This is a genomic window from Maribacter sp. BPC-D8, from assembly GCF_035207705.1.
Lineage (GTDB): Bacteria > Bacteroidota > Bacteroidia > Flavobacteriales > Flavobacteriaceae > Maribacter.
In genome coordinates this window covers 1,441,786-1,903,158 of sequence record NZ_CP128187.1, presented here as the reverse complement: position 1 = coordinate 1,903,158, position 461,373 = coordinate 1,441,786, and the positions used below count along the sequence as shown (strand labels likewise).

398 protein-coding genes and 3 tRNA genes (1 of these 401 only partly in view) are annotated in these 461,373 nt (G+C 33.5%); 125 read left to right on the top strand and 276 right to left on the bottom strand.

Annotation, left to right across the window (positions count from 1 at the left end):
- On the bottom strand, positions 1-107 hold the beginning of the coding sequence (locus QSV08_RS08565) for a hypothetical protein (RefSeq protein WP_324027976.1). 586 nt of this gene lie to the left of the window's left edge; only the first 107 of its 693 coding nucleotides appear in the window; the start codon lies at positions 105-107; the stop codon falls past the left edge of the window.
- A gap of 369 nt (positions 108-476) precedes the next feature.
- Between QSV08_RS08565 and QSV08_RS08560 the strand changes: the two genes are divergently transcribed.
- Both QSV08_RS08560 and QSV08_RS08555 read left to right on the top strand, forming a co-directional pair.
- Entirely contained in the window at positions 477-8,489 is an 8,013-nt protein-coding gene (locus tag QSV08_RS08560; protein ID WP_324027975.1) for a PKD domain-containing protein, read from the top strand.
- Between the two features lie 390 nt (positions 8,490-8,879).
- Positions 8,880-10,934 (top strand): HAD family hydrolase, encoded by a 2,055-nt coding sequence (locus tag QSV08_RS08555; protein WP_324027974.1) that lies wholly within the window; start codon positions 8,880-8,882, stop codon positions 10,932-10,934.
- 83 nt (positions 10,935-11,017) lie between these two features.
- Here the strand turns inward: QSV08_RS08555 and QSV08_RS08550 are convergent, their stop codons facing one another.
- From QSV08_RS08550 to QSV08_RS08470, 17 genes are all read right to left on the bottom strand, one after another.
- Positions 11,018-11,668, bottom strand: coding sequence for an HAD family hydrolase (locus tag QSV08_RS08550; protein WP_324027973.1), 651 nt, complete (start codon positions 11,666-11,668; stop codon positions 11,018-11,020).
- Entirely contained in the window at positions 11,652-12,623 is a 972-nt protein-coding gene (locus tag QSV08_RS08545; RefSeq protein ID WP_324027972.1) for an ATP-grasp domain-containing protein, read from the bottom strand. Before QSV08_RS08545 ends, QSV08_RS08550 begins: the two co-directional genes overlap by 17 nt.
- Positions 12,624-12,740: 117 nt before the next feature.
- Complete coding sequence (locus tag QSV08_RS08540) at positions 12,741-13,358, bottom strand: sugar transferase (RefSeq protein ID WP_324027971.1); 618 nt, start codon at positions 13,356-13,358, stop codon at positions 12,741-12,743.
- A gap of 27 nt (positions 13,359-13,385) precedes the next feature.
- Entirely contained in the window at positions 13,386-14,375 is a 990-nt protein-coding gene (locus QSV08_RS08535; protein ID WP_324027970.1) for a glycosyltransferase family 4 protein, read from the bottom strand.
- Between the two features lie 44 nt (positions 14,376-14,419).
- A complete protein-coding gene (locus tag QSV08_RS08530; RefSeq protein ID WP_324027969.1) occupies positions 14,420-14,578 on the bottom strand; it encodes a hypothetical protein in 159 nt (52 codons plus the stop codon).
- A complete protein-coding gene (locus tag QSV08_RS08525) occupies positions 14,538-15,125 on the bottom strand; it encodes an acyltransferase (RefSeq protein WP_324027968.1) in 588 nt (195 codons plus the stop codon). Before QSV08_RS08525 ends, QSV08_RS08530 begins: the two co-directional genes overlap by 41 nt.
- Complete coding sequence (locus QSV08_RS08520) at positions 15,112-16,233, bottom strand: glycosyltransferase family 4 protein (protein WP_324027967.1); 1,122 nt, start codon at positions 16,231-16,233, stop codon at positions 15,112-15,114. The genes QSV08_RS08525 and QSV08_RS08520 overlap by 14 nt, the downstream gene beginning before the upstream one ends.
- A 144-nt stretch (positions 16,234-16,377) precedes the next feature.
- Entirely contained in the window at positions 16,378-17,469 is a 1,092-nt protein-coding gene (locus QSV08_RS08515; protein WP_324027966.1) for a glycosyltransferase, read from the bottom strand.
- On the bottom strand, positions 17,459-18,913 hold the full coding sequence (locus tag QSV08_RS08510; protein WP_324027965.1) for a lipopolysaccharide biosynthesis protein: 1,455 nt from the start codon (positions 18,911-18,913) through the stop codon (positions 17,459-17,461). Before QSV08_RS08510 ends, QSV08_RS08515 begins: the two co-directional genes overlap by 11 nt.
- 23 nt (positions 18,914-18,936) lie before the next feature.
- Positions 18,937-20,121: an O-antigen ligase family protein gene (locus QSV08_RS08505; RefSeq protein ID WP_324027964.1), complete on the bottom strand. Its 1,185-nt coding sequence runs from the start codon at positions 20,119-20,121 to the stop codon at positions 18,937-18,939.
- A 773-nt stretch (positions 20,122-20,894) separates the two neighbouring features.
- The gene (locus tag QSV08_RS08500) at positions 20,895-21,524 is read right to left on the bottom strand and encodes an IS30 family transposase (protein ID WP_324028360.1); all 630 of its coding nucleotides are present in this window, start codon (positions 21,522-21,524) and stop codon (positions 20,895-20,897) included.
- A gap of 266 nt (positions 21,525-21,790) precedes the next feature.
- On the bottom strand, positions 21,791-23,359 hold the full coding sequence (locus tag QSV08_RS08495) for a hypothetical protein (protein WP_324027963.1): 1,569 nt from the start codon (positions 23,357-23,359) through the stop codon (positions 21,791-21,793).
- A 447-nt stretch (positions 23,360-23,806) separates the two neighbouring features.
- Positions 23,807-24,874 carry a peptidoglycan bridge formation glycyltransferase FemA/FemB family protein gene (locus QSV08_RS08490; protein ID WP_324027962.1) on the bottom strand — a complete coding sequence of 356 codons (1,068 nt, stop codon included), beginning with the start codon at positions 24,872-24,874 and terminating at the stop codon, positions 23,807-23,809.
- 108 nt (positions 24,875-24,982) lie between these two features.
- On the bottom strand, positions 24,983-26,164 hold the full coding sequence (locus tag QSV08_RS08485) for a hypothetical protein (RefSeq protein ID WP_324027961.1): 1,182 nt from the start codon (positions 26,162-26,164) through the stop codon (positions 24,983-24,985).
- A gap of 237 nt (positions 26,165-26,401) precedes the next feature.
- Positions 26,402-27,676: a nucleotide sugar dehydrogenase gene (locus QSV08_RS08480; protein WP_324027960.1), complete on the bottom strand. Its 1,275-nt coding sequence runs from the start codon at positions 27,674-27,676 to the stop codon at positions 26,402-26,404.
- A 76-nt stretch (positions 27,677-27,752) separates the two neighbouring features.
- Positions 27,753-28,772 (bottom strand): NAD-dependent epimerase/dehydratase family protein, encoded by a 1,020-nt coding sequence (locus QSV08_RS08475; RefSeq protein ID WP_324027959.1) that lies wholly within the window; start codon positions 28,770-28,772, stop codon positions 27,753-27,755.
- Positions 28,769-30,166 carry a nucleotide sugar dehydrogenase gene (locus QSV08_RS08470; RefSeq protein WP_324027958.1) on the bottom strand — a complete coding sequence of 466 codons (1,398 nt, stop codon included), beginning with the start codon at positions 30,164-30,166 and terminating at the stop codon, positions 28,769-28,771. The genes QSV08_RS08475 and QSV08_RS08470 overlap by 4 nt, the downstream gene beginning before the upstream one ends.
- Before the next feature lie 288 nt (positions 30,167-30,454).
- On the opposite strand from QSV08_RS08470, the gene QSV08_RS08465 reads away from it, so the two are divergent.
- From QSV08_RS08465 to QSV08_RS08450, 4 genes are read left to right on the top strand one after another with little or no spacing between them, the layout of a single operon-like run.
- Complete coding sequence (locus QSV08_RS08465) at positions 30,455-31,543, top strand: DegT/DnrJ/EryC1/StrS family aminotransferase (RefSeq protein WP_324028359.1); 1,089 nt, start codon at positions 30,455-30,457, stop codon at positions 31,541-31,543.
- The gene (locus QSV08_RS08460; protein WP_324027957.1) at positions 31,540-33,471 is read left to right on the top strand and encodes a polysaccharide biosynthesis protein; all 1,932 of its coding nucleotides are present in this window, start codon (positions 31,540-31,542) and stop codon (positions 33,469-33,471) included. Before QSV08_RS08465 ends, QSV08_RS08460 begins: the two co-directional genes overlap by 4 nt.
- A gap of 22 nt (positions 33,472-33,493) precedes the next feature.
- Positions 33,494-34,270 (top strand): polysaccharide biosynthesis/export family protein, encoded by a 777-nt coding sequence (locus tag QSV08_RS08455; protein WP_324027956.1) that lies wholly within the window; start codon positions 33,494-33,496, stop codon positions 34,268-34,270.
- Positions 34,271-34,298: 28 nt separating this feature from the next.
- Complete coding sequence (locus tag QSV08_RS08450; RefSeq protein ID WP_324027955.1) at positions 34,299-36,674, top strand: GumC family protein; 2,376 nt, start codon at positions 34,299-34,301, stop codon at positions 36,672-36,674.
- 6 nt (positions 36,675-36,680) lie between these two features.
- On the opposite strand, the gene QSV08_RS08445 is transcribed toward QSV08_RS08450, so the two are convergent.
- Positions 36,681-37,421 (bottom strand): tyrosine-protein phosphatase, encoded by a 741-nt coding sequence (locus QSV08_RS08445; RefSeq protein WP_324027954.1) that lies wholly within the window; start codon positions 37,419-37,421, stop codon positions 36,681-36,683.
- Positions 37,422-37,748: 327 nt separating this feature from the next.
- Positions 37,749-38,501 carry an ABC transporter substrate-binding protein gene (locus tag QSV08_RS08440; protein WP_324027953.1) on the bottom strand — a complete coding sequence of 251 codons (753 nt, stop codon included), beginning with the start codon at positions 38,499-38,501 and terminating at the stop codon, positions 37,749-37,751.
- Positions 38,502-38,823: 322 nt separating this feature from the next.
- On the opposite strand from QSV08_RS08440, the gene QSV08_RS08435 reads away from it, so the two are divergent.
- Positions 38,824-42,201 carry a methylmalonyl-CoA mutase family protein gene (locus tag QSV08_RS08435; RefSeq protein ID WP_324027952.1) on the top strand — a complete coding sequence of 1,126 codons (3,378 nt, stop codon included), beginning with the start codon at positions 38,824-38,826 and terminating at the stop codon, positions 42,199-42,201.
- Between the two features lie 90 nt (positions 42,202-42,291).
- Entirely contained in the window at positions 42,292-42,873 is a 582-nt protein-coding gene (locus tag QSV08_RS08430; protein WP_324027951.1) for a tRNA-(ms[2]io[6]A)-hydroxylase, read from the top strand.
- Between the two features lie 14 nt (positions 42,874-42,887).
- On the opposite strand, the gene mnmE is transcribed toward QSV08_RS08430, so the two are convergent.
- On the bottom strand, positions 42,888-44,285 hold the full coding sequence (gene mnmE / locus QSV08_RS08425; protein WP_324027950.1) for a tRNA uridine-5-carboxymethylaminomethyl(34) synthesis GTPase MnmE: 1,398 nt from the start codon (positions 44,283-44,285) through the stop codon (positions 42,888-42,890).
- 111 nt (positions 44,286-44,396) lie between these two features.
- On the opposite strand from mnmE, the gene QSV08_RS08420 reads away from it, so the two are divergent.
- Positions 44,397-44,825, top strand: coding sequence for a hypothetical protein (locus tag QSV08_RS08420; RefSeq protein ID WP_324027949.1), 429 nt, complete (start codon positions 44,397-44,399; stop codon positions 44,823-44,825).
- A gap of 73 nt (positions 44,826-44,898) precedes the next feature.
- On the top strand, positions 44,899-45,267 hold the full coding sequence (locus QSV08_RS08415; RefSeq protein WP_324027948.1) for a DUF4870 domain-containing protein: 369 nt from the start codon (positions 44,899-44,901) through the stop codon (positions 45,265-45,267).
- Between the two features lie 68 nt (positions 45,268-45,335).
- Here the strand turns inward: QSV08_RS08415 and dnaN are convergent, their stop codons facing one another.
- Both dnaN and QSV08_RS08405 read right to left on the bottom strand, forming a co-directional pair.
- Complete coding sequence (gene dnaN, locus QSV08_RS08410) at positions 45,336-46,454, bottom strand: DNA polymerase III subunit beta (RefSeq protein ID WP_324027947.1); 1,119 nt, start codon at positions 46,452-46,454, stop codon at positions 45,336-45,338.
- A 277-nt stretch (positions 46,455-46,731) separates the two neighbouring features.
- A complete protein-coding gene (locus QSV08_RS08405; RefSeq protein WP_324027946.1) occupies positions 46,732-47,562 on the bottom strand; it encodes an SAM hydrolase/SAM-dependent halogenase family protein in 831 nt (276 codons plus the stop codon).
- Positions 47,563-47,691: 129 nt separating this feature from the next.
- Between QSV08_RS08405 and QSV08_RS08400 the strand changes: the two genes are divergently transcribed.
- Together QSV08_RS08400 and QSV08_RS08395 are read left to right on the top strand one after the other, a co-directional pair.
- Positions 47,692-48,645 carry a PhoH family protein gene (locus QSV08_RS08400; RefSeq protein WP_324027945.1) on the top strand — a complete coding sequence of 318 codons (954 nt, stop codon included), beginning with the start codon at positions 47,692-47,694 and terminating at the stop codon, positions 48,643-48,645.
- 8 nt (positions 48,646-48,653) lie between these two features.
- Entirely contained in the window at positions 48,654-49,610 is a 957-nt protein-coding gene (locus QSV08_RS08395) for a phosphoribosylaminoimidazolesuccinocarboxamide synthase (RefSeq protein ID WP_324027944.1), read from the top strand.
- A 2-nt stretch (positions 49,611-49,612) separates the two neighbouring features.
- Here QSV08_RS08395 and QSV08_RS08390 read toward each other — a convergent pair whose 3' ends face one another.
- From QSV08_RS08390 to QSV08_RS08380, 3 genes are all read right to left on the bottom strand, one after another.
- Entirely contained in the window at positions 49,613-50,269 is a 657-nt protein-coding gene (locus QSV08_RS08390; RefSeq protein WP_324027943.1) for a PolC-type DNA polymerase III, read from the bottom strand.
- Positions 50,269-52,188, bottom strand: coding sequence for a DUF294 nucleotidyltransferase-like domain-containing protein (locus tag QSV08_RS08385; protein ID WP_324027942.1), 1,920 nt, complete (start codon positions 52,186-52,188; stop codon positions 50,269-50,271). Before QSV08_RS08385 ends, QSV08_RS08390 begins: the two co-directional genes overlap by 1 nt.
- Before the next feature lie 89 nt (positions 52,189-52,277).
- Complete coding sequence (locus tag QSV08_RS08380; RefSeq protein WP_324028358.1) at positions 52,278-53,702, bottom strand: L-serine ammonia-lyase; 1,425 nt, start codon at positions 53,700-53,702, stop codon at positions 52,278-52,280.
- A 186-nt stretch (positions 53,703-53,888) separates the two neighbouring features.
- Here QSV08_RS08380 and dnaK point away from each other — a divergent pair, with 186 nt between their 5' ends.
- Both dnaK and QSV08_RS08370 read left to right on the top strand, forming a co-directional pair.
- Positions 53,889-55,790, top strand: a complete 1,902-nt coding sequence (gene dnaK, locus QSV08_RS08375) for a molecular chaperone DnaK (RefSeq protein ID WP_324027941.1) — start codon at positions 53,889-53,891, stop codon at positions 55,788-55,790.
- 102 nt (positions 55,791-55,892) lie between these two features.
- Complete coding sequence (locus QSV08_RS08370; protein ID WP_324027940.1) at positions 55,893-56,822, top strand: hypothetical protein; 930 nt, start codon at positions 55,893-55,895, stop codon at positions 56,820-56,822.
- Between the two features lie 2 nt (positions 56,823-56,824).
- Here the strand turns inward: QSV08_RS08370 and QSV08_RS08365 are convergent, their stop codons facing one another.
- Together QSV08_RS08365 and QSV08_RS08360 are read right to left on the bottom strand one after the other, a co-directional pair.
- Positions 56,825-57,382, bottom strand: coding sequence for a GNAT family N-acetyltransferase (locus QSV08_RS08365; protein WP_324027939.1), 558 nt, complete (start codon positions 57,380-57,382; stop codon positions 56,825-56,827).
- Positions 57,379-58,023, bottom strand: a complete 645-nt coding sequence (locus QSV08_RS08360) for an alpha/beta hydrolase (protein ID WP_324027938.1) — start codon at positions 58,021-58,023, stop codon at positions 57,379-57,381. Before QSV08_RS08360 ends, QSV08_RS08365 begins: the two co-directional genes overlap by 4 nt.
- A 64-nt stretch (positions 58,024-58,087) precedes the next feature.
- Here QSV08_RS08360 and QSV08_RS08355 point away from each other — a divergent pair, with 64 nt between their 5' ends.
- From QSV08_RS08355 to QSV08_RS08315, 9 genes are all read left to right on the top strand, one after another.
- On the top strand, positions 58,088-58,510 hold the full coding sequence (locus QSV08_RS08355) for a PaaI family thioesterase (RefSeq protein WP_324027937.1): 423 nt from the start codon (positions 58,088-58,090) through the stop codon (positions 58,508-58,510).
- A gap of 1 nt (position 58,511) precedes the next feature.
- Positions 58,512-59,624: a chorismate-binding protein gene (locus tag QSV08_RS08350; RefSeq protein WP_324027936.1), complete on the top strand. Its 1,113-nt coding sequence runs from the start codon at positions 58,512-58,514 to the stop codon at positions 59,622-59,624.
- A gap of 49 nt (positions 59,625-59,673) precedes the next feature.
- Positions 59,674-61,425, top strand: coding sequence for a 2-succinyl-5-enolpyruvyl-6-hydroxy-3-cyclohexene-1-carboxylic-acid synthase (menD, locus tag QSV08_RS08345; RefSeq protein ID WP_324027935.1), 1,752 nt, complete (start codon positions 59,674-59,676; stop codon positions 61,423-61,425).
- Between the two features lie 34 nt (positions 61,426-61,459).
- On the top strand, positions 61,460-61,804 hold the full coding sequence (locus QSV08_RS08340) for a DUF2853 family protein (protein WP_073246886.1): 345 nt from the start codon (positions 61,460-61,462) through the stop codon (positions 61,802-61,804).
- Positions 61,805-61,899: 95 nt separating this feature from the next.
- Positions 61,900-62,736, top strand: a complete 837-nt coding sequence (locus QSV08_RS08335) for a S1 RNA-binding domain-containing protein (protein WP_324027934.1) — start codon at positions 61,900-61,902, stop codon at positions 62,734-62,736.
- Positions 62,737-62,905: 169 nt separating this feature from the next.
- Positions 62,906-63,514 (top strand): SPOR domain-containing protein, encoded by a 609-nt coding sequence (locus tag QSV08_RS08330; protein WP_073246421.1) that lies wholly within the window; start codon positions 62,906-62,908, stop codon positions 63,512-63,514.
- Positions 63,514-64,422 (top strand): 1,4-dihydroxy-2-naphthoate octaprenyltransferase, encoded by a 909-nt coding sequence (menA, locus tag QSV08_RS08325; protein ID WP_324027933.1) that lies wholly within the window; start codon positions 63,514-63,516, stop codon positions 64,420-64,422. Before QSV08_RS08330 ends, menA begins: the two co-directional genes overlap by 1 nt.
- Positions 64,423-64,454: 32 nt before the next feature.
- The gene (locus tag QSV08_RS08320) at positions 64,455-65,219 is read left to right on the top strand and encodes a LytR/AlgR family response regulator transcription factor (RefSeq protein WP_324027932.1); all 765 of its coding nucleotides are present in this window, start codon (positions 64,455-64,457) and stop codon (positions 65,217-65,219) included.
- Between the two features lie 403 nt (positions 65,220-65,622).
- Positions 65,623-67,593: a sensor histidine kinase gene (locus tag QSV08_RS08315; protein WP_324027931.1), complete on the top strand. Its 1,971-nt coding sequence runs from the start codon at positions 65,623-65,625 to the stop codon at positions 67,591-67,593.
- Between the two features lie 2 nt (positions 67,594-67,595).
- Here the strand turns inward: QSV08_RS08315 and QSV08_RS08310 are convergent, their stop codons facing one another.
- Entirely contained in the window at positions 67,596-68,390 is a 795-nt protein-coding gene (locus QSV08_RS08310) for an SDR family oxidoreductase (protein WP_324027930.1), read from the bottom strand.
- Positions 68,391-68,435: 45 nt separating this feature from the next.
- Here QSV08_RS08310 and QSV08_RS08305 point away from each other — a divergent pair, with 45 nt between their 5' ends.
- The 6 genes from QSV08_RS08305 (at position 68,436) to QSV08_RS08280 (ending at position 76,941) form a co-directional block, all read left to right on the top strand.
- Positions 68,436-69,488 carry an o-succinylbenzoate synthase gene (locus QSV08_RS08305; RefSeq protein WP_324027929.1) on the top strand — a complete coding sequence of 351 codons (1,053 nt, stop codon included), beginning with the start codon at positions 68,436-68,438 and terminating at the stop codon, positions 69,486-69,488.
- On the top strand, positions 69,479-70,399 hold the full coding sequence (locus QSV08_RS08300; RefSeq protein WP_324027928.1) for a CPBP family intramembrane glutamic endopeptidase: 921 nt from the start codon (positions 69,479-69,481) through the stop codon (positions 70,397-70,399). Before QSV08_RS08305 ends, QSV08_RS08300 begins: the two co-directional genes overlap by 10 nt.
- Before the next feature lie 4 nt (positions 70,400-70,403).
- Positions 70,404-71,474: an AMP-binding protein gene (locus tag QSV08_RS08295; protein ID WP_324027927.1), complete on the top strand. Its 1,071-nt coding sequence runs from the start codon at positions 70,404-70,406 to the stop codon at positions 71,472-71,474.
- Between the two features lie 93 nt (positions 71,475-71,567).
- The gene (locus tag QSV08_RS08290) at positions 71,568-73,649 is read left to right on the top strand and encodes a vWA domain-containing protein (RefSeq protein ID WP_324027926.1); all 2,082 of its coding nucleotides are present in this window, start codon (positions 71,568-71,570) and stop codon (positions 73,647-73,649) included.
- A 97-nt stretch (positions 73,650-73,746) separates the two neighbouring features.
- A complete protein-coding gene (locus QSV08_RS08285; RefSeq protein WP_324027925.1) occupies positions 73,747-75,093 on the top strand; it encodes a M24 family metallopeptidase in 1,347 nt (448 codons plus the stop codon).
- A gap of 111 nt (positions 75,094-75,204) precedes the next feature.
- On the top strand, positions 75,205-76,941 hold the full coding sequence (locus tag QSV08_RS08280) for a carboxypeptidase-like regulatory domain-containing protein (RefSeq protein ID WP_324027924.1): 1,737 nt from the start codon (positions 75,205-75,207) through the stop codon (positions 76,939-76,941).
- 138 nt (positions 76,942-77,079) lie between these two features.
- On the opposite strand, the gene QSV08_RS08275 is transcribed toward QSV08_RS08280, so the two are convergent.
- Entirely contained in the window at positions 77,080-78,708 is a 1,629-nt protein-coding gene (locus QSV08_RS08275; protein WP_324028357.1) for an acyl-CoA carboxylase subunit beta, read from the bottom strand.
- A gap of 72 nt (positions 78,709-78,780) precedes the next feature.
- On the opposite strand from QSV08_RS08275, the gene QSV08_RS08270 reads away from it, so the two are divergent.
- The 3 genes from QSV08_RS08270 (at position 78,781) to ettA (ending at position 81,763) form a co-directional block, all read left to right on the top strand.
- A complete protein-coding gene (locus QSV08_RS08270) occupies positions 78,781-79,752 on the top strand; it encodes a Gfo/Idh/MocA family protein (RefSeq protein ID WP_324027923.1) in 972 nt (323 codons plus the stop codon).
- 76 nt (positions 79,753-79,828) lie between these two features.
- Positions 79,829-80,005, top strand: a complete 177-nt coding sequence (locus tag QSV08_RS08265) for a CAL67264 family membrane protein (protein ID WP_091904100.1) — start codon at positions 79,829-79,831, stop codon at positions 80,003-80,005.
- 66 nt (positions 80,006-80,071) lie between these two features.
- Complete coding sequence (gene ettA / locus QSV08_RS08260) at positions 80,072-81,763, top strand: energy-dependent translational throttle protein EttA (RefSeq protein ID WP_324027922.1); 1,692 nt, start codon at positions 80,072-80,074, stop codon at positions 81,761-81,763.
- A 99-nt stretch (positions 81,764-81,862) separates the two neighbouring features.
- Here ettA and QSV08_RS08255 read toward each other — a convergent pair whose 3' ends face one another.
- On the bottom strand, positions 81,863-82,684 hold the full coding sequence (locus QSV08_RS08255; RefSeq protein WP_324027921.1) for an MBL fold metallo-hydrolase: 822 nt from the start codon (positions 82,682-82,684) through the stop codon (positions 81,863-81,865).
- Positions 82,685-82,832: 148 nt separating this feature from the next.
- A complete protein-coding gene (locus tag QSV08_RS08250; protein WP_324027920.1) occupies positions 82,833-83,153 on the bottom strand; it encodes a GNAT family N-acetyltransferase in 321 nt (106 codons plus the stop codon).
- 153 nt (positions 83,154-83,306) lie between these two features.
- Here QSV08_RS08250 and QSV08_RS08245 point away from each other — a divergent pair, with 153 nt between their 5' ends.
- Positions 83,307-84,194 carry a hypothetical protein gene (locus QSV08_RS08245; protein ID WP_324027919.1) on the top strand — a complete coding sequence of 296 codons (888 nt, stop codon included), beginning with the start codon at positions 83,307-83,309 and terminating at the stop codon, positions 84,192-84,194.
- Between the two features lie 68 nt (positions 84,195-84,262).
- Here QSV08_RS08245 and fumC read toward each other — a convergent pair whose 3' ends face one another.
- Positions 84,263-85,663, bottom strand: a complete 1,401-nt coding sequence (gene fumC / locus QSV08_RS08240; protein WP_324027918.1) for a class II fumarate hydratase — start codon at positions 85,661-85,663, stop codon at positions 84,263-84,265.
- A gap of 170 nt (positions 85,664-85,833) precedes the next feature.
- Here fumC and QSV08_RS08235 point away from each other — a divergent pair, with 170 nt between their 5' ends.
- The gene (locus QSV08_RS08235) at positions 85,834-86,007 is read left to right on the top strand and encodes a hypothetical protein (protein ID WP_091609002.1); all 174 of its coding nucleotides are present in this window, start codon (positions 85,834-85,836) and stop codon (positions 86,005-86,007) included.
- Between the two features lie 64 nt (positions 86,008-86,071).
- Here the strand turns inward: QSV08_RS08235 and QSV08_RS08230 are convergent, their stop codons facing one another.
- The 7 genes from QSV08_RS08230 to QSV08_RS08200 form a co-directional block, all read right to left on the bottom strand.
- Entirely contained in the window at positions 86,072-88,564 is a 2,493-nt protein-coding gene (locus QSV08_RS08230; RefSeq protein ID WP_324027917.1) for a TonB-dependent receptor domain-containing protein, read from the bottom strand.
- The gene (locus QSV08_RS08225) at positions 88,565-89,074 is read right to left on the bottom strand and encodes a hypothetical protein (protein ID WP_324027916.1); all 510 of its coding nucleotides are present in this window, start codon (positions 89,072-89,074) and stop codon (positions 88,565-88,567) included.
- An 87-nt stretch (positions 89,075-89,161) separates the two neighbouring features.
- Positions 89,162-89,506, bottom strand: a complete 345-nt coding sequence (gene arsC / locus QSV08_RS08220; RefSeq protein ID WP_324027915.1) for an arsenate reductase (glutaredoxin) — start codon at positions 89,504-89,506, stop codon at positions 89,162-89,164.
- A 62-nt stretch (positions 89,507-89,568) separates the two neighbouring features.
- Positions 89,569-90,670, bottom strand: a protein-coding gene (gene prfB, locus QSV08_RS08215; protein WP_416382053.1) for a peptide chain release factor 2 whose coding sequence is annotated in 2 segments (ribosomal slippage) — positions 89,569-90,603 and positions 90,605-90,670 — 1,101 coding nt in all. Because the reading frame shifts where the segments join, the coding sequence is not laid out codon by codon here.
- A gap of 64 nt (positions 90,671-90,734) precedes the next feature.
- On the bottom strand, positions 90,735-91,586 hold the full coding sequence (locus QSV08_RS08210; protein ID WP_324027914.1) for a transglutaminase-like domain-containing protein: 852 nt from the start codon (positions 91,584-91,586) through the stop codon (positions 90,735-90,737).
- Positions 91,587-91,614: 28 nt separating this feature from the next.
- Positions 91,615-92,562 (bottom strand): alpha-E domain-containing protein, encoded by a 948-nt coding sequence (locus QSV08_RS08205; RefSeq protein WP_324027913.1) that lies wholly within the window; start codon positions 92,560-92,562, stop codon positions 91,615-91,617.
- Positions 92,563-92,571: 9 nt separating this feature from the next.
- Positions 92,572-94,035, bottom strand: a complete 1,464-nt coding sequence (locus QSV08_RS08200; RefSeq protein WP_324027912.1) for a circularly permuted type 2 ATP-grasp protein — start codon at positions 94,033-94,035, stop codon at positions 92,572-92,574.
- A gap of 194 nt (positions 94,036-94,229) precedes the next feature.
- Between QSV08_RS08200 and QSV08_RS08195 the strand changes: the two genes are divergently transcribed.
- Together QSV08_RS08195 and QSV08_RS08190 are read left to right on the top strand one after the other, a co-directional pair.
- Positions 94,230-96,635, top strand: coding sequence for a zinc-dependent metalloprotease (locus tag QSV08_RS08195; RefSeq protein WP_324027911.1), 2,406 nt, complete (start codon positions 94,230-94,232; stop codon positions 96,633-96,635).
- Between the two features lie 20 nt (positions 96,636-96,655).
- Positions 96,656-97,678: a threonine aldolase family protein gene (locus tag QSV08_RS08190; protein WP_324027910.1), complete on the top strand. Its 1,023-nt coding sequence runs from the start codon at positions 96,656-96,658 to the stop codon at positions 97,676-97,678.
- Here the strand turns inward: QSV08_RS08190 and QSV08_RS08185 are convergent.
- Positions 97,671-97,985, bottom strand: a complete 315-nt coding sequence (locus QSV08_RS08185; RefSeq protein WP_324027909.1) for a YegP family protein — start codon at positions 97,983-97,985, stop codon at positions 97,671-97,673. The genes QSV08_RS08190 and QSV08_RS08185 overlap by 8 nt on opposite strands.
- Positions 97,986-98,176: 191 nt before the next feature.
- On the opposite strand from QSV08_RS08185, the gene QSV08_RS08180 reads away from it, so the two are divergent.
- Positions 98,177-99,277: an OmpA family protein gene (locus QSV08_RS08180; RefSeq protein WP_324027908.1), complete on the top strand. Its 1,101-nt coding sequence runs from the start codon at positions 98,177-98,179 to the stop codon at positions 99,275-99,277.
- Between the two features lie 469 nt (positions 99,278-99,746).
- On the opposite strand, the gene QSV08_RS08175 is transcribed toward QSV08_RS08180, so the two are convergent.
- Both QSV08_RS08175 and QSV08_RS08170 read right to left on the bottom strand, forming a co-directional pair.
- Positions 99,747-100,199, bottom strand: coding sequence for a thioredoxin family protein (locus QSV08_RS08175; RefSeq protein WP_324027907.1), 453 nt, complete (start codon positions 100,197-100,199; stop codon positions 99,747-99,749).
- A gap of 41 nt (positions 100,200-100,240) precedes the next feature.
- Entirely contained in the window at positions 100,241-100,567 is a 327-nt protein-coding gene (locus QSV08_RS08170) for a YbaB/EbfC family nucleoid-associated protein (RefSeq protein ID WP_324027906.1), read from the bottom strand.
- Positions 100,568-100,693: 126 nt separating this feature from the next.
- On the opposite strand from QSV08_RS08170, the gene QSV08_RS08165 reads away from it, so the two are divergent.
- The 3 genes from QSV08_RS08165 to QSV08_RS08155 all read left to right on the top strand — a co-directional run bounded on the left by QSV08_RS08165 (position 100,694) and on the right by QSV08_RS08155 (position 105,251).
- Complete coding sequence (locus QSV08_RS08165) at positions 100,694-102,751, top strand: S9 family peptidase (protein ID WP_324027905.1); 2,058 nt, start codon at positions 100,694-100,696, stop codon at positions 102,749-102,751.
- A 79-nt stretch (positions 102,752-102,830) separates the two neighbouring features.
- Entirely contained in the window at positions 102,831-103,871 is a 1,041-nt protein-coding gene (locus tag QSV08_RS08160) for a PLP-dependent cysteine synthase family protein (protein WP_324027904.1), read from the top strand.
- A gap of 120 nt (positions 103,872-103,991) precedes the next feature.
- Positions 103,992-105,251 carry an aminotransferase class I/II-fold pyridoxal phosphate-dependent enzyme gene (locus tag QSV08_RS08155; protein WP_324027903.1) on the top strand — a complete coding sequence of 420 codons (1,260 nt, stop codon included), beginning with the start codon at positions 103,992-103,994 and terminating at the stop codon, positions 105,249-105,251.
- Between the two features lie 66 nt (positions 105,252-105,317).
- Here QSV08_RS08155 and QSV08_RS08150 read toward each other — a convergent pair whose 3' ends face one another.
- Both QSV08_RS08150 and QSV08_RS08145 read right to left on the bottom strand, forming a co-directional pair.
- Positions 105,318-106,436, bottom strand: coding sequence for a GTP cyclohydrolase (locus QSV08_RS08150; RefSeq protein WP_324027902.1), 1,119 nt, complete (start codon positions 106,434-106,436; stop codon positions 105,318-105,320).
- Positions 106,437-106,524: 88 nt separating this feature from the next.
- Positions 106,525-107,610 (bottom strand): transporter, encoded by a 1,086-nt coding sequence (locus QSV08_RS08145; RefSeq protein ID WP_324027901.1) that lies wholly within the window; start codon positions 107,608-107,610, stop codon positions 106,525-106,527.
- 87 nt (positions 107,611-107,697) lie between these two features.
- On the opposite strand from QSV08_RS08145, the gene QSV08_RS08140 reads away from it, so the two are divergent.
- From QSV08_RS08140 to QSV08_RS08125, 4 genes are read left to right on the top strand one after another with little or no spacing between them, the layout of a single operon-like run.
- Entirely contained in the window at positions 107,698-107,952 is a 255-nt protein-coding gene (locus QSV08_RS08140; RefSeq protein WP_073246489.1) for a DUF4834 domain-containing protein, read from the top strand.
- 32 nt (positions 107,953-107,984) lie between these two features.
- Entirely contained in the window at positions 107,985-110,420 is a 2,436-nt protein-coding gene (locus QSV08_RS08135; protein ID WP_324027900.1) for a YfhO family protein, read from the top strand.
- The gene (locus tag QSV08_RS08130; protein WP_324027899.1) at positions 110,420-111,691 is read left to right on the top strand and encodes a glycosyltransferase family 4 protein; all 1,272 of its coding nucleotides are present in this window, start codon (positions 110,420-110,422) and stop codon (positions 111,689-111,691) included. The genes QSV08_RS08135 and QSV08_RS08130 overlap by 1 nt, the downstream gene beginning before the upstream one ends.
- Positions 111,691-113,145: a lipopolysaccharide biosynthesis protein gene (locus QSV08_RS08125; protein ID WP_324027898.1), complete on the top strand. Its 1,455-nt coding sequence runs from the start codon at positions 111,691-111,693 to the stop codon at positions 113,143-113,145. The genes QSV08_RS08130 and QSV08_RS08125 overlap by 1 nt, the downstream gene beginning before the upstream one ends.
- On the opposite strand, the gene QSV08_RS08120 is transcribed toward QSV08_RS08125, so the two are convergent.
- Positions 113,146-114,183, bottom strand: coding sequence for an AI-2E family transporter (locus QSV08_RS08120; protein WP_324027897.1), 1,038 nt, complete (start codon positions 114,181-114,183; stop codon positions 113,146-113,148).
- Positions 114,184-114,325: 142 nt separating this feature from the next.
- Here QSV08_RS08120 and QSV08_RS08115 point away from each other — a divergent pair, with 142 nt between their 5' ends.
- Entirely contained in the window at positions 114,326-115,189 is an 864-nt protein-coding gene (locus QSV08_RS08115) for an RluA family pseudouridine synthase (RefSeq protein ID WP_324027896.1), read from the top strand.
- Between the two features lie 77 nt (positions 115,190-115,266).
- Here the strand turns inward: QSV08_RS08115 and QSV08_RS08110 are convergent, their stop codons facing one another.
- Positions 115,267-116,445 carry a hypothetical protein gene (locus QSV08_RS08110; RefSeq protein ID WP_324027895.1) on the bottom strand — a complete coding sequence of 393 codons (1,179 nt, stop codon included), beginning with the start codon at positions 116,443-116,445 and terminating at the stop codon, positions 115,267-115,269.
- Positions 116,446-116,607: 162 nt separating this feature from the next.
- Complete coding sequence (gene uvrA, locus QSV08_RS08105; RefSeq protein ID WP_324027894.1) at positions 116,608-119,388, bottom strand: excinuclease ABC subunit UvrA; 2,781 nt, start codon at positions 119,386-119,388, stop codon at positions 116,608-116,610.
- 243 nt (positions 119,389-119,631) lie between these two features.
- On the opposite strand from uvrA (QSV08_RS08105), the gene QSV08_RS08100 reads away from it, so the two are divergent.
- From QSV08_RS08100 to QSV08_RS08085, 4 genes are all read left to right on the top strand, one after another.
- Positions 119,632-120,213 carry a sigma-70 family RNA polymerase sigma factor gene (locus QSV08_RS08100; protein WP_324027893.1) on the top strand — a complete coding sequence of 194 codons (582 nt, stop codon included), beginning with the start codon at positions 119,632-119,634 and terminating at the stop codon, positions 120,211-120,213.
- 74 nt (positions 120,214-120,287) lie between these two features.
- Entirely contained in the window at positions 120,288-120,431 is a 144-nt protein-coding gene (locus tag QSV08_RS08095; protein ID WP_299324852.1) for a hypothetical protein, read from the top strand.
- Positions 120,432-120,831: 400 nt separating this feature from the next.
- Positions 120,832-121,413, top strand: coding sequence for an RNA polymerase sigma factor (locus QSV08_RS08090; protein WP_133673739.1), 582 nt, complete (start codon positions 120,832-120,834; stop codon positions 121,411-121,413).
- Between the two features lie 72 nt (positions 121,414-121,485).
- Positions 121,486-121,629: a hypothetical protein gene (locus QSV08_RS08085; protein ID WP_324027892.1), complete on the top strand. Its 144-nt coding sequence runs from the start codon at positions 121,486-121,488 to the stop codon at positions 121,627-121,629.
- A gap of 15 nt (positions 121,630-121,644) precedes the next feature.
- Here QSV08_RS08085 and QSV08_RS08080 read toward each other — a convergent pair whose 3' ends face one another.
- Positions 121,645-122,307, bottom strand: coding sequence for an endonuclease III domain-containing protein (locus QSV08_RS08080; protein WP_324027891.1), 663 nt, complete (start codon positions 122,305-122,307; stop codon positions 121,645-121,647).
- A gap of 55 nt (positions 122,308-122,362) precedes the next feature.
- Between QSV08_RS08080 and bcp the strand changes: the two genes are divergently transcribed.
- Positions 122,363-122,815 carry a thioredoxin-dependent thiol peroxidase gene (gene bcp, locus QSV08_RS08075; RefSeq protein WP_324027890.1) on the top strand — a complete coding sequence of 151 codons (453 nt, stop codon included), beginning with the start codon at positions 122,363-122,365 and terminating at the stop codon, positions 122,813-122,815.
- Positions 122,816-122,893: 78 nt separating this feature from the next.
- On the opposite strand, the gene QSV08_RS08070 is transcribed toward bcp, so the two are convergent.
- Positions 122,894-124,348: a TonB-dependent receptor gene (locus QSV08_RS08070; RefSeq protein WP_324027889.1), complete on the bottom strand. Its 1,455-nt coding sequence runs from the start codon at positions 124,346-124,348 to the stop codon at positions 122,894-122,896.
- A gap of 170 nt (positions 124,349-124,518) precedes the next feature.
- Here QSV08_RS08070 and QSV08_RS08065 point away from each other — a divergent pair, with 170 nt between their 5' ends.
- Both QSV08_RS08065 and QSV08_RS08060 read left to right on the top strand, forming a co-directional pair.
- On the top strand, positions 124,519-125,295 hold the full coding sequence (locus QSV08_RS08065) for an MBL fold metallo-hydrolase (protein ID WP_324027888.1): 777 nt from the start codon (positions 124,519-124,521) through the stop codon (positions 125,293-125,295).
- 2 nt (positions 125,296-125,297) lie between these two features.
- Positions 125,298-125,792 (top strand): hydrolase, encoded by a 495-nt coding sequence (locus tag QSV08_RS08060; protein WP_324027887.1) that lies wholly within the window; start codon positions 125,298-125,300, stop codon positions 125,790-125,792.
- Here QSV08_RS08060 and QSV08_RS08055 read toward each other — a convergent pair.
- The 5 genes from QSV08_RS08055 to QSV08_RS08035 form a co-directional block, all read right to left on the bottom strand.
- The gene (locus QSV08_RS08055) at positions 125,789-126,448 is read right to left on the bottom strand and encodes an alpha/beta hydrolase (protein WP_324027886.1); all 660 of its coding nucleotides are present in this window, start codon (positions 126,446-126,448) and stop codon (positions 125,789-125,791) included. The genes QSV08_RS08060 and QSV08_RS08055 overlap by 4 nt on opposite strands.
- Before the next feature lie 4 nt (positions 126,449-126,452).
- Positions 126,453-126,782, bottom strand: coding sequence for a hypothetical protein (locus QSV08_RS08050; protein WP_324027885.1), 330 nt, complete (start codon positions 126,780-126,782; stop codon positions 126,453-126,455).
- Position 126,783: 1 nt separating this feature from the next.
- Positions 126,784-128,043 (bottom strand): dihydroorotase, encoded by a 1,260-nt coding sequence (locus QSV08_RS08045; protein ID WP_324027884.1) that lies wholly within the window; start codon positions 128,041-128,043, stop codon positions 126,784-126,786.
- 26 nt (positions 128,044-128,069) lie between these two features.
- Entirely contained in the window at positions 128,070-129,986 is a 1,917-nt protein-coding gene (locus QSV08_RS08040) for a BatA domain-containing protein (protein WP_324027883.1), read from the bottom strand.
- An 82-nt stretch (positions 129,987-130,068) separates the two neighbouring features.
- Entirely contained in the window at positions 130,069-131,076 is a 1,008-nt protein-coding gene (locus QSV08_RS08035; RefSeq protein ID WP_324027882.1) for a glycosyltransferase family 2 protein, read from the bottom strand.
- Positions 131,077-131,234: 158 nt separating this feature from the next.
- On the opposite strand from QSV08_RS08035, the gene QSV08_RS08030 reads away from it, so the two are divergent.
- Both QSV08_RS08030 and QSV08_RS08025 read left to right on the top strand, forming a co-directional pair.
- Positions 131,235-131,319: transfer RNA gene (locus QSV08_RS08030), tRNA-Ser, on the top strand.
- 589 nt (positions 131,320-131,908) lie between these two features.
- A complete protein-coding gene (locus tag QSV08_RS08025) occupies positions 131,909-133,381 on the top strand; it encodes a cryptochrome/deoxyribodipyrimidine photo-lyase family protein (RefSeq protein ID WP_324027881.1) in 1,473 nt (490 codons plus the stop codon).
- A gap of 187 nt (positions 133,382-133,568) precedes the next feature.
- Here the strand turns inward: QSV08_RS08025 and QSV08_RS08020 are convergent, their stop codons facing one another.
- From QSV08_RS08020 to QSV08_RS08010, 3 genes are all read right to left on the bottom strand, one after another.
- On the bottom strand, positions 133,569-134,090 hold the full coding sequence (locus tag QSV08_RS08020; RefSeq protein ID WP_324027880.1) for a glutathione peroxidase: 522 nt from the start codon (positions 134,088-134,090) through the stop codon (positions 133,569-133,571).
- Positions 134,091-134,309: 219 nt separating this feature from the next.
- Positions 134,310-135,008 carry a GTP cyclohydrolase I FolE gene (gene folE, locus QSV08_RS08015; protein ID WP_324027879.1) on the bottom strand — a complete coding sequence of 233 codons (699 nt, stop codon included), beginning with the start codon at positions 135,006-135,008 and terminating at the stop codon, positions 134,310-134,312.
- On the bottom strand, positions 134,971-135,381 hold the full coding sequence (locus tag QSV08_RS08010) for a 6-pyruvoyl trahydropterin synthase family protein (RefSeq protein ID WP_324027878.1): 411 nt from the start codon (positions 135,379-135,381) through the stop codon (positions 134,971-134,973). Before QSV08_RS08010 ends, folE begins: the two co-directional genes overlap by 38 nt.
- 418 nt (positions 135,382-135,799) lie before the next feature.
- Here QSV08_RS08010 and QSV08_RS08005 point away from each other — a divergent pair, with 418 nt between their 5' ends.
- The gene (locus QSV08_RS08005) at positions 135,800-137,137 is read left to right on the top strand and encodes an ATP-binding protein (protein ID WP_324027877.1); all 1,338 of its coding nucleotides are present in this window, start codon (positions 135,800-135,802) and stop codon (positions 137,135-137,137) included.
- Here QSV08_RS08005 and QSV08_RS08000 read toward each other — a convergent pair.
- The 69 genes from QSV08_RS08000 to QSV08_RS07660 all read right to left on the bottom strand — a co-directional run bounded on the left by QSV08_RS08000 (position 137,119) and on the right by QSV08_RS07660 (position 200,602).
- Positions 137,119-138,138 carry an adenosine deaminase gene (locus tag QSV08_RS08000; protein ID WP_324027876.1) on the bottom strand — a complete coding sequence of 340 codons (1,020 nt, stop codon included), beginning with the start codon at positions 138,136-138,138 and terminating at the stop codon, positions 137,119-137,121. The genes QSV08_RS08005 and QSV08_RS08000 overlap by 19 nt on opposite strands.
- Positions 138,139-138,237: 99 nt before the next feature.
- The gene (locus QSV08_RS07995) at positions 138,238-138,621 is read right to left on the bottom strand and encodes a DUF3037 domain-containing protein (RefSeq protein WP_299799281.1); all 384 of its coding nucleotides are present in this window, start codon (positions 138,619-138,621) and stop codon (positions 138,238-138,240) included.
- On the bottom strand, positions 138,611-139,390 hold the full coding sequence (locus QSV08_RS07990) for a HipA family kinase (protein WP_324027875.1): 780 nt from the start codon (positions 139,388-139,390) through the stop codon (positions 138,611-138,613). Before QSV08_RS07990 ends, QSV08_RS07995 begins: the two co-directional genes overlap by 11 nt.
- A 93-nt stretch (positions 139,391-139,483) precedes the next feature.
- On the bottom strand, positions 139,484-140,137 hold the full coding sequence (locus QSV08_RS07985) for a hypothetical protein (protein ID WP_324027874.1): 654 nt from the start codon (positions 140,135-140,137) through the stop codon (positions 139,484-139,486).
- A 37-nt stretch (positions 140,138-140,174) separates the two neighbouring features.
- Positions 140,175-140,510 (bottom strand): hypothetical protein, encoded by a 336-nt coding sequence (locus QSV08_RS07980; RefSeq protein WP_324027873.1) that lies wholly within the window; start codon positions 140,508-140,510, stop codon positions 140,175-140,177.
- Between the two features lie 32 nt (positions 140,511-140,542).
- Entirely contained in the window at positions 140,543-141,220 is a 678-nt protein-coding gene (locus QSV08_RS07975; RefSeq protein ID WP_324027872.1) for a hypothetical protein, read from the bottom strand.
- A gap of 203 nt (positions 141,221-141,423) precedes the next feature.
- Complete coding sequence (locus QSV08_RS07970) at positions 141,424-142,158, bottom strand: YoaK family protein (RefSeq protein WP_324027871.1); 735 nt, start codon at positions 142,156-142,158, stop codon at positions 141,424-141,426.
- Positions 142,159-142,386: 228 nt separating this feature from the next.
- Positions 142,387-142,707, bottom strand: a complete 321-nt coding sequence (locus QSV08_RS07965) for a hypothetical protein (RefSeq protein WP_324027870.1) — start codon at positions 142,705-142,707, stop codon at positions 142,387-142,389.
- Positions 142,708-142,938: 231 nt separating this feature from the next.
- The gene (locus QSV08_RS07960) at positions 142,939-143,628 is read right to left on the bottom strand and encodes a hypothetical protein (protein ID WP_324027869.1); all 690 of its coding nucleotides are present in this window, start codon (positions 143,626-143,628) and stop codon (positions 142,939-142,941) included.
- A gap of 253 nt (positions 143,629-143,881) precedes the next feature.
- Positions 143,882-144,610 carry a hypothetical protein gene (locus QSV08_RS07955; RefSeq protein ID WP_324027868.1) on the bottom strand — a complete coding sequence of 243 codons (729 nt, stop codon included), beginning with the start codon at positions 144,608-144,610 and terminating at the stop codon, positions 143,882-143,884.
- A gap of 116 nt (positions 144,611-144,726) precedes the next feature.
- Positions 144,727-145,299 (bottom strand): hypothetical protein, encoded by a 573-nt coding sequence (locus QSV08_RS07950; RefSeq protein ID WP_324027867.1) that lies wholly within the window; start codon positions 145,297-145,299, stop codon positions 144,727-144,729.
- An 85-nt stretch (positions 145,300-145,384) separates the two neighbouring features.
- On the bottom strand, positions 145,385-146,212 hold the full coding sequence (locus QSV08_RS07945) for a hypothetical protein (protein WP_324027866.1): 828 nt from the start codon (positions 146,210-146,212) through the stop codon (positions 145,385-145,387).
- A gap of 179 nt (positions 146,213-146,391) precedes the next feature.
- The gene (locus tag QSV08_RS07940) at positions 146,392-146,865 is read right to left on the bottom strand and encodes a hypothetical protein (protein WP_324027865.1); all 474 of its coding nucleotides are present in this window, start codon (positions 146,863-146,865) and stop codon (positions 146,392-146,394) included.
- 6 nt (positions 146,866-146,871) lie between these two features.
- Complete coding sequence (locus QSV08_RS07935) at positions 146,872-149,169, bottom strand: aminotransferase class III-fold pyridoxal phosphate-dependent enzyme (RefSeq protein WP_324027864.1); 2,298 nt, start codon at positions 149,167-149,169, stop codon at positions 146,872-146,874.
- A 134-nt stretch (positions 149,170-149,303) separates the two neighbouring features.
- Positions 149,304-149,732: a hypothetical protein gene (locus QSV08_RS07930; RefSeq protein WP_324027863.1), complete on the bottom strand. Its 429-nt coding sequence runs from the start codon at positions 149,730-149,732 to the stop codon at positions 149,304-149,306.
- Between the two features lie 26 nt (positions 149,733-149,758).
- Positions 149,759-151,024: a hypothetical protein gene (locus QSV08_RS07925; protein WP_324027862.1), complete on the bottom strand. Its 1,266-nt coding sequence runs from the start codon at positions 151,022-151,024 to the stop codon at positions 149,759-149,761.
- An 83-nt stretch (positions 151,025-151,107) separates the two neighbouring features.
- A complete protein-coding gene (locus QSV08_RS07920; RefSeq protein WP_324027861.1) occupies positions 151,108-151,854 on the bottom strand; it encodes a DUF6882 domain-containing protein in 747 nt (248 codons plus the stop codon).
- Positions 151,855-152,030: 176 nt separating this feature from the next.
- A complete protein-coding gene (locus tag QSV08_RS07915) occupies positions 152,031-153,170 on the bottom strand; it encodes an immunity 26/phosphotriesterase HocA family protein (RefSeq protein ID WP_324027860.1) in 1,140 nt (379 codons plus the stop codon).
- A 140-nt stretch (positions 153,171-153,310) separates the two neighbouring features.
- Positions 153,311-153,769 carry a hypothetical protein gene (locus tag QSV08_RS07910; protein WP_324027859.1) on the bottom strand — a complete coding sequence of 153 codons (459 nt, stop codon included), beginning with the start codon at positions 153,767-153,769 and terminating at the stop codon, positions 153,311-153,313.
- Between the two features lie 16 nt (positions 153,770-153,785).
- On the bottom strand, positions 153,786-154,586 hold the full coding sequence (locus QSV08_RS07905) for an SGNH/GDSL hydrolase family protein (protein WP_324027858.1): 801 nt from the start codon (positions 154,584-154,586) through the stop codon (positions 153,786-153,788).
- Between the two features lie 119 nt (positions 154,587-154,705).
- The gene (locus tag QSV08_RS07900) at positions 154,706-155,710 is read right to left on the bottom strand and encodes a HEAT repeat domain-containing protein (RefSeq protein WP_324027857.1); all 1,005 of its coding nucleotides are present in this window, start codon (positions 155,708-155,710) and stop codon (positions 154,706-154,708) included.
- 215 nt (positions 155,711-155,925) lie between these two features.
- Positions 155,926-156,681: an NADAR family protein gene (locus QSV08_RS07895; RefSeq protein ID WP_324027856.1), complete on the bottom strand. Its 756-nt coding sequence runs from the start codon at positions 156,679-156,681 to the stop codon at positions 155,926-155,928.
- A 332-nt stretch (positions 156,682-157,013) separates the two neighbouring features.
- Positions 157,014-158,261: a PQQ-binding-like beta-propeller repeat protein gene (locus QSV08_RS07890; RefSeq protein ID WP_324027855.1), complete on the bottom strand. Its 1,248-nt coding sequence runs from the start codon at positions 158,259-158,261 to the stop codon at positions 157,014-157,016.
- A gap of 95 nt (positions 158,262-158,356) precedes the next feature.
- A complete protein-coding gene (locus tag QSV08_RS07885; protein ID WP_324027854.1) occupies positions 158,357-159,049 on the bottom strand; it encodes a DKNYY domain-containing protein in 693 nt (230 codons plus the stop codon).
- Between the two features lie 93 nt (positions 159,050-159,142).
- Complete coding sequence (locus tag QSV08_RS07880) at positions 159,143-159,763, bottom strand: hypothetical protein (protein WP_324027853.1); 621 nt, start codon at positions 159,761-159,763, stop codon at positions 159,143-159,145.
- Between the two features lie 23 nt (positions 159,764-159,786).
- Complete coding sequence (locus QSV08_RS07875) at positions 159,787-160,203, bottom strand: hypothetical protein (RefSeq protein ID WP_324027852.1); 417 nt, start codon at positions 160,201-160,203, stop codon at positions 159,787-159,789.
- Between the two features lie 148 nt (positions 160,204-160,351).
- Entirely contained in the window at positions 160,352-161,092 is a 741-nt protein-coding gene (locus QSV08_RS07870) for a DUF2185 domain-containing protein (RefSeq protein WP_324027851.1), read from the bottom strand.
- 13 nt (positions 161,093-161,105) lie between these two features.
- Entirely contained in the window at positions 161,106-161,948 is an 843-nt protein-coding gene (locus QSV08_RS07865) for a hypothetical protein (protein ID WP_324027850.1), read from the bottom strand.
- Between the two features lie 442 nt (positions 161,949-162,390).
- Positions 162,391-163,059, bottom strand: coding sequence for a DUF6966 domain-containing protein (locus QSV08_RS07860; RefSeq protein ID WP_324027849.1), 669 nt, complete (start codon positions 163,057-163,059; stop codon positions 162,391-162,393).
- A 108-nt stretch (positions 163,060-163,167) separates the two neighbouring features.
- Entirely contained in the window at positions 163,168-163,833 is a 666-nt protein-coding gene (locus QSV08_RS07855; RefSeq protein ID WP_324027848.1) for a hypothetical protein, read from the bottom strand.
- Positions 163,834-163,968: 135 nt separating this feature from the next.
- A complete protein-coding gene (locus QSV08_RS07850) occupies positions 163,969-165,639 on the bottom strand; it encodes a hypothetical protein (protein WP_324027847.1) in 1,671 nt (556 codons plus the stop codon).
- A gap of 221 nt (positions 165,640-165,860) precedes the next feature.
- On the bottom strand, positions 165,861-166,307 hold the full coding sequence (locus QSV08_RS07845; protein ID WP_324027846.1) for a hypothetical protein: 447 nt from the start codon (positions 166,305-166,307) through the stop codon (positions 165,861-165,863).
- 117 nt (positions 166,308-166,424) lie between these two features.
- Positions 166,425-167,648 (bottom strand): hypothetical protein, encoded by a 1,224-nt coding sequence (locus QSV08_RS07840; protein WP_324027845.1) that lies wholly within the window; start codon positions 167,646-167,648, stop codon positions 166,425-166,427.
- A 314-nt stretch (positions 167,649-167,962) separates the two neighbouring features.
- Positions 167,963-168,616: a hypothetical protein gene (locus tag QSV08_RS07835; protein ID WP_324027844.1), complete on the bottom strand. Its 654-nt coding sequence runs from the start codon at positions 168,614-168,616 to the stop codon at positions 167,963-167,965.
- 112 nt (positions 168,617-168,728) lie between these two features.
- Positions 168,729-169,571 (bottom strand): hypothetical protein, encoded by an 843-nt coding sequence (locus tag QSV08_RS07830; protein ID WP_324027843.1) that lies wholly within the window; start codon positions 169,569-169,571, stop codon positions 168,729-168,731.
- 122 nt (positions 169,572-169,693) lie between these two features.
- The gene (locus QSV08_RS07825) at positions 169,694-170,242 is read right to left on the bottom strand and encodes a hypothetical protein (RefSeq protein ID WP_324027842.1); all 549 of its coding nucleotides are present in this window, start codon (positions 170,240-170,242) and stop codon (positions 169,694-169,696) included.
- A 470-nt stretch (positions 170,243-170,712) separates the two neighbouring features.
- Positions 170,713-171,282, bottom strand: a complete 570-nt coding sequence (locus tag QSV08_RS07820; RefSeq protein ID WP_324027841.1) for a hypothetical protein — start codon at positions 171,280-171,282, stop codon at positions 170,713-170,715.
- 41 nt (positions 171,283-171,323) lie between these two features.
- Positions 171,324-171,764, bottom strand: coding sequence for a hypothetical protein (locus tag QSV08_RS07815; protein ID WP_324027840.1), 441 nt, complete (start codon positions 171,762-171,764; stop codon positions 171,324-171,326).
- A 130-nt stretch (positions 171,765-171,894) separates the two neighbouring features.
- Positions 171,895-172,284: a hypothetical protein gene (locus QSV08_RS07810; protein ID WP_324027839.1), complete on the bottom strand. Its 390-nt coding sequence runs from the start codon at positions 172,282-172,284 to the stop codon at positions 171,895-171,897.
- A gap of 229 nt (positions 172,285-172,513) precedes the next feature.
- Positions 172,514-173,086 carry a DUF6985 domain-containing protein gene (locus tag QSV08_RS07805; RefSeq protein ID WP_324027838.1) on the bottom strand — a complete coding sequence of 191 codons (573 nt, stop codon included), beginning with the start codon at positions 173,084-173,086 and terminating at the stop codon, positions 172,514-172,516.
- 60 nt (positions 173,087-173,146) lie between these two features.
- Positions 173,147-173,950: a hypothetical protein gene (locus QSV08_RS07800; protein ID WP_324027837.1), complete on the bottom strand. Its 804-nt coding sequence runs from the start codon at positions 173,948-173,950 to the stop codon at positions 173,147-173,149.
- A gap of 73 nt (positions 173,951-174,023) precedes the next feature.
- The gene (locus QSV08_RS07795; protein ID WP_324027836.1) at positions 174,024-175,085 is read right to left on the bottom strand and encodes a hypothetical protein; all 1,062 of its coding nucleotides are present in this window, start codon (positions 175,083-175,085) and stop codon (positions 174,024-174,026) included.
- A 189-nt stretch (positions 175,086-175,274) separates the two neighbouring features.
- On the bottom strand, positions 175,275-175,919 hold the full coding sequence (locus QSV08_RS07790; RefSeq protein WP_324027835.1) for a hypothetical protein: 645 nt from the start codon (positions 175,917-175,919) through the stop codon (positions 175,275-175,277).
- A gap of 180 nt (positions 175,920-176,099) precedes the next feature.
- Positions 176,100-177,236, bottom strand: a complete 1,137-nt coding sequence (locus QSV08_RS07785; RefSeq protein ID WP_324027834.1) for a hypothetical protein — start codon at positions 177,234-177,236, stop codon at positions 176,100-176,102.
- A 156-nt stretch (positions 177,237-177,392) separates the two neighbouring features.
- Entirely contained in the window at positions 177,393-178,100 is a 708-nt protein-coding gene (locus tag QSV08_RS07780; protein WP_324027833.1) for a hypothetical protein, read from the bottom strand.
- 165 nt (positions 178,101-178,265) lie between these two features.
- Positions 178,266-178,709, bottom strand: a complete 444-nt coding sequence (locus QSV08_RS07775; protein WP_324027832.1) for a hypothetical protein — start codon at positions 178,707-178,709, stop codon at positions 178,266-178,268.
- A gap of 8 nt (positions 178,710-178,717) precedes the next feature.
- Positions 178,718-179,464 carry a YqjF family protein gene (locus tag QSV08_RS07770; protein WP_324027831.1) on the bottom strand — a complete coding sequence of 249 codons (747 nt, stop codon included), beginning with the start codon at positions 179,462-179,464 and terminating at the stop codon, positions 178,718-178,720.
- A 150-nt stretch (positions 179,465-179,614) separates the two neighbouring features.
- The gene (locus QSV08_RS07765; protein ID WP_324027830.1) at positions 179,615-180,442 is read right to left on the bottom strand and encodes a hypothetical protein; all 828 of its coding nucleotides are present in this window, start codon (positions 180,440-180,442) and stop codon (positions 179,615-179,617) included.
- A 445-nt stretch (positions 180,443-180,887) separates the two neighbouring features.
- Positions 180,888-181,280 (bottom strand): hypothetical protein, encoded by a 393-nt coding sequence (locus QSV08_RS07760; protein ID WP_324027829.1) that lies wholly within the window; start codon positions 181,278-181,280, stop codon positions 180,888-180,890.
- A 297-nt stretch (positions 181,281-181,577) separates the two neighbouring features.
- A complete protein-coding gene (locus tag QSV08_RS07755) occupies positions 181,578-184,112 on the bottom strand; it encodes a BspA family leucine-rich repeat surface protein (protein ID WP_324027828.1) in 2,535 nt (844 codons plus the stop codon).
- A 184-nt stretch (positions 184,113-184,296) separates the two neighbouring features.
- Positions 184,297-184,500 carry a hypothetical protein gene (locus QSV08_RS07750; protein ID WP_324027827.1) on the bottom strand — a complete coding sequence of 68 codons (204 nt, stop codon included), beginning with the start codon at positions 184,498-184,500 and terminating at the stop codon, positions 184,297-184,299.
- A 304-nt stretch (positions 184,501-184,804) separates the two neighbouring features.
- Complete coding sequence (locus QSV08_RS07745; RefSeq protein ID WP_324027826.1) at positions 184,805-185,323, bottom strand: hypothetical protein; 519 nt, start codon at positions 185,321-185,323, stop codon at positions 184,805-184,807.
- 176 nt (positions 185,324-185,499) lie between these two features.
- Positions 185,500-186,585, bottom strand: a complete 1,086-nt coding sequence (locus QSV08_RS07740; RefSeq protein ID WP_324027825.1) for an SH3 domain-containing protein — start codon at positions 186,583-186,585, stop codon at positions 185,500-185,502.
- A gap of 290 nt (positions 186,586-186,875) precedes the next feature.
- A complete protein-coding gene (locus tag QSV08_RS07735) occupies positions 186,876-187,637 on the bottom strand; it encodes a hypothetical protein (RefSeq protein WP_324027824.1) in 762 nt (253 codons plus the stop codon).
- Positions 187,638-188,139: 502 nt separating this feature from the next.
- Positions 188,140-189,102: an SH3 domain-containing protein gene (locus QSV08_RS07730; RefSeq protein ID WP_324027823.1), complete on the bottom strand. Its 963-nt coding sequence runs from the start codon at positions 189,100-189,102 to the stop codon at positions 188,140-188,142.
- Between the two features lie 90 nt (positions 189,103-189,192).
- The gene (locus QSV08_RS07725; RefSeq protein WP_324027822.1) at positions 189,193-190,011 is read right to left on the bottom strand and encodes an NADase-type glycan-binding domain-containing protein; all 819 of its coding nucleotides are present in this window, start codon (positions 190,009-190,011) and stop codon (positions 189,193-189,195) included.
- A gap of 263 nt (positions 190,012-190,274) precedes the next feature.
- The gene (locus QSV08_RS07720; RefSeq protein ID WP_324027821.1) at positions 190,275-190,934 is read right to left on the bottom strand and encodes a hypothetical protein; all 660 of its coding nucleotides are present in this window, start codon (positions 190,932-190,934) and stop codon (positions 190,275-190,277) included.
- A 214-nt stretch (positions 190,935-191,148) separates the two neighbouring features.
- A complete protein-coding gene (locus QSV08_RS07715; RefSeq protein ID WP_324027820.1) occupies positions 191,149-191,538 on the bottom strand; it encodes a hypothetical protein in 390 nt (129 codons plus the stop codon).
- A 381-nt stretch (positions 191,539-191,919) separates the two neighbouring features.
- Positions 191,920-192,558, bottom strand: coding sequence for an energy transducer TonB (locus QSV08_RS07710; RefSeq protein ID WP_324027819.1), 639 nt, complete (start codon positions 192,556-192,558; stop codon positions 191,920-191,922).
- A gap of 958 nt (positions 192,559-193,516) precedes the next feature.
- Complete coding sequence (locus QSV08_RS07705; RefSeq protein ID WP_324027818.1) at positions 193,517-193,912, bottom strand: hypothetical protein; 396 nt, start codon at positions 193,910-193,912, stop codon at positions 193,517-193,519.
- Positions 193,913-194,040: 128 nt separating this feature from the next.
- Positions 194,041-194,475, bottom strand: coding sequence for a hypothetical protein (locus tag QSV08_RS07700; RefSeq protein ID WP_324027817.1), 435 nt, complete (start codon positions 194,473-194,475; stop codon positions 194,041-194,043).
- A 373-nt stretch (positions 194,476-194,848) separates the two neighbouring features.
- On the bottom strand, positions 194,849-195,322 hold the full coding sequence (locus QSV08_RS07695; protein ID WP_324027816.1) for a hypothetical protein: 474 nt from the start codon (positions 195,320-195,322) through the stop codon (positions 194,849-194,851).
- Positions 195,323-195,818: 496 nt separating this feature from the next.
- Positions 195,819-196,094 carry a hypothetical protein gene (locus QSV08_RS07690; RefSeq protein WP_324027815.1) on the bottom strand — a complete coding sequence of 92 codons (276 nt, stop codon included), beginning with the start codon at positions 196,092-196,094 and terminating at the stop codon, positions 195,819-195,821.
- A 247-nt stretch (positions 196,095-196,341) separates the two neighbouring features.
- Positions 196,342-197,076 (bottom strand): DUF7003 family protein, encoded by a 735-nt coding sequence (locus QSV08_RS07685; protein ID WP_324027814.1) that lies wholly within the window; start codon positions 197,074-197,076, stop codon positions 196,342-196,344.
- A 216-nt stretch (positions 197,077-197,292) separates the two neighbouring features.
- On the bottom strand, positions 197,293-197,826 hold the full coding sequence (locus QSV08_RS07680) for a hypothetical protein (protein ID WP_324027813.1): 534 nt from the start codon (positions 197,824-197,826) through the stop codon (positions 197,293-197,295).
- A 53-nt stretch (positions 197,827-197,879) separates the two neighbouring features.
- Positions 197,880-198,737: an IS3 family transposase gene (locus QSV08_RS07675; protein WP_324026495.1), complete on the bottom strand. Its 858-nt coding sequence runs from the start codon at positions 198,735-198,737 to the stop codon at positions 197,880-197,882.
- Positions 198,737-199,132 (bottom strand): transposase, encoded by a 396-nt coding sequence (locus QSV08_RS07670; protein WP_226989911.1) that lies wholly within the window; start codon positions 199,130-199,132, stop codon positions 198,737-198,739. The genes QSV08_RS07675 and QSV08_RS07670 overlap by 1 nt, the downstream gene beginning before the upstream one ends.
- A 233-nt stretch (positions 199,133-199,365) precedes the next feature.
- A complete protein-coding gene (locus QSV08_RS07665) occupies positions 199,366-200,031 on the bottom strand; it encodes a hypothetical protein (protein WP_324027812.1) in 666 nt (221 codons plus the stop codon).
- A gap of 181 nt (positions 200,032-200,212) precedes the next feature.
- Complete coding sequence (locus tag QSV08_RS07660; protein ID WP_324027811.1) at positions 200,213-200,602, bottom strand: hypothetical protein; 390 nt, start codon at positions 200,600-200,602, stop codon at positions 200,213-200,215.
- A gap of 589 nt (positions 200,603-201,191) precedes the next feature.
- Here QSV08_RS07660 and QSV08_RS07655 point away from each other — a divergent pair.
- The gene (locus QSV08_RS07655) at positions 201,192-201,329 is read left to right on the top strand and encodes a hypothetical protein (protein ID WP_324027810.1); all 138 of its coding nucleotides are present in this window, start codon (positions 201,192-201,194) and stop codon (positions 201,327-201,329) included.
- A gap of 139 nt (positions 201,330-201,468) precedes the next feature.
- Here the strand turns inward: QSV08_RS07655 and QSV08_RS07650 are convergent, their stop codons facing one another.
- From QSV08_RS07650 to QSV08_RS07540, 23 genes are all read right to left on the bottom strand, one after another.
- On the bottom strand, positions 201,469-202,284 hold the full coding sequence (locus tag QSV08_RS07650; RefSeq protein ID WP_324027809.1) for a hypothetical protein: 816 nt from the start codon (positions 202,282-202,284) through the stop codon (positions 201,469-201,471).
- A gap of 163 nt (positions 202,285-202,447) precedes the next feature.
- A complete protein-coding gene (locus tag QSV08_RS07645; protein ID WP_324027808.1) occupies positions 202,448-203,032 on the bottom strand; it encodes a hypothetical protein in 585 nt (194 codons plus the stop codon).
- Positions 203,033-203,934: 902 nt separating this feature from the next.
- A complete protein-coding gene (locus QSV08_RS07640; RefSeq protein ID WP_324027807.1) occupies positions 203,935-204,522 on the bottom strand; it encodes a hypothetical protein in 588 nt (195 codons plus the stop codon).
- A gap of 377 nt (positions 204,523-204,899) precedes the next feature.
- Positions 204,900-205,466 (bottom strand): ankyrin repeat domain-containing protein, encoded by a 567-nt coding sequence (locus QSV08_RS07635; RefSeq protein WP_324027806.1) that lies wholly within the window; start codon positions 205,464-205,466, stop codon positions 204,900-204,902.
- Between the two features lie 70 nt (positions 205,467-205,536).
- A complete protein-coding gene (locus QSV08_RS07630; RefSeq protein ID WP_324027805.1) occupies positions 205,537-205,953 on the bottom strand; it encodes a hypothetical protein in 417 nt (138 codons plus the stop codon).
- Between the two features lie 140 nt (positions 205,954-206,093).
- The gene (locus QSV08_RS07625; RefSeq protein WP_324027804.1) at positions 206,094-206,615 is read right to left on the bottom strand and encodes a hypothetical protein; all 522 of its coding nucleotides are present in this window, start codon (positions 206,613-206,615) and stop codon (positions 206,094-206,096) included.
- Positions 206,616-206,802: 187 nt separating this feature from the next.
- The gene (locus QSV08_RS07620) at positions 206,803-207,780 is read right to left on the bottom strand and encodes a hypothetical protein (RefSeq protein ID WP_324027803.1); all 978 of its coding nucleotides are present in this window, start codon (positions 207,778-207,780) and stop codon (positions 206,803-206,805) included.
- 168 nt (positions 207,781-207,948) lie between these two features.
- Positions 207,949-209,115: a hypothetical protein gene (locus QSV08_RS07615; protein WP_324027802.1), complete on the bottom strand. Its 1,167-nt coding sequence runs from the start codon at positions 209,113-209,115 to the stop codon at positions 207,949-207,951.
- Positions 209,116-209,292: 177 nt separating this feature from the next.
- On the bottom strand, positions 209,293-209,874 hold the full coding sequence (locus QSV08_RS07610; protein WP_324027801.1) for a hypothetical protein: 582 nt from the start codon (positions 209,872-209,874) through the stop codon (positions 209,293-209,295).
- Positions 209,875-210,380: 506 nt separating this feature from the next.
- Entirely contained in the window at positions 210,381-210,812 is a 432-nt protein-coding gene (locus QSV08_RS07605; RefSeq protein ID WP_324027800.1) for a hypothetical protein, read from the bottom strand.
- A gap of 201 nt (positions 210,813-211,013) precedes the next feature.
- A complete protein-coding gene (locus QSV08_RS07600; protein WP_324027799.1) occupies positions 211,014-211,613 on the bottom strand; it encodes a GNAT family N-acetyltransferase in 600 nt (199 codons plus the stop codon).
- Between the two features lie 684 nt (positions 211,614-212,297).
- Positions 212,298-213,536 carry a WG repeat-containing protein gene (locus QSV08_RS07595; RefSeq protein WP_324027798.1) on the bottom strand — a complete coding sequence of 413 codons (1,239 nt, stop codon included), beginning with the start codon at positions 213,534-213,536 and terminating at the stop codon, positions 212,298-212,300.
- A 195-nt stretch (positions 213,537-213,731) separates the two neighbouring features.
- Positions 213,732-214,271 (bottom strand): DUF4274 domain-containing protein, encoded by a 540-nt coding sequence (locus QSV08_RS07590; RefSeq protein WP_324027797.1) that lies wholly within the window; start codon positions 214,269-214,271, stop codon positions 213,732-213,734.
- 87 nt (positions 214,272-214,358) lie between these two features.
- Complete coding sequence (locus tag QSV08_RS07585) at positions 214,359-215,054, bottom strand: hypothetical protein (protein WP_324027796.1); 696 nt, start codon at positions 215,052-215,054, stop codon at positions 214,359-214,361.
- 242 nt (positions 215,055-215,296) lie between these two features.
- Positions 215,297-216,052, bottom strand: a complete 756-nt coding sequence (locus tag QSV08_RS07580) for a hypothetical protein (protein WP_324027795.1) — start codon at positions 216,050-216,052, stop codon at positions 215,297-215,299.
- Positions 216,053-217,111: 1,059 nt separating this feature from the next.
- Positions 217,112-218,368, bottom strand: coding sequence for a DoxX family protein (locus QSV08_RS07575; protein WP_324027794.1), 1,257 nt, complete (start codon positions 218,366-218,368; stop codon positions 217,112-217,114).
- A gap of 75 nt (positions 218,369-218,443) precedes the next feature.
- The gene (locus QSV08_RS07570; protein WP_324027793.1) at positions 218,444-219,253 is read right to left on the bottom strand and encodes a transglutaminase-like domain-containing protein; all 810 of its coding nucleotides are present in this window, start codon (positions 219,251-219,253) and stop codon (positions 218,444-218,446) included.
- A 275-nt stretch (positions 219,254-219,528) separates the two neighbouring features.
- A complete protein-coding gene (locus tag QSV08_RS07565; protein WP_324027792.1) occupies positions 219,529-220,080 on the bottom strand; it encodes a hypothetical protein in 552 nt (183 codons plus the stop codon).
- A gap of 315 nt (positions 220,081-220,395) precedes the next feature.
- On the bottom strand, positions 220,396-221,010 hold the full coding sequence (locus tag QSV08_RS07560; RefSeq protein ID WP_324027791.1) for a hypothetical protein: 615 nt from the start codon (positions 221,008-221,010) through the stop codon (positions 220,396-220,398).
- 317 nt (positions 221,011-221,327) lie between these two features.
- Positions 221,328-221,762: a hypothetical protein gene (locus QSV08_RS07555; RefSeq protein ID WP_324027790.1), complete on the bottom strand. Its 435-nt coding sequence runs from the start codon at positions 221,760-221,762 to the stop codon at positions 221,328-221,330.
- A 342-nt stretch (positions 221,763-222,104) separates the two neighbouring features.
- Positions 222,105-228,179 carry an NACHT domain-containing protein gene (locus QSV08_RS07550; protein ID WP_324027789.1) on the bottom strand — a complete coding sequence of 2,025 codons (6,075 nt, stop codon included), beginning with the start codon at positions 228,177-228,179 and terminating at the stop codon, positions 222,105-222,107.
- A gap of 959 nt (positions 228,180-229,138) precedes the next feature.
- Complete coding sequence (locus QSV08_RS07545) at positions 229,139-229,765, bottom strand: HmuY family protein (RefSeq protein ID WP_324027788.1); 627 nt, start codon at positions 229,763-229,765, stop codon at positions 229,139-229,141.
- A gap of 37 nt (positions 229,766-229,802) precedes the next feature.
- Entirely contained in the window at positions 229,803-231,917 is a 2,115-nt protein-coding gene (locus QSV08_RS07540; RefSeq protein WP_324027787.1) for a TonB-dependent receptor plug domain-containing protein, read from the bottom strand.
- 116 nt (positions 231,918-232,033) lie between these two features.
- On the opposite strand from QSV08_RS07540, the gene QSV08_RS07535 reads away from it, so the two are divergent.
- The 4 genes from QSV08_RS07535 to QSV08_RS07520 all read left to right on the top strand — a co-directional run bounded on the left by QSV08_RS07535 (position 232,034) and on the right by QSV08_RS07520 (position 237,877).
- Complete coding sequence (locus tag QSV08_RS07535) at positions 232,034-232,939, top strand: DUF6607 family protein (RefSeq protein WP_324027786.1); 906 nt, start codon at positions 232,034-232,036, stop codon at positions 232,937-232,939.
- A 4-nt stretch (positions 232,940-232,943) separates the two neighbouring features.
- Positions 232,944-234,446 carry an ankyrin repeat domain-containing protein gene (locus QSV08_RS07530; protein WP_324027785.1) on the top strand — a complete coding sequence of 501 codons (1,503 nt, stop codon included), beginning with the start codon at positions 232,944-232,946 and terminating at the stop codon, positions 234,444-234,446.
- A gap of 44 nt (positions 234,447-234,490) precedes the next feature.
- Entirely contained in the window at positions 234,491-234,976 is a 486-nt protein-coding gene (locus QSV08_RS07525) for a DUF2271 domain-containing protein (RefSeq protein WP_324027784.1), read from the top strand.
- Between the two features lie 705 nt (positions 234,977-235,681).
- Complete coding sequence (locus QSV08_RS07520) at positions 235,682-237,877, top strand: PepSY domain-containing protein (protein ID WP_324027783.1); 2,196 nt, start codon at positions 235,682-235,684, stop codon at positions 237,875-237,877.
- A 386-nt stretch (positions 237,878-238,263) separates the two neighbouring features.
- Here QSV08_RS07520 and QSV08_RS07515 read toward each other — a convergent pair whose 3' ends face one another.
- From QSV08_RS07515 to QSV08_RS07505, 3 genes are all read right to left on the bottom strand, one after another.
- A complete protein-coding gene (locus QSV08_RS07515) occupies positions 238,264-240,231 on the bottom strand; it encodes a heavy metal translocating P-type ATPase (protein WP_324027782.1) in 1,968 nt (655 codons plus the stop codon).
- Between the two features lie 44 nt (positions 240,232-240,275).
- Positions 240,276-240,692, bottom strand: coding sequence for a Fur family transcriptional regulator (locus QSV08_RS07510; RefSeq protein WP_324027781.1), 417 nt, complete (start codon positions 240,690-240,692; stop codon positions 240,276-240,278).
- A 394-nt stretch (positions 240,693-241,086) separates the two neighbouring features.
- A complete protein-coding gene (locus tag QSV08_RS07505; protein ID WP_324027780.1) occupies positions 241,087-242,058 on the bottom strand; it encodes a succinylglutamate desuccinylase/aspartoacylase family protein in 972 nt (323 codons plus the stop codon).
- A 988-nt stretch (positions 242,059-243,046) separates the two neighbouring features.
- On the opposite strand from QSV08_RS07505, the gene QSV08_RS07500 reads away from it, so the two are divergent.
- The 6 genes from QSV08_RS07500 (at position 243,047) to QSV08_RS07475 (ending at position 251,466) form a co-directional block, all read left to right on the top strand.
- A complete protein-coding gene (locus tag QSV08_RS07500; protein WP_324027779.1) occupies positions 243,047-245,320 on the top strand; it encodes a carbohydrate binding family 9 domain-containing protein in 2,274 nt (757 codons plus the stop codon).
- A gap of 700 nt (positions 245,321-246,020) precedes the next feature.
- Entirely contained in the window at positions 246,021-247,004 is a 984-nt protein-coding gene (locus tag QSV08_RS07495) for a Gfo/Idh/MocA family protein (RefSeq protein ID WP_324027778.1), read from the top strand.
- Between the two features lie 5 nt (positions 247,005-247,009).
- Positions 247,010-247,498, top strand: coding sequence for an MFS transporter (locus QSV08_RS07490; RefSeq protein WP_324027777.1), 489 nt, complete (start codon positions 247,010-247,012; stop codon positions 247,496-247,498).
- A gap of 293 nt (positions 247,499-247,791) precedes the next feature.
- Positions 247,792-248,937, top strand: a complete 1,146-nt coding sequence (locus tag QSV08_RS07485) for an endo-1,4-beta-xylanase (RefSeq protein WP_324027776.1) — start codon at positions 247,792-247,794, stop codon at positions 248,935-248,937.
- Between the two features lie 34 nt (positions 248,938-248,971).
- Positions 248,972-250,408: an MFS transporter gene (locus QSV08_RS07480; protein ID WP_324027775.1), complete on the top strand. Its 1,437-nt coding sequence runs from the start codon at positions 248,972-248,974 to the stop codon at positions 250,406-250,408.
- 20 nt (positions 250,409-250,428) lie between these two features.
- Positions 250,429-251,466 carry a glycoside hydrolase family 43 protein gene (locus tag QSV08_RS07475; protein ID WP_324027774.1) on the top strand — a complete coding sequence of 346 codons (1,038 nt, stop codon included), beginning with the start codon at positions 250,429-250,431 and terminating at the stop codon, positions 251,464-251,466.
- 643 nt (positions 251,467-252,109) lie between these two features.
- Here QSV08_RS07475 and QSV08_RS07470 read toward each other — a convergent pair.
- From QSV08_RS07470 to QSV08_RS07455, 4 genes are all read right to left on the bottom strand, one after another.
- Positions 252,110-256,276, bottom strand: coding sequence for a two-component regulator propeller domain-containing protein (locus QSV08_RS07470; protein WP_324027773.1), 4,167 nt, complete (start codon positions 256,274-256,276; stop codon positions 252,110-252,112).
- Positions 256,277-256,509: 233 nt separating this feature from the next.
- Entirely contained in the window at positions 256,510-259,818 is a 3,309-nt protein-coding gene (locus QSV08_RS07465; protein WP_324027772.1) for a VCBS repeat-containing protein, read from the bottom strand.
- Positions 259,819-259,930: 112 nt separating this feature from the next.
- The gene (locus QSV08_RS07460) at positions 259,931-261,415 is read right to left on the bottom strand and encodes a RagB/SusD family nutrient uptake outer membrane protein (RefSeq protein ID WP_324027771.1); all 1,485 of its coding nucleotides are present in this window, start codon (positions 261,413-261,415) and stop codon (positions 259,931-259,933) included.
- A 19-nt stretch (positions 261,416-261,434) separates the two neighbouring features.
- The gene (locus QSV08_RS07455; protein WP_324027770.1) at positions 261,435-264,431 is read right to left on the bottom strand and encodes a SusC/RagA family TonB-linked outer membrane protein; all 2,997 of its coding nucleotides are present in this window, start codon (positions 264,429-264,431) and stop codon (positions 261,435-261,437) included.
- A gap of 342 nt (positions 264,432-264,773) precedes the next feature.
- Between QSV08_RS07455 and QSV08_RS07450 the strand changes: the two genes are divergently transcribed.
- Positions 264,774-266,900, top strand: coding sequence for a thioredoxin domain-containing protein (locus tag QSV08_RS07450; protein WP_324027769.1), 2,127 nt, complete (start codon positions 264,774-264,776; stop codon positions 266,898-266,900).
- Between the two features lie 167 nt (positions 266,901-267,067).
- Entirely contained in the window at positions 267,068-268,261 is a 1,194-nt protein-coding gene (locus QSV08_RS07445) for a DegT/DnrJ/EryC1/StrS family aminotransferase (RefSeq protein WP_324027768.1), read from the top strand.
- A 4-nt stretch (positions 268,262-268,265) separates the two neighbouring features.
- Here the strand turns inward: QSV08_RS07445 and ribB are convergent, their stop codons facing one another.
- The 11 genes from ribB to QSV08_RS07390 form a co-directional block, all read right to left on the bottom strand.
- Positions 268,266-269,402 (bottom strand): 3,4-dihydroxy-2-butanone-4-phosphate synthase, encoded by a 1,137-nt coding sequence (gene ribB, locus QSV08_RS07440; protein WP_324027767.1) that lies wholly within the window; start codon positions 269,400-269,402, stop codon positions 268,266-268,268.
- A 2-nt stretch (positions 269,403-269,404) separates the two neighbouring features.
- On the bottom strand, positions 269,405-270,844 hold the full coding sequence (locus QSV08_RS07435) for an LptF/LptG family permease (protein ID WP_416382052.1): 1,440 nt from the start codon (positions 270,842-270,844) through the stop codon (positions 269,405-269,407).
- Positions 270,845-270,918: 74 nt separating this feature from the next.
- Entirely contained in the window at positions 270,919-271,563 is a 645-nt protein-coding gene (locus QSV08_RS07430; RefSeq protein ID WP_324027766.1) for a LolA family protein, read from the bottom strand.
- 10 nt (positions 271,564-271,573) lie between these two features.
- Positions 271,574-273,961 (bottom strand): FtsK/SpoIIIE family DNA translocase, encoded by a 2,388-nt coding sequence (locus QSV08_RS07425; RefSeq protein WP_324027765.1) that lies wholly within the window; start codon positions 273,959-273,961, stop codon positions 271,574-271,576.
- Positions 273,962-274,025: 64 nt separating this feature from the next.
- Positions 274,026-274,391 (bottom strand): diacylglycerol kinase, encoded by a 366-nt coding sequence (locus QSV08_RS07420; RefSeq protein ID WP_299325493.1) that lies wholly within the window; start codon positions 274,389-274,391, stop codon positions 274,026-274,028.
- Positions 274,392-274,406: 15 nt separating this feature from the next.
- Positions 274,407-274,910: a thiol peroxidase gene (gene tpx, locus QSV08_RS07415; RefSeq protein ID WP_324027764.1), complete on the bottom strand. Its 504-nt coding sequence runs from the start codon at positions 274,908-274,910 to the stop codon at positions 274,407-274,409.
- 121 nt (positions 274,911-275,031) lie between these two features.
- Complete coding sequence (locus QSV08_RS07410; protein WP_027066683.1) at positions 275,032-275,289, bottom strand: DUF6952 family protein; 258 nt, start codon at positions 275,287-275,289, stop codon at positions 275,032-275,034.
- The gene (locus QSV08_RS07405; protein WP_036153842.1) at positions 275,270-275,584 is read right to left on the bottom strand and encodes a thioredoxin family protein; all 315 of its coding nucleotides are present in this window, start codon (positions 275,582-275,584) and stop codon (positions 275,270-275,272) included. The genes QSV08_RS07410 and QSV08_RS07405 overlap by 20 nt, the downstream gene beginning before the upstream one ends.
- Before the next feature lie 70 nt (positions 275,585-275,654).
- Positions 275,655-276,299, bottom strand: coding sequence for a peroxiredoxin (locus QSV08_RS07400; RefSeq protein WP_324027763.1), 645 nt, complete (start codon positions 276,297-276,299; stop codon positions 275,655-275,657).
- A 224-nt stretch (positions 276,300-276,523) separates the two neighbouring features.
- A complete protein-coding gene (nhaC, locus tag QSV08_RS07395; protein ID WP_324027762.1) occupies positions 276,524-278,002 on the bottom strand; it encodes a Na+/H+ antiporter NhaC in 1,479 nt (492 codons plus the stop codon).
- A 75-nt stretch (positions 278,003-278,077) separates the two neighbouring features.
- Positions 278,078-279,298, bottom strand: a complete 1,221-nt coding sequence (locus tag QSV08_RS07390; protein ID WP_324027761.1) for an aminotransferase class I/II-fold pyridoxal phosphate-dependent enzyme — start codon at positions 279,296-279,298, stop codon at positions 278,078-278,080.
- A 150-nt stretch (positions 279,299-279,448) separates the two neighbouring features.
- On the opposite strand from QSV08_RS07390, the gene QSV08_RS07385 reads away from it, so the two are divergent.
- Both QSV08_RS07385 and lpdA read left to right on the top strand, forming a co-directional pair.
- On the top strand, positions 279,449-279,907 hold the full coding sequence (locus QSV08_RS07385) for an Lrp/AsnC family transcriptional regulator (protein ID WP_324027760.1): 459 nt from the start codon (positions 279,449-279,451) through the stop codon (positions 279,905-279,907).
- A gap of 48 nt (positions 279,908-279,955) precedes the next feature.
- Positions 279,956-281,362: a dihydrolipoyl dehydrogenase gene (gene lpdA, locus QSV08_RS07380; RefSeq protein ID WP_324027759.1), complete on the top strand. Its 1,407-nt coding sequence runs from the start codon at positions 279,956-279,958 to the stop codon at positions 281,360-281,362.
- A 73-nt stretch (positions 281,363-281,435) separates the two neighbouring features.
- Here the strand turns inward: lpdA and QSV08_RS07375 are convergent, their stop codons facing one another.
- The gene (locus tag QSV08_RS07375) at positions 281,436-282,620 is read right to left on the bottom strand and encodes a heparan-alpha-glucosaminide N-acetyltransferase domain-containing protein (protein WP_324027758.1); all 1,185 of its coding nucleotides are present in this window, start codon (positions 282,618-282,620) and stop codon (positions 281,436-281,438) included.
- Positions 282,621-282,748: 128 nt separating this feature from the next.
- Here QSV08_RS07375 and QSV08_RS07370 point away from each other — a divergent pair, with 128 nt between their 5' ends.
- The 5 genes from QSV08_RS07370 to QSV08_RS07350 all read left to right on the top strand — a co-directional run bounded on the left by QSV08_RS07370 (position 282,749) and on the right by QSV08_RS07350 (position 290,672).
- A complete protein-coding gene (locus QSV08_RS07370) occupies positions 282,749-283,285 on the top strand; it encodes an NADPH-dependent FMN reductase (protein WP_324027757.1) in 537 nt (178 codons plus the stop codon).
- A 75-nt stretch (positions 283,286-283,360) separates the two neighbouring features.
- Positions 283,361-284,671 (top strand): tRNA lysidine(34) synthetase TilS, encoded by a 1,311-nt coding sequence (gene tilS / locus QSV08_RS07365; RefSeq protein WP_324027756.1) that lies wholly within the window; start codon positions 283,361-283,363, stop codon positions 284,669-284,671.
- The gene (locus QSV08_RS07360; RefSeq protein WP_324027755.1) at positions 284,668-286,632 is read left to right on the top strand and encodes a protein-disulfide reductase DsbD family protein; all 1,965 of its coding nucleotides are present in this window, start codon (positions 284,668-284,670) and stop codon (positions 286,630-286,632) included. The genes tilS and QSV08_RS07360 overlap by 4 nt, the downstream gene beginning before the upstream one ends.
- Positions 286,633-286,740: 108 nt before the next feature.
- A complete protein-coding gene (locus tag QSV08_RS07355) occupies positions 286,741-289,134 on the top strand; it encodes a penicillin acylase family protein (protein ID WP_324027754.1) in 2,394 nt (797 codons plus the stop codon).
- A 2-nt stretch (positions 289,135-289,136) separates the two neighbouring features.
- Positions 289,137-290,672, top strand: coding sequence for a YifB family Mg chelatase-like AAA ATPase (locus QSV08_RS07350; RefSeq protein ID WP_324027753.1), 1,536 nt, complete (start codon positions 289,137-289,139; stop codon positions 290,670-290,672).
- 4 nt (positions 290,673-290,676) lie between these two features.
- Here QSV08_RS07350 and QSV08_RS07345 read toward each other — a convergent pair whose 3' ends face one another.
- From QSV08_RS07345 to QSV08_RS07335, 3 genes are all read right to left on the bottom strand, one after another.
- Complete coding sequence (locus tag QSV08_RS07345; protein WP_324027752.1) at positions 290,677-291,792, bottom strand: pyridoxal phosphate-dependent aminotransferase; 1,116 nt, start codon at positions 291,790-291,792, stop codon at positions 290,677-290,679.
- 178 nt (positions 291,793-291,970) lie between these two features.
- A complete protein-coding gene (locus QSV08_RS07340; protein WP_324027751.1) occupies positions 291,971-292,534 on the bottom strand; it encodes a hypothetical protein in 564 nt (187 codons plus the stop codon).
- 10 nt (positions 292,535-292,544) lie between these two features.
- Entirely contained in the window at positions 292,545-292,991 is a 447-nt protein-coding gene (locus tag QSV08_RS07335) for a hypothetical protein (protein WP_133687347.1), read from the bottom strand.
- A 214-nt stretch (positions 292,992-293,205) separates the two neighbouring features.
- Between QSV08_RS07335 and QSV08_RS07330 the strand changes: the two genes are divergently transcribed.
- The 11 genes from QSV08_RS07330 (at position 293,206) to QSV08_RS07280 (ending at position 306,400) form a co-directional block, all read left to right on the top strand.
- Positions 293,206-294,399: an Nramp family divalent metal transporter gene (locus tag QSV08_RS07330; RefSeq protein ID WP_324027750.1), complete on the top strand. Its 1,194-nt coding sequence runs from the start codon at positions 293,206-293,208 to the stop codon at positions 294,397-294,399.
- Positions 294,400-295,143: a 5-oxoprolinase subunit PxpA gene (pxpA, locus tag QSV08_RS07325; protein WP_324027749.1), complete on the top strand. Its 744-nt coding sequence runs from the start codon at positions 294,400-294,402 to the stop codon at positions 295,141-295,143.
- Entirely contained in the window at positions 295,140-295,877 is a 738-nt protein-coding gene (pxpB, locus tag QSV08_RS07320) for a 5-oxoprolinase subunit PxpB (RefSeq protein ID WP_324027748.1), read from the top strand. Before pxpA ends, pxpB begins: the two co-directional genes overlap by 4 nt.
- Complete coding sequence (locus QSV08_RS07315; RefSeq protein WP_324027747.1) at positions 295,870-296,709, top strand: biotin-dependent carboxyltransferase family protein; 840 nt, start codon at positions 295,870-295,872, stop codon at positions 296,707-296,709. The genes pxpB and QSV08_RS07315 overlap by 8 nt, the downstream gene beginning before the upstream one ends.
- Before the next feature lie 391 nt (positions 296,710-297,100).
- Positions 297,101-298,777 carry a dihydroxy-acid dehydratase gene (gene ilvD / locus QSV08_RS07310; RefSeq protein WP_324027746.1) on the top strand — a complete coding sequence of 559 codons (1,677 nt, stop codon included), beginning with the start codon at positions 297,101-297,103 and terminating at the stop codon, positions 298,775-298,777.
- A 93-nt stretch (positions 298,778-298,870) separates the two neighbouring features.
- The gene (gene ilvB / locus QSV08_RS07305; protein WP_324027745.1) at positions 298,871-300,604 is read left to right on the top strand and encodes a biosynthetic-type acetolactate synthase large subunit; all 1,734 of its coding nucleotides are present in this window, start codon (positions 298,871-298,873) and stop codon (positions 300,602-300,604) included.
- Positions 300,605-300,625: 21 nt separating this feature from the next.
- Complete coding sequence (locus QSV08_RS07300; protein WP_324027744.1) at positions 300,626-301,204, top strand: O-methyltransferase; 579 nt, start codon at positions 300,626-300,628, stop codon at positions 301,202-301,204.
- A gap of 63 nt (positions 301,205-301,267) precedes the next feature.
- The gene (ilvN, locus tag QSV08_RS07295) at positions 301,268-301,786 is read left to right on the top strand and encodes an acetolactate synthase small subunit (protein WP_324027743.1); all 519 of its coding nucleotides are present in this window, start codon (positions 301,268-301,270) and stop codon (positions 301,784-301,786) included.
- A gap of 39 nt (positions 301,787-301,825) precedes the next feature.
- Complete coding sequence (ilvC, locus tag QSV08_RS07290; RefSeq protein ID WP_324027742.1) at positions 301,826-303,301, top strand: ketol-acid reductoisomerase; 1,476 nt, start codon at positions 301,826-301,828, stop codon at positions 303,299-303,301.
- A gap of 155 nt (positions 303,302-303,456) precedes the next feature.
- Complete coding sequence (gene ilvA, locus QSV08_RS07285) at positions 303,457-304,722, top strand: threonine ammonia-lyase (protein WP_324027741.1); 1,266 nt, start codon at positions 303,457-303,459, stop codon at positions 304,720-304,722.
- A 91-nt stretch (positions 304,723-304,813) separates the two neighbouring features.
- Positions 304,814-306,400: an NADP-dependent glyceraldehyde-3-phosphate dehydrogenase gene (locus QSV08_RS07280; RefSeq protein ID WP_324027740.1), complete on the top strand. Its 1,587-nt coding sequence runs from the start codon at positions 304,814-304,816 to the stop codon at positions 306,398-306,400.
- A 38-nt stretch (positions 306,401-306,438) separates the two neighbouring features.
- Here QSV08_RS07280 and QSV08_RS07275 read toward each other — a convergent pair whose 3' ends face one another.
- Positions 306,439-307,077 carry a tetratricopeptide repeat protein gene (locus QSV08_RS07275; RefSeq protein ID WP_324027739.1) on the bottom strand — a complete coding sequence of 213 codons (639 nt, stop codon included), beginning with the start codon at positions 307,075-307,077 and terminating at the stop codon, positions 306,439-306,441.
- Between the two features lie 110 nt (positions 307,078-307,187).
- The gene (locus QSV08_RS07270) at positions 307,188-309,341 is read right to left on the bottom strand and encodes a TonB-dependent receptor (RefSeq protein WP_324027738.1); all 2,154 of its coding nucleotides are present in this window, start codon (positions 309,339-309,341) and stop codon (positions 307,188-307,190) included.
- Positions 309,342-309,596: 255 nt separating this feature from the next.
- Between QSV08_RS07270 and QSV08_RS07265 the strand changes: the two genes are divergently transcribed.
- Together QSV08_RS07265 and QSV08_RS07260 are read left to right on the top strand one after the other, a co-directional pair.
- Complete coding sequence (locus QSV08_RS07265; protein ID WP_324027737.1) at positions 309,597-310,796, top strand: MFS transporter; 1,200 nt, start codon at positions 309,597-309,599, stop codon at positions 310,794-310,796.
- Between the two features lie 203 nt (positions 310,797-310,999).
- Positions 311,000-312,268 (top strand): serine hydrolase domain-containing protein, encoded by a 1,269-nt coding sequence (locus QSV08_RS07260; RefSeq protein WP_324027736.1) that lies wholly within the window; start codon positions 311,000-311,002, stop codon positions 312,266-312,268.
- Positions 312,269-312,343: 75 nt separating this feature from the next.
- Here QSV08_RS07260 and leuB read toward each other — a convergent pair whose 3' ends face one another.
- The 4 genes from leuB to leuC form a co-directional block, all read right to left on the bottom strand.
- Positions 312,344-313,399, bottom strand: coding sequence for a 3-isopropylmalate dehydrogenase (leuB, locus tag QSV08_RS07255; protein WP_073246739.1), 1,056 nt, complete (start codon positions 313,397-313,399; stop codon positions 312,344-312,346).
- A 152-nt stretch (positions 313,400-313,551) separates the two neighbouring features.
- Complete coding sequence (locus QSV08_RS07250; RefSeq protein ID WP_324027735.1) at positions 313,552-315,069, bottom strand: alpha-isopropylmalate synthase regulatory domain-containing protein; 1,518 nt, start codon at positions 315,067-315,069, stop codon at positions 313,552-313,554.
- A gap of 83 nt (positions 315,070-315,152) precedes the next feature.
- Positions 315,153-315,749, bottom strand: coding sequence for a 3-isopropylmalate dehydratase small subunit (leuD, locus tag QSV08_RS07245; RefSeq protein WP_324027734.1), 597 nt, complete (start codon positions 315,747-315,749; stop codon positions 315,153-315,155).
- A 99-nt stretch (positions 315,750-315,848) separates the two neighbouring features.
- Positions 315,849-317,261: a 3-isopropylmalate dehydratase large subunit gene (gene leuC, locus QSV08_RS07240; RefSeq protein ID WP_324027733.1), complete on the bottom strand. Its 1,413-nt coding sequence runs from the start codon at positions 317,259-317,261 to the stop codon at positions 315,849-315,851.
- Positions 317,262-317,434: 173 nt separating this feature from the next.
- Between leuC and QSV08_RS07235 the strand changes: the two genes are divergently transcribed.
- On the top strand, positions 317,435-317,872 hold the full coding sequence (locus QSV08_RS07235) for a DUF3592 domain-containing protein (protein WP_324027732.1): 438 nt from the start codon (positions 317,435-317,437) through the stop codon (positions 317,870-317,872).
- A 66-nt stretch (positions 317,873-317,938) separates the two neighbouring features.
- On the opposite strand, the gene recG is transcribed toward QSV08_RS07235, so the two are convergent.
- Entirely contained in the window at positions 317,939-320,044 is a 2,106-nt protein-coding gene (gene recG / locus QSV08_RS07230; RefSeq protein ID WP_324027731.1) for an ATP-dependent DNA helicase RecG, read from the bottom strand.
- A 185-nt stretch (positions 320,045-320,229) separates the two neighbouring features.
- Between recG and QSV08_RS07225 the strand changes: the two genes are divergently transcribed.
- Positions 320,230-322,299 (top strand): M1 family metallopeptidase, encoded by a 2,070-nt coding sequence (locus tag QSV08_RS07225; RefSeq protein ID WP_324027730.1) that lies wholly within the window; start codon positions 320,230-320,232, stop codon positions 322,297-322,299.
- A 2-nt stretch (positions 322,300-322,301) separates the two neighbouring features.
- Positions 322,302-323,216 (top strand): patatin-like phospholipase family protein, encoded by a 915-nt coding sequence (locus QSV08_RS07220; RefSeq protein WP_324027729.1) that lies wholly within the window; start codon positions 322,302-322,304, stop codon positions 323,214-323,216.
- A 93-nt stretch (positions 323,217-323,309) separates the two neighbouring features.
- Here the strand turns inward: QSV08_RS07220 and QSV08_RS07215 are convergent, their stop codons facing one another.
- The 4 genes from QSV08_RS07215 to QSV08_RS07200 form a co-directional block, all read right to left on the bottom strand.
- Positions 323,310-323,828, bottom strand: coding sequence for a hypothetical protein (locus QSV08_RS07215; protein ID WP_324027728.1), 519 nt, complete (start codon positions 323,826-323,828; stop codon positions 323,310-323,312).
- 83 nt (positions 323,829-323,911) lie between these two features.
- Positions 323,912-324,682, bottom strand: coding sequence for a hypothetical protein (locus QSV08_RS07210; RefSeq protein WP_324027727.1), 771 nt, complete (start codon positions 324,680-324,682; stop codon positions 323,912-323,914).
- Positions 324,683-324,707: 25 nt separating this feature from the next.
- On the bottom strand, positions 324,708-326,264 hold the full coding sequence (locus QSV08_RS07205; protein WP_324027726.1) for an FMN-binding glutamate synthase family protein: 1,557 nt from the start codon (positions 326,262-326,264) through the stop codon (positions 324,708-324,710).
- A gap of 5 nt (positions 326,265-326,269) precedes the next feature.
- Positions 326,270-327,580: an amidohydrolase gene (locus QSV08_RS07200; RefSeq protein ID WP_324027725.1), complete on the bottom strand. Its 1,311-nt coding sequence runs from the start codon at positions 327,578-327,580 to the stop codon at positions 326,270-326,272.
- A gap of 208 nt (positions 327,581-327,788) precedes the next feature.
- Here QSV08_RS07200 and QSV08_RS07195 point away from each other — a divergent pair, with 208 nt between their 5' ends.
- Genes QSV08_RS07195 through QSV08_RS07185 form a run of 3 tightly spaced genes read left to right on the top strand, consistent with a single transcriptional unit; the run spans position 327,789 to position 331,684 of the window.
- The gene (locus QSV08_RS07195) at positions 327,789-330,116 is read left to right on the top strand and encodes an ATP-dependent helicase (protein WP_324027724.1); all 2,328 of its coding nucleotides are present in this window, start codon (positions 327,789-327,791) and stop codon (positions 330,114-330,116) included.
- A 44-nt stretch (positions 330,117-330,160) separates the two neighbouring features.
- Complete coding sequence (locus QSV08_RS07190; protein WP_324027723.1) at positions 330,161-331,051, top strand: glycoside hydrolase family 16 protein; 891 nt, start codon at positions 330,161-330,163, stop codon at positions 331,049-331,051.
- 9 nt (positions 331,052-331,060) lie between these two features.
- A complete protein-coding gene (locus tag QSV08_RS07185; RefSeq protein WP_324027722.1) occupies positions 331,061-331,684 on the top strand; it encodes an L-threonylcarbamoyladenylate synthase in 624 nt (207 codons plus the stop codon).
- A gap of 77 nt (positions 331,685-331,761) precedes the next feature.
- Here QSV08_RS07185 and QSV08_RS07180 read toward each other — a convergent pair whose 3' ends face one another.
- From QSV08_RS07180 to QSV08_RS07170, 3 genes are all read right to left on the bottom strand, one after another.
- Positions 331,762-332,616 carry an OmpA family protein gene (locus QSV08_RS07180; RefSeq protein WP_324027721.1) on the bottom strand — a complete coding sequence of 285 codons (855 nt, stop codon included), beginning with the start codon at positions 332,614-332,616 and terminating at the stop codon, positions 331,762-331,764.
- A gap of 100 nt (positions 332,617-332,716) precedes the next feature.
- Entirely contained in the window at positions 332,717-333,718 is a 1,002-nt protein-coding gene (locus QSV08_RS07175) for a glycosyltransferase family 2 protein (protein ID WP_324027720.1), read from the bottom strand.
- Between the two features lie 12 nt (positions 333,719-333,730).
- Positions 333,731-334,177 (bottom strand): type I restriction enzyme HsdR N-terminal domain-containing protein, encoded by a 447-nt coding sequence (locus tag QSV08_RS07170; protein ID WP_303599270.1) that lies wholly within the window; start codon positions 334,175-334,177, stop codon positions 333,731-333,733.
- A gap of 26 nt (positions 334,178-334,203) precedes the next feature.
- Here QSV08_RS07170 and holA point away from each other — a divergent pair, with 26 nt between their 5' ends.
- Positions 334,204-335,205 carry a DNA polymerase III subunit delta gene (gene holA, locus QSV08_RS07165; RefSeq protein ID WP_324027719.1) on the top strand — a complete coding sequence of 334 codons (1,002 nt, stop codon included), beginning with the start codon at positions 334,204-334,206 and terminating at the stop codon, positions 335,203-335,205.
- A gap of 3 nt (positions 335,206-335,208) precedes the next feature.
- Here the strand turns inward: holA and QSV08_RS07160 are convergent, their stop codons facing one another.
- The 8 genes from QSV08_RS07160 to QSV08_RS07125 all read right to left on the bottom strand — a co-directional run bounded on the left by QSV08_RS07160 (position 335,209) and on the right by QSV08_RS07125 (position 348,461).
- Entirely contained in the window at positions 335,209-335,586 is a 378-nt protein-coding gene (locus QSV08_RS07160; RefSeq protein WP_324027718.1) for a DoxX family protein, read from the bottom strand.
- A 236-nt stretch (positions 335,587-335,822) separates the two neighbouring features.
- Positions 335,823-338,234: an alpha-ketoacid dehydrogenase subunit alpha/beta gene (locus QSV08_RS07155; RefSeq protein ID WP_324027717.1), complete on the bottom strand. Its 2,412-nt coding sequence runs from the start codon at positions 338,232-338,234 to the stop codon at positions 335,823-335,825.
- Between the two features lie 157 nt (positions 338,235-338,391).
- The gene (locus tag QSV08_RS07150; protein WP_324027716.1) at positions 338,392-341,241 is read right to left on the bottom strand and encodes a metalloprotease; all 2,850 of its coding nucleotides are present in this window, start codon (positions 341,239-341,241) and stop codon (positions 338,392-338,394) included.
- Between the two features lie 8 nt (positions 341,242-341,249).
- Positions 341,250-341,936 (bottom strand): TIGR00730 family Rossman fold protein, encoded by a 687-nt coding sequence (locus tag QSV08_RS07145; RefSeq protein WP_303599267.1) that lies wholly within the window; start codon positions 341,934-341,936, stop codon positions 341,250-341,252.
- Between the two features lie 41 nt (positions 341,937-341,977).
- Entirely contained in the window at positions 341,978-344,809 is a 2,832-nt protein-coding gene (uvrA, locus tag QSV08_RS07140; protein WP_324027715.1) for an excinuclease ABC subunit UvrA, read from the bottom strand.
- A 179-nt stretch (positions 344,810-344,988) separates the two neighbouring features.
- Positions 344,989-345,825, bottom strand: a complete 837-nt coding sequence (locus tag QSV08_RS07135; protein ID WP_324027714.1) for a universal stress protein — start codon at positions 345,823-345,825, stop codon at positions 344,989-344,991.
- A gap of 68 nt (positions 345,826-345,893) precedes the next feature.
- Positions 345,894-346,946: a response regulator gene (locus tag QSV08_RS07130; RefSeq protein ID WP_324027713.1), complete on the bottom strand. Its 1,053-nt coding sequence runs from the start codon at positions 346,944-346,946 to the stop codon at positions 345,894-345,896.
- Between the two features lie 3 nt (positions 346,947-346,949).
- On the bottom strand, positions 346,950-348,461 hold the full coding sequence (locus QSV08_RS07125; protein WP_324027712.1) for a sensor histidine kinase: 1,512 nt from the start codon (positions 348,459-348,461) through the stop codon (positions 346,950-346,952).
- Positions 348,462-348,553: 92 nt separating this feature from the next.
- On the opposite strand from QSV08_RS07125, the gene QSV08_RS07120 reads away from it, so the two are divergent.
- Positions 348,554-348,955, top strand: coding sequence for a hypothetical protein (locus tag QSV08_RS07120; protein ID WP_324027711.1), 402 nt, complete (start codon positions 348,554-348,556; stop codon positions 348,953-348,955).
- Here the strand turns inward: QSV08_RS07120 and QSV08_RS07115 are convergent.
- The 12 genes from QSV08_RS07115 to QSV08_RS07060 all read right to left on the bottom strand — a co-directional run bounded on the left by QSV08_RS07115 (position 348,952) and on the right by QSV08_RS07060 (position 360,552).
- Positions 348,952-350,433 (bottom strand): mannitol dehydrogenase family protein, encoded by a 1,482-nt coding sequence (locus tag QSV08_RS07115; protein WP_324027710.1) that lies wholly within the window; start codon positions 350,431-350,433, stop codon positions 348,952-348,954. The two genes, QSV08_RS07120 and QSV08_RS07115, sit on opposite strands and share 4 nt — an antisense overlap.
- On the bottom strand, positions 350,426-352,153 hold the full coding sequence (locus QSV08_RS07110) for a purine-cytosine permease family protein (RefSeq protein ID WP_324027709.1): 1,728 nt from the start codon (positions 352,151-352,153) through the stop codon (positions 350,426-350,428). The genes QSV08_RS07115 and QSV08_RS07110 overlap by 8 nt, the downstream gene beginning before the upstream one ends.
- A 302-nt stretch (positions 352,154-352,455) precedes the next feature.
- The gene (locus QSV08_RS07105) at positions 352,456-353,271 is read right to left on the bottom strand and encodes a hypothetical protein (RefSeq protein ID WP_324027708.1); all 816 of its coding nucleotides are present in this window, start codon (positions 353,269-353,271) and stop codon (positions 352,456-352,458) included.
- 26 nt (positions 353,272-353,297) lie between these two features.
- Positions 353,298-354,032, bottom strand: coding sequence for an SDR family oxidoreductase (locus QSV08_RS07100; protein WP_324027707.1), 735 nt, complete (start codon positions 354,030-354,032; stop codon positions 353,298-353,300).
- A 19-nt stretch (positions 354,033-354,051) separates the two neighbouring features.
- Positions 354,052-354,837, bottom strand: coding sequence for a haloacid dehalogenase type II (locus tag QSV08_RS07095; protein WP_324027706.1), 786 nt, complete (start codon positions 354,835-354,837; stop codon positions 354,052-354,054).
- 52 nt (positions 354,838-354,889) lie between these two features.
- Positions 354,890-355,492, bottom strand: coding sequence for a TetR/AcrR family transcriptional regulator (locus QSV08_RS07090; RefSeq protein ID WP_324027705.1), 603 nt, complete (start codon positions 355,490-355,492; stop codon positions 354,890-354,892).
- An 82-nt stretch (positions 355,493-355,574) separates the two neighbouring features.
- On the bottom strand, positions 355,575-356,681 hold the full coding sequence (locus tag QSV08_RS07085) for an MBL fold metallo-hydrolase (RefSeq protein ID WP_324027704.1): 1,107 nt from the start codon (positions 356,679-356,681) through the stop codon (positions 355,575-355,577).
- A 278-nt stretch (positions 356,682-356,959) separates the two neighbouring features.
- Positions 356,960-358,015: an ACR3 family arsenite efflux transporter gene (arsB, locus tag QSV08_RS07080; RefSeq protein WP_324027703.1), complete on the bottom strand. Its 1,056-nt coding sequence runs from the start codon at positions 358,013-358,015 to the stop codon at positions 356,960-356,962.
- Positions 358,016-358,017: 2 nt separating this feature from the next.
- Entirely contained in the window at positions 358,018-358,647 is a 630-nt protein-coding gene (locus tag QSV08_RS07075) for a low molecular weight phosphatase family protein (protein ID WP_324027702.1), read from the bottom strand.
- A 24-nt stretch (positions 358,648-358,671) separates the two neighbouring features.
- Positions 358,672-359,139 (bottom strand): DUF6428 family protein, encoded by a 468-nt coding sequence (locus QSV08_RS07070; protein WP_324027701.1) that lies wholly within the window; start codon positions 359,137-359,139, stop codon positions 358,672-358,674.
- A gap of 78 nt (positions 359,140-359,217) precedes the next feature.
- The gene (locus tag QSV08_RS07065) at positions 359,218-359,547 is read right to left on the bottom strand and encodes an ArsR/SmtB family transcription factor (protein WP_324027700.1); all 330 of its coding nucleotides are present in this window, start codon (positions 359,545-359,547) and stop codon (positions 359,218-359,220) included.
- 108 nt (positions 359,548-359,655) lie between these two features.
- Positions 359,656-360,552 carry an AraC family transcriptional regulator gene (locus tag QSV08_RS07060; protein ID WP_324027699.1) on the bottom strand — a complete coding sequence of 299 codons (897 nt, stop codon included), beginning with the start codon at positions 360,550-360,552 and terminating at the stop codon, positions 359,656-359,658.
- Positions 360,553-360,736: 184 nt separating this feature from the next.
- Between QSV08_RS07060 and QSV08_RS07055 the strand changes: the two genes are divergently transcribed.
- From QSV08_RS07055 to QSV08_RS07035, 5 genes are all read left to right on the top strand, one after another.
- A complete protein-coding gene (locus QSV08_RS07055) occupies positions 360,737-361,810 on the top strand; it encodes an efflux RND transporter periplasmic adaptor subunit (RefSeq protein ID WP_324027698.1) in 1,074 nt (357 codons plus the stop codon).
- Between the two features lie 8 nt (positions 361,811-361,818).
- The gene (locus QSV08_RS07050) at positions 361,819-364,941 is read left to right on the top strand and encodes an efflux RND transporter permease subunit (RefSeq protein WP_324027697.1); all 3,123 of its coding nucleotides are present in this window, start codon (positions 361,819-361,821) and stop codon (positions 364,939-364,941) included.
- A 16-nt stretch (positions 364,942-364,957) separates the two neighbouring features.
- Positions 364,958-366,301, top strand: a complete 1,344-nt coding sequence (locus QSV08_RS07045; protein ID WP_324027696.1) for a TolC family protein — start codon at positions 364,958-364,960, stop codon at positions 366,299-366,301.
- A 68-nt stretch (positions 366,302-366,369) separates the two neighbouring features.
- Complete coding sequence (locus tag QSV08_RS07040) at positions 366,370-367,419, top strand: adenylate/guanylate cyclase domain-containing protein (RefSeq protein WP_324027695.1); 1,050 nt, start codon at positions 366,370-366,372, stop codon at positions 367,417-367,419.
- Positions 367,420-367,620: 201 nt separating this feature from the next.
- Entirely contained in the window at positions 367,621-368,277 is a 657-nt protein-coding gene (locus tag QSV08_RS07035) for a helix-hairpin-helix domain-containing protein (RefSeq protein WP_324027694.1), read from the top strand.
- Between the two features lie 83 nt (positions 368,278-368,360).
- Here QSV08_RS07035 and QSV08_RS07030 read toward each other — a convergent pair whose 3' ends face one another.
- The 29 genes from QSV08_RS07030 to QSV08_RS06890 all read right to left on the bottom strand — a co-directional run bounded on the left by QSV08_RS07030 (position 368,361) and on the right by QSV08_RS06890 (position 392,506).
- Positions 368,361-368,795 carry a hypothetical protein gene (locus QSV08_RS07030; RefSeq protein ID WP_324027693.1) on the bottom strand — a complete coding sequence of 145 codons (435 nt, stop codon included), beginning with the start codon at positions 368,793-368,795 and terminating at the stop codon, positions 368,361-368,363.
- A 72-nt stretch (positions 368,796-368,867) separates the two neighbouring features.
- Positions 368,868-369,470, bottom strand: coding sequence for a hypothetical protein (locus QSV08_RS07025; RefSeq protein ID WP_324027692.1), 603 nt, complete (start codon positions 369,468-369,470; stop codon positions 368,868-368,870).
- 58 nt (positions 369,471-369,528) lie between these two features.
- On the bottom strand, positions 369,529-370,203 hold the full coding sequence (locus tag QSV08_RS07020) for a DUF2625 domain-containing protein (protein ID WP_324027691.1): 675 nt from the start codon (positions 370,201-370,203) through the stop codon (positions 369,529-369,531).
- Positions 370,204-370,488: 285 nt separating this feature from the next.
- Positions 370,489-371,058, bottom strand: a complete 570-nt coding sequence (locus tag QSV08_RS07015) for a hypothetical protein (RefSeq protein ID WP_324027690.1) — start codon at positions 371,056-371,058, stop codon at positions 370,489-370,491.
- A gap of 164 nt (positions 371,059-371,222) precedes the next feature.
- Positions 371,223-371,759: an ankyrin repeat domain-containing protein gene (locus QSV08_RS07010; RefSeq protein ID WP_324027689.1), complete on the bottom strand. Its 537-nt coding sequence runs from the start codon at positions 371,757-371,759 to the stop codon at positions 371,223-371,225.
- A 138-nt stretch (positions 371,760-371,897) separates the two neighbouring features.
- Positions 371,898-372,584 carry a hypothetical protein gene (locus QSV08_RS07005; RefSeq protein WP_324027688.1) on the bottom strand — a complete coding sequence of 229 codons (687 nt, stop codon included), beginning with the start codon at positions 372,582-372,584 and terminating at the stop codon, positions 371,898-371,900.
- A 33-nt stretch (positions 372,585-372,617) separates the two neighbouring features.
- Positions 372,618-373,760, bottom strand: a complete 1,143-nt coding sequence (locus QSV08_RS07000; protein ID WP_324027687.1) for an alpha/beta fold hydrolase — start codon at positions 373,758-373,760, stop codon at positions 372,618-372,620.
- A 292-nt stretch (positions 373,761-374,052) separates the two neighbouring features.
- Positions 374,053-375,078, bottom strand: coding sequence for a hypothetical protein (locus QSV08_RS06995; RefSeq protein ID WP_324027686.1), 1,026 nt, complete (start codon positions 375,076-375,078; stop codon positions 374,053-374,055).
- 258 nt (positions 375,079-375,336) lie between these two features.
- Positions 375,337-375,747: an immunity 70 family protein gene (locus QSV08_RS06990; RefSeq protein ID WP_324027685.1), complete on the bottom strand. Its 411-nt coding sequence runs from the start codon at positions 375,745-375,747 to the stop codon at positions 375,337-375,339.
- An 81-nt stretch (positions 375,748-375,828) separates the two neighbouring features.
- Positions 375,829-377,409 carry a phytoene desaturase family protein gene (locus QSV08_RS06985; protein ID WP_324027684.1) on the bottom strand — a complete coding sequence of 527 codons (1,581 nt, stop codon included), beginning with the start codon at positions 377,407-377,409 and terminating at the stop codon, positions 375,829-375,831.
- A gap of 469 nt (positions 377,410-377,878) precedes the next feature.
- Positions 377,879-378,220 (bottom strand): hypothetical protein, encoded by a 342-nt coding sequence (locus tag QSV08_RS06980; protein ID WP_324027683.1) that lies wholly within the window; start codon positions 378,218-378,220, stop codon positions 377,879-377,881.
- 425 nt (positions 378,221-378,645) lie between these two features.
- On the bottom strand, positions 378,646-379,083 hold the full coding sequence (locus QSV08_RS06975) for a hypothetical protein (RefSeq protein ID WP_324027682.1): 438 nt from the start codon (positions 379,081-379,083) through the stop codon (positions 378,646-378,648).
- Positions 379,084-379,093: 10 nt separating this feature from the next.
- Complete coding sequence (locus tag QSV08_RS06970; protein WP_324027681.1) at positions 379,094-379,996, bottom strand: haloalkane dehalogenase; 903 nt, start codon at positions 379,994-379,996, stop codon at positions 379,094-379,096.
- Positions 379,997-380,017: 21 nt separating this feature from the next.
- The gene (locus QSV08_RS06965; protein ID WP_324027680.1) at positions 380,018-380,716 is read right to left on the bottom strand and encodes a DNA alkylation repair protein; all 699 of its coding nucleotides are present in this window, start codon (positions 380,714-380,716) and stop codon (positions 380,018-380,020) included.
- 44 nt (positions 380,717-380,760) lie between these two features.
- On the bottom strand, positions 380,761-381,396 hold the full coding sequence (locus QSV08_RS06960) for an SDR family oxidoreductase (protein ID WP_324027679.1): 636 nt from the start codon (positions 381,394-381,396) through the stop codon (positions 380,761-380,763).
- Between the two features lie 20 nt (positions 381,397-381,416).
- On the bottom strand, positions 381,417-382,484 hold the full coding sequence (locus tag QSV08_RS06955; protein ID WP_324027678.1) for a haloalkane dehalogenase: 1,068 nt from the start codon (positions 382,482-382,484) through the stop codon (positions 381,417-381,419).
- Between the two features lie 18 nt (positions 382,485-382,502).
- Positions 382,503-383,243, bottom strand: coding sequence for an SDR family oxidoreductase (locus QSV08_RS06950; RefSeq protein ID WP_324027677.1), 741 nt, complete (start codon positions 383,241-383,243; stop codon positions 382,503-382,505).
- A 22-nt stretch (positions 383,244-383,265) separates the two neighbouring features.
- Positions 383,266-383,655 (bottom strand): hypothetical protein, encoded by a 390-nt coding sequence (locus QSV08_RS06945; RefSeq protein ID WP_324027676.1) that lies wholly within the window; start codon positions 383,653-383,655, stop codon positions 383,266-383,268.
- Positions 383,656-383,665: 10 nt separating this feature from the next.
- On the bottom strand, positions 383,666-384,328 hold the full coding sequence (locus tag QSV08_RS06940; RefSeq protein ID WP_324027675.1) for an NAD-dependent epimerase/dehydratase family protein: 663 nt from the start codon (positions 384,326-384,328) through the stop codon (positions 383,666-383,668).
- The gene (locus tag QSV08_RS06935; protein WP_324027674.1) at positions 384,325-384,657 is read right to left on the bottom strand and encodes a TfoX/Sxy family protein; all 333 of its coding nucleotides are present in this window, start codon (positions 384,655-384,657) and stop codon (positions 384,325-384,327) included. Before QSV08_RS06935 ends, QSV08_RS06940 begins: the two co-directional genes overlap by 4 nt.
- A gap of 5 nt (positions 384,658-384,662) precedes the next feature.
- A complete protein-coding gene (locus tag QSV08_RS06930; RefSeq protein WP_324027673.1) occupies positions 384,663-385,655 on the bottom strand; it encodes an alpha/beta fold hydrolase in 993 nt (330 codons plus the stop codon).
- Positions 385,656-385,707: 52 nt separating this feature from the next.
- Positions 385,708-386,271, bottom strand: a complete 564-nt coding sequence (locus tag QSV08_RS06925) for a TetR/AcrR family transcriptional regulator (RefSeq protein ID WP_324027672.1) — start codon at positions 386,269-386,271, stop codon at positions 385,708-385,710.
- A gap of 236 nt (positions 386,272-386,507) precedes the next feature.
- On the bottom strand, positions 386,508-386,975 hold the full coding sequence (locus tag QSV08_RS06920; RefSeq protein ID WP_324027671.1) for a hypothetical protein: 468 nt from the start codon (positions 386,973-386,975) through the stop codon (positions 386,508-386,510).
- 374 nt (positions 386,976-387,349) lie between these two features.
- Positions 387,350-388,201, bottom strand: a complete 852-nt coding sequence (locus QSV08_RS06915) for a hypothetical protein (protein ID WP_324027670.1) — start codon at positions 388,199-388,201, stop codon at positions 387,350-387,352.
- Positions 388,202-388,548: 347 nt separating this feature from the next.
- Positions 388,549-388,977 carry a hypothetical protein gene (locus QSV08_RS06910; RefSeq protein WP_324027669.1) on the bottom strand — a complete coding sequence of 143 codons (429 nt, stop codon included), beginning with the start codon at positions 388,975-388,977 and terminating at the stop codon, positions 388,549-388,551.
- A gap of 283 nt (positions 388,978-389,260) precedes the next feature.
- Positions 389,261-390,055 carry a HEPN domain-containing protein gene (locus QSV08_RS06905; RefSeq protein WP_324027668.1) on the bottom strand — a complete coding sequence of 265 codons (795 nt, stop codon included), beginning with the start codon at positions 390,053-390,055 and terminating at the stop codon, positions 389,261-389,263.
- Complete coding sequence (locus tag QSV08_RS06900; protein ID WP_324027667.1) at positions 390,055-391,134, bottom strand: DUF262 domain-containing protein; 1,080 nt, start codon at positions 391,132-391,134, stop codon at positions 390,055-390,057. The genes QSV08_RS06905 and QSV08_RS06900 overlap by 1 nt, the downstream gene beginning before the upstream one ends.
- Positions 391,135-391,253: 119 nt before the next feature.
- Positions 391,254-392,111 (bottom strand): IS3 family transposase, encoded by an 858-nt coding sequence (locus QSV08_RS06895; protein WP_324023650.1) that lies wholly within the window; start codon positions 392,109-392,111, stop codon positions 391,254-391,256.
- A complete protein-coding gene (locus tag QSV08_RS06890) occupies positions 392,111-392,506 on the bottom strand; it encodes a transposase (protein WP_226989911.1) in 396 nt (131 codons plus the stop codon). Before QSV08_RS06890 ends, QSV08_RS06895 begins: the two co-directional genes overlap by 1 nt.
- A gap of 538 nt (positions 392,507-393,044) precedes the next feature.
- Here QSV08_RS06890 and QSV08_RS06885 point away from each other — a divergent pair.
- The gene (locus tag QSV08_RS06885; RefSeq protein WP_324027666.1) at positions 393,045-393,176 is read left to right on the top strand and encodes a hypothetical protein; all 132 of its coding nucleotides are present in this window, start codon (positions 393,045-393,047) and stop codon (positions 393,174-393,176) included.
- Between the two features lie 31 nt (positions 393,177-393,207).
- The gene (gene ltrA / locus QSV08_RS06880) at positions 393,208-394,479 is read left to right on the top strand and encodes a group II intron reverse transcriptase/maturase (RefSeq protein WP_324027665.1); all 1,272 of its coding nucleotides are present in this window, start codon (positions 393,208-393,210) and stop codon (positions 394,477-394,479) included.
- 101 nt (positions 394,480-394,580) lie between these two features.
- On the opposite strand, the gene QSV08_RS06875 is transcribed toward ltrA, so the two are convergent.
- The 6 genes from QSV08_RS06875 to QSV08_RS06850 form a co-directional block, all read right to left on the bottom strand.
- Positions 394,581-395,729, bottom strand: coding sequence for a hypothetical protein (locus QSV08_RS06875; protein WP_055436619.1), 1,149 nt, complete (start codon positions 395,727-395,729; stop codon positions 394,581-394,583).
- A 90-nt stretch (positions 395,730-395,819) separates the two neighbouring features.
- Positions 395,820-396,392 carry a Crp/Fnr family transcriptional regulator gene (locus QSV08_RS06870; RefSeq protein WP_055436620.1) on the bottom strand — a complete coding sequence of 191 codons (573 nt, stop codon included), beginning with the start codon at positions 396,390-396,392 and terminating at the stop codon, positions 395,820-395,822.
- A gap of 96 nt (positions 396,393-396,488) precedes the next feature.
- A complete protein-coding gene (locus QSV08_RS06865) occupies positions 396,489-398,126 on the bottom strand; it encodes an ABC-F family ATP-binding cassette domain-containing protein (RefSeq protein ID WP_324027664.1) in 1,638 nt (545 codons plus the stop codon).
- A 95-nt stretch (positions 398,127-398,221) separates the two neighbouring features.
- Complete coding sequence (locus tag QSV08_RS06860; RefSeq protein ID WP_324027663.1) at positions 398,222-398,380, bottom strand: lmo0937 family membrane protein; 159 nt, start codon at positions 398,378-398,380, stop codon at positions 398,222-398,224.
- Between the two features lie 2 nt (positions 398,381-398,382).
- Positions 398,383-398,727: a hypothetical protein gene (locus QSV08_RS06855; protein ID WP_324027662.1), complete on the bottom strand. Its 345-nt coding sequence runs from the start codon at positions 398,725-398,727 to the stop codon at positions 398,383-398,385.
- A 132-nt stretch (positions 398,728-398,859) separates the two neighbouring features.
- On the bottom strand, positions 398,860-400,023 hold the full coding sequence (locus tag QSV08_RS06850) for a DUF3095 family protein (protein WP_324027661.1): 1,164 nt from the start codon (positions 400,021-400,023) through the stop codon (positions 398,860-398,862).
- A 322-nt stretch (positions 400,024-400,345) separates the two neighbouring features.
- On the opposite strand from QSV08_RS06850, the gene QSV08_RS06845 reads away from it, so the two are divergent.
- From QSV08_RS06845 to QSV08_RS06810, 8 genes are all read left to right on the top strand, one after another.
- Positions 400,346-402,199, top strand: a complete 1,854-nt coding sequence (locus QSV08_RS06845; protein ID WP_324027660.1) for a histidine kinase — start codon at positions 400,346-400,348, stop codon at positions 402,197-402,199.
- Complete coding sequence (locus QSV08_RS06840; RefSeq protein ID WP_324027659.1) at positions 402,196-402,933, top strand: LytR/AlgR family response regulator transcription factor; 738 nt, start codon at positions 402,196-402,198, stop codon at positions 402,931-402,933. The genes QSV08_RS06845 and QSV08_RS06840 overlap by 4 nt, the downstream gene beginning before the upstream one ends.
- 99 nt (positions 402,934-403,032) lie before the next feature.
- Complete coding sequence (locus QSV08_RS06835; RefSeq protein WP_324027658.1) at positions 403,033-403,593, top strand: hypothetical protein; 561 nt, start codon at positions 403,033-403,035, stop codon at positions 403,591-403,593.
- Positions 403,594-403,657: 64 nt separating this feature from the next.
- Entirely contained in the window at positions 403,658-404,068 is a 411-nt protein-coding gene (locus QSV08_RS06830; RefSeq protein WP_324027657.1) for a hypothetical protein, read from the top strand.
- A 210-nt stretch (positions 404,069-404,278) separates the two neighbouring features.
- Positions 404,279-405,082 carry a hypothetical protein gene (locus QSV08_RS06825; protein WP_324027656.1) on the top strand — a complete coding sequence of 268 codons (804 nt, stop codon included), beginning with the start codon at positions 404,279-404,281 and terminating at the stop codon, positions 405,080-405,082.
- 12 nt (positions 405,083-405,094) lie between these two features.
- Positions 405,095-405,748: a hypothetical protein gene (locus QSV08_RS06820; protein ID WP_324027655.1), complete on the top strand. Its 654-nt coding sequence runs from the start codon at positions 405,095-405,097 to the stop codon at positions 405,746-405,748.
- Between the two features lie 42 nt (positions 405,749-405,790).
- The gene (locus QSV08_RS06815; RefSeq protein ID WP_324027654.1) at positions 405,791-406,960 is read left to right on the top strand and encodes a DUF6882 domain-containing protein; all 1,170 of its coding nucleotides are present in this window, start codon (positions 405,791-405,793) and stop codon (positions 406,958-406,960) included.
- 7 nt (positions 406,961-406,967) lie between these two features.
- Positions 406,968-408,461, top strand: a complete 1,494-nt coding sequence (locus QSV08_RS06810) for a M48 family metallopeptidase (protein ID WP_324027653.1) — start codon at positions 406,968-406,970, stop codon at positions 408,459-408,461.
- A gap of 102 nt (positions 408,462-408,563) precedes the next feature.
- On the opposite strand, the gene QSV08_RS06805 is transcribed toward QSV08_RS06810, so the two are convergent.
- Together QSV08_RS06805 and QSV08_RS06800 are read right to left on the bottom strand one after the other, a co-directional pair.
- The gene (locus QSV08_RS06805; protein WP_324027652.1) at positions 408,564-409,172 is read right to left on the bottom strand and encodes a hypothetical protein; all 609 of its coding nucleotides are present in this window, start codon (positions 409,170-409,172) and stop codon (positions 408,564-408,566) included.
- 102 nt (positions 409,173-409,274) lie between these two features.
- Positions 409,275-409,793 carry an NUDIX hydrolase gene (locus QSV08_RS06800; protein WP_324027651.1) on the bottom strand — a complete coding sequence of 173 codons (519 nt, stop codon included), beginning with the start codon at positions 409,791-409,793 and terminating at the stop codon, positions 409,275-409,277.
- Between the two features lie 351 nt (positions 409,794-410,144).
- Between QSV08_RS06800 and QSV08_RS06795 the strand changes: the two genes are divergently transcribed.
- Both QSV08_RS06795 and QSV08_RS06790 read left to right on the top strand, forming a co-directional pair.
- Positions 410,145-413,708, top strand: a complete 3,564-nt coding sequence (locus QSV08_RS06795; protein WP_324027650.1) for a metallophosphatase — start codon at positions 410,145-410,147, stop codon at positions 413,706-413,708.
- A 179-nt stretch (positions 413,709-413,887) separates the two neighbouring features.
- Entirely contained in the window at positions 413,888-414,667 is a 780-nt protein-coding gene (locus QSV08_RS06790; protein ID WP_324027649.1) for a DUF481 domain-containing protein, read from the top strand.
- Between the two features lie 43 nt (positions 414,668-414,710).
- Here QSV08_RS06790 and QSV08_RS06785 read toward each other — a convergent pair whose 3' ends face one another.
- The 8 genes from QSV08_RS06785 to QSV08_RS06750 form a co-directional block, all read right to left on the bottom strand.
- Positions 414,711-415,229, bottom strand: a complete 519-nt coding sequence (locus QSV08_RS06785) for a hypothetical protein (RefSeq protein ID WP_324027648.1) — start codon at positions 415,227-415,229, stop codon at positions 414,711-414,713.
- A 14-nt stretch (positions 415,230-415,243) separates the two neighbouring features.
- Complete coding sequence (locus QSV08_RS06780; RefSeq protein WP_324027647.1) at positions 415,244-416,254, bottom strand: hypothetical protein; 1,011 nt, start codon at positions 416,252-416,254, stop codon at positions 415,244-415,246.
- Between the two features lies 1 nt (position 416,255).
- On the bottom strand, positions 416,256-416,747 hold the full coding sequence (locus QSV08_RS06775; RefSeq protein WP_324027646.1) for a hypothetical protein: 492 nt from the start codon (positions 416,745-416,747) through the stop codon (positions 416,256-416,258).
- Positions 416,748-417,158: 411 nt separating this feature from the next.
- Entirely contained in the window at positions 417,159-417,824 is a 666-nt protein-coding gene (locus QSV08_RS06770) for a hypothetical protein (protein ID WP_324027645.1), read from the bottom strand.
- Positions 417,825-417,851: 27 nt separating this feature from the next.
- Complete coding sequence (locus QSV08_RS06765) at positions 417,852-418,253, bottom strand: hypothetical protein (protein WP_324027644.1); 402 nt, start codon at positions 418,251-418,253, stop codon at positions 417,852-417,854.
- A 111-nt stretch (positions 418,254-418,364) separates the two neighbouring features.
- Complete coding sequence (locus QSV08_RS06760; RefSeq protein ID WP_324027643.1) at positions 418,365-419,054, bottom strand: SH3 domain-containing protein; 690 nt, start codon at positions 419,052-419,054, stop codon at positions 418,365-418,367.
- 51 nt (positions 419,055-419,105) lie between these two features.
- Positions 419,106-420,518 (bottom strand): hypothetical protein, encoded by a 1,413-nt coding sequence (locus QSV08_RS06755; RefSeq protein ID WP_324027642.1) that lies wholly within the window; start codon positions 420,516-420,518, stop codon positions 419,106-419,108.
- A 443-nt stretch (positions 420,519-420,961) separates the two neighbouring features.
- Positions 420,962-421,035 (bottom strand) — tRNA-Met (locus tag QSV08_RS06750).
- 138 nt (positions 421,036-421,173) lie between these two features.
- Here QSV08_RS06750 and QSV08_RS06745 point away from each other — a divergent pair.
- Both QSV08_RS06745 and QSV08_RS06740 read left to right on the top strand, forming a co-directional pair.
- Entirely contained in the window at positions 421,174-421,557 is a 384-nt protein-coding gene (locus tag QSV08_RS06745; RefSeq protein WP_073243911.1) for an START-like domain-containing protein, read from the top strand.
- Positions 421,558-421,609: 52 nt separating this feature from the next.
- On the top strand, positions 421,610-422,467 hold the full coding sequence (locus QSV08_RS06740) for an aminotransferase class IV (RefSeq protein ID WP_324027641.1): 858 nt from the start codon (positions 421,610-421,612) through the stop codon (positions 422,465-422,467).
- Here QSV08_RS06740 and QSV08_RS06735 read toward each other — a convergent pair.
- From QSV08_RS06735 to QSV08_RS06715, 5 genes are all read right to left on the bottom strand, one after another.
- On the bottom strand, positions 422,464-423,024 hold the full coding sequence (locus QSV08_RS06735) for a YqgE/AlgH family protein (protein ID WP_324027640.1): 561 nt from the start codon (positions 423,022-423,024) through the stop codon (positions 422,464-422,466). The two genes, QSV08_RS06740 and QSV08_RS06735, sit on opposite strands and share 4 nt — an antisense overlap.
- Before the next feature lie 111 nt (positions 423,025-423,135).
- Positions 423,136-423,408, bottom strand: a complete 273-nt coding sequence (locus QSV08_RS06730) for an HU family DNA-binding protein (RefSeq protein ID WP_027066835.1) — start codon at positions 423,406-423,408, stop codon at positions 423,136-423,138.
- Positions 423,409-423,581: 173 nt separating this feature from the next.
- Entirely contained in the window at positions 423,582-424,529 is a 948-nt protein-coding gene (gene fmt / locus QSV08_RS06725) for a methionyl-tRNA formyltransferase (protein WP_324027639.1), read from the bottom strand.
- A 1-nt stretch (position 424,530) separates the two neighbouring features.
- Positions 424,531-426,426, bottom strand: coding sequence for a RecQ family ATP-dependent DNA helicase (locus tag QSV08_RS06720; RefSeq protein WP_324027638.1), 1,896 nt, complete (start codon positions 426,424-426,426; stop codon positions 424,531-424,533).
- Positions 426,419-426,994 carry an ATP-binding protein gene (locus tag QSV08_RS06715; RefSeq protein ID WP_324027637.1) on the bottom strand — a complete coding sequence of 192 codons (576 nt, stop codon included), beginning with the start codon at positions 426,992-426,994 and terminating at the stop codon, positions 426,419-426,421. The genes QSV08_RS06720 and QSV08_RS06715 overlap by 8 nt, the downstream gene beginning before the upstream one ends.
- 81 nt (positions 426,995-427,075) lie before the next feature.
- Between QSV08_RS06715 and QSV08_RS06710 the strand changes: the two genes are divergently transcribed.
- The 3 genes from QSV08_RS06710 (at position 427,076) to murA (ending at position 429,434) form a co-directional block, all read left to right on the top strand.
- Positions 427,076-427,363, top strand: coding sequence for a DUF493 family protein (locus tag QSV08_RS06710; RefSeq protein ID WP_324027636.1), 288 nt, complete (start codon positions 427,076-427,078; stop codon positions 427,361-427,363).
- Positions 427,364-427,444: 81 nt separating this feature from the next.
- Positions 427,445-428,110, top strand: coding sequence for a DUF4290 domain-containing protein (locus QSV08_RS06705; protein ID WP_324027635.1), 666 nt, complete (start codon positions 427,445-427,447; stop codon positions 428,108-428,110).
- A 16-nt stretch (positions 428,111-428,126) separates the two neighbouring features.
- Positions 428,127-429,434: a UDP-N-acetylglucosamine 1-carboxyvinyltransferase gene (murA, locus tag QSV08_RS06700; RefSeq protein ID WP_324027634.1), complete on the top strand. Its 1,308-nt coding sequence runs from the start codon at positions 428,127-428,129 to the stop codon at positions 429,432-429,434.
- Here murA and QSV08_RS06695 read toward each other — a convergent pair.
- From QSV08_RS06695 to QSV08_RS06675, 5 genes are all read right to left on the bottom strand, one after another.
- A complete protein-coding gene (locus tag QSV08_RS06695) occupies positions 429,421-429,837 on the bottom strand; it encodes a hypothetical protein (RefSeq protein WP_324027633.1) in 417 nt (138 codons plus the stop codon). The genes murA and QSV08_RS06695 overlap by 14 nt on opposite strands.
- Positions 429,838-430,836, bottom strand: a complete 999-nt coding sequence (locus QSV08_RS06690; RefSeq protein ID WP_324027632.1) for a pirin family protein — start codon at positions 430,834-430,836, stop codon at positions 429,838-429,840.
- 24 nt (positions 430,837-430,860) lie between these two features.
- The gene (locus tag QSV08_RS06685) at positions 430,861-431,064 is read right to left on the bottom strand and encodes a VOC family protein (protein ID WP_324027631.1); all 204 of its coding nucleotides are present in this window, start codon (positions 431,062-431,064) and stop codon (positions 430,861-430,863) included.
- Between the two features lie 58 nt (positions 431,065-431,122).
- Entirely contained in the window at positions 431,123-431,305 is a 183-nt protein-coding gene (locus tag QSV08_RS06680) for a hypothetical protein (RefSeq protein ID WP_324027630.1), read from the bottom strand.
- A gap of 83 nt (positions 431,306-431,388) precedes the next feature.
- Complete coding sequence (locus tag QSV08_RS06675) at positions 431,389-432,816, bottom strand: amidohydrolase (RefSeq protein ID WP_324027629.1); 1,428 nt, start codon at positions 432,814-432,816, stop codon at positions 431,389-431,391.
- A gap of 258 nt (positions 432,817-433,074) precedes the next feature.
- Between QSV08_RS06675 and QSV08_RS06670 the strand changes: the two genes are divergently transcribed.
- A complete protein-coding gene (locus tag QSV08_RS06670) occupies positions 433,075-434,124 on the top strand; it encodes a DUF6340 family protein (protein WP_324027628.1) in 1,050 nt (349 codons plus the stop codon).
- 2 nt (positions 434,125-434,126) lie between these two features.
- On the opposite strand, the gene QSV08_RS06665 is transcribed toward QSV08_RS06670, so the two are convergent.
- The 3 genes from QSV08_RS06665 to QSV08_RS06655 are packed head-to-tail and all read right to left on the bottom strand — an operon-like array spanning position 434,127 to position 436,625.
- A complete protein-coding gene (locus QSV08_RS06665) occupies positions 434,127-435,437 on the bottom strand; it encodes a cryptochrome/photolyase family protein (protein ID WP_324027627.1) in 1,311 nt (436 codons plus the stop codon).
- Positions 435,438-436,127, bottom strand: a complete 690-nt coding sequence (locus tag QSV08_RS06660) for an SDR family NAD(P)-dependent oxidoreductase (protein ID WP_324027626.1) — start codon at positions 436,125-436,127, stop codon at positions 435,438-435,440.
- Positions 436,128-436,625 carry an SRPBCC family protein gene (locus QSV08_RS06655; RefSeq protein WP_324027625.1) on the bottom strand — a complete coding sequence of 166 codons (498 nt, stop codon included), beginning with the start codon at positions 436,623-436,625 and terminating at the stop codon, positions 436,128-436,130.
- A gap of 171 nt (positions 436,626-436,796) precedes the next feature.
- Between QSV08_RS06655 and QSV08_RS06650 the strand changes: the two genes are divergently transcribed.
- Complete coding sequence (locus tag QSV08_RS06650) at positions 436,797-438,059, top strand: hypothetical protein (protein WP_324027624.1); 1,263 nt, start codon at positions 436,797-436,799, stop codon at positions 438,057-438,059.
- A gap of 89 nt (positions 438,060-438,148) precedes the next feature.
- Positions 438,149-438,994 (top strand): DUF2911 domain-containing protein, encoded by an 846-nt coding sequence (locus QSV08_RS06645; protein ID WP_324027623.1) that lies wholly within the window; start codon positions 438,149-438,151, stop codon positions 438,992-438,994.
- A 73-nt stretch (positions 438,995-439,067) separates the two neighbouring features.
- Here the strand turns inward: QSV08_RS06645 and galK are convergent, their stop codons facing one another.
- The 8 genes from galK to QSV08_RS06605 form a co-directional block, all read right to left on the bottom strand.
- Positions 439,068-440,225: a galactokinase gene (galK, locus tag QSV08_RS06640; RefSeq protein ID WP_324027622.1), complete on the bottom strand. Its 1,158-nt coding sequence runs from the start codon at positions 440,223-440,225 to the stop codon at positions 439,068-439,070.
- A 27-nt stretch (positions 440,226-440,252) separates the two neighbouring features.
- On the bottom strand, positions 440,253-441,989 hold the full coding sequence (locus QSV08_RS06635) for a sodium:solute symporter (RefSeq protein WP_324027621.1): 1,737 nt from the start codon (positions 441,987-441,989) through the stop codon (positions 440,253-440,255).
- Positions 441,990-442,100: 111 nt separating this feature from the next.
- Positions 442,101-444,632 (bottom strand): PIG-L family deacetylase, encoded by a 2,532-nt coding sequence (locus QSV08_RS06630; RefSeq protein ID WP_324027620.1) that lies wholly within the window; start codon positions 444,630-444,632, stop codon positions 442,101-442,103.
- 82 nt (positions 444,633-444,714) lie between these two features.
- A complete protein-coding gene (locus tag QSV08_RS06625; protein ID WP_324027619.1) occupies positions 444,715-445,293 on the bottom strand; it encodes a mechanosensitive ion channel domain-containing protein in 579 nt (192 codons plus the stop codon).
- 3 nt (positions 445,294-445,296) lie between these two features.
- Complete coding sequence (locus QSV08_RS06620) at positions 445,297-446,244, bottom strand: septum formation inhibitor Maf (protein WP_324027618.1); 948 nt, start codon at positions 446,242-446,244, stop codon at positions 445,297-445,299.
- 23 nt (positions 446,245-446,267) lie between these two features.
- Positions 446,268-446,855: a Maf family nucleotide pyrophosphatase gene (locus QSV08_RS06615; RefSeq protein ID WP_324027617.1), complete on the bottom strand. Its 588-nt coding sequence runs from the start codon at positions 446,853-446,855 to the stop codon at positions 446,268-446,270.
- A 3-nt stretch (positions 446,856-446,858) separates the two neighbouring features.
- A complete protein-coding gene (locus QSV08_RS06610; protein WP_324027616.1) occupies positions 446,859-447,386 on the bottom strand; it encodes a KdsC family phosphatase in 528 nt (175 codons plus the stop codon).
- Positions 447,370-448,134: a Rossmann-like and DUF2520 domain-containing protein gene (locus tag QSV08_RS06605; RefSeq protein ID WP_324027615.1), complete on the bottom strand. Its 765-nt coding sequence runs from the start codon at positions 448,132-448,134 to the stop codon at positions 447,370-447,372. The genes QSV08_RS06610 and QSV08_RS06605 overlap by 17 nt, the downstream gene beginning before the upstream one ends.
- Positions 448,135-448,272: 138 nt before the next feature.
- Between QSV08_RS06605 and ccsA the strand changes: the two genes are divergently transcribed.
- Entirely contained in the window at positions 448,273-451,452 is a 3,180-nt protein-coding gene (ccsA, locus tag QSV08_RS06600) for a cytochrome c biogenesis protein (protein ID WP_324027614.1), read from the top strand.
- Positions 451,453-451,526: 74 nt separating this feature from the next.
- Here the strand turns inward: ccsA and QSV08_RS06595 are convergent, their stop codons facing one another.
- Entirely contained in the window at positions 451,527-452,801 is a 1,275-nt protein-coding gene (locus tag QSV08_RS06595; RefSeq protein ID WP_324027613.1) for a M14 family metallopeptidase, read from the bottom strand.
- A gap of 313 nt (positions 452,802-453,114) precedes the next feature.
- Between QSV08_RS06595 and QSV08_RS06590 the strand changes: the two genes are divergently transcribed.
- Entirely contained in the window at positions 453,115-454,266 is a 1,152-nt protein-coding gene (locus tag QSV08_RS06590) for a trans-sulfuration enzyme family protein (protein WP_324027612.1), read from the top strand.
- Positions 454,267-454,291: 25 nt separating this feature from the next.
- Positions 454,292-455,008 (top strand): bacillithiol biosynthesis deacetylase BshB1, encoded by a 717-nt coding sequence (gene bshB1 / locus QSV08_RS06585; protein ID WP_324027611.1) that lies wholly within the window; start codon positions 454,292-454,294, stop codon positions 455,006-455,008.
- On the opposite strand, the gene QSV08_RS06580 is transcribed toward bshB1, so the two are convergent.
- Together QSV08_RS06580 and QSV08_RS06575 are read right to left on the bottom strand one after the other, a co-directional pair.
- Positions 455,005-457,041: a tetratricopeptide repeat-containing sensor histidine kinase gene (locus QSV08_RS06580; RefSeq protein WP_324027610.1), complete on the bottom strand. Its 2,037-nt coding sequence runs from the start codon at positions 457,039-457,041 to the stop codon at positions 455,005-455,007. The two genes, bshB1 and QSV08_RS06580, sit on opposite strands and share 4 nt — an antisense overlap.
- Positions 457,042-457,326: 285 nt before the next feature.
- On the bottom strand, positions 457,327-459,375 hold the full coding sequence (locus QSV08_RS06575; RefSeq protein WP_324027609.1) for a tetratricopeptide repeat-containing sensor histidine kinase: 2,049 nt from the start codon (positions 459,373-459,375) through the stop codon (positions 457,327-457,329).
- 157 nt (positions 459,376-459,532) lie between these two features.
- Between QSV08_RS06575 and QSV08_RS06570 the strand changes: the two genes are divergently transcribed.
- Positions 459,533-459,608: transfer RNA gene (locus QSV08_RS06570), tRNA-His, on the top strand.
- Positions 459,609-459,748: 140 nt separating this feature from the next.
- Here the strand turns inward: QSV08_RS06570 and QSV08_RS06565 are convergent.
- Positions 459,749-461,302: a M28 family peptidase gene (locus QSV08_RS06565; protein WP_324027608.1), complete on the bottom strand. Its 1,554-nt coding sequence runs from the start codon at positions 461,300-461,302 to the stop codon at positions 459,749-459,751.
- Positions 461,303-461,373 lie beyond the last annotated feature (71 nt).

Genomic DNA, 461,373 nt, shown 5'->3' with positions numbered 1-461,373 from the left:
TTTATCGATTTAATACTATTGTTGATTTCCAGAACATCAGAATCTATACCACACGAATAAGCGTTAATTATCAAAAATAATAGTAATAAGCATTTTCTGATTTCCATTTATATTCGCGTATTTACTTTTGTAATTTAATATCTATACATAATAAAGTGAACCCTTTTGTTTAGGTTATTAAATAAATAGAAATTAAACGTTGGTAAAAATAGGTATTTCATAGTAAAAATTTGTATTGGTATTAATTAATCTCTTTGATTTTGGATTTTGCAATAATGGTTGTTGAGGACATAATATCCATCAAAAAAAATAATGGTTAATTTCAGAATTTTCTTAATAATCAAGTGCTTTATTACTATTAGTATTCATTGAAATTAAACGTTTTTATATGGTTTTGAACGATATTAATCTGTTCTTAATGCGTTATGTGTTTTTTTTGTAAGATAATTATACCCATCTCTATATTATTTAGAATTATGATTAAAAAAATTACTTCTTCTTTTCGTAACTTAAAGAAAATTGTACTCGCAACTGGTGTTATAGGTGCTGTAGCTACTTTTATGAGTTTTAGCCCTATGTTTTTTGGACCAGGTTTATCTGAAGCTACTCCTTTTGTAGCTTTTTCAGATGATAACTTTCCAGACCTTAATGTCAGTACGGAACCTTACGAAGTGGCATTTGAAAATTTAACTTTCGACTGGCCTTTGACTTTTAACCCTGTACCAACTCAAAACCGTATTATAGTCGGTCAATTGAATGGAGAAATTTTTTGGATTGATGATAATCAAGCTGCTAATGTAAAAAATTTAATAGTAGATTTTTCTGATGAGGTTGGCGATGCAGTAACTCCAAATATTGAAGTTTGGGATGGAGGTCTTTTAGGACTTGAGTTGCATCCCAATTTTGGTTTAGGTGGTAATAATTATGTATATATTTTTTATACTACAGAATCAGAAACGGGTGATGATACATTAAGTTCTGGAGGTAATGGTACATTTGGTTGCGATTTAGAAGAGTTTCATGGTAATTACATTCATTTGGAACGTTTTGAGTTAGACCCTGCTAATTTAACATTTGTTGAGGGATCTAGAGATATAATGATTAGAAGAAGGATGTTGAATACTACGCACCGTGGTGGAGCTATGGTTTTTGGTGACGACGGATTTCTTTATGTAGCAGTTGGTGAACAAGGACGTGCAATTAGTGCGCAGAATATGACAGAGAATATTGATGGTGGTGTTCTACGTATAGATGTAGATATGGATATTACTAAAAGTCACGCTCCTATCAGAACAATGCCTGAAGATGTAGGTGATGCACAAGAAATTACAGGTCAAAATTATTTTATTCCTAATGATAACCCATTTATAGATAATACGGGTGAAATATTTGAAGAGTATTATTCTATAGGAAATAGAAGCCCGCACCGAATGAGTAAAGATTCTCAGACTGGATCAATTTATTTAGGTGAAGTAGGCTTTAGTACACATGATGAAATTAATGTGCTTTCTAGTGGAGCAAATTATGGTTGGCCAGTTTACGAGGGTCCAGCAGATGGACCATTCAATGGTTGTGATGTTGATGGTTTATTGAATGATATGCCTCACCAATTACCATTGACTGCATTTTCAAGAGATGATGCTGGTTCAATAATTGGAGGTTATGTTTATAGAGGTTCTGAATTTACAGCATTTAATGGTGATTATATTACTGCAGATTGGTTGACACAAAAAATTCTTTCGGTAAATATTGCTACAGGCGATGTTACAACTTTAGGTACTTTACCTAGAAGACCAATTTCTTTTGGTGAAGATTCTGATGGTGATATTTACTATTTAACTCAAGGTAATAATGTTCAGTTATTGCGTTTTGTAGAACCAGGTGTGGTAATTGGAGTGCCACAAACTTTGACAGAAACAGGGGCATTTACAGATGTTGAGAATTTGGTAGTTGCAGATGGTTATTTGCCATATGAATTAATTGATCCCTTTTGGTCGGATGGTGCAGTAAAAAAGCGTTGGATGGCAATACCAAACGATGGGAATCCAAATACAGCTGCAGAACAAATTGATTTTTCAGAAAATGGTGTATGGGAATTTCCTATAGGTACTGTTTTAATAAAACATTTTGATTATCCTATTGATGAAAATAATAGTACAGTATTAGAAAAAGTTGAAACTAGGTTTTCTATTAAAAATAGTAATGGCAACTGGACTTTTTTATCTTATAAATGGAATACGGCACAAGATGAAGCTACTTTAATTGATATGAGTAGTGGTGATTTAAAAGATGTAGAAGTAACATTAGCAGGTGGAGGTACTGAGACTATAACATGGCAATATCCTTCTACTAGTGAATGTCTTAGTTGTCATAATGAGATATCTAAAGGTACATTAGGACCTAGAACAAGATATTTAAATAGTGAGTTTGATTACGCAGTTCAAGGTGGTATAGTAGGTAATCAATTAGTAACCCTTAGTGAATTAGGTTTTATTGAAGAAAATATTACTGATGGTATTGCTGAAGGTTATTTAACACATACCTCTATTAATGATTTAAACGGCAGCTTAGATGATAAGGCAAGATCTTATTTAGATTTAAATTGTGCATATTGTCATCAAGCAGATAATAATTTACGTGCAGATTTTGATTTAAGATTGGCTAATAGTCTTATAGAAACAAATTTATTAAGCGCTACAATAGCTGAGCCTGTAGAGGATATGGCAGAGGATCAAAAAATACTATTTGTTAAAGATGCGGCTAAATCGCAAATTTTTCATAGAGCGAATTCCTTAACTTCTGGTGTTAAGATGCCATTGGTAGCAAAGAACCAAGTTGATGAAGCTGGTGTTGCTTTATTAGAAGAGTGGATAAATCAATTATCTGTTCCACCCACACCAGTTGTAAGTGCAGATCCTGTTTTAGGTAATGTACCTTTAAATGTGAATTTCACCGGTAGTGAATCTTCAGATGATGAAAGTGTAGATTTATTTGAATGGGATTTTGGTGACGGTAATAGCTCTACAGAAGCAGACCCCAGTTATACTTATACAGAAATAGGTGTTTATACAGCTACATTAGTAGTTACAGACAATGATGGTCAAACTGGTACAAAAACTATTGAAATTACAGTAACAGGTGGTGATGTTAATAATGTAGCTGATGAAAATACAAATATAGCATTAGCCAATGATGCCATAATATCTGGTCAGATAGATGGTGGTGAGGGTCGTGGAATACCCCAAGATATATTATATGACCCTTCTAAAGATGATTATTTTGTAGCTACTAATTTCAATGAATATGGGGATCTTCGTTACCATAATGCAGGTACTTTACCTGTAGAAGAAGCGCTAACCTGGAGAGTAGATTGGCTTAGTAAGAAACTAGTTAATTATGTTACTTTTGGTGGAGCATTTCCTAATCAACCGCAACCAAATACGGCTTGGAGATTGAGCTACCGTGTTGGTAATGAATGGACTGTTTTAGAAGAAGGTATTGGTGGATGGATTGATGATGGTATCTATGAATGGGGGGGTAAGGCTCAGGCACCATTTGAGGTAGATGGATTTCGTATGCAGCTATTTAGTGATGGAACAAATGATTTAGTTAGTGCTCACTTAAGAGCTAGAGGAGGTACATCATTACTTATTAATGATAGTGGAGAAAATACTAAGGCAACACTATTTCAATATTTAACAGATGATGGTTCACCTGTTGCTTCATTTGATTTTATGGCTGATGAATTAGAAGTTACTTTTGATTCTTCAGAAAGTACAGATGATAATGGTATTGTAACGTATGCTTGGGATTTTGGAGATGGAGAAGTTTCTGATGAAGCAAATCCAGTACATAACTACACAGCAGATGGTACATATGATGTTACATTAACACTTACTGATGCAGATGGTTTAACAGATTTTTTCACGGAAAGTATAACCGTTGAAGGTATACCAACTATTCCTGTGGCGATTGCTTCATCAAACGTGACAACTGGTCCGGCGCCATTGGATGTACAATTTACAGGAAGTAATTCAACGGATGACATTGCAATAATTAGTTATGTTTGGGATTTTGGTGATGGAGCAACTTCTATAGAAGAAGATCCTTCATACGAATATACTGTGCCTGGGAATTATCTCGCTACATTAACAGTAACAGATGCGGATGGTAACGAAAATGAAACAACAATTAATATTGTTGCTAATGGAGGTGCTGTAGATAATAATGCTAATGCAGGTATTAATTTAGCTTTATTGTCAGATGCATCGGTTAGTGGTTCATCAGTAGATGGTAAAGGCACTCCTCAAGCCATTCTATATGACCCATTGGCGGAAAATTACTTTGTTGTCACTGATTTTAATGAATATGGCGTCGCTAATGGAGAGAACTTAGGTACTCCAGATGCAGATAATGGTTTTAATTGGCAGGTAGATTGGGCGAATAGAAAAGAAGTGAACTATATTACTTTTGGTGGTGTTTACCCAAATCAACCACAACCAAATTCTTTATGGAGAATTAGTTATAGAATTGGAGATGTTTGGACAATGTTAGAAGAAGGTGCTGGTGGTTGGATCGATGCTGGTATATATGAATGGGGTGGTGCAACAATGACACCGATACAAATGGATGGGCTAAGAGTTCAGGTGTACAGTAATGGAACTAATGATTTAGTAAGCATACATTTAAGAGGTAGAGGTGGTGTATCTAATATAATTGATGATAGCGCTACATTAACGAAGGCTACATTAATTCAATATTTACCTGATACAGGAGCTCCTGAAAGCGAATTCGATTATGCTTCGAATGATTTAGAAGTAACTTTTGATTCTTCAGCAAGTACAGATAATGTTGGGATTGTATCCTATACTTGGGATTTTGGGGATGGAAATGGTTCAACAAACCCTAATCCAATACATACGTATATTGAAGAAGGAACATATAATGTAACACTTACGGTCACAGATGAAAATGGTTTGAGTGATATTTCTGCGCAAGAAATTATAGTGACAAGAGATAATTCAGTTCCTATAGCAATAGCATTAGCAGATATTATGGTAGGTCCAGCACCATTAAATGTGCAATTCTCAGGTAGTACCTCAACTGATAATGTTGGTGTTGTTACCTATGCATGGGATTTCGGGAACGGGAATACATCAAACGTAGCTGATCCTAATTATACCTTTGCAACATCTGGTAATTATATGGTGACGTTGACTGTAACTGATGCTGATGGTAATACAAATGTCGACGAATTAACAATATTGGCAAATGGTGGCGATGTAGATAATAATCCAAATGCAGGTTTAAATATCGCATTATTACCAGATGCTGTGCTTAGCGGTTCAACTAACGATGGCAGAGGTACACCGCAAGCAATTCTTTATGATCCTTCAAAAGATGATTATTTTGAACGTACAGATTTTAATGAATACGGAGTTCCTAGAGGAGAGAACTTAGGTACTCCAGGTGTAGAAGATGCTTTTTTGTGGCAAGTAGATTGGGCGAACAGAAAAGATGTTAACTATATTACTTTTGGAGGAGTGTTTGATAATCAACCGCAACCAAATTCTTTATGGCGTATTAGTTATCTAGTAGGTAGCGAATGGATCATTTTGGAAGAAGGTACCGGAGGATGGATTGACTCCGGAATATTTGAATGGGGTGGGTCAGAAGAAACTCCAATTAGCATAGACGGCCTACGTGTACAGATTTATAGTGACGGAATTAACGATTTAATCAGTATACACTTAAGAGGTCGTGGTGGTAGATCTAACATTATAAATGATAGCGCTTCAGAAACAAAGGCAACTTTAATTCAATATTTACCACCAGTTGGCGCGCCAGAGAGTGTTTTTGAATTTACTGTTGATAACCTTCAATTAGATTTTGATTCCTCGCTTAGTACTGATGATGTTGGTATTATATTGTACGAATGGGATTTTGGCGATGGTAATGTATCTACAGATGCTAATCCTTCAAATATTTATCCTACTTCAGGATCATTTACAGTTACTTTGACTGTAACCGATGCAGAAGGTTATAGTGATACTTCTTCTCAGGTAATTAACCTAGGAGCTCCGGCAAATGAAGCGCCTGTCGCAGAAATAGAAACTAGTTTAGTCACTGGAGCAGCACCACTTACAGAAGAATTTGTTGGAAGTAACTCTACAGATGATGTTGCTGTGGTGTCTTATGAATGGGATTTTGGAGATGGTAATACATCAACTGAGATAGACCCGACTTATATTTATACAGTGGCAGGTAATTATACCGCAACATTGACTGTAACTGATGAACAAGGATTAACAGACCAAGTTTCTGTTTCCATTATTGTAACAAGTGATGTCGCAGACAACTCACCAAATGCAGGTGTAAACATTGCATTACTACCAGATGCAACTATAAGTAGTTCTGTGGAAAATCCACGAGGTACTGTTCAATCTATTTTATATGATCCATCAAGAGGTGATTATTTTGTAAGGACAAATTATAATGAGTTCGGTGAAGCTTTTGGAGTTAATTTAGGCACACCAGATGTTGATGACGCTTTTCAATGGCAAGTAGACTGGGCTTCACGTAAAATTGTAAACTATATTACTTTTGGTGGTGTTTATGAAAATCAACCGCAACCAAATTCATTATGGAGAATTAGCTACCGTGTAGGTAATGATTGGGTTATTTTAGATGAAGGCGTTGGAGGTTGGATTGATGCCGGTATTTACGAATGGGGTAGTTCTGAACAGGCACCTATACAAATTGATGGACTTCGTGTTCAAGTGTATAGTGACGGAATAAATGATGTTGTTAGTGTTCACTTACGTGGGCGAGGAGGTATATCTAATAGTATTGACGATAGTGCTACAGAGACTAAAGCAACATTAATTCAATATTTACCAGATGCTGGTGCTCCAGAAAGTAGTTTTGATTACGTAATTAATGAGCTGCAAGTAGATTTTGATTCTTCTGCTAGTATAGATGACAATGGTATTGTTTCATATGCATGGGATTTTGGAGATGGTAATAGCTCTAATGAAGCGAATCCAGTTCATATTTACTCAGAGTCAGGTACTTATGATGTTACCTTGACGGTTACTGATGCGGATGGTAAATTAGATACTTCTGCTGCTACAATTACAGTTTTAGGAAATGGTATTCCAGTTGCGGTAGCAAGCGCAGATGTATTGGAAGGTGAAGCTTCACTTACAGTTTCATTTGACGGAAGTGGGTCAACAGATGATAATGCTGTTGTAACGTATGCTTGGGATTTTGATGATGATGATATTTCAAATGAAATTAACCCAGTCCATGTATTTGATGAGGTCGGTGAGTATACTGTTACTTTAACTGTAAGCGATGCTGAAGGACAAACGCATAGTACAACATTGACGATAACTGTGAATGAAGAAAATGAAGCTCCAATAGCAATTGCCAGTGCAGATGTTATTTTTGGTGAAGCACCACAGACAATTTTATTTGTAGGTAGCACTTCAACTGATGATGTGGGTGTAGTTAGCTACGCTTGGGATTTCGTAGATGGTGGTACGTCAACAGAAGCAGACCCTGAATATACCTTTTCAACCAATGGTGTATTTGAGGTTACATTGACGGTAACTGATGCAGATGGCTTAATGGATATTACTTCGTTAACCATAACAGTTGAAGAAAATATAGAAGAAAATGAAGCACCTGTAGCTATTGCGACTGCTGATATTATTGCTGGTGAAGTGCCACTAACAGTTTCGTTTATAGGTAGTGAATCAACAGATGATGTTGGTGTAATTAGCTACGCTTGGGATTTTGTTGATGGAGGGTCATCGACAGAGGCAGATACTGAGTATACCTTTAACACAGCAGGTGAATATGAGGTAAGCTTAATAGTAACTGATACAGAAGGATTATCGGATACAACTACTTTGACAATAACTGTCGGCGAGAGTATTGTTGAGAATGAAGCTCCTATAGCTATTGCTAGTTCAGATATTGATTCAGGTGAAGCTCCGCTAACTGTTCTTTTTGTGGGTAGTGCTTCAGTAGATGATACAGAAGTAATTTCTTATGCTTGGGACTTTGGTGATGGAGGAACTTCTTCTGAAGTAGATCCAGAATATATCTTTAATACAGCAGGAGTATATGAGGTTACCTTAACTGTAGAAGATGCAGAAGGTTTAACTGATAGCGTAACTATCACTATTACAGTTGAGGATAATGCACCGCTTGATGTAGAATTAGATATGGTTTTATCGCCCAATCCATCAATAGATTATGTAGAAATAACATTGAACGGTATTGTGTCAGAAGATGATATTATTGGTTTTACATTGCACGACTCTGCAGGAAGGTTAATCAGACAATATCTTCCAGATGAAATTTCAACAAACGGAACTTACATTATTGATTTGGCAATTTTAACCACTGATGTTTATGTAGTTACTGTAGTTCTTAATAATGGAGAGCTAGTTTCTAAAAGAATGATTTTGAGAAAATAAGTTACTAATATCTAAGAAAAATGCCGTATTTCTATATAGTAGAAATACGGCATTTATGGTTAAATAAATTATGCCGAAAATATTAATTCTAAAAATGGGACTAGTATTATCGTAAATACATACTCATTATCAAATAATTAGGTTTGTGTTTTTTGCATTTGAACTTAAAATATTAAAATTATAATTCTATAATTAGGTAAGAAATCCCTTGTGCAGTTATTTATACTATTTTATCGATTAATTATACTAAATCTTATTATTTAGGGTTTAATTTGTCATTAAGAGGTATATAAGTACTTAAGATTTGGTAATTAAATTATTTATAAATATGTACAGTATTTTTAAGCCAAACTTTCAAATATTTAATTTATTAAATAAAAATCAAAAAAATTGAACAATACAATACGTAAAATTAAGAGTAATTCTACCATTAGGACTGTTTTTACAGACTTGTTTGACACTTTGATTCATCGTTCGGTTCATCCAAATTATGTATATAGAATTTGGGCAAAATTTCTTATTAGAGATTTGGGACTACATATAGACATAAGTACTTTATTTAAAATTAGGGCAGACGCAACTTCTAAGTTAGCAGAAGATATGAACCTTAGTAAGGTAGAGGTACCTTACGAGCTGGTAATGAAAGATGTTTATCACAGGTTAGTAAATTCAGATAATTTGAATGATTTGAACTGGGACTGGAATACATTTTTTTATTATACTCAAGAAGCAGATTATAGAAGTGAAACTTCCGTTCAATTTTTAAATACTTCTTTGGTTGATGGACTTAAGAGTTTAAAAGAGGAGAATTATAATATATATATAGTTTCAGATTATCATTTGCCAAAAACTATAATTAATAGGTTATTAGACCATCATGGTATAACAGCTATTTTCAATGAGGTTTTTATTTCGTGCGATTTAGAGAAAAGTAAGGAAAGTTCAGGTAATATTTACCCATTGGTATTAGATAAAACTGGTTCGATAGCCACGCATACCGCTATGATGGGTGATAATAAAATTAGTGATGTAGTTAATGCTACTAAACATGGTTTAAATGGACATTTTTTAAAACACTATTCTCATAAATTTAGAAATAAGAAAAATTTATTTGGTAGTGTTAGTACAGAATTTAAAAATGTTTGTAGTAAAACAGAAAAGGCTTGTAAGAATAGTGATTTTCCATTTAGTGAATACATTATTCATTTTTACTTCTTTACTGAACGTTTGTATGCCGAAGCAAAAAGAAATGGAATTAAAGATTTATTCTTTTTAGCACGAGAAGGTCATTATTTAAAACAGATATTTGATACATATCAAGAATTTAATGGGCTAAGAGAAGAGGATTATATTAAAACTCATTATTTTAAAGCATCTAGACATTCTGCTAAACAAGTTTCCTTAAAGCCTATTGAAGAAGAAAAATTTGCCCCAATAAAAAAGAACTATGATGTAATGTCGACTGGTCAATTTTTAACTTCTTTTAATATTGATGAGCATGATATCTTAACTATTGCATCAGAAATTGGAGTAAATAAAGATGAAGAAATAGAAAATTTTAGTAAATCTGAAGTAGTTGCTAAATTAAGAGTTAACGAGCGTTTTAAATTTGCTTATGAAACTCATAGGGTAGGACAGCGTGATGCTTTCAATAACTATCTAAAATCATTTAATGTTGACCTGAAATCTGATGGTATGACTTTAGTAGATGTCGGTTGGGGAGGCACTATGCAAGAATGTATTTATCAATATTTAAATTGTGAAGTTCCGGTTACGGGATATTATATTGGTTTACGAGAAATTTATACTATTGAAAGTAAAACTAGAAGATACGGTTTAAATTTTACCGTTTATCCTAAAAAGGATTATTCGGATCATATTTTACAAGCAAACGGACAATTATATGAACAATTATTAGCTGCTCCGCACGGTAGTACATTAGGGTATAAAGACAACCCTAATTCTCCTACTATAGAATATCATGAACCTAATGAGAAAAAGGTCTTTGATGAGTTTATTTCACCGATACAACAGTTTATGGATAGTCAGTTTGATAACTTACTTACTTCATTGGATGGGGTTACGTATACTGATAACATGGTTCAAGATTATATGACAGCATTGGCATTAAGATTAGGTCTTTTTACTAATAGAAAAAAATTGAAGTTTATTCAATTGATTTCAAAAGGCTTTTACCAGAATGTTGGAGGCAATAAAGTAGGTATGGTCTATGACCCTAGTCAACTTTCACAATCTAAAGTTCAGCTCTTAAAAGAGTTTATTTGGAGTCCAGAAAAGACCTTTCGATACCTTGTAAAAGTGAAACCTCTTTTATTCGATAAAAAACTATCTTGGTTAGGATGGACGGTGAGTTCTACTTATTATTACATAAAAGCAAATAGATATTTAAAAAAGAAATTCTTTAATAAAGAACTAATTTCATAGCTACTTAATTCGTTTAAAATAAAAAGCTGTTATATTTTAACATATAACAGCTTTTTATTTTTCAACTACTTGTTTGTATAGCTTTAGGTAATATTTATGTCCAGAAAAGACTGTATAAGATACTCTGGTCTATTCTCTTGATAATTATGAGAATTGGAATGTATATTCATGCCATTATCGATTAAACCAACTGTATGCCATCCCATTTTACGTGGAGCTATAAAATCTTTTTTAAAATTATCACCAAAATAATAATAAGTTTCTACTTTAAGTTCATTTTCTATTTTTTGAAAATTTGCCGGATTAGGTTTCTCACTACCTAAACTTTCAGATATCACGCAGTAGTCCATATGCTGAAATATACCTAACGATTTCAATTTATTTGTTTGGGTAATTTCACGACCATCAGTAACAATACCAAGTTTTCCTTTATTTGCTTTAACCATTTTTATAGTGTCCATTACTCCAGGGAAAGGTTCTATAGTAGGAATATGATTTCTATACTTTTTTAATAGATGTTCTGTGGGAATACTAAAGGTTTTAGAGAGAAACAAGAAAGGGTTTTTCCCACTTCTATATAAAGAAAATACTTGATTGTATAGTGATTTTGCTTGTTCTGGTTTTAAGTTAAAACAGATATCCCAATACGCAGATTTAAGAAATGACAGTTCATTATATAAAGTATCATCTAAATCAAAAATTAAAGCTGTATCCTCGTTAATCTTTATATTCATGAACTAGTACTTCAGCATCATAACGTAACATAAGTAAATCTTCATCCCATTCATCGAAGTAACCGGTTAAATCTTCTCCTAACAAATATTCCTTCAAAATCCATTGTACATAATTTGCTCCTGCACTATGAGTTAATGGGTAACCGCCACCAAATCTCGGATTTACTTCAATACCATAAATTTCTTTAGATTCTTTATGCATGAAGAACTGAACAGTTAGACAGCCTCGAATACCAACTAATTGTTTTAACTGTTTTTTTATAAAAGGTACCAACTCATTTCTTTTAGTAATTCCTTTGTTTACCTCACCTGCTCTTACTAATAATCGTTGTCTAGGTACCGCACATCTTAAATTACCATTTTTGGTATAATAAAGGTCACATGTAAACTCGTCATATAAATTATGATCCAAGTATTCTAAAAACATAAGTTTTTTGTTTTCATAATGGTATTCTGTTAATTCGTCTTTATCTTTTATAAGAAAATTATCAATACTACTACTGCCGTCATATGGTTTTATGTAAATTGGTAGTTGAAAATTATTTTTAGAGTATTCTTCAGCTACATTAATTCCTTTAGATTCAAAGAAATCATGAATCATACGTTTATCTCTACATTGTGCTATAAACTCCTCATCGGGAACCACTACAGTAATATTATTTTCTGAAAGTAATTTTTTGTTTTGCGCTAGTGGTAATACAGATGTATCTATAGTTGGTATAATCAAAGAAATACCTAATTCATTACATTTTTTAATTAATGTATCTATATAATCTTCATGATTTGAATGAAGCATTTCAAAATAATCATCGGCTACCATACATGCTGACGATAAATTTGGGTCCATGTCTGAACCATAAACTTTAGCTTCTGGAAATATTGCTTTTAATTCTTTTTTAAAAAACTTGACCAAAGAAACCCTTCGACCTGCGGATGTAATTAAAATATTGTTCATTTTACAGTTTTGTCTTGGTTAAGTTATTTTATGTAAATATTGTGGGCGATAATAAAAAGATATAATTCTTAAGGACATTTTGACATATAATCAAAAATACCATTTCTTTATACCATTTCAATTGAATAAATGTTTTCTTTCAATATCAAGGTCCGCCATATAAGAACTTTGATCCAGTTCCACATCAGAGGTTTTAAATACTTTAATTAAAGTCTTATAGAATATTTGAACATCTTGTATAATACCTAAATGTTCAACGTAGTAAATGTCTTTTTGAAATTTTTCGTCCCAACTCATGTAATTACGACCAGTTATTTGGGCTAAACCGGTAATGCCAGGTCTAACTGAAAACCGAATTCTCTCTTCGGGTTTATAAAAAGGGAGGTATTTAACTAATAATGGTCGCGGACCAATAAGACTCATATCACCTTTTAAAACATTAATTAACTGTGGTAGTTCGTCGATAGATGTTTTTCGAACAAAAATTCCAAGCGGAGTTAGTCTAATTGAATCTGCTAATAACTCACCATTCTCATCTTTCTTATTATTCATGGTTTTAAATTTTAAAACCTTGAATACTTTTTCATTTTTTCCTGGTCTTTTTTGAGTAAAGAAGGGAGTGTCTTTGAAATCTATGGTCAATATAAGGGCAACTATTAATAAAATAGGAAATAACAATATAAGACCTATTAAGGATAAGATAATATCAAATAAGCGTTTAAAAATTGGGTACATTTTTTAATTTTAAGTATTATAAAATCACTAAATTTTAATTGAATCTATGACGGCAGCAAATTGTTTGCAAAGCAGAGATTTATCGTAAACTGTCTCTGCTAACTTTCTTGAGTTTTTGCCCATAACCTTTAGTTTTTCTGGCTCTTTTTGTAATGCAATTAACTTTTCAGCAAATTCTTTAGGCGATTCTGGATCAACATAAACACCACAATTATGCTTTTCTACCAAATCTTTTGTCCATCCATTAGAATTAACAATAATAGGTTTTTCGGCAGATAAAGAATCGAATAATTTGTTAGGTGAGTTAGTGCCTAGTATTGGTATATTACTAAAAGTGACTAATGATATATCACATAAATTTACAATTTCAGAGGTTTTCTCCATATTAAAAAAACCTAAGTAAGTTACATTGTTACAACCATCTTTAGTATGGTAATTTTCAATTAATTCTTTCCCAGGGCCACTGCCTATAAATAAAAACTCAATTGTTTTATTTTCTTTTAAAAGATGAGCTGTTTCTAAAATATATTCTATTGCATTAGCTTGCCCTAAAGCACCAAAGTAAATAACCTTAAAGGTTTCCTCACTTATATTTAATTCCTGCATAAGAGCCATATTCGGTTCTCTAGACCAAAATGCGTCAATCTTAGCCATGTTAGGTATCATGCTAACTTTACTATCAGGTGTGCCTACTTTTAAAACTCCATCTTGCATACCTGGTGATAGGGCAATGACATGAGAGGCATTTTTGTAAATACTACGTTCAAACCATTTAGCAAGCTTAATAGCAGTTTTATTATTGAGACCCCCCATTTGAATAGGAACTTCTGGCCATAAATCTCTAACCTCAAATAAGTAAGGTATTTTTTTAAATTTTTTCAAAACCAAAGCCGGAAACCCAATTGTTAGTGGGGTAGAGGTGGCAATTACAAAATCTATATTTTTTTCTTTTAACGCTAAATATGTAGAGAAGAACATAAAATGCAAAAACGATTTTAGTCTAGATGCAATACTCATGGTTTGCGAATATGGCACTCTAACATAGATGACATCAATACCATCTACAGTTTTTCGCTCAAATCTTTTTTGTTTTTTTTACCTAAAGATATTACGGTAACCTTATGACCATTTTTAAGAAGTTCTAAGCTGTTCCAATAAGATCGGGTACCACCTGGTTGATCAGGTGTTGTGAAGTATTGATGTAGGTATAGAATGTTCATGCTCAAGTTGGTTTAATATTTTAATTGCTTCCGCTGGATTTAAATTCCAATAATTAGATTCTTTTATGCTTTTAAAAGTATCATCACTTAATCGTTTTTTGTAAAATTTTGCCGGGCTTCCGAAATAAATTGAATTTTCTGGTATATCTGTATTAACAAAAGACATAGCACCTATTACCGCACCATCTCCAATAGTTACCCCCTGTTTTATTATACAACCTGCTGCTATCCAAACGTCATTGCCAATTGTTGTAACTTTATCATAAACACAATGCTTACTTAACCTTGGTGATGTACTTGCCCACCAATATGAATGTTGCATACCACCTATTTGTACGCCAGGAGCTATAGATGAATAATTACCTATCTTGGTATTTATTATTACAGTATTACAGGCAATGTAATTTTCTTTGCCAATTTTTGAATCAGAGATTAACGTATTATTACTAATTTTAGTAGTGTAATGAATTTTGTTTTTTTTGATATAATCTTTAGGTATTCTTAATACTACTTTTATAAAAAAGAATATATTTTTAATTATTTGCATGTTTCTTATAAAGTTGGGTGTATTTCGTTGCTATATTACTCCAACGAAATAAAGAGAAATCTATTTTGTCTAAATTATATTCTTTGTAATTATCTATAAGATTTATCAGACTTATCTTAATCTGTTCATAATCATCAATTTTACATTTTTCGCCTACAGCAAAATTAAAAACATTATCGATTCCATCATTTTCTAAATAAAGTAATGGTAAGCCTTGAGATAAACTTTCAATATATACTAAACCAAAAGTTTCGCCTTTCGAAGGCATTGCGAAAATATGATTTTCATTATAGATATCCTTTAGTTTATTCTTATCATTTACTTTACCTAATAAATTAAAGGTGTCTTTATATTTAAGAGCTAGTTCTTCTATTTTTTTTTCATCTTCACCGCCAGAACCAACAATATTTAATTCAAGATTGTAACCAGATTTGTTTAAATCGATAACGACATTGGCTAATTTGATTAAGTTTTTTCGTGGTATTAACCTTCCGACGTAAAGAATTTTGAAGGGAACAATTTGTTTTTTCTTTTCTTGATTATCAAGCCAAAAATTATCGATACCATTGTAAATTACCTTAGACTTACTTTTTAAAAACTTTTTATCACCTAAAATTAAAGGGTGTTGATAAAATTTCTTTTGTAAAGAATCACTTATAAAAATAATTTGTTCGGCTTCTTTTAAAATATTTTTGGCTTTAAATATTAAATCAGGACGATATTTTAGAAACACTTCTAAATCTGTCGATCTAATGGCTACAATATAAGGTATGTTATATTTTTTTTTAAGTAAATAAGATAAACCTCCATCACTAAATAAAGTAGTTGCATGCGATATTTTAATTTTTGAAATATCAATTTTTGAAATCAAATCTTTAAATAAAAACGAAATTTTACTTCGATATAAAAATTTATGTGTTTTTTTTAGCTTATCGGAATATAGAATTCTACTATTATTGGTTTTAAAATTTATATTGTTATTCCCTATTGGCGTCGTATCTCTTACAGGATTAAATATTACTTGAGGAATATTTAAATCATCTATAGATTTATATAGGTTACTGTGAACCTTTGTTAATGAAAAATCATTACAAATATGTAAAATCATTTTAAAAATTTCTTTATGGTTAACCTTGAATAAATAGGTATAGTTTCATTTTTTTAAAATTCATACTATTTTTAATATTTATTTTTTTAATACATATAACCAAGTCTAAATATTCAATCTAGTTAAAATATATTTGACATAAACTTAATTTTGCATTAAAGTTTCTTCCCATTTATTGATTATATTTTTTAAACTGTATTCTGTTTTAAATTTTTTATTATTACGAGAAAACTCCATCATTTTATCTGGATGTGCTAATAGATGTATAATTTTATTAGCCATTTCGTTTTGATTAAAGGGTTCTATTAGATAGCCATTAATATTCTCTCTAATAATTTCATTAGGTCCTGTAGGAACGTCATAGCTTATTAAAGGTAATTGAGAGGCTAAACCTTCAAGTAAGCTCATAGGGAACCCCTCATATCTAGATGTCATTACCATTAAAGAATAATCATTATAAAGTTCATATAGCTTATTAGATTGTCCCATTAGAATTACGATATCCTTTACGCCTTTTTCTTCAATTCGTTGCTCTAAAGTTTTTTTATGTTCACCGGACCCATAAATATGCCATTTAAGATTTGGATATTTCATCTTAACTATTTTAGCAATGTCTATAATATCCTCGAAATTTTTCTCAAAGGAAAGTCTCCCTACACTTATAATTTTATTAGTATTTGGAAGAAACATTTTTGATTGTTTTTCTAATTTTGCATCTATAGGATTATAAATCTGTACTACCCGCTTAGCTAGTGTTTCTTTAGAATAATTTTCTTCATCTGCCTTTGTTAGTGTAATTAAAGTTGTAGAAAATGTAGCAGTAATATGTTCGTTAAACATTCTAAACTGTTTTTTCGAAGCACCTTTAAAGCTAGTATGCGACCAGTAAATTAGCTTTGTTTTATTAAAAACGGTACTAAGAACGCCTAATGGCCCTACAATTTGACCACAAGATATTAATATGTCAATTTTATTAAAAGCTAGAATATTTCTTAATCTTTTAGACGCCTTAAAAATTCCTTTTTTCATTGAGGTTTGATTTTCAAGAAGATAATGGTATGGAATTTCATCATTCCAACCATATGAAGTAGGACCTTTTTTTGCGTAGCTGATTATATGGATTTCAAAATTTTCTATATTATTTAGTTGGTCTGAAATCAGGGAAGTTACTCTGCCTATACCTCCTCTTTCGGTAATTATACTTAAAAGAAAAGCTATTCTTTTCTTATTTGCCATCCTTTATTTTTTTAAATATTGTTATTACTTTTACCTTCATGGTTAGATATTCGTTAGTTTTAAAAACTTCATTGGTAATTAAGAAAACGAATAATCCTGTAATAAGTTGCAATAAAACTAAAAGATGATAGGGTAAATTGGTGAGGTAAGATATTGCGTACATAACTGATGATGTCGTCAAAGCTATCAAGATAAATGGAATAGCATCTTTTATTTGATTTTTTAAATCGTATTTTATAATTTTTTTAGTGTAAAAACTATTTATGAAATATTCTATAATTGAAAAAATAACAAGGCCCCAAATCATGTGCTTTATACTATAGTTTATTGTAACTAATATAATAGGTACTAAAATTATCTTTTTTATTATTTCTAGTTTTAAATTTAGATTAGAATAACCCTTAACAAGTAGTAAATTAAGATGAAGAATTTGCAGCGGATATAATAATCCTGGTATACAAAGTAATTGTAGATAAATTATTGATTGGCGCCATTTTTCACCTATAAGTAGTAGAATAATCGGTTCTGCCATTGCTGCTATGCTTAACATTATCGTGAAATTCAGAAACATACTATATCTCATAAATTGTACAAACTTAGCTTTTAAATTTTTCTGATCATTCTGAAAATTAGATAAAATCGGGAAACTTATTCGTCTAATTGCTACAGCTATATTAGTTGAAAAAGGAGTTTGAAATTGGTCAGCTCTTGTATAAAAACCTAATGCAATAGGGGTAAAGAATTTACCAATAATAAAATAATAAGCATTTTTGTATGCTGTATTAATTAGATTTCCAATTAATAATTTGTAACCGTAATCAAATAGTTCTTTAAAGCTTTCTAATGAAAAAATAAGTTTAGGAATCCAAGATGCAAACAACCAAAGCAATATTGTTGTTATGAAGGGTCTAAGTATGAAAAAGGCTATCAAACTCCATATTTCGAAATTGCTGTAAGCCATAAAAATGGCAATAGCTCCACTAATAATAGAAGAAATAATAGCAATGAATCCAAGTTTTTTAAATTCTAAAATCTTAGTAAGTAAGGTTCTTTGAATTAGAGATACTGCATTAATTATAAGAACTACGCCAGATACTTTAATTAATTCATTTAAGGATGGTGTTTCGAAAAAAGAGGCAATACTAGGGGCGGTAATGTAAAGTATAAAATAAAGCACGCAAGCTGTTAATAGGTTAGTGTAGAATACAGTATTAAAATCATTTTCGGTGGCATCAATTTTTCTAATTAAAGCAGTGCCAAAGCCTGCTTCAACCACAGAGTTAGCAACAGTTATTATTGCGGTTATTATACCTACCAATCCAAAATCTTTAGGACTAAGAAGCCTAGCTAAAACTATACCCACTAAAAACACAGAGCCTTGGCTAAATATTCCTTCAAATATTGTCCAGCTAAAACCATTTATTGCTTTTTTTTTAAAAGACACAATTACGTTATTTAATGGTTAATTTATTCTCTATTAATTTGGAAAGTAGTGTCTCTTTTTTGGAGGGTAATTATTAAAAAAAAGTACATCATTGAAAAAGGAAATTTATAAAAAACATAGAAGTTGTTGTATATGAGAAATGTTATAAAAAAAAGTAAATAAAATTTATATAAAGGATTTTTTTTATCTCGCCTATAGTTTCGGTAACTTTTGAAAGTTGGTATTAAGAAAAGGGAAAACAGTAAAATGCCACCAACTAATCCTTGTTCAGCAAGTATTTCAGTATAAGAATTATGAGTAAATAAACCAAACTTATTGTATAATGGAAACTGGCCTAAGCCTACTCCGAAAATTGGGTTCTCTTGAAATACTTCGATTCCTTTTTCTATCAATAGTTCCCTTGAATCTTTAGTGTTTTCCTTAATTTCCACTCTGTTTTGAATTCTTGAACCCTCATAAATTTTTATAAATTGGAAGGCCAAAAGTAATATAGAAATTAATATGATTAGCTTTCTGAAGACTTTATAAAAACTATTAATTGTTTTAGGTTTATTAACAAAAATCCAAAAACAAATATTAATTAATGTAATTAAAAGAAGACCAGCTCTGGATTGAGTTGTGAATGCTATAATTAGAAATAACAAGGGTAATACTAGCAAGAGTATTAATATCAACCTGTTCTTAAATTTTAAATATAAGTAGAATAAAGAAAAATTAGCAAAAACGCAAAAATAGGAATATGCATTTGCATTTAATAAAAATCTATCACGTACGGCAAGGGCTGAGGCGAAATCTGTAGTGATGTTGCCATTAATGACCATAATTCCAAATAAAAATAGTATAGATAATATATAACCTATATGGAAATAGATACTATAGTTGACATTTGTAACTAGTCCTATTACGATATAAGCAGATATAACCGCTCCAAATAATGAACTTAAACTAGTTGTATATTCATCATAGCCTTTGTAGTAATAAATTGTAATCAAACTAAGTATGAAGAGTGTTAAGAAAATAAAAAACTCTTTTTTATTAGAATGGAAGCTATTGCTATCATATATAAATGCGATTCCAGCTAAAAAAGGTAGTAAGCCTAAAGTAACAATTTGCTGAAGTTGAAAAAAGGGTCCAAGTGCATTTAAAAATACTATAATAAATATTATAAATATACCGAGTAACAATTTTGGTTGGTTTGTTTTTTCCATTCACTTGTAATAATGTAAACTATTTTAGTTTTGACTCTAATTTATTTGATATACCAATAATTTTAAGCAAAGATAACGAGAGATTAATTTTTAAAATTAATATTCAACATTAAATAATAATAATAATAGATTTTGCGTATTCACTTTAATTAGATGTATGTATACAATAACTCTTATTATTTGGTATTGTTATAATCTTCTAATACAAAAAAGAATTAAAAGGAAATAATAATTTTATTTATTTCACCTGGTATTATTAGATAATTATTTAGATTTTCCTGAATTTGGATAGAAATTATATTTATGAGAAAATATTTCTTGTAGAATTGTGAAGTTTTATCTAGAATATGGCTTTTAAATTAAGCCGAGTTATGACTATATATATGCTATTTTGGTGAAATATTTTTTTTAGGTAATAAATGCTATTGGTGGTTTTAAATACTGTCTTTTTATACCAATAAGTAATTTAAAATTTATTAATATTATTTAAAAGTTTAACTAGGCTAAGTTCAACCCATAAGTGCAACAATTTTATTGTTTAGGACTTCAATTGGGTTATTATAATTAAATTTCCTAATAGGTCTGTAATTTAGTAATCTTTCTACTTCTTTTATTCTTTGATCTTTAATGTTTCTTAAGTCTGTTTTCTTTGGAAAAAACTTTCTGATAACACCTATTCTGTTTTCTACCGTTCCTTTGTCTTGAGATGTATACGGTCTTGTGAAGTAAGTTTTTACATTTAGGTCTTTTGCTATCTTATGATGATAAGTAAATTATTTTCCGTTATCGAATGTGATGGTCTTAATCCAAGATGTGCTAAAATTGGTCAATCTCCGGTTCATTTTCTCATATACTTCATCTGCATTTTTACTCTTGAGTTTTTCGATCATCGTTATCAAAGTTGTCCTATCGGTCATTACCAATAATGCCGATTTATGATTGCTGCCCATCATGAGGTCAACTTCTATATCCCCGATACGAGAGCGTTTCCCTACTACCTCGGGACGTACATCTATAACGATTCTTCCTGTAATAGCTCCACGTCTATCCTGCTTATTATTTCGTTTTTGCCTGCGTCCCGTATGACGTAAGTGTATATATAGTTTCTTGTAGTTTTTATGCTCCCTATGATTACTATGTTTTGCAATCCATATCCATTTGTAAATTGTCTCATGACTTACACATTCTTCGGATTCTTTGGATAATCGTTTTGAAATCAGCTCTGGACTCCACTTCTCATATTTTAGTAGACCTTCAATACGTTTTTTCAAACGCTCGCTTAGAACCACTTTCTTTTGCTTGCAGGCATGTCGAGAATCTGTCTTTGCCTGTGCATGTTCGCCTATATATTCTCCAGCTGTTCTACCACGCTGTGGAATATTTCGTTTAAGCTCACGACAAATAGTACTTCTATGAACACCTATTTGTTGCGCTATCTTTATTTAGGATAATCCTAAATCAAATAGTGTTTTGAATTTGATACCTTTGAAAAAGGCAAAGTTGTTTATAATTTTTCATGCAAGACGAATATAAATATTGAGCCTAAAACAGATGGGGCTAGTCCCGTCTGTTTTAAATATTCGTGTTGCACTTATGACTTGAACTTAGAGTATACCTAAAACTCAAAATAATTAATTATTTTGAGTTTTAGGTATGGTAAATTAATCTTTTATTTTTCAGGAAATACAGGTTTTCCGTCTTCCAATATTTTTGCGTTTAAAGCAGCTATTCCTAGAGGTTGAATACCATAGTATGTTAAATTATTTTCAGTATAATCATTTTTAATTCGATTTTGAATTTCATTATCATAGCTTCCTAATATCAACCATTCATGTATTCTTCCTTGTAAATCGAATTCTCCAGTTCCATCAACATTGGACTTGAAGTTCGATCCATATTCTTCCTTCCAAATAACATTTTTAAGAGTTGATTTTAAAGAATTGATATCTGCTTCATTCCAATACATGTCATTCTCATAGGCAGTTACTATAAAGCTTACTATAGCACCGGCATGGTCTGTATCTTGTATTGAATTAATGTCCCAGCGTTGGCTCCACGTAACTGCAGAAGAAACTTTGTTATTAGATTGTAATTGATTTCTTAGGTTAGAAGGGCGTCCGACCATTGTACCGAAAGATATATTGTCAAAAACTGTTTTGTATTTTTCTTTTCCAGTAATGATGTAAAGCTCCATTCCAATTCTAGCCCAATGTGTAGACATGTGGGTATTAATTCTGTAAAAGTTATTTAATCCTTGTACTTCATATCTCTCCCATATATTTTTTTCAGAAAATGCTAAAAGTTCTTCATACTGTTTTTGGTAATTACCTGTTGCTCTTAAATTTGGGGATTGATGCATTATTCTAGTTAAAGTTGCAACATATCTCCAGTAATAACTATCCCATAAAGCATAACCATCATTATCATTGTTAGGCCAGCCTAAGTAATCATTACCAACATCTACTGCATCATCAATTGTAAGGTTAATTAATTTTAGTGCTTCATCTAAATAACTGTTATCTCCTGATGCCTGCCACATTTTAATTAGTCCATCAACATAGTATGCTAGAAAATAATATTCTTGACCAACATTTGCAGTCTTAGCTTTTGATAAAGCATCGGCATGATCTATTTGATTGTCATTATCTAGCCATTCTTTATCAAATTTTTCTTTCCACTCCTTAACACTTTCACTTATTTCATTTGGTGCTCTGTAGGTATCTTCAACTATAATGGACTGGTCATTAGTAACAGTAACTATACCATCTTCTTGGGTAACCGTTCCATCTTCATTAACTTCTTCTGCAGTGTAGGTGAAAGTATCCTCAAATTCTTCTTGTGCAGGTTCTTCGGTTTGTTCTGGTTCTTCGGTTTGTTCTGGTTCTCCCGTATGTGCAGTATCTGTAGTTTCTTCTGGCTCTGCTTCAGTTATTATAGTGTAGGTAAGCGTATTGTTATCATTAATTATAACATCGCCAAATTTTGCGCTTGAAATATCTGTTATGGTGACATTTTCAATATTAACAAAATTGTCGTTATTCAATACATCTAAAATAGTGCTATTGGTGTCTGATATATAAAATACATCATTAACAACAATACTTTCAATATCGAGACTTAACTCTTTATTAATAACATATTCTGATAACAAATCGGAATCTTTACTACAAGATTGAAAAATAAAAATAAGACATAAAAAGACTGCCATGCGTGTGGGGTGTTGTAGGTTTCGCATCATGGGGTTAAATTGTTTAATTACTTAAGATTTAGGATTTTAAAAATATTCCTTTTTTTTAAAATAACGATGAAATAAATACTTTATTCGATGAACTACTATAGTTTCACTTAGTTATTACGTATGGTGTATGTGTTTTGGATTAAAAAAATATTTTTTTTCGATAAGATACTGTTTTCTTTAACATTTCATCTTTTAAAGTAAATTACGGGTGATTTTTTGAGCTCATTATTAGTTTAAATTCCATTTTAAAGAATTCTCATTAAATCAGACGTAAATGAATGAAATTATATAGCATGACATATCACGTTGATACATGATAATTAAAGCAAACGCATCATTCCGTGTTTATATTTTTTATAAAGTAATTTTCTAAAAAAAAAGGTATCGTTATTCATGATAATTGAATAACGACACCTTTTAAAATATACTTAAGTACAAAAAGAGGGGCTAAACCTCTAAAGTGTTGATTTCTTTGGATAGAGTTGCTCTATATTTTGGGAAGTAATTAATTTGATTTTTATCTATCTCAGGATATTGTGCGAATTTTTCATTTGTCAATTCGTTATATATTTCTTGATTTACAATATATTTCCAAAGTCTAAAGTTTTTAAATTCTTTTGAAAACCCACTTTTGAAGCGAAATAAAGAATCTTCATTGCTACCGCCTCTACCGCCACCTAAATTTAATAATTGATAACCTTCAGCCGTACTTATAAGTCGCATTTCGTCAATAATAAGTTTGATAGGATTTAATTCGTAGAAATCTGCATCTAAACCAGATAAGTGATATTGAACAATATTATCTTTTTTTATAAAAATAGCAGCACCAATTATTTTTTGACTTTCGTTTTCTCTGCATATCATTAATTGAGGTGTGTAGTCTTCACTTGCCATAATACGATCAAAATATGTTTTATCAAAGAAATAACTATCTGTTGCATCAACACGTCTCATGTTTTCATGATACAAATCGATAAAACAATCTAAGTCATCTTGGTGATTACCTTCAGAAACCGTACACACTTTACGCGCTTTGTTTAAGTAGGTTTTTAATCGTCTATTGAAATTAGCTCGTTGTACTTCAATGGGTAATGATAAGTCGAGATATACAACCATTCCTTGGTCGGTAACTTCTCCTAAACCTGAAATTAAGGGCTCTTGATTGTCTATAAATGGATGTAGTCTAGAAAAGACAGTTATAATTTTATTATCCATAAAATAGCTGTGAAGCTTATCTTGAAATTTAGATACATCAAAAGAGCTTTCATTTATATTGGATAAAATACCAGCATAACCGTATACCGATGTTGCATCGTTATGTGAAGTACCGTTTATATTTCTAATTAGCAGTGGTAATAAGATAATACAATTTCCTTCTGTATATTTTAATAAAACTGGGTTTTCGTGATCATTTTTAGATAATTGGTGATAATCATACGTAAAATAAAAATCTGTATTACCAATTAGTTCTAATTGTTTTACCCATTCTTCTTTTTGTTTAATTGTCTCAATCATAAGATGTAAAATTGTGTTATAAGTATAATTAATTACCTATTGTAAATATTGTTTTGCTAGGCTGAATATTTTTAGCAAATAAGTTTGAATTTGATATTAATGAAATATTCAAATTCTAAACATAGCAGCCGTTGGTTTTAAACCCACATAAGCCATGCCAGCTTGATTCATCCAATGGGGTTGAATAATTCCGTGCTGAAGAACTGCATGAACATCTCTGTGAATTCTCTCAATTCTAAATTTAGTGTATAAAGAAGAAGTGCCAGCCACTGCGTATATTTCAGATATTAATGATCTGGCTACTGTTGCCGCTTCACAAGAAGCTGCCCATACATCAGCCAATTGTTCATCTGTAAAAGTGTTTTCATTTATAGATTCTTTCCATAATGTAGATACAGAGTTATGTAATTGAGATCTGTGTGCAGCTAAAGTTGATTTTGCTTTCGCGAGAACTGTCTGTACTGTTAATCTATCACGCAAATCAGGATTTTTACCTGGAGTTACTCTGTCTAAACACATTTTTGTTAGCTCATCAATTGCTCCTTTAAGTAAACCTAAAGACATTGCGGCACAACCACTAGCGTTTATTGCTCCTATTGGAAGTCTATTATAAGCTGTATTGTTTTCTACAGAACTTTCAAAATCTACGGCATAATTTTCTTGTACAAAAGTTTCTTCAATTTCGATGTCATGACTTCCTGTACCACGTAATCCACCAACACTCCAGGTGTCGATAATTTTTACGAATTTTTTAGGGACGTACATTAATTTTAATTTTGCACCCGGTCCTAATTTTGTAGGTAATTCTCCGCCTGTAACCAAGCAGCGTAAAACAAACCAATCTGCAAGTTCACAACCTGAGACTAAAGTCCAACGTCCTGAAACCAAATAACCGTCAGGCACTATTTTAGCGAAACCTTCAGGTCTAGTGGAATTGGCATAAACATCATTTGGATTCTTGTAAATCTCATTGATGCTTGTTGAGTCAAGAAATCTTCCAAAAGTACAGGCTAAATGGTTATTCCATACAATCCAAGCTACAGATGTTTCTGCACTGGCTAGAGTTTCGTAAGTTTTCAAAGTTTCTATTGGATTATCTTCGATGCCACCCAAATGTTTCGGTAACGCCATCCTGAATAATTCATACTTAGTTAGCTTCTCTATTATAGCAGGCGCAAGTTTTCTTGCATTTTCACTAAGTTCTCTATTGACAAGAGCAATATCGTAAATTTCTTTAGCTGCTTCAGATGGTTTTATTTTAACGGTATCGGATAGTTTTGTATAGCTCATTAGCTTTAAGGTTATATTTCTTTATAATATTAAAACTCAAATTTTCATGAAAAATTATAAGTTATTAAAATTTATAGTAAAGCTATGTAGTAATTTTAATACAATAGTAAAAATTAGTTCAAAAGCAATAAAAGGAGATGATTAGAATTCTAATCAACCTCCTTTTATAATTGGTAGATAAAATTTCCTTATTTGTATTAAATAGTAAAAAATTGGAAACTTAAATAATTAGGTTTATTACAACCTTCCATGTACTTTTCCTGGGAGTGTACCTTTTATGTCATAAATTATACCATTTTCGTTTAAAAGATTATTGATATTAATAGTCTGAAATTTTTTGTGAGCAACAGCAGATATTACAACGTCGTAAGTATCTTTCGGTATTTCTTGAGTTGTTGTGATTTCATATTCTTCAAATACTTCTTGAGACTTTGCCCAAGGGTCAAAAATAGTCGTTTCTACCCTATATTCATTAAGGCTTCTAATCATATCTACAACTTTGGTATTTCGTATGTCTGGGCAATCTTCTTTAAAAGTTATACCCAGTATTAAAATTTTTGCGCCTTTGACCATTAAATCATGTTTTAACATTAATTTAATTACTTGCAAACTTAAGTATTCACCCATGCCATCATTTATGCGTCTACTAGCTAATATTAAGTCTGGATTGTAACCATTTTCTTGGGCTTTTTGGGCTAAGTAATAAGGATCTACACCAATACAATGTCCACCGACTAAGCCAGGTTTAAAAGGTAAAAAGTTCCATTTAGTGCCTGCTGCTTTTAATACATCGTTGGTGTCAATATCTAATAAATGAAATATTTTGGCTAATTCATTCATAAAGGCGATATTGATATCTCGTTGTGTGTTCTCAATTACTTTTGATGCTTCCGCAACCTTTATAGTTGGTGCTAAGTGTGTGCCAGCAGTAATAACAGAGGAATATAAGTCGTCTACTTTTTTAGCTGTCTCTGGTGTGGATCCGGCAGTAACTTTTAATATCTTTTCAACAGTATGTTGTTTGTCGCCAGGGTTTATTCTTTCTGGAGAATAACCTACATAGAAGTCTTTATTAAAAACTAAACCACTAGACCTTTCTAATTCTGGAACACAAATTTCTTCAGTAGCTCCAGGATATACTGTTGATTCGTAAATAACTATATTACCTTCTTTTAGCACCTTTCCTACAGTTTCACTTGCTTTTATAAGAGGGGTAAATACCGGTCTTTTAGTGTTGTCTACAGGAGTTGGTACGGTAATTATATAGTAATCGCAATCTTTCAAATCATCTAAATAAGCGGTGCAAAATAATCCACTACCATCAATGTTAGATTTTTTTTTAAGTACATTATCTAAATCAAGACCTGATAGTTCAAGAGTGTTATCTTTCCCTTGGTTAATTTCATTGACCCTCTTTTTATTAATATCATATCCTATAACCGAGTACTTTTTAGCAAATAAAACTGCTAAGGGCAAACCAACGTACCCTAAACCTATAATTCCTATTTTCATATTCAAATATCTATAAAAGTTTAAATTAACAATATCATTTTTAGAAATGTGCTGTGAATTTAACGATCATAGTTGGTTATTTGGTTTTTAGGTACCAGTTTATAAACATTTTAACACCATCTTCTAAATTAATTTTAGGTGAATAACTGTAGTTTTTTGTTAGTTCATCTGTATCTGCCCATGTTTTGAAAACATCACCATCTTGCATTGGCATCATTATTAATTCTGCCTCTTTGTTTAAATTTGTTTCTATAGTTTTTATGAAATCCATCAGTTTTACCGATTTTCCTCTTCCAATGTTATAAATAGAGGCACTGCTTTTGGAGTTTGAATTGGGTACGAAGCCTTTTCTGATTATTAAGGTAATTCCGTCAACTATGTCATCTATATATGTAAAATCTCGTGCTAACTCTCCGTTATTATAAACATTAATAGGTTTGTTTGCTAAAATATTTTCAGTAAAAGAGAAATAGGCCATATCCGGTCGGCCCCATGGTCCATATACGGTAAAAAAGCGTAGACCAGTACATTGAAATTTATAAAGATGGCTGTAGGTGTGTGCCATTAGCTCATTACTTTTTTTAGTAGCAGCATATAAGCTAACGGGATGGTCTACTCGATCAGTAGTCTTAAATGGTACTTTGTCATTTAAACCATATACACTAGAGCTACTAGCATATACTAAGTGTTTGATTCTATAATTACGGCAACATTCTAAAATGTTTAAAAAACCAACTAAATTACTATCAACATAGGCTTCTGGGTTTTCTAGACTGTAGCGTACACCTGCTTGTGCTGCTAGATTACAGACCACGTCGAAATTTTGTGCATTAAATAACTTAGGTAGGTTATCGCGATCTTCTAATGCCAACCTTATAAATGAAAAAGTAGCATTTGTAGTGCTTTCAGTTAAAACATTAAATTGTTCTGCATTATTTCTTGCTATACCAAGTTCATTTAACCTGGCATATTTAAGATTTACATCATAATAGTCGTTGATATTGTCTAAACCGACAACCTCATGACCTTTTTCTACTAGACTTTTTGAAACGAAAAAGCCAATAAAACCAGCAGCACCGGTTACTAAAATTTTCATGATTGCCCTATTTTGTAATAATTGAATCCTATTTCTTGCATGGTGTCATTGTCTAATAAACGTCTGCCATCGAAAACAAATGCAGGTTTAAGCATTTGCTTATAAATTGTTGTCCAGTCATAGGTTTTAAACTCGTCCCATTCGGTCAAAATAGCAATGGCATGTGCTTCTTTCGTAACTTCAATAGGTTCTTTGGTTACAGTTAATAACCTTCTATTTTCTTCTGGTGATCGCGTATTTAGATAGTCTAAATCGGCGTAAATGCGTTCTTTAGAAACTTTTGGGTCATAGACTATAATTTCGGCACGTTCTTCTAATAAAGCATCTGCAACAGCAATGGCGGCAGATTCGCGTGTGTCATTGGTGTCTTTTTTGAAGGCCCAGCCATATATGACAATCTTTTTACCAGAAATGGTATTGTAGAGACTGGAAATGATGTTCTCTGCAAAACGGCTTTTTTGGTAATCATTAGCTATAATGACTTGTTCCCAATAATCGGCAACTTCATTTAAACCATATGATCGTGCGATATAAACTAGGTTTAAAATATCTTTTTGAAAGCAAGATCCGCCAAAACCAACAGATGCATTTAAGAATTTAGGTCCAATACGACTATCAAAGCCAATGGCTCTAGAAATTTCTTGAATATTGGCATCTGTTTTTTCGCATAATGCCGAAATGGTATTAATAGAAGAAACACGTTGTGCTAAAAATGCATTAGCAACAAGTTTAGATAATTCTGACGACCAAACATTCGTTTGTAAAATACGTTCTTTCGGTAACCAATGCTCATATATGGCACTAAGGGCGTCTTTTGCAGCTTGACCACTTGGTGTGTCGTTACCGCCGATCAATACACGGTCTGCATGTATTAAATCTTCAATAGCGGTACCTTCTGCCAAAAACTCGGGATTCGATAAAATTTCAAACTTTACGGAATTTCCCGTATTATCTAAAATATTTTGAATTGCTTGAGCGGTTCTTACAGGAAGTGTCGATTTTTCAACAACGATTTTGTCGTCTTTGGCAACTTTTGCAATATTACGTGCACAAAGTTCTATAAATTTTAAATCTGCAGCTTGTCCTTTACCTTTACCGTAAGTTTTGGTAGGAGTGTTTACAGAGATGAATATGATTTGAGCTTCGTCGATAGCTTTATCAACTTCTGTAGAGAAAAAAAGATTTTTTCCACGTCTTTCGCCTACAATTTCTTTTAATCCTGGCTCATATATAGGTAAGGTGTCTAAATCGTCTGTATTCCACTGATCAATACGGTCTTGATTGATATCAACAACCGTAACTTGTATTTCTGGACATTGTTTTGCAATAACCGACATTGTAGGTCCGCCAACGTAGCCAGCGCCTATACAGCATATTTTTGTAATCTTTTTCATTAATTGTTTTTTGGGGTTAAAAAGGCAAAGATTAAAAAATAACGCTCGATTAGGAAATATATTTTAGATGAAGTCGTTATTTACAGGGTTCAATAACTTGTACGCACGATAAATGGTATATACCATTTCCTTTAACCGATAATTTACACGTATTAAACGAATTATAATGTTAATTCAGTGTTTTGGTTAAATGTATAGTTAATTTTGAACCTTATATTTGTAATCCTAAATTGACAACTATTGAAAACCGTTTCAACACCTACTAAAATATGGCTTTCGTCTCCGCACATGGGAGGCACAGAGCAAAACTATGTTAATGAAGCCTTTGATACGAATTGGATCGCTCCATTGGGGCCCAACGTAAATGCTTTTGAGAAAGCTATTAAAGATGAACTAGGCAATGACGTTCATGTTGCTGCCTTAAGTTCTGGTACAGCTGCTATACATTTAGGCTTAGAGTTATTAGGTGTAGGAAAAGGTGATGATGTCATTTGTCAAAGTTTTACTTTTTCGGCGTCTGCCAACCCTATTGCTTACTTAGGTGCTCACCCTGTTTTTGTTGACAGTGAGTTAGATACATGGAATATGTCGCCTAGTTTATTAAGAAAGGCAATAGAAAGTGGAATAGAAGAAGGTAAGAAACCTAAAGCAATTATTGCAGTACATTTATATGGTATGCCTTATAAGGTTGCCGAAATAAGAGCTGTTGCCGATGAATTTCAAATTCCTATTTTAGAAGATAGTGCCGAAGCATTGGGTAGTTCTTATAATGAAATACCTTGTGGAACTTTTGGTGATATAGGGATTTTGTCATTTAATGGGAATAAAATTATTACAACCTCTGGTGGTGGTGCATTGGTTTCTAAAAATAAAACCTATGCTGAAAGAGCTATATTTTTAGCAACACAAGCAAGAGATGAAGCTCCACATTATCAACATTCTAATATTGGTTACAATTATAGAATGAGTAATGTATTAGCGGGTATTGGGCGTGGTCAAATGGAAGTTTTAAAAGACCGCGTTAACGCACGTAGAGCCAATCATCAATACTACAAAGAGTCATTAGATCAATTTAAGGAAATAGAATTTTTAAAGGAGCCTAACGGATATTTTTCCAATAGATGGTTAAGTTGTATCTTAACGCCGTCTTTTGAGATAAGAGAAAAGCTTAGGTTGGCGCTTCTAGATTTTAATGTTGAGTCTAGACCTTTATGGAAACCTTTACACTTACAACCGATATTTAGTAATACTAAACATTTTGTAGATGGAACCTCAGAATCATTATTTGAAAGAGGCCTTTGTTTGCCAAGTGGATCTAACTTATCTAATGAAGAATTAGAGCGTGTTGTAACAACCATCAAAAACGTTTTATCATGATACAGAAATACCTAAATTACAGTGCACAGCGCTATGCTTCTAAGTGGCTTGTGTTGGGCATTGACCTACTAACGGTAGTTTTTTCATTTATGCTATCTTATTTTATTCGATTTAATTTAACGTTAAATTTTGATGTTCATAATTTTTTATTACAAATACCTTTAGTGGCAGGAGCTGCTTTATTAGCCTTCATGATAGTAGGTTCTTATAAAGGTGTGGTACGACACACAGGAGTTAGAGATGTATATAACATTTTTAATGCAGTTTGTTTCTTTAGTATATTGGTGATTTTTATTGTGATGATCAATAGGCAGATGGATATTTTAAGTCAGTTTACTATACCACTGTCGATTATTATTATTAATAGTTTAATAGCTTTTATTGGTTTAGCAGCTTCTCGTTTTGTTTTTAAATCATTTTATAATAAAATGAATAGTACTATTAAAGTGACCAAGAACATATTGATTTATGGAGCAGGAGATTCTGGCGTACTGACTCATGGTGCTATCGGGAATAATAGTAAAAGCAGGTATAAGGTAATTGGTTATATTGATAGAGATGCCAAAAAAATAGGTAAAAACATTAATGGTGTTCCAGTATTTGCGAGGAGAACATTAACAGAGGCATTCATTGTTAAAAATAATATTTCTGAAATTATTTTTTCCATACAAAATATTGATTCACTTAAATTAAGAAAAACGGTAGAGGGGCTTGTTGATTTACCGATAGTAGTGAAAATTGTTCCGCCTATTGAAGATTGGATTAATGGAGAATTAAAGGTTTCTCAAATTAAACAGGTACAAATAGAAGATTTATTGGATCGTGCACCAATTACTATTAAGAATAGTAAAATTGCTATGGAGTTGATGAACAAGACTGTTATGGTAACTGGTGGAGCTGGCTCTATAGGTAGTGAGATTGTTCGTCAAATATGCAATTATGGTTATAAATCTTTAATTGTTATCGATTCAGCAGAATCTGCATTGTACGATCTGCAACAAGAATTAAAGCAAAACGGATTTCATAATTTTATTCCGATTGTAACAGATATTAGAGATAAAAATAGAATGAATGCGTTGTTTGGAGAACATAGACCAAATGTCGTTTTTCATGCTGCAGCTTACAAGCATGTTCCTTTAATGGAGTATAATTCTTATGAAGCAATAAAAATCAACATTGGGGGGACTAAGAATGTAGCGGATTTATCTATTCTTCATGGAGTTGAAAAATTTGTTTTTGTATCTACAGATAAAGCAGTTAACCCAACTAATGTTATGGGAGCAACTAAGCGTATTGCAGAACTTTACATTAGTTGTATGCAAAAAGAAAATAAAACTAAATTCATTACCACCAGATTCGGTAATGTACTTGGGTCAAATGGTTCAGTAATACCATTATTTAGAAAACAAATAGAGAAAGGTGGACCTTTAACTTTAACACATAAAGATATTACGAGATATTTCATGACCATACCGGAAGCTTCGCAATTAGTTTTAGAGGCAGGAGCAATGGGTGAAGGTGGTGAGATATTTATTTTTGACATGGGTGAATCAGTTAAAATATTTGATTTAGCCAAAAACATGATTAAACTTTCAGGTTTACGTTATCCAGAAGATATTGATATTAAAATTACTGGTTTACGTCCTGGTGAAAAGTTGTATGAAGAACTTTTGGCAAATGGTGAAAATACGTTGCCTACTTATCATCAAAAGATAAAGATTAGCAAGGTACGAGATGTTGAATATGCTAAGGTTAGATCAAAAATTGATGAATTGTGTATTACCAATATGTTTTTTAGTGGTAATACAATAAAGTTAATGAAGGAGATTGTACCTGAATATATATCTAAAAATTCTGATTTATGTGACTTTGACAAAGTTGAGTCAAAACAAGATTCAGAACAAAAACTTAAAATAGTAAAATCATAAATTCACAATTAAATTAAAATAAATGAATCTTTTATCTGTAATTAAATCTAAGTTTTTTCTTTTTTCGAGTACTATATTCCTGTTATACTCTTGTGCTTCTCATAAAGATGTTGTTTATTTTCAAGGTGTAGGAGATTATGAAACAAAAGTTGGTGAGAATAATCATTCTCAAACCTTTAAGGTTGATGATGTTGTTTCTGTAAATGTGTCTACTTTAGATCCGCAGGCTAGTATGCCATTTAATTTAGTTAAGGGTATGGATGAAAGTGGTTTAAGAGCGGAGCAATTGGATTACATTGTGGATAAAAGTGGGAATATTGATTTTCCAGTCATTGGTCAAGTTAAAATAGCAGGTTTAACAACAGAGAAGACAAAAGAATTATTGAAGGAAAAGTTAAGTAATTATTTAAAGGATCCAATCATAAATATTCGCTTAAAGAATTTTACAGTTACTATTTTAGGAGAGGTGAAAACTCCTGGGACTTATCCCGTGGTTGGAGAACAAATAACGATTTTGGAAGCTCTAGGTTTGGCAAATGATTTAACTATAAAAGGTAAGCGAGATAATGTTTTAGTCATACGTGATTTTGATGGTACTAAAGTTTATCATAGAATTAACCTTACAAGTAATGAAGCACTTGATTCACCAGTATATTATTTGACACAAAACGATGTTATTTATGTGGAGCCCAATAAATCAGCAATTACTTCATCATCTTTAGATAATAGAGCAACAATTTTGGTGTCTATTGCTTCTGTTTTAATAACTTCTTCAGTTCTGATTTTAACCAGAAACTAAATAAATTTTATTTAAAAAATATTTTTTTATGAGTGAAACTGTAGATACCAATCAAAACTTAGGAGAAATACTTAAAGTTTATACTAAAAAGTGGAAGTGGTTTGTAATAGGGGCTATTATGGCTATTTTGATTGCGACGATTTATTTAAGGTACGCGACACCTCAATATGCAGGACAAGCTAAAATTCATATTATCGAGGAAAAGAATGCTTCTTCTGAACTTGCAGCATTTAGTGATTTGGATATCTTAGGAGTCGGTGGAACAAATAAAGTAGAAGATGAGATTGAAATTTTAAACTCAAGATCAAATTTTATTGAAGTTGTTAAGAATTTAAAGTTAAATATTAAATACAATTTAATTGGAAATGTAAAAGCGTCTGAAGTATACAGGAAAAGACCTTTTAATATAAGTTTTATTTCTAATGATTCAATAATAAATAATTCTCAGTTGTCATTTTATGTTGATATTCAAGATTCTAATAATTTTGGGTTTAACTATTTAGAGGATGGGCCTGTAAAAATTTATTCCTACGGTAAAAATATCAAAACTCCAATAGGAGATATTGTATTAACACCAAATTCTGAATTTGTGAAGCAATTTTCCGGAAGGAGAATTTTTATTGAAATTATGCCAATTTTTATGGTTGCCGAGGCGTATCAGTTGAATACCTTAATAAGTGCTATAGGTGAAAAGTCAAACATTATAAACATTGAACTGACAGATCCAATACCTCAAAAAAGTATTGATATCTTAAATGGTTTAATAAAAGAATACAATGAGAATGGTATTCTTGATAAGAAAATAATTGCAGATAGAACTTCAAATTTTATTGATGATAGAATAAAAGAAATTTCTGGAGATTTAACTTCTGTTGACCAGGATGCACAAGATTTTAAAACTTCAAAAGGTGTTACTGATATTGCTAATGAATCTAATATAGCTCTAAATTTAAGTGCTGCTAATAGACAAGAGTTAGAGAATGCTAAAACACAATTGAATATAGCCAATGGAATGAACCAGTATCTTTCTGATGAGAATGGATTTGATATTCTTCCTTCAAACGTAGGTCTTTCAGATCCGAGTATAGCAAATACAACTGCTAAATACAATGAGTTGGCTTTGGAGCGAAAGCGTTTGTTAAAAAGTGCTGATGAACAAAACCCAATCATTGTTAATTTAGATGAACAGTTATCTGGCCTAAAAGGTAATATTAAGAGTAGTTTGTCTGGAATGGAGCGGAATTTAGGGATGCAGGTTAATAATTTGAGCGGACAACTATCTCGTATAAATTCTAAAATTTATTCTGCACCTAGTAATTCAAGACAACTTAGGGATATCGAAAGACAGCAGCAGACAACAGAATCGCTATTTCTATATCTTCTTCAGAAAAGGGAGGAATCTCAAATAGCAATGGCTTCAAGTTCACCTAAATCTAAGGTTATTGATAGTGCTCATTTAGTTCAGCAAGAACCTGTTAAGCCAAAAAATGCAATGGTTTATTTATCTTCATTGATATTGGGATTATTAGTGCCTTTTGGTTTTATCTACGCTAAAGATTTATTAGATACTAAAATTCATAACAAGCATAGTCTTGAGAAATACACGAAAGATGTTCCTATACTAGGTGAGTTACCTAGGCTTTCGAAAAAAGACAGCAAAATTATTATTAATGATGACCGTTCTGTATTGGCAGAGGCGTTACGAATAATAAGAGCTAACCTCGATTTCTTGATAAAAACGAAGCGTGCTAGTGATAGTAATAAAAATAATGTCATTTTTATAACCTCTAGTACACCTGGTGAAGGTAAAACTTTTGTGTCTTCGAACCTGTCGATGATATTGGCGAGTACTAATAAGAAGGTGTTGTTAGTTGGTGCGGATATTAGAAATCCGAAATTATATACGTTCTTTTCAGGAGATTCTGTAGATAAGTTAAAGACACCTTCTAGAAATAAAGATGCAGGTTTAACAGAATTTTTATTGGATGATTCTATTCAAGTTAAAGATATTATTCGACCAATGCTTGTACATCATAATACGATCGATGTTATATACTCAGGAAAAATACCACCAAACCCTGCAGAGCTTTTAATGAGTTCTAAAATTGAGGATTTATTGGCAGAGGTTTCTGAGATGTATGATTATGTAATTGTCGATACTGCACCAATGATGGTTGTTAGTGATACCTTATTGATTGCGCCTTATGCGAACCATATTATATATGTAACTAGAGCAGGAGTAACCGATGAAGCTGCAGTGAAGTTTCCATTAAACCTTCGTGATGAAGGGAAATTGAAAGGCGTTTCTTTTGTAGTGAACGATGTTACCTTAGATGAATTAGGGTACGGTGGTAAATATGGCTACGGTTATAACAAGACCAGTAAAAAGTGGTGGAAATTTTAAACTACATTACTTAAAATTATAAATAGTCTTTTCAATTATAGGCTTAATAAGCATCAATGTTTTTTCATTGATGCTTATTTTTTTGAGGTAATTCAGCTGTGTCATTTTATGGACATCGCTAGCTACAAAATCTATTAAATTATTCTTTAAAAGATATAAGGCCGTTTGTTTTACTTCTTTACCATAATAATCCCCTAAGGATAAAATGTTCAACTGAAATAACAATCCTTCATTTTTATATCTTGAATACGCATTCAGGTTTTTATGCAAATAAGCATACCGCTCAGGATGCGCGAATATTGGAAACAAGCCAGCGCTTTTTATTTTTTCGACTGAACTGTCAAAATTAATAGACGCCTGTAAGTATGACATTTCTATTAAAAGATAGTTTTTTGCTAGAGGCATGATATCTTTATCTTCTAAGATTTTTTCAAAACCTGAATCGATCATATGTTCTGCAGCTGCTTCAATTTTTACATGCTCTAAATTGTTCATTTTTAAAGCATTCTTAAGTAGCGATAACGAACCAGCAATCGTGTTAGGATTGTTAGGGTAATAGTTCTCCATGATATGCGGAGTACAGATGAAATCGGTTACTCCGAATTCATTAAAACCTTTTATCAGTTCAATAGAATCTTCAACAGTTTTTGCGCCGTCATCTATACCTGGTAATATGTGATTGTGAATATCTATAAACCCGTCAAGATGATCTATTAAAAAATGTTTTTTAGAGAAAAAGCTGAACATAAATTAAAATTAGATTTTGGTGATCTGCAGCGGCAGTAGTTACCAAAGTTAGTGTTTATTAAGATTACAATATTTTAGAGCTTGCACAGGGCATAATGATAGAACTGTTGTTTCTTGTACTATACCAGCATCTACTATGTTGATAACTATAAAATTGTGCTATTATTTTAGGTGAGAAATGGTTTTTACATTGTTTGGAGCATTAGGGTTATTTTAACCTTGTGTTGTAGCTTGATAAAGATGGTGTGCTATTTAGAATTATTGGGTTTTATTAATTGGATGGGATTATTGAAAGCAGATTTTCAAATAGGGTATTTTGAATATAAATTAAGATTCAATCGGTTTTACATGCAACTGTCTTGAGCCGTACCAAGAAAAGAATTCTCCGTCAGCTAATCTAACTTCTGTATTTTTTAAAACGCTCTTAATGCTTTTTAGATGTTCTTTATTGAACGGGTATGGTTCAGAAGATAATAGCACTACATCAGGGTCAGCATCACTTATTTCTTGCAACGTAATACTGGGATAGCGATTTTGGTCGGCAAACACATTTATATAGCCACACCTGTTCAGCATATTACTAATATAGGTGTCGCCACCCACGGTCATATAGGGGTCTTTCCAAATAAGATAAACGACTTTTATTGATGGTCTTTTTGGTTTTAATGTACTATTTAGTTGCTTGACGATTTCCGTCGCTTGTTTGGAACTAGAAGTTATTTGACCAATTTGTTCTATCATGCTAAGACTGTCTTCAAAGTTTTTAACATCACTCAACCATACAGGTGCAGATTCGCTTAATAATTCAATCTGTTCCTTTATATTTTCTTCTTTGTTAGCAAGAATCAAATCTGGCTTAAGTTGTAGAATCTTTTCTATATTCAGATCTTTTGTGCCGCCAATCATAGTTTTCGTGAGATACGGCTTATTAGGGTGTACGCAGAACTTAGTACAACCAACGACTTTATCGCCCAATCCTAAATCGTACAATAATTCTGTGATAGAAGGAACAACAGAAACAATTCTAGAGGGTGTAGAATTAATTTTAATTTGATTTCCTAGTTGGTCATTATAGATCATGTTTGCAGCAGTAAAAAGAGTCGTAAATCTACCCTTTTTTTATGTGAAGTATTTAGTAAGTAAAATCAATTTATAATCTCGTAAATATCAATTCGTCAAATTTTGGGCGCATATTTATTAATCAGTCATATTTTAAGCTCAGAAATGAAGAAAATTGAAATAATGCTAATTAAAATCTTTATTTTCGTATCAGCTTAAAATTGTTGTTGCAACATCAATATTTATAAAAGTTGTAATCTATTGAATGACGATTAATTGAAACGTAATTGATTCATCACGTGGAAAAAAATCAGGTTGCTAAAAATTAAATTGAGTATTTAAAATGAACGATATCACACAAACTCCTTATAAACCGCTAAATCATATTCGTATAGTAACTTCGGCTTCCCTTTTTGATGGTCACGATGCTGCTATAAATATTATGCGGAGAATCATACAATCTACGGGTTGTGAGGTAATACATTTAGGTCATAACCGCTCTGTGCAAGAAATTGTTGATTGTGCTATTCAAGAAGATGTGCAGGCAATTGCAATTACTTCTTATCAAGGCGGACATGTAGAATACTTCAAGTATATGTATGATTTGTTGCAGGAGAGAGGAGCGTCGCAAATTAAGTTGTTCGGTGGTGGTGGTGGAACAATTCTACCTGAAGAGATAGAAGAATTGCATGCCTACGGTATAGAGAAAATATATTCTCCGGATGACGGTCGTGCCATGGGACTACAAGGTATGATCAATGACTTGATTCAAAAAAGTGATTTCACTGTTGGGGAACATTTGAATACAGAATTAAGCGAGTTAGAAGAACTTAGTTACGCCAATATTGCAAGATTGATTTCTTCTGCAGAGAACTTTCCTGAAAAGCATGAAGAGGTTTTAAATGCCATCAGAAAAAAGGTTGAAACGAAAAAAGTAGCTCCCGTATTAGGAATTACAGGAACAGGTGGCTCTGGTAAATCATCGTTAGTAGATGAATTGGTGCGTCGTTTTCTTGTTGATTTTGAAGATAAAAAGATTGCAGTAATTTCTGTAGACCCTTCTAAACGTAAAACAGGAGGAGCACTATTAGGGGATCGTATTAGAATGAACGCTATTTTTAATGATAGGGTATACATGCGTTCTTTGGCTACCCGACAGTCAAATTTAGCCCTATCAAAATATGTGAAAGATGCCGTAGATATTACCAAAGCTGCCGGTTTTGATCTAATTATTTTAGAAACCTCGGGTATTGGTCAATCAGACACTGAAATTACCGAGCATTCAGATGTGTCTTTGTATGTGATGACTCCGGAATACGGTGCGGCAACACAACTTGAAAAAATTGACATGCTTGATTTTGCCGATTTAATTGCGCTAAACAAGTTTGATAAAAGAGGCGCTTTAGATGCCTTACGAGATGTAAAAAAACAGTACCAGCGTAATCATCTGTTATGGGATACTCCGGCAGAAGAACTTCCGGCTTATGGCACCATTGCATCCCAGTTTAATGATCCGGGAATGAATCAGTTGTACAGGGCGGTGATTGATACTTTGGTAGCTAAAACAGATGCCAAGGACTTAACATCGACTTTTGAAAGTTCAAGGGAGATGTCTGAGAAGATTTACATCATTCCGCCAAAAAGAACAAGATACCTTTCTGAAATAACAGATACTATTCGTGATTACAATGAAAGGGCTGAGCATCAAAAATCGGTTGCTCAAAAACTATTTAGTCTTAAAGAATCTTCTGAAATATTAAAAGATAAGGAAGATGTGTTAAATGCCATTGAAGCTGCGAAACAAGAATTGCAATTAGACCTTGATCCGCATAATAAAAAAATAATAGAGGAGTGGAATGAAAAGAAGGCAAATTATGAAGGGGATTTTTTCACCTACATAGTTAGAGGTAAAGAAGTAAAGGTAGAAACAACGACCAAATCATTATCGCAGACACAAATACCAAAAGTAATTTTGCCTAAGTACGATGGCTGGGGAGATATATTAAAATGGTCTTTACAGGAAAACGTACCGGGAGAATTTCCTTTTACGGCAGGTGTTTTTCCTTTTAAAAGACAAGGTGAAGACCCGACCAGAATGTTTGCTGGTGAGGGCGGACCAGAAAGAACGAATAAGCGTTTTCATTATGTATCTAAAGGATTGCCGGCAGCTCGCTTGTCTACCGCATTTGATTCGGTGACACTTTATGGCGAAGATCCAGGTGATCGACCAGATATTTACGGAAAAATAGGGAATTCCGGAGTGAGTATTTGCTGTTTAGATGATGCTAAAAAATTATATTCCGGATTCGATTTGTGTGCGCCGACTACTTCAGTTTCTATGACTATTAATGGTCCTGCAGCCACTATTGCCGCATTTTTTATGAATGCCGCTATTGATCAGCAATGTGAAAAGTATATTAAGGAAAACGGGCTAACTATTGAAGTCAATAAAAAGATTGATGCCATCTATAAGAAGTTAGATGCCAAGCGCCCAACCTATGCTGGTGAGTTGCCAGAAGGTAATGATGGTCTTGGTTTGTTTCTCTTAGGGGTAACTGGAGATCAAGTTTTAAAAGCAGATGTATATGCTGAATTAAAGACAGATGCATTGTCGAAAGTAAGAGGTACGGTACAAGCAGATATACTAAAAGAAGATCAAGCACAGAATACGTGTATTTTTTCTACGGAATTTTCATTGCGTTTAATGGGAGATGTACAGCAGTATTTTATAGATGAGAAAGTCCGTAATTTTTATTCGGTCTCTATTTCTGGTTATCACATTGCCGAAGCAGGGGCGAACCCTATAAGTCAGTTAGCATTTACACTTGCCAATGGTTTTACTTTTGTAGAATATTACCTTTCTAGAGGTATGCATATTGATGAGTTTGCCCCCAATCTTTCTTTTTTCTTTAGCAACGGACTAGATCCAGAGTATGCCGTAATTGGTAGGGTGGCGAGAAGAATTTGGGCAAAAGCCATGAAATTGAAATATAACGGGAATGAACGTTCTCAAAAGCTGAAATATCATATTCAAACTTCAGGTCGCTCTTTACATGCGCAGGAGATAGATTTCAATGATATTAGAACAACTTTGCAGGCACTTTATGCCATTTACGATAATTGTAATTCATTGCATACCAATGCGTATGATGAGGCAATTACAACGCCTACAGAACACTCTGTAAGAAGGGCAATGGCTATACAATTGATAATTAATAAAGAGTTTGGCTTGGCTAGAAACGAGAACCCTATGCAAGGATCTTTTATTACCGAAGAGTTGACCGATTTGGTTGAAGAAGCTGTTATGGTAGAGTTTGATAGAATTACCGACCGTGGCGGAGTGCTTGGAGCAATGGAGAGCATGTACCAGCGTAGTAAAATTCAAGAGGAGAGTTTATATTATGAAACGAAGAAACATACCGGAGAGTTGCCAATTGTAGGAGTAAATACCTTTTTGTCTTCTAACGGGTCACCTACTATAATACCAGAAGAGGTTATTCGTGCAACCGAAGATGAGAAGAAAGCACAGATATATAATCTTGAAGATTTACAGAAAAGAAACGCAGCTATAGCAGAAGAATGTTTAAAATCTTTACAAGATATTGCACTGAATAATGAGAATACTTTTGAGCAATTAATGGAAACAACTAAATATTGTTCTTTAGGTCAAATTACACATGCCATGTTTGAAGTAGGAGGGCAGTATCGTAGAAATATGTAATACTGTTTTATGCCTCATATTTAAAAATTATATGAGGCTTTGTTGGTTGTAATTCGGTATTGACACCTACTTTTACAAAAAACGAATATCATGCTGCATCTAAAATTAGCTACTGACCCGCGTTGGGTCAATATTGTAGAGAAGAATCTTGAAGAGATTTTAACGGATCATGCATGGTGCGAACAAAAGGCAGCTACGAATGCGATAACTATAATTACGCTAAATTCTGAATACCCAGATTTAGTGACTGATTTACTTCTGTTGGCGCAAGAAGAATTGGTACATTTTCAAATGGTTCATGATATTATTAAAGAGCGCGGATATACACTAGGTCGAGAACGTAAGGATAGTTATGTAAATGAGCTTTACAAATTCATGAATAAAGGTGGTAGTAGATTACAGTCTATGGTAGATAGACTATTGTTTTCTGCTATGATAGAAGCAAGAAGTTGCGAACGCTTTAAATTACTTTCAGAAGAAATTAAAGATCCAGAATTATCTAAGTTTTATTATGATTTAATGGTAAGCGAAGCGGGACATTACACCACTTTCATTGGCTTTGCTCGTAAATACGGTCAAGATGTTGACGTAGATAAACGCTGGAAAGAATTAGTAGAGTTTGAAGCAGAAGTGATTCAAAATTATGGAAAAGATGAAACCATACATGGTTGATATTTTCGTAATTGTTATTTTCCGATACAAAAATTAGCAAAAATATTTCCCAACAATTCATCATTGGTTACTTGCCCAGTGATTTCTCCTAAATGGTATAATGCTTCTTTAACATCGATGGCCATAAGGTCGCTTGAAAGATTTGCTTTCATTCCGAACTGTACCTTTTCTATTTCTTCTAATGATTTAAGTAGCGAATTGTAATGACGCGTATTGGTTACAATAGTTTCGTTATTACGAAGAGCTCCGGTATTTACAAATTCTAAAAGGCTGTTTTTTAGCTCCTCAACACCTTCGCCTGTTTTTGCAGATAGATATTTTACATCATCTAAATAGGTGCCTATTTTCTTTTTATCATCTTCAGAAAGGGTATCTGCTTTATTGACTAATAAGACTAACGGTTTTTGCGGATTCTGATTTTTTATCTTCTCAAAATCGATAACAATATTCTTTAATTTTTTGTCGTCAGCTAATATTTTTGAGCCATCAACCAATAACAAAACTACTTGTGCTTGCTCTATCTTTTCAAATGTTCGTTTAATGCCCATGCCTTCCACGACATCTTGTGTCTCCCGAATACCTGCAGTGTCTATAAATCTAAACCCTATTCCGCCTATAGAAATTTCATCTTCGATAGTATCACGTGTGGTACCTGCAATATCTGATACTAACGCGCGCTCTTCATTTAAAAATGCATTTAAAAGTGTTGATTTGCCTACATTGGGCTCGCCTACGATAGCAACGGGAATTCCGTTTTTAATCACGTTTCCTACTGCAAAAGAATCTATTAAGCTTTGTAATACTTTTTGAATACGTGTAAGTAGTTCTTTAAACTGAGTGCGATCCGCGAATTCTACATCTTCCTCAGAAAAATCTAGTTCTAATTCTATTAATGAAGCAAAGTTCAGTAACTCTGTACGCAATTGTTTAATCTCATTACTGAATCCACCACGCATTTGTTGCACAGCTATTTGATGGCTAGCGGCATTATCACTAGAAATTAAATCAGCAACTGCTTCTGCCTGACTCAAATCCATCTTACCATTCAAGAATGCCCTTAGCGTAAATTCACCTGCATCTGCTGTTCTACATCCGTTTCTAAGAAACAACTGAATAATTTGTTGTTGTATGTATGGTGAACCGTGGCAAGATATTTCTATCACGTTTTCGCCAGTGTAAGAATGCGGGTCTTTAAAAATGGATATTAGTGCTTGGTCCAGTACATTTTTTCCATCCTTTATATATCCTAAATGTATGGTGTGACTTTTTTGGTTTTCAAGAATTTTACCTGAAACCGATTCAAAATGTTTGGAAGCAATAGTAATTGCATCTGTACCTGAAAGTCTAATAATTGCAATGGCTCCTGCACCTGCCGGAGTTGCTAATGCTATTATGGTATCGTTTTGAATCATCTTGCAAAAATAATCAATTATTAACTGTTGTAGTTTTCTTAATTTAATTGCATTTTGTTTTCAGTATGTATTTATATAGTAATTTTGCATGCTATAAAATGTAATTTAAAAATGAAAAAAGTATTTGTATTGTTGGCGTTTATGTTGGTTAGTTCTTTAGCTATGGCTCAAGATGATACACCTGAAACTACAGGTGAAATTATTGCTGCTCAGGAAAAAGAAATGGATCAAGTGAAGGAGAATGTAGAGAAATCAAAAGCCGAAGCCAAGAAGGAGAAGAAAGAAGCAACAGCGAAAAAGAAAGAGGAGGCGGCAAAAAAGAAAGAAGAAAAGCTTCAAAAGCAAATAGATTCTAAAGCAAAATCTATTTCTAAAGAAGAAAAAAAAGTGGAAAAGTTAAAAGGTCAGCTTGAAAAAGGAAAATTAAAAGGTACACTTTCGCCTGTTGATGTTCAGAAAATAGAAGATAAGGTTGCTAAGAGTCAAATGAAGATTATGAAGGAGCAAGAGAAGCTTACAAAATTGAATAGAAAACTATAATTTCTTTAAAAATTGTAACAATTTGCGACTTTATGCGTCTTATTTGTAGTATTCATCATTAAATCAATCAAAAATGGAACTAGTAAATAAAAACGCAGTAGTTGTACGAGAAGACCGTAATTTGTTGGTCATTACTCATTTGTCTCAATATTTAGATTTTGTAACAGGATTTGGCGGACTCGTAGTACCGTTAGTGATTTGGCTAACTACCAAAGATTCTGTTATAGGTATGGATGAGCATGGTAAATCGGTAATCAACTTTCAATTAACGTTACTCTTATATCTTGTAATCGGAATTCCTGGTATCTTATTATTTGGACTCGGAATCTTATTATTAATGTTCGCAGGAATTTTATCAATTGTAATGCCGGCAGTAAATGCTATAAAGGCTAGTAACGGAGAATCGCCTAGCTACTTTGGAACTATACGGTTTATATCGTAAGCACATTATAAAACAAAAAAAAGGGTCAGTTTAATAACTGACCCTTTTTAGTTTATATATTTTATGTACTAGCTGTTAAGCATAACAGGCATTACTAACATAGTTACAAATTCACCTTCATCTAAACCATCAGTTGGGGTAAGTATCCCAGCACGGTTTGGTAGACTCATTTCTAAAGAAACTTCATCAGATCCTAAGTTGTTCAACATTTCTGTTAAGAATCTAGAGTTGAATCCGATTTGCATATCATCACCTTGGTAAGAACATGTTAATCTTTCTTCTGCTTTATTAGAATAATCAAGATCTTCAGCAGAAATATTCAATTCTGCACCAGCTATTTTTAAACGTATTTGGTGTGTCGTTTTATTAGAGAATATAGAAACCCTTTTCACTGAACTCAAAAATTGATTTCTAGCAATAGTTAGTTTATTCGGATTCTCTTTTGGTATTACCGCTTCGTAATTAGGGTATTTACCATCAATTAGTCTACAGATTAGTTCTGTTTCTTCAAAGCTGAATTTCGCGTTGCTCTCATTGTACTCGATAAGTACATCAGATTCACTACCAGCTAATATTCCTTTTAATAATGTTAAAGGCTTTTTAGGCATAATGAACTCCGCTACCTGAGAAGCTCTTACATCTGTACGTTGGTATTTTACTAATTTATGTGCATCTGTTGCAACGAACGTTAAGTTCTCTGGAGAAAACTGAAAAAAGACTCCGCTCATTACCGGTCTTAAATCATCGTTACCAGCAGCAAAAATTGTTTTGTTGATAGCAGTTGCTAAAATATCTCCAAGTAAGGTTGTAGAACTAGGACTAGTTAATTCAACCGCTTTTGGGAATTCTGCACCATCAGCATATGCTAGTGCATATTTACCGTGGTTAGAACTAATTTCTACTGTATTGTTATCCTCAACAACAAAAGTAAGTGGTTGTTCAGGGAAGGTTTTTAAAGTTTCTAAAAGTAATCTTGCCGGTACTGCAATAGTACCTTCGCTATCTGAATCTACTTTTATAACCGAACTCATGGTCGTTTCTAAATCAGAGGCTGACACGGTTAATTTGTCCTTTTGCAAATCGAACAGAAAATTATCCAAAATTGGTAACGTGTTACTGTTATTGATAACACCTCCTAATATTTGAAGTTGCTTTAGCAAATAGGTACTTGAAACTATAAATTTCATTCTTTAAATTTTATTGATATTAATCTTGAATTCACAAGAAAAATAGGTTTAAACTCCTTATTGTTGGCAGTTTTCGTTACCAACAAAGATATTTTAATTGACCTTTTTAAGGAAACAAACTTATTAACAGTTTGTTGCGGGTCAAGGTAGTGTATAACACTAGGTATTACTAACTTAAGCTTTTAATAATTGTATTTGACCATTAGTTATTAACTTTTGGTGATTTCGTATTATTTAAAAATACGCTTAAATATTCATGAAATGGAATTTGCTTGTGCTATTCAAAATCTACCATAATAGTATCTCTGTAATCTAGCCCTAATAGGGTAGAGGCACCACCTACTGTGGTAAGATTACTTTTGTAGATTGCCAATTCAATATAGTCCGACGAATTAAATATAGCCAAAAGGTCTCCTGCACTTTTGCGATGATTTTTTTCTAAACTATAATCTATAAAGTCATTATAAGCTTTATGAATCTTGTCTAGTTTATGATTACGTGCAATAAGGGTGTAATTACGATCTTTTCGATAGGCATCAAATAAATTTTTACGAATATTGGTAATAACGTTGCCATAGTTATCAATATAGATAACACTGCCAATAATCTTTTTGCCATCTTCTACAATTCTTGGCGAAAATTCTCTTAGGTCGTTTAATGCTGTAAATGGCTTGCCAACAATTTCTAAAGTGCCACCGCGAGCAATATGGCAGGCTACCTGTATAAATACATTTAATACAGGAAACGAATTAGCTATTGAATCTGGTAAATTTATTTCTACCACTTTCTCTGGGGTCATTTCAGAGGTAATGAGCCCAATGACACCGGTATTTGCACTAATAAAGTAATGTCCGTTTACAAGTGCCACAACATGCTTGTTATCTGGTGTCTCTTCAGAATCTACACCTACAATATGTATCGTTCCTTTTGGGAAGCTCTTATACGAGTTGGAAAGTATGTATGCACACTCCTGAATGTTGAACGGCATGATGTCATGCGAAATATCAACAATTTTGGCATCGGGCAATTCTGTATATATGGAGCCTTTTAATACAGCTACAAAGTGATCTTTTAATCCGAAATCTGTTGTTAGGGTGATTATTGCCATACAGCAATGTTGATATGTTTTTGGTTAGTCGAACTTAAAATTTGCTTAAATTTGATATACAAAATTAAACAAAAAACAGCGATTAGAAACTAATCTTCGCTAACTATAAATCATAATAAAACTGACTGTTTGAACGAGATAATTCTAGAACTTACCGAAATTAGCCCGAGAGAGTTTTTTGGGCAGCAAAATGAACATATTGATTTATTAAAAAAGTACTTTCCGAAATTGAAAATTGTTGCCCGTGGCAATAAGATCAAAGTCTATGGAGATGAAGAACTTTTAGTAGAGTTTGAAAAACGGTTCGATCTTTTAACCCAGCATTTCATTAAATATAACAAGTTAGATGAAAACAGCATTGAAAGGGTATTGACAAGTTCTGAAGATGATCAGCCAAAATCATCGAAGAATAGTGGAGAGACATTGGTTCATGGTGTAAGCGGCAGGTTGATTAAAGCCCAGACTGCCAATCAACGTAGATTGGTTGATGCCGCCAAAAAGAATGATATGGTTTTTGCTATCGGTCCTGCTGGTACCGGTAAAACCTATACAGGTGTAGCACTTGCGGTAAAGGCTTTAAAAGAAAAACAGGTAAAGAAAATTATTTTAACTCGACCAGCTGTTGAGGCAGGTGAGAACCTAGGTTTTTTGCCGGGAGATCTAAAAGAAAAGCTTGATCCCTACATGCAGCCTTTGTATGATGCACTTAGAGATATGATCCCTGCAGAGAAGTTGGTGCACTATATTGAAAACGGTACCATACAAATTGCCCCTATGGCTTTTATGCGAGGTAGAACTTTAGATAATGCCTTTGTAATTTTAGATGAAGCTCAGAATACTACGCATGCACAAATGAAAATGTTTCTGACTAGAATGGGTAGAAATGCTAGGTTTTTAATTACGGGTGACCCGGGACAAATTGATTTACCTAGAAGAACGATTTCTGGCTTAAAAGAAGCTTTGTTAATTTTGCAGAATGTTGAAGGTATAGAGGTTATTTATCTAGATGATACAGATGTTATACGTCATAAACTAGTTAAAAATGTTATTGAAGCTTATAAAACTATAGAACACCACAATTAAAAAATTACATGTCAAATAATACTATTTACGAAACAGAATTCAATTTTCCAGGTCAAAAGAATGTCTATAAAGGCAAAGTAAGATCGGTTTATACCTTAGAGAACGATATGTTAGTCATGGTGGCAACAGATAGATTGTCTGCTTTTGATGTGGTGATGCCAAAAGGTATACCTTATAAAGGACAAATTCTAAATCAGATAGCGACTCAGATGATGGCTTCTACTGAAGATATTGTTCCTAATTGGTTGACTGCTACTCCTGATCCAAATGTGGCTGTTGGTATAGCTTGTGAGCCTTTTAAAATTGAAATGGTCATTCGTGGTTATTTATCTGGTCATGCAGCTAGAGAGTATAAACTTGGCAAAAGAATACTTTGTGGCGTTGCAATGCCCGACGGAATGAAGGAGAATGATAAATTCCCTAGTCCGATAATTACTCCTGCAACTAAGGCAGAAATGGGTGATCATGACGAAGATATTTCTAAAGAAGATATTTTAAGCAAAGGAATAGTTTCTGCGGATGATTATGCGGTATTAGAAAAGTACACTTATGCACTTTTTCAAAGAGGTACAGAAATCGCTGGTGATAGAGGATTGATTTTGGTAGATACTAAATATGAATTCGGAAAAACAAAAGAGGGTAAAATCGTTCTGATTGACGAAATACACACTCCCGATTCATCAAGATATTTTTATTCTGACGGATATCAACAAAGACAAGATGCTGATGAACCCCAAAAGCAACTTTCTAAAGAGTTTGTAAGGCAGTGGTTGATTGCTAATGACTTTCAGGGCTTAGAAGGACAAACTGTACCTGAGATGACTGATGAATATATAGAATCCGTTTCTGAACGCTACATTGAACTTTACGAGCACATAACTGGCGAACCATTTGTTAAGGCTGATACTACACATATTAATGACCGTATCAATAGAAATGTATTGAATTACTTGGAGAGTCTTTAATGTTATCTGAGTAAATATTTAAGCGAGAAATTTTTCTTTTCCTTTAAACGAGAAATGATTTTTAAAAAGGCGACTGCTGTTATATAGGCGTCGCCTAATGCTGTATGTCTGTCTTTTCTTGAAATGGAAAATTTTTCGGCAAGTTCATCTAATGTATAATTAGATTTTGGTTGCACTAAGTAAGATTTAATTAGCGTTTTTTTATAGATAACTCCCGTATCTAATACTGTGTTTTTTAGTTTAGGTAGACCATTTCTTTCTAAAGCAGTATTGAGCATTCCCATATCAAAACCAGCATGATGTGCTACTATAATAGCATTGCCTACATAGTCAAGAAATTTCTCTAGCGCTAAAGCTTCACTAATACATTCTCGTTGTCCGTTTTTTAAGAGTCCGTGTACATGAACAGTTTCTTTATTGAATTTTTCTTGCGCTAAATAGATATCAAATACTTCTTGTACAGAAATGGTTTCTTTCTTGATTTTTACAGCGCCAATAGAAAGTATACGGTCATCTTCAAAACTGAAACCTGTGGTCTCTGTATCTAATACTACAAATATTAAATCATTGAAATCTTTACTCGGAGACTCCTTAAAAAGGGAGGCGTATTTTATCCAATAATCTGGTAGATTTTTAGGTGTTCTTGTGAATAATCCCATTATCCTAAAAAATTAGTAACCTTAAAGCGAAGTGTGATCAATTCTTGAATTTCTTTAATTGCTTTAAAGGTGCGCTTTAATTTCATTTTTTCTTGTTTGGTCAATTGCTCTAGTTTAATAAATCGTCCAGAATCATGATTAGCTAATCCTTGTCTTGTTCTAAATTTTAATAATGCCTTGGTGGCATAAGAGCACGCTAAGTATAACTCTTGGTTGTTAGGTTCAAGTTCTGCTAATTTCTCATAACGTTCCCAAGTATTGCTGATCGCTTTTACAGAATGCGATAGTATTAAAACGCGAGCAGCATCTATCAACGGTCTTAATGCTCTACTTTTTAAATCGAAAAAATCTTTGTGTTGTCCGTCTTGTTCTACAACGAATTGTCTAAAGAATCCTGTTGGTGACGGACTTTGAAGTGCGCCGTTGGCTAAGTGTACTAAGAAAATAGGATAATTATGAACGGTTCTGAATATGTGATCAGACATGTTATCCAATAAGCTACGCTCACCAAATGCTAAACTATAATCAAAAAAAATGGAGGACATTAATACCTCATTCGGTCCGGGGTTACCGATCCAATACGATAGTTTGTTTTTCCATTCCTCTAGACTTAAACACCATTTAGGGTTAGAAGCCATCATATCTGCTGGGCAGTATTCGTATCCTATAGTATGTAACCCTTTGGTAATAAGTTTTGAAAGTTCTAAAAAATAGGTGGTGGTTTTTGGCAAATCTTCTTCAGGTACATCTTCAAATACTAAGGCATTATCTTGGTCTGTATGTAAAAGTTGTTCACTTCTACCTTGACTGCCTAATGCCAACCATGCAAATTTTACAGGCGGTGGAGTATCCATTTTAGCAAGTGAAATTTCTACAATCTGTTTAATACAGGTATCATTCAGTTCAGAAATTATCTTTGCAATCAATCCTAACGGAATGTTTTGTTCTAAATACCCAGTTAAGAGTACCATGACACTCTTTCTAATCTGCTTTATCTTCTTGATTTTAGAAGTACGCTTTATAGCCTTTACCAATACAGCAGGATTATCACCTAAGGATACCATTACGTCATGCTTAGATAAAATACCTAATGCAGAAGAATTTGGGGTGCCATCTTTAGTAATCACCAAATGGCTGATGTTACTTTTCATCATGGCCATTTGTGCCTGCGTAATCGTTAGGTTCTTTGGGTAGGTTACAACTGGGGTTGTCATTATTGATTTTACCGAAGCGGTTATAGGTTGCTCGCCAGATATTACTTTGTTTCTAAAATCTTTATCTGTTATAATACCTACTGGTAAATCTTTGCTAGTGACGAGTATAGATCCAATTTTCTTTTGAGACATGATGTCAGCAGCCTTTTTTATAGTGGTTCTTGTAGAACAGGTCACTAATTTTTTTGAATAGCTGGCTAATTGTAAATCTGGTAATACGACCTCTTTTTTAATTTCTTCTTCATCTTCGTGGCCAAACAGTTGTCCTTTTTGGTTTTTAGCATACGGATTACGGGTGTTAGAGGCAAAACTCTCCATCAGAAAAATAGTTACTTCTTCGTTCTGCTTTGCAATAGGTTTAAAAATGTCAATAGGAATTCCGTAAAGTATAGATTCTTCATGTGCCCTAGCTTCTAACTTATAATTTTCATTGGCAAAAAGCGGTCTTAGTCCAAATATATCGCCTTCATCGCAATAGTCAAGAATATTAGAAGTAGCAGGATTACTTAATGTTACCGCCCCTTTATGAACTAAATAAAAATGTGAATGCTGAGGTTCATCTACCGTAAAAATCACACTGTTTTTCTCCTTATAAACAATAAGTACTTGTTCAGCTAACTGAAATAACGATTTGCTATCAAGAACATTGAAAGGAGGATAGTTTTTTATAAAATCGGCTACTCTTTCAGAAATCAGATTTTTCATATACTAAAGTTAGCGGAATATCGACTTATAAAAAAAGGACATCCATTTATACAGCTACAAATTAAAAGTAGCTTCTTTTTGAAACAGAATTAACAATCGCTCAAGAAAACACCAACAGCCAATCCGCCTTCAGAAGTTTCTTTATATTTAGAACTCATGTCTTTTGCGGTTTCCCACATGGTCTGTACTACCTTATCTAAAGGAACTTTCGCTGCCGATGGGTCAGAACCCAATGCAAGCTCAGCTGCGTTAATAGCTTTTATGGCACCCATAGAGTTTCGTTCTATACAAGGTATTTGAACCAAACCGCCAATAGGATCGCAGGTGAGTCCAAGATGATGTTCCATGGCAATTTCTGCCGCCATAAGTACTTGTTCGGGTGTGCCGCCTAATAGTTCTGTAAGTGCACCTGCAGCCATTGCAGATGATACGCCTATTTCTGCTTGGCAGCCACCCATAGCCGCCGATATGGTAGCTCCTTTTTTAAAGATGCTTCCTATTTCGCCTGCAACCAATAAAAACTGTTTTACATGTTCAAAATTACCTGCATGGTTTTCAATGACCATATAATACATTAATACAGCAGGTATTACTCCCGCGCTGCCATTTGTAGGTGCAGTAACAACACGACCTAGAGATGCGTTTACTTTATTTACACTTAAAGCAAAACAACTTACCCATTGTAATATTTGACGAAATTTCACTTCTGTTTGTCGTATGGTTTGTAACCATTCTTTGGGTGTGGAGTAGGGCAGGTCACTTTTTAACTTGTTGTGCATTTCAAAAGCACGACGTTTTACATTTAATCCGCCAGGTAAGGTTCCTTCTGTATGGCATCCGGTATACATGCATTCTAACATGGTAGACCAAATACGATTTAGTTCATAATCTATTTTCTCATCATCACGCAAGGATCTTTCATTTTGTAAAACTATCTGTGAGATTGATAAATTTTCACTTTTACAAAATTCAAGAAGTTCGGTTCCTTTCTGAACAGGAAAAGGAAACTTATTGAATAAGTCAACTTTGCGTTTGGCATTTTTTCGCTCTTCGCTAACAACGAAACCGCCGCCTATGGAGTAGTATGTTTTTGATATGATTTTACCAGATTTCAATTTTGCCTTAAACTTTAGTCCGTTGGCATGAAAAGGTAGAAACGCTCTATTGAATATAATATGTTGTTTTGGATCAAAGGTAATTTTGTACTTACCATCTAAATGTAAAACATGTTCTTTTTTAATTTTATCTATTAATGGGTCAATAGTGTCAATTGGCACTAATTCTGGATCGGCACCTAATAAACCTAGCATAACGGCATAGTCGGTGGCATGACCTTTACCTGTTAGCGATAATGAACCATATAAGTGTACTTGAACTTCTTCAACTTTTTCGAGATTGTCTTTCGAGTTTAAACGAGCTAACCACCTTTCGGCAGCGCGCCATGGCCCGAGCGTGTGGGAGCTTGAAGGACCTACACCAATTTTTAACATATCGAAAACACTGATACTCTCTATTTCCAAATCAATCTTATTTTAAGGCTAAGGTACAATGTTTCATACACCTTTCAGCTATACTAAAATGTCATAATTTTTATTGATATATGACGATTAATGACATCATGTCAGTTTTTCTTGCTTGGCATATTGTTTGTCAATTACTAATCGATTGTAAAATAAAGCACTTAATTTAAAACATATAAAATGAGTAAGATTATAGGAATAGATTTGGGTACTACCAACTCCTGTGTTTCCGTAATGGAAGGTAATGAGGCAGTAGTAATACCAAATGCAGAAGGAAAAAGAACAACACCGTCTGTTATCGCTTTTGTTGAAGGTGGTGAAATTAAAGTTGGTGATCCAGCTAAAAGACAGGCAGTAACCAACCCTACAAAAACCATTTATTCTATTAAAAGGTTTATGGGTAACAAATTTTCAGAATCTAGTAAAGAAGCTGGAAGAGTACCTTATAAGGTAGTAAAAGGTGATAATGATACACCTAGAGTTGATATAGACGGTCGTTTATATTCTCCTCAAGAATTATCTGCAATGATTCTTCAGAAAATGAAGAAAACGGCAGAAGATTATTTAGGTCAAGAAGTAACTCGTGCGGTAATTACTGTACCAGCATACTTTAATGATGCGCAAAGACAAGCTACGAAAGAAGCTGGTGAAATTGCAGGTTTAACTGTAGAGCGTATTATCAACGAACCAACCGCAGCTTCTTTAGCTTATGGTATGGACAAAAAAGATACGGAACAAAAAATAGTAGTATTTGATTTTGGTGGTGGTACGCATGATGTATCTATCTTAGAATTAGGTGATGGTGTTTTTGAAGTATTGGCTACTGATGGTGATACTCACTTAGGTGGTGATGATGTTGATCAAAAAATTATTGATTGGTTAGCTGAAGAGTTCAAGTCTGAAGAAGATATGGACCTTAGAAAAGACGCAATGGCTTTACAACGTTTACGTGAAGCTGCTGAAAAAGCTAAGATTGAATTATCATCTTCTGCACAAACAGAAATTAATTTACCATACGTTACAGCTACGGCTTCAGGACCGAAGCACTTAGTAAGAACTTTGACAAGATCAAAATTCGAGCAATTAATTGCTGACTTGGTAAAAAGAACTATTGAGCCATGTGCTAGTGCAATGAAAGCAGCAGGTTTAAAAAATAGTGATATTGATGAGATTATCTTAGTTGGTGGTTCTACAAGAATACCTGCAGTACAAGAGGCTGTTGAGAAATTCTTCGGTAAGAAGCCTTCTAAAGGTGTTAACCCAGATGAGGTTGTAGCGGTAGGTGCTGCAATACAAGGTGGTGTTTTAACAGGTGATGTAAAAGATGTATTGTTATTAGATGTTACTCCGCTTTCTTTAGGTATAGAAACTATGGGTGGTGTAATGACAAAATTAATTGAGTCTAACACTACGATTCCTACAAAGAAATCACAAGTATTCTCTACTGCATCTGACAATCAGCCGTCAGTTGAGATTCACGTATTACAAGGTGAAAGACCAATGGCACCTGACAACAAAACAATTGGACGTTTTCATTTAGACGGTCTTCCACCAGCACAAAGAGGAACACCTCAAATTGAAGTTACTTTTGATATTGATGCTAACGGTATCATTAAAGTTTCTGCAACTGATAAGGCTACGAACAAAACTCAGGATATTCGTATTGAAGCTTCTTCTGGTTTAACTGAAGAAGAAATCAAGAAGATGAAAGCTGAAGCTGAAGCAAATGCTGAATCTGATAAAAAAGCTAAAGAAACTGCAGACAAGTTGAACGAAGCAGATGGAATGATTTTCCAGACTGAATCTCAACTTAAAGAATTTGGAGATAAATTATCTGACGATAAGAAAAAACCAATTGAAGATGCTTTGGCAGAATTAAAAGCGGCATATGAAACTAAAGATTTGGCTGTTATAGCACCTGCTTTAGATAAAATCAATGAAGCTTGGAAAGTTGCATCTGAAGAAATGTACAAAGCGCAAGCTGATGGACAAGGTGGTGCTGCTCAAGGTGAGCCAACTGCTGACGGTGGTGCTTCTGAAGGTGATAACGTTGAAGACGTTGATTTCGAAGAGGTTAAATAAGATAACTATTATTTATTATAGAAAAGGGACGGTATATACCGTCCCTTTTTACTTTTATATGATATTCTTTTATCCCTATTATTAATAAAGTAATTTTGCAGTATGATTAAGAAATACCATTTTATATTTTTAACGGTTTTTATAACAGCTTTTTCTAACGTAAGAGGACAAGAAATTCAAATCTTTACCCTTGAGGATTTTGACTTAATGGGAGATGTAAAATCTTGTTTGGTCAGTACCGATTATGGTAAAGAAGAATATGATTTTAATAAAAAGGGTTTCTTAACAAAGTCAGTTACGAGATACAATGACAAAGATTATGATGCGGTTTATTACAAATATAGTAATGATGATCTTTTAGAAAAGCGCTCAGAATCTTATAGAAATGGTGTTTTTGATGCAAGTACTTCTATCGCTCATTTTTACGAAATAGACTCTACAGATAATTTAAAAATACAAGAACGTATTTTCTCTTATGAAAAAGAATTTTTAGATGAGTACATATATGGCTATGATGAGTTTGGCGATTTAATTAGTATACAGCGAACAAATAATAATGGTACAGATATTACGCTTATAGAGCATAAGAAGTTTAAAGGAGAGAATACTGTTACTTATCTATTGAACGATGCTCCTGTAAAATCTATTCGTACATCTACGCTAAAACCTATTAATAAAGCTGCTCAAAGAATTGTTTTGACCAAAGAGTATTTAAATGGTGAAGAGAATGATGCTTTTGAAGAAGTGTATACCATGGATGATAAATTAATGGCACAACAAGAATTTGAGTATAATTCGCAATTGAAGAAATTTGAGCCAACCACGCGTACTAGTTACGAATATGATGAAAAGGGTATGCTAATTTCTGAAGTAGCAAAGAGAGGTGCTGGTATTATTAAGAAAGAATACATTTATCAATTCGATAATTCTGAAGTTGGTAATTGGATCAAGCAGATTGTAACGCCCGACAATACCTATACTACTAGAAAAATTGCCTATTACCCAGCTGAAACTACAGTTATTAAAGAGTAATACTATTTTTGATTGCTTTGCCATTCTTCTCGTAAAAGACCATAGCAACAGGTATTTCTTTTAAAACCATTAAGTAGGTAAACATCTTTACGTAGTATACCTTCTAAGGTGCAGCCTAGTTTTTTAACAGCTTTTCTTGAAGCCATATTTCTTTCATCTACACGGAATTCTACTTTTTCGAAATTCATGGTAGTAAAAGCGTATGCTAGCATTAATTTTTTCATTTGGGTGTTTAACCCGGTACCTTGAAATTCTCGTCCGATCCAAGTAGAGCCAATATGTAGGACTTTATTTTTTGAATTGATATGCATAAAACGGGTGCACCCTGCAAATGCATTATACTTTCTATCATAAATAATAAAGGGCATACTAGTGCCAGCTTTTTGCTGTTCTAATGCAGTTTCCACATAGTTTTTTAAACTTGCAGGTGTTGCAATGTCAGAAGGGGAGTATTGAACTAATTTATCTTGTGATGCAATAGAAATAAGCTTTTCATAATTGTCTATTGTCAGCGGACTCAATATAACCCGTTCATTTTCTAAAGTTGGTGTGTTGCTCATTCTGCCAGTTGATTTATAATTTCTTTTTTAACCTCGTGTCCGCCATCAAAAGTGATATGTTGAATGGTATCACCAAAAAGAACTTTAAGTTTGTTGTTCTCTTCTATTAGTTTGTCTGGGGTAATATATTGATCATTGTTTCCAAAAACTGAAACAATTTCAGTATCCTTTTTGAAGTGGGTAAAATCTGATTTTTTTAATTCTGTGGGTATTCCGCCTGCATAGAGAATCAATTTTGAGCAGGTCATTTTAGAATACGCTAAGTAGCGTAAAGCAATAGATATGCCTTGCGAAAATCCGAAGAAAACAATTTTACAATCCGATGGTAATTTTTCATTTTCTAAAACAGCATCTAAATAATTGTAAAGATTAGCTGTTTCAAGTGCCGTGTTTTCTTTTGTCAACCAACTTGCACCTACATGCTTATATTCATTTTTTAAATAATATTTAGAAGGAGCTTGTGGGGCAATGATGTAGTTTTCGTTCTTTGGTAACTCGTTGAAATATTTAAGAAAGAAACGACTTAAGAAACCTATGCCATGAAAAACAATCCAAACTTGTTTTGTTTGGCTAGTTAATTCATTTAAAGTCTCATAGGTATTGGTAGTTTTATAAGTGACATTTTTTATTATGTTCTCCATGAATTGATCATTTCGGTTAGGCTTTTCTGTTGGTAATGTAATGCTTAATTTTACAAAAAAAAGGATGAACGACTACAAAGAAAAAATTCTGAAGATTTGTAACGAAACTTCTAAGAATACCTTGATGGAAACCTTAGATATTGAATACATCGATGTAGGGGAAGATTTTTTGTTAGCCAAAATGCCCGTAACACCTAAAGTGCATCAGCCAGATGGCGTTTTACATGGTGGAGCAACAGCTGCATTGGCAGAAAGTGTTGGTAGTGCGGCATCTTATGTTTTTTTAGACGGAAATAAGTTTTTTGTTAGAGGCTTAGAAATCACTGCTAATCATGTAAAGAGTGTAAAAGAAGGATTTGTTTTTGCAAGAGCTACTATCTTACATAAAGGTAGAACTACACAGTTATGGGAGATTAAAGTTACCAATGAAGATGGTCAGTTGGTTTCTCTTTGTAAATTAACCACGATTACATTACCAAAAGCATAATATGGTACAAGAACTTTTTGATCGAGCTGCAAATTGCTTGAAAGAGCAGTTACCGTTTGTATTATATAGCAAACCTAATGAGACAGAATTAGTCGGTGTTTTTCAAAACGATGATGCCATTCATAAGGTTAATGATTTCACTGAAACCGGATTCGTTTTTGCTCCGTTCGATTTGAATTCAGGTGCTATATTATTGAAAATGGATGCTCTCGAAAAGGTACCTTTGAATTTGTCTCATGAGGTTCTGCCTAAAGAGAATAATTCACATGAAAACAATTCTGAAGAGAAATCTAGATATACTAAGTTAATATCGAATGCTATTGATAAAATCGATGAAGGTGACTTCAATAAAGTGGTTTTGTCAAGGAAAATAGAAGTTGATTGTAAAGACGATTACTTTGAAGTATATCAACGAATTCTCAACGTATATAAAAAAGCATTTTGTTATTTCTGGTATCATCCAAAAATAGGAACTTGGATGGGTGCTACGCCAGAAATTTTAGTAAAAAGCAACGGTTCTCAATTTACAACAATGTCTTTGGCAGGTACTCAGAACTCAGTAGGTGATACTGAACCAATTTGGGCAGAAAAAGAAATACATGAGCAGCAATTAGTTACCGATTACATTTTTGATACTTTAAAAGATAAGGTTGTTTCTCTAAATAGTTCTGAACGCGAGTCTGTTAAGGCTGGTCAACTTTGGCATCTTCGTACAGAGATGAAAGGTACTTTTGCTCCGAATAAATTTGGTGATGTATTAAAAGCGCTTCATCCAACGCCTGCTGTTTGCGGTAGTCCGTTAGAGAATGCAAAAAAGTTTATTTTAGAAAACGAATTGTATGAGCGAACTTTTTATACAGGATTTCTAGGCGAACTAAATATGAAATCAGAGCTATCTAGAAATAGAAACCAAAGAAATCAAGAGAATAGTGCCTACAGAAGTGTGATGAAAACTTCAGAACTTTATGTAAACCTACGCTGTATGCAATTGTTTAAAGATAAAGCCGAAATTTATGTGGGTGGTGGTATAACTGCTGATTCTATTCCAGAGAAGGAGTGGGAGGAAACTGCTTTAAAAAGTAATACCATGTTTCGTGTTCTAGACGGTAAATAGATTAGTAACTTTTGGGTAATAACCCGCTTTGGTCGTATTTTTGAACTACATGAAATACTCCGCAATACCTACCGCACAATCTATTGTTCAACATTGCCAGGCAAAGAATATTTCTAATATTGTAATATCGCCGGGGTCAAGAAATGCACCGCTTACGATAGCCTTTGCAGAGAATCCTTTTTTTACTTGTTACAGTATTGTAGACGAGCGTTGTGCTGCATTTTTTGCTTTAGGTATGGCGCAACAATTTCAAAAGCCGGTGGTAGTGTTGTGCACATCTGGTAGTGCGCTTTTAAATTATTACCCTGCAGTTGCAGAGGCATATTTTAGTAATATTCCGTTAATAGTTATTTCTGCTGACAGACCTATTTATAAATTAGGAATAGGAGATGGGCAAACGATTAATCAGCGAAATGTATTTGAAAATCATATTAGATATTCTGCTAATCTAAAGCAAGATGTCAGTCATGCTACAACAAAGGTTTTGCAATATAAACCAGAGTGGCTTTCAGATAGAAATGTAAATGATGTGCAACAAGAAGTGCAGAATTACAATGATAGTCAATTGAACCTTGCTCTTGAAATTGCACTGACCTCTAATACTCCTATTCATATAAACGCACCTTTTGAAGAGCCGTTGTATGAAACAGTATCAACGCCTACGATATCGCCTCAAATTAGCGCGATACCTGCTGAGGTAGTTAATGCTGTTGATCTAGAGCAGCACAGAAATATTTGGAATACTTCTGTTCGTAAAATGGTATTGGTAGGGGTGAATACATCTAATGCTATTAAAGATATGGTTTTAGAAAAGCTAGCTAATGATCCTAGCGTTATCGTGTTAACAGAAACTACATCGAACATTCATCATCCTAATTTTTTCAATAGTATAGATTCACTAGTTGCACCCATTGAAATGCATGCGGATACGGAATTGGAATTCGAAAAATTGAAGCCAGAGGTATTGATCACTTTTGGCGGACTCATAGTTTCTAAAAAAGTAAAAGCATTTCTAAGAAATTATACTCCAAAACATCATTGGCATATTGGCGGTCAATTTGCCAACAATACTTTTTTCTGTTTAGAAGAACATATTAAAATTTCGGTCAATGATTTTTTTAGTGAAATGTATGTAGACAATACCAATCTAAAAAGTGATTATTTCTCTCATTGGAATATAGTAAAAGAGAAATATGAGCTTAAAAGAGATGATTATTTAAAAGAGATTCCGTTTTCAGATTTTTTAGCCTTTAATCATATTTTAGCAGCTATACCTAACGATTATATGTTGCAGCTGGCAAATAGTTCTACCATTAGATATACGCAGTTATTTAATGTTAACCCTACTCTAAAAGTGTTTTGTAATAGAGGTACAAGTGGTATAGATGGTAGTACATCTACTGCAATAGGTGCATCTTTGGCAAGTGACTCACCTACACTTTTTATAACAGGTGATCTCAGCTTTTTCTATGATAGTAACGCATTGTGGAATAGTTACTTAAAGCCTAATTTTAGAATTATTGTTGTTAATAATAATGGCGGCGGAATATTTAGAATACTTCCCGGTAAGGAGAATTCTGATGTTTTTGAAACCTATTTTGAAACCAGACATACCTTATCGGCAGCGCATCTTTGTGAGATGTATGGTTTCGATTATTTAACGGCAAATTCATCCGAAGAACTTGAAGAAGAATTAAGTACGTTTTTTGATGAAACCGGTCGTCCGCAATTACTGGAAATTACTACGCCTACATTAAAAAACGATAAAATTTTGATTGATTATTTTCGTTTCATATCTTAGTGGTGTATTAACCATTAATTATAACACATTTAACATGAGTAAAAGAGACGATTTAATCGAAAAGTATGCTGCGGACATCAAAGATAAATTTGGTGAAGATGCAGATATGGACTTGCTTAAAAAAGTAACTGTTGGTCTAGGACCATCTATTTACAACATCGATGCTTCTAAAGTATCTGGTAGTGATCAAAAAGAATTGGATACTGTAAAGAACAATTACTTGATCAAAAAGTTAGGTCTTCCTGATAATGCTAAATTAGATGAAGCACTTGCAACTGTTATGGACAAATACGGTTCTTCTAACAGAAACAAGCATAGAGCTGTTATCTATTACAAGCTTTGTCAACATTTCAAAAAAGCATCTGTTTACGATAAATAGTCAGATGTCAAATAAATTAAAGACCGTTACCATTTTTGGTGACGGTCTTTTTTTTTACGTTAAGATTATTAATATTTAAAATGTAATTTTGCAGCATGATAGAATTAGGACGTATAAACAACCTTGAGATTTTAAGAGACACTAGTGTTGGGCTCTTTTTGGGTGATGAAGAAGGAAATGATGTATTGCTACCAAATAAATATGTACCAACTGAATATGAAATAGGAGAGAAAATTAAAGTTTTCTGTTATTTAGATTATGATGAAAGACCAGTTGCAACTACCTTAGAACCAGATATTATGCTTGGTGAGTTTAGGTTATTACAAGTAGCTGAGGTCAATGAGTTTGGTGCGTTTATGCAATGGGGTCTTGAGAAACATCTTTTAGTTCCTTTTCGTGAGCAACGTGTTAAGATGAAAGAAGGGCAGTGGTACGTAGTTCACTGTTATTTAGATGAACGTTCTGGTAGATTGGTTGCTTCAAATAAATTGGACAGATTTTTAAGTAATGATACTATCGACCTTAAAGTATGGGAGAAGGTAGAATTAGTGGTTACCAGACAAACCGATTTAGGTTGGGAGGTTATTGTAAATGAAAAACACAAAGGGTTAGTTTACTTCAATGAAGTTTTCAAACCAATTAATATTGGCGACGTTATACCTGGTTGTATTAAGACCATTAGAAAAGACAATAAATTAGATATTTCTCTTCAACCATTAGGTACAAAGGTTTTAGAACCTGCTGCCAACAAAATATATGAAGTGTTAGTAGAAAGTGGTGGTTTTTTAGGGTTACATGATAAGTCTGCACCAGAAGAAATAAGAGATGTTTTTCAAATGAGTAAGAAAACATTTAAAAAAGGTCTAGGTACCTTATATAAAGAAAGAAAAATAAAAATTGAGTCTGATGGTATCAGCCTTTTAGATGACTAAATAAAAATGTAAGAAAATTCTTTGCTAATTGATTTTCAATAGAATATCGTAAATAATCATCGTGTTTATTGTGATAAGTTACTTTTAATTTTATTTTTGCATCAATTAAAAAGTTATTAACAATTTTTAACTTACATTTAGATTTTAAGCGTAAAAATTACCCCTGTATATGCCCTTTATAGAAGAAAGCGATTTACTAGAATTACATAAAGACGTCGATAAAGCACAAATTATCAATGAGCGTTTATTAGATCAAATAAAATTCAAGAACAAAGAATTAAAAAAGAGTAAGATTCAGCGTAATATTTTAGCAGGAATCACGGGTCTTTTCTTAATTGGTGGTTTGGCATTTACTTCATTTACAGCAGGTTTGTCAAGTTCAGGTGGTTTTAATAGAAAAGCTTCTAATGATTTAGTTTTAACTTCTATAGATAGTGTTGATGCTATTAGAACTCGCTTAGAAAGTTTAAAAGAACAGAATGAAGAGCTAAGCCTTGTTAAAGAATTTTACCTGGCTAAAGAGTTCTTACAGAAAGAAAAAATATATTCGGTACAAGTTAAATCCTTCGTAGATAATAATGTCACTTTGGCTTCTGAGGCTTTGACAAATACACTCTTCGTTAAAACCAATCCTTTTTACTCGTATTCATTAGGTAATTTTGAGACTTTAGAAGAAGCGCAATCTTTTAGAAAACAATTGGTAGATATTGGTTTTGGTGATGCTTTCGTAGCTTCTTATCAAGACGGTAAAAGAATTCAAATAGAAGATCCTTTTTAGTGACAAAAGTTAAAGCTTGGCTCAACGCAGCAAGACTTAGAACGCTTCCCTTATCAATTTCAGGTATACTTGTAGGTACTGCTATGGCAGCTTATCATGGGGTCACGAATGTCAGTATTTTTGTTCTGGCAATCTTAACAACCATTGGTTTACAGGTAACCTCTAATTTTGCGAATGACTACGGTGACGGTGTCAAAGGTACTGATGGTGATGATAGGGTAGGGCCAAAACGAGCCCTGCAAAGCGGACTTTTAACCGCAGCGCAGTTAAAATCTGGTATTTATATCAGTATTGTAATAAATGTAATTCTCATTGTAGCGTTAATCGTAACTTCTTTCGGTTTACAAGATATTCTCTATCCTGCTTTATTCTTATTATTAGGAGCCTTCGCAATTTGGGCAGCTATCAAATATACCGTAGGTAAATCTGCTTACGGGTATAATGGTCTTGGCGATATTTTTGTTTTTATATTCTTTGGGTTAGTCAGTGTTTTAGGTTCTATGTTTTTATACTTGAAAGCAATATCTTTTATGACAGTATTTCCCGCAGTTTCTATAGGGTTATTGAGTGTAGGTGTTCTTAACCTTAATAATATGAGAGACATAAAATCTGATGCCGCAGTTGGTAAGAATACCATGGTGGTTAAAATGGGTTTACCGAAGGCAAAAAAATATCACTACGCACTGTTAATTATTTCGTTTTTGTGTCTGTTTTGTTTTTTACTCACAACAAATGGATCACAATTACGTTATGTATGTCTTGCAGGCTACTTTCTGGTGTTTATTCATCTAAGAAAAGTAGCTATCACAAATAACGAAGCAGAACTTGATCCAGAGCTAAAAAAATTGGCTTTAAGTACCTTTTTTATCGCCTTGTTGTTTTTTATTAGTTATTATTATTTTTTGTAATTTTGATTATAACCCACAAACCAATTTAAACCTTGGAACAACCCATAAAAATTCTAATTGTTGAGGATAATGTGATCATCGCTGATGATATGCAGTCTATGCTAGAGGAAATAGGATATGAAATAGTTGACAACGTAATTGTTTATGAACAGGCTGTTGAAGTTTTAAAAACCCAACAGGTAGATTTAGTTCTAATTGATATCATTTTAGCTTCTGATAAAACGGGTATTGATTTGGGTAAACACATTAGAGAGAATTACGATATTCCTTTTATTTTCGTAACATCTAACTCTGATCGTGCAACAGTTGAAAATGCTAAAACTGTAAAACCTAATGGTTATTTGGTAAAGCCTTTTGAACAACAAGATTTATATACATCTATTGAAATTGCTTTATCCAACTTCATTTACGGTAAACAGACTGCGGCAAATAATGGAGCTGTCAATGATACCAATACGGAAGATGTAGCAATGTCTAATTCTATTTTAAAGGATTCTATCTTCGTTAAGAAGCAACACCTTTATTACAGAATACAATTTGGTGATATTCAATTTATCAAAGCTGACAACGTCTATTTAGAAGTAAATACTGTAGATAAAAAGTTTTTGGTACGTTCACCATTAAAAGATTATTTAGAGAAGTTACCACAGAATAAGTTTTACAGAGCACATAAATCATACATTGTAAATGTGGATCATATTGATGCTATTAATTCTAAAGATATTATGATCAATAATACGTTGATCCCAATCTCTAAAGATTTTAAAGAGTTTATAATCTCGGCTATGAATTCCTAATCCGAGTTACCATATTTAAAAAAACACCTTTTTAAGGTGTTTTTTTTTGCTTTTACCTCAGATGAAATGCATTTATTCATCGATAAAGTGTATCTTTTTACCGTTCAAATACATAGTTATGTAGGCTAAAATCGTTTCACAACAATAATTGAGGGTTACACAACAAATAATCCTGATACGTATGGCTTATTTATAATTTTGAGATATTAATAATTGGATAGCTTTTCGTCTAGAATTTGATTTTAAACCATAATAAGCTTCAATTTTTAATGATATAGTAAAAAGTACGTAGAACACGCTTTTTGAGCTTTAGGTTATTTGAAAATCATTTAATGATGGCTTACAACAAAAATTTAGTAGAATCGGCTTTAATTTATAAGTTTGACTCTGCTTTTATTGAGATATGAAAAAACCCTTTATTTTGAGATTATTGTGCACTTTGATTTTTGGTGTATTTATGTGCCTTGGTTTTGCGCAAGACGATGTAGAAACTCAGAATGAAGATTATTACGAACAATTTCAAGATTTAGAGAATGGTGAACTACGTTCGTTCTTCTTTTTTAATACTCCCAACCGCTACAATCAAAATTCTCCGTACGATTGGTTAGATACTGTAAAAGTTTATTTAAACAGTTCTGAAAAAACAAAAGATTCAATTTCCATACGAAACTACCAACTTATAGAATCTCAAATCTATTATGATTTGGGTAACTACGAGAGAAGTCTAGCAATTGCCAGACCACTATATGATAATTTATTAAAGTTAGATGTAGAGTCTAAGCAGAATATTCTAAGCATATTAGATAATAATTATGCTATGCTAGAATTGTACGACAAGCAAATAGAGATTAGAAGGGTAAAACGCGAATTAGGATTAACCGATAAGGTTGCCTTTTATGATATTTACGCGAGTTTAGGTCAGTATAGAAAGGCTATGCGTGATTATATGATCGAAGAGAAAAAAGTACTTAAAGATGATGATTACTATGGTCAGGCTATTTATAACAATACCATTGGTAATTATCTAAGATTAGATAAGTCTACATCAACTGCATTGAGTTATTTTAAGAAAGCAGAGGGACTCATAAAGGTTTTTCTAAGTGATGTAACCAATGAGCATTCTGATAAGGAGATTGCAGATGGCAGAATTCTAAACGGATTGATTATAGGTAATATCGGTAAAAGTCACGTGCAGCTTGGTGAATACGAAAAGGCTATTCCGTTTTTAGAAGAGAGTAGAGAAATCATCAAAAAATATAATAAAAGTAAATTTTCTTCAGATATAATAGAGAATACACTTGCCTTGGCAGAATGTTATTTGAAATTAGATGATTACGCCAAAGCAACAGATTATTTAAGTGACGACCTTAACCCTATAAAGTCAGATAATATTTTAAAGCGTAATAGGATTTATGCCGATTACTATTTTAAAACTGGTGATTTTAAAAATTCTACAGTTTACCTTAAAAAGAATATCAGAATTAGAGATTCTATCGATGCATTGGCATCTAATATCAAAAACCAACAATTGACTTCTGTTGTTGCTCAAGATTTAGAGAATTCTAGAAAAGCGATAGAGCAGCAGAAAGCTCAGTTAGAAGAGTCTAAAAAAGATATTAAGGCTAGAGATGATAAAATTAGTTTGGTGTTCGTATCCTTAATATTTACACTTATTGGTTTTGCAGGTTTGGTATACGCTTACTTAAAGAGTATCAAAAACCAACGCTTGATTGCCGAGCAGAAATTTATCATTGAAAACTCATTGGTAGAGAAAGATTCTTTGCTTAAAGAAATTCACCATAGGGTTAAAAACAACCTACAAATGGTTTCTAGTTTATTGAGTTTACAAACTAAAAATACTCGAAGTAAGGCGGCAATCGCTGCATTAGAAGAAGGTAAGAGTAGAGTGAAGGCGATGGCGTTAATACACCAGAAATTATATCAAAACGATGACTTATCGGTAATTGAGATGCAAGGGTATATTGAAAGTTTGATTAACAGTATTCAGTCTGTTTATAAAAAAGGCGGTCATAGTATTAATATAACTATCGATGCAGAAGGTGTAGAATTAGATATTGATAGGGCAATTCCGTTCGGACTTATATTAAATGAATTGGTTTCTAATTCATTTAAATATGCTTTTCCGAATGATGATAGCGATGGTAAAATATACATCCATCTACGAAAAATAGCTGGTCAAGAAGGTTTCTTTGAGTATACCGATAATGGTATTGGTTTACCTGAAGATTCAGATGAACGCGCTAGTTCTTCTATGGGTATTCGTTTAATGAGCCGATTGGCTAATCAACTTCAGACTTCATTGAAAACTGATAAAACACAAGACGGAGTTCGTTTTTGGTTTAATTTTAAATAAGGTTATCTAACCTTACTTTTCATAACCACTTTATGTAGTAGTTTAGGGAAGAATCTTTTAAGGTAAATTCCGAATTTCTCTTTTCCGCCGACATAGGTTTCAAATTTTTTCTTTTTAATTGCAGAGATAATCTCTTTTGCACAATCGTTAACGGGCATTCCGTTTTCTGTAGCATTATCTTCTTTTTGTAAAGCAGACCCATCACCGGTTAATGCATTTTTAGCAACGTTTGTTTGTATGAATCCTGGGCAAATGATTGATACATTGACATTGTCTTTCTCATGTTCCATACGTAAGGCGTCAAAGAAGCCATGTAGTGCATGTTTTGCGCCGCAATAACCCGAACGATACGGAGAGGAGAATTTACCCATTAAACTGGTGACAGTAACGAAATGACCACCTTTTTGAGCTATGAAATAGGGTAGAAGATGTTTTGTTAGCTTTATAGTACCCAGATAATTAACATCTACCATTTGTTGATACACTTCAAATTTAGTATCAATGATAAGTGAGCGTTGACTTAGTCCGCCATTATTAATTAAAATATCTATTTTGCCGTAGATTGATATAGCCGTTTCGGTAATGCTTTCTAGCGAGTCGAATACTATTAAATCTAAAGGAAGTATTGTTGCATTTTCAGGAAATTTACATTTGCCTTTTACTTCCAAAAGAACATCTGCTCTTCTTGCAGAAAGTATAATTTTAGCTCCAAGTTCGTTTAACTGATATGCCAACGCTTCTCCTATTCCCGAAGATGCACCTGTTACCCAAATCACCTTATTTTCTATACTAGCCATTCCGTCGTATTTAAACTCAAAATATAGTTAAATTTGGGGGATATTATGAAGGCAACATTTAAAAAGTATCTCCTAAACTTTAAAAACCCTAGTGGAACTTCTAGAGGAATTCTTCGAACCAAAGAAACTTGGTTTCTCTTTTTGGAAGATGAAGGAAAATGGGGTGTCGGTGAATGCGGACTTTTTAGAGGTCTTAGTTTTGATGATGTTCCTGGATATGAAGATAAATGTGAGTGGGTTTCAGAGAATATTAATTTGGGTGAAATCGAATTACTAAAACAGTTACAAAATTTCCCCAGTATTCAATTTGGTCTAGAGCAGGCTTTTATATCGTTGCGTTCTAAAAATCCTTTTCATCTTTTTGAATCTAGTTTTTTAAATGACCAAAAACCGATATCCATTAACGGGTTGGTTTGGATGGGTGATAAGGAGTTTATGCATCGGCAAATAGAAGAGAAGCTAAAGGGAGGTTTTTCTTGTATAAAAATGAAAATTGGAGCTATTGATTTTGATACTGAAATAGCATTGCTAAAATCTATTAGAGAGCGTTATTCAAAAGAAGCTATAGAATTACGTGTAGATGCCAATGGAGCATTTTCTCCACAAGAAGCTTTATCTAAATTAGAAACATTATCGAAACTCGATTTGCACTCTATAGAACAGCCAATTAAGCAAGGGCAAACTGAAGAAATGAAAAGGCTTTGTAACAATACACCTTTGCCGATTGCTTTAGATGAAGAATTAATTGGCGTCACAGATGTAACAAAAAAGCAAGAGTTACTACTAACCATACAACCACAATATATAATTCTGAAACCTAGTTTGGTAGGTGGTTTTGCAGGAAGTAGTGAATGGATTTCTATTGCAGAAAAAAATAATATTGACTGGTGGGTAACAAGTGCATTAGAAAGTAATATAGGTTTAAATGCCATTGCACAGTGGACGGCAACCCTTAATAATAAAATGCCGCAAGGCTTAGGTACCGGATCTCTTTTTACGAATAATATTGAGAGTCCGTTAGAGGTTGATAATGGAGGTTTGTTTTATAGCAGCTCTAAAAAATGGAATACAAATTTAATTGAAAGTATATGTATATAGAACAGGGGTATAAAGGTGATTTAGGTTTATGGAAATATTTAATTATTCCCGGTTGTTTTATTGGCTTTATGATATTGAACTATATCGCTATAATATTATCACCAGTTAGTGTAGAGGACAGTATGGCGCAAATGATAGCTAGCTTGGGCTCTAATCTTGTATTAATTATTTTACTTGTTCCATTGGCTGTAGGTCTATTTGTGGTGCTAGGATGGACAAAATTAGTGCATTCTCAAAGCATTACTAGTTTAACAACATCCAGAAAAAAAATAGATTGGAAAAGAGTGTTTTTTGCTTTTGGTATTTGGGGACTGATAACTATAGTTTTAACTTTCGTAGGTATTTATTTATCTCCAGAGGATTACCTATTTAATTTCAAGTTGATGCCATTTTTAAGTTTGGCTTTAATTGGAATAATCCTAATTCCTTTACAAACTAGCTTTGAGGAGTATTTGTTTAGAGGTCATATGATGCAAGGATTGGGTATTGCTACAAAAAATAGATGGGTACCTTTAGTTGTTACTTCTGTATTATTTGGATTAATGCATTTGGGAAATCCTGAAGTAGAGAAACTGGGTTATGGTATAATGATATACTATATAGGTACTGGTTTTTTTCTTGGTATTATAACCCTAATGGATGAAGGTCTAGAACTTGCTTTAGGTTTTCATGCCGCTAATAATTTAATTGGAGCGTTATTATTGACTGCTGATTGGACTGCTTTTCAAACTGATTCATTGTATAGGGATGTTTCTGATCCAATTTTGGGTTGGGATGTTTTGGTGCCAGTATTTATAGTTTTCCCTATTCTATTAATAATCTTTTCAAAAAAGTATGGCTGGACCAACTGGAAAGAGAAATTAACGGGAAAGGTGTTATCTGAAGAAGAATTTCTGAAACTAGATAATTAGTACAATGTATAAAGCTTCAGTACACCCAAGTTTTTCCATTCATGGTAGATCTATTTCTTTTGCCGATTTAACAGAGGTAAGTTATAGTCTAATTAAAGAAGGCGAAGAATTCGAAAAGCACATTGGTGAATTTCTTTTAGATTGGATAGGTGATTCATCTACAATTTCGGTACAGACCTCTGGTTCTACGGGTACTCCAAAAACTATTGTTTTAAAGAAAGTACAAATGGAGAATAGTGCTTTGGCAACAGGTAGCTATTTTAATTTATCACCAAAATCTTCTGCTTTATTATGTTTGCCTGCTACTTATATCGCTGGTAAAATGATGTTGGTTAGGGCTATGGTTTTGGGGTTAGATATTCATTTTGTGGAACCTACTTCAAATCCGTTAGAAAATAGTAAAAGGTCTTTTGATTTTGGAGCAATGGTTCCCTTGCAAGTACTTAATTCATTGCCTAAGCTTTCATTACTACATAAGTTAATTATTGGTGGTGCTCCTATCTCTATCTCATTGAGAAAAGAAATGAAAAGTATAGCCAACGCTAGTTATGAGACCTATGGCATGACGGAGACCATAACGCATATTGCAATCAAGCCTTTGAATAATGGTGTGGCAGATGATGCGCCTTTTTCTATTTTACCAGACGTTGAAATATCTAAAGATGAAAGAGGGTGTTTGGTAATTAATGCACCAAAGATTTCAGATGTAACTGTGGTTACTAATGATGTTATTGAATTGATTTCGGAAACTGAGTTTAAGTGGTTAGGCAGATTTGATAATGTAATTAATTCTGGCGGAATTAAACTTAGTCCCGAGCAGATAGAGGCTAAACTTTCGAATAGTATAAATCAACCTTTTTTTGTTACTTCTTTACCAGACGTAAAACTAGGCGATCAATTAGTATTGGTTATAGAAGGTACAGTTATAGAAAACGATGTATTAAAGAAAATTACTTCAAGTCCTCTTTTATCTAAGTACGAAGTGCCACGTAAAATTAAAACGATTCCGGTATTCTTACGTACTGATAGTGGAAAGGTTAAGCGGAAAGAAACCATGACCTTATTGAAGTCATAACTTCCCTCATTCTAAAGCACCCTTCACTCATTTTTCGTTTTTTAAAAGCTTCTTTCTTAATAGGTTTATTGCTCAAACTTTAAACCAATTATTATGAAAAATGCAACTTTCCTATTCTTTCTGTTCTGTAGTATGCTATTGTCTTCTCAGCAAGTTAAAATTAGTGGTACTGTTTCTGATCATGCAGGTGACCCTATGCCTGGTGTAAATGTTATGGAAAAAGGAACGACCAATGGTACACAAACAGATTTTGACGGACACTATGCCATAACAATATCAAAAGGAGCTGAGCTAACATTTTCATATATAGGCTGTAAAAATCTAATTGTAAAGATCAGAGATTCAGTGGTTATTAATGTTTCACTTGAAGAAGATCTTCAAATATTAGAAGAGGTTGTAGTTTCTGGCTATGGTATTCAAAAGCGTCGTCATGTTACGGGCTCAGTTGCAATGGTTAATATGCAATCTCCTAAATCCAATATTAGTAGAGCCTTACAAGGTAAAGTAAGTGGAGTCACTATTCGTGGAGTACGTTCTGTAAAAAATAAAAATGTTGGCACTAAAGTGAACAGTCCGCTATATATTGTAGATGGTATTCCTATTGAAAAGCAATACAATTCAATTGTTCAAAGCTTAAAAAGTGAAAATATTGATAGTAGAAAAGAACTTAAAGCTTCTGAAGCGAAGAGTCTGTATGGGGCTGATGCCAAGTATGGCTGTATCGTAATACATACGGTAAAAGGTAATTATGTAATTGAAGAAGAAGAGAATTATGCACAAATCACTGAAAATCAATTTCAGAATGTGGCCGTAAATCCGCTATCTACTTTTTCCATAGATGTCGACAAAGCGGCATACAGCAATATTAGAAGATTCATAAATAATGGAAAAGAGGTTCCTGTAGATGCAGTTAAGATTGAAGAAATGATTAATTACTTTGATTATGATTATCCGCAACCAACAGACGAACATCCTTTTTCTGTAAACACCGAAGTAGCACAAACTCCTTGGAATGTAAATACCAAACTAGTGCGTATTGGTTTGCAGGGTAAAGAATACTTGAATGAAGAATTACCGGCATCTAATCTTACTTTTCTTATAGATGTTTCTGGTTCCATGTCCGCAGGTAACAAATTACCGTTATTGAAATCCGCATTTAAACTATTGGTAAATCAGTTAAGAGAAAAAGATAGGGTTTCCATTGTTGTTTATGCAGGTGCAGCCGGTGTTGTTTTGGAACCTACATCTGGTAATAATAAGGAGAAAATCATGAGCGCTCTAAATAACTTAGAGGCTGGCGGTTCTACAGCTGGTGGAGAAGGTATTCAATTAGCTTACAAATTGGCAGAGAAACATTTTAAGAAAAATGGTAACAATAGAGTGATACTCGCAACAGATGGCGATTTTAATGTTGGGCTTTCTAGCGATAAAGACATGGAAGATTTGATTGTTGAAAAACGCGAATCGGGAGTGTTTCTTTCTGTATTAGGTTTCGGAATGGGTAACTACATGGATTCTAAGTTGGAAACTTTGGCAGATAAAGGAAACGGAAATCATGGTTATATTGATACCATGCAAGAAGCTCAGAAGTTATTTGGGAAGGAGTTTGGTGGTACTTTGTTTACCATTGCAAAAGATGTAAAGCTACAGGTAGAGTTTAATCCTGCAAAAGTAAAATCGTATCGACTAATTGGTTACGAAAATAGATTATTGGCAGATGAAGATTTTATTGATGATACCAAAGATGCAGGTGAGCTGGGCAGCGGACATAAGGTAAACGCTTTGTATGAGATAATAGAGGTAGGAGTAACATCAGCATATAATAAAGAAATACCAGAATTAAAGTATACCAATACTATTAGCAATACGGGGTTTTCTGATGAGTTGTTTACCGTGAAATTCAGATACAAAAAACCTGATGGAAATAAGAGTATAGAATTGGTACATGTTCAAAATGCGAATACTAAAGAAATGTCAAAAGACTTTCAATTCACCGCAGCCGTTGCTTTATTCGGTCAGCAATTACGAAAGTCCGCATTTATAAATAAAACAACTTTTAATAATGTCATTGAATTGGCAGAGAATGGTAGGGGTGAAGATAAAAATGGATACAGAGCAGAATTTATTAGGTTGGTTAAAAGCATGAATGAGAAATTGGTAACAGACAACTATTGATATTATTCAAATTGTAAAAATCAATTGATTTTAGAGCAATAGTTTATTTCGAATGTGTGTTATTTTGTATTTTCAAGGCTTAAACCAAACAACACTCATGAAAAAACTATTCCTTTTTGTTTGCCTAATTTTTATAGGTGAAATTAATGCTCAACAAATTCTAAATGAAAAAGAAAGAGCACGGGTAATTGATGAAATTTTAGACGACCGTTTTAATAATCTGCTTCCTGAACTTATGGATGCCGCAGATTTAGATATGTGGGTGGTTATCTCAAGAGAATATAACGAAGATCCAGTAATTAAGACGATGCTTCCGGCTACGTGGTTGAATGCTCGTAGAAGAACTATTCTATTGTTTTATAGAGATAGGGCGAAGAATACTATAGAGAAGTTGGCCGTTGCCCGTTATAATGTTGGTAAGAATATTGTTTCTGCTTGGGATAAGGAGAAAGAGCCAAATCAGTGGACACGATTAATGCAGTTGATATCAGAAAGAAATCCGAAGAAAATCGGACTCAATTATTCTACAGACCATAATATTGCCGATGGTTTGGTAAAAACAGATTATGAAGAGTTCATGGCAAACTTGCCCAAAAAATATACTTCAAAAGTAACTTCTGCAGAGCAACTTGCCGTTCGTTGGATCGAAACAAGATCTGAACGTGAAATGGTTATTTATGACCAACTAGTTGATATTACACATGATATTATAGCAGAAGCTTTTTCTGAGAAAGTAATTACGCCTGGTGTTACAACAACCTCAGATGTGGTATGGTGGATGCGTCAAAAAGTAACAGATTTAGGATTGGAAACTTGGTTTCACCCAACAGTAGATGTACAACGAAGCGAAAAAGATAAAGCAAATGAATTTTATTCATTTGCAGATAAACCAGATGATATGGTGATTCTACCCGGCGACTTAGTGCATTGCGATTTCGGAATTACATACTTACGTCTAAACACAGATTGTCAAGAACTGGCATATGTTCTTAAACCAGAAGAAACTGTAGCTCCAAATTATTTGGTAAACGGACTTAAAGATGGTAATAGATTACAAGACTTTCTTACGGCTAACATGATTAAAGGCAGGTCTGGTAATGACATTTTAGCAAAATCATTAAAGGAGGCTAAAGCAGCAGGGTTAAAACCATCTATATATACGCATCCACTTGGCTTATATGGTCATTCTGCGGGTACAACAATAGGTATGTGGGATTCTCAAGGTGGCGTTATGCGCGATGATGGTGAAAATTATACATTGAATCCAAATACAGTTTATGCTATTGAATTAAATACAACCATCAACATTCCTGAATGGAATAGAGATATACGTATTATGCTCGAAGAAGCCGGTTTTTATGGTGAAGAAGGTTTTAGATATGTAAATGGAAGACAGACAGAACTTTTGTTGATACCAAGGGTGAAAGGGCAACAGGGAGATTAAGTTTTTTTACATAAATATTGTATGTTGTTAAGGTAGAATTGAATTTCTTTAAATGATTGATAATATAAGTTATGGAATAATTTTTGTAGCTTTAAATGTAAATTTAGAGCTATGAAATCATTTTTAATAATACTTATTTTCTCTATCACATTTGTAAATGCTCAAAGTAATATTGTCAAAGGAAAAATCACCCAAATGGATGCCCCCTTGGCAAATGTCAAGATTTCTATTATAAATTCAGATATAGCAACTACAACCGATGCAAACGGAGTATACCAGATATCAGCTGAGGCAAGAGATGTCATTCAATATACATACCCAGGTCTAAATGATGTCCAAATTCTAGTTGAAGACGTTACGCGTATATTGAATATAGAAATGAGTCAGGAGATACATCAACTAGATGAGGTTACTGTAAAAGGTAGTAATAGAAAATCACAGAATGAGCTGCAACAAGAGTATAGTTATAACCCAAACCTTATAAAAACGGCATATGGTATTCTAGATAGCGAGACTGCACCAGGCAAAATTAGGTTTTTACAAGAAAATCAAATTAATGATGTTGGTATTTGTATTCTTGATTTAATGAAAAATGAGTTTCCAGGAGTAAACGTTGTAGGGGATTGCGTATATGGAGGTCTAATATATATTAGAGGGTTAAATTCCGTTAGTCAAGCTCCACCTGCTGTTTATGATGTTGATGGACAGGTATTAACACAAACTCCTACTTGGATAGCACCCGCTGCTATTAAGCGATTGGCTGTTTTAAACAATCTAGCTATGACTACAAGATATGGATCTATAGGAGCTGGTGGCGTTATTGTGATTAACACCAAAGCTAGTGCATATTCTAGAACGGTAGATGGTAAACCTATTGATTATGCAAAAGTTAAAAATAATAAATATGATAATTTAGCATTGAGTTCGGTTGATTTTAAAGAAGATAAACCATTGTACTTGAATGAGCTTTTAAGTGCCAATACAGAAGAAAGAGCAAAAGCTATTTATGCAGAGCAAATCAAAAAATATAGTAGCTCTTATTACTACGTTTTAGATGCCTATGATTATTTTTCGAACAAATGGAAAAATCAAGAATTCGCAGACATGATTATTCAGGATAATGATAGAGTTCTAAGCGGAAATCCTTTAGCATTGAAATCGCTAGCATACATATATCAGGCAGAAGGAAAGTTTAAAGAGGCAAATAAATTATATGAAGATGTGTATACACTTAGGGCAGACTACGCCCAGTCTTATTTAGATTTAGCCAATAGTTATAGAGAACTTGGCTTAAGCCAAAAATCGGCAGCCATGTACTTGCGTTATGATTATTTGTTGGCAGAAGAATTACTGGAAAAAGAAGAGCAAGTAAAAACCATAATGGACCGCGATCTAAATAATTTAATATCCTTAAAAGGCGCTGATTTAGTTTCAACAGATAAGGTGAATGAAATTAAGATTGATGATGATTTTAAAGGAACACGGTTGGTTTTTGAATGGAGCGATAGCGAGGCTGAGTTTGAATTGCAATTTGTAAACCCCGAAAAGCGATACTACAAAAGTGAACATTCTCTAGTAGCGGATGCTGAGAGAATTCAAAGCGAAAAACGCACAGGTTTCTCTAGTGAAGAATATTTAATAGATGATACGCTTCGTGGTACTTGGTTGGTTAATGCTACCTATTTAGGTAACAAAAGCTTGACTCCAACATATTTGAAAGCTACTGTATATTATAACTACGGTAGTGCATCGCAACGAAAAGAAACAAAGGTTTTTAAACTAGGTCTACGAAATATAAATCAACAATTGTTTTCAGTTTCAAATGCCGCAAGTATGGTTGCTAACTAAACTCTTTTGCCTGTCTGACCAAAAATAGCCGGTATGGTCTATAGATAAAAAAATACCCACATTATACTTAAAGTATATTGTGGGTGTTTTTTTATGAATATATAAAAATTGATAATCTCTTAATTGCTTTGGTTTACATTAAACCTGCAAAACCCCCATATTAAAAGGCTTTTCAATAGGTGCATGGTCTGCAGCCTCTATACCTATAGATATCCATTTACGGGTGTCTTTAGGATCTATGATGGCATCTGTCCATAATCTAGAAGCCGCGTAATACGGAGAAACTTGATTGTCGTACCGTTGCTTAATAGTATCAAAAAGCTCTTTTTCTTTTTCTTCAGTAATAGTTTCACCTTTCTTTTTTAAAGAAGCTTTTTCAATCTGTAGCAATACTTTAGCGGCAGAGTTACCACTCATTACAGCTAGTTCTGCGCTTGGCCACGCAACAATTAATCTTGGGTCATAAGCTTTACCGCACATGGCATAATTACCAGCACCGTAACTATTACCAATTATAATTGTGAATTTTGGAACAACGGAATTACTTACCGCATTAACCATTTTTGCACCATCTTTTATGATTCCACCATGTTCACTTTTGCTACCTACCATAAAACCGGTTACATCTTGTAAAAAGACTAACGGAATTTTCTTTTGATTGCAGTTCGCGATAAAACGGGTTGCTTTATCTGCGGAGTCAGAATAGATGACTCCGCCAAATTGCATTTCACCCTTTGCATTTTTTACTACTTTTCTTTGGTTGGCAACAATACCAACAGCCCATCCGTCTATACGAGCATAACCTGTTAAAATGGTTTGTCCGTAGCCAGCCTTATATTCTTCAAAATCAGAATCGTCTACCAAACGCTTAATGATTTCCATCATATCGTATTGCTCAGCTCTAGAGCTTGGTAGTATTCCGTAAATATCATCCGGATTTTCTTTTGGCTTCAAGCTTTTCTTGCGGTTGTATCCCGCTTTGGGGAAATCACCAATTTTATCCATAATATTCTTTATGGTATCTAAAGCCGCTGCATCATCTTTTGCTTTATAATCGGTTACTCCGCTAATTTCACAATGTGTAGTAGCTCCGCCTAAAGTTTCATTATCAATACTTTCGCCAATAGCAGCTTTTACCAAATAGCTACCTGCCAAAAATATACTAGCGGTTTTATCTACAATTAGCGCTTCATCGCTCATAATCGGTAAATATGCACCACCGGCAACACAACTACCCATAACAGCAGATATTTGGGTAATACCCATACTGCTCATGATGGCGTTATTTCTAAATATGCGACCAAAGTGTTCTTTATCAGGAAAAATCTCATCCTGTAAAGGCAAGTACACTCCTGCGCTATCTACCAAGTATATTATTGGAAGTTTATTCTCAATGGCTATTTCTTGTGCTCTTAAATTTTTCTTGGCTGTAATAGGGAACCACGCTCCGGCTTTAACCGTTGCATCATTGGCAACAACAATACATTGTCTTCCTTTAACATAGCCGATTTTGATAACAACTCCGCCAGAAGGGCATCCGCCATGTTCTTTGTACATGCCGTCACCTACAAATGCTCCGACTTCTACTTGTTCGGCTTTTGGATCTAAAAGATAATCAATACGCTCTCTGGCGGTCATTTTACCTTGGTCATGCTGCTTGGCTATTTTGGCTTTTCCTCCGCCTAAATAAACCTCATTAAGCTTTCTTCTAAGGTCTGATAATAACAACTTATTCCTATCTTCGTTTTGATTGAATTTTAAATCCATTCTATATAATTTCTTTTCTTTCGATAAAGATAAGGAGTTAATTTTGGTGTTCATGCAACAAAAACAAAAAGTATGATTAAGTGGGGTATTGTAGGGGCAGGGAACATTGCTCATAGTTTTTCTAAAGATTTAGCTTTGGTAAATGGCGGTAAATTGGTTTCTGTGGCTTCTAGAAGTTTAGAGAAAGCTCAAGATTTTGCCGATGAATATGGTGCATCAAATGCTTACGGTAGCTATGAAGCGTTATTTAATAGCGGTACGGTAGATATCATTTACTTGGCAACGCCACATACATCGCATGCAGATTTAAGCATTGCAGCAATGAAAGCTGGTAATGCTGTACTATGCGAAAAACCAATGGGTGTAAATAAAACTGAAGTGGAGCAAATGGTTGCTGTTGCTAAAGAAAATAATGTTTTTCTGATGGAAGCATTATGGACACGTTTTAACCCAACTATTAAAAAGGTAAAAGAATTAGTTGCTAATGGTGCTATAGGTGAAGTAGGATATTTACATGCCGATTTTGCTTTTTATGCGTTGGATAGGGATGAAAAAGGAAGATTGTTGAATGCAGATCTTGCTGGAGGTTCTTTATTAGATATCGGAATCTACCCTATATTTTTAGCTTATTTAATGTTAGGAAAACCCAAGGATATAAAAGCGATCGCGAATTTTTATAAAACGGGAGTCGAGGTGCAGTGCAGCATGATTTTTAATTATGATAATGCTCAGGCTATATTGTATAGCGGACTCAATTCTAATTCAGAAAAGAAGGCGGAAATTGCTGGTAGCGAAGGTTCTATATTCATACACCCCAGATGGCATGAAACTACGGGATACACTATAGAGAAAGATGGTGAATCAACTTCTAATGAAGTCGGTAAAATGGGCAAAGGCTATGTTCATGAGATTGAAGAAGTTCACGAATGTTTGAATTCAGGCAAGAAGGAAAGCGAATTATGGTCTCATCAAAATAGTTTAGATTTAATTGAGATTATGGATTCCGTTCGTGAAAAAACAGGAATTGTGTTCCCGTTTGAATAATAGCAGGGGTAATAGTGGACAAATATCTTAAAATTTACGATATTTGATGTTCGCTTAATTTTTAATTGATTCGAAAATGAACAAGAATACCGTGCTCTCTTGGGCAACTTTTATTATGATTTTTGTAGGTCTAGCTCTAATTGCATTAGGTGCTTTTCGCTATGATGATGTTGCAGGGTGGGGTTTTGCATCTGTAGGTATAGGCTTTTTTGCTATTGCTTGGGTGTTTAATGCACTTAAAGGTAGAGTATAATATATTTTATTGCCACCAGTGAATTTTTCTGGTAAGCTTTAATATTTCACTAAACACTATAATTTTATGTCAGACGATAAGAAGGTAATCTTCTCCATGTCAGGAGTTACGAAAACCTATAAAAATGCGAATACCCCAGTTTTAAAGAACATATACCTAAGTTTTTTCTATGGTGCCAAGATCGGTATCTTAGGTTTAAACGGTTCTGGTAAGTCTACATTACTGAAAATCATTGCAGGAGTCGATAAAAACTTTCAAGGTGATGTTGTTTTCTCTCCTGGTTACAATGTCGGGTACTTAGAGCAAGAACCAGAATTGGATGAAAACAAAACCGTTTTAGAGATTGTAAAAGAAGGTGTAGCAGAAACTGTTGCTATTCTTGATGAGTACAATAAGATAAACGACATGTTCGGACTCCCAGAAGTTTATGAGAATCCTGACAAAATGCAGAAGTTGATGGATCAACAAGCTGTATTACAAGATAAAATTGATGCTGCCAATGCTTGGGAATTAGATACCAAGTTAGAAATTGCCATGGATGCTTTACGTACGCCAGAGCCGGATAAGAAGATTGCTGTACTATCAGGTGGTGAAAGAAGAAGGGTTGCTTTATGTAGATTATTGCTTCAAGAGCCTGAGATCTTATTATTAGATGAACCTACCAACCACTTAGATGCAGAATCTGTACATTGGTTAGAGCATCATTTAGCACAATATAAAGGAACTGTAATTGCCGTAACGCACGATAGATATTTCTTGGATAATGTTGCCGGATGGATTCTTGAATTGGATAGAGGAGAAGGTATTCCTTGGAAAGGAAACTACTCTTCTTGGTTAGATCAAAAATCGAAGCGTATGGCTCAAGAGAGTAAAACGGCTTCTAAAAGACAGAAAACTTTAGAGCGAGAGCTTGAATGGGTACGTCAAGGTGCAAAAGGAAGACAGACAAAACAGAAAGCTCGTCTTAATAATTACGATAAGTTAATGAGTCAAGATCAAAAACAGCTTGATGAAAAACTTGAAATTTATATTCCGAACGGACCTCGTTTGGGTACCAATGTAATTGAAGCAAAAGGAGTTAGTAAAGCTTTTGATGATAAATTACTCTACGAAGATTTGAACTTTAAATTACCACAAGCTGGTATTGTTGGTATTATTGGTCCGAATGGTGCTGGTAAGACCACTATTTTTAGAATGATCATGGGTGAAGAAACTCCCGATAAAGGTGAGTTTGAAACCGGTGAAACTGCCAAGATTGCTTATGTTGATCAGAGTCACTCTAATATCGATCCTGAAAAAACCATTTGGCAGAATTTCAGTGATGAGCAAGAGATGGTAATGATGGGCGGTAAGCAGGTGAACTCTCGTGCTTATTTAAGTAGATTTAATTTTACGGGTAGTGAGCAAAATAAAAAGGTTAATATGTTATCTGGTGGTGAGCGTAACCGTTTACACCTAGCAATGACATTAAAAGAAGAAGGAAACGTTCTTCTATTAGATGAGCCTACCAATGATTTAGATGTAAATACATTACGTGCCTTAGAAGAAGGTTTAGAAAACTTTGCAGGTTGTGCAGTAGTAATTTCGCATGATAGATGGTTCTTAGATCGTATTTGCACACATATTTTAGCCTTTGAGGGTGATTCTCAAGTATACTTCTTTGAAGGTTCTTTCTCTGATTATGAAGAGAGTAAAAAGAAACGTTTGGGCGGAGATCTAATGCCGAAACGAATCAAGTACAAGAAGCTGATTAGATAATCAAATATTTATATAGAAAAAGCCCGCAATTGCGGGCTTTTTTATTTTCAGCTAACAGCTAACAGCTAACAGCTAACAGCTAACAGCTAACAGCTAACATTAATATTCGTCATTAGGGTACCAATCTAATTGTACTACTTCAATATCTTGATTACCTGCATCTACCAATTGTTTGAATTTAGCAACATCGCTTACATCTGGTTTACCTCTATAGTGGTATGGGTATACCTGCTTTGGTTTGAAATCTAATACTGCAGAAGCAGCGCTTTCAACCGTCATGGTGTATGGTAAATTCATACATACAAAAGCTTTGTCAATATTTTTTAACGAACGCATTTCAGGAATGTCTTCAGTATCACCAGAAAAATAGATTCGCTCATTATCAATGTTTAGAACATAACCATTGCCACGACCTTTTGTATGAAATTTAAGCGCTTCTTTTCGTAGGTTATACATAGGTATTGCTTCGATTGTAATTCCGGCTAATTTTTTGCTAGTACCATTTTCCATAATTTCTAATTGCGAAGCATACTTTTTAGGTAACTCATCGGCAACAGCCTGTGGTACTACAAATGTGGTATTTGAAGTGTCTAAAGCATCTAAGGTTTCAGCACTTAAATGATCACCGTGTATGTCTGTAATCAGTATTAAAGTAGGGTTTTTTTGACCTTCAAATGAAGCAGCTCCTCCTGTAGGGTCAATGTAGATGACTACATCGTTCCATTCGATGACAGCGGTTGCATGTTCTATAGGTATGATTTCAATTTCATCAGATTTACGCTCTTTAATGATATCGGTTACTGATTTGTTTTCCTCAATTTCTGCTGAAGAATCAATCTCGGTATCTGATTTCTTAACTTCTTTACATGAAAAAGCTATAGTTACAGTGAATAGTAAAACAAGCAATTCTTTTATTCTCATTATGTTACGTTTAAAGTGTTAGTTCCATTTTAATATCGGATCGAAGGTACTCCAAATTATCTTCTAGAGGGATATTTTTAAATCCGAATTTCTTATATATATGCAGCGCGGTATCTAATTTAGTGCTAGAATATAGTTCAAGTGTTTCCTAGTTTTTATTTTTAGAAAAATTAATGGCATGGGTTAGCATTTTTTGCCCTATCTGCAATCCGTGATGCGTTTTGTCCACCGCCATCTTACCTAATTCAAAACGATTATCGGTCTTTTTTATCAAAGCAAAGCATCCTACAGGTTCATTATTCCATAATCCCATGAAGATAAATCCGCCTTTATCGATAATAGTAGATTGACTATGTTCTAATAACTCCTTATCTTTCGCTTCAACCTTGAAATACTCAGTAATCCAAGCGATATTCAAGTCTTTAAACTTTTGAGTATATTTAGGCTCGTAAGGTACAATGGTAAGCATGATTTCTAGTTAATGTTATAGATGTCATCTAAGTTATATCATATTATATAGTCCTTGCCAAGGTTTAGAAATTATTTTAACATTAAAAAATCTAAAATTTGAATTACCACGTATATAAACTGAACAAACAGACACTTTATTAAATTTACAATTATGACTGAAACAAAAAACAACAATGGCTTAAAAGTTTTGACCGCTCTTTTAGGTGTTGTGCTTTTAGGTACTATCATTTACACAGTAAGTCTTTACCAAGATAAAAAGAAGACCGAAGTTGTTCTTTCTAAAGAGAAAGAATTGGTAGTAGAAGATTTAAATAGCTTAAAATCTGAATATGACAAGGCTATTTTAGAGAGCAATGCAACTAACGAAGAATTAGTAAGCGCGAGAGATAATATTGCAAAATATATCGACTCTGTAAGAACTATGAAAGCTGATATCGGATCTTTATCTAGATACAGAAGACAAGTTGGTGTTCTTAAAGCTGAAAGACAACAATTATTAAAGCAAGTTGATTCGTTGACTCGTTCAAATACTGCAATTTCTATGCAACGTGATAGTACGTATGTGGAATTAGAAAAGCAAACTGTTTTTAATGATTCTTTAGTAGTACAAAACACAAACTTGGCTCAAGTAGTTGAAAAAGGTTCTGCTTTGAACTTATCTAAGTTTAATGTTGATGCAGTAAAAGAACGTAACAGTGGTAAATTAGTTTCTACACAAAGAGCTAAAGCAACTGACAAGTTTAAAATCTGTTTTACTGTTGCTGATAACGTAATTGCACAAGCTGGTGATAGAGAGTTTTTTATTGAGGTATTAGATCCTCAAGGTAATGTTCTTGGTGGTAGTAATTCTATGACTAACGATAACGGAGCTTCAATTACTTACAGTAAGCAAACTGGTTTCTACTTTGAGAACAAGTCTTTAGATGTATGTGATTATATCAGTAAGCCTTCTGGTGATTTCAAAGATGGTAATTACATGGTGAACGTTTATGACGATCAATTAAAATTATTGGGTACTTCTAAATTCATGTTGAAGTAAGATTACCTTATTACATATAAAAAATGGCGACCAATTGGTCGCCATTTTTCATTTCTACTAATTTGGTTTTAGTCTTTTAAACTACCAACCATATTTTCTGGTTTTACCCATTCGTCATAATCTTCTGCAGAAACATAACCTAAGTTGATTGCTTCTACTTTTAAGGTTGTACCATTCTTATGTGCAGTGTTTGCGATTTCTGCAGCTTTGTAATATCCTATTTTAGTATTTAAAGCGGTAACCAACATCAATGAGTTGTTCAATAATTGCTTGATTACTTCATGATTTGGTTCAATGCCAGCTGCACAGTGCTCTTCAAAGCTTGCACAAGCATCACCAATTAACTGTGCCGATTGTAAAATATTGGCAGCCATCATTGGTTTAAATACATTTAGTTCGTAGTGCCCTTGTGTACCACCAACGCTAATGGCAACATCGTTACCCATAACTTGTGCACATACCATAGTAAGAGCCTCACATTGCGTAGGATTTACTTTTCCTGGCATAATCGAACTACCTGGCTCATTTGCAGGAATAATGATTTCACCGATACCTGAACGTGGTCCTGATGCCATCATTCTAATATCATTCGCTATCTTATTTAAAGAAACCGCCAATTGCTTTAATGCACCGTGACTTTCAACAATTGCATCATGTGCAGCAAGTGCTTCGAACTTATTTTCTGCAGTAATAAAAGGTAAACCTGTAAATTCTGCAATATACTTTGCTACTAAAACATCATATCCTTCTGGCGTATTTAATCCAGTACCTACCGCAGTTCCTCCAAGTGCTAATTCACTTAAATGCGCCAGTGTATTGTTCAACGCTTTTAGACCGTGGTCTAATTGAGATACGTAACCAGAAAATTCTTGACCTAAGGTTAGGGGAGTAGCATCCATTAAATGCGTACGACCTATCTTAACTACATTTTTAAATTCAATTACCTTTTTTTGAAGAGTATCTCGTAACTGAGTAACACCTGGTATGGTCACTTCTACAATTTTTTTGTAAGCTGCAATATGCATACCTGTAGGGAAGGTGTCATTTGATGATTGCGATTTGTTTACATCATCATTCGGCTGAATTGTTTTCTCGCCTTCACCGATTACTTTACCGGCAATTTCATGTGCTCTGTTTGCAACAACTTCATTAACGTTCATGTTACTTTGAGTACCAGAACCTGTTTGCCAAATTACTAGAGGAAACTGGTCATCTAGTTTGCCTTCTAAAATCTCTTCGCAAACCTGTGCAATTAAATCTCTTTTCTCCGCTGCTAAAACACCAAGCTCACAGTTAGCATAAGCTGCAGATTTCTTCAAATAGGCAAAACCATAAACAATGTCTAATGGCATTGAGGCTATTGGACCTATTTTAAAATTGTTACGAGAACGTTCCGTTTGCGCTCCCCAATATTTGTCTTTGGGAACTTCGACATTACCCATAGTATCTTTCTCGATTCTAAATTTCATAATAGTATATTTTAATGAATCTTAAGTTAACTTATTTTATAACTTCAAAAATAAGGTTTACATTTATTTTAATTGTGAGAACATTGTTGAGATTATTGAAATTAATTTTGCAGAACGTTTGCAAAAAATAATTCGTTTATGGTATCTTTGCAATATATAAGTAATAAGATATGTTTGATTTTGACCAATATTTAGGATTTTTAGCTTTTTTAACCATATTAACCATTGGTTTTTGGCTAATGATGTTTTTGTTATTATTCGTTGTTCCTTACTGGTTAGGAGGTAACATTATAGAATTATTGAAAGAAAGACGCGACAAGAAAAAAGCCGCAAGAGAAGCATAAATAATACAGTATAAAAAAAGGAGCCTATTGGCTCCTTTTTTTTGTGTCTTGTTATAACCGTTTTTTATCCTTCAATTTCTTCTCCACCTTCATCGCCACCATTTCCTCTAGAACCTCTGTTACGTTCTTTTGGTTGGTTGAAACGATAGACAAAGCCCATTGTTATTTGACGTTGTCTATATTGAAACTCACTATCTGAGGTAAAGAACTCTGTTTCTGTGTAAGAGCTTCTTTTTCTAGAGTTTAATAAGTCACTTACATTAAGAGATAGTGTTCCATTATCATTCAAAATATCTTTACTGAAGGCTAAGTTCAAAGAGAATATTCCTCCATTTTCTGTTTGTGCTGTAGAAGACGGACCTCTATAGAATGCATTCGTTTGCCAATCTACCTTTGCAGGTAATGAGACTTTAGAGCTAAATCTTGCAAACCAACTAGTATTGGTAGTACCATAATCGACACCATTAAAGTCACCTTCTGTAGAGAACTGGAAGAAATTAAAACTAGAATTTAAACGTAACCATTTTGCTGCACTATATAGTACCCCAGCTTCAACACCTATTCTGTTGTTAGTAGATAGGTTTATAGGAATAGATCTAATGATTTCTATACCATCAGTGGTTGTTTGTCCCGTTTCTTCTTGAACACGCTCAAAAGAGTCTGTTTCTCTTTGGTAATAAATAGAAGAAGTTAAAGTTAATTTATCCCATCTTTTTAAATAACCCACATCAAAAGCATTTGAAAATGCCGGGTTCAAATCTGGATTACCTTGAAAAATATTTGTTCTACTTGATCTAGAAGGAAAAGGATTTACATATCTACCTCTTGGTCTGTTTATCCTTCTGTTGTAGCCTAAAGTGATATTTTCATTTTCTGCTAATTCGTAAATCAAATTTACGGTAGGGAAAAGACCTAAGTAGTTTTTATCAAAATTAGCATCTACATCTACACCTAATTGATCTTCTAATTCGCTGGAGTCATAAAGTGAAGTTAGTTCACCTTTTAATTGCGTGTTCTCTAATCGTAGTCCTAATAGAAAAGAGAACTTCCCAAATTTATTTCCGTACTGGGTATATAAGGCATTTACATTTTCAGTATAGGTAAATAAGTTGGTAAGATCTTCATTAATATTAAACTGTCCGGTAACTTGATTTAAAGAGTCTAAACGGTAGTTTGTACCTGTTTCTTCAAAAGTACCTCTATAGCCAACTTCAAATTGAGCATCGCCCATAGGTAGCACGTAATCTGCCTGCACTAAATATTCATTATCAGTTTCTTTTTCATAAACATTCTCCAAAACGATTAAATCATCGTTCGGTAAAGTGTTATTTTCTTGAATAATAGAAAATTTATCTTCATTACCCTTAGAATACTGAAGGTCTACCGTTAATTTTTGTCCGTCCTCATCAAGGTCATTTACATAATTTAACGAGAATTGATAGTTTTCGTCATCTTCATTTTCATCTTCAGTTCTAAATGTTTCACTATTTAAAGCATTATTGATAAACCTTTGGTTGGTATTACCAGTTTCATCTTCACTGTCAGATGTTCTATAAAATACGCTACCGGTAACAGATGATGATTCGGTTAAAAAATACTCTAAGCCTAAATTTGTATTGAAACTTTTACGAAGCCTATTATATTCTCTGTCTTCAATAATTCTGTCATAAGTACCAGAAGAGTAGGTGTTGTCATAAAACGCATTACCTGGCGCGTCTCTGTAATTGTAACCTGTAGTGTTGAATAAGTTGAATTTGTCTGTACGCAAATTGGCATTTACTGAGATACCGCTATTAACAGGGTAGCCTATTGTAGTATTTACAGAACCATTGAAACCAAGTGTTTTTTCTTTTTTAAGAACAATATTCAAAATACCAGCTGTACCTTCGGCGTCGTATCGTGCAGACGGACTCGTAATTACCTCAACCTTTTCAATAGCATCTGCAGGAAGTTGGGTTAGCGCGTCAGTAGATCCAAACCCAGCAAGAGCGGATGGTTTACCATTAATTAGTATTCTAACATTCTCGTTACCTCGCAGACTTATGGCACCTTCAACATCTACATCAACAGATGGTACATTATTAAGGGCGTCGGTAATGGTTGCACCACTATTGGTTAAGTCTTTACCAATATTATAAATCTTTTTGTCTAGACGAACTTCTACTGTTGTCTTTTCACCAACTACTTCTACTGCCTCTAATTGGGCTACATCTAAAGCAAGTTTAATGGTGCCTAAGTCTGTTGATTCTCTTAAAGTTTGATTAGGTAGTTTATACGTTTTGTATGAAATGTATTCTATAGAGATATTGTACTTGCCAGGTGATGCTTCTACCTTGAAATTACCATCAATATCTGTAATGCCGCCAGTAATTTGATCTGGGTTATTTACACTTTGTAGCACTAGTGTAGCATATTCTAAAGGTAGGTTGTCATCTTTGTCAACAACCTTACCTGTAATAACAATTGGACCTCTTTCCCGGTCTCCTCCCGGTCGTTGACTATATGTGTAATTGAATGATAGTGCTAGGAGTAGGAGTAAAGGGAAAAGTTGTTTCATTTAGTCAGTTTTTGATTTCTTTCGTTTTTTCTTCTTTTTATTCTTCTTTAAAGTTTTTGAAACACCATCTTTTTGTAGTGCAACAAAACCTTCATACTTTTCTAATGGTAAGCCTGCTTTTAATTCTTCATCTTGCCTTTTAGTAATATTCTCATATACTTCAGCCATTTTTTCTGGCGGAAGCTTCAATATTTGAGCTTCTATACGCTCTTGTACATATTTCTTTAAAACAGAACTTAATACAGCCTGTTCAAATTCATTTAGTGCAAGCGCCTCAGAAATTCTTGGCATTTCGTCATTAACCAATTCTTCTGCAGTTTTAGGTTTTGGTGGTTCGGCAGGTGTTTGTGCCTGAGGTATAGAACTTCTTTGCCTACCATTACCGTAGCCACTACTTGATCCATAACCGTTATTACCATAACCGTATTGTGCATAAATTTCAGAACTTCCTAATAGAATTAATAGCAACGCTAATACCTTTAGATTGCTACATTTTATTACTTTTTTCATATGATTAGATTATAAAGTTATACTATGGTTTAATTGATTATGGTTAATACTTTGTTAAGATAATTAACTAGGCAATTATAATGAATTCTATTTTAACAATGCATCAATGTTCGATGCCGGTCTGCCAATAACAGCTCTATTGCCATTTATTACTATTGGTCTCTCTATTAGTTTAGGATGCTCTATCATCGCATTTATCAATTCTTCGTCTGATAAGGATAGGTTTTTAAACTTCTCTTTCCAGATTGCTTCAGATTTTCGAACCAGATTAATAGGTTTAATATCTAAACAACTAATAACATTTCTTAGTTCTTCTTTTGTTGGTATTTCTTCCAAATACTTTACTACTTCAAAAGTCTTGCCAGAATCTTCAAGTACTTTAAGTCCTTCTCTAGATTTACTACATTTAGAATTATGGTATATTTTAATCATGCTATTTAATTTTAATACTAGAAATCCCAATTCATCAAATCAATGAATTGGGATATTCTATGTTATTCTTCATCTCTCTGACCCATCATCATTAGAAAGGCTTTAAGGAACTGATCAATATCGCCGTTCATTACATTGTCGACATTACCTGTTTCTTCACCTGTTCTTACATCTTTTATCAATTTGTATGGATGCATGACATAGTTTCTAATTTGTGAGCCCCATTCAATTTTCATTTTAGAAGACTCAATTTCTTGTCGTGCTTCCATTTTCTTACGCAGTTCTATCTCATACAATTGCGACTTTAGCATTTTCATTGCCGTTGCTCTATTGTCGTGTTGACTTCTACTATCTGAACAAGAAATTTGAATACCTGTAGGGTGGTGGGTCAATTGAACTTTGGTTTCTACCTTGTTCACATTCTGTCCACCGGCACCACTAGATCTAGCGGTTGTAATAGTTATATCAGCAGGATTCACATCTACCTCTATACTATCATCTACCAGCGGGTAAACATATACCGATGCGAAAGAAGTGTGCCTTTTGGCATTACTATCGAAAGGAGAAATTCGTACTAATCTATGTACGCCATTTTCACCTTTTAACCATCCGAAGGCATACTCACCATCAATTTCTAATGTAACGGTTTTAATACCGGCAACATCACCTTCTTGGTAGTTGAGTTCTTTAATCTTATAACCGTTCTTTTCAGCCCACATCATGTACATGCGCATAAGCATCGCTGCCCAATCACAACTTTCTGTTCCACCAGCTCCTGCAGTAATTTGAAGTACAGCTGGTAATTCATCACCTTCCTCAGAAAGCATATTCTTGAATTCCATCTTCTCTATGGTGCTCAAAGCCTTTTCGTATTGACTTTCAACTTCAGCTTCTGTAACTTCTCCTTCTTGATGAAATTCAATGAGTACTTCTAAATCTGCAATCAAAAGTTCTGCCGCGTTATAATCGTCTACCCATTGTTTTTTAGACTGGATAAACTTCATATGTGCCTGTGCTTCTTGAGGATTGTTCCAAAAATCAGGTGCCAAGGTTTTCTCTTGCTCGTTCTCTATTTCTATTAATTTGGCATCAATGTCAAAGATACCTCCTTAACGCACCAAGGCGATCTATAAGACCTTTGTAATGGTCCATATTAATATTCATACAATTCTATTTTGGGTAAAAATAATACTCTTTTAAATAAGGATGGAAGATATTTTAAGAATACCTATCGTTGGCTTGTAACAGTTACTGAATGTGTTGTCTTGTGCTTGCCATGCGAAAGGATTATACCTTTTAAAGGTGCGCAATCATTGTAGTCTTTGCCATGACAAACTTTTATATGGTTTGTATTGGCTAAAATATTGTTTGTAGGGTCAAAACCTTTCCATCCAATCTCTGGTACGAATGCCTCTGCCCATGCATGCATTTGAGAATCGCCCATGTAGCCACTTTCTTGATCTAGATAGCCAGAAACATATCTTGTTGGTACGCCGTTAATTCGCGCCAATGCAGAAAACAAATGAGCGAAATCTTGACAAACTCCCTTTTTCTTAGAAATAACATCTTTTAACGGTGTGTCTACTTCAGTTACACCAGTGGTGAACTTAATGTATTCAAAAACCCAATGATTTAATGCTTCAAGATTATCGAAAATGGAAATTGAAGTATTGAATTTAAATAGTTGCTGTCGTGCACTATCTAATGTTGTGAACGAAGTGAACTTTAAATAACGCTCGTGGGTTATCTTAAAATCTAAACTTTGCAGTTCGGTGTAGGCTGTTGAATTATCCGGATTTATATTAAAATTATACGGGTCAACTTCTTCCTTTTTGAATTTGAATTTAGCTTCGAAAGTAATTTTTTTAAATTTTTTCTTCGGATGTATGCGTAGGGTTTTAAAACCATACCCGTTTATAGATTCTTCAGTGTGGGCAAATAACGAGTTTTCGAACTCAATTTCGACCTCGTACTGACTTTCGTTTTCTACCGGAATTATTAAAAATTGCCAATGCGCATCATGCACCCAATCATCATATATATTCTCTGCATTATAGGTAATCTCAAATTCTCTCGGCATAAGAACAAATATACTTTATTTAACCCGTCTAATAGTTAAAAAATTCCTCATCTACCTTGTCGCTAATGTCCACAAGACTTTTAAGAATATTCTCTATAAATGATTTAATGTCCTTGTCTATTTCTTCAATATATTTAAACTCGTATTCAGATCTGACCCTGCCAATTAAAAAAGCAGTAGAATCTTTATTATAACGCTTTTCGGGATTAAGCATTTTTACATGCTGGTTTACCTCGTTTAAAGAGTTCATTACAGATCTAGGACAATTAGGGTTTAAAATTAAAAACTCTAACGTAGAGATGCTTGTTGGGGTCTTTTTATAGAATCTGCGCATCATATCATAAGATTCTGCACACTTCAATAAAGTAGTCCATTCAAAACTTTTGCTGAATCTATCGTTTTCACCATCTTGAGAAAGTAATGCATCGTTATATTTTGCATTGATCATTCTCGTAATTTGTGTGGCTCTCTCTATATTAATTCCCATTGAAATAACAGCATAGGTGGCATCATGTAAAAGTGTTCCTCTTATTTTACCTCTTAAAATATCTGTCATTTCTGCTACATGTGTAGTAAAATCATGCAGTCCGTTTTTAACGAATACTTCTTTAGGGTAGTTTACTACAAAATGATAAAATTTGTTGATGGCCTCGTATAGTTCTGTAGAAATAAGATCACGTGCGCTATTGGCGTTTTCTCTAGCAAATTTTATATTATTGATTATAGAGGCACCATACGTTGGGTCAAGCCCAATTTTATAAAGTACATCTTCTTCTTTTAAAAATTTTTCTGCATCCTTTTCAGGGTCACCTACCATGAATAACATGGAACGCAGAACGAACTGTCTATCTTGAGACTTTAGATTCGGTGCATCTAATGATGAAAAATAATTTACATTTAAATATCTTGCTACGTGTTCTGAACGTTCGATATAACGTCCCATCCAAAATAAGTTATTGGCTACTCTTGCTAACATATAGTTTCTTTATTTTTTTAGTACCCAAGTATCTTTTGATCCTCCGCCTTGAGATGAGTTTACAATTAAATTGCCTCTTTTTAAGGCTACACGGGTCAACCCTCCTTTTAAAACAAATTCCTTATCCTTTCCTAGAACAGTAAACGTTCTTAAATCTACATGTCTTTGTTCAAAAGATTCTGTATCATCTATATATGTAGGGTGTACAGATAATGACATAATAGGTTGAGCAACATATTTTCTAGGGCTCGCCTTTATTTCAGCTTTTACCTTTTCTATTTCAGCTTTTGTAAGTTTATTGCCTATCGAGATACCATAACCGCCAGCTTCATCAACTGGTTTAATAACAAGTTCATGAATATGTTCAAGAACATATTTTAATTCATCGGGTCTACTACAGTGGTAAGTCTGTACATTATTTAAAATAGGTTCTTCATCTAAATAGTACTTTATAATCTGTGGCATATAAGTGTACACTGCCTTATCATCTGCTACACCTGTACCAGGGGCATTTGCTAAAGTGACATTGCCTTTTTTATATGCAGCGAACAAGCCAGGTACGCCAAGAACAGAATCTGGGTTAAATTCTAAGGGATCAATAAATTGATCATCTATTCTGCGGTAAATAACATCGACTCTTTCTGGTCCTTTAATAGTTTTCATGTATACAAAATCGTTTTCTACAAAAAGATCACGACCTTCAACTAGTTCAACACCCATTGTTTTAGCTAAATATGAATGCTCATAAAATGCAGAGTTATACATACCAGGGGTAATGACCACTACAGTAGGTATATCTACTCCTTTAGGTTTAGCTGATTCTAAAAGCTCTAAAAGGTTTTCTGCGTAATTGGTAACTGTATGTGTTTGGTATTGATTGAATACCCCAAAAAGTGCTTTTTTAAGAGCAGTTCGGTTACATATAACATAGCTTACACCAGAGGGGCACCTAATATTATCTTCAAGAACATAATACTTACCGTCGTTATGTTTAATAACATCTGTACCTGAAATATGATTATAAATTCCGCCAGGCGGATTTACTCCGTTCATTTGATCCAAGTAATTCGCAGAAGATGTTATAAGGTCTATAGGTACTACTTTATCTTTTAAAATTTTCTTGTCATGATAAATATCCCATAGAAATAAATTCAAAGCTTTACTTCTTTGTATAGATCCACGTTCTATAATGTCCCATTCTACCGGGTCAATTATTCGAGGAAATAAATCGAAGGGAAAAATCTTCTCTTGTACATTATTATCACCATATACTTGAAAAGTAATTCCTTGATTAAAAAAAGAAGACTTGGCTTTATTGTTTAATGAGACATAATCAATAATCGAATGTTCACCATAAAGCTTAAAGAGTTTTTGGTACACCTCCTTGATTTTTCCGTCCTTATCATAGATTTCATCATATAAATCTGGATTTCTCTGATAAGAAGAAAAAATTTGATTCTCAATGTTGGTCATAGATTTTCTTTTGTTAAAAGGTACATGATAAAAAGCAATAAACAAATGACATTTTTATAATAATCGATAGTATTTTTCTTTATTCTGTAATTATTCGATAGCTTTTTTAACAAGTATGGTATTTATAATTTAGTTAGGTCCTCTTGTTTTACATTCATTAGTTTTTCTATACTTTTAAGCAAAACTTATAGATAATGAGAAAGAATTACGCACTTCTGGTTGGGTTGGTATTACTATCCTTTAATATGCTATCAGCACAGTTTAGTGATCAAAAGAAAAATTTTGTCAAGTACGAAGGTCTTTATGATTTTTATTATGATGGCGATACCGACAAAATTTATTTAGAAGTTGATAATTTAAATGAAGAGTTTTTATATGTCTACTCATTAAGTAGTGGTATCGGTAGCAATGATATTGGTTTAGATCGTGGTCAATTAGGTAATGAACAAGTTGTCTTTTTTAAGAAAGCAGGTAACAAGCTATTGTTGGTTCAGCCGAATATGAAGTATAGGGCGATTACCGATAATGAATTAGAACGTAAATCTGTAGAGCAGGCTTTTGCTAAATCAGTTTTATTCGGTTTCCCTATAGTAGAAGAGAAAAGTGGTACGTATGTTATTGATATCACAGATTTTTTAATGCAAGATGCCCATGGTGTGTCCAGCCGTTTAAAAAGAACAGAGCAAGGTTCGTATAGCTTAGATAAATCAAAAAGTGCATTTGCTCTTGATAGAACTAAAGCATTCCCTAAAAATGTAGAATTTGATGTTACCATGACTTTTAAGGGTGAAGCTAAAGGTGGTTATATAAGAAGTGTTGCACCAAATGCTAATTTGGTTACGGTGGCAGAACATCATTCTTTTATTGAGTTGCCAGATGATAAATATGAAAAACGTGTGTTTGACCCTAGATCAGGATCTTCTCCTTTTAATTATTATGATTATGCGACTCCCGTTGAGTCAAATATTTTAAAGCAATTTATAAGAAGACACCGCTTAGAGAAAAAAGATCCTACAGCAGCGGTTAGCGAAGCGGTTGAGCCAATTATTTATTATTTAGATAATGGTACTCCAGAGCCGGTACGTTCTGCTCTTTTAGAAGGTGGTCGTTGGTGGAACCAAGCTTTTGAGGCAATTGGTTATAAAGATGCATTTCAATTAAAAATGTTACCTGACGATGCCGATCCTTTAGATGTGCGTTATAATGTAATACAATGGGTGCACCGTTCAACGAGAGGGTGGAGCTATGGTAGTAGTATTACCGACCCAAGAACTGGAGAGATAATGAAAGGTCATGTAAGTTTAGGTAGTTTAAGAATTCGTCAAGATTTTTTAATTGCCCAAGCATTAATGAATAAGCCTTTTGCAGAAAGAGATGATAACTACCAACCAATGTTAGAAATGGCAATTGCTCGTATTCGTCAGCTGTCAGCTCATGAAATCGGGCACACCTTGGGTTTTGCGCATAACTATGCGGCGAGTACCACTGATAAATCATCGGTAATGGATTATCCGCATCCGCAGTTTTCATTAATAAATGGTGAAGTTGATTTTGCAAAAGCCTATGAAGTCGGAATAGGGGATTGGGATAAGGTAACAGTGGCTTATTCATATCAGAATTTTAATGAAGAAAATGAGAAAGAAGGTCTGAACAAAATTTTAGATAAAGCCAAGGCTGATGGACTCCGTTATATTACAGATCAAGATGCACGACCACAAGGTAGTGCACATGTATTGGCTCATTTATGGGATAATGGTACTAATGTTAGTAAAGAATTAGATGATATGCTGAAGCTGCGTAAAGTGGCTATAGCAAATTTTTCTGCAGATAATATTCAAGATGGTACGCCTTATTCGGTTTTAGAAGATGTATTTGTACCACTTTATTTCTTTCATAGATATCAGACGGAAGGTGTAGCAAAGGTTGTAGGAGGATTAGAATATAACTATGCCATAAAAGGTGACGGACAAGAAGTTGTTGCTATTGCAGATAAAGCGATGCAAGAAGAAGCTTTAAAAGTTGTTTTAAAAACTTTAGATGCAAATGAAATTGCAATACCTAAAGATAAATTAAGCTTGTTTCCGCCACGTGCTTTTGGTACGCCAAGAACAAGAGAATCTATTAATGGTAAAACAGGGGTTTCTTTTGATGCATTGTCAGCTGTTGAAACTGCATCAGATATGACGTTGACGTTTTTATTGCATCCAGAGAAAGCATCAAGGCTTATTCAGCAAAAAGCAGTTGCTACCGATAATGTAGGTTTAGATGAGGTTTTAGATAAATTGATTGCAGCGACTATTAATAAGAAGCAGAAAGATGCTTATTTGAACGAAGCCCAGACCATCATTAATTTTAGAGTGTTATTTCATATAATGAATTTGGCGGGTCATACCAATGTGCATCCGCAGGTAAATGCTATTGCATCTCAAAAATTAAAAGAGTTGAGTTTTCAATTGGTTAAAGATTCAGGGTCAAATGCAATTAGTGCAGAAATGGTGAAAAGAATTAAAACATTTGGTGAGCATCCAGAATTATTCAAAGTGATACCTTCGCCTAAGATTCCTGATGGTTCGCCAATCGGAATGAGTTGTTTTCATTAATTCAATTTTTACAATTTTTTATGCTAATTAATCTTATCAGTGATACGGTAACAAAACCTACGCCAGGCATGTTAGATGCTATGATGTCTGCAGCGGTTGGTGACGATGTATTTAAAGAAGACCCAACAGTAAATGCTTTAGAAGAAAAAGCTGCCAAACTTTTCGGAATGGAATCTGCGTTGTTTTTTCCTAGCGGTACTATGACTAACCAGACTGCTATAAAATTACATACACAGCCAGGCGAACAATTGATTTGCGATAAATATGCTCATGTATATAATTATGAGGGTGGCGGAGTCAGTTTTAATAGTGGTGTTTCCTGTAGATTGGTAGATGGTGATAGAGGTACTATGACGGCTGCTCAGGTTGAGTCGGTTATTAATCCGCCAGATTTTTATCATAGTCCGCTTACTACATTAGTATGTGTTGAGAATACCGCAAATAAAGGTGGTGGTACCTGTTGGGATTTTCAAGAGCTTCAGAAAATAAGAAAAGTCTGTGATGATCATAAATTAGGATATCATCTAGATGGTGCCCGTTTATGGAATGCTATGGTTGAAAAGAATGAAACAGCATTACAATATGGCCAATTATTCGATACTATTAGCGTCTGCTTAAGTAAAGGTTTGGGTTGCCCAGTAGGTTCTTTACTAATAGGTACAAAAGAACATATGGACAAAGCGCTTCGTATTCGTAAAATATTTGGTGGTGGTATGCGCCAGTCTGGCTTTTTGGCTGCCGCAGCGATATATGCCTTAGATAATAATGTTGATAGATTGGCAGAAGATCATAAAAAGGCAAAGGAGATTGGAAAGGCGTTGGCATCAAAATCTTTTATAAAAAAGGTGGAGCCTATAGAGACCAATATTGTCATTTTTGAAATAGACGAATCTTTTATGACCAGTGATCAGTTTGTAAATACCTTAAAAGAAAAAGATATTTTAATCATTGGTATGGGTCAGGGTAAATTGAGAATGGTGACCCATTTAGATTATACAGATAACATGCACGAAGAATTATTGAAGCAATTAGCAGCTATATAATACCTAGGTCGATACTGTTAGAAATATTCAAAATTCCATTTTCCATACCGGCTTCAGAGGAGTAAAGTCCGCTGGAGCCAATTATTTTTCCCGATGAATTTTTTAATTCTACTAAAAATTTTCCGTCGGTATTTGTTCTGCGTTCAAAGAATTTACCGTTAGCATTTTTCAATGCTTTTATATCTTTTATGGTGTTATCTAATTCGTTCTCAGTGCTGAACGATACACTCTCTAACAGAATACTACCATTGTCAGACTTTAAACTAAACTGATAAAACCCATCTTCCTTCTTGTCAATTTTAATCATATCAATAAAGATAATTAATATTTTCTCTGGTTTTTAGTGACCTTTCAAATAATACTGTGTCTAAACTATTGAGAGGTTAACTCATTAACTTATGATTAAGAAAAAGCTTACAAAAAGTAAGGCGTTTCTTATTGAGATGTTAAAATATTAACATAAATTGCCAAATATTAACTATTTAAATCCTTATCAAAATGAAAAAAGTATTATTCCTAGCAGTTGCATTTTCAGCTTCTTTTGCAATGGCACAAGATTTGCCGTCAAATCCAGAACCTGGTAAATGTTACGTTCGTTGTACAACTCCAGATGTTTATGTGAACGAGTCAAGTACAATTACAACAAATCCGTCTTACAAGATTTTAAAAACGGTTCCTGCTACATTTAAGACAATTACAGAACGTGTATTAGTGAGAGAAGAAGAAAAAGTACTAACAGTAGTTCCTGCTAAGTGGGGAACAGAAACTGTAACGTATGTATCTAAAGGAGGTGGAAATTCTTTACAGGTGATCCCTGCTTCTTTTTCTCCTAGCACACAAACATTAGAAATAAAGCCAGCCTATGCACAATGGGAATTAGGAGTTGCTGCTCCTGATTGTGAGTCAGGTAACCCTGATGATTGTAGATACTGGTGTTATAAAGGGTATCCTGCACAATTTGAGACAGTTTCAACTCAAGTTCTTGCAAATGCTGCTTCTACTACAACTTCTCCAATAGGTTCTAAAAATGGATCTTACACTAAATCAGTATTAATTTCTCCTGCACAAGTTGTTGAGAAAATTATTCCTGCTGAGTACAGAGAAATTACTAAAACAGTTTTAGATAAAGATGCTTACACATCTGAAGAATTGATTCCTGCTAAGACTACTACTATCTCTAAAGAGGTATTAAAAGAAAAAGGTGGATTAACTACTTGGAAAGAAGTAGAGTGTGCATTAGTTGAGTACCAAGCTTTACCTATTAACTGGGAGTCTGGTAGCGCAACATTAACTTCTGAGGCAAAAAGTATTATCGATAACAGATTATTACCTGTATTAGCTCAAAACCCTGGTGTTAAAGTTGAATTAGCTTCTCATACAGATTCTCAAGGTGGTGCTGCATCTAACCAAAACCTTTCTGAAAGAAGAGCTAAGGCGGTTGCAGATTACTTAATCACTAAAGGTGTTAACTCTAGTCTTTTAGTAGCTAACGGTTACGGTGAAACTAAATTATTAAACAGATGTAGCGATGGTGTTTCTTGTACTGCAAGAGAGCACGCAGCTAACAGAAGAACTCAATTTAGATTAATTAATAACTAGTAAATAGTTTATTTAGTAAAAAAGGGCTTACTTAAAGTAAGCCCTTTTTTTATGCTTAAAACTCACTGCTATTTGTATATATCCAAGTCTGTTAGGTCTAAGGATTGGTGTTTAGTGTGGCTGTTTTTAATGTTAGTGCTACTAGATTTAATAAGGTTGTCGCTGATTTTAAAGAGAAATAATATCTTCTTCTTCTTCTTCTTCTTCTTCTTCTAATTTTCTACTAAGCAATTGCTAGTCCTGCTTTTTATATCATATGTGTTGAGGTATTAAAGCCGCAAAGGGTTACGTACACTAATAACTGTAGTTGTTAAATAGTAAGGGTGTTACTGCTGAGGTTATCTATTTAACTGTAAATGCTAGTTATGTAAACACCATGTATTATGTAACTTTAATTATGTAGAAGTATATAAAAATAAAAAGGGCTTACATTATGTAAGCCCTTTTCTGTATCGGTAATTATTTAAAATTATTTGTTCTTTTCTAAGAGTTTAAGATGAGAATCTATAACCCCGTTCATGCTATAACCAGATAATTTATCTAATTCATTTCCTTTAGAATCTATTACCTTAAACATCGGAAATACCTTTTTCTTATTCAACTTGGTCAACAATTCTTTGTTATGAACCATTTGCTTCTCTGATATTAAATCTCTATTTCTAGGAACATCAACATATAAAAGAATGTAATTATTTGATAATTCTTGAAATTCGTTCGTATCGAATAAATCGGTCTTTAGCATTTTACAAGGCGGACACCAGTCGCTACCTGTAAAATATACTAGTACATTTTTATGTTGCTTTTTCGCTTTAGAAATAGCAGAATCATAATTGGTAAGCCATTTTGAATCATCTACACTATTAAAATCTGCTTGCGCAGAAGCTACTAGTGGAATCATGAATAATAGTATAATATACTTCATAATTAATATTTAAAAGGTTAACTACAAATAACTAGCCAATCTTACTTAAATAACGAATCCATACCAGGAATATTGGGCATTCCGTCTTTAGCGACAGCTGCTAATTCGGTTTCGTTAACATTAGTTGCGTTTTTTATAGCCTTATTTAAAGTTAGTATTAAATAGTCTTCTAATTGCTCTTTGTCTTGTAAAAGACTGTCATCTATTACTATTTTCTTAATTTCTCGGTTTGCAGTTATGGTAACTGTTATGGTGCCGTCATTAGACTTTTCTTCTAATGTTACGGTATCTAATCTTTTTTTAGTTTCTTCTACTTTTTTTTGGGTCTCTTTAAGTTTTCCCATCATACCCATCATATCTCCAAACATAATATCATTTTTAGATTTAGGTTGTAAAAGTACTAAAAATAGGAGTATTTCAGTTTTTCATCCTAATAAAACGGGGGTCTATGAATTAGTCTTATTTTTGCCCTCTTATTTAATAAAGAAGTTTATATGGCTCTTAAGCATCCGCCAAAGGCGAAAAAAGTTCCCAAAGAATTAGTTAAACATGATGATGTTCGTTTAGATAATTATTATTGGCTAAATGATAAAGAGAATAAAGATGTTATTTCGTATTTAGAGGCAGAGAATACGTATTATGATTCTTTAACAAAACATACCAAAGATTTTCAAGTGTCTCTTTTTCAAGAAATGAAGGGTAGAATTAAAGAAGACGATTCTTCGGTGCCTTATAAACTAAATGGTTATTGGTACAGTACCCGTTACGTAATAGGAGGGGAGTACCCATTATATTCTAGATTTAAGCAAAACTTAGAGGCTACTGAAGAAATTATATTCAATTGTAATGATATGGCTAAAGGTCATGACTATTTTAGTCTTGGTGGTATAGCTATTAGTCCTGATAATAAATTGGCAGCCTTTGGTGTTGATACGGTATCTAGAAGGCAATATACACTTCAAATAAAAGATCTTGAAACAGGTCTAATTTTAGATGATAAAATAGAGAATACTACCGGTGGTGGTGTTTGGGCGAATGATAACAAAACGCTTTTTTATACGCGTAAAGACCCTGTTACGTTGCGTTCAGATAAAATTTACAAGCATAAACTAGGTACACCGACGTCTGAGGATGTTTTAATTTTTCATGAAGAGGACGATACCTTTAGCACATTTGTATACCGGACCAAATCTAAAAAGTATTTGGTAATAGGCTCATTTAGTACTTTAACTTCTGAATTTCAAATTCTTTCTACGGATAATCCTGATGGAGAGTTTGAAGTATTCTCACCTAGAGAAAGAGGTTTAGAGTATACTATTTTTCATTATGAGGATAACTTCTATATTTTAACGAATAAGGATAAAGCAGAGAATTTTAAGCTGATGCGTACTTCTGAAGAGAAAACTTCTTCTGAGCATTGGCAAGAATTTATTGCCCATCGTGAAGAGGTGCTCTTAGAGGATATCGATATTTTTAAAGAATACTATGTGCTCTCTGAACGTGAAAACGGACTAAATAAAATTAGAATTATCAGGTGGGATGGTAGCGGAGAGTATTTTTTACCTTTTAAAAGTGAAACATACACAGCTTATGTAGGTAGTAATCCTGATTTTGATACGGAGATTTTGAGATACTCCTATAACTCTATGTCAACACCTAGTTCTGTTATTGATTTTAATATGCGAACTAAGGCAAAGGAAATCAAAAAGGAACAAGAGGTACTTGGTGGTCTATTTGATAAAGACAATTATAAAGAAGAGCGTTTATGGGCAACGGCAAGAGATGGTGTAAAAGTACCAATGTCGCTTGTATACAGAAAAGATACTGTTTTAGATGAAAATACGCCCATTTTGCAATATGCATATGGATCGTACGGATCAACAATAGACCCTTATTTTTCTACCGTTAGGTTGAGTTTGCTAGATCGCGGATTTGTATTTGCCATTGCTCATATTAGAGGAGGGGAATACTTGGGGCGTAGATGGTACGAGACTGGCAAGTTGTTGAAAAAGAAAAACACGTTTACAGATTTTATCGATTGTTCTAAATTTTTAATAGCACAAAAAATGACAAGTGCCAATCATTTATATGCCATGGGTGGTTCGGCAGGCGGCTTGTTAATGGGAGCAATTATAAATATGCAGCCAGATATTTATAACGGTGTAATAGCTGCAGTGCCTTTTGTAGATGTAGTAACGACAATGTTAGATGATTCTATACCACTTACTACTGGCGAATATGATGAATGGGGTAACCCGAACGAAAAAGAATATTACGATTATATGAAATCGTATTCTCCTTATGATAATGTTATTGCTCAAGAATACCCGAATATGTTAGTAACAACAGGCTTACATGATTCTCAAGTGCAATATTTTGAACCTGCAAAATGGGTCGCTAAACTAAGAGAGTTAAAAACTGATAACCATATATTACTAATGAATACCAACATGGAAGCAGGTCATGGTGGTGCTTCAGGTAGGTTTGAGTCTCTACGTGAGGTAGCTAAAGAATATGCATTTCTTTTAGATTTAGAAGGAAAAATCGCATAGTGGAAAAAAATCAGTAAATTTGCATCAGAAATTTTAACAAATTTCGTTCATATATTAATTAAACATTGATATCCCCCTTATGAAAAATGAGATCAGGGCTTACAACAATATTTTAGAACTAGTTGGTAATACACCACTAGTTAAATTAAATAGAATAGCAGAAAACCTTACCGGTAATTTTTACGCGAAGGTAGAAGCATTCAATCCAGGACACTCTTCTAAAGATAGAATTGCGATTCATATTATTGAGCAGGCAGAGAAAGCAGGTATTCTTGTCGAAGGCAGCACAATAATAGAAACTACTTCAGGTAATACGGGGTTTAGTATTGCAATGGCAAGTATCATTAAAGGGTACGATTGCATACTAGCAGTTAGTTCTAAATCATCTCCAGATAAAATAGATATGCTTCGCTCTATGGGCGCTAAAGTATATGTATGTCCGGCGCACGTTAGTGCAGATGATCCAAGATCGTACTATGAGGTTGCCAAGAGATTACACAAAGAAACTAAAGGATCCATATATATTAATCAGTATTTCAATAAGCTGAATATGGAAGCGCATTATAAATCTACCGGTCCTGAGATATGGGAACAAACTGGCGGACAAATAACGCACCTTATTGCTTGTAGTGGTACAGGTGGTACTATTTCTGGTACAGCTCGTTTCTTAAAAGAACAAAACCCGAATATTAAAGTTATCGGTGTTGATGCTTTTGGTTCTGTATTAAAGAAATATCACGAAACTGGTAAATTAGATGCTAGCGAAATCTATCCGTATAGAATAGAAGGTTTGGGTAAAAATCTTATTCCTGGAGCAACAGATTTTAGTGCTATAGATGAGTTTATAAAGGTTACCGATGCAGAAAGTGCACATACAGCTAGAGAAATTTCTAAAACAGAAGGTATTTTTGTTGGGTATACGAGTGGTGCGGTAATGCAAGCTATTAAGCAACTTGATGCACTAAATACATTTGACGAAAATAGCAACGTTGTATGTATTTTTCCAGATCATGGTTCTCGCTATATGAGTAAAATATATAGTGACCAGTGGATGGAGGATCAAGGATTCTTGAATACTGAAACAGTTGAAGAGGCACAAGAGATTCAATATATTAAGTAAAAATATATACAATATAGTATTAAATAAAGAGTGGGTTTATAACCCACTTTTTTGCATTATAAATAATTTATGAATTTTTATCAAAATTATTTACTTTTGCAGACAGATCCAAATTAAACAATGAAAGACTTATTTGATAGAATTTTAGCGAATAAAGGCCCTTTAGGTAAATGGGCTTCACAAGCAGAGGGATACTTTGTGTTTCCTAAGTTGGAAGGTCCTATTTCTAATAGAATGAAATTTCAGGGGAAAGATGTTATCACCTGGAGTATTAATGACTATTTAGGTTTAGCAAATCTTCCAGAGATAAAGAAGGTTGATGGTGAGGCTGCAGCTGAATATGGTTCTGCGTACCCAATGGGGGCGAGAATGATGAGTGGTCATACGGAATTCCATGAGCAATTAGAGCAAGAATGTGCTGCTTTTGTAGAGAAAGAGGCTTCTTATTTATTGAATTTTGGTTACCAGGGCTTTATGTCGGTTATTGATGCTCTTGTTACTAAAGATGATATAATCGTTTATGACGTAGATTGTCACGCCTGTATTATTGATGGTGTACGTTTACATATGGGTAAGCGTTTTACATTTGTACATAACAATACAGAAAGTTTAATTAAGAATTTAGAGCGTGCTACTAAAATGGCCGAGCAAACTGGTGGAGGTATTTTAGTTATCTCTGAAGGTGTTTTTGGTATGCGAGGAGAGCAAGGCATTCTTAAAGAGATTGTTGCTCTTAAAGAGCAGTTTACCTTTCGTCTTTTAGTTGATGATGCCCATGGTTTTGGTACTTTAGGTAAAACAGGTGCTGGTGCAGGTCAAGAACAAGGTGTACAAGACGGTATAGACGTTTACTTGGCTACTTTCGCTAAGTCTATGGCTAGTATTGGTGCATTTGTCGCTGCTGATCAAGAAATTATAGATTATTTAAAATACAACCTACGTTCTCAAATGTTCGCTAAATCATTACCAATGGTTTATGTAAAAGGAGCATTGAAACGTTTAGATATGTTACGTACGCAGCCAGAGCTTAAAGCTAAACTTTGGGAGAATACAAATGCGTTACAAAACGGATTAAAAGAAAAAGGATTCGATATTGGTACAACAACAAGTTGTGTAACACCAGTATACCTTAACGGTAGTATTCCTGAGGCAATGGCGTTAGTTAAAGATTTACGTGAAAATCACGGAATTTTCTGTTCTATCGTTGTTTACCCAGTAATACCTAAGGGATTAATTCTTTTACGTTTAATACCAACCGCTACACATACATTACAAGATGTAGAGGAGACTTTAACGGCGTTCTCTGCAATTCGTGAGCGTTTGCAAAATGGTACTTACAAAAGATTATCAGCAGCAGTAGCTGCAGCAATGGGAGAATGATATCTCATTAAAGTATATTAAAAAAGCCCGAAATCATTTGATTTCGGGCTTTTTATTTGTGCTTAGTTAAAGAGACTTTCTATACGTTCTTCTTCTCTTATATACTACTGGGTCAAAGTGTTTCCACATTTGCTTGATTGCCAAGTTTTCTTCCAGTTCGGGAGTTCTGTAACACATATCAATACCTTTCTCATTGAATGTTTTGTGATATTCATTGAATATCACTGCGGTAACTCCTTTGTTTTGATATTCGGGGTCTATGCCTATCAAATAGAAAATAACGTCTTTACTATTCTTCTTTGCCTTTAGTAAGTGGATTAAGCCAAACGGAAATAACTTTCCCTTGGCTTTTTGTAGTGCTTCTGAAAATGATGGCATCACAATCGCAAAGGCAATTAGCTTATCATTTTTATCTTTTACAAACTTTATATATTCAGGATTTATAAAGCTGATGTATTTTTTCTTGAAGTAAGCTTTCTGTATTTCTGTAATAGGTACAAATGAAGAAAGGTTAGCATATGTTGCATTAAAGAGGTCGAACATTTCGTCTGCCATAGGCATCACCTCTTTTGTCTTGGTGAAATTTACTTCTTTAAGTCCGTAGCGTTTTTTTACCAAATCATTTAACCTGCTAAATAAAGCCGGATCGGCATTTTTTGCAGGGAACTTATTTTCCATGTATTCCTTTTCTTTTACAAAGCCCAAATTTTCGTAATGACTTTGATAGTACGAATGGTTGTACCAAGTAATCATGGTGCCAATATGGTCGAAACCTTCTACTAGAACTCCAACCTTATCTAGATTTGAGAATCCAACAGGGCCTTCCATGTATTCTAGGCTGTGTTCTTTGCCTATTTCGGCAACTTTGTCTAAAAGTGCTTTTGAAACTGCTGGGTCATCAATAAAATCGAACCATCCAAAACGCATTTTCTTTACGTTTTGTTGATTGATTTCTAGGTGATTGATAACTGCAGCTACACGACCTACAATTTTATCTCCGTCTTTGGCTAGAAAGAACCATGCTTCGGCATCTTTAAATACCGGATTTTTATCTTTATCAAAGCTTTCTAGCTCATCATTGATAATGGGCGGTACCCAATACTTGTTGTTTTTATATAGCGAAAACGGAAAGGTTACAAAGCGTTTTAAGTCTTGCTTTGTTTTAGCTTCATGTAGTGTGATCATTGAACTTCTTTAGAAGTGCCAATATTAGTGATATTAATCAACAAATTAAAGTGGTTGAGAATGAAAAATGGGGTAGAGTAGTGCTTCGTTAAAAGTCTATCTCGCTACTCTCTTTCTTTTTCTTCTTTTCTGCCTTCTTTAATTTTTTAAGTTGCTTTTTAGAAGGTCCAAGGTCGATATCTTCAGCACCGCTTCCTTTTTCTTTATCTTCCTTCTTTTTCTTTTTCATTGCCTTCTTATCAATAGCTCCACCATTTTGGTCAGCCTCTTGATCTTCAATTGCTTTTAGGCTGTCTTTATGAAAATCCATTCTGTAAGAGGCACCTATTCCAAAGAAAATACGGGTTGGAGTGTTTTTTAAACTAGCACCCATATTAAAATCTAATTGTAGATTTTCTTTAAGTAAATGTGCGATACCACCACGAATTAATAAATCAGAATAACGATCGCTATTTATACCTTGGTGCTCAACAAAAACACTCCATTTAGGGTTTCTAAAGGCGTGCGATAATGAAATGGTATAACTTAATTCTGGATCATCTGTTGTGATACGATCATATGCTGTATTAGTAATTAACACAAACCTTGGTGTTAATCTACTTTGGGTAGCAATCATACCTCGGTAAGATATTGTTGGTTCGCCGATGTAAAACGGATTGTCACCTAATACAAAATTGGCACCACCGTAAAGTGATACAGCAGGCAAAAGATTTTTCAATTGAAATTTGTTATTCGCTCTCCAGCTATACAAATTTGGCTTATTTGCTTCAGGGTTTTTAAATGGATCATAAACAAGAAACTTTAATCCTAATCTATTTCTAGAAAAATCTCTACGCTTTGCGGCTAAGTCGAAATTTAAATAAGTAAGGTTCTGGTCTTGAAAAGTACCTTCGTAATTCAGTTCTAGTTTTTCAAATAGTAATCCGTAACGCAAAGAAATATCGGTTCCCCAAATATTAGATTCCGTATTTAATAGCGTATGATCTTTCTGCTCGTAAAACAAGCCCATTTCTGCTTGTACCACGTTTTTACCAACGGCATAGGCACTTACAGAAACTCCAGGTCTGTTAGAGTTAATAACATCTGTGTACTGAGAAATAGCTACAAATGGTAGAAGAAAAATGAAGGTTAATACGTATTGATATGATTTAGAGTAGGCAAAAAGACTATTCATGAACACGATTTTATAATTATTTTAATAGTATGATTCTTTATATACAACGTGATAATTGTATTTTTGATATATCTTAAGTAAGAATAAATGGCTTTTTTAAAAACTATATTAATTATTCTTTTGGTGTATTACTTGCTAAAATTTTTGGCGAAGTTATTTGCGCCGAAAATATTGAACTACGCCGCCAAGAAAACCGAATCTCATTTTAGAGAAGCTTTTGATAATCAACGCCCTTTTAATCAAGAGGAAGAAGAAAGTGTTATTATCAATAAAAAACCATCTCGTAAAAAGAACGATTCTGAAAAAGTAGGTGAATACATTGACTTTGAAGAGCTAGACTAGTTATCTTTGTCAAAACACTACTTATTTAGCAAATGAAGCAAGGCTTAAAATTCTTTTTCATCCATTTTTTTGTTGTCGTATTTTTTATCATTGCTGCATTAGCATATTTCAGCCCGGTACTACAGGGTAAAGTAATGTACCAGCATGATATCGCCCAATATACGGGTATGGCAAAGGAGCAGAACGATTTCAGAAAATCTAATGATCAAGAACCGTATTGGACAAATAGTGCATTCGGTGGTATGCCAACATACCAATTGGGGGCAAATTATCCACACAACTATATTAAAAAATTAGACCGTTTAATTCGGTTTTTACCAAGACCTGCAGATTATCTATTTCTGTATTTTATAGGTTTTTATATCCTTCTTTGTTGTCTTAAGGTCGATTATAGATTAGCTGTAGTAGGTGCTTTGGCCTTTGGTTTTTCTACATACCTTATTATTATTTTAGGTGCCGGGCATAATGCAAAAGCACACGCTGTTGCATATTTACCCGTGTTATTGGCAGGTATAGTACTCGTTTTTAGAAAAAAATATCTCTGGGGCTTTGTTTTGACAGCGCTGGCAATGGCTCTTGAAATTACCGCCAACCACTATCAAATGACCTATTACTTTATGTTACTGGTGCTAATTTTGGGCGTGGTATATTTGGTGTATGCGATAAGAGATAAGCAATTAAAACATTTTTTTACATCTGTTGGTTTATTATTATTAGCAGTTACATTAGGTATTGCTGCCAATGCTACAGGGTTAATGGCGACAAAAGAGTATGCTGATTGGAGTACTCGTGGTAAAAGTGAATTGACCATAAACCCAGATGGTTCGCTAAAAGAAGATACTGGCGGATTGAGTAAAGCGTATATTACAAATTGGAGTTACGGTATTACAGAATCCTTAAACCTATTTGTGCCAAGACTTTTTGGTGGTGCAAGTCAAGAGAATTTAGGTGAGAATTCTAAATCTTATAATTATTTAATCGATAAGGGCTTGGCGAGATCAAGTGCTTTAGATTTTGTTAGTGGTTTGCCTTTGTATTGGGGTGAACAACCCGGTACATCTGGTCCGGCATATTTAGGTGCGGTTATTTTCTTTCTATTTATTTTAGGATTATTCTTAGTTAAAGGCAAGCATAAATGGTGGTTGCTTTTCGGGTCATTGATGTCTTTAGTATTATCATGGGGTAAAAACTTTAGTACCCTAACCGATTTCATGATAGACTATTTTCCTTTATACGATAAATTTAGGGCGGTATCCTCTATACAAATCGTATTAGAACTTTGTGTACCTGTATTGGCAATTTTAGCTTTAAAGAAATTATTTAAGGATAAAGTTCCGCAAGCGGATAAAATGAAATCTTTAACCATTGCAGCAGCAATTGTTTTAGGGTTAGGTATTGTTTTATTCATATTTAAGGGTGCTTTCCACTTTGTAGGTGTCAATGATGATAATCTAAGAATGACCGGTCTAGAAGAATTGCCAGAAATGCTTCGTTTAGATCGTAAGAGTGTTTACACGAGCGATTTGTTACGCTCATTAGGTTTTGCTCTTGGTACAGCGTTATTGATTTGGTTGTATTTAAAAGAGAAATTGAAAATGAACCTTTTGATAATTGCAATCGGTTTGTTGGTTGTGGTTGATTTAGTAGGTGTGGATTTACGATATGTAAATAATGACAATTTTGTGTCTAAACGTAAAATGTTAGAGCCTTTTAAAGAAACTACAGCAGATAAAATAATTGCTAAAGATGACGGAGTATTTCGTGTTTTTGATCAAACGGACGGATTCGATTCGGCTAAAACAGCATATTTTCATCAAAGTATAACGGGCTATCACGCTGCTAAACCTGCCGGTATGCAAGACTTGTTCAATTTTCATGTCTATAATGGCAACTTGTCGGTTTTAAATATGATGAATATTAAATATGTGATTAGGCAAGATCAAGAGGGAAATGCTTTTCCTATTGAAAACCCCAATGCTAATGGTAATGCTTGGTTTGTTTCTCAATTACAACCGGTAGCAAATGCCAATGAAGAAATAATGGCATTAGATAGTTTAGATACTAAGAATGTGGCGGTTGTCAATTCTTCTAAATTTTCTGACATATATCCATTAACTTATCAAGTTGATTCTACGGCTTCAATTGCTTTAATTGATTATGAGCCGAATCATTTAACATACACATCTGAAAATAGTAATGAAGGCGTTGCTGTATTTTCAGAGATGTATTATGAGAATGGATGGAACGCTTATATCGATGGAAAAGAAAGCGATTACTTTAAAGTGGATTACGTACTAAGAGCCCTTAAAATTCCTTCAGGTGAACATAAGGTAGAATTTAAATTTGAACCGGAAGTAGTCGTAACAGGAAGCAAAATCACCTTAGCGAGTACTATTTTATTAGGACTAGTTATTGTTGGCGGATTTGGTTTCTCTTTTTGGAGGTCTAAAAAAGAAGAGGAAGCATAATGAGAAAGGTGCTGGTCATTACTTATTATTGGCCACCTGCTGGCGGACCGGGAGTTCAACGTTGGTTAAAGTTTGTAAAATACTTTAGAGACTTTGGTATTGAACCGGTACTTTATATTCCTGAGAATCCTCATTACCCGCTGTTAGATGAATCTTTTTTACAGGATATTCCCAATGATTTAAAAATCTATAAGCATCCTATAAAAGAGCCATATCGTATTGCGGCGATATTTTCCAGTAAGAAAACAAAGCGTATTAGTTCTGGAATTATTCAAACTAAAAATCAGTCCTTTTTAGAGAAAGCTCTTTTGTGGATTAGGGGTAATCTGTTTATACCAGATGCAAGAAAGTTCTGGGTAAAACCTTCTGTTAGTTTTTTAAAAGTTGTTTTAGAAAAAGAGGATATAGATACCATAATTACTACGGGTCCTCCGCATAGTGTACACCTAATTGGATATTATTTAAAACAAGCTAAAACATTAAACTGGATTGCAGATTTTCGTGATCCATGGACAACGATAGGGTATCATAAAAAACTAAAGTTGACATCATCTGCAGAAAAGAAACATAAGCAGTTAGAGTCTGATGTTTTAAACGCTGCCGACAAAATAATAGTTACTAGTACTACTACGAAACAAGAGTTTCAGCATATTACTCATCAGCCTATAAAAGTCATTACAAACGGATTTGACGGTGTTATTGCAACCAGCGATAAACTAGATTCTAAATTTACTATTGCTCATATAGGGTCATTGTTAAGTGGTAGAAACCCTAAGAGCCTTTGGAAGGTATTGTCAGACTTAGTGAATGAAAATATTGAATTTAAGAATGCTTTGCAATTACGGTTTATAGGTGTGGTTAGTGAAGAAATACTGGCATCACTCGCTGAGTTAGGTTTGCAAGATTTTATTGAAATAGTCGGTTATGTTTCGCATCAAGATGCGCTAGCATACCAAAAGTCTTCACAAGTTTTATTATTGGTAGAAATAGACTCTCAAGATACTATTGGGATCATACCTGGTAAGTTATTTGAATACATGGCGGCAAAGCGTCCTATTTTAGGTGTAGGGCCTGTAAATTGGGAAGTTGCTGGTATCGTTAACGAAACCGAAACAGGTAGAATATTTGACTATGCTGATGATATTGCGTTGAAAAATGTACTTTTAAGTTGGTTTCAAGATTATCAGAAAGGAGAATTACAAATAAGCTCTGGTAGTATTGAGCAATACAGTAGAAGGGAACTCACCCGAAAATTGGTCGAATATATTTAATGGGTATCGTACTAAAACAATCGTTGAATAATACAATTGTAACCTATTTTGGTTTTGCAATTGGGGCAGCGAATACCTTGTTTTTGTATACCAATTTTATGCAGCCAAGTAATTACGGATTAATACAGGTAATCTTATCTGTATCAGCTGTGCTAACGCCTATTTTAGCATTTGGTGTACCAAATAGCTTAGTTAAATTCTACTCTAGTTTTAAAAATGAAAAAAGTCAAGATTCTTTTTTAACCTTAATGCTATTACTGCCTTTAGTGTTAATTATACCAGTAGCATTAATAAGCTATGTAGCTAATGACGCTATCGGTAATTTACTTTCAAGACAGAACGGTATCGTTCGAGATTATGTATGGCATATCTTTTTAGTAGGTATGGCGATGGCATACTTTGAGGTTTTTTATGCTTGGGCGAGAATTAGAATGAAATCTATGTTCGGCAATTTTATGAAAGAGATTTTTTGTAGAATTGGTCAAACTATTTTATTGCTCCTTTTATATTTAAAAATCATTGATATTGAATTTTTTATCAACGCCTTGGTCGGTTTTTACTTAGTGCGAACCCTAATTATGAAACTGTATGCGTATTCTTTACGTAAGCCAAAATTAAATTTTACACCACTACAAAATTGGAAAACTATTGTAAAATATAGTGCCCTAATAATATTAGGTGGTTCTACTGCAATTGTACTTATGGAGGTAGATAAGGTAATGCTGAACAACTTTCTAGAATTGGAGAATGTCGCCTTTTATGCCGTTGCTGGTTTTATAGCATCTACTATTGCGGTGCCTTCAAAATCTATGCATCAAATAACGTACCCACTAACAGCTACTTATTTGAATAATAAGGATACTTCTGCACTTTCTCAACTATATCAAAAAAGTTCATTAACCTTGTTTATAGTCTCCGGACTTCTTTTTTTGCTGATATTATTAAACTTAAATGAACTGTATGAGCTGCTACCAGATAAGTATGCAGGCGGATTCATGATTGTCTTTTGGGTGGGTTTGGTAAAAGTATATGATGCGCTTTTGGGTAATAATAATGCTATCTTATTCAATTCAGATTATTACCGTTCTATTTTGTTTTTCGGAGTGTTATTGGCGGTATTGGCTATACTATTCAATCTTTGGTTAATTCCGAAGTATGGTATCGACGGGGCTGCTATTGCTAGTTTTAGTGCTTTCTTTATTTACAATACACTAAAATTAGGATACGTAAAATCGAAATTTAAAATGCTACCATTTACCAATGAAACTTTAAAAGTGCTTGCTTTATTAATAGTAGTTGGCGCTATTTTCTCAACCTTTTCATTTTCTTTTCATCCTATAATTAACATAGCGCTCAAAAGTATTCTTATGACTGTTTTCTATGTTGGCGTTCTTTATCGTTTTAAAATATCTGAAGATGTGTACGGATTTCTAAGTAAATACTTAAGGAGGTAATTACATTTCAGCTACTTTTTGTTTATTCGGTTTTTGAATACCATATTGTTGCTTGTAAATTTTTACGATTATTAAGAATAGATTTATAATTAACGGACCAAAAATCAATCCAACAAATCCGAATAACGGAATACCAATTAAAACTCCTATCAAGGTTACCAAAGGGTGGGTGCTATCTAACTTTTTAAGTACAAATAGTCGAATGAGATTATCGGTCATACCCACTACTAAAATTCCGTATAATAGAATTCCCCAAGCTTGAAAATCGTCTCCACTAGCCAGCGTTAATACAAATACAGGGAAAATACCTATGAATGTTCCTATAAACGGAATCATAGATCCTATGGTTACGATTACAAACCAAAAAAGCGGATTCTCTACTCCGAATATATAAAAACCAATAAGAGCTATAATTCCCTGAGCTATTGCTACTAAAGGTATAGCAATCGCATTAGATCGAACGACGCTATCTATTTCTTTACCCAGCGTAACAAGATTTTTATTACTTAATGGAATATATTCTAGTAAAGATTCTTTTAGTTGTTTCGGACTCTTTAGCATGTAATAAAGTAGAAATAGTAGAATACCCAATGAAATGAAAATATTAAAAGTGCCACTTGCAAAACCAGAAAGGTTATCGGTTAACCAGCCAGAAGCTTGTTCAGGGTCAATTGCAGAAGAAACATCATATTGTACATATTTTTCTACTTGTGAAAGTTGACTTTTAAAGGCTTTGGTTACTTGTTCAGATTTATCTGCAAAATCTCCTAATTGTGAACTTAACATAAAACCTGCGCCGGTTAATGGAATAAAAATACCAATGAAAGCAGCGAATATTAATAACATGGCTGCCCAAGATCTTTTTAATCCCTTATTGATTAGTTTCAACATCCACTTTCTTAGAACTACATATAATGTGAGTGCACCAAGTACACCAGAAATGTATGGTAACATGTATTTTATAATCAATCCGCCTAGAAAAATAATTAAGGCTAGTATGATTAGCTGTCTAAGGATTTTGTGGTTTATCTTTTTCATTAAGGTTGTTTCTATAGCAGTTAAGAATCGGTTGAAATTTAGGTTTATATGCCAAGGAACATTAACTCACTTCAATTTATTAATAGTCCAAAAGTTTATGTAGTAGGAATCACCTAAAACCTAATTAACTTTGAAGGATACTATGCTACAAAAAGAAACACATATTGTAAATGAAAATGTAACTCCTAAGAGATTGCAAGAATATGGGGTAGGGGTGTTTCAGCGTATATCGACAAAATCTGCTTTAAAGAAAGCGATAAAGAAAAAATTGATTTTAGTTGATGGGGTAATTGCTGCTACTGCAACTATGATTATTGGTGGAGAAACTATTGTATATAAACATCCGGCAGAGAATGAATACAATACTCGGCTTATTTTAAAACTAGATGTTATTTATGAAGATGAATACTTGGCAGTTATCAATAAACCAGCAGGAATTCTAGTAAGCGGTAACGGATTTAAAACCGTGGCTAATGCACTAGTCCAGAATTTACATAAGAGTTCTGCTACAGATGCTGTTAGTCCGCAACCTGTTCATCGTTTAGATTACGCCACAACGGGTTTGCTATTGGTTGGTAAAACAAGTAGTGTTATTACTAGTCTCAATCAATTATTTGAAAACAAGAATATTGAAAAGGAATATTTTGCGGTTACTATTGGAGGTATGGATACTGTTGGAACTATAAATAGCGATATAGATGGCAAACCCTCGAAGTCTTCTTTTGAAGTTTTAAAATCAATTGTATCTGAGCGCTTTGCATATCTAAACTTGGTAAAACTGAGTCCGCATACGGGTAGAAGGCATCAATTAAGAAAGCATTTGTTATCTATTGAGAATCCTATTTTAGGAGATGCCACTTATTTTTTAACCGAACTCCAATTAAAAGGGAAGGGATTGTATTTACATGCGAGGTCACTTCGGTTTCAACATCCTATTACTAATGAAGAAATGTATATTGAATCTAAGCTGCCTAAAAAATTCACCAAACTTTTTTCAGATCATTAAGTTTATACAAATAGAAAAAGCGCCGCAATGAATTAATCATTGCGGCGCTTTACAACTAACCAACCTAAAAACTTATTTTAATTACTTCTGCTACTTCTAGTCGCTGAACTTGTTCTTGAACTTGAGCTTCTAGCAGGAGCTTTACTTACTGATCTTGAACTAGAACTTCTACTTACAGTACTTCTAGACGGACTACTAGTCACTTTTCTAGATACAGTACTACGTTGCGTTCTGGTATTTGTTGCAGTTCTAGTATTAGAACTTCTGCTTACCGGTTTTTTGTACGTAGTAGTAGTTCTTTTTACAGTGGTACTTCTTGGTGTACTGCTTACTTCTCTTTTAGTAACCGTTCTGTTTGGCGATGTACGCACTGCAGAGTTATTACTTCTTGTAACTGTTCTACTTTGTGTTGTTCTACCGCTATTGGTATTACTACGTCTTACAGTAGTAGATCTATTTACGGTTGAACTTCTATTTGCTCTTGTTTTACTATTAGAAGCCAACGTTCTATTCGTTCTTAAACCATTATCTCTTTTAGCAACAGTTCTGTTACTTCTAAAGTTGTTATTTCTTACTGCAACTCGCTTATCATTTCTGTAAATGGTAGCTCTATTATTTCTTACCTTATTGTATTTATATTGTTTACCAACATTTACATAAGACCTTCTAAAGTTATTTCTGTAAGGACTATAGTAAGAATATCTAACAGGAGTATAATATCTTCTGTAAGGACTATTGAATACAAAACTAAAACCAACTGCAGGTCTTACAAACCATCTATGAAATGGACGGTAAACATAACTTCTGTTATATACATTGATATACCCTGTGTGGTAATCATAGAAACCACGGTTGTTATAATAAACATTCATGTTACCTACACTACGAACTCTGTTGTTTGAGTAATTGATATTTACATCACCAATTTCGCTTACACGACCATAGTAGTCATAAAAGATAGATACATTCTCTACCTGAATTACTGCACCATAATCGTCGTATTGAGCAAATGGACTGTAATCGTAACCAGAGTTAAATGTTACTCCGTTTTTACTTCCTGAAACTTGGTTTTCAATATAAAAATCAAATTCACCATCAGGGTAAACAGAAAATGTAATTCCGTTTTCTATAAAAATAAATGAGTTGTCGTATTTATAAGTATTGCTGTTTGCAACCTTATCTTCATTAATACCTGTAGCGAAAACACCTGTGGTGCTAAAAATAACCGCTGTTAATAGTAGTACTAAGTTTTTCATAATATAAGGTTTAGATCTGCCCCTTAGGCAGTTGTTCTAAATGTAATTATTTACATTCTCTTAGTGTATTACAAACAGCGTGCCAAAAAACGAAACCCTTGATTATACTAATGATAATCAAGGGTTTAGATGTTAATTTAATATTTCGCTTATTAAGATATTCTAATTTAATTTCTCTTTTAAGTAGCTAGCGGTATACGATTTTTTACTTTTTGCAACCTCTTCTGGTGTGCCTTCGGCTAATAGCTGACCGCCATTTTCACCACCACCCGGTCCGAGATCAATAATGTAATCAGCACATTTTATTAATTCTATGTTATGCTCGATGACCACAATCGAGTGTCCTTTTTTAATAAGGGCATTAAATGATTTCAATAATTTCTGAATATCATGAAAGTGTAATCCGGTGGTTGGCTCATCAAAAATGAACAGTGCTTTGTCTTTCGTGCTTCCTTTTATTAAGAACGATGCTAATTTAATACGTTGCGCTTCACCACCAGATAGGGTAGAAGATGATTGACCTAAGGTTACATAACCTAAACCTACATCTTGTAATGGTTTTAGTTTGGTAACAATTTTAGTCTGTTCTCCGGTTTCAAAGAACTGAATAGCATCGTCGATGGTCATATTAAGAACATCATCAATATTGGCATTATTGAAAGTAACTTCTAATACTTCTTTCTTAAATCTTTTACCACCGCAAGTTTCACACTCTAAGTGTACATCGGCCATAAATTGCATTTCTACAGTAATTTCACCTTCGCCTTTACATTTCTCGCAACGCCCACCATCTACATTAAAAGAAAAATGTTTTGGCTGGTAGTTTCTAATCTTGCTTAGTTTTTGCCCAGCATATAAACTTCTAATATCATCATATGCCTTAATATAAGTAACAGGATTAGAGCGAGAAGATCTACCTATTGGGTTTTGATCAACAAATTCTACATGCTTAATATGTTGGTATTTACCTTCTACAGATGTATACTGGCCAGCCTTTTCACCATAGCCTCCAGTTTCCTTTAATATAATAGGATATAGTAATTTCTTAACCAAGGTACTTTTACCACTACCAGATACTCCCGTAACTACAGTAAGCATATCTAAAGGAAAAGTGACATTGATATTTTTAAGGTTATGTTCACGCACACCTTTAATAGTAATATGGTTTTTAGAAGTTCTACGTTCTTTCGGCACTCTAATCTCCATCTTACCATTCAAATACTGTGCGGTAAGCGATTTTGATTTTAAAATTTCTTTCAATGTTCCCTGTGCCACAACTTCACCACCATGTGTACCAGCTTCCGGACCTATATCGATGACCATATCTGCAGCTTTCATGATATCTTCATCATGCTCTACTACAATTACGGTGTTGCCTAAGTTTCGTAGCGATATTAAAACTTCTATTAGATTTTCTGTATCTCTTGGGTGTAAACCAATACTAGGTTCATCTAATATATACATAGAACCCACCAAGCTACTACCTAATGAGGTTGCTAAATTTATTCGCTGACTTTCCCCACCCGATAGGGTGTTCGATTTTCTATTTATGGTCAAGTAGTTTAATCCTACTTTATTTAAAAATCCTAATCTGGTATTTATTTCAACTAAAAGTCTCTTCGCAATTGTAGCATCATTTTCATTTAGCTTAAGCTCATTAAAGAAAACAATCAATTTTTCGATGGATAAACCTACTAATGATGAAATAGATGCTCCGCCAACTTTTACGTAATCTGTTTCTTGTCGTAATCGTTTTCCGTTACATACATTACATTTAGTTTTACCTCTATATCTAGAGAGCATCACCCTGTTCTGAATTTTATAGCTTTTCTCTTCTAACATTCCGAAGAACTTATGAAGACCTATAAAATGTGCATTACCATCCCAAACTAATTGTTGTTGATCTTCAGAAAGTTCAAACCAAGGTTTATGAATAGGAAAATCATACTTGTACGCAGAGTTTACCAATTGATCGCGATAAAAACTCATGCTTTCACCTCGCCACGGGAAAATGGCATTTTCAAAAACAGATAAAGCAGTATTTGGCACTACCAAATCTTCATCTATACCTATAACATCGCCATAACCTTCACATTTAGGACACGCACCATACGGATTGTTAAAACTAAAAAGGTGAACATTGGGCTCAAGAAATGTCATACCGTCCAGCTCAAACTTATTACTGAAAGGCGTTTGTTTGCCATCTGCCAATTCTTCAATAATGCATTCGCCCTTTCCTTCAAAGAAAGCAGTATCTACAGCATTTGCCAAACGATTATAAAAATCTTCGTCGTCTTTGGTTATAATTCTATCGATTACCAAGTCGAATTTTTTACCAATATCTTCTGGTGCTTGATCAATACGAAGAACCTTGTCATTATACTTAATACGAGCATAACCTTGTTTAGAAAATAACTCTAAAGACTTAAGGGCATCTCTATCATCACGAATAGTGATAGGTGCTAAAAGTAAAAGTTTAGTTCCTTCATCATATGTTTTAACATGATTAACTACATCTGTAACCGTATGCTTTTTTACTTCTTTGCCTGAAATAGGCGAGAAGGTCTTACCAATACGTGCATATAATAGCTTTATATAATCATAAATCTCAGTAGTTGTGCCTACCGTAGATCTTGGGTTGGTAGAATTTACTTTTTGCTCTATTGCAATTGCAGGGGCTATACCTTTTATATAATCGACCTTTGGCTTGTCCAATTTGCCTAAAAACTGTCGCGCATATGAAGAAAGACTTTCTACATATCGTCTTTGACCTTCGGCATATAGGGTGTCAAAAGCTAAGCTTGATTTACCAGAACCAGACAAACCTGTTATTACAACAAGTTTATTTCTAGGTATTACAACATCAATATTTTTAAGGTTATGCAGTTTTGCACCTTTAATTATGATGTTTTCTTTCGGATTTACTTCGGTGAGTGTAGGCATACAAATATCTAAGGATACAAAGATACGCTTTGCCTTATTTCTGAACTAAAAAATGCAGTTTATCTAAAAATAGTAGAAGAAATTTTCACATTATTATAAGAGTATTTATTTTTTTATATCTTTGGGATCTCATAAAAATTCAATTAGCCTATAACGCAACATTACTTTTAAAAGTTAGAATTTAACCATTAGACCCTTATTCATTAGAATCTGGGGCTGCTTTTTAACCCTACAAGTAACGTTATGGTAGTACAAATTGAAGATTCCCAATTAGTAAAAAAATACATTCAAGGAGACGAAAGAGCTATCGAAGCGCTTATTAATCGTCATAATTCTCGTCTTACAGGTTTTATCTATTCTAAAGTAGGTGACCGCGAACTAACCGAAGATATTTTTCAAGATACATTCATGAAAGTTATACGTACCCTAAAAAGAGGTGCATATAATGAAGAAGGTAAATTTTTACCTTGGGTAATGCGTATTGCGCATAACCTGGTTATCGATCATTTTAGAAAGCATAATAGAATGCCAATGTATAATAGCAAAGAGAGCTATAATATATTTTCGCTATTAGGTGACGATAAGTTGAATGCAGAAAAGCAATTGATCAAAGAACAGATAGATTCTGATTTACTCCGTATAATCAAAGAGTTGCCAGAAGATCAGCAAGAAGTTTTAGAGATGCGTATATATAAGGATATGAGCTTTAAAGAAATTTCTGATAATACAGGTGTCAGTATTAATACCGCATTAGGTAGAATGCGCTACGCATTAATTAACCTTAGAAAGCTGGTAGAGGCCAATAATATAGTTTTAACGAATTAATTGGTCGCAGGTCGAGTGGATCTACTATCTTCATACATGTGTCGTTCTTTAGATGAACCTAAACAACACGTAACATGGAAAAATTATACACGAAAGACCAGAATAAGACCAAATTGGTAAAAGCTAAGCCAGAAACAATTCAGTTTTTGCTTTCTTATTCTAAGTCTTTAAATATTACTGAAGTAGACGGATTGCAGTTTGAGAGTAATTTGAACTAGAATAATCCTACAAATATATATAAACCCCTTAGGCATTGCCTAAGGGGTTTTTTGGTTTTAAATGGGTTTAGTGCTGCAATTTACTGCTTGTAGCCAACTTATTACTCGTAAGTGAACTAGGTATTCTATACTACCTTATATATAGGTATAGTAATGTCGGGCTAATAATAAAGGGCTTTTAGGTCATTTTTACCTTTCCTACATTTCTCTGCCGAACTATCTGAAATTGTATTTATTGTGTAGAAATATACTTTTTCGATGTTTCACATCATAAATACGTGTTTTGACAACATACTTTTTCCTACAGCCACCCTTTTCTCTAGTTTTATATCAGAAATAAGAAACAAACCAATTAACTAAAAGATTTCCCACGCTTAACCAATTAAAGAAAGTAACTCGTATGAAACTACAAATTGAAGACTCAGAATTAGTTAAAGATTATATCAGCGGTAACGAAGGTGCCCTTGAAATTTTAATTAACAGACACAATCAACGTATTACTAGTTTTATCTATTCTAAGGTTTTAGATAGGGATATCACTGAAGACATTTTTCAAGATACTTTTATTAAGGTTATTAAAACTTTAAAAAGAGGTAAGTATAGTGAAGAGGGTAAGTTTTTACCTTGGGTAATGAGAATTTCTCATAACCTAATTATCGATCACTTTAGAAGAAACAAAAGAATGCCAATGTTTGAAGGTAGCGATGACTTCAATATTTTCTCTGTAATTGGAGACGATAAGTTAAATGCTGAAAAACAATTAATAAAAAATCAAATAGATTCTGACCTAAGACAATTAGTTGAAGAGTTGCCAGATGATCAGAAAGAAGTTCTTTTAATGCGTATCTATAAAGATATGAGTTTCAAAGAAATCTCTGAAAACACTGGGGTTAGCATTAATACTGCTCTTGGTAGAATGCGTTATGCTTTAATCAATCTTAGAAAAATCATTGAAAAAAACAATATAGTTCTTACCAATTAAGATGGTGTAGAAATTAGAATAAACAATATTTCCAAATTTGCGTCGTTATTTTATTGTAACAACGTAGGAAGTATGGAAAAAATTTACTCTAATTACCAAGAACAGACCGGATTTAACAAAGTTTGTCCGAAGACAATCAACTTCTTATTGAGCTATTCACAAGCTTTATTTGAGTTTGAACACGAGAATTTAGAATTCGAAACATTTTTGAATTAATAAAAAAGCCCGCAATTAGCGGGCTTTTTTATTTTTATAGTACTCGTTAAGTACTGTTTTTCTACCAATAGTCTTTGTAATTATATCTTTCTCCATATCCCAGCCTCTTGCTGGTGAATATTCACGACCATACCAGATTATTTGTAAATGAAGATCGTTCCAAATCTCTTCTGGGAATAGTCGTTTTGCATCTTTTTCTGTCTGTACCACATTTTTTCCGTTGGTAAATCCCCAACGATATAACAATCTATGAATATGAGTATCTACAGGAAATGCAGGTATACCGAATGCTTGCGATATTACCACACTTGCCGTTTTATGACCTACAGCCGGTAATTCTTCTAAATATTCAAGTTCTTTTGGTACTTGACCATTATGTTTATCAATTAATATATGCGATAATCCATATATACCTTTTGCTTTCATCGGCGATAAACCAACAGGCTTGATGATTTCACGTATTTCTTCTACGCTTAATTTTATCATATCATACGGGTTGTCAGCTTTAGCAAATAGGAGGGGAGTAATTTTATTTACTCTCACATCGGTACTTTGTGCTGACATCAAAACTGCAATTAATAAAGTGTAAGGGTCTTTATGATCTAAAGGCACAGGAATTTCTGGATAAAGCTCTTGAAGCGTAGAAATTGTAAATGCTATTTTTTCGGCTTTCGTCATTAATTGTTTAATTTTGATTCAAAATATTTAAACACAAATTTATAAAACTTCATTTATGAATACGTTAAAAGTTGGTGATAAAGTTCCTTCATTTTCTGTTAAAGATCAAGATGGTAATACTATTAAGTTGGAAGATTATGCTGGTAAAAAACTAGTTGTTTTTTTCTATCCAAAAGCAAGTACACCTGGTTGCACGGCTGAAGCATGTAATTTAAGGGATAATTATAAAGAATTGCAATCTGAGGGCTATGAACTTTTAGGAGTTAGTGCCGATTCTGAAAAGAGACAGGCAAAATTTAAAGAGAAATATGAATTTCCATTTCCATTATTGGCAGATGAAGACCATACTGTTATCAATGCTTTTGGTGTATGGGGGCTAAAGAAATTTATGGGGCGTGAGTACGATGGTATTCATAGAAAAACCTTTGTTGTAGATGGTGATGGTATTATTACTAAAGTAATCGATAAGGTGAAGACTAAAGATCACGCAGCTCAGCTATTAGATTGATATTTAGTATTTTAAAAAATAAAAACGCCCATTTGAAATGGGCGTTTTTTTGTTATTGCTATTTTAAGAATCCACTACTTATTCGGTTTCTTGATCATCTGTCTTTCTAGTAAACAGTTGCCTTTTTTTAATGATTTCAGCAATTCCTTCCGGTAGCATTTTTTCCCAACCTTCATCATTGTTCATTAATTTCTTAAGAACATCTCTAGAGAAAATATGCATTACTTCTGGTTCGTAATCTATGATGTCCATAACCTTGCCATTGTATTTAAAGAACTTGTACAATTCTTTCATACGTGGGTGAACCTTAACATTATTACTTGTCATAATCTGACCAGTATCTGGGTTCTTCATTGGGTATAGATACACCTGTAAATCTTTAAAGAATAATTTACCGAATGCTTCTAGTATACCACCACTTAAATGACGGTAATATTTTTCATCGAATATGTCTACCAGGTTGTTTACACCCATGGTCAAACCAATTCTGTTTTTGGTGTAATTATTAAAGTATTCTACTAATTTGTAATACTCTTGAAATTTAGAAATCATTACCGAATGACCAAGAGAACAAAGCAATTCTGCCCTATCCATAAAATCTTGTTCATCGATTTCACCAGATGCTTTTAAGTTAGAAAGCGTTATCTCAAAAATTACGATGGTATTGTTTTGATCAACACCTTTATCACGAATGAAAATGTCATAAGACTTTTCAAACATATCTAAATTCACTTTGGTTACAGGTCTAAAACTACCACGTAAGGCTAAAATATTCTTTTTGTAAAGTATAGCCGCTGGCAATAGGTTATTACCGTCAGGACCGAACATTACAGCATCTGTCATGTCATTTTTAATAAGCTGTAAGCTCATTAAACGGTTATCAACATCTTTGAAATTAGGTCCAGAGAAGTTGATCATATCAATTTCTAAGGTATCCTTATCTATATGGTCATATAGATATTTCAACATTTTCTTTGGCTTATGGTACTTGTAAAATGCACCGTATATTAAGTTAACACCAAGAATACCTAGCGTTTCTTGTTGTAATCGTGCTTCGTTTTGCTTAAAACGAATATGAAGAATAATTTCATCATATTCTTTCTGCGTTGGGTCTAGTTGGTAACGAATACCGATCCATCCGTGACCTTTGTATCGTTTAGAGAAATCAATGGTGGCTACCGTATTTGCATATGAAAAGAACAATCTTTCTGGGTGGTTTTCGCGACTAATACGCTCTTCCATCAATTGCATTTCATAATCAAGCATGGTTTTTAATCTCGCTTGGGTTACATATCGCCCATCTGTCTCGATACCATAAATTGCATCACTAAAATCTTTGTCATAGGCACTCATTGCTTTTGCAATAGTACCCGAGGCACCACCAGATCTAAAGAAATGACGTGCGGTTTCTTGTCCGGCGCCAATTTCTGCGAAGGTTCCGTATATATCCGGATTCAGATTTATACGTAGGGTTTTTGCTTTAATAGAGGGAATATTTTCAAAAACACTATCTCTTTTTAATACCGATGCCATTTTTTACCTGTTTAGCTTTTAACAAAGTTATAAAGAATGGTTGTGACATTGGGCAATAGCGGTAAAAAAAAGGCATAAGTTTCGGTTATTGTTTTTATTCCCTTTTAAATACAGCGATCTTATAATTTAGAACTACCGATTTTATTAAAAAGGAATTAAATTTGTATCACATGATGAACAAATTACGTGTAACATTTTTAGGAACGGGAACTTCTCAAGGTATTCCAATAATTGGTAGTACGCATCCGGTTTGTTTGAGTGATAACCCAAAGGATAAAAGACTGCGGGTTTCAGTTTTACTTTCTTGGGATGATTATAACTATGTTATTGATTGTGGTCCAGATTTTCGTCAGCAAATGCTAACCCATAATGTGATGCATCTTGATGGTATTTTATACACGCATGAACATTCGGATCATACTGCTGGTTTAGATGATATTCGTCCTTTTTTCTTTAGACAAGGTAATATTCCTATTTATGCTCATAAAAGGGTAGTGGAGTCTTTAAAAACTCGTTTTGCGTATATATTTCAAGAAAAGAACAAATACCCGGGTGCACCAACAGTTGATATCAATCTTGTTAATAATAATGAGCCATTTAAGATTGGTGATAGCGAGGTTACACCAATTAATGTCTTGCATAACGAACTTCAGGTCTTTGGCTACAGATTAGGGGATTTTACTTATCTCACTGATGTAAAAACGATTGAACCAAAAGAGATAGAGAAAATAAAAGGTTCTAAAGTTGTTGTGGTTAATGCATTAAGATTAGAGCCTCATATTTCTCATTTTAATCTAGAAGAGGCACTTGCTTTTATAAAAGAAGTTAACCCGGAAAAAGCATACATAACACATATTAGCCACTTGCTTGGTTTTCACGAAGAAGTAGAAAAAATACTGCCGAAAAATGTACATTTGGCATACGATAATTTAACTATTACTATTTAACTATGAAGAGCAAAATATACCTTTATTTATTTCTATTTGTATCCTTAATCTGTCTATACCTAGTTGTTAGCAGTGGTAATATGACTAAAGCTAATGCTGAAACTATTACAAGGCTAGAAAGTAAAGTGGAAAATTTGAAAGACTCGCTTCAGAGATCTTCTTTGAAAGTACTTGATATGCAGTATTTTTCTTTAGAGAATAATGACGATGCACTTGCTTATTTCGAGCATTTAAATATAAATGATCCTGCAGCCTATGTTGCCGATAAATTATTGGAAACCAATGCTCAAAAAGGTGATAATCCGTTAGTACCTTATGAAGGAATGCAGAACGAGTTTAAAATCAATAAAATCAAAGTACTGAACCATAAATGGATACTTACCGATTTCTCTGATGGTAAATATTGGGGCGAGCTGTTGATTAAGTATGAATTAAAAGATGACCTAGGTGTAGATTTCACCTTAATTGATCATCTTTTATATACGCGTAGTAACTAGATTTTATCTGAAATCCATTTTTTAAGGGAGTAGAAATTCTGCGGTGCAACACCATGCCCTGCAGGAAATTCTTCATACACGTGCTTAATACCTAACGTTGTTAATAATTCGGGTGCTTTTCTAGCCCAGTCTACCGGTATCACTTGATCCATATCGCCATGAGAGCAATAGAAATTAAGGTTATCGAAGTTGTTATCCTTATAAGAATCTATTAATATATCTTCATTAATATATCCGCTTAAAGCGATAATATTCTTTACTTTTTCAGGATATGATAATGCCACGGCATAACTTAGAATGGTACCTTGACTAAAGCCTAAAAGGTTTACATTATTTTCATCTAACCCATACGTAGAACAGGCTTCATCAATGAAATTCTTGATTTTGTCGCGAGATTCAATGGCTTGGTCATCATCACTCCATTTTCCTTTTTCATCATCAAAATTAATGGCGTACCAAGCATAACCATAAGGCTGTAATATATAAGGTGCACGAACGGCTATAATACATAGTTCTTCTGGCAATTCTGGAGCGAAAGAAAATAAATCTTCTTCATTACTACCGTAGCCATGCAGCATAAAAAGTACTGGTGGTTTTTTATCGGTTAAGCTAGAAGGCTTAATAATGTGTTCTAAAGAAAGGGGAGCTGTTGTCATTATATTAATTTATAAAAGTGAACCATTTTTGAAAGTAAGGTCCCAATACGGGAACTTCTTGTTCTTTGTTTGCCAATAGGCCTAAAAAGGCATAAAACCATAGTACAATATAGAATATGTAAAGACCGTAAAAGCCATACTCATTACCCCATTGTGCGTTTAATATGGCAAAAGCAAGAAAGATAATATGAAGTCCGAAAGCCTGTCTTGTGTGAAAACGAGCAAATTTGTCTTTTGGTTCAGAATTCATACTTATCGCAATTAGTGCTCCTACAATTGTAAGGTAGGCCACAATGGCGGTTTTTTTTCCGGGTAATTCGGGGGCTTTCTCCATGTTACTTATTTAATACTAATTGGTTATTTGCAATTGATCCAACTACTTTTCCTTTCATTGGTTTGCCGATTGCGATGGAGTTTTTACTGGAGCTAAGGATCTGATCTTCTGAAAATTCGTAAGCATCATCTGTAGTAAAAAGAGAAAGGTTTACTGGTTGTCCAACTTTCAATTCTGGCTCTTTCATTCCGAAAACTGATCTTCCTTTTGTTAGCAGTTCAATAGTGTCTTCAACACCTAAAAGTTCGTTCAACATACCAAAGGTGCTTTCTAGACCTATGGTGCCAAAATCAGCATTATCAAACTCCACATGCTTCAGTTCAACATTCAATGGTGTGTGATCAGATGTTACAAAATCTATAGTTCCGTTTTTAACTCCTTTTTGAAGTGACTTTAAATCTGCTGCCGTTCTCAGTGGTGGCATTACTTTATATTGTGTGTCAAAATCTTCTAACGCACTATCGGTAATAACAAGATTGTGAGCTGCTACGCTGCAGAATACTTGTAATCCTTTTTTCTTGGCATCGGCAATCAGTTTTACAGAACTTGCTGTAGAAATGGTTGGGATAAATAATTTTCCTCCTGTATATTCTAAAATAAATAAATCTCTTGCTATCTGTAATTCTTCCGCTAGGGTAGGTATCCCTTTTAAACCTAATTTGGTGCTGGTAATACCTTCATTAACGATGCCTTTACCAGATATGCTTTTATCCAACGGAAAAGAAAATACGAGTCCGTCGAAATTCTGAGCGTACTGCAACGCAATTTTTAATAGGTTGGCATTTGCCATCGGGTGCTTATAGTCATAAAAGCCTAATGCACCTACATTCTTCATGTCATAAAGCTCTGCGAGTACTTCGCCATCTCCTTTTACAGTTAGGTTGCCTAAAGGGTGTAAACCAGTTAATTGATCTTTGGCTGCATTTTTTAAATAGACAATATCGGAAGCTGAATCTGGTGTTGGGTAGCTGCTTGTATTTAAGATGACATCTGTAAATCCGCTTTTGGCAGCCGTTAACAATCCGTTTTCAATAGTTTCTCTCTCTTCGTACCCAGGCTCACCAAAACTAACGCCGCTATCAAACCATCCTAAAGAAACATGTAAGTTTTTAATATCAATAACCTTTGTTTTACCGCTTGGTTCAATAGTGGTTTCAATAGCATCTATAACTCCGTTTTTAATAAGAATATCCCGCTTCTTTAAATGAAGACTCTTCGTGTTCCCATTTACTATCGTAACAGATTTTAAAAGTATATTCATAGGGTTATGGCTGGTTCGTTACTAGTTTATTTTAAGAATCTTTGAAGTGCCGTTTCTATTAAAACAAATGCTAATGCTAAAATAGCAAACCATTTCCAAAACTCGTTTATGGCATTGTTTTTTTGACTTTCTAAAAAGAAATTCGATAGTGATGTATCGCTGTTATTTTCTGGTAAAGGAGTGTAAATTAATGCACTCTCTTCTCTGTTATTATTAAAACTGATGCTTCTAATGGTTTTGTCATTATGCATGATTTTATAGATGCCGGCTTCTTTCGGATTCTCTATAAAATTGACCTGTACTTTTTTTGGTAATACGCGCTGCTGTGGTATAAACTCATTGGTTTCGTTAGCGATTTTAATAATATCGTCTTGCTGTAAGGTAATCGGTAATTCTATTTCAACGTCAGTGCCAATAGTTGCATACAATGGCGGTAGCTTTAAACTGTTCATACCCATATTATAAAAGGCAGGTACTATTAAAGGTGAATTTTTGAAGTTTGAATTATCGCTACTAATCGCTGCCGTAAAGAAATACCCATTTTTATTCCCTATTAAAAACGGCTCTTTATTTTGAAAAGAAAGTGCTGTCGGTGCTTTAGAATTTATTTTGAAATATTTTTTTACAGTCGGAAATTGAAAATCGCTAACCTTCTTGTCAAACACATTTATAAATAATGGATGTGCTGTTTTTACCTCTGAAATTGAAATCTCTTGAGATATTCCGTTTAAGAAATTGCTATTGAAATATGCGGATGCTAATTCGTTATAAGAAGATATATCGCCATCAACTGAGGGAATCAAAACGAAACTGCCGCCATTATTACTTAAAGACTTCAGAGCGGTATTAAGAGCGCTTGGTATTTTTTGAATCTCGTTAAGTATAACCAAATCTTGATTCTCTATAGTGCTGTAATTCAATTGATTTAATGTGCTTACTGTAAAGTCAAAATCATCTTCGGTATAGATACGACTTAAGAAATCTGCAGATGAATCGCCGATTGCCAATACCTTAATTTTCGATTTCTTATCAATGTTAAAGAAGAATTGATTGTCATAATCCAAGCTGGTATCTGTGATGCTTACCTTGCCTAAAACAACATCGTTGGCGTTGACAGTAAACCGGACTTCAGCCGTATTATCAGTATCAAATTTAGCAGATGTTTTAGCGATAAGCTTGTTATCGTTGTATAATGAGACGGGTATAGTTTCATCATCAGCATTGGTAGATAGTAGCGCAACCAATTCAATATTATCATTAGTGCGTTCGGCAATAAAGACAGAATCAATAGACGTATTCGTAATTGATGTGTTAGACGGTTTTATGTACTGAATATTGATATTTTTTGTCGTATCAACCTCGCTAAAGTCTCCCATACGTTTCTGAAAATCTGAAATAACCACTAGGTTTTTTTGAGAAGCAGTATTATCGCTGAAATAGGTATTTCCTTTTAAAATAATTTCGGCAACACCCAACTGATCTGCAGCTACGGTAAGATTCAACAATTCATTTTGAATATCTTTTACTTCAACATCTTTAAATACCTGTTTGTTGGTGAATAGGGTAAAGCGCTGATCGTTGGGTATGTATTTTATAAAATCTTGTATGGTGTTTTTAAAGAGGTTGCCATTTTCAATTTGCCCGTTCATACTAAAAGAATCGTCTAAGTAGAAAACAGTTTCTTTTTCTTTCAGTGCAGCGTCATTGGCAATAAATGGCTGTGCAAATGCTAGTACTAAAGCTGCTAACAAGCCCATTCTAGTAAAAAGTAATAACCACTTTTTTAATGTGCTGCTTTTTCTAGATTCAGAAACTACTTGTTTTAAGAACTTTACGTTGGTAAAGGGCGTTTTCTTAAATCGACGTAATTGAAAAAGGTGAATAATGATCGGAATGAGTAGTAGTAAAAGACCCCAAAGAAGTTCTGGATATTTAAATTGCATTCCTGATTTTGCTTATGCCAAAGATAATTATTTTGAAATTAGAAGCTTGTGAGAATGCAACTATTATTTTTATAAAGATTAGTTAGCAAAAGAAGAAATAATCTACAGCAGGTTTTAAATTTAATTCATTAAAAAAAGAGGTGATGCTCATCTGGTCCTCTTCATTGGCAACCGTAATAATACACTTTGTGTTTTCTATACTTTGAAGCACGTTGAAGTGTTCAAGTCGCACACCATAAATATCTTTACCGATTTTCTTTTCATTATCGCAAACCCAATGAAAAGGAATATTCTTTTCAACGAGCGAGTTTGCAATAGTTTTTCCTTTTTTACCAGCACCCCAAACCACTAAGTTGTTTGTTGGTTTGAATTCTAATTTTAAAAAGTAATGCAGTTTTATATCTAAAAAGTAATTCTGTGCATAGTGCTCGCTAGTTCGTGATGTTCGGTTATCATAATCTCTCCAATAGTGTAGGGTAGTGGTGCAGGGTATACATTTTAGTCCGAATTCATAGAAACGAAAGGCAAGGTCGTAATCTTCAGGATATCTGTCTGGCATAAACGCCTCGCAGTTATCAAAGTCTTCTTTATGTACCATCCAGCAGGGCGATGGTATTACACACTCTTTATATATCTCTTTAAAGTTTTCTCCTGTTGCAGTCAGTTTGTTTAACCACTTCTCATAGCGAGCATAGCCATCGTTTACTCCTGCTTTAGAGAAATACTTCACCTTGCCAACGGCAAGAGTTCCTAGACCTTCTTTTATTAAAGAATCGACCATTACTTTAATACGGTCTTTAGTCATGTGGTCATCGGCATCCATACGAGAGATAAAATTACCAGAACTATTTGCGTACGCTTTTCTTAGGGCAGTTATAATGCCCGATTCATCATTAGAGAATATTTCAAAACGATCATCTTCAGCAGCAAATTGGTTTGCAATTAGTAAGCTATTATCACTAGAATTATCATTAACGGCAATGACTTCCCAATTTTTATAGGCCTGATTTTGGATGGATTTCAGACATTCTTCAAAATAATCTTCAACATTCTTAAAAGGAATCAATATGCTCACTAGCGAATTTACCATTGCGGCAAGGTAATAAATAACTGAATTTCAACCTTTTCATTTCGTTTGAAAAGTTTAGAAATAAATGAGTTGAAAAATAATTAAGAAAAGGCTTTAATAGATAAGAAAACCTTTATATATTTGCACCCGCATTCAGGGAATACCTGATGAGGCACTCAGGAGAAATGGCAGAGTGGTCGAATGCGGCAGTCTTGAAAACTGTTGAGGGTCACACCTCCGGGGGTTCGAATCCCTCTTTCTCCGCTTAGAGCAAAGCTCAATATCTTTTTGATATTGAGCTTTTTCTTTTTACGGAAGTCAAAAGCTCGCTTTTGTAAGGGCGGAAAAAGAAAAAGTTCAAAGTCTGCGAGAGCAGATTTGAGCTTTATTGTCATGTTCGGAGATTGAGGGATGCACGTAGTGAATCCCTTGTTCGCAACTTCTTATGTCAAAAGCTAGCTTTTGTAAGGGCGGAAAAAGAAAAAGTTCAAAATTTGCGAGAGCAGATTTGAGTTTTATTGTCATGTTCGGAGGTTGAGGGTTGCACGGAGTGAATCCCTTTTCAGTAAAGGTTTAATTATTCACGTTAGAGAATTATATCCTACGTAAGCGTTAGATTAATTCAACTGATGCGAAAACTATTCTTTCATATTTCATTTGCGTCATTATAACTTGTTACAGTCATACCTTACTTGGTATATTCAAAAAATAGTATCGAGGTATTTTAATGTATTACGTTAACATTTTCACTTTTTTTAAAATAGATTTGAAGTTGGTAAGTCATTTGCGGCATAGTGGAAGGGTATTTCTATGATACCTATTTCTTGTTGAATAAATTAAAATCAAATTAATCTTGAGTAAAAAGGAGCTGAATATTGTATGGTTAAAACGTGATTTACGTTCACAAGACCATGAACCTTTATTTAATGCTGAAAAGGCAGGTATTCCTTACTTAATTATCTACCTTTTTGAACCATCTCTAATTCAATACCCAGATACCAGTTTAAGGCATTTACAATTTATTTATCAATCTATTTTAGCATTAAATATAACCTTAAAACCTTATCATAGAAGCGTTACGCTCTTTTATGGCGAAGTCGAAGGTGTTCTGGAATACCTTAACAATCATTTTGAAATTAATTCGCTTTTTAGCTATTGTGAAAGTGGAATCAAATTATCATGGCAGCGAGATAAAAGAGTAAAGAAAATTTGTAATACATATGGTATTAGTTGGCAAGAATTTCAGCGTGACGGTATTTTAAGAGGTATTAAGAATAGAGAAGATTGGAGTAAGCAATGGCACTTGAAAATGCATCAGCCTATCATTAGAAATAAGTATTCGGTATCTGATTTAGAGCCAATAAAGCATCCCTTTTTATTGCCACAAGAGTTTCAAACTAATTTAGAAAAAACCAACAGCAATTTTCAACCTGGGGGCGAACAGAATGCTTTGCGATATTTAAATTCTTTTGCAACCAAAAGGGGTAGTAATTATCAGAAGCATATTTCGAAACCTACAGAAAGTAGAAAAGGGTGTAGTAGATTATCGCCATATTTAGCTTGGGGAAATATAAGTGTAAAACAAGTATTTCAATTTGTAGGTACCCACCCGAACGGAACAAAAAATAATAGTGCCTTTTCAGCCATGTTAACAAGATTGTTTTGGCATTGCCACTTTATTCAGAAATTTGAGGTGGAATGTAGGTATGAAACAGCGTGTATCAATAAAGGGTATGAATTATTATTGCATGAAAAAAATGATGCATTTATTAAAGCCTGGAAACTAGGGTTAACGGGTTATCCTTTAGTTGATGCTTGTATGCGAGCTGTAGCGCAAACAGGGTGGATAAATTTTAGAATGAGGGCAATGGTAGTTTCATTTTTAACACTCAACCTAGATCAAGATTGGAGAGAAGGTACTTATCATTTGGCTAGGCAATTTTTAGACTATGAGCCTGGTATACATTATCCTCAATTTCAAATGCAGGCTGGTACAACTGGTGTCAATACCGTGCGCTTATATAACCCCGTAAAGAACTCTCAAGAACATGACCCTAATGGTGTTTTTATAAAAAAGTGGGTTCCAGAACTTGCTAATGTTCCTGTTGTACATATTCATGAACCTTGGAAAATGACAGTTTTAGAACAGTCGTTCTGTGAAGTTATAATTGGTGAAGATTACCCATTACCAATTGTAGATTTACAAGAAAGTGCAAAGTTAGCAAGAGAAAAAATTTGGGAACACAAAAATCATCCTGCAGTTCAAAAAGAAAAACATCGGCTACTAAAAACTCACGTGAATAATACAAAAGGTGATTTACGCTGATTGTTGGTGTATTAGACCTTGCCAGTAGCTTAGTTTTAAAATATAAAAATCAACATTACTGTTTTTAATCAATTCTTGAGTACAAGAGATAAGAGTACAAAATGTACAGATTTCTTACTTGTAATACACTTGTACATTAATATCACTATTTCAAATTCAAGTAGCGTCACGAATGTTAAAGAGAATTTTATAAATGCTTGATAATTTTTGAACTTAAAGGTTTCGTTATAGAATAAAAATAATCGACTAAGTCACCATCTTTATTAATCAAATATTTCTGGAAATTCCATTTTACACTAGAACTTGTTTTACCATTAAATTCTTTATTTGTCAACCATTGATATAAAGGGTGTTGTTTGCTACCCTTTACTTCGATTTTTTCTGTTAGTAAAAAATCAACACCATAGTTGCGTTCACAAAAGGTTTTAATTTGGGAACTATTACCCGACTCTTGTCCTCCAAATTGATTACAGGGAACTCCTATAACCGTTAAATTTTTATAGGTATCACTTAGTTTTTGTAAATCTTTATATTGATTGGTAAAGCCACATTCAGAAGCCACATTTACAAATAAAATGTGGTTACCAATAAATTTAGAAAAGTCAATCGATTTGCCTTCAAGTGAATTTATTTTTATGTCGTAAATAGAAGCTTTGCTTATTATGGTTTTTTTGATGGGAGCTGTTTTTGCTTTCTCTACTTTTTTCATTGACTTAATTTTAAAATAAACTATTGGATACGAAGTGCCGGATTTGTTGTGCTGAAATATTACGAGTACTCACAACTTTTAAAATGACAGTATTTACTGTTTTTTTAAAATACCAAGTTAACATTGGTAACCTCTACAATAACGGTAACGTTGTTCAGTATTTACTAAATATCTTTTTTCTCTGTACTTGTCACTAGTGTTTTAAGTTCGAACTCGTTATTAATTCAAATAATTTTGTAATTCTGCAATCTTACTTGATGTATTAAAGACACCTCCATAAAAAGAAGTTACTGTCGCAGAAGTATCATCTTTAATACCACGTGACGAGACGCATAAATGCTTAGCGTCTATTATTACGGCTACATCTTCAGTTTCTAAAATTTGTCTAAGCTCAGCAGCTATTTGATTGGTTAATCTCTCTTGCACTTGTGGTCTCTTGGCATAATATTGAACAATTCTATTAAGCTTCGAAAGTCCGATCACCTTACCAGAAGAAATATATGCGATATGAGCTTTACCAATAATCGGAACAAAGTGGTGTTCACAGTTCGAATAAAAGGTTATATTTTTTTCTACCAGCATTTGATTATACTGATATTTATTATCAAATAAAGCTACTTTAGGTTTATTGGCAGGGTTTAAACCTGAAAAGATTTCATCTATGTACATTTTAGCAACACGATTGGGTGTTCCTTTCAAAGAATCGTCTTGAAGATCTAGCCCCATAACATCCATTATTTGTGAAAATAAATCTGCTATTTTATCTTTCTTTTCATCGTCAGATATCTTAAAAGCATTTGGCTTCATAGGAGTTTCAAGACCTGTAAAAATATGATCATCACCGATTTCCTCTTCTGAAAATCCATTTAGTTTGTTTTCTTTAATAAGGGTATTCAACATAGTTTCTTGGTGTTTCATATAGTTTAATCTTTAACTCTAAATTTGGTTCAATCTCAGTTTTTAAAATATCGTAAATGACTATTGCTATATTTTCAACAGTCGGGTTAAGGGTTTTAAATTCTTTAGTGTCTAGATTTAGATTTTTATGGTCAAATCGATCTAAAACTTTTTCTTCAATCAAATCTGATAAAACTTTGGTATCTATTACGTAACCTGTATCCTTATTACAAAACCCAATTACTTTTACTTCAAGTTCGTAGTTGTGTCCATGATAATTTGGGTTGTTACATTTTCCGAAAACTTCTTTGTTTTTTTCATCGCTCCAATTTACATTGTGCAATCTATGTGCTGCATTAAAATGTTCACATCTTACTAAGGCTAGTTTATTCATTTTTTAAAGAAAAGTGTTTGAAAATTTAATATGATAAAGGTATTTAATTTTGTTTAAGTAATTATGTTAAATATTAAACAAAATTAATATTTGTTGCAATCTGTAAAATTTGAGTATTTCGAAGTCAATTTTTTGATACCATCTTTGATGGTTGAAAACATAGTATTGATAAATGAAGCGAAGCAAACAAGCTTAGATTTGTTTTAAAAATTTGAATTTTATTGTAGATTGTAAAGATGGAGAAATGTACAAAGTGAATCTTTTGTAGCTCTTTTATATCCAAAATAAAAGCTCATTTAATCTTCAAGACTATATTCTACGCAGCAAATATTTACCACTATTATATTATATTTAGCATATCAAAAGTAACATGCGCCTTATATTTGCTGCTGTTAAAACAACTTCTCTTAGATAGACTATGACAAAAGCCAAAATTCATGATAGGGAAAAAGAACGTCTTGCACTTCTTAATTCGTATTCCATTTTAGACACATTGCCTGAAAAAGATTATGATAACCTTACCAAACTTGCGGCAGAAATTTGTCAGACTCCAATTTCATTAATCACACTGCTAGATGATAAACGGCAATGGTTTAAATCTCACTACGGACTAGGGGTTTCTGAAACACCGATCGAAGATGCCTTTTGTGCACATGCCATTACGGGTAATGACCCTATTTTTACGACCGAAGATGCTCGTGAAGATGAGCGGTTTTATGACAATCCGTTAGTAACGGGTGATCCTAACATTGTTTTTTATGCAGGTATTCCGCTAAAAAATGCAAGTGGTTTGCCTTTAGGTACCTTATGTGTTATTGATAACAAGCCTAGAAAATTAACCGAAAGCCAAAAGGAATCTTTGAATATTTTGTCTGAGCAGGTGATCAATTTGTTGGAACTTAGAAAGAATAAATTAGAGCTTGAAAGAGCTCACAAAAAGTTGAAAAAATTCTCTAAGAAATTAGAGAAGAAAGTTTTTCAACGAACCAATCAGTTAGAAATCAAGACTATAAAATTAGAGTTAATGATTAACGATTTGGCTTCGTTTAATCATATTTGTAGTCACGATTTGCAAGAACCATTGCGTAAAATACAAATGTTCATTTCTCAAGTAAGTGATAATGAGTTTCATAATTTATCTACCGCTGGTAAACATAAATTAGAACGAATCGATTTATCTGCGGCTCGTATGCGTAATCTTATTCAAGATTTATTGACTTATGGCGCTACCGAAACTATAGATAACAGTTTAACAACGGTCTCTTTAAAAAAGCTGGTTCTAGATGTAAAAGATGTTTTAAGTGAAGAGCTAAAGGAACATAAGACAGCACTTAAAATTTCAAAAGATTGTGATGTTACGGTTAGACCAATACAGTTTAAGCAATTGTTGTTCAATCTATTTACAAACGCAATTAAGTTTACCAAAAACGAAGAGAAGCCTGTAATTAAAGTATCAGGTAAAGTTGTGCAAGGTGAAGATTATCCTCTTTTACAATTAAATGACGACAAGCGTTATTCTCATATTATGGTAACTGATAATGGTATCGGTTTTGATCAGAAATATGAAAGTAAAGTCTTTGAGATTTTTCAACGCTTACATAACGACGAAGAATATCAAGGAACCGGAATCGGACTCGCCATTGTAAAACGTATTGTGACCACCCATAACGGACAAGTTAGGGTTGAGAGTAGTCTTGGTAATGGCGCTATTTTTGAAATTTTTATTCCGCTTGAAGATCAAAGCGATTTAAAGTAATCTTTTACCTCTTTTATATGTTTTTCTTTGGATGCGGCACTCAACCAACTTGCTTCAAAACCATTGATAGCCAGTTGCTCTATTTGTGCTAAACTTAAATTAAGCGCTTTCGCAGTTTGGTAGTAGTTCTCGTTCATATACCCACCAAAATAGGCAGGATCGTCTGAGTGTATAGTAGCGACAATTCCTTTATCAAGCATTTTAGCAACGGGATGCTCATCCATCTTCTGAATCACTTTTAAGGCAACATTGCTAGTAGGGCAGAGGGTAAGTGCGATTTTATCATCTACCAATCTTTTTACCAAAGCTTCGTCTGTTAGGCAACGGTTACCGTGATCTATACGTTCTACGTTTAAAATATCTAAAGCTTCCCATATATAATCTGCCGGACCTTCTTCACCTGCATGGGCAACTAGTTTATAGCCTTGTGCTGCAGATGCTTTAAATACTTTTTCAAACTTACTTGGCGGATTTCCCATTTCTGAGGAATCTAAACCAACGCCATCGATGATGTCTTTGAACGGTAGTGATTCTTCTAAGGTTTTAAAAGCATCTTCTTCACTTAAATGACGCAAATAGCTCATTATTAGTTTGTAAGAAATGTTTAATTCATTTTTTCCTTTTTCTAAAGCGCGGTGAATTCCTTTTATTACAACCTCAAAAGCAACACCTCTTTCGGTATGTGTTTGTGGGTCATAAAAGACTTCTACATGCTTTACATTTTCGCTATGTACCTTGGTTAGATATGCCCAAGTCAAATCAAAGAAATCTTGCTCATGCAACAGCACTTGTGCACCTGCATAATAGATGTCTAAAAACTCTTGAAGGTTGTTGAATTTGTACGCTTCTTTAACCGATTCGATAGAATCGTATGGTAGAGTGATGTTGTTTCTCTTTGCAATCTCGAACATTAATTCTGGTTCAAAACTCCCTTCTAAATGTAAGTGAAGTTCCGTTTTAGGAATGCCTTGAATTATTTTTTTTAGTTCTGATGATTGCATATTATTGATTTGTTTTAAAAAAAGGCAAGCCTTTTACTTAATTAAATATTATTATTTCTAGAATATAATTAATATAAGAGTAGTAAAAAGTATTTAACCTTACAATACGTACTTATTAAATATGTCTTCTAGCTCTTTTTCTGGGTCGGTACTGAGTCCGGATCGGGTAGTGGAGCTTTGTATTACTGTACTTCTGCATGCTGTTAACCACCCAAATCTATCAGGCAAATCTAACTTTCCTATTGGTCCGCCAGCTTCCTTTCCTTCACAAATCAATTTCCAGGCTTTTAGATAATCATTCAATATTTCATATTCTATTTCCGGAGAAAAAGCATTTAGCTTATCCTCATTAATATGATATTTAATATCTAAAAATTTTGTCCGTTTACAAAATAGAATCACTCCGACATTAAAGAACTCTTCACGTTCTACCTTGGGTACAATCCTAACTATCGCAAATTTGAAGGTATGTCTATCTTGCATCTTCTGCTTCTTTAACTAAAACATCGATCATAGATAGCTTAGTGGTTATAAATTTAATATAGGCTGATCTTTTCTCATCCGCATTTAAAGCATCCGACTCACTCGTCAACCAATCTTCAGGTATGTTATTTACAATCTCTATTATTTTATCTAGTGTGATGAATTTTTGAATTTCTGCAGCAGCTTCATGTAGAGCAGTGGCCTGTTGTAAAAGCACATGATCTTTTATAAACGGAAATGTTCTGGTTAGGTGACTTTCCCAAGTCTCCCAATTATGATGAAAGTAGAAACTTGCCCCATTATCAATCACCCATAATTCATTATGCCAGTATAATAGATTTGCATTTTTAGCGGTACGATCTATATTGCTAATTAAACTATCTAACACCACAACCTTTGAAGCTGTCATAGCATCTGCCTTAGAAATCAAGGGGTCGAAAGTAATAGCACCAGATAAAAAGTGTAAACCGAGGTTAAGCCCTACGCTAAACTTTAGTAAATCTTGAATTTCTTCGTCAGGTTCGGTCTGCCTAAAAGAATCTTCTAAATTCATAAATACCAATTCAGGTACTTTTAAACCGATGGCACGCGCCAGTTCACCACCAATAAACTCAGAAATAAGCGATTTTTTACCTTGCCCAGAGCCTCTAAACTTCAATACATAGAGAAAATCATCGTCGGCTTTTACAATGGCAGGCATAGAGCCACCTTCGCGTAAGGGCTGTAAGTATTGAACAACATCTACCGTTCTAATGTCAAGTGTATTCATAAAATTAAATATAGCGCTATAATGCTAAGCGTGATAGGGCAAATTTAATAGAACGATTTCTATTAACTGCATTTTTAAAGAAAAGCACTACTATTATTCCACTAAAAACTTTGAAGTATATTTTAAAATAAAATCTGAGATGTAAGATTTCGTAACAACCGCTTCTTTTTGCGTGCTATTATTTTTTAATCTATTAAACAGTTCTTTGTAGGTTTCTGTTTTTTCAAAAGCTATAAACTGCTCTTTTTTGAACGTTATGAATTGTTTGTAATTTAAATTTCTGGCTTCAGTAAAACATCCATTTTCAATTTCTAGAAGGTTATAATTACTGTATGTTGAAGCATAACCTTGGTGTACATAGTTTACTATTTCGCCATAGGGTAGGGTTAAAATACCCGAATACCAATCAATAACCACGTTTTCATTATTGTCGAAAATATCAGTATAAATAGATACCCATTTCATTTCTCCGTTTTCTTCATAAACAGGTGTTGTTATGTCGGTTACAAGAAGCTGGTTTTCTATAATTTCGAAATGAGCAACATAACCTCGCCATAATGCCGATGAAACTTGTTCAGGTTTTTTATCTGGGTGCTTCTCAAAATAGGGTTCTAATGGGTTGGTATGCAATTCATAGATATTGCCTTCGTACATTAACTTATCTGGGAACTGCGCTGTTACAAGGTCTTCTGCTTTGGCAAAATTTAATGAAATGAGTGAAATAAATAAAAATAGAATGCTTCTCATTTTAATAGGTGTGATTAAATATGTAGGTAAGGTAAACCTATATAACATCGATTACGTTTTCTAAAATATAATGCGTGACGCCAACAATAGCTGCGATTATAGAAATAATAATAAAACGAAACAGCGTTGCTTTGCTATTGCCTTGAAGTTTGTTGTTCAAATAAAATACGTCGAATAAAATGAATATAAGTGCAATTACACAGCCAACGATTGCGCCAACTTGTACCAACGCCCATTCATATACCATACTTGCAAACGAGAATTTGTCATCGTCAGATTCTGGTGGTGCACCTAAAACTATGCGCATATGTAGAAACCCTAAAAGTATGGCTACAATTAACCAGCCAAGGTAATTAAGTATTCGTTTTACCATATATGGTTAACGCTTTTTGACTCGCTTTGTTATTACTCTACTTCATTTTCTAACGGAGAAATCATAATATGTGCTCTGTGCGTACCAGGATTCATGATCCATGGGTGATTGGGTGCAGACGGAGTTTCTGGTAAGCCAATTGATGCTGATGTTGCAAATGGCGTGTATATTACATAACGTAGCCTTGCGCCATCTACTTTTGATGTTTCTACATCATAAACAGTATTGGGACCGTAGTAAATGTGTAAAGTGGAACCGGGAGTAATTTTAATTTTACCAGATTTTACTTCAGCCTCTCGAATAGCAAAAATTTCATCGGCAGATTTGCCTTCGGCACGTAAAGCTCTACCTCTCGCCATAAAAGCGTCTAGGTCTTTATGGTAACAGGCAGCATTGAATCCATCTTTCTTTGGGTCATCTGCAAGTACAATATATTCGCTATCACCTTCTTTTAAAGTTACAAACTCACCAGCCATATTATAACCAATTACTTTACTTGTAGCCCTACTCTCTGCAGGCGCTGCCATTAATGCAGTAGCTATTAGGTCTTCATCTGTTTCAATGGTTTTTAATTGCTTTTCAATTTTCGCAACAGCTTCTGTAGTTGTTTCTGCATCTGTACTTTCTGCAGATGTTGATTTAGATTTATCGGATGAATTGCAAGAAACTAATAGTGCAGCGAAAAGGAATGTAGAGAGTAGATGTTTCATGGTTTATTTTAGATTTCGTTAGAGGTAAAAGGATTGAAGAACCCATTTAAAAAGTGGTACGATATTGTGGCAAGTATTACGAATAAAATTACTCCGATTATAGGTCCAACATATTTTTTCATATTAATTAATTATGGTTGGTAGTAGTACTAAAAGTACTGAAATTTAAATCAAGTTTAGATAGATTCTTTAGATATTGTAATTCAACTACGTTGCGTATATTTTCTTTTTGTACGTATAAATTGATATCTAAAATCATCATAAAACAAACTAGCCAATAAGATTAGTGCACCAACAATTAGAGCATTCAATTTTAAGTTGAGTTGTAGGTACAGAAATCCGCCGATTATTCCGCCGAGAAAGAAGAAACAGATGATGTACAGACGGAGTTTAATATTAGATTTTAATTTTTCTCTATTCGGGTGCCTTTCCGGAAAAAATAATTGCGACAACTCAATTCCTAAATCTGTAAATAACCCTGTTAGGTGTGTTGTTCTTACTACTGCATTTGAAATTCTGGTGACGAAAGAATTTTGTAATCCCATAGCAAAGAGAAGCGCGCAGATAATTAAATCTGGATAAGTGATTTCAAAAGCATCGCTATAAAGCGGTATGGCTATTAGAATTAGACATTCGATTGCCGTTGGTAGTACAAAGACATTTAATTTTTTATTCTTTCTAAATTTTTCGATCAGAAAACTAGAGAAGAACGATCCAAAAAGAAAAGAAAATATATAGAGGAAATAAACAGTGCCTTTCCAGAATTCTAAATTAGCAACATCATTCATAAAAAGTGCAAAATGCCCTGTAACATTGGTGGTTAGCTGGTTGTATGCCAAAAACCCCGTTACATTTACAATGCCTGCTACAAAAGATAAAATAGTGGCAATTTGCAGATTGTGCTTTAATTTTCTGCTTTTGCCTTGATGTCTAAACATTCAACTATTAATTAATTCGGTATTAGAAAACGATACTAATAGAAACAATCATTTTCACTTCATGTAATAAAAGCGGAGAACTTTTAATGAAGTAATTATACTGATCAGTAAGATTTCTATGAATACAAAGGTATTTAAATCTAAAGTTAAATATTATTCTTTTACTGTAAATTAACTTTCTTCCAATCATTTTAAAACAACCTTCTATCACTTCAAAAAAAATAAATTCTACAAGCCATCGAGTGCTGCAGATGAAGCTCCAAATAATGCAAGATTAGCAAAAACAAAAAGTAATAGAATTATACCTATTAATGAGATGAATAAACCGATCATGGCTAGCGTTCTTGGCTTTTTGAAAATACCTATAAAAGAAAGTAGTAGACCTAAAAACCATACAAACCAACCAAGAATAGGCACACAGCCTATAATAAGTGCGACAATAGATAATACAAAACCAGCGGTTCCAATTCCATTACTACTATTGTTTTGATTAATTATAATGGTTTGACCATTGTTGTTTTGAGAGTCATTTTGTTGCGTTTCACTCATAATATTCAAGTAATAGGTGGTTGTGGGTAGCTTTTTAGCTAACCGTGGTTGTTCCTTATAATTATTCTACAGCCAAAATAGTAATTTATTTTAGATGAATTATCTTACATTTTGTCGTAGTGTTAACAAGGTTGTTAAGAATGTAAGATATTGCTGGTTTGCATACAGTAGTTAGGTGCTTTGATCTGTGAATATTCGATTTCTGTACCGGTCTTTTAAACTACAATTTATTTAAATCTGAACGTCAGAAATCCATTCTTTAGCTAGCTTTTCTACATAATCGTTAAAGTTTTTTATTCCGTTTATAGTATGAAAGGTATATTCTGGTTGGTCTTTTAAAAATGCAACGTCATCAAAACAATGGTCAGGAGAGAATAATAACACCTCATTGTTTTTTGGATTATAAAAAGTTAATGCTCCATTCGCTTCTTGTACAAATGAGATGTAATTACTGGCATCTATTTTTATTTTATGATACTCGGTGCACATTGCATCATAATAAACGTTCCAATCTCCGATTCCTTTACTACACTTTGATTTTGTAAATAAAAAATCTTGATTATTCGCTAAACATGGCTCTGGCTGATTGTAAGACTCTTCAATGCCGCCAATTGCATTTAATAGTATTTGATGCTCTTTTGAAATATTAATGTCAGATATGCTTTCTGGCTCAATTTTACTCAGCCAGCCACAGCTTACATCATCAATGTTGGTCCAAGAGAAAAGCTTGAATGGTAGGCTGTTAATTTTTAAATTCTGAATTCTTGCTTTGCGAACCAGTTTAGTTAAGTTTGGGAAAATGGATTGAAACTCGTCAGACAAATAGATGTCATCCTCTATATTCGTTAATTCAACGGTATCGGTAGGTTCTAGATACCAACCAATATCGTTTTTAAACTCTTCAAAATCTTGATTAATCATTTTGTAATTACTTAAATGGTGTGGTGAATTTTTTTATTTTTTGACTAAATGATTTCCATAAAATTAAGACTACTATAGTAAGTGATGGAAGTAATAATAAAACTCCGCCAATTACTAATAAATGAATTAGACAACCGTCACTACTGCAAGGTCTATTTCCTTTAATAATTAGTGAAATTGAAAATACAACTCCTATAAGACCTACAATAAATATAACCCAACTTAAAATTCTATTTTTCAAAATGTAGTGTTATTATGAATAGTGATTTATACAGATTGCTCTTCTGTCTTTTTTATCAAACAACAGGTATGTGTCATTACCATCTGTAAAGAATTCGTAACCTACTGTATAGCCGATTTTATCATAGTTGTCAACGGCAATGGAGTCAGGAAATATATACTCTTGGTTTATTTGTATATCAGCAAAACCGGTAGAATTATCATCTTTAATTTCATAAACTACGGGACTAATTTTATCTGGTTTATCCCATCCATCAATTATATGGCGAAAGGTTCCAAAGTTTCCTGTTTGTTTATAATTTAGTTTGTTTATAGAAAACTGATAGAAGGTTTCAAGAAAGTATTCCTCGTCTAATTCCCCAAAATTCAAATCATATTTGTCTTTAATAGTTTGAATGTATTCTTCTGTTTTTACTTTGTTAGATAAATATGATGCTCCGTTTTCATTAAAATCTTTTTCTAAAGTTTTAAATATATCTTTTGCTTCTTTATGCCCTATGTAAACATTTAAGTCTCCATTGAAGGAATATTTGCCATCGTTTAATTGAAAGCAAGTAAAACCAGTTTGGTTGTTTTCATTTTTTACATCTTCATTTGTCCAAACACCATTACTTGACACGAAAAATAATGGATTACTAAACTCGGTGTTTATATCGGTCACTTTACAAAGTGGATAGAAAATTCCTTTCAATTCATCACTGTCAAAAACTTCATTAAAGTCAGGATATAATTCTATGTTCATATTTTCTGAATTTTATAGATTTCTACGAACCGTAGCATAGAATATAAAACATAAATGGTGATTTAGTTTCAACTTTACGAAACCTCCATGTTTGCCATTTTATTTACTTCTGTGTTTTATTTTATATTCACTTCTAATAGCGCATTATAGATATCATCTAAAGCTTTATTTTGATCTTTATCATCTTTATGAAACCTCATGTAGGCGATGCCAGCACTTTCAATATCTAAAATATTTTTTTTATTAAAAGACCAATCATTAATGTCTTGCACATTAACGCCTATCGTAGTGTCGCAGAATTGCCAAGCTTCAGAAAATTTTGTTTTTTCTTCTTCGCCTAATTGTTTAAAGTCTGCATAAACCGTAAAACCGGTCATTCCAGGATTGGCATATTTTCTAATCGCTGTTATTGGCACGCCACCCCATTTTATGGTATTATCTATTGGCAGTATTATACCTGTAAGTTTTTTGTCGTTCAGTCTTTTACTTTGTTTGCCTGATCTAAAAAATGACTCTTCATAAATAAGCTTTGTGCCTGTAGGAACTGTAATATGCTTAATAATTAAAGGCTCGGTCACCTCAAAATATGGATAATCAGTGGCTTTTGGACCATTAGGATTATAAGATAGATTGCAACCAGAGAGTAGGGCAAACAATACTGAAAAGATAGGAAGTTTTATTTTTTTCATAAATAATCTCATATTGGTTATTTAAATCTTAAACGTTGTAACTTAAAGTAATGCGGTGTTTATAATTATACTTTAATTTAAAATGTTAGTTTCTGCTTATTTCTTCTTGTAAAAACTCATGTTTTCTCTTGTTAACACGCTTTATATTTTCAAGAATTTTTGTCTGTTTTTCAATCGGTAGTTGTTTTAGTTTCTTTAAAAAGGTTGGATAAACTGTGGTTTTTGCATAAAACCAAAGAGGGTTGGTCATGTTGTCGACCTGTCTCCAATGTTTACCATGATTGAGGGTTAATACTGCCAACAAGAAATCTAAATCTTCTAGCCAAACTTTTTTACCCTTTTTCCAGAATAAACCATTAAACGAAAATTCGCCTTCTTTTTCTCGAATTTCTTCAAGTCTGGTTTTCCAGCTTTCATTCCAGTATTCTGGTATAGGGTCTTCTTTACTTTTAGAAACAGGTTTACCTAATTGTGCTAATATATCTTCCCATTTTTCGTCTTCAACGCTCCATTTTTTTATCGCGGCTAATGACGTTCGCTTTTCACTGGCGGTCCACTTTTTTGCTTCTTCAATAAAAGGATTTGATAGGCTCTCATTAGTAGAAATAGGAAGGTAAAATCTAAATACTTGGTCATATTTTCCCATTCTTTTTTGAAATGAGGGAAGCCTTTTAGCAAGCGTCTGTGCTACTACTTTTGGTGGAAATGCCCAAATGGCATTATATATACTTTCATATAAGCCAAAGTCTTCTTTTAGTTTAACCGAATCAATTAGTTTGTAGAGGTAGCTTATATCTTCATCACCATGTAATGAATATATTAAATCACTGAATTTTTTACTATCATCTTCTTTTTTTAAATCCCAGACCTTTTCAAGTTCTACGCTCCAATTATCGAAGTTAGCTGTATTCATTTATTATTCTTTTTGTGGCCACCTAACTAAGGCGCAAATAGCCATTTAAACTAATCTTACAGACGTTCTATTAAATGAACTAAATACTTCTTCTTTTGTTGTAAAACGTATGTGCGAATCTTAACTGCCTAAGTTCAAAAAATAAGTAGGTATACCGTCTTTATTATGGTTATACTAAATCACTCCCAATCTAAAATTTCTAATCCAGTACCTCCACTTTCAAGTGTAACTATTTTGAGCTCCATAGAATTATATTTTTCGGGTAATTCGAAATTTTTAAAATCTTCAGGACTTTGTTTTTTAAATTCTTTTAACCACTCTTTAGAATGATAAATGTTTATTATGCCTAAATCTTTGTCAAACGACCAGCTGTAATCTTTAAATGTTTCAGTGCCGCAAAAACCTGAAGTTCTATCGTAGTTAACTCTGCATTTGCTTGACTCAAGAAAGGTGACTATTATATTTAATTTTTCTTCTTGACTATTTGATGATTTCTCTTTTTTGAAAATGTATATATCATCTTCTAAGTCATATTCATTAAGGTCAAGCGACCAAGTGCCGTAGAAATCAGATTCATTGTATGACTTATCTTGAGCCTTTGCTGTTAAAGCAATTACAAAACAAATTAAAACCAAATACATCGCTTTCTTCATAATTATTTAAACATCAAAAATTGCTCCATTATTATAATGTTCCTCCAGAATTGCACTGACGGTCGTAACCACTTTCTCTGCATTTTCTTTACTAAAACATAAAGGAGGTTTGGTTTTAATTACATTATCGAATGGTCCGTCTGTGCTTACCAAAATATGTCTATTTCTTAATTCATTTTTAATATGGCTTGCGAGTGCAGTATTTGGCGCTTTTGTGTTATTCTTTACGATGTCAAAACCTATAAATAGTCCAGAGCCCCTTACATCGCCAATGCAATTATATTTTTGCATAAGATCTTTTAAAAGAGACCTATAATAATCGCCGACAACTTTTGCATTTTCTTGTAGTTTTTCTTCTGCTATAACATCTAAAACAGCACTTGCAATGGCACAAGAAACTGGGTTGCCACCAAAAGAACTGAAAAACTCTACGCCTTTCTCAAACGATTTGGCAATTTCTTCTGTACAAATAACCGCTCCCATTGGGTGACCATTTGCGATGGGTTTTCCTAAAATAACCATATCTGGTATGACACCATGGGCTTCATATCCCCAAAAATGGTCACCTAACCTACCAAAACCCGTTTGTACTTCATCACTTATACAAATGCCGCCTTGTGCTCGAATAGCAGGGTACACCTCTTTTAAATAGCCGTCTGCTAGGGGAACTTGCCCTGCACAACCAAGTATGGGTTCACTTATAAAAGCAGATATAGGTTGTTTACTTTGTGCTATTTGAGCAACTGTATCTTTACCATATAGCGTTCCTGCATTTGCAATATCAGCGGTGTATTTACCTCGGTACTTATCTGGTAATGTCGCTTTGATTATATGATTTTTTTGACCTTGCCCTTTAGGGTTATTAAACTTGTAATCACTAATATCTATGCTTATTTGGGTGTTGCCGTGGTAACCGGATTCCATGACCATCATCGTATTACTTTTGGTATGGTTATTTGCCATGCGTACCGCTAAATCACTCGCTGCGCTACCCGAATTCACAAAAAAGACTTTATTCAGATTGGGTGGAAAATGTTTTAATAATTTCTCTGCATAATCTGCTAACTCATCATAAATATAACGTGTATTGGTATTTAGTTTCGCCATTTGCCGTTGTGCTGCTTCCACGACTTTTGGGTGGGAATGACCAACATGCGGAATGTTATTATAGGCGTCTAAAAACGTATTTCCCTCCGCATCATACATATATTGAAATGCTGACCTTACCATATAAATGGGGTTTTTGTAGCTGGTAGATAAAATAGGACTGATGTGTTCGTACCTTCTATTTAGAAGACTCGAAATTGATGCAGGTTTCTCAATAGGAAGATTCGCTGCTTTTCTAAATTCATTTTCAGCATGTATAGGGTTAATTGTCAACCAACGGTGTAGCATTTTCCAAGCAGATTGCTCACTTACCGCTGCGTAGCTGTTATCTGGATTCACCTTTTTTGCATGTGCAGAATTACAGACACTGGTGCATAGCCTGGCTGCTATTAGGTAATATAGTATACTTATTTCTTTAGCTTCTAGCGGAAGTTTTTGATGGTAAGATTTTAGTAATACTACAGCCCACTTTAATGGATTTTCTTTATCGTAGCACGTGTAGGTAATGGCAATAGCCAGTTCATTAATTAGAAAAGAATACGCTAGATCTCCGAAATCTATAATGCCGCTAACTTTGTTATGTTGCACCAGAACATTCCATTCGTTGGCATCATTATGTATGATCTGTTTTCTTAATTCAGGAAAGAGTAGTCTTACATTTTCTTCAAATTGATTAAAAAAATAACGGACAATATTTCTATCCGTCGCATTGGGAATATCATTGATGTATTTTCTATTTAAATCAAAATACTGAAGGTCCCATTCCCATTGTCTACTCTGTATCGTATAATTTTTTAACTCTTTTAGTTTTAAATCTAATTCGGCTAGAAAGGTACCTAGAGATTCAATTAATTGGGCTGTGTGTGAGACATCACCTAAAAAATTACCTTCTAAAAATGAAAGCATACGACATATAGAAGGTTGCTCGTTTATAGAAAAAGTACCTAGATAAGAACCATTTTTAAACGGAATCGGTTTTGGAACTTTATTCTCAAAATCGTTTTGTAGAAATAAGAGTGTATCATTCTCTGCTTTTACCATATCAAATGATACTTCTGAGTATTGATAGGTTTTATAAATATATGAGGAATCTGAAGTGGTAATGCGGTAATTTAAATTGTCGTACCCATCTAGCTTTTTACAATCATTAACTTGAAGTCCGAATTCCTTTTCTAAAAAACTATTCACTTCTGTCATATTATTAGAATGTATTTTACCGAGATGCTATCTAGAATGTAGCTACTTCATAAAAATATGTAAAACTTTGGTTTATGTCTTAATGTCAAGTTATTAATGGGTAGTTTCTATGTTCGGTTTTAATAGGTATCACCTTATTCTAAAAACTGTTGAGCAACATTACGAATGTCTGTAGCTACTTGTTTATTTTCATAAACCGATTTCATAACCTGGGTTAATTGCAAAGCTCTAGCTTCTTCACTACCATTTATTACTCTATTTAATAACCATAAAGTATGTACGGCAGGTCTTGTTTTTATGGATGTTTCTAAAGATTTTACGTACTCTTTTTGATTTTGGTTATAGAAACTTTCAATGAAGTGGGTGAGTGGTCCGGGTGAACCGAATTCTACTAATGGGTTTGTTTCCATTAATTCAAGAACATCTGTAATAATTTCAAAACCAATATTGTGGTCTTCCAATTGATCAACAATATCATATTGCAATCCGATAAAATCATCTTCGTCAAAATCTAGATTATCGTTTTCAAGAAAATGTGCTATAGGTTTTAGGTGTTCATTCATAAATGTACTTATACTTTTGAAATGGGTTATTTTTCTAATGCTGCAATTTCTTCTTTTAATACGTATTTGGAAGATATGGACTTGTAAAAGGCTATTTTTCTTTCGTTAGACCAATTGGTGTAGTAATTAACAATAGGTTTTAATGAATATTTACTGACAGCATTATCGCGACAATTAATATGTTTTTTAATTACTTCTTCATCTATATCATGCTTTAAGGTATGTAAAGCATCTATGTACAAGGTACTTGCGCCATTATGTTGTTTTTCTTTTTCAACAAAGTACTCTTGTAACGCCTGTTCTATATTTTTGTCTTCGATGGTATGCGGTAGTATTTCTAGCAGCATTTCGTCATAAGAATCATAAAGAACCCCACTACGATTATAAACTTGTAAAGTAACTTCACTAGCGGGTTCGTTAACTAATTGTAAGAACCACCTTTCGTCTAAATTTTCGAATAATGGTCTGCTAAATGCAAAACGAGTATCAATTTCGCCATATATCGATTGTCCCCAGAATAGTAATCCTTCATGTTTTTGAATTTTTTTATCAAAGAATAAAGCGCCTAACGTATCATTCAAATAGGTTGCATTTGTACCGTTAAGTTGATTATGAAATTTCTCAAATACAATATCAGATGATTCTGTTATTAGGGCAGACATAAACACAGGGGATAACCAATTTTCGGCATATTCAGTCTGTAGGTCATTTGCCAATTTAATTAGCCTAGAGTCTTTGCTTTTTAAAATGGACATGGATAAAATTGCTGGAAATATTTTTTTAATGTTTTCTGCCGTAGGTGCAAAGAACTTAATATAATCATTGATGAATAAATTACTTTCTCTAGCCTCAATAGTATATGTAGCTAGTTTGTTATTGTTTTTAGCTACTAGTCTATATACCTCATGCATTTTAGGACTTCCCTTGCCCAGAGATAATGATATAAATGTTTTAAAATCAGCTGTTTCTTTAGCTGTTAATGAGTACCCTTCGGGTTGATTAAATAGATCTGATAAAAAGTCAAAAAACTCGTTGGCAATAATCTCTGAAATTGAGTTAGCTGTAGATTCTATAAATATTTTCTCTCCTTTTGTTTTGGTCTTTATGGCTTTTTGCCATAGGGTAGTGGCTGGTTCATAATCGAAGTTCGCAAGAGCTTTCATTGCTGCTTGTTTTAGTTTCCCTTTTTCGGAACTTACCAATGCTAAAAGTAGTTCGGCATTTTTAGAGTCTGTACCAAGAGAAAGTATAGCGCTGACTTTTTTTTCTCCTTTAAGTTTATTTAAATCCATTTTGTATTTGAAAGATTGTGGTTCTCATTAGTTTATTGAAGAGGCTTTTTAGGCTTGTTTTATTCCACAAATTGGTAAACGTTTTATAGTTTCCCGTTTAGTGATTTCAACCTATTAAGTTCATCAAATTCAGCAGTAAGAACCTTACCGTTTTTTATGCCTTCAATTTTATGATCTGAGATGTTCAATTCAAAATCTCTGTCAATCAAATAGTTTTTAAAGGTATTCTTATGGTTTAAATCGACCGCACTAATTAATTGAGGAAAATTAGTAAGAACTTTTTCTATTCTGCTTTTGTCTATTTCAGGTATTTTGTCATCCTCTATGGTAACTACGAGAGTCCCTTGTCCGTAATTAGCACAGTAATAACTTTTAGAATTAAAAAGTCCACAAGCCATCATCCCTATTTTATGTTCAAAGCCTTCTTCCACGTTAAAATGACCATCAGTTAACTCTTTAATACCTTTCTCGTGCCCGATTTCTTTAAGCTGGTTAGATTGAACTAATAGGTTTTCTGGCATGCCACTTTTTGCGTTTGCCCATCCCCACATCCAAGAACTATCATTAAAAGAAAGAGAACCTATTATTTGAATAGGAAAGTCTAAATCGCCAAAAATGATATTTCCTTTTCCCATATCAAGTTCCCATGCGTTTGAACCGATTACATCGCCAAAAACTAATTGTTTTTCGAAAGAAAGTCCCGCATGTTGTTCAATTAATTCTTCAAGACTGGTATAGTCTGTTTTATCAATTGCTTTAAATTTAGAGGAATCGATTTCAGATTTTTCTTTTGGTTTTTCTCCTCCGAAGAGATTTTTAAATATGCCCATATACTTTTTCTAAATGTTTGTTGTTGAATTTGATTTAACTGCTTTTTACTTTTGAGCTAAAATTATAATTGACAAAAAATGTAATTAAAATAGTGACGGTGATATAGTTCATAATATTCTTTCTAGGTTTAGAAATTAACTATTCAAGTTGAATATTTAATTCTTAATATACATTGTCAGCTATTTGCAATTTTTAAGTTCTCTTCATAATTTTTATCAGCATTTAAACCGAAAGTTTTTAAAATTTCCCTTTTCCTTTCAATACTTTTAGGATGTCGTAAATCTAACTCACTTGCATTATCCCAAAATGGTTTGTTTGATTTTGCCTCTATACAACTAAGTAATTGGTCAGTATAAAGTCCAAATCCACTTCCTTCGTTTCTATGTGGATTGATCAAATCGTTTCCTCCTTTATTTACTTTTAATAGGTATTTATTGAATTTAGAAAATGTAGTTTCTTTATAAATTAAGCCATATTGTAGATATACTGTTTCTCTATCTTGACCGCTAATACTTCTGCCATATGATATTAAAGCAGAATTTAAATCACCTGAAACCAATTTCTTATTTCCAATTATTTTGTATTGACCATAGTAAAAATTATTATCCATTATTGATTGCGATGGTAGAGCCAATGTGTTTTCTAAATCGTCCAAATTTTCAATATTAGAATCACTTATTTTATGGTAAATTTTTACGATAAGCGGTTTACCAGGAATATTTGTTAAGCCGTAATTTTTATTTTCCTTTAGTTTTTTCTTATCAACGACAATTAAAATTCTACCAAAACCCCATTGCTTTCTATTTATTTTGAAAGTAAAAAAATCACCTTCTTTGTATTTACAACGAGTGCGTTTTTCAGTTTTAAAATTCTCAATTGCTATTAATTCTGCTTTGGTCGTTTCACTAATCCACTTGTTGATCCATAGCTTTAAATCTTCGATTTTTGCATCTTCTTTTAATTGCTCTGAATGAAATGTAGTTTGTGTGGTGTAGTTAGCAATTGAAACATGTTTTCCAGAAAAATTAAAATATACCGCAAATGGTTTAAAAGATAGCGTTGCCGTATAATTTAGCTTTTTGGGTTTTCCTTTAGTAGTTTTAGGTAATAGTATAGTTCGATTTTCAGCTGTTTTTTCCGCTAATTCTTGTTCGAGATAACTATTTTCATCAGCTGTTATTTTTTTACGAATTATATCTCCATCAAAATATAGAAACATCTTATTTAGAGAGACAAGTTGCCAGCTTTTTTCTACAGGAATAAGTCCTAAATATTTTCTTTGTTCATTGGTTAACTCAAATTGTAGTTTTTCCATATGATTTATGTTTGTTCAAAATTTTGTGAATTTAATAACGATGGTTCTCTTCAGGAAAATTAAATATTACTCATTTAATACCCTATTAAGAATAGTGCAAAAGCACTATTTAGGTGAATTATTAATGTGGTTATATGTAATTAATAAATTTCAACTTTTGTAATCATCCCATTTTTGACATCGATGCCTATGGAATCTAAGTTTTCGCTATCTATTGGTTCTAATGTTAATTCAAAATCAGTATTTTTTTTATTTGCTGCATAGATGGCAGCTAGGTAAAGATCTTTTTTCCAATTAGAGAATGGTTCAACTTTATCAATTCCTTTTTTATTGATTTTTTCTTCAATATTAGGTAGATGTTCGCTGTGCCAATTCTCTGCCAGTTGACACACAAAATCTATGTGATTGTTGAAAGGGGCAGCGTTGTTGCCTTCTAAGTAAAAAAGGGTTTCTATGGTATTGTTGCCAATTACAATACTGCCTCGCCAGGTATATGTTTTAGTTTGGTTGTTGCCTTTAATCCTATCACTTTTTAAAGTACCTAATATAGGGTGATCAAAAGTTTTCTTTTTTCCAAAAAGTAAGTCCGATATACTCATTATGAAATGTTTTAATCTAAATTGTAGATGGGTTAAAGTCTAGGTTATTTTTAATTTCTTCTGATTGGGTTATAAAGTTTGAAATATCTTTTGCCCAAATATGATATGTTCGTTTTGAAGGATGTACCCCGTCAACAAAAAACTCAGAAGGTTCTATTTCTAAATTGAATCTTTCAATATAATCTTGGCTAGAGGGTTTTAATGCGTAGTAATACACCTTGTCAAAATCTTTTACAATACTAATTAATTCTTCACCTAGTATATTAACTAGATTACCAATGGTAAATTTTATGATGGGCGTAAAAGCCGGGAATTCTTTGATGGGCGGCATATTGGTAAATACAATCGGTACATCGTTGAATTTAGCTTTAATGCTTTTGATAAGTTCACGAACATCTCTATTCCACTTTTTAGGTGAGTTCAATTCAAAAGCATCATTACCACCAAGTCCAACAACAATTAAGTCGACAGCTTCTTCTGTAATGAGATCAATAATTTTTTCGTTTACCTTTTTTGCGGTATACCCGCTTTTGGCATAAACTTTCCAATCTACATTTGTATTTAGTTGCGTAGCCAATTCGTCTGCCAACGAGCCAGTAAAGCCCTCTTGATGGGTTTTAACGCCAACACCTGCAATAGTACTTTCGCCGATAGTTAGCATACGTAGTACGTTCTTAGAAGAGACTGTTGATAAGCCTTTGGTACCTTCTGCTTCTGGTAATCTCGGAACAGTCTTTTTGATCTTTTTACCTTGAAAATACATTATGGGTAATAGCGGAATAGTAATAATTGATCCTAAAATATATTTTATATTCATGTTTCTATTTTGCGGGTATTAGTACTATTTGCGTTTATATTCTCTTTTTTAAATACAGTATGCGATGGTTTGATTAGAATATGTTTTTGATTCAAATGAAATACAATTATGATGTAGTTTTATTTTAATTGCTTTTCTAGATAGTTCATGGCTTTAATCTTTGAGATTTCAATTTTTTCAATATCTAAATCATCTAATGCTGTTTGAGAAATACCTAGTTTAGTTTTGCCAATTTCTCTTATCGAATCTAAAATAACTGATAGCACAAAATAATCTTTCTCTAGGGGTAAGGCTTTATAATACCCTTCAAAAGCTTTTGTTTTTAGGGTTTCGTTTTTGCTTTTAAACCACATTTGCATATACCCAGAAGCGCTCCAAGCACGACATTCAGTGTCAGAATCTTCAAGCATATGTTTTTCAAGAATTTTTGTGTCCGCGATTTTTTCTATCCATCCTAAAACTATTAATGCTTTGTTTCTTGTATAAGCCAATTCAGACTCGGTAAACTTACGCGTATAGTTTAAAATTTTTGCTTTGTGCTTCTTATTAAGCTTCCCTAATTGAAATATAATATCTCCTTGAAATTCATAATCTTGGTTTTGGTCTAACTTATGAATTAAAAAGTCTTCTGCTCTTTCTTGATGTTCTTTAAACCTTGAAGATAAATCTCTTCTAAATGCATTGTTCAGCGTTTTATCTATTATCAAATTATAATGATATTCAACATACGGACTTTTCATAATTGACCATACAAAATCCATTTCGTCATCTCGCTTACCTAACCTAATTTCTTGAATCCAATTTTTGTATTTTTCTAGAGATGTAAAGTCTAATTTATTTCTAATACCTAAGATTTGTTGGTGTAGTTTAGGGGATATATCTTGTTTTAATTTCTCTTCAAGAAAATAAAATACGTTCTCTTTGTCTTTTCTAAATTGAAATTGTTCTTCTAAATCTTTAGCGAAATACTTGTTAGCTTTTTCTAAAAACATCAGATGGGCTTCGAGATAATCATTCTCATCTGACTCAATAAGCTTCCAGCAAAATTCTAATCTGTCCATCGAATTTTTCTCCTTCAAAAGATTCACTTGATTAAATTCTTGCTCTAATTCATCAATGTTCATATTAACAATTTTTTTTTGAAAATGATTACTAACATCACAGGTCTTATGCTTGCAATGTTATTGATTATAAATATAGTAGATTATTGAAGATTAGTGTTAATTAAAAAATCGGGAAGATGGCTTTCTATAATCGTATGCTATTTAAATTTTACACAGAACAGGCGGTATTTTAATAGTAGTATCAGCTTCAAGAACTTTCTCACCTTTAGTATGTTTTATTCAGAATACCAATCTTTCCATTCACCTCTTGCCGGAAATGTCATTTGGTAAATTTTCTTCTCAGTGTCACTTAAATTTTTCCAATATTTGTTTAAGTCCATCATATGGGTTTCTCCATATCCCATTCGCCAACCAATGCTGTATTTATCTATTTCTGGATAAGCTAACCAAGGTGGTAAAACCGGGTTCTCAAGGGTTTTGAATTCACCAATCTCATATAGTATATCTCTAGTTTTCATCAATGCGTAACCAAGTAGATTCAGACCTTTCCATAAATATGGTTTTTCAGCATCTTCATTGTCTTGCGCAAGACCAATTCCCCAAATATTGTCAACAGGGCTTGCCTCGACTAGTACTCGGTCATTTGTGTTTTTTAAAAATTCTGATAATTCAAGGTGCTGACTAAACTTATGAAAGTTACCTCTAACGACTATTTCAAATCTATTTTCTTCCCAAATTTGTTGATTAAAATGCTGCACTTGTCTGCCAAGTTCTTTAACCTTTCCTGCTTTTGAGCTCTTGATAATTTGCTCGTAAATTTCCTTATCATTAAATAGCAAAGCCTTTTCTGCCATCATAAAATGTTCAGCAGTAAGAAATTCAATACCATTAACCTCAAATTTAGATTCGTACCATTGACTGAAACATGATTTTGTTACTACATCAGATTTCGAATGCCCCCAAAACAATAAGAATTTTAGTTTTTCACCAGATTCAAATCGCTCAATTATTTTTTCGTTGGTATAGTTCATTTAAATCAGTATCGAATATTCAGCTATAATGCTTTATGCCTACAATGTTATTGATTATAAATATAGTAGATTATTGAAGATTAGTGATAGCTAAAAATAGGAGAGGTGAATAGTAACTATAATCGTGTGCCATTTTTATTTAACATCGAACGAGCCAAGTTTTGGCATTGGTGTATGTTGTAGGTGTGTAGTACATGAAATAAGCCCATTTTAGCGAGTAATCATGCTATTCTGTGCAGTTTAAAGAAGTTGTTTTTAGCGATCAACACAGCGTATGTACTTAAAGGCTATTATAGTATTTATCTAGGGTAATACTAAATTAGTAACTTGATTTACTCCACAGCAAAAATCACATATTTTTCATTTTTTTCATAAGCTCCATAGAGCTTACCATTAGCGTAGGATAATGGGGTATCTATTGAACCTCCAATATAGCCGCTAAATAGTTTTTCGCCGGTAATTTTATGTACTCCTCTAATTCTACCTGACGAGTCACCAAAATAAATATAATCACCTACCATAATTAATTCGGTAATATATTTTCCTTCTATATTAAAGTCCCACTTTTCTTCACCGGTACTTAAATCAAAGGCTGTTAGGTAAGAACCATAGTTAACACCCATATGGGTATGATACCCATTTTTTGAGGTGTAGTATGTTTCGTTATCGATAATGTCATATTCTTTTCGTGATTCTATAGAATGAAAAGCACCCAAATTTTCTCCTGAATTTTTATCTATTTTATTTAAATAATAATAGGAAGAAGTGTAAATCGTGTCTTTATATAAAATGGGTTTTGTTTCTAATTCTGATAATTTCGTTTCCCATTTTAGTTTACCAGTGTCTTTATTGTAAGCAAATAATTTATTATAACGGTTTGTAGTGTATATGGCATCGTCTGTGATCAAAGGAATACTTATTTTTCCTTGATTTTTTTGGAAAGAAGATTGTGTTTTTCCTGTTTTGATGTCTAAAATACCAAAATGATGATATGTTGTAATTAATACTTGTCCTTTATCTATAAATGGTGGAGCTTCATTTTGACCCATTTTCTTAATAGTAAACTTATCTGGATCTGTTACGATTGTTCGACCGAACATGTCTTTTTTGTCAGATATATAGCTTTTATATTCATATGAGAATTCTCTTTTCCATATAATGTTTCCATTTAAAGCATTTATTCCATAGATCAAAGTAGAATCTGGGGCTACAACTAAAATATCCTCATAAATAAGTGGGCTATGTTTAATTCTACTATCAAGTTCAACTTTCCATTTTAAATTACCAATACTATCAATGGCATATACATTTTTAGATTCAGTGCCAAAAAAGGTAGTTCCTTTGTCTACGACAAGTGGTGTTGGGGTGCCACCATCATATTTGAACTCCCAACTAATTTCTGGATGAGCACTTGGTATATATTCACTTTTAACCTTAGCATTCATATTCGGACCCATATATTGAGGCCAATTTTCATTGTTATAAGTGGTTGATTTGTTAATTTGTTGCTCGTTGGTTTGAGAGAAGCATTGTGTTATAAAAAATAGAGAAAAACATAATAAGAATAAATTTAACTTCATATTTTAATGTAATTTAAGAATACAACTTTTATTAGTTTAAGATTTTAAATTAGTAGTCTATAAATAAGGTGCTTAGCCTAACTTATTGTTGTTCTTTAAAGTTTTTTTAATGCTGTAATCGTTTCCATAATTTCAGTATCATTAATATCTTCTTCATCTAATTTATTGTCCCAAAAATAGTATCCATTTTTATCTTTAGCGTAGCAACCAATTCCCTTTTTTGTTTTAAATGTTTTATAATCTACCGAGTCTAAAATCATTTTTCTTTCTCCAAAAATGTGGTTTTTATCTTTCGCATAACAATCTCCAATAATTTTAAATGTACGATGATCAGCATTTTCTACAATTTTAAAGAATCCGCCATCTGCCATTGAATAATGCGTGTATATATTGTTTTTGTCTTTGTAGAAAGAGCTTCCTAAATAATTGAATGTTAGTGTATCAATTACGGAGTTTAGTTTTATGGGGCTATCTGAATTCCAAAGATCTGTTATGTATTTTGTAATAAAGATTCCTTGTTCGTTTCCTGCTGTAGTTTTGAATCCTAAATCGTTGTTTTTAGATAACCAAAGACCACACTTTAATTCTTTCCATTGAAAGGATTGGTTGATACTATCAATTCTGGATTTATAACTACTAATTCTGTTGATTCTGGTATTATTATCAGTAGAATCACTTTTTGAAATTGTTATGTTCTCAACTTTTGGCTCCGTATTATTTTTAGGTTTTAAATCGCAAGAATATATTGAAAGTACTATTAAAATGTAAAAAAGGATTTTGTTTTTCATTAAGGTCTCTTTTTAGATTTTTGTAGTAATAAGGCGAGAGAACGAAGCTAAAATTCTCATTTCGTATAAATGTGTTTACGTTTGCTAATTGGCTTAATAATCACCTAATACAAGAATATTCTTCTCCATATCACTATCAACAGGTATTAATACAGCTACATTATACTTATTAGTAACGTATTTTAAATTGTTTAAATATAAAAAGGGGGCTGTCTTTTTTCGACAATTTTCTTCAGATGCATCGGCACCAAATAATATTCCGAAAAATTGTACTTCGGTTTCGATATCTAAAGGTAAATTATGAGAATAATTTTCGCTTGAATATAGATTGCAAGTTGCCTTAATACGCACAATTATTTTTTCGTCAATTTTTTTAAATTCTATATCTGCATTATAGACTTCTTCATGTTCGTATAAATATAGAAGCGCGTGAGGTTCATCTTCATCTTCTGGGTAATCACCCCATTGAATTTTTTTCCCAACAATTTCTTGCCAATTATTTATTTCATGAGGTTTGATCTTCAATAATACTTCTGCATTAAATGATACTTCATCTTCTGAAAAAAACATGTCTTCTTCTTCAATATCTTCTTCTGTGTGTTTATCTGTTCCTGTAGCTTTTATTTGCAAGCCAAATATTAGTTCGTTACCGCTAATAGAAGCATCTAAATAGGCATGTTTTATATCAAATGATTTGTCTTTAATTTTAAACATTTTAATGTATTAATTTTACTTTGTTATTCGTTAAGCTCATTTATTTCTTCAATACACCCTTTTATCAAGTCGATTAAAGTATCATATTCATTGTTTTTAGAGTAACTAGTATTACTGGCATCTCCCAAACAAAATTTATCATTAGCCCAACGTATTGTATTAAAGTCTAGTTGCCCTAACCATAATTCTTTCTCAGCCCACCATTCATATAAAACAGCATCATTACACGAGTGAAAGCCTAAAATCATTTGCGCCATATAATTATCAGCAACAGTATATAAATCTACTAACTGCTCAATTACACTTGTATTGACACCATTTGCTACAGCCTTTATTTTAAATAATTCGATATTCTCAATCGATGCTGGTATTAAGTCGCCGCTATATTCATCTTCTATAGATTTTAATAAATCTCTGATTTCATTTTGATTGCTATTCATTAAAAGTGCTATTTCTAATTTTTTGTAATGTTTCGGTTTATATGTTTAGTAATAGCGTAGGAGGGCAGTAACCCTAAAACTCACACCGACAAAAAAGTATTTAATTAATGATGTTTTTTTGTGTTGTTGTAGCAGTCTATGAAGGTTGTTATTTGTATTCTATCATTTTCCAAGTGTTCAAAGCCCAGTCTAAATCTTTGTCATCATTAAAATAAAAGAAAGTGTTTAAAACCTCATTATCTACAATACAAAACCCACAAATTAAATTGTAGTCTATATCTTTTTGTTGATCATATTCTTTAATATGAAAACCAATCTTAATACGGTTACCTTGGTTAAGTTCGTACTTCTTTATGATTTCATTACCAGCATTTCGATCTCGTATTTCTACTTTTTTACCTTCTGCGATCTCTTCTTTAGTTTTGCCATCATAATTCCAAATATCTAAACGCAAGGTTTTATCATTTGTAGTATACATGATGGTATCTTCTTCTTTACTTCGAATAAATACATTATTAATTGAAAGATTCCAATTATCAGTTAATTGATGCTGAACCATAAAATCATCTTCTAACGGATAGTCTAAAACCTCTTTCCATTCTAAGCCAGGTTCTCTTTCCCAGACCGAACCGATGCCTTTATAAAGTAATAAGCTAGATATTGAATTATCTATCGCTAAGATTGTTTTAGGATCATAGATGCCAAAATTTTCTGAATCTTCAGAATACTCATCACTTTCGAATCCTGAAAATAATCGCCATCCGCTGTCATTATCATTTATTGGTTTTTCACGAAATATAAATAACGGTTTATAGTCTTCATCAACTATCATTTTAGAACACATTACCGCGCCTATATTCGGAAAATTATCTACACTAAATTCTTTCATTTACTTCGTTTTTTTAATGAGTTTCTTCTAACGAATATCCCATATTTGTACATGCGGTAAGAAAATCATGACGAAATTGTTCCACATTAAAATCTTCGAGTTTTTTCTTATTAGTACTTAATGTTTTAATAGAATTATAGACTAATTGAAGTATATAATTACAAATTTCATCAGCAGTAAGCTGTTTCAATTTTTCAAAGTCTGGTTTAACACTGTAATGACCAACGTTGTATGAATAGTTTTCTTTAAAAGATGATGGTATACTTACTCTTTTTTGAAATCGAAATGCCCATTTTTTTCTTTCTACTAAATCACTTTCTAATAATTCAAGGTCGATCCATAAATGTTCAATATTACCATGGTAATCATTAGATAATACGTTACTTAATTTTTCAAATGGTTCTTGTAGTAAATCGGAAACAATTTTAGTTTCATTGTTATAAATATTTGCGTGTAGCGATACATCTAACAATTGCCCTTTTGGTTTTATACGTGTTTTAGAAAATTCATTGATTACGCCCTTTTTAAAAACCCCAATAGTTGAGAAAAACATAATTTTGGTTAATGATTCGTTCATTAATCCAATTTCTTTTTTGTGAATATAGGTGCCTATTTCTTCAGATATGCCTGATTTTGGCACTAAAGAACTTTTACCAGATGTAATAACTAGATATAGTTCTTGTTCAGAAAAAAAGTCTTCGATAGCCTGGGTGACTACTGCTTTTTTAAATTCGTCTTGTATTCCGCATAAATACCATTTTATTTCATTTTCGTCGACTAACTCTTCTTTTTCATTGAGCCATATGGCAGAATGAAATTTACTATCAAATTTTCTATATAATTGTTGGGCATTCATTTATTCAAAGAGAATTTTTGCTTTAATCGAGCATTAGAGCTTAGTACTTGTGATTATAAATATAGTAGATTAATTACAATTAAAAAGAGTAGGAATATCGTGGTGTCGAAAGTCATTTCTTAATTTAGGTCTTATGCCAAATGAGTAAAACTTGGGTTGTAATATAACATGTACGTCACGAATAAGTAGAATAGGAGAGGCCTTAGTGAGAAAACATCTTTTTCTGTGCAGTTTTACCGCTTTTGCCCATAGCGTTTGATACAGGGCGTTATATAACCGAATAGTCTTTTAATGAAAAGTAAAACATTAATTCTGATAGCAGTCTGTAATAAATTTATTAAGCACGTTTAGGCAATAGCTAAATCAAATTTAGAATAGGATAGAAATTATGTAAGTAGATAGCTATGTTTTATTTGTCTTTAGTGCTGTAAGTCGCCATGCGTTAAGTCTTTCTTATTTCGAGATTATCTTTTGATTCTAATAATGTTTGATTATTACTATCGAATTCCCATCGGTATACACAAACATCTTCACTTTTACACTTAGGGCAAGTCTTTAACCAACTCTGAGATTTCAAAATTTCGATTTTAGATCTATTTATAATTTCTTTTATGTTAGCTCGTTCGGCTTTAATCTGTTCTTTATCTATCCAGTTCGAAATTGGTAATAGATTTTGCAATTCATCTTTATTAATCAAATCTATAATTAGTATCGGTAAATATTTATAGGAGAGATATTGCTCAATTTGTTTTTCATTTAACCTTGCATGCCCACAGTTAATGCACCGCCAACCAGTCAATTGACCTGTACCATATTTATAAAAATCTAGAGTTGTGGGTGCAGAGGTAATTTTTTGTTTTGCTAAACTCCAAGATAGGTTTTTGAGGGTGTCAAATACTTTACTATTCCATATGCCTACTTTATCAATTCCCCCAACGAACAAATCATTTATAGACCCCATTCCACCAAAAGCACTTAAGTGATGATTTACATCTTCAGTAGCCTCCCAAAGCTTTATATCTTTATCTATCCAATTTGCCCAATGCGTATTACCAGATTCCTCTAAAAGTTGCTTTAAAATTTCTAAGGCTATTTTGTAGTGATCAGTCATTGTGGTTGTATAAGGCTTATGAAGTCTATTTATGCGAAGAAATACGCAAGCTTTTAATTAAAGATTCCTAAAGAGCGTAATGTGTATTTTAAGAATTTGGTCATTGTTTTATTCTTTACCGATTGCGATATAAACTTCGTGCTTGTATTTAGGTGTTGTGATCTTTATTTCGCGTTCTTGTCTATTTTGTAATGTAATTTTTAAGTCTTTCTCAAGTAAGGTTTCATTCTCGCTCTTGTAAAATTGTTGCTCTTCATTCTCACATTTCTCAAATTCTTTATTCACTATCATTTTGCCTGTGGTAAGATTGAAATCGATATCTGTCCAATATGCACAGAGCTTACCTGCAAGGCTTGTATACCCTATTAAATAGAATTCATCGTTTTGAAAACGATACTTATCAGTAAATCCCCATTTCCAGCTACTTCCTCCGTTTTGGCTTATATGTAGTATTCCATTTTTAATATCCATTTCGCCATAAGGATCACCCATCATTCCGCCATCTTTACTGCCATATAATGCTTGGTCGCTTGTTTTCCATACAACCCATTGGTTGTTTTCAAGTTTATAAATTACAAGTTCGCGAGGTACGCCGTCTATTTCATTTTCTGGCATTACATTATAGGCTACAACTAATTCGTTGATAGCATCATTGTCTAAGTCGCCTTTAATAGAATCTACAATAGTGTAATTTTCTGGAATTTTAATTTCTTGCCCATTGATATTATGCACCAACATAAATACTAATGCCAATAAGTAGATTGTTTTTCTCATATTTTAGTTAACGTATTTGTGTATGGTTAGTTGCTTGAGTATGTGCTTAATTCAGCAAATAGAGCACCGTTAGTATGTGAATTCAGATTAAGAAAATGTTTGGTTTTGCGCTTAGCACTTTGTTGTAGAATGAACTTAATTTTCAAAGTACTCGATATTCGTTTTAATATCTAACCAGCCTTTTTTTCCTTTTCTACTAATAGCATAAAAAGAATTAGTGATCTGTTGGATCGAATTGTATTGAACCTTTTTATGTCGAGGAAAAAGCCCAACCTTGTTTTTTCTGTAAAAATAAGTTAAGCCATCTTTTCTATTAAAAATAATAGAATCGTTATTAATAGGTAGAATAATTGTTCTTTGAATTTTTGTTGGAATATAGTTTACTTCTTTTTTCCAATCTTTAGAAATCGTATCTATTACTTTATCAGTATTAACGTAATTATACTCAAAGATTCCGTTTTTTTTGTTTCGTGTAATTTTTAATAATTCTGGAGACATGTAAGACTTGCCAAGAAAGCTATCGTTTTCGTCCCAATAGTGTTCTTTCTCGTTATTTAGAAAAGTAACACTGTCTGTTGCTTTAATCTCTTCTAAATAATATGTTCTTCTTTTATCTAGATTTGATGCATACCCTGCATCTATTTTTGTTAAGGTGCTCGTCTTTAATAGGTCATGGTAATCTAAAGTATAAGTTACCTCATTTACAGTACCACATACAGTAGTAACCATTCGAGGAAATTTTTCAATAATTTCTGCGTCATTATTATAATAATTTACGCCTCTATCATTTAAAATTTCGATACCATTTCTATACAGATATGCACTTTTTATATGATCAATTTTAAGCTTTTCATAAAAGGAATCAAAAATGTCAATTTGGTTTTCGTTTTGTCCAATTATAAAATATTGGTTAAATCTAATTGTGTCGTAAGCTGTCTTTAATACGTTTTTTTTAGACGTATTCATTAGCTCGTACTTATCATTTTTATTTTTAGTGATGGCTGCAAAATCAACGAATTCAATCTTTTCAAAATTTTCCACATAACTAGTTTTATATTTTGAAGTATTTTGAAAGGTACTAATGCCATCATCATCAGATAGTAAGTATTCATTTTTGATTAATGGTAAGATTGAAAAGTCGATATGATCTTCGTTAAGTAATAAATAAATGTGTTTATCATTACCGAAATTTAAATCAATAGTAGCGTAAAATTCGGCATTATGAATTCTCCATCTTGCTTGATTATCATTTTTACCAGATACACGTGAAGAGCCAAAACTTTGATTGTGTTTATTTTCTTTAAAATATACTTCTTGAATAGTAGAAATACCATTAGTTAAAAACTTTAAAACTAATTTGTTGGTGTCTTCGCCCTCCTTGTAGTATGAGCTTTCGTTGATTTCTAGTTCCTGTTTTAAAAATTGAGCAAAGCTTGTTTTCTTTATTTCATTTACATTTAAAAGGATTTCATCTTCACCTTTATCTAAATTAATTTCTTCTAATGTTACAGTATCATCTATATCATCGTATTCAATATCAGCAGCAATAAATTTAGTATCCCAGTCTTTATCAAATTCTAGATAGAGCTCTATAAATTGATTTTTATTCTTCTCACTAAAGAATCTCATATCAGTATCGTATTCATTGTAGACAATTAAGTCAACATTAGATAGATCGATAGAATTTTGTGAATAGCAAATTCCTGATTTTAAAATCAAAGCTAAAAATAGAACAGGGAATATGAAACATTTGTTAACGTGTTTGGTCATATATTTGCTAACGTCTTTGTAGGTGGTTTGTTGCATGTTAACCAGGTGCTTAAGCAAATAGAGACTAAATAGAATTTTCGTAAATAGGCGAGAAACAACGATTGCTAAAAGTATAATCAAACTTCAAATTCAGAGAATAACTTTTCTGAATATTGCTTTTTTGAAATCAACCAAATCAAAAGTAATAGCCCTATTAAGGGTAAGATTATAAAAATCATTTCAAGATTAAATCCAAACCCCGTATTTTAATTTCATTACTATTCTTTATAATCATAAATTTTAATCGAACTAATACCAGTTCTAGGTTTCATTTTTATGCCTTTCAATGTAGCATTTGATGTTAGATTATTACCCAAACGCACATATCCACTTCTATTTTTTGAACGTTTTTTGTTTTGGGTTGCTGTAATGGTTGTTAAGCTACTACATAAAGATTCTAATAATTTAGCGTCTAAATTATCTGTTCCAATATAAAAAGTGTGTTCGCCTTCTTTTCCTAAACCGACTTCTATAAATATTTCGAAAGGCTTCAGATTATTTTTCTCTTCAAAATTCTTGATGAAATCCATTACAGGTTGATCTGTTGGCGTTCCACAACAAATGCTAGAATAACTAATAGGAATATAATTTTTATTCGTTTGCGAAAATGCAAAAACAGGAATAAGCACGAACGCAAAAATTATGGATTTTAGATATTTTTTCATTTTTATAGTATTTAATTTTTTGATGACTTTTTGGCTATGCCACAAAATTATAGCTAATGCCTTAGTTTATTCTTTTTTATAATGGGTCTTTGTAAAATACAACTGTTTTTTCTTGCCTTAATGTCTATTATCACATAGAATTAATATTGGCAACTCTTGTTTATCTATAAATTCTATACTTGGACAACCAAAAGATTTATATGTAAACCCAAATACAACCGGTGATTTATCTTTGAATAGCTTGCCTATATATTGAGTTCCTTGGTATTGAAAATAATTATCATGGTCACCCTTTTCTCCTTTTATTTTTATAGGGGCTAAACTACTCGATTCACCTTCATTTATATCAACATCAAAAGACTCTTTTGTATTTACATTTTTAACTATTAGATTATTCCAACCATAACTATCTTTTGATTTTTTTACAAAAAAGCCTGTATTTTCATAACTAAAGGTATAAGCAGGCACAGTATTATTTTTCCACCCCTCAGGTACTAAGCTGTTTTCTATGTTTATTTCAATAGATGCCGAATCCATTTCTTCAAAAATAATTTGTTGTAATCCATTTTCTACAAAAGGGTTTTCTTTTGCAATCATTGCAAAGCCGGCAGAAGTCATTTTACCTAAATTAAAGCCTATTTGATAACTCCATTCGTCATAATCTTGTGTTTTGTATTCTTCATCAGTTTTTGCGTAGATACTAATACAAGCTATTATAGGTGTTTTGTCAACTAAATGCTTTTTAATAATGCCAGATTTAAAATCATAAATAAATATACTATCAGTAATTGAGTATTTCATTCTTTTAAAAAACTCTTTACGTTGTTCTTTATTAAAATAGATGGTGTCTTTTCTTAAATCTTTTTTTTCTAAGAAATTTTCAGGCATATAAAAACTTTCAGAAACGTTTATAAATGCTTGTCGAATATCTCTCTCATTCGAAGGTTTACGAATTTCATTAAAATATGGTTCTGCATAATATAATTTTGTTTTTGAAAAACTAGGCTCATCATCCGATAGATAATAGTCAAACACAAAAACAGTGTCCTTTTTGTTTTTTACAGCAACCCAAGTACCTTCTACTTCTGTATAGTTATCGATTATTTTTTGTGTTATACTTGTGTCGTAGAGGTATTCAACTTTTTCTCTCCACTCAAATTTCCCTAAAATCTTTCCTTTAGGTTCACTTCTATAATTCAAGCCCGATTCAGCAATCACAAATTTGAAATTTTTTGAATTTTGATTTACTTCTGTTGTCTGTTTAATTAACAGATTTTCATTTTTTTTACTTTTCCAACTAAAGAATAAAATTAGTATTGTGATCGAAATTACTTTATACATTTTCTGTGATTAAGTTCTTTTATTATAAGCAGTACGTGAGCTCTATAGTTAGGTTCTTTGTTTGAAGATAAGGTAATTGTATAGAATACATAGGCAATAGGAGCGCGCGCGTTAGTAGCTAAACTAGATTTAATTGTATTTAAGACTAAGTATAGAAACTTCTCTTTTCATATAGCATAGATAACTAGAAAATAAATCGAATAAAAAAGCTCCAAGAATCTGATTTTAGATTCTTGGAGCCTACTAGTATAGTCTCAGCTTACAAAAGAACTGGTTAGTTTTTAACTTAGGTCTTTGTAATAACTAAGTGTTTTTTAATACGGACTCCATTTTATATATTTTCCTTTTTTTGCATTGGCAACAGCCAATTGTAATTGTTGGTCTTTTATTTTCTCACAATCATTTAAAAAATCAGTTTTCAGTTCATCTTTCCAGCCAGCACTTGCAGAAACAATCCATAATCTAAGTCCGGTTTGGTCATTTGGGGATCCTTGAACAATTTCCGCACCTTTAGGATCACTACATATTTTAATTATCTCTTTAATAACTTCATCAGAAGGAATTAATTTTAATTGACCTAGTGCCTGAAATGCGCCATCTGTAATCATAAAATTATCGTAAGAATAAATCGTCTTTAAAGTGTCTTCTAAAGTTTCAGAAATTATTGATAATCTAAATATAGAGTCTCCGATACTACTATAAAGTATAGTTGCATCAAATTCTTCAGTGGCTATCTTTTTTAAAGATGGTAAAGCTTTTTCAAATTTAGAATGACCTAATGCTAAAATTAAGTGGTATTGTGTGCTCCAAGTTCTAATGTCTTTCATTTCCTTTTCTAAAGCCTCAAGTAAAAAAGGACCAGATTCAATAGATTCTAATTTTCTTAATCTTTTTGCGCCAGATTCCCTTTTCTTTGACTTAGAATTGTGGAGTAGTTCAATTGCTTCTTTTAATTTTTCTGGCATCATTTTAATTAGTTTTCAACGGTTTATGTGCGTAATGTGGTGTTTAAAGAGTGATTAGTATACGGCTTAACGTAAGGTCAATTTTTTATGTGTTTAAATAAATGAGCGTTAGTTTTTATTTGATAACAAGCTTTATCATTTCTTCTATTTCTTTTTTCAATGGTAGAAATTGTTCATTATGTGAGAACTGTTGTTCGTAGCATTCACAATAATGTTTCCAGGCTTTCTCTTCAGATTCTTCATATTCATTATTCCCAATTGTTGTACATTTTTCTAACCCTTTTAATTCTCTTTTTATCGATTTATTAATTAGATAAATATTGTCTTCATATGAAACAAGAGCATATAGCGCATTTGGTTTAAAAGGGCCAATATCTTGTCCGTCCAAACTAATCATACCATACGCTTGTATATTTTCTTTTACATTAATTTTAAAAGTTTTAATGCTTGTTATTACATAATCGGAAGCAAAAGCACTAGAGAAAATATCTTCAATTTCAGATTCAGAAATGTTATCTATTTTATATCCTTGGTCTTTGAAATAGTCAGAGAATATAAAGCTCGTTGTACATAATAAAGAAACTTCTTCTTTATATGTTATTAAACCATCAAGCATTCCAAACCCAATTTCCGGCAAAAATGTTTCAAGGTTTATTTGACCAGTTTTGTTTATATCTTCTACTTTAGTAGGTAATATAATGTGTTGAAGTAATTTTTCTAACACTAAAATAGAATCGTTCATTTCATCATATATGCTATCATTAAATTCTTTGTTTTCAAAGTACTCACTAGTAGAATTTCTTTTTCTAACGTAAGTTAGCTCTTCCTTACGCTTATTTTCGTTGTCATTTTTCTTTATTTTTTGACTTATTTTAGAACTTTCTTTTAAATCATTATTTTTTACTTTCTCATTACAAGAAACTATTATTAAAAATAAAACTAGGTAGATGTATTTCATTTTTCTTTATTAGAAATGAAGTTTTTATCAAAGGTTCGTTGCGATTTTAAGCAGCTAATTCAGCAAATAAAAAACCAGCTAGAACTAGCCATGAATTAGATATAGTGTTGTGCTTTCGAACTTTATTTCTTTTTCATTTCGTAATGCCCTTCATTCGGATGTTTACCACTGCAATCGCAGCTTGAAAATTCATTATTTGAAACCCAAACTAAATCTTTTTTGTTTTTATCAAACCAGTTTTTAACAGCAAGTTTAAAATTCTGCCTGTTTTGGTAATCCTTTCTCAAAAAATACCAATACTCACAATATCCACAACCCTCTTGGTCAAATTTAGTTCCGAGTAATTCAAAAGTCGGTATTCCGTGAATTATTTCCTCAAGTGCCACATAAGCAATATCAGCTACAGCATAATTTCCTCCAAAGAGTACAACTCCGGCATTAGTTTCAGTAGAGTCGTTTAGTTTTTCGATAAGAAATGGTATTCCTTTTTCTTTTAGTTTTACCACATTCCAAAATAATTCGTGTCCACATTTAGTATATTCTTCACAGATATATGGCATCTCTTCAACATATAGTAAACTGTCAATTTTATCTTTTATTTTATTCTGGCTAAATGATGAAATAGGTGAAATTACTAGTATTAAAAGGGCTATTTTAAAATATTGGTTCATTTGTTCTGGTATGTATGAAGTAGAATGTTGTAGTAAATGGTTATTAGCTTGATTAAGCACCTAATTTAGTAAATAAATCAATGATAGCGTATGTCGTAGTAGCGTTTGTAAATAGGCTTAAAACAGCACTTAGTTGTACAAAGGTTGAGTTCAAATCTTATTAATCTTTGATATGGCTAGAAATAGTGAAGTTGCTATATGGGGTAAAGCATTAGACTTGGACCACTTTATTGCTATATTAAATAGTAAGTTTTTTTATTGTGTAAATTGGGTTTTTGTAATTTACAATATTGAATATAATGGTAAGAACTATCTTTTCATATAGCTTAGATAACTAGAAAATAAATCGAATAAAAAAGCTCCAAGAATCTGATTTTAGATTCTTGGAGCCTACTAGTATTGTCTAAGCTTACAAAAGAACTGGTTAGTTCTTAACTTAGGTCTTTATTATAGGGTCGATTTTTATTTTTTCAGTCAAGTATATCTCTTACAAACACTTCTGTACTGTCAAGCTTAGCCCAAATGGTTTGTATATTTCTATTGTCATCTGTTGCGTATTCGTAAAGCATAATTGAATCGCCTAATGTGGTTGGGTTAAACCATTCTAATGTTTCTCCGAATGGAATTTTTCCGTTGGTATAGTAAGTTGAAAGTTTCTCTGCGTTGAATTCATGTTTTGACAAAACCCGATTGAGTTCTGCCGGACAAGTTTCAAAATGAAGCCAAATTCCATAATCTATCCTAGGTACTACTTGGTCTTGAAAGTTTAAAATTTTAATGCAGTTGGTTGTTCTTTTGTCAAATAGAGCATCGTAAATTTCATCTCCCGTCCTCGGTTTAAACGTGTCAGCAACTTTATTATAGGTCTTACTCACAATTTTATATCCTGTCCAACCTGTACAGGCGATAAAAGCAAAAAACAAAAACAAGGAAGTCAGCTTTAATTTCTTTTTCTTCTTTATAAAACCTAAAATTAGAGTCACGAGAAAAGTCAAAAAAACAAGCCCTGATATTATGGTTAAAATAAGTACCTCTTTCATTTTTAGTTTTGTATTTCCCTACTATTATTTTTACGTGACTGTTAAATATACTTTTCAGGGTTTTTCTGAAAATTCAAATATTTTGGGTTTTCACCTTCAAAATATCGATTTCCTTTTCCTATTTTAATACATATATCGAAGAATTTTTTCGCTAAACTATAATTCTTTAATTCAAAATATGTTTTCCCTGCATAAAATTCATAGCTCCCAGACCAACATTTTTGACTCTTATTAATTTTCTCTAATTCTTTTAACCAATTTTCAGCTTTATCAAGATTATAATTTTCATCTAAAATGTAGTCCAATACATAAGTACAGTAGTTATAACTTTCATTATATTCTTCTTTGGGTTCAGGTATAAATTCATAGGCTTTTACAAGACATTCTCCAGCTTTAATTGTATTTCCTTTTTCGTAGAAGTCAGAAGATTTTGTCAAATAAAGCTCCAACATACTTTCTATTTCTGTACTAAATTCTTTCATGTTTTATTCTCTAAATTGATTTTACCCACCCATACCTAATGGGTGCCTTCGGGTGAGTTTTCCTTATCTTATCGAAAGCGAAATTCTAAAGATTTATCTTCTCTATTATTTTATCAATTATCGGGCTATTCTAATCGTCCATTTTAGCTTGAGTAATATCGCTAAAAGTCGGAGGATTCTCAGTAAAACTTCCAACACCCTTTTTATTTACTTTGAAAAGTACATCTTTTGTAGTGGTGAATAAAACAACCGTCAAGAAAGATGTTTTAAGATGAGATTTCAAGATAATAAAAGCCTCATCTAAAGTGAGCTCTTCGGTTTGATCTTCGGTTTCTTTAGATCTGTAACGTAATTTAAGCAAGACTTTAAAGCCATCTTCAGAATAGATTGGTCTTACAAAAATGTTTCTCAAATTAGGCTTACCAATGGTTTTTGCCATGGTTAATTTTGCAAAGTTACCTTCTTCAACACTTTCTGTTACTTGTTTCCAGAAAATAAGAAATACATCTTGATAGGTCATAAATTATATATTGATGAGAAAAACGTCAAATTACCAAATTTCGTAAACTTTTATAACTTGTAGAGAAGCAAATGTCAAAAAAGAGTTTGATTGAGAGAACAAAAATTCACTTATGAATAGTAATATTAATGTTAGCGGTTTGTGTATAAAATGTAGCGTTTAGCAAGACACTAATTTTTGGTGTAAACACAAAGACCACATTAATTATAGCCTCTGTTGGCAACTGGCTTTATTTCCAGAATTGCCACCATTGTTTGTTTATGCTAAAAGTTTTCGATTTTTCTGTGTTTTTATAAAAATCAACTTCACTAATATCTCCATCTTGTTCACTTATTCTTGTCAATTTTTGTCCTTTTTTATATAAAATTTGTAGTCCGTGTTCTTTGTCCCATTCACATTCGCAGTTAAGGTTCACATAAATCATTTCTTTTTTACCATGACTTCTTGTAACAATTATATGTTCTCCTGATATAAAATCCCAAATTTTATTTTCATCTTTTATTTTCCAAAGATTTTGGTTAACCTGATCAGAGCCAATTGCATTTCGATATTTCATGCAGTGTTTGAATAGGAGTGGAGTCAATAAAGTTTTTTCATATTTAGACTTTTCCAAGAATACTTTTAAGGCTTCATCAGCTTCTTTAATAAAATCAGTATCTATTTCAGGTATAAAATCTATAAAAGCAATCTCAACTTTTTTATTGTTTAAAAGTGGAATTTCAATTAGTTCACTTTTCCACCAATGCTCAAAATTTTTGTCTTGCGTTAATTCTCCTATTATTCCACTTTGTATTGTTTTCATTTTTGCTTGTTGCTAACGGTTGGTATAATGAAGGGAAGCCTACTATAGCTATTGTTGTACCTATTTTATTTTTAACTGTTTTTTTATTTTATCTAAATCTATATCTTGATTTTTTGGGATTGGAATATTAATATCAACATTTCTATTTATTATTGAACCTGAATCTCCGCCATCTGAAGTAGGAGGTGAGTAAAATCTTTTTTCCACCTTAAAACTTAAACAATTCGTTGAATATAAATTTAGTTTTTCAATTTTAACTAAACGAATACCATTATCAATATCTTGATATTGATTAAAAGGATAATAAATTTCGTTTATAGTTAGGCCTTGTTTATAAACCTTCACTTCATATGTTTTTTCAAATACTTGATTTTTTAATTCACTGATGAACTTACCTAATGTAAATGGAATCATTGGAATTATAAGAATTAAAATTAGCAGTATCAGAATAATGGAAAGCATTGATTCTGTTTTAGAAATAAAGAATAATGTAGCAGATATAGGTATCCATATTAATGAAATCTTTAATAAATAAAAAAGTCCTTTTTTTTGATATTCCTTTTTTTTGAATTTTTTCCAATAAGGCGTTTTATATTTCCAATGAATAATGGGATTGACTTCGTTAAGGCTGGCTTTATTTTTTTTTACTCTATAATTCAAATTTGAATAAATAATGAACATAGAAGCTAAACAACTAAAAACCATAGTTAATTGAAGTTCTAATTTATAGTTGTTTTTGATTTCGTTAAAATCACCATTTGAGAAATATATAATTGCAAATGATATAAAAAATAGCATTAATAACGATACAAATAACAGTATTATGAGAACTTGTAGTATTGGATGTAGTTCTTTACTATTCATAATGCTGTACAAAGTTTCTGTATAAGGTTAGTTGTGTATTTAAGCAATGAATTATATTCGGTATTGGCAAACCTTAATTTATTTCTATATCTACTTTAATCTTCTTTGAGATGAATTTAGAAATATAAAAATAGAAATTGTTTATTGCGTAGTCATCGACCTTTATTACAACAACTTCCTCTTCGTAATTTTTTCTTTCATTGTCTAATTCAAAATAATTTTTTAATTCTACTACTGTTTCAAAATCAAGTCCTTGTTTTAGTCTTAATTTTTTATAATAATCAAAAGGCAACTTAATTGAAGTGCTACTACCTCCATTAAGTTTAATTTCAAATGTTTCATTTTTTTCAATAAGTTGATAATGAATTGCGTTGGCGTCAAATTCTAAAATTTTTATTTTATTTGCGCCTATTGAGATTGTTTTTCCAATATCTTGCTTTGTTACTTTTTTAACTTCATATTCTACAGGGATATTTACATCTAGCTCTATGTATCCAAATAGTTTCTTATATTTTGGATTTAAACTTTTATTACATACCTGTACTCCATGATAATATTTCCCTTCCTTCTCATAGAACCCTTGCCCGCATAGCCAAGTATATTCTTCTTCTATCTTAACAATATCTCCGTTTTCATTTTTTAAATTGTATTCTAAATTTTCAAATTTAATATGGTCTAAAATATTATCACGTGTTTCAAATGATCCGTTGCGTTTGTATTCATCTAATTCACTAATACTAAGCTCTAGCACATTTTGAGATATGACTTGAATATTTTCTGTTATCTTTTCTTGATTGTTTGAATAACCATCTTTTTGAGCATAAAGTGAGTCACTTATGTTCTCTAATATTTGATAAGCTTGTGGTTTTTTTATACCATATTTCCATGGTAAATTGATACTATCAATATCTGTTTTAGATTTTAATTTAGAATTTTTAGTTGTCACAGTTTCATAAATACCTTTATAAAATGAAAAATAATCTGACGTTTCTTCATTTTCATATTGACTGTCAAAATATTCTTGATCATCAAAATACTCAACTATTTTTTTATCTTCTAAGCTAGAAAATTCTTTTTCTTGACATGAAATTAAATTCACTCCGATTATAATAATAATTAGACAATATTTTTTCATAAAGTTTACAAACGTTTGGTGTGTGGTTAATGCGATAATTGAAGGTCTGCTAATTTTTAATTCTCGCACAAGACAATGGATTTAGTTTGCCTTTATCTTTTTTTGTTCTAAAGCCATATGATTTAGCAGACTTAGTATATATTCATTAAATTTTGGCTTAAAAAAAAATCGTATTAATTATAATCATTGTTACCACACATTAATTTTAGATGTTGATTTTAATTTTTTTTCATTTCTAGAAATCATAATCACTTCGTTTATGTTGCTTTTAAAGTCTGAAATATTATTTAAATCTAATATAAGTTGCTCAACTTTTAGTTTCAGCTCTAATTGCCAATCATATTCTAACTTATTTTTTAAAATTAGATTGAAATAGCGTTCAGACTCATTAGGTTGGTTATTTAAACCGCTAATAATTGCTTTATGGTAATTACTCCAAACTGTATCTCTTTCAAAATCGTAATTTAGAATAGTTTCTTGTGTTGATTGTAAATCCACTAGTTTTTTTCTAATTAGCAATACTTTTTCTAAACCTAATTTCACGAATTCAATTACTATATTTTCAAATTGTTCTTCATTTTTATATTCGCAAAATCCTTTTTCTCTATAACCGATGTCAAAAGATAAATGGTCTTGTTTATACCAATGAAAACAAATTCCAATATTTAAATAAGTGCCTCGAGCTCTTCCTGATGGTTGAAACTCTATTATAGTGGAATACCAATATTGGTCATCTAACCAAATTCTAGACTGCCCTTTTTGTACAATGCCATATTCATTAAATACTTTTTTTGCAGTTCTGTTAATTATTTTTGAGTGCTCAGGTAACGCCATTAATCGTCTAGTTCAAAGTTGTGTAATAATTTGTGGTAACGTTCAGTATAAAAAGCGCAGGTTAAAAAAACTAAGTTTCAGTTTATTAGTTAGCTATATATATTGTTATTGTATTGAAATATGAATATTTTTAAGTAAGCAAGTACTACGTAATTAATTTTACAAGCGTTAGTAAATATTTTATATGTCATTATAGTTTTTGAATAAATTCATATAGAAGTATGCCATTTCTTTAGAATTAATCTCTCCATAATTCATTCCGCTACCTGTAAAAAGCATCACCTCTTTTTTATTTATTTTAGTTTTTACAAAAACTGCATAAACTGAATTTTGATTTTTTAAAATAAAAGAATTTTCATCTTGGTATTCAATTTTTAAAAAATTATGATTTGATCGAAAATAGCTGATTCGGTCTTTTAAATCTGTATTATAAATTGTTTCAAATTCAATAGGGTTGTTTTTAGGTATTTTGCTTAAGGCATTCCATAAATTTATTCCTTCTTTATCTAGCTTTAGTATGGAAATTAAATTGTGATTTCCATATAATTTTTGAGTATAAATATCATCTTTTCCTAAAGAGTTACTTGCGTCTAAAATTTCATTGACGATGTCTTTATATACTTTTTTATTTAAAATTGTTAAAGAGTTTTTAAAAGAATCCCAATCTAATAAATCTGTAGGTTTTGATTTTTTGTATAAATTTTTAGCAATTCGTAATTGATTAATTGAGATATCTAATAATTCATTTTCATTCGCTTCTATACCAATATTATCATTTTCGTTATAAAAAATTGAATAAGCTTTTTCCTCTTTTAAGTATTTAAAAAACAATACAGCAATAGCGCCTTTTTTTGTTTTAAAAATAACACTTTCTTTATCTGAAAAATATATTTTTCGGTAACTATCAGAGTTTATTTTTTTAAACTTGTCAGTAGTAATAGCAGTGGAATCATTTGTTGTTATAATCTCTAAAATTCCATCATTCGAAAGATATGATTTGTAAGGAATATTATCTCCTAAAAAATATTGATATTTATAGTTTGATGAGTCAGTATCTATTTTTAAGTCACATAAATTCCACTTATTTGGAAAAAATTCTTGTGAAATATTAATTGTATAATTAAATGGTATTGAGAATTCTTTTTCTTCTGTTTTTGATATGTAATTTGGAACTTCAAGCTCTAATAAGTTATCTATATAGGTTGAATCTGTCTCAATATTTTCAATTAAGGTTATATCTAAGTTCTCTTCCTTTGTATTATCTTTTTGCTTACAAGAAAATAATGCTAATAAACTAAATATTATTATGTATCTCATGGTATGTTTGCTTATGTACAAGTATAGTTGCGGGTTTGTATGCAGGGTTTTTTTAAAATGCCAATTTTTATATTAAACTGACTTTATAGAAAAACATTGAACTTCGAAGTTAACACAAAAGCCCTATGTGTTTTTTACATTGTTAACGGTAGTTTTCTATGAATAAGAGTTAATCAATAAAACTTTTCTTTCTTGTACGTTAAAATATATTAGACTATCGTTACCATCGGTAAAGAATTCGCTTGCAATGGTTTTGCCAATTAGTTCATAGTTTTCTATGTTTTTTATCTTAGGCTTGTCTAAATGATTTAATGTTCCTTGCATTTCTCCAGTTAATATAGAATAAACGAAAGGAGTTTCTCTGTTATGCCAGTTTTCTATTAAGTTTCTAAATGTCGAGAATTTTGAACTTAATAGATAATTCAATTTTACAATTGAATATTCATAAAATGTACCTATGAAATACTCGGAATCAAAATCATTAATTTCAGATTTTGGAACTTTTGAAATTACTTGTTTTATATAATCTTCAGTACTTGTTTTTTCTGACAAAAATTTTTCTCCATTAATTTCAAAATCTTTTTCTAAAATCGTGTAGATATTTTTAGCATATTCTTGGCCTTTGTAGACGTTTATATTTCCGTTAAATGAATACTTATCATCTTCGTAATCGAATATGCAATATTCTTCACTATTTAATTCATCATTTAGTTTTTCATCAAACCATAAACCATTTGACGATATAAAGTGAATTTTATTGTTGTCAGCATCTTCAAAGTAAACAGAACATAATGGATAAAATATTCCCTTTAAAGTATTATCTACAAATACATCATTAAATTCTGGATATAACGCTATTTTCATTCTTGAATTTTATTTTTTTAATTACTTCTAAAGGTAATTTAAGTATAGTTGCGAATTTATAAGCAAGTTTTTTTTGAAGTAAAATCAGCTGTTACAAGCATACAACGATCTTGGCCTAAGTACTACTTCGTAATTATTTTTAAATGGTTTTATAGTAGTTTTTTATTATCGATAAGCATAAATTATTAAATTTTCGTTGTTAATTTCCATTTCAAATTTTCCAACAGAGTCAATGATGCTCTTTATGTTGGTAATATTTTGATTATAGATTTTTGGTTCTAATTTTTGGTCTCTCATTTGCCTGTCAGATGTCCACTCTTGCGGGAATATAATTTGTTCAATTTCCTTAAATGCACAAGGTCCGCCAAAAGTTATATTATCATTTGTGCCAGTTTTAGAAAATGACTCATTAAAATTATCTGCATTTGGTATTTCTATTTCTCGAAGAATAGTATCGAAAACACTTTTAATCAAACACTTTTTTGTCTCAATCGAATTATTAGATAATTCTTTGAACAACTTTGTCCATTTTGAATTATTCATAAATTGTCCAGAAAACATGTCGATTTTGGTTTTCAGTTGTTTTTGGTATTTCTCAATTTCAATCAAAGTCCGTATTAATTATACCCATTATTATAGCCAGTTTTCTCTTTTTTATTTTTGCCCCAAGCAATAACTTTTACTCCTTTAGAGTATTGAATTTTGTTTGGTTCGTTTCTTATGAGTTTGTCAAATCTTGGATAATTAAATTCTAAATGTCTCAAGTCAATTTCATTAATTGACCATGCTAAATGATGAATTTCAAATTCGTTAATCGACTCTTTGGTATCTTGAAAAAGGGCATATCTTTCGGTCAACCACTTGTCTAATTCTGTTTTCTCTGTAATTTCTTTTCCAATTTCGAATTGTAAATTTAATCTGTCGTTATATTCCGTGTTGTTGGATTCGTATTTGTCTTCAGTCCGTTTTATTTTTGAAAATCTATATGGAAGTTCAGACATGCCTTTTGCAATTTTACAAGACAAACTTTTTCCACCTTCTATACTTAAAAAATATACCCCAGTTTTATTGTTAGATTTTACATAAGTTCTGATGTTTATCTCATCAAAATTCGAAATAAGAGGGAAAGAAGGTAAGTTCTTCGGTCTTATCTTTTCCATTGTAAAAGCAACAACCGAAATCCAAGGTTTTCCATCAAAAAGGTCAATTTCAAGTTCTTTGGGTACAAATTTTTTCAGTTCATTTAAATCGACCTGCCAATGAAGAAATATTGCATTATTCCACTCTTGATAAAATTTCCACTTTTCAGTCGGTATTTTCCAAGGTCTGTGTTCAGTTGTATTTAAAATCTCTTGGATGGTCATTTTTTAAATTTGTTATAAAAGTTATTTATATGAATAATTGCGGGTTTGTATGCAAAGTTTTTTTGAAGTAAAATCAGCCGTTAGAACTACGCAACGCTCTTTGCCTATGTAGCTACTTCGCAATTATTTTTAAATGGTGTTACCTTATGTTTATTCGTAGTACGTTATTTCTCGTATTTCTACAACAGTTTTTTTACTGTTATTAAAATGTTGTTTTTCAATCCAATTATTTTTTGAATCGTATATATACTTATATGATTCTTTATCGTCAATAGTGCCTTCATACATATGATATTTAGTTTCATTGCCATATTGATCATATTGTTTATCAATTCTAAAGTCTACAGTACCATCGTTTTCATATCTTACCCATTCTAATTCATTACCATCTTTATCATTTTTAGATGTTTGTTTAAAATCAAATGAGCCATCTTTATTAAATTTTTTAGCCATTATTAAATATCCGTTTGCATCATATTCATTCTCCCATCTAGAATAATCATCTTTTGAACTATAGTGTATTATATATTCCATTTCAATTTCATGCCCTATATCGTTATACTTATAAAGACGAGTTTTTAGCTCAGAACCATCTTTTCTGTATATTATGTTCTTTAATTTATATCCTTTGTCATTAAAGTGAGTTATTGATTTCATTGTTAAGATGGTATCTGATTCATACCTTTTCATAATATTTACATTCTTAACACTATCATATTCATAAAAATTTTTAGCGGTAATTTGGTTTGTGTCATCGTACCAATGCATTTCTTTCATATAACCTTTTTCATTAAACTTAATGAAAACTTGTATTTTTTTTGAGTCTATACTTTCATCAGCTTTATAAATAAACCCCTTTAAAGATTTTACTTTTCCAAAAGTGTTTATTTCATCTAAATCATTTTTAATATTATTACTTTGTTGTGCATTACAACTTGTAATTATTAATGCTGTTATAATAAATTTTAATACGTTCATATTTTAATATTACTTAATGTGTTGCTATGATTAGTGCGAGATTAAAAGCGATTAATTTCGTATTGAGTATGTAGCCAAAACTTTTTATTTTGTCTTACCTTTTTTGCTCTAAAGCCAAGCCAAAAGGCTTTGTGTTCTCTATAAAAAAAACGTACTAAACCCTTATTAATTATAGTTATTATTACAGATAGGCTACATTTTTCTAATATTTTTATCATTCTATAATACAGTCAATCATTCAATAGATGCCTCTCATTTTTAGATTTTGTAAGTAAGTTGATTGTCTTTAGAATAGCTTCCTTCTCAAAAGTCAATTATGCTCTATAGTCTTTTCGAATGCCTGGTCTTGACCTTTTTTAATTCTTGTCAGTTAACAATTACTTTCATTTGTTTACATCAATTTGTAATACTACAGGCAATTAATTTTATCTTCTTTTTAATTATTTTATATCCCAGTACTCTTTTTTTTCGGATCATATAATAGTTCAAGAATTATTGTGAAACCAATAGCTAAAAGAATTGGAGTTACTAATAGTAGTAGTTGAGTGAAAATGTCACCTCCTTTATTTTGAAAACCTATAGCTATAAAAGTTAGAACATAAATTACTAAAGCAATATGGTATCCAAATAAATACTGCTTAATAACTTTCTTATTTAATTTCTTTATTTGTGAATATAAAGTGAATGAAGATATTACTTGAAATATTCCTAAGGGGACTGCTATTATTGCACTAACCATCTTCCAGTCTTCTTCTAATTTACCTTCCAGAACACCTAATAAAAGACATAAAATAAAAGGAGCCATTATGAACCTATTAATAGTAGTTATTGTTTTCAAAGAGTTTTCATGTTTAATTAGTGAAAATATTTTATGCTACTTCTTAATTTTTAAAGGACTTTATAACCTATCACATATCAGAAATTTTAAATCAGTATTTTAACCACATAGTGTTGAATTAATTTTCTAATTAGTTGAAATTTTTAATTTTTTATTTAAATGTTAGGAGTAATTTTTTTTAATGGTTGGTAACGATTCTAGTATGGTGTATTTGCACCTCTTAAGGAGTATATAAATTATTTTAAGCCGGCTATTCTAGGTGTTATTCTAATAATTACGACTTTTATTAATCTCAAGCTATTTTAGAAGTCCTCCATCAAATATTTTCCAGCCTTCACTTATTATTTTTTCTCTAGCTTCTTTTCCCTTAGTAGAATATGTTATTTTTCCTGCTCCAAAAGTCACGCGATTGTTATTTTCTTGATTTTGCCACCCTATTAATAAATTATCATAATTTTCTGTCGATAGATTTGAATCATAAAACATATCTAAAGCAGAAGTTAATTTAGAGATATGCCATGTTGATAGATTTTGATTAAATGTAAGTGCATTTGTGAACATATAATTCATGTACTTAACTTTAGATGTATTCCATTTACTTATATCTTGATCAAATAAACTGGCAGCTTTAAACATAGAACTCATATTAATAACATTAGAGGTGTCCCAATCACTAATATCTTGATTAAAAGCAATTGCATTATTGAACATATTGTCCATAGACTCAACATTAGAGGTATTCCAATTATTAATATCTTGGTTAAATGATTCAGCATATCCAAAAACGTATGCCATGTCCATAACGTTGTGTGTATCCCAGTTATTAAGAGGTTGATTATATGCCTTGGCAGCATGAAAAGCAGAAGACATCATTTTAAGATTAGAGGTGTCCCAATTGTTTATATTTTGATTGAATGATTCTGCACTATGAAACAAAGCAAATATATTTGTAATATTAGCGATGTTCCAATTATTAAGAGGTTGATTAAATGAATTAGCGCTATGGAATACTTCTTCTAAAACTGTTAATTTTGATATATCCCAATCATTTATATCTTGATTAAATGATTCGGCCATTAAAAACATCTCATTTATATTTTCTACATTAGAGATATCCCAATTACCAATCGGTTTATTAAAAGCCTTTGCACTCTCAAACATAGATTTCATTGTTGTGACCTTTGAAGTGTCCCAGTTACTTATGTTTTGATCAAAAACATTTGCTTGATGAAACATGTTTTTCATTGTTGTGACATTAGAAGTATTCCAATTGTTAAGAGGTTGATTAAAAGACGATGCCCCATGAAATACATTTTCTAAACTAGTAATATTAGAAGTATCCCAGTTATTAAGTGGTTGATTAAAAGAATGGGCGCTAAAAAACAAATCTTTCATACTCTTAACATTTGAGATATCCCATTTTTCTAATGGTTGGTTAAATGATTTAGCATAATAAAATGTTTCATTCATATCTGTTACATTAGAAGTATCCCAATTATTAATATCTTGATTAAATGAATCAGCCTTGTAAAATACTTGTTTTAGACTGGTCACTTTTGATATGTTCCAGTTACCTATGGGTTGATTAAACGATTTTGCTTCATAGAATATGCCAGAAATATCTGTTACATTAGAAGTGTTCCAATTGCCAATAGGTTGGTTAAATAATTCTGCCTCGTAAAACATTGAAGACATATTTGTTACATAAGAGGTGTTCCAATTACTAATATCTTGATTAAAGCTGCTAGCTTTCTCAAACATAGACGTTATATCAGTGACGTTAGAAGTATTCCATTTACCTATAGGTTGATTAAATAATTCTGCATTGTCAAACATTGAATACATATTTGTTGCATTAGCCGTGTTCCAATTACTTATGTCTTGATCAAATGATTTTGCTTTGCCGAACATGCGGCCAAAATTTTTAACACTTGAAGTATTCCATTTACCTATGTTTTGATTAAATGACTCTGCTTCATAAAACATGGAATGCATAGTGGTTACCTTAGAAGTATCCCAATTGCTAATATCTTGATTAAATGCGCTTACTCCAGCAAACATATTTTCCATATCCTCCACATTAGAGGTGTTCCAATTGCCAATAGGTTGATTAAAGCTTGAAGAGTAAAAAAACATATAATTCATATCGGTTACTTTAGAAGTGTCCCAACTACTAATATCTCCATCGAAACTGTCGATTTCTGAAAACATACCTTTCATATTAGTCACTTTTGAAGTATTCCAATCTTTAAAATTTCCATATAAAGCGTCACATTGGTTAAACATATATTCCATATTTGTGACATTAGATAAATCTGGCGAATCTGTTGCTTTAATACTTAAATACGGGCATTCTGAAAAGGCACTTTCCATTGATTTCCATTTTTGAGAACCCCATTGTTCAACAGATATAAGTTTTTCTTTTCCATCAAATTGTCCAAAATAAATTTTTGGAAATTCTCCTGTAATAGTAATGGTATAGTAGCCGCCTTCATCATAAGAGTGTGTTATGTTTTCTTGTACTTGGCTATCTTCAGTACCATCACCCCAATCAATATTATAATTATATGTATAATATTTATTATCAGTAGGTATGGTAATAGAATCTTCATATTCTAGATACCATTCGGTTACAAAACCTCTAGCAATGGTATCAGAAATAATAATTTTCTCATCTTCTTGTGTATTTTGAGTTGGTGTCTGTAATGAGTCTTGCAGTTTTATTACCAGTGTAGTATTTGAATTTGATTCTTCTTTTTTCTCTTTTTTACAAGAAACTAATAGAACACATGATAAAAGAATCAAGTTGAATAAGGCTATGAAATTTTTCATTTTTTGTATTGAGAAATGGTCTAATATTATTTTATTAAGCCTAATTACAACGTAATTGTTTATGATTAGTTGCATGGTTTAGCACGAAAGTCAGCAAATAAAGACCCAGTTGAAAATCTGAGAAGTTTTTAGTGAGTAGGCTAGAGGTAAGCAATAAATTATACAAGGTGTTAGCCTTAGTTTACTATTTGATATAGTTTTCAGGATGTGAATAAAAATCTATATAAATTTCATCTTCATCTTCAAAATATCTCATACCTGCCTCTTTTACAACCTCTTTGAATTTTTTAAGAGACTCTTCATATTCTTTTACTCTAAATTTGTACTTAGCAATGTTAAAAAGACAGTCATCATCAAAATAATGTAATTCGTTGTTTGAATTAATCATAATATTAAGCCACTCTATTGTCTCTGTCTTTTTCTCTTTCCTCTAAAAAATATTGATTTGCATTAAACCTTAAATTGTCTATTTTCTCTTGTATTTTTTTGTCTAAAATTGCCATATTTTATTAAAAGTTAATATAGAATTGTTTCTGTGTTATTTATTTTCTTAATTAAGGCTTACAGTTATGTATAAGAATAGTTGCGGGTTTGTTTGCTATGATTTTTCGAAGAAACAAGACATTACAAACGCACAACGACCTAAGCTTAAATACCAAGCCGCAATCTTTTTTCGGTGTTACCATACGTTTTTAGTTTAGTAACTTTTTTAGTTCAATGATATCTTTTTTGGCGTATTTAAGATGACTCGACCTATCGCCACAATATATATAAGGGTCGGAGTGACCCAAAAACCTTTTTTCCCGTTCTGTTACTTTTTTAGCATAAATCAAATATTCTTTGTCCAAAATTAATAAGGGAGAAATACTGCTGTAAATTCTTGCGAACACTTTTATTTGTTTTTTATTCTTTCCTTTAAATTGTTCAGAAACTTCAAAAACATACCAGTAATTTTGAATTGGGCGAAAATCAGTTGGTCCATTTTCGTCAAGGTCGGAAGATTTTAAAGTCTCTATCCTGATGATTTCAATTACTTTTCCAATGAAGACATATTCAGATTTGTCAAATTCATGTGAAACTGTTGAAATATCAACTATTCCTGGGTATTCAACACATAATCTTTTTAAGTGAATACTGTCAATTACTTCTCTTTTTCTTTGACTGAAACCAAGAAAAGAAATTAGTAATATGAATAATGTAATGTTCTTCATTTAACGTATGGTAAGGGTTATGTATAAGAATAGTTGCGAGTTTGTTTGCGAAGAATTTTCGAAGGAAAATTAGAAGCTAGCAAATAAAGTAACTAAAATTAGTTAAGCACCAATTAGCATTTTTTATATACTTGTTTAGTATTGTTTTTTGTTTATTCAGTTATTATTTACAGTTTTTAAGATTTGAAAGGAACTAAAATTTGAAGACTTTCATATTTTGGGTTGTATTCGATTATATTATTTTCATCAAACAAAAGATTCAGTTTAGAATATGGGTCATCTAGATATTCTTCTATTTCCATTACATTGACCATATTCATATTGAACCCAAAAAAAGAATTTGAAATTTCTATGATTGTCATTACTTCATCATTATAATCAGTTGGTACGATAACGATTGCTTCTTTTTCAGCATTGTAAAATTTACAGTTTTCAACAGCAATTATAGAATCATACATGGTAAGTAAATATTGATTAAAATCACAATATTTAAAGTATATATCGCAATCTGGGTTAACATTGAATCTTCCGTTTTCTAAATCAATATTGGTGAAATATACCTGTTTAGATTTTTCAATAGAAAGGCCTTTTGGTCTGTTGTTTGCGTCTTCGTTAGAAAACCTCAAATTATTAAAAGTGATTCCTTTACATTTTTCTATTACGGTTTCACCCAAGATTATTTCAGATTTTATGTCACTTGTAATTTCCAAGTCGTTTAATCTTATGAGCATCAATCCGCTAAATTTATCTTTGTACTCGTTCACCTCTATTCCTTTGCCATTAGTTTGTCTTTTGTTGAAATTATATTTAGATAATGTATTGAAATTGTCTATTCCGTATTGTTGTAAGTCTAACTTTTCGGCTTTAATGTTCAAAGTTCTTTTGTCTCCTATATTATCAAAAAATTCCTTTTCAGTATAGATGTCAATGTGCTGTCTGTTTGGGTTATAATTTTTGTGTTTATAATCTAATTTGTAATTTAAGAACTTGTCAAAAACGTAACCCTCTATGTTTTCAAAAGAGATTTTTTTCCATTCACCAACGACTTGTCTTTCTTTAGACAAAATTATTTGTTCAAACTCCTTAGACGACTGTAATATTTTTACTTTTCCTTTATAAGGTATTACACCTATGCGCTCAGCCTTTAAAGATGGGGTATCTCGAATAGATAGACCGTTATTAGAATTAACAATGGCTGTAATTGTTTGTGCATATAGTTGAGTTGCTAATAGTAAAACTATAGTAAGAAAAACATATTTCATATCTTATTGACTTTAAGGGTGTAACAAAAGGTTGCTGATTATTTATTGACAGTATTAATAATTATTCAAGAATGTATATAAAACATAATATTTTCAGTTTTTCAGCTATTCTTAATAACAGTTAAGGGTTCGGTTATGGCAAGTAGGGCAGCGTATAAGCACTACATTTAAAGTTTAAAACTTAACTAAATACAAATATTTTGATTTTCGTTTAAATGCCGATATTTTATCTTTTACAGACTATCATTGATAGGCACAGAGATTTCAATTAAGAGTATACGTGCTATGTATTATTCTGTGTACAGACTATAACTGCCTCTTCTTTTAATAAATTCTTGATAGGTGAAATTATCTTTTCCAAATTCATTACGTGCTTTTATATAGTCTCTCCAGTAATAAAATGGTTGACCCGAATAAGTCGGATCTTCAATATCAGATTCACTATTAATTAAAACAGTTAGTGTTGATTCTCTTAAACCCTCGTCTTCCAACAAGTAGTATTCCAACCTATAAAATTTGTTATTCTCTTTGTCTTCCCATATAACAGCATCCAAATTTTTATTTTCTTTGTAACTACTATTAAAATGTTTGAAACTAGGAGTTCCTAATTTTTCTGTTAATTGATTATATACAATTTTAGGGTTTTCTTTTAGAGTAAAATATGCTAATGTATATGCTGTAATTATATTCTTTTCATCATATTCAAATGATACGTAATTTGAATAAGATGATTCTCTAGTTTGATTCTGTAGTGCTACATTATTAATAGATAATATTTTTTTAGACTCTGAGCTTCTGAATTTATCGCCATCTAGTACAAAATCATTATCATCTGTTTTTTCATTTATAATATCATCGATATTAGTTTCGCCAAGTTTTACTTTCAATAAGTCAAAATCGTTATTTTCTGTTTTTTCACTTATAATATCATCGATATTAGTTGAGTCAAGTTTCACTTCCAATACGTCAAAATCGTTATCTTCTGTGCTATCATTTATAATATCATCGATATTAGTTGAACGAAGTTTCTCTTCTTTTAATTCACCATTCAATTTACAAGCAGTAATAAGCAAACAGATAAATAAGTATTTTGTGCTTTTTTTTAATAATATAAAATCTCTCATTGCTAAGTTTTATTTTTATAGTATTACCAACGTTATTATAAAATAATAGTTGCATGGTTAAGAGCGAAAGAAGATATTCTTAACTGAAGGGTAGAGCGGAAAGAAAATGTCTAGTAAACATTTTTAGCGGAAGTGCCAGCCTGCACTTTAGAAAAGTAACGTATAACTAACTAGAGAAGTCAGTAGAAGTCATGTTACTTACGGGAAATGAGCTAGGGCAGCACCCTAGAAGTCTCACGAGTAAGGAAGGCCAGCACGTAATTCTCTTCAAAATTCGTGTAGGAGCACACGTTGTAGCCTATGCCTAAATTAGAAGATAGTGCCAAGGGAGGAAAGAGCCTTGGTTTGATGATGTACAATCAGCTGAATACGAAGTATGTACGTATGGTGGAGTGGGAGGAGCACAGTGCACTTTATAGCTCACGAACGTCTATTCGATTTTTTTTTTTTTGGTTTTTATTTTCGCTTTAATATATTTTTTTATACCATTATCTTTGATGTAAGAATATATAAATTCATCATCACTTACCCAATAGAATTTATCAAAAGAACATTTATCTTTATCAAATCTTTTTGTTCCAGTTAGAAAATCAGTTAAGTACACAAAATCATTTCCTTTTTTTTCTTGAAAAAAATAACTACCACATTCTTGACCAGAAAACCAACCATTTAATCTATATTTTCTACTAGGAGAATGTAATATATATTCTGGGTTTCCAATTGTATTGATAGTTTCTCCTGTTTTTATACTAATTGAAAACTCAATTGTATCTCTAACTACAAAGAGTAATATTTCTTCAGATGGATAATAAGCAACCACATCAAAATTGACTAGTTCACTTCCTAAATTAAGAATTTGTCCGTTAGGTAAAAAAATGTTTTTTATTACTTTTTCTCGTCCTTCATCGGCCATAGGATTATCAATCCATTTGACTCTTCCAGATAGCATTTTTTCAATCTCTTTCAAATCAATAAGTTTAGTAGGTGCATGGTTGGTCTTTTTATATGAAGTAAAAAAAGTTAAACTATCTATTTTTCTTGTTACTATTTTAATAGAAGATTTGTTTAAATTTTCTAAATATTCTTTCACAACATAGCCCGTTTTATCCCTGTCATACTCCTTATCATTTATATCCAAAAAAGGAAAATTATCGTATTTTATTTTTACCCATTCAGAATTAATTTTTTCATTATTTTCTGAATTGGTATATTTAATATCTGTTTCTTCAATTATTTGGCAAAGCGTTCCATAGGTTAACTTTCCAATTCTTTCTGAATTAATAGTAGCTTCCTTTCTTAAAATTAAACCACTCGTTGCATTTGAGAAATAATAATCTTGACTCCAAACTAAAACGTAATTAAGTAAGAAAAATAGATAAATTACTTTTTTCATTTTTTTTAAATTGTAGGTAACGTTTATTGTATGATGCGTTTGAATTCTGCCGGGTAGATATGCATTATAAAAACTGTGTGTGCCAGTATATTATTTTTTATTTTTCTTCTGCTTTTCTCTTGAAATAGAAATTTTTTCTAGCACATCGTTATAATCATATTTTTGATCTATACTTGAATGTATTACAATATTTAAACATTTTTTCATTTCTGAAATACATACTAAGTCATATTTTTCTCCTTTATAAAAATTTAAGGGTTTAAGTATAACTGTATCATCTCTTTTGAAAAAACCTGCAATTTGAAATTCTTGAATATATGGCGTGTCTAATAAAGTAACTAATCCTTTAGATTCATCGTTAATAAATACCTCTAAATCTTTTACTCTTCCAAAATCTTTAAAAGCTTGTTTCGATGTTACATTTCCATTTACTAAAGAAAACCTTAATGGGTTTAGCAATGTGTCATTAACACTTAAGATGTCATCAACGTTAGAATCAGGAAAAACTTCTAATCGAGCTGTTTTATTAAGTTTTACAATTATTTTAATATCCTCCTCGTACATATTGAATGAAAAATATGTTTTAAAAGAATCGTCTGAAAGATATTTCGATTTTGAGTTATAAGGTTCTACAATAAAATCAAAATTTAAAGCTTCAGAATAATTAAAGTCAGTATAGTCAAATGGACCATTAAACTTTCGTGAAAAAATAATAGGGTCACTAATATCAAAATTAGCGTAAAGCCAAAAAAGTTCTTTATTTTCAGAATTTTCTGATAATTCGTAAACAGAAACACTATCTATTTTAGCTAGTACAGTTGTATTTGCACTACTTATTTTTTGAGCTTTACAAGCTAGAGCTAGTGAAATTATAATGGAGACAAATATTATATTAATAGCATTTCTCATATTTGTTTTTATTATGTACAACGCTTGACCTAAGCATATTACGTAGGCAAGGAAACTTTTCGTTTCCGTCTTAGAACGAAGCTAAAGCTTGTTGCCCGCCTGAACGCACCTTATCGGTACGGGCGGGTTTTGATTTATTTTTTCTATTCTAAAGCTAAATCTATACCCGATAGCTATCGGGGTTAGCGACTTTATAAATATACACAGACCTTTCGGTTTTGCCCGAAGCCCGTATTGTTGATAGCCTTTGTTATACTTCGCTTTTATTTTTCCATTAATGTTGGGGAATCTTTCAAACTAATATTCCTTAATTCTCCATTACAATTCTTAATAATTTCACCCAGCAAATATGAACTTGAATTTTTTTCTTTTCCAATTCTGATATATGTAAAACAAGAATCTTTAGTATCGCTAAATTGAGTTACTAAATAAGACAAGTCTGACAATCGGCTTTCATCTGTTTCAGAACCAAAATAGAAATTTGGCGATAAATCTGCTTGTCCATTAGAGTTAAAACTTGATTTTCCAAATAATACCATTTCAATTCTGTAATCTATTGTTGTATAGTTTACTCTCTTAATAGTTAATGCAATTGCTAAATTGCCTTTTCGTGCAGTTAAAACCGTTCTTTTACCAATTTTTGGTTCACTTGGAAATGAAATAGTATCTCTATTGTCTAAAATCAATAAGCTGTCAGTAAACAATGCGTTTTCTACTTTTGTCTCTTTAAATTTTTTCAAAAAACTAATTGAGTAATGTGTACTATCTTTTATGACAATCGATTGGTTTTTTAGGGCTACTTGAACGTGCGAATTATCAGTTTCTTTAATAATTTCTTGTTTCTCATGGGTATTCTCTTTTTGTTTTGACTTGCATCCAATCAGAATGAAAAATGCTAAAATTATATAGAAAGTTTGTTTCATGTTAAATGCAGTACAACGTTTGGTATAATTAGCGTAGGGCAGTTGATAAGCACTACATTTCGAGTTTTACACTTAGCTTAATATAAATACTTTATTTTTTATAGATTGTTACCGACAGGCCTTTATTTCTTCTTTTCTAAATTCATTATTAAAATCATAAAACTCACCCGAAACCTTCTGTAAGAATTATTAACATTTTATTTTCCATTAACTATTAGAAGACAAATAGAAATGAAAAATCTACAATATTTTTCTTGTCTAAAAAATAGAAAAGTAAGTTTAAAAGGCCTGAGGTTATTACTAAAAGAAAAGAGGCGAAAAGACTAAATAAAAACCTGTTTTTCTTTATTTTAAATTTAGGATTTATTTGGTATATGTGTAATGGTAAAAAAAACAAAAAAGCAATTCCAGCCCCAAACAAACTCATTATTAAAATTGCAAGTTTTTGAAATTCCATAAAAGTTGTATCCTCTTCAAAAAAACTAGAAAATATACTCATATCACTAAAAACAAATTCAATACCAATTAGAGCCAAAACTAAACCGAATAATAAATGAATTAGCAACCAACCTGTATATTCTAATATTTTTTTTGAATAATTCATTCTTGTAATCAATTAGTTTTTTCTAAAATTCAATATGAGGGCTACAACCATTTGCTACATAATTTTTCCTTCCTTCTTTTTCAGTTGGTTTGAATTTTATAATAAAATCTAAATTATTGTACATTTTTTTTGCTTGTAGGTAACGGTTCGGCAAAGCATAGTGCGAAAGTAAGGAGACTTTTCGTTTTCGTCTTAGAACGAAGCTAAAGCTTGTTGCCTGCCAGAACGTGCCTTATTGGTATGGGCGGGTTTAGTTTTTTTTTATCCAAAGCTAAATCCAATCCCGATAGCTATTGGCATTAGTGACTTTATAAATATACACAGACCTTTCGGTTTTGCCCTAAAGCCCGTATTATGTTTAGCTTGTGTAGGCTTTAGTTTTTATTGCAGTTTAAATGTAATAGGCATTGTTTTATAGACTAAAACATTTTGACCATCTTTCTTATATGGTTCTAATTCTTTTAAAGAATTCATTATTGAAAAACATTCAGTATCTAAGGTAATATCAGCCCCTTCTAAAATTCTTAGGTTATCAACTTTTCCATTCTCGTCTATTGTAAACTGAAATGTTACTTTTCCTTGAATTCCTTGTTCTTGGGCTATTTCAGGATATCTGAAATTTTTTACAATGTGCTGATGAATTTTTTCATTATTAGAATCTGATTGAATAGACATTCTCAATTCTGAATATTTAATGGCGTTTTCAGGAATAAACTCTCCATATTTTAGAGTGAAATTATAGTCTCTAGTAGATTCAATATTTCCTTTTTTGTCATACCTATACCATATTCCATATGGTTGATTTCCCAAGTACGATTGGGTCCAAATTTTCTGCCCTTTTTTGGTTTTGCTAAAAATATGAGTAGTTACGCTGTCATTTATCTTTTTTATTTCAAGCATGTATGGTCCACTTTCGACTTCCGTCTGACCATATTTATCTTTAAAATATTTGATTTCAGAATCTACCTGACAAATAACTAGATTTGAAAATAATAGCATTAAGATTAGAATTCTTGTCATGAATGTTAATTTAAATTACAGCTAAAGTTTATTGACCGCCAGAACGTACCTTATTGGTAAGGGCGGGTTTAGTTTTCTTTTTTTTGTCCAAAGCTAAATCCCAAAGATTTAGCGACATCATAAATATACACAGAACTTAGCGTTTAAACCTAAGCCCGTATTAATTATAGCCATTGTTACCACACGTTTTTTTGCCCGAGTGTACCGTTTTCATTGCGTTTTCAATGATTTTCAATTCCGACCGAGTTGGAAATCTATCCGCAACAGTTTCGTTTGATTGAGTTCCATTTGCGCAAACTATCTAAGAAGTCCAACAGCGGTATTATTCCGTTCGATTAAAAAGTCTAGAATTTTTATTAATCAAAACCTAGGCAACGTTGTTTAATTTAATTTTTCGGCAAACTATCCCAAATTACTTGACTAATTGACGGGTCTTCTAAATAATATTTTATATAAATATTTTCTCCAATACAATTGTCATTATGCTGGCAATCATCAAAAAGCCTCTTAGACATAACTTCATTATTAAATTCAATGTTATCAACTTCATATTTGTATTTCAAATAATAATTTGAGATTCCAACCTCGTCAAATTGTGTAATAAATCCAATTGTCAATATTGGGTTTGACTCAATAAGTTTATTATCCTTAGCATCATTTAGCCACCTAATTGCGCTAAACAAAACAACGATTACAACTATTGTCCAGATTAATATATCCTTTGCTTTAATTTTAGATGTTTTTTTTCAAAATGTGTGGTAACGTTTTAGCTATAAACAGTGCGGGAGCAAACTAGCGTTTACTTTCCGCCATGCACAAAGCGAAATCTTTTGGTTTTGTTTTTTCTTTTTTCTGTCAAAGCGAAATCCCAAAGATTTCGCGACCTCATAAAAATACGCAAACCTTAGCGTTTAAAACCTAAGCCCGTATTGTTTATAGGTTGTGTTGTGTGTAGTTTTTATTCCGATTCTGCTTTATCAAACTCGAGAAATTTATTTGTAAACCGTTTAATTTCTTTTCTCTGTTTTATTTTAAACTCTGTTATTATTACTAATCCAGTTACAACAGAAGCTAGCAGAATTCGCCAGTCTCCTTTTAAGATTGATATTCCGGTCATTAATACTCCAAATCCAAGTAATACTTTTGCCGCTATGCTCATTGGATATATGAAATCAAACTTCACGTCATATTTTTCGTCATCATTTAAGATTCCGATTATCCTATGATTATTCGGGAAATGATTAGGCAACAGTTCAAACTTTTCAGGTCCAACATATCCATTGTAAAATCCGTTCGCAATTAGCTTATTCAGAATTTTCAAGGATTTGTCGTTTTTGGTTATCGTTTGCTTCATTTCTTAAATTACGCACAACGTTTATGTATAAGAATAGTTGCGGTTTTGTATACGAGGATTTTTCGAAGAAAAATCAGACGTTACAAACACGCAACGACCTTTGATTAAGCACTAAATCGCAATTGTTTTTACAAATCTAGTTTTATATAAGTTTTTCTAAAAATTAGCCAATTAAAAATAATAGACACTAATAAGCTAGACATAATAAGTAATATCAAATTAATTGAATCAGGAGAGTATAATACTATATCCTGTTTATGGTTTAAAAATATCCAAAAATAATCAATTGAATAAGTAAAAAATGTAGCTAAGATATAGGCTGTAAACCACTTTAATTTAGATTTTATATTAATTAAAATTAACATTAAAAGTAAAGGAAATAAGAAAAAACAAGGAATTTGCTCATATAACCCATAAAGTCCTATAGCAAAGCCCCAAAATACATTGTAAAATTCTTTATAATCGTTATTAGCAATTTTTAGTATAAAACTAAATGTTGAGTAATAAGCAAACAAATGAGTAATCCAAATTAACAAGAATAAATTTGACTTATTTAGCTTCATTTTCTTCTTTTATTAGTTTGTTTTCTTCTTGTAAAAATCCATTTTCATCTACTTTACCTTAAAGTTTTCGGACATAGGTTTATGTTAGTCCAAAGAAAGCAACAGCATTGGTAAATCTATTATTTAGCCAGTCAGCGAATAGTTTTATTCTTGAATTCAAATTTGATGATGTGCCAACTTGTTTCATTTAGCTAGGATTTCAGATTGTTGCTAACGTTGTTTTGTATGATTAGTTGTGGGTTTGTATGCGAGGATTTTTATCAGGAAAATCAAACGTTACAAACACGCAACGACTTTTTATTAAACACAAAACCGCAATTGTTTTTATACGGCTTAAGGTTGTTTTTACCTCAGGTCTTTGTTGCCAGTAGTATTATTCGCGATTTTTGATCTTTTCGTACTCTTCATATTCCGCTTGAGTAGCCTTTTCGTCATTTATAAAATATTCATTTCCGACATCTGACCACCAAGTTAATCCGTGTTTTTTTCCGTTCACATAATGAATTTTCCACATCATTTCTTCGGCCGTTTGGTCGTAAACAATGTCAAATCCGTTTTTCATTCCGTTCTCAAATTCTGTTGTTCCAGTTAGTTTACCATTGCGATATCCTTTTTGAAGTCCTACAACTTTTCCATCTTCGAATTCACATAAACTATATTCATCCTTATCAGGATTTAATATCAGTTTATATTTTCCGTTGAGATATTTATCTGCTTTTTTGGCTTTGATTTGAGTAGTATCGTTATTCACTTCAAAATCCAATTCGCTAAATGATATGGTCTTAAACTCTTGGGAAAATCCTTGATAAAATCCCAAAAATAAAAATATGTAAATCAGTTTCTTCATATTACTGGCAACGTGATTGTGTATGATTAGTGGCGTGTTTAAGCACCTAGTTTAGTAAATAAAAATTGAATATAAAATCCGATAGGATTTTTTGTAAGTAGGCGAGAACCTAGCAATTAATTATATATGGTTTTGCCACACGTTTTTATCTTTTTTTAATTATTAGCATTCTTTACGAATATCGTCCATTTGGATATTCTGAAGGTAAGGTTACGTGAGTTTTAATAATAGTTTGATTCTAATCTCTAATTAGTTGTATATTTTTTTTTACTTAAAATACAGTCGTAGTTCCACTTAATGCGAAAAATCAATTTTTGATTTCATTATAATTTTTTAAATTTTTAAGTCTGTTTTCATTTAATTTCGAAATAAGTTTCTCCATTTTTAAATTTGGAACTTTTTCGGTCTAAATACTTTTCTATTTGTGGTCTATGAAAATATTTTTCAGTCCTTTAAATTTTGTTTGCGTTTTAATTTTAATGGTACATTAAATATTCTATACACCTTGGAGTAAGAAACCAAATAGTGCTTGATAATCTAATAGAGCTAATAAAAAGGGTAAAGCGAAAATTACAATACTAATGGATTGATATACTTTGTTTGTTTTTTTTGATATAATAATCAAGAATATGTAGAAAATTAAATAGTAAATAAATAAAAATCCAAATGCCACACTAATTAGTGGAGTATACCCTCCCATTGAAAGAGCAATAATAATAAGTATTAAAAGTATTAATAACAATACTTGCGTTGCAATCTTTAACTTTTTCATATGGTATGTTCTAATAGCACTAATTCATTCTTTTTTAAATGTGTGGCAACGGCTAGGCTAAGCCTAGTACGGAGGTAAGGAAACTTTTCGTTTCCGTCTGAGCACGAAGCTAAAGGTTATTGTTTAGTTTTACTTTTCTTGTCCAAAGCTAAATTTATAAGATTTAGCGACATTATAAATATACACAGACCTTTCGAATTAGCCCTAAAGTCCGCATTACGTTTAGGCTTTGTTACCATACGTACTTTTACAGCGTTCCTCCATCAGGCCAATTTTTCCAATGACTATTTGATTTTTTTTTCGGTTTGTAATGTTCTGTTTGGCCAGTTTCCAAAACCTTAGCTAATTGCTTAAAAGTTTCGTTTTTACTTGGAAGTTCGGAATCTGCACAATCAGGATGATTCCATTCTGTCAATTCTATGATTTTTGGCAAATCCATTGGAATTCGCTCCCGAATTTCTTTTTCGGTCGCAAAAAAATCATCGTTATAATCTGGCTCTAAGCCTCTTAAAAATTCCCAAATGAAAATTTTACCATCTTCTTCTAGTTGAATTCCTTTATCGAGATAAAATTCTCGATTATGATTAATGGAAATTTGATTATTTCGCAAAAGCATAGTTTTTGCTTTTGGATTTAAGTAATCGCCATATTCGGCATTAAAAGTTGGAAAGTCCAAACTGTTATCGGTAAGGTATAGGAAGTTTTCGTTGTCAGTTCCTGGCTCTGATTTTATGCAGTTTCCAAAAATATGTAAGCAATTAGAAATTCCAAAATGACCAGCAGCACGATAATTATATCCAATGACCTCTATTATTAACACCCATCTTTTCTCATCTCGAAAAGCTTTTAACTTTGAACATATTGGATAAACGTATCCATTATCAAGCATAGGAAAACTAAAATCTTCGGCACACATATCTAATTGAGTTAGGATATGTTTTGCTGAATACTCCCGTTTTTTCTTAAATTTGAAAAGGTTCATTAGTATGTATGGTAACGATTGGGCTAAGCGTAGTGCGGAGGCAAGGAAACTTTTCGTTTCCGTCTTTGCACGAAGCTAAAGCTTATTGTTTTGCTTTTTCTTTTTTGTTCCAAAGCTAAATCCATGAGATTTAGCGACTTCATAAATATACACAGACCTTTCCGTTTAAGCCCTAAAGTCCGCATTGCGTTTAGGTGTAGTTGTGTGGCGTACTTTTTACCAACTAACTCTCGTTATAATTACCGATTTATTATCGTCCAAAAACCCAACAGAATAGTGTTTTCCATTTTTCCGTTGTCTAACGTATTGTTTAGAATATGATTTTCTTCCTTTTTTCCGTTCGATATAATCTAGCTGGTCAGAACCCATTTTATTTCCTTTTTCGTCAAATCCACCAGTTTTCAATTGAGTTTCTAATTTTTCTAGGTCATTTTTATCTAGTTCTATTAAAAATGAGGATGTATAATCTCCAAAATGGTCAGGAAAAGAAGCTGTCTTATATTTAATTTTTCCGCTTTCTGGAAATTCCATATTCGTCACTTCTTTAAAATCAGCTTTATAGAATTCCGCTGATGGATAAACTGCACCGTAAATGAAATATCCAACAGTTAGAATTGGTATTAAAGCAAGCAATCTTAATCTTTTATCATATCCTTTCTTTTTAATCCATCTGTAAATCAAATATGAAATTCCAATTGGTATTCCAATACCCAGAATTATTACAATTAAAAAGAGAATTATTAATTCCATCCGGTTTTTCAGTATGTCACGTCCTAAAATACGGCTACAGATTAATATTAGTTTTAAGCGGCATATTGATGCACGTAATCTGGTGTTTTATAATCTAAAGATAAATGCAATCTTTTAGAGTTGTATAGTTTGATTGCATTTTTGGCTGCTTTTTTAGCATGTACCACGCTGGTAAAGGTTTGGTCAAGATAAAATTCATCTTTTAGAATACCGTTTACCCTTTCGGCTAGGGCGTTTTCATAGCAATGGTTTTCTTCAGTCATACTGATTTTAATTTTCTTTCTTTTTAGTATTTGGGTATAGACATTACTGCAATATTGAATACCTCTGTCGGAGTGATGAATAAGGCTGTCAATGTTCTTAGCATTGTAAATAGCTTTATTTAAAGCTCTGACACAACCTTTTAGTTCAAGACTATCACTCAGGTCGTATCCAACGATTTTACGGGAGTACATGTCCGTAATCAATGCCAGGTAACAGAATCCTTTTATGGTTCTGATATAGGTAATATCGGATGCCCAAACCTGATTAGGTCTATTGATCTTCAAGTCTTTTATAATGTTATTATACTTATAGAATCTGTGATATGAATTGGTAGTTCTACAGGAGTATCTCTTTCTTCTTATGAGCAAATTGTTTTCTCTTAAGATACTGAATAGCTGGTCTCTACCTACTTTAAGGTCGTACTTATAAAACTCATCTTTTAATGATCTCATGAGTTTTCTGGTGCCTTCTCTGGGCAGTGTTCTTCTACTTTGCCGGACAAGTTCGATTATATCCTGTTCTATCTGTTTTTTGATTAAAAACCTTTTTTGGTATTTGTAATAGGCATCTCTTTTCAGATCAAAAGCATTGCAGATAGTACCAATTGAATACAGCCTTTCATTACGGTTTATCGGTGCTACTTTCATCAAGGCTTTATGTTTAAGTTTTTTTTTAATTCCTCAACATCTCTATAGCCCAGGTTCTCGGCAGCTACCTCGAGATAGCTATCGGTCACCAGTTTGTCCAGGTCCTTTTTAATAAGAAGGTCCTTAAGTTGTTTCAGCTCTTTTTGAAGGGCTTTGATACGGGAAAGTTCGTCGTCTGTTTGCACGGTTACACGGGTGTTCATTAAATCTTTACGATCATACTTTTTAATCCATACGTTTATAGTACTGGATTGTATACCGTAAGTTAATGCAATTTGTCTTTTGGAATGGTTTCCTTTGGTAAGTTCTGCCAAGACTTTGAGCTTGAAGCTCTCACTATAGCGTTTTACATATCCATCATTTTTATACATATACTTGAAGTGTTTTGTATACATATTTCAGGACGGGTCAGTATGACACACAACGTCTCCGTATATGAAACGTAGCGTGTAAAAAGACACTATCGTTTCGGATTATACACGAGCCTAATTTTTAAATTTTTCTTTTTATCTTAGTTTTCTCAAAAAGCCAAATTTAAAAATTTGGCGGTCTTTACAAATACACAATAACCTTTGGTAAAGCCTATAATAGCTATGTTTTATATACATTGTTGTAGGTAGTGATTTATTCACGTATTTTGGATAAAAAATATCCCTGCTTCATTTCCTGATTTTAATTTCTTTATATTTTTATCTAAATAAAAGTAACCAATTCCATTTTGGAAAATATGTAAATCATTTTCAATATCCTCTTCTAATAATTGTAAATAGAAAGTATACTTAGGGTGAGGATTAATAATATCTTGTTCAAAAAATGGAATATCTTTGAATTTTGATACATCTAATCCCATTCCGTTTTCTTCAAAGAAAATATGTTCTTCGTCCATATGCTTTTCCTTATTACTTGAATCAAGTTCAAAATATTTTTTTTCCAGCACAGTTTCACTCAAAGAAAAGTTACTAGTTTCAATTTTAGTGTCATAAATTAAAACTTTACTATAGCCTTCATTTAACATTTTCAAATCAGAATTAGAATTGACTGTAAATTTTGAAGATATTGTTTCTTTAACTCCACCCAGAATATGATTTTCTATTGAAATGAATATTGATATTTGCTTATTTTCGTCTAAACTACCATTTTTAAAAAAATTCGGATATAAAGTACAAAAGTGTGTTTGATAAGTTTCTTTATTAGGAATTTTTGGCCAAATATTTTCTGACATATTTATAGTTCCTCCACCTAAATATCCAATACTATTTTCTGTCTTTTTTACTGTAAATATCAGTTTTGCCATTAATTATTAATCTTTAGTTAATGCTTGGTTTTCATTACCTACAACGTTTATGTATAAGAATAGTTGCGGGTTTGTATGCGAGGATTTTCCGAAGGAAAATCAGACGTTACAAACACGCAACGACCTTTGATTTAACGCTAAACCGCATTTTTTTTACATACTGTGTAGCCATTAGTTTTTTTTATTCCGCTTTTGTTTTTACTGGAACTAAAAATTTGTGAGTAAAATTTTCTCCGTTTTCAATTCGTTCAGTTACTTGTATTTCCAATTTTCCATTTACAAGAGTTTTTTCTATCGGCGTAATTGTAAATCGAAAACTATCTTTGTCGGTTTGGTTTACCATAATTCCAGGTCCGAAAATCAGAAGTTTTTGGTTGTCTATATTTTTCGTTTCAAAATTTGCTTTGGTCGGTTTTCCTACAACTAAAAATTCCGCATCGTTTTCTAAAACTATTTGTATTTTTTTGTCCGCTTTTGAGTAAACAAAATTCGATTTAGTTTTATTTCCGCAACTTGCTAAAGTCAGAGTTATTATTCCGAAAAATATGTAATTCAAAACCTTGATTTTCATTTAATTTCTCCGCTTTTTTTAATTAATGGCAACGTTAAGTATAAGAATAGTAAGGGGTTAAAATATACTGACTTTCAGTTTAGCACTTAGCCAAATCTTAGATTTGGTATTTTACCTTTTCCTTATACTAAATGCCAAATCAAAGATTTGGCGGACTTCATTAATATGCATAAACTTTCGGTTTGGCACTTAACCCTTATTATTTTTATACCGTGTGTGTGCCCAGTATGGGCATCTTTACCTTATAGCAATATAAGGATTTATTTAGAGGGTGTAAGTCCCTTATGCGCTGGAGTAACTTCTGGAAGCATTAGTAAGTCGCAAGGGTGGTAACTGCGAAGTTACATCTGAAGAAAGCGAGACTACAAAACTCGGTACTGACCCTTCAACTTTCGCTCAGGGCAGGCCAAGCAGGAATCGTATACAGAGGCATATTCATCTGGGTAAGCAAGCACACTTCGGCAGGTTCAGTGCATCGCATCATTGTAACGCCCCAAGATTACAAAAAGGTAAGTATGTAGATACGGCAGGGATCGAGTGAAAGAAGGTGTTCTTACCTGGGGAGGTCTCCAAAGCTACGTGTAGCTACATGGAGAAGTCAGCAGAGGTCATAGTACTTACAGATATTGAGCTAGGGCAATACCCTAGAGGTCTCACGAGTAAGGAAGGCCCGAACGTAATTCTCTTTAAAATTCGCATAGGAGCTCACGTTGTAGCCTATGCCTAAATTTGAAGATAGTGCCAAGGGTGAAAAGAGCCTTGATTTGATGATTTACAAACCGCCGTATACGAGACCCGTATGTACGGTGGTGTGAGGGGTGCACTCTGTCATTTGATGGCGGAGCCAACCACTCGATTAGACACAGTTATTTGTTTTCTGAATTAAATATTTGCTCTAAATTGATTTCATCAAACTCTTCAAATGAATAATCTAGTTCAGTATATATCGTTTGAAGTATGGGTAATTTTAAAGAAGTCTTTAATGGGGCTAAAAGACTGTAATTATTATCTTGATCTTTCCAAATTTGAATCATTGAACTTTTGTCAATAATTTTTATTTCATAAAACTGTTTATCGTTTAAATGATAAATGAAAGTTTCATTTTTTGTTTTTTCAATTTCAGAAAAATAACTTACCTGAATACCATCCATATAAGTAAATGCTATTGAATTATTATTTAAATATATTGGGAAATAAACATAATTGGAATTAACAACGAGATTATTTTTGTAAGATTCAACTCTAAAATATGTGCTCTCTAATGATTTGTTTGTGTTTTCTGTTTTATTATTTATTTCATTTTCATAAACATATTTCCCATTATTTATCTCATTTTTCAAATAAAATAAAGTGTAAGAACTCATTATGGACTTAAGACTTGTATTATTTCTATAATCAATAATAGTACAGTTTTCTTCTTTATATTTTCCTTCTCCTATTTTTTTATACTCTAAAATTTGAACAGAATCATTTGAAGTAATTGACTTAATTTCATTTGAAATAATTTCACTTTTTTCTAATGTCATTTCTCTAACATTAATTTTGTTTATCTTTTTAAGATTATCAATAAATTCTAAATTTGGACTGTTTTTTATTAATTGTCGAAATTCATTTTTTTCTTTCTTATCAATTTTACAATTGAAAAATAAAGCTAGTATTAAAAAATAAATTATTCTTTTCATTTCCGGCTGTTTTTATGTTATTGTGCCTAACGTTTATGTATACGGAAAGTTGCGTGTTTGTATGCGAGGATTTTCCGAAGGAAAATCAGACGTTACAAACACGCAACGACCTTTGATCAAGCACTAAACCGTAATTATTTTTATACGGTGTTACCACACGTTTTTATTTTATTTCAATTTCAATTTCTTTCGACATTTTCGAATAATAAAACACTTGGATTTTATACTTTTCTTTCGGCAAAGTGCTTTTCGGATTAGATTCTGTTTGTTTTAAAATCGGAATTTTTAATAAATCGACAGAATATTCTTTTGTTTCGTTCGGTTTGAGTTCGATTTCATATTCTTTTAGGTCGTCTGGTGAAAATAATTGCGAACTAAAAATATGACTTGAAACTTGACTTGTTAATTCCACATTATTTAAATCCATAATTGATGCTCCAGTTCCGATTGGGTGTTCCCAATAATCTCTAATCATTATTTTTTCGGTCTTATTGGATTTGTTTTTCCAAACGAGTTTTATTTCAATTGGTTTGTCAGCATAATATTCCTTTTCCACTTTGATATTGAATTCAACCTTGTCTGATGTAGGATAGCCAGGAAACTGGATTTGTGCGTTTAATTCCGCATTCAGATTTTCTTTTTGAGCATCTTGCTTAACTCCTTTAGCAAATTCAAACATTTCAAGTCCGAAATAAGAAATTCCGATAATTAGAGTTCCAATTATTGTTATTAAAATTCCTTTTTTCATAGGTCTTGTCAAATGTGTGGTAACGCTTAAGCTAAGCGTAGTGCGGAGGCAAAGAAACTTTTAGTTTCCGTCTGCGAACGAAGCTAAAGCTTATTGTTTTGATTTATTTTTTCTTGTCAAAAGCTAAATCCGTAAGATTTAGCGACATTATAAATATACACAGACCTTGCGAGTATGACACAAGTCCACATTAATTATAGATTTTGTTACCACACGTTTTTTTCACTACAACGTTTTAAACTCGTATTTATTCAGCTAAGATTGGTCTTTCTACATCTAAGGTGTTGGGGTATAGGTTTACGCCAGTCTATACGTTTAGGCGTAAAGGGGAAATACCAGTTAGTAGTAAGTTAGTTGGCTTGGCAAACAGTCAAAGGCAAGTTCAGGTACCTTACCATGATAACTCTGCTATTGTCGTTAACGGAAAGATTACAATGCTTAAAACTCATCTAAAAAGGGTGGAAGAACAATTTTGGATTAGGAAATATAGAGACCAAATTTAAAAAGATGTACTAATGGCTGCATAACCGACTACGCTAGTACATATGGCACGATTGCGAGGAACTAGAGCGCAAACGATATAATCTCGCTGGCTTAAGTATAAAACAGGATCAAGAGTATGCTTGGAGTAGAACAAGGATGGGAAGCTGGGCAGTAGCTCAATGCCCCATACTTAAATCTAATAGTACCAAAAAAAGGCAAAGAAAATGAGGTTATCAAACTATGCTAGCGCACTACCTCGTTGTAAAGTTTTGATATAATGAACCGCCGTATACGAGACCCGTATATAGGTTAGTGGGTGAGGTGCACTGTGGGCTTTATCGCTCACGACCTTTTACTCGATTGTGCAAAGTTTTGTATGATATTTAAAACAGGCTAAATAAAATTCGAATAATTATGTATCATAACCAATGTTCGACGTTTGAATAAACAAATCCTATTACAATTATTAAAAAACCAATCATAAAACATAAGTAAGCTAATTCAATTTGTGCAAAAGAATTTTTAATTTGTTTTTCAAGCCCATACATAGCCCTTACTTGATTACCAAAATGTAAATCAGGTTTAACTAATAATTTAGCATATGCTTTCTCGTATTCTTCAATTGGGATATTGTCGTTCAAGCCAACTATGAAAAGATTTTCTTCAAGTTTGTGATGTTTTGACAATATACTTTTTCTGTAATTTTTCAATAGGCTAAAAAGATGTGGTCTTGATGCATTTATAGCAAATATCAAAGAAGCAAAACTAAAGATAACCATCATTACGCCTATAAATCTACCATACTCTAAATTCTTTATATGCTTAAAGAAAATAATTATTGCAGAAATGATTGTTGCATTCACTTTGATCATAATAGCCGCTTTGCGGTCAATCATATTAAAGGAATTTAGATAAAATTTATTTTGATTATGTAAAAATGTATGTAAGGATTTTCGAGGTTCTTTATCTGTGTGAAAAAGTTTATGTTTTGATGATTCTGCATTCATTTTAAATGTTGTTTTTAATTTAAAATCCGTGAAATAGTTTCAAGTAAAATATAAGTAATATTTTCCATTAATAATTTCTTATAGTTTTGTGAGTTTTGCACAACAATTAAATATATAACATATCCTTTATAGATTCAGAATTAAGAATCATCATAAAAAAAATGATTTTATATACTTAAAATTCAAGCCATAGTGTAGGTTAAAAAATCTATGAACTTCTAATCGCTTTAAAGAATTTAATTTAAAAAACGTAGGGTAGGAGATAGGTTTGATTTTTCGATTTAGTTTTGCACTAAGTCTAAAGATTTCATTACTACATTGATATACGAGGCCTTTTTAAGTCAGGGTCGTATTTTTATCGATTGTGTTATGCGCCGTTATTTTGCGTCGTGCTTTTCAATTAAATCATGTAACTTTTTGTCATTTGAAATCTCGATCCAACGTCTAGATGAAATTCCGCTATGGTTTATTTTGTCTAAATCTGCTCCACGTTTTAATAGTACGTTGATAATTTCAAATCTTAGCTGGTTAAGTTCTTTTTGCTCTTCTCTCCAGGTTTTTCCATATTCTCTAATTGCAGTAAAAATTGGGTTATTTCCATTTTTGTCTTCGATAACATGAATGTCCATTTTATCATTTTTAATTAATAGTAGTGATATTTTAGAAAGTTCGTGATGTGCAAGGGCAATATGTAAGGCATTAAATCCGCTCTTATTTTTCCAATTTAAATCAACATTTTTATTAATTAAATACGTAATAATTTCAAGTTGCTCAGTAGTGCCCTGTTGCGCTTTTTTACATAAAAGCGATTCAATCAAAATTGAATTTTGACTAGAAAAATCAGTGTATTTATTTATATCAATTTTATATAGTTCTATCAACTCAATTAAACGATTCTTGTTTGGTTCAAATAGTGCTCTAAAGAGGTCTTTTTCTAAAGTCATTTTATGATTTTTATTTGAGAATTTAATGGTTTTAAAATACTTAAAAATGCCTGAAATGTATGAGCTATTCTTATTTATAAATGATGACGATACTAGAACTACCACTTTTAGGATCATAAACAGATGCTATGCTACCCCATTCATATATTCTTTTAGGTCCTATTTTAGAATTAAGCCAAACATCATATGTTTCTTTTAACTCGAGTTCTTTTTTTTTAGACCAGTTACCCCAACCTTGTGTATCTGAATTTTGATTATAGCGTGGGGTAAAATCAATCTGTTTAAGTGCTCTATTTTTAAAACGGAAGGTTATATTTAGTTTTTCATTAGTTGATTCAAGACCTTTATAGGTAATAGTACACCAACCATTATTAAAATCGTCTTGTGAGTTGGGTGAACCCAATATTTTACAAATGTCATCAGAAGTTTGTTCTTTAGAGATTACACCTGTATCAAAATTTAAATTTCCTTCTTCAGTTATGTTCATACAAGGCACTTTAGCTTAACTGGTTTTAAATACTGTTTTGTCTGCTCGTTTTAGGTATGTTTTAAGGTTCAAAGAGCATTAAGTTTTATTCAAAAACAACCTTAAAAAGTCTTGTATTACTTTGTCGTCTGTATTATAGCCTAAAGTATATTCAGTTTCTTGGCTATTTCAGTTCTCCATTTATCTTTTTCATTGAACTTGATATTGTATTCTTCTACAGACAAGTTTAAGAGGTCGAATAGTTGTTCTGCTTTATCAAATGCTATTTTTTCTCCGACATTTTTAAAATCATTTACTTCGATACCGTCGTCAATTTCACTTTCAAAATATTGTATCATAATATCCATTAAAAGTAAGTGCCAATTTTTTTCGTAGTCAGTGTAAATTTGATCGTTTTCAAGTTCGAAATAAATAATTTTTTCTATTTGATCATTGTAGGCATATACATAAAACGTTTCACCACTACAGAAAATGGGTATAAGACTAAAGTCTTTAATTATTTTGTAATTCGATATCTGAGGTAAATAAAAGTAAGCCATCTCTACATCTTCAACTTGAAAATCTAATTCTTCTACTTTGCCAATATTCTCGATGAATATTTTCGGTGCACCAAACTTTAGTAATTCACTTACTCGATTTTCTATGGTAATAAGTTTCATCATTTTTTATGATATTTGGTTGGTGTGCTCAGTAGCGTTTTAAAAGCTAGTAATTATCATTGAAGCACTGAAACATTTTTTTGAAAATCTTTTAGGGCGAATCAAATTATTTCGCAGACTTGTTTGTATGATACAGTAAAATGGGTAAAGCACATTCTGTAGTATTAACTTTGGCTATTATAAGTATTTATTATTTTACTTGCTTCTTTTGAATTAAATATTGCTTGCTGCCATAGCCTTCTACCATCATTTCTTTTATTACCATAAAATTCATTGATGAATCTGTATAGATATCGTAAGGTGTATTAGCATCATTATCATAGAGATACATTTTTAACCAATCTATTTTAAATTTAATTTTCTCAAATTTATTTAGCGTATAAAAACCTGTTCCTAACCAATGTTCAGGTCTACCACCGGTTGGGTTAAAAGAACCCTTTAATCTAGCCACCTTTTCTATTTTATGAAAATAATCAAGTGTTGCGATCTCTTTAAGAGGGTTGAATTGTAAACTATTTGAAAAATCATAATTAACAGTACCGCTAGATATATGAAAATCATCGGTAGCAATTATTTTATACCATTGTTTATCTTTTAGAAAGAAAACTTCTTGAAAGCGTTTATTAGAGATACTATCTGTACTATATCTGTATTCTAAAAAATCAGAACCGCTACTAATTTGTAATGTTTCAGCTTTGGTATGTATTTTCTCGTTATTAATTAATTGAATGGGTTTATGGGTTTTGTTGCCATCCATTAACCAGCTTAAATAAAAACCTTTTTCGAAATCTATAATATATTCGTTTGCCTTATCAAAATTTGATGCATCGAAGGTTAATGAGTCAATAACAGCACCAAGTTTATTTATTCTATAAAATTTACTATTAAACCTGAAGGGGTTAATTGATACCTCTTCACTTATTACGATACAAAAAATACTATCATTAATTCTTGTAAGTCTTTCATCATAATCAGTAACAAAAATTTTAAAATTGTATGCATCGTTTGATGTAAGGCTATCTAGATTTTTATAATTTTCATATGCTGTCGGAATTTCTAAGGGGATATAGTTATCCTTCGTACTTTTTTTTTGATTACAGCTAATACCACATGCTACAAAAGCGAAAAATAAAATGACTGTAGAAATTAATCTAGTTACTTTCTTCATATGTTATAATTGTAATTTTATACGGATACAAACTTTATTTAGAAAATAGAAACCAGACTGAAAAGATCAAAAACTCTAATTTCAAAATTATTAAACCTAGTATAGCTTAGCCTAAGGTTAAGGAATGATTTATTTTGCTTTCACCCCAGTTCATTGTTCGGTGCAGTATTATTGACCTATAGATTTTAATTCTGCAATATCACTCTTGTTGAAAAAGCCTTTAACCTTTTTGATAAAACCCATTTTCAAGTTTATTTTAAGTTCTTTTCTATTGCGTATTTCGATATTATATTTTTCAGATAATTCATCTAAATATTTATGATAAGACCTGTTTAGAACAAGCGATATCTGTTCATCTTCATTAGACATAATGGTGTCTAAATGATTTTGATTAAAATGAAAATTACTTAACTCAATCTCTTGGGTTATGTTACTGAATAAGAAGCGTTTTTGAATAAGATGAATTCCCTTGTCCGTTTCTTGTAATCTTACAATAACACCTTTCTTTAGTTTACCAATTTTAGTATTGGTCAAAACCAAAATCGATAAATTTTTTCCGTCTGTTAATTTTGTTTCCTTGCTTCTAAATAGGTTCAATAAAGGATAAACAATTAGATATTTCGTTTTGCTGATTAATCTAATAGAACGTTTGTAGAAAAATAAAGAAACAAGAAACATCATCAACGCTATAATAACTGATGTGACCGGACTAATAATACTTATAAAAATAAAGCCCGTTGCAATAACAATTTTTACAATCTCTAAAACAGCATCAATGAATGGTATTGGCGATAAAAATATTAGAATATCTATGAAAAACTTAAAAGCCATAACGATTATTAAAAAGTATAACGAGATACCTAATATTAATATGGTCTTTAAACTAACCGACAAAAAGCCGGCTTGATAAACAATCTCGCTATGTGCAGGGTCATCAGAAATAAAGGTTGGAGCCAGAATAATAATAGCATTAACAATTAAAGCAGCTTTGTTTGAAAGGTAAGTATCAACTAAACCAATCGTTGCAGTGGCTTTGTTGGTTTTAAAAACGGTACCAACTAATGAGGTAAAGAAAAAAAGTAAACCAAATAATATTAAAACTATCCAGCTACCAAAAAAAGGATTCGTTGCAACAAAATCATTATGAAAACCGACTTTAGAACAGACCGATGTTAGAAAAACAGTTAAGTATGGATTAACACCCATCGGTGCTAACTGTGCAAATTGTTCTACTAAAGCAGAATTCTGACTTATGGTTTCTTGTACTTCTAAGTTTTCTGTTTGTGCCAGAAGCATTACTGGAATAAAAATAAAAATCAGTAAAATCTTTTTCATAGGTTACTTTTTATAGTCCTAAACCAGGCAGCCATCGTTAGTGCGTAAGTAAGAGAACTTTTTATGTACGTCTAAGTACAAATTAACGTTTTGTCTCTTTCTAAAACGTTTACCTAGGCAATTAAACTTATAGGTCAGTATTTTGTATTGGTTGTATTAGTGAATGATATTTAGCTATTAATGTGATTCTATTTTAATTAATTCTTTATACATAGTATTTAAAAAATCTTGTTGTTCTTGATCTCCGGTAAAATACCGCTGGTAGAGTGTGCCACAATCTTGAATATCTAATATATTAATTTTATTAAAAGACCAATCATCAATACTTTCCACCTCAATTGCTAAATCTTCATCACAGCTTAGCCATATATCAGAGAATTTTGTTTTTTTATCTTCACTTAGTTGATTAAAATCTGAAGTAACAGTAAACCCTCGCATTTTTGGATTAAAGAATTTTCTAATAGAAATTACTGGAACACCACCCCAAACTATTGGGCTATCAACTGGAAGTTCTATTTTTTCGAGGTCATCTTCACTCATTAATTTAGCTTGCTTTCCTTCTTTAAAAAAGTGTTCCTCATAAATTAGTTTTGTTCCTTTTGGTACTAATATATGTTTAACGATCATTGGCTCAGTAACTACAAAATAGGGGTAATCTGTTTGTGTTGTGCCATGGTAACCTAGACTACCACTGCAGCCAGATAAAAGTATTATGCTTAATAAAATGAAAGAAAATCTAATATTTTTCGTGAATCTCATACTATTATTTTAATAATTTATATGACTAAATATAAATGTTGCTAACGTTTATGCTTAAGTATAATTGTAAATTGGTATAAGAAGATATTCTGTTTTAAAATCGAATGCTTGTACATCTATATATGCCATTGAATTATATTATAATTATAGTTAAAAGTAATTTTTAACTATTTAATTCTCAAACATTTCTAAAATCGAAGTTTTTCATTTTCATTTTTGTTGAACCAACTAGAGCTCTTAAGTGCTGCGCTTGCAATGATAATAATACAACAAAAAATAGTAGGGGCAGAGCGGTCTTGAAAGTTATCTTTCTTATTTCAATCTTGCACCCAATAATAGAAGCTAAGGCACTAGCATAATAAGAAGTTTAGAATTTATCACCTTGTTTTAATAACCGCTTACAGACGCTAATTATAACGTCTATGTCATTTCTAAGCTTGAACTAGTATAATATTCATTTCGGTTAACGTTTTACATTCGTAGTATCTAACTATGTAACAAATAGGCTAATCTATTAATTCTTTGATTTTTATTAAATCATTAAAATTTTCTGATTTTAGTTTCACTGTTATTGAACTGCTTTTTAGTACCCTATGTTTAGTGCCTTTCAGAATTAGACACTTATCTTTTATATAACAATCATTTAAAGAAATGGTCATCGGCTTTTTACTATGCAATACATTTTTCTTTACAAAATGATGAGAATAAGAACTGTTTTTAATAACTATTCTAGTTTCATATATGTTCATATGACCATACCAAAAATCAACACCTAAAGCTTCTGTATCTATTATTTGCAAATTGCTAAAGCGTGCTATTATTTTTTCATTAATTACGTCATTAGATAAGTCAGAACTGTTTTTTACAGCATACATAATACCCCAAATAGCTAATAGTATGAATACTGAAAAAAAGAATAAAGGAATATAAGTATTCATTAACAGTGCTTTTAAATTGAATTTTGACGACAGTAAAATATAGAATAGCGATTAAGTTCTTGTTTGCTTTTATAATTCATATACAGAATTAATTTAGCAGAATCTAAAGCTATTTCTAGACGATATTTCTGTTCAATAAACTCTAAGGCAATTCATTTTATGGGTTACGGTATCTAGTTTTTATTTTAAAATACTATTCTCTTAATAGGTTTCAAATTCAGAAAAGAGCTCATCTTTAAGTTCTTTCCATTCATTTTTAATGATGCTATAATAGACATCAGTTCTACTTTCTCCATTTGATGCGATGTGGTTGTTTCTAAAAACACCTTCTTTTTGCGCACCTAATTTTTCGATTGCTTTTAATGATCTTAAGTTAGCTTTGTCTGCACTAAACTGTATTCTTCTAAAGCCGATTTCTTCAAAGCCAAATTTCAATAGTTCATACTTGCAGGCTTTGTTTATGCCTGTGCCTTGAAAATCTGTTCCGTACCAGGTCCATCCAATTTCGCATTTTTGGCTAGAGGTGTTTAAGTTGCCGTATCTAGTACTGCCTGCAACTTTATTGGTTAGTTTGTCTATAACTAAAAACGGATAGCACAAGCCGCTGTTTTTATCTTTAATCGTCTTAGAGATGTAATTCTTTAAGCCCTGTTCGTTATTTACACTCATTCCCATAAATTCCCAGATTTCTTTATCGAAAATTATTTCTTTGAGCTCTTCATTTCTTTCATTCTCAAAAGGGAGTAATAGTACACGATCGTTTTCAAGCTGAATTTTTGTTTTTAATAATTTTGGTTTCATTTTTAATTTCTTAGAATTTTTAATTTATGGTAAGTAGGGTAGTAGACTAACAATTGTTTTATCAAACCAATTAGGAAAAGCTTTTATTTTTTTTCTTGAATGGCATATAGTAACATGATAATAATCAAAAATACAATTACAAAACTCATTTATTGAATAACTTTTTTATTGGAGATATGATTTTTCCTGTTTTTGAAGACTAAGAAAAATTTAATATCCGAAATCTATTGCGTTGTCTCTTTTAAGTTGTAGCATAAAGATTAAACAAAAACAAGAAAAAAGGAATGATCCAAAAAATTAGATTTTGTTTCTTTTTATAAAAGAAGACTATGAGGTATAAAAGCAATAAAATTAAATTTGCTATTAAAAATAGAAAAGTTGGTTTAGACATTATTGCATGGCCATGAGGTGCTACATCATAAAAATAATATACTACAAAGCATAATATTTGAGCAATAGAAAAATAAAAAGGAGTACTATTCTTTTTAATTAAATGAAATAACGTTTTATGAGTAATTTCTAATTCTTTTTGCATTAATGACTGTTATAAAATCATAGATATTTCAATGACCAGTACTCATAATTTCTACAAACAATACACTTATACCAATACCGCATAGGCATAATAGTACTAAAAAAATATCCAGTTTATTTACCGGTTTCTTCTTTTTTAAACTCTGTATTTTATTTTTCTGAAATAGTATAAAGTAATTCTCCTTGTTTGTTAATATAGTTTTTTTTCGGATTAGCGTTTTCATCGTAAACTGAAGCAACACCTTTATGAAATGGGGTAGCACTAGAAAAACGAGGTTTTACGATGTAATTACCTTGTATATCTATATAACCATATTCATATGTAAATTCTCCTGTTCTTCTACCTACAAGGGCAACACCTGCAATAAAAGGTTGAGCGGTATCAAATTTCAATGGTATAATTAGTTTCCCTTTGTTATTAATGTATCCCCAATTTAAGTTTCCATTTTTGTCATTTCCTTCTCTAATAGCAACAGGTGCTAGACCTTCATTAAAACCATAGGCATAATCATATATTGCTGATATAGCTAATTCTCCATTTTTATTTACAAAACCCATTTTCTCTTCGTCGTTTGTGGCAAGTGCCATATCTTCTTGAAAATTTTCTAGTTTATAATAATCGAATGGTATAACGGGTTTATTCAAAGTATTTATAATGCCATAGTTAAGAGATGGTTCATTTACCACGGCATAACCATTTATAAATGGTGCTACTTCATTATATTTTAGTGGTATTATTTCAACTCCATTAGTATCAATAAAACCCCAAAAACCTTCTTTTTCAACAGCTGCATAGCCTTGAAAAAAATCTTTAACACTATCATATTTTGGTTCAACTATATATTTTCCTTTTTTATCTATAAAACCATATTTACCATTAACTTTTACTGCAGCAAAACCTTCTTTAAACAATTTTGCCTCATCAAACTGTGGTGCTACTATTTCCTCTCCTTTTTTATTTAAATATCCATATTTATCAGCATCTATATAATTACTAAATGCTGCCATACCATCACTAAAAGGAAAAGCATAATTATATTTTATAGGTATTATTATTTCACCTTTTGTATTTACAAACCCAATATTCTTATCTAATTGAACAACAGCTAGACCTTCACTAAAGTAACGTACTCTATCATATATAAAACCTGTTATTTCTTCACCTTCTTCATTTATAAACCCATCATTACCTTCAAATCCTACTCCAATAACCCCTTCAGAATAGCCTTCAAAATCATTGTATATAGGTTCAATAACCATATTTCCTGAATAGTCAATAAAACCAAAATTTCCATCTACTTGAATGGGTAATAATTTGAGTTCATCGATGGTTTGGCAGTTCAATAAAAATGAACTGAAAATGAATATAATTAATGTTAATTTATACATGAATAAAATTTGTGGTAGTAGTTATTATAAATTTTTTATTGCCAAATCTTAAATTTGGTTCACTTCTTAAATGATTGTAAACTTTTTGATTCGACAACAGTAAGGTTTTATATGATGTTCATCGCAGTAAAAAAGGACATCCCCTTTACTTAAATACTAAGACCTAATTATTTTTATAGTCCTTAAGTTTAATTCTTAATCTATTTCGTATTTCTCAAAAATCTCTTGCCTAAGTAAATCTAGTTCAGTTGGAAACCCTTCTATGTAATCTTTCGGTTCATCTACTTTTTTACCTTCCACTTTTTCGAACATTATTTTCGGTATATCTCTAACGTTCTTTTCGTCTAAATAATCACTTGTCCAGTCGTAGCCTTGTTCATCATTTTTAGGGTTATATTCAAAAGTACTTTGTTTATAAAATCCATTTAAATAATTAGCCTCTATTTTTTCGACAAATTCAAAATCATTTAAAGAATATTTTTCTTTAGATATTAAGTCTTTTTTGTCTTTGAATTTCTTCCAATATCTAGGTGCCGATTTCCAATAAATCATTAACGCAGTTCCTTTATCGGTTAATGGGTTTTCAACAAGCCAATTTAGAAATACGGATGAACTGTCCCAATTCCATTCCATAGCCATTTGATGCCAAATTAGAGGAGATGATTTTTTTGCATACGATATAATTATACTATTTAGAATATCTTCAAATCTGTCATCTGTTATTTTCTCTTTCATATGTTACCTCAATTTTTTAAGTAAACACTTTTTTCGTGAGTAGGCTAGAACCAGCCAATTAATTAAACATCGTAAAAACTAATGTATTTATTCTTTTCTTATAAAATCTCCATAATCATTATTTCTCATTGTTGTAGATTGATATGGTTCTGTGAATTTTGGGTCTTCTTCATCGTATTCTTCAAATAGTTTCTCTATTAAATCGACTTTTATTGAATTTGGTTTTGTGTCTGAAAAATAATATAGTTCTCTTTTGTCTTCAATAATTATCAAATTACTTTTCTGATTTTTAGAATAGTAATTGACATATGTTTGCGTGTGTTCAACTAATTCAAAAACTCCATTCTCTTTTATATTTTTTTCAATTCCACAGCCATGCTCAACTAATTGAAAATCAATATTTTCAGGAAATACAATAGGGTAGCTGGCTGTAAATTCAAATAGTATATCTGTTGAATAACAATCAGGTGCTCCGCAATCAAAACCATGAAGATTAAAAGGAAGGTCAAACCTAATTTTATCTTTTATTTGATTTACGAGCCCTTTAATATATAGTTCTTGCAAAATACTAGATTTCAGGTTTTCGTTTGGTTTTGAATTAAGGATTTGTATTCTCAAAGAATCTTGAATTTCAACAAAAGTTAATTCCTCTTCTTTTAATTCGTTAGTTTCTGTAATTATCTTTTTAGTAACTACTTCTTTATGTTCATGATTGACTTCTTTTTTTTTCTTTGATGAACAAGCGGCAATTAAGAGACTCAAAATAAAAAAAGTATGTTTCATATTTCTCTTTTCGTGGTTTTGTTAGATGTTACCTAACATCGAAGTATATGGAAAGTTGTATTTTTAAGTGTGATAACGATTTATGAGTAATTTCTAATTCTTTTTTTTTGCATTAATGACTTCTCTTATATGTATGCTTGATATTTTAAGCAATGAAGTTAGTAAAAGGGAACAGAAAGAATCTTCGCGAAGGTTTATGTAAATTATTTAAAACAAGCAACATATTAAAATAGGTGCTAGCATTAGTTTTTTGTTTTGCTCACGAAATTATTACTTATCCAGCCTCTTAGTTTTTGATCTTTGAAATCATAGTCTATAGGGTTATAACATTCAGTATCGTTTAAATTTTCGCTTTCAATTTCAACAAAAAGCCAAATTCGATTTCCTTTAATTAATTCAGATAAAACCTTTGTACTACTATTAACTTTTAATTTACCGATAATATTAGTTTTTGTTTCACACGAAAACTGAGATTCATTTACGTCATATTCTCTTATGTTTGGCGAAAATCTAACATTATAATTGTTGTTAAGAATTTTTACATCATAAGATGTAGACAAATAAAAACTAGGTTCAAAAAGTTCATAGCTCTCATTATAAAGAACGTAATTCTCTTTAGTTATCGTTTGGTCTAAATGAAAATTAAAAACTCTGTTTGATGTAAAAGGACTTTCTCCACAACAATGATTTTGTTTAATTACTAAATCTTTATTTGTTCCATTATATAAATAAAAATTATAGCAGAATTCAGAGATTACTTTTTCTAGTTTTTGATTTACATTTAAATAAACTTCTATGCATTTTGGTTCAGAGCATTGGTATAAGTATATATAATCTAAATCATTATCGTTATCTAAGTCCGTTTCAATTTTTTCAAAATCGGACATACTATTTAATTGAATATTTTTCTCTATTAATTCAATCTGCTTTTCTAATTCATTTTGTGAAAAACTAGAAATCGAAATTAAAAATAAAATTATTGATGTAATTAGTTTCATCGTTGGTCCAAGTTAAGAAAGAAAAGATTTGTTAATTACCTTTTTCAATTGTAACCACAACGTTTTTGAAGGAGGTTTGTTATAAAATCATAGATATTTCAATGACCAGTACTCATAATTTCTACAAATAATAAACTCAAACCAATACCGAATAGGCATAATAATGCTAAAAATATATGCAGTTTATTTACCGGTTTCTTATTTTTTAAATTCTGTGCTATTTTTAAAAATAAGTACGAAATAAAGCTAATTAGAAAAAGAGGTATCCCCACGAAAATACTACTTCTTAATATATTGTAGATATCAAATAAATGAACAAAACCACCGATTAATATTAACAATAATGAGATTGCTATTAAGATTTTAATTGTTTTTTCTAAGTACTCAATTATTTTCAAATAGTTAGTTTTAAAGTGTTGTTAAACGTTTCTTATATGGTGCTATAGCATTCTAAAGAGTGTATATGCACTATTTAAATTGTGAGCAGTATTGTTAATCTCTAAATCTGTTTAATAAATTATCTTCTTTATCAACTAATTAAACGTTGGCTTAAAGTAATTTTTTGGTTTCGCCACTAAAGGAGGAAATACTGCTAGCAATTAAATATAGCATACTAAGTACAAAACAGGAATTAGCCATTAATAAAATCATCATTTGTACTTTAGAATAAAACAAAAAATCATTAAAAAGGGCTACTGTAAATACAGTAATATTTCCTTTTTAATGATTTTTGAATTGTTTCTTTTTAAGATCTACTCCGCATAATTTTACCATCATTAACCATATGTAGCCAACTATATCGCTATAAATTCGCACATGCAGAATTTTTAATGTAAACTTTGATTGTAAATATTTAGAGAAATGAAATTGAGTTAATTACTATTCTTACTTTGATTTTTTCAATCTTTTTGCTTCTTTCTTTTCTTTAGCCGTTTTTACTGGTTCCTTTTTTACATTTTTCTTTGCATCTTGACTTTTACCCATAATGTTTTATTTAAATAATTAGTAGCCTATTTTTCAATCGTTCTTTAAGCCTATTCTTTATGTCGAATTTTAAATTTATTCCAAATCTCTAATCCAACGAATACCATTGCGCGTTAATCTATAATCGCTAATTGTTTTGGCTCTTGTTTTCATCCAAAGGGAATCTCCTTTAAATATTCCTTCATAAATATAAACTTTATTCTCTAAGGCTTTATAAGTTAATTCGTGAAGAGTTTGGTCATCGCCATACAAATCGGTTAAATGTAATTTTTTAGTCAATGTATCTGCGGTAAACTTGTAACGTTCTGTGGTATTATCTTCATTTAAAATCATTAGGGTTTCGGGTAAATAAGATAAATCGTTTATCCTTATTTTATTCCAGCGATTGCCATTTATTTTGTTCTTGGGTATTGTATCTCCATTCTTTACAAATAGTTCTATTTCATGTGAACTTGTAAAACTTTCATAATGATTAGTATACTGTTGTTCTATTCTTTCTGTCATTTCGAGGCTAAACGAGATAAAAACATATAGCAACAATGCACCTTTAGTTATGTATCGAATAGTTTTGCCTTTTCGCCCTTCAAAAAGAGGCATATAGATAGCCGCAGTGGATGGCTTATTTCTTAAGAAAAAATCATATAATCGCTTTAAATCATCCCACATTAAAAATACGATCATAAGAAGTAAATGAATCGCAAACATCTTAACAATAACGTCGTACCCAATATCCATCAATACAACATTTATCATTGCTATTAACAACAAGAAAGCACCTAAAGAAGTTGTTCTTCTAAATAACAACAGCAAGCCGCCTATAACTTCTATCAACCCCGCAGTAATACCATAGAATTTAGAATAACTCATGAAAGCCCATACCAAATTCATTCCGTTATGTTCACCAATTGCGGTTTCTAGGCTGTCAATATCCATTGTGCCAAACTGAAGTAAGAACACTTTTGAAAGTCCATAGAGAATTAGTGTAAGTCCTATATGATATCTAAGAATTGTTTGTAAAAGTATTTTGAGTTTGTGGTTATACTCTTTTTTAATTTTAGAATCTATGAATATCCAAATTGCGGTGCCTACTAAAGAAATCACTGCAATTAAAAGAAACCTGGTAAAGTCATATTTAGAGTCCAGACCATTTAACAACATATCTGGGTTGTATTCCCAGCCTAAAAATACTTCTCCAAATTTTATTGTAATTCCCTTCCAGAATGAAAAATTATTTGGATCAATCTCTTTGATATACTCAAACCCGTATGGATAGATATATAAGAGAAAATATAGAAATACAAATCGTAATATGAGCTTTTGGATTGTGGTCAATGGTTTTGGTTTAAGATAACTCTATGAGAGTTGCTTTTTATACTATTTTGAACTTTGTTGATTATGGCATGGTAGCTATAATAATTTTAAATTCGGAGGACCAGTCATCCGTTGAACTTCAACATGCAATTTTAAAAGCTCAACAGGGTTACCAAATTGTGTGTATATGGCGACATCGGCAGCATCTCGACCATAGGCTATTGCGATGCGTCCTCCTCTTAGATCATTTTGTGTAGGGTCGAATGTATACCATCTATTGCCAACATAGACCTCAAACCACGCATGCAAATCCATTGGTTCAAGACCTTCAAGATAGCCCACTACCATACGAGATGGTATAGAAAGCGCTCTACAACAGGCGATCCCCAAATGCGCCATATCTCGGCAAACAATGTTGCTCAATTGATTTACTTCTACAGCACTAAGTTGTTCATGTCCATAGCCAGGTGTATAATTAAATGTTTTTCTTATATAATCTGATATTGCACTACATTGATTATAACCTGTTGGTATACCCATTACTATCGAGGCGGCCATTTCAGTAAATTTATCTGACTCACAATAACGACTGGGATACAAAAAAGGAAGAATTTCAGGTGGTAGACATTGAACTTCAATAAATGGTGCTCCATAACCTTGGTCAGAGACCTCAGAAGTTTCAGCATAAACACTTGTTTGTACAATGAAATGCCCGGCTGGAGCAATAAGGCGCTGACATAGATTACCAAACGAATCTGTAAACTCAAGCGTAGGTACATTAGGAGATAGAAAGTACTCTTCTCTTGAAATCCACTGTTGAAATCCGCTTCGTGGTCTTAATATGAATAAAAATGGTGTTGGAACAGGTATTTCGAATTCAAGTAAGCAAGAAGCTTTTAACCACATATCAATTGATTTTTTGACTTAGTTATTTAAAATAATTTAATTTTTCAATTAAATACGACGCCTGAACGATGTACAGTACGAGAGTAAACTCAGGTTTACTTTCTAACACACAAACAGCGAAATCTTATGGTTAAGCTTACCTGCTGGTGAGGCAGGTTTTTTCTTTTTTATTTCAAAGCGAAATCCCAAAGATTTCGCGACCTCATAAAAATACGTAAATCTTAGCCTGTATTGTTTATAGCTTTATTGTAAGCCGTTTTTTTTTTTTTTTTCGTTCAGTCTGAGGTCCAACTTTTATAGAGTAAGCTATCCTGTTCTTTTTGGGAACTATTGCCTAACTTTAATAACCTGTCGCATATTTCAAAATATTTTGGCGAGTCCGTTACTCTTGAAACTATATGGTATTCTCTGTCCGAACAACTGTTAGTTTTTCCCTTTTTTACTTCAAGAATCCACCCTGTTCCGTCTAAATATTGACTTTTTGAGCGAATTGGCATAGTCCAAAAGCATTGCTCCGTTACGAGATTGTCAAATTGATTCCAATCATTTTCAGACAAAGGAATTTCTTCAGTTTCCCCAATTTTTTTTAGATGAGTTTTTTGTCCATCTAGAATTCTCTCGTATCGTTTTATAGATATTTTCGGATCGCCCCATCCATTTTCCATTTTATATTCTGAAATCTCCGCATTCGTCCATGTTGGATAAATAGTAAGCCTGTAAGTATCATTTTTAAATGTTTTGTAACTATCAGCTCTTAATTCATTCCACTCCGATTTCTCTATTTCTTTCAAAGATTGAATATTCTCTTCAATAGTTTCATTAACCATTTCACAGTTACATTTTTCCGAGTAACAACTTGTTATTAGGGTAAGTATCAGAAACGTAAAAACTGCTCTTAATTTCAATAGATATTAATTAGTTAAAGGTTTGTTCAAAATGTGTTACAACGTCTAGTATATGGAACGTAGCGTGTAAATAGACGCTAACTTTTCGGATTATACACGAGCCGAATTTTTAAATTTTTCTTTTTATATTTATTTTCTCAAAAAGCCAAATTTAAAAATTTGGCGGTCTTCATAAATACACACAAACCTTTCGGAAAGCCTATATTAGCTATGTTTTATATACATTGTTGCCATTAGTTATTTCATCCCAATTTCAATGATAATTTTACCTAATTCTGAAAGTCGAGTTTCATTTTTACCCATAGTTCCGATTATAACAAGTCCACTATCAAAAAAACCATCTCCAAAACTCGTGTAAATTTCTCCTTTTTCGTGTCCGTTTTTTAATGTTACTAAATCATAATAGAAGAAATTTTTCACGATATGAGCACATCTTAAATAATCAGTAAAATCAATTTTTTCTTCGATTACAGCAGCAAACATTTTACCAATTATTTCTGGTTTTCCGTCGCTTTCAATTCTATCTAATAGTTCGAATATCATTTCGCCAACACTACTTTGATACTTTTTAGAATTATTGATTTCGTCAATTTTTTTAATTCTATCTTCTTGTGGAATTTTATGAAGCTCAAATAGGAATTTATAGATTTTCTTTGCAGAAAGATATTTATTTATTGAGTTTCCAAATTTTATAACACCTATAACCGCTCCAACAAGAGGTAAATCCCTTAAAACACCATCATCCAAAATTCCATCAACAGCTACTTCCGCAAAATCTTTTGAGAGCGAAGGTAAATCCGAATCTTTAATTACTAGTTCAAGTTTTTTATTTGGGTTCTCAGTTTTTTTCATAATTAATGGCAACGACTGGGCTAAGCGTAGTGCGGTGGCAAGGAAGCTTTTCGTTTCCGTCTGCGCACGAAGCTAAAGCTTATTGTTTAGTTTTATTTTTTCTTGTCCAAAGCTAAATCCATAAGATTTAGCGACTTCATAAATATACGCAGACCTTACGATTCAGCCCTAAAGTCCGCATTACGTTTAGGCTTTGTTGGCAGTAGTAGCGAAACATATGAGTAAGCACATTCTGCTTGCGCAGATTGGAACCTTCTGAAGCCCGTTCGAGTGAAGTCCATTTGAGCAAACTTGCTAAAAAATCCATTTGCCAAACATTACTTTATATATTTATGTGGGTTTTTGTAGAAATCAAGATATTTTTTGTCTTCTTCAAAATATCTTAATCCTGCATCTTTTACAACTCCTTTAAAATTAGATAAAGCCTTTTCAAATTCGCCAGTTTCGAACAAATATTTACCTTCATAAAACTGACATTCTCCATCAAAATTATGTAGATGATTGTTATTCGAAATCATTCTATTTAGCCATAATTTAGCTGATTCGAATTTTTGATTATCGAAAACTCCTTTGAAGACCATTTTAGCATAATTATATCCTTGATTCCAATTTTCTTTAGGTTCAGGAAATAATTGCCAACCTTGTTCTGCCCACTTTTCGAACGCCTCTAAATCATGATTTTTTAACGCAGTAACTGCTTTTTTTCCAACTTCTACAATATTACTATAAGTATTAGATTCTAAAACTGCCATTATTATTCGAGTTATTACTGCCAACGGTTAGTATAAGAAACGTAGGGCAATAAATAAGCACTTTCGTTTCGGTTTATTACTTAGCTAAATATAAATATTTTGCTTTTATTTTTTCGTCTATAAATGCCAAATTTTATATTTAGCGGACTTTTTTAGTATTCACAGACCTTTCGGTTTAGCACAAACGCCCTATGTTTTTTATACATTGTTACCTGTCTGGCTTTTCTTTCCGCAAACTTGCTAGCGTTGGCAGAAGACATACTCTTTGCCAAGTTTTGGCTTTAGCGGCTGGCTTTTGAGCGACTTGGCAATGTGTATGGATAAAGGTGTTGGGATTCATCATTAAATTCTTGTTACGTTAAATATTTGATTATTCATTAAAACAGAATCTTCATATTTTGATCGCATTAATTTCTTTTGAAGAAACAAGTTCTTCTCGATAGATTTAAGCTGTTCTAATCCATCTTCTGAAACAATAACAAACCACCCTTCTCCAACTTCTCCATCTTTACGTGGCGTCATATGAATGTTCCCGTTTGACCAATAAATAGATTCAGCCATTAGTTCACCTTGAGAGTTTTTCCAAGCAAATAATTTGGTTGGTTCAGGTTCCCATCCTAAATGCCTTGCTAAAACAGGATTAATAGCAATCCATTTGGATTTTAAATCAAATTGATCGAATCTATGATCTCTAATTACAACAACAAAATGTCCACCTCCTCTTAACTCATAATAATTGCTACTTAATTGATGAAAGACAGAACCAAAAATATAGTCTTCGTTTTCACCTAATTCATTATTGAGAGCAATTTGCCACATATAATCTTCAGTTGGTGATCCCCAATCCAAGTTTTTAACTTGACTGTATTCCGCAACTACTTTGAAGTTATCCTTATAATCCAATAGAGGTTCATCTAATCTTGATGATTCATTTATTCTATCCAGCCAATCATTTCCAACTCCGCCAAAATCTCTTTCTTTAATTGTTTGAATAAATACTGGTTTTGCTAATTCATTGAAATGTGGAACGACATAATCATGTGATTTAAAAACACTTCCAATTTGCTTATTATCTATAGTCCCAGAATCTATTAATTCAGTAGTCACATGCATTATGGCTCTTCGAGCTGCAATAACTCTTGGTCTTGGGTAGGAGTATTTTAAGTAAATTTCTTCTAAATGACTTCTAAGTTTTTTTTCATATTCAACAGTCCATTCTTCCTCCTGTCCAATTTCTTTCATTATAGAATGAGCTCTATAAATGAGATTTGATTCAGAAATTCCAGATTCCTTGGATAACACTCGGATTTGGAATTCAAACGGTCTTATTAAGTCTCTAGGATCATTAATATCAACATCTGGGAAATAGGGGTCAATCTCTTTATCAATTTCTATCCGTTTAGGTTCGGGAATAATAAGAGAATATACACTTGGTAGTTTTATGCTTTTTGGAATGGGAATATCTTCTTCCAATTCAGTCAATATAATTTTTGCATTTTCTCTTAACTGATAGTCCTTAGATATGGATAGATTTTGAATTTTTGATTTGAGTAGTTGAAGATTTGGAAAGCTTAGCTCAGACAGTGCTATAATTACATCCATGGAGAAATAATCATCTACATTTCCATTCAGTAGTTGCGTCAATGCATAGTCATTATTCTGATTAATATACTTTGCCAATAGCAGAGTAGATTGTTCCTTTATTATTGAGACAGGATTCTTTGATAAATACACGATGTAATCGACCAACGTTTCTATGATTGGCTGACTTATTGATGAAAGAGTAGGTAAATCTTCAACTGGTTTACTGTTTGACATTAGCCTCTGTAAGTAACCAAATATTTCAATCCAAAGCTCTTCTTCAATGTAGTTTTCCGTTAGTAATGGAACTATGTCTTCAAGATGTTCTATATACGAACTAGGATAATTACCGCTTACTATATCATAAGCGAACACTTCAAATGCCTTATTAGATGAGAGGATAGGATTGATTTGCTTTAGTGCATTAAAAGCGTTGATTCGCGTACCTCCATCATAATATTTAACCCATCCTGACTCGCTCGACAACTCAATACTTTTGTTGGCTAAACTTGTTGCGAGTTCTTTGTCTTTAAGTTTCAAAGCAGCTTCACTTAATTTAGCATAGAAGTCTGACTCCCTTCTTCCAATTTTCGCTAAACTGGTAATTTCTTTTATTTGTGTTGAAGACAATAATGGAGTTATTTTTTCTATAACTTTTGACCAATTAAAGGATGAATTTGCTTGATCTTCTTCTTGAATTATTTTTTTGAAATCAACAAAATTTGTAACTCTTTCTAGTACTTCCTTTTCATCAATGTTTTGATAATCTGGTTTTAAAGTCAAGGTATTAGAAGAAGATGACGAGCTATCACTTTCTTTTTTTGTAGGTATCGTGAAATCCGAATAATAGTCTTCTATTCTTAGCTCTTTTGATAAAAAGAAGCTATTAATTTCAGAAAGTAAATAATGTCTGGATTCTTCGTAAGCTTTAACATTTATAGACGAAATAATATCAGGTACATGTTCTCGTAAAAAATCTTCTTTTACAATTTCATATCCTTTGTCTAAAATATGTTTAAGTAGGGAAGAATTGGCTGATTCAGTAAGAAGCAGATATAAACTATTGTATAGTTGAACTATACTTTTGAAATCTTCTTCATTTTTCGTTCTAATGATGAAATATTTGATAAAAAGAGTAATAGAATCTTTAAAATCTATTAGATCATTATCTAATTGCCAAATCGTCTGCTCAAGACCATCATTCAGGTTATGTTCATATGTTACTTCTAATAACTCTTCAGAGGCATTCCAATAAGCTCTTCCTTCAGTGGTTTCTTTTATATGATTCAAATGAGATAAGAACCATTTTATTCTTTCAGAACCTACTGATGGGTCTTTAAGGTTAATTTTTCGTAGCCAATCAATCCATGTACTAAATTGATAATCTTTTCTATAACCAACTCCGATAGATTCTTGAATTGCTTGTTTGAGCCATTTTTCACCTTCCTCAGGCTTACCTAATATGAACCATACCTTCGCATGAGATAAGCACTCGGTAATACGCCCATCGATATCGTGATCCATTAACATAGAGTCTTCCAAGCTTCTTAACTGTGATATCGCTTTTTTAGGGTTAAATCCATGATTTAATAATGATTTAATGATTTTTCGTTGGATACTGGTACTCCAATATTTTGGCTTCTCATGAAATTCATTGAACAAATAATCACCTATGTTTTCTAAGCTTTTAGCATTAAGTTTGGAAACAGCAGAAACCAAGTAATCAAAATATTGACCTTTAGACTGTGTTAGTTTGTACCAATAGTTGTTTCGATGAGATATTTCTTTATAGTAAAACCTGACAATTGGAATTACTCTTTTAGTAATATCAGTAGCTACTGGTTTTTGTAAAATTCCATCAGCTAGAATTTGAGCTGTAAGACATAACATTCTTTCAAATTCTACTAAAATTTCTTCATCTGCACCTTTATCAGCAGCTGGAATTGCAGAAGTAATGGATACTCCTTTTTCGCAAATATTAAGTAACTTGTTAAGTTTGATTAATGGAAGAAAAGCGTCTAATGAATCATCATACCCTAGTCGGTCTTTTCCTACGTTTGAAGGTTGTTTAACATCCTTAATCCAATTATATGTTTCATCAACGTCTCTGGTGACTTTATAAATTAAATCAGCAATGTATATTTTGCCAATTGATTTTGCCTTCTCTATTGTGAAATGAGCTGTTAATAATAATAAATATTCGTTTGCACGTCTACTATCGTTAAGATCAAGACATTGTTCAATGCAATACTGAACAAGCTCGAAAAATGCGGTTTTACCTTTCGAAGAATTGGTGTCTATTTGTTTGACAACTACATTAAAATCATCCCATTTGTTTTGATCTATTAAACTATAACCAAGATTAGAAAGTAATCGTAATAGTAAATCAGATTCCTTTTCTTCGAATCTATTTTCTTGTATACCTTCAGAGAATTTAATGTTATTAATAATTAAGAGAATATTCTCCGTTGTTTCAAAATATGGTGATGTATAAATCCATTCCTCTAAAGAGTCCCTTATTTCTTCATACCTATGTGAATCATCAATGTGAATCCCAGTATTTGTGATAATCTCTGGATAGGCCAAATTGTATAGAGTGGCTCCTTCTGATTTGTATCCAAATTCAATAAACAAGCGACAGGCTTTAAATGCATATGATTCACTACAATGTAGAGTGTTACCTGTTCTTAGATAATCTCGTGCTAAGTCGTATTTATTTAAAAATAATAACTCTTCTGTAAATGCCGCAGGATCTATATTGAATAGTCTTCTTTCGATTTCGGCTAATGAAAACAGATATCTTATGAGTATATTGATGTTCTTAGTCTGCAGCGCTATTTCAATTCCTAGTTTTGCATCCTGCTTTATATCTTCTGCTGGTCTGAAGTTTAATAATTGGGAGGTGAAATTATCTGGTGTAACTTCTGAAATAAACTTGTCATATTGCTTAGCTTTAAATAGGTGGTGGTTTTGTTTCCATGATTTCTCCACCTTAGAATTTCTATAGAAATTAGCAAGTTGAATGTGATATTCTAGATTTACTTTCGGGTCAATTTCATCCGTTAAATAGTCTAAAGCAGTATGCTGGAGAAGGAATTGTTTAAAGGAATTGTGAAAGAAAGACAAAGTTTTTTCTGTTTCATTAAACAGAACTTTAGCTTTTTCTTTGAATGATTTTAGAACCTTACGATCAAAATCCCATTCTTGAATAAAGGAAAGGCTTATTGAGCCATTAATTCTTGTCATTAAACCTAATAGGTTTATCAAATCCTCTTCTTTTTGGATAGGCTTCCATATTTTCTTGTAATAATTGTCTATATCACCATCAATTGTATCAAACGATTCTATTGCATCTTCAACTGAATCAGCTTCACTAATTTTTCCAATCAAATATGATAGGTATAAAGGGTGACCTTGTGATTTTTCAAATATTTTTAGCTTTTGTGAATTACTTAATCTTGTTGGATAATCAATCGTATCTATGTATGTGTATACTTCTTCCTTTTTTAAGGAATCAATTTGGATTGTTCTACTTCCATTTTGAAATTCAGCTTGAATTTCTTGTTGTATATCCTCAAGTTCAAATGTTTGACTTCCTAAAATAATGTATACTCCTTCAGGGAGCGAATTTGGTAGTGGAAGTTCTTGTAAGAAGCTATTTGCGGTAATTTTATATTCTCTAGGAACATGATCTAAACCATCAATTATAAGTATAGTTGGTTGACCATTTTTTTTAAAGTCTTGACTAATTGCTTTTAACTGTTCACTGAAAACTTCCTTTAAAAAGATTAAATCTTTATAGGGGAGAATATCCCTTTTATAAATGCCCGCTTCTTTTAATTGGAAAACCAAATCAAAAAAGAGATGGGTAGCATTTCCTCTTTCATGAAAGTTCAAATTTGAAGAGGGATTAACAAAGTCAAATGCAAAATATCTTACAATTCGTTGACTTAACCCTTTAGACCACTGGTTTAATAAGGTAGATTTACCAGAACCTGGGCCTCCCTGTAAAAATAGATATCCATTTTTATGTTCAGTTAACTTTGCGTTTAATAAGTCAATTGTTGATTGGATAGGCTGGTAACTTCGTCTATCAACTATTAATTCATGATTAAATATGGTTTTAAATCTGTCAGACCATCCTAATTCTTTAATAATTTCTTGACGATTGAATTCAACTGATCTTTCTGGACTGGCAACTTTTTCAATAATAAATCTGCTAATCTGTTGAAGGTCTTCGTCTTCTTTAGAGTATTTAGTATTTCTTACATTAAATTGCTTCTGTTTGTAATCTGGTTGAAAATCAAAGTAATGGATAAATTCTTCAAATTCGGATTCAGTAAGAGCTGAAGTTTTTTTGAGTTCTGCAATGATTGGGTTCCATTTGTCATCAAAAGATTGATTCGATTTGATCTTCACCCAAACTTCAGAAATAAAGTCTTCAAATGAACCAATTTTTTTTGCGTTGTCATCCTTCAAGCTGTCATTGGAGGAAGTTGGTTTGTTAGTGATTAAATGAGGGATTATTTTTTTGCTAGGATTAACTGCTTTTAAATTTTTCCAACTAGAAGCGATTAATGGTAGTAAATCAGTAAAGTTTGCAAATGAAATATTCGCATCAGCAATAGTCCATTTTACTTGATAGGCATGAATTTCTGAATGAGTTGAATACTGAATGTCATCTAGTTTCTCAGCTTTGGGGTCTGCTATTCGAATCCATTCAAGTTTTTTGTTTATTAGATTCAAATAGACAAACCAAGCGAACTCATCAAATTGAGGCAAATAACCACCCATTGCTGCTCTTTCTCCGCTTGCAGATACTATTTCTTTACTCATATTTTAATTTTAATCTCATCTGGGTTGGCAAAAAATAGCTCTTTTGGTTTTTTAAGTTTTGGCTCGTGTGTCGGCAAAAACCAAATGTGCTATTTGTGCGGCTGGCTTTTTTTAGCTTGCAGGTAACGTTTTAGCTAAGCGTAGTGCGGTGGCATGGAAACTTTTCGTTTCCGTCTACGCACGAAGCTAAAGCTTATTGTTTAGTTTTATTTTTCTTATCCAAAGCTAAATCAATAAGATTTAGCGACATTATAAATATACACAGACCTTTCGTTTTAGTCCCAAGTCCGCATTACGTTTAGGTTTTGTTACCAAAAGTACTTTTCTCAACACTAATATTAAGTATTTAACCCCAACCTCTGCCGAACTGAATTATAACGAACATAATAAACAGACCTATCAATAGTAAGATTCCAAGAAATATACTGCCAATAATGATTGTAGTTCTTCTATCTTTTTTTTTAATTACAAATATAGTTAATGCTATTATCGTAAGTGTGAGTAAGGTGAAAACGGGTATAAACATAAAACTTTGAAATATATATTACTACGTCCTATTAATTCCGCGCGAGTGAAGTCCATCTGCGTAAACTTGCTCAAAAGTCCTTCTTCGTTCAGATTACGTTCGAGTAGGAAGTCCATACGCAATCTTTGTATTCAATAAATTCAAATTCAACCCTTTTAATCTCGAATAGTTAATTCCATTTGCAGAATTTTGAAGTTTCTGAAAAAGTTGTTTAGTATTTTTGGTAACAATTGTATAAAGTAACAAGTTACTTTATATCTATTTTAGATACAATGTAGTCAATAACTTGGTAATACCAATGAATACAATAACATAGCAGTATATTAACCGGTTAATATACGTTTGCTACCGTTTATTTTAAAAGTATAAAAACAAAAAAAAGCCCGTCTTTTACAGACGAGCTTTTATAAACAACTTAAATCAAAAAAATAAACTACTCAAAAGAAGTTTCCCCTTCGTTAGGGTTATAAACATAGTTGAAGGTGTAGTATGGTGTAGCATCTGTAAATGCATCTGGTTCAGTAGGGGCATTTTCATAGTAGCTAATAATCTCTACTTTGACATAATTACCAGCTGTAGTTCTAAATACAAACACCTTACCTGGTATAGGCGTAATTAAATGAGTTGGGTCGCCTGCGTAGTTGTACCAACCGTTATCACTACCTGTTGCTATGGCAAATGATGCATCTGCATCTTGGTTAAAAGTGAGATCGTCTGCTGTGGTTACACTTGCCAAAGTACCTGTTACTTCGGCGACACCAACATTTCCGTTTCTTTCTGGCTCATCTTCGGTACCTGTTACAGCGCCACCGTTAATGGCAATAGTACTACCCCTAAATGCAACATCCCAATCAGTGTCGCTTGTGGTCTCTAAGCTGGTTTCAAAATCAAACTTTGTAAACGCTCCGCCAACAGGTTGTCCTTGCCCTCCTGTTTGTGGAGCATATAGGTTGCTTACCGTTTCGGTTTGTATTGGCTCTACTGGTGTACTGTCATCATCGTTGCTACAAGAAGCGAATGCTACCGCTAAAAATGCTACTGCTAAAATGTTCTTCGTCATGGTAAATGTGATTAAAACCTGCGCGTTGTCAGGTGGGTTAGAATTGATAATTAAGTTTTACGTATGCTTGAATTCCCGGCATTGTCGGGATATTGTTATCGGTATAGTCCAAAAGGTTATTGGCACCTACCTGTAGTGTAAAATCTTGATAAAATGTTTTGCTCACCGCTGCATTTACAGTTACGAACCCATCAATGAAACTGGAGTCAAAACTATCTATGAGTCCGTTGCCGTTGGTGTCATATTGCGCATATTTACTTCGGTACAGAACACGCATATTTACATTGGTGTTTGCCTTAGGTAAATCATAGTAAACCTTAAAATTAGCGTTGTGGCGAGAGCGATTGACCAACCCAAAATAGTCAGATTTTGATAGTACGACCGATTGCCCATTTGTTGCATCACGTACAAATACTTGGTTATCTGCTACATCTTGTTTTTTCTGTTTGTCAAAAGCATAGAGCAATTGGTATCCGGCACTTATATTTAGGTTGTTGGTCAGTTTATAGGCAGAGTTGATTTCGAAACCTGTTGTGTATATTTCATCGAAATTCATATAGCTGAACACATTTTGTCCGTTGGTCTTACGGGCAATTATGCGGGTATCTATTAAATTTTTAAAATCATTTCTAAAGAAATTTACTTCGGTGTTACCGCGACCGTGTTTTAGATTAAAACCTAAATTGTAGCCAATAGAACTTTCTGCTTCTAAAGGTTTGCTAAGGTCTTCATCGGTAACGAGCACGCTAAGAATTTGGTCTTGCGTTTCTAATTCTTGCAATTTATCTAGAGCAACATTATAACCTAATACGGTATAGCCAACGGCAGAATTGGTGAAGTCAAAATACAGCTGCCTAAAATCTGGTGCTTTAAAACCGTAGCCTACTGATCCTTTAATAGCTAGGTTCTCGTTTAACTGGTAGCGCAATGCTAATTTCGGACTGAATTGATTGTTATATTCAGAGTGATTGTCAAACCTGGCACCGGCAATAACATTTAGTTTTTCAATAGGGTTAAAATCGTATTGCGCATATACGTATTCAGAGGTGAAATTAACCGTCTCATCAAAGTAGGTTCTGTCTAATTCATCTACTTGTAATCCTAATCCGGCGGTTAAAGTTCCATTTTCAAACCCAGTATTATTATCGTCTGCAGTTGAAAATGAATAGCTACCGCGTACCTCTGGGCGAAATAGTTGTTGATTAAAATCGCTATCACTGAGCACATCGGTTGAAATGGGATCTGCTAATAATTCGGTGGCAACGTAATTGGTATAATATAGCTCATATGCCATGGTGAGATTTGGGGTCCATTTATGATCTAGTCTTGCATGTGCGTTCCATTCGCGTTCTTTCGTGTCGCCCTGGTATTGTATACTGTCTACCGTGAAACCTGCATCTTGATTTTGGTCATAGAACCGCCCAGATGTGAAGAGGGATAGTTTATCATTAAAATCATAATACACCCTTCCGTTTAAAGTATAGTTCGTGAACGGATTTACGGTTTGCCCTTCTGTTTCTTCATTTAGGTCATATCCGTTGGATGAAAATCGGTTTGCAAAGAATCCGTAGCGAAACTTTTTAAATCCTTGCTTTAAATCTAGGTTAATATCTTGTTGCATAAAACTTCCTATTCTATAGGATGCATTACCGTTTAGGTCTTCTGTTTTAGGTTTCTCAGTGATGATATTTATCACGCCGCCCAAGGCTTCAGAGCCGTATAAACTGCTCGCGGGACCTTTGACTACTTCAATTTGTTTGATATTAGCAACAGTAAGTCGGCTTAAATCAAAATTACCGGCACTTCTACCCACTAGCGGAACACCGTCAATAAGTATAAGAATATAGTCTGATGCTATACCTTGTATTTGTACCCCTTGAAATCCGCTTTCATCAGCTACAGTTATAATACCTGTTTGCTCATTAAGTATTTCGTTTAAGCGTACGGTACCCGATTTTATAATTTGCTTTTTACCTACTAACGTAACGGGCAGGGGTAACGATGATAATTGGCGTTCGGTTCTAGTGGCAGTAACTATTACTTCATCTAATTGCTGCGATAAGATGGAGTCGTTAGAACGTTCAGTATTACTTTGTGCAATGGTGATTTGGAAACCAATTAATATTAGTAATGGGGTAAGCTGAAATCGCATTATGCTTATTTAGACTAATTATGAATAATGAAGCAAATATATAAACAATTCTTATTTAGAATAAATAAAAATAGTTATTTTTGTCATCGAACCAGTAAACAATAAATCAATACCTCATGAGAACACCTGTTACCATTGCCATGGCACTGCTTGTTTCAATAAGTGCCTTTTCACAAAAAGATAAAAAGAAGAGAGACCGCGAAGCTATAAAGAGTATGTGTGGTTGTTATGAAGTGACTTTTAAATTCGCAGAAACCTTTAATTATAGCACAGACTCGCTTTACAAGCCATCTAAAACGAAAGTTGATAAAGGCTTAGAGTGGGCAGAGTTAATTGTAGATGAGGGTGATAAAATTTCTATTCAACATTTATTACAAGTTGGTAGCCCGGCAGCTCCACATATAGTTAAGCATTGGAGACAAGATTGGTTGTTCGAGAACACCGACCTATATTCTTATAATGCCGATAATACATGGACATTTAAGAAGCTACCTGCTAATAATGTAAAAGGGCAGTGGACACAGAAAGTGTTTCAGGTAGATGATAGTCCGCGGTATGAGGGGTCTTCTACTTGGGTTCATGTAGACGGAAAGAGTTTTTGGGAAAATACTGCCGATGCACCGTTGCCAAGACGTGAGTACACCACAAGAAGTGATTATAATTTAACCGTTCGTGGCAACCGTCATGAGGTTACCGATTATGGTTGGTTGCATGATCAAGACAATACCAAGGTAATTCGTGAAACCGGTAAAGAAGATGTTATTGTAGCTCAAGAAAAAGGATACAATACCTATGTTAAGGTCGATGATAGCAGATGTGCTGCAGCTGCTGCTTGGTGGAAAGAAAATACGGAGAAATGGACCATTGTACGTTCTAAGTGGGATGCTGTTTATGGTCGTAATAAAGACTTGTCTTTAGAAGAGAAAGTAGATAATAAAGTATTGTATAAATATCTTTTTGATGAAGAATATGATCAAGAAGGTGAAATTGAAGAAGTAATTGAATCATTTGTTAAAAAATAAGAACATGAAAATTGTAAAACAAATAGCCCTAACCGCTCTATTATTTGTAAGCTTTACAAGTATAGCGCAAGAGAAGAACGAATTGTTAGATCGTATATTCTGGAAAACGAACCCTGATCTTGCTACTTTAAAAGAAAAAATTGCAGAAGGTAATGATCCGGCTGAATCTGATAGCAACTCTTTTGATGCTACAACATTGGCAATTACCACTAAGCAAGATACCGAAGTAATTAAGTATTTAGTTTCTCTAGATGGTAATGGGGTAGATAAAAAAACTCATGATAGCCGTATCTATTTACATTGGGCAAGTTATTCTGGCGATGCCGAATTAGTAAAGTATTTATTAGATAACGGTGCGTCGGTTACGGCTCTAGATAGTCACCGTTTTACACCACTTGCTTTTGGTGCAAATGCCGGACTTACAAACCCTGCGGTTTATAACGCTTTCGAAAAGAAGGGTGTGAATTTAGCTGAAGAGAAAAATGAACATGGGGCTAACGTATTATTGCTAGCTGCAGCTTCTTTAAAGAACGAAAAGGAGTTAGATTTCTTTTTAAGTAAAGGTCTTGCTCTAGATAGTAAGGATAATGACGGTAACGGAATTTTCAATTATGCTTCTAAAAAAGGAAATATCGATTTTCTAAAACTGTTGGTTGAAAAGGGAGTTGATTATAAATCATTAAACAATAATGGTGGTAATGCTTTCATGTTCGCATCGCAAGGCGGACGCGGATTCAGTAATGGCTTACCGGTCTATACTTATTTAAAAGGTCTAGGTTTGGAACCTAATATTGTTGAGAAAAGTGGTAGTACGCCATTACATCGTTTGGCTTTTGGTACTAAAGATGCTGCTATTTTTGAGCTTTTTTTAAACGCTGGTGCAGATGTCAACCAAACGGATGAAGAGGGTAACACTCCGTTCTTAAACGCTGCTGCTAGAAACGAACTTGCTATGGTTCAATTATTAGCAAAAAATATAACCAATGTCAATGTAGCCAACAATAGTGGTGAAACTGCACTTATGCTTGCAGCTCATGATAATAAAGCAGATGTTGTAGCATTTCTAATAGAAAAAGGTGCAGATATTAATGCAAAAGATGCTACCGGAAATACTGCGGCTTTTTACTTGGCAGATTCATACAGTAAAAGAAATGCTGCTGCTTTTGATGCAAAGTTGGCTTTGTTGAAATCTAAAGGATTAAAGTTTAATACTGTTCAAGGCAAAGGGAACACCTTATACCACGTTGCTGCTAAGAAAAATGACCTTGAGTTATTGAAAAAGGTATCCGATTTTAATATCGATATCAATGCTAAAAACGATGAGGGTATAACGGCATTGCATTTAGCAGCTATGAAGGCTGAGAATGATAAGTTGCTTAAATTCTTGTTAGCTAAAGGTGCAGACGCAAAGAGTACAACAGATTTTGAAGAAACGGTATACGATTTGGCAAGTGAGAACGAAGTGTTGCAGAAAGGGAACACATCGTTAGATTTCTTAAAGCAATAACCGAATTAACTGATAACGATACATATTTATAAACTTATATATAGATGAAAAGATTTTTAAAATACATTCCGGCAGTGCTATTGGTCGGGTCTTTGTTGACAGCATTTACTCCGGTAGATAAAACGCCTGTAAAGTGTCTTATTCAATTAACAAATTATTCTGGCGAAGGTGCCTACTTGATCGTATCTATTGTTGATGCCGATAATGAATATGTAGAGACCATATACGTGCAAGGTAAAGACAGCGAGTGGTACAGTGAAATTACAGAATGGTGGAAATTCTACGGAAAAAATCGCCCGAATATAGATGCTATTTCTGGCGAAACTATCAGTGGCGGAGAACGTGCATTAAATGTTTTGCAAATTCCTACGGATAAAATAGATGAAGGGTATAGCCTTCGTTTTGAAACTTCTGTAGAGGATCAAGGGTATTATGCAGATGATATTCAGTTCCCGCTAACGACTGAAAACTTAACAACTAAAGTAGAAGGAAAAGGGTTCATTCGTTACGTACGTATGCTGCCTCAGTAAAGATTATTAAAACGTCTTTGCGAGGAGCTTTTCGCGACGAAGCAATCTGTTGAATAGTGGCAATATTTGAGTATTAGGTTTCCATGAAGCATAATAACGTCTTTGCGAGGAGCTTTTCGCGACGAAGCAATCTGTTGAAAAGTGGCAATATTTGAGTTTTAGGTTACCATGTAGCAGAATAACGTCATTGCGAGGAGCTTTTCGCAACGAAGCAATCTGTCAAACAGGGATAGCATGTTAGCCTGTCACATTGAGCGCAGTCGAAATGCAAGTGTGTTAGATGCTAACTTAAGAGTTCTTGACTGCGCTCGAAATGATATTTTGGTACAATTGAAAACGTCTTTGCGAGGAGCTTTTCGCGACGAAGCAATCTGTTGAATAGAGTTAGCATGTTAGTGTGTCACATTGAGCGCAGTCGAAATGCCAGGTGTGCGAGAAGCTAACTTAAGAGTTCTCGATTGCACCTGCCCGACGATTAGGCGGGTTCGTAATGAAGTTTAATAGTTAGTGTGTTTATTTTTACAATTACAATCACGCTTCCAGAATGACTTAGTACAGCCATTCTGGAAGTTTTTAAATAATATAAGGTTATAAAACTACTCGATATTCGAGATTTAAATGCTCCGACGCTTGCGTCGAAATATTAATTATGTTTTCAATTCAATGCCTCGCGGGCTTGTCCCAAGGTTATTTATTTTACTTCGTATGACAATTTCTATTTGGCGCTATAGCCATCTTACGCTTGCCTTGGTTTCTTCGCTATTCTTGATAGTGGCTTCTGTAACGGGAATCATTTTAGCGGTTGAACCCATTTCTCATCAAGCAGAGGGTTATGCGGTAGAAAATTTAGAAGAAGTGTCATTGGCTACTACCATCGATGCTTTAAAGAATACCTACGACGAAGTGTTGGGTTTAGAAGTAGAATCATCAGGCTTCGTAAAGGCTTCCGTACTAACGATGGATATGGAAACTTTAGATGTCTATGTGAATCCCGTAACTGGTGAGCAGTTGGGTGAAGTGGAAGAGCGTCCGTACATATATACCTTCGCTACAAATGTACACCGATCATTATTTTTAAAAAGTATAGGTCGATTCTTTGTCGGTCTTATTTCATTATTCTTAGCTATTATTGCTATTACAGGCTTGGTTTTGCTTGCTAAGCGCCAAGGCGGATTCTTGAAATTATTCTCAAAAGTCCAGAAAGATTATTTCGAACTACGATACCACGTGGTGTTAAGTCGCTGGTTCTTTATTCCTATTGTAATTCTTGCTGTAACCGGAGTGTATTTATCTGCCGAAAAGTTTAATCTGCTTCCAGATGCTCATGTTGAACAACAAGAGCTTGCCGTAAATGAAAATGCCAAGGCTTATAACAATATAAAAGAAGTGCCCTTTTTTAAGGAAACTACATTAGCGGCTGTTCGACAAGTTGAATTTCCTTTTTCAGATGATCCAGATGAATATTACTTAATTTTGTTGCAGGATAGGGAAGTGGAAGTGAATCAGCAAACCGGAGCCATAGTGCGCAGTGGCGATTACCCTTTTGTGACAATGGCTTCGCGCTTAAGTTTGGTATTGCATACGGGTGAAGGCAATGTCATTTGGTCCATAATTCTTTTACTTGCCAGTGCATCTATTTTGTTTTTTATGTATTCAGGATTTGTAATGACCTTGAAACGTAGAAAGAAAGGAAAACGAATTGCCCAGGTATTAGATAAAGATGAATGTGAGTATATAATTTTAGTAGGGTCGGAGAGCGGTACTGCATTCGATTTTGCACAACGTTTCTATAACGGATTATTGCAAACTGGTAAGAAGGTCTATTTAACAGAGCTTAATAACTATACCACATATGCGAAGGCAAAAAATATAATTGTATTTACATCAACATATGGCGAAGGAGAGCCACCAACGAATGCCCGTAAATTCCCTGCGTTATTTTCGACCATACAGCAGCCAAATAAAATTGACTTTTCAGTTATTGGTTTTGGTTCTTTAGATTATCCCGATTACTGTAAGTTTGCTATTGAGCTAGATAATCAATTATCAGCAGCTGAAAACTTTCAGCAACAATTGCCACTTTTTAAAATTAATAAGTCCGATTTTGATTCTTTTGAACTGTGGATGATTCAATACACTACTAAAGTCGTATTCACGATTCCTGTAGAAAGACCACTCGTTAAGAAAAAGAAATATAAGAAAATAGAATTCGAGGTGGTGGAACGAACGGAATTGAATTGTGATGATACTTTTTTAGTAAGAATAAAACCACAATCTAAAATTGAATTTACATCGGGAGATCTGTTAGCTATTTTTCCGAATGCAGATGATACGGTTCGTCAATATTCAATTGCTAGAATTGAAGATGAAATTTTATTAAGTATTAAAAAACACAAATTAGGAAGAGGTTCTAATTTTCTCTTCGGATTAAAAGTTGGTGAAACTATAAAAGCTGCCATAGACCGAAATGAACATTTCCATTTTCCTGAAAATTCAAAAAATTCAATTTTCATCTCAAATGGCACCGGCATAGCTCCGTTCTTAGGAATGATTTCAGAAAATACAACTCAGAATATCTCGATGTTCTGGGGAGGGCGATCAGAAGCCTCTGTGTCGATTTATAATTCTGTTTTACAAAAAGAAGCCTCAAATCGTGAATATTTAAAAATATTCACCTCATTCTCAAGAGAAGGAAAAAAGCAATATGTTCAAGATGCTGTTTTCGAACAAAAAGATTTGGTTTTGGAAACAATAAATCAAAATGGTGCCATTATGATTTGCGGATCATTAGCCATGCAACATGATGTTCTAGATGTCATCGAAAAAATACTAGAAGGAAACCAAAACATCACTTTCGAAGCCTTTGAAAAAAGCAATCAGCTAAAAACGGATTGTTACTAACGAATTGCAAGGAGCTTTTTCGCGACGAAGCAATCTGTTGAATTTGTGCAATATTTGAATTTGGGGTCAAGATGTCACATTGAGCGCAGTCGAAATGCGAAGCTTGTGAGATGCTAACTTAAAAGATCTCAACTGCGCTCGAAATGACATTAGGTTTCGTCTTTGCGAGGAGCTTTTTCGCGACGAAGCAATCTACCAAATTTCTACACCAAGCGAGTTTTAGGTTAATAGGAGACAGATTACTTCACTACGTTCGTAATGACGAATTGTATCTAAGTCGTCTTTGCGAGGAGCTTTTTTGCGACGAAGCAATCTCCCTAATTTCTACACCAACTCAGTTTTAGGTTACCAATCAACAGATTACTTCACTACGTTCGTAATGAGATTTAATCCCACTGCATTTTCTGCAATCGCACCGCATTTAAAATTGCCAATAGCGCAACACCAACATCGGCAAAAACAGCTTCCCACATAGTTGCGACACCGCCAGCGCCCATGGCTAGAACAATAAGTTTTACACCGAATGCCAAAGCAATATTTTGCCATACAATTTTACGGGTCGAATTCACGATTTTAATGGCTGTCGCAATCTTTGAAGGCTGATCATTTTGTATGATAACATCGGCAGTTTCAATGGCGACATCACTACCTAATCCGCCCATGGCGATACCAACATCACTAATGGCAAGAACGGGAGCATCATTAATTCCGTCACCTACAAAGGCAATCTTGGTGTTCGGGTCCTTCTTAAGCTTTTCTACTTCTTCCAGTTTTTCTTCAGGTAGTAATCCGCCTTTTGCCCAATCAATACCTAATTGTTGTGCTACTTGTTGGGTGATGGAATCTTTATCCCCCGAAAGCATAATAATTTTATCAATTCCCGCTTTGCGCATTTCTTTGATTGCTTCTAAAGCATCTTCTTTTAATTCATCGGCAATAGTAACATAACCAGCGAATTTTCCGTCTATCGCCATCATTACGATAGATGCTACAATGGCATCAGTTTCTTTTGGTACATCTATTTGGTTCGCCGACATCATCGCTTTATTACCGACCAAGACCAATTTTTGGTTAACCGTTCCTTTCAATCCTTTACCGGCAATTTCGATGACATCTGTTGCTTTAAACTTACCTCCGTCAATCTTATATTCTAAAATTGCCTTCGCAATAGGGTGTGTAGATTGTTCTTCAATAGCGATCAAGTACTTCATGAAATCTGCCTCGGTAAAGATCTGATCTTTAATGAGATCCTTAATCTTAAAAACACCTTTGGTTACAGTGCCTGTTTTGTCCATAACCACTGTATTTACTTTGGTCATGGTGTCTAAGAAAGATGCACCTTTAAACAGTATTCCGTTTCGTGAAGCTGCTCCTAATCCGCCAAAATATCCTAACGGAATAGAAATTACTAATGCACACGGACAAGAAATAACAAGGAATACTAAAGCACGATACAACCAATCTTGAAAGACGTAATTCTCGACAAAAAAGTAAGGTAAAAATGTAAGCGCAATAGCTAGATACGTAACAATTGGAGTATAAACCTTTGCGAATTTTCTAATAAAGAGTTCTGTCTTCGATTTACGAGCGGTGGCATTTTGTACCATATCTAGAATACGGGCAATAGAACTGTCCTTGAAAACCTTGGTAGTTTCAATTTCAATAACTCCGTCTAAATTGATGCTTCCGCCATATATGACATCTCCTTTTTTAAGGGCATCGGGCTTGCTTTCTCCTGTTAAGGCTGCGGTGTTAAATAATCCCTTTTCTGAGCGTAATATACCGTCTAGCGGGACTTTCTCGCCAACCCTGACTTGTATTTTTTCACCCACATTAACCTCTTCTGGAGAAACAGAAATAAAATGATGATCACGGAAAACCAAGGCTTGATCCGGTTGTAGATCAAGTAAAGCTTTAATACTACCTTTAGCACGCTGAACCGCAGCACTTTGAAAAAGTTCGCCCACTGCGTAGAATACCATTACTGCAACACCTTCTGGATATTCGCCAATACCAAATGCCCCGATAGTAGCAACGCCCATTAAAAAGAATTCGGTAAAGAAGTTCCCTTTTTTGATGCTTTTCCATCCTTCTTTTAATACAGGTAAACCAACGGGAATGTATGCCGCGATGTACCAAGCTAAACGTATGTAGCCTTCAAAGAATGGTAGGGTATTAAAATAGTCTACCATCATGCCAATTACTAGCATGATAAAACTGATAATTGCCGGTAGGTATATTTTAAAGTTTGATGTGTGTTGTGGTGCTTCGTGCGTATGTTCGTCCCCACAGCAGTGACCGCATGAACTTTGGGGTGCTGTAAATGCTTGTGCATCTATTTTCTTCTCTTTCATAATACCTGCAAGGTCTGAAAAGATGTCGTGCAACAGAAGTGCATTTAATGATCGCTACACGAATCGCAGATACCTTTAATGACTAAATTGGCATCTTCGGCAATATAGCCAGCGGGTAAATTTATATGCGGAATTTTATGTTCGGTTAAGCAAACGGTTTTGTCGCAATGGCTACAATGAAAATGTAAGTGCAGATCTTGATCGATCTCGCAATTGCAACCAGGCTGACACAATGCGAATTTTGAAACATTGGTGCCATCATCTATTTGATGAACAATGCCTTTTTCTTCAAATGTTTTTAAAGTTCTGTACAGTGTAGTTCGCTCTGCTTTTTCAAAAGCATTTTCAATATCGGTCAAAGCAACGGCTGTATTTTTACTAGCCATAAATTTATAGATAAGAATACGCATTGCGGTTGGTCGTACACTTTTGTTATCTAATGTTTTTTCTACTTCAGTCATGTAAAAACGGAGTTTTAAAATACGCTTAACACTAATGTAATCAATGTTTTAAAAGATTTCAACTTGAGAGGATCTTTAACTTTAAATTAAGCAATTTAGTGTGTTTAAAAGCACCTTATTTTTGTTGTAAAGTGCTGAAAATTCGACAAATAAGGTGCTGAATATTGATTTTTTCAGAAAGAAGAGTTTCCATTGAAAAATCGATGAATTATGATATTTTTTTAGCTAAGAAATATTGATGTTTTATCTGTAGTTACCTCGGTTTTCGATTTGGTAGCTTAGGTTTCTGATGAAAGGTTAATGATCCTTCAGTCAGTAAGATAGCTGATTTTAATTGCAGGTGATCTTTAACTTTTTAGCGTTTGATTATTAAGAATTGAATTGCATTTGAGGTCTACTCAATGTCATAAGCAATATGGAAAATCGCGTCGCCTTGATTCACAATTGGTGATTCGTTGATGCAAATTACATATCCGGTTTCTTTGGCTTTTATTTTCTTCTCAAAATACCCAAACGGACCAGAAATGCTTCCTATTTCTTCTCCCTTTTTTACTGCTTGTCCGATTTTGATTGTTGGGTGAAACATGCCCGAATGTTTTGCTCGAACCCATTTAGAGGCATGAACCAATTTCGGAACCGTTTCTTTTAATGCGTATTCGCCTAATTCTTCTTCGAAATTTCGCATACCTAAATGATGCATCATCCGCAGTGCACCAACAATTCCTGTATCGGTTATTTCGCTATCGATATGAAGCGATTTTCCACCTTCATATAACAATACTTTTTTATCAAGCTGATGTAAAGTTTCACGAAACGATTTTTCTCTTCCAGCAGATTTCACAATGAATTCTGCGCCGAAAACTTTCGCTAACGCTAATCCGTCAACATCATCGCTATCAATTCTAATCTGTGGTGCGTTAAAACGGCTGTCACCACCGGTATGGTAATCTATACAGTAATCTATAACGGGAGCGATATCTTTTACCAAGTGGTACGCAAAACGGCTTGCCAATGATCCTCTTAAGCTACCAGGGAAAACTCTGTTTAAATCTCTACCATCAGGAAATTGACGTGCTTGGTTCAAGAAGCCGAATATGTTTACCACCGGAATACAAATAACCATACCGCATTCTGGACGGTTGAATTTTTTAGAGACGATTTGCCTAACAATTTCTACACCGTTAATTTCATTACCGTGAATACCACCTGTAATCAATAGGGTAGGACCGTCTTTTTTACCGCGCTGTACAATTACCGGAACTTCAATTTTGGTTCTGGTGTGTAGTTTAGCGATATCTAAATTCAACTGGGCACCTTTGCCTTTCTGAATGGTTTCGCCTAAAAGTGTGTATTTTTTATTAAACATCTCGTATTACCTACATTAAGATTTCTACTATAACCGAAAAGGTTGCAGTTTGGTATATTCTAATTGGTAAAATTAGTGTTTAATATCATAAATAGTTCTCTAAAAATGTTTGGTTGATTAATCTGTTTTTTATCTAGCCATTCTTTGATACCTAAGTTTTGTGGGTTTTTATTTTACTTGTTATAAGGGATTGTATTATAGTGATGTGAAACAGCTTTCTAATGCCCATATAAGTAGAGAAATAGAGGGGGATTATTAGATTTTACCCATAGAGAAGAAATGAACAAACTATTTAGATTCCTTTATTGAGTTAGGCACTTGCTATGCTGTAAAAGTATAAAGAATATTAATCTTTAAATTATGGTAAGCTATTGCCTGCTATTTTAGAGATTAACAAGAACATAGCTTTTCATTCAGCCAGACATACTTTTTACAGTTATATTTTCTAATGGTGTTCCTCTTGAAAAGGGTTTTAAATAACTAAGAGATATAAAGTTTTTACGACTCAAATATATACTCGACTACTAAAGCGAAAAATAGGTGAGGATTTAAAAACTCTCAAATTGGTTCTCAGAGACCATTTGGAATTAATAAAAAATAATCTATCAATTAACAATTAAATACTTTGAGATGTTACCTTAATCTTTTAAACATACTATTAGTCCCTGCCGATCTACAGACCGTCTAATTCGATTTCTTTTTATAGATAAGGGTCATTTCATTTTTTACATTAGATATTTTTATTGTTCCGCTTCAATTTTTATAATATCTGCTTCATATTTAGCACCCGATTGCTTACAAGGTATTTATTTTCACCTCTATTAAATAGCTATCATTTTAGTGTTTTTGATAACTAAAGACGAAGGCGTCTCAAGCCTTGTGCCCCAGAAAAAAAAGTGGGATGTACTAAAATTTTGATAGCTTTTTTTTTACACAATCACACTCTTAAATTATTAATATATCCCTGTGGTATAATTTGTCTTTGAAAATGAAAATAATTAATAAACATGTACTTGAGAATCGCTTTATTAATACTCTGAAATGTGCCATTTATCTAATAGCCATATGCATACTTCCTATTTTAGGATTTGGTCAAGACAGCAATAATGAAAATGATTCAAAGGAAATAGTTGCGTATCCGCTCAATGGCGGTGAGCTTCGTTTAGATGGTATTGTAGATGAAGAGCTATGGTTATCTATACCGGGCAGTGGTAATTTTCTTATGCAAGAACCTAAAGAAGGAGGAGAGCCAACAGAGCGAACAGAAGTAAGAATCACCTTCGATAACCAAAATCTTTATATCTCAGTAATATGTTTTGATAGTAATCCATCAGGTATAAAGGCTTTCCAAAAAAGAAGAGACGCATCACTTGAAACAGACGATAGCTTTAAATGGATTTTTGATACATTTATGGACAAGCGAAGCGCCTATTTTTTTGAAATCAATCCGTTTGGATTGCGGGGTGATGCCCTCATTTCTCCAGGTCAGAGTGGAACTTTTAACAAAGACTGGGATGGTATTTGGAAAGCATGGACCCATATTGGTGATTTTGGATGGTCGGCAGAAGTTAGAATCCCCTTTCGAAGTATTAATTTCGATTCTAAAAAGGACGTCTGGGGAATTAATTTTCAAAGGAGTATACGTCGTAAGAACGAAGAGCTATTATGGACAGGTCATCGTCGTAATCAGGGATTGTTTCGACCTCAGAATGCAGGTATTCTAACGGGTCTTACAGATCCATCGCAGGGATTAGGTTTAGAAATTATCCCCTTTGCCATTACACAGTCTACCAAAGTATATGATATGGAGAATGATGAGTCTATTAGTGCAACTTCTGCCGATCTCGGATTTGATATTAATTATAATATAACATCTCAATTAAAAGCCTCTTTTACATACAATACTGATTTCGCACAGGCCGAGGTTGACAATCGACAAATAAATCTTACTCGTTTTCCTTTGCGTTTTCCCGAACAAAGAGATTTTTTTCTTGAAGGGTCTTCTATTTTACAATTTGCCCCTTCTAGTGGTGTTGACCCTTATTTTAGCCGTAGGATTGGTCTTGTTAATGGAATGCGTATTCCTATTAACTATGGAGGTCGTATTATCGGCAATGTTGGCAAGAACAATATTGCACTGCTCCATGTAAAAACAGGTAAAGCAGAGAATCTGAATTCAGAAAGTTTTACGGTAGGCAGGTATAGGCGAAATTTTTGGAAAGAGAGTTCTATTGGCGTACTGTATACCCATAGAAGCACCGAAGACGATATATTACTTGGTATTCCAGTTCAGGATAGGAAAACATGGGGTGCCGATTTAAACTTAAGTACTTCAGAATTTTTAGGCAATAAAAGACTGCAGCTTTCCGCCTTTTTTGTAGCTCATAACCCTGTTTCTCCTTTTAATGATTCTACTTCAATATCAGATAGATCAGTTAGGGGATTTCGGCTTAATTTTCCTAACAAACCATGGTTTGGTAATGTTTCGTATAGGGAATTTGGAGATGAGTATGATCCAGCGGTCGGGTTTAATCAACGTAACGGTTTTAAAAGGTTACAACCAGGAATAGGATATGCCCCTCTGTTTGAAAATAGTAAATTCATTAGAGAAATAGAATGGGGTATTGCCTATGAATATCTGTCTTCATTGCAAAACAAACTGCTTACCGAAAATCTTAACTTTAACTTGGGAACTATCAGGTTTGAATCTGGAGATAAATTAGGTGTTGAAGTATCTAGAGGTTTTGAATTTTTGGATAAAGATTTTGACATACTCAATGACGGTTCGGTTGTCGTGCCTACAGGAGAATATGTGAATTGGGGTTACGAATTGGAGGCATCTTCTGCATCCTTTCGTAAGGTGTCGGGCTCAATTGGTTATGAAGCCGGGGGATTTTGGACTGGAAATATTTCTAGCTTGGTATTGGGTTTGACCGTTCGACCGATACCTGGTATTAATCTGAGCAGTGGGTACACACATAGCAAAGTAACAGCTGAGAATAGTGGGTTTGATACAAATTTATTCCAGGTAGATCTTGGGCTTGATTTTACACCTGATATTTCGTTTTCGTCAAACATTCAATTTGATGATGTAAGTGAGATTCTGGGGTCTAATACCCGTTTTCGATGGATTATTACACCTGGTACCGATATTTATTGTGTGTATAACCATAATTGGCTAAACAATACGGCACTGAATAGAAGGCTTTTTACGATACAACAGGGAGCCGTAATGAAGATAATTTATAACTATCGTTTTTAGATTTCTAAGAAGAATTAAAGGAATCTCTTAAACTCTTTATTTATTATAATTGTGAATCGATACAACGTAGGTTGACAGTTTTAAAGAATTGATATTAAATTCGGTGAGTTAGATTCTTAGTTTTTTGTTGCATATTATGACCGTCATATCTAGGCTGTACTAAATTTATTCATGAATTTCATGTTGTGTTTTTACACTATCATCTGAACGCTCATTTTTATCTTTTTGCTTAGTATTCTATAATGCTTCAAGGTATTTTCAATATCCATTCGCTTCATTTTTAATATCATCTGCTTCATATTTACTACCCGATTTCTTATTAGCCAATTAGATTTGTCTACCCTTTAAGTTAATTGCATACAATTTGTTTCATATCGAATTAGATGTTGACAGTTTACAGGTAAAGGCTTCTTTGATTAATGTAGCTGATGGAAAAAATTTGGTTGTTTTTTAAGAACTCGAGAGCGCAATTATTATTCATGCGATTTTTTTTTGGCAGAATAAATACCATATAACAGGTAGTATCATTTAGGCAAATCCATCTTAAGGTTTATCGCTAAAAAAAGATGTGGGGTAAGTTTAAAGAACATAATTATTTTGAAGGCTTAGGTGAGAGCAGAACTACAAGTGAATTAATTTACAAATACGGACTAAATGCGGAAGCTATTGAAGCCGCCGTTAAAACTATAATAAATAGAAAATGATGACTAGAGATATTAAGTGGGGTATTGTTGGTTTGGGTAATATTGCACATCAATTTTGTGAAGACTTGTCGCTAGTGGAGCAAGCTACTATATATGCCGTTGCATCTCGCTCAAAAGAAAAATCAGAAGCGTTCGCTAAAAAGTACGGTGCCATAAAAAATTATGATTCGTATGATGCCTTATTCAAAGATCCTGATGTTGATATTGTTTACATTGCTACCCCACACGATTCACATGCCGAACTAAGTATTGCTGCCATGAACCATGGTAAGCATGTGCTCTGCGAAAAGCCTTTGGCTGTAAATGCGGCACAGGTAAAATCGATGATTGAGGCTTCCAAAGCCAATAAGGTATATCTGATGGAAGCGTTTTGGACTAGATTCAACCCTTCTATAGTAGAAATTAAAGAAAAAATAGCTCAAGGCGTAATTGGCGATATTGTCCATATTAAAGCTGATTTTTCTTTTCCTCAGAATTTGGAAGATGAACATGGGCGCAACTTGAATATGGCTTTGGCCGGTGGTGCCTTGTTAGATATGGGGCCGTATCCTGTGTTTTTGGCATATCTGCTTTTAGGCATACCTAATGATATTAAAGCATCTGCTCAGTTTCATGAAACTGGTGCTGATATTCAAACATCGGCGATATTTAACTATGATCATGCACAAGCAATGCTCTATACCGGATTTTGTCATGAAAGCGATATGATTGCTAGAATTTATGGTACTAAGGGAGAAATTCATATTGATAGAATTTGGCACGAAGCACAAGGGTATAGCATCATTAAAGAAGGTGAAAAAGTTGATTTTTCAAAACCGACCATTGGTAAAGGATTTGCCCATGAGATTATATCGTGTCAAGACCATTTGATGTCAAATGCTAGAGAGAACAAATTGTGGGCATTGAGTGACAGTTTAAATGTAATTGGATTGCTCGATAAAATTAGGACTTCTATAGGATTAAAATATCCATTCGAATAAAACATATGAAAAAATCGATATTTATAGCTTTTGTAGTATCACTAGGTGGATTTTTATTCGGCTTTGATGCAGGTATTATATCAGGGGTAATGTCGTATGTTAACCCAGAGTATAACTTAGACGCTTTACAATCGGGTTGGGTGGTAAGCTCGCCTTCATTCGCAGCCATGTTTTCCATGTTGCTGGCTGGTAGGTTAAGTGATTTTTTTGGAAGAAAAAAAATACTTTTATATGTAGCCATAAGCTATGTCTTATCAGCATTGCTATCAGCATTGCTATCGGCGTATTCAATTTCTTATGAAATGCTATACTTGGCTAGAATGTTAGGCGGTTTAGCATTCGGAGCGGCCTTAATTTTGGCGCCCACATATATAGCAGAAATTTCTACAGCTAAAAATAGAGGTAAGCTCGTTTCTATTCAACAGTTGAATATCGTTCTTGTTTTTTTTTTTTTTTTTGATTTTGTAACCATCGAAACGATTAGGGTAAAATAAATGGTATTTAACTAAAATTAAATTAGATGTCGTTTGCTGAATGTTGGGATAATTAAAATTCGAAAAAATTTATAATTTAAAAAGCCTCAATTGAATAGGGTATTAGAAATTTAATTTTTTCCCTTTGAAACTAATTATAATAGCAATAACGCTCTTAAATGCGTCATTTCTTCTACTTATTGCATCATTAGTACTACGAAGCTAACCACCATAAAAATATCTTTAAACTATAAAATCATTAAAAATGTTTGTATTAATTTATTTCTGAATTTATCATTAATTATAAGCTTCCTATGCAAAAAAAATCACTAGAATTATTCAGTTTACTTTTTCTTTCATTTCTCTTCATAAACTGTCAAGACCAGCCCGAGAAAAAGCAAGAAAATAAGAAAGAAAAAGTCTCTTTACAAATGGTTTTTAAAGACGATTTTTATATAGGCGCAGCTGTAAACGATGGGCATATTGATGGTACTGATACTTTAGGCATAAAACTACTTAAAGAGCAATTCAATACTATTACTCCTGAAAATGTAATGAAGTGGATGTATATTCACCCACAACGAGATACGTTCTATTTCGATACAGCAGATAAATATGTTGCATTAGGTAATGATAATAATATGCATGTGGTAGGTCATGCCTTAGTTTGGCACAGCCAATTGGCCGAGTGGATGAATCAAGTGAAAGATAGTACTGAAATGGCAACAATTTTAAAAGAACACATTAGCACCATTGTAAAACAGTACAAGGGTAAGATTGATACATGGGATGTTGTAAACGAAGCCCTGAATGAAGATGGAACTTTGCGTGAATCTAATTTTTATAATGTAATGGGTGATAGCTATTTGGAGTTGGCATTTAAAGAAGCAGCAAAAGCAGATCCAGATGCACAACTTGTATATAATGATTATAATCTTTGGAAGCCAGAAAAACGTGCAGGAGTTGTTCGATTAGTCAAAAAGTTACAAGAAAGTGGAGCAAAGATTGATGGGGTTGGCATGCAAGCACATTGGAGTTTATTGGGACCTTCAATTGAAGACATTGAGAATAGTATAATAGCGTACTCAGAGCTTGGCGTAAAAGTGATGTTTACAGAATTGGATGTTACCGCCTTGCCAAACCCTTGGGATTTGAATGGTGCGGCCGTTGAGCAGAGCTACGAACAGTATGAAGGTGATCCAACTATGAATCCATACCCTAATGGTATGCCCGATTCAGTTCAGATAAAATTAGCAGAGCGCTACGAAGATATTTTTAAACTCTTTTTGAAACATAAAGATAAAATTAGCCGCGTTACTTTTTGGGGCGTGCAAGACGGGCAATCTTGGTTGAATAGTTGGCCTATTAATGGTCGTACCAATCATCCGCTTTTATTTGATAGACAATACCTTCCGAAGAAAGCTTACCAAGCGGTAATTGATTTAAAGGAAAAAAATTAAACTTTTTCTTAACCAGTAAATAACATACCAACTTATGAGTTCAAACTCTCAAAAACTCTCAGTAAAAGAAAAAGTAGGATACGCTTTAGGTGACTTGGCAGCCAACTTGGTCTTTCAAACTTTAGTCACTTATTTAGCCTTTTTCTATACTGATATCTACGGTCTTGAAGCAAATCATGCTTCAGCAATTATACTAACAGTTGGCCTGGTTGCTGCATTTGGTTTTAATCCTATTATTGGAGCTATTGCAGATAGAACAAATTCTAAATGGGGAAAGTTTAGACCATGGATTTTATGGACGGCGATACCTTTGGGTGTTGTTGCTCTTTTAGCTTTTAGTACACCAGATTTCGAGTATAAAGGAAAAGTCATTTATGCCGTTGTTACCTATACATTATTACTTTTGCTTTATGCCGCAAACAACTTACCTTATTCTGCTTTAAGCGGCGTAATTACGGGTGACATGGGAGAGCGAAATAGTATTTCTGCCTATCGCTTCGTTGCTGTAATGTTTGCACAATTCTTTGTGCAGGTATTTATGTTACCAATCATTGAATCTGCAGGAGGAGGAGATAAAGCGGTTGGGATAGAAATAGTCATGACATGGCTTGCCATTATAGGAACCATTATGTTATTGATTACTTTCTTTACTACACGTGAGCGTATTGTTCCTAAGCCAGAACAAAAATCAAGTATTAAAGAAGATCTATCAGATTTATTTAAGAATAAGCCTTGGGTAATAATTTTGATCGTTACAACACTAGTTTTTGTAACACTAGCTATGAAAGGTGGTTCTTATGTGTATTATTTTAAAAACTATGTAGACGCAGATAGATTGACAAGTTTTATAAGTCCTTTTTTAGATTTTCTGTCAAGCATAGGTATTAACTTCTTTGGTGAAGATCCAGTATCTGCTGGGTTTGGTTTGTTTAATGCTGGTGGAATTATTTTTATGATTGTTGGTATTGGTCTATCAAAAAAATTAGCTGATAAATATGGGAAAAGAGATGTATTCATGTTATTTCTATTTCTTTCCACATTATTTATACTACTATTTTATTTTTTCTCTTCAACTTCAGTAGAATTAATGTTCCTATCACAAATTTTACACGGTTTTTTCTATGGAATCACCATTCCATTACTATGGGCTATGATTGCAGATGTTGCAGATTATTCTGAATGGAAAACCAACCGTAGAGCAACAGCTATTATTTTCTCTGCAATGATGGTGGGTTTAAAAGGAGGTTTAAGTATTGGGTCCGCACTTTTAGCTTCCATTTTATCTAATTACGGCTATGACGCAAGTCTACCAGAGCAAACTGCAAGTGCCATTACAGGTACTAAAATGCTAGTGAGTGTATTTCCGGCAATTCCTTTTTTAATAGGAGTTGGTTTACTTTTCTTTTATGAAATCAATAAGAAAATGGAAGTGCAAATTGAAGCTGAATTAAAAGAACGAAGAGCAAGTTAATCTTTTCAAAAAATACTATTATGCCTGAAGAAAGTATCGAAAATATCAATTTTGATGAACTAAATAAGAACGCTATTTCACAGCCATTAATTTCAAACATTTACACAGCAGACCCTTCTGCTCATGTTTTTAATGGAAAAATTTATATTTATCCATCCCATGATGTTGATGCTGGTGAAGCTTTTGATGATCTAGGAAGCCATTTTGCAATGGAAGATTATCATGTTATCTCTATGGATTCCATAGATAGCGAAGCAGTAGATAATGGAGTGGCATTACATGTTGATGATGTAGCTTGGGCTAAAGAACAAATGTGGGCGCCAGATGCTAATGAAAAAGATGGTACTTATTATTTATTCTTTCCCGCGAAAGCACATGATGGTATCTTTAGAATAGGAGTAGCTACAAGCAACTCACCTATAGGTCCTTTTAAGGCACAACCAGAAGCTATTAAAGGTAGTTTCTCTATTGATCCAGCTGTATTCAAAGATGATGACGGAAGTTATTACATGTATTTTGGCGGTCTTTGGGGCGGCCAATTACAACGATGGAGAGATGGAGAATATAATGCAAGCCAACCAGATAGTCCAACTGCATTTATTCCAGAAGAACATGAAGCGGCATTGCTCCCTTATGTTGCAAAAATGACAGATGATTTATTAGAGTTTGAAGAAAAACCAAAAGCTATAGAAATTATAGACGAAAACGGTGATTTGCTTTTGGCAGGCGATAATGACCGTCGTTTTTTTGAAGCCGCTTGGTTACATAAGTATAAAGACAAGTATTATTTTTCATATTCAACCGGCGACACACATTTTATTTGCTACGGTATTGGCGATAACCCTTACGGCCCTTTTACGTATAGTGGGCGAATTTTGAATCCTGTTGTGGGGTGGACATCACATCACTCTATTTGTGAAGTTGACGGAAAATGGTATCTTTTTTATCATGACTCAAGTTTATCTAAAGGCGTCACACATCTTCGTTCTGTAAAGGTTGCTGAAATTAAGTATCGAGCAGACGGAACCATTGAAACTTTAGACCCTTATATTCTATAAGTCAAAAAGCTATTAGTAGTAAATCTTTTAATAGGTGTAGTGGTATTGCATAATCTGAAATTAAATTTACCATTGAAGTAAGAACGAAACCAGAAAGAATAACGAAACCAGAAAGAATAACGAAATGTTTTAATAATAGCTATTTTGTCACGATCATGAACAATAAAGAAGGTGGTGATGGTGAGGTTGTTGAAATTTCAGCAGATGGAGTTCATACTTTTTCAAAAGGATGAAGAATCTAATAGTATTTTTTGAAATGACCGTATATCAATATCAGTAATCATCACCTGAATATTCTAATTTGCTAGTCTCTATTTCTTCCAAAGTAGGATAAAAAACTTTATGCCTTGTCTTTACAGGAAAGACAGAATAACCATATGGCTAAAAAAGATAAGATTATTTTTATAAAATTTGTTTTGATGTGGAATATCTTATTATTAGATATGATGTTGACTATTAGTATGTAATGTGAGTGAAAATTATAATCTAGATTTAAAAACGATTGTAACTAGTGAAACAATGCTTAAGAATTTTGAAGCACTGCTAGTTTGTTTATCTGAAAAAAATGATATGATCAATAATCTATTTAGAAGAAAGTGAATTGTTTAGAAAGAAGGTAAATGAATATGGTAATTAGGCGGAGTTAAGAATTGGTCTTTAACTCTGTAGGTAGTATTCCAAATTCATTTTTAAAGCATTTACTAAAATAAGATGCAGAAGAGAAACCCACCTTAAAACCTACTTCACTAATAGATTCGCTACCGTTTTCAATCATTTGTTTGGCGCGTTCTAGACGTATTTTTCTAATTAGTTCGTTGGCGGTCATACCGGTAATAGATTTGATTTTTCTATACAGTTGACTTCTACTTAAAGACATGTCTTCGGCTAAATGTTCTACATTTAAATTAGCTTCACCAATGTTTTCATTTATATAGTCTAAAACCTTTTGCATAAAGGTTTTGTCAATATTGGTGGTATTCTCTAAAAGTGTAATTTTATTTTTATCGTTAATATTATTCTCTAAAAATTGTTGTCTACTTTCTATTAGTCGTTTTAGATACGACCGTAGTACTTTCATTTCAAAGGGCTTGTTTAAATAAGCATCTGCACCAGAGTCTATACCTTTAACTTTATCGCTACTCATGGCTTTGGCAGTAAGCATGATTACAGGAATATGACTAGTCTTTAAGTCTTCTTTAATGTGCTTGCAGAATTCAAAACCGTCCATTTCTGGCATAATTACATCGGTAATGATAATATCTGGAATTCCTTTTAAAGCCATTTGCAGTCCGGCTTTTCCATTTTCTGCTTCAACTACTAAATAATTTGCTCGAAGTTTATTCTTAAGGTAGTTTCTAAGTTCAATATTATCTTCGACTATTAGTATGGTTTTCTTATTTTCTAAATTGAATTGATTTGTATCTTCATATGCCTTTTCTGTAATTTCTAAAGGAGATTCATTCAACTCTTCTGTAGGTGTATACGCTTTAATGGGAAGATGTTCTGATGTTTGCAAGTGCTCTTTACCCATTGGGAAGTAGAGTTTAAACTTGGTGCCTTCACCTTCTTCGCTTTCTACCTCAACTTTACCTTTATGCAATTCAACAAAGCTCTGTACTAACTCAAGCCCAATACCTGTGCCCGAACCGCCATAATACTGTTGATTTCTGCCAGCAGCACGATAAAAACGTTCGAAAATATGCTCAATATCTTCTTTGCTAATTCCTGAGCCAGTATCCTCAATACTTATTTCTAAAGCACTTAGAGGTTTAACTTTGTCAATTAAAGGGAAGATAATTTTGTTTGGACTGGAGTATATACCTAAAGTAATTACACCATTTTCAGGTGTAGCTTTGAAGGCATTTGACAAAAGATTAAATATTACCTTTTCTAATAAGCCTGGGTCACCCCAAAAATTAGTTTCTCTATCATCAGTTTCTGTAGAAAGTAAAATGTTTTTTTCGAATGCTTCCTCTTCAAAATGCTCTGCTATTTCTCTAATAAATTTGTAAGCATTTATGTTAGATGCATTTAAGATTAACTTGTTTAAATGTAATTTTCTAAAATCCATTAGCTCATCTATCAGGTTTTTAAGACGTTGCGCATTTCTATGGATAATTCTATGTTTTTCTTTTAAACCTTTACTTTGTTTATACTGATTTGTTTCAATAATATCTATTATTGGGTTGATAATAAGCGTAAGTGGGGTTCTAAATTCATGAGAGATATTGGTGAAAAATTGGATTTTCTTTTCATTTAGTATTTCTTCTTGTTGTCTTTGGTCTCTTTCAAATTTTATAATTCTTCTTTCTTCAATTCTTTTATTTGAGAACCAGCTAATAAAATAAATAATAGATCCAATTAATAATATATAAACGAAAATAGCCCAGTTGGTCGCCCACCAAGGTGCAAGTATGGTTATAGGTAGTGCGAGCGGATTCTCAGTCCAAACTCCATCGTTGTTAGATGCTTTTACATGAAAAATGTAATCTCCTGCAGATAGGTTAGTATAGGTGGCACTTCTTGAGTTTCCAACATAATTCCAATCATCTTCAAATCCTTCTAAGTAGTAGGCATATTCATTGTTGTTCGCCCTAGTGAAATTAACTTCAGCATACTCAAGTGTAAATACAAACTGATTGGGTTTTAGGGTAAGATTATCGATCTCTGATATTGTTTTTTGAAGTGGAGCTCCTTTTTCTGAGGGGATTACAGATTTGTTGAATATCTTCAAATCAGTAAAATATACTAATGGTTTGTTCGTATTCTGTAATATGTTATTCGGGTTGAAGTAGTCAATACCTTCATAATTACCAAAATAAAGAATTCCGTTTTTATCTTTGGTTACGGCATTGTAGTTAAAGTTGTTTGCGAGTAAACCATCTTCTTTATTATAATTTGAAAATTTCTTGGTTTTGGTGTCTAACATGGCAAGTCCTGTTTCACCGCTTACCCAAATATTCTGATTATTATCTTCAATGATAGATGAGATATTTTCCAAAAACAGACCGTCATCTGCGTTATACCAATCAATTATATTTTCTTCTAAATTAATTTTACATAACCCTTTGCCGTAAGTACCTAACCAAATATTTTTAGCGCTGTCTTCATATAACGACCTGGCATTAATAGCGCCTTGAACAGCAGAATTTTCAGTAATTAAATTATTTAAAATTTTAGTTTCTAGTTTTTGTTCATCAGACCAATAGGCTTTAACCAATCCCTCAGGGCCGCCGATCCATATATTGTCTTGCTGGTCTACTAATACAGTTCTAACATGACCTTCTTTACCTAAAGGGGAGGTAAAAGTATCGCTAGAGTGGTGTTGAAATTCTTTTTTGATTGGATTGTATGAATGTAAACCACCAAAGTAGGTGCCTATCCAAATTGTGCCTTTAGAATCTTCAGAAAAACTGATAACGCTATTAGAGGTTAGAGCCTGGTTGGTTGATTCTATAGAAAAGTTTTTAAAAGATTTACCACCTTTGGGTAAGTAGAAAATACCAGAACTCCACGTGCCTGCCCACAGGTTCTCTTGTTTGTCTAAGAAAATAGTTTGAACGTCTAAGTTTTTTAGTTTTTCAGAATTACTAATAAAATTGTCAGATAGATGTGTGAATTCTTTAGTATCTAAATTGTATTTATCAATACCGCCACCGTCCATTCCTATCCAAAGTTGATGGTCACTACCTTGTATAATACCAGTAACAGAAGGAGATTGTAAGGAGTTTTTGTTGTACGGAAGACTTTCTAATTCTGAGAATTTGTCATAATACTTGTCGTAAACACTAATACCCTTATTATAATAACCTAACCATATGCGTTCTTGATTGTCCACAAAAATTGACCAAATAGAATTAGAACGAATACGTTTTGGATCAGATTTGTCATAGGTGTAATTATGAATCGGGTTCCCGTTCATATCTAGAACAAAAAGCCCATCATTTTCCGTAGCGCATATGACTGTATTATTGGGTAATACTTCTATTGCAAAAATACGCTTGTCGGTAAAATCGAAAATCGCTGCGGTATAGCGGTCGTCTATTTCGTTACTTACTTTAAATAATCCCTTGGTAAAGGTGCCTAGCCAAATGTCTTCATTGTCATCAATGGTTATTGATTGTATGGCATAGTCATTTAAAAGAATACCATTTTCGGTACTTATTTTTTTTGGTTTTAGAACATTATAGCCTTTGTCATATTTGAATAGCCCAGAGGTCGAGCCTATAAGCATGTCACCATTCTTTAAAGGAACAATAGCGTTTATTACTGATTGAGTGCCTGAAGAGCCAGCTTCATCTTTTATTTCTTCAATTGAATTATCAATTACGTTTAACCTAAAAAGACCGTGTGCCGGAGTGCCTATGAATATAGACCCATTAATATCTTCACTAATAGAAAAAACAGCTAAATCTTTATTTGTTAGTTCATTTCTAGAAATTCTAATACTAGAAAATAGGTCTAATTCTTTATCGTATTTATTTAAGCCTTCGTTTGATCCTACCCAAATATTATCTTTAGAGTCAATAAATATGGTATTGACTATTGAGTTATTTATTGAGCTGTTGTCATTGTCATCATGTTTATATTTTTTTAAATCTGTACCATTATATTTCAACAAACCTTCTCCATAAGTGGCGATCCAAATAAGACCTTCTTTATCTTGAATTATTTTGGTGATGGCACTCTTAGGTATGCCATCATCGATAGTAACAAAATTATAGGTGTCATTACTTGTTTGCGCACTAACCTTTAAGGCCAGCATTATGTAAATAGCAAACACCCATATAAATAGCTTTTTGTTACTCATTTTTTTTTAATTGATTACACGTTTTTTTTTTACAACCTATTTTAAAGTATGTTATCTTTAAAAATAGGTCTATTCTGATATTAAGTGTCAACTTCAATTTTTATTTCAATCTGTTTTAGATGTCTTTAGCGTGATAGTAATTTCTTAATTTGATTATTTTTAAAGTTTTAGCTCCCTTTTAGGGCTATTAGAAGTGTTTATTTTTAAAGAGTTTAATTACTATAACCTTTTCGTCAATTCCATCTTACAAACTGCAAGTAGTCGTTGTTTTTAGCCGCAATTAAATAAGGTTGGTTATTTCTGTTATGTATGATTTCAACATCTTTTACATCGCCAGGTATAAATAGCCCACTTTCGTCGGCAGTAATACCTTTGAAGTTTCCTGTACCATCACCTTTTAATAGTAGTCCATAACCGGCATCATTTCTTGGAGTTTCTACTTCAGAAACTAATAGATTGCCAGCAATAAGAATATCAAGCAAACCATCTTTATCGTAATCGTCTACCATAATTTCATTGATGCTCGATATTTGAGCTTCTATTGGTAGCTGATGAATTATGAATTTACCGTCTTTATTTTCTAAATAAACACTGGCAAAAGATTTCACTTGGTAGTGTAATGAAGATTCCAAAGATTTTTCTGTGTATACATCTTCAAGTGTAGCTTCGGCAAAACTCTCGTAATTCTGGAATTTTTGTTTGATTGCCGGTATTTGCTGAGAAGAACATTCACGACCCCGCAGTGGATATTGTTTACCGTCATTATAATAGCTTAGTACAATATCTTCTTTATTATCCTTGTCAAAATCGTTTACGAAAATATCGAAGGTTTCGTCATTGGTAGCTTTGTATTTATAATTGAGGCCATTATTACCCACTACATAGTCCATATCACCATCTTGATCAAAATCGCCTTGTTCAATACTCCACCACCAACCAGTGGTATCGGCAGTTAAGCCCATTTCTTCAGAGACTTCGCTAAAGCCTGTTTTGCTATTCTTAAATACTCTAATCGGCATCCATTCACCAACAACGATAATATCTTGCCAGCCATCATTATTATAGTCTGTAATAACTGCACTTGTGGCCATGCCCAAGTTTTTAAAAGCTGCTGGCTGTAATTTTTCGTTTACTTGAAATGCCACTTGATTGTTAGTGCTAATATTCTCTAGAATATAACTATCTGTCGGGCTAGGGTAGCTACCGGGTACTTGTCTGCCCAAAACTAATAGGTCATCATCACCGTCCTTATCAAAATCTGCATTATAAACTTTAGCGCCGCTAATGGTTAGATTTGGCATGTTTTCATCAGATACTTTACTGAATTGCCCTGCGCCATTGTTGACGTATAATCTATCTTTTAATTTTTCATTGTTTTCGGTAAATTCATATCCGCCGCTAGCGACATACAAATCATTGTCACCGTCGCCATCAGCGTCAAAAAATAAAGCGCCAGTATCTTCACTTAATATATCGTCATCTAAGAAAGTAGCATCAGTTTTAATAAATCCGTTAGAATTTTGTAAAAATAAACTGCCGGTATAACCTACAGAACCACCAACAAAGTAATCTTCTAAATCATCACCGTTTACATCGCCGACAGCTAAAGCCGGACCAAATGCCGACATTTGGTGGGGTAGTAGTATTTGGGTGGCAAAGTCATCATAATAGTTTTCTGTATGTCTAAATACAGGAAACATTCCTGTAGTATCAGTTTCAAATATTCTAGCTACGTCTACCAGTTCTTGTTCGCTTTCTTGAGCATCTGACGGAGACAGGGTTAATTGTTGGTTGCTATCTATATTATTTAATTTTTGAACCGTGCCATCTGTCCATACTACTTTTATTTCATCAATTTTTGTGTGTTTGCCTACACCAAAATGTAATTCTGGAGCAACAGATGATTGAAAGCCTCTAGAAAGGGTTAGCTCTTGTACTTGGGTTACACCTTCTGTTGTGACATAAATTCTATTGCCCAAACCAGACGTGTTCCCTTTTTTACCTGTGAATTTGATTGAAACATAATTATTAGTTTCTGAACTTTTATTCTCAAATAATGAAGCCTTGTCATCGATATTATTAGTTACAATTTCTAAATCTCCGTCGTTATCTAAATCAGCATAAACAACACCGTTAGAAAATCCTTTATAGTCGATTCCCCAAATGTCATTAGCCATTTCAAAATCTAAATTGCCATTGTTCTTAAAAATGAAGTTTTCAATTTTTTCAGAGGGTATGCTTTTACTGAGTTCTAAAAGTGTGTCTTTTTCAATTTTAATATCATCTAATTTCTTGAAATAGTCATTGTTATTAATTTCTTTTCGAGTTCCGTTTGATACAAATAGGTCTTTGTTGCCGTCATTATCAAAGTCAGCGAATAAAGGTCCCCAGCTCCAGTCGGTCGATGAGGTGCCTGTTATTCTAGATACATTAGAAAAGTGCGGAATGCCATCAGTGTATATACCTGAATTTAATTGCATGCAATTGTGCATATATTGATAATGAAAACCTGCATTTACCACACCCCAAAACAAACTAGGATTCATGCTTGCCATGTTTGCCTTTTTTCTTCGATTACTTCTGGCATCCATATCAACTTGAAAAATATCTAAGTTTCCGTCATTATTGATATCTGCAATATCAGTACCCATACCATAAAATGCAGTATGTGCAGTAGCTTCTTTTACTACCTCTTTGAACGTGCCGTTTTGGTTGTTGAGGTACATGAAATCTGGAGAATTAAAATCATTGGATACATATAGATCTGGCCAACCGTCATTATTTATATCACCAACCGTTGCACTTAAGGTGAGTCCGAAATTTGTGAGTCCTGCTTCTTCAGTTACGTCAATAAATTTGTCTCCATCATTTCTATATAAGTGATCAGACTCTGAAGCTTTTGGATTCTTCATTTTAAAGGAATAGTAGAACGTAGGCGATGTAAAGTTGGTAGGAGGGTAGTTGGCAACATACATATCTATATCGCCATCTTTATCATAATCTAAAAAAGTAGCCTGTACGCTGTTGCCTGTATCGGCTACACCATATTCTTTGGCTTTTTCAGTAAAGGTGCCGTCGGTATTATTTATATATAATTGATTTTCTTTTGGTGTGAATTTGCCGCCAACGGAGCAATAGATATCTAAATACCCATCGCCATTTACGTCTGCCATGGTTACACCAGTATACCAGCGATCATCACCAGCAACACCAGATTTCTCAGAAATATCTTCAAACTGAAGGTTTCCTTTATTGAGGTATAATTTGTTCTCTACTTGATTGCCTGTGAAGAAAAGGTCTAAAAGTCCGTCATTATTGATGTCGCCAGTAGCAACACCGCCACCCATATATAAATACGAATAGGTGAAGTAATTTAAAGAATCATTTTCAGTAAGTATGTTACTGAAATCGATACCGGTTTTACTAGCAGCTAAACTTGAGAATATTTTGCTGTCAACCGGTTCTATTTTTTTAGAACAATTGATGAATGCCAATAAACCTATAGAACAGATTAATGGTCTAAGCACAATTGATAGTTTCATTTTTTAAGTTTTATATATTTTAAAAGTAACATAAAATAATAGTATTAAAAAAGCAGCATGACTGCACATGCTGCTTAATGGAATTCAACTAAACTAACTTAACAATATTATCTTAAAAACCAGGATTCTGATCTGCAGCAGTTACATTTTCATTAGATGTTATTTCTCTATCCGGTATTGGCCATAATTCGTTTTTACCAACTTGAAAATTAGTACCCGCTAATTCGGTAGATACTAAGTTCCATCTTAGAATGTCGTTGTAACGAACTTGCTCACCAGCTAATTCAACTTTTCTTTCATGAACGATAGCTTCAAAAACTGCAGCTTTAGAAAGTCCGTATGGTAGGTCGGTAAGACTAGCTCTTTCGCGAACTTCGTTAATAAGGTCTACAGCATCATCTTGTGTACCTACTTCATTTTCACATTCAGCCATCATTAAAAGAACATCGGCATAACGTAAGTAGTTAAAGTTGATACCAGATTCTTGGTCTTCATTGGCATCTTTGTAGTAGTTCTGATATTTTTTCCAGCCAGCACGTCTTTCATCTCCTGCAGTTAGCATTTCTGCTGTAACTACGCCACCACCGAAGGTGTCACCTACAGAATAGAATGTATCAGCATATCTAGTATCTCCTGCTTCATATTCATCTAAAAGATCATCTGAAGGAAAAACGTTGAACCAATCATTAAAGCCATATTCTTGTCCTCTAAAAGTTGCTTCGTTTGGTCCTGCACCAGTCACAGATGAATTCCATTGAGCACCAGTTCCTAAAGCATCATCGTACTCTATTTCAAAAATAGACTCTACACCATGTTCCGTTTCTTCTGTGAAGTTGTCAAAGAAGTTCGGTTCCAATGAGTAACCCGAAAGCTTATTAAATTCAGCCAAGGCTAAAGTATGTTCTCCTCTAAATAAATATACCTTCCCTAAAAGAGCAATTGCTGCTCCTTTGGTAGCTCTGCCATTAGCTTCTTCACTTTTATCAAGTAAAGTAGTAGACGCAGACTGTAGGTCTGAAATAATTAAGGCATAAACATCATCAGCAGAAGATTTAGCAATACCCTCGGTAGTTGTAGGTATTTCTGTAATTAAAGGCATATCGCCAAATCTAGTAACCAATAAGAAGTTAAAAAGTGCACGTAAGAATCTTGCTTCACCAATAAACTTTTGCTTAATGGTATTGCTTACCAAAGATTCTTCAATTGCATTAATAGCTTCTTCGTTGCCTATTACAAAATTTGCTTTGTTGATACCTCTAAAGCAGCTTTCCCAATAATCTGCTATTGGTCCGTGACTTGAGTCAAAAGAGAAGTCTAAATACTGTCTTTTGTCAGCCTCTAGTTGTGGGTTCCCATCATTCTCATGAGACATGTTGTCTTGAGAGAAGAACATGTGTCTAGAGTACAGACCTCTTGTCTGCAAGTTCGCATATACCGCATTTACGGATGATTGCACTTGAGCTTCGGTCTTGAAAAATGTCTCTGGAGACAATCCGTTAGGATTGACTAGCTCCAGGTCATTTTCACTACACCCGTTTATAATCACCATTGCGGTGAAGAGCGTAAACATTGAAAAAATTATTTTTGTTGTTTTCATATTTCTTTTTTTTTAGCAATTAAAATGATACTTGTAACCCCATTAAATAGGTCTTAGGCTGTGGGTAGGCACCTCTATCGATACCAAATTCGAATAAATCACCACTACCTACTTCAGGATCTAAACCAGAGTAATCTGTAATGGTAATCAAGTTCTGACCACTTACATATATTCTAAACTTAGAAAATAATTCTTGGCCAAAAGCGTCATTTGGTAGTGTGTACCCAATAGTTAAGTTTTTAAGTCTAGAGAAAGAACCATCTTCTACAAAACGATCAGATAATTGAATGTTCTGTGGAGCTCCAGCAGCTCTCGGTATTGTAGTAGAAGGGTTAGTTGGAGTCCATCTATCCAATACAGCAACACCAGCGTTGAATAATCTAGGCATACCTTCTAAATCATAAATATTGGTATTGTAAAGGTCTCTACCATAGATACCTGTCCAGAACATGTTGAAATCCCAGTTTTTGTAATCTGCACTTAGGTTTAGACCATATGTTAAGTCTGGAAGTGGATTACCAATGATATCTCTATCTTCAGAAGTGATGTCGCCATCATTGTTTAAATCCTTAAATCTAATATCGCCAGGTTGTACTGTAGTTTGACCAGGATTCGCTGTAAACACCGCGTCTACTTCAGCTTGGTTTTGATAGATACCATCGGTAACTAATCCGAAAAAGTGAAATAATGATTCTCCCTCAACAACTCTTGTAATTTGTTGTGATTCAAAAGTTCCTCCATTTAGTTCATCAACACCACCTAAAGAAATTGCTTCGTTTGAACTTGTAGATAAGTTTAAATTAGCGGACCATTTAAAATCACCTTCGAAATCATTGTAGCCTAAGCTTAATTCAAAACCTGTAGTTTCTACCGCACCTACGTTTCTAACTTGGCTACCTTCGTTAATACCTAAAGAGGTAGAAGTAGGTACCCTAATCAATAAATCATCACTTTGGTTTTCGTAGTATTCAAGGGCAGCTGTAAATTTATCGTTTGCAAACCCAAAATCAAGACCAACATTCAATTGTCTTGTTTCCTCCCATTTTAAGTCAGGATTTGCCAAGCCGAATGCTGTAGTACCAACGGCATTAGAACCGGCGATCGGGTAAAGGAAATCATTGACCAATGTTGCACTATATAAATAGTTAGAGATTCTATCATTTCCAGAATACCCTAAACTACCTCTTAATTTCAAGGTGCTTACGTTAGAATCAACCAAGAAATTTTCTTTAGCAATATTCCAACCTAAAGCATAAGAAGAAAACCATCCCCAACGATTGTTAGCACCGAATTTAGAAGAAGCATCACGTCTTAAAGATACCGCAGCGATATATTTGTCATCATAGTTATAATTTAACCTTCCTAAGAAACCTAATCTGTTATATTCGAATGAAGTACTTTGTAAACTTGAATCTTCATTAGATAGTTCATTTATATTATCTGATACTGTGTTTCGACTATTTGCGTTTAAACTGGTACCTTGACTTTCGAACTTTTCAGCTAATAACAATGCTTCGAAATTATGAACATCAGCTATAGTTTTGTTATAGTTTAAGCTATTGGTAAAAATGATAGTTTGACCTGCAGAAGTGTTCTTGGTAATTGCAGCAAAAGCTTGTTGGTGGGTACCACCTAAGCTATCGTCGTTATAAGATGGTATAAAATTATTACTAGTACCTTTATAATAATCTAGACCTACTTGCGATTTAAATGTTAGTCCATCTACAATAGCGTATTCAGCAAAAATGTTACCTACTAATGCAAATGTATTATTAACGGCATCACCATGCTTTAATATTCTAACAGGGTTTTCGGCATCTTGTCCGTCACCGGCACTGTTAGGTCCTTGAAAACCACCTAGGTTATTAGGGTTATATACAGATAAATACGGTGCTGCTTTAATAGCATGCTCTAAAAGAGAACGTTGACCAAATTCTACTCTATCAGAGTTCTGTTTGTTAAAGTTCACGGATAAGTTTTGTCCCAATTTCAATTTACCGAATGTAAAATCGCTATTAGCTCTAAAAGAATATCTCTGAAATCCTGTTTCAATAATGATACCTTCTCTTTCAAAATATCCACCAGATATTCTAAAGTTGCTAGTATCACTACCACCAGAAGCAGCCATATCGTAGCTTCTAATAAGTCCCGAAGTATAAATTTCATCTTGCCAGTTCGTGTTTACACCAGATGTAGATGATGGTGTGTTTGGTACGATACCAAAAGCCTCATTGGCATATTGCAGGTATTGTTCGGTATTCAACACATCATATCGCTGTGTATTCTGTTGAAAACCAGTATGGGCATTGAACGATAATTGAGTCTTACCGCTTTTACCTTTTTTAGTAGTAACGAGAATAACCCCGTTAGAACCTTGTGCACCATATACTGCAGTTGTAGAAGCATCTTTAAGTACGTTGATAGTTTCAATATCATTTTGGTTGATACCGGAAAGGTTGCCAACTATTACTCCGTCAACTACGAAAAGAGGGGAGTTGTTACCGAAAGTACCTAAACCTCTAATCGTAATAGAAGGTTCGGAACCTGGTGCGCCTGTATTTACTACAGAAATACCTGCAGCTCTACCTTGTAATGCTTCGGTAGCATTCGCAACTGGTACTGCATTTAGATCTTCAGATTTAACACTGGATATTGCACCGGTTACCGCAGCCCTACTTTGAGCACCATAACCAACTACCACAACCTCGTCTAAAGCCTGGGCATCTATTTCCATAGCTATATTGATCGATGATTGACCATTTACTTGCACCTTTTGTGTTTGATAACCGATGTAGCTAATAGTTAAAGTTCCGTCTGAAGGAACATTAGCTAGTGCAAAGTTTCCATCAAAATCGGTTTGAGAACCGTTTGTCGTACCTGATACCACCACTGAGGCTCCTGGAAGGGGGGCTCCGGTTTCATCAGAAACAACACCGCTTACGGTCGATGTTTGTGAGTAGGCAAATTGCCCTAACATTGCAATCAATGCAATGAATGTCATTTTGAGTTTAGTCATAATTAATTAAGTTTTAAGTTGTTATTTGTTGTAAACCTTTTTAACAGATTTTAACACAACAAATATAGAAGTAGGTAAGAAGGAGCAATAAGACAAATGAAGCGAACACTAGTAATTATGGTGCAAATACATTGTGTATGCCAGTGATACGGTAATTTATGGGTGATATATTTATGATAACATCATTTTTAATCCATTAGATTTAAGTATTTCTCGATATTGTTTTTAATTACTGTCTATTTCGCAATTATGGCAGGAAATATATTTCTTAATTGAGAGCGAATTTCTAGAAGTTTGTGATAGATAAATTAAATATATCTTTGAATCTATTATTTGAGAATTATGAAGATTAAAAGCTTGTTTTATGTATTGGTTTGTACTATCATTTTGGTTTCGTGCAAGAATCAAAATAAGAATGATGATGATACAGGAGCCAATAATGACCACGAATTCACCAATGATCTTATACATGAAACTAGTCCGTATTTATTACAACATGCACATAACCCTGTAGATTGGAAAGCTTGGTCAGATGATGTTTTTAAAAAAGCATCCGAAGAAAATAAGCTAGTGGTTTTAAGTGTGGGGTATTCAACCTGCCACTGGTGTCATGTTATGGAAGAGGAATCTTTTGAAGATACCGAAGTAGCTAAGCTTATGAACGATAAGTTTGTTAGTATTAAGGTAGACCGCGAAGAACGACCGGATCTTGATATGGTCTACCAAACCGCACTGCAATTGGTAAACGGAACAGGAGGGTGGCCCATGAATGCTATTATTATGCCTAATGGTAGTCCGGTATTTTTGGGTACATATTTTGAGAAAGAAGAATGGAAGAATATTCTAGTCAAATTCAGTTCTGAATATGAAAAGAATCCGGAGAAAATGACGGAGTATGCCACCATGCTGGCAGATGGTGTACAAGAAGTTTATGAGCAGCCAGCAAAACAATTAGCGAATGCCATTACACCAGATAAGTTTGTGAACGGTATTACGGAGTGGGCTACGGTTTGGGACAAACAATGGGGTGGTAATCTGGGTCAACAGAAATTTATACTACCTGCTAATTTGACAATGTTATTAGATTATGCCGTGCTGCAACAAAATAGCGAAGCTGAAAATCATGTTATTAATACGTTGGATAAGGTGATACATGGGGGAATCTATGATCATGTAGATGGCGGATTTTTTAGATATAGCACTGATAATACTTGGAAAGTACCTCATTTTGAAAAGATGCTGTATGATAACGCACAACTCGTGTATTTACTTTCAAAAGCCTATAAGTTGACTGAAAATAAGGAGTACAAAACTAAGGTGGAAGAAACGCTGAAATTTTTGAAGTCTGAAATGCGAAATGAAGAAGGTGGATATTTTAGTGCTATGGATGCTGATACCAAAGGGGAAGAAGGTGTCTATTATGTTTGGAAGAAGGAAGAACTGCAGTCGTTATTAGGTGATGACTTTGAATTATTCTCCAAGTACTTCAATATAGCCGATAGTCAGGTTTGGGAAGACGGTAATTTTGTATTGAACAATACCACTTCTAAGGGTGAAATTTTAAAGGCGTTCGAAATAAGTGAAGAAGCCTTTGATAAGAAAAAGGAGAATTGGAAATCGACTTTATATCAAGCGCGACAAAAAAGAGAAAAGCCTACCAAAGATTTTAAGATTTTGACATCGTGGAACGCTCTTCTAATTGACGGACTTTTAGAAGCGTACAAGGCTTTTGGTGATGAAAAATATTTAACCGAGGCAGTGTCGGTTTTTAACTATTTAAAGGAGTATAATTATAAAGATGCACAATTGGTGCATTCTTATACAAAAGATAGTAAGCAGAAAGAGGTGTTCTTAGAAGATTATGCTTTTCTAGCCAAAAGTGCCTTTGCCTTGTACGAAGTTACTTTAGACGTCTCGTATCTACAGACGTCAAAAGAGTTAATGAATATAGGTTCAGAAAAATATAAGAGTAATTCTGAGTTGTTCTATTATAATGTTTCTAGTGATTTGGTGCCGAGTATAATTAATACTTCTGATGGGGTGGTGCCTTCTGCCAATGCTATTATGGCGCAGAATTTTTTACGAATTGGTCATTTAGAATACAATACCGATTATTTAAAAAAGGCAGCGGTAATGGGGTCTTTAATTACAGATGATTTTGAAAGTCATGCCGTAAGCTATGGCGCTTGGGGGTCTTTGCTTTTGCAACAAGTATATCCTTTTTATGAAATAGTGGTTGTCGGTAAAGATGCGACAAGTATGTTATCAGAATTAAATAGCGCATACATTGTTAATTCGATCACCGTAGGCTCTATCGTTGAGAGTGATATTTCTCTTTTTAAAGATCGTTTTAATGAAAACGAAACCTTTATTTATGTATGTCAGAATAACACCTGTAAATTACCTGTAAAAACGGTTACTGATGCATTTGAACAAATGAAGTCTTTTGGTTACCAGGGTTTTAAGTAGATTTATGAGTAGTTGATCTTTAATAGCTTTTGTTGCTATTTTGATTGAACTTTCATCGTTTTTACGGAAGAATGGAATGCTTATCCTTTGTTGATATTTGTAGGTTTTGTTGTTGGTTATACCAATAATTTAAGCAAAATTTGTACTACAATATAAAATAAGATAGCATGCCAGGTTTTGAGTTGTTTGGAGAGAGTGAGAAAAGTCAAGTTCAAGATGTTCTAGATTCTGGGGTATTAATGCGTTACGGTTTTGACGGAATGCGAAATAACCACTGGAAGGCATTAGAGCTTGAAGAAGCTTTATCGAAGCGAATGGAATCTAAATATGCACAATTGGTAAGTAGTGGTACAGCCGCATTAACAGTTGCGCTTGCAAGTGCAGGTGTTGGAGCAGGTGACGAGGTGATAATGCCAACTTTTACATTTGTAGCAAGTTTTGAATCTATTTTGGCTATTGGTGCAATACCCATTCTTGTTGATGTTGATGATACCTTAACCTTAAGTCCAGAAGCTGTAGAAAATGCTATCACCGATAAAACTAAAGTAGTCATGCCAGTTCATATGTGCGGCTCTATGGCAGATTTGGGTGCATTGAAGGCTATTTGTGATAAACATCATTTATTGCTGTTAGAAGATGCCTGCCAGGCTATAGGTGGTAGTTATGACGGTAAGCCTTTGGGTAGTTATGGTGATTTAGGTTGTTTCTCTTTTGATTACGTGAAAACGATAACTTGTGGCGAAGGCGGAGCAATTATAACCAACAACGAACAGTATAAAATGAATGCAGATCATTACTCCGATCACGGTCATGATCATGTGGGTAACAATCGCGGAACGGAAACGCATCCGTTTTTAGGGTATAATTTTAGAATTTCAGAATTACATGCAGCAGTGGGCTGTGCGCAAATTGAGCGCTTAGATTATTTCTTGTCCATCCAAAAGAAAAATTACACCGTTTTAAGAAATGCCTTATCGCCGCTTTCTAATATTACATTTAGAAAAGTGCCAGAAGGGGGAGTGGAGAATTATTCATTTATCTCTTTCTTTTTGCCAACTACAGAAATAGCAAAAAAAGCACATACAGCTTTAGGTGAGGCTGGTGTAGATGCTTGTTTTTACTGGTTTGATAATAACTGGCATTACTATAAAAAATGGGAGCATTTAACCCATAAAAGATCTTTAGGTAAGTTGCCGCAAGAGGTTGTTAATCAGTTACCTGACTATTCTAAATCTGATTTTTCAAAATCTGATGCGTGGGTAGGCAGAACCATCTCATGTCTTGTAAAACTAAGCTGGACAGAAGAACAGGTTGCTGAACGTGCAGCTGAAATGAAAGATGTATTGTCAAAGTTTGTTTAAACTATTAATACTTCACATATTCTAAAATCTCTAATCCGTATCCGACAATACCTACGCGTTTCGCTTGGGTACTGTTGGTCATTAGTTTCATTTTGTGAATACCTAAATCATGTAAAATTTGAGCTCCGATTCCGAAGTCACGATTATCCATTTCTATCTTAGGTGCTTTATGAACGCCTTGTTTTTGCAATTCTTTCAACTCTTTTAACCTAGAAAGTAAATTAAGAGATTCTGAATCTTGATTGATAAAAACAATTGCTCCTTTACCTTCTTCATTAATTTTATTGAACATATCCTCTAACTTTTCGTCTGGGTTATGTGTCAATGTTCCTAAAATATCATTGTTGATAAGGGTAGAGTTGATTCTGGTTAAGATTTTTTCATCTGAAGACCAAGAACCTTTAGTTAATGCAATATGAATATGGTTGTTTGTAGTTTGCTTATAAGCTCGTAATCTAAATTCACCAAAACGAGTGTTAATATCAAAATCTACTTCTTTGTCGATTAAGCTATCATGCTCCATTCTATAGGCAACAAGAGATTCAATAGAGACAATTTTAAGATCGAATCTTTTAGCAACATCTACCAATTGAGGTAAGCGTGCCATGGTACCATCTTCATTCATGATCTCTACAATGATTCCTGCAGGTTGTAATCCTGCTAATCGCGCAAAATCAATAGCAGCTTCGGTGTGCCCTGTTCTTCTTAATACGCCACCTTCTTTAGCTACTAACGGAAATATATGTCCTGGTCTCGCTAAATCATGGGGTTTAGTATCACTTTCGGTTAATGCTATAACCGTTTTAGACCTATCACCGGCAGAAATACCTGTGGTAACTCCTTTTCCTCTTAAATCTACAGATACGGTAAATGCCGTTTCTAAAGGATCGGTATTGGTACTTACCATCATATGTAAGCCTAGGTCTTTACAACGACCTTCGGTTAATGGGGCACAAATAAGACCTCTACCGTGAGTTGCCATAAAATTGACCGTCTCTGTTGTAGCGAGTTCAGCGGCTGCTAAAAAATCTCCTTCATTTTCACGATTTTCATCATCAACAACGATAATTACTTTACCGGCGCGAATATCTTCAATCGCTTCTTCTATACTATTCAATTGTATTGTACTAAGATCTGTCATGGTTAAGAATCAGCTTTATCTTTTTTCTTAAATATTTTTTTGAAGAAATCGGCTATAAATCCGAAATCCATCAATCCTTTATCTTCTGTTGCTCTTTTGGTTAATATAAAACCTAAAGGTAGCATAATCAACGTTGCTAGCCAGGCACCTAACATTGGGTGTATATTACCTTCTTTGGCGTAATTGCTTGCGAAAACTCCTATAAAATAATAAATTAGGAAAAGTACTATGGCAATTACCATAGGTAAACCTAGTCCTCCTTTTCTAATAATAGCACCTAATGGAGCACCTACAAAGAAAAGAATGATACACGAGAACGCTAATGCATATTTATTATGAAGCGAAAGAATGTGCATATTGTAGATTTTATATCTCTTCTGCATTTCTTCTTTTTTACCACTTACAGTACCTAAAATACTAGTTGTGGCATTTTTTGCACTACTTAATATCTGAATCTGTTGCCAATCTGGAAAAAGGACAAGAAAATTATCATTTATAGAATCTTGCAGCGCTATATTTTTCATAGCGATAATTGCTTTCGCATTTAAAACAGAATCTTTTTTACGGATCATATCCGTTTTTGTGGAATCATTGTTTTTGGCAACCAAAGGAGAAAACATACCTGTTCTACCTTCTATGTTTTTAGAAAATGCACGAACAATACGATAGTTATCGCCACGTAAAGAATCGATATCTTTTGAAAGTCGCGATATATTCTTCATTTTATCGGTACTGATATCGCGCTCTTCTTCTAAATCATCATTATTAATTTCAGGAATTTCGATGTTCATTGTATACGTATCGAAATCTGCCTGAGCAAAAGGGAATTTCATTTTGCTATCATTACTTTTCGAGGTGATGTCTTCGTAGTAATGACCATCTGTTAATACCAATTGTATAACGTCTGAGTCTTCGCTACTTATTAATTCGCCCGATTTAGATTTGATGACGGTAGTGTTCAGGTTGTTTGCAGACTTTCTATGAATGATTACGTTTTTAAGAAAACGATCATTATCACCATATTTTTCATCTACCTTAATGTTCATTCCTTCAAAATCACTGAAAACGCCTTCAGAGACAACTGCTGCAGGTTTTACCTTAGCAATATTTCTACGGAGGTTGTATATTTTTCTTTGTGATAGGGGAATAACGTTATTAGCAAAGAAAAAAGTGACTCCGCCTAAAATGGTTACGAATATGATTAAACTCAACATAGAACGTTGCAGAGAAATACCTGATGCCTTCATTGCAGCGAATTCATAATTTTCTGCAATAGAGCCAAAGGTTAAAATGGAAGATAAAAGTACGGTAAGTGGCAGTACTTTTTCAGTAAGATCTGGCATTAAATAAAACAAGAACTTACCAATAATGACAATATCTAAACCTTTACCCGCCAGATCATCAATAAAAAGCCAAATCGTTTGGAATATGAAGATGAACATCAATATTACAAACGAACTGACAAAATTAAAAACGAACCTTGATAGGATATATCGGTCTAGTATTCTCAATAGTTCTAATTTCTTAGAATGAAATAACCTTCATCCTTGTATTTAGCTTCATCAAAAGTAAATAAGGTTTTGGACAAAGTTTGATCTGTTTTAAAAGAATTAACAGTGATCGTTGTTTTTGTACCATTCTTACCTGTTTCAATTAAGTTGTAAATGTGCTTTGTGCCCATATCTATACCTAATAATCTTGACTTTATTTCGGTGTCAGAATCGATAGGGGTCAATTTTACGTATTGTATTTTTCTCCCTTGAATATTTTGTAGAATATCCCAAGCGTAGTTGTGTCCTTCTTTGTAGAAAGTCAGCATTTTAGAAGGAGTCATGGCGTTTTCATCATCAGACTTGTCTTCAATAGTAACTTCTTCATTTTCTGGTACGATAGTGTATACTTTGTTACCGTCAAAAATTTGCTGAGAACCTAAGTAATTGAACATGTATTTATCGCCAGCAAGGGTAACATCTCCTCTTGTCTCTTGGTTGATACCTGCATCTGTATTCTTTAAATCAAATTTGAAGTCTACAAAGATGTTGTCATAGCTCTGTACTTTATTATAAACTTCATCAAGTAGGGCTTTTGCTTTATCTGAACCTTGTGCGTTAGCAAAGGTTGCGGTAAACATAATCGTCAATACAATAATAACTTTCTTCATCTTTTTAATATTATTCATTATCCAAAATTTGTTGAAGGGCAACCATGTCAGATACATAAACCTGTCGTGCTTTACTACCTTCAAACGGACCTACAATGCCTGCGGCTTCTAATTGATCAATAATTCTACCAGCTCTATTATACCCTAATTTCAATTTTCGTTGAATTAAAGAAGCAGAACCTTGTTGAGCAATTACGATAACTTCAGCAGCTTCGCGAAACTTTGCATCCCTGTCAGACACGTTATTATCAAGACTCGTGCCAGAATCTTCACCGACGTACTCAGGTAATTCGTGTGCGTCTGGGTAAGCACGCTGACTACCAATGAATTCCACAATTTTTGCTACCTCTGGGGTGTCGACAAATGCACATTGAATACGGGTGACATCATTACCTTGTGTAAACAACATATCTCCTCTACCAATTAATTGATCTGCACCTGCGGTATCTAATATAGTTCTTGAATCAATTTTAGAAGTTACTCTAAAAGCTAACCTCGCAGGGAAGTTGGCTTTGATGATACCTGTAATAACGTTTACAGAAGGTCTCTGGGTTGCGATGATCAAATGTATACCAATTGCTCTTGCTAGTTGTGCAAGTCTTGCTACGGGCGTTTCTACCTCTTTACCGGCTGTCATGATCAAATCGGCAAACTCATCAATTACTAAAACAATGTATGGTAAGAATTTGTGTCCGTCATTCGGATTCAATTTTCTAGCCTTAAACTTCGTGTTGTATTCTTTAAGGTTACGAACCATCGCTAATTTCAACAATTCATATCTATTATCCATTTCAATACAAAGTGAATTCAGGGTGTGAATTACTTTTGTGTTGTCTGTGATAATAGCTTCTTCAGAATCAGGAAGCTTAGCTAAGAAATGACGTTCAATTTTATTGTAAAGTGTAAGTTCAACTTTTTTTGGATCGACCAAAATAAATTTCACTTCTGCCGGATGCTTTTTGTATAATAACGAAGTAAGTACTGCATTTAAACCTACCGATTTACCTTGACCAGTTGCACCTGCCATTAATAGGTGAGGCATTTTTGCTAAATCTACTACAAAGGTTTCGTTACTAATAGTCTTACCGAATGCGATTGGTAATTCCATTTCTGCCTTTTGAAATTTGCTAGAGGCAATTACTGAACGCATTGATACGATCGATGAATTTTTGTTAGGTACTTCGATACCAATGGTACCTTTACCAGGAATAGGGGCAATGATACGAATACCCAATGCCGCTAATGATAGTGCTATATCATCTTCAAGATTTTTAATCTTCGATATTCTTACACCTGCTTCTGGTACTATTTCGTATAATGTTACTGTCGGACCAATGGTTGCCTTAATTTGGGCAATTCCGATTTTATAATTTTTTAGGGTCTCAACAATTTTGTTCTTGTTTTCTTCTAATTCTTCTTGGTTGATGGTAATGCCACCAGTAGCTCCATGAGGATCTAAAAGATCAAGTGTTGGGAATTTGTAGTTGCCCAATTCTAGGGTAGGGTCGAACTCCCCAAAATCATCTACAAGTTTGTTTGCAAGAACATCAATTTCTTCGGGTTCTTCAACAACCGACTCAACCTCCATTGCCAATGATTCTTCTGGCTCAGGTTCTGGTACGGTTACTTCAAAATCGTTAGCTTTTTTCTCTTTTTCTAAAAGAGGAATTTCTGCCTTGTGCGTATAGGTGTCTAAAATAACAGGACCCTCTTCTTCTAACGAGGTAGTAAGAATATCATCTTGCTCTTTCTGTTCTTTCTTTTTAGTAGCCTTACGTTCTTGGTTGGCTTTAAATTCTGTTGAAATAGCTTCTTTTCTAGAATTAAAGAAAGAAGAAATTCCTTCAGGAGTAACTTCAAATAAACGTACTACAATAAATATGAGTCCGAATACCAATAAAAGTAATACGCCAATTTTACCAGCGTAATCTTGTAAGAAATCGTTCATCTCGAAACCTACCAATCCGCCTAAGAGTGGGCTAGTGGTTGCAAAGAAACCTAGGGCAATAGAAATCCAAATAATGAATAATAGACCCCAAATCCATTTTTTGAACAATGCTTTTAAAGGTAGACCTAAAAAGAGGTAAATACCTGTAATACAGATTAGAAACGGAATAATTAGTGAAGCTACACCAAAGCCCTTATACATGAAAAAGTGGCTAATGCTTGCTCCGAATTTATTCAGTAAGTTTTTTGCAAGTTCATTACGGTCTTTAAATTCAGACAATAGACTTTGGTCATCTTGCCAGTTAAAGTAAAATGAAATAAATGAAAAGAACAATGCAATACTGAAGAGCATCAATAAACTACCCAAAATGATTTTATTCTGTTTGGATAATTTAAACGGTGTGCGCTTTTTAGTAGGTTTTGGCTTTGATTTAGTTGCCTTTTTTGCCATTAAAACTTAATTCTGATGCTAAATTACAAATTTACGATGAGCTACGTGGAAACTAAGAACTAACCTATAGAATCTTGGGTAGATAGATGATGAGTCCGACAATGGCAGAAGCTATTGAAACTAGCATTACAGCACCTGCAGAAATATCTTTAATGAATCCGATTTTGACATCAAATTCTGGTTGAATATAATCTGCAATTTTTTCAACAGCGGTATTCATACCTTCAATTCCTAAAACAATTGCAATTGCAAATATTTGAAGTATCCATTCTGTACTCGAAATATCATAGTAGAAGCCAGCGGCAGTCATTACGATAGCAATGAACACTTGAATTTTTATACTAGCTTCGGTTCGTATTAAAAGGAAGGCGCCTTTAAGGGCGAAGCCAACACTTTTAATACGATTTACCAAAAAGGATTCTTTGGGCATGAGTGTCCTTTGTTTTTAGTTCATTAATGCCTCTAAAGCTGCTTTGTAATTTGGCTCTTCTGTAGTTTCTGCTACTTGCTCTGTATACAATACATTACCTTTTTCATCAACAACAACAACCGCTCTAGAAAGCAATGGAGCTAATGGTCCGTCTGAGAATGCTACGTTATAACCTTTTCCGAAATTACCATCTTTAAAATCAGAAAGCATTTCAACATTTTCAATCCCTTCTGCGCCACAAAATCTTGCTTGTGCAAATGGTAAATCTTTAGAGATACATAAAACAATGGTGTTGTCAAGCTCTGCAGCCTCTTTGTTAAATTGGCGTACAGACTGTGCGCAAGTGCCTGTATCAACACTTGGGAATATATTTAATACTACTCTAGAACCTTCATAATCTGAAAGTTTTACGGTAGATAAGTCATTCTTAGTTAATTGAAATTCTGGAGCTTTTCCGCCGTTTGCAGGTAAAGTTCCTAATGTGTGTATTTCGTTTCCTTTTAGTGTAACCGAAGCCATAACTTTTATCTTTTTATAATTGAGAGTGTGAAATTATAAAATATAAAGTTGAAATGAGCGGGAATATGATAAAAAAAAGTCCTTTCATAATTGAAAGGACTTTGTATATTTTAAATAGCTATTATTTGTCTATGGAGCCTAAAACTCGCTGCATAAATTGATTCATAGCATCTTTCTTTGGGGTGCCTTGCTCAATGCTATTCGCAACCTCTATAGCGCCGTACATATTAGAAATAAGTTCGCCGATGACATCAAGCTCTTCATCTTTTAATGAAGGTAGCTCTGTTAATGCTTCTAAAGTCTCGATGGTCTCTAGAACGAAATCGCTATCTTTTTCTTCAATGAACTCTGTCAGTAATTTAATTATGGGTAATCTCACTGATCAAATCTTTTAATAGGTCGTACTTATTAGTTTGAACCTGATTTTTAATTTTCCCTTTTTCGAAAGAAGCGAAGGTTGGTAAGTTGCTTACGTCTGCTAGCTTTCTAGATTCAGGGAATTTCTCTGCATCTGCCAAAACAAATGTAATATCCTCATTTTGTGAAGCCTCTTTTTTGAATTTTGGCTTCATGATTCTACAGTTACCACACCATGTTGCAGAATATTGAACTACAACATTTGGATTATTATCTATGATTTCCTGTAAATTATCTTGTTCTAATTCTAATAACATAATTAAAGTTATTTAAAGATTAATAAAATGAACATGAAGTCAATGACTTCATGTTCATAGCTGTTTTTACTTAGTTTGAGTGTGTAGAAAGGTAGCTAGCAACACCGTCTCTATTTGCAGACATTGCATCTTTACCTTCTTCCCAGTTTGCTGGACATACCTCACCTTTTTCTTGTACATGCGTTAAAGCATCTACTAAACGTAAATACTCGCCAACGTTTCTACCTAACGGCATATTGTTGATGCTTTCGTGTTGTACAACACCTTCTTCATCAATAATATAAGTAGCTCGGTAAGTAACATTGTCACCCTCTACTTGAACTGTACCTGTTTCTTCATCGTACACTTCATTTTGAATATCTAAAATGCCTAAAACACTAGATAAGTTACGGTTACTATCTGCTAATATTGGGTATGTAACACCTTCAATGCCACCATTATCTTTTGCAGTACTTAACCATGCAAAATGTACTTCTGGAGTATCACATGAAGCACCGATTACAATTGTGTTTCTTTTTTCGAATTCACCAATAGCAGCTTGAAAAGCATGTAATTCTGTAGGGCAAACAAAAGTAAAATCTTTTGGATACCAGAAAAGAACCACTTTTTTATTATTTTTTTGAGCTTCTTCTAATACGTTAAGTTTAAAAGTGTCGCCCATATCGTTCATTGCGTTAACACTAAGATTTGGGAATTTCTTTCCTACATATGCCATAATAAGTCTTCGTTTTATAATTAATTATAAAGCAAAATTAAGGCTTGATCGTGCGTTTGGAAGACTTTCTAAATTAGAATTTTCAATGCAACAATAACTATTTTGAATAGCTAATGGTAATGATGTATTTAGGTAAGAATAACGTAATTTTTAGCTCTAAAAATTAACGGATTGACAGAAATATATTATCTGAAGTGCTAATGAGTTAGAGTGGAATTTTTAAATTATTTAGCAGCTAATTTTTTAATCTTAATATTGAAGCCGGCGAAGATGAAAGTCATAATCGGGCTTAACCAATTGAAGATGGCATATACAAAGTATTCTGCTACACCAACCCCTAATACGCCACTATGGTAAGCTCCACAAGTGTTGTATGGTATTAGTACTGATGTTACCGTACCGGTATCTTCTAAGGTTCTACTTAAGTTTTCAGGAGCTAGACCTCTGTCTTTAAATGCTTTTGAGAACATTTTTCCTGGTACTACAATCGCCAAGTATTGATCAGAAGCCGTTCCGTTTAAAACGATACAGCTTATACCTGTACTAAAGAATAGACCAAATGTAGATTTAGCCATTTTAAGAAGCGATTTTGTAATTCTTGATAATGCGCCAATACCGTCCATAACGCCTCCGAAAAACATGGCACATATAATTAACCAAATGGTACCTAACATACCTGTCATTCCTTTCGAAGAGAATAAATCGCTTAATGCTTTGTTATCGGTAGGTACATCTGTGCTAACTGTTATGGCTTTTAAAATACCTTGATAACCAGACTGAAAAGTTAATTCTGATGCTCCAGTGATGCCAGCAACAATACTTGGTTGAAAAATTAGCGCAAAAAGAGCAGCTAATAAGGTTCCTATTAATAAGGCAGCTAAAGGTGGAGTCTTTTTAACGATTAAAAATATAACCGCTACAGGCACCAAAAATAACCAACCATTAATATCGAAAGAGGAGTCGATAGATGCTAAAATAGCATCTACATCTGCTTCTCCGTTGGTCTCTAAACTAAAACCGATGATTAAAAATACGATTAGCGTAACTGAAATGGTAGGTACAGTTGTCCACATCATATACTTAATATGTGAGAACAATTCGCCACCCGCCATAGCAGGTGCTAAATTTGTAGTATCACTTAGTGGAGAAAGTTTGTCACCAAAATATGCGCCAGATAATACGGCACCAGCGGTCATCCCTAATGAAATTCCTAATGCTTCACCAATACCTATTAGAGCAATACCTACGGTTGCAGAGGTTGTCCAGCTACTACCTGTGGCAACAGAAATCACAGCGCAAATAATTACACAAGCTGCTAGAAATATAGTGGGATTAAGAATTTGCAGTCCGTAATATATCATTGCAGGTATAATACCACTTACAAGCCATGTACCTGCCAGTGCACCAACCATTAGTAATATTAGCAATGCACCTGTGGTAGATCGAATGTTCTCTTCTACTTCGGCTATCATTTGCTTATAAGAAACCTTGTTGGCAAACCCAACTACAGCCGCAACTGCACCGCCCATTAAAAGTATGAACTGATTTGAGCCACTTAAGGCGTCATCACCAAATACATAAACATTGTATGCTAACATAGCAACTAGGACTATAACGGGAATTAAAGCTGCAAATATGCTTAATTCTTTATTGTCAACGATATGCTCGTTTTCCCTATGTTCATTGGTATTTTGGTCTAACATTAAAAGATAGTTTGGTTTCTACGTAATATTACGATTTCTGTCACGGTTGTGCAAACCCATTCTAGAATTGAAAGATTATGCTTTTATGCTTTTGACATCCAGTATATTAAGGTCTTCAAGGCATTTTCTCATTAAGGTATAGGTTCTTTGAATATCATCATCTAAGCCAATTGAAAATCGAATTAATCCATTTCCAAGTCCCATTTCTTCTTGTTCCTCTAACGGAATTTCTGAAGATGTGGAGCTTCCGGGTGCGCTGAATAATGTTTTGTAAAATCCGAGGCTAACTGCTAAATAACCTAATTTTCTTTCTTGCATTAATTCCATCAATGCATTTGCATTCTCAAGAGTACCTACATCCATAGTTACTAATCCGCCATACCCGTATTCCGGATTCATTTGATCTTCCATAATTAAATGTCCTGGGTGAGAAGGGAGTCCTGGGTAGACAATACGTAATCCGTCTTTTTCAAAATTCTCTGCTAAGAACTGTGCATTTTCACTATGCTTTTTCATACGAATATGCAACGTGCGCATGTTCTTTAGAATAGAAGCGGCACGTGTGCTATCTAGAGTGCTGCCTAAAAGCATACCTGCACCGTTATTTACATCTTTAAGACTAAGACAGAATTCTGTAGTACCACAAACAACACCGGCAACACAGTCGCTGGTTCCGTTAATGAATTTTGTAAGACTATGAATAACGATGTCCGCTCCTAGTTTTGCAGGTGAAACAGTTAAAGGAGAAAAAGTATTATCAACTATTAATGGTAATTCATTTTTCTTGGCAATACGTGAAAGTGCAGAGATATCGGCAACCTCTAAAAGCGGATTACTAACACTTTCGCAATATATCATTTTAGTGTTTGGTGTAATAGCTGCGGCTACTGCATCAAGATCTGTAATGTCTAAAAAGGTAGTTTTAATTCCGAATTTTATTAAGAAGTTTTTCATGAACGCATAGGTACCTCCATAAATAGTTCTACTACTAATAATATGGTCCCCGGCATTACATAATTGTAAAATAACAGCCGTAATAGCTCCCATACCACTAGCGGTTACATTTGCACTCTCGGTACCTTCTAATGCTGCTAATGCCTCACCTAAATATAAATTTGAAGGGGAGGAGTGTCTGCTGTACAAATAACAACCCTCGGTATTACCTTCAAAGGTATCGAACATGGTTTTTGCCGATATAAAGGTATAGGTTGAAGAATCGGATATAGAAGGATTTACTCCGCCATATTCTCCGAAGTATTGTAGGTCTTGTAAGTCATTGCTGTTCTTTTGGCTCATGGGTTGTTGTTTTTAGTAAAAATAACGTTTGAGTGTAAAATTGTCAATATGAAGTTGTTTTATTAGATTTTAAAACTATTATTTATAATTAATTAGAATTTTAATCTATATTTAATTAAATTAGATGGATTAATTAGAATTTCAATCACTATGAAGCTAGATCAAACCGATAACAGTCTTTTGGAGCTTTTACAGGCAGATAGTAAGAAGACAACTAAGGAATATGCTTTAAAATTAGGACTTTCAACAACGGCGATTTATGAACGTATTAAACGATTAGAAAGAGTTGGTGCCATTAGAAGTTACGTAGCGTTAGTCGATAAGGCCATTGTAGATAGGAATTTTACGGTGTTTTGCCATGTTAAACTTGTGCAACATGTAAAGGATAATATAGCACAATTTGAAGCTCAAGTTATGCGTTTACAAGAGGTGGTAGAGTGCCACCATTTAAGTGGAGATTATGATTACTTGTTGAAAATTCACGTTCGAGATATGGATGCATACCGAAATTTTATGGTCAATAAATTAACCACCATGAATCATATTGGTAGTACCCAAAGTTCTTTTACCATAAAAGAGGTAAAGCATTCTACGGCTATACCCCTTTAAAACTAAAAATAGTATTAATTTTGTAGGACATTAGAAAACAAATATTTTATGGATCAATATGATGTAGCCATTATAGGCTCAGGACCTGGAGGATACGTAGCAGCAATACGTTGTGCTCAATTAGGAATGAAAACAGCAATAATTGAAAAATATTCCACGTTAGGTGGAACATGTTTAAATGTTGGATGTATTCCTTCTAAGGCGATGTTAGATTCTTCTCATCATTATGAAGATGCTGTTAAGCATTTTGAAGAGCATGGAATTGAAATTCCTGGTGAGATTAAAGTGAATTTAGAAAAAATGATTGCTCGTAAGCAAGGTGTTGTTGATCAGACTACCAAGGGAATTGAGTTCTTGATGGACAAGAATAAAATTACTGTTTACGAAGGCGTTGGTAGTTTTAAAGATGCCACGCATGTAAACATTAAAAAGAATGATGGTAAAACAGAAGAAATTGAAGCGAAAAATGTAATCATCGCTACAGGTTCTAAACCGTCGACTTTACCATTTATTAAATTAGATAAAGAACGTATTATTACTTCTACCGAGACTTTAGAGCTTAAAGAGATACCAAAACATATGATTGTTATTGGTGGTGGTGTAATTGGTTTAGAATTAGGGCAGGTATATAAAAGACTAGGTGCAGATGTTACTGTAGTTGAGTTTATGGATCGTATTATTCCTGGTATGGATGCTGCGCTTTCTAAAGAGTTGACCAAGGTGATGAAAAAGCAAAAAGTAAAATTTGCCTTATCGCACAAAGTAAAGTCTGTTGAAAGAAAAGGCGATCAGGTAATCGTTAAGGCTGATAACAAAAAAGGTGAAGAAGTTGTTTTTGAAGGTGATTATTGTTTAGTTGCTGTAGGTAGAAAACCATATACTGACGGACTAAATGCTGATGCTGCAGGTGTAAAGCTTGATGATAGAGGTAAAGTGATTGTTGATGAGCATTTGAAAACAAGTGCCGATAACATTTACGCTATCGGTGATGTAATCAAAGGTGCTATGTTGGCTCACAAAGCTGAAGAAGAAGGTACTTTGGTTGCTGAGATATTAGCGGGTCAAAAACCACATATCGATTATAACTTAATACCTGGTGTAGTATATACATGGCCAGAGGTTGCTGCTGTTGGTAAAACAGAAGAGGAATTGAAAGAAGCGGGTGTAGAATATAAGGTTGGTCAATTTCCAATGCGTGCATTAGGTCGTGCTAGAGCAAGTATGGATACTGACGGATTTGTAAAGATTCTTGCAGATAAAAAGACAGATGAAGTTTTAGGTGTACATATGGTTGGTGCGCGTTGTGCCGATTTAATTGCCGAAGCGGTAACTGCGATGGAGTTTAGAGCGTCTGCAGAAGATATTTCTAGAATGAGCCACGCTCACCCAACATACGCAGAAGCGGTTAAAGAGGCAGCATTAGCGGCTACAGATAACCGTGCTTTGCATGTTTAACTAGATTAAAATTTTTGATATTTAAAAAGGCAGCCAATTGGCTGCCTTTTTTGTTTTGTATTAAAACGTGAACTTAGTTTTTAATTAAGCCTAGCACACGTAATACTTTTTCTGTGGCTGTTCTTAAAACTTCAAAAGCGATTATTGCAAATTGCTCTAAGTAGATTCTTGTAGAAGATAAAATTGCACGTACGTTTACTTTTAATTCCGCTTTATGGTCTTCATATTTTAAAGCTAAATAGGTGCTCGCTATCATAAATAGAATCGCACCAGGTACAACCAAGTACGGATTCATTGAATGATGAAAGAATCGATATAGACCTACACCGGTAAAACTGCCATATAAGATGATGAAATGAATAATATAGATAGATAAAGTGCTTTGACCTATTCTTAACCATGTTGCATTCATTAAGACTTTTCTTAATAAAATGAATATGGAGAAAACGATTAGAACATCACCTAAACGAATGAATAGATAATTGTTGTCATTAATAGCTTGAAACAATTGTATACCTGTAATATCATAAACTGAAAGGAAAAAATCTGAAGAAAGAAATATCAAAATCAATCCTGTAGCGATGTAAGTCGGTACTATGAAATTGTATAAATTTTTGCTTTCCTGGTGCTTAGAAAATAGTACGGACATAAAACTACCAATAGTGGCGTAGCCCAACCATGGTATAATGGTGAAAACTGAGCCATTTGCCTTGGTTAAATAATTTGCAAATACCTGCGGTAAAAATTCAAAACTAGATGCTTTATACATAGGTTCGAAAATGAACAGCAGTAGCGTAGTAGACATTAGTATTGTTGGGAAAATCCATTTTTGCTTAGCAAAGGTTAAAATGTAGAAACCAATAATGAATAATATCGATAATCCTATACAATGCAGTACATCTACTAGGTAGAACGAATCATATATTTCACCTTTGAACAAACCGAAAATGTTCATTCGTAAAAGGTAGGCGATGACCAATAATTCAAATCCGCGTTTAATACCCTTTTTAACTCGTGGGTTAGCCCAACCAGTTTGCTTGGATCTAATTAATAAGAATGTAAAAATGAATCCTGATACGGTAAAGAATACCGGAGCGGTAATTCCTCTAAAATACTTCCAAGTACTGAACAGCATATTAGAGTTGTCTCTGAAAGCATTATCAAGCAGACCATCAATAAAATGACCCTGTAGCATCATTAAGATAGCCCATGCCCTAATGGCGTCTAAAAAAAACAATCTTGACTTAGAGTTGCTCATTATCACAATTATATCCTATATACTTATAAAACAGTATGTTTGGATGTTTGAAGCGGCAAAATTAGATAAAATATCTTAACGTTCATCGGATTTGAATTAAATTCGCAATCATACAATAAAATAGGTCTATGAGTTATGTTTTAGCATTTGCAGGTAGCAATTCTTCAGTATCCATTAATTATAAATTGGTTAAGCATACTGCTACCCTAATAAAAGGGGAAGAAGTGAGGTTGAGAGATCTTTCTAAATATCCATTTCCGATGTATAGTCAAGATGCAGAAAAGGAAAACGGATTCTCGAATTCTTTGGTGGAATTCAATAACGAAATAGCCAATTCTAAAGGATTAATTATCTCAGTAAATGAACATAATAGTTACCCGTCTGCATATTTTAAGAATACGATGGACTGGTTGTCTCGAATAGATTCTAAATTTCTTGCGGATAAGAAGATTTTATTGATGGCTACTTCAGGTGGTGGTCGTGGTGCTATTGGTGCTTTAGAAGTGGCAGAAAAAATGATTGCTAGATTTCAAGGTACCGTGGTTGAATCATTCTCATTACCTCATTATAATGATAACTTTGACGAAGTCAAAGGAATTACTAATGCCGAGTTGGCTGAAATTCATGCAGCTAAAGTAGCTTCTTTTATAAAGTCTATTTCTTAAATATTTAAATTAGTTATAAGTTAAATAAATCTTAGGCTTCTCTATTAAACTAGGGGACTTCCTTACCTTTATTGCGTGTTAAAAGCATTCAAAAAACATATTGAAGATTCTTTTCCAGAATTGTTAGATGCTCACTTCATCATTGCATGTAGTGGTGGTCTAGATAGTACTGTGCTTGTGGAGCTTTGCCATCAAGCAAATTTGAAATTTTCTTTAGCACATTGTAATTTTAGGTTGCGTGGCACAGCTAGTGATGGCGATGAAGCTTTTGTGCGTGATTATGCCAAAAAGATAGAGAAAGAGGTTGTTATAACAAATTTCGATACTCTTGGCTATGTAAATCAGCATAAGGTTTCTGTGCAAATGGCTGCTCGAGAACTTCGTTATGCTTGGTTCGAGCAATTACTAAAAGAAAATAAAGGTACTTATCTACTAACAGCTCATCATGCAAACGATAATTTAGAAACGTTTATAATCAATTTATCTCGAGGTACAGGTATCGATGGCTTAACGGGTATACCTGCTAAAATAAATGATATACGAAGACCTTTGTTTCCTTTTACTAGGCAAGAACTGGAATCTTTTGCAGAGGTTCAAAAAATGGAATGGCGTGAAGATGCGAGTAATGCCGATGCGAAATACTTACGTAATAAAATACGATTAGAGATTATTCCGAAGTTGAAAGAATTGCATCCTACTTTTTCAGATAATTTCAAGAATACACTAAGCTATTTACAGCAGACCGAAACTATTGCTTCAGCTTACCTTAAGAAATTAAAAGAAGAACTCTTTGTTGATAATGATGGTAAGTTTGAAATTGAAATCGCAAAATTAAAAGAGTTACATCCGCTTTCTACCTATCTACATGGATTGTTTAGTGCTTACGGATTTAAAGAAATGGATAATCTTGAAGCATTGTTAGACGGACTTTCTGGTAAGCAATTAGCTTCGAGTTCACATGTTTTGGTTAAGAATCGAGATGTATTGATTTTAACTTCAAACGTAGAAAGCAAATCGGATGCTCAGGAGTATCTGATTACGGAAGAAGAAGTACCTTTGAACCTTCCGTTAAACTTAAAATTTTCGGTAGTACCCGAACGTTATGATAATACAGATACAGCAATATTCGTTCAAAAGAATGCATTAAAGTATCCATTGACAGTAAGAAAATGGAAAACTGGCGACTATTTTTATCCGATAGGTTTAAACCGGAAAAAGAAATTGTCAAAGTATTTTAAAGACGAAAAAGTAGATGTTTTGTCTAAGGAAGAAACTTGGTTGTTATGCTCAGAAGGGCAAATTGTTTGGGTTATTGGTATGCGTGCAGACCATCGTTTTAGAGTTGACGATACCGCTCAAGATATTTTAAAAATAGAATTTACATGATTAGATTTTTTGCATTATTACTATTTATTGTTGTGTTGCCATTGGGTGTTTTTGCACAAACAGAAGATGAGCCTGTAGTTTGGGAACAGAAGATTAATAAAATATCAGAATCGGAATATGAGCTGGTAATGCAAGCCAAAATATTAGATGGTTGGCATATGTATTCTCAATTTACGTCTGAATTTGGTTCTTTGCCAAGCGAGTTTACCTATAACGGTAATGGCACTATATATGAACTTATTGATGGTACAGAAGAGAGTGAAACTATAAAAGAATACAGTGAGATTTTTGAGGTTGAAGAAACCTATTTTAAAGATGATGCGACCTTTACACAGCGTATTAAAATAGTAGATCCAGCAATAAATCAAATCGATGTTGACTTATTTTTTCAAGTATGTGAAGAGGTTTGTATCCCTATGGATAAGAAGTTCATCTTTACCTTAGATGGTTCTGCGGCTGAAGCAGTTGTAGCGACTGTTGATGATAGAAGTTTGGCTTTAGGGCAAGAATTACGATTAGATTTAAAGAATAGAGAACTGCTAACTCAGGGTCAAGATAATATTGCAGAGACTACTAATATTTGGGTGATTTTCGGATTAGGTTTTCTTGGCGGATTAATAGCTTTATTGACACCCTGTGTGTTTCCAATGATTCCGCTAACGGTATCATTCTTTACCAAGCATTCTCAGAATAAATCGAAAGGGATCGTAAATGCATTGCTTTATGGCTTCTTTATTATTTTAATTTATTTTTTATTGAGCTTACCGTTTCATTTATTCGACTCAGTAGATTCTCAAATTCTGAATTCCATTGCTACAAATGTATGGTTGAATTTGTTATTCTTTGTGATATTCATATTCTTCGCCTTTTCGTTTTTCGGATATTATGAATTGACCTTACCAAACTCATGGGCAAATAAAATGGATGATGCATCGTCGAAGGTTGGTGGTGTTTTAGGTATCTTTTTTATGGCAGTTACATTGGCAATTGTCTCTTTCTCATGTACAGGTCCTATTTTAGGCGGATTACTTGGAGGAACTACTTTGGCAGAAGGTGAAGTAGCTACGAATCTTACCGCTGGTATGACTGGTTTCGGTGTTGCATTGGCATTACCTTTTGCTTTGTTTGCATTATTCCCAGCATGGTTAAATTCACTTCCGAAATCTGGCGGATGGATGACTACAGTTAAAGTAGTGTTGGGTTTCTTAGAAATTGGTTTAGCATTAAAATTCTTGTCGAATGCAGATTTAGTAGGCCATTGGGGTATTCTGAAAAGAGAAGTATTCTTAGGTATTTGGATTGTTTTAGGAATAGCAATGACATTGTACTTGTTCGGATTATATAAATTTCCGCATGATGGTCCTATTAAAAAATTATCTATTGGTAGAAAAGTTGCTGCCTTTATTAGTGCCGCCTTTACTATTTATATGATATTAGGAGTAACGAAAGTTACGAACCTAAAATTATTAAGTGGCTTTCCGCCACCAGAGTTTTATAGCGTTTTTGAACAAGAAAGCGATTGCCCACTAGGTATCGATTGCTTTAAAGATTTTGATGAAGGTCTTGCGTATGCGAAAGAGGTGAATAAACCTATTCTATTAGATTTTACGGGTTGGGCATGTGTCAACTGTAGAAAGATGGAAGAGAATGTTTGGAGCGATGCCGAAGTCTTCCCGATCATAAAGGATAACTACGTGCTTATTTCTTTATATACCGATGATAGAGAAGAACTGCCGGAAGCTGAACAATTTAATTTTCAGTATGATAGCGGTCGGGTTAAAGAAATTTCGAACATTGCCCAAAAATGGGGAACCTTTCAAGATGTAAACTTTAAATCTATTTCTCAACCATTTTACGTATTGCTTTCTCCAGATTTGAAAGTGCTAAATACGTCTATTCAAAATTCAGATGTACCAACCTATAAAAACTGGTTGTTAGAAGGTTTGAAAAATAATAACTAAAGTATTGCTTTTGTAGGATGTTAACTACTTGTCAATAATAAGCAGAGCTACGAAGCGTTTATTGAAAAAAATAGTTTTAACTTGGGAACGTTTCCCCCAAACTAAACTATGAAAGCATTAAAAAAAATAGGAGTACTCCTGTTGATTGTTGTTACCCTTCTGATCATTGTTGTCGGAGTATTTGCATACACTTTAAAACCAGATTATTCTGGTGAAAAAGAATTAGTAGACCTTCAAAAAGAGGTCACCGTGTACTACGATGAATACGGTATTCCCCATATTTACGGTGAAAATGAAAAAGATGCCTTTAGAACTTTAGGCTATGTTCATGCACAAGATCGTTTGTGGCAAATGGAGCTGTTGCGAAGAATTGCAAGTGGTGGTTTGTCTGAAGTTTTTGGTGCCGATTTAATTGGTACAGATAAATTCTTTTTATCACTTGGTATTGCAGATGCCTCTAAAGAGTCCGCCACTAATGCGGATTTAAGTGATGCCGGAGTAATACTATCAAAGGCATATTTAGATGGTATTAATCAATTTATAAACGAAGGACCAACACCTGTTGAATTTTATCTTACAGGAATAGAAAAGAAAGAATTTGTTTTAGAAGATATCTATAATACTATCGGCTATATGGCTTTTAGTTTTGCAATGGCACACAAGACAGATCCCCTTTTGACTACTATAAATAACAAGCTAGGCACTGAATACTTGAATGATTTACATGTTGGCTCAAGTGCAGAAACGGAGTGGATAAAGAATTATAATCCATTGCAGTCAGATACTATTCAAAATAACCTAACTGCAGCTGTTAACAAAGCATTGGGTGCGTTAGATATCCCTTTATTTGAAGGTAGTAATAGTTGGGTGATTGCACCTAAAAAAACAAAGAACGGTAAGGTTATTTTAGCTAATGATCCTCACATTGGTTTTTCTCAGCCATCTGTTTGGTATGAAGCTCATATAGAAACACCGACGTATTCAAAGTACGGCTACCATATTGCTGGTATACCATTTCCACTTTTAGGGCATAATAGAAAAGTAGCGTACGGTATTACCATGTTCGAAAATGATGATGTTGATTTCTATTACGAGCAGAACAACCCTGAAAATGAGAATCAATACTTATCTGAAAATGGGTATATAGATTATGAAATCATTACAAAGAGTTTTAAAGTAAAAGATTCGTCTGAAGTTGAGTTTTCATATAAAAAATCGAACCACGGACCAATTTTAAACGGAATTGCAGATCAGGTGCAAGGTGAACGACCAATTGCCATATCGTGGTTATATACTCAAATGGATAATAAAGTTATAGATGCTTTATTTGGTTTAAGTCATTCTAATAACCTTACGGAGTTTAAGACTGCTTTACCAAAAATTCATGCACCAGGTTTAAATATTATGTACGGAGATGATGAAGGCAATGTAGCATGGTTTGCCACTGCCCAGCTTTATAAAATTCCTGATTCGATAAATACAAAGTTGGTATTTGAAGTAGGTGAGGGACTTCCGGTAGAAAAAGAGTTTATTGATTTTAATGAGAATCCGCAGGCAATAAATCCGCCAAGCAACTACGTATATTCCGCTAATAATCAACCAGATTCTATAGCAGGTATGTTGTATCCAGGTTACTATTTACCTGAAAACAGAGGGAAACGAATAGTGCAGTTATTAGAACCTAAGAATGATTGGGATTTAGATGCTGCAAGTGAAATGATAACAGACGTTATTTCAGCTGTGGATCCAGAAATTGTCACCAATTTATCTAAATATTTAGATGTTTCATTATTAAGTGAAAACGGATTAAAAGCTATTGACAGTTTAAAAATGTGGAAAGGTGACTATGAGCTTTCATCAATAGAGGCTACTATTTACAATAGATGGGTGTATTACTTTTTAGAGAATACTTTTGAAGATGAATTGGAAACGGAGTTGTTTAATCAATTTTTAGATACTCACTTTACAAAAAGATTAATAGCTCCATTATCCAAAGATGAAGAGTCTGTTTGGTTAGATAATGTAAATACAGCCGATGTTCAAGAAACCATGGCTGATATAGTAAATATGTCTTTTATGGAGGCAGTATTTTCTTTAGAAAAAGATTTTGGTGATAATATGGATTATTGGCAATGGGAGAGAGTGCATAGTATTGAACATCCACACCCTATTGGTCAAATAGCAGCCTTGCGTTCTTTCTTTAATGTAGGCCCTTATCCTGTGAATGGTACAAGAGAAGTAATCAATAATCTGGCATTTTCTTATGATGCTACGGGTTTTTATAAAACGACCTCGGGCCCTTCTACTAGAAGACTTATAGATTTCTCTGATGTAGAGAATAGTATCAGCATTTTACCAACTGGGCAATCTGGTAATCCGTTTAGTAAACACTACAAAGATCAGGCAGAAATGTATGTTAACGGAGAGTTTCGTAAAATGATGATGAATGAGGCTGAAATTAAAATGAGTAAAGAAATCCTTACATTTAAGCCAAAGGATTAAAAATGCTTACAAAAGTTTATGGGAGTGCAGTATTTGGTGTTGAGGCCACAACAATAATTGTGGAAGTAAATATCGACAAGGGAATTGGTTATCATTTAGTAGGGTTGCCCGATAATGCTATTAAAGAAAGTAATTATAGAATAGCTGCTGCATTACAGAATAACGGTTATAAAATTCCCGGTAAAAAAATCACTATAAATATGGCACCTGCAGATCTTCGAAAAGAAGGTTCTGCGTATGATCTTACCTTGGCTATCGGAATTTTGGCCGCATCTAGTCAAATTAAATCTGAAAATATTGAGAAGTATATCATCATGGGCGAACTGTCTTTAGATGGTAGTTTACAACCAATAACAGGAGCATTGCCTATAGCTATAAAAGCACAGCAAGAAGGATTTGTCGGATTCATTTTGCCAACGGCAAATGCCAAAGAAGCTGCTATTGTTGGAGATTTGAAAGTATACGGCATTGATAATATTAAACAAGTATTAGAGTTCTTTGATCAAGGCACTCCGCTTGAGCAAACTATTATAGATACTAGAGAAGAGTTTTATAAGAATTTAGATTTCCCAGAATTTGATTTTTCTGATGTTAAGGGACAAGAAAGTATTAAACGTTGTATGGAAATAGCCGCAGCAGGCGGACATAATATAATTTTGATTGGTCCACCAGGTGCTGGTAAAACCATGTTAGCAAAGCGGTTACCTTCTATTTTGCCACCAATGACTTTGCATGAAGCTTTAGAAACCACTAAAATACATAGTGTAGTTGGTAAAATAAAGAATATGGGGTTAATGAGCCAGAGACCATTTAGAAGTCCTCATCACACAATATCTGACGTCGCTTTAGTTGGTGGAGGTTCATATCCACAACCAGGAGAAATTTCTCTTTCTCATAACGGCGTGTTATTCTTAGATGAATTACCTGAATTTAAACGTGGTGTGTTGGAGGTTATGCGTCAGCCTTTAGAAGATAGAGAGGTAACAATTTCTCGTGCGCGTTTTACGGTAACTTACCCAAGTAGTTTTATGTTAGTGGCTAGTATGAATCCTAGTCCGGGTGGGTATTTCAATGATCCAGATGCTCCCGTAACTTCATCACCTGCTGAAATGCAACGGTATTTAAGTAAAATATCTGGTCCGCTTTTGGATCGTATCGATATTCATATTGAGGTTACTCCAGTTCCGTTTGAAAAACTATCCGAAGAAAGAAAAGGAGAGGGGAGTGTTGAAATTAGAAAACGTGTTACTGCAGGAAGAGAATTACAAACAGTAAGATTCGAGGGGTTAGAAAATGTGCATTACAATGCTCAAATGAATACAAAACAAATTCGTACTCATTGCAAATTAGATGATAAGTCTAAGGCATTATTGAAAAATGCGATGGAGCGATTAAATCTTTCCGCTAGGGCTTATGATAGAATACTTAAGGTAGCAAGAACTATTGCTGATTTAGCTGGAGAGCAGAAATTGAATGGCGACCATATTTCAGAGGCCATTCAATATAGGAGTTTAGATAGAGAAGGTTGGTTAGGGTAATTAGTTAGCCCATTACCTTTCTGAGTGCTTTATCAAATTGCTTTACTTCTTCGATTGTTCCTGTACTAATACGTGCCCAATCGGTAAAAGGAGGGAAAGGTCTACCTATAAGAACATTCTCTTTTTTCATGGCTACAATCATTTCAGAAATGGGTCGTCCTGTTTTAAAGAAAACAAAGTTGGTATGCGACTTTTGGTGTTCTAAGTTTAAATCAGTTAACGTCTTATAAATAATATTCTTTGCTTCTACATTTTTAGCGACACTAAATTTGTAAAATTCATCATCTCTTAAAGCCTCTTTTGCTGCTTCAATGGCTAGAATATTGGTCATCGCCATTACGTTTTTCTTTAATCTGGTGGCTATATCTGGTCTAGCTACCAAGTATCCAATACGTAAACCAGCAAGACCATATACCTTTGAAAATGTTTTTGAGACGATAACATTCATGTTCTCTTTTACCAATTCTATCATAGAAGGGTAGTCGGGTTCGGTAATAAAATCATAATAAGCTTCATCACTAAAAACCATTGTTCTTTTACTAGCCGAAGAACAGAAATCTCGCAGCTTATTTTTATCTAATAATGTACCTGTTGGGTTATTGGGGTTGCAAATGAAAATCAAACCCGTTTTGGAAGTAATACGTTTTTCCATTTCAACTAAATCATGGCCCATATTTGCATCTACCGGAACACGATGAACTGTTGCTCCAAAATTTTCGGCATAGGTCATTAATGATTGAAACGTGGGATCGGCAGCAATGATTTCTCCGCCATTTATTCCGTAAGTCATACCAGCTGCTTTTAAGCCTTCGGTCGAGCCTCCTGTTATTACAATATGGTCTTTTGTTACTCCTTCTTTTTGAGCTATTTGTTCTACTAAAGGACGTAAAACAATAGAAGGGTATCTACATGCAATATCTAAAGATTTGGTTATAACATCTCTAACTGCTTTTGATGGTCCGTACGGATTTTCGTTAGAATTTAATTTTGCAATACCTTTCTCTATTGTAGGATAAGAATTTTTGGTAGGTATAGCTAAGGCACTAAATCCGCCTAAGAAAGTAAAGCCACTAGATAGTCCCGCAGTTTTAAGCCATTGTCTTCGGTCAAAGTTGTTCATTTATCATCTCTTTAGTAGGTAAAAGATACAATAAATAGACTATAATAAGCTTAGTTTAATACACTGGGGCAGTATTTTTTTATTCGTTATTCGAGATTTAAAATTTGACGCCTGTTTAGCAAGTTGTTGTTTTGCTTTTCTTATCAATAAAACCGTGAACTAGAACTAATTTTATTAATTATGAATACAACTCTTCATTATTAATATCGTCTTCGTTGTTATTTGGTGCTGTAAAAATATCTTTAAGTATGTAACTGGTAACAATGGTTAGACCAAGTGTAAGGGTTGGTATTGCGTAATCCCAACTTAATAATTTCATGAGACCACCACAGATAAGGGTAATTACACCGATTACCATGACAAAATTCCATATAATTTCGGTCGTGCTATTCTTAACACCATCTTCTTTAGACATAAAGTAAGAGGTGCCTTCCATCGCAAACCATGCAATGAAAGTAAATGCGGTACCAATTTGAAAAAACAGCGTATGGGTAAAATCTAAAATTGTTAAAAGTCCGTTGGTCGTCCAGAAAAGTACCAATGCCATTTTAATTAAATCGACGGTCTTTTTTTCTTCCTTTTTCAAAAAGCGTAATCCGTATAGTACAAGAATCGCTGCAAAAGAGATGAAAATAATTCCTTCAGAAAACGGCCAGTGTAGTATTCGCATTACCACACCCATTAAAAGTGTGGCTATTGCTGCTCTAATCGGATTTCTAAATGCTTTTTTAGAATTTTCCATATCTGGTTTTTTAGTTAATAACTTTAATGTTGGCTTTTAGACCTTGCATTATTCCGATGATATTGTTTACGGTTTCATTTAAGTAATACCGTACTACGATATGCGGAATTCTAATGGTTGTAAATCCATTTTTAAAGGAGTGCATCGCTTCTTCTAAATTGTTGATAGCCTCATGTTCGGTCAGCTTATCATATTCAGAGTCAATTTCAATATTAAGTTTTACACGAGAAATGGCGATATCGATAGATTTTTTACCATCCCACCATTCTAACATGGGGTTTACACCAGCTTCTTTCAGCGCATAATAGAGCTGAATAGCTTCTAAAGGTGTATTGTGTTTATTGATCAATAACTTAATACGTTCATGGTGCTTCATGCAAAGCTCTACGCCAGCACTCTCCATTGCATTTTTGTGGTCTAAATAACCGAGTTCTTTGTTACATTCTAAGCAAATCATTAATAGGTTAAGTTTAAGGTTTGGGGATAGCTATAACCCACTTATTTTTGGATTAGTATGTAATCTCGATGAACGACATCCAAGTTTTAGACGAACTGCATTTTTTTAGATGAACGGCATTTTGAAATGTTAAAATTGTGGTGAAATTGATTCTGGGTATGGTGAGAAAATTCAGATTAACCAATTATATTTACAAGAACGATAATTTTACTACATGTTTAAGAAATTAGGTCCGGGTGTACTGGTAGCCGCAGCGTTTATTGGTCCTGGTACGGTTACGGCATGTACCTTGGCAGGTGTCAATTTTGGATTTAGTTTGCTGTGGGCCATGTTGTTATCTATTATAGCGACCTATGTTCTTCAAGAAATGTCTGCCCGTTTAGGTATCGTAACCCAGAAGGGATTGGCAGATGTAATCAAACAAGAGCTACATAACCCCTGGATTCGTAATAGCGTCATAGCTCTTATCTTTTCTGCTATTATTATTGGTAATGCTTCTTATGAAGCAGGTAATATAGGTGGTGCCACCTTAGGTATGGAAGCTTTGTTTGGTATGGAGTATAGTAATCTATATCCTTTTATATTAGGCGGATTGGCTTTTGTACTATTGTATTTGGGCAGTTACAAGTCATTAGAGAAAGTGTTTATTGTACTTGTACTTATTATGAGTTTATCGTTTGTAATGACGGCAATTTTGACAAAGCCAGATGTGTGGGAGCTTATTAAAGGGTTGTTCATGCCTACAATCCCTGAAAAAGGTATTCTTACCATAATCGCCTTGGTTGGTACTACCGTAGTACCTTATAATCTATTTCTGCATGCAGCATTGGTAAGTGAGAAGTGGAAATCTAAAGATGATTTAAAATTGGCTAAGCGGGATACCTTGGTTTCAATTATTTTAGGCGGACTCGTTTCTGTCAGTATAATTATATCTGCTGCGGCTATAAACTCTACAGAGGTAAATAATGTTATGGATATGGCAAAAGCCCTAGAACCTTTATATGGTTCTGCTGCTTTGTACTTTTTAGGTATAGGTATGTTTGCTGCCGGTATTACCTCTGCTATTACTGCACCTTTGGCTGCTGCCTATGTTGCAAATAGTTGTTTTGGGTGGAATGCAGGGTTTAAAGATGCTAAGTTTAGAATGATATGGATAATGATTCTAATATTGGGAGTATTCTTTTTATCCTTCGGAATTAAACCTATTGAGATTATAAAATTCGCCCAGATTACCAATGGCTTGTTGCTACCTATAATTGCAGTCTTTTTATTGTGGGTTGTAAATAGAACGGGAGTGATGGGAGAATATAAGAATAACATGATGCAGAATATATTCGGAGGACTGATTATTCTGCTTTCCGTTTTATTGGGTGCTAAAAGTATACTAACAGTATTAGGTGTTTTGTAAATGGCGAAAAGAACTATAGATATTAATTGTGATGTAGGGGAAGGTGTAGGTAATGAAGAAGCGCTATTTCCACTCATTAGTTCTTGCAATATTGCTTGTGGTGGTCATGCGGGTTCTAAAGAGAGTATAGTGTTCTGTTTAGAGTTGGCCAAGAAGTATAATGTAAAGGTAGGTGCGCATCCATCCTATCCTGATAAAGAAAATTTTGGCCGTGTCTCAATGAACTTGTCCGACGATGAATTAATCCAAAGTATAAAACAACAAATGCAGTTGTTTATGTCTTTATGTAGTCAGATGGATGTTGAATTGAATCATATTAAACCGCACGGAGCACTTTATAATGATATCGCTAAAGATGAACATCTAGCGAAAACGTTTTTGACTGGTATAGAAGAATTCAAAAAAGGCGCAGTATTATATGTTCCTTTTTGTAGTGTTATTCAAAGATTGGCATTAGAAAACGGATTTAAAGTCTTGGTTGAAGCCTTCGCTGATAGAAATTACAATACTGATTTAAGTTTAGTGTCTAGAAAAGAAAGTAATGCCTTAATAACCGAAGGTAAAGAGGTTTTGGCTCATCTATTAAGAATGTATAACGAAAATGAGGTAAAAACGGTGAGTGGAGATAATATTCCTATTATCGCAAATACCTATTGTATTCATGGTGATACACCTTCGGCATTGCAAATTTTGGCGTATCTTTCAAATGAATTACCACATCATAATCTACTCGTAAAATCGTGAATTCCCCTAAAATACATATCAAACCATTTGGAGTGCATTCTGTCTTAATTGAATGGCCAAATGAGGTTAGTGAAATCATATTAGAAAAAATATTACATTTTGAACGGTTTTTAAATAAAGAAGTGTTTACGAATAAGGAGTGGGAGTTAGTACCTTCTTATAATTCACTTTTAATTATTAATAGGACAAAACAGATCGATTTTCAGAAATTATCTGCTGATATAAACAACTGGTATGTGCAATTAAAAGAATCTCCAAAACCAGATAGGTACCTATGGCGATTACCAGTTTGTTATGATTTGGAATTTGGTTTAGACCTTGAAGAGGTCGCCAATCACTTTCATAAAACAAAAGAAGAAATTATAGCCTTGCATACTGGGGCTACTTATACAGTATTCGGTATTGGGTTTTTACCGGGCTTTATGTATTTAGGTGGTATTAATAAAGAATTAGAATTGCCTAGAAAAGCTACGCCAAGATCAAAAGTTGTTAAAGGCGCTGTTGGTATTGCAGGTAAACAAGCAGGAATCTATCCACAAGAATCACCAGGAGGTTGGAATATTATCGGAAATTGTGCAGTGCCTATTTTTGATGCATCCAAAGAGAATCCATGTTTTGTAAGCGTTGGCGATAAAATTGAATTCTACAAAATATCAAGAGCAGAACATGACCTTCATAGAATAGAAGCAGAAGTGGGAATATATAAACCTGAAAAAATTAAAATAGATGCTTAAAGTTCTAAAAGCAGGTTTTTACACCACAGTACAAGATGCAGGTAGATTCCATTATAGAAATAAAGGAGTACCCGTATCTGGAGTAATGGATGAAATGACGGTATTTAAAGTGAATTCTTTGTTAGAGAATAAAGAGTCTTCTGCCGTATTGGAAATTACTATGACGGGGCCAACGCTCATCTTCGAAAAAGAAACATATATGTCGCTTGGTGGTGCAAAAATGTCTGCTACACTTAATAATTTACCTATTCAGAATTATAAAGTCTATATGATAGAAAAAGGTGATATCCTTTCTTTTGGTCGTTTAGAGAAAGGGTTTAGATCTTACCTTGCTGTAAAGGGCGGTTTTACTTCTAAAGAAATATTAGGTAGTCGATCTTTTTATAAGCCTATTACCAAAGTCAATAGATTAACCGATAATGATGTGGTTCCTTTTTCGGTGGTAGAAAACTTTCAACCGAAAATATCAGAAATTAAAGTGGCGTCATTTTTAGACGAAACGGTTCTAGAGGTAAATAAAGCACCAGAATTTGATATTTTAAGCGATAAGCAGCTAGAAGAAATTTTCTCTAAAACATTTACTGTCGCCCATGAGAATAACAGAATGGCATATCAGTTATCAGAAACAATAGCACCACATACGAACTCAATGCTTACTTCTGCAACTATACCTGGTACGGTACAATTAACACCTGCAGGTAAATTGATGGTACTTATGAAAGACGGACAGACAACTGGCGGATACTTAAGGGCTGTTCAATTAACAGATAAGGCAATATGCATTCTAGCACAAAAGAAGGGCGGAGACGCTATTAGCTTTAAATTGGTGTAATTTATTACTTTTTGAACCGATTTTGTTAAGGGGTTATTTATCACCTATATTTTCATTACTATTGTAATATGAAATTATCAAACCTAAATATTGAACTAGTCATTGTCATTCCTAATCTGGGATGATATAGCTTTTCAATATGTAGAAAAACCTGTATCAGATATATTTGATGCAGGTTTTTTTATGTTTTATAGATAATTACACACAGTTTTGAAGTATTGAATGTGGTATAAAACATTGTTTTAAATATCTTAAAATGAGGTATTTAAGCTGTTTTTTGACAAAGTGAATTTGTATTGACCATTATTGTTAAAATTAGAAATTTTTATAAACTTTTATCTTTGATTAAGGAGTATTTAAGAAATCAAGATAAGCATACGAGAATTATATTATGGAGTTGAACAAACATAGTAAGAATGTAACCCAAGATCCAACACAACCAGCGGCACAAGCAATGCTTTATGCTATCGGTTTAACTGAAGAAGATCTAAAGAAACCATTAATTGGTATTGGTAGTACAGGTTATGAGGGTAACCCTTGTAATATGCACTTAAATGACTTGGCTCAAGAGGTCAAAGTCGGTGTTAACGGCAGTGGCTTGGTTGGTCTCGTTTTTAATACTATTGGTGTAAGTGATGGTATATCTATGGGTACTTACGGTATGCGTTATTCTTTACCTTCTAGAGATATTATCGCTGATTCTATGGAAACAGTGGTACAAGCAATGAACTATGATGGTTTAGTTACTGTTGTTGGTTGCGATAAAAATATGCCAGGTGCACTTATGGCGATGATTCGTTTAAATAGACCATCAGTTTTAGTGTATGGTGGTACTATTGCTTCCGGTTGTTATAAAGATAAGACCTTAGATATCGTTTCCGCTTTTGAAGCATGGGGCGAGAAGGTTGCTGGTACAATGAATGAGGAGGATTATAAAGGTGTAATTCAGAATGCATGCCCTGGTGCAGGTGCTTGTGGTGGTATGTATACTGCTAATACGATGGCATCTGCTATTGAAGCTCTAGGTATGGCATTGCCTTACAACTCTTCTAACCCGGCTATTGGAAAAGATAAGCAATACGATGCTATAAACTCTGGTAAGGCTTTAAGAAACCTTTTAGAGAAAGATATTAAACCAAGCGATATCATTACCCGTAAATCAATGGAGAATGCTATTCGCTTGCTAACACTTTTGGGTGGGTCAACGAATGCAGTTTTACACTTTTTGGCAATTGCGAAAGCTGCAGATGTAGATTTCACTTTAGATGATTTTCAAAAAATTAGTGATACTACGCCATTCTTGGCAGATTTAAAACCAAGTGGAAAATTCTTAATGGAAGATGTTCACCGTGTAGGTGGTGTACCTGCCGTTATGAAGTTTATGCTTGAAAACGATATGTTACATGGCGATTGTCTTACTGTTACCGGTAAAACAATTGCAGAGAATTTAGCTGATGTACCTGGTTTATTAGAACATCAGCAGGTTATTAAGCCTTTGAGCAATCCTATTAAGGCAACTGGTCATTTACGTATTCTTTATGGTAATCTAGCCACTGAAGGATCGGTTGCTAAAATTACGGGTAAAGAAGGATTGTATTTCTCTGGTCCGGCTAAAGTATATAATGACGAGTTTCTTGCTAATGCCGGTATCGGTAGAGGTGAGGTGAAAAAAGGTGATGTTGTGGTTATTCGTTATGAAGGTCCAAAAGGAGGACCGGGTATGCCAGAAATGTTGAAGCCTACTGCTGCTATTATGGGTGCTGGTCTAGGTAAGGATGTTGCTTTAATTACAGATGGTCGTTTCTCTGGTGGTACACATGGTTTCGTTGTAGGTCATGTTGCTCCTGAAGCACAAGAAGGTGGAGCAATCGGTTTGTTAGAAGATGGAGATATTATCACTATTGATGCTGAGAAAAATGAGATTTCGGTTAACCTAACGGATGATCAATTAGCGGAAAGAAAGAAGAAATGGAAACAACCGGAATTAAAGGTAAAAAGAGGAAGCTTATACAAGTACGCTCGTATGGTATCATCAGCATCTAAAGGTTGTGTTACCGATGAATTTTAAATAACACCGGCTAGATTTTAATTAATTCTAGTAGGATTTTAATATCAGGCTATTGTAACTCTTATATGCAATACTTGAATTTGATTATTAATTATGGAAACAGTAAAAGAGAAGAAAAAAGGTACAGATTCCAAGAAAACTATTAAGATTTCTGGAGCAGAGGCATTAATTCATTGTTTGTTGGCCGAAGGGGTCGAAACAATGTATGGCTACCCTGGTGGCGCAATTATGCCCGTCTACGATGAACTATATAAGTTTCAAGATAAGTTAACGCATATTCTTACAAGACATGAACAGGGTGCTACGCATGCTGCTCAAGGGTATGCTCGAGTTTCAGGTAAAGTCGGTGTTGCGATAGCAACTTCTGGTCCTGGTGCAACAAATTTAGTTACCGGTCTTGCAGATGCGCAGATAGATTCAACACCTATGGTCTGCATTACAGGTCAGGTTACTAGACAATTACTAGGTACCGATGCCTTTCAAGAAACTGATATTATTGGTATTTCTACTCCGGTAACTAAATGGAACTATCAAATTACTGAAGCTTCTGAAATACCAGAAGTAATGGCAAAAGCTTTTTACATTGCTAAATCTGGTAGACCAGGTCCGGTATTAATTGATATCACTAAAAATGCACAAATAGATGCCTTCGATTTCTCTTATGAGAAATGTACTGCTGTTCGTAGTTATAAGCCGTTTCCAAAACCGAAAATGAGTGCGATTCAGGCAGCTGCTGATTTGATCAACAGCGCCAAAAAACCATTTATCGTTTGGGGGCAAGGTGTTATTCTTGGTAAGGCAGAACAAGAACTGAAAGCTTTAGTTGAAAAAGCGGGTATACCTGCAGCTTGGACTATCATGGGAGCTTCGGCTTTAGATACTTCTCATCCACTAAATGTCGGTATGGTAGGTATGCATGGTAATTACGGACCAAACGTTTTAACGAATGAATGCGACTTATTAATTGCAATAGGTATGCGTTTTGATGATCGTGTAACTGGTAATTTAGATTACTATGCAAAGCAAGCCAAGGTAATTCACTTTGAAATTGACCCTGCAGAGATTAATAAGAATGTGCATGCCGATGTTGCTGTTTTAGGTAACTCAAAAGAAACTTTAGGGTTGTTATTACCATTGGTTAATGATAATAACCATGATGCTTGGCATAATATCTTTAAAGAGAAATATAAAATTGAGTTCGATACTATTATAAACAAAGACATTCACCCGACTAAAAATGGTTTGACCATGGGTGAGGTGATTGAAGAAATCAATTTAGCTTCAAATAATAAAGCAGTTATTGTTTCTGATGTAGGTCAGCACCAAATGATAGCTTGTAGATATGCCAAATTTTCCCAGTCTAAAAGTAATATTACTTCTGGCGGGTTAGGTACTATGGGCTTTGCTTTACCTGCCGCTATCGGTGCCAAAATGGGAGCTATGGAGAGGGAAGTGGTTGCTATCATTGGTGATGGTGGTTACCAAATGACTATTCAAGAATTGGGTGTAATTTTTCAACATAAAGTACCTGTTAAGATTGTTGTGTTGAACAACGAGCACTTAGGTATGGTTCGCCAATGGCAAGAGTTGTTCTTTGAGAAAAGATATGCATCTACCGTAATGGTGAATCCTGATTTTGTAAAAATAGCGGAAGGTTATAGTATTGAGGCAAAACGAATTTCTGAACGTAAAGATTTAAAATCTACAATTCAAGAAATGATGGCTTCTAAAGAAGCTTATTTTTTAGAGGTTAAGGTAGAACAAGAAGGTAATGTTTTCCCAATGATACCTTCTGGTGCTTCGGTTTCTGATGTTAGATTGAAATAAATAAGAGAAAAGAGCTATCTCATGAACGATACTAACATACAAGATATTCCGAAAATGCATACAGAGATTACTCGTAAATCTGAAGAAATCGGATTTACGATGCCCTCAGACTTGTACGTTGGTAGCTTTCTCAAAACTTTGATAGCATCTAAGCCAAAAGGTAGATTTTTAGAAATTGGTACTGGTATTGGTCTTAGTCTTTCTTGGATGATTGAAGGTATGGATGCTGATTCTAAATTGATATCCGTAGATAATGACCCAGCGTTAATTTCAATAGCTACAAGTTATTTTGGTAACGATGATAGGGTTGAGGTTATTTGTAAAGATGGTACCGATTGGATCAAGGAATATTCAGGTACAAAATTTGATTTGATTTTTGCAGATGCCTGGCCAGGTAAGTACAGTGAGATCGATGAGGTTTTAGATTTACTTCATGTTGGCGGATTTTACATTATCGATGATATGACAAAACAACCGAATTGGCCAGCTGGTCATGAGGATAATGTGATTGAATTGACGGCGTATTTAGAAAAGCGAGAAGATTTACAATTGACTAAAATGAATTGGTCAACAGGCTTAATTATGGCCGTAAAGAAATAATATAGATTAATTATAATGACACCATAAAATCCTCTTGTAAAGAGGAATAGGTAATTAGAGCTTATGGAAAATAAATGGTTTACAATATCGGTATATTCAGAAAACAATGTTGGATTACTGAACAGAATATCAGGTATATTTTTAAAGAGACATATTAATATAGAGAGTCTAAATGTTTCTAAATCAGAGATTGATGATGTTTCTAAATTTACGATTGTAGCACATACAACCGAAAAATGGGTGCATAATATTGTCGGTCAGATCGAGAAGCAAATAGAAGTTATAAAAGCATATTATCATACCGATGATGAGACTATATATCAAGAATCTGCTTTATTTAAAATAGCATCAGGACTCTTATTTGATGAACGTCAAATTCAGAACATCATAAAAGATAACAATGCACAGATCGTCACAGTATCAAGAGACTTTTTTGTTATCGCCAAAAGCGGTAGAAGAAATGAGATTGAAGAAATGTACGATCAATTAAAGCCGTATGGCATTATGCAGTTTGTACGCTCTGGCCGTATTTCGGTTACAAAAGATGAAATGAAAATTTCAGCGATACTAAAAGAATTTTAATAAAGAATCATAACAATAATCAAATAAAGTAAATACAAAATGGCCAATTATTTTAATACGCTATCATTAAGAGATAAATTAACGCAACTTGGAAAATGTCGCTTCATGGATTCGGCTGAGTTTGCAGATGGTGTAAATGCTTTAAAAGGCAAAAAAATTGTAATCGTAGGTTGTGGTGCTCAAGGTTTGAACCAAGGGTTGAACATGAGAGATTCTGGTTTAGATATTTCTTATACACTTCGTGATGCTGCTATAAAAGAAAAAAGACAATCTTTTGTAAATGCCTCTGAAAACGGATTCACAGTGGGTACCTACCAAGAATTGATTCCTACTGCCGATGTTGTAATTAACCTTACTCCAGACAAGCAACATACTGCTGTGGTTAGTGCGGTTATGCCTTTAATGAAAAAAGATGCTACACTTTCGTATTCTCACGGTTTTAATATCGTAGAAGAAGGTATGCAAATACGTGAAGATATTACGGTAATTATGGTTGCGCCAAAGTGTCCGGGATCAGAAGTACGTGAAGAATATAAAAGAGGTTTTGGTGTACCAACTTTAATAGCGGTTCACCCAGATAACGACCATCAAGGTAAAGGACTAGAGCAAGCGAAAGCTTATGCTGTAGGTACTGGTGGTGATAGAGCAGGTGTTTTAATGTCTTCTTTTGTTGCTGAAGTAAAATCAGATTTAATGGGAGAGCAAACTATTCTTTGTGGTTTGTTGCAAACAGGTTCTATTCTTTGTTTCGATAAAATGATTGAGAAAGGAATTGATGCTGGTTATGCTTCTAAACTGATTCAATACGGATGGGAAACTATTACTGAAGGAATGAAGTACGGTGGTATTACACATATGATGGACCGTCTTACTAATCCTGCTAAAGTAAAGGCTTTTGAATTATCCGAAGAGCTAAAAGATATTATGCGTCCGTTGTTTCAAAAGCATATGGATGATATTATGACAGGTCATTTCTCAAAAACGATGATGGAAGATTGGGCAAATGATGATAAGAATTTATTAACGTGGAGAGCTGCAACAGGTGAAACTGCTTTTGAGAAAACACCTGCTGGTAGTCAAGAAATTACAGAACAAGAATTCTATGACAACGGTGTGTTAATGGTTGCTATGGTAAGAGCTGGTGTTGAATTGGCTTTCGAGGCAATGACAGAATCTGGTATTATCGCTGAATCTGCATACTACGAGTCTTTACATGAAACTCCGTTAATTGCAAACACAATCGCGCGTAAGAAATTGTTTGAAATGAACCGTGTTATTTCTGATACAGCTGAATATGGTTGTTACCTTTTTGATCATGCTTGTAAGCCTTTATTAACTGACTTCATGAAAGGTATTGATACTGATGTTATTGGTACAAACTTCTCTGGAAATATCGATAATGACGTTGATAATGCACAGTTAATTGCAATAAACAAAGCGTTACGTACGCATCCGGTAGAAATCGTTGGTACACGTTTACGTGAGTCAATGACGGCAATGAAGCCTATCGTATAGTTTTATAATCTTTTATAGATATACCGATTGTCCGGTTAAGTTCATTCTGAGAAATATGACCCTATATGGGTTGTGGTTTTACAAGAAGTGTTCTTAAGCGGACAATTTAGGTTTCGTACGAGTTATAAAATTTTTAATAATAGAAAGTATTTAATATGAAAGGTACAAAGCCAGCATATTTTCCTAAATTAGATGATGTTTTAAAAGCTGCACAGACCATTTCTGAAATTTCAGAGGTTACTCCGCTAACAGAAAGTATTCGTTTGTCTAAACAGTATAACTGTCAAGTTCGTTTAAAGCGCGAAGATTTGCAACGCGTACGTTCTTATAAAATTAGAGGTGCTTTCAACAAAATAAGCTCTTTAACCGAAGAAGAACGAGCAAAAGGTGTTATTTGTGCCAGTGCAGGTAATCATGCACAGGGTGTGGCTTTTGCTTGCTTTCATTTAAAAATTAAAGGGACTATTTATATGCCTTCGGTTACGCCTAAGCAAAAAATAGAACAGACTAAACTGTTCGGTGGCGAATGGGTTGAAATAGTTTTAGAAGGTGATACTTTTGATGATGCTTCTTTGGCTGCTAGAACGTATGGTGATAAACAAGGGAAGATATTTGTACACCCGTTCGATGATCCTAAAATTATTGAGGGTCAGGCTACTGTTGGACTTGAGTTAATTTCACAATCAAAAACTCCAATAGATTATCTTTTTGTGTGCATTGGTGGTGGAGGTCTAGCATCTGGACTCATTAGTGTTTTTAGTGAGCTTTCGCCGGATACAAAAATTATTGGAGTTGAACCTAAAGGTGCTCCATCCATGAAAACTTCCATAGAAGCAGGTAAAGTAGTTGCGCTTGATCATATTGATAAATTTATTGATGGTGCAGCGGTCAAAAAAGTAGGTAGTTTGACCTATGCCATCTGTAATTATTATCTAGATAATATGATTACGGTCGACGAAGGCAAAGCATGCCAAACTATTCTAGATCTCTATAATAGAGACGCTATAGTTGTTGAACCTGCTGGAGCTTTATCGATTGCAGCTTTAGATGATTATAAAGATGAAATTGTTGGCAAGAATGTAGTGTGTATTATTGGCGGAAGTAATAATGACATCACTAGAACGGCTGAAATTAAAGAACGAGCATTGCTTTATGGTAAACTCAAACATTACTTTATTATTCGTTTTCCGCAGCGACCTGGTGCCCTAAAAGAGTTTGTGGTTGATATTTTAGGTCCAAACGATGATATTACCCATTTCGAGTATTCTAAGAAATCGAGTAGAGAAAATGCGCCGGCTGTTGTAGGTATAGAATTAAAGAATACAGAGGACTTGAAACCTTTGGTAGAACGCATGAAATCTAACAATTTCTATGGAGAATATATAAATGACAAACCAGACTTGTTTGAATATTTGGTTTAAACTACTTTTAATATAACAGATTCAATTTCTAGTTATTTTAGAAATCAATCTATAATACAATTATCAATCATAGTGCAAAATAGAAAATGAAATGAGCGATATTAAAATTCCTGAAGAATTTAAAATAACATCAACTATAGATCAAAGACATTATTTGGTCAACGGAGAATTAAAAGAATGGAAAGGAGATACCACAGAGGTATATTCTACCATTTCTTCAACAAAAGAATATAAGCCAACCCTATTAGGTAGTATTCCAGATTTACAAGAAGCAGAAGCTTTAGATGCTTTAAACGGAGCATTAAAGGCGTATGATAAGGGAAAGGGAATTTGGCCAACCATGCATGTGAAAGACCGTATTGAATGTATGGAGGTTTTCGTTACAAAAATGAAGACCAAAAGAGAAGAAGTGGTTAAATTGTTAATGTGGGAAATTGGTAAGTCTTTACCAGACTCTCAGAAAGAATTTGATCGTACTGTTGAATATATTGAAGATACCATTGAAGATTATAAGCAGCTAGATCGAGATGCCGCTAAGTTTACGAAACACGATGGTGTGTATGCGCATATTAAAAGAGGACCGTTAGGTGTTGTTTTATGTTTAGGACCTTATAACTATCCGCTAAATGAAACTTTTGCATTGTTGATTCCTGCAATTATTATGGGGAACACAACCATCTTTAAACCTGCAAAGCATGGTGTTTTATTAATTACGCCGCTTTTAGAAGCTTTTCAAACTAGTTTTCCAAAAGGGGTGGTTAATGTAATTTTCGGTAGAGGTAGAACTGTTGCTGCGCCAATTATGCAAACAGGTAAAGTAGATGTACTTGCTTTAATAGGTAATAGTAAATCTGCAAATGCCCTACAAGAGCAGCACCCTAAAAGTAACAGACTACGATTGGTACTTGGTTTAGAAGCTAAAAACCCGGCGATTATTTTACCAGATGCTGATTTAGATTTAACTATAAATGAATGCTTGGCTGGTACACTGTCTTTTAACGGGCAACGTTGCACGGCATTAAAAGTGGTGTATGTTCACGAAGAAATTAGATCAAAATTCAATGAAAGCTTCGCTAAAAAAGTCGATGAGTTAAAATTTGGAAATCCGTGGGAAGATGGGGTGAAATTAACTCCGTTACCTGAACCTGGTAAACCAGATTATATTCAAGAATTAATTGATGATGCGGTTTCAAAAGGAGCTAAAATATTGAATAAAAAAGGAGGAAAGCGTTTCGATAACTATATATGGCCTGCAGTTCTATATCCGGTAACGAAAGACATGCGTGTGTACCAAGAAGAGCAATTCGGACCCATTATACCCATCGTACCTTTCACTGATATCGAAGAACCTTTAGATGATATGGCAGAAAGCAACTATGGCCAACAAGTAAGCTTGTTTGGTAAAGATGTGTATGCGCTTTCTCCATTAATAGATACGTTGGTGAACTTAGTCTGTCGTGTGAATTTAAATAGTTCTTGCCAAAGAGGACCAGATGTATACCCATTTACCGGTAGAAAAGATTCTGCACAAGCAACCTTAAGTGTTCACGATGCATTACGCTCGTTCTCAATTAGAACTTTTGTAGCATTTAAAGACAACGACTTGAATACTGAAATTATTCAGAATTTATTAGAAGCTAAGCTTTCTAATTTTGTAAGTACTGATTATATATTATAAAAGTCTTTTATTTAGACTATCAAAAAAAACCTCTCCTATTAATTAGGGGAGGTTTCTTTTTTACAGTTGCTACTAATCTCATTCGCTCTTTCTAAACCTGTGTAAGGGTAATATGGTATCGTTTGTTCTTCTTCGTTGAATAATATAATGGCACGTTCAACATCTTCGCAATAGGGAGTGATAGATTTACCAAAGAATTTGGCTGTTCCCATATCCCATTCTGTTTTTCCTAAAAGTACTCTTGGGTTGTTTGGTGCTATGGCTTGTGCTTTTTTATAGATTGCTATGTTTTCACCCGATAATGTCATTCCGTATTTTGCACCGTCAAAAGCAATGTATGCTGTATTTAAAAGGGCATAAGAAATCATTATTTCTGGGTTGTCTTTTGATATTGACGATGCGTTATCTAGAAACCCTTTTGCTCTGGTTAGTTTGGTAGTTAGCAGTGCTTCATCTTTTAATCCAAAACTGCTTACTATTTCAATTAATCCTGCATAATATGATGGTAACCAATTATCAGTTTCTACAGATGCGATTCTTTCAAATAGTTGCACGGCTTCTGTATTCTTTTGTTGCTTCCATAATGCAAATGCATCATTCATCCCTTTTTCATAAGGTGTTTGCGCAGTTAAGCTAAGTGTGAAAATAAACGTGGCAATTAGTAGTACTGATTTCATGATGTATAGTTTTTTGATGTTATTTATTGTTATTCAAATATCTTTCTATTCCATTGTTTTTGATAAAATAGATGACCCAGTTGTAGGTTCTTTGTATTGAATTGTAATTTTTAAAGGTTATCTAGTTGATTGTCATCTTTATTGTCACTTATCGTCCAAAAGAAACCAATGAAAAAGAAGCGGTCTGCAGCAGGTGTAATTGTTCTTCTATCAAACATTCCATCTGTATTTGCTTGGTTTGCGTATTGGTAACCGTTTACATTTTGAGTTCCTAATACGTTACTCACAGATAGATATAATATTTTCTGCGGACTGATTAAGTAAGCATAGTTGGCATTTAACGAATTGAAGCTTTTGGCCTGTTCCGTTAAGAATCCTCCTTTGTTAGGGTCGGTATAGCTGCGGCCAGAAGCATAATTATAACTCAACCCTACTTGACTTTTCCAATCTTCTATCCAGCGTTTAACTACTAAAGAGGCATTATGTTTTGATGCAAAATCAGGCGTTGCACTTGTTGGGTAGTTCTGGTAATTCCTTTCAGTATCTAAGTAAGAGTACGACATCCAATACTCTGTGTTTTTAATGGTTTTATTATCTCTCCAGAAAATATCCAAGCCTTTTGCATATCCATTTCCAGAGTTATTATATGTAGAAGTTGATAGTGCGAACGGAGTATCATATTTTACTAAGTCTCCGTAATTTTTGTAGTATGCTTCAGCTCTAAAAATCTGTTTGTTTTTTACATACTGATAGTTGGCAATATAATGGGTTGTATTCTCGGCTTTGAAATCAGAATTATACTTTAAGTAATCGTTCTTCGGGTTTTGAAAGAACTCACCATATGCTAATGAGAATTGCGAGTTTGAGCCGGCTTTGTATGCTAATGATAATCTTGGTGAAATATTAAACTCTTGCAGTAACTCAGAGTATTCTCCTCTAATCCCAATCTTAGTGGCAAATTTTTTGGAGAAGAAAATATCGGTCTCAATAAAACTGCTGAAAATATTATTATCGAATTCAAATTCATTTTCAAAGCTAGTATCTTGGTAGTCTTCTGTAAAGTTGGTAACGAAGTATTCTGCCCCAAAGTTGAGTTTATAGCGACTAGAAAAGAACTTTTTAAATGCGATTTTTAGATGTGCTGAGTTTTCAATATCCGTAATGTTAGAATCATTATATTTTATTTCAGAACGGTCATTTGCAAAACTAATACCTGTGGCAATGCTCCAGTCTTTTTCTAAGAAATCTTGGTAAGAGGAGTTGATGTATAGATTTCTATTTTTAAGTCCGAAGCGAATACCATCTGCTTCATTAATATCTTCTTGTGTTAAGTCAAAATTTACTGAACTATAGGCGCCATAAACCTTTAGTAATCCGTCGTTATTAAATTTATATCGATACACAGCTTCTCCACCGACAGATTCTATTGGCTTATGCCATTCATTGTTGTCAGGATACAGATTTTGATAAGGCGCTAAATTTATATAAGATGTGTTTAAACTCAGAGAACTCTTCTTCCATTTTTGGGTATTCCCAAGTCCTAGTCCGACTGTCATTATTGAAATTTCAGTTTTTTCTTCTTGTGGTTCACTTATACTATTTAAAAGTAGAACACTTGATAATGCTTGCCCGTATTCGGCTGAGTAACCACCTGTAGAGAATGTAATGCCTTTAAATAAGAAAGGAGATAATCTACCTCTAGACGGAATGTTATTTGCAGAAGGGGAGTAGGGCGTAAATACACGCATACCATCGACAAAAATTTGAGTTTCTTCTGCATCGCCACCTCTAACAAATAATCGACCATCTTCTGCAACGTTAGATGTGCCTGGTAATGTTTGTAATGCTCCCACGAAATCACCAAGTGCTCCTGCTGTGGTTACAATATCTAGGGGTTTTAACGCAGTTACCTTGGCATTATCTCCGGCATTGAATGTTCCTGCATTTACGGTTACGGCATCTAAGGTATTTACATCATCTTTTAGTTTGATGATAATGTTTTGAAAGTCAGTTACATCAGCTGCTTTGGAATACGATTCAAATGAAATAGATGATGCAATCAAAGTTTGTGTACCAGTGGTAGCAGTTTCAAAAGAGAATAGCCCTTCATCATTGGTTGCGGTACCATCATAAGTTCCTTTTAGATAAATATTTGCACTCATTATGGGCATTCCTTGTTGGTCAATGACTTTACCTGAAATAGTTGATTGAGCAAATAAATTGCAGCAGAAAAGTGTAAGTAATAAGAATAATAGCGTCTTCATTGTTGATTGTGTTTTTGATTGATATCACAAATATGAATCGTAAATGAAGGTTTGTATAAAATGATTTCCTCAGTTGTAGATTCTTTCAACTGAATTGTAATTAATAACGGAAATCACCTATTTGAGAAGGGTAATTATTAACATAAATATGACAATCGATGATTGATATAACTGGCATATTGGTTTTAACTTTGCCTTTTTAAATTAGCAGTGTAGCAGTCATAGATTATAAATTGAATTTTAAAAGTATAAGTTATGGATACTATAAAATCAAATAAGAAAGCACTATTTGCTTTGGCTATTGGAGGTTTCGGTATTGGACTTACCGAGTTTGTTATTATGGGAATTCTGACAGAAGTTTCAGGTTCTTTAGGTATTACAATTCCGCAAGCGGGTCACTTTATTGCAGCCTATGCATTAGGTGTAGTAGTGGGCGCGCCATTATTAACAGGTTTAGGGTCAAAACTTACGCCTAAGAAAATGCTGTTCCTTTTAATGATATGGTTCACGGTATTCAATACCTTATCTGGTCTTGCTACTGGTTATAACAGTTTGTTGTTTTTGAGATTTCTATCGGGTATACCACACGGTGCATTTTTTGGAATTGGTGCTGTAGTTGCGACAAAGTTGGCAAAGAAAGGGAAAGAAGCACAGTCAATTGCGATAATGTTCTCGGGTCTTACGGTTGCAAATGTAATTGGTGTTCCCATCGGCACTTATTTAGGTCAACAATTTAGTTGGAGCGTTTCTTTTTACTTAGTAGGTTTTGTTGGGTTATTGGCATTAGGCAGTATTTATTTGTGGATGCCAAAAATTGGAGTAGATAAAACTGAAGAAAAAGTATCGGTTATGAAAGGACTGAAAAACACCGAGCTTTGGGCGATGATTGCATTAACTACTATTGGTACTGGAGGATTTTTTGCTTGGTACAGTTATGTAGCTCCATTAATTACTGATGTAGCTGGTTTGCCAAGCTATGTTGTAGGGTATGCAATGATGTTAGCTGGTTTAGGTATGGTTGTAGGTAACTTTTTAGGAGCTAAAATGGCAGATTGGTTTTCTCCATTGAAAGCGGTAATGATTAGTTTATCTGTTATGGGCGCAGTTTTAATAGTGAACATGTTAATCGCTACTAACCCGTATTTATTAATGGCAATGACTTTTTTAATAGGGGTAATTTCTTTTACAGTTTCTGCACCTATACAAATGGCAATTATAAAAACATCAAAAGGGTCAGAAATGCTCGGATCTTCTATGAACCAAAGTGCATTTAATATGGGTAATGCTTCAGGTGCCTATTTAGCTGGTCTACCAATCGCATTCGGTTATGGTATTGTGTACACCAGTTTAGTAGGTGCTGTATTGGCATTTTCGGGTGTATTGATAGCAGTTGCGATTTTGATAGTAAGAAAGAGAAAAGAAATTAAACACAAAAAAATGGCGATGAGCTGTTAAGGTCTAGGCAGTATATTTATTTAAAAGGAACTTGAATCTCAAGTTCCTTTTTTTTACCCAAATATTTAGGTGTACACTTATTATCGATTTTCTTTCTTGCCTTATTATCAGTTCATTTGGATGTTAAATTTTTCATTTTACGTAGTTCATCGGTAATTTTATTCATTTTATCACGTTGTTAGAGAACCAAAACTTACAATGCTGTGTTACGTACCAAACTATTTCTTGGAGCCATAATAATGGTTCTACTACTATTTGTTCTTACGGCTTCTTCATTTAAGCCAGAACACTCTAAAGCGATTATCGCTGATCCTAACCCTGTTAAAACTCTTGCAGAGAAAAGGGAGATTAAACTCTATAACATTCGTCAAAAAGCATTGAACGATGCTTTAACTGATTATTTTAATAAAGCTATTGCCTCGGGTGATATTGTTGGGGCAGGAGTAAGTATTGTTAGTGGAGATTCTGTTATTCTTTCTGATGGATATGGTAAAAGAAGTTTCAACGGTAAAGAAACTGTTGACGGAGAAACCTTGTTTAGATTAGGTTCTATCTCAAAAGGATTTACAGGAATTTTAGCTGCTAACTTAGAAAGTGAAGGTAAATTACACTTTAATGATAAAGTGGCTGATTATTTGCCAAACTTCCATTTTGGAAATCAACAGAATACACAGAAAATTGAAGTAGCTCATTTACTTTCTCATACTACAGGAACTCCGTATCACAGTTATACAGATTTAGTAGAGGCTGGTTACACCATGTCATCTATTAGTGAGAAGTTCGATAAAATAAACCCAATTGCAGCACCTGGTGCACAATATAGTTATCAAAATGCAATGTTTTCTGTAGCACAAGAAGTGATGTTAAAAGCTACGGGAAAAGATATACAAACGCTATTAACGGATAAATTCTTTGCTCCGCTAGGTATGAATTCCGTTTCTATGGATCATAAAACATTGATGAGCAATGAGAATATTGCTTTGCCTCATATTAGAAGAGGACATAGTTTTAGAACTGTTTTACCAAGAGATAATTATTATAACGCAATTGCGGCTGGTGGAATTAATGCCAATTCTACGGATATGGCAAAGTGGATGCGTTTCTTATTAGGTCACAATCCTGATGTGATGTCTAAAGCTGCTATGGCACAAGTATTCAAACCTTTTGTAGAATTAAATGGACATCGCAAATATTATCAAAAATGGCCGGGACATGTGAAATCTGGTTACGGATTCGGATGGAGAATACATACCATAAAAGAGAACGAAAAGGCAGCCGAAGAAACAATCTGGCATCATGGTGGTAGTGTAAACAACTACAGAAATGAAATTGCACTTTTTCCAGATTCTGATTTAGGAATTTGCGTGTTGATTAACGGACCATCGAAATTGGTGAAAACCGTAATTCCTGATCTACGAGCAATAGTAAAGAGCATTTATCAGCAAGAAATAGCAATAGCGACAAGTATATAACTGTTCTGTAACTATCAGATATAAAAAATCCCTTTAATCATTGATTAAAGGGATTTTTATTTTCAAGTATATTTCTTAAATGTTGCTAGCTAACCAATCGCCAACTTCACTTGTTTTATAACTTTTACCACCATCGGCAAGATCTTCGGTAACATATCCTTCAGCTAAAGATTTGTTTACTACACGTCTAATTTCCTCCGCTTCTTCTGTCATATTCATGTCTTCAAAAAGCATTGCTGCAGAAAGTACTGTAGCTAGTGGATTAGCGATGTCTTTACCAGCAGCTTGTGGGTAAGAACCGTGTATTGGCTCGTATAAAGATACTTTGCTACCAACAGAAGATGAAGGCATAAGTCCCATAGAACCTGCAATTACAGAAGCCTCATCGGTTAAAATATCTCCGAATAAGTTGGCTGTAATAATTACATCATACCCTTTTGGCCATTGAATTAAACGCATGGCAACTGCATCGATAAACTCATAAGATACTTCCACTTCTGGATAATCTTTTTCCATCGCTTGTACGGTCTCTCTCCAAAGTCTAGAAGATTCCAATACGTTGGCTTTATCAACACAACATAATTTTTTAGAACGCTTCATTGCAAAATCAAAGCCTTTTTTAGCTAATCTTTCGATTTCAAAACGTTGGTAGGTCATAGTATCAAATGCCGTATTACCGTCATCTTTTCTTCCACGCTCACCAAAATAGATGCCACCAGTTAATTCTCTTAAGATAATTAAATCGGTACCTTCAATACGTTCTCTTTTTAAAGGAGATTTATCGATAAGTGATGGGAATGTAAATGTTGGTCTTACGTTGGCAAACAAACCTAATTTTTGTCTCATTTTCAACAATCCCTGCTCCGGACGAACTTTTGCAGATGGATCATTATCAAAGCGCGGATGACCTATAGCACCAAAAAGAACTGCATCGGCATTGGCACAAATTTCATGTGTTTCATCTGGGTAAGGTTCTCCGACAGCATCAATTGCAGCGGCACCAGTTAAAGCTGGTTTCCAAGTAATATGATGTTCGTACTTTTTAGCAATTGCATCACATACTTTTACTGCTTGATCAATTACTTCAGGTCCGATACCATCACCGGCTAATAAGGCAATATTTAATTTCATTTGATGTGTTTGTATGTTGCTCGTATTTCGTCATTGCGATGTACGAAGCAATCTGTTTAATTTATTTTCAATTTTAACTCGTGTGTCAAATTTTGACTAATCTTTTTATGTTCTTTAAGTCGTAAAATACTTTTGCGCACAGCGCTCAGCGCCTAAATAATATTCAACATCTTCTCGGTAGCTTTAATAGCGCTAACTGTTTGGTCAGAATCTAAACCTCTTGATGTAAATTCCTTTCCATCCAATTCCCAAGTAATAACCGTTTCGCATAATGCATCAGATGTACTTCCTGGTGGTATTCTCACTGCATAATCGGTCAATTTTGGTAACGGAATATTCTTTGCCAAGTACACTTTTTTAAGAGCATTCATAAAAGCATCATACTGTCCGTCGCCTTGCGAATGTGCCTCAATAACTTTTCCATCTATTTCTACAGATAGGGTAGTGGAAGGCATTAATCCCATGGCATGAGTAAGTACGTACGATTTTATAAATACCTTCTGCTTATAATCTGCAGTATCTAAAACATCAGAAATAATAAAAGGAAGGTCATCTTTTGTAACGCGTTCTTTTTTATCTCCTAACTCAATAATACGAGCGGTAACTTTTTTTAGCTCTTCATTGTTTAATGTTAAGCCAAGTTCTTGCAGGTTTTTTTGAATATTCGCTTTGCCCGACATTTTACCTAATGCATACTTACGTTTTCTTCCAAAACGTTCAGGCATTAGGTCACTAAAGTATAAGTTGTTTTTACTATCGCCATCGGCATGTATACCGGCAGTTTGGGTAAATACATTATCTCCAACAATAGGTTTGTTAGCTGGTATGGTAAACCCTGTAAAGGCAGATACCAACTTACTTACTTTATATAAAGAGGTCTCGTTTACACTAATCTCTACTTCTGGCAGAAAATCATTAATAACAGCTACGGCACTTGCCATAGGTGCGTTACCAGCTCTTTCGCCCATTCCGTTTACGGTAAGGTGTAAACCATGGCAGCCAGCTTTTACAGCTTCCATAATATTCGCTACGCCTAAGTCGTAATCATTATGTCCGTGAAAATCGAAATGTAAATTTGGGTATTTTTCTACTATTTCAGACAAATACGCATACGTTTCGGTGTGCGTTAAAATGCCTAATGTATCTGGCAGTAATATTCTCTTTACATTCTGAGTGGATAGAAAATCTAGAAACTCAAAAACATATTCTTTTGAATTTCGCATTCCGTTACTCCAATCCTCCAAATAGATATTATTAATAATACCCCTTTCAGTGGCTTGTTTAAAAATTTCGGCGATTTCAGAAAAATGTTGCTCGGGAGTTTTCTTTAACTGATACTTCAAATGGTTCATTGAACCTTTGGTCAGTAAGTTTTGAGAAATCGCTCCAGATTTCTGCATCCAATCTAATGAAATACCTCCATCTACAAAAGTTAGTACTTCTACACGTTCTAAATAACCTTTTTCACCAGCCCATTCGGTAATCTTCTGAACAGCTTCAAGCTCTCCATCAGAAACGCGAGCAGATGCAATTTCAATTCGGTTTACTTTTAGTTCTTCTAAAAGTAATTTTGCCAAGGTCAGTTTTTCTGATGCAGAAAAGGATACGCCTGAAGTTTGTTCACCATCCCTTAGGGTGGTATCCATTATTTCTAACTTTCTTTTTTTCATGTGTTCTAAATGCCATTTTTCAAATCGAAAAATGGCATTGGGTTAGTTAACGTAAATGCTTTGTATTGTTTTGATATATGAGTTTATAACGGAGTACTCTCTGCGAATGTCTCAATATCTTTTTTGATGTTCAATAAATAATCGATATCATCAAAACCGTTAAGCATGTTGTTCTTCTTATAGCCATTAATATCAAAAGATTCACTTTCGCCTGTAGTTAGTAAAGTGATTTTTTGTTCAGGTAGGCTAATTTCTAATTCTGTAGAAGGGTCAGCTTCAGTAGCATCAAAAATTTTCTGTAAAAACTCAGCACTTACTTGTACCGGTAATACACCAATGTTAAGACAGTTACCTCTAAAGATATCTGCGAAGAAACTTGAAACTACACATCTAAATCCGTAATCATAAACTGCCCAAGCAGCATGCTCACGAGATGATCCCGAACCAAAGTTTTTACCACCTACTAATATTTTGCCACTGAACTTATCTTGGTTCAAAACAAAATCTTCTTTTAAAGTATTGTCTTGGTTGTAACGCCAATCTCTAAAAAGGTTGTCGCCAAAACCAACACGCTCTGTCGCCTTTAAAAATCGTGCAGGTATAATTTGATCTGTATCTACGTTTTCTATTGGTAAAGGAACCGCAGTTGAAGTTAATATGTCGAATTTATCGTATGCCATTTTTTATAGCTTTTTGCTCATGGGTGTTAGCCATTAGCTTGTATTATTTTAATTGTTGTTTTGCTAAAAGCCTAGGGCTAATAGTGAAAGGCAAACTTGTTATACAAGTTCAACCATTAATTCTCTTGGATCGGTTACTTTACCGGTAACGGCAGCTGCAGCAGCAACTAACGGACTAGCTAATAACGTTCTTGATCCAGGTCCTTGTCTTCCTTCAAAGTTTCTGTTCGATGTACTTACCGCTAATTTACCAGCAGGTACTTTATCATCATTCATTGCCAAACAAGCAGAACAACCAGGCTCACGAAGTTCAAAACCAGATTCGGTTAAAATATCAAGTATACCTTCTTCTTTTATGGCCGCTTCAACTTTGTGCGATCCAGGAACCAACCATGCCGTAACATTGTCAGCTTTCTTTCTTCCTTTTACAATAGATGCAAAAGCTCTAAAATCTTCTATACGACCATTGGTACAACTACCAAGAAAAACGAAATCAATCGATTTACCCATCATACTATCACCTTCATTGAAATCCATATACTTCAATGATTTTTGGTAGGTTGTGGCGCCACCTTGTACATCAGATGCCATCGGAATATCATTAGAAATTCCCATTCCCATACCTGGGTTGGTACCATATGTAATCATAGGTTCAATTAACGAACCATCAAAAGTTAATTCTTTATCGAAAATGGCATCTTCATCGGTATATAATGTTTCCCAATATGCCATTGCCTTATCCCAATTTACACCTTTAGGTGTAAACTCGCGATCTTTTACATATTCAAATGTCTTTTCATCAGGAGCGATCATACCACCACGGGCACCCATTTCTATACTTAGATTACAAACGGTCATACGACCTTCCATACTCATGTCTCTAAAAATTTCACCAGCATATTCTACGAAATACCCAGTTGCACCAGAAGTCGTTAATTGAGAAATAATAAATAAAGCAACATCTTTAGGTGTAACCCCTTTGCTCATTTTACCATTAATATTAATACGCATTCTCTTTGGCTTAGGCTGCATAATACATTGTGTAGCCAATACCATTTCAACTTCAGATGTACCAATACCGAAAGCAATTGCACCAAAAGCACCGTGCGTAGAAGTATGTGAATCTCCACATACAATAGTAGCACCTGGTTGGGTAATACCGTATTCAGGACCTACAACGTGTACAATACCATTTTTTGCATGACCTAGTCCCCAATAAGAAATACCATATTCATTGGCATTTTCTTCTAACATTCTTAACTGGTTTGCAGAAAGTGGATCTGCAACCGGCAAATGTTGGTTAATAGTTGGTGTGTTATGGTCAGCTGTTGCAAATGTTTTCTCAGGATGCATAACAGGTATATTTCTGTTCTTAATTCCTAGGAAAGCAACAGGACTTGTTACTTCATGTACCATGTGTCTGTCAATAAACAGAACATCTGGACCATCTTGTATTTTATGTACTACGTGGGAATCCCACACTTTGTCAAATAATGTTTTTGTTGCGCTCATATTCTTTCTAATGTAAGTACAACAAATCTATTAAAAACAAGGGTTTCTCAGAAATTAACACACTTGAAAAATACGATGTTCAAAATGTATTTATCTGGTAGTTTTAAAATATTCAGCATTTTTTTTCGTTTTGAACAAAGTGAATTTCATAATTCAAATCATACATAGTTATAATGAAAAACCATCATATTTTTTTCGTTTACATCATGCTAGTTAGTAGCGTGATTTTATTAATATTTGGCGGGTCGCAACTTTATCAAAAGTTGAAAATTGAAAAGTCTGGAATTCAGACAGAAGGTGTAATTACTGAATATCTTTCAAAAACAAAAAGTTCACAAGCAATTTTTGGTAGTAAACAGCTAGTATACTCACCTTCATTTTCATTTGTTACAAAAGATGATTTTGAGTTTACCTTAAACAAGGGTAATTATCAAGATTTTAAACCTTATGAAATAGGAGAAAGTGTACTTTTAAAATATGATATTGATGAGCCCAAAAATGTTTATATAGCTAATCAGTATCTATGGAAATTTAGTTCATTACTTGTCACGATAGCTTTTATATTGTTCGTTGTTTCAATTTATGAACTTCAGACACGAATTAAAAATTAGTCTAAATTAATGTCTCTTTTTTAGCCTTTTAGAAGCTAAATATCGGTTTTGATTTAGTAATCTTTATTAACTAATATACGTCCATATATTCTTATGTTTCACCAACTGGGCATACATATGTCTAATAATTAGATTCTCTGGTTTACTTAAAGATGGGTCTTCTTTTAGTAATTGTAATGCGTAGTATCTAGCAGATTTTAGAATGTCATTATCCTTAACAATATCGGCTATTTTTAGATTTAATAATCCGCTTTGTTGTGTACCCATAATATCTCCTGGTCCGCGTAGTTTTAGATCTACTTCTGCAATTTCGAATCCGTCATTGGTAGCGACCATGGTTTCTAGTCTTGTTTTAGCTTCTGCAGATAGTTTATGGCTTGTCATTAGAATACAAAAACTCTGATCAGCACCGCGCCCAACACGACCACGTAATTGATGCAATTGCGAAAGACCGAAACGTTCGGCACTTTCAATAATCATTACAGATGCATTTGGTACGTTAACGCCAACTTCAATAACGGTGGTAGCAACCATTATTTGTGTTTCTCCTCGCACAAATCGGTTCATTTCATACTCTTTGTCTGCCGGTTTCATTTGCCCGTGAACAATAGAAATTTGATATTTTGGCTGTGGAAAGTCACGCGCAATACTCTCATAGCCATCCATTAGATCTTTATAGTCCATGGCTTCAGATTCTTGAATTAAGGGGTAGACAACATATATCTGTCTACCTTTTTCAATCTCGTCTCGTATAAATGCAAATACCTTTAATCTATTGGCGTCATAGCGGTGTACAGTTTTTATAGGTTTACGCCCAGGTGGTAATTCATCTATGACAGAGATGTCTAAATCACCATACAAACTCATGGCCAATGTTCTAGGTATTGGTGTTGCCGTCATTACCAGTATGTGCGGCGGAAACTCATTTTTATGCCACAATTTAGATCGTTGGGCTACACCAAAACGATGCTGCTCATCAATAATAGCGATGCCTAAGTTCTTGTATTTTACTTTATCTTCTAAAAGGGCATGAGTACCAATTAAGATGTTTAGTTCTCCGTTTTCTAATTGTTCATGAATAGGTTTTCGTGCCGATTTTTTGATGGAACCTGTTAATAATGCACAAGTAATCTCCGTTCCTTCTAACAATTCAGAAATGCCTTGATAATGCTGATTGGCAAGAATTTCTGTGGGAGCCATTAAGCAAGCTTGAAATCCGTTATCAATAGCCAAAAGCATCGTCATTACGGCAACAATGGTTTTACCCGATCCTACATCACCCTGCAGTAAACGGTTCATTTGAGCATTGCTACCAAGGTCTGCACGAATTTCTTTAATTACTCGCTTCTGTGCTCCGGTAAGCTCAAAAGGTAATTTATTAGAGTAAAAATCTTTAAAATAGTCACCCACTTCATTGAAAGGAAAGCCTTTAATTTTTTTCTTTCGAGATACATTTTTACCTATCAGCTGAAGTTGAATATAGAATAACTCTTCAAACTTTAAGCGGAATTGTGCTTTCGCCAATAACTCTTGACTTTTAGGGAAATGTATATTGAATAATGCTTCCGGTTTTGGTAGTAACTTTAAGTCATGCAGTAATTTATCCGAGAGGCTTTCAGAAAATTTACCGTTCATCTCAATAAAAAGCTGTTGCAACATTTTACTGATTACCTTATTTGTTACGCCTTTATTACTTAGTTTTTCGGTAGATGGGTATACGGGTTGCATATACACTTTTGTGCCTTGTTCATGTGCAGACAAGGGTTCCATTTCTGGGTGTGGCATTGAAAATGTGCCATTATACCAATTACATTTTCCGAAGATTACATAAGGTATGTTCAGTTTAAGATTTTCTCGCAACCATTTTTGTCCCCTAAACCAAACCAATTCTATTTCACCGGTATCATCTTTAAAACGGGCTACTAAACGCGAACCCTTCTTTTGTTCAACTGTTTTTAAGTGAACTACTTTACCAATTATTTGAACATCGGCACTGCTACGTTGTAGCTGACTTATTTTATAATATTGGGTTTTATCGATATATCGATTGGGGAAAAGATTCAGCAAATCTTGACAGGTTTCTATCCCCAATTCGGACTTTAAGGTTTCAGCCCTATTTGGACCAACACCTTTAAGATATACAACAGGAGTTTGCAAGAAGTTTGCGTTCATGGCACTAAAATAGCGATAAGCCCCTTAATCCCCAAAGGGGAAATATCAATACTACTTTTGTAAATAACTTTCTAATGGTAACTGGCAAAATATGTGTTGTTTAGCATTGCATTCAATTTTGATAAAGGTTAGGGAAGTGCTCCCCAAAACATTAAATTTGGAATGTTATTTGTTTATTAAGCTGCATGAAGAAATTAGTTTTCGCCTTTATTATACTCCTATCCATATTCACTTTTGGTCAACATCAAGATAAGGTAGACTTTACTAAGGCTAATGTTTATTTAAGTCCCGTACCCAAAGAGAAAGAAATAAAAGGTGGTGTGTTGTATCGCTTTGATGTATTGCAGAATGTTGATTCTGTGTTTCTTGATGCTAAGAACATAGATTTTTTAAAAGTAGAACTAGATGGGGAGAAGGTAGATTATACAACCACAGAAAAAATAATTTCCATTAAACATAAGTTTAAAAAGGGAGATTCTCATAAGCTGATTCTTCAATATATAACCAAGCCAAAACAAACTGTTTATTTTATTGGTTGGGATGATGAGCTAGAAGGTAATGAGCAAATTTGGACGCAAGGTCAGGGTAAATATACGAGTCATTGGCTTCCCAGTTTTGATGATATGGAAGAGAAGATTGAATTTGATATGACTATTGAAGCTGATCGTAAATATCAAGTTATTGCGAATGGTAATTTAATTATGCAACCTAACGACATAGGGGAAGACCCTATTTGGATGTTTAATATGGAAAAGCCTATGAGTAGCTATTTACTGGCATTTGCTATAGGCGATTACGATAAACAGGTTTTAAAAGCTAAAAGCGGAGTAAAGATTGAAAACTATTATTACCCAAACGATAGTCTAAAAGTGGAACCTACTTACAGGTATACTAAAAAGATATTTGATTTTTTAGAAAATGAGATTGATGTAACGTATCCTTGGCAGAATTATAAACAAGTGCCAGTACATGATTTTTTATATGCAGGTATGGAAAATACGAGTGCTACTTTTTTCTCTGATGCTTATGTCATTGATTCCACTTCGTTTATTGATAGAAATTACGTAAACATTAATGCTCATGAGCTAGCGCATCAATGGTTTGGTAATTTGGTTACCGAAAAGAATAGCGAACACCATTGGTTACATGAGGGTTTTGCTACATACTATGCTTATTTGGCTGAGAAAGAAATTTTTGGTGATGATCATTTTTTCTGGAAGTTTTATGAAACTGCTAAAACTCTAAATAGTATTTCGGAAAAAGGAGAAGGGGAGGGCTTATTGAATCCGAAAGCTAGTAGTCTTACTTTCTATGAAAAAGGAGCATGGGCTTTAGCTATCTTAAAAGATAAAATAGGAGAAGATAATTTTAAAACCGGAATTCGAAATTACTTGAATAAATATCAGTTCCAAAATGTGACTGTTGCAGAATTTATTGCTGAAATGGAGGAAACTAGCAATTATGATTTAAGTGATTTTAAAACTATTTGGTTAGACGGAGACGTATTCCCGATGGATGCTGCGAAAGATTATTTAATGAATAATAGTGCATCATTAAGAATGTATTATGTTTTAAAACATGATGATGAGAATAGTTTTAATTCCCCTGAAATTTTAAAGGATTCAGAATTAGCTACGGAATTGAAGTTAGAATTGCTTCAACAAAAAGGTGATTTTCCTGAATTAGAACTTTTGCCTTTAATTGCTAGTGAAGATATTAGAATACGGCAATTTACTGCTCAGAAAATGGGTGTAATTCCTGAGGGTTTAAAAGAGTATGCAGAGCCGTTATTATTGGATGATAGTTATATTACCAATGAATTAATGCTTTATAATTTATGGTCTAGTTTTGATTATGATAGAAGTGTTTTCTTAGAAAAGACGAAAGATATTATTGGGTTGCCAAATAAGAATGTGCGACTGTTATGGCTAACATTGGCATTGTTTACACCCGATTATAATCCTACAGAAAGTGTTTATTATCATCGAGAGCTTGTTGGTTACACGAGCGCTATTTATAATCCAGAAGTTCGACAAACAGCGTTTCAGTATTTATTTGAAATTGAAGCTTTAAATGATGATGCCTATATTAATTTAATAAAGGCAACCAATCATCATTCTTGGCAGTTTAGAAACTATGCGAGACAGTTATTTGATGCATTATGGATTGATGAAGAACAGAAAAAAGAAATTGAAAAGGTAGCAATTCAACTAAATTCATCAGATTTGCGTTATCTTAAAACGAAATTAAAGTAATAATGAAAGCATTGGTTATTTCTGGTGGTGGTAGTAAAGGAGCCTTTGCAGGTGGTGTTGCCCAATACCTTATACAAGAAGAAGGAAGAAAGTATGATATTTTTGTGGGTACTTCTACCGGAAGTCTTCTAATTTCTCATTTAGCACTTGGTAAATTAGATAAAATCAAAGAAATATATTCTAATGTAAATCAGAAGAGTATATTTAATAATTGTCCTTTTTTGGTGAAGAATATTCGTGGTAACGAAGAGATTTCAATTAATCATTGGAACGTTCTTAGAAACTTAATGAGCGGTAAAAAAACCTTTGGTGAAAGTGAAAATTTGCGTAAACTTATAGAGAACAGTCTAACCATTGAGGAGTTTGAAACTTTAAAAAGTGGAGATTCAGACGTTATCATAACCGTTTCTAATTTATCATTGAATCAAGTGGAGTATAAATCTATTAAAGATTGTACCTATGAAGATTATTGCGATTGGATTTGGATTTCAGCTAACTACACGCCTTTCATGAGCCTGGTTCGTAAAAACTTTTGCGAGTATGCCGATGGTGGTTTAGGTAGTATTGTGCCTATAGAAGAAGCTATTAAAAGAGGTGCAACTGAGGTAGATGTTGTTGTTTTACATACCGAAGTCAATTATATGAATAGGGTGGCATCTCGTAATCCGTTTGAGTTGATTACGAATATGCTGAGTTTTATTTTAGATAGAATTGAAAACCAAAATATTAGAATAGGTAAATTGGTTGCCAATCAGAAGAATGCGATTATCAACTTATTTTATACACCTACCATATTAACGACCAACTCTTTAATATTTGATAAAGCAAAAATGACCTTATGGTGGAAGAGGGGTTATCTATATGCTAAAAATAAGAATGAAGAAACAAACCCAATTGAACCTAATGAGCATGAATAGTGTTCTTTGACAAATAGGCTTTAACGTATAGCTATAAACAAAAAATGCTTTCCAGATGGAAAGCATTTTTTTATTTCAGTATAATTTTAATTTCTACCATAAATCGCCAATTTCTCTTTTTACAAAAGTTAAGGCAGTAGCCGATGGAGAAGTTTTGTCCATAGTTTCATTTAAAATATCTTCTCTCAATTTATCTGCAGTTTCTGTGTTGCTCATGGCTGCTTTTCTGATCATTTGAATTGTTGCACTTTTTGCTGCTTTAATAATATTCCAACATTCATCGGTCATATAAATTTGCTGCGAAAGGTTATGGTCAAATTCAGTTTCTATGCTTTTGACTAATAAATTCTCGTATGCATTTTTATCATCACCTTGTGGTGCTACACGCACAACCAAGCTAGGTATTGCAATACGTTCTAAAAATAACGCCATTCTTTCGTAGGCTTGTAAGCGCACAGGCAGCGTATCTTTTTGAGAATCTTTATGTAAAAGAAAACGTCTTCTTCCTTCTTCATTATTGGTGTGCATTCTAAAGAAATAGAAAGCTATGGCACCAGTAACAACTGAAGGTATTAAATAAGCGAAAAGTTGAAAAATTTGGTCGGAGTTCATTTTTTAATTAGTTATTAATTACGAAATAAGAACGTCCAAATTTCTCAATTAGTATAGTGTTTCATCGATGAAATACAAGTAATCTAATTTTTAGCGTCTCCCTTCGCCATATCATAAAATGCTTTATAATCTGGTTGAAACTTTATTTGTAGTGATTCTCGTAAGCCACCATCTTGAGCAACAGCTTTAATTCGTTCGCCATTTACACCAAAATCTTTTATTAAAATACTAGCAATTGCCGTCGCTTGTTGTATGGCAATATTCATTTCACCAGTGATATTTAAACTAGCAATGGTAATTACACTACTAGGATTTGCGTTTGCAACCTTCGCCACATTTTCTATCCACCCAATAGATTCGGTGGACGGATTAACGCCAACACCGTCAGTAAAGAAATAGTCTAGTTTTTCAGAAATAATTACGGATCCATCGGCAACGCCAACTGTTGCATTTTCTCCTAAAACTTGCTTCGCATTGGTCAATATTACAACAGCAGTAGAATCATTACTAGCAACAACATCAGTTACACCTTTAAGTTGCTTTTCTTTTCGCTCTAAAGCAGCCATCGTTTTATTAATGTTGTCTGAATTTTGACTAGATAAGGCTGCAAAACTATTTAAGTTCTTCATTAATGTCGCATTCGCATCTTGCAACTCTGTTACCTGAGATTGATACTCATTTGAGCGTTGATCGGCTAACTTCTCATTTCTTTGAGAAGTACTCACCATTCGTGATATAGAATCTAGTTTATATTTTAATTCTTGATTCTGTTCTATCAACTCACTTTTTTTCTGAGCTTGTAATGAAGTTAAACCAACTAGGAAAATAGCTGAACATAAAAAAAATCGTGTCATATAAAATTGAATTAAATAGGTTAATCTAAATTTTGCCGCCAAGGTACGAACAGTCTTTTAATTGTTGAACTCCTGCAAACGGTACTTTTGCTTTATTATAGCCGTAAGTAGAGGCTAAACTTTTATTTAGGTCGTTGTCATCTACATTTACTTGCACATCGTCCATCGTAAATTGGCTAGGGTGTTCATAGCCTGCAGCATGTGTGATTTCTAAAAATTCTTTTCTAAACGTATTAAAATATTGCGCTAATCGGTCTGATTTTAAAGGCACATTAATACCTTTTTGTAACCATTTACTTTGCGTCGCTATACCTGTTGGGCAGGTATTGGTATGGCAAACCTGTGCTTGAATACAACCAATACTCATCATTGCTTCGCGAGCAACATTTATACAATCTACACCCATTGCAAATGCCATGGCGGCTTTTGCCGGGAAACCTAATTTACCTGAACCTATAAATACAATACGTTCGGTAAGATGTCTGTTTAAGAAAACTCTATATAAACTAGAGAAGCCGTATACCCATGGTAATGATACGTGATCGGCAAATGATGGGGGAGCGGCACCGGTACCACCTTCACCACCATCTACGGTAATGAAATCAGGCCCTTTACCAGTCTCTATCATTAAATCAGCCAATTCTTCCCACTGATCTAATTTTCCTATTGCACCTTTAATCCCTACAGGTAAACCTGTTTCATTGGCAATATCTTCTATAAGTGCCATTAATTCCTTTACATTAGAAAATGCTTTGTGTGTCGCTGGTGACAATACATCTTTACCAACTTCAACACCTCTAATTTCGGCAAGTTCAGGAGTGATTTTTGCTCCCGGTAAGACTCCGCCCTTTCCTGGTTTTGCACCTTGAGATAGTTTTATTTCAATTGCTTTTATACAAGGATTGTCCTCAACCAATTTTTTCATTTTCTCCATAGAGAAATTGCCATCTTCAGTTCTTACACCGAAATAACCGGTACCAAAGTGAAATACAATATCTCCACCATGTTTATGGTAAGGTGAGAGTCCGCCTTCACCAGTATTATGATATGCTCCTGCTTTTTTAACTCCTTTGTTCATGGCTTCTACAGCTGCGGCTGACAATGAACCAAAACTCATGGCAGATACATTTACAACACTACCTGGTCTATATGGTTTTCTACGATTATTGTGCTGACCCATAACCTTTGCACAAGGTATAAAGTTAGGCTCTGCAGCATTTGGGTGACCAGCAGGTACTTCATACGCCATCATTCTGTTTTTGATGAATATATGCTGGTGTGCATATAGATCTCGATCAGAACCAAACCCTTCGTAGTTGTTCTCTTTTTTTGCAGATGCATAGATCCATCCTCTTTCAATTCTGTTAAAAGGAAGCTCTTCTCTGTTATTAGCAACAAAATATTGACGCATTTCTGGACCAATACTTTCTAGCCAATAACGCAAGTGCCCTACAACAGGAAAGTTATGTTTTATCGTGTGCCGTTTCTGAATAAAAATATCCCAGATGGCAACTATGAAAAGAAACAAAAAAATCCAAGTCCACCATGGTGGACTTGGAATAGTATTAAAAAAATCGTTCATCAAAATTATTCTTTTGGTTCAAAATCTAAAAGCGGTGTTTGGTCGCTGTTTAAATAATCTAAGCTCATTTCTGTTAGCGTACGAACTCCTAAAAGTAAACCACTATCGTCAATTAAAAAATCTGGTGTGTGGTGTGGGTAAGATTCTGTAGTACCAGGAGTCATTCCTCCTAAGAAAAAGAAAAATCCTGGAGCTTTTCTTTGAAAATAAGAGAAATCTTCAGCACCAGTAACCGCTTTTTGAAATTGTACATTAGCATCGCCAGCTACTCTTTTCATGGTAGGTAACATTTGCTCTACCAATTCTGGGTTGTTATATGTAATATCTGTTGCGTCTTTAATTACACAAGTAGCTTCACCACCGTAAGCTTTGGCAATATCGCTTACCATTTCGACCATACGCTTGTTAAGCTTGTCTTTCATGTCATAATCTAATGTCCTAATTGTACCGATCATCTCTGCAGATTCTGGTATAATATTAAAACGAACACCACTTTTAATTTTACCAACAGTAATTACTGCAGCTTCATTGGTTAGGTCAGTTTCTCTACTGATAATTGTTTGCAGCCCGTCAATAATTTTAGCACTGATCAAAATTGGATCAACACCTGACCATGGTTGAGAACCGTGAGATTGCTTTCCTTTTACGTTAATTGTAAAACTCTGTGCAGCTGCCATAGTACCACCAGATTTGTATCTGATAACACCTACAGGAGTTTGAGAGTTAATATGCAATCCGAAAATGGCATCAACTTTTGGATTACTCATAACGCCTTCTTTTACCATTAAAAGTGCTCCACCTTCTTCTCCTGGTGGTGGTCCTTCTTCTGCTGGTTGAAAGATAAACTTTACAGTTCCTTTGATTTTATCTTTGTTTTTAGACATTACTTCAGCAACGCCCATTAAAATAGCAGTATGTGTATCATGCCCACAAGCATGCATAACACCTACTTTTTCACCCATAAATTCTGAAGTAACATTAGATTTATAAGGTAAATCATTACGTTCTGTAACAGGTAGTGCGTCAATATCTGCTCTTAAAGCAACTACTTTACCAGGTAAATCTCCTTTTAAAATACCAACTACGCCAGTATGAGCAACGCCAGTCTGAATTTCAATACCTAAAGATTTTAAGTGCTTGGCAATTTTTTCTGCTGTTTTGAATTCACGATTCCCTAATTCCGGATTCTGATGAATTTCTCTTCTCCAATCAACTACCTTGCTTTCTATAGCTTTGTAGTCTTTTTCAAGATTTGGTCCCTGTGCCTGAACGGTAAAACCGAAAAGAACGAGGGCCAATAAACCTAGTTTTCTCATAATCAGTATTTAATATTAAATTGTTCTCTATGTTTCAGTCGGTCATTTAAGACTCAAATGTATCGAATGGTAATCTCTTTTTGCGGAATTAAAGTTTAAATATATTCAAAATGAAAAGAAATACCATCTATTGTTTACAAATCTAAAACACTTCACTTTTACTATCCCTCAATAATGGCTAAATTTACACGACTAAAAAAAAGAAAATTTGAGCTCATTTATAGATGAATTGAACGATGCCCAAAAGGCTCCGGTTTTGCATAAAGACGGACCTTTAATGGTTATTGCAGGTGCTGGATCAGGTAAAACTCGTGTACTTACATATAGAATTGCACACCTTATGGCGCAGGGGGTAGATTCTTTTAATATTTTATCATTAACATTTACCAATAAAGCAGCACGTGAAATGAAAGCACGTATTGCTAATATTGTGGGTAATGCAGAAGCAAAAAACCTTTGGATGGGAACTTTCCACTCCGTTTTTGCAAAATTATTACGTATTGATGGTGATAAATTGGGATATCCAGCCAACTTTACCATTTATGATACGCAAGATTCTCAGCGATTATTAGCTTCAATTATAAAGGAAATGGGGCTTGATAAGGATATCTATAAATATAAGCAGATTCAAAATAGAATTTCATCTTTTAAGAATAGCTTGATTACTGTAAAAGCTTACCGTAATGATGCAGATTTGGTAGAGCAAGATGCTATGGCTAAAAAACCTAGAACAGGTGATATATATGAAAATTATGTAGAACGTTGTTATAAGGCAGGTGCGATGGATTTTGATGATTTACTGCTACGAACCAATGAGCTTTTAACACGTTTTCCTGATGTGTTGGCGAAGTATCAAAATCGATTTAGATACATATTGGTTGATGAGTATCAAGATACTAACCATTCTCAATATTTGATTGTAAAGGCTTTGGCTGATCGTTTTCAGAATATATGTGTGGTAGGGGATGATGCACAAAGTATTTATTCTTTTAGGGGAGCCAATATTAGTAATATTTTGAACTTTCAAAAAGATTACGATAATGTAGGTATGTATCGTTTAGAGCAGAATTACCGTTCTACCCGAAATATTGTAAATGCTGCGAACTCCGTAATCGGAAAAAATCAAAATCAAATTGAAAAAGTAGTTTGGACGGATAATGATGATGGTCCTACTATTAAAATTCATAGAAGTACTACCGATGCCGAAGAAGGTAGGTTTGTAGCAAATTCTATTTGGGAACATAGAATGCAGCAACAAATGACCAATGGTCAGTTTTGTATATTATATAGAACAAACTCCCAATCTAGGGCTATGGAAGATGCCTTGCGTAAAAGAGATATTCCGTATCGTATTTATGGCGGACTCTCATTTTACCAACGTAAAGAAATTAAAGATGTGTTGTCTTACTTGCGTTTGGTCATTAACCAAAAAGATGAAGAAGCTTTAAAAAGGGTGATAAACTTCCCTGCAAGGGGAATTGGTGGTACTACTCTCGATAGATTAGTTGTTGCTGCCAATCATTACAACCGTTCCATTTTTGAGGTTATGGAAAATATAGACCGCATCGATTTAAAAATAAATGCGGGTACTAAACGTAAATTAACAGACTTTGTAACCATGATCAAGAGTTTTCAGGTCATGAATGAAACTACAGATGCTTTTGCGTTGTCTGAGCATGTTGCCAAGAAAACGGGTATTCTTTTAGAGTTTAAAAAGGATGGAACTCCAGAAGGTATTGGTAAGATGGAGAATATTGAAGAGCTTTTAAACGGTATTAAAGATTTCGTAGAAGGTCAAAGAGAGATTGATGGAGCAACAGGGAACATTGGTGAATTTTTAGAAGATGTTGCCCTTGCCACAGATTTAGATAATGATACCGGTGATGACGATAGGGTAGCATTGATGACCATTCACTTGGCAAAGGGACTAGAGTTTCCGTACGTGTATATTGTTGGTATGGAAGAAGACCTTTTTCCATCTGGTATGAGTATGAGTACCCGTAGCGAGTTAGAAGAGGAGCGAAGGTTGTTTTATGTTGCTTTGACCAGAGCAGAGAAACAAGCATATTTAACATATACCCAGAATAGATACCGATGGGGTAAATTGATAGATGCAGAACCAAGTCGATTCTTAGAAGAGATAGATGAGAAATATGTTGAAAATCTTACTCCGGTAGATGGCGGTTACCGTTATAAGCCGCTTATAAATGCTGATATTTTCGGAGAAGTTGATAAGAGTAGATTACGTCAAGATAAGCCGGTAAGGGGTACACCACCAATTGTTGGTCAACCTAACACAGGGCAACTTAAAAAATTACGTAAACTAAAACCACAACTATCAGAACCTGTTGGTAATACCAATACAATTGATCCGAGCCTTACTGTGGGTTCTCTAATTAATCATACCCGTTTTGGTCGTGGTAAGGTCGTAAAAATTGAAGGCTCAGGTAATGATAGAAAGGCAGAAATAATGTTCGATAAAGGAGATATAAAAAAACTATTGCTACGTTTCGCAAAGTTAGAGGTATTGGGATAATGTTTATTTTTTTCGAAAATTTGGCTTAACTTGATAAGGAATACATGGAAAAAAGCAGCTTATATTCGGTTTTACTGACAATTTTCCTTTTTGGATGTTCAAGTTCTAATATAAAAGAACCTGATTCGACACAATTTGTAGAGTCGGATTCTGAAGAAATTGAACAGATAGTTAAAGATCCTAATGCAAGTGATTATTGGGATAATGCTGTTTTAGTTTGGAGCGATGAATTTGATGGAACAACACTTTCAAATGAAAATTGGTCTTTTGAAACTGGTAATAACGGATGGGGAAATAATGAGCTCCAAAATTATAGACCAGAAGGAAATACTGAGGTTAGTGATGGTACTTTGAAAATTACGGCTAAAATAAATACGGATAATACCATTGAAGGAGAATATACATCTGCTCGTTTAAATAGCAAGAAGTCTTTTAAGTTTGGTAGAATGGAAATTCGAGCAAAATTACCAGAACATAAAGGAAATGGTACCTGGCCAGCACTTTGGATGTTGGGTAGTAATATACAAACAGCCGGTTGGCCATTGTGTGGAGAAATTGACATGATGGAATATGTGAGTTTTAAACCAAATAAAACTCATTTTACTATTCATAGTAAAGCAAATAATCATACCAACGGTACTGAAGCTACTTCTGGTGCCGTGGAATTGGAAACAATTGAGGAAGAATTCCATAATTTTGGAATTTTGTGGTCATCAGAGTACATAAAATTTTATGTTGATGATATAGAGAATATTCAGTTTATCTTTAAAAGACCAGCTAATAGCACGGTAGATAATTGGCCGTTTTCTAATCATTTTTATTTCTTAATGAATATTGCAGTTGGTGGAAATTGGGGAGGACTAGAAGGTGTTGACCCATTAATTTTTCCGGCTACAATGGAAGTAGACTATATTAGAGTATATCAAGTAAATTAAATAAAACAATTGGCAGAATTCATCAAAATATACGAAGAGAATCCTAACCCTAAAGAAATAAAAAGGGTAGTGCAAGTATTGCGTAAAGGTGGCTTAGTTATATATCCTACCGATACGGTTTACGGTTTAGGTTGTGACATTACTAATTCTAAGGCACTTGAGAAAATAGCTCGTATAAAAGGGATAAAATTGGCGAAAGCAAATTGGTCTTTTATTTGTACAGATTTAAGTAACCTTTCAGATTATGTTAGGCAAATTGATACTGCTACATTCAAAATATTAAAAAGAGCTTTGCCAGGACCTTATACGTTCATTTTGCCAGGTAATAATAATTTACCGAAAGAATTTAAAAAGAAGAAGACGGTTGGTATTCGTGTGCCAGATAATAGTATTGTTAAAGCTCTAGTTGAAGAATTGGGTAACCCAATAGTATCTACTTCTATTCGCGATGATGATGATGTATTAGAATATACAACTGACCCAGAATTAATTTTTGAGAAATGGGATAACCTAGTTGATATTGTTATAGATGGTGGTTACGGCGGTAATGTAGGTTCTACAATTATAGATGTCTCTACAGGCGGATTGCCAGAGGTTATACGTGAGGGTAAAGGAAGTTTAGATATTATATAGATAGTTTCTTATCTAAATTATAAGCATAAAAAAAGCGGCTCAATTGAGCCGCTTTAATTTTATATACTAATCAGGTATTATTTATTGATTGCAGGATCTTTCATTCCTTCTTCAATCATGCTATAAAACTGATCGATTTTTGGAAGAACAACGATACGAGTTCTTCTGTTTTTAGACTTTTCAGTTGTAGAAATTGGAATATATTCTGATCTACCAGCAGCAGTCATACGCTTAGGATCTACGTTGAAATCATTTTGAAGTATACGTACAACAGCTGTAGCACGTTTAACACTTAAATCCCAGTTGTCTAATAAAGAACCGTTACCTCTGTAAGGTACGTCATCTGTATGACCTTCTACTAAGAACTCAAAATCAGGCTTGTTATTTACAACCTTAGCAACTTTACCTAAAACTTCTTTAGCTCTGCTAGTAACATTGTAGCTACCGCTGCTAAATAATAATTTGTCTGAAATAGAAACAAAAACAACACCTTTTTCAACGCTGATTTCGATATCCTCATCATCCAAGTTTCCTAAAACACCTTTTAAGCTCTGTACCAAAGAAAGGTTTACAGAATCTCTACGTGTAATTGCATCATTTAACTTACGAATAGTTAAATCTTTTTCTTGTAAGCTCTCTAATGACTTCTCTAAGTTCTCAGCACCTTTGGTAGTCAAAGTTGTTAAGTTACCCATATTGTTGATCAACTCTTGGTTGTTCGCCTTTAAAAACGAATTCTGATCTTCTAAAGTTTGAAGTCTAGATGAAGCAGTTGCTTTTTCTTCTAAACAATCATTTAATTTTACTGTCGCTGAATTCAATAAATCTTGTGCACTTTTGTGCTTAGCTTCAAGATCTGCGTACTTTTTTGAAGATACACATGATGAAAGTAAAAGCGTTACTGTAAGACATCCTAATAATACTTTTTTCATAATTCTATTCTATTATAATTATTTAGTGGTTTACTCAATTTTTCGCATCTAAGCGACTTCAAAATTATATAATTACGAAGTTACTTATATGACATGATAGTTAATCTTTTACTAAAATGTTAAAATTGCTTATCCTATGTACGAAGTAAGACCATACTATGGACTTCGTAGCGTAATAATTTCTGAGAAATTGGGATTTTTCTCTCTTTTTATACATTTTTCTAAACTGTCGGTAAAAGCTTAAATGTGCCCTGAAAATAGCGAAAAAGTGTTTGAATCTTAACTGGAAAAGAAATCGTATTGCCGCAATACCATCTAAGAGTAATCTTAAGAAAATAATTATAAATGCTTTTCTTCTCGGAAGGTTTTTGGTGATGGAGAATAATGTGTTTCTGAAATTGAGATATGTTTTTTTCGGGTTCATATTACTTAACGTAGAACCGCCCAAGTGATAAACACTAGATGTGCCTACGTAAAATATTTTATAACCATGGTTTTTTGCACGCCAGCATAAATCTACTTCTTCTTGATGGGCGAAGTAATCTTCATCGAATCCTTTTAACTCTTGAAAAACTTCTTTCTTGATAAACATACAGGCTCCTGTTGCCCAAAAAATTTCTCGAATATCATTGTATTGACCTTCATCTTTTTCTAAAGTCTGAAAAACTCTACCTCTACAAAATGGGTAACCTAACTGATCAATAAAACCACCGCCAGCGCCTGCATATTCAAAGTGGTCTTTTTTAAGTAAATCTAAAATTTTAGGTTGAATGATAGCAGCATCAGGTATAGTGGTAAAGGCATCTATAATTGGGTTTAACCAATTGGGAGTTACTTCTACATCTGAATTCAATAAACAAAAGATGTCTGCGTCTACATGTACCAAAGCATCATTATAACCTTTGGTAAAACCACCATTTTCTGTATTCTGTATAATTTTTACTGTTGGGTAGTTGGCTTTGACAAATGCAACAGAGCCGTCTGTTGAAGCATTATCTGCGACGTATATATCTGCATCAGCAGAATAATTGATAACAGAAGGCAAGTACCTTTCTAAAAGCACTTCACCATTCCAGTTTAATATGACTACGGCTATCTTCAAAACGATCGCAAATTAACGGCTAAAATCAGGAATCTCTTGCATAAATTCATATTTTTCCGCAACAAAGTCTGTTTGACAGTAATAATGAGAGAGTCCGTTAGTGACCATCAGATAGGTAGCATTCAATTTAAAATTGTATTGAGCGATTTGGTCGAAGGTCATTTGAGATATTGAAACTTCTGGTGCTTTGCACTCTACTAGTATATGAAGTTCACCATTAGGTTTAAATACAACTACATCATATCTTTTCTTTAAACCATTAAGTGTTATTTGCTTTTCAACGTTAATATGGCTCAATGGATAGTTCTTTTCTTGTATAAGAAACTGAACGACATGTTGCCTTACCCACTCTTCGGGAGTAAGCACCAAAAATTTTTTACGTATAACGTCAAAGATCAAGGTTCTATTTTCGCTATTTTTGACCCTGAAAGTGTAGCTAGGGAAATTTAGTGGCTGCATTATACAAAGTTGATGATTTTTTCTGAATGGATGAAGCCGTACAAATAGTCAATGCAATTAAGAAAGGGCAGATTAGCCCTATTTATTTCCTGTATGGGGAAGAAGCTTATTTCATTGATAAAATTTCTGATTATATAGCTGCTAATGTGTTGACCGAAGAAGAGAAGGGTTTCAACCAAATGGTGCTTTATGGTCGTGATGTATCTATTGAAGATATTGTGGGTAATGCTAAACGCTACCCGATGATGGCCGAACGGCAAGTGGTTATTGTAAAAGAGGCACAACACCTTTCGCGTACTATAGAGAATCTTTGTTCGTATGCAGAAAATCCTCAGCAATCTACGGTACTTGTTATTTGTTATAAATACAAGAAGTTAGATAAGCGTAAAAAGCTACACAAGATTATTAAAAAGAACGGAGTAGTTTTTGAAAGTAAAAAATTATATGAGAATCAGGTTAGCGATTGGCTAAGAAAGCATTTGGTAAGCCGAGGTTACACCATATCTCACAAAGCTGCTTTATTGCTTGTGGAGTACTTAGGAACAGATTTAGGTAAGATTAGCAAAGAGCTTGATAAGCTAAAATTAGTTCTACCCAAACAGACCGAGATAAACCCACAGCATATTGAAGAGCATATCGGTATCAGTAAAGATTATAATAATTTTGAGTTGAAAAGGGCTATTGGTGATAGAGATATCTTGAAAGCGACTAAAATTATCAACTACTTTGCCCAGAACCCGAAAGACAATCCGTTTATATTAACGATTACCCTGTTGCATTCGTTTTTTACGCAGTTGTTGCAGTATCACGGACTTTCAGATCATTCACCAAAAAATGTGGCTAGTGCATTACGTATTAACCCTTATTTTGTAACTGAAATACAAACTGCGGCACGTAACTACCCGATGAAGAAAGTTAGCGGAATTATCTCAAGTCTTCGTGAAATGGATTTAAAAGGAAAAGGAGTAGGGGCATCACCAATGAAGGAAGCTGATCTACTTAAAGAACTTCTTTTTAAAATAGTATAACGATTACTTTTTGTCGATTCCGAATTTACCCGGCCCTAATAATGAAACGGTAACAAAGGCTACTAGGTAAAATAAGGCTTTTTCTTTAGTGCCAAAATCATCTGCACCATGAGTGATAAATGCTGCTACTGCCATAGTGATGGCTACTGGTATTGCTGCTAAACGCGATTTAAAACCTATAATGATTAAAATAGGACAAATAAATTCACCGATTACAGCTAAAAATAATGAAGGTGTTTCACCAATACCAAAAGGATCTGCAAATTGGAAATCACCAGAAATAAGCTTTTGAAATTTTGGAAGACCATGGGTTAACATCATGGCTGAAATTGCTATTCTAAAAAAAGCTAGACCAATATCTTTTAATAAAGTGTTTTTCATGAATGCTCATTATTTCCTTTAAAAGTATCGATTTTTTTTGTTTTTTTAAGATTTGTTGGTGTTCGAATGGTGTTAAATCATTTGTTTTTTAAATTGAAATTTCGAGTTTGCTTAGTTTTCAACTGGTTAAGAGATTGTAAGTTTTCGTTAAATTATTAAAATAATTTTGCGAGAGAAATTATGGCATAAAAAAATCCCATGTATCATGGGATTTTTCTTACTTAAAATTGTTGTTATTATCGCAATTTCGGATAGTCATCAGGATTGACTTCATGCATTATCGCATATACCTTTTCAAAAATGTCTTCTCTATTCGGTTTAGAAAAATAATCACCATCAGTACCGTAAGCAGGTCTATGTGCTTTTGCGCTTAAGGTTTGTGGTTTACTATCTAAATACTCAAATGCGCCTTGTTTTTCTACAATTTCATTTAAAAGATATGCAGAACATCCGCCAGGTACATCTTCATCTATTACTAATAAACGGTTTGTCTTTTTAACACTTTCTAGTACTTCCATTTCAATATCAAATGGTAGTAGGGTTTGTGCATCTATTACTTCGGCATCAATACCAACTTCAATTAATTCTTTGGCTGCTTTTTCAACGATACGTAGTGTCGATCCATAAGAAACCAATGTGATATCGCTACCTTCTTTTAAAGTTTCAACTCTACCGATCGGAGTGCAAAACTCACCAAGATTTTTAGGTTTCTTTTCTTTTAATCTATAGCCGTTTAAACTTTCTATTACTAATGCAGGTTCATCACTCTTTAAAAGTGTGTTGTAAAAACCGGCAGCTTGTGTCATGTTTCTTGGAGCCAAAATGTACATTCCTCTTAGTAAATGTATTAATCCGCCCATTTCTGATCCAGAATGCCAAATACCCTCTAGTCTGTGACCTCTTGTTCTAATGATTAAGGGTGCTTTTTGTTTACCAGCTGTTCTATATAATAATGTCGCTAAATCATCTGTAAGAGTAGATAGCGCGTAAAATATATAATCTAAGTACTGAATTTCAGCAATTGGTCTAAGACCTCTTAACGCCATACCTATACCTTGACCAATAATGGTTGTTTCACGAATACCGGTATCTGCAACACGTATTTTACCATATTTCTCTTGCATACCCTCAAGACCTTGGTTTACATCACCAATAGCACCTGTATCTTCTCCGAAAATTAAGGTATTAGGGTATTTTTTAAATAACTTGTCAAAATTATCTCTAAGTATAACTCTACCATCTACCTCTTCTTCATCGTCATTATATATAGGTGTAATGGCAGTGACGTTTGTCGCTTTGTTATCATTTTCGCTATAAAGATACGAGCTGAATTTATGCTGAGATTCTTTTAGAAAGGTGGAAGTCCACTGTATTAAATCTTGCTTTTCTTGCGTATTTTCTCCTAGTAAATAACGTAAAGATTTTCTTGCTGCAATTGCCAAATCTTTACGTAGTGGCTCTTCAATTGCAATTAAATCATTCTTTAATTTATTAAGGAAATTTTTGTTAGCACTTTTAGAGGCTGCTTTTTCTATTATATTAATTAATACAGACTTCTCTGTTAGATTGTCTTTTAAATACTCGTCCCAAGCTTGCTTTTTAGCTTCTCTAACGGTACGCTTAATTCTTTTTTCAATAGATTCTAATTCTTCAGAGGTTGCAATGCCAGATTCTAAAATCCATTCTTTAAAACGTTTATTGCAATCATGATCACGCTCCCATTCTAAACGTTCGTTGTCTTTGTAACGCTCGTGTGATCCAGAAGTAGAGTGGCCTTGAGGTTGTGTTAATTCATTTACATGAATTAATACCGGTACATGCTCTTGTCTTGCAATATCTGCAGCATTTTCATAGGCATGCATTAACGCAGTATAGTCCCAACCTTTTACTCTTAAAATTTCGTATCCTTTTTCGGTTTCAGTTCTTTGAAAACCAGATAGAATTTCTGATATATTTTCTTTTGTAGTGTGAAATTTTGCGGGTACAGAAATACCATATTCATCATCCCAAACACTAATAACCATAGGTACTTGTAATACACCTGCAGCATTTATTGTTTCAAAAAACATTCCTTCACTAGTACTGGCATTGCCAATGGTACCCCATGCAATTTCATTTCCGTTTACAGAAAACTTGGCGCTATCTAAACCTTTTTGATTTCTATATACCTTAGAGGCTTGGGCCAGCCCTAAAAGACGTGGCATTTGCCCTGCAGTACATGAAATATCTCCACTACTGTTTTTTTGTTTTGTTAAATCTTTCCAACTGCCATCAGCATTTAAACTATGCGTTAAAAAGTGACCACCCATTTGCCTACCGGCACTCATAGGTTCTTTTTCAATATCTGTGGTAGCGTAAAGGGCGTGAAAGAATTCTTTAGGCTGTAAAAGACCTAATGCCATCATGAACGTTTGGTCTCTATAGTAACCACTTCTAAAATCACCATTTTTAAAAGAACGGGCCATTGCCAATTGAGGTAGCTCTTTTCCGTCTCCAAAGATGCCGAATTTAGCCTTACCGGTAAGGACTTCTTTTCTTCCCAATAAACTACAGGTTCTGCTTAAAAAAGCAATTTCGTAGTCATTGATAATTTGTTCTTTGAAATCTTCAAAAGAAATATCATTACTGGTTTTAGAAGAAACATCCATGTATTATACGTGTTTTTACAAAATTACCGAATCAAGTACTTTTTAGCAACGCTGTTACCCGTTAATTTATTCCATATTTTTCAACAAATTTGGTATTTTATTGAAAATATCTGAATTTTAGTTAAAAAAAATACTATCTGTATTGAGAATTAATAGTTTAAAACCATTTTCTTGTGAATAGTCCTGTTAAGGTTTTCGGACTTACCGTAATGATAAAACGTATTTTTTCACCATAGTTGGGTTGTGAAACTTCCCAGCCGTTATTTGAGTGAACTGGTAGGTAAAGTTCAAAGTAATCGGTTACTAGATTTAAACGTACACCAGAGTCATAAACGAATTTGCCATCAAGACCTTTATTTTTTACTAAACCTGCATCACCATATAATTCAATCCATTTCCATAGATTGAAACTACCATTGACGGTCGCCATCCAATCATTAGAGAATCTATATTGTTGATCCAAGAAAGATTTAAATCCGCCTTCGGCGATAATAATCTGCTGACTGTAAATACCAGAATCTTCTGATCGACCTAAATAGCCGTAATCGAAAAGATAATCTGTAGGGCGGTCAAGTGCAAAACTAAAGAAATCTGTGTCTGTATTGTTGCTAAGAAATTTACCAGCGAAAAATCGAAGATTTAATTGTCTGTTGTTTTCAAATAGTTTTCGATATTCATATTCAAACGAGAGCTTACTAAAACTACCTGCTAATTGAAAATCTGCAAACCAGGAATTATAATCTAATATGCCATTATTTCTGCTGGTATATCGTGCATTAAATACACTGTAATCAGGATTCTCTGGATCATTTGATAAACTTACCAATGCTGGATCAAAATCTCTGAAAATGTTCACATATCTAAATGATAGAAACTCCCTTTTATTCGATAGTAAATCTGCAGGTCTAAAACCAAAGCTCAAAGATGGCGTTATAGATGAGTATCGAGAATTTTCATTAAAATGAGATGTACCGGCACCTATGTTATATTGGGCTACATACAATCCGCTTTTACTTAAGTATTTTCTGTAGCTGAATTTCCCTGATCCTACAAAAGCTTTTTCTTTGAAAGAATAAGAAGGCGAGAAGTCATACACAAAAGGTCTTTCGAGTAAGGTTTTGTTATATAAACGCATACCCGGGGTCCATCCATCATAAACATTAAAACTTATTACTGGAACATAGAATACCTGATTGTAATATGGGTTTTCTGCATCTTTAAAAAAAGTGAACTTTAGTTTTTTGTTACTCGATAAAAATCCTTTTAATGACTTCCAATTATCACGTTGATTGAATTCTGGTATTTTTTGATCATAATTTAATACCAGTCTATCTTCTTCATTATTCGGTATAGCAAAGGTTTCTTCTAGCTCAATATCTTTGAACCAATATTCAGAAACTACCGAATCTTTTTTAAGCCCAAATACGGAAATGGGTACGTTGGTGCCTTCTTTATTTTTAATCGTTACATGTAATGAATCTGTTTCTTTCTTTACTTTTTTGATCTTAAAATCAATTTTACGATCAGTAGAAACATAGTCTTTAAAAAACCAATTGATATCTTGTTCGGTAGAGCGTTTTAAAATCGATTCAAAATCATGAACCTTTACCGTGTTCAATTGATAATATTCAAAAAATGTTTTAATACTTTGGTCTACGTGTTCTTTGCCAATGTAATCTGCTAAATATGCCAAGCCTAAACCAGCCTTATATTTATTCGCTATTTTTTGATTGAATTTAATAAGCGAATCGTTTGATGTTTGAAGCGCTTGGTCTAAGTTTTTACGGGCGGTTAAATTGTATAAAAAAGAATACTGGTCATTAAAATCCATCTTTGCCAGCTCAAAACTTCTAAAGCCCCAAATTTTAGATAGTTTCCCCATTAATTTTTGATCGGGGTAGTATTTTTCTATATACGCTATCATCAAATAATTTGCTATAGCGCTGTTCAGCCACTGTTCTTTTCTTGGATTTAAGAACATGGTTTCTCTTAAAATACTATTGATTGCCGTTTTCAAGAATTTCATTTCAAATTGAAACTGTTCTTGGTAAGGACGTATAAAAGAGGGGAGTTGATTTATGCCATAAAGTGGGTCTTTATTATAATCAAGCTCACTAACTAATATTTTTTCATGAGGATAATCGCCAAGATTTGAGTGAATGAAATTGGCAACCTTATTTATAGATAGACCTTGACCAATTGGGCTATATCTTGGAGCGCTAAAATCTGTCAAGAATGTCATGTACGGCGTTCTGTGCGTATAGAAATTTTTCTGTGTATTCAGAATAATTTCTCCGCCACGCTGCAAGTTTCCTTTTAATTTAGCAAATTGTCCGTTAGGGAATGTTGATTCAGTTTTTACATCAAAGTTAGAGGCAAGGTATAAACTATCGGGATATTTGAAATTAATGGTGGTATTGGTTTCATTCATATAAAGATCCTCAAGATTTTTATTTGAATACAAATGCCATTTGCCGTCGTATACAGCTGGTGTTAAATACCAATCTTTTAAGTAATAATCTCCTCTGCTACCGTAGCCGTAAGGAGTGTATTTGTTTGGTGGTAATTTCACCTTATAGGTGATGAAAATTTTTGTCGATGTATTAGGGAGTAATAAATCGGCTAATGTGACTTTTAAAATATCTTTACCTTCTGTTCGACTCCATTCTAGTCCGTTATAAGAATCATCGACAACACTAATTATAGTGGTTTTACCACGTTCATCTGCTTTTGCTAAATGAAGCGATTTTTTAAATTCTTGAGCAAACCTTTTTGCTAGACCTGTGTTTTTATCTGAATAGGCATTCGCCCAGTCATTAAAATAAATGACACCTAAATTGTAGTTCGATTTATTGTAATAGGTGAATTCTTGACGAATATCCAATTCATTGGTATACTCGTTTAGGCTAACGGTAAGGTCTGTATCATACTGTGCATAGCAAGTAGCTACATTGGTAACTAATGTTACTATGCACAGGTAGAAAAGTAATTTTAAATTGTTTGTCAAGGTCTGAATTAAAAATTAGGACTCATGCTGTGTCCTTTGTAAAATGAATCTATAATTTCAACAACCTCTTCTTCTGTATCTACAATTTTAATAAGATTTAAATCTTCAGGACTAATAGTTCCCATTTTAAGCATAGTGCCTTTTATCCAATCCATAAGTCCGGTCCAGAATTCGCTACCCACTAAAATAATAGGGAATTTTCCAATTTTATGAGTTTGAATAAGGGTGATAGCTTCAAAAAGCTCATCTAATGTTCCGAATCCGCCGGGCATTACTACAAAACCTTGAGAATATTTTACGAACATTACCTTTCTTACGAAGAAGTAATCGAAATCTAAACTCTTGTCATTATCGATATACGGATTGTCATGTTGCTCAAAAGGTAAGTCGATATTTAAACCTACAGATGTACCACCGGCAAGGTTTGCACCTCTGTTACCAGCTTCCATAATACCTGGTCCACCACCAGTAATAACTCCGTAACCTGCTTCTGCAATAGATTTTGCAATAGATACTGCTAGTTTGTAATATGGGTCTTCTTCTTTTGTTCTGGCAGAACCAAAAATAGATACACATGGTCCTATTTTACTCATGCGTTCAAAACCATTTACAAACTCGCCCATTATTTTAAAAATGGCCCAAGAGTCATTGGTTTTTATTTCGTTCCAGCCTTTATGATGTTTTTCTGATCTCATTCTTTATTTTATATGCTATTTAGATAATTTTTATCTAATTATTAATTTAATTCTCTCTTTAAAAACTTTGCGGTGTAGCTTTTCTTGTCTTTTGCAACTTGCTCGGGAGTTCCTTTCGCTACTAACTGCCCGCCTGAGCGTCCGCCTTCGTAACCGATATCTATGATGTAATCTACCATTTTAATTACGTCCATATTATGTTCAATAACTAACACGGTATTTCCTTTATCAGCTAATGTATTCAAAACATCCATTAAAACCCTAATATCTTCAAAATGAAGTCCGGTTGTTGGCTCATCTAAAATATAGAAGGTATTACCCGTATCTCTCTTAGAAAGTTCTGTAGCCAATTTTATACGTTGCGCCTCACCACCTGATAGGGTAGTAGATTGCTGCCCAAGTGAAATGTAACCTAAGCCCACATCTTGAATGGTCTTTAACTTACGATGTATTTTCGGAATAAGTTCAAAAAATGATACAGCTTCGTTAATAGTCATTTCTAAAACATCTGAAATGGACTTGCCTTTGTAACGAATTTCTAGCGTTTCTCTATTGAATCTTTTGCCATTACAGGTTTCGCATTCTACATAAACATCTGGTAAGAAATTCATTTCGATAACACGTAAACCGCCTCCTTGACAAGTTTCGCATCGCCCACCTTTTACATTAAAACTAAATCTACCAGGTTTGTAGCCTCTAATAGCTGCTTCGGTAGTCTTTGCGAACAGTGAACGTATTTCGCTAAATACACCAGTGTATGTAGCCGGGTTTGATCTAGGTGTTCTACCAATAGGTGATTGGTTGATATCAATAACTTTATCGATATGCTCTAGCCCCGTAATTTTCTTATACGGCATTGGCTTTTTAACGCCATTGAAATAATGGGCGTTCATAATTGGATAAAGCGTCTCGTTGATTAAGGTTGACTTACCACTACCAGATACTCCCGTAACTCCGATCATTTTTCCCAACGGAAATTTGACGGTTACATTCTTTAAGTTATTACCCGTACAACCAGATAATACAATTTCATGACCATTACCCGGTCTTCTCTTTTCAGGGACTTCAATCTTCTTAACACCGGTCATATAATCGGCAGTAAGCGTATGAACATTTTTCAATTCTTCAGGCGTACCTTGAGATATGATTTCTCCACCATTTTTACCTGCTTTCGGACCTATGTCAATTACATGATCAGCTCTTTCTATCATATCGCGGTCATGTTCGACCACGATAACAGAGTTGCCAATATCTCTAAGAGATTCTAATGATTTGATCAATCTTTCATTATCTCGTTGGTGTAAACCGATACTTGGTTCATCTAAAATATAAAGTACACCTACCAATTGGGATCCAATTTGGGTTGCTAATCGAATGCGTTGTGCTTCGCCACCAGATAACGATTTAGAGCTTCTGTTCAATGATAAATAATCGAGGCCTACATCTAGTAAAAATTGAATTCTAGTACTGATCTCTTTTATAATCTCTTCGGCTATCTTTAACTGATTGCCTTTAAGTTTTTTATCTAAACCATTAAAAAATGCTGCTAATTCAACAATGTCAAGATTAGCAAGCTCGGCAATATTTTTATCTTCTATTTTGAAGTAAAGTGATTCTTTTCTAAGTCGGAAACCTGAACATGACGGACAAGTGATTCTGTCCATATATTCTTTTGCCCATCGTTTAATTGATGTTGAGGCAGCTTCTTCGAACTGATTTTTTATGAAATTAGAAATTCCTTCATAATCAATTTTATAAGTGCGTTTTACACCTAAAGTTTTAGAGTCTACTTCAAAACTTTCTTTGCCTCCTTTTAAAAGAATCTCAATGGCTTCAGCAGGAATAGTATCTATAGGATCTGTGATTTGAAAATCATAACGTTCTGCTATAGTCTCAATCTGTTTAAATGCCCAAGATTTTTTATAGTCTCCCAATGGGGCTATTCCGCCGCCTTTAATCGACAGTTTTTTATTAGGGAATATCTTCTTCTCATTTACTTCGTACACATGACCTAAGCCACTGCAGTAAGGGCACATGCCTTTTGGTGAGTTAAATGAAAATGTGTTTGGCTCAGGGGTAGGATAGGAGATACCTGTTGAAGGGCACATTAAATCTCTACTAAAATATCTTGGTAAATCGGTACCTTCTTCTAAAACCATTAATACATTATCGCCACTATACATGGCTGTATTTATAGTTTCAGATAAACGTTTATGAAAATCTTCGCTTTCAACAACTTTTAATCTATCAATGACAATCTCTATATCATGAACCTTGTAGCGATCCACTTTCATGCCTTTGACGATATCTTTTACTTCACCATCAACGCGAACCTTTACAAAACCTTGCTTGGCAATTTGCTCAAATAGTTCGCGATAGTGACCTTTTCTAGATTTAATTACCGGTGCAAGTATGTTTATTTTCTTTCCGTTATACGATTCAATGATCAAGTTTTTAATTTGTTCATCGCTATAACTCACCATTTTTTCGCCAGTATTATAACTGTGCGCATCTGCTGCACGGGCAAAAAGTAGTCTTAAGAAATCATATATTTCAGTGATAGTACCAACCGTAGATCGTGGCGATTTAGAGGTTGTCTTTTGTTCTATAGCAATAACAGGAGATAGACCATCAATTTTATCAACATCTGGTCGTTCTAAACCTCCTAAAAATTGTCTTGCATAGGCAGAGAAGGTTTCGATATAACGTCTTTGCCCTTCAGCATAAATAGTGTCAAAAGCCAACGAAGATTTACCACTACCAGATAAGCCGGTAATAACAACCAGTTTATCTCGGGGAATGGTAACATCTATATTCTTAAGGTTATGAACGCGTGCGCCCTTAACTTCTATATTTTCTTCAAAATTAATCATGTATTCATAGCAAAGCTGCAAAAGTACGATTTTGAGTGCTAATTACATACGTTCTTGTGTTCTTTGAAAAGACTGAATATCTTAAATTGTTGATGCAATCGCTTAATAGAGTCCTAATAGAATTTTATAGCTCATAAAATATTAAATGGAATAAAAACAATTGTAAAGCTTACAAAGTTTTATTCATGCATTACAAACAGTGGGATTGAAGTTTGGTGGCTTAATTCTTCAACCGAGTTGTTAAAGAATACTTGTTGAAACAAGTTTAAATTTTTTGCAACCAATGTCAGCATTTCAATTTTATTGTCTGAAATATAATCTAAAATTGAATCTCTAACACTTTTACCTAGAATATGATTAAAGCTATGTTTATCAATAAATAGCTCTTTTAAATAATCGTTTAGATAGGCTTGGTTGATTACTTGAGAATTTGAAAAATTGGGTTTAAATTGTGTCACATGAATAACATCTAATTTAGCATTTGAAATTTCTAGTATTTCTGTAATCGAGTTTAAAATAGGGTAGGTGTAGAACAGATTGAAATCTGTCGGAAAAGCAATCTTACTCGGTACTTTTATAATCGTATTTTCAGGTATTACTAATACATTACAAGCTACTTTGGTTATTACATTACCTGTATTGGTGCCAATAACTGAAGCTTTTAGTCCCTTGGCTCCTTTTGTGCCCATGACTATTATATCAATTTTTTTAGCTTCTACCGTTTTTTTTACAATGTCAATGAAATTACCATACTCTTCTAATGCAATAAATTGATGCAATGGGTTAGTGCATAAATTTGATATTTTTTTAAAAAGTAATTGTAAACTTTCTTTAGATGAGATTCGATTTGGTTTCGTCATAACCAATAAAGAATTACCATGAATATCTGAATTGCTTAGTTCATCTACATGTAGTACATAAAATATGCACTGTTCATTAGTGAACAGATTTACAGCATATTCAAGCGCATTCCATGAGTTGCTTGAAAAATTTGAGGGTATTAAAATGTGTTTCATTCAATCGACTTACCGTGCAAAAGTAAATAGTTGATGAAACGTGATAAATGATATTTATCAGATATCGCTTAATTTACATATTGTAATGCTTTGAGTTCTAATATTTGAATATTTCTACCTTCGACGGCTATAAGACCTTCTTTTTTAAAACCAGATAATGTGCGTATCAAACTTTCGGTCGCTATGCCTGCAACACTTGCTAGGTCATTACGTGAAATTCTAATGGGCTCATCTGGTTTGGTATTCATAACATCTGCAAATTGTAATAAGGTCTGCGCTGTTTTTCTGCGTACAGAACTATAGGCCATTTGTAATAATTGAGCTTTTATATTAGAAATATTTGCAGATAAAAGCTCCATAAGTTCCATAGAAATGGTCTTGTTTTCGTTCAGAATTTCTGTTAAGCTTTCTTTAGAAATGCCTGCTAACTCGACATCGCTCATTGCTGTAGCCGATTCTTGATAAGGTACATTGTTTAAAAAAGAGGTGAAGCCTAAAAAATCATCTGCTTTAGCTAAAGATGTAATCAATTCTTTTCCGTCAGGATCCATGTTGTAGCACTTTACAAGTCCTTTTAAAACAAGATAAATTTTGTTAGAACGGCTATCTTCTTCATAAATATTTTCTCCTTGCTTGAAATTTACTACCTCGCCATTATCATCAAAAAAGTTTTTAAGTTCATGAATGGTTCGCATTTCATTCTCTGAAACACCATGTTCTTTTGAAGTTTCATCTTGCATTCGTAACAAGAGTTCAGCTTTGGCTAATCTACTCTCTACCGCACTCATTAAATCTTCTTCATCAAAGGGTTTGGTTAGGTAGTCATCTGCACCTAAATCCATTCCTTTTCTTATTTCTTTATGCTCTGTTTTTGCAGATAAAAAAATGAAAGGTATTTGTTTTGTCTTTTCATTATTTGTTAAACTTTCTAAAACACCATAACCGTCAACCTCGGGCATCATAATATCGCAAATGATAATGTCAGGTAAATTCTCAATGGCGGCTGTAATACCTATTTTTCCATTAGGTGCCGTCATAACAGTATAACCCGCTAATTCTAAAAGTTCTTCGGTATTTTCTCGTAAGGCTTTGTCGTCCTCAATCAATAAAATTCTTTTCATCTTCTAGTTGGTTTTTAATTTAGGTATGCTTAGAGTGAATGTTGACCCTTTGCTTTCTACACTTGAAAACTCAAGACTGCCACCTAAATTCTCTATATGTTGTTTTGCAATATTTAAACCAATGCCGGTGCCTTGTGTCAATAAAGCGTTCTCTGCTCTAAAATAACGATTAAATATGTGTTTTTGCTCTTCTTCTGGTATACCAATGCCTTCATCAATAACGCTAATGGCGTAACCTGTATCTTTTATGTCCACCTTTATATTAATGGTGGAATCTTCAGGAGAGTACTTAATAGCATTATGTACTAAATTGGATAACGCCAATTCTAAGGTCTTTTCATCGAATTGTATATTTAATTCATCAATGTTTTCTGGGTAACGTATTTGTTGGCCAGATTTAAGTAACATGTTTGCGTTATATACTACCTCATTAACTGTTTTACTAAGCGGAAATTCTTCGATTTTATAATTCACCTTTCCAGATTCTAGGCGTTCTACAGATAGAAAATCATTCAGTATAGTATCTAAATATTTTACCTTATTCTTAATAGTAGTTACGTGCTTATCTCTTTTTGGCTGTTGTTCTGTTTCGGTATATTTACCAAGTAAGGTAATCGATGTTAATATACTGCTTAAAGGGGTTTTAAATTCATGTGATACCAGGGACAAAAAACGTGTTTTAAGCTCGTTCAATTCTTTCTCAACCGCCAGAGCTTCTGTAAGTTGTTGGGTACGTTCTTCAACTATATTTTCTAAGTTTTCAGTGTAATTTTTTCTTTCGGTAATATCTAAAATAAAAGCTACAAATACTTTCTTTTCTCCTAAGTTTGATAATTGTAGGTGAACTTCGACGGGGTATTTAGTTCCGTCTTTTCTGCCATGTTTGGTTTCAAATTTAACTCTTGCTGTCTCATCTTTTAACAAGGGAGATATCAAGGTATTGAATTCAGAAATATCCATATCGGGTTTAATGTCAACAGGAGTCATTGTGTATAACTCTTCAAATGAATACCCTATATTTCGTTGCGCTTCTTTATTTATATTCAAAAACTTAAACGTATCGGCATCAAAAATAAAAATTTCATTCAGCGATTCATCAAAAATACGTGCCCAATGGCTTAATTCTTCTTCTCTATTTTTACGTTCTGTAATATTGATTATCAATGCCATTACGTAGGTAGCGCCATAAAATTCAAACGGATTTAAACCTGCCTCAACAGGAAATTCTTTGCCGTCTTTACAGATACCATATAGATTTCTACCATGCCCCATTTGGCGTTTATCACTTTTTGCGATAAAATTATCTACGTGTGCGTCATGACCGGCATGGTATCTTTTGGGAATAAGAATATCTAATGGCTTACCAATTAGTTCGCCTTTCTCGTAACCAAACATTTGCAGCGATGACGTATTTGTGGCTACAATAATTTGATCAGAATTTACAACGATAATGCCTTCTGAAACACCTTCTGATAATAAATTAAAAATGTCACTATTTTTCTGGAAATCCTGCATATTTCAAATATATCGAATAAGACTGATAATTATCATATAAAAATAACATGTTGCTTTATATTTTTACTAGGAATCAACTAAGACAAGACAAAATGGAAAATACGCCGAAAACAATGAATGGTCTTTATGAAAATTTAGGCAAGTTGTTCTATGCCGTGGCTATGAGTGATGGCACTGTGCATAACAATGAATGGGAAAAGGTTAAGGAGTATGTAAAAGAAGATTGGTTGTATATAGATGATTTTACCGACCGGTATGGTACCGATGCTGCAAACCAAATTGAAATTGTGTTTAATGTTTTAATGGAGTCTTCAATTACTAGTGATGAATGTTTTGATGATTTTAAGGAGTTTTATAAAATTCACCCTCATGCATTTTCAGATAAAATAATAACCTTGACCAAAAAGACGGCCAAGGCTATTGCAAGTTCTTTCTCAGGTAATAATAAGTCTGAGTTAATAGTGTTAGCTAAAATCGATTTACTATTAAGTTAAGCTTGTTTCATTAGTTTCTTAATATCAGCATCTTTGTATATTTCCTGAACCATTTTTCTATACAAACTGGTGAATCTATCTTCATTGATTAAGTTGCCAAATAATGATTCTTGTCTAATAAAAGCTAAAGGGTCAGTTTCTGTTTTGCTTGCTGCCGCATGCAGTTGTTCTTGCATGGCGTCAATAATTTCAATAGAGTTTCCATTTTTATCAATACCCTTGTCGCTGTAATAGCACCATGCAGCAATTACTAAAGTCGCATATTTAATGCTACCGCCATTCGCTAAATTATCTTGAATGGTTGCTATTAAGAATTTCGGCAATTTTGCAGAACTCTCTGAGCAAATTCTGCTTACGCTATCTTTTATATTTGGGTTCGCAAAACGTTCTTGTAAACTATCTTTGTATGCAGTTAAATCGATGCCTTTTAGTTGGTCTAGAACCGGAGTAGCTTCTTCGTCCATAAACGCTCTTAAATAGGTGACGAATAAATCATCTTCCATGCAAGCGTTAATAGTTGGATGACCATGAATAGCTCCTAGAATACCCAATACAGAATGACCTGCATTTAATAAACGAAGCTTCATTTTTTCATATGGCTTTACATCTGGTACGAATTGCACGCCAACTTTTTCGAACTCTGGTCTACCATTAGAGAAGTTATCTTCAATTACCCATTGTATAAAAGGCTCACAAGTTACTGGCCATTCGTCTTTGAAGTTATAGGTTTGCTCTAAATATTCAATGTCTGACTGAGTAGTAACGGGAGTAATACGATCTACCATACTATTTGGGAAACTAACTTCTTTTTCAATATATTCAGCCAGTTCTTTATCTTGTCTGGTAGCGAAAGCGAGTAGCATTTCTTTTGTTACATCACCATTGTGTTGAATATTATCACAAGACATTACCGTAAAAGCCGGTAAGCCAAGCTCACGTCTTTTCTTAATGGCAGCAGTTAAAAATCCGTAGATAGTTCTAGGACTATTCGGATGTTGTAATTCGTGCTGTACATCTGCATTCTCAAAATCAAATTCACCCGTCGACGAATTAAAATTATAGCCACCTTCTGTAATAGTCAAAGAAACTATTTTTGTATCAGGATGTGCCATTTGGTCGATAACTATATCGGGAGTTTCATGACCAAGTTTAAAATCGATAATAGAACCAATTACTTGTGAATCTATCTTACCATCAGGATGCTTTACAATTAATGTGTAAAGTCCGTCTTGTTTTTGTAGCACATCATGAATCTTCTGATCTCCCTTTCGAAGACCAATACCACAAATACCCCAATTAGTTGCATCTCCTTTTTCGTGTAGAAGATTAGTATAATAGGCTTGGTGGGCTCTATGAAAACCACCAACACCCACATGTACGATTCCAGATTTTAATGATTCTCTATCAAAAGTAGGAATTGGAATTTGCTTGCCTAATGCTGCTAAATTCTCTTTATTCAACATGATTTCTTTATTCATTTTTAGCTTTGTTTAATGATTTGCCACGTAGTAAAACCCAGTATGCCGTTACAAAGTAAGTTACAGTACAAACAAATGCATAGGTGTAAAATATTTCTCTATTATTAATATAGCTGTTCTCATTTGCACTGTCAAATAAAACGATACCTGCAAGCACTAGAGTTATTATTAAAGCAATCAATGATATTATACTTAATATTTTAGAAAAAATACTCGTGTCTTTCTTAGGTACAGTTTCTAATTGTGCTTGTTTTTCTTGAAAAGCCACAATTTTCTCATTACGTACTTTTTCATGCTCTTCTGCTTCTGGGTATTTCTCTTTTGCTCCATAACGACCAGCTAAAAACGTATAAACTCCGATAGTGAAAATCCATGTAGGAATAAACAAATAGAAGAAAGACATTACATTAAAAGCATTTAAGCCAAAGCCAAATACCAGTCCTAATCCCCATGAAACAATAGCGGGTGTGCTAAAGGTTAAATTGCGGTATTGAGACCAATAACGGGTGTATCCAATTCTTGGAAATATCTGATGCTCTGTAAAAACGATTGCACCAACGGGTACAACCAATAAACCTGCATAGGTCAATAATGGTAAAATCTGTGAGAATACAAATGGGAAACAAGCTATTGCAATGGTAATTAGACCAACAACTATGGTGGTTTTCTTTCGTGAGTGGTTATGAAAAATTGCTTGTGCAGCTAAACCTGCTCTATATAAATTAGTAATAGCTGTCGTCCAACCGGCTACGATTACAATTACGAAACCAGACCAGCCCAATGCATAATATGCAACATCGCCCGGATCTAATTCGACAATTGATTTACCGATAATTACTGCAGCACCAGCTCCCATAATTCCGGCAGCTATCCAAGCAACATAATGCCCGAACATCATACCTGTGCTCGTAGCTAGACCGTAAGATTTTTTTTTGGCGAAACGTAATAACGCCATATCTATTAATCCGAAATGGGTAATAGTATTTGCAGCCCAGGCGAATCCGATGACCTCAACAAGTCCGATACCGGGCTTTCCGGCACTATCAACCCCTGTCCAAATCGATTGGTCTCCGAGTGATATCAAATCATTCCATCCGTTAGGTAACGTTGTTCCTAATACATCCAAAGATAAAGCTGGTAATAAAACCATTGCTCCACTGGAGAACATAACAAAAAGCCACGGTGCGCATATTCCTGAAAATTCTGATACTGCGTTAAATCCGTATAAAGCAATAGAAACTACAACTAAGCCTACGCAGAAAACGATGACCACAAACCACATATTGGTGGGGTACCAGTTTAACTGTGCAGGTATATCGAAGGCAAAGCGGACTGCAGTTGCAGATACGGTGATCATGGCGGCAGATATGACCGAGAAAATAATGACGTTAGCCCAATTGTACAGCTTGGTCATAGAATCTCCGGCAATTTTATTGAGGTAGGTGTATAAACTTAATCTTGTTTCTACTGCAATTGGCGAGGTAATAAACGTCCAGCTCAGAACTGCCAAAATATTACCGATCAACAGCCCCAAAATAATATCCATTGTTTTAGCCCCTAATGCTACGAATGTAGCACCGATAACAAACTCTGTTGCTGCTACGTGTTCGGCAGCGTATAAGCCTGCAAAATGTGTCCAATCATGTAACTTATGTTTTGCAACGGGTAATTGTTCTTCATTCAGGTTTTCAAATGTGCTGTGGTTGTTGGTTGATGACATAAGTTATGTTGGTAGTTAGTTGGTTATTAAAAAAATGAGTTGAGTTCTGTTTAAAGACTTATAAGGTCTTTGTTACATTTTAAACAGGCTTGCAATGTATTTAAATTTGTTAAGAACAATTATTAAAATTTGTTAATCTTCAAGGTGTCTGAAATTAGAAAATGGTCATGAATTTCGTTACAGCTATTTCAGTCAGATTAATTCTTAATATACTGTTTAAAAAAAGACAATCTACCGAAAGGTAGATTGTCTGCTATTATAAGTTTAAAAATAGTTTGTTTGATTTTATGATTATCAGTCACTTATTTTTCGAATTCACTTCTTTCTAAATCGTTATTGAATTTAATGTTCGACCAATTAACGGTTATCCACGGATCGTCGCTAACTGCGGCTTCCCAAGTAGATTTCTTATATTTTCGCTTAGTAGGGAAAAGCATTCCGTCCACATCTTCATATTCTAAGGTCATTAAATTCGGAGTTTCCATAGCACCAAAGTCTGCAACCGTAAATAGAAACTGATCAACAAGAGATGTGTTTTTATTAATGTATAGCTGATAAATATCTGTTGGCTTCGAGTCTCCAAAATTGAAGGACACTTTTACAATTTCATAAGGAATTTCTTTTAAGGTTTTTTCGCCTAAATACTCATACGAAACGCCTTTGTCCATTAACTTTTGAAACATGGTAAACCAATAGAAATTAGTAGGTCTATTAAAAGCAACTCTTTTTAAGGCAATGCTATCGTTTAGAATTTCTCCATTATGTTTTAACCAAAACTCTTTACCGTCGTAACCTTGTTCAATTGTACCCTGTAAGTCACTTAAAGTTCTTTGGTGTTGCTCGTACTTTCCATAAGATAACTCACCATCGAAAATGTACTTCTCTGTTGAAATATCAGTTTTACCATCTGGTGTCTGGTAGGTGTATGTGTACACGACATCTTCCTTACTACGAAGCGTTTTATAATCGCCGACTTTTTCAAGCATTTTTGAAACCAATTCTTCTCCTTTATTCGTGAATTCAGGAGTTTGATTAGTTTCTTTTTTAGCAGTTTGTTCCCCTTTGCAAGAAGTGATGATGATACTTAATACTAATATGCTGGTAATTTTAAAATTCATGGGTAGTTATTTATATGTGTATAAGATTATATTAATGCACCGTTAGCGCCAATGACTTGACCTGAAATCCATTTAGAATCATCACTTGCTAAAAATAAAACAACTCTTGCAATATCTATAGGCTGTGCTAATCTATCAAATGCATTCATTGAACTTAATTTATCTATGAACTCTTGTGATTTTCCATTTAAGAATAATTCTGTTTCTGTTGCGCCTGGTGCTAAAGCATTAACTGAAATTCCTCTGCCTATTTCTTTAGAAAAGACTCTGGTCATTTGCTCTACGGCAGCTTTTGAGGCGGAGTATAATGCGTAGGTAGGGAACATTAGTTTCACTGTGCTAGAAGATATATTGATAATGTTACCATTATCTGATAGTTTACTGTCAGCCTCTTGCAACATATTAAAAACTCCCTTTACATTCACATCGAAAAGTTTGTTGAAATCTTCTTGAGTGTTGTCTTTCAATTTTTTGTTGAACATGACACCAGCGTTGTTTACCAATACGTCTACCTTGCCAAATACTGCTATAGTTTGATCAAATAGCCGAGTTACCTGATCTCTATCGCTTACATCTGCTTTAATAGCAATTGCATTACCGCCATTATCTTTAATTTTAGTAACCGTAGCTTCAGCATCTTTTTCACTGTTCGAATGATTGACAACTATTTTAGCGCCATTTTCTGCTAATAAAAAAGCCACTTCTTGTCCAATACCTCTAGATGCACCGGTTATTATGATTACTTTATCTTCTAATTTCATAGTTTAATTTTTTATTGATTTATAAACTGATCAATTTATCGGCAACCAATTTTAAATTGGATTCATTGATTTCTGGAGTAGGGGATAGGGGGTATAATTGCGCCCCAGGTCTACTTATAAATGCACCTCTCCAATTTGCCCATAATGCTCCAGAGATATCCCAACCGTGTGCTGCTACCAAAAGACACTCTTGTGGTTGAATATTCATTTTTCTAGCTGCCCAATTATAAGCATCGACATGAGGTTTAAATTTACCCATATCTTCAATACTAAGGCGTTGATCAAAGTATTTTGTTAATCCTGAATTTTCAAATTGTGTCTCTACACCTTTGTTAGATGAGTTGGTAAACGAAACAAGTTTGTAATCGGCATCTTTTAAAGATTGTAAAGCCGCAGGTACTTCGGGGTGAGCAGGTAAAGAACGAATTGGGTCGACTATAGATTTTTTAGCATCTTCATGACTTATTGTAATACCGTTATTGGCAGCCACCATTTGTAATGCAGCAGCGCCAATAATCGCAAAATCATTGTATTGATTAGCTACCGTAGATACTAATGAATATTGTAACATGGTTGTAAACCAAAGTGGTAGCAAATCATTTCTGCCATTTAGAGCTTTTGCAACACTGTCTTTCATTGCTGTTAAGTCTAACAGGGTTTCATTAACATCGAAAAATAGCACTTTTGGTCTTTCGCCAATAAACTCATTTTTATCTTGTGATGCGAACCCTAAAGTGGGAATGGTTACACCAGCTGCACCTAGTATCGTTGATTTTTTAATAAAATCTCTTCTGTTATTGTTCATGTTTAGATTTGTTTTAAAAACATTCTATATGGTATGTTTTTGGGTAAAAAAATTATTGTTTTAATTGTTTTAAATATATAGATAGCCCATTTAAATATTCATTGATTACTATATCGTCATCGTATAATTTTCGAATTCCGCGTATGCCTTCAAATGCACTAATGAGATAAATTGCAACAGCGGCACTAGAAATATCTTGTTTAATAGAATTTTCAACTTTTCCTCTTTCTATTAAATCAATGAGGGCGGTTTTCCATTCTTCAATGATATTCTTTAAAGCTTTTTGGTACACCTTTTCATTGTCGCCAATTTCATTTATTAAATTGTTTGTTGGGCAACCATGTTGCTTCTCGTAAATAGAGAAAGACTTAAGACTGTTAAGAAAAGTATTTTCTAAGATAGTATATGCATTACCATTTTGATATAGCGGATATACCATTCTCTTTTGAACTCGGCTTTGTACTTTTTGGCTGATAACTTCTAAACCTAATTCTTTCTTGTTGGCGTAGTGATGGTAAAAGGCACCTTTTGTTAAGGTAGTAGCCTTCATTATCTTTTCAATACTGGTAGTTTTAAAACCGTCTTCATAAAACAATTTAAATGCTTCATTTAGTATCAGTTGTTTTGATAGTTCAGATTTTAATGCCTGCTTCATACCGTAAAGATGCTTAATAAAATACGGTGTAGAATGTTTTTAGATGTGTTTAACCTATTCTTAACGAAATATAGGGGCGTTATTATAGCCCTTTCCACCAATCACCATAGTTGTTCACCGAGTCTTTTACTATAATCTCTTGCCCAATTTGTGGAGAAATTACCTGTAAGTTCAACTCAGTTGCTTTTGCTTCAACTCTTTTAATAGGATCTGTCCATTCATGTAAGGCAAGTTTAAAGCCTGCCCAGTGTATTGGCATTATCTTTTTTGCTTTTACATCAATACCAGCTTGTGCGGTTTCTTCGGGCATCATATGAATATCTGACCACATTTGATTGTACTGTCCGCATTCCATTAAAGCCAGGTCAAAAGGTCCGTATTTTTCCCCTATTTCTTTAAAGTGATCAGCATAACCGCTATCACCGCTAAAAAAGATATTTTCATTTGCTGAGGTAATTACCCAAGAACTCCACAAGGTACTCTGTGCATTGTTCAACCCTCTACCAGAGAAATGTTGTGCTGGCGTGCAGACAAATTTTAGATCACCAAATTGAGTCTCTTGCCACCAATCCATCTCTGTAATTTTACTATCAGAAACTCCCCATGCGGTCAAATGATTACCTACACCTAGCGGAGTGTAAAAATGATTGGTTTTATCTTTTATCTTTAAAACAGATTCGTAATCTAAATGGTCATAGTGATCATGAGAGAAAATAACAGCATCAATCCGTGGTAGTTGCTCAATGGCTATGGGAAATTCTTTATTGAAACGCTTTTCACCTAAAAGTGGGTGAGGGGCTGCTACTGCGCCAAACATGGGATCAATTAGAATATTTTTTCCATCAATCTGTAATAAGAAAGAGGAATGTCCGAACCAGATCATTCTTGCTTCTCCGCTATAATCTGCAATGTTTATAGAATCTATTTTTTGCGGAACTAAATCTGCTTTAGGGCGACCATTTGGCACCTTGGTAGTGAAAAATTTATATGCCAAACTAAGCTTGTCAGAAAAGGCTAAATCTTCTGGTACCGGTAATACATTACGAAATTTACCTTCTTTAAATTGCTGCGATTGCTCATAGGCTAATTTCTGACTTTTAGTACTATCGCCCCCGAAGCTTGGGTAAAAATTGGTGAATGCTAAAATAGCTACTACCAGTACGGCAATTATAATTAGGGTTGTTATCATTATTTTTTTTAATATTCTTTTGATCATATGATGTTATTTGACCGTGGCTCAGTTTACACCTGAACTTGATGTCGTACTTCTAAATAAATTTATGCAAAGATAGTTTATCGTAATAACTGTATTTTAAAGAGAAATAGATTTTAATAGTAACTAAAATCGGTAGGCAAAGTTATTAATGTAATGAGCTGTAATTGTATCGATAATGAAGATAATTAAACAAAAAAGAGGTCAGGTATTAAAACCTGACCTTAGTTAAATTTGCTATATTTTTTTAAAAATTATGCTGATTTAGGATTCGGATTATCATAGTATTTCTTCTTCAACCAAAATGAAACCCGAACTAGAAATATCAGTGCCGGTACCTCAACTAACGGACCTATTACTCCTGCAAATGCCTGACCAGAATTGAGTCCGAATACTGCAATGGCAACTGCAATAGCCAATTCAAAATTGTTTCCGGCTGCCGTAAATGCTACTGATGCTGTTTTATCATATGCTGCACCTGTTGCCTTTGTAAAGAAAAACCCTATAATGAACATTAAAGTGAAATAGATCAGTAACGGAACTGCAATGATGAGCACATCCATCGGTATTTCGACTATTAATTCTCCTTTCAACGAGAACATGATAACAATGGTGAATAGCAGAGCAATTAATGTCATTGGTGAAATTGCAGGTATGAACTTATTCGTATACCAATCTTCGCCTTTGAGTTTTACTAAAATCAATCTACTTAGTATTCCCATTAAAAAGGGTAGTCCTAAATAGATGGCAACACTTTCTGCTATAGTACCAACAGAGATATCTACTATGGCACCTTCAAAACCGAAATAGGGCGGAAGCACAGTAATAAATAACCAAGCATAGAAACTATATGCAAATACTTGAAAGATGCTATTTAAAGCAACTAAACCAGCTCCATATTCGCTGCTACCTTCTGCAAGATCGTTCCATACCAACACCATGGCAATACAACGCGCCAGACCAATAAGAATTAGACCAACCATATATTCTGGGTAGTCAGATAAAAAGGTAATGGCTAAAATGAACATTAGTACCGGACCAATAATCCAGTTTAAGATTAAAGAGATAGATAGAATTTTGGTGTTTCTAAAAACCTTTGGTAATAATGCATAGTTCACTTTCGCCAAAGGCGGATACATCATGAGTATTAATCCGATAGCTATTGGAATGTTCGTAGTACCACTATTGAATGTATTGATGATATCTGGAAAACTTGGAAAAAAGTAACCGATACCAACACCAAGAGCCATGGCAGCAAAAATCCACCAGGTTAAATTTTGATCTAGAAAGTTTAGTTTTTTAGATGCCATTTTTATTTGATTTGTGAGAATACATAAAACAGTTCTGTTGCAATCTGTAAACTTCTTTCTGCATACTTTTCTGCTTGCTGCGGCGTGTTGTCAAATGCTTTAGGGTCTTCAAAGGTAATTGGAATCCTTTTTTCTGCCCCTGCAATAAACGGACAACCACTATCTGCTTGCGAGCATGTCATAACTGCCGCAAACTGTGAAGCCGGATTAAATGAATCTTCATAAGATTTAGAAAAACCAATTACCGGATGCTCATTCTCAGAAAACTTAATAGCATACACGGGGTTGCTTGTATCAGATAGTTTCTGAATCTGAAATCCTTGATTTTTTAAAGTCTCAGCCACCATCGGAAACAAAGCCGTAGCTTCTGTACCACCAGAATAACAATAGACATTTTTAATGTCAAAGTTAGTAGCCATTGTTTGCGCCCAAACTTGAGATAAATGACTTCTTCTTGAGTTATGAGTGCAAATGAAATTTATTCTAATTTCTAGGTCGTTGGCAGTTTTCTCTTGTATGAAATCAACCAGTGGTTGCAAAACAACTTTTCGTTCTGCTGTGATAGAATCTGGTTGTAACCCTTTAATTAGATTGCCTATTTCTGGTAACATATCTATTTTGGTAGTAATCATTGTCTATAGTTTATAATAGGTTTGTTAACAGCAGTTTCCGTCAGGTGCGCAACAAGGTTCATTAGTAACTTCGGCAAGTTTTACTTTTGGTTTTTCAGCAGGTATACCACAATTGTCTTTAGCCAAGCAATCTGTTTGTTTCGACGTTAGTATGAAATTTGTACCTTTAAAATCGAGTCCGAATTTCTCTATCGTTTGTCCTTGGTATTCTACCTCTATTTCTAAATCTTCTATGCCCAATACTTTTTCTGAAAGCTCAATAATATTTATTAATTTTTCTGGGTGAAGTCTATGGTCATAATCATTGGCATTCCACAATTGAAAGTTTACTACTTCCTCATTACGAACAGTACCTCCACAATCGATAAAATTCTTAGTTATTTTACCAACCTCAGTTACGTGAAAATGATTAGGTACTAAATCCCCGTTCGGTAATTGAAATGCTATAGTCTCTTGTTGAGCTAAAAGCTCTTTAATTTTTGATAGTTTCATGCTATTGTTTTTAATTAAAATTATATGCTTGTTTTTGTTTATTAATCGTAATAAAGCGATAGAGGTGTTTAAATTTTTTTAGCAACAATCGTTGTTAGTTACATCTTGGTCTAAAAACTGCACCATTACTTGTTTCATATGTGACCAGTTGGTTTTGTCTATACAATAACAAACACTGGTGCCTTCTACATTACCTTTTATAAGACCTAATTGTTTTAGTTCTTTCAGGTGTTGAGAGATGGTAGGTTGGGCAAGACCTATTTCGTTCACTAAATCTCCACAAATACAACTGTCTAGTTTAAATAGGTATTGTAAAATAGCTACGCGTGCAGGGTGACCGAATACTTTCGCGAATAAAGAAATTTCATTTTGTTCATCGGTAAATATTTCTGTTTTGGCTAATCCCATAATCTGCTTAATTGTTTCATTGCAATATTACGATATAATAATTAATTGTAATGCTAATTATATATTAAATTTAGGTTGCCTAATGCTTTATAGGTAATGTCGTTGTAGTTAAGCTCTCAATTTATATAACTGTTTCTGATTTTTTCTAAAGGTTTTTGGGGTTTCACCAACTGCTTTTTTGAAGGTTTTTGTAAAATAAGAATTATCGTAAAAATTAAAGAAATGGGCAATTTCTTCACTACTCATATCTGTATGCACCAAGTAGCGTTTAATTTCAATAATTAGCTTTTCATTTATAAGCTCACTAACACTTTTACCAATTGCCTTTTTGGTAATACGGTTCAGGTTTTGTGGTGTCATATACATTTGCGATGCATACTCGGCAACACTTCTGTTGCTTTTATATTGTTTATTTATCAGCGACTCTAAGGCTGTTATGTGGTGAGCATCAACACTAATTTTTTCTCCCTGCGTTCTTTCATATATTCTAGAGAGCCTAACTAACATCAACGTTAAAAGTGCTTCTAAAGCATCATATTTTAAAATGGTGCTACTGTGGTATTCATTGTCCATTTCGTTCAATAAGGCTTCAAAAATACGCTTGTCTGTTTCTGACACCTCTATCACAGGATTATTTAAAAACCTACTAAATATGGGCAGCGATTGTAACCACTGCTGTGAGCTAGGCTTTAGCATAAAATCTTTTTGAAAGAGCACCCCAAATCCGCTAGTGAAATTGCCTTTTGCAGCAAAAACTTGCCCCGGACTACAGAAGTAAACAGAGTTGCTATTTGACTTATAGGTGTTAAAATCTATATTCAATTCACCATCACCCTCCATAAAAAATGACACACCATAATTGAGGTTTCTAAACGGATTCCCACTTTTCATTAAATCTGAAACATTTTCAGCCTTAAAGATTATAAACCCAGGGTGGTTCTTATTTTCCTTAATTCCTGTTTCTTTATAAAGCTCCGTTATTCCTAATTGAGGTATGTCTTCCATGTAATTATGGTATAATTCTATATAAATCTACCATATTATTCAATAAATACCTCCTTTAAGGTATTAGATGTTCTAATAATACCATAATTGGAATCTTTACTACCATTTTATACCTTCATAGCTCATGTAGTTTTGCACTCTTAAAATTGATAGCCTTAAAATGATACATAAATCTCAATTTAATATGAAAGATAAACACCTGTGGTTTACACTAAAAAGTGTTTCAATTGTTTTGTTACTTCTTATGGCGTTTAGTTGTGGTAGTGAAGAAAAAACAACTGCCCCTAAAGTAATTAAAGTACGTGTTATGAATGTTGGTGGTAGTTCAAGCAATGCTGCGGCTGGTATGTCTTATAATGGAACTATAGAATCTGATGTTTCCATTAATACCAGCTTTCAAGTTTCTGGTACCGTTTTAAACGTTCCGGTTGGTATTGGTGATTTTGTAAAGAAGAATCAACTTATAGCACAATTAGATGCTACGGTTTATACTAGCCAATATGAACAACAATTGGCTCAAGAGCGTTTGGCAAAAGAAAATTTTGAGCGAATAAACAGTGTTTTTCAAAAAGGGAGCATCGCAGAAATTAAAATGTTAGAAGCACGTGCGCAATATGAGCAAGCTCAGGCAGCGGCAAAAATGACCTATCAGAATGTACGTCATGCTAAAATATATGCTTCTATGGATGGCTACATCAGTAAAAAAATGATGGATGCGGGAGACTTGGCTCAACCTGGTCAGCCTGTAGTGGAGCTTATTAATATAAATACGGTAAAAGCTGTACTGCCAATTCCTGATAGTGAAATAAACAATATTAAAAAGGGAGATAGCGCAACGGTACGTATTACCGCTTTAGGCGATTTAGAAATTATTGGTACAGTAGACGAAATTTCTATTCAATCTGATAACGGTTCTCCGGTGTACGCAGCTTATGTGAAATTGAACAATACCGATAAGAAAATAAAACCGGGTATGACCTGCACGGTAAACTTTAAGCAGACTGCTGTTGGCACTAACAATGACGTCCAAACTATCATTATTCCTTCAGAAAGTGTTGCCGTTATGGAAGATGGAAAACATTTTGTGTACATCGTTAATGGTACCAGTGCCGAAAGACGCTATGTAGATATAGGGCAGCTTTTTGATAATGGTATTGCTATTACAAAAGGATTGAGCAAAGGTGACCAACTCATTGTTTCTGGTTACCATAAGCTTACGCAGAGTACAGCGGTTGAAGTAATTAATGATTCCAAATAGCACAGTAGATGAAGAACAAAAAAAGCGGAATCATAGATTGGGCATTTAAACATGCTACCTTTCCTTTCGTACTTGTAATGTCGTTAGTTTTGATGGGTATTTATGGGCTTTTGAATATGCCCAGAAACGAATTCCCAGACTTTACTATTCGTCAAGGTTTAATTATTGGGTCGTACCCAGGGGCTTCGTCTGAAAAAGTGGCTCATGAATTAACCTCAAAAGTAGAGGAGTTTCTATTTGGTTATAACGAAGTAGATAAAACAAAAACCTACTCGTATTCAAAAGATGGACTCATGTTCATCTATGTAGAGGTATCTGATAAGATTAGCCATGATGCAACAGAGCAGTTCTGGAACAAATTAAAAGCTGAAATCTTAATCTTTCAGCAATTAAGTTTACCTCGCGATGTACAAGGGGTAATGGTAAATAGTGATTTTGGGAGTACTGCAGCTTTAGTTTTAGGTGTAGAGTCGGCAACAAGACCCTATAAAGACATTCAGCGTCATGTAGAAGATATTGAAGACGAATTTAGACAGATAGATAATTTGGCTAAAATATCGCACTCTGGCGGACTTACAGAGCAGATTGCTGTTTATGTAAATCAAGATAAATTGGCTAGTTATGGTATAACGCCACAAGCTATTACCATGAGCTTACAAAACCAAGGTGCAGTAGTAGGTTCTGGAACCTTGGAAAGCGACACTAAAGAAAGACCCATATATCTTGAAACTACTTTAAAGTCTGAAGCTGATATCGCTCGCCAAGTAATTAAAACAGATGCAAACGGTAACATTATTAGAGTTAGAGATGTTGCTCGTGTAGTTCGTGAATATGATGATCCAGACTCTTATTTGACCATTAATGGTACCAAGGGTATGATCATTACCCTAGAAATGGCTAAAAAGGGAAACATTGTTCAGTTTGGTGATGAGATAGATGAACGTTTGGATAAAATCATTAGCGAAATGCCTGCTGATATAAAAATCACCAAAATTGCAAATCAGCCAGAAGTAGTAGACCATTCCATAAGTCACTTCATGAAAGAATTCGGCTTTGCCTTAATTGGGGTAATTCTGGTTACGTTGCTATTGTTGCCATTTAGGGTAGCGTCAGTAGCTGCGGCTACAATACCAATTACAATTGCATCTACTTTATGTGTTATGTTCTTTTTGGGTATAGAATTGAACACGGTAACCTTGGCTGCTTTGATTGTAGTATTGGGTATTGTGGTAGATGATCCTATTGTAATTATAGATAACTATGTAGAGAAGTTAGATGAAGGTATGTCTATCCCCGAAGCTGCAGTAAGTAGTGCCAAAGAATTGTTCCCGTCTGTATTTACGGCAACATTGGCTATTTCTGCCACCTTCTATCCGTTGTTGTTCTTTATGGAAGGTGTGGCTTCAGATTTCATTAGCGCATTCCCATATGTAATTATCATTGCATTGACTTTATCATTATTGATATCGATTCTTATTGTACCGATGATAAATTCCATATTCATTAAAACGGGACTACATGAGGATCCTGCAAATAAAAACAAAGATGGTAAAAAATCGATGTTAGATCGTTTGCAATCATTCTTTAATACTACGGTGAATAAAGCCATGGCTCATTATAAACTTACCATTGGTTTAGGTATTGCAGCTATCGTAATTGGTGTAGTTTTATTTAGTGGTGTTAGCCAGCAGTTGTTCCCAAAGGTTGAACGTAATCAGTTCGCCATAGAAATTAATGTAGCGCCTGGTAATAGCCTTAATGAAACGGCAAAGGTTGTTGACGGACTTGAAGAAATATTAAAGGTTGATGAACGTATAGAGAATTACACCAGCTTTATTGGTACAAGCTCGCCACGTTTTCATACGCTATATGCACCAAATCTTCCTGCTAAAAATTATGCTCAGATTTTGGTGACAACTATTGATGATGATACCACCGTTGAGGTTTTGAAAGAGTATGATGAGAAGTATGCAGATATGTATCCGCAGGCATATCTTAGAATGAAGCAATTAGATATGGCTGGTGTTAAAGCACCCATAGAGGTTCGCTTATACGGAACTGATGTTGATGAATTAAAGAAATACGGAGATTCTATTATCAATTTTGCCCGCGCTACGCCAAAAACTATTTGGAGTAGAACCGATTATGGTGATATGAAAGAGGCAGTAACCATGGACATTAAGTTTAATGAAGCTGCTCGTTTAGGTTTAAACAATAGAGCTATTGCAAATGCCGTAGCTATTAATACTACAGGTTTAAAAGCTACCGAGATATGGGATAAAGATTATGCTATTGATGTGAAAATTTTGAGTGAGAACCAAAACCATCAAAATGTATCTGACCTTCAGCAATTATCAATTATCTCTCCGCAGAAAGGTGCTGTAATTCCGTTACGTCAAGTAGCCAATATTGCATCAGAATGGTCACAAGAAACGATTGTGAACAGAAATGGATTGCGTTGTCTTACCGTGCGTGTAGATATTACCAAAGATGCAGTTGCCAATGAAGTACTTGCCGAAATTATTCCTAAAATTGAGGAAATTCAATTTCCAGAGAATATACGAATTGAGTATGGTGGAGAATTTGAACTTCAAGAGGAGAACAATAAACCTATGGGTCTTTCTTTAATGCTAAGCGTAGCCTTGATTTTCTTAATCTTGTTATGGCACTTTAAGAGTTTCATGCATGCCGTGTTAAGTTTCATTACTATGCCATTAAGTATTTTTGGTGCGGCTATTGGGTTGTTGTTAATGCAATATCCGTTCGGGTTTACGTCTTTCTTGGGTCTTTTGGCTTTATGCGGAATTGTAGTAAGAAACGGAATTATATTAATCGATTATGCCGATGAACTTCGCCACTTACACCATTATAGTGTGAAGAAAGCGGCTATTCTTGCTGCAGAAAGACGTATGCGTCCTATTTTCTTGACATCTTCTGCCGCTGCAGTTGGGGTAATACCTATGATTGCAAGTCGCTCTAGTCTTTGGGGACCTTTAGGAACCGTTATCGCATTCGGACTCATGTTTTCCATGGTACTTACCCTTTTCGTATTACCCGTATTGTATTGGTTGTTCTTTAGAAAAGAAGATGATGAGAATACGATTAAAGACCCCGTTAATGCTGAATTTTAATTGAAGAATACTAGCAATGAAATATATAAAATTACATCATACAGTCATAAATAAATTCCAGTTGTTGTCCGTAATCGGGACGATGCTTCTGGGATTGAATATCTCTTTTGCGCAACAAATAACTTTAGAAGAAAGTCAAGAGGCTGCCCTAAAACATAGTTATGCCATTAAAAACGGATTATTGACCATAGAGAAGTCCGAGGCGTTTAAAAAAGAGATGATTTCCAACTATTTTCCTACTGTAGAAGGTAGCGCCGTTGGTCTTTACGGACCAAATGACCTCATTAGCCCAATAACGGGAATCTTACCTAACGGCATAGACAATCTATATAGCGCCAGTGCCATGGCAACTGAAGTCATTTATGCCGGCGGGAAAATTAGAACCGCGAATGCGCTTGCAGATATACAGATGGAAACCTCAACAATTAGAGCAGAGCAAGCGGTAGATTCGGTTTTGTTAGTGACAGAAAAAAAGTTCTGGCAATTGGTGCAATTGCAAGAGCAGCAAAAAGTAGTGGAGACCAATGAAGCGTATTTAGATGAACTTTTAAAACAACAGCAAGATTTATTGGATGCAGGTTTAATTGCAAAAAATCAATTATTGCAGGTTAAGGTAAATCGTAGCGAATTGCTTTTAAATAAGAGCAAGCTAGAGAATATGCGAAAACTGGCTTTGTTAGATTTCTCTCTGTATGTAGGTGTTGCTTATGCTTCAGATATGATAGCTAGCGCAGATTTTGAAAATATTGCTCCACCAGAATTGAAATATAGCGAACCTGACTTAGATTTAAATGGAAACAGTAATTACCAGCTTCTAGAAAAATCGATATCAGCAAGTAGCCTACAAATTAAAATGGCAAAGGCAGATTTACTTCCTTCTTTTGCAGTAGGTGTAAGTGCTTTAGAATTTGGTGCTTTTGATAACTCTGTGAGTAGTCAGTTCACCGGACTAGCTTTTGGTACACTGAGCATACCCATATCTGATTGGTGGGGAAGTGGAAAGCAAAAAGTGAAGCAAGAGAAGATACAAGAAGAGATTACCCAGAATAATAGAAAAGACGGTATTGATCAATTGAAATTAGCGATCACGCAAAGCTGGTATGATTTGGTTGATGCACATGAGCAAATAGAATATGCGCTAGAGAACAAACAATTGGCAGAAGAAAACTTAAAAGTTAATCGTGATACTTACGATAGCGGATTAAGCGGACTTACAGATTTGTTAGATGCTCAGGCAATGGCACAGAATGCGCAGTCTAATCTCATAAATGCCTACACGAATTTTGAGAATAAAGAGATTACCTTTTTATATAGAACAGACCAGTTAACAGCGCCATCTTTAGAAAGTTTAAAGCAATAGCCAATAGAAAAAGCTTTAAAACCGTATAGCTATAAAGACGACTACATTATCGTGGGAGAAGGTGTCATATGAAGAAGAAAGAAATCATAAGAATATTGACACTTGCGCTCATGTGGTTTATTGCCATTATAGCATTTGATATTGTAATAAATGCAAAGGTTTTTGATAAGGGAGATTGGCTTCCGTATTTTCAATATACGTTTACTTCGGTTTTGCCTATCCTCATTTTTTACTGTTTGGTGATAAGCTTAAGTGAAGGTTTTTTTATGAACACGTTGCTAAGAGATTATCCGTTCGCTATTGTTGTATTCACAAAGGCTGTTTTACAGTTCGCAGTTATTTATGTAATTCATTTAGTTGGAGCATATGTAATTACCGAATTTATGCCTTTGAGTACTAATGCTGCGGTAAATGCACATTATGCTTATTTGAGTGCTTCGCTCAATATATTCTATGTTGTATACTTTTTTATTGTCAGTTTTCATTTTAGCCTATATGCTCAAGTTTCTAGAAAATTAGGTTCTACCAATCTTTATGATATTGTTATGGGTACGTATTTTAGACCCAAAGAAGCACAACGTATTTTTATGTTTTTAGATTTGAACCAGTCTACCACCATTGCCGAAGAAATAGGGCACTTAAAATACAGCAGGCTCATTCAAGAATGTTTTACCAAGCTTACGCATCATATTGACAATTATGATGCTGAGGTATACCAATATGTTGGTGATGAAGCTGTGTTGACTTGGAAAAATTCAGATTCGAGTGCCGCAGGAAAGTGCATCGACCTATATCTTGATTTTAGAAATAGCCTAACGAAAGATGCTCCTCAATTTGAAAGAAAATATGGTATCGCCCCCAAGTTTAAGGTCGGAATAAGTTTTGGAACTGTTGCCATTGCTGAGGTAGGCGATTACAAAAGAGATATCGCATTTCATGGTACGGTATTGAATACAGGCGCACGCTTATGTCAACTATGTAAAGAGATAAAAGAGGATATTCTTTTTTCAACATCTTTTTTTGATCTTCTAAAAACAAACAAGCATCAATTAACTTATGTGGGCGATTACATGCTTACAGGTCGAAAATCTAATGAAAAGGTTTTTCGTTTATTATAATATACTGCATAGTAATAATTACTAAGAATATTTTAGGCTTGCTATTATCAATGTTTACTTAAACATGTTTAAATGATAATATCGAATAATATGACACCTTAAATTATATACTTACTTTTAAATTAGGAATTACTTATTGCAAACTTTTGAAAATGAGGAATTTCTATGTAACTTTTATCTAGAATTAAAACACTACACAAAATGGCATTACTAAAAGAGACAAAAGGAAAGGGTACGCATACTACCGTTACGTTTACTGTTGGGGAAAATGAAGCCCCTAGCGCAGCAAATGTTATATTATTGGGAGACTTCAATGATTGGCAAACCAACGATAGTTCTTACCGAATGGAAAAAAAGAACGGATCCTATGTGAAAAGCATAAAACTAGAAACTGGTAAACGGTATGAGTTTAGATACTTAAGCGAAGATAAAGGCTGGTTTAATGATTATGCAGCTGATGCATATGTACCTTCACCGTATTCAGGTATTGATAATAGCGTTGTAGATTTAAGTGCTTTGCCGGCGAAAAAGAAACCGGTCAAAAAAGTAGCGGTTAAGAAACCTGCAGTTAAAAAGCCAGTAGCAAAAAAACCTGCTGCCAAGGCTAAGAAAGATGATTTAAAGAAAATTGAAGGCATCGGACCTAAAATTGCATCTATCTTAACAGATAAGGGGATAGGTACTTTTGAGAAATTAGCTGGAGCGTCTGTAAAGACTCTTGAAGAAATTCTAAAAGAAGCCGGACCACGTTATACCATGCACAAACCTGGTTCATGGCCAAAGCAAGCCAAATTAGCTGCTTCAGGTGATTGGGATAAATTGAAAGTATTACAAGATAAATTAGACGGCGGTAAGTAATTGCCATAACTATACATAACAAAAAGCCCTAAGGTATATTCTTAGGGCTTTTTGTTTACTATTAGTTGTTTTATTAGAAGCTACTATTTCATTGCAGTTTGATAATCTATAATGAACTTCTTCATCATGCTTTGTAGTTCTATCTTATCTTTCTTGTTCATTTTAATAATATTAAGCCAAGCGGTGCCAATGTCTTTAGGAGCAAAAGTTGAAAAGTTTTTGATGACCACCAAGCCCTTTTCTTTCGGATAAAATGTGAGTCCTTTTTTGGTGATTTTTATATTATCCGCGTCCATTTTTAATACAGGGAACGTAAGCTGCATTGCATGTTGAATTTCGTTATAGAAATAAACATTTTCTTGTGTAGCATTAATTTTGGCGTAATAATTTCTATTACTTTCACTATGTTCTTCTATAAAAGTATTGATTGCTTCTACTTGAGTTTGTAATTTTTGAGCGTTACTTGTTTTTACAAATGCGACTATCAAGGCAATAGCTAAAAGTACTTTTTTATACATGATAATTTATGGTTTAAGTTGAATTCAATAAACGTTTATGAGGCTATTTTGTTGTTTAAAATATAGTTGAGGTTATTTCGTGCAACTATTATATTCCTCAACAACTGCAATGATATTTTCTTTTTTAAGAATTTTATTTTTTAGCTTAGAAACTAAGGTAGGGCAATCGCTTAAGTATTCTGTAGCACGATTTTTAAAAGACTTTGAGGGTCTTGCAGTTAGTAAAGGCGTGGCAATATCTTCATTTGCTCTTTGGGCATAGAATTCATTTAAATTGTGAAAAGTAATCGTGCCAGGTCTTGTTGAGGTCATGCCCACAGATCTACCATAAAGTGTAACGGCACCTGTAGTGACAATACAGAATATTTCTTTTTTCTTTGTAGATACAGGTATGTATTTGAAATATGCGATTTCTTTTTCAGAATAAATAAACTTAATTAACTCGACCTGATCTTCATTAAATACAGATTTGTCTCCATTAATGTTATTTTTTACTCTAACCTTAGATTTTCCATTAAAATGAACTAAGTCTTTAGAAACGACAGGTATTTTAACCTCGCCCGTTATTGTCTTTCCGTTTTTTAAAATCACCTCTCCATTTGTCCATGTATATTGAGAAAATGAAATGAAGGTGTTGATGAAGAAAAAAAAGGTCAATACTATATTTCTGGTCATTTCTTATAATTGTAATTCTTGAAGTGTAGTAACTTCTTGCTCTAATTCCTTAACTAGGTTAATCGCCATTTTTTAATTGTTGTAACGCTTCTTGCTGAAATGCCCAAATCTCAGAAATTGGCACTATTTTTCTTGTCAAATCATCAATGCTCTTATGTTCTGTCCATAGAAAAGGATAAAATGCGATACCTTGATTTCCATTAATTTCAGTTATTTCCTTTTCCCATCCAGTCCAACGTGCGTTGGCATAGAATTGAGACAGATCACCTGTAAGTGTCCACCATAGAAAATCAGAATACCCAATATCCATTGATTCCCATTCTAAAGCATCTGGTGCGAAATAATATACATTGCCTAAATCATCACCCAAAGCACCACCATTTATAGCGAAAAATCCGCCGACTACATCATCGGCAACTAAGAATATAGATGGTTTATCTCCATATTCTTCAAATGTTTTTCCCTTGTTCCAATCAGGTAAAGTTCTATCTAACTTTTGGTTGCCAGACCCCAAAATTCTGATCCAGCCATGGTCAATTAAGAGACCGCCAGTTTCGTATATTATAGCGCCCATTGGTGAGCGGGTTGATACTTGTGTTTGATACAGTGCATTATCAGCTTCTTTCTCGTTTTTGGGTAGAATTTCAACTTTGTTGGTTGCATCATTTATCCATTCAGCAACTAATACCCAGCCTGGTTCATCAATATTTATTAATTCATTTATTGTTTTCATACTGATTACTACAGATTTAATTATTCGTTCTAATTACTGATTTTAATCTGGTTGATTTCCCTTTTGAATATGTTACTTGTTTTTCTTAAATAAGAATTTATCTATCCGGTTAAAAGTATTGCCCAAAAAACTCCAAAATTTAAGTAGAATTCCTTCAAAAATTACGTCAATGAAAAAACTTATAATAGCATCCATAATTATTATGTCATTAAAAAACCGTGTAATATGACCAGGTATAAAACGAACATTAACCTAATTCATACTTAATGGGGTAGTGGGCGTTTATTATTTAGTTATAGCCCAATCTTGACCTTCGTACTCAGCCCAAGAGCCATCTTCGGGTTCTTCTAAAACACTTTTTACCATTTCAATAAGTTTTGGGTCCTCATCTTTGAAAATAGCTTCTCCGTCCATAATAAGCGCTCTGCTTAACTCATCATGCATTTTGTCTTTGTTCTGCGCCAAATAGTTTAATTGCCCTAGTCTAAGGTGTAAAAACGGATTACCCACAGTGTCTTTAAATTGCATTGCAAAATTGAAATTATCAAAAGCATCTTCGATCCATCTTTCAGAAAAACATACTTCTGCAATATGTACTATTACATACCTGCCTTCTCTAGTTCTTTTTTGGTCATCAGTTAGCGATTCATAAATTTTCATAAGCTCTTTAACTCGAGACTCCACATCTAAATCTTTATTAGTAGTGATCTTGTCGATGTCTGCTACTTTATCTGCTATTGACTCTGGTATGTTAATGTATTGCTTGATTTTTGCAATGTTCGCTTCTTTTTTAGATTGTAATTGAACAGTTTCTTGTTTTTTGTCGCTCTTTTTTAAAAAATCAAATAGACCCATATTTTTTAAGTATTTAGAATTTCGTTTTCTTATATTTTTTTCAACAGCGGTTTTACCTTATCGAAAAAAGATTGATAGTCATTATTTTCATCATATGTAATACCAGGAAACCTACAATAGTAAAAACATATTCCTAAGAATTGAAATTTAACTAACTTTTTATGTTAAAGTAAAAATCTTAAGTCCCATTCTTTTTTGTTTTGGTTGTTATCAATACCTTCTCCGATACGGTTTATAATATCTCTAGGTGATAAATCGTGATTATTCTTTGTGTCTACAGAACTACCTTTAGATACCAGATATTTAATAATTTCTTTTTGCTGTTCATTTCCTCTACACATCATAACTGCATTCCATAATGGTGTATTACCGTTCTTATCTTTTATTTCTACCAAAGCTCCATTTTCAATAAGCACTTTTACAATCTCAAAATGACCGTTCGCTACTGCACAATGTAATGCAGACCGACCATTAGCTCTTGCGTTTAGTTTATCATCTATATTAAAACCACATTCTAAAAGAAAATTGGTCATTTCGGTTTGTGTGTAATGTTCTTGATAGCCGTACCCAGCATAGGATATGAGTAGATTGCCTTTATCATAAGAATCATGAGTGCAAAAGTTAACTCCGTTATTTTTATGTACGGTTAAGTCAGAAATAGTATTCTCATAAATTAGAAGAGTAAGTTCTTGTAAAGTCATTTTTTATTGGTTGTATTTTTTTATAAATACGGACAACTTGTGTGATATACGAAATGAATTAATAGCTGTTAATTTTTGATTTAGCATTAAACTGATGCTTTTAAATAACGTTGCAATGGTATTCGTATTTTAGAGAATTCAGATTGATAAAGTTTTTAATATTTCTCTCTTACGATTAAACATTTCTACAGTTTCATTGTCGGTCCATTTTACACCACCTAAAGAAGGATAATATTTAGGGTATATTGGTTCTGTTTCAATTATGAGCTCCCTTTTTATTAGATTCTCTTCCTTATCTAAAATATCAATGTAAAGCTTTAAGGTGTCCATTTCGTGCTCAACCTTCAACCCAGCTTTATGTTTTCTATTTTTAGCACTTTTTAATTTCCCGAAATAATAATGATTTTCAAATTTATCTTCTTTACATTTTAAGGCGATTGAATTAATAAGATTTAAATCTATTGTATCAGTTTTTTTACTTAATTCTTGAAATGTTTTTACAATACATTTCAATAAAAAGTCTGATTTTTCGTAGCTAGACAATGCAAAATACTGATTTAGATCTTTAAATGGTAATTCTAAAAAAACAACAGCAACATCATATATGTCATCAGAACAACAGAAGTTTATTTGTTTCTCGTCTTTTGTTAGTGAGATACAAACCTTCATAATTTTACCACCTATTTTTTTCTTTGATTCAAGTAGAAGCCGTAAAAACAGTTCTTGAATTAAATTAGAGCTAACGTTAGCTTTTTTTACTATTTCTTGAGGATAACCAGATTGATATACCAAACATTGAAAATCAATTTGTAAATCTCTTATCATAGTCTATAGTTCTTGTTTAATTAAGTATGAATATTATTCTTTTTTCAATTTCAGCAACACCTCTTTTCCATGTTCATTATCAGGATTTAATGCTATAGATTTTTCATACATTTCAATGGCTTTTGTTTTTTTATCTGCCATCAATAAAGCTTCACCATAACTATCATAAGCATTGGCACTTTCAGGAAATAATAGGGTAGTTGTTTTAAATATGTCTAGAGCTTTGTCTAATTCTTGGGTTTGTAAAAATGAATATCCTAAGGTATTTAAATCATGTTCTGAACGATTATGAACCTTAGTTTCAATTGATAACTCAATAGCATTTTCCAATGCCTTTTGCAATACTACATTTTGTTCATCTTTATTTAATGTTTCTGAATAGGCATTAATAATGGCGTTAATAACTAAAGCGGGGTTATCATTAAATATAGCATGACTGCTACTTTCAGCTATAATGTTAGTTACATTATTGTTTTGTGTGCCTAAATCTACATGGACTTTTTTCCATCTATTAGCATATTCTTCAGGATATACTGGAGCAGATTTATCTGGAAAAATATTTGTAACAGGAATGTTTTTAGGAAACTGCGTGTTTCTTAATGAACGCATAATTTCATTGTAATTGAAATTTAAGTAATAATCGCCAGTACCCTTTGGTATGGTGTTTATGTCAACAAACATGTCTCTCATCGCTAAGAAATCTTCATTCCAGAAATCACTGAGCGTAGCATCTATTAAAACAATCGCTTTAACTTTTTTCGGATGTTTACTTGCGTATACTAGATTGTATAGTCCGCCATAGGAATGGGATACCAAAATAATATCATCACTGTACCCTAATTTTGCAAGTCCGGTTTCCAATTCTTTAATTCCGTTTTCAATTCCGAAATCTGAATCATTTTTTAATACTGAATTCAATTCACTCTGTCCAAACCCTGATCGGTCATAGGTAATTAATGTAGTACCAGTAACTTTATGTATTCTTTCTAAAATAGGAGTCCAAACAGAACTGTCATTGCCACCACCAGCTTCAAAAAGAATAGGAGTTCCGACACCTTTCATTATATTGAAATGCATGTTAAAGCCGCCAACATTTACTAGCGTATCTATCGTTTGAGAATGGGCGGAGAGCGTTAAAGAGAAAATAGCTAAGAATGTAAAATAGAACTTCTTCATTTTTGGTCTGTGTTTATTTCAGGTAATTTACAATATTTCAACAGTTTAGTAGGGTAGGGGTATGTGAAGATTGTATGAAGTTTTAAATGTTTTTAGTAGAATTTTAATTGCTTTTTGGTCCATTTAAGTGATATGTTTTGAGATAGCTGAAGAGTAATGCTTTCGAATATTGAAATTGGCTATAAAGGCTTAGATATGTACGTTTTTTGTTTTGTTGAAACTTTATTTGTCTTTGTATAATTATTATTTATGACGCGTAGTTCTTATGATGTGTATACTTGGTGCTAATCAGTTATTTTCTTTTAACTAAATAAAGTCCTTCACTTTTACTCTTGTTTGCATTTGTGGGATATGAATACCGAATAAAAGACACTTCTGTTTCTGCCCTAAACTGTTCAGGAAGTGTATAATTATTTAAATACCCGTCTGATTGAAAAAACCAAAACGGAAACTTAACGGCATCTTCTTTAAATCGAACATATTCATCACCTTTTTGTAATTTATAATAACCAACAGCTAAAAATTGAGCGATTATGGGTGTGTATGCAAATGTTGAGGATGATTCCGTTTTTTTTGAACCAATCTTTTTAATCTTATTATTTTGGTAATTAAACTCATTTTCAGGATAATTAGAATGCTCAAAATCATAGTCATTATACTTTCTGTCAATGCTAGAACCCGAGTGAGACATCCAGTCAGAATAGGTATTAGATTTGGTGTCTTTTAGAAAAATAAGTTGATTATACTTTGCAGGATAATTTTCGAAAGTTCGTTCGCTACTATTGTCACCCTCCAAATAATAATTTTCAGAGGTGTGCAGTGCCACCCAGCCTTCATTAATTTTTAAATAGATGATATCATTATTACCATAAACTACTGTAGAAGCTTGATTGTAAAACTCTTCAAAAATGGTAATCCATTTTTTTTCTAATTTTTCTGTATCAGCATTTATTCTTTTGAAGTAAGATTCAGGCTCTATTTTATTTTGTGAAAAATCATAGACGGTACTGTCACCAAATACATAATGTGTTTTAAATGGCATTTCGGCTGTTTTGTCTGACGTTTTGAATAGTATACTACCGTTAGTGCTTATTTTTATTTGCTGATATCCATCATCTACAATAAAATAATTGTTGATGGTGTCATAGGTAATATATAAGTATGTTTTATCTGTAATTGAGTCGATTACGTAATTTTCAGAACTGACACCTGTACTTAAATACTTGTAGTTATTCTCATTAGAAACAAAACTGGGTAGCAGATTAATACTGGTACATTGCTGAACGAAAAATAGAAGTCCGATAATTATGAATATCATTATTTTATATTTTTTCATTACAATTGATTACATGGTTGAGTAGGGTAGTAGTTTGCAAGCCTTAGCTTACGTTCTGCAGTCCGCTATTAAATAACTTTATTTTAATATATTTATTTAATCCTTAATACAATCATTTTAGAATAATTGTTGCATTCGCTAAACATACGTATAGATCTATCTTGCCTTCCTAGTATATTAGAATAGCATATATCTAAAATACCAAGTGCAGAAATAACGCTAAGCTTTTTTGAGTAGCGGTTATTGAATGGTAATTCCGCTTTTTTTCAACTTAGCTGTCGTGATAGCAGTAAAAATAACTTCAATTAAATCTTTACCGCCAGATGTAACATAGTAGTTAGATAAGTCAGTTATGTTGTCGCTGATATTGTCTCCCCAAGGGGGTATTTTAGTTAAGTCATTTTTATCCCAAATAACTTCTGAAGGTTTAAATTTTTTCAATCTTTCTTGAATGTCCTTCAATTCTATTTCAGCTTTTTCTAAATTCTCAAATGTGAGATGACCATTATATAAATCATTTAAAATTATAGGGTATTTATTCGTTTCAGAACCTGATGTTAACCGGTATTCAATGGTATCGAAAAATGATATAAAGAAATCTCCTGTTCCTATTTCAAATAAGTGATTACTAGTTTTTAAATAAACTGCCATTATTAATGTGTTGATTGTTTACGAGGGATTAATGGCGCTAATTACAATCTAAATGATACGTATTAATCCCTTTGCTGTTTTTTAAACCTTTTTCAATATATTCTTACCAGTAATTGCCATGGTAGTTAAAACGCCAGAAAAAAGTGCACCACCAACCCCTGCGGTTACAATATCTTGTCCCGTTAAATAAAAGTTCTTGATGGGAGTTTTAGGTTTAAGAAATGGTTGTCTATATCGAGCGGGAGTGTGATCTAAACCGTAAATCTCCCCTTTTTCATAATTTATAAAATGCTGTGTAGTTAGGGGAGTAGATAATTCGTAGCAATTTACCTTACCCTCAACTTGTGGTAATTGTTTGTATACTTCTTTTAATAATCGCTTTGCAAATTCTTCTTTTTTAGCCTCATATTCTGCGCCTCTTTTTTTCCATGGTGTGCCTTCCCATTCTTCGAATGTTTCGTAGGGTACCAATGTAATTACATCAATGGTACTTTTGGTAGGGTAGCGATTCGCCCAATCTGGATCTTTCGCTGAAGGAAAAGAAAGATATACCAACGGAAAAGGTTGAGACATATCTTCTAAATAGTTGTTAATGCAGGTATCATGATCACCGTCTTTTGGGTAGACCCAATAATTGGTTTTTGGTATACCAAGTTCTTCGGGCGTGCCTTCTAAACCAATATATAAACTGGCGTGGGCTGCAGATCTGTTTACCTTTTGTAATTGTTCGGTTAGTTGATGTTTTTTAACTGTAGCTGATGGCAATAACTTATTGTAAGTTGTCATTACACCTGCGTTGCTAACCACGTTATCTGCATGAAAAACTTTTCCATCTTTCATGCGCACACCAACAGCCTTATTATTTTCAATAATAACTTCTTCTACATCTGCACTTACCAAAATGGTACCACCAGAAGCTGCGATTACGGGATCGACTTTTTTTGCAATTTGAGAAGATCCACCAACCGGAAAACTACCACCATCAAAATAATGACGCACTACAGAAGCATGCATAGAAAAGCTACTTTGTTTTGGCGGTAAACCATAATCACCATACTGCGCGGTCAACACCTTTATTAGTGTTTCGTTCTTCGTTAATGAACTTAGAACCTCGTAAGTTGTTTTGTCTGAAAATTTATAAAATGGCTTTTTAAGATATTTGCCAAATAGGGTGTTCCAAACAGGTGCTATGCCTTTGCTTATGTAATAGTTTTTACTTGTTTTTACTGCCTTAAAAACTAAATCTACATAGCTGTTGATTGCTTTTTCTTCCTCTGGGAAATAAGCAATCATTTGTTTTTTGAAATTTTTTGCTCCTTTTACAAAATCATAATGTTTATCTCCGATAATTACCCGATCGTAAACATCACCCATATCTGCCCACTTTAATTCGCCGTCAGTGATGTAGTCAAACAACTTCTTTAAGAGACTGCTTTCTCGCTGCATTTCTCCGATATAATGTATGCCTACATCCCATTCATAACCTTTACGCTTAAAAACATGTGTAAAACCACCCGGAGTGTAATGCTTTTCTAATACAAGAACTTTCTGACCTTCTTTTGCCAAAATTGCAGCAGTAGCAAGACCACCCATTCCTGAGCCTATAACAATACTATCATACTTTTCTTGTAATTCTGGCTTCTTTTTATAAGATTGAATCATAGTATTGGTTCTAAGTTTTAAAATTGTTTGGTTCTTGTTTTTGGTTGTTGGTTTGAAGTTAAGATTATTTAATAAATAATGGAGAAAATAAATGACAGTGTTTTCTTAATACAAGTAACCGCTTACAGTCCCTTATAAATACATTTATATTTGCTTTTAGACCTAAAGTCAACAGTACATTTTAGATTTATATCTATTGTAAAAAATCTGCCTAGAAACAGCAAATTTGCTCAACTTAGCACATGCAATGCAATAGGGGATTTCGAAAGTTGTTTCGCCGAAATTTTAAATCTATAAAAAGACTTCAGTGCAAATTTGCTAGAGTAGTACATTATTTGATGTGTATTTAATACTACATCTAAAATATAATCTCAATTACTAAATTACGTTTAAATACCCCTTTACGGGGTTTGTGCTGAGAGCTAATTTATTAGTTTAGATTTTAATAATACTAATTCAAAAAAGCAGTTTAATCTCCTCTAATACTACTGTGTGTGCTTTTCGGCATCAGTAATACAAGTATAAATGCAACTATTTGAATACCTATGATGATCAACGCTATAATTTGAGTATTATATGCTATGGTTGAATTCTGTTTTGTGTTCTTACGATTAATATCAATTTCAGATTTTAATAGTTCTTTTTCAAAGTCATTGATATCTGTTCTTGATTCTATTTTTCGCTTTTCAAATGCGGCATAATGGTCGTTCTTATTTGATGGAATATCAAGTAGGTCTAATTTATCTATTATTAGCCAACCAGAAATAACTGTTGTAATCAGTAATAAGGCAAGTACTATTTTTTTCTTCATTTTGTGCTATTTCGGTCAAAATTTGAGCTCAATTTTATTATTTAATTAAACTGGTACTTGGTTAAGATTGGTTTAGTTTTTTATTTTGAAGGCTAAGTTTATTCGCGGCATTATAAACTTACACGGACTTTTTTGTTTAGCCCTATAGCCTGCAATATGTTTTAATCGGTGTTGAGCGCTTGAGTTTTTATTTTTTGCTCAATTTTATTCAATATGCTTGATTCAAATTCCTTTTTTGCTTTCGAGTTTTTCCACCACCAAAAATGTTCATTCGCATCAATCCAATTTCCTCGGTCAGTTTTGTTTTTATAACCTGAAAAATAAAATGTTGTCGCTTCTTTATTCTTCGGTCTGGTCAACGCATGAATGATCTGGTTTTTGTTGGCATCTGAACATCACACCAATCTTTAGTCGCTTGACCTGAATTAAACCCAACGCCCAGTCTTATACAGTTTAGAGGCTATAAATGCACCAATTAAGAGACCAATCCAAGCAAATAGTATCGCCAAAATGCCTGTAGACCATTCTCCTAAACCTGTATTAACAGTTGCTATCCAAAATATGCCGATAGTTGCCCAAGCTGTTACTGTTGCACTTATAAAAATAGCCTTAGTAGTGTTGCCAAAAGCTTTAGCACAAAGCCAAAAAATGAAAACCAATATAATGGTTAACAGTGTATCCCATAAGGTCCAGATAACCATATTTTCAAGTTCCATTTGCCCTATTACCATTTTACCCTCAAAAAAGGATTGCATTCTAGGGAATACTAATAAAACAGCACGTAAAACTTCTGAAACATGTATCCAAATACTGGTTATTAGTGTGATTATAGCAAACTGTTTTAAACTAAAATTGGTTTTCATTTTTATCTTTTTATTTATTTAATATTTTTTTATACCAATCTACAATACCTTCCCCAATTTCGTGTGGATGTGATTCTTGTAGATAATGCTTTCCTTCACCTAAATCTACTGCAGTAACATTTTTCCATGTTTCAGCTATATGTTCTCCTAATTTTCGGTTAATTATGAGTCCTGGTTCTGCATAAAAGAGCAACTTAGGAACGTCTGAATTTTTGTGGTATTCATTATATGAATTAACAATGTCAGTGGTGAATTTTGGAACACCATCAAACGAAATTTGACCTGGCCACATAAACAGTGGTTTACGGCTCTTTTCTTCCAAATAAGGAGCTCGGTAATGGTCCATTTCTTCTTTAGTTAATTCTCTGCCTGCCATCATAGGTAGCATAGCTTCAATAAAGAAGTTGTTTTTAACGATCATTTCATGTCCTTCTACAGGGTCACGAAATTTTTTGAATAGTGTTTCAGTCTCTTTAGTCGTATTTTTCCAATAAGAAACTTGAACCATAGCTTCAAAAAACACTATTCCTTTTACATTTCCTCTATGCTGATTGGCATAATTGAAACCTAAACCAGAACCCCAATCTTGTATTACTAGAATGACGTTTTTTAGCCCTAACTTTTCAACAAATGCATCTAAATAAGCAATGTGATCTTTTAATGTGTAGTCTATATCTGGCTTGTCAGATTTGCCCATTCCAATAAGATCTGGAACAACTACACGACCTAACGGACTTACATACGGAATAATATTACGCCATAAATAACTGGATGTAGGATTACCGTGTATTAGTAAAAAAGTATGTTCTGAATTTTTATCTCCTTCATCTACATAATGCATTTTAGAATCTAATACTTCTTGAAATTTAGACTCAAAAGGAAACGCTGCTGATATCTGCTTTTTGTTTGTCATATTTTTTTACTTTTTAAATTTTTAAATTGAACTTTTGCGGTTTAAAACTCTTCCCACTTTTCTAATTTCCTTCAGTTTTTCTCGTTTAGTTTTATCCCATTTTTCCGTACCTGCACTATATCCATAAGCACAAATTTTAGTTGCATTTTTAAATAGAAATGCTTCCTGCTCTTTAGGGTATATATTTCCTATTTCTCTAAGCGTCCAACCTACTCCTTTCTCCACATAATACGCTTTGTCAGAAATTAAAGGTGCTACCAAATCTATAAGTACATGAAAAGGTAAATAGTGCTTTCTATGTGCGCTATAATAAAGTAAACCTACTATACTTTGCCTTCTATGCCATGGGTTTTTAGAAGTATTCCATTTTTTATACGTTGGCAAAATTAGTGCTGCATCATATTCTACTAATTGCGCATATATTTTTGAAATACTATCACTAGTTTCCCAACGATTAATTTTGTCTTGCCATACTTTAATCGTTGACCAAGAGACAAGCATTTCTTCTTTGTTTTTAATATGCTCCTCCAAGAAATACAAACAAAACATTTCTGCTCTATACACTTTTGTGTTCGTCCAGATATAATTCCATATCTCTAGTTGTTCACTAAAAGTTAAAAGGCTAAAACTAAAGCCGGCATTAAAAGCTTTCCTTTGTAAAGGAACGGTTTCACCTGCTTTAGAAGTGATTGTTTCTATTTCTTGAAGATAGTTTTGCATTTCTGTTCTAAAAATTTTGAACTGTTGGGCGAATTATTAATTCATTAACTTAAAGATTCTCTAATAGATTCCTTTCCACTAAATAACTCATATGTTTTGCCTTTTGTAGAGTTATTTTCTAGACAATACGTAATTACATTAGCGACATCTTCTCTTGGAATGACTAACTCTTTAAAATTATCAGATCTATTAGTTCTAATTAAACCCGTTCCTTTTTCATTGATTAAACTACCAGGTTGTAAAATCGTATACGCTAAACCACTTTCTAATAAATAATAATCGGCAAAATACTTCGCTACTAAATATGGTTTTAAGTCAGATACAAACTCGTTAGGATCACCAGCACCCAGACCACTAACCATAATAAAATGCTGTATATCATTTTTTATAGCATAATCAACAGCCTTTTTGGCTGCCCATAGATCTATTAAAAGTGTTTTATCGTAACCTGTATTACCTCCAGAACCAGCACTAAATACTACTTTATCGCAATCTTTAAAAGCGTGTTCAAAATCGTTTTCAAGGTCTCCAACTACAATTTCTGCACCTAGTTTTTTAAGTTCTTGCCCTTTCTGTTCATTACGAACCAAGGCAACTACAGAATTTTCTTCTTGGAGCAATTTTTCAACAAGCATTTTGCCTATTTGCCCACTTGCTCCTATAACTAATGTTTTTTTCATTCTTTTTTCCTTTATTGTATTTACTTCGATTTCGAGGCATTCAAACGACGGTACCAATCAGAAATAGCTCGCCCAATCGCAAAGGGATGGTCTTCCTGAACAAAGTGCAAGCCATTACCAATGTATACAGTTTCTATATTCTGAGCTCGCTCTGTCCAGTAATCAGCGACTGCAGGCGTACTCATTATTCCAGGGGTCGCGTAGAGGAATAACCAAGGAGTATCTGTTTTCTCTAACCAAGCATTGTACTCAGAGATATATTTAGCCGTTGTTGCCGGTTTACCACCTACAGGTACTTCTAGTGGCCATTGCATTACAGCGGTACGTGATTCAATTGTCTTGTAGGGTTCACGATAAACATCGTGAATTTCTTTTTTAAGCGGTCTATCAATCATTTCAGGGATTTCATATTCTACAACCATATTGTCATCTAACAGAAATTTCTTACCCTCTTCCGTCGTTTGGATCATACGAAAGTAGTCTCCCATTACTTTTGACATAGAATCATAGCTTTCCGCAGGCTGCATTGGTGCAAGCACGGCATCCATAGTAACAATACCTTTGATATTATCTGGATTTAGGTGTGCATAATGAAGACCTAAACCAGATCCCCAGTCATGTACAACAAGGGTGATATTCTTTAAGTTCATTTTTTTTATAAAAGCATTGAGGTATTTGTACTGATCATCAAAAGTATATTTTAGATCAGGCTTGTCTGATTTACCCATACCGATTAAATCCGGCGCGATTATGCGTCCTTGATTTTCAACGTGTGGCATAATATTACGCCAGACATAAGAAGACATCGGGGTACCATGAATGAAAAGAATCGGATCACCTTTTCCTTCATCGATATATGCCATTTTTGAACCAAAAATATCCAGATAATTATATTCATATTTATTTTTCGCAGAAATCTCAAGCGGAGGGATTTTGTATCCTTCGTATGGGTTTAGTTCTTGAGCACTTATAAATGTTGTCGAGCCCATTATCAGGGTAGCTGCTAAGATAACTGGAGCTTTTTGAATAAGTTTCAACATAGATGTTCGCAAATTAGTTTTGTATAAATTAGTTACAATTTTTTTCATAATTTTTCCTTTATTAGTTTAAAATTCCTGTACTGTAGGACGAATTACCAACTCATTAATATCTACATCATCAGGTTGCTCAATAGCATAAGCCACTGCTTTAGCAATAGAAATAGCAGGAATAGCATCTTTATATACTTGTTGTACAAACTGAGAAGTAGCCTCGTCTGAGCTTCCTAGTTGTAATTCAGAATCTATAAGACCTGGTGTAAGTATGGTGGTTCTAATGTCCTTACCTACTTCTTTTCGTAAGCCTTCACTAATAGCTCTTACGGCAAATTTAGTCCCACTATATACTGCTCCACCTGGGCTCACATTTAATCCGGCTACGGAAGCAAGATTTATAAAATGACCTGATTTTTGTTTCTGAAATTCTGGTAATGCTGCAGCAATTCCGTATAACACCCCTTTGATATTTACGTCAATCATGCTGTCCCATTCGTCTACTTTAAGTGCAGCTAATGGTGCTAATGGCATAATGCCTGCATTATTTATCATTACATCTATTTTACCAAAACTGTCAATTGCCTTTTTAACTAATGCCTTTACCTCATTAGCTTTGGTAACGTCTGTTTTTAAAACTTCAATTGCTCCTCCGCTTTTTCTTATTTCATCAGCAATTACTTCTAATTTATTTAGTCTACGAGCACCTAAAACTATTTTGGCTCCTTTTTCTGCTAAAAAACGTGCTGTAGCTTCTCCTAATCCACTACTTCCTCCTGTAATTACTACTACTTTACCTTCTATATTATTTTTCATCGTATTTGATTTTAAGTTTTTATTAATTTGTTTTTCCTACTATTAATTTTGAAAATGGTGTTCCAGTAACTTTTACACTACCAATTATGAAAACAATTGCTAATACTAAATCCATTCCCGTAGTGTATATCATTTCTTGTGGCACATCCCCAACCGTTGTGGCATAGGATACTAGAAATACGTTAAATAAGCGCACAAAACCATTCCAAAGGATTATGGGTGCTCTTGTGTTTACTTCTTGTATCGCCCAAATTAGTGATGCTCCCGCGAAGATTATAAAAGCACCTGCTACCGAATTGGTTATTAAGGCTTCGCCCGTTTTACTAGAGATTGCTTGTACAATCATCATAATACCTATTGGGAAGTTTAAGATACCTGCTATTAGAACTATTGTTTTAAATATTTTATTCATTTTGATTGGTTTAATTTTTTGCTAATTTATTTACCTGTTCATTTTCTAAAAACTTGTTCTCGGTTCCAAAAAGAACGCTTTTAATCATAGCGAGACCAACGTTGACACTTGTGGTGTTATTTTTCTTTTTTTCTAAAAGTCCAAAAAACGGACGAGCGATAAAATAGAATGCATTTACCCACGCGGTCTTGGATTTCACGCCTTTCAAAGGAAGAATTAATTGAAGTCGAAACATATAAGCATCTTTAAAGCCCATATTCAAAATCATATTCTCGGTTTTCCCTTTCACTCGAGCCCACATCAATTTTCCTTTTTCGGTACTATCAGTTCCTTCACCAGAAACATAGTTAAATACCATTTCAGGATTTATAGTATAAAGCGTTTTAGCTAATTCTTCCGTTATTCCGTAGGTAAAACGATGATATTCTTCCTCTTTCTTTCCAATAGAAGAAACGCCCATGCAATGAAAACAAGCATCATACCCTTTTAATTCTTCCTTAATGGAACTAAAATTGAAAAAATCTTTATGAATTACTTCTTTCAATTTTGGATGCTGCATATGCAAAGAGCTTCGGTTTATGACCAATACTTCTTCAACATTTGGAGATTCTAAACATTCTATTAAAACGCCTCGTCCTACCATACCCGTGGTTCCTGTTATAATTACTTTCATACTTCGTTTTTTCTTTTTTGAATCTCTAAAGAGGCTTCAGCCCAAACCACAAATTGATTTGCGTCTTCAATAATTTTAACAGGAACCTCATAAAAAGAAGCGACCACACTGTTACTTTTAAAAAGTTTTAAAGTCTCTGAACCAGCTTCTAAATACTTGTTTTTATTGGAGTCGTCAACTTTAAAATAAATAGTTTCTTTGGCGATTATACCGAACATTAAACCGTCTGCATACAAGCCAATACAACCAAACATTCGTTTTGTTAGTATAGGTTTCCAATTTGATAATTGGTCCAAAATAAAGTCTACATAATCGGTTGAAGTAGCCATTTAATCTAGTTTATATTTTTCATCATTCTCCTCAATGAAAAAACAAAACTCTCTGGGCTATCTTCTTGTGTAAAATGACCAGCTTCTGGTAACAATTGCACTGGTGCTTTAGGGAAAATAACACGCCATTTATCTTGAATCTCTTTAGAAGCAACAACGTCATCTTTTAATCCGAAAATAAGTTCAACGGGTTTGTCTTGAAGTGTATTTAGCTTGCTTTCTAAATCTTCTAACCAATCTGATGCCAATGTAATTTGCTTTGGAAAAATAGCTGTTCCTATTCTAGATGCTTTAGTAGGGAAAGGCATCGCATAGGCATCTGTTATAGCTTTATTGCTGCTAGATTTTTTATTTAAAGAACTTTGCATTAATGTGGTTGCGAAATAGTTATCGTTTAAAACTTTCGCTTCCATTTCTGGTGTTCTCATAGCCATAGAGAAATCGACCATTTTACCTTCTGCTTTCCAAGCCCAAGTATTACTAATAACAACACCGATAACTTTATCTGGATTACTTGTAGCAACAGATAAGCCTGTAGGACCTCCCCAATCTTGAACAACGATAATAAATTTGTCCAACTTTAAATGGTCAAAAAGAAGTGCTTTAATCCATTCTACATGCTCTTGTGGTGTAAAACCATAGTTTTCTGGCGTGTCTGAAAAACCAAATCCTGGTAAATCATAAGCTATTACTCTAGCTTCACCTGAAAGTTCTTTAATAATATTTCTATTTAAAAAAGACCAATCTGGGTTACCGTGAGATAATACAATAGGTATCCCTTCGCCTTCATCTATATAATGCATAGAAACGCCATCTTTTTCAAACCAATTACTTTTAAAAGGATACTCGCCCTTATCGACTATAAATGGTCTTTCTTTCTTGTTGGTAATATCCTTATTATATACTTCCTTTTCTTGTGCTTGCATATTGTTTCCCATTAATAATACAATTGTTAATGTAAGTAGTACTGTTTTTCCTAAGTTGTTCTTTGTTTTCATGTGTTCTATATTTATTTCTAATCAATTGATTAGTTTTAAGGTAAAAAAAATGTTATAAGTTATTAAATGTCATTTCTATATAATCTTCTATGGCTGTATTGTCTTTTACTTTTGTTGCTAAGCCTAAACCACCAATAGCCAAATCAAGGTAATTTAATTGTCTTTTTATAGTGTCGTTATCTTTTGTAGTATTGAATTCAAGATTCTTCTTAAATAAAGCCTTTAACTGTTCTGCGTAATTTGAAATAAGAGCACCAACTTCTTTATCTACCTCAAGACCAAATTCAGACATTGTATTGATCATTAAACAGCCTCTTTTGTACTCATTTTGGTTTGAAAATTCTGCAAATGCATAAAAGAAGTTCTTAATACTCTCAATACCATTAGAATTCTCTTCAAAGGTTTTTAATAATTGCTGTAGCTTAGTTCTGTACAATTTTAAACTTTCTAAAAACAGATTTTGCTTATTACCAAAACTAGCATTTATAGAAAATTGATTGATACCCATTTCTTTGGATAACATACGTAAAGACGTGCTTTTATAACCATTCTGCCAAAATACGCCCATAGCACTTTCTATTACTTCTGCTTCATTATATTGTTTTTCTCTAGGCATAAAACTAAATTAGAGTACAAAACTAATCGATTGATTAGAAACAAAAAAAATATTAACAATTATTTAGTAATACTCGGTAAAATTAGTATAATTATGGTTGTATTAGGGTTGGTTTTTTGCTAATGAAATACAACGGTTTTATATAAGAATATGGGCTGATTTGTATGCGAAAAATGTTTAAAGCAAACGCAGACATTCCTACCATAAAACGACATTTGATAAGTACTAAACCGCAATTAATTTGATACGGGGTTGAGTGCTTGTCTATTAATTTTATTCTCAATTTTATTCAATATTCTTGATTCAAATTCCTTCTTTGCTTTTGAGTTTTTCCACCACCAAAAATATTCATTCGCATCAATCCAATTTCCGCTGTCAGTTTTGTTTTTATATCCTGAAAAATAAAATGTTGTCGTTTCTTTATCTTTCGGTCTGGTCAACGCGTGAATGATCTGGTTTTTATCTTTATACTCAAAATAGATAGAGAACCAGTGTCCTTTTTTATGATCAGTGAAACTATTGGTTTTTAAATTTTCTTCGACTTTTACCTGATTTATAATTTCGATAAGGGTTTCTTCAGAAATATTCAATTCATATGTTTCAGCCTTTCCATAACTACCAGGTGAAATAGACCAACCTATGTAATAAAATAAAAATGCGAAGACTAAGATTCCGATTATAATTAATGAATATTTTCTTTTCATTTTTTTCTAAATATTAATTAAGGAATTCGATTTTTTAATGAAGTAACACTAATATTATAATGTCAGTAGAGGATGAAATGAGCTAATTTTCACCTTATGCGGACTTTCGTAATTAAGCTCGTATTCTTACAGATTCGAATTCGTCGTAATTGCAATTATATAGCTTCTTTATTTTTGCTATTGGCTATTTTGTAATCCTTCGTTTCATCTTTTAATAAACTCTTCAGACCAAGCATCCCAGCCAATCGTAGTCAAAGGTCAGATGGTAATTTTTAACGGAGTTATGGCTTAATTTATTAGTATGCTCTCACATTAGTCGGTTACTTAACCTTTCTTATTTTTTATTCATTGTTAGCTAAAGCTTTCTCTTAAGGCTATGTTTTTTCAATTAATTGGTTATCATATTTTGGTTCTATCCATTTTTTATAAATAAAAAATTCTATTAGAGGTAGACTGATTATAATGAGTAATAAAATTAACTGAGACAAAATCAAAGATTTATACTGACTGTATAGTAAAGAATCAAACCATATCATTAGTTTATCTTTTACTGCTAGTTCAATATCCTTATACCCTATATCTAATAATAAATCCATACCGGCACTAAATTCATCATATGACAATGATTCGTTGATGTCAACATGAGCTTTTGCTCCAGCAGCATTAAGCATACCATAGACCGCTATTTTGTAAATAGCATCTCCATGCGTATCAATTAGAAAGGTAGCCAATTTGTTTTTATTATCATCGATAACTGAGTATCCAGAATTATATTCAGTTGTTGTTTTCTTTAATGATTCTACCAAAGCGTTTGAACCACTTTTTACCTCTATTGCAGACTCCTGCAATTCAACTATAAAATCATTTTTGCTTTTTTCCGATTCAAAAGATAGTTGAAGAACATTATTATAAATACTAGATACTATAGTCTCATTTTCTTTATTTATTACTTTGTAAGTACCTGTAATGAAACCGGCATACCCGAAAACAAATAGAAATCCGAATATGAGTGTAGGTATGTATAGTTTTACTGCCCAATTGTAATACTTTGGTTTTCTCTTTAAAACTTTTTTCTTATTCAGAATAACAATGTAGACTACTGATATTATAAGCCCAACAATTAAAAAAATAATGGTGGTAGAAATTAAGGTCCATGAGTGAGGTAGAACAATATCTTTAATAACACTCCAAATTACACCCCAGTCTATTTTATCAAAATTATCCATTTAGGTAAATTGTTTATTATGGTATTTTAAACGAAAATACTCGAACATTTATTTTACTATTAATGTTTTGCGAGTTTTGTTTTTAATGTCGATCCAAGATAATGTATATAGAAATTTGCGTGGTAGAGTGCCAGAATTTCTCGAAGGGGATTTAGAAGTTGGTAAACGATGCAACTAGAATTGGTTAAACCTAACCAACAATTTTCATATACTGTGTTATAGATTGTGTTTAGTTGCCTTAGAACACGCGATTTAATTATCGCTATGAAGTATATTCAATTATACGAGAATGACCTTCGTGTAGCTAGTAGAAGCAATAGGTCATATAACTTGTAGAGCATAGTTTCTTATTCAGATGTTATGTATTCTATTCTTAAATAATCTCGCAAACTTGGATCAACAAATTTTCTCTCTCCCGTTCGTTTATCATGTATTTCGTTAAAATCGTGATTTTTGAAAAATGGAGTATTGAATAGCTTATGTATGTTAAAGCCAAAAAAATCTAATTTGCCAATTAGATGAATAAACTCATACTGGTCGGTCAATTTTTGTTTTCTGATGATATAATTTCCGATGGAGTTAAATAAAGAGGAGTACCCAATGCAATTCGCTTTTTTTAATTCAGATACCAAATTCGGATTACTCGAAACTTTATTAAAAGTAAATTTTAGTTTTTCGCTCGTAATTTTATTACTCAGTTTTATAATTTCTTCAATACTCAATGTTTTGTTTTCCGTTTGAACATTAATTTCCTTAATCAGATTTTGATCAGTCAACGTTATATTATTTCTAATTCCAACTTTTGAATAATTGACTAATGTTCTATACAAAAATCCACGAAAGAGAAGTAACAGAATTGTTATTATTAAAATGTACTTCGTGATTTTTTTTAAAATTCTCATAGGAGCACATGTTGTAGCCTATGCCTAAATTAGAAGATAGTGCCAAGGGTGACAAGAGCCTTGGTTTGATGATTTACGAAACGCCGTATACGAGACCCGTACGTACGGTGGTGTGAGGGGTGCACTCCGTCATTTGATGGCGGAGCTATCCACTCGATTACGACCTGTTACTTATTAGGTATTTTGAAAGTATGCGTAAGCAAGAAAGTTCAAATATTTGAGCTTTTAGTTTATCTTCTTCCAACTCACTTACACTTCTGTTATTGTTAAAATCATTACCATGAGCAATTGCATGTCTTCTTTGGTTTATTTCATCTAGAAAATCTTCCCAAAGTGTTCTTCCGTGAGATTTTAATACTTCTAGATTACAGTTATCAAGGTGGGGAGTATAAGGGAAATTTTTAATTTCCAAAGGTATAAGTTCTCTCAATTCCCTTAGTATAATTTCAAGTTCATTCTTTGAACTAGAAAATACCTCGTCGTATTTAGATTCATTTAAACAGTGAAATATATCTTTAATTCCTAAATTCCTATATACCGTATTGATTAAGTTAGGGCTTGGGTTTTTGTTTTTAGAAACGAAGAATGGTTGATGTTCAAGATCGCAATTTATCTCATTAAACTTTTCAATCAATTTATTTAATTGATTACTATGTTGCTTATTATTTAATCCGTCAACTATTGGTATGTATTTTTGGCTATAGGTTCGTTTTATAGCAATAGGTAATTCATTGAAGGATATGCTTCTATTTAGGTCATTAATTACTGACCTGAGCATGCTTTTAGTAAAACCTTCAAGCTGCGCAGTTATTAAAACGGAAGCCGAACGACATAAAATATTATGAAATTGAGCATCTGTTTCCTGAAATTCATAAGCTTTTTCAATTAACAAATCAATTTCGTGCCATTTATTTTCTAACTCACAAGTATATGCGTAGAGAAAAGAATCCATTATTTCAAAATTTCTGAGACAAGATCTATTCTAGTTGTGATTTTTTTTGCATCATTAACACTTCCCTCAATTGACGCAAAATAATCCTCATTATGGAAAAGCTCTTGAAAACTTACAGAAGAACCTTTATCACTTTTAATATTTAAGAAAACCGCAACGACTAATGAATCGAACACTGCTGCATTAAAGTTGGACATTAACTTTAATCCACCATCAACTGAACGATATTTTTGAAATGGCATATTTCCAAATTTATCTTTTATTTTATCGAATACTTCTATAAAAGACTTTTCCATACCTTCTAAGGTAGCTTCATCAAAACCATTGAATTCGTCCATCTTAGCAGTGAGAAATTTTTTGAATTGCCCTTTGTATTCTTTATATCCGTTATTATAAGTTAGAGCAAAAAATCTTAAAACTAATTCCTCATCTTCCATCTTTTTTACCTTAAAAGAATCAGGCTCTAAATTACATAACTTAGTAAAGTTAGCATTTTTTGAAAGTTTTTTAATTAGCGTTTTGAAAGGACCACGACAAGTAGCATTTCTTAGTTCTTGAGCTTCTAATTTAACAGAACCGCTATTCAGTCTTTCAAAAATATCGTATTTAACTTGTGTGTCAATTGTTGAATCTATTCGTAAGCATTTTACACTTCTTTCTTCTAATCTTCTTATGAGAAAAGGAGGTAATTCGCTGTATTTTAAGCCATTTAATTCGGTTAACACTTCCATGCCCTCCAAAGCATATTTGTTTTTAAAAAAACTATAAATAGCTGTTAACCTTTGTTGCCCATCTATGACAGAATATCTAGCTATATCATCTTCAACTTCTTCATCAACGTCAATATCTTGCGAGATATATACTATAGGAATTGGTATATTGAGTATAAGACTTTCGATTAAGCGAGAAGAAAAACCGTCAGACCATCTATGTTTTCTTTGGTATTCTGGGTTTAATTTTATAACATTTTTTTGAATTTTTTTTACTAAAGTTTCTAAATCATATTCAATGTTCTGAGTACGCACTGTTCTTTCCTTGGCTTTCTTTTGAATGTCGCTCAGGCTATCTTTTAAATCCATCTTAGTTAATCTTATTCTTATTATAATAAAGATACATTTTAAATATAAACTATTATAATTATTATATTGTGTAGTGCTTATGTCACGTCCTAAAATACGGCTACAGATTAATATTATTTTTAAGCGGCATATTGATGCACGTAATTTGGTGTTTTATAATCTAAAGATAAATGCAATCTTTTAGAGTTGTATAATTTGATTGCATTTTTGGCTGCTTTTTTAGCATGTACAACGCTTGTAAAAGTCTGGTCAAGATAGAATTCATCTTTTAGAATACCGTTGACCCTTTCGGCTAGGGCGTTTTCATAGCAATGGTTTTCTTCTGTCATACTAATTTCTATTTTCTTTCTTTTTAGTATTTGGGTATAGACGTTACTACAATATTGAATACCTCTGTCGGAGTGATGAATAAGGCTGTCAATGTTCTTAGCATTGTAAATAGCCTTATTTAAAGCTCTGACACAACCTTTTAGTTCAAGGCTATCACTCAGGTCGTATCCAACGATTTTACGGGAGTACATGTCCGTAATCAATGCCAGGTAACAGAATCCTTTTATGGTTCTGATATAGGTAATATCGGATGCCCAAACCTGATTAGGCCTATTGATCTTCAAGTCTTTTATAATGTTATTATACTTGTAGAATCTGTGATATGAATTGGTAGTTCTACAGGAGTATCTCTTTCTTCTTATGAGCAAATTGTTTTCTCTTAAGATACGGAATAGCCGGTCTCTGCCTACTTTGATGTCATACTTGTGGAACTCATCTTTTAATGACCTCATGAGTTTTCTGGTGCCTTCTCTGGGCAGTGTTCTTCTACTTTGCCGAACAAGTTCGATTATATCCTGTTCTATCTGTTTTTTGATTAAAAACCTTTTTTGGTATTTGTAATAGGCATCTCTTTTCAAATCAAAAGCATTGCAGATAGTACCAATGGATAACAGTCTTTCATTACGGTTTATCGGTGCTACTTTCATTAAGGCTTTATGTTTAAGTTTTTTTTTAATTCCTCAACATCTCTATAACCTAGATTCTCAGCAGCTACCTCGAGATAGCTATCGGTCACCAATTTGTCCAGGTCTTTTTTAATAAGAAGGTCCTTAAGTTGCTTTAGCTCTTTTTGCAGGGCTTTGATACGGGAAAGTTCATCGTCTGTTTGCACGGTTACACGGGTGTTCATTAGATCTTTACGATCGTACTTTTTTATCCATACGTTTATAGTACTGGATTGTATACCGTAAGTTAATGCAATTTGTCTTTTGGAATGGTTTCCTTTGGTTAGTTCTGCCAATACCTTGAGCTTAAAGCTCTCACTATAGCGTTTTACATATCCATCATTTTTATACATATACTTGAAGTGTTTTGTATACATATTTCAGGACGGGTCAATGTTACTGCCAACGCTCGAGCTATAAGTAGTGCGGGAGCAGAGAAGCAATTCCCATACCGCCACAACGCTTAGCAAAAGCTTTTTGTTTTAATTTATTTTTTCTGTCTAAAGTAAAATCCCAAAGATTTTGCGACCTCATAAAAATACGCAAACCATTCGATTTAGCACCTAAGCCCGTATTGTTTATAGGTTGTGTGTGTGCCCAGTATGGGCATCTTTACCTTACAGCAATATAAGGATTTATTTAGAGGGTGTAAGTCCCTTATGCGCTGGAGTAACGTCTGGAAGCATTAGTAAGTCGCAAGGGTGGTAACTGCGAAGTTACATCTGAAGAAAGCGAGACTACAAAACTCGGTACTGACGAACAGGAACCGTATACAGAGGCATATTTACTTGGGTAAGCAAGCACATCATTGTAACGCCCTAAGAACACTAAAAGGGTAGATATGTAGATACGGCAGGGATCGAGCGAAAGAAGATGTTCTTACCTGGGGAGGTCTCCAAAGCTACGTGTAGCTATATGGAGAAGTCAGCAGAGGTCATAGTACTTACAGGAAACGAGCTAGGGAAACACCCTAGAGGTCTCATGAGTAAGGAAGGACTGAACGTTAAATCACGTCTAGATTCGTATAGGAATCCGTTAATTGGATAGCCTATACCTAGAAGGACAAGAACAGTACGAAATGATAGCAAAAGTAGTAGCAGCTAGAATCTTGAGCGACGCCTGTAAAAAGGTGGTCGGCAATAAAGGTTCAGCAGGAATAGATGGAATGACCGTACAAGAGCTAAAGGCATTTATAGATGCCCACCGCTCAAAAGTGGTACACCAACTTATTTCCAAAAGCTACAGGTCACAAGCTATCAAAGGGGTAGCGATACCCAAGGCGAACGGTAAGACCAGATTACTGGGAGTACCAACGGTAGTGGATAGATGGCTTCAACAAGCGGTAAGCCAACAACTAGTGATTCATTTCGAACTCGATTTCGAATCAGAGAGTTACGGTTTCCGCCCAAGAAAGAACCTTCAACAGGCAGTATTAAAAAGTCAAGAGTACATCAATGATGGCTACCAAGACTTAGTAGATATCGACCTTAAAAGTTTCTTTGATGAAGTTCAACACTATAAACTACTTCAGCTTATTTATAACAAGGTTAAATGTCCGACCACCTTATGGCTGATCCGCAAATGGTTACGAGCGCCTATTTTAAAGAATGGGCAACTGTGTAAGCGCAGAAAAGGATTACCACAAGGCAGCCCATTAAGTCCGTTATTGTCTAACATCATGTTAGACCAATTGGACAAACATCTAAAAGTACGAGGGTTCAGGTTCATTCGCTATGCCGATGATTTCAGTATTTACACAAAATCAAAAGCAGCGGCACGAGCGATAGGGAATGAGGTTTATCTGTTTTTAAAGGAGAAACTGGATTTACCTGTCAACCGAGCAAAGAGTGGTATTCGTAGACCCTCTACGTTCAAGGTGTTGGGTTATAGGTTTACGCCAGTCTATAAGAAAGGCGTAAAGGGGAAGTATCAGTTAATAGTAAGTGAATCGGCTTGGCAAACACTCAAACGCAAGCTCAGGTACCTTACCAAGAAAACGCTACCATTTTCATTAGCAGAAAGGCTACAACGCTTAAAACTCATCTATAGAGGGTGGTTGAACAATTTCCGATTGGGAAATATAGAGACCAAACTTAAAAAGCTGGATGAATGGTTACGTAACCGACTACGCTACTGCATATGGCACGATTGGAAGAAACCAGAGCGTAAGCGCAAGAATCTCATTGGCTTAGGCATAAAACAGGGACAAGCGTATGCTTGGAGTAGAACAAGAATGGGAGGCTGGGCAGTAGCTCAAAGCCCTATACTCAGAACTACTATTACTGAAAAGCGCTTAAGAAAAAGAGGTTATGAAAGTATGCTAACGTACTACCACGTTGTAAAGTTCTGATATAACGAACCGCCGTGTACGAGACCCGTACGCACGGTGGTGTGAGAGGCGCAGTCCGTTCCTAACTAGGGGCGGACCCGTCTACTCGATTGGCAGTAGTTTTATTTACCTACAGGATCCCCAAAATACATTAATTCCCAAACCGCTTTGTTACTGGTGTGCTTCTCTATTAATTTACCTGATTTGTAAACTCTTATTTCTGCTTTTCCAGTAAATCTAAAATATGCAGGATCAATACTAGTAAGCATTTTTGCAAGTTTGAATTTAAGCCCATTACCGACTGATGCCGAAATTAAATCTACTTCAACAATAGTTTTTTCTCTAAAAAGTGAATATTCATACCTGTATTCAGTTTGAGGATCATTATAAACAAAAATTAAATCGTCACTTACATCTTTTTTTAATGTTGGATGCTCCTTACCATAAGTTCTATATAGAGTTACTAATTCACCATCATCAACAACTGTTTCGCCATCCTTAGAAATATTAAAAGTAATTATATTGTCATTATTAAATTCTTTTTCTGATATCATTTCTGAAGCAATTACGTTATAAGGACCAATTTCAGCTCTTGACCAATACCAATGGTTAAAAATTTTCATCATAGAGAAATTTCCCCAATTATGGTCATGGTAGGCAGAACCAACTGTTTTTGTTGTTACACCTTTGTAATCATATTCAATTTCCATTTCACCTTGAGGTACAGGTACTACCCAATTGAATTCTTTGCTTTCGTCAGCACCAAATACCATATGTCCTGTTTTTGGTCTCCAGCTTTGCGTAGTTCTTTTTATTACGGCTGTTAAGTTTATATCTTCATTTTCAATATGAATTTTGTATTCCTTTAGGTTTCCTTCTGCATAACTATTACCCATCTTAACATTACACGAATCTTTTGAAGCGAAAAAATCTTCTGGGTCACAGTAAATTTTTTCTGATATTTTACTACCATCAGCTTTATCTATACTAACCGTCAAGTATGGATTAAAAGGTTTTTTTATGTCGGTCATGAACTTGGTGTAAAACGTCATTACAACAGTACTCCCATCATGCAAATGAGCATCAAAATACCACCATTCATAGCTTCCTTTATCTCCGGATGTTCTCATTCCGTCTTCCCATTTTTCAGGAATATTACCTTCTATTAAGTTTCTTTTGTTATAGTCATTGCTAATTTTTGCTAAGTTCTGACTGAATAAAAAAGTAGAAAAAAGAAGTGTTATAAGTGTAAGGCTGATTTTATTTTTCATTTTAATTTGAGTTAAATTGTGATCTATAGTTTTTGTAAAGCACAAAAATAAATGTAATTTATTTGAGTTTGATGAAACTAATTTCATGTTTCAACTAGTACGTTTTATTTTACTTAACCATTGGGGTGTAACTCCCATAAATTCTGCTATATACTTTGAGGGAACATTTTTAGTAATTGGACCGTGTTCTTCTAGGAGGTAATCGTATAATTTATCTTTGGGAAGACCTATTAATTTAGACTTTATTTGATTTATAAAAATGAGAGCTTCTATAATATGCGTATTACAAAATTTATCAAAAGATTTATGTTTCAAACTTAATTTTTCTATTGTATTTCTATGAAATTCAATTACTTGGGAATTTTTAAATGCTTTTATTTGCGTATCAGAAGGTTTCTTTGAAAAATAACTTTCTGGTTGCGTCATAAATGGATGATAATTGTCAATATGGAACGAAGTTGTTCTAAATTTTGATTTATTATCATCAAAATACTGACTTATAAATCCACCTTTGATTACTATATAGATATATTTACTATGTTCTCCAACATTAAGAATATTTTCGTTTTTTTTGATTTCAATTTGTTTACCATTCAAATTTATCTCTTGAATTAAATCTTCTGATAGACCGTATTTAATAGCATATTTTATAAGGTTTTTCATTTTTTTTAATTACTGCCAACAATTGTATATGTGTACAATTACATATATCCCCATTTTATGTGTAATGTAAGAAATTGGAAAAAAAGAAAGTAATATTTATTGCATCAAATTGATTTCGGCAATACTCTTTATTCTATTTCGCTCTAAGAAAGCATCAATAGTTTCAAAATGCTCTATAACGCGTTGCTCTTTAAATTCAAATACTTTTTGCGATAAACCTTGTAGAAAATCCCTGTCGTGAGAAACTAATATAAGTGTACCATCATATGTTGATAAAGCTTCTTTTAGAACATCTTTAGATTTCAAATCTAAGTGATTGGTAGGCTCATCTAATATTAAAAGATTTACGGGTTCTAGCAATAGTTTTACCATTGCCAAGCGGGTTTTTTCTCCACCGGAAAGCATGCTTACCTTTTTGTCAATATCATCGCCACTAAACATAAAACGACCTAGAATATTTTTAATCTGATTTCGAATATCACCAAAGGCTACTTCATCTACTGTTTGGAAGATGGTAAGCTCTGGGTCTAATAGTGATGCTTGGTTCTGGGCAAAGTATCCGACCTTTACATTATGACCAAGTTGGTAGGTGCCCTCTACAGGGATTTCGCCTAAGATAGCTTTAATCATCGTAGATTTTCCTTCTCCGTTTCTACCTACAAAAGATACTTTTTCTCCTCTTGCAATAGACATATTGGCATCTTTAAAAACCACATGTTCATCATAAGATTTAGACACCTCTTTGACTGTTACAGGGTAATCGCCTGAACGTGGTGCTGGCGGAAAACGTAATTTTAATGAAGAGGTATCGATTTCATCTATCTCTATTTTTTCTAATTTCTCAAGCATACGCTCTCGCGATGTAACCTGATTAGTTTTAGAGTAGGTGCCTTTAAATCGCTCTATAAAAGCCATATTGTCGGCAATGAATTTTTGCTGCTCTTGGTAGGCTTTTATTTGATGAGACCTACGATCTTCTCGTAATTGTAGATAATGGCTGTAGTTTGCCTTATAATCATAAATACGCCCCATAGTTACTTCTATGGTGCGGTTGGTAATATTGTCAATAAAAGCTCTATCGTGAGAAATCACCATAACAGCATTTGCTTTATTCAACAAGAAGTCTTCTAACCAAATAACCGATTCTATATCTATATGGTTTGTAGGCTCATCTAACAGAATTAAATCGGGTTTTTGTAATAGAATTTTTGCCAATTCTATACGCATACGCCAACCGCCACTAAACTCATTTGTTTGTCTGGTGAAATCTTCTTGTCTAAAACCTAATCCCTTTAATGCCTTTTCTACTTCTGCATCATAATTGACTTCATCTAGGGCATAGTATTTTTCGCCAAGATCAGATACTTTTTCAATGATGCTCATATAGGCATCACTCTCATAGTCTGTTCTGGTCTCTAGTTCTTTGTTCAGCTTGTCCATTTCATCGCGCATGGTAAAAACATGCTTAAATGCCTTGGCTGCTTCTTCAAAAACAGTACAATTATCTTCTGTTAATAAGTGTTGTGGTAAATACGCGATAACCGCATCTTTAGGTACTCGAACATTACCTCGCGTGCCTTTTTGCTCACCAGCGATAATTTTCATCATGGTAGATTTACCGGCTCCGTTTTTACCCATTAGGGCAATTTTATCGGTTGGGTTTATGACAAAAGATACGTCACTGAATAGGGTAGTGCCACTGAATTCTACGGCTAGGTTATCTACTGAAATCATGCTATATATTTAAAAATGCAAAACTAGTAATAAGTTGTGGTGCTTGTTACTAACTGCATAAAAAGTTATAGCGTTTTAATCTGCAAATCTTTTATTTAGGTACTTGTCTTATTGCTTAACCAATTGTAAATTAAAAGTACTACTGCCAATAATAGAAGTAGGTGAACTAAGGCTCCCATAACTTTAAATACCACAAAGCCTAATACCCAACTTACGACCAATGCGGCTACTAAAATGTATATTATATTTTTCATGTTTACTTATTTACGGTCCAATTCATTATTTCATCGTGAATCTCTTGTTCAGATTTCTTTCTTCTTTTTGCAATAGTGCTTATTAAGGCTTCAACACCGTCGAGCTCTCCGTTATTATCTACATCTTGTGTTTCTGGAAAATTCGCTAAATATTCATCTTTTACCGCCAACCACTGCTTTTCTATATGTAAATCGTAGCTAGATGTTGCTACTCCGCCATTATTTACGGGTTCATCTAAGGTTTCATTTAAATCTTCGTTCTGAGATATTCCTTTATTCTGAGGAACCTCGTTTTGCAGACCTCCCGTGGTTTTCGATTTATCTATACTTTTATCTTCTGTAATCATCTGTATATTTTTAATTATTACTACTGATAGCAAGGTAGCAACACCAACAGATATAGATTTGCTCTAATATTACATTAATTGACCGTAAAAAATTGAAGGACTAAAATGTTGATATAATCAAAGGAGAGGGAACTAGTTAGTCAATGCCTTTTTTTTGACTTTGAGCATTTTTGCCGCAGATGTGTAGCCGCCTTCGGTACCATCAACAAAATGAGAGTGACTGGTTTTTCTATCTAAAACATAGCAAGACATTACAGAGGCATGGGTAACGTGTATACCGTATACTATTTTACCTTCGGTTTCTAGTTGGTTTAGGTAGTCTATAAATAGATCGATTTTATCTTGTTCTGCCGTAAAAATGGTATTGATCATACCATCTAACATAAATGAATGCGATAACTGACCAACTTGTTTTAGGTATTGTTTTACGCTTTTAGATAGGCTAAAATATATACGGCCGATATTAGTTTTGATCCAGTTTTTAATAAAGTAGAACCAATTTTTATCTGCTAGGCTTACGCGCATTTCTTCCCATATTTTATAAAGGCTTGCATCTAGCTTTAGGCGCTCACTTTTTATGGGTTGCCTTTCGGAAAAGGTTCCGAAAAAAGCATCCATCTTTATTAAAATCTCTTTATAGATTTCTCTTTGAAGCTTTTCTTCGGTTGCATCTAATAATAAACAAACGACCTTAGCTTGATTTTGTTCCGGATTCACTTCTTCCCATCTACACTCCATACCTTCTAAATTCAAAAGGTTTTTATTGAAGTGCACATTGCTCGATGCCACAAAGTTAGATTTAATAATCTCTTCAGCTTTATGTAGTCCGTTGCCCAATATTATAGGTATGGTCAGCCGTTCGGTAAGTTGGTGTTTGGTAATTTTAAGATGACAATTATTCGATACCAGGTCTTTAACCGAAACATGACCTACTCTTAATACTAAATTGGTTTTTAGCTTAATGTGAACGCTATAATTGTCTAATACGGCAAGTACCTTGTCAAGTAAATTGTTTGGTAATAAGAAGGTTGCGCCGTCACCACCAAAGAAATACGGAATCTCGATATTCTGTTTGAATTTACGAACGGTATTCAATACAGAAATAATACTACCGGTAGCCGTTAAATTTACCTGGTGGTGATTACCATCTTGTACTGCTTGTGTAGAATTTTGAATATCTACAACCACCACATGCCAAGTAAGTGGCACAGCTGTAAAGTCAGACTCCTTCTCTAGTATGGCTACTAGCGGTTTTTTTAACTTTTTAAGCTCTGTATAGAATTTGGTGTTTTTCATTCGCTAATAAGCTAGTCGTATTTTAAAAGTGAAATTACAGGTTTATTCTCGTATCTAATTCTAATTAAAAATACTTGAGCAATTTAAAAGTTTTTTTCTTTGGATGATTTAATTTTCTGCTTCGTACTATTTACGACTGTTCTTGTTACTATGGTGTCTGTTAGTTTGAATTGTAATTACGGATTGATTCTTTTCGATAATAGGAAGGAAATATTCGCGATTGATGTATCACTTTTTAACAAAAAGACAATACTAAAATCGTATGCTAAACATAGATGATTGCTTATTTTAGCACACTTAAACCACCTCCAGATTTACCTTTATGACTTCAATATACATGAACCTAAGACAATTAGGTTTCTATGCTCTTTTTATACTATTACTTTTTGCCTGTACCAAAGCAGATACCATGCGCCCGAGCATTGAAAAAAGCTTATTGGTTATCGATAGTTTAACTCAAAAGCAACCCGAAAAAGCACTTTTAAAGTTAGATAGTTTATTGCAAAATACGAAGCAATTGACAACCTTAGAAGAAGCAATGTTATTGTTTAATAAAGGCGAAGCTTTATACCTAAATGATAAATTTCAAGAATCTTTAACCACGCATTTAAAGTGTAATGAATTATTTGCTGAATTAAATGATACGTATAATGAGAGCAGAAGTTTAATTACGTTAAGTGGTGCTTCTTTACATATGGGCGATGTTGAAACGTCTCAAGTTTATGCCTTAAAAGCATTGAGTTTGGCGCAACTTATTGGTGACAAACGAATTGAAGGTAAAGCTTACAACCAGCTTTTTAAACTTCATTTTCAACTAAAAGATTATGACGAGGCATTAACGTATATACAAGCTACTGATAGCCTGTTTTCTACAGGTGTCGATACCACTTCTATTATTGCAATTAAGGGTAATAAAGCAAGTGTTCATTTAAAATTAAAAGAATACAACAAAGCTTTGGCTAGTTTTTCAGAAGCTATGGCGTTGAATCAATCTCAGAGAGACCCTAAGACAATGGTCAGTATTTTAAATAATATTGGCTATACGTATATTGAAGCTGGTGCATATGCAAATGCCGAAAAATTTTTAAGAGGTTCTGCTACTTTAAATAAAAATATAAAAGCTATTAATGCTGCCCCATACAAAGGTTTGGGAAATTTATTTTTACTGAAAGCCGAAAATGACTCGGCAGAAGTAAATTACAAAAAAGCATTAGAAATTTATATCGCCAACCATAACCGAAAAGAAGAAATTGAGGTTAGAGATAAATTGGTTGCGATTGCAATAATGTCGGGTGACTATACTACGGCATTAAACCATCAAATTATTAGAGATAGCCTACAATTGAATGTCAGCAATTTAGAAAAAGACAGGCTCTTGAATTTTGCGAATGTAAATTATGAGGTTAAACAGAAAGAGACCGAAATAAGCCACCAAAAAGAAATTAATAATAGAAACCAGTTGCTTTTAGCAAGTGCAATTATGCTGTTTGTTCTCATATTAATAGCTACGGGTTTTTATATATATAATACTAAGTTAAAAGCAGCCAATAAAGCATCAAATTTAGAGCAGCGCCTTTTGCGAGTTCAAATGAATCCGCATTTTATATTCAACACCTTAGCTGCCATTCAGAACATCACCTTAGAAGGCAACCCCATTAAATCATCTAATCATATCGCTAGATTTTCGAAGTTGATCAGACAAAATTTCGACTATGTTAGAAAAGAGTCCATCACTTTAGATAAAGAGGTTGCTATGATCAAAAACTATATAGAAACACAGCAGTTACGGTTTAACAATGTGTTTACCTATACAGTTGAAATAGAAGAATCATTAGACGTAAAAGCTATACATGTGCCACCAATGTTATTGCAGCCTTTTGTAGAGAATGCTATAGAATACGGATTAAAAGAGAAGAAAGAAGGAGGGGAGCTTCTACTTAAAATAGAGAAGGATTCTGAAGGGTTGTTATTTGTAATACTAGATAATGGATTAGGTAGGTCGACAAAAGCAAAGAAAGAAAAGTTAACCGAAGAGTTACATGCAACAACTATATTTTTAGAGCGTCTAAAAATGAGAAATAAGGGCGAAGAGAAATCATTTATGATAGAAGATTTGTTCGACGAAAACAATAACCCTATAGGAACAAAAGTATTTTTTAAATTGAAACTTTCATGATAAAGGCAGTTATAATAGAAGATGAGTTTAATGCACTTAAAACATTAGATAAACTTATTGCATACACTCAAAAAGATATTGAGGTTATCGCCAAAATAGATAATGTTGAAGAAGCTATTTCATTTTTAAAAGATAATACTCCGGATCTTGTTTTCTTAGATATTGAGCTTATTGGTGGTAATGCTTTTCAAATATTAGAGTCTTTGAACAGTATTGCTTTCAAAATAATTTTTACCACAGCTTATGACGAATTTGCTATTAAGGCCATAAAATTTGATACCATAGATTATTTATTAAAACCTATAGATTCTGATGAGTTGTCTGAATGTATCGATAGGTTTAGAGTTGGTTTCAAAAAGGAACAGGTTTACAAAAATGCAGTTGAAAAAGTTTCTGAAATTAATGAAAAAGAAATTCAGAAGACCTTATTGATTAAAACGGCAGATGCGCAATACTTTCTTCAAATAACAGATATTGTTCGTTGTCAGTCTGATGGTGCTTACACTGTTTTTCATACTACGGATAAAAAAATCATGAGTGCTCGCAATCTAAAATACTACGAGAATATATTAAGTGAGCACACTTTTGTACGTGTACACCAATCTCATTTGGTGAACGTAAAGTATATAAAGACAGTAAATATGAATAATACTGTTCGCTTAACAAATGACGAGACCATACCAGTTGCAACACGCAAGAAATCTTACTTAAAACAGATTTTAGATACGCTTTAGGCGCAAATATAAAACAGAGGTATGCACTTATAAAACGGATTTAATGTCTGCTAATTCATGTTATAGTTTTGAGGTAAGTAATAACTCAAAAAAAATAATATGGCAAATAGAGCATATCTCTATAGTGGAGATAAAGAATTAAAAAAACTTAGAGATCTTTCAGAATCTAGGCATCCAATTCCCCTTATATATAAAATAGTTCTTGGTTGTGATACCAAAATGACTAATTCAAGAATATGGGATTATGATGAGGCTCCAATTGCAATTCAAGGAGATTTTAAAAAAGGAATTGAGAAACTATACCAATTCTTAGATTACCTAAAAACACAACCTATAGATTTACAATTAGTAGCTTCTTGTAAAAATGAAACTTCAGAATTTTTTAGTAATCACCCAGATAGGCAACTAGATTTATTTCTTCTAGAAGCAGGGGAAATTTTTGACCTTACGGGTGACATTGATCCAATTGGAAATCAAAACAAAGGGCTCTTCGATGAAATTAATAAAATTTCAGAAGATATTTCTGAGATTTTAAAAAACAAACCTGAAAATGTTTTCGAAGCTGTTGATTCTTATTGGTTAAAAACATTAAAAGAAGATATAGAGCTCATTACGCCATACTGGACACACGTAACCTACAATTCATTTAACAAATCATAATTTTTTACAACTATACCTAAAAAACGTACTAATGTTTTTTAGCTAAATATTAAAACTATACATCATGGGATTAAAAGAAAACCGTTTTACAAAGACTTTTCAAGAAGAACAACTTCCACAGTTAAAAGCTCAAATTATTGAAGCCGCAGGATTTGATGTTCCTTTAAACATTGAATGGGAAACTTTATTTGAAGATCGCTTCATGCATCTTTATAATGACTCTTATCCAAAAATTTATTTCTTACCTCTTATAGCTGCTTTAAAATCAATTACTGCAGATGATATGGGTAAAGAGGCTTTAGCAGAAAGCTTAAAAGAAATACGTATTACAAATACCAAAGACCACCACAACCCTAGAAACGGATTCACTTTTTCTGATGGTGTTTTAATTATCGATCACAGTCCGATTATTAATGCCGAAAAGGTAGAAGAACGTACTACTGTACTATCAGAATTATTAGAAAATAATTTATAGAACTTCTTTAGATCTAAAGTGTAATTGGTTAAAGATATAGCTATGTACAAATACTTTTTTTGCGTCGTCATAATTGTAATTCTTTTAATTTTTGTTAGTTCTAAATTGTCTAATGTTAAGGCAAAAAGGGACTTTGTAGCACACCTACATGAGTTTCATAACGACAAGTATGAAATTCTGACTTTTAAAAGAAACTTTAATGCTGCTAACATGAACCCTCATTTATACTGGGTAGAATTGGAGCTTAAAGAAAATACAGAGATTATTATCACTTTCGAATGGGATGCGAAAAATAAAAATTTGCATTTTCCTTATCATGCTAGTAATGATAGAAGTATTGAGTCTTTAACGCGCTACCAAGAAGAAGTAATTGTTCTAGAGAAAGAACTACATGAGTTGTTGCAAGATGATGTTCTGAACATAGAAGTAGATGTCTTTAACCATACTTTAGATTTAAGTCTAGAAGCTGAACCTACGCTTGCCGACTTTCAATATTTTTCAAATAAAATATGTGGTCTTGTAATAAAGTATCCTGAGGTTTGGAGCTTAGAGGGTCATATAAATTTTAAGATCAAAGACGAGCCTAAAGGTTTTTATGAGCTGATAGTAAAACCTAATACTATTGATGATATTGGTGATTCATTTAGATACAAACACAATGCAATTGTCACCAATACTTATGGTTCTGCAAAAGCAGCATATATCGATCAGGTAATACAAAAAGAGTTCTCTAAACCAGATGCACCTATTTACCTAAATAACATTTGGGTAGATCAAAAATGTTTAAACACATTTTACATTGCCTTTGAAAAGCATAAGCCAAGAAAAGACGCTACCGAAAACAAGCCTTTAACTGAAAGTGTTGGTATGGGGTTGGTTAAAATGAACTATCCAGATTTAGTACTTGAAACTTTTAGATATTTCGATTACAAGACTATAGCTGAAGAGAATACCCAGCTTTATTTATTAAAACAACTGCCAGAAGATTATCAATATCTCGTAGTAGAATCATAATCCCTTTTTATCATGGAAAAATCATATTATAAAGCGTTTGTAGCCCAAACGCCAGAAGAAATACTGTTGTCAGTTTTTAAAAAAGAAGAAGATATTCTTGTAGGCATTTCATTCGATAACGGGATCTATTTAGAAGGTGTAATTCTAGATATTTCTAAAGAAGATCATCACCTAAAATCTGTATGCATACTCTCGCAAGATGATCAGGTGTCCTTTTTTAACATTCACCGTATGTCGGTTGTTATTATAAAACAACCTAAGAAAATGGTCGTAGAATTATCTAAAGGTGCAATTAGTAGACCTATATCATCTACTGATGAAAAGCTAACGGTTTTACAACTTAAACGTTGGTTGCAGAATGGGCAAAGCGAATTAGGCAGTCAAATACAAGAATTCAACATAGAAAGTATTTCAGTAGATGAGCTGAACAACAGATTAAATGTTCAAGATGTTTTTACGGCGCTTACTACCGCGGTACAACAAATTACCAAAGATATTTTAGGTAAAGAAGCTTGGCAAGGTGTGCATAGTATAGCCTTAAAGCAAGGGGATACTTTACAACTTCAAATCACTAATAAACAACTCATCATCACTTTAGCGATACACAAGGCTTTGCCAGTAAAGCTATCTGAGGTTTTTGAAGAAAAGCTTCTTCAAATATTATAAACAAACAAAAAATCACTTATCAATAATTAAAATTAAACTATCATGGGATTAAAAGAAAAAAGAATTATTAAAGCATTTGAAAACGATTTATACCCAGCATTAGAAGCTGATATCTATGCAGCTGCAGGTTATAATGTAACCATAGAGATTCAATGGGATACATTACAAGAAGATCGTTTTTCTCACTTGTATAATGATACGTTTCCTAAAGTATATTTTCTGCCCTTAATTGAAGCTTTTAAAGCAATTTGTGTAGATGATATGGGTGTTGATCTTTTAAAAGCGGGATTAAAAAAAGTAATCATTATCAATGAAAATGATCATCATAATGAAGAGCGCGCCATAACTTTTGAAGATGGTGTTTTGAAAATTGATCATAGTCCGGTAATCAATGCGGATAGGGTAGATAATCGTACAGCTAGAATTGTTGCTTTATTAGAAGATAAATTAGAAGATTTCGCTGAAAGCGGAAATTCAAATACTAGTGCTGCATCTACCGAGAGTACAGAAAAAGAAACCACTGAAAATACTCAAGAGAAAACAATCGACATTAATGAAATGTACAACCGATCTTTTGTGACATCTATAGAGAAACAAGAAGTTTTTAATGAAATGGTCAAAGGGTTGGACTGGAGCTGTGATATGGCTGAAGGTAAATTGACTTTCGGAGAAGATAAAGTCTTTGATATTCAAATATTTGGTACGTATTCAGAGAATGAAAAAAGTTGGATGTGGGCATGGGCAAATACGCAAAGCGGAATATCTGAAACATATTTACAGACCTCGTTAGCAGTAAAAGCATTTGGTAAAGCAATGAATATAAGCGATTTTACTACACCTAAGTTTGCTGTAGAAAGTGATCCCGGTGCCTTTTTTGCAACAATTGCAACTGCATCTATAGGAGAAAGCTGTTACGTGCCCTTAGCTTTTAAAGGTGTAATGGTTTATGTAACCATTAAATCTGAAGAAGCAGATAGTAAAGCTAAGAATACAGCTGAGTCCATTTGCTCTCATATTTCAAAAGTAACATCAGAATATACTTTTCCTCATAAGTTTAGCCTGTATTTTTATCTAACAGCTAAAGGCTATGATGTAGAGTTGCCAGGTAATAATCTTGTAGCAAAAAAAGGAGATGATCAAATTTTAGGAATATTTGATTTAAAAGGGAAATTAATGAAAATTTCTAATACAAATTTATTAACTCAAGCCTAAGAATATTATGTCATATACATCACAAACATTAACAGATTTAGAAAAGGAACATCAAACTGCTATTAATACAGCACAAGAAAGAATGTTGACCGAGTTGAACGAGGCACAGGCATCTGGTAATTTAGAAAAAATACAAGAAGCGAGCGTGGTTTTTCAAAATGTAACTACAGAATTAGCAAATGAATATACTGCTAAAATTGAAGAAATCAATGCTCTAAATCATAAGGCAACTGTAGCTGGAGAACCAGAAATTTATACCAATAAAAGAGCTGATATCGATTTAAATTTGTTGGTCTATGATGGTGATAGAGATTATGTTATCGCTTTTCAGCAAGATGAACTAATACAAAAAACACTAGAAAAGGTAAATACCAATAGCGGTAAGTTTAAATCTAGAAAACACTTATTAAAATCTAGTTTAAGGTTGACAAAAACTCTTGCGCCAATGCTTCACGAAATTGGTGAGCATTGTAAGAATGTTTTAAAATTAAAAGCCGACATTGAGTTTTTTGTATACCAAGGCGATATGTTTAATGCATCTTGCTATCCGCCAGATGAGAATAAGTTATACATCATTTTATCTTCTGGTATTTTAGAGCGTTTTTCTAAAGAGGAATTAATTTTTGTAGTAGGTCATGAAATCGGACACGTTCTTTTTGAGCATTTTGATTATCCGGTAAGACAAATTTTAGATGTTGGTGAAAATGATTTGGCGCCCATACATGCTATGAAATTATATGCATGGAACAGAAATGCAGAAATCAGTGCCGATAGAGCTGGTCTGTTATGTTGCCAAGATTTTGAAGCTGTAGGTCGTACATTCTTTAAACTATCTTCTGGTGTAACTACAGATTCTTTAGACTTTCAATTAAATTCTTATATAGAGCAGTTTGTTGATTTAGAAGAAGTTTTGAATGATGCTAATCACGATCCTTCAGATTGGTATAGTACCCACCCATTTAGTCCATTACGTATTAAAGCATTAGAGCTTTTTAATAAGAGTGAAACCTATGCTGCTTTTAATACATCTATAATCGGTGAAATTACAGAAGAAGCTATGGAGGTTGAAATTAAACGAATAATGTCGTTAATGGAGCCAGAAAACTTAGAGGAAGAAGGTGAGCATTCAGAGAAAATTCAGCGTTTAATGTTCTTAGGTGGTTATTTAATATCAAATGCTGACGGAGTAGTAGATGATGCTGAAATACAAGCTTTAAGTAGTATTGTTGCGCCTAAAGTCTTTGCTAATTGTATGATGACTATTAAAGGGCTTACAGAAGATGAGATGATTAGTGAGGTACAAGAGCTAACGCATGACTTACATATTGTACTTTCTGTAATGCAAAAACTGAATATTCTTAGAGATTTATCTATCATATCTTATGCAGATGGTCATATAGACGATAGCGAAGTCAATGTATTGTATAACCTAGCTAGGCTTTTACATATCAACACAGATTTTATTGATCGTGTTATTAGCGATGCTCAGGGTATAGAATAAGTTCATTATTTGAAAGAGCTACAGCTTATAAAATAGCAAAAGGCAGCAAATATATTGCTGCCTTTTTTATTGACAATTTATCTCATAATTAAAACACGATTTTTAAAAGCCTAGCGCTTCAAGTACTTCAATTTTCGGTAATTCTTTGCTTAGTATACTATCAATGAAAATACCAGATTTATAAGTTCCATTTCTAAAATAAATGATTCCGTAGCCGCTCCAAATTCCATCTTTATATTCCCCAACATACTTTATTACATTCTGGTAATTTTCATTACTAAAAGGCTTGTAGTTAGACCACTTTGTTATGCCGAATCCATTTTTTTCTTGGTTTTCATAAATGCCGATAAAACTATAATCTAAACTTTGAGATAAGGTCATTCCATTAGGGCTCGTATTCTTCCAATTACTGAAGATATAGCTGTTTTCTTCTAGCTTATGTTGAATGCCATAACCGTTATAATCATTGTTATTTCCCTGCCCAGAGTACCAGCCGCCATCATCCAATTCCCAATGTACAATACTGTATTTATCATTATTCTCTTGACTATTAGAAGGTCCAAATAACCAGTACCAAGAGTTCGTGTAGTTGTTTATTAGCTTTTGGCTTTTATAAAAAGTTTCGGCTGCCTTTCGTTGTCGCTTATTTTGCCCAAGCAAAGATTGGGTAGCTATAATTAATAGTATAAAGACTAATATTTTACTTTTCATTTTTATGAGATTACTTAGTGTAAGCGTAGTGATAATTGATTTAAAATCTAAATAATGATTTTTTCTTAATAGCTTATAAAATGCCAAATATTGATGCATGGCTTATGACATACCCTCGGCAAGTAGCTCTAAGAGAAAAGTCTCTCTCTCAATAGACATCCCTTTTTTAGCACTTTCAAGCATGGTTTTCTTGTTATGGGCTATAGCTTCGTAAATGTTGACCCATTTTGCGGTCATGCCATTTTTAATTTCGTAATGCTCCATTTTAGGGGCGCCAAGTGTTGTATTGATTTCGCAGGTATAGCAATAAGAAATCATATGTTGAATGTCAAAACCTGGCTTGTGCCATGGTCTATATTCCTCATAAATGCCATATGGTTTGATGTTTCTTATTTCTAACGCTCCGGTTTCTTCACTAAGTTCGCGAATCATACCTGTAATTTTATCTTCACCGTCATCTAAACCACCGCCTGGTAGACTGTAATCTTCATAACGCTCTGTATAGAGCAATAAAATAGAATCGCCCTGTACGGCAATACTTCTTGTGGCAAGTCTGGTGAAAATAGATTTATTATCTAAAGACACAACGTCTGGGTGGTAGTGGGTTTTTAAATTTTGCATTGGTGAAGTGTGATCTTAAAAGGTAATTTTTAATTTATTTTCAGTCCATTTGAAGCATCAAAAATACACAAACCTTTTCTCAAAATAACAGGGTAGGAGTGTGTCTTATTTTTATGGTTACTTAAATTCCCAATAGAGTTAATTTGCTATTTATGAGCTTCCTATTTTTGCGTAACAATCATACTAATCTAGCACTGTTTTTTGCGTAATTTTATATTATGTAGTATAGTGTTAATTAATACCGATCCTATTTATAAGTATACAGTTTAGCATACTTAATAAGTCAACTAAGTTGGTATGCTGATAACGGCAGACTATAATTTTATCCATCAGAAAAACAGATATTATTTCATGCGTTCAAAAATCATATTCTTAATATTCCTTGTAGGTCACTGTACCATTTTTTCGCAAAATGCTGATGCGCTAAAATCGAATTCGAAAAAAGAGGTGTCTCATTCTTTCTATATCACTTCTAACGTAGGTAATGTTTCATTAGAAGAGGCAAAGAAAGTATTGAACGAAATTAATACGACTTCTAAGAATGATAGCAATGCAACTTTACTGCTTATTGGTAACGTGGTTAATAAAGATGGCTTTTCTGCAAAAGAGAAGCATCAAGATGCAACCAAAGCATATTTGAAACCTTTAATGCAATTATGGGATGATTTTAATGGTAGCGTTATTTTAATGCCCGGAGAAAATGAATGGTTAAAAGGAGCACCACAGAGTATTGATGATTTAGAATCTTTCTTGCAAGATAATAGTAAAGCTAAATTTTGGCCCAACGATGGTTGCCCGTTAGAACGAGAAACTATAAATGATGATGTCGTTTTAGAAATGGTCGATTCTCAATGGTTTTTAGAAGATTGGGATAATCACCCGTATATCAATCAAAAATGTGAAATTAAGAGCAGAGATCAATTTTTTGCAGAGTTTAAAGATGACCTAAAAGACAGCCAAGGTAAAACGGTAATTGTGGCGGTGTACCAGCCTGTAATGAGCAATACCAAAATTTCTATGGCGAACAAAATGGGTGGCTTTACTCCTGAATCTTATCAAAATAAAGAAAATAGAAATTTAAGAGGGCGATTAGAAACCATTGCAAGTCAGTTCAATGATGTAATTTTTGTATCAGGTAAAGACCGAAATTTACAATATTTAGAAGATGATGGTATTCCTCAAATTATAAGTGGCGCCGTAGGCAAAACAGACAAAGCAAGAGCGCCAAAAGAAGAGCATTTTGAGTCTAGTGCCAATGGGTATGCTAAGTTAACCGTTTATAAAGATGGTAGTACCGAAGTTGATTTAGTTGAAATTAAAAATGGAGCATCAGAAGTTGCTTTTACCCAAAAGATAAAAAGAGAACGCCTTTCTTTAGACGATGTGTCTTATCCGAATAAAATAAATGCAACTACAGCAAAGGCTTCTATTTATACAAAAGAAGAGACTGATAAAAAGGGATTTTATAAGTGGATGTGGGGCAATCACTATAGAAATCTTTACAGTAAAGATATTGAAGCGCCGGTATTACAAATAGATGCGTTGCCCAATAATGTAAGACCAATTTCTGAGGGCGGTGGTACACAATCTAGATCATTACGGTTTATCGATGACAATGAGAATGAGTATACCTTACGTGCATTGCGTAAAAGTGCCTTACGCTTTTTACAGACTAATGCCATCAATAATCATTACGTTGAAGATTACCTTGATAATACTGTTGCAGAACGTTATATGATGGATTTCTACACCACGGCGCACCCATATGCTCAATTTGCTATGAATGACTTGTCTGAAACATTAGACGTGCTTCATTCAAACCCGAAAATATATTACGTACCTCAGCAAAAAGGATTAGGTATTTATAATGAAGATTATGGCGATGCGCTATTTATGTATGAGGAGCATGCTGGTGGTGAGAATAAAGATTTTGAAACTTTTGGTCGTCCAGATGATATTATAAGCACTACAAACTTGCGTTTTGAGTTAATGGAGTCTAAAGATTCATATGTAGATGAGCCAAGTTTTATTCGTGCTCGTTTATTTGATATGCTGGTTGGTAACTGGGATCGCCACCAAGATCAATGGCGTTGGGCACAATTTAAAACAGAAGACGGTAAAAAGAAATATGAAGCTATACCTCGCGATTGGGACCAAGCTTTTCCCAAGTATGACGGAACTATTGTTGGCATGCTAAAGTTCGCATTTCCGTTGCTTCGTAAAATGGAAAGTTATGATGCAGATGTAAAGAATGTAAAATGGTTTAATCTTTCCGGTTATCCGATGGATAAAACTTTTATAAAAAATGCGAAGTGGAACGATTGGAAGAAACAGGTAGATTTTATTCAAGAAAATTTAACTGATTCAGCAATTGATGCGGCATTCAATACCTTACCAAAAGCAGCCCAAGACGGTAGTATAGATGAAATTAAAAAGAACTTAAAATCGCGTAGAGATGGTTTACAAAGTATTGCTAAATCTTACTATGAATACCTGAATAATTTTGAGGTCATTGTAGGAACTGAAGACGATGATAATTTTTTAATTACAAGAAAACCGAACGGTGAAACAGATATATCTATTTCTAACGACACTATAGTTTATAAGAATACATACAATGCAAAACAGACCAAAGAGATTTGGGTGTATGGTTTAGATGGTAAAGACACCTTTACTGTTGATGGCGATGGAAAAGATTTGATAAATATTAGGATAATAGGAGGAAAGAAAAATGATACCTATGATTTTAAGAACACAAAAAGAGTGAAGCTGTATGATTTTAAGAGCAAGAATAACACCATTGTAAATGCTAACTCAAAAAAATGGCTTACAGATTCTTATGACATTAATACGTATGACTATCAGAAAAGAAAATATAACGAGAACATTGTTTTTCCTAGTATAGGTTTTGATGGTGATACCGGTTTTAGAATCGGACTAAAAGACCGTTTTACAACTTATGGTTTGGCTAATAATCCATTTAAATCGCAACATACCATTGGTGCTGAATATTTCTTTGCCACAAACGGATTTGCAATAGATTATAATGCGGAATTCGCACAAGTTTTTTATAACTGGAATTTAGGTTTCGATGCAAGATATGGGAGTCCTAATTTTACCATGAATTATTTCGGTGAGGGTAATGAATCAACATATGATTCAGACCTAGAAAGAGATTTTAATAGGGTACGTATTAGACAATGGAAGATTTCTCCTTACCTAGTTCACAAGAGTGAAAGTAGTAGTTATTATTTTAGATCTACATTAGAATCTTTTGAGGTTTCTAATGATGATGAACGCTTGGTTGGTCAAGCATTTGCTTCAGATAATGATGTGTATGAGCAGCAATTATATGTTTCGGGTGAAGTAGGGTATGGGTATAAAAACCAGAATAATCCGGCTTTTCCTAGTCGTGCTATGTCGGCTGATATCGCTGCAGGTTATAAATCTAGTATTAACGGATTTGATAACAGTTTTGGTTATGTGAAACCATCGGTGTCATTAACATACCCGTTGCACCCAAGTGGTATTGCGGTAATCGCTACTAAATTAGCCGGAGAAGCTATTATTGGTGATACCTATGAATTTTATCATGGTGCCGTAATAGGTGGTAACACAAGTTTACGCGCCTATAGAAATGAACGATTTAACGGTAAATCTGCTTTTTACCAAATTACAGACCTTAGGGTTGGTATAACGCGCTTTAAAACCAATTTTATACCGCTACAAATGGGTGTAAGTGCTGGGTTTGATTATGGTCGCGTATGGTCAGATAATGATAACTCTACAAAATGGCATAATGATTATGGAGGATCGGTCTGGATATCTGGATTTAGCGCTCTAACTGGTAATATAGGATTCTACCAAGGGGAAGATGGTGGTCGGTTTGTATTTAGTCTAGGTTTTAACTTCTAGTATTAGAAATCATTTTTTATCCTTGAGGATATGTGAATCGTATAATTGATATTAAAAATGACGCTTAGCATTATGATGTACAATTGATATTTTTTAAGCTTTTCTTTGAGCGTATTTAGTAATAGTTTTGTAAAATAAATTACAAGCGACTATCCAAAGCGTAACAAGTATCACCGTTCATGAAATTGACTTTAAATTTTATTACATCAATTTGCTGTATTTCTATATTCTTTTTAAGCTTTTCTGTTGAGGCTCAGTTGGTGAATATTGAATCTAAACGCATGCATACCGACTCTTTAAGGTTTGTTTTAAATAGCGATTTGCTTTTCAATTATACCGATAATAATGGGGAATATATATTGCAGGTAGGCTCTAATGTTACTACTCAGTTTAAATCTAAGAACCTTAACAGCATTTATTTCTTTATCGGTAATGTAAACCTGATACGTTCTAAAGATGAAGATTTTCAGAATTCATATTTTTTACACGCTAGATTTAATCAAAAGTTGACTGAAGTAATTCGTTTTGAAGCCTTTATTCAAAATCAGAATAATCAAAAATTAACTATATCTGAGCGAAATTTATTAGGTGCTGGTTTACGTTTAAAGTTGTTCTCAAAAAATGGTTCACTTGCCTATTTTGGTAACTCTTATATTTATGAAATTGAATCTGTAGATGATTCTGATCAGAAATTCTACAATCATAGAAACAGTAGCTATGTCTCTTTAAATCATAATTTTAAAAAGTATAATTTAGATATCACCGGTACTTTTTATTTTCAGCCTTTGTATAAGAATATAAGTAACCATAGAATTCTAAGTCAATTTAAAGCAGAAATGCCTTTAACAAAACGAATTAGCTTTTCTGCACTTTATAATTACTCAGTAATTAATTTTGATTCGGCTTTAGAAGATAACCGTTCATCTAATGTTAGTTTTGGACTTACGTTGAATTTATAGTAATGTTGCCTTTGAATTTAAAATTTAAAGTAGGCTCCATTTATTAAATACTACCATTTATTTCAAGGTCATAATACTCTTTTGTATTCAGGTTTATTTTAATATTGAAATAACATTTCCCGCCATCTTCAACTTGTACGGTTTTCGTACGCCATTTGTCTGCTGCAAATGATTCACAAAAGAAATTAACCCAAACTTCTTTTTCTCCTTGCGTATTTATAATAGGAACGTATTGTCTTTTGTAATCAGTTAAATTTATTTCAATATCTGTTTTAAGTATTTTATTTTCAGAACGATTTTCATTATTTTCTTTAATTGCAATTGTTAGTATGTTTTCAATGGTAATCAATTCTGATTCAGACAATTTAGAAGGGATGATTTCTGATGGATTTCTATTTCTAAAGACCCAAAACCATTCTTTTTGATGAGTTAGAATAACATATTCTGAATTTGGTAGACGAAATTGTTCTTGAGTATTTTCAATATTTACTTTTTCGTTAGTTTTTTGCTTCTCTTTGCATGATGACAAAAGAATTAAAAGGAAGCATACGATAGTTCTCAAATTAATTTAGATTTTTAAGTTGTTTTATAGCCTAAGCTTCTGATTTTCTCTTTTATATTCTTATCAAGACCTTTACGCTCCGTAACAAAATTAAAATGTTCTATAGAACTAGATAATTCTTGATTAATAACACTTTCGAAATCAAGTTTTAACGACCTGGTAATAACCAACATTTTTAGACTGGTTAAATTTTTAAGTCCGTCTAACGTAGTCAATCCTTTGCAGTTAATAATTCCTAACCTTGTAAGAGATTTCATTTCAGAATTAAATGTAATAGTTGTTATCTGTGCTTGATTTTCAACTTGTAAATAGGTTAGATGCTTAAAACGGTGGATGTTATCAAGTGAAGTTAAATTTTTGATCCATAGCAATTTCAGTGTCTCTATGTTACCGCCATTTATTTCATCAATATTATCTCTACTGCCAAGCGATATATGTAGGAGTTTTAAGTTGTTTAGTTGGTTTACAAAATCTAATGGAACTTTACCGCTAATAGAGCTTAACCTAAGAGTAGTTAACTCTTTTGCTTCGCCTATTGCCGCTATGTTTTTAAAGGGGCCAGAAACGCTTAACGACACTAATTTATCGTACCCTTTTAAATATTCAAGATTTAAGTTCTTGGTCTTTTTAGTAGCTATAGAAAGATCTCTAATGCTTTTTAGATTTTCAGAATTTAAAATTTCAGTTTCTTTAAATTCTTCTATTCCAAATGTGAACTTTTCTAATTGTTTTAGTTTAGATAATTCACCAAGATTTTTAACTTTTTTCAAGCAATTAATCGAAAGGCTTTTTACGTTATCAACTTTTAAGAGTGTTGCGCAATCAAATGTATTCTTATCGTGCCCATAAAATCTAATTTCAAGATTAGTATCTAATTCAAGAGCTAAAGTATTTAAGTCAGAAAGTATTTCATCAGTATAGATGGTATCATCAAATTGAACAATTACGTTGTTTCCAGATGCTACTTCAGTTGTAATAAATTCTTTATCAATGGTAACAGGGTTTGTGATCCATTTTAATTTCATATTATATGAGATGTTGTAGTTTATTGTTCTCTAACAAATTAATTAGTTCATTGAAGTTATTGCAAATCTTTGTAATCTCTTCAAAAACGGGCTCTTGACCATGAACAATTTCTCCATAATTTTCATTTGTAAGGCTAATGGCTAAAAATTGAAATCCATCTTTTACTGATAATAGTATGGGAATATGACGGTTCCAAAATTCAGCTACATTCTCAAGTTCTTCATCATCATCTTCGCTCCATTCTAGACTTAAAATCTCAAATTCATTCCATTTGTATTCATTATTAGACTGCTCGTTAAAATCTTGTACGGAGTTGAACCAAGCTGTGTCTGAAGAATTAGTGATGGTTTCAAAGCTTTTTAAGAATAAAAAATATTCAGTAGGTATGTTTGTATATCGCTCTACTAATTTTTTCGGAATTTCTAATAGGTTTCGATTTTTTACAATTTCAAATCCGCCATTCTTTAGCTTTTGATGAAGTACTGAATGCATCTTATTTCTGTTTTATTTATCGAATTACCAAGAGTAATTTCTTGTTCTCAATCTTTAATGAAAGTACTAGAGAAACCATGTATTCAAGTTTTAATTGATAACATGAAGTACCCCGTAAACTATTGTAATTAAAAGTAGTAGAATTAAAATCGAATTACCAATTATTCCTATAAGAACAATTTTACCTTTAGTTTTTAATTCATTTATTCCAACCCTAACGCCAATAATGCTCCTTATTAAAATATACAAACCAATTATATATTTGAAAGTATTAAGGTAAAAACTCGGTATGTAAACCACTTCACCAATATATTTACTGGTAATGTTTAATATAATGAATAATTAATTATTAGAATTTTATTGGTTTTTGCTATTGGCATCTGTCAGGTTTTTTAAATTTTGAGAAGCAGGTTATTTTATAAGTAACTCTAGTTCAGCTCTATTTTTTAAATTAGGATGCATTTTTGTAACTATCCCGTAGCTGTAAAAAGAGCTTTTCATTTTAACGCTGTCAAGTATCATTTCATTATCATTAGAATGATAAATTTTAGTTTCACCAGTTTTATCAAGCATTTCAAAAGTAGAGCTAGGTATTATATACTCATCTTCAACGTATTTTTTTAATTGTAAGTCTACATATTCAATTTCCGTATGCCACGCTGTAATGTCATATAATTGGATCTCTTTTGAATATGAAGAGCAATTGAAACAAACTAATAATTTTGAACCAGGTATGATTTCATATTCTATTGTAATTTCTTTTCCAACTAAAGATTTAAAGCTATATGAATCTAAAAAAACCAATTGTTTATTTTCTACTGTTTTTACTGTCATGGCAGTTGTCAAATAATCGCTAGGCATAATAAGAGCTTCTTCTACCGATACAACGGTAACTTTCTCTTTTTTAGTTGCTTTGGTTAGTGGAAAGATTACGTCAGCTTCGGGGTCAGAGATGATTTCTATTTCATCAGGTTCTGAATTGGAATTGTTAGTAGTACTTTCTATATTTTTATTTGAGTTGTTTTTGCAAGAGAAGCAAATAGAAATTACTAAGATGATGATTTGTAATTTTTTCATGAATCGTTGTATGAGTTTACATTATAACTAAGACTTTGAGACTTCAGGTTTTTTGTTGATTATTTCATGCGAAATAATTTTAGCTAGACCATAACCTCCAAAAATTAATTGTTTAGTTTCAAATTCAAATTTTATGGTTTGATTAGCTTCTTTCATTCTTAATGGGCTTAATGGGCAAAGGGTGTTGCAATCTTCTTTAGAAACATAAATCCATTCTATATTTTCTAATTTGTCTTTTAAGTAGACTCTTTTGTTTCCGAATAAATTTTCAAATGAATATCTAAAAAAGTCATTTCTTCCTATTTCAATTACTTTATATTTCACTTCAGATTCACCAGTTATTTTTCTAGATTTAACTATGCGATACCTTAAGAAAATAACAACGCATATTAGAAACAATGTGAGTATTAGATATGTTATCAAATTCATTGGGTAATTAATGTTAATAATTGGTAGCGTAAAGGTTTGTGCCACTTCGCAAGGCTTTTTGTCAAAATTTTTAATACGCTAAAAAAATATGAGTGTTTGTTGTGTATAGTTTTAGCATCCTTTTTGATACGTCCAAACATTAAGCGTTTCTTGTTCTGAAATCAGTTTGATCCAACCGGTGTATGTTTCTATAAGTACATTGTCTTCGCCAGAACAAGGGTGTTTTCGATATTCCTTGACATTAACTTTACTCCATTTTCCTTTCTTTTCTGTTGTTAGTGTAATACCGAACAAGTCTCCTTTTAGAGTGGCTATTTTTTTAAAGTCAGTAGAGGGCCCTTCTCTCAAATTTAATCCTATAGCATCAGCATACCATTCACTGTTTTTTTTAATGGCATAATTCATCCACGAAATTAAATTCAAATTTTTTGATGTTACTTCCTCAACACTTATCCAACATCCATTGTTAAGCATTACAAAACCATTAACTGAGTCGACAAATACTACAGCCATTGTTTCATAACCGACCATCTCTAGATTAGAGGACTCTAGTGCAGTTTCATCTCCGTTTTTTTCAATAAAGGCAGTGTAAAATTCATTATTGCTGTCTGCTTTACCTAAATGAATTTTACCTTGAATATCTCCATTTGGTTTGTCATAAATTTTTAAACCAGAGCTAGGTATGTACATACAACATATCTTAAACTCATTATTAGGCATAATAAGTCCCGTTTTAAATTCTTGCGAATAACTAGCATAAGAACTGATGATGTAGAGTAATACGAATAGAATTTTTTTCATTGTATAATCAGCTATAGTACTAGTTTATATTAGCAAAAGTTAATTCAGATATTAATGTTTAAAGTTATTATAGGTATCAGATTTTACAAGGTATACTTTAACATTATTCAGAGAACTGAAATACGGAATTTCAAATGTACCTGTATGATTTTTAAAGGTAATCGTGTACTCTAACTCTCCTTTTTCTTTAGCGGAGTCAATAGCCCAAATTAAATTTTCTTTAAACTTTTTCGTATTAGTTGTTTTTGCATAGGCCGTTAATTGCTCATCAGCATAATCACTACTTGTATCTTGTTGTGCTATTATAGCCAGTAAATATAAAACACCTATATCTGGTTCATTTACGGCAAATGATGCTTCTGCCAAATCTGAATAAATACGATTTAAGCATCTAACATATCTGGTGCCACCTGCAGTGTGGTATTTATTACTTAAAGCCTTGCCAAATGAAGAAACTGCTTTTGCATATTCCCTTTTATTCATATAAATATCGGCTAATGCATGTGCAGCATAATGGTTTACATTTCTTACTGATTCTTTAGCATAATAACCAATATTTTCTTCCATTTTGTCGTCTAATTCTACTTTGTAGTTTTCGAAAAATTGCAACTGAGGTATGTAATTCGCCACATTGTCTCTATTTAATTTAGTATCTAAACCTTTAGCATTGGTGACAAAGTCTGAATTATTTGAATATGGAGGTATTTGAGCAAGTAAACGGACAGTTTCTCTAAGCTCATCTGTTGCTTGGTCATGGTATAACCTATTGGTGTCTTCCCAACGATTAGGTATGATATAGTTTGTGTTTGCTACTTCAGATTTAACTTTAGGAGAATTATCAACAGCATCAGGTAGTTTGGTGCCTAAGCTTAAATCAAATTTATAAAAGACAATTTCTTTATTCTTCCAGATACTATAGTTATTATTGATGGATATGATATATAAATTATTTTCATAAACACGAATAAATAATAAAACAAAACTAGGTTTCACATACAATTCTCGCTCATTTTCTTTGAATTTACCGGCGTTGAAAATGAAGTTATCATTTACTAATTCTTCGTAAAGATTTTCTTTTTTTAATAAGGTGTTATTTTTAAAATAAGCGGCTGCATAGCTGTCAATTAATTCTTGCTCGTATTTTTTTGATGTAATATTTTTGACGGCTATTTTACTTTTATCAAGTGTATAGCTTGCAGGTATATAGCTTGAAGCTGTTTCTTTTTCTTTTGAAATTTCAATACCTAAACCAATTAATTTATGTTCGTAATCTTTTTTACTTGGTTTATCAGCTTTTTTAAAATTAGCATACCATTTGTTAACTCTCTTGATCTCAGGATTTGACTCGTTAAAAGTGCTTATGTAGTCATCTACATATTTTTCAACCTTAGGTGTAAATCCTTCTTGAGCTATGATAATTTGAGTACAAAAAAGTATAGTGAGTAGTATGGTGATTTTCTTCATAATTATTTTAACGGATTAGTAATTGGTTTAGTGCCAAATTGGGTAATAAATACCAAACCTATCATTAGTATTATAAGTTTAGAAGAAGCTATAGGAGGGGAGTAGGTTGTATTTAGTACAGATTTTTCAAATCTATACTTCTTGTTTTAAGATTAGTATTACCTGTAAATTGAAGATAAAAAGGAAAATGGTTTAGTTTCTTATTCTATACAATGTGTTTGTAATTGAGTTTTCAAGTAATTAGTGAATCACAAATTGTACATTTTGTAGAAATCAAAGTGAGCCTAAAACATTCAAGTTATTTTAAAATATCTTGTTTCGATAAGTTTTTAGCTGCTAAATCGTGTTCACTTTCGTGTTCAATTGTATTTGTATGTAAAATTTGAGCATAAAAAAAACGGTCTAGCTTTCGCTAAACCGTTTATACTGTGCCTTTTATTCTGTAGCGAGAGGGGGGCACGATCCCCCGACCTCCGGGTTATGAATCCGACGCTCTAACCAACTGAGCTACCTCGCCATATTATTTTTTAACGGCTGCAAATATAGTGGTAATTTATTTGTTCTTCAACAAAAATTTATATAAAAAATAATACCTCACATTTATTTTTTTATCATTTAGAAATATATATATTGCTCGCAATAAAGTAGCATGAACATGAGCGATAAAATAAAATTTGAAATAGAGTTTGTAATACAGTCTTCACCACAGATGTTATATCAGTACCTGGCAACACCTTCTGGACTGTCAGAATGGTTTGCAGATAATGTGAATTCTAGAGGAGAGAAATTTACATTTATATGGGACGGAGCTGAAGAAGAAGCTAAGTTGTTAAAAAGAAAATCTGATGAGTTTGTACGTTTTGCTTGGGATGAAGCAGAAGATGACAGCTTTTTTGAGATGAAAATAATTGTAGATGAAATAACTAAAGATGTTTCTTTGTTTATAACTGATTTTGCAGAAGATGATGAAATTGAAGAGTCTAAAATGCTTTGGACGAACCAAGTATCTGATTTAAAACAGGTATTGGGATCATCATAAAAATACTCTTATTTACAGTATCTTTGAGCCTTAATTTTTTAAGGCTTTTTTTATGTTCAATTTTAATGGTGAACTTCTTGAGGATAATACATCTTTTTTAAACGAAAAGAATAGGGGAGTACAACTTGGTGATGCCGTTTTTGAAGAGTTACGTGTTTTAAATGGTGATATTATATTTTTAGAAGATCACTATCTACGTTTAATGTCTTCGATGAGAATTCTAAGAATGGAGATACCTATGAACTTTACGATGGAGTTTATGGAAGAAGAAATTCTAAAAGGGCTATCTGAGAACGATTTAAAAGAGGCAAAACAAATAAAATTCACTGTTTTTAGAAATAGTCAGAACGATTTTTCTAAATCAGATAATAGTATTTCATATTTCATTACCAATAGTGCGTTAACAAACCCATTTTTTATTCTTAATGAGGGTGCATACGAAGTAGAGCTTTTTAAAGATTTCTATAAAAATTCTAGTATGTTATCTAATCTAGATACCAATAATAAAGTTTTAAATGTCGTAGGAGCGATTTACGCCCAAGAAAATGATTATCAAGATTGTTTGATGCTCAACGAGAGAAAGCAAGTTATAGAAGCTCTAAATGGTAATTTGTTTGTAGTAAAAGGTAATCAGATTAAAACAGCACCAATAACTGATGGTTGCATTAATAGTATTCTAAGAAAGAAACTTATTGATATTGTTTCAAAAGTAAATGACTTTGAATTTATTGAGGATAGTATATCACCTTTTGAGCTTCAAAAAGCAGATGAGTTATTCATAGTAAATAATATTGATGGTATTGTCTCTATTACAAAATATAGAAAGAAAGATTTTGTCAATACAACTGCAAAAAACTTAATCGGTAAATTGAATGCTGCGGCTAGAATGTCTTTAACAGCCAGTGTTTAATTGAGACTCGGGTTTTCTGGAGCATTTGACCAAAGTAGATAATCACCACCTAATTGGATCATATTTTCTTTCCAAATTGCTTTTGCGGCTTTTTGAATAATTCTACTTTCATGTTCGTTTTCAACAACAATCCATGACTTTGAAGTCAGTTCTTCATCTAATTGCAAAGAAGACCAGCCAGAATAACCAAGAAAAAATCGAATATCATCTTCAGAAATGATTTCTTTATTGATGAGATCAACGGTAGTTTCAAAATCACCACCCCAGTAAATACCATCAGAAATCTCTACACTGTTATCTATTAAGTGTGGTACTTTATGAATAAAGTAAAGATTGTCTTGCTCTACAGGTCCGCCGTTATATACTTGAAAAGGTATTTCAATTTCGGTAACCAAATCGTTTATTTGATACTCTAATGGCTTATTTAAAATAAAACCAACAGAGCCTTCATTGCTATGCTCTGCTAACAGTACAACAGATCTATTGAAAGAAACGTCTCCTGTTAAAGAAGGTTCTGCAATTAGTAATTTTCCTTTGGTTGGCTTTAATGCGATCATTAATTTGTGATGATTATATACCTAAAGTAAGACAAATCCGTCTAAATGCAAAAACATAGAAATAAAAAAAGCGCCAATGAAGGCGCTTTTAATAAATTTATCTGTGTAAAACTAGTTTACAGCTTTGCCTAAATCAGCACCTGCTTTAAACTTAACTACATTTTTAGCAGCGATTTGGATAGTTTTTCCAGTTGATGGATTTCTACCTTCTCTTGCATTTCTTTTAGATACGGACCAAGAACCGAAACCTACTAAAGAAATTCTATCTCCTTTTTTAAGAGAATTTTCAACATTTCCCAAGAAAGATTCCAATGACTTTTTAGCCGCAGCTTTTGTGATGCCAGCGTCTGCTGCCATTGCATCGATCAATTCTGTTTTGTTCATAATGTGATAATTAATTGTGATTAAATAATTTATACCTATCAACAAATTTATATGGATTTCTGAGCAACACAAGTAAAACAGGGGGAAATCCCTGATTTTGTTGATAACTCAGCGTGTTTGTTGATAAAGTAGGTTTTTTTTTACGTTTCTCGCAGCCCAATAACGACGGGGCTTTACCTCATTTTTGCGTTTTTTTCTAAATTAAGGCCGTTCAATAGATCTCTTACAAGCATTCTTTTCTTGCCTTGAAGTTGTATTTCATCGAGATTTAAGTAGCCGCCTTGTACTGCAACTTTCATCTCTTTTTTAGTAAAAATCAGTGTTCCGGTTGTTAGTTCATGTTCTTCGACTTCTATATGCGCCTTGTAAATTTTGGTAATTATCGTTTGTTCTCCGTTTGTCAAAGTTGTCCATGCTGCTGGGTACGGACTCAATCCCCTTATAAAGTTGTATATATCTTCTTTAGACTTGCTCCAATCTATCTCACATGTTTCTTTAAATAACTTATGTGCATCTTTTAAATCGTCGGAATTTGTTTGTTCTGTAGTTTCAAAATTTCCTTCTTGAATTCTTGCTACAGTTTTTACAACAGTTTCTGCCCCTAAGTGCATTAGTCTGTCATGTAAGTCTTCGGCATTATCTGTTTTTTCAATGCTAGTTTCGTCTTGCATTATAATAGCACCTGTATCTATCTTTTCGTCGATAAAGAATGTGGTAACTCCGGTTTTTGTTTCACCATTTATAATAGCCCAATTAATAGGTGCTGCACCACGGTACTGAGGTAGAAGCGATGCATGCAGATTAAAGGTTCCATATTTTGGCATATCCCAAACAAGCTTCGGCAACATTCTAAAGGCTACTACTATTTGTAAATTGGCATTTAGAGATTTTAAGGTGCTTAAAAATTCGGTGTCTTTTAAGTTGGTCGGTTGTAATACCGTAAGGCTGTTTTCAACAGCGTATTTTTTAACTGCAGATTCGTTTAGTTTTCTACCTCTACCAGCGGGTCTGTCTGGTGCCGTAATAACACCTACTATATTATATTCTTTCTTTACAAGCATGTCTAAAATGCCTACAGCAAAATCGGGGGTGCCCATAAATACAATTCTTAATGCTTCCATATTATAATAGTTGGTATTCGTTTATAGTGTTTAATGTTATGTAATTGTCTTCTAGTAGTTCTTGTAAGGCTGCAATAACAATGTCTTGATTAATGTTTAAACGTTTTTCTAATTCTTGCGAACTTGCAGTTTTCTGCTTTAAAAGTTGAATGATTTTTATTTTGGCGTGTACAACATCTGTATTGCCTAATTTCTGATTGATGCATACATCGCATATGCCGCACTCTTTTTCTTGAACCTCGCCGAAATAACTTAATAACTGAATGCTTCTACAAACAGTGTCATTTTCAATGTAATTCAGCATCTTCGTTACCTTCTCGATTTTTAGCTGATTTTGCTCTTCAATATTCTTTGCAAATATATTAATGGTACGGTCATCATCTCGTGGTACCAAGAACAGCATCTCTAAATCACTTGAAACACTGTTGTATTCAATAATTTCATCTTTTGCCAGTTGCTCAAAGTTTTGATGTAATACTGATTCTGCTATAGCTGTTTTTTTTGATAATAAGTACATGTTAATTTGTGTGTCGAATTCAAAAAGACCACCGTAGGTGCGTAGTACTACTTTTATGAAATCGGCAAGTTTTGAGTTTTTGTCAATATACCTATATAATGTATCCTTATCTGTTATGAATTTGATAGTAATTTTTTTTGAGAAATTTTCAGATAGTGATAGTACCGAATTTCTGTCTAGTAGTTGTAATGCATTATAAGTTAAAAATGTATTCAGCTTATATATGTTACAGAATTCGTTGAAATTTAGATGAAACTTTGCCTCTGTAAATTCTCCGTAGCCAATTTGAAAAAATGTATTTAATTTTTTATAAATCATTTTCACGTAGGCAACGTCTGGTAAAATGTCGATAAATTGTTTCTTAACCAATACCTTGTCGGTAGTATTGGTAAGTAGAATAGCCTTTGCAAAGTCTCCGTTTCTACCGGCTCTACCTGCTTCTTGAAAGTAATTTTCTAAACTATCGGGTATTTGATAATGAACTACCAATTCAACATCTGGTTTGTCTATACCCATACCAAAAGCATTGGTAGCAACCATAACTTGAACTTTATCTTCTAACCAAAGATTAAGCCGTTCTGTTTTCATTTTTTGATCAACACCGCCATGATAAAACGTTGACTTTACATTATTCTTTACTAAAAACTTAGATAGTTCTTCTGCCTTTCTTCTACTTCTAACATATACAATGGCACTGTGTTTTATTTGCTGGCAGTATTGTTTTAAGCGACCATTTTTATCTTCGGTCAGTAGGACTCCGAATCCTATATTTTTTCTAAAAAAGGAATCCTTTACTACAAAAGGATAGTTGAGATCTAATGAAGAAATAATGTCATCGCTTACTCTTTTAGTTGCCGTTGCCGTTAAAGCAACCATTGGTGGGGTAGGGTGCAGCTCACGTAATATGGAACAGCTTAAATAGGCAGGTCTAAAATCGTGACCCCATTGAGAAATACAATGAGCCTCATCGATAACGAACATAGAAACGTTCATTGCCTTAATTCGTTCTTGTACCAGTTCTTGCTGTAAGCGCTCTGGTGATAAATACAAAAACTTATAACTGCCGTAAATACAATTATCTAATAGCTTATCTACTTCGGTAAATTTGAGTCCGCCTTTTAGACCTATGGCTTTAATACCTAGTTTTTGAAGGTTGTCGACTTGATTTTCTATTAGGGCTACTAACGGAGAGATAACAATACAAATACCTTCTTTCATTAATGCTGGTACCTGAAAGCATAGCGATTTACCACCTCCTGTGGGTAGTAAACCTAAAACATCTTGACCGTTAGAAATGGCATTGATGATTTCTTCTTGAGAGCCTCTAAAGCTGTCAAAACCCCAATATTTTGATAAAATTTCTTTTGGTGTATTATTCACCCGTTTTATTTATAAAATCTACTACAAATTGCATACGATTTTCTATAGTACCAAATGGAACTTCTATTGGCGTATACCCTAGATCAATATACGTTTTTTCAAGCTTATCGTGAATGCCACAAGCTTGTTCGAAATTTTCCATTCGTTCATTATCCTGCACATAAATTTCTTTCCAAGGCGGTAAGATCAATACCTCGTCATACCTGTGTTCTAAACATAAATTAGCATAAATTTCTTCTGAAGGTTGCCCAAAATAATCCATATAGGCTATAACATCGGGTAACCCGCGATCATAGAATAAATGATCTTTATGTATGTTTTGACCATTAATAAAATGTTGTAAGCGAGCATTAATTAATTCATCATTAAAACTTTTTGAATCTTTGACAAAATCAATGGGGTTTACTAATTTATCTTCTAAAGAAACATCGCCCAATGCATCTAAAGTCATCGTTCTAATTACCTCATGAAAACAATGGTATCCATTTTCTTCTAGTGATGATATTAATACCGTTTTTCCGGTCCCCGGACCTCCTGTTACAACAATTCTCTTGCTTTTCAAACTCATAATTTAGTTCAGCAAAAGTACATAAACCAACATTACTAAAAAACTGGTTCTTTACACTTATCTTTGCATAAAATACAAGTAATGGACGAAAATAACCCAGTTGAATTCTATAAGAAATTAAAGGAGCAATTAACAGAAACCTCAAAATGGCCTTCTGATTATCTGTATAAATTTATTGTTGAGACAAAAACAGATAAAATTGATAAAATAAATACCATTTTTGATAATACAGGAGCAGTTATCAATTTAAAAGAATCTAAAAATGGTAAATATACCAGTGTTTCTATTACCGTAAACTTAAAAAGCCCCGACGCGGTTATTGAGAAATACAAAAAAGTAGGTGAGATAGAGGGCGTAATATCCTTGTAAAATAGCATTTCATCTATAATTTTATTAATTTGGCATCGTTATAAGAATACTTCTCAAACACATTAAGCTAAAATTTTCAATTTGCAATTAGTAGAAAACCTAGAATATAATACCGAGCGTGAACATTTGATTATACCGGAGTATGGTCGTCATTTTCAAAAAATGGTGAACCATGCAATATCAATTGAAGACCGTGAAGAAAGAAATAAAGTAGCGCAAGCAATCATTAGTGTAATGGGAAATATACAGCCCCATTTACGTGATGTGCCTGATTTTCAGCATAAACTCTGGGATCAGTTATTTATAATGGCTGATTTTAAGTTGGATGTAGATTCTCCATTTCCAATTACCTCTAAAGAGATATTAAGACAGAGACCTGAGGCTTTAGAGTATCCTCAAAACTTTCCTAAATATCGATTTTACGGTAATAACATTAAACGTATGGTTGATGTTGCCGTAGAGTGGGAGAAAGGTGATAAGCGTTCTGGTTTAGAATATGCGATTGCCAATCACATGAAAAAATGCTATTTGAATTGGAATAAAGATGTAGTTGATGATACAGCTATTTTTAAACATTTATTCGATTTAAGTGATGGTCGCATAGATTTAGCTGCTGAAGGCGAAAGTTTGACTGATAGCGGACAGTTTCTTAAAAATCGAGTTGCTAAAACGCCTCGTTCGAATAATACAGGAAAGAAAAATCAAAGAAATAATAATAATAATAACCGCAGTAAAAAGCGGTATTAAATTTCCACTTCTCTAGATGGGGACATTCAAAATTGAAGGAGGGCATCAGTTATCTGGTGAAATAACCCCTCAAGGAGCAAAGAACGAAGCACTTCAAATACTTTGCGCAGTACTACTTACAGACGAAAAAGTAACAATCAACAACATTCCAGATATTGTTGATGTTAATAAACTTATAGCGCTTTTAGAAGACTTAGGTGTAAAAATTCAAAAGAAAGGCAAAGGTTCTTATAGTTTTAAGGCCGACGATATTAACTTAGAATATTTACAATCTGATCAGTTTAAACAAGATGGTAGAGGCTTAAGAGGCTCTATTATGTTGGTTGGACCATTATTGGCACGTTTTGGTAAAGGATATATTCCGAAACCAGGTGGTGACAAAATTGGTCGAAGACGTTTAGATACACACTTTGAAGGTTTTATAAAATTAGGTGCCAAATTTCGCTACAACCGCGAAGAATATTTCTACGGTGTTGAGGCAGATAAGTTGAAAGGTACCTACATGTTGCTAGATGAAGCTTCCGTTACCGGAACCGCAAACATTGTTATGGCAGCGGTTTTAGCTGAAGGGCAAACGACTATTTACAATGCGGCATGTGAGCCATATTTACAGCAACTTTGTAAAATGTTGAATAGAATGGGCGCCAAAATATCTGGTTTGGGTTCTAATCTTTTGGTTATCGATGGTGTAGATAAATTAGGTGGTACGGATCACCGTATGTTGCCTGATATGATTGAGATTGGTAGCTGGATCGGTTTGGCTGCTATGACCAAAAGTGAATTAACTATTAAAGATGTTAGTTGGGACGATTTAGGTCAAATACCAACAGTATTCGGTAAACTAGGTATTACCTTAGAAAGAAAAGGTGATGATATTTACATTCCTGCTCATTTAGACGGATACGAAATTCAAAACTATATTGATGGTTCTATTTTAACCATTGCAGATGCACCTTGGCCAGGATTGACTCCTGATTTATTGAGCATCATTTTAGTTGTTGCGACACAATCTAGAGGAGAAGTGCTTATACATCAAAAGATGTTTGAAAGCCGCTTATTCTTCGTAGATAAGTTATTAGACATGGGGGCAAAGGTTATTCTTTGTGATCCACATAGAGCTACAGTTATAGGTCATGATTTTAAGTCTACTTTAAAAGCGACTACAATGACATCGCCAGATATTAGAGCTGGTGTTTCATTATTGATTGCTGCATTATCGGCAAAAGGGACTTCTACTATTCATAATATTGAACAGATAGATCGTGGCTACGAGAATATAGATGAAAGACTACGTGCAATAGGTGCTAAAATTACAAGGATGTAATTTTTAAGTAACAAGTAAGCATAAAAATTAAACTCCATAATAAGGTTCTTAACCAATTATGGAGTTTTAGTTTTTTAATAGATATAGCTACATCTCTTTCTTTAGATATATTATCATGTAATGGCACGAACATAACAAAGGTTGAAAGCCATGCACCTACAACTAATGTACTATATAAAATACTGTAAAAATTAGGGGTTGTATATACTTGAATCAGACTTATGATCAATTGTGCGACCATTAATGGGATCACAACAACAGCAATTCTTTTGGTGTAGCTACTATGCCATTGAAAAAGATCTTCATGTTGGTAATAAGAGAAACTCGGATATATTATTAATTGTACCATCCAAATAAGAACCAATAAACCACTATCGCAAATTAAACGTATCGTCTCTAGCATTTATTTCTCAATTAAAGTACCGTCGGGATATTTAGCAAAACGTCCTCGGTTTATTTCATGCGTATGATCAGGATGTCGCCATGGCCAACCACCAAACTGCGTAGTTCTGAACTCATTCATAGCATCTTCTAATTCTTCTTCAGTATTCATTACAAACGGACCGTATTTTGCTACGGTCTCGCCAATAGGTTTACCTTGTAGTACAAGAATGCTAGCTTCTTTTTCATTGGCTTTCAATATAATTTCTTCAGATGCCACTACGTCAATACCATGGTTTGCAGTTATAGATTCACTCAAAATTTCTAAAGTATCCCCATCATAAAAATATATGGTTCGGGTTGAACCTTCATTCGCTTTAGGCAGTGTTATGGCACCATTTGCTTCGATTTTTATATTCCAGATTGCTACATCGTTTTCTGCCTCTGAAGCCCATGAATCAGGTGCAGGTGCTAATGCTTGTTCAGAACCAAAACTACCGGCAATAACCTTTACTGTAGATTGCTTTAATTTTAATACCGGAATATCTTCATGCCAAAGCATTTTGAAGTGCGGATCTACAAATTTACTTTTTGACGGTAGATTCAACCATATTTGAAAAAGCTCTAAAGTGTTTTCTTTGTCGCTATGAATCAACGGAAACATTTCTGAATGTTGTACTCCGCTGCCAGCAGTCATCCATTGTACATCTCCTTCTCCAAATCGCCCTGCCGCGCCTAATGAATCAGAATGATCACAAAACCCTTTGTTCACAACTGTTATAGTTTCAAAGCCACGATGCGGATGTGCAGGAAATCCGGGTATCGTAGTTCCGTGATACATTCTATAGCCATCTTTAATTTGAAAATCGTTTCCTAAATTCCTGCCTTCTAACGAATCAGCCGGACCTAGTTCGCCATTGCCTTTAGGATAGTGGTCTAAATGATATACGCAGAATAAAAAAGGATCTTGCGTTTGCCATGGGAAACCTAATTGGAATATTTGCTTTATTGCGCTATGCATAAGTATATATCAATTAATTTTAATTTAATGTATTGCGTTATTGATTTCAACCCAATTGTTTTCTGGGTCTTTTAAATAAATCTGTCTTACTCCGTCAGCTCTTAAGGTGACTGTATTTTCTTTTCCTGGCCAATCCCAATACGGAACGTTCTTTTCTTCAAGAGAAGCTATTAATTCATCTAATTTTTGGGTAGCCAAGCAAAGGTGTACACTTTTGCTATGTTTCATGGCCACGCTATCTTTACCTATTAAATGTAATTGTGAGTTTCCTTGTATTGCAAACCACTTAAAACCCGATGGGGCAGAAGGGTGTGGAATCTCTTTTAGGTTTAGAAACATCTTTATAAAATGCACCCACTTTATCTAAGTCTTTTACAATTACCGAGTAATGATCGTACTGAAAATCGAATGATTGTGCAGAGGCAAAAGTACCCGTGATTAAAATGAATAATGCGATAATTTTTTTCATTGTTGTTATTTAAGTTTGACGGTTCAAGTTACTTAAAAATGAAAGAAGCTATCTGTTAAGATAGCTTCTTTATTACTTGTGTTTTATTCTCCATCTAATGGTGGCGGACCATCGATCATTGGCTCATAAACTTCATCGCCTTTTCGGGTTTTGAACTCTTCTTTCACCTTCGTTATTAATTTCGGATTTTGAAATAAGTCCAACATCGTCATACCCATTGCTTTAGATGCATGGATCATTCCTTTGTGACCGATAGACATTCCGCCGCAGGCAACAACAGCCCAAGAATGCCAAGGTGTACCTGTAGGAGCTACAGAAACCCCTAAATTAATATTAGGTACATTCCAACTAACATCACCTACATCTGTAGAACCACCGCCTGGGTTTTCTAACGTTTCTCTCAATGGGTGAACGGTACCATCAAAACCAACTTCTGGTTTACCGGTAGCTTTTTGAATTGCTTTACCAAAAACCGTTTCTTCTTCGGTATAGGTAATCGGACCTAATAACTCTAAATTATTCTGCATAATTTCACCGCCAGAGCGGTTAACCAATGTTTCATAAATACCTGACACCAAAGAAATTTTATACTCTACGTTCGCCATAATAGCAGCACCTTCAGCCATTGCTTTTACACGTTCATACGTTGGTAACATATTTGATCTTTTAGGATCACGAACACGTACCCAGAGCTTAGCGTAATCTGGTACTACATTTACAACCTGACCACCATCTTGTATATGATAATGAATTCTAGAAGATGGTAAAATGTGCTCTCTGTAATAGTTGATGCCTGTTGTATATAATTCTAACGCATCAGATGCGCTACGACCGTTCCAAGGATCCATTGAGGCATGTGCAGCTTGACCGTAAAACTCAACTACAAAATCAATAAGCGATAACCCGCTTTGTACATCGGCTTCAATGCCTGCAGATGGGTGCCAGCTAACATTGACATCAACGTCATCCCATAATCCAGCTTTTACCATCCATACTTTTGCAAAGTATTTTTCTTCAGCTGGTGTGCCTAAGAATTTAACGGTGCCTTTTATTTTACCGGCATCCATTAGTTCTTTAATCGCAATTGCAGATCCAAGACTTGCTGTACCGAACATGTTGTGTCCGCAACCATGACCTGCAGCTCCTTCTTTAAAAGGTTCTTTTACAGGAGATGTTTTTTGAGAAATTCCTGGTAGGGCATCAAATTCACCCAAAATACTTATTACAGGGCTACCAGAACCATACGTTGCGGTAAAAGCTGTTGGTATATCGGCAACGCCTCTAGTAACTGTCAATCCGTTTTTTTCTGCATAATCCGATAAAATTCTAGAAGATTCCGTTTCATCAAAAGCAGTTTCGGCAAGAGCCCAAATAGAATCACTGATTTTAATAAGTTCTTCTTTGTGTTTTTCGACAGAAGAGATAATTAGATTTTTGTCTTTACTCATTTTCTGAGAGAAAACTGAAGCACTCATGCATAAGCAAAGTGCCAATAATACTGTTTTTTTCATATTAGTCGTTTTGGTTGTTAGTTCCCTAATCATTAGTAGTGTTAAACTTCAGATCAAAGTCCTAGTAAATATACCAAAATAAAACGCCATATGTAATTCTGTAAATGAGGGCTCTGGTTGAGTATATCGCACAACACCTAATAAATGACCTTATTGTTCGAATTCTAAATTTTAGACAGCCCTCATTTGTAAAATATATAATTTAATGCTCCATTTTTCGTTATTACTCAAATCCCAAAGTTTTAAAAATTTCGAATTATGAAAAACCTAGCCTATAAAGTACTCCTAACCTCTGCATTTTTTTCAATAATGGCATGTAGTTCTACCAATAGAATGACGATGGGTATTACCCAACCAGCCGAAGTGCCGATACCAAACAATGTAATTAATATAGGTATTGTAAACAGAAGTAGTGCTTCAGAAAAGAATAAGGTTGTAGATAATATTGACAAGATTTTATCTTTAGAAGGACTTAATTTAGATAAGGAAGGTGCTCAAAATGCTGTAATGGGACTCAAATATGAACTAGAGCGTAGTAATCGATTTGATGCTGTTAAAGTAATTGAAAATCAAAAAGATATAGAAAAAGGATTAAGCATTTTTCCTTCAGAAATCTCTTGGGAAATTGTTGATAGAATTTGTAAGGAAAATGATGTAGACGTTCTATTTTCGTTAGAGTTTTATGACACTGATACAGCTGTCGATTATGAATTGACTACAATTAAAATACCTAATAATTTGGGTATTGATGCAAATGTACCAGGACATAGAATTAAACTAAATACCGCTATTAAAAACGGATGGAGAATCTATGACCCTTCAAATAGAACTATTATTGATAAGTTCGTTTCTAATGACAGAATATTTTCATCGGGTGAGGGAATCAACCCTGTTAAGGCATTAGAAGCTGTTATTGGTAGAAAAGAGGCTGTTTTAACAGTAAGTTCTAAATTAGGTGCGAACTATGCTCTTTTTACAAGACCTGAAAAAATTCGTATTGCTAGAGATTATTTTATAAAAGGAAGTAACAATTTAGAAATTGCCGATAGACGTGCAAAAGCTGGTGATTGGGATGGTGCCGCAGATTTATGGAATGCCGATTTAAACAATGTCAAAAGTAAAGTTGCCGGTAGAGCATATTACAATATGGCAATTAGCAACGAAATCAACGGTAACCTGAACAAGGCAATAGAATATGCTTCTAAAGCCTATACAGACTACGAAAATAAAGATGCTTTACGTTATGTAAATGTGCTAAAAAGAAGAGTTGTAAATCAACAAGAACTAAATCGTCAATTGGCGAAATAGTCTTAGCTAACGGCTTCTTTATATGTTGTTAAACAGCGTTCTCTAGCCATTTTGTGATCTACCATTTTTTCTGGGTATTTGTCAGTGCCAAATTCTTTAATCCAGGTTTTTATGTATTCTTTGTTCTTGTCGAATTTATCGACTTGTGTCATAGGGTTGAAAATTCTAAAATAAGGTGCAGCATCAACACCGCTACCTGCGGCCCACTGCCAATTGCCAACATTTGAACTCAATTCATAATCTAACAACTTTTCGGCAAAATAGGTTTCTCCCCAACGCCAATCTATTAAAAGATGTTTGCACAGAAAACTTGCTACTAGCATACGTACCCGATTATGCATATTACCGGTCTCATTTAGTTGGCGCATACCGGCATCTACCAAAAGATATCCTGTGGTTCCAGTTTTCCATTTTTCGAACTCCTCTTCATTATTTCGCCATTCTATACGGTCATATTTAGATCTAAAAGCATTATCTACAGTATGCGGAAAGTGGTAAAGAATAGTCATAAAAAATTCTCTCCATATCAATTCGCTCCAAAAAACCTTGTTATTCTCGGCGATAGCTTTTTTCATCATCTTTCGAACCGATACAGTGCCAAAACGTAAATGCGGACCTAGTAATGAAGTTCCGTTTTTAATAGCTGGAAAATCTCGTGTATCTTCATAATTATCTATTAGAGTAGGGGTGACATCATATTCAGGAACTTCTATTTTAGATTTCTCAAAACCGATATCGCTCAATGATAAATTTGGTAATCGAGAGTTTTTAATCAAATTAGCTAAATGCTGGCTGGTATAATGAATGACCAAATCTTTATCAGCACTAAAATGCTCTTGCCATTTATTCTTATAAGGTGTATAGACTACATATGGGTCTCCATCACCTTTAACAATTTCTGATTTCTCAAAAATAACTTGGTCTTTGAATGTCTTAAATTCAATAGAATTCTCCTTTAAAAAACTAGCAACATTTTCATCTCTTTCTTTTGCATAAGGCTCATAATCTCTATTGGTGATTACGGTCATTACATCGTATTCTTGAGTAAGACTTTCTAAAATAGCTATAGGTTTACCAAAATACATAGCTAAAGAGCTATCCTGCTCTTCTTGTAATTGATTTCTCATGTTCTGCAAGGTCTCATGTATGAATGTTAGCCTTGCATCATCTTTCGGTAATTTTGAAAGAATTTCTTTATCAAATATAAAAATGGGTAATACTGGGTATTCGCCTTTCAAAGCTTCAAGAAAGCCGACATTGTCGTCTAATCTTAAATCTCTTCTAAACCAAAATATAGATACTTTTTTAGACATTTAGTTGATGTTTAAAGTTGAGAGTCCGCCATCTACACCTATAATTTGTCCGGTCATCCATGTACTTTTATCACTCAAAAGAAAGACTGCTGTATTTGCAATATCTTCAGGATTTCCGACTCTTTTTAACGGATGACGTTCACTCATCATTTCACGTTTTTTATCATTGTTTAAAAGTCGTTTTGCTAAAGGTGTATCTACCAAAGATGGTGCTATAACATTTACTCGAATTTTAGGTGCATACTCTGCCGCCATTGACTTTGCAAAACCTTCAATAGCTCCTTTAGCAGCAGCTACACTAGTATGAAAGGGCATGCCTGTACCTACAGCAATAGTACTAAAAAAGACCATACTTGACCCTTCGTTCATCAATGAAATTATTCCTTTTACTATTTTAACCATAGCAAAGAAATTAAGTTCCATGTCGTCTTTTATGGTATCTAATGAAATCATTTTAAATGGCTTTAGATTTATACTGCCAGGGCAATAAACAAAGCCGTCAAGTTTTTCGGGTAATTGAGAAATATCTAGTTCGTCTTTAGTTACATCGAATTCGATATGAGTTATGTTTTCGTGCTGCAATGCTTCATCTGTTCGCGATGCAACAAATAGGTTATGCGTTTCTTGTAATTCTTTTACCATAGAAAGCCCAATACCATGAGACCCTCCAATTAATAATATATTTTTCATTTAAAAAGATTTTAGTTGAAGTTCATTAGGGATGGAATCTACTGTACCGAAAAGCTCTTTCAATTTGTCTTCTCTGAACTTAAATATTTCCATCAACTGTTTTTTTACGATGATAGGATGCGCTAACTGACCCAAAAAACCGAAAGGAATTTTATAATCTATAATATCTTCCATGATAACACCTTCATCTATTTCATTGATAAAGTGCTTATGGTGCCAAAGTGCATATGGTCCGAATCTTTGCTCATCGACAAAATAATTACCTTGATCTACGTGGGTTATTTCAGTTACCCATTTTGTAGTATAACCAGGAAAAGGAGATACCTTATACTGTATAATCTGCCCAGGAAACATTTCTCTATCTGCTCCCGAAAGAATATTGAATCCCATATGTTCAGGAGTAATAACTTTTAAATTTGCTGGGTCTGATAAAAACTCCCACGCTTTTTTTTTGTCAATAGGTAGGGCTTGTTTTGAATGTAATTGATATAATTTCATGCACGCAGGTTTAATAAAGACAGACTATTTAAATGTCTAACAATAATCAAAAATAGTTAAACAATATTAAAAATGCTTTGTAATAACCTTAAAAATTGACTTTATCGATTAAATTGAATTTAGGTCACTAAAATACAGGTGATTAACATTATTCTAGCTTATTTTGCAACAATGAAACTTTTTGTTCAACAGTTGGGGCTTATTATTCTATTCATTTGTACAGCTGCTGTAGCTGCGCAAGAGAATGTACAAACTGTTGGTGAGTTGCCCGATGATGTATTTGAAACATCGGGGTTAATATATTTTAACGGCAATTTAATTACCCATAATGATTCGGGTAACGAAGCTGTACTCTATGAGTTAGATACATTGACGCTATCTATACAGAGAAGAGTGAATGTTACGAATATTCAAAATATTGATTGGGAGGCGATTTCTCAAGATGATGAATATATCTATATCGGTGATTTTGGAAATAATGTGGGTACAAGAACTGACTTAGCGGTTCATAGAATTTTAAAAGAAGAGTATCTAAGTTCTAATACCGTTACCGCAACGACTATAAATTTTTCTTATGAGGATCAGCAAGTATTCGAAAATAATGGAAATAGTGATTGGGATGCAGAAGCATTTTTTGTTATTGATGATAGAATAGTGGTATTAACTAAACAATGGCAATCTCTTGGGTCAGTGGCTTATGAATTTTCTAAATTTCCTGGAACGTACACGGCAAGTATTGTCGGGAATATTGAGGAAGTAGGTTTGATTACCGATGCAACTTATGATGCAGAATCAAACAGATTGGTTGTAATTGGATATTCTTCGATATTGAGTCCGTTTGTAGGTGTGGTAGATCACTTAAATTTTAATGCTGTTTTTGAAGGATACGCACAACAGTCTTTAGGGCTCAATTTTATACAAGCTGAAGGACTAACGCAAACCGGTTCGAGCAGTTATTTCTTTTCTTCGGAATATTATTCAAGGCAAGCGCCTACCATTGAATCGCCATCACGGTTATTTTCTTTTCAGATTCCGGATGTTGTGACAGAGGAGCCGGAAGAGCCAGAGAATCCTGAAGAGCCTGAAACTCCAGAGGAGCCAGAAAATCCTGAGACTCCAGAGGAACCTGAAAACCCTGAAGAAACTGAAAATCCTGAAAATCCAATAATACCTGTAGTTCCTGAGAATTCTAATGAAGAGGGTAAATTGATTATCTACAGAGATAGCTCTTCAAACCTTTACCATTATTCTATTGCCACAGATAAAAGAGTTTTTGGACAAGTTATTTATGACTTAACTGGAAAGGAAGTATGGCAAAAATCAGGAGGGATCAATAAAAATGGTATCATCTCTCACCATTTAGAATCTTCAATATATTATTTGGCTTTGTATTTAGAAGATGGTGTAATTGCAACATCTTTTGCTGTTTACTAATAATGAGCTAAGTATTTAAGAATTTGTTAACATTTCAACCTCTCCTTTATAAGTAGTTTTGCGGTAAATAACTAATCAGCAAAATTATCATGAACAAAGTAGTACTATTTTTATTGGCAATTGTAGCTTCCTTAACTGTTGAAGCACAAATAAATACACCAGCACCAAGTCCGGCAGCTAAATTAATGCAGACTGTAGGTTTAACAGAAGTAAGCATTGACTATTCTAGACCTTCTATGAGAGATAGAAAAGTATTTGGTAACCTTGTACCTTTTGACAAATTATGGAGAACAGGAGCGAACGGATTCACTTTAGTAACTTTTGACGCTGACGTAACTATAGGTGGTAAAGAAGTTAAAGCAGGAACATATTCTATTTTCACTAAACCAGGAGCTTCTGCATGGGAAGTTTTTATCTACACTGATACTGTTGGTGGTGGTACTCCAAGCAAATGGGAAGAAAGCAAGGTAGTTGCTCAATTATCTGTACCAGTTTACAATATTGAAATGCCTGTTGAAACTTTTACGATCACTTTTGATGACGTAACTTCTAACGGAGCAAATATTGGTATCATTTGGGAGAATACTTATGTAGCAATTCCTTTTACTGTTGGTACAGATGCTACTGTAATGAGCAGTATCGATAAAGCCTTAAACGGACCAACTGCTGAAGATTATTATGCATCTGCAGTATACTATTCTAGTGAAGGTAAAGATATTAAGAAAGCGAAAGAATGGATGGACAAGGCGATGTCAATGACTGACAAGCCTGCATTCTGGCAACTAAGACAACAGTCTTTGATTTTAGCGAAAGCTGGTGATAAAAAAGGAGCAATCGAAGCTGCTAAAAAATCATTAACAGGTGCTACTGCAGCTGGTAACAATGATTATATTAAAATGAACAACGAGTCAATTAAAGAATGGAGTTCTAAGTAATTAGAATCTTAATAAAACTTAAAAAGTCCGTGTTGTAAAACACGGACTTTTTTTATGAAAAATATTTTAAGTTTTATTCAAAAACTTTGACGCCGTCATCAATAGCTAAATGATAGTAATCGGCATCAATACCAGTTTGTTCTTTGTACTGTTCTAATAAAGATTTTATACTTATATCTAGTTTTTCAGTCTTCATTAAATTAATCGTGCAACCACCGAAGCCGCCACCCATCATTCTAGAACCAAGTACACCGTCTAAGCTTTCACCAATTTTGACCAAAGCGTCTAATTCGCTTGTGGTTATTTCATATTGTGTAGACATCGCCCAATGACCTTCTTTAAGTACGGCACCAACTTCTTGTGCATCACCATTTGTCAATGCCTTAATCATTTTGCGAACACGGTCGTTTTCTTCGATAACATATATTGCACGTTTACAGTCTGTTTCATCGGCTATATCAGATACTTTTTTTACATCTACAATTGTAACGTCGCGTAATGAGGTGATTTCAGGTCTATATTTTTGTACTTCTTTAACGATATTCTCACAAGAAATACGACGCTTATTGTATTCAGAATCAACCGCTAAGTTGTGCTTTATATTAGAATTCACTAATACCCAGCTATAACCCTCTAAATTAATAGGTATGTAGTTATGACTCAAATCTTTACAGTCTAAGAAAAATGCATTTCCCTTTTTTCCGAAGAGCACGGCATATTGATCCATTAATCCGCAATTGAGTCCGATTTTATGCTCGGCTTCTTGTGCGATCAATGCAATTTCTTCTCTTGAAATATCTTGACCAGATACTTTGGTTACTGCATAGATAAATCCGCAACAAAGTGCTGCAGAGGAAGAGAGGCCTGATCCAATAGGAATATCGCCCCCAAAAACACAATCCATACCTTTTAAGGGATAATTTTTGGTTACTAGAATTTCAATTATTGCCTTAAAATAATTTCCCCAAAATGATTCAAAACTTTTATGGTCGCCATTAAGCTCAAATTCTATTTTTTCCGGTTGAGTTAAAAAGGTCTCTATACGAATGGTATGATCATTGTTGCTAGAAACGGCAAAATAAATACCTTTTTCTATAGAAGCTGGCAATACTAGACCTTGATTATAATCTGTATGCTCGCCTATCAAGTTTATTCTACCGGGAGCTTTTATGAGAATAGGGTCATTACCATAATTCTCTATAAAATAAGACGCAATTGTTTTATCTATCATTAAAATTTTTCTGAAATACTTTAATTTTTAGCTTGTGGTCAAAGGCTTTTTAAGCATTCGATCAAAGGCTTCAAATATAAACGATATTAATATGACTATAGCGGCACCAAAAAAGTTAAGCCATAGATATCCTAATTTTTCTTGTCCTGATGGGTAAATATGTATCAAGTAGTAGTAAATAATACAAATAATTACCTGTGTTACCACTGCTGCAAAGAATACAGCATTCCCTTTTATAAACTTAAAGAAAAATGCGATTAAGAATATACCTAAAACATTTCCGTAAAATATACTACCAATGATATTTACTAATTGAATTAAATTATCAAATAAGTTTGCTACGCAGGCAATTAATATGGCGACAATACCCCAAATTAAAGTAAAGAATTTAGAAGCTTTTACATAATGCTCTTCTGAAAGATTTTCGGTTGCTCTATTGCGCTTATATAAGTCTAATGCGGTAATAGTACCTAGTGCATTTAACTCTGATGCTGTTGATGACATTGCTGCAGATAAAATTACAGCTAATAGCAACCCAACTAAACCTGTGGGTAAATTATTAAGTATAAAGTGTATAAAGACATAATCTTTATCGTTGGTTTCAACTGCATCATTTGCCTGACTAATTAAAGATTTGGCAGCTATTCGATTGGTGCTATCTTTTTGATTAATACGTATAATTTGCTTTTTAGCTTCTTCAACTGCTGAAAATTCTTTTATTTCTAATGCTGCTGAAAACTTATTTTGAGCAATTCTTTTTTCAGCTTCTAACGCTACTTGCCCTTCTTGAAGTAGCCTGTAATCTTCGGCATAACTTGACTCCATTACTGCCTGTGTCGCAGACGGATTAAAATTTAATGGCGAAGGATTGTATTGATAAAAGACAAATACCATTACACCTACCAAAAGAATAAAGAACTGCATAGGTATTTTAAGAACAGCATTGAAAATAAGACCTAGTTGACTTTCTCTTACAGATTTACCAGATAAATACCGTTGTACCTGACTTTGATCTGTACCGAAATAAGCTAGAAATAAGAAAAGCCCGCCTGTTATACCACTCCAAAATGTGTATCTACTAGAGGTATCTAAATCAAAATTTAATATTTCTAATTTATTGCTGGCGCCGGCAATTTTCATGGCTTTACTAAAGGTAATGTCAGAAGGTAAGTATCCTAATATAAAAAAGAAGGTGATGAACATACCCGTCATGATAATGAACATCTGTTGTTTTTGAGTTACACTAACAGCTTTTGTTCCACCAGATACTGTATATATAATTACAAGAGTACCAAGAATAACGTTCAGTGTGCGTAAATCCCAACCAAGTACGGCAGATAAAATGATAGAAGGAGCAAAAATAGTAATACCTGCAGCTAGACCTCTTTGAATTAAGAACAGTACTGCGGCTAATGAACGGGTTTTAAGATCAAACCGTCCTTCTAAAAATTCATAGGCAGTGTATACCTTCATTTTATGGTATAGCGGAACAAATACCATACAGATGATAATCATTGCAAAGGGCAGTCCGAAATAGAACTGAACAAAACCCATACCATCATGAAATGCTTGACCCGGAGTAGATAAAAAGGTTATAGCACTGGCTTGAGTCGCCATTACTGATAAACCTATTGTCCACCATTTAGAATCATTACCGCCACGAACGTAGTCATCTACGTTCTTACTTCCTTTGGTTTTCCAAACTCCGTATATTACGATAAAGAGAAGTGTGCCGATAAGAATAATCCAATCTAATCCTTCCATATTAATTGAATGAAGTCATTACGTAATAGAAAATAAGAACATATATAAGATTGAGCACCAACACAATGGTGTACTCTTTTTTCCAAGTTTTATTTTCGTCACGTTCGTTGCTCATCCTTTGATTTTGGCTTTTGTTTCAACTTTATCTTTTCCAACAGAAAGCATATTAGAAAATAATTTGTAAGCTCCAGGAACACCTACCGGTAATTCTCTAAAAAAGCTCAGTCCGGTATAAATATAGTTTCCCTTTCCATACGGGGCAATTAAAAGGCTACCTTTTGTTGATTCTTCGCCTTCGTCATGCATTTCTAAAACAGGTGTAAATTCTGCACTCCATTTATTAGGAAAGTATAATCCTCGTTCTTGAACCCAACCATCAAAATCACTCTCGCTAATTTCATTCGGAAAATGTACGAGTGAATTATCTTTTGCTATTATTTTTACATCAGAATTCTCATTCGTTACTCGGTCTCTTGAAATTTCTATGTCGTAAGGTGCTATATTTTCGAATTGAGAACCCCATCTACTTGCTGTGTTGTATTGCACAATTACTGTACCACCATTTTTGGCATAATCTAGAATAAATCGTTGTTTAAATTTCAGTTCATCTACTACGTTATAGGCTCTAATACCTAATACAACGGCATCATATTTTTTTAATGATTCTTTTGTAATAGTTGCAGGGTCAATTAATTGAACATTATATCCAATTTGTTCTAAACTCGTAGGTACTTCATCACCGGCACCCATAATATAACCTATATTTTCTCCTGCCTTTTGAATGTTTAATCGAACTACTTTGGTTTCTGAAGGAAGTAATATAGTTTGCGTGGGTACATGATCATAAGCAATAGTTACCATTTCTTTGGTAATTTCTTTACCGTTCAGTTTTACAATAGGGGAGATGCTACTTTCATTTTCTGTAGCTGGCGGACTCAATGTAAAATATACGGTTTGCTCATCGCCTTTTTTGATGATTGAGAACGGTTGCGATTTTTTATCTACTTGCCACCCTGTTCCATACTTTAATTCAACTGTACCTGAAATACTGTCTTTATGTGCTTTAATAGTAACAGGAATTCTTTTTTGCGATGCATCGGCAAATATCAATACCTTATCTGTAAAGCTTGCTGTTGCCTCTGGTACTACTTCAAAAGGCTGATAAATTTCTCCTTTATCGGGTTTTGCATATTTATAAACGACAGGTTTAGTAATAGGAATTGAAACACCGTTGATGTTCAAATTAAAAGTAGCATTAAATGCCCGTGGTGTTTCTGGTTTGCCAATTAAGTCGGTATTCTTTACGGTGTATGTTCCTAAAGTTCCTTTTTCCATTAGCCAATACGGACTAGTGAAATCTGTGGAAGCTGGAATGTTTAATGCAATTTTCTTTTCAAACAATTCATTGTTGTTTAAAACAGTAGTATCAATGTTGCTATTCTGATCATTTAGAAATATCGATTTTAATTCAATATTTATATCACTTCTATTTAATGCTTGAATTTGAACATCGACGTTTTGACTAGGATTTGTATATCCTGTTTTTGTAAAAGCCTCTAAATGCAATCCGGTAATAGCTGAAATAATAGTGGTTAATTCTGCTGTTTTTAAGCTTTTCCAATGTTCGTCAGATACATTTTGTAATAACTGATATGCTTCAAGTAATTTTGGTAAATGTGATGTAGGATTTTTGAAATTGAAATTATCTTGTACATCGTAAAGAATTGCACCGATTGCTTTTCCTCCTTCAATTCTAGACCAACTAGTATCGATACCATCAAAAAGGTTTGACTTGTCTTTTGGTAAATCTCCTTTTAATAATTCAACATATTCATCTTCTGTGCCTCTAGAGCTTAGTCTTCCAAAACCTTGGCATAAGTGCTGACTGCTAGCTAATGAAGCTATTTCGTTGTTAGACATGCCTAACATAGGGTAGTAGGTACCTACATCCATATGTAACATGTTAGATTTATCTGCCTCTTTAAATTTTTCTTCGCTACCGTAGAACCACCACGATGTATTAAAAAATAATCGTTTTGGTTGCCAAGTATTTGTCGATGCCAATTGCTCTGGGTAAGCATTTGAATCATTTGCTAGATCAAATGCCTCGAAGCTTAACATTGCCGAAGAGGTATGATGACCATGTGTAGTACCGGGAGTTCTGTGATCAAATCTATTAATGATAACATCTGGTTTAAACTTGCGTATGGTTCTAACCACATCGCCAAGAATAGCTTCTTTATTCCAAATTTCTAAGGTTTCACTTGGTTGTTTTGAGTAACCAAAATCATTAGCACGACTAAAGAACTGTTCGCCACCATCAACTCTTCTTGCAGCAAGTAATTCCTGTGTTCGAAGCACACCTAAAAGTTCACGTAATTCTGGACCAATTAAATTCTGACCTCCATCACCTCTGGTAAGCGATAAATACCCTGTTCTTGCTTTAACATCGTTAGATAAATATGATATTAAACGGGTGTTTTCATCATCTGGGTGCGCCGCTATATAAAGTGCGGTACCTAAAAAATTAAGCTTTTCAATGGAGTGGTAAATGTCGGTTGCAGAACTATTCTTAGGGGTTTGGGCTTTCAGGGAGCCGAGTACAAAGATACTGCAGGTTATTAGCCCTAATAAATATCGCATTTCAAGTTGGTTTTGGTAGTAATTCCAAATATAATAAGATAAGTACCTAAGCTCACTTTTTTTAACGACTTCTTTAACAGAATCAAACAATTTGTTCTTCCTCTTCTTCTGTATTTAAAAATTCGCCTTGTTGGTAGGTAGAGATTAGTATAACCCCTTTTTGAAGTACAAGGTTATTTGGGTAGGTTAAAATTTCACCGTTGCTTCTTCTTAAATGTAAATGGAATGCTCTAATATCTTCAATTACGAATTTGTCTAAATCGGTATTGTTCGGGTCAAGCAATTCTTTATCTAAAATACGAATAGTATTCCCAATTTTAAAGGGGAATGAAAAGAAGATGATGACACCTGCAGTGATATTACTTAGTATAGACCACTGCGCAAATAATGCTACGCCGATTACAGCAAAAACCGATGATAACATAACGCCTAAATCTCTGTAGTTTACACTCCATACCAGGGTTAAAACTACCACTGCGATAATAGTTAGCGCAATGTTTGTAAACTTTAGTATTAGATTGGTACGTACAGGATTGTAATCACTTATCTTACTTACCTTTCTTATCGCCGTGGCAAATAAAACTTTTAAAACAAGAATAACAATTAAAACAATGAGACTATATATTAACTCATTGTAATGCTCATTAATAAACTCTTTCATATGCTATAACCCTAAACTATCGCGCAAAGATAAATCCTTATTCGATTTCTGCTGCCAATAGGGTGTTGTAATCCTGTTAATTCTTGTAGCTTTTGAAGTTAAAACTTTTTTGTTGTCGCCAAACCCATCATGAAAGGTGTCTGTCCAGCTTTCTATTACATATGGAAATTTGTTTTCAAACATTATTTTTAAAGTACGTTCTAACTGCGGATAGTTAATCTCATAAGTATTCATTCCATCTTTTTCAGTTAAAGAAGTGATTGCCTTGTAAGCCTTGAATTCTTCATGAGTTGTTCTGATAAACTCTAATGACGGAATCATGTTTATTTCACCGATAGGTAGATTTTCTGGATTTACTCTGATTTTATTCCAGATTTCATTTTCTAATACAGCTTTCTTTATTTGGTAATTTTGATCACCTTCAGATTCAAAATAAGAATGACTCATAATTTCGAAATCATCTTTATTGTTTAATTGTGCGTATACATGACCACACCATTCTTGTGCAGAAAACGATACTTTAAGCGCATGTTGATTATCATATACAGGATAGAAGCTACTCGTCATAATAGAGTAGGGGTAAATACCCGTAATGTAGTTTTTGGTGGTATTCAATTTTAAAACAGGAATGTTGCTTTTGTTGCTATTATCTGCCTTCACTTGAGCACCTGGTAAAAATGGTTCAGTTACATAAATCAATACAGCACTACCTGCTCTCATCTCGCCATATCTAGCTTGCTCTAAATTGTAAGAAGTTATTTCTGCAGTACCGTTATACCAATAGTCTTTAAATTCTTGAGAAAGTTCTTTTTTAGGAGCTTCTGTTTTTATTTCAGTGGTTGACATGGCTAGAGTGTCACTATTACTTTCAGGTTTTTCTTTGCAGCTAGATAGGAGTATTACTAACCCGAAAATGCTGTAAACTGCCTTGTTTAGTTTTAATAGTTTCATGCCTGTCATAATTTAAAATTATTCTATGTTACCAATTGTAATAAGGTTTCATAAACTAGCTGTGTTGGTAGACCAACTACGTTAGTATATGAACCTTTTATCTCTTCAATACCTATGAGTCCTATCCATTCTTGAATACCATATGCACCTGCTTTATCGTAAGGTTGATATTCATTTATATAATGTTGAATTTCATTTTCTGATAAATTCTTGAACTTCACTTCAGTTATTGAATGCTGAACTATCTGTCGTTCAGTAGTCGTAAAACATACAGAAGAAATTACCTGATGCCAGTCACCAGATAGTTTTTTAAGCATTGATTCAGCTTCTATACTATCTTCTGCTTTGGCTAAAGATTCGTTATTATGCCAAACAACAGTGTCTGAGGTTATTAAAATATCTTTTGGCTGTAAATCTGGTTTAAATATTTCTGCCTTCAATTTAGCTAGGTAATCTGATATTTCAGCTCCTTTTAATTCAACAGGATAGACTTCATCTACAGATTTAATACGGACTTCAAAATCAAGTTCCATATCCTTAAAGAACTGATGTCTTCTTGGTGAGCCAGATGCCAGAATTAAATGATATTCCTTTAATTTATTCTTCAACATAAACTAATCGTTTGCAGCACTAAAATGGCTTGTCCAATCTCCTCGCACTTTTAAAACTTGCTCGATCACATCACGTACACAACCATGACCACCGTTTATGTGCGAAATGTATTGACTTATACTTTTTACTTCTGCAACAGCATTTTGTGGGCAAGCAGCTATTGCAACTGCTTGCATTGGTGGAATATCTGGTATGTCATCACCCATGAATAAAACATTCTCTGCATCAATATGGTAGAGGTCCATGTACTCTTCTAAAGCATCCATCTTATAATGAGCTCCCATATAAATATCTGTTACACCGAGAGCACTTAATCTGGTACGAACACCTTCATTTGTTCCTCCGGTAATAATACAAACATTATAACCTTTTTTTAAAGCTACTTTTAAGGCATAACCGTCTTTCACATTCATTGTACGTAGCAATTCTCCTTCACTAGTAACTAATAGACTGCCATCTGTAAATACACCATCAACATCAAAAATAAATGTGGTAATGTCATTTAAATATTCCTTATAACTCTTTTCCATGCTTTTCTTTAATTGCGTTGCTTAATAGGGTGTAAAGTTCCCGTTGGTGTTTGTCTTTTATGATTTGTAAATGATTGTGTAATGTTTGTTGGTCTCCACGTTTTGCAGGTCCCGTTTGGGCTTGCAATGGTGTTAACGTATCTAACTTCGCAGCAGTTTCTTTGATTAAAGGTTGTAATAACTTGAAATCAATTTTATGTTCTTCGCAAATTTCAGAACCGATCGTGTACATGTAATTCGTGAAATTATTTACAAATACTGCTGCTACATGAAGGGTTTTTCGTTGTTCAGAATCTATTTCAACTACTGTATTACTTAGTGTTTTACCAAGCTGTTTTATTAAATTAAGGTCATTCTCATTTCTTGCTTCTACACAAATAGGAATTTCATCAAATGCAATAATTTTACCTTTTGTAAAAGTCTGTAAAGGGTAAAAAATACCTGGTCTTTTTGCAGATTTTAATGCTTCTAGAGAAGTCGCGCCAGAAGTATGTACTAACACTCCATCAATATCTTTAAAATTATCGCCAACTAATTTAATAGCGTCGTCTGATATTGCAAGTATGTAAACATCTGCAGTCGCAATATTATTAAAGGTGGTAGAAACAGCAATGTTGTTCTTTACAAAAGCCAGATGTTCTGGGTTTCTACCAATTACTTGCTTAATGTTTACATCATCTGATTTTTCAAATGCTTGATAAAGATTTTGAGCTACATTTCCTGTACCAACTATAACGACTGATATCATGTAGCAAAAGTACAAAGTTTATAGAAGCCTTGTTGTATTAAAATTAACAGTTTTGTTGAAGTTTAAAAGCGGCAAAAGCCATCCGTAAATGATGAAAAGGCCTTATTTTTGCATCTTGAAAATCAACTCCTATCTTCCATGACGGAAATGTTCAAAAAAATATTTTTCTCTACACGTTTAATGTCCATCCTATTTATCGTTTTTGCCACTGCAATGGCATTCGGTACTTTTATTGAAAGTTGGTATAGCACAGAAACCGCACGAATCTGGATTTATAATGCCTGGTGGTTCGAAGTTATTATGGTCTTCTTTGTAATTAACTTTTTTGGTAATATCTCTAGATATCGTCTTCTGCGATTAGAGAAATGGCCCGTATTAACACTGCATTTATCTTGGGTATTGATTATTATCGGTGCTTTTGTAACACGTTATATTAGTTTTGAAGGTATGATGCCTATTCGTGAAGGAAAGACAGAGAATGTTTTCTATTCTGATAAAACATATTTAACGGTTTATGTTGATGGTGAAATTGAAGGTGAAGCACGAAGAAAAGTATTGGAAGATGATTTAATCGTTACTCCAGAAGCTATAAAATCTAATTTACCATGGAAAGCTGATTTTAATGGCGATGATTTTGAAGTGTCTTATGTTGAATTTATTAAAGGTGCCAAGCAAGGTTTATTGCCAGATTCTAATGGTACAAAGTTTTTAAAAATTGTAGAGGCTGGTGATGGCGAACGCCATGACCACTATTTAGAAGATGGTAAGGTGGCTAGTATACATAATGTGCTTTTTGCATTAAATAATAATACAGACGGTGCCATCAATATAATGACCACAGATTCGGTCTATCAAGTTCATTCTCCTTTTGATGGTAACTATATGCGTATGGCTGATCAGTTTCAAGGTGTTTTAGTGAAAGATAGTTTGCAACCTTTAGTATTGCGTTCGTTATATAATACTGCTGGTATGCAGTTTGTTATTCCAGATTCTGTAACACAAGGCTCATATGGTATTGTTGAAATACCTGATGCTGAGAAAACTAAAATAGATCAAGATGCGATTGTTTTTGATGTTACTGCTAACGGAGAAACCAAACAAATTAAATTATTAGGTAGTAAAGGTCCTTCAAATTTTAGTGAGAAAGTGAATGTAGGCGGACTCAATTTTTCTATTCGATATGGATCTAAAGTATATGATTTGCCTTTTGGTATTAAGCTAAATGATTTTATTGCCGAAAAATATCCTGGTACAGAAAAAGGGTATTCTTCATACATGAGTAGAGTAACTATTGAAGATGAGCGTCCTTTTGACTATGATATTTTTATGAACCATGTTTTGGATCATAAGGGGTATCGCTTTTTTCAATCGGGCTTTGATCCTGATGAAAAAGGAACAACCTTATCTGTAAACCACGATTTTTGGGGGACTTGGATCACCTACATTGGTTACTTTCTTTTATATATTGGTTTAATGGGGATTATGTTTTTTGGTAAAACTCGCTTTAAAGATTTGGCTAATTCTTTAGATGAATTAAAAATAAAAAAGAAGAAGATGTTTGGTGTAATCGCTGTTCTAATGGCGTTTTCATTCTCATCTTTTGCTCAAGATCAACATACGCCGGAAGAAGGACATCAACAGGCGCCTAGTAAAACACAAATAGATTCTTTGCTTGATGCTAGTATGGTCAGTAAAGAGCACGCCGATAAATTTGGTAAGCTCGTCATACAAGATGAAGGTGGGCGAATGAAGCCAATCAATACCTTTTCATCAGAACTACTTCGTAAGTTAAGTTTAAAAGACACTTACTTAGAATATAATTCTGATCAGATTTTACTTTCTATGATGATGAATCCTGCGGTTTGGTATAACACGGAATTCATTGCGTTGGATAAGAAATCGCAGAACGATAGTATTAGAAATGTTATCGGTATCCCTTCAGGGCAGGAGTATGTAAAGGCTACAGATTTCTTTGATGAAAAAGGGCAGTATAAATTAGAACCTTTTTTAAGGGAGGCAACAGCTACAGCTAATCCAAATAAGTTTCAACAAGATTTTAAAGATGCCAATATTAGATTGAGTCTTTTAAATCAAGCTTTAGGGCAAGATATCGTTAAGATATTTCCATTATTAGATGATGAGAATAACAAATGGATTTCAGCAGTAGAGTACAGAGGAGGACAGTACGAAATTAGAGATTCACTCTATTCTAACTTTGTAAAAAATGCGATGCCATATTACCTAATGACTTTGGGTAAGGCGCAACAAAGTGGCGATTATACTGCTGCAGACAAATTATTGGCTGCATTTCATCAGAATCAACTTAATCACGGTAGTGAGGTATTGCCTTCACAACAGAAAGTAGATACTGAGGTTATTTATAATAAGTTAAATATTTTCAATAGACTTTATAAGTATTATGCAGTTGTTGGGCTATTAATGTTCTTTACACTTGTTTTTCAGATTTTCAAAGACCGTTCTATTTGGAGAATAGCCGTCTACTTTTTTAAAGGAACTATAATGATGCTGTTCATTTGGCACACAGCTGGTTTGGTTCTACGTTGGTATATTTCGGGTCACGCACCTTGGAGTAATGCTTACGAAAGTATTTTATATGTAGCCTGGGCAACAATGGGTATCGGTTGGGCATTAGGTCGTAAGAGTGATATGACATTTGCGGCATCTGCATTTGTAACCTCTATGCTTTTATGGATAGCACACCAAAGCTGGATAGATCCTTCGATTGCCAACTTACAGCCTGTTTTAGATAGTTATTGGTTAATGATACACGTTGCAGTTATTGTGGGTAGTTACGGTCCGTTAACTGTAGGTATGATTTTAGGTCTAGTTTCATTGATTTTGATGATTTTGACGACCAAGAAGAACAAAAAACGAATGGCAATCAATATTAAAGAATTGACCATAATCAACGAATTAGCCTTAACCACAGGACTGGTGATGCTTACTATTGGTAACTTTTTAGGAGGGCAATGGGCAAATGAAAGTTGGGGTCGTTATTGGGGTTGGGATCCAAAGGAGACTTGGGCACTGGTTTCTATTATGATTTATGCTTTTGTAATACATACAAGACTAGTACCAGGATTAAGAGGTAAATGGACATTCAACTTTATGAGTGTTGTAGCCTTCGGTAGTATTATGATGACCTATTTTGGGGTAAACTTTTACTTGGTGGGTCTGCATAGTTATGCCAGTGGTGCGCAAGTAATTACACCAACATTTATATACTACTTAGTTGCTGGTGTACTTGTTTTGGGCGGAATTAGCTATTGGAGATATAAAGTCAATTATAGTAAATAAGATGAAATACACAGTATATAAAAGCCTCATGGAATTTTCATGAGGCTTTTTTATTTCTAGTAGTTTGTGAAAATTTAGTTTTGACTATCAAGCAAATCCATTAGTTCTTCAGCAGCTACTTGACCTTTTTGCTTTAAGAAATCTCTAGGTGTATTATCGCCTAATTCGAAAACAATGGCTGGCATACCGTGGTTAACGTAGAAATAATTACGTGAAACCATTGTAGGTTTTATAGTTGTTGAAGGATTTACATTCGTATGCTTTTGAGGTAATCTTTTGGTGATATTATTAATCCAATCAAAAACAATTTTTCCTTTCTCGCCAGTAATCGTTGTGTCGATAGGGTAGTAGATATCGTCCCAAGTGGAATGGAAATCTGCACCGAAAACAAACTCATATCCTTCAGATTCTTTTTTCACCAAAAAGTCTCTAACACTTCTTGTTTCTGGTTGATTGAAATCTTGCCAATCTCTGTTTAAATCGATACCGCCCATATTATGACGCCAATTGCCGTTATCAACACCGTCAGGATTCATTAGCGGCACAACAAACAAATCATAGTTGTCTCTAAATTTTTGTGCCTTAGGCGAGTCTCCGCTTAAAGTTTCAATAAAAGACTTCATCGCAAGAAACCCGGTAACTTCTGGTGGGTGTTGTCTAGAAATAACCATAACAGCTTTTTTATGTTCACCGTTACTAACTTCCATTACATTCATTGCTCTATTCTCTCTACTTTTTCCTATTTCATATGTAGATATAAAGTCTTTGGTGGTTAAAGAATCTATCCAACTTTTTACCCTTGTAGATCCGTAAAGTTCTTGTGCGGTTATATATGTGGGCACTTCGCTAATAGCTACATTTATTTCTACCATCTCTGGTACTGCCTTAATACCGAAATCGCCGGTACCTTTATTTATTCCTGTAAAATTGGTGCTATCTAACGGAGTAAAATTTTCACCATCAGTACTAATTTTAGGGTAGTATCTACTTCTAGAATCTTGATAAGTCATTTTAATAGTGATAGTCTTAGGTGTTTTTGACCAAACTTTAAACGCATACCATGGACTCACATTTACCGGAGTGTTTTCAGCTGTAATAAGGGCGGTGTAGTGATTGTTTCCGTCAGAAGTTATTCCGTTTAACCTTCCGCTTTCAAAATCATTGCTAAAGAAGGTTGAGCCTTCATCAAACGTCCAAATACCTTTCCATTGTTTTTGTACTGGTTTAGATAAAGTAGAAACAACAGCACTTTTTCCCTGACCTTGATATCCTTGAGTTGCAGGTTTTTGGTTTTTGCATGCTGAAAAAACGAAAACAAGTAAAATTATATAAGTGAATTTCTTTTTCATTGATTTGAATTTATATGGGTTTTGAAATGGTGAAGTTTAAATCTAGAAACAAAATGGGAAAGTAGATGTGTTTAAAAGAAATTAGATGGAAGTATTTCGTAATTCTTAATCCTTAACTGTATTTAATAAGGTATTGACAGATGGGTATTAATAAATAAAAGTTTAGAAATGGGTTCTTAAGTAATTTTCCTTGAAAGTTTTGGCCCTCTTTTTAGACCTATATTATATTGTTTTAATGATAACATACAGATGTAGGATAGTGAGTTTGTTTACATTCTATTTTCTTACCTTTATTTTCTATAATTATTAGCGCATGAATTCGAATAAAAAAGGCTTGAACACTATTTGTACCCACGTAGGGGAATTGGAAGATACACAACATAAAGGAGCCATTTCCCCCTTGTACATGAGTACCTCTTACGCATACGAAGATGTTGATGTAAAACGATACCCTAGATATTTTAATACGCCTAACCAAGAAGGACTTTGCAAAAAGGTTGCAGCATTAGAGCATGCAGAGTCTGCACTTATATTTGGTAGCGGTATGGCTGCAGTAAGTACGGCTTTATTGGCTTTTTTAGGAGCAGGTGATCATGTGGTTTTACAGCAGACCTTATACGGTGGAACATATAATTTAGTGAACGAAGAGTTTTCTAAATACGGAATCGAGTATTCTTTTACCGAAGGTTGGAGTGCCGAAGCGTTTGAAGCTCAAATTAAAGAGAATACCAAGGTTTTGTACATAGAAACACCTTCTAATCCGCTGTTGACCATTACCGATTTAGAGGCTGTTGCTGCAATTGCTAAAAAACACGGAATCATAACTTTGATTGATAATACATTCGCTAGTCCGGTAAATCAAAACCCAATTGATTTTGGAATTGATGTTGTAATACACAGTGCTACCAAATATATGGGTGGTCATTCAGATATTTGCGCAGGTGCAGTTGCTTCAACAACCGAGCATATGGATCGTATTTTTCATTTAGCAAAGAACTTTGGTGGTAGCCTTAGTGATTATACGGTTTGGCTGCTAGAAAGAAGTATGAAAACGATGGGTATTCGTGTAAGAGCACAAAATGAGAATGCAATGGCAATGGCACATTTTCTTGACGATTTAGCTGATATAGAAAAAGTATATTACCCAGGTTTACCATCGCACCCTGATCATGATATCGCTAAAAAGCAAATGAAGGGTTTTGGCGGTATGTTATCGTTCGAATTAAATGCTAGTTTTAATGCATCTCAATTTCAGAAAGCATTAGAATTAATAAAACCATCAATGAGTTTGGCAGGGGTAGAGAGTACGGTTATATCACCGACACAAACATCTCACGCATTAATGAGTGCAGAAGTTAGAGCAGAACAAGGCATAGCAGACGGATTAATTCGTTTTTCGGTAGGTATTGAAGAAGTAGAAGATTTAAAGCAAGATATTTTGCAAGCTTTAGAAAGTTTAAAATAATTATATCAATTACAATTAGCATAGCATGAAGTTGGATATTTTAGTATTTGGAGCGCATCCTGATGATGCAGAACTAGGAGCAGGTGGTACCATAGCCAAAGAAATAGCTTTTGGTAAAAAAGTAGGTATTGTAGATTTAACCCGTGGTGAATTAGGTACTAGGGGTTCAGCAGAAATTCGTGATCAAGAATCTGCTAATGCAGGTAAAATTCTGGGAGTAGAAGTTCGTGAAAATTTAAGATTCAGAGATGGTTTTTTTACCAACGATGAAGCTCATCAATTAGAAATTATTAAAATGATTCGTAAATACAAGCCGCATACGGTTTTGTGTAATGCTATTGATGATCGACATATAGATCATGGTAAAGGTAGTAAGCTTGTTAGTGACGCTTGTTTTTTGAGTGGATTAAGACGAATAGAAACAAAAGTAGGAGAGGAGAGTCAACAAGAATGGAGACCTAAATTGGTTTATCATTATATTCAATGGAAGAATATTACACCCGATTTTGTAGTAGATATCAGTGATTATATTACAGCTAAGACTGAGGCTATTTTAGCATATACATCTCAGTTTCATGATCCTAAGAGTAATGAGCCAGAAACGCCAATTAGTAGTAAAACCTTTATTGAAAGTGTACACTATAGAGCCAAAGATTTAGGTAGATTGGTAGATGTCGACTATGCAGAGGGCTTTACTGTTGAAAGAATGGTGGCAGTCGATTCGCTTGACCATTTAATTTAAGCAGATTCTTTATATCTTTTTTGTAATCTTGGTATAGTAAAGTAAAAACTAGAGCCTTTACCTAAGGCACTATGCACCCATATTTTGCCATTGTTTTTCTCGACCATTTCTTTACATAACGACAATCCTAGTCCGGTACCTTTTTCATCATTGGTACCATAGGTGGTGTGGTTAGAATCTTTCTCGAATAATTTGCCGATAATATCTTCGCTCATACCCATTCCATTATCCTTCACGTATATTTCGCAAGTTTTAATTTTTTGTATGGCACCAATGATTATCTGTCCGTTATTAGGGGTGAATTTTAAAGCATTGCTTAGAAGGTTTCGAATGATAATATCTATTTGATTAGGATCTGACCAAATTTGGCAATTAGGTTCAATTCTATTTACTAGTGTAATAGACTTGGCTTCTGCAATTTCAGATAAGAGCGCAATATTTTCCTCTACTATACAATCTAAATTAGTTACAGAGTGTCTAGTGATGGATCCATTCATTTGCGTTTGACCCCATGAAAGTAAGTTGTTGAGGGTGAACGATATAGTATCGATATCTACTTTTAATTTCGGGACAAAGTTTAAGAATTCATCCTTCGTCATTTCTCCTTCTTTAAATAATTTTAAAAGCCCTTGAAATGCACCTATTGGTCCTCTTAAATCGTGACCGATGATGGAGAATAATTTGTTTTTAGTCTGATTTAATTCATTTAAATACGCTTGCTTTTCTTCTAAATCATTTTTCTTATTTCTAAGTTCTTGATTTAATTTTTTCTGTGCTTGTTCATTTCTATGAATCAAGAATGTGATAATCGCGAAAATGAATAGTATTATAATAAATACGTAAATGTATATTTTCTGTTTAGCCAGTGCTTTTTCATTATCAAGAATTAATTGCTGCTTTTGCTGGTCATACTCCACTCTTGTTTTAAGCATATTTAATGCTTTTTCATTATTATTGGCAGAAAGAGATTCGTAAGTCGTTTGGTAAAGCTCATGATACCAGAGCGATTTTTCAAAGTCTTTTTTGTCCTTAAAAATTTTCGAAAGTTTGTGTGCGCTAGTTTTTATACCAGATCTAAGACCTATTTTTTTTGAAAGTTCAAATGCGTTTAATGCATATACTTCAGCTACGCTATCTTTCTCAAGATTTAAGAAAGCCTCTGTCATGCCATTTAACAAATCTATTTTACCACGATCATCTTCTATTTCTTGATGCAGTAATTCGCTCTGTTTATACCAATAAAGTGCCCAGGTATTTTTATTATTTTTGAGATATATTTTTCCTTTTATTTCGTAACAGTACGCTAACCATTCGAGTATTCTTTCTTTTTCAAAAGTTGCAATACTTACATTAACATTAAACATAGCATATTCTAACTCGTTCATATCTGCATATGTAGAGGCGATATTACTAAGGGTCTCTGCTAAAAAAATAGGATTACCAATTTCTTCATGAATACTTTTAGATTTTTGGAAAAAAACCATTGCCTGTTCATAATCTTTTTGTTCGACATATAAATGGGCAATGTTATCGTTTACAATTGATATAATATTTTTGTAATTATTTTTTTCTGCAATTTCAATGGTAACTAAGTACCATTTTAAGGCTTTTGAATATTCGCCTTTATAACCATATTCTTTAGCCAATTCATTTAATGTTCTTGCCTTTAGAAAAGATTTGTCGTGTTCAGCTGCAATGTTGTAAGATTTTGTAAAATTTGAAATGGCTAGGTCGATTTTTCCTTTATCAGAATAATAGCCTCCAATAGTATAGTAAGAATTAATCTCACCATTTATGTACTCAGCTTTTTGACTAAGCTCAAGACTTTTTTTACTTAAAATTTTTAAACTATCTAAATTATGGTAACGGTATTCTTTAGCTAATTCTAGAAGTTGGTTAATATAAAGTGTATCGTTAGAATTAAAGTTTGCAGACTTTTTTATTTCCTCCAATTCATTTAGAAGTGTATCTCTTTTAGAACTTTGAGCTAAAATTGAAAGATTACCTAACACTAAAAATAAGAATACAACCATGCACACCCTTATTGGGGAGTGTAGTAATAATGGTTTTAGTATTCTTCGGTTCATAGCTATCGCTCGATAATGCGATTCTAAAATTAACCTAGAAGAATATGGAAAAGTAATAAATGTTGTGAAACGCGCTTTATTGTGTGTTTTAACGTTCTAGAAGGGTAGTTCGTCGATGAATTGAGCTTTTTTTGATTTAAAATCTGCTAATTTAAAAGTGTCAATTGCTATCAATGTCTTATTTATCAGGAGTAAATTTTGAATAGAAATTCAGGTAAAAATAAGTTAAAGCTATACCATGTCTCCTGGTAATTCAACTATAAATTGACTACCCTGGTTTGGTTGACTTTTAACCATTATCTCACCATTATTTTTTATTACCATCGCCTTTACTAGACGTAAACCTAAACCAGTTCCTTTTTCTAAATTTGTGCCATATTTAGAGAAATTCTCGGTGTTACTGAATAATTTTTGTATATCGGCTTCGGTCATACCTACACCGGTATCTGTTACTTGAATTACTAGATTTTTATCTTTTATTTCAGTAGATATTGTAATCAGACCTTCATTAGGGGTAAATTTAATAGCGTTGTTTATTAAATTTCTGAAAATTATATTGAATTGTTGCTGATCTGCAAATACATTATGGTTAGCCGCTACTTGGTTATTAATAATGATAGATTTTTTCTGTATCTCATTTCTATACAGCTGTAATATGGTATCTAACTCATACTTAACAGAAATACTGCGAACATTAATGGTGCTACCTTGCATTTGTGTTTTTCCCCAATGTAAAAGATTGTCCATAGTAAATTGTACTTGTTCAAGGTCTTCTTTTAGTTGTGGAGCAAATTGATCAAAATAAACCTTGCCTTCAGGGTCTTCTAAATATAGCCTTAGAATATCGTTCAATGAATTAATAGGCCCTCTTAAGTCATGACCTACAATTGAAAACAATCGATCTTGATTAGCATTTATTTGAGTAAGACTCTCCTGATTTTTATTTAAAATTTCTGCTTGGCTAGCTAATTTTTTATTTAGTACTTTTTCTCGCTTATTAGCTTTTAAGATGATAAATACGATAACCATTAAAGCAAATAGTCCTGCAAGTGACCATTTTACATATTTACGTTGTTGGTTTAATGCCTGCTCATTTTCTGCTTTTAAACGTTCTGTCTCTATATTAAAGTTTAATTTAGCATTAAGCATCATTAAGTTACGTCTGTTCTTTTTCTTATAAATATCATTAGAAAGTTTCTCAGTAAGTTCTAGGTATTTTAAAGATTCTGCTACTTCGTTCTGTTCTTTTTTAATTTCATATAATGTTCTATATGCTTTTTCTAGACCTTTTTCATAATCAGTAGATGCATATATAGCCACACTTTTATTAATGATTTCCTCAGCTTTAGTTAGATTATTTAGTCCTAAATATGACTTTGCAAGACCATATTTAATATCGGCCTTGGCCTTTACATCATTAAAGTCATTATGCATATCAAAAGCCTTTTGATAGTTCACTAAAGCATTTTCATAATCATTCAAGGCTAAATAATAATACCCTAAAGTAGAGTAGGTCCATGCTAACCATGTGGTATGCTTATATTTTTCAAAAAGTGCTAATGTTTCATCTAACTCTATTTTTGCTTGATCTAAATTTCCTAACTCAATATTTAAGAAAGCCATATTGCTCAGCATCATAACTTCTTTGGTAGGGTCATTTAATTTTTTAACGTGTTTATAGGCGACAGCGTAATATTTTAAAGCCTCATCATTATTATCTAGGCGACTGAAAATTGTGCCTAAATTCATATTCATTCGAAATAAATGAAACTGATCATTTGTCTTTTCTGCAATAGTAAGCGTATGTAAGAATTGTGTATATGTGGAAGGGTAGTCATTTTTGAAATAATATCCTTGCCCAAGAACATTATAAATTTTCATTTCTGTTTTTGGGTACTTTTTTAAATCAGGGTTTTTTATGGTCTCTAAACTGAAATCGATAGACTTATCAGTTTCTCCTTTATTTAAATATAATGTTGCTAGGTTAGATAATGCTTCAAGCTCACCCAGTACATAGTTGTTTTTCTTACTCAGTTCAAGCGCTCGTTCTGAGTTTATTAGCATGGAGTCTTGCTCAATTCGTCTTTGGTAATAAGAGAGCTGGTTTAGGTTGTCAATATATTCAGGTGAGTTTTCTGAAAAATCTGAGGAATTCTTTAATTTAGAAATTTTTTGATGATAAAACTCAATGCTATCTTTTTGTGCTAGAGCAGTAAAAAAGCTAAAACATACAAATGCGAATAGTAAAAAATTATGTTTATAATTTGATATAGAATGCATTATGAATAGTGGTATAAACTTAGTAGGTTGTTTCAAATAAAACTTCAAGTTAAAAAAATTATATTTAATGATTCTTAAAATTAAATATTTATTGAATTTTTAAATTATTATTTGTTAGAACTGTATAAAAAAATTATCTTTGCACTCGCTTACAAATGGTGGTTGTAGCTCAGCTGGTTAGAGCATCGGTTTGTGGTACCGAGGGTCGCCGGTTCGAACCCGGTCTTCCACCCTAAAAGGCAGATAAAAAGTCTTAGATTCATTTCTAAGACTTTTTTGTTTTTAACCAGTAGCTTGCCTAATTGTTAAGCATAAAAAAAGCCTTGTAATCATTATGATTACAAGGCTTTTTTATATTTTAAGTATCTGAATTCTAGTCTACTTTTAACTTATTTTCTCTGTTAGCAATTTCCCATGCCGTATAAAAAACTAATCGAGATCTGTTTTCTAAAAGATCGTAGTTTATTTTATCTGGTGTATCACTTGGTTTATGGTAATCAGCGTGAGTACCGTTAAAATAAAATATGATAGGAATATTGTTTTTAGCGAAGTTATAATGGTCACTTCTGTAGTAGAAACGATTTGGATCGTTCTCATCATTATAAGTATAATCTAATTCAATATTCATGAATTTCTTATTTACTTCTTCAGATAGATTATGAAGTTCTAAACTTAATTTATCTGAACCTATTAAATAGATATAGTTGCGGTCTCCTTCACGTTCAGGATCTATTCTACCAATCATATCAATATTTAAATTGGCAACAGTATTCGCAAGCGGAACGATTGGATCAACATCAGTGTAATATTGTGATCCTAACAATCCTTTTTCTTCACCTGTAACGTGCAAGAATACAATTGATCTTTTAGGTCCGTTACCTGCATCTGCTGCTTTCTTAAAAGCTTCAGCTATTTCTAAAAGCGCAACAGTACCAGATCCATCATCATCTGCACCGTTGTTTATTTCACCATCACCAGTAATACCTATATGGTCTAAATGCGAAGAAATTACTAAATATTCATTCGGCTTCTCAGAACCTTTTAAAATTGCTGCAACGTTTTCTGATGTAATTTTATCATTAGAACTCTCAAAAGCCAATTGTAGTTTTTTGCTTAAAATTTGCGGCTTGTCATCAGTATCTATAGTTGATAAAAAGCTTTTTGCAAGTGTTTGGTCAATGAACAGGTTGTAGAATTCAGGAGCGCTATTATCTACTACTTCCATTCTGCCACTATTATTTGTTTTCATTGATTCAAACCTGCGCTTAAATCGACTGAAATTACCAGCATCATAATACAAGACACCGATAGCGCCTTTATCCATCGCAATTTGAACTCTTTTTGTCAAAGATTCAGACATATTGCTCCAGTTAGAAGTTTCGGTAGTACCAGTAATAACAAAGGTGCCATCAGCATTTTTTGGCTCACCAGACTTCATTAAAACAATCTTACCTTCTACATTAAGGTCGTTATAGTTAGAATAGGAATCATCTTCTATTCCATAAGCTGCATAAACGATGTCATCAGTAGATGTATTGGCTGCTGAAAAAGTTAATACATGCTCGCCAACAGCAAAATCGGTACCATCAACAGTTAATTTACCAATAGGTAGTTTGCTGATTTCTAATGGTACTTCTTGAAAATAGTTACCATCTTTTTTAGCAGGTGGTATGCCTAATTTTTCATATTCAGCCTTTAAATAAGCTATTGCCTTTTTCTGACCTGGTTGACCAGTTTCTCTGCCTTCGAATTCATCTGAAGCATAAATATAAAGGTGTTCTTTTAACTCTGCTTCTGTAATCGTTTCTGCAAATGAAATTTCAGATGCGACTGATGATGCTTCTTCTGTTGCGGCATCGGTAACGGTTTTTTGAGAAGAATTGCATGACATGGCCGTAGCGACCAATAGAAATAGTGTTTTTTTCATTTTTATAGTAATCTAATTTCTCCAAAAATAATCAAATCTTATCTAGTTTTAAAAGGTAGATTTTAGAATCA

Coding starts and splice junctions, on each gene's coding strand:
- QSV08_RS07950 (WP_324027867.1), bottom strand. CDS start 145,299: ATGAAAAAAATAAAACTTCCTATCTTTTCAGTATTGTTTGCCCTACTC.
- QSV08_RS06710 (WP_324027636.1), top strand. CDS start 427,076: ATGGACGAAAATAACCCAGTTGAATTCTATAAGAAATTAAAGGAGCAA.
- QSV08_RS07345 (WP_324027752.1), bottom strand. CDS start 291,792: ATGAACAACTTTGACCGAAGACAATGGCTTAAAACTGCGGGACTATCT.
- QSV08_RS06595 (WP_324027613.1), bottom strand. CDS start 452,801: ATGAAAAAGAAATTCACTTATATAATTTTACTTGTTTTCGTTTTTTCA.
- QSV08_RS06625 (WP_324027619.1), bottom strand. CDS start 445,293: ATGAAAGAGTTTATTAATGAGCATTACAATGAGTTAATATATAGTCTC.
- QSV08_RS07465 (WP_324027772.1), bottom strand. CDS start 259,818: ATGAAACTATCAATTGTGCTTAGACCATTAATCTGTTCTATAGGTTTA.
- QSV08_RS07600 (WP_324027799.1), bottom strand. CDS start 211,613: ATGAAACCAAAATTATTAAAAACAAAAATTCAGCTTGAAAACGATCGT.
- QSV08_RS08200 (WP_324027912.1), bottom strand. CDS start 94,035: ATGACCAACATTGAGAATCAAATTTTTTCTTCTTATCAGAGAAATCCA.
- QSV08_RS08395 (WP_324027944.1), top strand. CDS start 48,654: ATGTCAAATAATACTATTTACGAAACAGAATTCAATTTTCCAGGTCAA.
- fmt (WP_324027639.1), bottom strand. CDS start 424,529: ATGGAAGCATTAAGAATTGTATTTATGGGCACCCCCGATTTTGCTGTA.
- QSV08_RS07570 (WP_324027793.1), bottom strand. CDS start 219,253: ATGTGGTTAAAAGCTTCTTGCTTACTTGAATTCGAAATACCTGTTCCA.
- QSV08_RS08190 (WP_324027910.1), top strand. CDS start 96,656: ATGCTAATTAATCTTATCAGTGATACGGTAACAAAACCTACGCCAGGC.
- QSV08_RS06950 (WP_324027677.1), bottom strand. CDS start 383,243: ATGAAAAATAATATAGAAGGTAAAGTAGTAGTAATTACAGGAGGAAGT.
- QSV08_RS07360 (WP_324027755.1), top strand. CDS start 284,668: ATGATTAGATTTTTTGCATTATTACTATTTATTGTTGTGTTGCCATTG.
- QSV08_RS07875 (WP_324027852.1), bottom strand. CDS start 160,203: ATGAATAGCAATCAAAATGAAATCAGAGATTTATTAAAATCTATAGAA.
- QSV08_RS07520 (WP_324027783.1), top strand. CDS start 235,682: ATGACAATTTCTATTTGGCGCTATAGCCATCTTACGCTTGCCTTGGTT.
- QSV08_RS07850 (WP_324027847.1), bottom strand. CDS start 165,639: ATGCAACAAACCACCTACAAAGACGTTAGCAAATATATGACCAAACAC.
- QSV08_RS08490 (WP_324027962.1), bottom strand. CDS start 24,874: ATGATTGAGACAATTAAACAAAAAGAAGAATGGGTAAAACAATTAGAA.
- QSV08_RS07590 (WP_324027797.1), bottom strand. CDS start 214,271: ATGAAAGAGAAAATAACAGATGACAGATTTGAAGATATTCTAAATAGT.
- QSV08_RS07810 (WP_324027839.1), bottom strand. CDS start 172,284: ATGACCTATCAAGATGTATTTCTTATTTTCTGGAAACAAGTAACAGAA.
- QSV08_RS06960 (WP_324027679.1), bottom strand. CDS start 381,396: ATGAAAAAAACATTAGTTATAGGAGCAAGTGGGCAAATAGGCAAAATG.
- QSV08_RS08315 (WP_324027931.1), top strand. CDS start 65,623: ATGAAAAAACCCTTTATTTTGAGATTATTGTGCACTTTGATTTTTGGT.
- QSV08_RS07565 (WP_324027792.1), bottom strand. CDS start 220,080: ATGGTTAATGAAACTATTGAAGAGAATATTCAATCTTTGAAAGAAATA.
- QSV08_RS07645 (WP_324027808.1), bottom strand. CDS start 203,032: ATGAAAAAAGGAATTTTAATAACAATAATTGGAACTCTAATTATCGGA.
- QSV08_RS07210 (WP_324027727.1), bottom strand. CDS start 324,682: ATGACACGATTTTTTTTATGTTCAGCTATTTTCCTAGTTGGTTTAACT.
- QSV08_RS08195 (WP_324027911.1), top strand. CDS start 94,230: ATGAGAAAGAATTACGCACTTCTGGTTGGGTTGGTATTACTATCCTTT.
- murA (WP_324027634.1), top strand. CDS start 428,127: ATGGGGACATTCAAAATTGAAGGAGGGCATCAGTTATCTGGTGAAATA.
- QSV08_RS08295 (WP_324027927.1), top strand. CDS start 70,404: ATGTATAAAGCTTCAGTACACCCAAGTTTTTCCATTCATGGTAGATCT.
- QSV08_RS08440 (WP_324027953.1), bottom strand. CDS start 38,501: ATGATCTATAATGACCAACTAGGAAATCAAATTAAAATTAATTCTACA.
- QSV08_RS07495 (WP_324027778.1), top strand. CDS start 246,021: ATGATGACTAGAGATATTAAGTGGGGTATTGTTGGTTTGGGTAATATT.
- QSV08_RS07880 (WP_324027853.1), bottom strand. CDS start 159,763: ATGTTTAAAATTAAAGACAAATCATTTGATATAAAACATGCCTATTTA.
- QSV08_RS06730 (WP_027066835.1), bottom strand. CDS start 423,408: ATGAACAAAACAGAATTGATCGATGCAATGGCAGCAGACGCTGGCATC.
- QSV08_RS07275 (WP_324027739.1), bottom strand. CDS start 307,077: ATGAAATCAGTACTACTAATTGCCACGTTTATTTTCACACTTAGCTTA.
- QSV08_RS08055 (WP_324027886.1), bottom strand. CDS start 126,448: ATGACAACAGCTCCCCTTTCTTTAGAACACATTATTAAGCCTTCTAGC.
- QSV08_RS06975 (WP_324027682.1), bottom strand. CDS start 379,083: ATGAAAACCAATTTTAGTTTAAAACAGTTTGCTATAATCACACTAATA.
- QSV08_RS07505 (WP_324027780.1), bottom strand. CDS start 242,058: ATGTTTAATAAAAAATACACACTTTTAGGCGAAACCATTCAGAAAGGC.
- bcp (WP_324027890.1), top strand. CDS start 122,363: ATGAATACGTTAAAAGTTGGTGATAAAGTTCCTTCATTTTCTGTTAAA.
- QSV08_RS07550 (WP_324027789.1), bottom strand. CDS start 228,179: ATGAGTAAAGAAATAGTATCTGCAAGCGGAGAAAGAGCAGCAATGGGT.
- QSV08_RS08115 (WP_324027896.1), top strand. CDS start 114,326: ATGCTACAAAAAGAAACACATATTGTAAATGAAAATGTAACTCCTAAG.
- QSV08_RS06690 (WP_324027632.1), bottom strand. CDS start 430,836: ATGCATAGCGCAATAAAGCAAATATTCCAATTAGGTTTCCCATGGCAA.
- ilvN (WP_324027743.1), top strand. CDS start 301,268: ATGGAAAATAAATGGTTTACAATATCGGTATATTCAGAAAACAATGTT.
- QSV08_RS06805 (WP_324027652.1), bottom strand. CDS start 409,172: ATGAAAAGTAAAATATTAGTCTTTATACTATTAATTATAGCTACCCAA.
- QSV08_RS07060 (WP_324027699.1), bottom strand. CDS start 360,552: ATGGAAGACATACCTCAATTAGGAATAACGGAGCTTTATAAAGAAACA.
- leuC (WP_324027733.1), bottom strand. CDS start 317,261: ATGAGCGCAACAAAAACATTATTTGACAAAGTGTGGGATTCCCACGTA.
- tpx (WP_324027764.1), bottom strand. CDS start 274,910: ATGGCTTCGGTTACACTAAAAGGAAACGAAATACACACATTAGGAACT.
- QSV08_RS07945 (WP_324027866.1), bottom strand. CDS start 146,212: ATGAATACAGCTAACTTCGATAATTGGAGCGTAGAACTTGAAAAGGTC.
- QSV08_RS06755 (WP_324027642.1), bottom strand. CDS start 420,518: ATGAAGAAAATCACCATACTACTCACTATACTTTTTTGTACTCAAATT.
- QSV08_RS07530 (WP_324027785.1), top strand. CDS start 232,944: ATGAAAATTGTAAAACAAATAGCCCTAACCGCTCTATTATTTGTAAGC.
- QSV08_RS08040 (WP_324027883.1), bottom strand. CDS start 129,986: ATGCAATTTAAATATCCAGAACTTCTTTGGGGTCTTTTACTACTACTC.
- QSV08_RS06620 (WP_324027618.1), bottom strand. CDS start 446,244: ATGAAACTATTAAAACTAAACAAGGCAGTTTACAGCATTTTCGGGTTA.
- QSV08_RS08415 (WP_324027948.1), top strand. CDS start 44,899: ATGGAACTAGTAAATAAAAACGCAGTAGTTGTACGAGAAGACCGTAAT.
- QSV08_RS08000 (WP_324027876.1), bottom strand. CDS start 138,138: ATGCAATCATCAGAACTAAAAAAAATAATTCAAGGCATTCCTAAAACG.
- bshB1 (WP_324027611.1), top strand. CDS start 454,292: ATGAAGTTGGATATTTTAGTATTTGGAGCGCATCCTGATGATGCAGAA.
- QSV08_RS07125 (WP_324027712.1), bottom strand. CDS start 348,461: ATGCAGGATTTCCAGAAAAATAGTGACATTTTTAATTTATTATCAGAA.
- QSV08_RS07020 (WP_324027691.1), bottom strand. CDS start 370,203: ATGAAAACAATAAATGAATTAATAAATATTGATGAACCAGGCTGGGTA.
- QSV08_RS08175 (WP_324027907.1), bottom strand. CDS start 100,199: ATGAAGTATATTATACTATTATTCATGATTCCACTAGTAGCTTCTGCG.
- QSV08_RS08545 (WP_324027972.1), bottom strand. CDS start 12,623: ATGAACAATATTTTAATTACATCCGCAGGTCGAAGGGTTTCTTTGGTC.
- QSV08_RS06645 (WP_324027623.1), top strand. CDS start 438,149: ATGAACAAAGTAGTACTATTTTTATTGGCAATTGTAGCTTCCTTAACT.
- QSV08_RS07375 (WP_324027758.1), bottom strand. CDS start 282,620: ATGAGCAACTCTAAGTCAAGATTGTTTTTTTTAGACGCCATTAGGGCA.
- QSV08_RS06875 (WP_055436619.1), bottom strand. CDS start 395,729: ATGAAAAATAAAATCAGCCTTACACTTATAACACTTCTTTTTTCTACT.
- QSV08_RS07490 (WP_324027777.1), top strand. CDS start 247,010: ATGAAAAAATCGATATTTATAGCTTTTGTAGTATCACTAGGTGGATTT.
- ilvC (WP_324027742.1), top strand. CDS start 301,826: ATGGCCAATTATTTTAATACGCTATCATTAAGAGATAAATTAACGCAA.
- QSV08_RS07940 (WP_324027865.1), bottom strand. CDS start 146,865: ATGAAGAAAGCGATGTATTTGGTTTTAATTTGTTTTGTAATTGCTTTA.
- QSV08_RS06675 (WP_324027629.1), bottom strand. CDS start 432,816: ATGAAAAAAACAGTATTATTGGCACTTTGCTTATGCATGAGTGCTTCA.
- QSV08_RS07595 (WP_324027798.1), bottom strand. CDS start 213,536: ATGTATAAATTAACATTAATTATATTCATTTTCAGTTCATTTTTATTG.
- QSV08_RS08095 (WP_299324852.1), top strand. CDS start 120,288: ATGGAAAAATTATACACGAAAGACCAGAATAAGACCAAATTGGTAAAA.
- QSV08_RS07055 (WP_324027698.1), top strand. CDS start 360,737: ATGAAAGATAAACACCTGTGGTTTACACTAAAAAGTGTTTCAATTGTT.
- QSV08_RS06735 (WP_324027640.1), bottom strand. CDS start 423,024: ATGATCGCATTAAAGCCAACCAAAGGAAAATTACTAATTGCAGAACCT.
- QSV08_RS07640 (WP_324027807.1), bottom strand. CDS start 204,522: ATGAATGCAGAATCATCAAAACATAAACTTTTTCACACAGATAAAGAA.
- QSV08_RS07970 (WP_324027871.1), bottom strand. CDS start 142,158: ATGTTTAGACATCAAGGCAAAAGCAGAAAATTAAAGCACAATCTGCAA.
- folE (WP_324027879.1), bottom strand. CDS start 135,008: ATGAAACACCAAGAAACTATGTTGAATACCCTTATTAAAGAAAACAAA.
- QSV08_RS07605 (WP_324027800.1), bottom strand. CDS start 210,812: ATGAATACTTATATTCCTTTATTCTTTTTTTCAGTATTCATACTATTA.
- QSV08_RS07475 (WP_324027774.1), top strand. CDS start 250,429: ATGCCTGAAGAAAGTATCGAAAATATCAATTTTGATGAACTAAATAAG.
- QSV08_RS08520 (WP_324027967.1), bottom strand. CDS start 16,233: ATGATTTTACATATTTGTAATGATTTTTCATTAACAAAGGTTCACAGT.
- QSV08_RS08560 (WP_324027975.1), top strand. CDS start 477: ATGATTAAAAAAATTACTTCTTCTTTTCGTAACTTAAAGAAAATTGTA.
- QSV08_RS08180 (WP_324027908.1), top strand. CDS start 98,177: ATGAAAAAAGTATTATTCCTAGCAGTTGCATTTTCAGCTTCTTTTGCA.
- QSV08_RS07315 (WP_324027747.1), top strand. CDS start 295,870: ATGCTTAAAGTTCTAAAAGCAGGTTTTTACACCACAGTACAAGATGCA.
- QSV08_RS06765 (WP_324027644.1), bottom strand. CDS start 418,253: ATGAATTTGATAACATATCTAATACTCACATTGTTTCTAATATGCGTT.
- QSV08_RS06740 (WP_324027641.1), top strand. CDS start 421,610: ATGTTCAATTTTAATGGTGAACTTCTTGAGGATAATACATCTTTTTTA.
- QSV08_RS08285 (WP_324027925.1), top strand. CDS start 73,747: ATGAAAAAACTATTCCTTTTTGTTTGCCTAATTTTTATAGGTGAAATT.
- QSV08_RS07005 (WP_324027688.1), bottom strand. CDS start 372,584: ATGATAAGAGATTTACAAATTGATTTTCAATGTTTGGTATATCAATCT.
- QSV08_RS08290 (WP_324027926.1), top strand. CDS start 71,568: ATGAAAAATGCAACTTTCCTATTCTTTCTGTTCTGTAGTATGCTATTG.
- QSV08_RS07830 (WP_324027843.1), bottom strand. CDS start 169,571: ATGAAATACATCTACCTAGTTTTATTTTTAATAATAGTTTCTTGTAAT.
- QSV08_RS07070 (WP_324027701.1), bottom strand. CDS start 359,139: ATGAAACTATCAAAAATTAAAGAGCTTTTAGCTCAACAAGAGACTATA.
- QSV08_RS06945 (WP_324027676.1), bottom strand. CDS start 383,655: ATGAATAAAATATTTAAAACAATAGTTCTAATAGCAGGTATCTTAAAC.
- QSV08_RS07790 (WP_324027835.1), bottom strand. CDS start 175,919: ATGGCGTTACCTGAGCACTCAAAAATAATTAACAGAACTGCAAAAAAA.
- QSV08_RS07025 (WP_324027692.1), bottom strand. CDS start 369,470: ATGACCAGAAATATAGTATTGACCTTTTTTTTCTTCATCAACACCTTC.
- QSV08_RS08245 (WP_324027919.1), top strand. CDS start 83,307: ATGACTGAAACAAAAAACAACAATGGCTTAAAAGTTTTGACCGCTCTT.
- QSV08_RS06990 (WP_324027685.1), bottom strand. CDS start 375,747: ATGGCAGTTTATTTAAAAACTAGTAATCACTTATTTGAAATAGGAACA.
- QSV08_RS07825 (WP_324027842.1), bottom strand. CDS start 170,242: ATGAACCAATATTTTAAAATAGCCCTTTTAATACTAGTAATTTCACCT.
- QSV08_RS08485 (WP_324027961.1), bottom strand. CDS start 26,164: ATGAGCTATACAAAACTATCCGATACCGTTAAAATAAAACCATCTGAA.
- QSV08_RS07090 (WP_324027705.1), bottom strand. CDS start 355,492: ATGAAGCAGGCATTAAAATCTGAACTATCAAAACAACTGATACTAAAT.
- QSV08_RS07805 (WP_324027838.1), bottom strand. CDS start 173,086: ATGAAAACAATACAAAGTGGAATAATAGGAGAATTAACGCAAGACAAA.
- QSV08_RS08370 (WP_324027940.1), top strand. CDS start 55,893: ATGATTAAGAAATACCATTTTATATTTTTAACGGTTTTTATAACAGCT.
- QSV08_RS08130 (WP_324027899.1), top strand. CDS start 110,420: ATGAGAAAGGTGCTGGTCATTACTTATTATTGGCCACCTGCTGGCGGA.
- nhaC (WP_324027762.1), bottom strand. CDS start 278,002: ATGTTAGACCAAAATACCAATGAACATAGGGAAAACGAGCATATCGTT.
- QSV08_RS06955 (WP_324027678.1), bottom strand. CDS start 382,484: ATGAAAAAAATTGTAACTAATTTATACAAAACTAATTTGCGAACATCT.
- QSV08_RS06965 (WP_324027680.1), bottom strand. CDS start 380,716: ATGCAAAACTATCTTCAAGAAATAGAAACAATCACTTCTAAAGCAGGT.
- QSV08_RS08535 (WP_324027970.1), bottom strand. CDS start 14,375: ATGAGTATTGCATCTAGACTAAAATCGTTTTTGCATTTTATGTTCTTC.
- QSV08_RS08170 (WP_324027906.1), bottom strand. CDS start 100,567: ATGTTTGGAGATATGATGGGTATGATGGGAAAACTTAAAGAGACCCAA.
- QSV08_RS08365 (WP_324027939.1), bottom strand. CDS start 57,382: ATGAGCAACACACCAACTTTAGAAAATGAACGGGTTATATTGAGTCCG.
- QSV08_RS07280 (WP_324027740.1), top strand. CDS start 304,814: ATGAGCGATATTAAAATTCCTGAAGAATTTAAAATAACATCAACTATA.
- QSV08_RS07270 (WP_324027738.1), bottom strand. CDS start 309,341: ATGAAGACGCTATTATTCTTATTACTTACACTTTTCTGCTGCAATTTA.
- QSV08_RS06830 (WP_324027657.1), top strand. CDS start 403,658: ATGGGATTAAAAGAAAACCGTTTTACAAAGACTTTTCAAGAAGAACAA.
- QSV08_RS06590 (WP_324027612.1), top strand. CDS start 453,115: ATGAATTCGAATAAAAAAGGCTTGAACACTATTTGTACCCACGTAGGG.
- QSV08_RS07010 (WP_324027689.1), bottom strand. CDS start 371,759: ATGACTTTACAAGAACTTACTCTTCTAATTTATGAGAATACTATTTCT.
- QSV08_RS08100 (WP_324027893.1), top strand. CDS start 119,632: ATGGTAGTACAAATTGAAGATTCCCAATTAGTAAAAAAATACATTCAA.
- QSV08_RS07705 (WP_324027818.1), bottom strand. CDS start 193,912: ATGAAGCAAACGATAACCAAAAACGACAAATCCTTGAAAATTCTGAAT.
- QSV08_RS06780 (WP_324027647.1), bottom strand. CDS start 416,254: ATGAAATTAAAATGGATCACAAACCCTGTTACCATTGATAAAGAATTT.
- QSV08_RS07545 (WP_324027788.1), bottom strand. CDS start 229,765: ATGACGAAGAACATTTTAGCAGTAGCATTTTTAGCGGTAGCATTCGCT.
- QSV08_RS08005 (WP_324027877.1), top strand. CDS start 135,800: ATGACAAAAGCCAAAATTCATGATAGGGAAAAAGAACGTCTTGCACTT.
- QSV08_RS06605 (WP_324027615.1), bottom strand. CDS start 448,134: ATGATATCAGTCGTTATAGTTGGTACAGGAAATGTAGCTCAAAATCTT.
- ilvD (WP_324027746.1), top strand. CDS start 297,101: ATGGAGTTGAACAAACATAGTAAGAATGTAACCCAAGATCCAACACAA.
- QSV08_RS08475 (WP_324027959.1), bottom strand. CDS start 28,772: ATGAAAATTTTAGTAACCGGTGCTGCTGGTTTTATTGGCTTTTTCGTT.
- QSV08_RS07750 (WP_324027827.1), bottom strand. CDS start 184,500: ATGATTAATTCAAACAACGAATTACATTATTTTGATGATGACTGTCTT.
- QSV08_RS06865 (WP_324027664.1), bottom strand. CDS start 398,126: ATGATTTCAGTAGATAACCTAGCCGTAGAATTCAGTGGCACTACCCTA.
- QSV08_RS07045 (WP_324027696.1), top strand. CDS start 364,958: ATGAAATATATAAAATTACATCATACAGTCATAAATAAATTCCAGTTG.
- QSV08_RS06575 (WP_324027609.1), bottom strand. CDS start 459,375: ATGCATTCTATATCAAATTATAAACATAATTTTTTACTATTCGCATTT.
- QSV08_RS08235 (WP_091609002.1), top strand. CDS start 85,834: ATGTTTGATTTTGACCAATATTTAGGATTTTTAGCTTTTTTAACCATA.
- QSV08_RS07340 (WP_324027751.1), bottom strand. CDS start 292,534: ATGGAAAATTCTAAAAAAGCATTTAGAAATCCGATTAGAGCAGCAATA.
- QSV08_RS07870 (WP_324027851.1), bottom strand. CDS start 161,092: ATGAAAGAATTTAGTGTAGATAATTTTCCGAATATAGGCGCGGTAATG.
- QSV08_RS06665 (WP_324027627.1), bottom strand. CDS start 435,437: ATGTCTAAAAAAGTATCTATATTTTGGTTTAGAAGAGATTTAAGATTA.
- QSV08_RS08310 (WP_324027930.1), bottom strand. CDS start 68,390: ATGGCTAGTATAGAAAATAAGGTGATTTGGGTAACAGGTGCATCTTCG.
- QSV08_RS07425 (WP_324027765.1), bottom strand. CDS start 273,961: ATGGCAAAAAAGGCAACTAAATCAAAGCCAAAACCTACTAAAAAGCGC.
- QSV08_RS07450 (WP_324027769.1), top strand. CDS start 264,774: ATGAAGATTAAAAGCTTGTTTTATGTATTGGTTTGTACTATCATTTTG.
- QSV08_RS07135 (WP_324027714.1), bottom strand. CDS start 345,825: ATGAAACACATTTTAATACCCTCAAATTTTTCAAGCAACTCATGGAAT.
- QSV08_RS06680 (WP_324027630.1), bottom strand. CDS start 431,305: ATGAAAAAAATTATCGCATTATTCATTTTAATCACGGGTACTTTTGCC.
- QSV08_RS08165 (WP_324027905.1), top strand. CDS start 100,694: ATGGCTCTTAAGCATCCGCCAAAGGCGAAAAAAGTTCCCAAAGAATTA.
- QSV08_RS07800 (WP_324027837.1), bottom strand. CDS start 173,950: ATGAATAGTAAAGAACTACATCCAATACTACAAGTTCTCATAATACTG.
- QSV08_RS08125 (WP_324027898.1), top strand. CDS start 111,691: ATGGGTATCGTACTAAAACAATCGTTGAATAATACAATTGTAACCTAT.
- QSV08_RS06860 (WP_324027663.1), bottom strand. CDS start 398,380: ATGAAAAATATAATATACATTTTAGTAGCCGCATTGGTCGTAAGTTGG.
- QSV08_RS07500 (WP_324027779.1), top strand. CDS start 243,047: ATGAAAATAATTAATAAACATGTACTTGAGAATCGCTTTATTAATACT.
- QSV08_RS08445 (WP_324027954.1), bottom strand. CDS start 37,421: ATGTTCAGCTTTTTCTCTAAAAAACATTTTTTAATAGATCATCTTGAC.
- leuB (WP_073246739.1), bottom strand. CDS start 313,399: ATGAAATTAAATATTGCCTTATTAGCCGGTGATGGTATCGGACCTGAA.
- QSV08_RS08460 (WP_324027957.1), top strand. CDS start 31,540: ATGATACAGAAATACCTAAATTACAGTGCACAGCGCTATGCTTCTAAG.
- QSV08_RS07085 (WP_324027704.1), bottom strand. CDS start 356,681: ATGATAACAACCCTAATTATAATTGCCGTACTGGTAGTAGCTATTTTA.
- QSV08_RS07115 (WP_324027710.1), bottom strand. CDS start 350,433: ATGAATAAAGAAATCATGTTGAATAAAGAGAATTTAGCAGCATTAGGC.
- QSV08_RS07985 (WP_324027874.1), bottom strand. CDS start 140,137: ATGAGAAGCATTCTATTTTTATTTATTTCACTCATTTCATTAAATTTT.
- fumC (WP_324027918.1), bottom strand. CDS start 85,663: ATGAAATTTAGAATCGAGAAAGATACTATGGGTAATGTCGAAGTTCCC.
- QSV08_RS07690 (WP_324027815.1), bottom strand. CDS start 196,094: ATGAAAAAGTTAAAGATTGCAACGCAAGTATTGTTATTAATACTTTTA.
- QSV08_RS08110 (WP_324027895.1), bottom strand. CDS start 116,445: ATGAAAAACTTAGTACTACTATTAACAGCGGTTATTTTTAGCACCACA.
- QSV08_RS07100 (WP_324027707.1), bottom strand. CDS start 354,032: ATGAAATTAGAAGATAAAGTAATCATAATAACCGGTGCATCTAGAGGT.
- QSV08_RS06610 (WP_324027616.1), bottom strand. CDS start 447,386: ATGGAAAAGAGTTATAAGGAATATTTAAATGACATTACCACATTTATT.
- QSV08_RS06715 (WP_324027637.1), bottom strand. CDS start 426,994: ATGAGTTTGAAAAGCAAGAGAATTGTTGTAACAGGAGGTCCGGGGACC.
- leuD (WP_324027734.1), bottom strand. CDS start 315,749: ATGGCATACGATAAATTCGACATATTAACTTCAACTGCGGTTCCTTTA.
- QSV08_RS07960 (WP_324027869.1), bottom strand. CDS start 143,628: ATGATTAATCAAGATTTTGAAGAGTTTAAAAACGATATTGGTTGGTAT.
- QSV08_RS06825 (WP_324027656.1), top strand. CDS start 404,279: ATGAACCCTCATTTATACTGGGTAGAATTGGAGCTTAAAGAAAATACA.
- QSV08_RS06870 (WP_055436620.1), bottom strand. CDS start 396,392: ATGAAAAACCTTATAAAATATGCTATTAAATACGGTCTATCAGAAGAT.
- QSV08_RS08455 (WP_324027956.1), top strand. CDS start 33,494: ATGAATCTTTTATCTGTAATTAAATCTAAGTTTTTTCTTTTTTCGAGT.
- QSV08_RS06775 (WP_324027646.1), bottom strand. CDS start 416,747: ATGCATTCAGTACTTCATCAAAAGCTAAAGAATGGCGGATTTGAAATT.
- QSV08_RS08515 (WP_324027966.1), bottom strand. CDS start 17,469: ATGGCAAATAAGAAAAGAATAGCTTTTCTTTTAAGTATAATTACCGAA.
- QSV08_RS07610 (WP_324027801.1), bottom strand. CDS start 209,874: ATGAGATTCACGAAAAATATTAGATTTTCTTTCATTTTATTAAGCATA.
- ccsA (WP_324027614.1), top strand. CDS start 448,273: ATGACGGAAATGTTCAAAAAAATATTTTTCTCTACACGTTTAATGTCC.
- QSV08_RS06565 (WP_324027608.1), bottom strand. CDS start 461,302: ATGAAAAAAACACTATTTCTATTGGTCGCTACGGCCATGTCATGCAAT.
- QSV08_RS07370 (WP_324027757.1), top strand. CDS start 282,749: ATGAGTTATGTTTTAGCATTTGCAGGTAGCAATTCTTCAGTATCCATT.
- QSV08_RS07585 (WP_324027796.1), bottom strand. CDS start 215,054: ATGAAACATACTTTTTTTATTTTGAGTCTCTTAATTGCCGCTTGTTCA.
- QSV08_RS08060 (WP_324027887.1), top strand. CDS start 125,298: ATGAAGAGCAAAATATACCTTTATTTATTTCTATTTGTATCCTTAATC.
- QSV08_RS07895 (WP_324027856.1), bottom strand. CDS start 156,681: ATGAACTATACCAACGAAAAAATAATTGAGCGATTTGAATCTGGTGAA.
- QSV08_RS07105 (WP_324027708.1), bottom strand. CDS start 353,271: ATGAATTTTAAAATTACCAGCATATTAGTATTAAGTATCATCATCACT.
- QSV08_RS07155 (WP_324027717.1), bottom strand. CDS start 338,234: ATGGATGTTTCTTCTAAAACCAGTAATGATATTTCTTTTGAAGATTTC.
- QSV08_RS07630 (WP_324027805.1), bottom strand. CDS start 205,953: ATGAACATAACTGAAGAAGGAAATTTAAATTTTGATACAGGTGTAATC.
- QSV08_RS08280 (WP_324027924.1), top strand. CDS start 75,205: ATGAAATCATTTTTAATAATACTTATTTTCTCTATCACATTTGTAAAT.
- QSV08_RS08300 (WP_324027928.1), top strand. CDS start 69,479: ATGTATATAGAACAGGGGTATAAAGGTGATTTAGGTTTATGGAAATAT.
- QSV08_RS07160 (WP_324027718.1), bottom strand. CDS start 335,586: ATGAAAAACACTTTATTAAAAGATATTGGTCTAGCTTTTTTTAGAATA.
- QSV08_RS07840 (WP_324027845.1), bottom strand. CDS start 167,648: ATGTATAAAGTAATTTCGATCACAATACTAATTTTATTCTTTAGTTGG.
- QSV08_RS07860 (WP_324027849.1), bottom strand. CDS start 163,059: ATGACTGATCACTACAAAATAGCCTTAGAAATTTTAAAGCAACTTTTA.
- QSV08_RS07700 (WP_324027817.1), bottom strand. CDS start 194,475: ATGAAGCTAAATAAGTCAAATTTATTCTTGTTAATTTGGATTACTCAT.
- QSV08_RS07405 (WP_036153842.1), bottom strand. CDS start 275,584: ATGTTATTAGAATTAGAACAAGATAATTTACAGGAAATCATAGATAAT.
- QSV08_RS07110 (WP_324027709.1), bottom strand. CDS start 352,153: ATGTCATCAACCAACAACCACAGCACATTTGAAAACCTGAATGAAGAA.
- QSV08_RS07580 (WP_324027795.1), bottom strand. CDS start 216,052: ATGAAACTAATTACATCAATAATTTTATTTTTAATTTCGATTTCTAGT.
- recG (WP_324027731.1), bottom strand. CDS start 320,044: ATGAACGCAAACTTCTTGCAAACTCCTGTTGTATATCTTAAAGGTGTT.
- QSV08_RS07740 (WP_324027825.1), bottom strand. CDS start 186,585: ATGAAATATGTTTTTCTTACTATAGTTTTACTATTAGCAACTCAACTA.
- QSV08_RS06630 (WP_324027620.1), bottom strand. CDS start 444,632: ATGCGATATTTATTAGGGCTAATAACCTGCAGTATCTTTGTACTCGGC.
- QSV08_RS07675 (WP_324026495.1), bottom strand. CDS start 198,737: ATGAAAGTAGCACCGATAAACCGTAATGAAAGGCTGTATTCAATTGGT.
- uvrA (WP_324027894.1), bottom strand. CDS start 119,388: ATGCCTACACTCACCGAAGTAAATCCGAAAGAAAACATCATAATTAAA.
- QSV08_RS07780 (WP_324027833.1), bottom strand. CDS start 178,100: ATGAAAATAGCGTTATATCCAGAATTTAATGATGTATTTGTAGATAAT.
- QSV08_RS07330 (WP_324027750.1), top strand. CDS start 293,206: ATGTTTAAGAAATTAGGTCCGGGTGTACTGGTAGCCGCAGCGTTTATT.
- QSV08_RS06835 (WP_324027658.1), top strand. CDS start 403,033: ATGGCAAATAGAGCATATCTCTATAGTGGAGATAAAGAATTAAAAAAA.
- QSV08_RS06885 (WP_324027666.1), top strand. CDS start 393,045: ATGGAGAAGTCAGCAGAGGTCATAGTACTTACAGGAAACGAGCTAGGG.
- QSV08_RS06920 (WP_324027671.1), bottom strand. CDS start 386,975: ATGAAAAGAAAATATTCATTAATTATAATCGGAATCTTAGTCTTCGCA.
- QSV08_RS07925 (WP_324027862.1), bottom strand. CDS start 151,024: ATGGATTTAAATAAACTTAAAGGAGAAAAAAAAGTCAGCGCTATACTT.
- QSV08_RS06815 (WP_324027654.1), top strand. CDS start 405,791: ATGGGATTAAAAGAAAAAAGAATTATTAAAGCATTTGAAAACGATTTA.
- QSV08_RS07030 (WP_324027693.1), bottom strand. CDS start 368,795: ATGTATAAAAAAGTACTTTTAGCTATTGCCTTGATAGTCGCATTTGTA.
- QSV08_RS08355 (WP_324027937.1), top strand. CDS start 58,088: ATGAACGACTACAAAGAAAAAATTCTGAAGATTTGTAACGAAACTTCT.
- QSV08_RS08050 (WP_324027885.1), bottom strand. CDS start 126,782: ATGGAGAAAGCCCCCGAATTACCCGGAAAAAAAACCGCCATTGTGGCC.
- QSV08_RS07560 (WP_324027791.1), bottom strand. CDS start 221,010: ATGAAAAAAACTGAGAACCCAAATAAAAAACTTGAACTAGTAATTAAA.
- QSV08_RS07915 (WP_324027860.1), bottom strand. CDS start 153,170: ATGGAAAAACTACAATTTGAGTTAACCAATGAACAAAGAAAATATTTA.
- QSV08_RS08335 (WP_324027934.1), top strand. CDS start 61,900: ATGATAGAATTAGGACGTATAAACAACCTTGAGATTTTAAGAGACACT.
- QSV08_RS08530 (WP_324027969.1), bottom strand. CDS start 14,578: ATGAACATTCTATACCTACATCAATACTTCACAACACCTGATCAACCA.
- QSV08_RS07615 (WP_324027802.1), bottom strand. CDS start 209,115: ATGAAAAAGATTTTACTGATTTTTATTTTTATTCCAGTAATGCTTCTG.
- ribB (WP_324027767.1), bottom strand. CDS start 269,402: ATGACAGATCTTAGTACAATACAATTGAATAGTATAGAAGAAGCGATT.
- QSV08_RS07820 (WP_324027841.1), bottom strand. CDS start 171,282: ATGAAAGAGGTACTTATTTTAACCATAATATCAGGGCTTGTTTTTTTG.
- QSV08_RS07725 (WP_324027822.1), bottom strand. CDS start 190,011: ATGAGAAATGCTATTAATATAATATTTGTCTCCATTATAATTTCACTA.
- QSV08_RS06800 (WP_324027651.1), bottom strand. CDS start 409,793: ATGCAAAATTTAAAAACCCACTACCACCCAGACGTTGTGTCTTTAGAT.
- QSV08_RS08255 (WP_324027921.1), bottom strand. CDS start 82,684: ATGAGAATAAAAGAATTGCTTGTTTTACTATTCACTGTAACTATAGCT.
- QSV08_RS07220 (WP_324027729.1), top strand. CDS start 322,302: ATGAAAGCATTGGTTATTTCTGGTGGTGGTAGTAAAGGAGCCTTTGCA.
- QSV08_RS06970 (WP_324027681.1), bottom strand. CDS start 379,996: ATGACAAACAAAAAGCAGATATCAGCAGCGTTTCCTTTTGAGTCTAAA.
- QSV08_RS07215 (WP_324027728.1), bottom strand. CDS start 323,828: ATGAACTCCGACCAAATTTTTCAACTTTTCGCTTATTTAATACCTTCA.
- arsC (WP_324027915.1), bottom strand. CDS start 89,506: ATGATTAAAATATACCATAATTCTAAATGTAGTAAATCTAGAGAAGGA.
- QSV08_RS07835 (WP_324027844.1), bottom strand. CDS start 168,616: ATGATGCCAGAAAAATTAAAAGAAGCAATTGAACTACTCCACAATTCT.
- ilvB (WP_324027745.1), top strand. CDS start 298,871: ATGGAAACAGTAAAAGAGAAGAAAAAAGGTACAGATTCCAAGAAAACT.
- QSV08_RS06855 (WP_324027662.1), bottom strand. CDS start 398,727: ATGATTACAGAAGATAAAAGTATAGATAAATCGAAAACCACGGGAGGT.
- QSV08_RS06850 (WP_324027661.1), bottom strand. CDS start 400,023: ATGAAAAACACCAAATTCTATACAGAGCTTAAAAAGTTAAAAAAACCG.
- QSV08_RS07710 (WP_324027819.1), bottom strand. CDS start 192,558: ATGACAAGAATTCTAATCTTAATGCTATTATTTTCAAATCTAGTTATT.
- QSV08_RS07390 (WP_324027761.1), bottom strand. CDS start 279,298: ATGAGCCAAAAGAACAGCAATGACTTACAAGACCTACAATACTTCGGA.
- QSV08_RS06810 (WP_324027653.1), top strand. CDS start 406,968: ATGTCATATACATCACAAACATTAACAGATTTAGAAAAGGAACATCAA.
- QSV08_RS06615 (WP_324027617.1), bottom strand. CDS start 446,855: ATGTTGAAGAATAAATTAAAGGAATATCATTTAATTCTGGCATCTGGC.
- QSV08_RS08340 (WP_073246886.1), top strand. CDS start 61,460: ATGAGTAAAAGAGACGATTTAATCGAAAAGTATGCTGCGGACATCAAA.
- QSV08_RS07815 (WP_324027840.1), bottom strand. CDS start 171,764: ATGAAAGAATTTAGTACAGAAATAGAAAGTATGTTGGAGCTTTATTTG.
- QSV08_RS08150 (WP_324027902.1), bottom strand. CDS start 106,436: ATGATCACACTACATGAAGCTAAAACAAAGCAAGACTTAAAACGCTTT.
- QSV08_RS07095 (WP_324027706.1), bottom strand. CDS start 354,837: ATGAACAATAACAGAAGAGATTTTATTAAAAAATCAACGATACTAGGT.
- QSV08_RS07265 (WP_324027737.1), top strand. CDS start 309,597: ATGGATACTATAAAATCAAATAAGAAAGCACTATTTGCTTTGGCTATT.
- QSV08_RS08085 (WP_324027892.1), top strand. CDS start 121,486: ATGGAAAAAATTTACTCTAATTACCAAGAACAGACCGGATTTAACAAA.
- QSV08_RS07535 (WP_324027786.1), top strand. CDS start 232,034: ATGAGAACACCTGTTACCATTGCCATGGCACTGCTTGTTTCAATAAGT.
- QSV08_RS07935 (WP_324027864.1), bottom strand. CDS start 149,169: ATGACAGAAGTGAATAGTTTTTTAGAAAAGGAATTCGGACTTCAAGTT.
- QSV08_RS08205 (WP_324027913.1), bottom strand. CDS start 92,562: ATGTTAGCAAGAGTAGCCAATAACTTATTTTGGATGGGACGTTATATC.
- QSV08_RS06985 (WP_324027684.1), bottom strand. CDS start 377,409: ATGATTCAATCTTATAAAAAGAAGCCAGAATTACAAGAAAAGTATGAT.
- QSV08_RS08525 (WP_324027968.1), bottom strand. CDS start 15,125: ATGCAAATAATTAAAAATATATTCTTTTTTATAAAAGTAGTATTAAGA.
- QSV08_RS06685 (WP_324027631.1), bottom strand. CDS start 431,064: ATGAAACATAGCAAAAGTGTACACCTTTGCTTGGCTACCCAAAAATTA.
- ltrA (WP_324027665.1), top strand. CDS start 393,208: ATGATAGCAAAAGTAGTAGCAGCTAGAATCTTGAGCGACGCCTGTAAA.
- QSV08_RS06905 (WP_324027668.1), bottom strand. CDS start 390,055: ATGGATTCTTTTCTCTACGCATATACTTGTGAGTTAGAAAATAAATGG.
- QSV08_RS06890 (WP_226989911.1), bottom strand. CDS start 392,506: ATGTATACAAAACACTTCAAGTATATGTATAAAAATGATGGATATGTA.
- QSV08_RS08450 (WP_324027955.1), top strand. CDS start 34,299: ATGAGTGAAACTGTAGATACCAATCAAAACTTAGGAGAAATACTTAAA.
- QSV08_RS08505 (WP_324027964.1), bottom strand. CDS start 20,121: ATGGAAAAAACAAACCAACCAAAATTGTTACTCGGTATATTTATAATA.
- QSV08_RS08070 (WP_324027889.1), bottom strand. CDS start 124,348: ATGGCATCGGTATTAAAAAGAGATAGTGTTTTTGAAAATATTCCCTCT.
- QSV08_RS07730 (WP_324027823.1), bottom strand. CDS start 189,102: ATGAAAAAAGTAATTTATCTATTTTTCTTACTTAATTACGTTTTAGTT.
- ilvA (WP_324027741.1), top strand. CDS start 303,457: ATGAAAGGTACAAAGCCAGCATATTTTCCTAAATTAGATGATGTTTTA.
- ettA (WP_324027922.1), top strand. CDS start 80,072: ATGTCAGACGATAAGAAGGTAATCTTCTCCATGTCAGGAGTTACGAAA.
- QSV08_RS08385 (WP_324027942.1), bottom strand. CDS start 52,188: ATGAAAAATCTGATTTCTGAAAGAGTAGCCGATTTTATAAAAAACTAT.
- QSV08_RS07200 (WP_324027725.1), bottom strand. CDS start 327,580: ATGAGAAAACTAGGTTTATTGGCCCTCGTTCTTTTCGGTTTTACCGTT.
- QSV08_RS07635 (WP_324027806.1), bottom strand. CDS start 205,466: ATGACTTTAGAAAAAGACCTCTTTAGAGCACTATTTGAACCAAACAAG.
- QSV08_RS06900 (WP_324027667.1), bottom strand. CDS start 391,134: ATGGATTTAAAAGATAGCCTGAGCGACATTCAAAAGAAAGCCAAGGAA.
- QSV08_RS08550 (WP_324027973.1), bottom strand. CDS start 11,668: ATGAATATAAAGATTAACGAGGATACAGCTTTAATTTTTGATTTAGAT.
- QSV08_RS08090 (WP_133673739.1), top strand. CDS start 120,832: ATGAAACTACAAATTGAAGACTCAGAATTAGTTAAAGATTATATCAGC.
- QSV08_RS08035 (WP_324027882.1), bottom strand. CDS start 131,076: ATGGTAAATTCGCTAGTGAGCATATTGATTCCTTTTAAGAATGTTGAA.
- QSV08_RS06935 (WP_324027674.1), bottom strand. CDS start 384,657: ATGGCTACTTCAACCGATTATGTAGACTTTATTTTGGACCAATTATCA.
- QSV08_RS08120 (WP_324027897.1), bottom strand. CDS start 114,183: ATGAAAAAGATAAACCACAAAATCCTTAGACAGCTAATCATACTAGCC.
- QSV08_RS08135 (WP_324027900.1), top strand. CDS start 107,985: ATGAAGCAAGGCTTAAAATTCTTTTTCATCCATTTTTTTGTTGTCGTA.
- QSV08_RS06845 (WP_324027660.1), top strand. CDS start 400,346: ATGACTTCAATATACATGAACCTAAGACAATTAGGTTTCTATGCTCTT.
- QSV08_RS07685 (WP_324027814.1), bottom strand. CDS start 197,076: ATGAACCTTTTCAAATTTAAGAAAAAACGGGAGTATTCAGCAAAACAT.
- QSV08_RS07670 (WP_226989911.1), bottom strand. CDS start 199,132: ATGTATACAAAACACTTCAAGTATATGTATAAAAATGATGGATATGTA.
- QSV08_RS08480 (WP_324027960.1), bottom strand. CDS start 27,676: ATGAAAATAGGAATTATAGGTTTAGGGTACGTTGGTTTGCCCTTAGCA.
- QSV08_RS07845 (WP_324027846.1), bottom strand. CDS start 166,307: ATGAAAAAATATCTAAAATCCATAATTTTTGCGTTCGTGCTTATTCCT.
- arsB (WP_324027703.1), bottom strand. CDS start 358,015: ATGGCATCTAAAAAACTAAACTTTCTAGATCAAAATTTAACCTGGTGG.
- QSV08_RS06940 (WP_324027675.1), bottom strand. CDS start 384,328: ATGAAAGTAATTATAACAGGAACCACGGGTATGGTAGGACGAGGCGTT.
- QSV08_RS07785 (WP_324027834.1), bottom strand. CDS start 177,236: ATGAGATACATAATAATATTTAGTTTATTAGCATTATTTTCTTGTAAG.
- QSV08_RS07335 (WP_133687347.1), bottom strand. CDS start 292,991: ATGATTTGCTTAGAATGTAACAAAGAACTCGGTTATTTAGACCACAAA.
- QSV08_RS07205 (WP_324027726.1), bottom strand. CDS start 326,264: ATGAACGATTTTTTTAATACTATTCCAAGTCCACCATGGTGGACTTGG.
- QSV08_RS08020 (WP_324027880.1), bottom strand. CDS start 134,090: ATGAAAAAAGTAGAGAAAGCAAAAACAGCTCCCATCAAAAAAACCATA.
- QSV08_RS08470 (WP_324027958.1), bottom strand. CDS start 30,166: ATGAAAAAGATTACAAAAATATGCTGTATAGGCGCTGGCTACGTTGGC.
- uvrA (WP_324027715.1), bottom strand. CDS start 344,809: ATGATTAATTTTGAAGAAAATATAGAAGTTAAGGGCGCACGCGTTCAT.
- QSV08_RS07300 (WP_324027744.1), top strand. CDS start 300,626: ATGAACGATACTAACATACAAGATATTCCGAAAATGCATACAGAGATT.
- QSV08_RS08420 (WP_324027949.1), top strand. CDS start 44,397: ATGAAAAAAGTATTTGTATTGTTGGCGTTTATGTTGGTTAGTTCTTTA.
- QSV08_RS07890 (WP_324027855.1), bottom strand. CDS start 158,261: ATGAAGTTAAATTTATTCTTATTATGTTTTTCTCTATTTTTTATAACA.
- QSV08_RS08330 (WP_073246421.1), top strand. CDS start 62,906: ATGCCCTTTATAGAAGAAAGCGATTTACTAGAATTACATAAAGACGTC.
- QSV08_RS08250 (WP_324027920.1), bottom strand. CDS start 83,153: ATGCTTACCATTGTACCTTACGAGCCTAAATATACTCAAAAGTTTAAA.
- QSV08_RS07050 (WP_324027697.1), top strand. CDS start 361,819: ATGAAGAACAAAAAAAGCGGAATCATAGATTGGGCATTTAAACATGCT.
- QSV08_RS08230 (WP_324027917.1), bottom strand. CDS start 88,564: ATGAAACAACTTTTCCCTTTACTCCTACTCCTAGCACTATCATTCAAT.
- QSV08_RS07885 (WP_324027854.1), bottom strand. CDS start 159,049: ATGAAAAACAAAATCCTTTTTTACATTTTAATAGTACTTTCAATATAT.
- QSV08_RS06980 (WP_324027683.1), bottom strand. CDS start 378,220: ATGAAGAAAAAAATAGTACTTGCCTTATTACTGATTACAACAGTTATT.
- QSV08_RS07460 (WP_324027771.1), bottom strand. CDS start 261,415: ATGAAAACAACAAAAATAATTTTTTCAATGTTTACGCTCTTCACCGCA.
- QSV08_RS06660 (WP_324027626.1), bottom strand. CDS start 436,127: ATGAAAAATATATTATTAATTGGAGGGTCTCATGGTATTGGGCTTTCT.
- QSV08_RS07170 (WP_303599270.1), bottom strand. CDS start 334,177: ATGCAGCCACTAAATTTCCCTAGCTACACTTTCAGGGTCAAAAATAGC.
- QSV08_RS06820 (WP_324027655.1), top strand. CDS start 405,095: ATGGAAAAATCATATTATAAAGCGTTTGTAGCCCAAACGCCAGAAGAA.
- QSV08_RS06650 (WP_324027624.1), top strand. CDS start 436,797: ATGAAACTTTTTGTTCAACAGTTGGGGCTTATTATTCTATTCATTTGT.
- QSV08_RS07865 (WP_324027850.1), bottom strand. CDS start 161,948: ATGAATGCCCAACAATTATATAGAAAATTTGATAGTAAATTTCATTCT.
- menD (WP_324027935.1), top strand. CDS start 59,674: ATGAAATACTCCGCAATACCTACCGCACAATCTATTGTTCAACATTGC.
- QSV08_RS07660 (WP_324027811.1), bottom strand. CDS start 200,602: ATGAAAATCAAGGTTTTGAATTACATATTTTTCGGAATAATAACTCTG.
- QSV08_RS07540 (WP_324027787.1), bottom strand. CDS start 231,917: ATGCGATTTCAGCTTACCCCATTACTAATATTAATTGGTTTCCAAATC.
- QSV08_RS07650 (WP_324027809.1), bottom strand. CDS start 202,284: ATGAAAAGAATAATTTATTTTTTAATACTAGCTTTATTTTTCAATTGT.
- QSV08_RS08210 (WP_324027914.1), bottom strand. CDS start 91,586: ATGCCGAGAGAATTTGAGATTACCTATAATGCAGAGAATATATATGAT.
- QSV08_RS08080 (WP_324027891.1), bottom strand. CDS start 122,307: ATGACGAAAGCCGAAAAAATAGCATTTACAATTTCTACGCTTCAAGAG.
- QSV08_RS07190 (WP_324027723.1), top strand. CDS start 330,161: ATGGAAAAAAGCAGCTTATATTCGGTTTTACTGACAATTTTCCTTTTT.
- QSV08_RS07625 (WP_324027804.1), bottom strand. CDS start 206,615: ATGATGAAACTTATTACCATAGAAAATCGAGTAAGTGAATTACTAAAG.
- QSV08_RS06795 (WP_324027650.1), top strand. CDS start 410,145: ATGCGTTCAAAAATCATATTCTTAATATTCCTTGTAGGTCACTGTACC.
- galK (WP_324027622.1), bottom strand. CDS start 440,225: ATGATAGATAAAACAATTGCGTCTTATTTTATAGAGAATTATGGTAAT.
- QSV08_RS06655 (WP_324027625.1), bottom strand. CDS start 436,625: ATGAAATTATATCAATTACATTCAAAACAAGCCCTACCTATTGACAAA.
- QSV08_RS07795 (WP_324027836.1), bottom strand. CDS start 175,085: ATGAAAAAATATTGTCTAATTATTATTATAATCGGAGTGAATTTAATT.
- QSV08_RS06930 (WP_324027673.1), bottom strand. CDS start 385,655: ATGAAAACAAAGAACAACTTAGGAAAAACAGTACTACTTACATTAACA.
- QSV08_RS08350 (WP_324027936.1), top strand. CDS start 58,512: ATGGTACAAGAACTTTTTGATCGAGCTGCAAATTGCTTGAAAGAGCAG.
- QSV08_RS07525 (WP_324027784.1), top strand. CDS start 234,491: ATGAAAAGATTTTTAAAATACATTCCGGCAGTGCTATTGGTCGGGTCT.
- QSV08_RS07995 (WP_299799281.1), bottom strand. CDS start 138,621: ATGCAAGATAGACATACCTTCAAATTTGCGATAGTTAGGATTGTACCC.
- QSV08_RS08155 (WP_324027903.1), top strand. CDS start 103,992: ATGAAAGACTTATTTGATAGAATTTTAGCGAATAAAGGCCCTTTAGGT.
- QSV08_RS07665 (WP_324027812.1), bottom strand. CDS start 200,031: ATGGCAAAACTGATATTTACAGTAAAAAAGACAGAAAATAGTATTGGA.
- QSV08_RS08495 (WP_324027963.1), bottom strand. CDS start 23,359: ATGATGCGAAACCTACAACACCCCACACGCATGGCAGTCTTTTTATGT.
- QSV08_RS07435 (WP_416382052.1), bottom strand. CDS start 270,844: ATGTTCATCTTCATATTCCAAACGATTTGGCTTTTTATTGATGATCTG.
- QSV08_RS06580 (WP_324027610.1), bottom strand. CDS start 457,041: ATGGTTGTATTCTTATTTTTAGTGTTAGGTAATCTTTCAATTTTAGCT.
- QSV08_RS07430 (WP_324027766.1), bottom strand. CDS start 271,563: ATGAAGAAAGTTATTATTGTATTGACGATTATGTTTACCGCAACCTTT.
- QSV08_RS08145 (WP_324027901.1), bottom strand. CDS start 107,610: ATGAATAGTCTTTTTGCCTACTCTAAATCATATCAATACGTATTAACC.
- QSV08_RS07975 (WP_324027872.1), bottom strand. CDS start 141,220: ATGAAACATCTACTCTCTACATTCCTTTTCGCTGCACTATTAGTTTCT.
- dnaK (WP_324027941.1), top strand. CDS start 53,889: ATGAGTAAGATTATAGGAATAGATTTGGGTACTACCAACTCCTGTGTT.
- QSV08_RS08270 (WP_324027923.1), top strand. CDS start 78,781: ATGATTAAGTGGGGTATTGTAGGGGCAGGGAACATTGCTCATAGTTTT.
- QSV08_RS08265 (WP_091904100.1), top strand. CDS start 79,829: ATGAACAAGAATACCGTGCTCTCTTGGGCAACTTTTATTATGATTTTT.
- QSV08_RS07555 (WP_324027790.1), bottom strand. CDS start 221,762: ATGGCAGTTTTAGAATCTAATACTTATAGTAATATTGTAGAAGTTGGA.
- QSV08_RS07905 (WP_324027858.1), bottom strand. CDS start 154,586: ATGAATATAAAATATATTTTAGGATCAATTATTACTATTCCGCTATTA.
- QSV08_RS07485 (WP_324027776.1), top strand. CDS start 247,792: ATGCAAAAAAAATCACTAGAATTATTCAGTTTACTTTTTCTTTCATTT.
- QSV08_RS07745 (WP_324027826.1), bottom strand. CDS start 185,323: ATGAAGAACATTACATTATTCATATTACTAATTTCTTTTCTTGGTTTC.
- QSV08_RS06695 (WP_324027633.1), bottom strand. CDS start 429,837: ATGCTAGAGACGATACGTTTAATTTGCGATAGTGGTTTATTGGTTCTT.
- QSV08_RS07000 (WP_324027687.1), bottom strand. CDS start 373,760: ATGAAGAAGTTCTATTTTACATTCTTAGCTATTTTCTCTTTAACGCTC.
- QSV08_RS07680 (WP_324027813.1), bottom strand. CDS start 197,826: ATGGAATTAATAATTCTCTTTTTAATTGTAATAATTCTGGGTATTGGA.
- QSV08_RS07655 (WP_324027810.1), top strand. CDS start 201,192: ATGGAGAAGTCAGCAGAGGTCATAGTACTTACAGATATTGAGCTAGGG.
- QSV08_RS07145 (WP_303599267.1), bottom strand. CDS start 341,936: ATGAGATCAGAAAAACATCATAAAGGCTGGAACGAAATAAAAACCAAT.
- QSV08_RS08010 (WP_324027878.1), bottom strand. CDS start 135,381: ATGAATAAACTAGCCTTAGTAAGATGTGAACATTTTAATGCAGCACAT.
- QSV08_RS06915 (WP_324027670.1), bottom strand. CDS start 388,201: ATGGATAATTTTGATAAAATAGACTGGGGTGTAATTTGGAGTGTTATT.
- QSV08_RS07065 (WP_324027700.1), bottom strand. CDS start 359,547: ATGGGATTAGCCAAAACAGAAATATTTACCGATGAACAAAATGAAATT.
- QSV08_RS07180 (WP_324027721.1), bottom strand. CDS start 332,616: ATGAAAAAAGTATTATTAGGATGTCTTACAGTAACGCTTTTACTTTCA.
- QSV08_RS07930 (WP_324027863.1), bottom strand. CDS start 149,732: ATGAATGAACACCTAAAACCTATAGCACATTTTCTTGAAAACGATAAT.
- QSV08_RS08540 (WP_324027971.1), bottom strand. CDS start 13,358: ATGTACCCAATTTTTAAACGCTTATTTGATATTATCTTATCCTTAATA.
- QSV08_RS06770 (WP_324027645.1), bottom strand. CDS start 417,824: ATGAAAAAATTACAAATCATCATCTTAGTAATTTCTATTTGCTTCTCT.
- QSV08_RS07015 (WP_324027690.1), bottom strand. CDS start 371,058: ATGGGTCTATTTGATTTTTTAAAAAAGAGCGACAAAAAACAAGAAACT.
- QSV08_RS07910 (WP_324027859.1), bottom strand. CDS start 153,769: ATGAGTATATCGGACTTACTTTTTGGAAAAAAGAAAACTTTTGATCAC.
- QSV08_RS07480 (WP_324027775.1), top strand. CDS start 248,972: ATGAGTTCAAACTCTCAAAAACTCTCAGTAAAAGAAAAAGTAGGATAC.
- QSV08_RS08435 (WP_324027952.1), top strand. CDS start 38,824: ATGAACGATATCACACAAACTCCTTATAAACCGCTAAATCATATTCGT.
- QSV08_RS06790 (WP_324027649.1), top strand. CDS start 413,888: ATGAAATTGACTTTAAATTTTATTACATCAATTTGCTGTATTTCTATA.
- lpdA (WP_324027759.1), top strand. CDS start 279,956: ATGGATCAATATGATGTAGCCATTATAGGCTCAGGACCTGGAGGATAC.
- QSV08_RS08275 (WP_324028357.1), bottom strand. CDS start 78,708: ATGGATTTAAAATTCAATCAAAACGAAGATAGGAATAAGTTGTTATTA.
- QSV08_RS08045 (WP_324027884.1), bottom strand. CDS start 128,043: ATGAATATACTTTTAAAATCTGTTACGATAGTAAATGGGAACACGAAG.
- QSV08_RS07770 (WP_324027831.1), bottom strand. CDS start 179,464: ATGACCATCCAAGAGATTTTAAATACAACTGAACACAGACCTTGGAAA.
- QSV08_RS07900 (WP_324027857.1), bottom strand. CDS start 155,710: ATGAACATTGATGAATTAGAGCAAGAATTTAATCAAGTGAATCTTTTG.
- QSV08_RS08465 (WP_324028359.1), top strand. CDS start 30,455: ATGGGAGGCACAGAGCAAAACTATGTTAATGAAGCCTTTGATACGAAT.
- QSV08_RS08160 (WP_324027904.1), top strand. CDS start 102,831: ATGAAAAATGAGATCAGGGCTTACAACAATATTTTAGAACTAGTTGGT.
- QSV08_RS08305 (WP_324027929.1), top strand. CDS start 68,436: ATGAAGGCAACATTTAAAAAGTATCTCCTAAACTTTAAAAACCCTAGT.
- mnmE (WP_324027950.1), bottom strand. CDS start 44,285: ATGATTCAAAACGATACCATAATAGCATTAGCAACTCCGGCAGGTGCA.
- QSV08_RS07980 (WP_324027873.1), bottom strand. CDS start 140,510: ATGGTAAAACGAATACTTAATTACCTTGGCTGGTTAATTGTAGCCATA.
- QSV08_RS08185 (WP_324027909.1), bottom strand. CDS start 97,985: ATGATTAAAATTGACAAGAAGGAAGATGGGTTTTATCAGTTTAGTTTA.
- QSV08_RS07620 (WP_324027803.1), bottom strand. CDS start 207,780: ATGAAGAAAGTAACTAGATTAATTTCTACAGTCATTTTATTTTTCGCT.
- QSV08_RS08225 (WP_324027916.1), bottom strand. CDS start 89,074: ATGAAAAAAGTAATAAAATGTAGCAATCTAAAGGTATTAGCGTTGCTA.
- QSV08_RS07420 (WP_299325493.1), bottom strand. CDS start 274,391: ATGCCCAAAGAATCCTTTTTGGTAAATCGTATTAAAAGTGTTGGCTTC.
- QSV08_RS07965 (WP_324027870.1), bottom strand. CDS start 142,707: ATGAGTGAAACGCAACAAAATGACTCTCAAAACAACAATGGTCAAACC.
- holA (WP_324027719.1), top strand. CDS start 334,204: ATGGATGAAGCCGTACAAATAGTCAATGCAATTAAGAAAGGGCAGATT.
- QSV08_RS07385 (WP_324027760.1), top strand. CDS start 279,449: ATGAAGCTAGATCAAACCGATAACAGTCTTTTGGAGCTTTTACAGGCA.
- QSV08_RS07035 (WP_324027694.1), top strand. CDS start 367,621: ATGGCATTACTAAAAGAGACAAAAGGAAAGGGTACGCATACTACCGTT.
- QSV08_RS07445 (WP_324027768.1), top strand. CDS start 267,068: ATGCCAGGTTTTGAGTTGTTTGGAGAGAGTGAGAAAAGTCAAGTTCAA.
- QSV08_RS07225 (WP_324027730.1), top strand. CDS start 320,230: ATGAAGAAATTAGTTTTCGCCTTTATTATACTCCTATCCATATTCACT.
- QSV08_RS08390 (WP_324027943.1), bottom strand. CDS start 50,269: ATGGGATTATTCACAAGAACACCTAAAAATCTACCAGATTATTGGATA.
- QSV08_RS07765 (WP_324027830.1), bottom strand. CDS start 180,442: ATGAACGTATTAAAATTTATTATAACAGCATTAATAATTACAAGTTGT.
- QSV08_RS07990 (WP_324027875.1), bottom strand. CDS start 139,390: ATGAATACACTTGACATTAGAACGGTAGATGTTGTTCAATACTTACAG.
- QSV08_RS08430 (WP_324027951.1), top strand. CDS start 42,292: ATGCTGCATCTAAAATTAGCTACTGACCCGCGTTGGGTCAATATTGTA.
- QSV08_RS07715 (WP_324027820.1), bottom strand. CDS start 191,538: ATGAATTATTCAAAAAAAATATTAGAATATACAGGTTGGTTGCTAATT.
- QSV08_RS07720 (WP_324027821.1), bottom strand. CDS start 190,934: ATGAAACAAACTTTCTATATAATTTTAGCATTTTTCATTCTGATTGGA.
- QSV08_RS07695 (WP_324027816.1), bottom strand. CDS start 195,322: ATGAAGAAACTGATTTACATATTTTTATTTTTGGGATTTTATCAAGGA.
- QSV08_RS07955 (WP_324027868.1), bottom strand. CDS start 144,610: ATGAACATAGAATTATATCCTGACTTTAATGAAGTTTTTGACAGTGAT.
- QSV08_RS08065 (WP_324027888.1), top strand. CDS start 124,519: ATGATGAACAAATTACGTGTAACATTTTTAGGAACGGGAACTTCTCAA.
- QSV08_RS06995 (WP_324027686.1), bottom strand. CDS start 375,078: ATGATATTCATAATTATCGGACTTCTATTTTTCGTTCAGCAATGTACC.
- QSV08_RS07510 (WP_324027781.1), bottom strand. CDS start 240,692: ATGACTGAAGTAGAAAAAACATTAGATAACAAAAGTGTACGACCAACC.
- QSV08_RS07120 (WP_324027711.1), top strand. CDS start 348,554: ATGGAAAATACGCCGAAAACAATGAATGGTCTTTATGAAAATTTAGGC.
- QSV08_RS08360 (WP_324027938.1), bottom strand. CDS start 58,023: ATGGAGAACATAATAAAAAATGTCACTTATAAAACTACCAATACCTAT.
- QSV08_RS06745 (WP_073243911.1), top strand. CDS start 421,174: ATGAGCGATAAAATAAAATTTGAAATAGAGTTTGTAATACAGTCTTCA.
- QSV08_RS06670 (WP_324027628.1), top strand. CDS start 433,075: ATGAAAAACCTAGCCTATAAAGTACTCCTAACCTCTGCATTTTTTTCA.
- QSV08_RS07400 (WP_324027763.1), bottom strand. CDS start 276,299: ATGGCATATGTAGGAAAGAAATTCCCAAATCTTAGTGTTAACGCAATG.
- QSV08_RS06925 (WP_324027672.1), bottom strand. CDS start 386,271: ATGCCTAGAGAAAAACAATATAATGAAGCAGAAGTAATAGAAAGTGCT.
- QSV08_RS07250 (WP_324027735.1), bottom strand. CDS start 315,069: ATGAAAAAAAGAAAGTTAGAAATAATGGATACCACCCTAAGGGATGGT.
- QSV08_RS07075 (WP_324027702.1), bottom strand. CDS start 358,647: ATGATTACTACCAAAATAGATATGTTACCAGAAATAGGCAATCTAATT.
- QSV08_RS06895 (WP_324023650.1), bottom strand. CDS start 392,111: ATGAAAGTAGCACCGATAAACCGTAATGAAAGACTGTTATCCATTGGT.
- QSV08_RS07855 (WP_324027848.1), bottom strand. CDS start 163,833: ATGAGAAAAACAATCTACTTATTGGCATTAGTATTTATGTTGGTGCAT.
- QSV08_RS07755 (WP_324027828.1), bottom strand. CDS start 184,112: ATGAAAAATTTCATAGCCTTATTCAACTTGATTCTTTTATCATGTGTT.
- QSV08_RS07920 (WP_324027861.1), bottom strand. CDS start 151,854: ATGGGCATATTTAAAAATCTCTTCGGAGGAGAAAAACCAAAAGAAAAA.
- QSV08_RS06760 (WP_324027643.1), bottom strand. CDS start 419,054: ATGAAAAAAATTCTATTCGTATTACTCTACATCATCAGTTCTTATGCT.
- QSV08_RS07470 (WP_324027773.1), bottom strand. CDS start 256,276: ATGAGTAACAAAAAGCTATTTATATGGGTGTTTGCTATTTACATAATG.
- dnaN (WP_324027947.1), bottom strand. CDS start 46,454: ATGAAATTTATAGTTTCAAGTACCTATTTGCTAAAGCAACTTCAAATA.
- QSV08_RS07235 (WP_324027732.1), top strand. CDS start 317,435: ATGAAAAACCATCATATTTTTTTCGTTTACATCATGCTAGTTAGTAGC.
- QSV08_RS08140 (WP_073246489.1), top strand. CDS start 107,698: ATGGCTTTTTTAAAAACTATATTAATTATTCTTTTGGTGTATTACTTG.
- QSV08_RS07355 (WP_324027754.1), top strand. CDS start 286,741: ATGAAAGCATTAAAAAAAATAGGAGTACTCCTGTTGATTGTTGTTACC.
- QSV08_RS06840 (WP_324027659.1), top strand. CDS start 402,196: ATGATAAAGGCAGTTATAATAGAAGATGAGTTTAATGCACTTAAAACA.
- QSV08_RS07040 (WP_324027695.1), top strand. CDS start 366,370: ATGAAGAAGAAAGAAATCATAAGAATATTGACACTTGCGCTCATGTGG.
- QSV08_RS07350 (WP_324027753.1), top strand. CDS start 289,137: ATGCTTACAAAAGTTTATGGGAGTGCAGTATTTGGTGTTGAGGCCACA.
- pxpA (WP_324027749.1), top strand. CDS start 294,400: ATGGCGAAAAGAACTATAGATATTAATTGTGATGTAGGGGAAGGTGTA.
- QSV08_RS07455 (WP_324027770.1), bottom strand. CDS start 264,431: ATGACTAAACTCAAAATGACATTCATTGCATTGATTGCAATGTTAGGG.
- QSV08_RS06635 (WP_324027621.1), bottom strand. CDS start 441,989: ATGGAAGGATTAGATTGGATTATTCTTATCGGCACACTTCTCTTTATC.
- QSV08_RS07515 (WP_324027782.1), bottom strand. CDS start 240,231: ATGAAAGAGAAGAAAATAGATGCACAAGCATTTACAGCACCCCAAAGT.
- QSV08_RS08405 (WP_324027946.1), bottom strand. CDS start 47,562: ATGGCAATAATCACCCTAACAACAGATTTCGGATTAAAAGATCACTTT.
- QSV08_RS07130 (WP_324027713.1), bottom strand. CDS start 346,946: ATGAAAAGAATTTTATTGATTGAGGACGACAAAGCCTTACGAGAAAAT.